Source organism: Pseudomonas sp. AK-TSAG1-1, assembly GCF_056821665.1.
Map to the genome: position 1 here is coordinate 398,631 of NZ_CM165965.1, position 453,870 is coordinate 852,500.

The 453,870-nt window shown below is 61.2% G+C and carries 387 protein-coding genes, 3 tRNA genes, 6 pseudogenes and 1 riboswitch (2 of these 397 running past the window's edge); of the genes and pseudogenes, 200 read left to right on the forward strand and 196 right to left on the reverse strand.

Annotated elements, in window-relative coordinates:
- The 6 genes from vapC to AC1UK9_RS01785 all read right to left on the reverse strand — a co-directional run.
- Window positions 1–396 carry the 5' portion of a type II toxin-antitoxin system tRNA(fMet)-specific endonuclease VapC gene (gene vapC / locus AC1UK9_RS01760; protein ID WP_482579148.1) on the reverse strand. The gene continues 12 nt to the left of window position 1, outside the view, so the window shows 396 of its 408 coding nt (coding positions 1–396); its start codon is at window positions 394–396; the stop codon falls past the left edge of the window.
- Window positions 396–626 (reverse strand): type II toxin-antitoxin system VapB family antitoxin, encoded by a 231-nt coding sequence (vapB, locus tag AC1UK9_RS01765; RefSeq protein WP_025110946.1) that lies wholly within the window; start codon window positions 624–626, stop codon window positions 396–398. Before vapB ends, vapC begins: the two co-directional genes overlap by 1 nt.
- Before the next feature lie 166 nt (window positions 627–792).
- A complete protein-coding gene (locus tag AC1UK9_RS01770) occupies window positions 793–1,245 on the reverse strand; it encodes a hypothetical protein (RefSeq protein WP_482579149.1) in 453 nt (150 codons plus the stop codon).
- A gap of 6 nt (window positions 1,246–1,251) precedes the next feature.
- Window positions 1,252–1,665, reverse strand: coding sequence for a hypothetical protein (locus tag AC1UK9_RS01775; RefSeq protein ID WP_473014185.1), 414 nt, complete (start codon window positions 1,663–1,665; stop codon window positions 1,252–1,254).
- A gap of 28 nt (window positions 1,666–1,693) precedes the next feature.
- A complete protein-coding gene (locus AC1UK9_RS01780) occupies window positions 1,694–2,668 on the reverse strand; it encodes an alpha/beta hydrolase family protein (protein WP_473014186.1) in 975 nt (324 codons plus the stop codon).
- Window positions 2,669–2,735: 67 nt separating this feature from the next.
- Complete coding sequence (locus AC1UK9_RS01785) at window positions 2,736–3,794, reverse strand: PDDEXK nuclease domain-containing protein (RefSeq protein WP_482580445.1); 1,059 nt, start codon at window positions 3,792–3,794, stop codon at window positions 2,736–2,738.
- Window positions 3,795–4,051: 257 nt separating this feature from the next.
- Here AC1UK9_RS01785 and AC1UK9_RS01790 point away from each other — a divergent pair, with 257 nt between their 5' ends.
- Both AC1UK9_RS01790 and AC1UK9_RS01795 read left to right on the forward strand, forming a co-directional pair.
- A complete protein-coding gene (locus tag AC1UK9_RS01790; protein ID WP_482579150.1) occupies window positions 4,052–4,492 on the forward strand; it encodes a carboxypeptidase regulatory-like domain-containing protein in 441 nt (146 codons plus the stop codon).
- 162 nt (window positions 4,493–4,654) lie between these two features.
- Entirely contained in the window at window positions 4,655–4,858 is a 204-nt protein-coding gene (locus AC1UK9_RS01795) for a YceK/YidQ family lipoprotein (protein WP_482579151.1), read from the forward strand.
- Window positions 4,859–4,871: 13 nt separating this feature from the next.
- Here the strand turns inward: AC1UK9_RS01795 and AC1UK9_RS01800 are convergent, their stop codons facing one another.
- From AC1UK9_RS01800 to AC1UK9_RS01825, 6 genes are all read right to left on the reverse strand, one after another.
- Complete coding sequence (locus tag AC1UK9_RS01800; protein WP_482579152.1) at window positions 4,872–5,222, reverse strand: hypothetical protein; 351 nt, start codon at window positions 5,220–5,222, stop codon at window positions 4,872–4,874.
- Between the two features lie 268 nt (window positions 5,223–5,490).
- Window positions 5,491–5,566: transfer RNA gene (locus tag AC1UK9_RS01805), tRNA-Phe, on the reverse strand.
- Between the two features lie 103 nt (window positions 5,567–5,669).
- Window positions 5,670–5,942 (reverse strand): oxidative damage protection protein, encoded by a 273-nt coding sequence (locus AC1UK9_RS01810; protein ID WP_025110939.1) that lies wholly within the window; start codon window positions 5,940–5,942, stop codon window positions 5,670–5,672.
- Window positions 5,939–7,006: an A/G-specific adenine glycosylase gene (gene mutY / locus AC1UK9_RS01815; protein ID WP_482579153.1), complete on the reverse strand. Its 1,068-nt coding sequence runs from the start codon at window positions 7,004–7,006 to the stop codon at window positions 5,939–5,941. Before mutY ends, AC1UK9_RS01810 begins: the two co-directional genes overlap by 4 nt.
- A complete protein-coding gene (locus AC1UK9_RS01820; protein ID WP_482579154.1) occupies window positions 7,003–9,228 on the reverse strand; it encodes an AsmA family protein in 2,226 nt (741 codons plus the stop codon). Before AC1UK9_RS01820 ends, mutY begins: the two co-directional genes overlap by 4 nt.
- A 79-nt stretch (window positions 9,229–9,307) precedes the next feature.
- Complete coding sequence (locus AC1UK9_RS01825) at window positions 9,308–9,712, reverse strand: acetyl-CoA sensor PanZ family protein (protein ID WP_482579155.1); 405 nt, start codon at window positions 9,710–9,712, stop codon at window positions 9,308–9,310.
- Between the two features lie 223 nt (window positions 9,713–9,935).
- Here AC1UK9_RS01825 and AC1UK9_RS01830 point away from each other — a divergent pair, with 223 nt between their 5' ends.
- From AC1UK9_RS01830 to AC1UK9_RS01860, 7 genes are all read left to right on the forward strand, one after another.
- Window positions 9,936–11,600 (forward strand): OFA family MFS transporter, encoded by a 1,665-nt coding sequence (locus AC1UK9_RS01830; protein ID WP_025110935.1) that lies wholly within the window; start codon window positions 9,936–9,938, stop codon window positions 11,598–11,600.
- 271 nt (window positions 11,601–11,871) lie between these two features.
- Window positions 11,872–12,465 (forward strand): imidazoleglycerol-phosphate dehydratase HisB, encoded by a 594-nt coding sequence (gene hisB, locus AC1UK9_RS01835; RefSeq protein WP_007909204.1) that lies wholly within the window; start codon window positions 11,872–11,874, stop codon window positions 12,463–12,465.
- Entirely contained in the window at window positions 12,465–13,103 is a 639-nt protein-coding gene (hisH, locus tag AC1UK9_RS01840) for an imidazole glycerol phosphate synthase subunit HisH (protein ID WP_025110934.1), read from the forward strand. Before hisB ends, hisH begins: the two co-directional genes overlap by 1 nt.
- Entirely contained in the window at window positions 13,104–13,364 is a 261-nt protein-coding gene (locus AC1UK9_RS01845; protein ID WP_025110933.1) for a DUF2164 domain-containing protein, read from the forward strand. It begins immediately after the preceding gene.
- A 42-nt stretch (window positions 13,365–13,406) separates the two neighbouring features.
- Window positions 13,407–14,144, forward strand: coding sequence for a 1-(5-phosphoribosyl)-5-[(5-phosphoribosylamino)methylideneamino]imidazole-4-carboxamide isomerase (gene hisA / locus AC1UK9_RS01850; RefSeq protein WP_003220753.1), 738 nt, complete (start codon window positions 13,407–13,409; stop codon window positions 14,142–14,144).
- Window positions 14,145–14,153: 9 nt separating this feature from the next.
- Window positions 14,154–14,924: an imidazole glycerol phosphate synthase subunit HisF gene (hisF, locus tag AC1UK9_RS01855; RefSeq protein ID WP_007909211.1), complete on the forward strand. Its 771-nt coding sequence runs from the start codon at window positions 14,154–14,156 to the stop codon at window positions 14,922–14,924.
- A 73-nt stretch (window positions 14,925–14,997) separates the two neighbouring features.
- On the forward strand, window positions 14,998–15,753 hold the full coding sequence (locus tag AC1UK9_RS01860) for a substrate-binding periplasmic protein (RefSeq protein ID WP_473014211.1): 756 nt from the start codon (window positions 14,998–15,000) through the stop codon (window positions 15,751–15,753).
- Here AC1UK9_RS01860 and AC1UK9_RS01865 read toward each other — a convergent pair.
- The 5 genes from AC1UK9_RS01865 to gpmI form a co-directional block, all read right to left on the reverse strand.
- Window positions 15,734–17,104 (reverse strand): Vps62-related protein, encoded by a 1,371-nt coding sequence (locus AC1UK9_RS01865; protein ID WP_482579158.1) that lies wholly within the window; start codon window positions 17,102–17,104, stop codon window positions 15,734–15,736. The genes AC1UK9_RS01860 and AC1UK9_RS01865 overlap by 20 nt on opposite strands.
- 117 nt (window positions 17,105–17,221) lie before the next feature.
- Window positions 17,222–17,998, reverse strand: coding sequence for a divergent polysaccharide deacetylase family protein (locus AC1UK9_RS01870; protein WP_482579160.1), 777 nt, complete (start codon window positions 17,996–17,998; stop codon window positions 17,222–17,224).
- Window positions 17,999–18,000: 2 nt separating this feature from the next.
- Window positions 18,001–19,320: a S41 family peptidase gene (locus AC1UK9_RS01875; RefSeq protein WP_025110929.1), complete on the reverse strand. Its 1,320-nt coding sequence runs from the start codon at window positions 19,318–19,320 to the stop codon at window positions 18,001–18,003.
- 31 nt (window positions 19,321–19,351) lie between these two features.
- Window positions 19,352–20,638, reverse strand: a complete 1,287-nt coding sequence (locus AC1UK9_RS01880; RefSeq protein ID WP_473014214.1) for a murein hydrolase activator EnvC family protein — start codon at window positions 20,636–20,638, stop codon at window positions 19,352–19,354.
- A gap of 245 nt (window positions 20,639–20,883) precedes the next feature.
- Complete coding sequence (gene gpmI / locus AC1UK9_RS01885) at window positions 20,884–22,413, reverse strand: 2,3-bisphosphoglycerate-independent phosphoglycerate mutase (RefSeq protein ID WP_025110927.1); 1,530 nt, start codon at window positions 22,411–22,413, stop codon at window positions 20,884–20,886.
- A 153-nt stretch (window positions 22,414–22,566) separates the two neighbouring features.
- Here gpmI and AC1UK9_RS01890 point away from each other — a divergent pair, with 153 nt between their 5' ends.
- The 3 genes from AC1UK9_RS01890 to secB are packed head-to-tail and all read left to right on the forward strand — an operon-like array spanning window position 22,567 to window position 23,779.
- Complete coding sequence (locus AC1UK9_RS01890) at window positions 22,567–22,980, forward strand: rhodanese-like domain-containing protein (RefSeq protein WP_025110926.1); 414 nt, start codon at window positions 22,567–22,569, stop codon at window positions 22,978–22,980.
- A 1-nt stretch (window position 22,981) separates the two neighbouring features.
- Window positions 22,982–23,236: a glutaredoxin 3 gene (grxC, locus tag AC1UK9_RS01895; protein WP_025110925.1), complete on the forward strand. Its 255-nt coding sequence runs from the start codon at window positions 22,982–22,984 to the stop codon at window positions 23,234–23,236.
- 57 nt (window positions 23,237–23,293) lie between these two features.
- A complete protein-coding gene (gene secB / locus AC1UK9_RS01900) occupies window positions 23,294–23,779 on the forward strand; it encodes a protein-export chaperone SecB (protein WP_025110924.1) in 486 nt (161 codons plus the stop codon).
- 131 nt (window positions 23,780–23,910) lie between these two features.
- On the opposite strand, the gene AC1UK9_RS01905 is transcribed toward secB, so the two are convergent.
- Window positions 23,911–24,366, reverse strand: coding sequence for a tRNA (cytidine(34)-2'-O)-methyltransferase (locus AC1UK9_RS01905; RefSeq protein ID WP_003220777.1), 456 nt, complete (start codon window positions 24,364–24,366; stop codon window positions 23,911–23,913).
- Between AC1UK9_RS01905 and AC1UK9_RS01910 the strand changes: the two genes are divergently transcribed.
- Window positions 24,365–24,805: a hypothetical protein gene (locus AC1UK9_RS01910; protein ID WP_025110923.1), complete on the forward strand. Its 441-nt coding sequence runs from the start codon at window positions 24,365–24,367 to the stop codon at window positions 24,803–24,805. The genes AC1UK9_RS01905 and AC1UK9_RS01910 overlap by 2 nt on opposite strands.
- Before the next feature lie 561 nt (window positions 24,806–25,366).
- On the opposite strand, the gene ntrC is transcribed toward AC1UK9_RS01910, so the two are convergent.
- The 6 genes from ntrC to glnA all read right to left on the reverse strand — a co-directional run bounded on the left by ntrC (window position 25,367) and on the right by glnA (window position 32,223).
- The gene (gene ntrC, locus AC1UK9_RS01915) at window positions 25,367–26,803 is read right to left on the reverse strand and encodes a nitrogen regulation protein NR(I) (protein WP_007961729.1); all 1,437 of its coding nucleotides are present in this window, start codon (window positions 26,801–26,803) and stop codon (window positions 25,367–25,369) included.
- The gene (gene glnL, locus AC1UK9_RS01920) at window positions 26,800–27,885 is read right to left on the reverse strand and encodes a nitrogen regulation protein NR(II) (protein WP_007961730.1); all 1,086 of its coding nucleotides are present in this window, start codon (window positions 27,883–27,885) and stop codon (window positions 26,800–26,802) included. Before glnL ends, ntrC begins: the two co-directional genes overlap by 4 nt.
- A 230-nt stretch (window positions 27,886–28,115) precedes the next feature.
- Window positions 28,116–28,733: a DUF4124 domain-containing protein gene (locus AC1UK9_RS01925; RefSeq protein ID WP_482579165.1), complete on the reverse strand. Its 618-nt coding sequence runs from the start codon at window positions 28,731–28,733 to the stop codon at window positions 28,116–28,118.
- The gene (locus AC1UK9_RS01930) at window positions 28,730–29,242 is read right to left on the reverse strand and encodes a DUF4124 domain-containing protein (protein ID WP_025110921.1); all 513 of its coding nucleotides are present in this window, start codon (window positions 29,240–29,242) and stop codon (window positions 28,730–28,732) included. Before AC1UK9_RS01930 ends, AC1UK9_RS01925 begins: the two co-directional genes overlap by 4 nt.
- A 103-nt stretch (window positions 29,243–29,345) precedes the next feature.
- Window positions 29,346–30,689, reverse strand: coding sequence for a toxin-antitoxin system YwqK family antitoxin (locus AC1UK9_RS01935; protein WP_482579167.1), 1,344 nt, complete (start codon window positions 30,687–30,689; stop codon window positions 29,346–29,348).
- Window positions 30,690–30,816: 127 nt separating this feature from the next.
- Window positions 30,817–32,223, reverse strand: coding sequence for a glutamate--ammonia ligase (gene glnA / locus AC1UK9_RS01940; protein WP_003220788.1), 1,407 nt, complete (start codon window positions 32,221–32,223; stop codon window positions 30,817–30,819).
- A gap of 328 nt (window positions 32,224–32,551) precedes the next feature.
- Between glnA and thiI the strand changes: the two genes are divergently transcribed.
- Together thiI and typA are read left to right on the forward strand one after the other, a co-directional pair.
- Window positions 32,552–34,006, forward strand: coding sequence for a tRNA uracil 4-sulfurtransferase ThiI (gene thiI, locus AC1UK9_RS01945; protein WP_482579169.1), 1,455 nt, complete (start codon window positions 32,552–32,554; stop codon window positions 34,004–34,006).
- A gap of 139 nt (window positions 34,007–34,145) precedes the next feature.
- On the forward strand, window positions 34,146–35,966 hold the full coding sequence (gene typA / locus AC1UK9_RS01950; RefSeq protein WP_003220792.1) for a translational GTPase TypA: 1,821 nt from the start codon (window positions 34,146–34,148) through the stop codon (window positions 35,964–35,966).
- 228 nt (window positions 35,967–36,194) lie between these two features.
- On the opposite strand, the gene AC1UK9_RS01955 is transcribed toward typA, so the two are convergent.
- Complete coding sequence (locus tag AC1UK9_RS01955; protein ID WP_025110918.1) at window positions 36,195–36,632, reverse strand: YkgJ family cysteine cluster protein; 438 nt, start codon at window positions 36,630–36,632, stop codon at window positions 36,195–36,197.
- A 257-nt stretch (window positions 36,633–36,889) separates the two neighbouring features.
- On the opposite strand from AC1UK9_RS01955, the gene AC1UK9_RS01960 reads away from it, so the two are divergent.
- The 5 genes from AC1UK9_RS01960 to AC1UK9_RS01980 all read left to right on the forward strand — a co-directional run bounded on the left by AC1UK9_RS01960 (window position 36,890) and on the right by AC1UK9_RS01980 (window position 46,408).
- Window positions 36,890–39,340, forward strand: a complete 2,451-nt coding sequence (locus AC1UK9_RS01960; RefSeq protein ID WP_473014219.1) for a glycogen/starch/alpha-glucan phosphorylase — start codon at window positions 36,890–36,892, stop codon at window positions 39,338–39,340.
- A 167-nt stretch (window positions 39,341–39,507) separates the two neighbouring features.
- Window positions 39,508–43,089 carry a DUF2339 domain-containing protein gene (locus AC1UK9_RS01965; RefSeq protein ID WP_482579172.1) on the forward strand — a complete coding sequence of 1,194 codons (3,582 nt, stop codon included), beginning with the start codon at window positions 39,508–39,510 and terminating at the stop codon, window positions 43,087–43,089.
- A complete protein-coding gene (locus AC1UK9_RS01970; protein ID WP_482579174.1) occupies window positions 43,086–44,450 on the forward strand; it encodes a DUF3999 domain-containing protein in 1,365 nt (454 codons plus the stop codon). Before AC1UK9_RS01965 ends, AC1UK9_RS01970 begins: the two co-directional genes overlap by 4 nt.
- A 341-nt stretch (window positions 44,451–44,791) precedes the next feature.
- On the forward strand, window positions 44,792–45,802 hold the full coding sequence (locus AC1UK9_RS01975; RefSeq protein ID WP_025110914.1) for a class 1 fructose-bisphosphatase: 1,011 nt from the start codon (window positions 44,792–44,794) through the stop codon (window positions 45,800–45,802).
- A gap of 3 nt (window positions 45,803–45,805) precedes the next feature.
- Window positions 45,806–46,408, forward strand: a complete 603-nt coding sequence (locus AC1UK9_RS01980) for a DUF924 family protein (protein ID WP_482579176.1) — start codon at window positions 45,806–45,808, stop codon at window positions 46,406–46,408.
- Between the two features lie 102 nt (window positions 46,409–46,510).
- On the opposite strand, the gene AC1UK9_RS01985 is transcribed toward AC1UK9_RS01980, so the two are convergent.
- On the reverse strand, window positions 46,511–47,275 hold the full coding sequence (locus AC1UK9_RS01985; protein WP_371260421.1) for a methyl-accepting chemotaxis protein: 765 nt from the start codon (window positions 47,273–47,275) through the stop codon (window positions 46,511–46,513).
- Window positions 47,276–47,368: 93 nt separating this feature from the next.
- Window positions 47,369–48,403: pseudogene (locus AC1UK9_RS01990) on the reverse strand (cache domain-containing sensor histidine kinase); the annotation flags it as partial.
- 282 nt (window positions 48,404–48,685) lie between these two features.
- Between AC1UK9_RS01990 and AC1UK9_RS01995 the strand changes: the two are divergent.
- Window positions 48,686–48,940, forward strand: a complete 255-nt coding sequence (locus AC1UK9_RS01995; protein ID WP_025110911.1) for a hypothetical protein — start codon at window positions 48,686–48,688, stop codon at window positions 48,938–48,940.
- Window positions 48,941–48,971: 31 nt separating this feature from the next.
- Window positions 48,972–49,541, forward strand: a complete 570-nt coding sequence (locus AC1UK9_RS02000) for a lipocalin family protein (protein ID WP_025110910.1) — start codon at window positions 48,972–48,974, stop codon at window positions 49,539–49,541.
- 120 nt (window positions 49,542–49,661) lie between these two features.
- Here AC1UK9_RS02000 and AC1UK9_RS02005 read toward each other — a convergent pair whose 3' ends face one another.
- Entirely contained in the window at window positions 49,662–51,026 is a 1,365-nt protein-coding gene (locus AC1UK9_RS02005; RefSeq protein WP_482579179.1) for a formimidoylglutamate deiminase, read from the reverse strand.
- 146 nt (window positions 51,027–51,172) lie between these two features.
- Here AC1UK9_RS02005 and hutC point away from each other — a divergent pair, with 146 nt between their 5' ends.
- The 20 genes from hutC to AC1UK9_RS02105 all read left to right on the forward strand — a co-directional run bounded on the left by hutC (window position 51,173) and on the right by AC1UK9_RS02105 (window position 75,519).
- A complete protein-coding gene (gene hutC / locus AC1UK9_RS02010; protein WP_163013658.1) occupies window positions 51,173–51,883 on the forward strand; it encodes a histidine utilization repressor in 711 nt (236 codons plus the stop codon).
- Window positions 51,880–52,449, forward strand: coding sequence for a HutD/Ves family protein (locus AC1UK9_RS02015; protein WP_482579181.1), 570 nt, complete (start codon window positions 51,880–51,882; stop codon window positions 52,447–52,449). Before hutC ends, AC1UK9_RS02015 begins: the two co-directional genes overlap by 4 nt.
- Before the next feature lie 411 nt (window positions 52,450–52,860).
- Window positions 52,861–54,549: a urocanate hydratase gene (gene hutU / locus AC1UK9_RS02020; protein WP_482579183.1), complete on the forward strand. Its 1,689-nt coding sequence runs from the start codon at window positions 52,861–52,863 to the stop codon at window positions 54,547–54,549.
- A 175-nt stretch (window positions 54,550–54,724) separates the two neighbouring features.
- Window positions 54,725–56,197 carry a purine-cytosine permease family protein gene (locus AC1UK9_RS02025; protein ID WP_473014225.1) on the forward strand — a complete coding sequence of 491 codons (1,473 nt, stop codon included), beginning with the start codon at window positions 54,725–54,727 and terminating at the stop codon, window positions 56,195–56,197.
- Window positions 56,198–56,266: 69 nt separating this feature from the next.
- Window positions 56,267–57,235 carry an ABC transporter substrate-binding protein gene (locus AC1UK9_RS02030; protein WP_473014226.1) on the forward strand — a complete coding sequence of 323 codons (969 nt, stop codon included), beginning with the start codon at window positions 56,267–56,269 and terminating at the stop codon, window positions 57,233–57,235.
- Window positions 57,236–57,305: 70 nt separating this feature from the next.
- Entirely contained in the window at window positions 57,306–58,157 is an 852-nt protein-coding gene (locus AC1UK9_RS02035; RefSeq protein ID WP_027611284.1) for an ABC transporter permease, read from the forward strand.
- Window positions 58,154–58,984 carry a quaternary amine ABC transporter ATP-binding protein gene (locus AC1UK9_RS02040; RefSeq protein WP_049827999.1) on the forward strand — a complete coding sequence of 277 codons (831 nt, stop codon included), beginning with the start codon at window positions 58,154–58,156 and terminating at the stop codon, window positions 58,982–58,984. The genes AC1UK9_RS02035 and AC1UK9_RS02040 overlap by 4 nt, the downstream gene beginning before the upstream one ends.
- A gap of 163 nt (window positions 58,985–59,147) precedes the next feature.
- Window positions 59,148–60,671, forward strand: coding sequence for a histidine ammonia-lyase (gene hutH / locus AC1UK9_RS02045; protein ID WP_482579187.1), 1,524 nt, complete (start codon window positions 59,148–59,150; stop codon window positions 60,669–60,671).
- Between the two features lie 116 nt (window positions 60,672–60,787).
- Window positions 60,788–62,320 carry a histidine ammonia-lyase gene (gene hutH, locus AC1UK9_RS02050; protein ID WP_482579189.1) on the forward strand — a complete coding sequence of 511 codons (1,533 nt, stop codon included), beginning with the start codon at window positions 60,788–60,790 and terminating at the stop codon, window positions 62,318–62,320.
- A 100-nt stretch (window positions 62,321–62,420) separates the two neighbouring features.
- Window positions 62,421–63,626 (forward strand): imidazolonepropionase, encoded by a 1,206-nt coding sequence (gene hutI / locus AC1UK9_RS02055; RefSeq protein ID WP_025110301.1) that lies wholly within the window; start codon window positions 62,421–62,423, stop codon window positions 63,624–63,626.
- Window positions 63,627–63,636: 10 nt separating this feature from the next.
- A complete protein-coding gene (gene hutG / locus AC1UK9_RS02060; RefSeq protein ID WP_482579192.1) occupies window positions 63,637–64,440 on the forward strand; it encodes an N-formylglutamate deformylase in 804 nt (267 codons plus the stop codon).
- Between the two features lie 253 nt (window positions 64,441–64,693).
- Window positions 64,694–65,641, forward strand: coding sequence for a choline ABC transporter substrate-binding protein (locus tag AC1UK9_RS02065; protein ID WP_482579194.1), 948 nt, complete (start codon window positions 64,694–64,696; stop codon window positions 65,639–65,641).
- Window positions 65,641–66,558, forward strand: a complete 918-nt coding sequence (locus AC1UK9_RS02070) for an alpha/beta hydrolase (RefSeq protein ID WP_482580446.1) — start codon at window positions 65,641–65,643, stop codon at window positions 66,556–66,558. Before AC1UK9_RS02065 ends, AC1UK9_RS02070 begins: the two co-directional genes overlap by 1 nt.
- A gap of 104 nt (window positions 66,559–66,662) precedes the next feature.
- Window positions 66,663–67,634 (forward strand): prolyl aminopeptidase, encoded by a 972-nt coding sequence (pip, locus tag AC1UK9_RS02075; protein ID WP_003220824.1) that lies wholly within the window; start codon window positions 66,663–66,665, stop codon window positions 67,632–67,634.
- Entirely contained in the window at window positions 67,631–68,068 is a 438-nt protein-coding gene (gene dtd, locus AC1UK9_RS02080) for a D-aminoacyl-tRNA deacylase (RefSeq protein WP_102358787.1), read from the forward strand. The genes pip and dtd overlap by 4 nt, the downstream gene beginning before the upstream one ends.
- Before the next feature lie 307 nt (window positions 68,069–68,375).
- Window positions 68,376–70,157: a glucan biosynthesis protein G gene (locus AC1UK9_RS02085; RefSeq protein ID WP_177327326.1), complete on the forward strand. Its 1,782-nt coding sequence runs from the start codon at window positions 68,376–68,378 to the stop codon at window positions 70,155–70,157.
- Window positions 70,150–72,720, forward strand: a complete 2,571-nt coding sequence (gene mdoH, locus AC1UK9_RS02090) for a glucans biosynthesis glucosyltransferase MdoH (RefSeq protein ID WP_025110294.1) — start codon at window positions 70,150–70,152, stop codon at window positions 72,718–72,720. Before AC1UK9_RS02085 ends, mdoH begins: the two co-directional genes overlap by 8 nt.
- Before the next feature lie 173 nt (window positions 72,721–72,893).
- Window positions 72,894–73,691, forward strand: a complete 798-nt coding sequence (locus AC1UK9_RS02095; RefSeq protein WP_473014233.1) for a transporter substrate-binding domain-containing protein — start codon at window positions 72,894–72,896, stop codon at window positions 73,689–73,691.
- Window positions 73,692–73,832: 141 nt separating this feature from the next.
- The gene (locus tag AC1UK9_RS02100; RefSeq protein WP_025110292.1) at window positions 73,833–74,792 is read left to right on the forward strand and encodes an amino acid ABC transporter permease; all 960 of its coding nucleotides are present in this window, start codon (window positions 73,833–73,835) and stop codon (window positions 74,790–74,792) included.
- A complete protein-coding gene (locus AC1UK9_RS02105; RefSeq protein WP_482579198.1) occupies window positions 74,785–75,519 on the forward strand; it encodes an amino acid ABC transporter ATP-binding protein in 735 nt (244 codons plus the stop codon). The genes AC1UK9_RS02100 and AC1UK9_RS02105 overlap by 8 nt, the downstream gene beginning before the upstream one ends.
- Before the next feature lie 96 nt (window positions 75,520–75,615).
- On the opposite strand, the gene AC1UK9_RS02110 is transcribed toward AC1UK9_RS02105, so the two are convergent.
- From AC1UK9_RS02110 to ubiE, 11 genes and pseudogenes are all read right to left on the reverse strand, one after another.
- Window positions 75,616–76,488 carry a methyl-accepting chemotaxis protein gene (locus AC1UK9_RS02110; protein WP_418323032.1) on the reverse strand — a complete coding sequence of 291 codons (873 nt, stop codon included), beginning with the start codon at window positions 76,486–76,488 and terminating at the stop codon, window positions 75,616–75,618.
- Between the two features lie 30 nt (window positions 76,489–76,518).
- Window positions 76,519–77,532 (reverse strand): annotated as a pseudogene (locus tag AC1UK9_RS02115) (methyl-accepting chemotaxis protein); the annotation flags it as partial.
- An 84-nt stretch (window positions 77,533–77,616) separates the two neighbouring features.
- On the reverse strand, window positions 77,617–78,324 hold the full coding sequence (locus AC1UK9_RS02120; RefSeq protein WP_473014235.1) for a 16S rRNA (uracil(1498)-N(3))-methyltransferase: 708 nt from the start codon (window positions 78,322–78,324) through the stop codon (window positions 77,617–77,619).
- Window positions 78,321–79,109 carry a twin-arginine translocase subunit TatC gene (gene tatC / locus AC1UK9_RS02125; protein ID WP_025110288.1) on the reverse strand — a complete coding sequence of 263 codons (789 nt, stop codon included), beginning with the start codon at window positions 79,107–79,109 and terminating at the stop codon, window positions 78,321–78,323. Before tatC ends, AC1UK9_RS02120 begins: the two co-directional genes overlap by 4 nt.
- Entirely contained in the window at window positions 79,106–79,567 is a 462-nt protein-coding gene (gene tatB, locus AC1UK9_RS02130; RefSeq protein ID WP_473014236.1) for a Sec-independent protein translocase protein TatB, read from the reverse strand. The genes tatC and tatB overlap by 4 nt, the downstream gene beginning before the upstream one ends.
- Window positions 79,568–79,577: 10 nt before the next feature.
- Complete coding sequence (locus AC1UK9_RS02135) at window positions 79,578–79,859, reverse strand: twin-arginine translocase TatA/TatE family subunit (protein ID WP_025110286.1); 282 nt, start codon at window positions 79,857–79,859, stop codon at window positions 79,578–79,580.
- Window positions 79,860–79,884: 25 nt separating this feature from the next.
- Complete coding sequence (locus AC1UK9_RS02140; protein WP_007909355.1) at window positions 79,885–80,217, reverse strand: phosphoribosyl-ATP diphosphatase; 333 nt, start codon at window positions 80,215–80,217, stop codon at window positions 79,885–79,887.
- Window positions 80,210–80,611 (reverse strand): phosphoribosyl-AMP cyclohydrolase, encoded by a 402-nt coding sequence (gene hisI / locus AC1UK9_RS02145; protein ID WP_025110285.1) that lies wholly within the window; start codon window positions 80,609–80,611, stop codon window positions 80,210–80,212. The genes AC1UK9_RS02140 and hisI overlap by 8 nt, the downstream gene beginning before the upstream one ends.
- Window positions 80,612–80,691: 80 nt before the next feature.
- Complete coding sequence (gene ubiB, locus AC1UK9_RS02150) at window positions 80,692–82,296, reverse strand: ubiquinone biosynthesis regulatory protein kinase UbiB (protein WP_482579202.1); 1,605 nt, start codon at window positions 82,294–82,296, stop codon at window positions 80,692–80,694.
- Window positions 82,293–82,916, reverse strand: coding sequence for a ubiquinone biosynthesis accessory factor UbiJ (locus AC1UK9_RS02155; protein WP_086793910.1), 624 nt, complete (start codon window positions 82,914–82,916; stop codon window positions 82,293–82,295). Before AC1UK9_RS02155 ends, ubiB begins: the two co-directional genes overlap by 4 nt.
- Window positions 82,916–83,686 (reverse strand): bifunctional demethylmenaquinone methyltransferase/2-methoxy-6-polyprenyl-1,4-benzoquinol methylase UbiE, encoded by a 771-nt coding sequence (gene ubiE, locus AC1UK9_RS02160; protein ID WP_003220857.1) that lies wholly within the window; start codon window positions 83,684–83,686, stop codon window positions 82,916–82,918. Before ubiE ends, AC1UK9_RS02155 begins: the two co-directional genes overlap by 1 nt.
- 166 nt (window positions 83,687–83,852) lie before the next feature.
- Between ubiE and AC1UK9_RS02165 the strand changes: the two genes are divergently transcribed.
- The 3 genes from AC1UK9_RS02165 (at window position 83,853) to AC1UK9_RS02175 (ending at window position 85,706) form a co-directional block, all read left to right on the forward strand.
- A complete protein-coding gene (locus AC1UK9_RS02165; protein ID WP_025110282.1) occupies window positions 83,853–84,128 on the forward strand; it encodes a polyhydroxyalkanoic acid system family protein in 276 nt (91 codons plus the stop codon).
- Between the two features lie 230 nt (window positions 84,129–84,358).
- Window positions 84,359–84,781 carry a phasin family protein gene (locus AC1UK9_RS02170; protein WP_473014237.1) on the forward strand — a complete coding sequence of 141 codons (423 nt, stop codon included), beginning with the start codon at window positions 84,359–84,361 and terminating at the stop codon, window positions 84,779–84,781.
- A 10-nt stretch (window positions 84,782–84,791) separates the two neighbouring features.
- Window positions 84,792–85,706 (forward strand): phasin family protein, encoded by a 915-nt coding sequence (locus AC1UK9_RS02175; protein ID WP_025110280.1) that lies wholly within the window; start codon window positions 84,792–84,794, stop codon window positions 85,704–85,706.
- Between the two features lie 207 nt (window positions 85,707–85,913).
- Here the strand turns inward: AC1UK9_RS02175 and AC1UK9_RS02180 are convergent, their stop codons facing one another.
- The 10 genes from AC1UK9_RS02180 to AC1UK9_RS02225 all read right to left on the reverse strand — a co-directional run bounded on the left by AC1UK9_RS02180 (window position 85,914) and on the right by AC1UK9_RS02225 (window position 98,853).
- A complete protein-coding gene (locus tag AC1UK9_RS02180; protein WP_482579205.1) occupies window positions 85,914–86,534 on the reverse strand; it encodes a TetR/AcrR family transcriptional regulator in 621 nt (206 codons plus the stop codon).
- A 30-nt stretch (window positions 86,535–86,564) separates the two neighbouring features.
- Entirely contained in the window at window positions 86,565–88,247 is a 1,683-nt protein-coding gene (phaC, locus tag AC1UK9_RS02185) for a class II poly(R)-hydroxyalkanoic acid synthase (RefSeq protein ID WP_482579207.1), read from the reverse strand.
- 139 nt (window positions 88,248–88,386) lie between these two features.
- Complete coding sequence (gene phaZ / locus AC1UK9_RS02190) at window positions 88,387–89,241, reverse strand: poly(3-hydroxyalkanoate) depolymerase (protein WP_025110277.1); 855 nt, start codon at window positions 89,239–89,241, stop codon at window positions 88,387–88,389.
- A gap of 94 nt (window positions 89,242–89,335) precedes the next feature.
- On the reverse strand, window positions 89,336–91,015 hold the full coding sequence (phaC, locus tag AC1UK9_RS02195; protein ID WP_473014241.1) for a class II poly(R)-hydroxyalkanoic acid synthase: 1,680 nt from the start codon (window positions 91,013–91,015) through the stop codon (window positions 89,336–89,338).
- A gap of 259 nt (window positions 91,016–91,274) precedes the next feature.
- Window positions 91,275–91,649, reverse strand: a complete 375-nt coding sequence (locus AC1UK9_RS02200; RefSeq protein WP_482580447.1) for a gamma-butyrobetaine hydroxylase family protein — start codon at window positions 91,647–91,649, stop codon at window positions 91,275–91,277.
- 140 nt (window positions 91,650–91,789) lie between these two features.
- Window positions 91,790–93,124, reverse strand: a complete 1,335-nt coding sequence (gene hslU, locus AC1UK9_RS02205; protein WP_482579210.1) for an ATP-dependent protease ATPase subunit HslU — start codon at window positions 93,122–93,124, stop codon at window positions 91,790–91,792.
- Between the two features lie 55 nt (window positions 93,125–93,179).
- Complete coding sequence (hslV, locus tag AC1UK9_RS02210) at window positions 93,180–93,710, reverse strand: ATP-dependent protease subunit HslV (protein ID WP_025110273.1); 531 nt, start codon at window positions 93,708–93,710, stop codon at window positions 93,180–93,182.
- Between the two features lie 246 nt (window positions 93,711–93,956).
- Window positions 93,957–94,673: an SPOR domain-containing protein gene (locus AC1UK9_RS02215; protein ID WP_473014242.1), complete on the reverse strand. Its 717-nt coding sequence runs from the start codon at window positions 94,671–94,673 to the stop codon at window positions 93,957–93,959.
- A gap of 1 nt (window position 94,674) precedes the next feature.
- Window positions 94,675–96,411, reverse strand: a complete 1,737-nt coding sequence (gene argS / locus AC1UK9_RS02220; protein ID WP_482579213.1) for an arginine--tRNA ligase — start codon at window positions 96,409–96,411, stop codon at window positions 94,675–94,677.
- A gap of 222 nt (window positions 96,412–96,633) precedes the next feature.
- The gene (locus AC1UK9_RS02225; RefSeq protein ID WP_482579215.1) at window positions 96,634–98,853 is read right to left on the reverse strand and encodes a primosomal protein N'; all 2,220 of its coding nucleotides are present in this window, start codon (window positions 98,851–98,853) and stop codon (window positions 96,634–96,636) included.
- A 284-nt stretch (window positions 98,854–99,137) separates the two neighbouring features.
- Here AC1UK9_RS02225 and rpmE point away from each other — a divergent pair, with 284 nt between their 5' ends.
- The 3 genes from rpmE (at window position 99,138) to AC1UK9_RS02240 (ending at window position 101,629) form a co-directional block, all read left to right on the forward strand.
- A complete protein-coding gene (rpmE, locus tag AC1UK9_RS02230; protein ID WP_025110269.1) occupies window positions 99,138–99,353 on the forward strand; it encodes a 50S ribosomal protein L31 in 216 nt (71 codons plus the stop codon).
- A gap of 41 nt (window positions 99,354–99,394) precedes the next feature.
- On the forward strand, window positions 99,395–100,177 hold the full coding sequence (locus AC1UK9_RS02235) for a thermonuclease family protein (RefSeq protein ID WP_482579216.1): 783 nt from the start codon (window positions 99,395–99,397) through the stop codon (window positions 100,175–100,177).
- 183 nt (window positions 100,178–100,360) lie between these two features.
- On the forward strand, window positions 100,361–101,629 hold the full coding sequence (locus tag AC1UK9_RS02240; protein WP_003220889.1) for a malic enzyme-like NAD(P)-binding protein: 1,269 nt from the start codon (window positions 100,361–100,363) through the stop codon (window positions 101,627–101,629).
- 453 nt (window positions 101,630–102,082) lie between these two features.
- Here the strand turns inward: AC1UK9_RS02240 and AC1UK9_RS02245 are convergent, their stop codons facing one another.
- Window positions 102,083–104,527, reverse strand: coding sequence for a penicillin-binding protein 1A (locus tag AC1UK9_RS02245; protein WP_482580448.1), 2,445 nt, complete (start codon window positions 104,525–104,527; stop codon window positions 102,083–102,085).
- Window positions 104,528–104,745: 218 nt separating this feature from the next.
- Between AC1UK9_RS02245 and AC1UK9_RS02250 the strand changes: the two genes are divergently transcribed.
- The 11 genes from AC1UK9_RS02250 (at window position 104,746) to hemE (ending at window position 120,548) form a co-directional block, all read left to right on the forward strand.
- A complete protein-coding gene (locus AC1UK9_RS02250) occupies window positions 104,746–105,810 on the forward strand; it encodes a pilus assembly protein PilM (RefSeq protein ID WP_482579217.1) in 1,065 nt (354 codons plus the stop codon).
- On the forward strand, window positions 105,810–106,376 hold the full coding sequence (locus AC1UK9_RS02255; RefSeq protein WP_482579218.1) for a PilN domain-containing protein: 567 nt from the start codon (window positions 105,810–105,812) through the stop codon (window positions 106,374–106,376). Before AC1UK9_RS02250 ends, AC1UK9_RS02255 begins: the two co-directional genes overlap by 1 nt.
- Window positions 106,373–106,996 carry a type 4a pilus biogenesis protein PilO gene (pilO, locus tag AC1UK9_RS02260; RefSeq protein ID WP_482579219.1) on the forward strand — a complete coding sequence of 208 codons (624 nt, stop codon included), beginning with the start codon at window positions 106,373–106,375 and terminating at the stop codon, window positions 106,994–106,996. Before AC1UK9_RS02255 ends, pilO begins: the two co-directional genes overlap by 4 nt.
- A complete protein-coding gene (locus AC1UK9_RS02265; RefSeq protein WP_482579221.1) occupies window positions 106,993–107,520 on the forward strand; it encodes a pilus assembly protein PilP in 528 nt (175 codons plus the stop codon). Before pilO ends, AC1UK9_RS02265 begins: the two co-directional genes overlap by 4 nt.
- A 13-nt stretch (window positions 107,521–107,533) precedes the next feature.
- Entirely contained in the window at window positions 107,534–109,606 is a 2,073-nt protein-coding gene (locus AC1UK9_RS02270; protein ID WP_473014249.1) for a type IV pilus secretin PilQ, read from the forward strand.
- Between the two features lie 4 nt (window positions 109,607–109,610).
- Entirely contained in the window at window positions 109,611–110,129 is a 519-nt protein-coding gene (gene aroK / locus AC1UK9_RS02275) for a shikimate kinase AroK (RefSeq protein ID WP_025110261.1), read from the forward strand.
- Between the two features lie 151 nt (window positions 110,130–110,280).
- On the forward strand, window positions 110,281–111,381 hold the full coding sequence (gene aroB / locus AC1UK9_RS02280; RefSeq protein ID WP_025110260.1) for a 3-dehydroquinate synthase: 1,101 nt from the start codon (window positions 110,281–110,283) through the stop codon (window positions 111,379–111,381).
- A gap of 10 nt (window positions 111,382–111,391) precedes the next feature.
- The gene (locus AC1UK9_RS02285) at window positions 111,392–112,978 is read left to right on the forward strand and encodes an AAA family ATPase (protein ID WP_025110259.1); all 1,587 of its coding nucleotides are present in this window, start codon (window positions 111,392–111,394) and stop codon (window positions 112,976–112,978) included.
- 350 nt (window positions 112,979–113,328) lie between these two features.
- On the forward strand, window positions 113,329–117,774 hold the full coding sequence (gene gltB, locus AC1UK9_RS02290; protein WP_482579223.1) for a glutamate synthase large subunit: 4,446 nt from the start codon (window positions 113,329–113,331) through the stop codon (window positions 117,772–117,774).
- Between the two features lie 33 nt (window positions 117,775–117,807).
- Window positions 117,808–119,226, forward strand: coding sequence for an FAD-dependent oxidoreductase (locus tag AC1UK9_RS02295; RefSeq protein WP_007909438.1), 1,419 nt, complete (start codon window positions 117,808–117,810; stop codon window positions 119,224–119,226).
- Between the two features lie 254 nt (window positions 119,227–119,480).
- Window positions 119,481–120,548 carry a uroporphyrinogen decarboxylase gene (gene hemE, locus AC1UK9_RS02300; RefSeq protein ID WP_083367241.1) on the forward strand — a complete coding sequence of 356 codons (1,068 nt, stop codon included), beginning with the start codon at window positions 119,481–119,483 and terminating at the stop codon, window positions 120,546–120,548.
- 175 nt (window positions 120,549–120,723) lie between these two features.
- Here hemE and AC1UK9_RS02305 read toward each other — a convergent pair whose 3' ends face one another.
- Window positions 120,724–121,998, reverse strand: coding sequence for an MFS transporter (locus AC1UK9_RS02305; RefSeq protein ID WP_482579225.1), 1,275 nt, complete (start codon window positions 121,996–121,998; stop codon window positions 120,724–120,726).
- Between the two features lie 119 nt (window positions 121,999–122,117).
- Here AC1UK9_RS02305 and AC1UK9_RS02310 point away from each other — a divergent pair, with 119 nt between their 5' ends.
- Entirely contained in the window at window positions 122,118–123,020 is a 903-nt protein-coding gene (locus AC1UK9_RS02310) for a LysR family transcriptional regulator (RefSeq protein ID WP_025110255.1), read from the forward strand.
- 103 nt (window positions 123,021–123,123) lie between these two features.
- Here the strand turns inward: AC1UK9_RS02310 and AC1UK9_RS02315 are convergent, their stop codons facing one another.
- The 22 genes from AC1UK9_RS02315 to AC1UK9_RS02420 all read right to left on the reverse strand — a co-directional run bounded on the left by AC1UK9_RS02315 (window position 123,124) and on the right by AC1UK9_RS02420 (window position 142,794).
- Window positions 123,124–123,561: a hypothetical protein gene (locus AC1UK9_RS02315; RefSeq protein ID WP_025110254.1), complete on the reverse strand. Its 438-nt coding sequence runs from the start codon at window positions 123,559–123,561 to the stop codon at window positions 123,124–123,126.
- A 164-nt stretch (window positions 123,562–123,725) separates the two neighbouring features.
- Window positions 123,726–124,529: a hypothetical protein gene (locus AC1UK9_RS02320; protein WP_025110253.1), complete on the reverse strand. Its 804-nt coding sequence runs from the start codon at window positions 124,527–124,529 to the stop codon at window positions 123,726–123,728.
- A gap of 25 nt (window positions 124,530–124,554) precedes the next feature.
- Entirely contained in the window at window positions 124,555–125,781 is a 1,227-nt protein-coding gene (locus AC1UK9_RS02325) for a beta-ketoacyl-ACP synthase (RefSeq protein WP_025110252.1), read from the reverse strand.
- Entirely contained in the window at window positions 125,781–126,509 is a 729-nt protein-coding gene (fabG, locus tag AC1UK9_RS02330) for a 3-oxoacyl-ACP reductase FabG (RefSeq protein ID WP_025110251.1), read from the reverse strand. The genes AC1UK9_RS02325 and fabG overlap by 1 nt, the downstream gene beginning before the upstream one ends.
- The gene (locus AC1UK9_RS02335) at window positions 126,502–126,966 is read right to left on the reverse strand and encodes a hotdog family protein (protein WP_482579227.1); all 465 of its coding nucleotides are present in this window, start codon (window positions 126,964–126,966) and stop codon (window positions 126,502–126,504) included. The genes fabG and AC1UK9_RS02335 overlap by 8 nt, the downstream gene beginning before the upstream one ends.
- Window positions 126,963–128,159: a beta-ketoacyl-[acyl-carrier-protein] synthase family protein gene (locus tag AC1UK9_RS02340; RefSeq protein ID WP_482579229.1), complete on the reverse strand. Its 1,197-nt coding sequence runs from the start codon at window positions 128,157–128,159 to the stop codon at window positions 126,963–126,965. The genes AC1UK9_RS02335 and AC1UK9_RS02340 overlap by 4 nt, the downstream gene beginning before the upstream one ends.
- Window positions 128,156–128,623 carry a hypothetical protein gene (locus tag AC1UK9_RS02345; protein WP_473014256.1) on the reverse strand — a complete coding sequence of 156 codons (468 nt, stop codon included), beginning with the start codon at window positions 128,621–128,623 and terminating at the stop codon, window positions 128,156–128,158. The genes AC1UK9_RS02340 and AC1UK9_RS02345 overlap by 4 nt, the downstream gene beginning before the upstream one ends.
- Before the next feature lie 143 nt (window positions 128,624–128,766).
- Window positions 128,767–129,492, reverse strand: a complete 726-nt coding sequence (locus AC1UK9_RS02350) for a class I SAM-dependent methyltransferase (RefSeq protein ID WP_482579231.1) — start codon at window positions 129,490–129,492, stop codon at window positions 128,767–128,769.
- Window positions 129,489–130,736, reverse strand: a complete 1,248-nt coding sequence (locus AC1UK9_RS02355) for an NAD(P)/FAD-dependent oxidoreductase (RefSeq protein WP_482579233.1) — start codon at window positions 130,734–130,736, stop codon at window positions 129,489–129,491. Before AC1UK9_RS02355 ends, AC1UK9_RS02350 begins: the two co-directional genes overlap by 4 nt.
- Window positions 130,723–131,886, reverse strand: coding sequence for a cation:proton antiporter (locus AC1UK9_RS02360; protein ID WP_482579235.1), 1,164 nt, complete (start codon window positions 131,884–131,886; stop codon window positions 130,723–130,725). The genes AC1UK9_RS02355 and AC1UK9_RS02360 overlap by 14 nt, the downstream gene beginning before the upstream one ends.
- Window positions 131,883–134,222 carry an MMPL family transporter gene (locus AC1UK9_RS02365; RefSeq protein ID WP_482579237.1) on the reverse strand — a complete coding sequence of 780 codons (2,340 nt, stop codon included), beginning with the start codon at window positions 134,220–134,222 and terminating at the stop codon, window positions 131,883–131,885. Before AC1UK9_RS02365 ends, AC1UK9_RS02360 begins: the two co-directional genes overlap by 4 nt.
- Complete coding sequence (locus AC1UK9_RS02370) at window positions 134,206–134,808, reverse strand: outer membrane lipoprotein carrier protein LolA (RefSeq protein ID WP_025110243.1); 603 nt, start codon at window positions 134,806–134,808, stop codon at window positions 134,206–134,208. Before AC1UK9_RS02370 ends, AC1UK9_RS02365 begins: the two co-directional genes overlap by 17 nt.
- Window positions 134,805–135,230, reverse strand: coding sequence for an acyl-CoA thioesterase (locus AC1UK9_RS02375; protein WP_025110242.1), 426 nt, complete (start codon window positions 135,228–135,230; stop codon window positions 134,805–134,807). Before AC1UK9_RS02375 ends, AC1UK9_RS02370 begins: the two co-directional genes overlap by 4 nt.
- The gene (locus AC1UK9_RS02380) at window positions 135,223–136,767 is read right to left on the reverse strand and encodes an HAL/PAL/TAL family ammonia-lyase (protein WP_473014261.1); all 1,545 of its coding nucleotides are present in this window, start codon (window positions 136,765–136,767) and stop codon (window positions 135,223–135,225) included. The genes AC1UK9_RS02375 and AC1UK9_RS02380 overlap by 8 nt, the downstream gene beginning before the upstream one ends.
- Window positions 136,748–137,695, reverse strand: a complete 948-nt coding sequence (locus tag AC1UK9_RS02385; RefSeq protein ID WP_473014262.1) for an LpxL/LpxP family acyltransferase — start codon at window positions 137,693–137,695, stop codon at window positions 136,748–136,750. Before AC1UK9_RS02385 ends, AC1UK9_RS02380 begins: the two co-directional genes overlap by 20 nt.
- Window positions 137,692–138,426: a glycosyltransferase family 2 protein gene (locus AC1UK9_RS02390; RefSeq protein WP_025110239.1), complete on the reverse strand. Its 735-nt coding sequence runs from the start codon at window positions 138,424–138,426 to the stop codon at window positions 137,692–137,694. Before AC1UK9_RS02390 ends, AC1UK9_RS02385 begins: the two co-directional genes overlap by 4 nt.
- 119 nt (window positions 138,427–138,545) lie before the next feature.
- Window positions 138,546–140,225 carry an ApeI family dehydratase gene (locus tag AC1UK9_RS02395; RefSeq protein ID WP_482579241.1) on the reverse strand — a complete coding sequence of 560 codons (1,680 nt, stop codon included), beginning with the start codon at window positions 140,223–140,225 and terminating at the stop codon, window positions 138,546–138,548.
- Entirely contained in the window at window positions 140,222–140,767 is a 546-nt protein-coding gene (locus AC1UK9_RS02400) for a COG4648 family protein (protein ID WP_025110237.1), read from the reverse strand. The genes AC1UK9_RS02395 and AC1UK9_RS02400 overlap by 4 nt, the downstream gene beginning before the upstream one ends.
- Window positions 140,764–141,018, reverse strand: coding sequence for an acyl carrier protein (locus AC1UK9_RS02405; RefSeq protein WP_007909503.1), 255 nt, complete (start codon window positions 141,016–141,018; stop codon window positions 140,764–140,766). The genes AC1UK9_RS02400 and AC1UK9_RS02405 overlap by 4 nt, the downstream gene beginning before the upstream one ends.
- Before the next feature lie 9 nt (window positions 141,019–141,027).
- The gene (locus AC1UK9_RS02410) at window positions 141,028–141,303 is read right to left on the reverse strand and encodes a phosphopantetheine-binding protein (RefSeq protein WP_127648661.1); all 276 of its coding nucleotides are present in this window, start codon (window positions 141,301–141,303) and stop codon (window positions 141,028–141,030) included.
- A complete protein-coding gene (locus AC1UK9_RS02415) occupies window positions 141,287–142,093 on the reverse strand; it encodes a lysophospholipid acyltransferase family protein (protein WP_473014265.1) in 807 nt (268 codons plus the stop codon). Before AC1UK9_RS02415 ends, AC1UK9_RS02410 begins: the two co-directional genes overlap by 17 nt.
- Window positions 142,069–142,794: a beta-ketoacyl synthase chain length factor gene (locus AC1UK9_RS02420; RefSeq protein WP_025110234.1), complete on the reverse strand. Its 726-nt coding sequence runs from the start codon at window positions 142,792–142,794 to the stop codon at window positions 142,069–142,071. The genes AC1UK9_RS02415 and AC1UK9_RS02420 overlap by 25 nt, the downstream gene beginning before the upstream one ends.
- Window positions 142,795–143,171: 377 nt before the next feature.
- Between AC1UK9_RS02420 and AC1UK9_RS02425 the strand changes: the two genes are divergently transcribed.
- Window positions 143,172–143,942: a ParA family protein gene (locus tag AC1UK9_RS02425; protein ID WP_025110233.1), complete on the forward strand. Its 771-nt coding sequence runs from the start codon at window positions 143,172–143,174 to the stop codon at window positions 143,940–143,942.
- A 132-nt stretch (window positions 143,943–144,074) separates the two neighbouring features.
- Here AC1UK9_RS02425 and trxC read toward each other — a convergent pair whose 3' ends face one another.
- The 5 genes from trxC to AC1UK9_RS02450 form a co-directional block, all read right to left on the reverse strand.
- On the reverse strand, window positions 144,075–144,509 hold the full coding sequence (trxC, locus tag AC1UK9_RS02430) for a thioredoxin TrxC (protein ID WP_482579245.1): 435 nt from the start codon (window positions 144,507–144,509) through the stop codon (window positions 144,075–144,077).
- Between the two features lie 80 nt (window positions 144,510–144,589).
- Complete coding sequence (gene selO / locus AC1UK9_RS02435) at window positions 144,590–146,053, reverse strand: protein adenylyltransferase SelO (protein WP_482579246.1); 1,464 nt, start codon at window positions 146,051–146,053, stop codon at window positions 144,590–144,592.
- A gap of 48 nt (window positions 146,054–146,101) precedes the next feature.
- Entirely contained in the window at window positions 146,102–149,455 is a 3,354-nt protein-coding gene (gene mscK / locus AC1UK9_RS02440) for a mechanosensitive channel MscK (protein WP_025110230.1), read from the reverse strand.
- A 34-nt stretch (window positions 149,456–149,489) separates the two neighbouring features.
- Entirely contained in the window at window positions 149,490–151,232 is a 1,743-nt protein-coding gene (locus AC1UK9_RS02445; RefSeq protein WP_482579248.1) for a potassium/proton antiporter, read from the reverse strand.
- Between the two features lie 327 nt (window positions 151,233–151,559).
- Entirely contained in the window at window positions 151,560–153,185 is a 1,626-nt protein-coding gene (locus AC1UK9_RS02450) for a methyl-accepting chemotaxis protein (protein ID WP_025110228.1), read from the reverse strand.
- 277 nt (window positions 153,186–153,462) lie between these two features.
- Here AC1UK9_RS02450 and AC1UK9_RS02455 point away from each other — a divergent pair, with 277 nt between their 5' ends.
- The 3 genes from AC1UK9_RS02455 (at window position 153,463) to AC1UK9_RS02465 (ending at window position 156,029) form a co-directional block, all read left to right on the forward strand.
- A complete protein-coding gene (locus tag AC1UK9_RS02455) occupies window positions 153,463–153,693 on the forward strand; it encodes a hypothetical protein (RefSeq protein WP_003220969.1) in 231 nt (76 codons plus the stop codon).
- Window positions 153,690–153,992 carry a cell division protein ZapA gene (locus AC1UK9_RS02460; protein ID WP_003220971.1) on the forward strand — a complete coding sequence of 101 codons (303 nt, stop codon included), beginning with the start codon at window positions 153,690–153,692 and terminating at the stop codon, window positions 153,990–153,992. Before AC1UK9_RS02455 ends, AC1UK9_RS02460 begins: the two co-directional genes overlap by 4 nt.
- A 99-nt stretch (window positions 153,993–154,091) precedes the next feature.
- Window positions 154,092–156,029, forward strand: coding sequence for a methyl-accepting chemotaxis protein (locus AC1UK9_RS02465; protein WP_473014271.1), 1,938 nt, complete (start codon window positions 154,092–154,094; stop codon window positions 156,027–156,029).
- Window positions 156,030–156,077: 48 nt separating this feature from the next.
- Here AC1UK9_RS02465 and AC1UK9_RS02470 read toward each other — a convergent pair whose 3' ends face one another.
- The 3 genes from AC1UK9_RS02470 to putA all read right to left on the reverse strand — a co-directional run bounded on the left by AC1UK9_RS02470 (window position 156,078) and on the right by putA (window position 162,972).
- A complete protein-coding gene (locus AC1UK9_RS02470) occupies window positions 156,078–156,806 on the reverse strand; it encodes a hypothetical protein (protein ID WP_482579250.1) in 729 nt (242 codons plus the stop codon).
- A 165-nt stretch (window positions 156,807–156,971) separates the two neighbouring features.
- A complete protein-coding gene (locus AC1UK9_RS02475; protein ID WP_482579251.1) occupies window positions 156,972–158,774 on the reverse strand; it encodes an acyl-CoA dehydrogenase in 1,803 nt (600 codons plus the stop codon).
- 244 nt (window positions 158,775–159,018) lie between these two features.
- Window positions 159,019–162,972, reverse strand: a complete 3,954-nt coding sequence (gene putA, locus AC1UK9_RS02480; protein WP_482579253.1) for a trifunctional transcriptional regulator/proline dehydrogenase/L-glutamate gamma-semialdehyde dehydrogenase — start codon at window positions 162,970–162,972, stop codon at window positions 159,019–159,021.
- A gap of 456 nt (window positions 162,973–163,428) precedes the next feature.
- Between putA and putP the strand changes: the two genes are divergently transcribed.
- From putP to AC1UK9_RS02510, 6 genes and pseudogenes are all read left to right on the forward strand, one after another.
- Window positions 163,429–164,913 (forward strand): sodium/proline symporter PutP, encoded by a 1,485-nt coding sequence (gene putP / locus AC1UK9_RS02485; RefSeq protein ID WP_473014274.1) that lies wholly within the window; start codon window positions 163,429–163,431, stop codon window positions 164,911–164,913.
- Window positions 164,914–165,259: 346 nt separating this feature from the next.
- Window positions 165,260–167,272: pseudogene (locus AC1UK9_RS02490) on the forward strand (type VI secretion system Vgr family protein); the annotation flags it as partial.
- 1,049 nt (window positions 167,273–168,321) lie between these two features.
- The gene (locus AC1UK9_RS02495; RefSeq protein WP_157836070.1) at window positions 168,322–168,693 is read left to right on the forward strand and encodes a hypothetical protein; all 372 of its coding nucleotides are present in this window, start codon (window positions 168,322–168,324) and stop codon (window positions 168,691–168,693) included.
- A gap of 171 nt (window positions 168,694–168,864) precedes the next feature.
- A complete protein-coding gene (locus tag AC1UK9_RS02500) occupies window positions 168,865–169,542 on the forward strand; it encodes a DUF4123 domain-containing protein (protein ID WP_482579255.1) in 678 nt (225 codons plus the stop codon).
- Between the two features lie 82 nt (window positions 169,543–169,624).
- A pseudogene (locus AC1UK9_RS02505) lies at window positions 169,625–169,813 on the forward strand (hypothetical protein); the annotation flags it as partial.
- 117 nt (window positions 169,814–169,930) lie between these two features.
- The gene (locus tag AC1UK9_RS02510) at window positions 169,931–170,770 is read left to right on the forward strand and encodes a 23S rRNA (adenine(2030)-N(6))-methyltransferase RlmJ (protein ID WP_482579257.1); all 840 of its coding nucleotides are present in this window, start codon (window positions 169,931–169,933) and stop codon (window positions 170,768–170,770) included.
- Window positions 170,771–170,879: 109 nt separating this feature from the next.
- Here the strand turns inward: AC1UK9_RS02510 and msrA are convergent, their stop codons facing one another.
- The 5 genes from msrA to aceE all read right to left on the reverse strand — a co-directional run bounded on the left by msrA (window position 170,880) and on the right by aceE (window position 181,009).
- Window positions 170,880–171,545, reverse strand: a complete 666-nt coding sequence (gene msrA, locus AC1UK9_RS02515) for a peptide-methionine (S)-S-oxide reductase MsrA (protein ID WP_025110217.1) — start codon at window positions 171,543–171,545, stop codon at window positions 170,880–170,882.
- A 208-nt stretch (window positions 171,546–171,753) separates the two neighbouring features.
- Window positions 171,754–174,450: a putative bifunctional diguanylate cyclase/phosphodiesterase gene (locus tag AC1UK9_RS02520; RefSeq protein WP_482579258.1), complete on the reverse strand. Its 2,697-nt coding sequence runs from the start codon at window positions 174,448–174,450 to the stop codon at window positions 171,754–171,756.
- A 253-nt stretch (window positions 174,451–174,703) separates the two neighbouring features.
- A complete protein-coding gene (locus tag AC1UK9_RS02525; protein WP_482579259.1) occupies window positions 174,704–176,101 on the reverse strand; it encodes an alkaline phosphatase D family protein in 1,398 nt (465 codons plus the stop codon).
- Window positions 176,102–176,375: 274 nt separating this feature from the next.
- Entirely contained in the window at window positions 176,376–178,352 is a 1,977-nt protein-coding gene (aceF, locus tag AC1UK9_RS02530; protein WP_482579261.1) for a dihydrolipoyllysine-residue acetyltransferase, read from the reverse strand.
- A gap of 11 nt (window positions 178,353–178,363) precedes the next feature.
- A complete protein-coding gene (aceE, locus tag AC1UK9_RS02535; protein WP_007915682.1) occupies window positions 178,364–181,009 on the reverse strand; it encodes a pyruvate dehydrogenase (acetyl-transferring), homodimeric type in 2,646 nt (881 codons plus the stop codon).
- 262 nt (window positions 181,010–181,271) lie between these two features.
- Between aceE and AC1UK9_RS02540 the strand changes: the two genes are divergently transcribed.
- The 16 genes from AC1UK9_RS02540 (at window position 181,272) to AC1UK9_RS02615 (ending at window position 199,482) form a co-directional block, all read left to right on the forward strand.
- A complete protein-coding gene (locus AC1UK9_RS02540; RefSeq protein ID WP_473014280.1) occupies window positions 181,272–181,397 on the forward strand; it encodes a hypothetical protein in 126 nt (41 codons plus the stop codon).
- On the forward strand, window positions 181,394–184,333 hold the full coding sequence (glnE, locus tag AC1UK9_RS02545; protein WP_482579264.1) for a bifunctional [glutamate--ammonia ligase]-adenylyl-L-tyrosine phosphorylase/[glutamate--ammonia-ligase] adenylyltransferase: 2,940 nt from the start codon (window positions 181,394–181,396) through the stop codon (window positions 184,331–184,333). The genes AC1UK9_RS02540 and glnE overlap by 4 nt, the downstream gene beginning before the upstream one ends.
- Before the next feature lie 195 nt (window positions 184,334–184,528).
- Window positions 184,529–185,563 (forward strand): lipopolysaccharide heptosyltransferase II, encoded by a 1,035-nt coding sequence (gene waaF / locus AC1UK9_RS02550; protein ID WP_108592099.1) that lies wholly within the window; start codon window positions 184,529–184,531, stop codon window positions 185,561–185,563.
- A 1-nt stretch (window position 185,564) separates the two neighbouring features.
- Window positions 185,565–186,626: a lipopolysaccharide heptosyltransferase I gene (gene waaC / locus AC1UK9_RS02555; RefSeq protein WP_025110211.1), complete on the forward strand. Its 1,062-nt coding sequence runs from the start codon at window positions 185,565–185,567 to the stop codon at window positions 186,624–186,626.
- On the forward strand, window positions 186,626–187,747 hold the full coding sequence (locus AC1UK9_RS02560; protein WP_025110210.1) for a glycosyltransferase family 4 protein: 1,122 nt from the start codon (window positions 186,626–186,628) through the stop codon (window positions 187,745–187,747). Before waaC ends, AC1UK9_RS02560 begins: the two co-directional genes overlap by 1 nt.
- Entirely contained in the window at window positions 187,748–188,554 is an 807-nt protein-coding gene (rfaP, locus tag AC1UK9_RS02565) for a lipopolysaccharide core heptose(I) kinase RfaP (protein ID WP_025110209.1), read from the forward strand.
- Entirely contained in the window at window positions 188,554–189,288 is a 735-nt protein-coding gene (locus AC1UK9_RS02570; protein WP_482579266.1) for a lipopolysaccharide kinase InaA family protein, read from the forward strand. Before rfaP ends, AC1UK9_RS02570 begins: the two co-directional genes overlap by 1 nt.
- Entirely contained in the window at window positions 189,285–190,037 is a 753-nt protein-coding gene (locus AC1UK9_RS02575; protein ID WP_482579268.1) for a lipopolysaccharide kinase InaA family protein, read from the forward strand. The genes AC1UK9_RS02570 and AC1UK9_RS02575 overlap by 4 nt, the downstream gene beginning before the upstream one ends.
- Window positions 190,037–191,488, forward strand: a complete 1,452-nt coding sequence (locus AC1UK9_RS02580) for a lipopolysaccharide kinase InaA family protein (protein ID WP_482579270.1) — start codon at window positions 190,037–190,039, stop codon at window positions 191,486–191,488. Before AC1UK9_RS02575 ends, AC1UK9_RS02580 begins: the two co-directional genes overlap by 1 nt.
- Window positions 191,489–191,694: 206 nt before the next feature.
- A complete protein-coding gene (locus tag AC1UK9_RS02585) occupies window positions 191,695–192,030 on the forward strand; it encodes a YceK/YidQ family lipoprotein (RefSeq protein ID WP_025110205.1) in 336 nt (111 codons plus the stop codon).
- Between the two features lie 171 nt (window positions 192,031–192,201).
- Window positions 192,202–193,959, forward strand: a complete 1,758-nt coding sequence (locus AC1UK9_RS02590) for a carbamoyltransferase family protein (protein WP_025110204.1) — start codon at window positions 192,202–192,204, stop codon at window positions 193,957–193,959.
- A complete protein-coding gene (locus AC1UK9_RS02595; RefSeq protein ID WP_025110203.1) occupies window positions 193,943–195,073 on the forward strand; it encodes a glycosyltransferase in 1,131 nt (376 codons plus the stop codon). The genes AC1UK9_RS02590 and AC1UK9_RS02595 overlap by 17 nt, the downstream gene beginning before the upstream one ends.
- A complete protein-coding gene (locus AC1UK9_RS02600) occupies window positions 195,073–195,969 on the forward strand; it encodes an antimicrobial resistance protein Mig-14 (RefSeq protein ID WP_482579273.1) in 897 nt (298 codons plus the stop codon). Before AC1UK9_RS02595 ends, AC1UK9_RS02600 begins: the two co-directional genes overlap by 1 nt.
- An 8-nt stretch (window positions 195,970–195,977) precedes the next feature.
- Window positions 195,978–197,414, forward strand: a complete 1,437-nt coding sequence (locus tag AC1UK9_RS02605) for a PIG-L deacetylase family protein (RefSeq protein ID WP_473014285.1) — start codon at window positions 195,978–195,980, stop codon at window positions 197,412–197,414.
- Window positions 197,411–198,565 carry a glycosyltransferase family 4 protein gene (locus AC1UK9_RS02610; RefSeq protein ID WP_482579275.1) on the forward strand — a complete coding sequence of 385 codons (1,155 nt, stop codon included), beginning with the start codon at window positions 197,411–197,413 and terminating at the stop codon, window positions 198,563–198,565. Before AC1UK9_RS02605 ends, AC1UK9_RS02610 begins: the two co-directional genes overlap by 4 nt.
- A 14-nt stretch (window positions 198,566–198,579) precedes the next feature.
- Entirely contained in the window at window positions 198,580–199,482 is a 903-nt protein-coding gene (locus AC1UK9_RS02615; protein WP_025110199.1) for a glycosyltransferase, read from the forward strand.
- A gap of 18 nt (window positions 199,483–199,500) precedes the next feature.
- Here AC1UK9_RS02615 and AC1UK9_RS02620 read toward each other — a convergent pair whose 3' ends face one another.
- Window positions 199,501–200,718, reverse strand: coding sequence for an acyltransferase family protein (locus tag AC1UK9_RS02620; RefSeq protein ID WP_473014287.1), 1,218 nt, complete (start codon window positions 200,716–200,718; stop codon window positions 199,501–199,503).
- Window positions 200,718–202,580, reverse strand: coding sequence for an O-antigen ligase family protein (locus AC1UK9_RS02625; RefSeq protein ID WP_482579277.1), 1,863 nt, complete (start codon window positions 202,578–202,580; stop codon window positions 200,718–200,720). Before AC1UK9_RS02625 ends, AC1UK9_RS02620 begins: the two co-directional genes overlap by 1 nt.
- Before the next feature lie 154 nt (window positions 202,581–202,734).
- Here AC1UK9_RS02625 and msbA point away from each other — a divergent pair, with 154 nt between their 5' ends.
- From msbA to hldE, 4 genes are all read left to right on the forward strand, one after another.
- Window positions 202,735–204,537, forward strand: a complete 1,803-nt coding sequence (gene msbA / locus AC1UK9_RS02630; protein ID WP_473014289.1) for a lipid A export permease/ATP-binding protein MsbA — start codon at window positions 202,735–202,737, stop codon at window positions 204,535–204,537.
- A gap of 233 nt (window positions 204,538–204,770) precedes the next feature.
- Window positions 204,771–205,475, forward strand: coding sequence for a sulfotransferase family 2 domain-containing protein (locus AC1UK9_RS02635; protein ID WP_482579279.1), 705 nt, complete (start codon window positions 204,771–204,773; stop codon window positions 205,473–205,475).
- Entirely contained in the window at window positions 205,468–206,079 is a 612-nt protein-coding gene (cysC, locus tag AC1UK9_RS02640) for an adenylyl-sulfate kinase (protein WP_473014291.1), read from the forward strand. Before AC1UK9_RS02635 ends, cysC begins: the two co-directional genes overlap by 8 nt.
- Before the next feature lie 102 nt (window positions 206,080–206,181).
- Window positions 206,182–207,603 (forward strand): bifunctional D-glycero-beta-D-manno-heptose-7-phosphate kinase/D-glycero-beta-D-manno-heptose 1-phosphate adenylyltransferase HldE, encoded by a 1,422-nt coding sequence (hldE, locus tag AC1UK9_RS02645; protein WP_025110193.1) that lies wholly within the window; start codon window positions 206,182–206,184, stop codon window positions 207,601–207,603.
- Between the two features lie 61 nt (window positions 207,604–207,664).
- On the opposite strand, the gene AC1UK9_RS02650 is transcribed toward hldE, so the two are convergent.
- The 4 genes from AC1UK9_RS02650 to AC1UK9_RS02665 form a co-directional block, all read right to left on the reverse strand.
- A complete protein-coding gene (locus AC1UK9_RS02650) occupies window positions 207,665–208,633 on the reverse strand; it encodes a hypothetical protein (RefSeq protein WP_025110192.1) in 969 nt (322 codons plus the stop codon).
- A 31-nt stretch (window positions 208,634–208,664) separates the two neighbouring features.
- The gene (locus AC1UK9_RS02655; protein WP_482579282.1) at window positions 208,665–209,477 is read right to left on the reverse strand and encodes an aldo/keto reductase; all 813 of its coding nucleotides are present in this window, start codon (window positions 209,475–209,477) and stop codon (window positions 208,665–208,667) included.
- Window positions 209,474–210,649: an NAD(P)/FAD-dependent oxidoreductase gene (locus AC1UK9_RS02660; RefSeq protein ID WP_482579283.1), complete on the reverse strand. Its 1,176-nt coding sequence runs from the start codon at window positions 210,647–210,649 to the stop codon at window positions 209,474–209,476. The genes AC1UK9_RS02655 and AC1UK9_RS02660 overlap by 4 nt, the downstream gene beginning before the upstream one ends.
- A 204-nt stretch (window positions 210,650–210,853) precedes the next feature.
- The gene (locus AC1UK9_RS02665; RefSeq protein ID WP_003221050.1) at window positions 210,854–211,186 is read right to left on the reverse strand and encodes a DMT family transporter; all 333 of its coding nucleotides are present in this window, start codon (window positions 211,184–211,186) and stop codon (window positions 210,854–210,856) included.
- A 102-nt stretch (window positions 211,187–211,288) separates the two neighbouring features.
- Between AC1UK9_RS02665 and AC1UK9_RS02670 the strand changes: the two genes are divergently transcribed.
- From AC1UK9_RS02670 to AC1UK9_RS02710, 9 genes are all read left to right on the forward strand, one after another.
- A complete protein-coding gene (locus AC1UK9_RS02670) occupies window positions 211,289–212,191 on the forward strand; it encodes a LysR family transcriptional regulator (protein ID WP_025110189.1) in 903 nt (300 codons plus the stop codon).
- A gap of 11 nt (window positions 212,192–212,202) precedes the next feature.
- Window positions 212,203–213,477, forward strand: a complete 1,275-nt coding sequence (waaA, locus tag AC1UK9_RS02675; protein ID WP_482579285.1) for a lipid IV(A) 3-deoxy-D-manno-octulosonic acid transferase — start codon at window positions 212,203–212,205, stop codon at window positions 213,475–213,477.
- 215 nt (window positions 213,478–213,692) lie between these two features.
- On the forward strand, window positions 213,693–215,714 hold the full coding sequence (gene tssI / locus AC1UK9_RS02680; protein ID WP_482579286.1) for a type VI secretion system tip protein TssI/VgrG: 2,022 nt from the start codon (window positions 213,693–213,695) through the stop codon (window positions 215,712–215,714).
- Window positions 215,711–216,544, forward strand: coding sequence for a DUF4123 domain-containing protein (locus AC1UK9_RS02685; protein WP_482579288.1), 834 nt, complete (start codon window positions 215,711–215,713; stop codon window positions 216,542–216,544). The genes tssI and AC1UK9_RS02685 overlap by 4 nt, the downstream gene beginning before the upstream one ends.
- Window positions 216,541–219,828 (forward strand): toxin VasX, encoded by a 3,288-nt coding sequence (locus tag AC1UK9_RS02690; protein ID WP_482579289.1) that lies wholly within the window; start codon window positions 216,541–216,543, stop codon window positions 219,826–219,828. The genes AC1UK9_RS02685 and AC1UK9_RS02690 overlap by 4 nt, the downstream gene beginning before the upstream one ends.
- Window positions 219,825–220,562 carry a DUF6708 domain-containing protein gene (locus tag AC1UK9_RS02695; protein WP_482579290.1) on the forward strand — a complete coding sequence of 246 codons (738 nt, stop codon included), beginning with the start codon at window positions 219,825–219,827 and terminating at the stop codon, window positions 220,560–220,562. Before AC1UK9_RS02690 ends, AC1UK9_RS02695 begins: the two co-directional genes overlap by 4 nt.
- Window positions 220,563–220,767: 205 nt before the next feature.
- Window positions 220,768–221,709, forward strand: a complete 942-nt coding sequence (locus tag AC1UK9_RS02700; protein ID WP_482579291.1) for a hypothetical protein — start codon at window positions 220,768–220,770, stop codon at window positions 221,707–221,709.
- Window positions 221,706–222,641 carry a hypothetical protein gene (locus tag AC1UK9_RS02705; protein WP_473014300.1) on the forward strand — a complete coding sequence of 312 codons (936 nt, stop codon included), beginning with the start codon at window positions 221,706–221,708 and terminating at the stop codon, window positions 222,639–222,641. The genes AC1UK9_RS02700 and AC1UK9_RS02705 overlap by 4 nt, the downstream gene beginning before the upstream one ends.
- A gap of 7 nt (window positions 222,642–222,648) precedes the next feature.
- A complete protein-coding gene (locus tag AC1UK9_RS02710; RefSeq protein WP_482579293.1) occupies window positions 222,649–223,593 on the forward strand; it encodes a transposase in 945 nt (314 codons plus the stop codon).
- Window positions 223,594–223,638: 45 nt separating this feature from the next.
- Here AC1UK9_RS02710 and AC1UK9_RS02715 read toward each other — a convergent pair whose 3' ends face one another.
- Entirely contained in the window at window positions 223,639–225,072 is a 1,434-nt protein-coding gene (locus AC1UK9_RS02715; RefSeq protein WP_025110180.1) for a TolC family outer membrane protein, read from the reverse strand.
- 206 nt (window positions 225,073–225,278) lie between these two features.
- Window positions 225,279–225,384: riboswitch (TPP riboswitch) on the forward strand.
- Window positions 225,385–225,530: 146 nt separating this feature from the next.
- Between AC1UK9_RS02715 and thiC the strand changes: the two genes are divergently transcribed.
- Both thiC and cytX read left to right on the forward strand, forming a co-directional pair.
- Window positions 225,531–227,420 carry a phosphomethylpyrimidine synthase ThiC gene (gene thiC / locus AC1UK9_RS02720; RefSeq protein ID WP_025110179.1) on the forward strand — a complete coding sequence of 630 codons (1,890 nt, stop codon included), beginning with the start codon at window positions 225,531–225,533 and terminating at the stop codon, window positions 227,418–227,420.
- A gap of 201 nt (window positions 227,421–227,621) precedes the next feature.
- Window positions 227,622–228,914: a putative hydroxymethylpyrimidine transporter CytX gene (cytX, locus tag AC1UK9_RS02725; protein ID WP_482579295.1), complete on the forward strand. Its 1,293-nt coding sequence runs from the start codon at window positions 227,622–227,624 to the stop codon at window positions 228,912–228,914.
- Here cytX and AC1UK9_RS02730 read toward each other — a convergent pair.
- A complete protein-coding gene (locus tag AC1UK9_RS02730) occupies window positions 228,883–229,629 on the reverse strand; it encodes an RsiV family protein (protein WP_025110177.1) in 747 nt (248 codons plus the stop codon). The genes cytX and AC1UK9_RS02730 overlap by 32 nt on opposite strands.
- Before the next feature lie 227 nt (window positions 229,630–229,856).
- On the opposite strand from AC1UK9_RS02730, the gene AC1UK9_RS02735 reads away from it, so the two are divergent.
- From AC1UK9_RS02735 to AC1UK9_RS02775, 9 genes are all read left to right on the forward strand, one after another.
- On the forward strand, window positions 229,857–230,474 hold the full coding sequence (locus tag AC1UK9_RS02735; RefSeq protein ID WP_025110176.1) for an NUDIX domain-containing protein: 618 nt from the start codon (window positions 229,857–229,859) through the stop codon (window positions 230,472–230,474).
- A complete protein-coding gene (locus AC1UK9_RS02740; protein ID WP_007967395.1) occupies window positions 230,465–230,917 on the forward strand; it encodes a DUF1249 domain-containing protein in 453 nt (150 codons plus the stop codon). Before AC1UK9_RS02735 ends, AC1UK9_RS02740 begins: the two co-directional genes overlap by 10 nt.
- Before the next feature lie 98 nt (window positions 230,918–231,015).
- Window positions 231,016–231,831, forward strand: a complete 816-nt coding sequence (gene cpdA, locus AC1UK9_RS02745) for a 3',5'-cyclic-AMP phosphodiesterase (RefSeq protein ID WP_482579298.1) — start codon at window positions 231,016–231,018, stop codon at window positions 231,829–231,831.
- 158 nt (window positions 231,832–231,989) lie between these two features.
- A complete protein-coding gene (locus tag AC1UK9_RS02750; RefSeq protein WP_482579300.1) occupies window positions 231,990–232,598 on the forward strand; it encodes a YqiA/YcfP family alpha/beta fold hydrolase in 609 nt (202 codons plus the stop codon).
- A 42-nt stretch (window positions 232,599–232,640) separates the two neighbouring features.
- Window positions 232,641–234,548, forward strand: coding sequence for a DNA topoisomerase IV subunit B (gene parE, locus AC1UK9_RS02755; RefSeq protein ID WP_025110173.1), 1,908 nt, complete (start codon window positions 232,641–232,643; stop codon window positions 234,546–234,548).
- Window positions 234,548–235,537, forward strand: coding sequence for an esterase-like activity of phytase family protein (locus AC1UK9_RS02760; protein WP_482579302.1), 990 nt, complete (start codon window positions 234,548–234,550; stop codon window positions 235,535–235,537). The genes parE and AC1UK9_RS02760 overlap by 1 nt, the downstream gene beginning before the upstream one ends.
- Window positions 235,534–236,058, forward strand: a complete 525-nt coding sequence (locus tag AC1UK9_RS02765) for a retropepsin-like aspartic protease family protein (protein ID WP_482579304.1) — start codon at window positions 235,534–235,536, stop codon at window positions 236,056–236,058. Before AC1UK9_RS02760 ends, AC1UK9_RS02765 begins: the two co-directional genes overlap by 4 nt.
- A gap of 7 nt (window positions 236,059–236,065) precedes the next feature.
- On the forward strand, window positions 236,066–238,330 hold the full coding sequence (gene parC, locus AC1UK9_RS02770; RefSeq protein ID WP_482579306.1) for a DNA topoisomerase IV subunit A: 2,265 nt from the start codon (window positions 236,066–236,068) through the stop codon (window positions 238,328–238,330).
- A 177-nt stretch (window positions 238,331–238,507) separates the two neighbouring features.
- The gene (locus AC1UK9_RS02775; RefSeq protein ID WP_025110169.1) at window positions 238,508–239,218 is read left to right on the forward strand and encodes a PqiC family protein; all 711 of its coding nucleotides are present in this window, start codon (window positions 238,508–238,510) and stop codon (window positions 239,216–239,218) included.
- A 322-nt stretch (window positions 239,219–239,540) separates the two neighbouring features.
- Here AC1UK9_RS02775 and AC1UK9_RS02780 read toward each other — a convergent pair whose 3' ends face one another.
- Window positions 239,541–241,055, reverse strand: a complete 1,515-nt coding sequence (locus AC1UK9_RS02780; RefSeq protein WP_482579307.1) for an AhpA/YtjB family protein — start codon at window positions 241,053–241,055, stop codon at window positions 239,541–239,543.
- Window positions 241,056–241,189: 134 nt separating this feature from the next.
- On the opposite strand from AC1UK9_RS02780, the gene serB reads away from it, so the two are divergent.
- Window positions 241,190–242,404, forward strand: a complete 1,215-nt coding sequence (gene serB, locus AC1UK9_RS02785) for a phosphoserine phosphatase SerB (RefSeq protein ID WP_482579308.1) — start codon at window positions 241,190–241,192, stop codon at window positions 242,402–242,404.
- 103 nt (window positions 242,405–242,507) lie between these two features.
- Here the strand turns inward: serB and AC1UK9_RS02790 are convergent, their stop codons facing one another.
- The 4 genes from AC1UK9_RS02790 to AC1UK9_RS02805 form a co-directional block, all read right to left on the reverse strand.
- Window positions 242,508–244,262 (reverse strand): molecular chaperone, encoded by a 1,755-nt coding sequence (locus AC1UK9_RS02790; protein WP_482579309.1) that lies wholly within the window; start codon window positions 244,260–244,262, stop codon window positions 242,508–242,510.
- Window positions 244,263–244,330: 68 nt separating this feature from the next.
- The gene (gene asd / locus AC1UK9_RS02795; protein ID WP_025110165.1) at window positions 244,331–245,191 is read right to left on the reverse strand and encodes an archaetidylserine decarboxylase; all 861 of its coding nucleotides are present in this window, start codon (window positions 245,189–245,191) and stop codon (window positions 244,331–244,333) included.
- An 18-nt stretch (window positions 245,192–245,209) separates the two neighbouring features.
- Window positions 245,210–246,025, reverse strand: a complete 816-nt coding sequence (gene rhdA, locus AC1UK9_RS02800; RefSeq protein WP_482579311.1) for a thiosulfate sulfurtransferase — start codon at window positions 246,023–246,025, stop codon at window positions 245,210–245,212.
- A gap of 42 nt (window positions 246,026–246,067) precedes the next feature.
- On the reverse strand, window positions 246,068–247,606 hold the full coding sequence (locus tag AC1UK9_RS02805) for an HDOD domain-containing protein (RefSeq protein WP_482579312.1): 1,539 nt from the start codon (window positions 247,604–247,606) through the stop codon (window positions 246,068–246,070).
- Between the two features lie 165 nt (window positions 247,607–247,771).
- Between AC1UK9_RS02805 and motA the strand changes: the two genes are divergently transcribed.
- Window positions 247,772–248,623: a flagellar motor stator protein MotA gene (gene motA, locus AC1UK9_RS02810; protein WP_007952169.1), complete on the forward strand. Its 852-nt coding sequence runs from the start codon at window positions 247,772–247,774 to the stop codon at window positions 248,621–248,623.
- Window positions 248,624–248,626: 3 nt separating this feature from the next.
- Window positions 248,627–249,703 carry a flagellar motor protein MotB gene (motB, locus tag AC1UK9_RS02815; protein WP_473014311.1) on the forward strand — a complete coding sequence of 359 codons (1,077 nt, stop codon included), beginning with the start codon at window positions 248,627–248,629 and terminating at the stop codon, window positions 249,701–249,703.
- A 52-nt stretch (window positions 249,704–249,755) separates the two neighbouring features.
- Here the strand turns inward: motB and AC1UK9_RS02820 are convergent, their stop codons facing one another.
- The 4 genes from AC1UK9_RS02820 to rsgA form a co-directional block, all read right to left on the reverse strand.
- Window positions 249,756–250,241, reverse strand: a complete 486-nt coding sequence (locus tag AC1UK9_RS02820; protein WP_025110161.1) for a toll/interleukin-1 receptor domain-containing protein — start codon at window positions 250,239–250,241, stop codon at window positions 249,756–249,758.
- Window positions 250,241–251,200, reverse strand: coding sequence for a caspase family protein (locus AC1UK9_RS02825; protein ID WP_482579315.1), 960 nt, complete (start codon window positions 251,198–251,200; stop codon window positions 250,241–250,243). The genes AC1UK9_RS02820 and AC1UK9_RS02825 overlap by 1 nt, the downstream gene beginning before the upstream one ends.
- A 2-nt stretch (window positions 251,201–251,202) precedes the next feature.
- The gene (locus AC1UK9_RS02830) at window positions 251,203–251,610 is read right to left on the reverse strand and encodes a TIR domain-containing protein (protein ID WP_102358172.1); all 408 of its coding nucleotides are present in this window, start codon (window positions 251,608–251,610) and stop codon (window positions 251,203–251,205) included.
- 212 nt (window positions 251,611–251,822) lie between these two features.
- On the reverse strand, window positions 251,823–252,854 hold the full coding sequence (gene rsgA / locus AC1UK9_RS02835) for a small ribosomal subunit biogenesis GTPase RsgA (RefSeq protein WP_025110158.1): 1,032 nt from the start codon (window positions 252,852–252,854) through the stop codon (window positions 251,823–251,825).
- Between the two features lie 107 nt (window positions 252,855–252,961).
- Between rsgA and orn the strand changes: the two genes are divergently transcribed.
- A complete protein-coding gene (gene orn, locus AC1UK9_RS02840; RefSeq protein WP_025110157.1) occupies window positions 252,962–253,504 on the forward strand; it encodes an oligoribonuclease in 543 nt (180 codons plus the stop codon).
- 205 nt (window positions 253,505–253,709) lie between these two features.
- Window positions 253,710–254,321, forward strand: coding sequence for a trimeric intracellular cation channel family protein (locus tag AC1UK9_RS02845; protein WP_003221099.1), 612 nt, complete (start codon window positions 253,710–253,712; stop codon window positions 254,319–254,321).
- On the opposite strand, the gene queG is transcribed toward AC1UK9_RS02845, so the two are convergent.
- Window positions 254,303–255,382: a tRNA epoxyqueuosine(34) reductase QueG gene (queG, locus tag AC1UK9_RS02850; protein ID WP_482579317.1), complete on the reverse strand. Its 1,080-nt coding sequence runs from the start codon at window positions 255,380–255,382 to the stop codon at window positions 254,303–254,305. The genes AC1UK9_RS02845 and queG overlap by 19 nt on opposite strands.
- A 63-nt stretch (window positions 255,383–255,445) precedes the next feature.
- On the opposite strand from queG, the gene AC1UK9_RS02855 reads away from it, so the two are divergent.
- The 12 genes from AC1UK9_RS02855 (at window position 255,446) to AC1UK9_RS02910 (ending at window position 270,444) form a co-directional block, all read left to right on the forward strand.
- Window positions 255,446–256,945, forward strand: a complete 1,500-nt coding sequence (locus AC1UK9_RS02855) for an NAD(P)H-hydrate dehydratase (RefSeq protein ID WP_482579319.1) — start codon at window positions 255,446–255,448, stop codon at window positions 256,943–256,945.
- Complete coding sequence (gene tsaE / locus AC1UK9_RS02860) at window positions 256,933–257,403, forward strand: tRNA (adenosine(37)-N6)-threonylcarbamoyltransferase complex ATPase subunit type 1 TsaE (RefSeq protein WP_025110154.1); 471 nt, start codon at window positions 256,933–256,935, stop codon at window positions 257,401–257,403. Before AC1UK9_RS02855 ends, tsaE begins: the two co-directional genes overlap by 13 nt.
- Before the next feature lie 51 nt (window positions 257,404–257,454).
- Window positions 257,455–258,834 carry an N-acetylmuramoyl-L-alanine amidase gene (locus AC1UK9_RS02865; protein ID WP_473015960.1) on the forward strand — a complete coding sequence of 460 codons (1,380 nt, stop codon included), beginning with the start codon at window positions 257,455–257,457 and terminating at the stop codon, window positions 258,832–258,834.
- Between the two features lie 5 nt (window positions 258,835–258,839).
- Window positions 258,840–260,741, forward strand: a complete 1,902-nt coding sequence (gene mutL / locus AC1UK9_RS02870; RefSeq protein ID WP_177327327.1) for a DNA mismatch repair endonuclease MutL — start codon at window positions 258,840–258,842, stop codon at window positions 260,739–260,741.
- Window positions 260,741–261,712: a tRNA (adenosine(37)-N6)-dimethylallyltransferase MiaA gene (gene miaA, locus AC1UK9_RS02875; protein ID WP_482579320.1), complete on the forward strand. Its 972-nt coding sequence runs from the start codon at window positions 260,741–260,743 to the stop codon at window positions 261,710–261,712. Before mutL ends, miaA begins: the two co-directional genes overlap by 1 nt.
- A gap of 94 nt (window positions 261,713–261,806) precedes the next feature.
- Window positions 261,807–262,067: an RNA chaperone Hfq gene (gene hfq, locus AC1UK9_RS02880; protein ID WP_003221112.1), complete on the forward strand. Its 261-nt coding sequence runs from the start codon at window positions 261,807–261,809 to the stop codon at window positions 262,065–262,067.
- A 12-nt stretch (window positions 262,068–262,079) separates the two neighbouring features.
- Window positions 262,080–263,381 carry a ribosome rescue GTPase HflX gene (gene hflX, locus AC1UK9_RS02885; protein WP_025110150.1) on the forward strand — a complete coding sequence of 434 codons (1,302 nt, stop codon included), beginning with the start codon at window positions 262,080–262,082 and terminating at the stop codon, window positions 263,379–263,381.
- Window positions 263,382–263,477: 96 nt separating this feature from the next.
- Complete coding sequence (gene hflK, locus AC1UK9_RS02890; RefSeq protein ID WP_025110149.1) at window positions 263,478–264,656, forward strand: FtsH protease activity modulator HflK; 1,179 nt, start codon at window positions 263,478–263,480, stop codon at window positions 264,654–264,656.
- Window positions 264,656–265,525: a protease modulator HflC gene (hflC, locus tag AC1UK9_RS02895; RefSeq protein WP_025110148.1), complete on the forward strand. Its 870-nt coding sequence runs from the start codon at window positions 264,656–264,658 to the stop codon at window positions 265,523–265,525. Before hflK ends, hflC begins: the two co-directional genes overlap by 1 nt.
- 313 nt (window positions 265,526–265,838) lie before the next feature.
- Window positions 265,839–267,026, forward strand: a complete 1,188-nt coding sequence (locus tag AC1UK9_RS02900; protein ID WP_102358186.1) for an ATP phosphoribosyltransferase regulatory subunit — start codon at window positions 265,839–265,841, stop codon at window positions 267,024–267,026.
- Window positions 267,027–267,080: 54 nt separating this feature from the next.
- Entirely contained in the window at window positions 267,081–268,370 is a 1,290-nt protein-coding gene (locus AC1UK9_RS02905) for an adenylosuccinate synthase (RefSeq protein WP_003221122.1), read from the forward strand.
- Window positions 268,371–268,509: 139 nt separating this feature from the next.
- Window positions 268,510–270,444 (forward strand): methyl-accepting chemotaxis protein, encoded by a 1,935-nt coding sequence (locus AC1UK9_RS02910; RefSeq protein ID WP_482579324.1) that lies wholly within the window; start codon window positions 268,510–268,512, stop codon window positions 270,442–270,444.
- A gap of 109 nt (window positions 270,445–270,553) precedes the next feature.
- Here AC1UK9_RS02910 and AC1UK9_RS02915 read toward each other — a convergent pair.
- The 5 genes and pseudogenes from AC1UK9_RS02915 to AC1UK9_RS02935 form a co-directional block, all read right to left on the reverse strand.
- Window positions 270,554–270,703, reverse strand: a pseudogene (locus tag AC1UK9_RS02915) (hypothetical protein); the annotation flags it as partial.
- Window positions 270,704–270,778: 75 nt separating this feature from the next.
- On the reverse strand, window positions 270,779–272,344 hold the full coding sequence (locus AC1UK9_RS02920; protein WP_482579326.1) for an ABC transporter permease: 1,566 nt from the start codon (window positions 272,342–272,344) through the stop codon (window positions 270,779–270,781).
- The gene (locus AC1UK9_RS02925; protein WP_025111849.1) at window positions 272,344–273,354 is read right to left on the reverse strand and encodes an extracellular solute-binding protein; all 1,011 of its coding nucleotides are present in this window, start codon (window positions 273,352–273,354) and stop codon (window positions 272,344–272,346) included. The genes AC1UK9_RS02920 and AC1UK9_RS02925 overlap by 1 nt, the downstream gene beginning before the upstream one ends.
- A 192-nt stretch (window positions 273,355–273,546) precedes the next feature.
- Window positions 273,547–273,633: transfer RNA gene (locus tag AC1UK9_RS02930), tRNA-Leu, on the reverse strand.
- Window positions 273,634–273,814: 181 nt separating this feature from the next.
- A tRNA-Leu gene (locus tag AC1UK9_RS02935) sits at window positions 273,815–273,901 on the reverse strand.
- A gap of 226 nt (window positions 273,902–274,127) precedes the next feature.
- Here AC1UK9_RS02935 and rnr point away from each other — a divergent pair.
- From rnr to AC1UK9_RS02990, 11 genes are all read left to right on the forward strand, one after another.
- Window positions 274,128–276,758, forward strand: coding sequence for a ribonuclease R (gene rnr, locus AC1UK9_RS02940; RefSeq protein WP_473014317.1), 2,631 nt, complete (start codon window positions 274,128–274,130; stop codon window positions 276,756–276,758).
- Entirely contained in the window at window positions 276,755–277,519 is a 765-nt protein-coding gene (gene rlmB, locus AC1UK9_RS02945) for a 23S rRNA (guanosine(2251)-2'-O)-methyltransferase RlmB (RefSeq protein ID WP_025111847.1), read from the forward strand. Before rnr ends, rlmB begins: the two co-directional genes overlap by 4 nt.
- A 293-nt stretch (window positions 277,520–277,812) precedes the next feature.
- On the forward strand, window positions 277,813–278,235 hold the full coding sequence (gene rpsF, locus AC1UK9_RS02950) for a 30S ribosomal protein S6 (RefSeq protein ID WP_025111846.1): 423 nt from the start codon (window positions 277,813–277,815) through the stop codon (window positions 278,233–278,235).
- A gap of 28 nt (window positions 278,236–278,263) precedes the next feature.
- A complete protein-coding gene (gene rpsR, locus AC1UK9_RS02955) occupies window positions 278,264–278,494 on the forward strand; it encodes a 30S ribosomal protein S18 (RefSeq protein ID WP_002551829.1) in 231 nt (76 codons plus the stop codon).
- Window positions 278,495–278,530: 36 nt separating this feature from the next.
- The gene (locus tag AC1UK9_RS02960; protein WP_025111845.1) at window positions 278,531–279,424 is read left to right on the forward strand and encodes a hypothetical protein; all 894 of its coding nucleotides are present in this window, start codon (window positions 278,531–278,533) and stop codon (window positions 279,422–279,424) included.
- Between the two features lie 19 nt (window positions 279,425–279,443).
- Window positions 279,444–279,890 (forward strand): 50S ribosomal protein L9, encoded by a 447-nt coding sequence (gene rplI / locus AC1UK9_RS02965; RefSeq protein WP_003221136.1) that lies wholly within the window; start codon window positions 279,444–279,446, stop codon window positions 279,888–279,890.
- 120 nt (window positions 279,891–280,010) lie between these two features.
- Window positions 280,011–281,408 (forward strand): replicative DNA helicase, encoded by a 1,398-nt coding sequence (gene dnaB / locus AC1UK9_RS02970; RefSeq protein WP_025111844.1) that lies wholly within the window; start codon window positions 280,011–280,013, stop codon window positions 281,406–281,408.
- A gap of 192 nt (window positions 281,409–281,600) precedes the next feature.
- Window positions 281,601–283,904, forward strand: a complete 2,304-nt coding sequence (locus AC1UK9_RS02975) for a YgiQ family radical SAM protein (protein WP_482579331.1) — start codon at window positions 281,601–281,603, stop codon at window positions 283,902–283,904.
- A gap of 906 nt (window positions 283,905–284,810) precedes the next feature.
- Window positions 284,811–288,086 carry a transglutaminase family protein gene (locus tag AC1UK9_RS02980; protein WP_482579333.1) on the forward strand — a complete coding sequence of 1,092 codons (3,276 nt, stop codon included), beginning with the start codon at window positions 284,811–284,813 and terminating at the stop codon, window positions 288,084–288,086.
- 88 nt (window positions 288,087–288,174) lie between these two features.
- On the forward strand, window positions 288,175–290,661 hold the full coding sequence (locus AC1UK9_RS02985; protein ID WP_025111841.1) for a circularly permuted type 2 ATP-grasp protein: 2,487 nt from the start codon (window positions 288,175–288,177) through the stop codon (window positions 290,659–290,661).
- A complete protein-coding gene (locus AC1UK9_RS02990; RefSeq protein WP_482579336.1) occupies window positions 290,661–291,554 on the forward strand; it encodes a transglutaminase family protein in 894 nt (297 codons plus the stop codon). Before AC1UK9_RS02985 ends, AC1UK9_RS02990 begins: the two co-directional genes overlap by 1 nt.
- A 127-nt stretch (window positions 291,555–291,681) precedes the next feature.
- On the opposite strand, the gene AC1UK9_RS02995 is transcribed toward AC1UK9_RS02990, so the two are convergent.
- Both AC1UK9_RS02995 and AC1UK9_RS03000 read right to left on the reverse strand, forming a co-directional pair.
- Window positions 291,682–291,867: a hypothetical protein gene (locus tag AC1UK9_RS02995; protein WP_025111839.1), complete on the reverse strand. Its 186-nt coding sequence runs from the start codon at window positions 291,865–291,867 to the stop codon at window positions 291,682–291,684.
- 68 nt (window positions 291,868–291,935) lie between these two features.
- Window positions 291,936–292,523: an LOG family protein gene (locus AC1UK9_RS03000; protein WP_482579338.1), complete on the reverse strand. Its 588-nt coding sequence runs from the start codon at window positions 292,521–292,523 to the stop codon at window positions 291,936–291,938.
- A 340-nt stretch (window positions 292,524–292,863) separates the two neighbouring features.
- Here AC1UK9_RS03000 and azu point away from each other — a divergent pair, with 340 nt between their 5' ends.
- Window positions 292,864–293,310 carry an azurin gene (gene azu, locus AC1UK9_RS03005; RefSeq protein WP_025111837.1) on the forward strand — a complete coding sequence of 149 codons (447 nt, stop codon included), beginning with the start codon at window positions 292,864–292,866 and terminating at the stop codon, window positions 293,308–293,310.
- Window positions 293,311–293,485: 175 nt separating this feature from the next.
- Here the strand turns inward: azu and nadE are convergent, their stop codons facing one another.
- The 4 genes from nadE to AC1UK9_RS03025 all read right to left on the reverse strand — a co-directional run bounded on the left by nadE (window position 293,486) and on the right by AC1UK9_RS03025 (window position 297,482).
- Window positions 293,486–294,313 carry an ammonia-dependent NAD(+) synthetase gene (gene nadE / locus AC1UK9_RS03010; protein ID WP_424799991.1) on the reverse strand — a complete coding sequence of 276 codons (828 nt, stop codon included), beginning with the start codon at window positions 294,311–294,313 and terminating at the stop codon, window positions 293,486–293,488.
- Between the two features lie 4 nt (window positions 294,314–294,317).
- On the reverse strand, window positions 294,318–295,541 hold the full coding sequence (gene pncB, locus AC1UK9_RS03015) for a nicotinate phosphoribosyltransferase (protein WP_025111835.1): 1,224 nt from the start codon (window positions 295,539–295,541) through the stop codon (window positions 294,318–294,320).
- Between the two features lie 50 nt (window positions 295,542–295,591).
- The gene (locus tag AC1UK9_RS03020; protein ID WP_482579341.1) at window positions 295,592–295,846 is read right to left on the reverse strand and encodes a hypothetical protein; all 255 of its coding nucleotides are present in this window, start codon (window positions 295,844–295,846) and stop codon (window positions 295,592–295,594) included.
- Between the two features lie 181 nt (window positions 295,847–296,027).
- Window positions 296,028–297,482, reverse strand: a complete 1,455-nt coding sequence (locus AC1UK9_RS03025) for an alanine/glycine:cation symporter family protein (protein ID WP_482579343.1) — start codon at window positions 297,480–297,482, stop codon at window positions 296,028–296,030.
- Between the two features lie 163 nt (window positions 297,483–297,645).
- Here AC1UK9_RS03025 and AC1UK9_RS03030 point away from each other — a divergent pair, with 163 nt between their 5' ends.
- A complete protein-coding gene (locus AC1UK9_RS03030; protein WP_482579345.1) occupies window positions 297,646–298,455 on the forward strand; it encodes a helix-turn-helix domain-containing protein in 810 nt (269 codons plus the stop codon).
- Window positions 298,456–298,483: 28 nt separating this feature from the next.
- Here AC1UK9_RS03030 and AC1UK9_RS03035 read toward each other — a convergent pair whose 3' ends face one another.
- Entirely contained in the window at window positions 298,484–299,389 is a 906-nt protein-coding gene (locus tag AC1UK9_RS03035; RefSeq protein WP_473014326.1) for a LysR family transcriptional regulator, read from the reverse strand.
- Between the two features lie 165 nt (window positions 299,390–299,554).
- On the opposite strand from AC1UK9_RS03035, the gene amaB reads away from it, so the two are divergent.
- From amaB to AC1UK9_RS03080, 9 genes are all read left to right on the forward strand, one after another.
- Window positions 299,555–301,045 carry an L-piperidine-6-carboxylate dehydrogenase gene (gene amaB / locus AC1UK9_RS03040; protein ID WP_025111830.1) on the forward strand — a complete coding sequence of 497 codons (1,491 nt, stop codon included), beginning with the start codon at window positions 299,555–299,557 and terminating at the stop codon, window positions 301,043–301,045.
- Between the two features lie 147 nt (window positions 301,046–301,192).
- Window positions 301,193–302,476 (forward strand): L-pipecolate oxidase, encoded by a 1,284-nt coding sequence (amaA, locus tag AC1UK9_RS03045; protein WP_473014327.1) that lies wholly within the window; start codon window positions 301,193–301,195, stop codon window positions 302,474–302,476.
- Between the two features lie 368 nt (window positions 302,477–302,844).
- A complete protein-coding gene (locus AC1UK9_RS03050) occupies window positions 302,845–303,978 on the forward strand; it encodes an ABC transporter substrate-binding protein (RefSeq protein ID WP_025111828.1) in 1,134 nt (377 codons plus the stop codon).
- A 241-nt stretch (window positions 303,979–304,219) separates the two neighbouring features.
- On the forward strand, window positions 304,220–305,134 hold the full coding sequence (locus tag AC1UK9_RS03055) for an ABC transporter permease subunit (RefSeq protein WP_003221160.1): 915 nt from the start codon (window positions 304,220–304,222) through the stop codon (window positions 305,132–305,134).
- A 3-nt stretch (window positions 305,135–305,137) separates the two neighbouring features.
- Window positions 305,138–306,439 (forward strand): high-affinity branched-chain amino acid ABC transporter permease LivM, encoded by a 1,302-nt coding sequence (gene livM / locus AC1UK9_RS03060; RefSeq protein ID WP_473014328.1) that lies wholly within the window; start codon window positions 305,138–305,140, stop codon window positions 306,437–306,439.
- Window positions 306,436–307,308 (forward strand): ABC transporter ATP-binding protein, encoded by an 873-nt coding sequence (locus AC1UK9_RS03065; protein WP_025111826.1) that lies wholly within the window; start codon window positions 306,436–306,438, stop codon window positions 307,306–307,308. Before livM ends, AC1UK9_RS03065 begins: the two co-directional genes overlap by 4 nt.
- Complete coding sequence (locus AC1UK9_RS03070; RefSeq protein WP_025111825.1) at window positions 307,305–308,021, forward strand: ABC transporter ATP-binding protein; 717 nt, start codon at window positions 307,305–307,307, stop codon at window positions 308,019–308,021. The genes AC1UK9_RS03065 and AC1UK9_RS03070 overlap by 4 nt, the downstream gene beginning before the upstream one ends.
- A 746-nt stretch (window positions 308,022–308,767) precedes the next feature.
- Window positions 308,768–309,532, forward strand: coding sequence for an SDR family oxidoreductase (locus tag AC1UK9_RS03075; protein ID WP_473014329.1), 765 nt, complete (start codon window positions 308,768–308,770; stop codon window positions 309,530–309,532).
- Between the two features lie 174 nt (window positions 309,533–309,706).
- On the forward strand, window positions 309,707–310,612 hold the full coding sequence (locus AC1UK9_RS03080) for a cation diffusion facilitator family transporter (protein WP_482579350.1): 906 nt from the start codon (window positions 309,707–309,709) through the stop codon (window positions 310,610–310,612).
- A gap of 123 nt (window positions 310,613–310,735) precedes the next feature.
- On the opposite strand, the gene AC1UK9_RS03085 is transcribed toward AC1UK9_RS03080, so the two are convergent.
- From AC1UK9_RS03085 to AC1UK9_RS03115, 7 genes are all read right to left on the reverse strand, one after another.
- The gene (locus AC1UK9_RS03085; RefSeq protein ID WP_482579352.1) at window positions 310,736–311,869 is read right to left on the reverse strand and encodes an AGE family epimerase/isomerase; all 1,134 of its coding nucleotides are present in this window, start codon (window positions 311,867–311,869) and stop codon (window positions 310,736–310,738) included.
- A gap of 180 nt (window positions 311,870–312,049) precedes the next feature.
- Entirely contained in the window at window positions 312,050–312,622 is a 573-nt protein-coding gene (locus AC1UK9_RS03090; protein WP_473014332.1) for a HupE/UreJ family protein, read from the reverse strand.
- 27 nt (window positions 312,623–312,649) lie between these two features.
- Window positions 312,650–313,264, reverse strand: a complete 615-nt coding sequence (gene ureG / locus AC1UK9_RS03095; protein WP_473014333.1) for an urease accessory protein UreG — start codon at window positions 313,262–313,264, stop codon at window positions 312,650–312,652.
- A 23-nt stretch (window positions 313,265–313,287) separates the two neighbouring features.
- Window positions 313,288–313,962: an urease accessory protein UreF gene (locus AC1UK9_RS03100; RefSeq protein ID WP_473014334.1), complete on the reverse strand. Its 675-nt coding sequence runs from the start codon at window positions 313,960–313,962 to the stop codon at window positions 313,288–313,290.
- Window positions 313,959–314,459: an urease accessory protein UreE gene (gene ureE / locus AC1UK9_RS03105; protein ID WP_482579355.1), complete on the reverse strand. Its 501-nt coding sequence runs from the start codon at window positions 314,457–314,459 to the stop codon at window positions 313,959–313,961. The genes AC1UK9_RS03100 and ureE overlap by 4 nt, the downstream gene beginning before the upstream one ends.
- Before the next feature lie 300 nt (window positions 314,460–314,759).
- On the reverse strand, window positions 314,760–315,392 hold the full coding sequence (locus AC1UK9_RS03110; protein ID WP_025111817.1) for a TetR family transcriptional regulator: 633 nt from the start codon (window positions 315,390–315,392) through the stop codon (window positions 314,760–314,762).
- A 173-nt stretch (window positions 315,393–315,565) separates the two neighbouring features.
- Window positions 315,566–316,030: a hypothetical protein gene (locus AC1UK9_RS03115; protein WP_482579357.1), complete on the reverse strand. Its 465-nt coding sequence runs from the start codon at window positions 316,028–316,030 to the stop codon at window positions 315,566–315,568.
- 385 nt (window positions 316,031–316,415) lie between these two features.
- Here AC1UK9_RS03115 and AC1UK9_RS03120 point away from each other — a divergent pair, with 385 nt between their 5' ends.
- Window positions 316,416–318,491: an AsmA family protein gene (locus tag AC1UK9_RS03120; RefSeq protein WP_482579359.1), complete on the forward strand. Its 2,076-nt coding sequence runs from the start codon at window positions 316,416–316,418 to the stop codon at window positions 318,489–318,491.
- 119 nt (window positions 318,492–318,610) lie between these two features.
- Here AC1UK9_RS03120 and AC1UK9_RS03125 read toward each other — a convergent pair whose 3' ends face one another.
- Window positions 318,611–319,144 carry a ferritin-like domain-containing protein gene (locus AC1UK9_RS03125; RefSeq protein WP_025111814.1) on the reverse strand — a complete coding sequence of 178 codons (534 nt, stop codon included), beginning with the start codon at window positions 319,142–319,144 and terminating at the stop codon, window positions 318,611–318,613.
- Between the two features lie 91 nt (window positions 319,145–319,235).
- The gene (locus AC1UK9_RS03130; RefSeq protein WP_482579360.1) at window positions 319,236–320,153 is read right to left on the reverse strand and encodes a LysR substrate-binding domain-containing protein; all 918 of its coding nucleotides are present in this window, start codon (window positions 320,151–320,153) and stop codon (window positions 319,236–319,238) included.
- 120 nt (window positions 320,154–320,273) lie between these two features.
- Between AC1UK9_RS03130 and AC1UK9_RS03135 the strand changes: the two genes are divergently transcribed.
- The 3 genes from AC1UK9_RS03135 (at window position 320,274) to AC1UK9_RS03145 (ending at window position 322,200) form a co-directional block, all read left to right on the forward strand.
- Complete coding sequence (locus AC1UK9_RS03135; RefSeq protein ID WP_482579362.1) at window positions 320,274–320,912, forward strand: FMN-dependent NADH-azoreductase; 639 nt, start codon at window positions 320,274–320,276, stop codon at window positions 320,910–320,912.
- On the forward strand, window positions 320,913–321,218 hold the full coding sequence (locus tag AC1UK9_RS03140) for a DMT family transporter (RefSeq protein WP_482579364.1): 306 nt from the start codon (window positions 320,913–320,915) through the stop codon (window positions 321,216–321,218).
- Window positions 321,219–321,309: 91 nt separating this feature from the next.
- On the forward strand, window positions 321,310–322,200 hold the full coding sequence (locus AC1UK9_RS03145; protein WP_482579365.1) for an alpha/beta fold hydrolase: 891 nt from the start codon (window positions 321,310–321,312) through the stop codon (window positions 322,198–322,200).
- A gap of 159 nt (window positions 322,201–322,359) precedes the next feature.
- On the opposite strand, the gene AC1UK9_RS03150 is transcribed toward AC1UK9_RS03145, so the two are convergent.
- On the reverse strand, window positions 322,360–323,247 hold the full coding sequence (locus tag AC1UK9_RS03150) for a DMT family transporter (protein WP_025111809.1): 888 nt from the start codon (window positions 323,245–323,247) through the stop codon (window positions 322,360–322,362).
- A 96-nt stretch (window positions 323,248–323,343) separates the two neighbouring features.
- Here AC1UK9_RS03150 and AC1UK9_RS03155 point away from each other — a divergent pair, with 96 nt between their 5' ends.
- The 3 genes from AC1UK9_RS03155 to AC1UK9_RS03165 all read left to right on the forward strand — a co-directional run bounded on the left by AC1UK9_RS03155 (window position 323,344) and on the right by AC1UK9_RS03165 (window position 325,829).
- Window positions 323,344–324,138 carry an AraC family transcriptional regulator gene (locus AC1UK9_RS03155; protein WP_482579367.1) on the forward strand — a complete coding sequence of 265 codons (795 nt, stop codon included), beginning with the start codon at window positions 323,344–323,346 and terminating at the stop codon, window positions 324,136–324,138.
- 63 nt (window positions 324,139–324,201) lie between these two features.
- The gene (locus tag AC1UK9_RS03160) at window positions 324,202–324,507 is read left to right on the forward strand and encodes a PsiF family protein (protein ID WP_025111807.1); all 306 of its coding nucleotides are present in this window, start codon (window positions 324,202–324,204) and stop codon (window positions 324,505–324,507) included.
- Between the two features lie 308 nt (window positions 324,508–324,815).
- On the forward strand, window positions 324,816–325,829 hold the full coding sequence (locus AC1UK9_RS03165; protein WP_025111806.1) for an AI-2E family transporter: 1,014 nt from the start codon (window positions 324,816–324,818) through the stop codon (window positions 325,827–325,829).
- A gap of 114 nt (window positions 325,830–325,943) precedes the next feature.
- On the opposite strand, the gene AC1UK9_RS03170 is transcribed toward AC1UK9_RS03165, so the two are convergent.
- Window positions 325,944–327,218, reverse strand: a complete 1,275-nt coding sequence (locus tag AC1UK9_RS03170) for an Hsp70 family protein (RefSeq protein ID WP_473014342.1) — start codon at window positions 327,216–327,218, stop codon at window positions 325,944–325,946.
- 292 nt (window positions 327,219–327,510) lie between these two features.
- Between AC1UK9_RS03170 and AC1UK9_RS03175 the strand changes: the two genes are divergently transcribed.
- Complete coding sequence (locus AC1UK9_RS03175) at window positions 327,511–328,461, forward strand: DnaJ C-terminal domain-containing protein (protein ID WP_473014343.1); 951 nt, start codon at window positions 327,511–327,513, stop codon at window positions 328,459–328,461.
- Between the two features lie 23 nt (window positions 328,462–328,484).
- Window positions 328,485–328,790, forward strand: a complete 306-nt coding sequence (locus AC1UK9_RS03180) for a chaperone modulator CbpM (protein ID WP_025111803.1) — start codon at window positions 328,485–328,487, stop codon at window positions 328,788–328,790.
- A gap of 123 nt (window positions 328,791–328,913) precedes the next feature.
- Here the strand turns inward: AC1UK9_RS03180 and AC1UK9_RS03185 are convergent, their stop codons facing one another.
- From AC1UK9_RS03185 to cbiE, 26 genes are all read right to left on the reverse strand, one after another.
- Window positions 328,914–330,041 (reverse strand): sensor histidine kinase, encoded by a 1,128-nt coding sequence (locus AC1UK9_RS03185; RefSeq protein ID WP_482579370.1) that lies wholly within the window; start codon window positions 330,039–330,041, stop codon window positions 328,914–328,916.
- 157 nt (window positions 330,042–330,198) lie between these two features.
- Entirely contained in the window at window positions 330,199–331,899 is a 1,701-nt protein-coding gene (ureC, locus tag AC1UK9_RS03190; protein ID WP_482579372.1) for an urease subunit alpha, read from the reverse strand.
- 158 nt (window positions 331,900–332,057) lie between these two features.
- Window positions 332,058–332,363, reverse strand: a complete 306-nt coding sequence (locus AC1UK9_RS03195) for an urease subunit beta (RefSeq protein ID WP_473014345.1) — start codon at window positions 332,361–332,363, stop codon at window positions 332,058–332,060.
- Complete coding sequence (locus AC1UK9_RS03200; RefSeq protein WP_025111799.1) at window positions 332,360–332,896, reverse strand: GNAT family N-acetyltransferase; 537 nt, start codon at window positions 332,894–332,896, stop codon at window positions 332,360–332,362. Before AC1UK9_RS03200 ends, AC1UK9_RS03195 begins: the two co-directional genes overlap by 4 nt.
- 5 nt (window positions 332,897–332,901) lie before the next feature.
- Window positions 332,902–333,435: a GNAT family N-acetyltransferase gene (locus tag AC1UK9_RS03205; RefSeq protein ID WP_025111798.1), complete on the reverse strand. Its 534-nt coding sequence runs from the start codon at window positions 333,433–333,435 to the stop codon at window positions 332,902–332,904.
- Window positions 333,436–333,444: 9 nt separating this feature from the next.
- Entirely contained in the window at window positions 333,445–333,747 is a 303-nt protein-coding gene (ureA, locus tag AC1UK9_RS03210) for an urease subunit gamma (RefSeq protein WP_025111797.1), read from the reverse strand.
- Window positions 333,748–333,904: 157 nt separating this feature from the next.
- Window positions 333,905–334,744, reverse strand: a complete 840-nt coding sequence (locus AC1UK9_RS03215; RefSeq protein ID WP_025111796.1) for an urease accessory protein UreD — start codon at window positions 334,742–334,744, stop codon at window positions 333,905–333,907.
- A 30-nt stretch (window positions 334,745–334,774) separates the two neighbouring features.
- Entirely contained in the window at window positions 334,775–335,473 is a 699-nt protein-coding gene (urtE, locus tag AC1UK9_RS03220) for an urea ABC transporter ATP-binding subunit UrtE (RefSeq protein WP_025111795.1), read from the reverse strand.
- Window positions 335,474–335,607: 134 nt separating this feature from the next.
- A complete protein-coding gene (gene urtD / locus AC1UK9_RS03225; RefSeq protein ID WP_025111794.1) occupies window positions 335,608–336,480 on the reverse strand; it encodes an urea ABC transporter ATP-binding protein UrtD in 873 nt (290 codons plus the stop codon).
- Window positions 336,477–337,556: an urea ABC transporter permease subunit UrtC gene (gene urtC, locus AC1UK9_RS03230; protein ID WP_482579374.1), complete on the reverse strand. Its 1,080-nt coding sequence runs from the start codon at window positions 337,554–337,556 to the stop codon at window positions 336,477–336,479. The genes urtD and urtC overlap by 4 nt, the downstream gene beginning before the upstream one ends.
- Window positions 337,556–339,058, reverse strand: coding sequence for an urea ABC transporter permease subunit UrtB (gene urtB, locus AC1UK9_RS03235; RefSeq protein ID WP_482579375.1), 1,503 nt, complete (start codon window positions 339,056–339,058; stop codon window positions 337,556–337,558). Before urtB ends, urtC begins: the two co-directional genes overlap by 1 nt.
- A 164-nt stretch (window positions 339,059–339,222) precedes the next feature.
- Complete coding sequence (gene urtA / locus AC1UK9_RS03240) at window positions 339,223–340,488, reverse strand: urea ABC transporter substrate-binding protein (RefSeq protein ID WP_025111791.1); 1,266 nt, start codon at window positions 340,486–340,488, stop codon at window positions 339,223–339,225.
- A 323-nt stretch (window positions 340,489–340,811) separates the two neighbouring features.
- Window positions 340,812–341,822 carry a FecCD family ABC transporter permease gene (locus AC1UK9_RS03245; RefSeq protein WP_482579377.1) on the reverse strand — a complete coding sequence of 337 codons (1,011 nt, stop codon included), beginning with the start codon at window positions 341,820–341,822 and terminating at the stop codon, window positions 340,812–340,814.
- Complete coding sequence (locus AC1UK9_RS03250; protein ID WP_473014350.1) at window positions 341,819–342,766, reverse strand: ABC transporter substrate-binding protein; 948 nt, start codon at window positions 342,764–342,766, stop codon at window positions 341,819–341,821. Before AC1UK9_RS03250 ends, AC1UK9_RS03245 begins: the two co-directional genes overlap by 4 nt.
- Complete coding sequence (locus AC1UK9_RS03255) at window positions 342,763–343,551, reverse strand: ABC transporter ATP-binding protein (protein WP_473014351.1); 789 nt, start codon at window positions 343,549–343,551, stop codon at window positions 342,763–342,765. Before AC1UK9_RS03255 ends, AC1UK9_RS03250 begins: the two co-directional genes overlap by 4 nt.
- A 114-nt stretch (window positions 343,552–343,665) precedes the next feature.
- On the reverse strand, window positions 343,666–345,789 hold the full coding sequence (locus tag AC1UK9_RS03260; protein ID WP_482579380.1) for a TonB-dependent receptor: 2,124 nt from the start codon (window positions 345,787–345,789) through the stop codon (window positions 343,666–343,668).
- Between the two features lie 150 nt (window positions 345,790–345,939).
- Window positions 345,940–347,319: a PepSY-associated TM helix domain-containing protein gene (locus AC1UK9_RS03265; protein WP_482579382.1), complete on the reverse strand. Its 1,380-nt coding sequence runs from the start codon at window positions 347,317–347,319 to the stop codon at window positions 345,940–345,942.
- Window positions 347,320–347,495: 176 nt separating this feature from the next.
- Entirely contained in the window at window positions 347,496–349,616 is a 2,121-nt protein-coding gene (locus AC1UK9_RS03270; protein ID WP_482579384.1) for a TonB-dependent copper receptor, read from the reverse strand.
- Window positions 349,617–349,701: 85 nt separating this feature from the next.
- Window positions 349,702–350,148 carry a DUF2946 domain-containing protein gene (locus AC1UK9_RS03275; protein ID WP_482579386.1) on the reverse strand — a complete coding sequence of 149 codons (447 nt, stop codon included), beginning with the start codon at window positions 350,146–350,148 and terminating at the stop codon, window positions 349,702–349,704.
- A 21-nt stretch (window positions 350,149–350,169) separates the two neighbouring features.
- Window positions 350,170–350,649, reverse strand: a complete 480-nt coding sequence (locus AC1UK9_RS03280; protein ID WP_025111783.1) for a copper chaperone PCu(A)C — start codon at window positions 350,647–350,649, stop codon at window positions 350,170–350,172.
- A gap of 48 nt (window positions 350,650–350,697) precedes the next feature.
- Window positions 350,698–351,096, reverse strand: a complete 399-nt coding sequence (locus AC1UK9_RS03285) for a DUF2946 domain-containing protein (RefSeq protein ID WP_482579388.1) — start codon at window positions 351,094–351,096, stop codon at window positions 350,698–350,700.
- A 112-nt stretch (window positions 351,097–351,208) separates the two neighbouring features.
- Entirely contained in the window at window positions 351,209–351,532 is a 324-nt protein-coding gene (locus tag AC1UK9_RS03290; RefSeq protein ID WP_025111781.1) for a helix-turn-helix domain-containing transcriptional regulator, read from the reverse strand.
- A 3-nt stretch (window positions 351,533–351,535) separates the two neighbouring features.
- Window positions 351,536–351,871 (reverse strand): type II toxin-antitoxin system RelE/ParE family toxin, encoded by a 336-nt coding sequence (locus tag AC1UK9_RS03295; RefSeq protein ID WP_482579390.1) that lies wholly within the window; start codon window positions 351,869–351,871, stop codon window positions 351,536–351,538.
- A gap of 56 nt (window positions 351,872–351,927) precedes the next feature.
- Window positions 351,928–352,653 carry a cobalt-precorrin-6A reductase gene (locus AC1UK9_RS03300; RefSeq protein WP_482579392.1) on the reverse strand — a complete coding sequence of 242 codons (726 nt, stop codon included), beginning with the start codon at window positions 352,651–352,653 and terminating at the stop codon, window positions 351,928–351,930.
- Entirely contained in the window at window positions 352,650–353,747 is a 1,098-nt protein-coding gene (locus tag AC1UK9_RS03305) for a cobalt-precorrin-5B (C(1))-methyltransferase (protein ID WP_473014357.1), read from the reverse strand. Before AC1UK9_RS03305 ends, AC1UK9_RS03300 begins: the two co-directional genes overlap by 4 nt.
- Window positions 353,740–354,951: a precorrin-6y C5,15-methyltransferase (decarboxylating) subunit CbiE gene (gene cbiE, locus AC1UK9_RS03310; protein WP_482579394.1), complete on the reverse strand. Its 1,212-nt coding sequence runs from the start codon at window positions 354,949–354,951 to the stop codon at window positions 353,740–353,742. Before cbiE ends, AC1UK9_RS03305 begins: the two co-directional genes overlap by 8 nt.
- 232 nt (window positions 354,952–355,183) lie before the next feature.
- On the opposite strand from cbiE, the gene AC1UK9_RS03315 reads away from it, so the two are divergent.
- The 6 genes from AC1UK9_RS03315 (at window position 355,184) to AC1UK9_RS03340 (ending at window position 367,915) form a co-directional block, all read left to right on the forward strand.
- Window positions 355,184–355,840: a hypothetical protein gene (locus tag AC1UK9_RS03315; protein WP_482579396.1), complete on the forward strand. Its 657-nt coding sequence runs from the start codon at window positions 355,184–355,186 to the stop codon at window positions 355,838–355,840.
- Window positions 355,841–355,986: 146 nt separating this feature from the next.
- A complete protein-coding gene (cobG, locus tag AC1UK9_RS03320) occupies window positions 355,987–357,285 on the forward strand; it encodes a precorrin-3B synthase (RefSeq protein WP_482579398.1) in 1,299 nt (432 codons plus the stop codon).
- Window positions 357,278–357,904, forward strand: a complete 627-nt coding sequence (locus AC1UK9_RS03325; protein WP_482579400.1) for a precorrin-8X methylmutase — start codon at window positions 357,278–357,280, stop codon at window positions 357,902–357,904. Before cobG ends, AC1UK9_RS03325 begins: the two co-directional genes overlap by 8 nt.
- Window positions 357,901–358,635 carry a precorrin-2 C(20)-methyltransferase gene (locus AC1UK9_RS03330; protein WP_115675182.1) on the forward strand — a complete coding sequence of 245 codons (735 nt, stop codon included), beginning with the start codon at window positions 357,901–357,903 and terminating at the stop codon, window positions 358,633–358,635. Before AC1UK9_RS03325 ends, AC1UK9_RS03330 begins: the two co-directional genes overlap by 4 nt.
- Window positions 358,635–360,335 (forward strand): precorrin-3B C(17)-methyltransferase, encoded by a 1,701-nt coding sequence (cobJ, locus tag AC1UK9_RS03335; protein ID WP_482579402.1) that lies wholly within the window; start codon window positions 358,635–358,637, stop codon window positions 360,333–360,335. Before AC1UK9_RS03330 ends, cobJ begins: the two co-directional genes overlap by 1 nt.
- 593 nt (window positions 360,336–360,928) lie before the next feature.
- Window positions 360,929–367,915 (forward strand): TcdA/TcdB pore-forming domain-containing protein, encoded by a 6,987-nt coding sequence (locus AC1UK9_RS03340; protein ID WP_482579404.1) that lies wholly within the window; start codon window positions 360,929–360,931, stop codon window positions 367,913–367,915.
- A gap of 91 nt (window positions 367,916–368,006) precedes the next feature.
- On the opposite strand, the gene AC1UK9_RS03345 is transcribed toward AC1UK9_RS03340, so the two are convergent.
- Window positions 368,007–368,603, reverse strand: a complete 597-nt coding sequence (locus tag AC1UK9_RS03345) for a MarC family protein (RefSeq protein WP_025111770.1) — start codon at window positions 368,601–368,603, stop codon at window positions 368,007–368,009.
- 256 nt (window positions 368,604–368,859) lie between these two features.
- Between AC1UK9_RS03345 and AC1UK9_RS03350 the strand changes: the two genes are divergently transcribed.
- Both AC1UK9_RS03350 and AC1UK9_RS03355 read left to right on the forward strand, forming a co-directional pair.
- On the forward strand, window positions 368,860–369,651 hold the full coding sequence (locus AC1UK9_RS03350; protein ID WP_473014365.1) for a hypothetical protein: 792 nt from the start codon (window positions 368,860–368,862) through the stop codon (window positions 369,649–369,651).
- A gap of 54 nt (window positions 369,652–369,705) precedes the next feature.
- Window positions 369,706–370,416, forward strand: a complete 711-nt coding sequence (locus tag AC1UK9_RS03355; RefSeq protein WP_482579407.1) for a hypothetical protein — start codon at window positions 369,706–369,708, stop codon at window positions 370,414–370,416.
- A 30-nt stretch (window positions 370,417–370,446) separates the two neighbouring features.
- Here the strand turns inward: AC1UK9_RS03355 and AC1UK9_RS03360 are convergent, their stop codons facing one another.
- From AC1UK9_RS03360 to gcbA, 12 genes and pseudogenes are all read right to left on the reverse strand, one after another.
- Window positions 370,447–373,221: a hybrid sensor histidine kinase/response regulator gene (locus AC1UK9_RS03360; protein WP_473014367.1), complete on the reverse strand. Its 2,775-nt coding sequence runs from the start codon at window positions 373,219–373,221 to the stop codon at window positions 370,447–370,449.
- Between the two features lie 99 nt (window positions 373,222–373,320).
- Entirely contained in the window at window positions 373,321–374,616 is a 1,296-nt protein-coding gene (gene purD, locus AC1UK9_RS03365; protein ID WP_025111766.1) for a phosphoribosylamine--glycine ligase, read from the reverse strand.
- 147 nt (window positions 374,617–374,763) lie between these two features.
- Window positions 374,764–376,371: a bifunctional phosphoribosylaminoimidazolecarboxamide formyltransferase/IMP cyclohydrolase gene (gene purH, locus AC1UK9_RS03370; RefSeq protein WP_482579410.1), complete on the reverse strand. Its 1,608-nt coding sequence runs from the start codon at window positions 376,369–376,371 to the stop codon at window positions 374,764–374,766.
- Window positions 376,372–376,453: 82 nt separating this feature from the next.
- Complete coding sequence (gene fis, locus AC1UK9_RS03375) at window positions 376,454–376,774, reverse strand: DNA-binding transcriptional regulator Fis (RefSeq protein ID WP_002555375.1); 321 nt, start codon at window positions 376,772–376,774, stop codon at window positions 376,454–376,456.
- Window positions 376,771–377,781 carry a tRNA dihydrouridine synthase DusB gene (dusB, locus tag AC1UK9_RS03380; protein ID WP_025111764.1) on the reverse strand — a complete coding sequence of 337 codons (1,011 nt, stop codon included), beginning with the start codon at window positions 377,779–377,781 and terminating at the stop codon, window positions 376,771–376,773. The genes fis and dusB overlap by 4 nt, the downstream gene beginning before the upstream one ends.
- 185 nt (window positions 377,782–377,966) lie before the next feature.
- The gene (locus AC1UK9_RS03385) at window positions 377,967–379,274 is read right to left on the reverse strand and encodes a DUF3426 domain-containing protein (protein ID WP_482579413.1); all 1,308 of its coding nucleotides are present in this window, start codon (window positions 379,272–379,274) and stop codon (window positions 377,967–377,969) included.
- 30 nt (window positions 379,275–379,304) lie between these two features.
- Window positions 379,305–380,183, reverse strand: a complete 879-nt coding sequence (gene prmA / locus AC1UK9_RS03390; protein WP_473014370.1) for a 50S ribosomal protein L11 methyltransferase — start codon at window positions 380,181–380,183, stop codon at window positions 379,305–379,307.
- A 267-nt stretch (window positions 380,184–380,450) separates the two neighbouring features.
- Window positions 380,451–381,809: an acetyl-CoA carboxylase biotin carboxylase subunit gene (gene accC, locus AC1UK9_RS03395; RefSeq protein ID WP_025111761.1), complete on the reverse strand. Its 1,359-nt coding sequence runs from the start codon at window positions 381,807–381,809 to the stop codon at window positions 380,451–380,453.
- 17 nt (window positions 381,810–381,826) lie between these two features.
- Entirely contained in the window at window positions 381,827–382,291 is a 465-nt protein-coding gene (gene accB, locus AC1UK9_RS03400; protein ID WP_025111760.1) for an acetyl-CoA carboxylase biotin carboxyl carrier protein, read from the reverse strand.
- A 48-nt stretch (window positions 382,292–382,339) separates the two neighbouring features.
- Complete coding sequence (gene aroQ, locus AC1UK9_RS03405) at window positions 382,340–382,792, reverse strand: type II 3-dehydroquinate dehydratase (RefSeq protein ID WP_025111759.1); 453 nt, start codon at window positions 382,790–382,792, stop codon at window positions 382,340–382,342.
- A 241-nt stretch (window positions 382,793–383,033) separates the two neighbouring features.
- Window positions 383,034–383,549: pseudogene (locus AC1UK9_RS03410) on the reverse strand (methyl-accepting chemotaxis protein); the annotation flags it as partial.
- 1,482 nt (window positions 383,550–385,031) lie between these two features.
- Window positions 385,032–386,702: a diguanylate cyclase GcbA gene (gene gcbA, locus AC1UK9_RS03415; protein WP_473014372.1), complete on the reverse strand. Its 1,671-nt coding sequence runs from the start codon at window positions 386,700–386,702 to the stop codon at window positions 385,032–385,034.
- A 425-nt stretch (window positions 386,703–387,127) separates the two neighbouring features.
- On the opposite strand from gcbA, the gene AC1UK9_RS03420 reads away from it, so the two are divergent.
- From AC1UK9_RS03420 to AC1UK9_RS03450, 7 genes are all read left to right on the forward strand, one after another.
- Window positions 387,128–388,195 carry a DUF2333 family protein gene (locus AC1UK9_RS03420; RefSeq protein ID WP_025111756.1) on the forward strand — a complete coding sequence of 356 codons (1,068 nt, stop codon included), beginning with the start codon at window positions 387,128–387,130 and terminating at the stop codon, window positions 388,193–388,195.
- Window positions 388,196–388,198: 3 nt separating this feature from the next.
- Window positions 388,199–388,756 (forward strand): NUDIX hydrolase, encoded by a 558-nt coding sequence (locus AC1UK9_RS03425; RefSeq protein ID WP_025111755.1) that lies wholly within the window; start codon window positions 388,199–388,201, stop codon window positions 388,754–388,756.
- A 187-nt stretch (window positions 388,757–388,943) separates the two neighbouring features.
- Window positions 388,944–389,315, forward strand: coding sequence for a translation initiation factor Sui1 (locus AC1UK9_RS03430; RefSeq protein WP_007914613.1), 372 nt, complete (start codon window positions 388,944–388,946; stop codon window positions 389,313–389,315).
- A gap of 217 nt (window positions 389,316–389,532) precedes the next feature.
- Complete coding sequence (gene speA, locus AC1UK9_RS03435; RefSeq protein WP_025111754.1) at window positions 389,533–391,446, forward strand: arginine decarboxylase; 1,914 nt, start codon at window positions 389,533–389,535, stop codon at window positions 391,444–391,446.
- Window positions 391,447–391,678: 232 nt separating this feature from the next.
- Entirely contained in the window at window positions 391,679–393,019 is a 1,341-nt protein-coding gene (locus tag AC1UK9_RS03440) for a contractile injection system protein, VgrG/Pvc8 family (protein ID WP_482579417.1), read from the forward strand.
- Entirely contained in the window at window positions 393,016–393,810 is a 795-nt protein-coding gene (locus AC1UK9_RS03445; protein WP_473014374.1) for a DUF4123 domain-containing protein, read from the forward strand. The genes AC1UK9_RS03440 and AC1UK9_RS03445 overlap by 4 nt, the downstream gene beginning before the upstream one ends.
- A gap of 12 nt (window positions 393,811–393,822) precedes the next feature.
- On the forward strand, window positions 393,823–394,698 hold the full coding sequence (locus AC1UK9_RS03450; protein WP_482579419.1) for an alpha/beta hydrolase: 876 nt from the start codon (window positions 393,823–393,825) through the stop codon (window positions 394,696–394,698).
- Here AC1UK9_RS03450 and AC1UK9_RS03455 read toward each other — a convergent pair.
- Both AC1UK9_RS03455 and AC1UK9_RS03460 read right to left on the reverse strand, forming a co-directional pair.
- Window positions 394,692–396,041: an MATE family efflux transporter gene (locus tag AC1UK9_RS03455; RefSeq protein WP_473014376.1), complete on the reverse strand. Its 1,350-nt coding sequence runs from the start codon at window positions 396,039–396,041 to the stop codon at window positions 394,692–394,694. The genes AC1UK9_RS03450 and AC1UK9_RS03455 overlap by 7 nt on opposite strands.
- A 162-nt stretch (window positions 396,042–396,203) precedes the next feature.
- Entirely contained in the window at window positions 396,204–396,497 is a 294-nt protein-coding gene (locus AC1UK9_RS03460; RefSeq protein WP_007963021.1) for a hypothetical protein, read from the reverse strand.
- Between the two features lie 246 nt (window positions 396,498–396,743).
- Here AC1UK9_RS03460 and AC1UK9_RS03465 point away from each other — a divergent pair, with 246 nt between their 5' ends.
- From AC1UK9_RS03465 to AC1UK9_RS03485, 5 genes are all read left to right on the forward strand, one after another.
- A complete protein-coding gene (locus AC1UK9_RS03465) occupies window positions 396,744–397,046 on the forward strand; it encodes a MazG-like family protein (protein ID WP_262159173.1) in 303 nt (100 codons plus the stop codon).
- On the forward strand, window positions 397,046–397,795 hold the full coding sequence (locus tag AC1UK9_RS03470) for a methyltransferase (protein WP_482579421.1): 750 nt from the start codon (window positions 397,046–397,048) through the stop codon (window positions 397,793–397,795). Before AC1UK9_RS03465 ends, AC1UK9_RS03470 begins: the two co-directional genes overlap by 1 nt.
- A gap of 12 nt (window positions 397,796–397,807) precedes the next feature.
- Window positions 397,808–398,416, forward strand: a complete 609-nt coding sequence (locus AC1UK9_RS03475) for a DUF4136 domain-containing protein (RefSeq protein ID WP_473014378.1) — start codon at window positions 397,808–397,810, stop codon at window positions 398,414–398,416.
- 51 nt (window positions 398,417–398,467) lie between these two features.
- Window positions 398,468–399,025: a DUF4136 domain-containing protein gene (locus AC1UK9_RS03480; RefSeq protein WP_025111746.1), complete on the forward strand. Its 558-nt coding sequence runs from the start codon at window positions 398,468–398,470 to the stop codon at window positions 399,023–399,025.
- A gap of 264 nt (window positions 399,026–399,289) precedes the next feature.
- Window positions 399,290–401,287, forward strand: a complete 1,998-nt coding sequence (locus AC1UK9_RS03485; protein ID WP_482579424.1) for a pilus assembly protein TadG-related protein — start codon at window positions 399,290–399,292, stop codon at window positions 401,285–401,287.
- Here the strand turns inward: AC1UK9_RS03485 and AC1UK9_RS03490 are convergent.
- Window positions 401,284–404,031, reverse strand: a complete 2,748-nt coding sequence (locus AC1UK9_RS03490) for a PAS domain-containing sensor histidine kinase (RefSeq protein ID WP_482579426.1) — start codon at window positions 404,029–404,031, stop codon at window positions 401,284–401,286. The two genes, AC1UK9_RS03485 and AC1UK9_RS03490, sit on opposite strands and share 4 nt — an antisense overlap.
- Window positions 404,028–404,471: a TadE/TadG family type IV pilus assembly protein gene (locus AC1UK9_RS03495; protein WP_025111743.1), complete on the reverse strand. Its 444-nt coding sequence runs from the start codon at window positions 404,469–404,471 to the stop codon at window positions 404,028–404,030. Before AC1UK9_RS03495 ends, AC1UK9_RS03490 begins: the two co-directional genes overlap by 4 nt.
- A 75-nt stretch (window positions 404,472–404,546) precedes the next feature.
- Here AC1UK9_RS03495 and AC1UK9_RS03500 point away from each other — a divergent pair, with 75 nt between their 5' ends.
- A complete protein-coding gene (locus tag AC1UK9_RS03500; protein ID WP_482579429.1) occupies window positions 404,547–405,017 on the forward strand; it encodes an A24 family peptidase in 471 nt (156 codons plus the stop codon).
- Window positions 405,018–405,135: 118 nt separating this feature from the next.
- A complete protein-coding gene (locus tag AC1UK9_RS03505) occupies window positions 405,136–405,921 on the forward strand; it encodes a response regulator transcription factor (protein ID WP_025111741.1) in 786 nt (261 codons plus the stop codon).
- A 60-nt stretch (window positions 405,922–405,981) separates the two neighbouring features.
- Here AC1UK9_RS03505 and AC1UK9_RS03510 read toward each other — a convergent pair whose 3' ends face one another.
- The 3 genes from AC1UK9_RS03510 to AC1UK9_RS03520 form a co-directional block, all read right to left on the reverse strand.
- Window positions 405,982–406,389 carry a response regulator gene (locus AC1UK9_RS03510; RefSeq protein ID WP_025111740.1) on the reverse strand — a complete coding sequence of 136 codons (408 nt, stop codon included), beginning with the start codon at window positions 406,387–406,389 and terminating at the stop codon, window positions 405,982–405,984.
- Window positions 406,390–406,455: 66 nt separating this feature from the next.
- Entirely contained in the window at window positions 406,456–406,668 is a 213-nt protein-coding gene (locus tag AC1UK9_RS03515; protein WP_025111739.1) for a Flp family type IVb pilin, read from the reverse strand.
- Window positions 406,669–406,788: 120 nt separating this feature from the next.
- A complete protein-coding gene (locus tag AC1UK9_RS03520) occupies window positions 406,789–406,995 on the reverse strand; it encodes a Flp family type IVb pilin (RefSeq protein ID WP_025111738.1) in 207 nt (68 codons plus the stop codon).
- Between the two features lie 335 nt (window positions 406,996–407,330).
- Here AC1UK9_RS03520 and cpaB point away from each other — a divergent pair, with 335 nt between their 5' ends.
- Genes cpaB through AC1UK9_RS03560 form a run of 8 tightly spaced genes read left to right on the forward strand, consistent with a single transcriptional unit; the run spans window position 407,331 to window position 414,787 of the window.
- Window positions 407,331–408,263, forward strand: a complete 933-nt coding sequence (gene cpaB, locus AC1UK9_RS03525) for a Flp pilus assembly protein CpaB (RefSeq protein WP_482579433.1) — start codon at window positions 407,331–407,333, stop codon at window positions 408,261–408,263.
- 20 nt (window positions 408,264–408,283) lie between these two features.
- On the forward strand, window positions 408,284–409,507 hold the full coding sequence (locus AC1UK9_RS03530; protein ID WP_025111736.1) for a type II and III secretion system protein family protein: 1,224 nt from the start codon (window positions 408,284–408,286) through the stop codon (window positions 409,505–409,507).
- Window positions 409,504–410,697 carry a CpaE/TadZ family protein gene (locus AC1UK9_RS03535; RefSeq protein WP_025111735.1) on the forward strand — a complete coding sequence of 398 codons (1,194 nt, stop codon included), beginning with the start codon at window positions 409,504–409,506 and terminating at the stop codon, window positions 410,695–410,697. Before AC1UK9_RS03530 ends, AC1UK9_RS03535 begins: the two co-directional genes overlap by 4 nt.
- Window positions 410,694–411,962, forward strand: coding sequence for a TadA family conjugal transfer-associated ATPase (locus tag AC1UK9_RS03540; RefSeq protein WP_025111734.1), 1,269 nt, complete (start codon window positions 410,694–410,696; stop codon window positions 411,960–411,962). The genes AC1UK9_RS03535 and AC1UK9_RS03540 overlap by 4 nt, the downstream gene beginning before the upstream one ends.
- A gap of 18 nt (window positions 411,963–411,980) precedes the next feature.
- The gene (locus tag AC1UK9_RS03545; protein ID WP_482579437.1) at window positions 411,981–412,865 is read left to right on the forward strand and encodes a type II secretion system F family protein; all 885 of its coding nucleotides are present in this window, start codon (window positions 411,981–411,983) and stop codon (window positions 412,863–412,865) included.
- A 1-nt stretch (window position 412,866) separates the two neighbouring features.
- Window positions 412,867–413,751 (forward strand): type II secretion system F family protein, encoded by an 885-nt coding sequence (locus AC1UK9_RS03550; protein WP_482579439.1) that lies wholly within the window; start codon window positions 412,867–412,869, stop codon window positions 413,749–413,751.
- 23 nt (window positions 413,752–413,774) lie between these two features.
- Window positions 413,775–414,497, forward strand: coding sequence for a tetratricopeptide repeat protein (locus tag AC1UK9_RS03555; RefSeq protein ID WP_482579441.1), 723 nt, complete (start codon window positions 413,775–413,777; stop codon window positions 414,495–414,497).
- A 17-nt stretch (window positions 414,498–414,514) separates the two neighbouring features.
- Window positions 414,515–414,787, forward strand: coding sequence for a DUF3613 domain-containing protein (locus tag AC1UK9_RS03560; protein ID WP_025111730.1), 273 nt, complete (start codon window positions 414,515–414,517; stop codon window positions 414,785–414,787).
- A 67-nt stretch (window positions 414,788–414,854) separates the two neighbouring features.
- On the opposite strand, the gene AC1UK9_RS03565 is transcribed toward AC1UK9_RS03560, so the two are convergent.
- The 4 genes from AC1UK9_RS03565 to AC1UK9_RS03580 all read right to left on the reverse strand — a co-directional run bounded on the left by AC1UK9_RS03565 (window position 414,855) and on the right by AC1UK9_RS03580 (window position 420,858).
- A complete protein-coding gene (locus tag AC1UK9_RS03565; RefSeq protein ID WP_025111729.1) occupies window positions 414,855–416,525 on the reverse strand; it encodes a ShlB/FhaC/HecB family hemolysin secretion/activation protein in 1,671 nt (556 codons plus the stop codon).
- 135 nt (window positions 416,526–416,660) lie between these two features.
- Entirely contained in the window at window positions 416,661–418,322 is a 1,662-nt protein-coding gene (locus tag AC1UK9_RS03570; RefSeq protein WP_482579444.1) for a collagen-like triple helix repeat-containing protein, read from the reverse strand.
- Window positions 418,323–418,648: 326 nt separating this feature from the next.
- Entirely contained in the window at window positions 418,649–419,503 is an 855-nt protein-coding gene (locus AC1UK9_RS03575) for a MaoC family dehydratase (protein WP_482579446.1), read from the reverse strand.
- Window positions 419,504–419,505: 2 nt separating this feature from the next.
- Window positions 419,506–420,858, reverse strand: a complete 1,353-nt coding sequence (locus AC1UK9_RS03580; RefSeq protein WP_482579448.1) for a 3-oxoacyl-ACP reductase — start codon at window positions 420,856–420,858, stop codon at window positions 419,506–419,508.
- A gap of 249 nt (window positions 420,859–421,107) precedes the next feature.
- Between AC1UK9_RS03580 and AC1UK9_RS03585 the strand changes: the two genes are divergently transcribed.
- The 3 genes from AC1UK9_RS03585 (at window position 421,108) to AC1UK9_RS03595 (ending at window position 425,030) form a co-directional block, all read left to right on the forward strand.
- Complete coding sequence (locus AC1UK9_RS03585; RefSeq protein ID WP_482579450.1) at window positions 421,108–422,385, forward strand: acetyl-CoA C-acetyltransferase; 1,278 nt, start codon at window positions 421,108–421,110, stop codon at window positions 422,383–422,385.
- Window positions 422,386–422,703: 318 nt separating this feature from the next.
- Complete coding sequence (locus AC1UK9_RS03590; protein ID WP_003221347.1) at window positions 422,704–423,600, forward strand: PA4780 family RIO1-like protein kinase; 897 nt, start codon at window positions 422,704–422,706, stop codon at window positions 423,598–423,600.
- Window positions 423,601–423,887: 287 nt separating this feature from the next.
- Window positions 423,888–425,030 (forward strand): MFS transporter, encoded by a 1,143-nt coding sequence (locus AC1UK9_RS03595; protein WP_482580449.1) that lies wholly within the window; start codon window positions 423,888–423,890, stop codon window positions 425,028–425,030.
- Here the strand turns inward: AC1UK9_RS03595 and cueR are convergent.
- From cueR to AC1UK9_RS03610, 3 genes are all read right to left on the reverse strand, one after another.
- On the reverse strand, window positions 424,984–425,397 hold the full coding sequence (gene cueR, locus AC1UK9_RS03600) for a Cu(I)-responsive transcriptional regulator (protein ID WP_025111722.1): 414 nt from the start codon (window positions 425,395–425,397) through the stop codon (window positions 424,984–424,986). The genes AC1UK9_RS03595 and cueR overlap by 47 nt on opposite strands.
- Window positions 425,394–427,787: a heavy metal translocating P-type ATPase gene (locus AC1UK9_RS03605; RefSeq protein WP_482579453.1), complete on the reverse strand. Its 2,394-nt coding sequence runs from the start codon at window positions 427,785–427,787 to the stop codon at window positions 425,394–425,396. Before AC1UK9_RS03605 ends, cueR begins: the two co-directional genes overlap by 4 nt.
- A 195-nt stretch (window positions 427,788–427,982) precedes the next feature.
- The gene (locus AC1UK9_RS03610) at window positions 427,983–428,366 is read right to left on the reverse strand and encodes a hypothetical protein (RefSeq protein WP_025111720.1); all 384 of its coding nucleotides are present in this window, start codon (window positions 428,364–428,366) and stop codon (window positions 427,983–427,985) included.
- A gap of 148 nt (window positions 428,367–428,514) precedes the next feature.
- On the opposite strand from AC1UK9_RS03610, the gene AC1UK9_RS03615 reads away from it, so the two are divergent.
- Both AC1UK9_RS03615 and AC1UK9_RS03620 read left to right on the forward strand, forming a co-directional pair.
- A complete protein-coding gene (locus tag AC1UK9_RS03615; protein ID WP_025111719.1) occupies window positions 428,515–428,712 on the forward strand; it encodes a cation transporter in 198 nt (65 codons plus the stop codon).
- A 90-nt stretch (window positions 428,713–428,802) separates the two neighbouring features.
- Window positions 428,803–430,005: a multidrug effflux MFS transporter gene (locus AC1UK9_RS03620; RefSeq protein WP_025111718.1), complete on the forward strand. Its 1,203-nt coding sequence runs from the start codon at window positions 428,803–428,805 to the stop codon at window positions 430,003–430,005.
- Window positions 430,006–430,010: 5 nt separating this feature from the next.
- On the opposite strand, the gene AC1UK9_RS03625 is transcribed toward AC1UK9_RS03620, so the two are convergent.
- The 3 genes from AC1UK9_RS03625 to AC1UK9_RS03635 form a co-directional block, all read right to left on the reverse strand.
- Window positions 430,011–430,184 (reverse strand): hypothetical protein, encoded by a 174-nt coding sequence (locus AC1UK9_RS03625; RefSeq protein ID WP_007914687.1) that lies wholly within the window; start codon window positions 430,182–430,184, stop codon window positions 430,011–430,013.
- Between the two features lie 153 nt (window positions 430,185–430,337).
- Entirely contained in the window at window positions 430,338–431,351 is a 1,014-nt protein-coding gene (locus tag AC1UK9_RS03630) for a zinc-binding alcohol dehydrogenase family protein (RefSeq protein ID WP_482579456.1), read from the reverse strand.
- Between the two features lie 32 nt (window positions 431,352–431,383).
- On the reverse strand, window positions 431,384–431,677 hold the full coding sequence (locus AC1UK9_RS03635) for a putative quinol monooxygenase (protein WP_025111716.1): 294 nt from the start codon (window positions 431,675–431,677) through the stop codon (window positions 431,384–431,386).
- Between the two features lie 120 nt (window positions 431,678–431,797).
- Here AC1UK9_RS03635 and AC1UK9_RS03640 point away from each other — a divergent pair, with 120 nt between their 5' ends.
- The 3 genes from AC1UK9_RS03640 to AC1UK9_RS03650 all read left to right on the forward strand — a co-directional run bounded on the left by AC1UK9_RS03640 (window position 431,798) and on the right by AC1UK9_RS03650 (window position 435,288).
- Window positions 431,798–432,727 (forward strand): LysR family transcriptional regulator, encoded by a 930-nt coding sequence (locus AC1UK9_RS03640; protein WP_482579457.1) that lies wholly within the window; start codon window positions 431,798–431,800, stop codon window positions 432,725–432,727.
- A 316-nt stretch (window positions 432,728–433,043) separates the two neighbouring features.
- The gene (locus AC1UK9_RS03645; RefSeq protein WP_473014393.1) at window positions 433,044–433,775 is read left to right on the forward strand and encodes an ArsR/SmtB family transcription factor; all 732 of its coding nucleotides are present in this window, start codon (window positions 433,044–433,046) and stop codon (window positions 433,773–433,775) included.
- A gap of 130 nt (window positions 433,776–433,905) precedes the next feature.
- The gene (locus AC1UK9_RS03650) at window positions 433,906–435,288 is read left to right on the forward strand and encodes an MFS transporter (protein ID WP_473014394.1); all 1,383 of its coding nucleotides are present in this window, start codon (window positions 433,906–433,908) and stop codon (window positions 435,286–435,288) included.
- 120 nt (window positions 435,289–435,408) lie between these two features.
- On the opposite strand, the gene AC1UK9_RS03655 is transcribed toward AC1UK9_RS03650, so the two are convergent.
- The 3 genes from AC1UK9_RS03655 to AC1UK9_RS03665 all read right to left on the reverse strand — a co-directional run bounded on the left by AC1UK9_RS03655 (window position 435,409) and on the right by AC1UK9_RS03665 (window position 438,624).
- On the reverse strand, window positions 435,409–436,362 hold the full coding sequence (locus tag AC1UK9_RS03655; protein WP_482579460.1) for an adenosine deaminase: 954 nt from the start codon (window positions 436,360–436,362) through the stop codon (window positions 435,409–435,411).
- Window positions 436,363–436,442: 80 nt separating this feature from the next.
- Complete coding sequence (locus AC1UK9_RS03660) at window positions 436,443–437,408, reverse strand: 2-oxoglutarate and iron-dependent oxygenase domain-containing protein (protein WP_482579462.1); 966 nt, start codon at window positions 437,406–437,408, stop codon at window positions 436,443–436,445.
- Between the two features lie 142 nt (window positions 437,409–437,550).
- Window positions 437,551–438,624 (reverse strand): BMP family ABC transporter substrate-binding protein, encoded by a 1,074-nt coding sequence (locus AC1UK9_RS03665; RefSeq protein WP_482579464.1) that lies wholly within the window; start codon window positions 438,622–438,624, stop codon window positions 437,551–437,553.
- Window positions 438,625–438,911: 287 nt separating this feature from the next.
- Between AC1UK9_RS03665 and AC1UK9_RS03670 the strand changes: the two genes are divergently transcribed.
- Complete coding sequence (locus tag AC1UK9_RS03670; RefSeq protein WP_482579466.1) at window positions 438,912–440,003, forward strand: calcium:cation antiporter; 1,092 nt, start codon at window positions 438,912–438,914, stop codon at window positions 440,001–440,003.
- Window positions 440,004–440,129: 126 nt separating this feature from the next.
- Here AC1UK9_RS03670 and AC1UK9_RS03675 read toward each other — a convergent pair whose 3' ends face one another.
- From AC1UK9_RS03675 to AC1UK9_RS03685, 3 genes are all read right to left on the reverse strand, one after another.
- Window positions 440,130–441,488 carry an 8-oxoguanine deaminase gene (locus tag AC1UK9_RS03675; protein WP_025111708.1) on the reverse strand — a complete coding sequence of 453 codons (1,359 nt, stop codon included), beginning with the start codon at window positions 441,486–441,488 and terminating at the stop codon, window positions 440,130–440,132.
- Window positions 441,489–441,745: 257 nt separating this feature from the next.
- Window positions 441,746–442,432 (reverse strand): SDR family oxidoreductase, encoded by a 687-nt coding sequence (locus AC1UK9_RS03680; RefSeq protein WP_473014399.1) that lies wholly within the window; start codon window positions 442,430–442,432, stop codon window positions 441,746–441,748.
- Window positions 442,433–442,449: 17 nt separating this feature from the next.
- A complete protein-coding gene (locus AC1UK9_RS03685) occupies window positions 442,450–442,806 on the reverse strand; it encodes a MerR family transcriptional regulator (protein WP_482579468.1) in 357 nt (118 codons plus the stop codon).
- A gap of 82 nt (window positions 442,807–442,888) precedes the next feature.
- Here AC1UK9_RS03685 and AC1UK9_RS03690 point away from each other — a divergent pair, with 82 nt between their 5' ends.
- On the forward strand, window positions 442,889–443,302 hold the full coding sequence (locus tag AC1UK9_RS03690; protein ID WP_482580450.1) for a hypothetical protein: 414 nt from the start codon (window positions 442,889–442,891) through the stop codon (window positions 443,300–443,302).
- Window positions 443,303–443,371: 69 nt separating this feature from the next.
- Here the strand turns inward: AC1UK9_RS03690 and AC1UK9_RS03695 are convergent, their stop codons facing one another.
- The 7 genes from AC1UK9_RS03695 to AC1UK9_RS03725 all read right to left on the reverse strand — a co-directional run bounded on the left by AC1UK9_RS03695 (window position 443,372) and on the right by AC1UK9_RS03725 (window position 451,274).
- Complete coding sequence (locus AC1UK9_RS03695) at window positions 443,372–444,298, reverse strand: ABC transporter permease (RefSeq protein WP_025111704.1); 927 nt, start codon at window positions 444,296–444,298, stop codon at window positions 443,372–443,374.
- On the reverse strand, window positions 444,298–445,404 hold the full coding sequence (locus AC1UK9_RS03700; protein ID WP_473014401.1) for an ABC transporter permease: 1,107 nt from the start codon (window positions 445,402–445,404) through the stop codon (window positions 444,298–444,300). Before AC1UK9_RS03700 ends, AC1UK9_RS03695 begins: the two co-directional genes overlap by 1 nt.
- Window positions 445,405–445,418: 14 nt before the next feature.
- Window positions 445,419–446,978 carry an ABC transporter ATP-binding protein gene (locus tag AC1UK9_RS03705; protein ID WP_482579471.1) on the reverse strand — a complete coding sequence of 520 codons (1,560 nt, stop codon included), beginning with the start codon at window positions 446,976–446,978 and terminating at the stop codon, window positions 445,419–445,421.
- 538 nt (window positions 446,979–447,516) lie between these two features.
- Window positions 447,517–448,098: an IMPACT family protein gene (locus AC1UK9_RS03710; RefSeq protein WP_482579473.1), complete on the reverse strand. Its 582-nt coding sequence runs from the start codon at window positions 448,096–448,098 to the stop codon at window positions 447,517–447,519.
- 8 nt (window positions 448,099–448,106) lie between these two features.
- Window positions 448,107–448,757, reverse strand: a complete 651-nt coding sequence (locus tag AC1UK9_RS03715; protein WP_025111700.1) for a TetR/AcrR family transcriptional regulator — start codon at window positions 448,755–448,757, stop codon at window positions 448,107–448,109.
- A gap of 87 nt (window positions 448,758–448,844) precedes the next feature.
- Complete coding sequence (locus tag AC1UK9_RS03720; RefSeq protein ID WP_482579475.1) at window positions 448,845–450,233, reverse strand: uracil-xanthine permease family protein; 1,389 nt, start codon at window positions 450,231–450,233, stop codon at window positions 448,845–448,847.
- 120 nt (window positions 450,234–450,353) lie between these two features.
- Entirely contained in the window at window positions 450,354–451,274 is a 921-nt protein-coding gene (locus tag AC1UK9_RS03725) for a LysR family transcriptional regulator (protein ID WP_007968115.1), read from the reverse strand.
- Between the two features lie 135 nt (window positions 451,275–451,409).
- Between AC1UK9_RS03725 and aptA the strand changes: the two genes are divergently transcribed.
- Both aptA and AC1UK9_RS03735 read left to right on the forward strand, forming a co-directional pair.
- Entirely contained in the window at window positions 451,410–452,759 is a 1,350-nt protein-coding gene (aptA, locus tag AC1UK9_RS03730; protein ID WP_025111698.1) for an omega-aminotransferase AptA, read from the forward strand.
- A 76-nt stretch (window positions 452,760–452,835) separates the two neighbouring features.
- A protein-coding gene (locus AC1UK9_RS03735) for a CoA-acylating methylmalonate-semialdehyde dehydrogenase (protein WP_473014405.1) crosses the window boundary here: on the forward strand, window positions 452,836–453,870 show its 5' portion. It continues 459 nt past the right edge of the window; the window shows 1,035 of its 1,494 coding nt (coding positions 1–1,035); it begins with the start codon at window positions 452,836–452,838; its stop codon lies off the right edge, out of view.

Below are 453,870 nucleotides of genomic sequence, written 5' to 3' on the forward strand. Positions count from 1 at the left end.
CACCCAATCTTCTATGCGCAATCCGGAAACACGTTCAAATTCCCGTACATTGTTCGTCACCACAATAAGGCCTTGTGAGCGCGCGTGACCGGCGATCATTTGGTCATAGGGGCCAATAGGTGTTCCTGCTCTAGCCAGCTCAGATCGAATCATTCCGGCCTGCGCTGCTGCGTCATTGTCAAAAGCCAAGACTTCCAGTCGAGCAACGAATCCTTCGACAACCGAAAGATTCTTTTCGGGGGCCGCCGACTTTTCAGCGCCGTAGATAAGCTCCATGAGCGTGATAGCGCTGATGCACAATTGTCCGGAATGTCGGTTGAACGCTTCTCGGACAATTTGTGGTTTGTTCTTGATGGTGAAAATACAGACGTTGGTATCCAGCATGTATTTGATCATCAGAACGACTCACGCTCCTGATCATTGGGTTGCTCACGGTCAACCATGAAATCGGCGGAAACGTTATCGCCATCGAACCAGCTATCCCAGCTTTCTCCGGCAGGTGTGATGACGCGTGTTCTGCCGATGGCGATCACTTCAACGCGTTTGACATCGCTGGGCATTGCGACTGCCTTGGGCAGTCGAACGGCTTGGCTTCTATTGCTCATGAAAATTGTGGTTTGTTCCATGTTCGGCCTCCAATGTCCGCGTCTGCAATGAAGCAAGAATAGGTTGCGGTTGGGATATGTCAATGGGATATACATTGCGCTCGGACGGAGGGCTTTCGAATCGGCCAAATAAAAAAACGGCCGCTGTCAGTGATGACGAGCGGCCGCTTTTGTTTCGGAGCGGGGTTTATTCGCTCTTTTCTTCCTGCGTATCTATCGACTTGCCATAGGTATCCAGCGCAACTCCGAAGTCGGTGATGAACTGCGGCTCGCTCAGCCAGGCCTGGGCGGTTTCGATGTCCATGCCGTCGGCCCACATGCGGTAGTCGATCAGCATGTCGGCGGCCAGGTGGGTGGCGGCCATGCCTTCGTTTTCGGCGTTTTCCATGTCCAGCAGCTCAGGATGGTCAACGATGATGAACGCCAGCTCACGCAGCAACGTCAGCAGCATGTCGTTGCGGCTGACGGCTTCGGCGTCGCGCATTTTGCTGAACATTGCCAGGGTGTATTCCGGGATCGGCTCGGCCAGATGCCCGAGATCGTCGTCCTGGTCCAGCGGCTTACGGCCGACCATACGGATCTGCTTGGCTTTGGCCTTGGCGCGTTTGGCGCGTTTCTGTTGCTTGTTCAGGGATGCCATGGGAACTCAGTTCTTCTGTTGGGTTTGTGCGGCGATCGCGTCGGACGCCGCCACATAGTCGGCCTGGAAGGCCGGGGATTCGATCCAGGCCAGCGCGCCGGCTTCGTCGGTCTCTTTCGACCACTGGCGATACTCGATCAGTGCGGCGAGGATGAAGTCCATCGCACCTTCTTCGCCCTCTTGCTCGTAGACCAACTCGAGCAACGGGTCTTCGAGGAACGCGGTGCACAGCGCTTGCTGGCTGATCTTCTCGGCGTCGATCATTTTCTTGAACAATTCGGTCAGGTCCACCGACTCGAAATCGATGCGGTCATCGTTCGGATCCAGTTCGACCGGCGCCTCGGGGCGTTTGGTGCGGTTCTGCTTGGCCTTGGTCTTGGCCCGGGCGGCGCGTTTTTGCTGCTTGTTGGCGGAGGCCATGGTGTGTTCCGTCGTGCGTTGAAAGGGCTCAGCTGCGCGGCACTGTCCGCCCGGGTGAGTCGGGGGCCAGCTCGCCGGTTTGCAGCCAGGTCAGAGCGATGGGCCATAGTGTGGCTTGGTATGCGCTGCGAAAAAAGGCGAAATGTCCGACTTGTTGTTCGCCGATGTCGTGCGGCTCGATGCGCAGGTGGGTTTTGTGCGCATGGCTGAAGTAGCAGAGCAGGCGTTCGATGGCTGCGACGGTGCCGTAGGGGTCGTCGCTTATGCTGATCGCCAGGGTCTTGGCGCGGACGTTGGCGAAGGGCAGTCGACCGGAAGCCTTCAGCAGTCTGCGGCCGCTCGGGCGTTGCTCATATCGCGCTGTAGGCGTGCTCCAGTCGCGTACGACGCCGGCGGGCGTGTCCTCCAGCCAGCCGAGGCGCTTGCCGGGGAAATAGCCACAGAAGCGCGTCAGCAGCGGCATCAGCAGATGCCATTTGCCGAACATGCGCCAGCGCTGTTCCGACGCATAGTCGCGCCAGTAAGCGAACTGCGCGCCGACCGTCACCAGCCGACGAATGACCTGTCCCGACTCGCCAAGCCCAGCTGCGCAGCCGCCGAAACTGTGACCGACCACGTCGATGGGCTGACCGGGGAATTCCCGTTGTGCGCGTTTTAGCATCGCCTCGAAATCCAGCGCACCCCAATCGGTCCATGAGGCCTCGAGGCCTTTCAGGGTTGCCGGGCGGGATTCGCCGATACCCCGGTAGTCATAGGTGATCACGTCGAAACCGTTGGTGAACAGATAATCGGCGAAGCGCGAGTAATGTCGGCAGCGTACCGAGGTGGCAGCGTTGATGATGACCACCGGGCGTTGTTCATCGGGCACGGTGTGCCGCCAGATGAAACCGCCGAGCACAACGCTATCGGCGGCGACTTCCTTGAAAGCCTCGCCGTGTTTATCAGTCAAAGCCGGCGACTTTGACTGCGTGTCTTGCGTTGCTGGCGCATCCTGACAGCTCATCGCTTTCGACCTATTCGAGGAGCTGCCAACAATAGTCTTAGCGCCATCCGGGAACAATCCGCAGTTGCTATTCCGAGGATTGAAGGCGCAGGCGTTCTTCGATCAAGGTCTGTTCCCGATTGAGTTCGGCGCGCAGTTCTTCCTCACTCGGCAGTATCGTCTTGTAACTGCTGGCAAAGAGTTGCTCATTGCCCTTGAGCATCGAGTAACGCGCGACCGAGTCGTTGCTCTCGGCACACAGAATGATCCCGACGGTCGGCTTGTCGCCCTCACTGCGCTTGAGTTCGTCGTACATGCGCACGTACATGTCCATTTGCCCGACGTCGCCGGCGCTGAGCCGTCCGCGTTTGAGATCAATGATCACGAAGCATTTGAGCAAGTAGTTGTAGAACACCAGATCGATGTAAAGATCGTCACCATCGGTACTGATACGTTGTTGCCGAGCGACAAAGGAAAAGCCTTTACCCAGTTCCAGGAGAAAGCCCTGCAGATGGTCGATGAGGGCCTGCTCAAGACGGCTTTCCCTGACCTTGCCGGCCGACGGTAGCCCAAGAAATTCGAGTATGACGGGGTCGCGAATGAACTCGCGCGGATGGGGTTTCATGGCTGCAATGTGGGTGCTGGCTTCTTCGATCACATCGGCTTTGTCTCGACTCATGAGCAGTCGCTCGTAGTAGAGCGTATTGATCTGGCGATCAAGGGCGCGGCTGGACCAGTTCAGATTGGCGGTTTCTTCCACGTACCACTGGCGCGCTTTTGCGCTTTCGACCCGCAGCAGCCTGCGATAGTGAGTCCAGCTCAATTCGGAACGCACTGCGTTCCAAATTGGAAACAACTGATAAAAACTCCGCATATACCGCAGATTGCGATCATCAAACCCCTTCCCGAACTGCACCATCAGATCCTCCGCCAACAAGGCCAGCAGCTGCTTGCCATACCCCGCACGCTGGGCGCCTTGCTGCTCGAACTCGACAATATGCCGGCCGATCTGCCAACAGGTCTGCACTTGGATCGTATCAACCGCACGCAGCACTTTTTGCCGCGCCTGACGAATCAGTTCGCCCAATTCCCCCAGCAATGAATCGATTTTCGGGTCTTGCGCGTCAGTCGGTTTTACCTGGTTCATCGAGTCTTCCGCATCATTGGAAACAGACGCAAAGCATGCCAAGTGTCGCCGGCCGGCGATGTCGGGCGAGCCTGTGAAGGCAGCAGGAAGACGGGATGGGTATCGCAGGACGTTGCCGACAAAAGGCGTGGTTGCGAGCAATGATCTGTAGTCCATTTCGTACACGCGCCAAGTTCCAATCAATCTAAAACAAGCCTCGCGGGGCCAAATCTAAAAAAGGGTAACGATTGGGTTCTCTGAACCCGGGAGTCGCCATCATGAAAAACATTCGTTCATTCATGCTGCCGTTCGCCGCTGTCGGTTGGCTGCTGTTGCCTGTCATGGCGCAGGCCGCCAACCTGGAACCGGTCGACAGTGCCGGTGTGCAAGTCCAGCAACAACAGCAAAACGGCATCAACTACCTGTCCGGCGGGATCGGCCTGGACGAGTCAAAAGCCATTCAGCAAACCCCCGGCTACAACCTGCACATGACCTATTCGGTCGGCATGCAAAACGAGTACGCCGCCAACGTCGACGTGACGATTGAAAAAGCCTCGGGGCAACCTGTGCTGACGCTCAATCAGGCGGGGCCGCTGGTGTATGTGCAATTGCCGCCAGGCAAGTACATCGTGCGAGCCACGCTTAATGGTCAGGAGCGGCGCGATGTGACTGACGTCGGCAGCGGCACGGCGCGCAATCTGGTGTTTCACTGGAGTTGAAGTGACTGGCGATTGATGCAGTCGTAAAGCAAGGGCGCGGGTACAATCCCGCGCCTTGTGTTTGGTGGCGAAGGAAGTGCGGGTTTGAAAGGGATTTTGCGCGTTGGCTCAGCGGTGAGCCTGGCTTTGTTGTTGGCCGGTTGTGGAACGATGATGGGGCGCATGAACGGTGCTTCTGAAGAGCCGTATTACAAAGGCGTCGATGGCAACTTGCACTTGCTCGGCGTGAGAGGGGGAGACGGCATGCCGTCCGCGGTCATTTGTTACATGATGATCGTTTGTCCGCTGATTACCGTCGTCTCCCTGCCGGTAGACGCTGCGCTCGACACGGTCTTGCTGCCGGTGGATTACGTCAACACCCTCTGAAGGGAATCTTCACTTATCGCCGTGTGCGTTTGGCCTTCGGCTTGTCGGTTGGCTCGTGCGCCATTCGGTAAATCCATAATCCGATCCAGCCGATGGCCACCAGGAATACGGTGCCGATGCACTGCGACACGATCTCGAACCAATACATTCGGGGTTGTAGCGCGAGGGTGTAGGTATGGCGCGGGCCTGATCGGTTCCATGTGGTGATGGAGCCGCTGATCAAACTGTGGATGATCAGATAGATCGATGCGCCGATGACGAAGGCGATCAGCACGCCGACGAGTACCGTCAACCAGAACGCTACCCGGCTCTGGCGATAGGGCGGCGGATGGGGCAGGGGCACGCGGGTTCTTTTCTGGTTCATCGAGTGGATGACCCTCTTCCTTAAGGTGCGGCCAAAGTAGCGCGGATCGCCATTCGCCGAAACCCGTCGAGGTTGAAAACTCAATGAGCAATGACAGATATGCGTTGAGCGGGTCGATGCCCTGCCGATCGCCTGAAACGACAAAACCCGCGACGCCTGTGAAGGGCTCGCGGGTTTTTTCCGGGCTGCGCAAAAGGACTGATTGAGCCGTCATCAAATCGCAGGCATAAAAAAACCCTGAATCTTGCGATTCAGGGTTTTCGGTATTTGGTGCCCAGAGACGGAATCGAACCGCCGACACGGGGATTTTCAATCCCCTGCTCTACCGACTGAGCTATCTGGGCAACGGGGCGCATTAAAAGGGTTTTTCGGATTTACGTCAACGACTTTTTTAAAATTTCTTAAATTAATTCCGTCGCTTACGATCCGACCCCCGATTTGCGGGGTTTACTCTGCAGGCGGAACGTAGCCTTCGGCTTGAGCGTATTCCTCGCCGGAGAAGTACTTGTCCATTTCGCCCTGAAGAAATTTTCGATCTTCGGCGTTCATCATGTTCAGACGCTTTTCGTTGATCAGCAGGGTCTGGTGTTTCTGCCAATCAGCCCAGGCCTTGGCGGAGACGTGGTCGAAAATGTCCTGACCTTTGGCACCCGGGTACGGAGGGCGTTCCAGTCCTGGCAATTGTTCTTTGTACTTACGGCACATTACGGTGCGGGTCATGACGACTCTCCTGCATTCAAGACGGCGGCCGCGCGTTCGAGCAAGGTTTTGACCGGGGCAGCAAGGCCCAGGCGCGGCGGGGTGGCGAGGTTATACCAGAGCCAGTCGGCCTCGGCCACGTGATGGGCGGCCTCCTGTACCTGAACCAGCCAGGGTTCGATGGACAGCTGGAAATGGCTGAACGTGTGGACAAGGCTCGGCAGCGCCTGCTGTTCGCCCATCGTCAGCGAGTGCTGATCGGCGAGGTGTTGCAGGTCGTCGAGGTCATCGAGTTCCGGCAGGCTCCACAAACCGCCCCACAGGCCGCTGGAAGGGCGGCGATAAAGCAGAATCGCGCCTTCGCCATTGGCCAGCATCGGCATCAGTGTGCGTTTCTGCGGGATGGCCTTGCGCGGCTTGGGGATCGGGTAGCGCGTCTCCAGGCCGAGCATGTGTGCTTCGCAGCCCTTTTCCAACGGGCACAGCAGACAGCTCGGTTTGCTGCGGGTGCACAGCGTGGCGCCGAGGTCCATCATCGCCTGGGTGTAGGCGTTGACCCGATCGTGCGGGGTGAAACGCTCTGCGTTGGCCCACAGTTGCTTTGCGACCTTAGGCTCGCCTGGGTAACCCTCCTGCGCAGTGAATCGCGCCAGAACGCGTTTTACGTTGCCGTCGAGGATCGGCGCGCGCAGGCCCATGCTGATGCTGGCAATGGCTCCGGCGGTGGACAGGCCGATACCCGGCAGATCCGTAAGCTTTTCGACGTCACGCGGAAATTCGCCGCCGTACTGGCTGACGACGATCTTCGCGGTCTTCTGCAGATTGCGCGCGCGGGTGTAGTAACCCAGCCCGGTCCACAGGTGCAGCACTTCGTCCTCCGGCGCCTCGGCCAGCGCTTGAACCGTCGGCAGCGCGGCCATGAAGCGGTCGAAGTAATTGAGCACGGTGCTGACTTGGGTCTGCTGCAACATGATCTCCGAGACCCACACCCGATACGGATTGATGTCTTGCTGCCAAGGCAAATCGTGGCGGCCGTGGCGGTCGAACCATTCCAGCACCGCCGTGGAAAACTGCTCCGCTCTCATCGCTTGAACAGCCCCTTCAATGCGTTTTTCAGTTCCGGGCTGACTTTGTCGCCCAGTTTCTCGTCGATCTTCTCGCTGAGCTTGTCGCCGGCCATTTTGGTCGCGACCTGACCCAGGCGTTCGTTGTCCACACGGCAGGCCTTGGCGCCCAGTTCCAGCGGGCCACGGCAGCGCAGCGGCCATTCGATGCCGACGAATTTCTCGCCGACCTGACAGGCCGGGTCCGGCATGGCGCTGGTGTCGCCTTCGACGATGATGCCGACGCGGTAATCCATGCCCAGCACCCGCAGGTCGATGTCGCCGTCACCGTTTACGGTCATGCCCGGGATGCGCACTTTCAGGTCCGGGTTGCTGGCGACGCCGTTGCGCAAGGTCAGGTTGCCCTTGAGCTCCTGGAATGGCGTGTCCTTGCCTCGCGGCTCGCCACTGAGGGTTTTGCGGTTGAGGGTGGCGATGCCTTTGCACAGTTGCTGTTCAAGGTTGGCGTTGAGCAGCACGCCGTTGTTGATCACGAAACTGGCGTTGCCGTTGAGGGTTTCGATCAGCGCCTGTTGGCTGTTGCCGCTGCCGGTGATGCTGCTGGTCAGGGTAACCAGACCTTTGGCCGGCGGGTTCTTGCCCTGGCTTTCGAGGATTTTCTCGACCGGCACGCGGTTGATACGGGTCTGCAGATTCAGCACTGGCGCGCTCGGGCGCACGTCGAGGGTGCCCTTGGCTTCGAAGTCGCCGTTGTACAGGCCGCCGCGCAGGTTCTCCAGCGTCAGCAGGCCGCCCTGGCCGTTGGCCTTGAGTGCGGCGTTCTGGATCGGCAGCTTGTCGAGGGTCAGTTGGCCGAAGCTCAGGTCGGCGTCGACATCGAGTTTGGCCAGGCGCTCGACCGGCAACAGACGCTCGGTGCTCCAGGCGCTTTTGCTCGGTTTGTCCGGCAGCGGTGTGGAGCCGGCACCGGCCATGGCATCGGCTTCGGTACTGGCGACTTCGGCCTGACGCACCTGTGTGGCATTTTTGGCCTTGTCCGATTTCGGCGGCAGGTAACGGTCGACGTCGAAGGTGTCAGCCTTGAGGATCGCCCGCAGCGACTGTTTGGCGAAGTCTTCAACGGCAATGCGCCCGCTGAAGCTGCTGTCGTCGAGTTTCAGGTTGATGTTGTCGAGGGCGATGCTGGTCGGCGTGGCGGCCACGCGGCTGACCAGTTCGACCTTGCTCAGGCTGCCGGGCGCCATCGCCGGCAACGTCTGGCCGATGCTGTCGACGAATTTCGCCAGATCGAACTGGGCGATCGAGAGGCCGCCAGTGATCTGCGGGGTCTTGTCGAGATTGTTGGCTTTCAGCTCGCCCAGGGCGCGCAACTGGTTGGCAGAAATCTTGATCCCGGTCCATTCGGCGACGTTCGCGGCTTTGTCCAGCAGTACCTGGCCTTGCGCAGAGAAGGTCATGGTCTTGCCTTGCAGCGGATCGCCAGTCAGTTCGCCGGACAGTTTCATGTCTTCGAACTTGTAGCGTTGCAGGGCGCGCTCGATGCGCAACTCGCCGTTGAGCTCGGTACGCACCCGCAGCACCGGCTGATTGGTGCTGAGGAACGCCGTGGCTTTCAGCGGAATATTGGTCGAATCGTGTACCGCGCCGGTGCTTAGCTGGATGCTTTCGGCGCTGTACTGCTTGCCGGTCTGCTCGTCGTTGTATTCAACGCGGGCGTTGTTTACGGTCAGGCTGTCGATGTCGAGCCGGATTGGTTGCGGCGGTTTTTCCGGCTGGGCGGCGGCCTCTGCAGCGGGAGCGCTGGCTGGCGCCGGGCTGCCGGCAGGCGTGGCGGGAGGTGGCAGTTTGCCGATGTCTTCCCAGTTGCCGTGGCCGTTCTTGTCGCGTTTGAGGCGCAGGTTCAAGCCTTCGACACGCACGTCGCTCATCTGCACTTCGCGGCGCAACAGCGGCAGCACGCGCACGGACAGACCGAGCATCTGCAGATCGGCATACGGTTCGGCCGGATTGATCAGGGTGGCGACGCTGGCCTCATGCAGTTCCAGGCCGAGCCACGGGAACAGGCTCCAGCCGATATCGCCATTGAGCGTCAGCTCGATGTGGGCCTTGTCGCGGGCTATCTGGCGGATCTCGTCTTTGTAGTCGTTGGGATCAAAGAGGTGGGTCAGGGCGAAGCCCGCCGCCACAATGATCAGCAACAGCCCGAGAAGTACCAGACCCAGGATTTTGCCGAACGCTTTCATGGGCGAGTCCTTGTAATTTAGTCGAATTCGTAATTTAGCCGGGGAGTATAGCGCTGCATCCGCCCGATTCGGGGCGCAGTCATGTAGCGATTACTTCTAGCGGCACTTGCAGTTTGGCGGCCAGCGCCTGCGTTTCAAGGTGTCCGGCAGGGGCTAGCAAGCGCAGTTGTGCACCCGCTTGCGACGCCATTTTTTGCGCTTGGTTCACCAGCCGCTCGGCCACCCCACGGCGTCGGGTAACTTTTCTCACACATAAATGGGACAAGTACCAAACAGTGTCGTGCCTTGTCAGACGCGCCGCACCGAGCAGGCGATCATTGAAACGTCCTGCAATCAAAGACCCGTCAGCCAGGCTGCTTTCGATCAGCCGGGCGTCCCCGCAATACGGTGCGAACAGCCATTGCGGGGCGTCACGATAGATTTTCTGCAAGTCCTGTTGATCCTGATAGCTGGCATCGTTCAGCGCTTGGACAACGATCGGCATGGCTTTTTCCTGAGAGGGAGGAGATCAGATGACACGAAAAAGGTGATATCAGTTTGGTTTTTCTGTCACGTGCAAATGGTAACCTTCGCCGGTTCGTCCGTCCTTCTGCGACGTAACGTCGCGCCTCAAGGAGCTTCACCTTAAAAAACGGTCATGCCTGCGTGCATTAAGGCCGAGGGTGAACAGTGGCTGGCGAACCATACTAATAATTGGGGGATACACAATGAGCACGAGCATCACGGCGGGCGGCCTGCAAGCCGACCAGCCTGCGTTCCTGTCCAAGGAGCGCATTATCGCCAAGCCCGGTTTCAACCGCTGGCTGGTTCCACCGGCCGCGCTGGCCATTCACCTGTGCATCGGCATGGCCTACGGCTTCTCGGTGTTCTGGTTGCCGCTGTCCAAGGCGCTGGGCGTTACTGCTCCAGTGGCTTGCGCACCGGACATGAGCTTCATCGCACAAGTATTTTCCTCTCAATGCGACTGGCCGATCTCGATGCTCGGCTGGATCTACACCCTGTTCTTCATCTTCCTCGGCTGCTCGGCAGCCATCTGGGGTGGCTGGCTGGAACACGCAGGCCCGCGCAAGGCTGGCGTTGTGTCGGCACTGTGCTGGTGCGGCGGTCTGCTGATCTCGGCGCTGGGTATCTATACCCACCAGATCTGGCTGATGTGGATCGGTTCCGGGGTGATCGGCGGTATCGGTCTGGGTCTGGGCTACATTTCGCCGGTATCGACCCTGATCAAGTGGTTCCCGGACAAACGCGGCATGGCCACTGGCATGGCGATCATGGGCTTTGGTGGCGGCGCGATGGTCGGTGCACCACTGGCTGCAGCGCTGATGGGCCACTTCGCTTCGCCAACCAGCGTCGGCGTGTGGCAGAGCTTCCTGGTGATGGCTGCGATTTACTTCGTGTTCATGATCGGTGGCGCGTTGTCCTACCGCGTTCCGCCAACCGGCTGGAAGCCTGAAGGCTGGACCGCGCCGGCGAAAAAAGCCTCGAACTCGATGATCACCCACCGTCACGTGCACGTGAACGTGGCGTGGAAAACCCCGCAATTCCGTCTGGTGTGGCTGGTGCTGTGCCTGAACGTGTCCGCCGGTATCGGCATTCTGGGCATGGCCTCGCCACTGCTGCAGGAAGTGTTCGGCGGCAAGCTGCTGGGCGTTGACGTGCCGTTCGGTCAACTGGACGCCGGGCAACTGGCTTCGATTGCCGCCATCGCGGCCGGCTTCACCGGTCTGCTGAGCCTGTTCAACATTGGTGGCCGGTTCTTCTGGGCTTCGTTCTCGGACTACCTGGGTCGCAAAAACACTTACTTCGTGTTCTTTGCCCTTGGTTTTGCCCTGTACGCGTTGATCCCGAACATGGGCCATCTGGGCAACGTTGCGCTGTTCGTGGCGGCGTTCTGCATCATCCTGTCGATGTACGGCGGTGGTTTTGCGACTGTTCCGGCGTATCTGGCCGACCTGTTCGGTACGCAAATGGTCGGTGCGATCCACGGTCGCCTGCTGACTGCCTGGGCGGCGGCCGGCGTGCTCGGTCCGGTGCTGGTGAACTACCTGCGTGAGTATCAATTGAGCATCGGCGTTGAGCGCGCGGCCGCTTACGACATCACCTTGTACATCCTCGCCGGCCTGCTGGTGCTGGGTTTCCTGTGCAACCTGCTGGTGCGTCCGGTGGACGACAAGTACTTCATGACTGACGCCGAACTGGCTGCAGAGCAGGCGCTGGGCCACGACAAAGGTGCCGACGCCAGTACGGTTCTGGAGTGGAAAGCCGCACCGGGCAGCAAGCCGCTGGCGATCGCCGCGTGGCTGGTGGTGGGGATTCCGTTGGCGTGGGGTGTGTGGGTGACCCTGCAGAAGACGGCGGTACTGTTTCACTAAGTAAACGGTAAAACGCAGTACCCCTGTGGGAGCGGGCTTGCTCGCGAATACGGAGTGTCAGTCGACATCAATGTTGGCTGACCCACCGCTTTCGCGAGCAGGCTCGCTCCCACATTTGTTTTTGGGGTGCCTGTAATGGCTTGTATGGACATGTCTACCCGCGACAGCCGGGGCTTCTGTCCGTCAGGCATATTGCGTCTCGTGTTTCTGTTTCGGCCCCGCGTGCCTATAATGGCTGCCTTTTTCGCCCAATGATTTTGCGGAGCTGGTGATGGCCGAACGTAAGGCGTCTGTCGAGCGCGACACTCTGGAAACCCAGATCAAAGCCTCGATCAACCTTGATGGCACCGGAAAGGCCCGATTCGATATCGGTGTACCTTTTCTTGAGCACATGCTGGATCAGATCGCCCGTCACGGGTTGATCGACCTGGATATTGAATGCAAGGGCGATCTGCATATCGACGACCACCATACCGTGGAAGACGTTGGTATCACCCTCGGCCAGGCCTTCGCCAAAGCCATCGGCGACAAGAAAGGCATCCGTCGCTACGGCCATGCCTACGTGCCGCTCGATGAAGCGCTGTCGCGCGTGGTCATCGACTTCTCCGGCCGCCCAGGCCTGCAGATGCACGTGCCTTACACCCGCGCTACCGTTGGCGGCTTCGACGTTGACCTGTTCCAGGAATTCTTCCAGGGCTTCGTCAACCACGCACTGGTCAGCCTGCACATCGACAACCTGCGTGGCACCAACACGCACCACCAGATCGAAACCGTGTTCAAGGCTTTCGGCCGCGCCCTGCGCATGGCCGTCGAGCTGGATGAGCGAATGGCCGGGCAAATGCCATCGACCAAAGGCGTTCTGTAATGCAGACGGTTGCAGTTATCGACTACGGCATGGGCAACCTGCACTCGGTGGCCAAGGCTCTGGAGCACGTCGGTGCCGGCAAGGTGCTGATCACCAGCGACGCGGACGTGATCCGCGAAGCCGATCGCGTGGTATTCCCCGGTGTTGGCGCAATTCGCGACTGCATGGCGGAGATCCGTCGCCTCGGTTTCGATTCGCTGGTGCGTGAAGTCAGTCAGGATCGTCCGTTCCTCGGCATCTGTGTCGGCATGCAAGCCTTGCTCGACACCAGTGAAGAGAACGATGGCGTCGATTGCATCGGCCTGTTCCCGGGGGCGGTGAAGTTCTTCGGCAAAGATCTGCACGAAGACGGCGAGCACCTGAAAGTCCCGCACATGGGTTGGAACGAAGTGAAGCAGAAGGTCAGCCACCCGCTGTGGCATGACATTCCGGACATGGCGCGTTTCTACTTTGTGCACAGCTACTACATCGCGGCTGCCAACGCGCGGCAGGTGGTGGGTGGCGGTCATTACGGCGTCGATTTCGCTGCGGCGCTGGCCGATGGCTCGCGTTTCGCCGTGCAGTTCCACCCGGAGAAGAGCCATACCCATGGCCTGCAATTGCTGCAGAACTTCGCCGCGTGGGACGGTCGCTGGTAAATGGCTGTCAAGAAGTCCAAACCGCCGATCCTGACCCTCACTCCCGAACAGGAGAACGAGGCCAATCGCAAGATTCAGCGGTTCATGGAAGACCGTTTCGAACTGGACCTGGGTTCGTTCGAGGCGGCGGAAATTCTTGAGCTGTTTACCCGCGAAATTGCTCCGCACTATTACAACAGGGCGATTTTCGATGTGCAGACCCACCTCAAAGAGCGGTTTGAAAGCATCGAAAGCGACCTGTGGGCGCTCGAGAAAAACTGATTTCCGAGCCAAGCTGAACATTCAAATTTGAAGGTTTGCCAGATGCTGATTATTCCCGCTATCGATCTCAAAGACGGTGCCTGCGTACGTCTGCGCCAGGGCCGCATGGAAGATTCCACAGTGTTCTCCGATGACCCGGTGAGCATGGCTGCCAAGTGGGTGGAGGGCGGTTGCCGCCGTCTGCATCTGGTCGATCTGAACGGCGCTTTCGAAGGTCAGCCGGTCAACGGCGAAGTGGTCACCGCCATCGCCAAGCGCTACCCGACTCTGCCGATCCAGATCGGCGGCGGTATTCGCTCGCTGGAAACCATCGAACACTACGTCAAGGCGGGCGTCAGCTACGTGATCATCGGCACCAAAGCCGTTAAAGATCCGGCGTTCGTCGCTGAAGCCTGCCGCGCGTTCCCGGGCAAGATCATCGTCGGTCTGGATGCCAAGGACGGTTTTGTCGCCACCGATGGCTGGGCTGAAATCAGCACCGTGCAAGTCATTGATCTGGCCAAGCAGTTCGAGGCCGACGGCGTGTCCTCGATCGTTTATACCGACATCGCCAAAGACGGCATGATGCAGGGCTGCAACGTACCGTTCACCGCAGCCCTGGCCGCTGCCACGAAGATCCCGGTGATCGCGTCCGGCGGCATTCACAACCTGGGTGACATCAAGTCGCTGCTCGACGCCAAGGCGCCGGGCATCATCGGCGCAATCACCGGCCGGGCGATCTACGAAGGCACTCTCGACGTCGCCGAAGCGCAAGCTTTCTGCGACTCGTACCAAGGCTGAGGACTGACCATGGCGCTGGCCAAACGCATCATCCCTTGCCTGGACGTGGACAACGGCCGGGTCGTCAAAGGTGTGAAGTTCGAGAACATCCGCGACGCCGGTGACCCAGTGGAAATCGCCCGTCGTTATGACGAGCAGGGTGCCGACGAGATTACCTTTCTCGACATCACTGCCAGCGTCGATGGCCGCGACACCACGCTGCATACCGTCGAGCGCATGGCCAGCCAGGTGTTCATCCCGCTGACCGTCGGCGGTGGCGTGCGGACCGTGCAGGACATCCGCAACCTGCTCAATGCCGGTGCGGACAAGGTGTCGATCAACACCGCCGCAGTGTTCAACCCTGAGTTTGTCGGCGAAGCCGCGCAGCATTTCGGCTCGCAGTGCATCGTCGTCGCTATCGACGCGAAGAAGGTTTCCGGCCCGGGCGAAACTCCGCGTTGGGAAATCTTCACCCACGGCGGACGCAAGCCGACCGGTCTCGATGCGGTCGAGTGGGCGAAGAAGATGGAGGGCCTGGGAGCCGGTGAGATTCTGCTGACCAGCATGGATCAGGACGGCATGAAGAACGGCTTCGACCTAGGTGTGACCCGCGCTATCAGCGATGCGCTGGGCATTCCAGTAATCGCTTCTGGCGGTGTCGGCAACCTGCAGCACCTGGCTGACGGCATCCTCGAAGGTCACGCCAGCGCAGTGCTCGCCGCAAGTATTTTTCACTTCGGCGAATACACCGTGCAGGAAGCGAAAGCGTATATGGCCAAACGCGGCATCGTGATGCGCTAATCCGTACAGGCCAGTGGACAGCATGGCGTACCCAAGGCACTCTTGGGCACGCCATGGATTCCGGTAGCCCGACATGATCAAACGCCTGCTTCTTGTTCTCGCCAGTGCTTCTTTGCTGTTGCTCAACGCAGCGCGGGCCGAAAACAGTCCCGACACCGATCTGGTGCTCCTCACCGAAAACTTCCCGCCCTACAACATGGCGAAAGACGGCAAGAACTTCGCCAAGGGTGAGAACATCAATGGCATCGCCACCGACATCGTGCGCGAGATGTTCAAGCGTGCGGGGCTCACCTACAGCCTGACATTGCGTTTCCCATGGGAGCGGGTCTACAAGCTGGCGCTGGAAAACCCCGGCTACGGCGCATTCGTGATGGCGCGCCTGCCGGATCGCGAGAATCTATTCAAATGGGTCGGCCCGATCGGTCCCGACGACTGGATCATGTTGGCCAGGGCCGACAGCAAGATCACTCTCGAAACCCTCAACGATGCACGCAAATACAAGATCGGCGCCTATAAGGGCGATGCGATTGCCGAGACGCTGGCCAAGCAAGGTTTGAAGCCGCTGGTTGTCCTGCGTGATCAGGACAACGCGAAAAAACTGGTCAACGGCCAGATCGACCTGTGGGCCACTGGCGATCCTGCCGGGCGTTATCTGGCGCGGCAGGATGGAGTCACCGGTCTCAAGACCGTGTTGCGCTTCAACAGCGCCGAACTGTTCCTGGCCCTGAACAAAGACGTGCCGGACGCTGTGGTCGCCAAGTTGCAGGCGGCGCTGGATCAGATGCGCAAGGACGGCGTTGTCGACGACATCATGTCGCGCTATCTGTAACGGTTGCTATCTGTAGCTCAGGTTGTGCAGCGGTGACTGGCTCATCCGTTTCATTGGCGATCGTGGTGAGTGGCGCTGCCATCGCCTGCAGCGAAGGGGCGAGGACCTGAGGCTCCTCGGGCGTGTGCTCACTGATATGCAGACTGGTGCCATCGGTATAGCTGAGACCGCTGGTGACTGTTGTGCCATCTGCACGCAGCAGGCTGTAATCACATTGAATCAGGTAGACCGCCACCGTTCTGTTTTTCGGCGCGAACGCGATGATCTCCATGGGAGTGGAATTGAACCACTCGTTTGAGTGGGATTTGCTCTGAGTAAAAACAACTTCAAGCTGCGCCGAGAATGCCATCGCCGTTGGCATGCTGGATTTCCATTGACCTTCAAACGCTACCGAAGTCGCTCTAGCGAAAATCAAGAGGCTGGCAGGAGCCTGTACGCGTGGCGCCGTCCACCTGAACGTCCTGCTCGCTGACGCTGGATTATGTTGATGGCCGACAAGCAGATACCGGTCAGTTCTTTGCAGAAGATAAAAGGGCGATGAGCGCAGTTGTTCGAGAGGCGTGAGCAACGGGTCTTTTATGGTGAACCAAGGCAGTTTGGCGGTATGGGTGGACGCGCCCGGTTCGCTCGGTGGTATGGGGCCGCTCAATGTTGGCGCCACTGGGCGGGCGTTCATCTCCAGCGGGATCGGCATGCGCAATGAATAGGCTGGAGAATTCTCGGGCGTGGCGTAGCCGTTTTCACTTATCGCGATACCGGGTGCAAGGTGAATTTCACCGGGCGCAGCCACCGGAGGCGCGATGCTCCAAACGCTGACACTTTGTTTTGCGCCACTGCCCCTGTCGTTCCAGATCAGCTCATTGACGTTCGAGGCAATGACCAGGTCGGCGCGGACGCAGCGAACGGCGTTAAGTGAAGGTTTTTCGTGATCATTGGAGCAGACAGAACCCAAAGCCACGTAGCCCTCCGGAGCAATGGGCCTCCAGATAGCCCCGTCCTTTCTGGATTTTGTGCCTGTGTCTTTCCAGATCAACTCGAAGTCGTCCGGTCGACTCAATGCCTTGCCCTTGGCGGGATCCGAGCTGGCGATCTCCGCCTCGCAAACCACGACAGCCACAGCGCCGGCGTGATTGATGTTGTCGAATCCGGCAGCGATCACATCGCCCAACGGAAAATAGCCCGGCAACACATCCGGTGCTGGGGTCGGGCGCCAGAAGGCAGCGGGTTTCGCCCGTGAGCCGGCGCTGTCCCAGATCCGGTGAAATTCCGTGGTGAAGTTGATCAGCAAATTATCATGCTTGATGGCCTGCATTTGCCCGGTCGGGCTAGCGGCGTTGTCGTGAATAGTCATCGTCAGTCCTGATAGTGAAAGGCGACTCATGGGAGTCGCGACCCGTTGCAGGTCTTACTATCCGGATGTGTGTCAGGCTTCTGGCGGTAACTATGTAATCAATGTCGTGACACGGTATTACCGATATACACCGTCTTTTCCATGGCCAGCCATGGCGCGATTGCTGCGCACGCTGATCATCTGCTTGATGTCGATCCACTCGATACCCTGAGCCTTGAGCTTCGGCAGTTCGCGCTCCAGCACGGCCAGCGTCTGCGGGTACGGGTGGCCGATCATCACTGCCGAACCTTGCTTGCGCGCCAGGCTGATTGCCGTCTGCAACTGGGTGTAGATTGCCGCTTCAGTGCGCTCGTCATCGAGGAAGACGTCCCGCGAGACACTCGCCAGATCGATCTTCTGGGCCTGCTGCGCGGCGACAGTTTGTGCGCTGGTGCGGCTGTCGACGAAGAATTTGTGGCGGCGCTGCAACTCGCCCATCAGCCAGGCCATCGCCACCGGTTGCGCTGTCATGCGGCTGCCCATGTGGTTATTGATGCCGGCGGTGTAGGGGACTTTTTTGAACGCCGCATCGAGGCGTTTTTCCAGCTCTTCGAGGGGCAGGTCGGGGTGCCAGGCGTACGGGCCAGTGGCCGGGTCCATGGGCATGTGCAGGATTACGATCTTGCCGGCACGATGAGCCTCGCGGGCGAATTCGGTGGCGTGCGGGGTGTCGGGCATGATCGCCGTCGTCACCGGGCCGGGCAGGGCCAGCACGCGGCGATCCCGGGGCAGGTTCTGCCCCAGGTCATCGATGATCAGTGTCAGGTAGGCTTTGAGCGGCGTTGAGCCGGCGGGTTCTGCATGAGCAGCACCCGCCAGACAGCACAGCAAGACGAAGAGCCAACGCAAAGGCATCCTCAACGGCCGGAGGTGATGCTCAGGCCTTTGAGCAGGCTCAGGGCCTGGGCCAGCTGGTAATCGTCATCCTGCGGCATGGCCTTGGCCTTGGCGCCGGAACCGGACGGCTTGTCCGCGCCGCCGTTGCCGTTGCCGAGGTGACCTTGCAGATCGGCTTCCTTGAAGTAGTCGCCGTCCGCCTCGTTGGTGATCTTGGCCTTGCGCACTTCGATGTCCGGGACGATGCCCTGGGCCTGAATCGAGCGGCCATTGGGCGTGAAATACAGCGCCGTGGTGATCTTCAGCGCGCGGTCGTTGTTCAGCGGCAGCACGGTTTGCACCGAGCCTTTGCCGAAACTGGTGGTGCCCATGACCACGGCGCGTTTCTGATCCTGCAGGGCGCCGGCGACGATTTCCGAAGCCGAGGCGCTGCCACCGTTGATCAGCACGACCATCGGCACCGCTTCGCTTTCGTCCTTGCCGGTGGCAGAGAAGCGCAGCTCGGAGTTGGCGATCCGGCCTTTGGTGTAGACGATCAGGCCTTTCTTGATGAAGTGGTCGACCACTTCCACCGCCGCTTGCAGCACCCCGCCCGGGTTGTTGCGCAGGTCGAGAATGATGCCGTTGAGTTTCTTGCCGTTGTCCTTGCGCAGCTTGGCCAGCGCCTTGGAGACTTCTTCGCCGGTCTTGACCTGGAACTGGGTGATGCGGATGTAGCCATAGCCCGATTCCAGCAGCTGTGCCTTGACGCTCTTCACTTGAATCACGGCGCGAGCCAGGGTCACGTCGAACGGCGTTCCGCCGTCACGGACCAGGGTCAGGGTGATTTTCTGGCCGATCTTGCCGCGCATCTTGTCCACGGCTTCGGTCATGGTCTGGCCACGAGTCGGTTGGCCGTTGATCTTGACGATGAAGTCACCGGCCTGGATGCCGGCCTTCGATGCAGGCGTGTCGTCGATCGGCGACACGACTTTGATGAAGCCGTCTTCGGAACCGACTTCAATGCCCAGGCCGCCGAATTCGCCGCTGGTGCTTTCCTGCAGCTCGGTGAAATCTTCAGGGCCCAGGTACGCGGAGTGCGGGTCGAGGTTGCTGAGCATGCCCTTGATTGCGTTTTCCAGCAGGGTCTTGTCGTCCACCGGCTCGACATAGGCGGCCTTGATCCGATCCATCACCTCGGCAAAGGTGCGCAACTCTTCCAGCGGCAGCGGTGCCTTGGCGGTCGCGGCAGTGCCTGCCGGAGCGACAGCCGGGGCCGGTTGAGCAGCGAACGCCAGAGGCGCGCCGATCACCAGGGCGATCGTCAGGGCCAGCGAGGTAAGGCGGGACAAATGCAGCATGTCGAACGAACTCCTGAATTAGGCGACGCGCTTATCCTTGCGCGTGACACCATTGCGCCGGATCACTCGGGTGACCCTGCTGACGAATTGCGAAATACAGCGCTGGTGTGTCCTGACCGCCACTGTTACCCACAGTGGAAATCGACTCACCGGCTTTTACTACGTCACCGGCCGACTTGAGCAGCGTCTGGTTGTGACCGTAAAGACTCAGATAACCATTGCCGTGATCGAGGATCACCAGCAGCCCGGCACCGCGCAACCAGTCGGCGAACACCACACGCCCGCCGTGTACGGCATGCACCTGGCTGCCGGCGGCGGCGCTGATCATCACGCCATCCCACTTGGTGCGGGCGTCGTCGCCACGGCTTTCGCCGAAGCGTGCCAGCAGTCGACCATCAACCGGCCACGGAAGTTTTCCCCGGGTTGCAGCAAAAGGGCCACCAAAGGTCTCGCCGCTGCTGGACACCAGCGCGCCTGGCGTTGATCTGACCGGTTTTCGTGGGGCGTCGCTGGTATCAGCCTGCGCCTCACGCAAGCGCTTTTTTTCCGCTTCCTGCTGGGCGATCAGCGCTTTCTGCCGCGCTTCTTCTGCCTCACGGGCCTGGCGGGCCAGGGTTTCTTCAATGGTTTTAAGGACTTTAGACAGGTCTGCCTGATCCTGCTCGCGGGCGGCCAGTTTCTGGTCGCGGGCTTTCACGTCATCGTTGAGCTTGGCGAGGACCTGCTGGCGCTCCTTGCGGACTTTTTCCAGCTCGTCGCGCTGGGTGTCGAGGCTGCTTTTCTGCACCAGCAATTGTGCTTGCTGCATGGCGATGTCTTTTTCGACATTGGCCAGTTGGCGCAGGGTCTCGTTGAAGTTCTTCAACTGCTCCAGGCGGGCCTGGCTCAGGTAATCGTAATAGGTGAGGGTGCGGGCGAATTTCTCGGGATTCTGCTGGTTGAGCAGCAGCTTGAGGTATTCCTGACGGCCGTTCTGGTAGGCCGCGCGGGCCTGGATGGCGATCAGTCGCTGTTGTTCAGTGCGCGCGCTCTGGAGTTTTTTTTTCTCTGCATCGAGCCGCTGTAGCTCGGATTCGCTTTTCTTCAGCTCTTTTTGCAGGGCATCGACCTGCTTCTCGAGCTTGCCCATCTCGGTTTCAGTGCCCTTGAGCTCTTTCTGCACGCCGGACTTTTCTTCCTGCAGCTTGCCCAGCAGCTTTTTCAGCTCGGCAATGTCCTGACGCGTGGCATCCAACTGCTGTTGGGTTTGCGCGCGCTCGTCAGCGAAGGCCGGTTGGAGCAGGCAGGTCAGAGCGAGGGCGATCAGGACGCGGAGCATAGAGGCGGGCGGCACCAGGGTAAGGGACGGGCCTAGTATGCCCGCCCGACGCTGCAAAAAAAACGCCCAATTGGGCTTGTGTGATAACTGGAGCAGATTCGGTAATAAAAATAGCGCAAAACCAATGTGGGAGCGGGCTTGCTCGCGAATGCGGGGGTGTCAGTCAACATCAACGTTGCTGATACTCCGCATTCGCGAGCACGCCCGCTCCCACAGGGTTTTGCGGTGATTTGGCGATTCGGGGGTTACACCAGAATCGAGGTGCCGGTCATTTCTGCCGGTTTTTCCAGGCCCAGCAGCATCAGCATGGTCGGAGCCACGTCCGCCAGTACGCCGCCTTCACGGACCTTGAGGTCACGCTTGCCGACATAAATGAACGGCACCGGCTCGGTGGTGTGCGCGGTGTGCGCCTGGCCGGTGGAGGCGTCGGACATTTGCTCGACGTTGCCGTGGTCAGCGGTGATGAGCGCTTCGCCGCCGACCTTTTCCAGGGCCTCGACGATGCGCCCGACGCAGGTGTCCAGGCATTCCACGGCCTTCACCGCAGCGTCGAACACGCCGCTGTGGCCGACCATGTCGCCGTTGGCGTAGTTGACCACGATCACGTCGTAGCGCTGGTTTTCGATGGCATCGACGATGCGGTCGGTGACTTGCGGCGCGCTCATTTCCGGTTGCAGGTCGTAGGTGGCGACTTTTGGCGATGGGATCAGGATGCGCTCTTCGCCCGGGAACGGTTCTTCACGGCCGCCGGAGAAGAAGAAGGTCACGTGGGCGTACTTCTCGGTTTCAGCAATGCGCAGCTGAGTCTTGCCGTTCTTCGCCAGGTAGTCGCCGAGCACGTTTTCCAGGCTGCCGGCGGCGAAGGCCGATGGCGCTGGGATGCTGGCGGCGTATTGGGTCAGCATGACGAAACCGGCCAGTTTTGGCTGGCGCGCACGCTCGAACTCCTTGAAACCGTCTTCGACGAACGCGCGGGTCAGCTCGCGGGCGCGGTCGGCGCGGAAGTTCATGAACACCACGGCGTCGCCGTCTTCAACCTTGACCGGCTCGCCGATGGTGGTGGCTTTGACGAATTCGTCGCTCTCGCCACGGGCGTAGGCGGCGTCGAGGCCTTCCTGCGCAGTCGCGGCGTTGAACTCGGCGTTGCCGTCGACGATCAGGTTGTAGGCCTGGGATACGCGGTCCCAGCGGTTGTCACGGTCCATCGCGTAGTAGCGGCCGACGATGCTGGCGATGCGGCCCTTGCCGAGTGCCTGGAAGGTCGCATCGAGCAGTTCGATCGACGAAGTGGCGCTTTTCGGCGGGGTGTCGCGGCCGTCAAGAAAGGCGTGCAGGTAGATTTTTTCGGCGCCGCGCTTGAACGCCAGTTCGGCCATGGCGATCAGGTGATCCTGGTGGCTGTGCACGCCGCCATCCGACAGCAGGCCCATGAAATGTACCGCTTTGCCGGCAGCCACGGCTTTATCCACAGCGGCGCATATGGTCGGGTTCTCGAAGAACTCGCCGTCGCGGATCGCTTTGGTCACGCGAGTGAAGTCCTGATACACCACGCGACCGGCGCCAAGGTTCATGTGGCCGACTTCGGAGTTGCCCATCTGGCCGTCCGGCAGGCCGACGTCCATGCCGCTGCCCGAGATCAAGCCGTTAGGCACGCTGGCCCACAGGCGATCGAGTACGGGCTTGTTCGCCGCATACACGGCATTGGATTCGTGGCTGTCACTGTGACCGAAGCCGTCGAGAATCATCAGGACCAAAGGTTTAGGCGTGGTAGTCATGGAATCCACTCGTGGCTAATAAAGAAGAGGGCGATGGAAAAGGGAGTGGCAGTTTAATGCGAAGTTCCTGCGGCGTCACCGCCGGACGGGGTTTGGCCCACCATGGCTGCTGTGTATACTGGCCGACATTTTAACGCCCTGGAACCTCCTTCGATGGTTGCTCACCTGATTGAATTTGCCACTAACCACTACATTCTTGTCGGTATCTTCGTCGTACTGCTGGCTCTGTTGCTTGCCCACACGATGCAGGGCGGCGGTAAAAGCCTGAGCACCGGCGAGCTGACCGCACTGGTCAACAAAGAAGCAGGCGTGGTGGTGGACATCCGTCCAACGAAGGATTTCGCTGCCGGCCACATCGTTGGCGCGGTGAACATTCCCCAGGACAAACTGGCTGCGCGCATCGGCGAGCTGGAAAAACACAAGGCCAAGACCATCATTCTGGTCGATGCCCTGGGCCAGACCGCCGGCACCCACGCCCGCGAACTGATGAAATCCGGCTTCACCGCCGCCAAGCTGTCCGGCGGGATCTCCAGCTGGAAAGGCGACAACCTGCCACTGGTGAAGTGATATGAGCGAAGTCATCGTCTACTCCAGCGATTACTGCCCTTACTGCTCGCGAGCCAAATACCTGCTCGAGAACAAAGGCGTGGCCTTCAAAGAGATCAAGGTCGATGGCAAGCCGCAGGTGCGCGCCGAAATGACCCAGAAAGCCGGGCGCACGTCCGTGCCGCAGATCTGGATCGGCAGCCAGCACATTGGCGGTTGTGATGATTTGTATGCCCTGGAGCGCGCCGGCAAGCTCGACGCGCTGCTCAAGGCCTGAACGGCTGCACCCACGTACAGCAATCCCTAAAAGACCCAAGATCAGAAAGGATCTGAGATGACTGACCAACAGAACACTGCAGCCAGCGAAGAAGAAACCGCACCGCAATTCTCCTTGCAGCGCATCTACGTTCGCGACCTGTCCTTCGAAGCCCCGAAAAGCCCGGCGATCTTCCGCCAGCAGTGGGACCCGACCGTCGGTCTGGATCTGAACACCCGCCAGAAAGAACTGGAAGGCGATTTCTACGAAGTCGTGCTGACCCTGTCCGTTACCGTGAAAAACGGCGACGAAGTGGCCTTCATCGCTGAAGTGCAACAGGCCGGTATCTTCCTGATCAAGAACCTGGACGCGGCTTCGATGAGCCACACTCTGGGGGCGTTCTGCCCGAACATCCTGTTCCCGTACGCTCGCGAAACCCTGGACAGCCTGGTGACCCGTGGTTCGTTCCCGGCCCTGATGCTGGCACCGGTGAACTTCGACGCCCTGTACGCGCAAGAGCTGCAGCGCATGCAGGCTGCTGGCGAGACGCCGACCGTTCAGTAAATGATCTGAGCGTTGACGCAAGTCCAATGTGGGAGCGGGCTTGCTCGCGAAGGCGGTGTGTCAGGCGACATCAATGTCATCTGATACGCCGCCTTCGCGAGCAAGCCCGCTCCCACATTTGTTATGCGGCGTTATTTGAAGTCGTTCTGCCGCCACGCTTCGTACACGGCCACCGCCACGGTGTTGGACAGGTTCAGGCTGCGGCAGCCTTCACGCATCGGCAAGCGCAGGCGCTGTTCTGCCGGCAGGGCGTCCAGTACCTCCGGCGGCAGGCCACGGCTTTCCGGGCCGAAGATGAACGCATCGCCAGGGACGAACGCGGCATCGTGAAACGGCCGCGAGCCCTTGGTGGTAAAGGCGAATAAGCGTGGGTTGCCCAGGCTTTCCAGGCAACTGGCGAGATCGGCATGGCGTTGCAGCGTGGCATATTCGTGGTAGTCGAGACCGGCCCGGCGCAAGCGCTTGTCGTCCATCTCGAAACCCAGTGGTTCGATCAAATGCAGGTGGCAGCCACTGTTGGCGCACAGCCTGATAACGTTGCCGGTGTTCGGCGGAATTTCTGGTTGAAAAAGGATGACGTGAAACATGCACGGCTCCGAAGGTAAAGATGACGCGCATTCTACGCCGCAAGCGGACCCGCGTTCGAAACTATTCCCGCGGGTGATCGGTTCGCTGGCGATAGTCGGTTTGATGATCGGGTTGATGATCGGTCGCCTGACCACACCGGATCCGAGCGTGCTGCAGCAGGTCGAAGTGACGCAAGACGGCCTGGTGGTCTGGTTCAACAACGAACCGAAGCTGCACGGTGAGATCATCGACGGCACCGTGGCGCTGCTGTTCCAGGCTGAAGGCCGCGCGCAAAAGGGCCAGCTCAAGCTCAACGGCAAGGACGTGAACTGGCGGACGCGAGTGAGTGATGGCGGGTTGTTGCTGACGGTGCTGGCGGCGCGGCCGCTGCAGGGTGACTGGGCCGCCAGCAAGGTCGATGACCGCTGGCGGCTGGAGATCCATCTCCGCGAGCAATAAAAGCGGGAATCCCCGGCCTGCCTGTACCAGGGTTCCCAAAACGGGGTGGACTTCGCTTTGCAGCGTCGGTCCGGTGTAAAGAGGGAACCCCCGGCCTGCCTGTACCAAGGATCCCAAAAGGGTGGGCGCATCGCGTTGTGTCGAGCGCCCGGTGTAAAGAGGGGAATCCCCGGCCTGCCTGTACCAAGGTCCCCGAAACGGGTGGTGAATCGAATCACCTGTAAGAGCTATTGCAGGGGGCGTGCCAGGTTTTTATCTGGTGAAACAAAAAATTTGATCAGAAACGCGAAAGCCCCGTTATCCGGGGCTTTCGTGTTTTTGATGCTGAGGTTTTTCAGCGTTTTTTTCTTGTGATCAGAACTGTAGGTTGTGCTCGGTTGCGGTTCAAAGTGCATTAAGGTGGTGCACAGAGAGCTAACTGTGAGAGCGGGCTTGCTCGCGAAGGCGTCGTGTCAGTCACCATCCCGTGCAATGACACAGCGCTTTCGCGAGCAAGCCCGCTCCCACACTGGATCTTTGGTGTTCACGTCATTTGTGTCTCACCGCAGACCTATAGGCTGTTTAGCCCTCATCCCCCTCATCATCATCCCCGCCATCGACCTTCATTCCCAATTCCTTGATCTTGCGCGTCAGGGTGTTGCGCCCCCAACCCAGCAACACCGCCGCATCACGCCGGCGTCCGGCCGTATGTTTCAGGGCCGTCTCGATCATGATCCGCTCAAACGCCGGCACCGCGCTGTCGAGCAAACTCGACTGACCGCGCGCCAAGGCCTGGTCAGCCCACTGGCGCAGGGCCTGCTCCCAGTTGGTCACTGGCGCCGAGTCCTGTGGCAGGCTCAGCAGTTCCGGTGGCAGGTCACTGATGTGCACCTCGCGTCCGGAGGCCATTACGGTGATCCAGCGGCAAGTGTTCTCCAGCTGCCGCACGTTGCCCGGCCATGGCAGGTTCTTCAGGTATTCCTCGGTCTCGCTCTTGAGCAGCTTCGGCTCCACCGCCAGCTCTTGCGCGGCGCGGCTGAGGAAATGCTTGGCCAGGGTCGGAATGTCTTCACGCCGGTCCGACAGGCGTGGAATGTGGATGCGGATCACGTTGAGGCGGTGGAACAAGTCCTCACGGAATTTCCCGGCGTGCACCAGGGTTTCCAGATTCTGGTGGGTCGCGGCGATGATTCGCACGTCGACCTTGACCGGCACGTGCCCGCCAACCCGGTAGAACTCGCCGTCGGCCAGTACCCGCAGCAACCGGGTTTGCGTATCCGCCGGCATGTCGCCGATTTCATCGAGGAACAGTGTGCCGCCGTCAGCCTGTTCGAAACGTCCGCGCCGCAGGTTGGCGGCGCCGGTGAACGCGCCTTTCTCGTGGCCGAACAGCTCGGATTCCATCAGGTCCTTGGGAATCGCCGCCATGTTCAGCGCAATGAACGGCGAGGCCGCGCGCGGGCTGTGGCGGTGCAGGGCGTGGGCCACCAGCTCTTTACCGGTACCGGACTCGCCGTTGATCAGCACAGTGATGTTGGAGTGGCTCAAGCGGCCGATAGCGCGAAACACTTCCTGCATCGCCGGCGCTTCGCCGATGATCTCCGGGGTGCGGGTCAGTGCCGGCACCACTTCCAGGCCTTGCTGTTCCTGTGCGTGCTGATTGGCGCGCTTGACCAGCGATACCGCCTCGTCGACGTCGAAAGGCTTGGGCAGGTATTCGAAGGCACCGCCCTGATACGAGGCCACCGCGCTGTCCAGGTCGGAGTGAGCGGTCATGATGATCACTGGCAACCGTGGGTGCTGCTCGCGAATGCGCGCCAGCAGGTCGAGGCCACTGGCGCCTGGCATGCGGATATCGGAAATGATCACATCAGGCTGCTGACGGGCCAGACGACTCATCACGCCATCGGCGCTGTCGAAGCTCTGGGTGGTCATGCCTTCCTGCTGCAAGGCTTTTTCCAGAACCCAACGGATAGAACGGTCGTCATCGACGATCCACACGGTTTCACTACGGCTCATGTCGATGTGGCTCCTTGTTCCAGTGGCAGAAAGATCGAGAACGTGGTGTGGCCGGGGTGGCTGTCACACTCGATCAGGCCCTGGTGCTGGCTGATGATGTTCTGGGTGATGGCCAGGCCCAGCCCGGTACCGTCCGGGCGGCCGCTGACCATGGGAAAAAAGATGGTTTCCTGTAGTTCCGCCGGGATCCCGGGGCCGTTGTCGATGATTTCGATCTTGGTCACCAGGCGATGGCGGACGTGGCCGATGGTGAACTGGCGCATGGTCCGGGTGCGCAGGCTGATGCGGCCCAGGCGCAGCTCGTTCTGGCTGCTGATCGCCTGCATCGCGTTACGCACGATGTTCAGCACGGCCTGAATCATTTGTTCGCGGTCGATCAATACGTCAGGAATGCTCGGGTCGTAATCGCGCACCAAGGTGATGCAGCCCTGACTTTCCGCTTCGACCAGTTGGCAGACACGTTCGAGCACTTCGTGGACGTTGCACAGGGCCAGCGAAGGCAGTTTGTTCGAACCGAGCATGCGGTCGACCAGATTGCGCAGGCGGTCGGCCTCTTCAATGATCACGTTGGTGTAGTCGCGCAGACTGTCTTCCGGCAGCTCGCGGGCCAGTAATTGCGCGGCGCCACGGATGCCGCCCAAAGGGTTCTTGATCTCGTGGGCGAGGCCGCGCACCAGCATCTTGCTGGTTTCCTGCTTGGACAGCTGCGCCTCCTCCTTGGTGATTCGCAGCAGGCGATCACGCGGGTGCACCTCCAGCAGGAGCATGGTCGCGCCGTTGCTGAGGATCGGCGTCACCGCGTAGTCCACGGTCAGGGTCTGGCCGGTGAGGGCGGTGAGCATCGCTTCGCGCTTGGTGAACGGGTGCGCCTGTTCGACCGCCTGGCGCAGCGAGTTGAGCGCCTCGGTGGATTCGGTGAACAGCTCACTGATGAACTGCCCATGGCTGCGCTGACCGCTGATGGCCAGCAGCATCTCGGCCGCCGGGTTCATGTACTCAAGGCGCAGTTCGGCGTCGAGCAGGATGGTGGCGGTGGTCAGGTTGTCGAGCAGCAAACGGTGGATTGCGTCGCTTATGGTCATCTGGACCCCTTTTGGAGCAAGGCGTGCGCGAGAACTAAGCGCTGATGCGAGGAAAATGCAAAAACCAAACCAAGGCTCCGAAAAGAAGCGCTCAACCCCTGAAACAGGCGTTTGACGCTCGTTTGCGTGGCGTCCTGCCAGGGCTGGCGGGTACTTTCGAACCAAAATGGGTTGGAATGTGGGTACGGTGCAGTCTGTTGCACCAATATAGTGCGCAAAGCTGAACGGCGTTAGAAGAAACGCAGGAAGGGGTTTTTCGGCTCGGGCGGTTTGTCTTTCAGCGGACATTCCGGGCGCACGCCGTAGTCCTCGCTGACGCAGGGTTTGACCTGGCGCTTCTGTGCCAGCGAGATGCGCAGCATGTGGAACGGCTGGTTGGCGGTGCGTTCGACGGTGCGACCCTGCTCATCAACGATTTCCACCGACAGGTTGTGGCTGCCCCGGTCGATGTTGCTCAGCGGGAATACCGGGCTCAGGCCCGGCTCGCCAGTGGCCTGGCCATCCAGTAGCAGGCGATAGCGATGGCCGTGTTGCAGGCCTGGTTCGCTGGTGACGCTGACGATCAATTCACCGGCGCTGCTGCGGATGGTCGCGTCGGGTTCGGGGATCAAAAGGCGCAGCATGTCGTAGTGAAACAGCGGTTGTTCCTGGGTTTTTTCTACAGCGCGGATCGGCTCAGCGGCGGTCGGGTTGGCTGACATGCGATTGCTGGTCGCGATGGGTACGCGCTTGGCGTTGCCGCGCGGCTGGTCGGTGTAGACGCGATTGCCCTGCGCGTCGACATAGGTGAAGACCTCGGCGTAAACGGGCAGGGCGAACAGGCACAGGATCAGCCAGAGGATCCTCATGGTTTGTGCACCCGCTGCACGGTGAACACCACCGTCGGACTCTGCTGAATGATCGCTTCGCCGTCGATCACCTGTACTGCCAGTCGATGCTCGCCGCGATCGACATTCACCAGTTGCAGGATCGGCACATTGCTCGGCTGGCCGTAAGGCGCGTCGTCCAATACCAGCCTTAATTGCTGCGGCGCCTGCAGGCGCGGTTTGATCAGCACGGTGACGGTGAAGGTGCCGTTGTTGGCGCGCAGGGCTTCTTCGGTGGGCAGGCCGGTGAGCTCGAGAATCTCATAGGGACTGCGTGCAGGCTGGCGATTGTCCGTGCCAGAGGGCGCTGGAGTGCTCGGTGCCTGTGGCTCGACGCTGTTGAGCGGCGGCAGCTCCACTGGCTGCGCCTGCACACCGTCCGGCGAATGATCGCTGTAGACCGTGTTGCCGTTGGCGTCGGTGTACTTGTAGATCTGCGCAGCGGCGGGCAGGGCAATCACCAGCAGGAGAAATAGAAGACCACGACCCATGGACTCGACCGATCAACAATGAGATTGGCTTGCAGCATAGGCCAAGGGCGGCGGTAAGCCCAAACGGGACAACATCCGCTCACACAAACCGCTCCCCGGATCTTTATCGTGAAGCGCCCGACTCAAGCAGGCTCTCACGCACGCCGGACAGGACGCCAGCCTTGTAATGCTCGATGTAGGTCAAAATGCCATTGGCGTCGGTATCGCGCAGCTCGCCGTCCTTCTTGCCTGCGACGAAGTTTACGGTCTGGGTATGGCCGTTCTCGGCCTTGAGTGTCCATGGGCCGTTTTGCAGGTCGTCGGTGTAGTTGCCGGTACCTGTTTTGGTTATCCACAGGCCTTGGCGCTTGTCGTCGACATAACTGCCGCGCTCGGTAACGCCGGCGATGGTCAGTTCGCTCTGGCCGTTGAGTTGTCCGTGGGCATAGGTCTGGAATCCGGTGGCGACCCATTCCATCTCGTCGTAGTTGGAAAGCTGCCAGCGGCCCTCGCGCAAATCACTGTGGTATTCGCCGTCCAGCGTTTGCCCGTCCTGGTAAAGGCTCCATTGCCCCTCCCGTTTACCGTCTGCGAAATGACCGGACTCAGAATATTTCTCGTCTTTGGAAGTAGACCACGGACCGATACGCACGCCCTGTTTGTAGGCCCCTTGGGCTGAGATCGATTCAGCATCATAAGACACCGACTGGCCATCTTCCCCGCCAGTGAATTTCGCCGGTTCGGTTTCCCAGGCGATACGTCTGACCCGATAGTTGTACAGCGTGCGGTTACCTTCGACGAGCGTGGCGTCGAGCCAGCGCCAGAAGGTAACGGTGAGAAAGCGTCCGTCTTTTTCCTGATAGGTCTTCTTGAAAAAATACGGTTCGTCCTGTGGCGTTGGGTTGCTCAGTGGATCGTAGTACTGGCCGTAATAGCTCACCAGATTGCCTTGGCTGAAATCGAGCTGGTCGAACTCCGACACGCCGGACTCTTCATAGTAAAGGCGGTAGTTGAGCGGTGTTATTTGGCTCAGGGCCTTCTTGATGGTCAGTGCATCAAGGCGTTTCTGGCCTTCGGTGATGCGATCGAGCGCCGGCTGCAGGCGCGTGACACGGCTGTAGAGGTGATCGTAGGCGTCGTATTTGTAGGCGTAGATCTTGTAGCGATCGTTTTGCCGGAACAGCACGAAGCGGGTCGGATCCTCGCTGTCGAGTGACATGAGAAATACCGATTCGATCGAAGCCTGGCCGAAGTCATCCAGCAGTTGCGGGTTTGCCTCGGGCGTGTTGCAAGCGCAGTAGTAACCCTTCACACCGCTGGCTTCTTTGATAAATGCCAGAGTGGCAGAACTCTCCTGCAATCCCTGAATCAGCGGATGAGCCAGCGGTTTGTTTTCATAGAACTCGGCTGCGTTAACAGTCTGGCTGGCGAGGCCGGCCATCAGGGCCAGAGCCCATAACCACTTCATGCGAATCCCTTCGTCAAGGCGCCGGACGGGCGCTGAGGCGGCGGATTATCCATGGATGAGCGCGCACAAAAAAGGCCTCCCGAAGGAGGCCTCTTTTTGTCACGCCGCGTGCCGCAGCGCTACCGGATCAGCAGCTGTAGTACAGCTCATATTCCAGTGGGTGTACGAAAGTACGAACCTTGATTTCTTCTTCGGATTTCAGCGCGATGTAAGCGTCGATGAAGTCGTCGGAGAATACGCCGCCCTTGGTCAGGAACGCACGGCCCTTGTCCAGCTCTTCCAGGGCTTCTTTCAGGCTGCCGCAAACTTGTGGGATCTCTTTCGCCTCTTCAGGCGGCAGGTCGTACAGGTTTTTGTCAGCGGCATCGCCTGGGTGGATCTTGTTCTGGATACCGTCCAGGCCGGCCATCAGCAGTGCTGCGAAAGCCAGGTACGGGTTGGCAGCCGGATCCGGGAAGCGTGCTTCGATACGACGGCCGCGTGGGCTGTTGACGTAAGGAATGCGGATCGAGGCGGAACGGTTGCGAGCCGAGTAGGCCAGCATTACCGGCGCTTCGAAACCTGGCACCAGACGCTTGTAGGAGTTGGTGGCCGGGTTGGTGAAGCCGTTCAGGGCCTTACCGTGCTTGATGATACCGCCGATGAAGTACAGGGCGGTTTCGGACAGGCCGGCATAGCCTTCGCCCGCGAAGGTGTTCTTGCCGTCTTTGGCGATGGACATGTGCACGTGCATGCCCGAGCCGTTGTCGCCGTACAGTGGCTTCGGCATGAAGGTCGCAGTGCGGCCGTAAGCGTCGGCAACGTTGTGTACAACGTATTTCAGAGTCTGAACTTCGTCAGCTTTCTTCACCAGGGTGTTGAACTTGACACCAATTTCGTTCTGACCGGCAGTCGCCACTTCGTGGTGGTGAACTTCAACGGTCTGGCCCATCTCTTCCAGTGCGTTGCACATGGCAGTACGGATTTCGTGATCGTGGTCGAACGGCGGAACCGGGAAGTAGCCGCCTTTGATACCAGGACGGTGGCCTTTGTTGCCGCCTTCGATGTCCTGGTCGGACATCCACGAGCCTTGTTCGGAGTAGATCTTGAACATCGAGCCGGAGATGTCCGACTTGAACTTCACTTCGTCGAAGATGAAGAATTCTGGTTCTGGACCGGCGAAGACGGTGTCACCGATACCGGTGGTCTTCAGGTATTCCTCGGCGCGGTGAGCGATGGCGCGCGGGTCGCGATCGTAACCTTGCATGGTCGACGGTTCGATGATGTCGCAGACCAGGATCAGGGTCGCGTCTTCGGTGAACGGATCGAGCACGGCAGTATCGTCGTCCGGCAGCAGGATCATGTCGGAGGCTTCGATGCCTTTCCAGCCAGCGATGGAGGAACCGTCGAACATCTTGCCGACTTCGAAGAAGTCGTCTTCCAGCGCATCGCGAGCCGGCATGGTCACGTGGTGCTGAGTGCCTTTGGTGTCCGTGAAGCGCAGATCAATCCACTTGACGTCATGATCTTTGATGAGTTGAACCGACTTCGACATAGTGTCCTCCGGGTGGCTTAGGGCTTGGTAGTGGATGCCCTTAATATGGGTGATGCCGGCGCAGATACTCTGCCAAGGCAACCTGCCTCACAAGGGAGCAAATTGCATGCCAGTGCCCCACCATGGGTTTTTTGCCCCAAATTCACGCTTGCAGCGGTGCAAAGTGCAATAAAGGGGAAAATCTCGCCCCTTAATGTAGCGTGCAAATCTGAAAATGACCCGTTTTGGTGCATGACAAACCTTCTGCATATTAACTGGTTAAACCTTGAGCAATTTCCGCTATAATCCGCGCCCCCCTTTTTCGGCTGGCCCTGCGCGCGCTGTTTTCATGAAACTAATCGTAAAAGTCTTCCCCGAGATCACCATCAAAAGCCGCCCTGTCCGGATGCGTTTCATCCGCCAGTTGGCCAAGAACATCCGCGCCGTGCTCCGCGATCTGGACCCGGCCGTGTTGGTGAACGGTGTGTGGGACAATCTCGAGCTGGAAACCCGCGTTACCGACCCCAAAGCCTTGAAAGAGATGGGCGAGCGCCTGGTCTGCACCCCGGGCGTTGCGCATTTTCTGCAGATCGACGAGTACCCGCTGGGTGACTTCGACGACATCACCGAGAAGTGCAAACAGCACTACGGCGATGAGCTGGCCGGGAAGATTTTCTCGGTGCGCTGCAAGCGTGCAGGCAAGCACCCGTTCAGCTCGATGGACGTTGAAAAATACGTCGGCAGCAAGCTGCGTCGTGAGTGCGGGGCGGCCGGAATCGACCTCAAGGCACCGGAAATCGAAGTTCGCATCGAAGTTCGCGACCAACGGTTGTTTGTCATCCACAGCCAGCACAACGGCATCGGCGGTTACCCGCTCGGTGCCCTGGAGCAGACGCTGGTATTGATGTCCGGCGGCTTTGACTCGACGGTTGCGGCCTACCAGATCATGCGGCGCGGCCTGATGGCGCATTTCTGCTTCTTCAATCTGGGCGGTCGTGCCCATGAATTGGGCGTGATGGAAGTCGCGCATTTCATCTGGAAGAAGTACGGCAGCTCGCAACGCGTGCTATTTGTCAGTGTTCCGTTCGAAGAAGTGTTGGGCGAAATTCTCGGCAAAGTCGATAACAGTCATATGGGCGTCGTATTGAAGCGTATGATGTTGCGCGCGTCCTCCGCCATTGCCGACCGCCTGCACATCGATGCACTGGTGACCGGCGAGGCGATCTCCCAGGTGTCGAGCCAGACCTTGCCGAACCTGTCGGTGATCGACTGCGTGACCGACAAGCTGGTCCTGCGCCCGCTGATCGTCGCGCACAAACAGGACATCATCGACACGGCCAACGAGATCGGCACCGCCGATTTCGCCCGGCACATGCCGGAATACTGCGGGGTCATTTCGGTCAATCCGAAGACTGCCGCCAAACGCTACCGCGTTGAGCACGAAGAGAAAGAATTCGACATGGCGGTCCTCGAGCGTGCGCTCGAAAACGCCAAACTGGTGCCGATCGATCGGGTGATCGACGAATTGGGCCAGGATTTGCAGATCGAAGAAGTCGGCGAAGCACTGGCCGGTCAGATCGTCATCGACATCCGTCACCCGGATGCGGCCGAGGATGACCCGCTGGAGCTTGCCGGCATAGAAGTACAGACGATGCCGTTCTACGCAGTGAACGCTCGTTTCAAGGAGCTGGATCCGACTCGCCAGTACCTGCTGTATTGCGACAAAGGCGTGATGAGTCGCCTGCATGCTCACCATTTGCTCAGTGAGGGGCATGCCAATGTGCGCGTTTATCGACCGAGCTAAGTGCCCGGGGCTGTTTGCCTGTGGCCTGCGTCACCGGCCCCCCGACACCGCCGTCAAGCTGTAACGGCCATGCCGGACACTACTGTTAATCGCTGCCAAGACTTGTCAGCAAACCGAATCCTCTGATCGAGATACACAAGTGATCGAAAATCTACGTAACATCGCCATCATTGCCCACGTTGACCATGGTAAGACCACCCTGGTAGACAAACTCCTGCGTCAATCCGGCACTCTGGAGCGCAACGAGCTCAACGACGAGCGCGTGATGGACTCCAACGACCAGGAAAAAGAGCGCGGTATTACCATTCTGGCGAAAAACACCGCCATCAACTGGAACGGCTACCACATCAACATCGTGGACACCCCGGGCCACGCCGACTTCGGCGGCGAAGTTGAACGCGTAATGTCGATGGTTGACTCCGTTCTGCTGCTGGTTGACGCTCAAGACGGCCCTATGCCGCAAACCCGTTTCGTGACCAAGAAGGCTTTCGAAGCCGGCCTGCGTCCAATCGTGGTCATCAACAAGGTTGACCGTCCAGGCGCGCGTCCGGACTGGGTTCTGGACCAGATCTTCGACCTGTTCGACAACCTCGGTGCAACCGAAGAACAACTGGACTTCCAGGTTGTTTACGCCTCGGCCCTGAACGGCATTGCCGGTCTGGATCACACCGCCATGGCTGAAGACATGACCCCGCTGTACCAAGCGGTAGTCGACCACGTTCCGCCTCCGGCCGTTGACCGTGACGGTCCGTTCCAGATGCAGATCTCGGCTCTGGACTACAACAGCTTCCTGGGTGTTATCGGTGTTGGCCGTATCGCTCGTGGTCGCGTCAAGCCGAACACCCCGGTTGTCGCTATCAGCGCCGACGGCAAGCGCCGCAACGGTCGTATCCTGAAGCTGATGGGTCACCACGGTCTGCACCGCATCGACGTTGAAGAAGCAGCGGCCGGCGACATCGTCTGCATCAGCGGTTTCGACGAGCTGTTCATCTCCGACACCCTGTGCGACATCAACACCGTCGAGGCGATGAAGCCTCTGACCGTTGACGAGCCAACCGTTTCCATGACCTTCCAGGTAAACGACTCGCCATTCTGCGGTAAAGAAGGCAAGTTCGTGACCTCCCGTAACATCAAGGATCGTCTGGACAAAGAGCTGCTGTACAACGTTGCACTGCGCGTTGAAGAAGGCGACTCGGCTGACAAGTTCAAGGTTTCCGGCCGTGGTGAGCTGCACCTCTCGGTACTGATCGAAACCATGCGTCGCGAAGGCTTCGAGCTGGCCCTGGGCCGTCCTGAAGTGATCATCCGTGAAGTTGACGGCGTGAAGCAGGAACCGTTCGAAAACGTGACCATCGACATCCCTGAAGAATCGCAGGGCAAGGTCATGGAAGAGATGGGTCTGCGTAAAGGCGACCTGAGCAACATGGTGCCGGATGGCAAGGGCCGTGTTCGTCTGGAATACAACATCCCTGCTCGCGGTCTGATCGGTTTCCGTAACCAGTTCCTGACCCTGACCAACGGTGCTGGCATCCTGACCTCGATCTTCGACCGTTACGCTCCAGTGAAGTCGGGCCACATGTCCGGCCGTCAGAACGGCGTTCTGGTTTCGGTTGAAACCGGCAAGGCACTGACCTACTCCCTGGAAACCCTGCAGGCTCGTGGCAAGCTGTTCGTAGAACACGGCCAGGAGATCTACAACGGTCAGATCGTTGGTCAGAACAGCCGCGACAACGACCTGGGTGTAAACCCGACCAAAGGCAAGAAGCTCGACAACATGCGTGCTTCGGGTAAAGACGAAACCATCGCTCTGGTTCCACCTGTTCGCTTCACCCTGGAACAGGCTCTGGAATACATCCAGGAAGACGAGCTGTGCGAAGTTACGCCTAAGTCCATCCGTCTTCGCAAGAAGATCCTGGACGAAAGCGAGCGTACCCGCGCTGCCAAGAAAGCCAAGGCGTAATTTAGCCCGAGCTTGAAAAAACGCCCCCGGTCGCGAGACCGGGGGCGTTTTTGTTTGTCTGGGGTTTAACTGAGGTTTGTGCGGTGTTTGTGCTGGCCTCTTCGCGAGCAAGCCCGCTCCCACAAGAGTTCGATGGCATACACAAGATTTGTGTTCACCGAGAATCTACTGTGGGAGCGAGCCTGCTCGCGAAGGCGGCCGATCAGCCGCCGAAAATCTCAAGGCAGATCAAAACTTCTCGATTGCCCGGAAATTCTGCACACGCTCGACTTCTTTCGGCTTGTACGCGCAATACCCCGGGCGCGGCCCGATCTTGGGGTGATTGCGGCAGGTGTCCGGGCGCTTGTCATAAATGGTGCACAGGCGGCTCTTACGATCCAGGTAGTAGCAATCGTTGTTGCTCATGCGCTGCAGGGTGAAGATCCCCGACTTCTGATTGAAACGCTCGACCAGTCCTTCCTTTTGCAGGCGCTTGGCGATGTTCTTCGGCGGGTCGCCCAGTTCGAACTCGTCGACCACACCGATGCGCACCAGGTCCTTGATCTTGACCTCGACCGGCAGCGTGCAGCAGCTCGACATGCAGGAGCCGCACATCGGGGCCGAATATTTGGCCCACGTATCGAGACGGTCGATCTCGGCAGCGGCAATCAGGTTGGGCTTCATCATCGGGAATTACCAGGCGTGTGCATCAGGGCGCGCGATCATACCGGGACTGGTGGATTTTTGAACAACCTTTCGCCAGATTTTTGCAAATGTCGCTCAACTGGCCGGCAGTACGGCACGGCCCCTGCATTCATTAGCCCACTCGCCAAGGTAATGCCGGGCGATCTCACCGTCTCAGGAAAAACTGCCGAACCTGCGCCTCTACCGTCGGTCAGACCGTCTAGGCTCAGACAATTCCCCGCTCGCTCGAGGTCCTATCGATGACTCAAGAACCACTAGTTCGCGAAGCAGAGGTGGCCGCATTCCGCGACGCCGTCCTGACCAAACTCACCTACGCGGTGGGCAAAGACCCGGATCACGCCTTCGACCATGACTGGTTCGAGGCCATCGCCCTGGCGGCGCGTGATCACATGGTCGAACACTGGATGGACCACACCCGGCAGATCTACCGCAAAGGCCAGAAGCGGGTGTACTACCTCTCGCTGGAATTTCTCATTGGCCGCTTGCTCTACGACAGCCTGAGCAACCTAGGCCTGCTCGATGTCGCCCGTGAAGCGCTGACGGAACTGGGTGTCGATCTGGAGCGCATCCGCTTATTGGAGCCGGATGCGGCACTGGGCAACGGTGGTCTCGGGCGTCTGGCGGCGTGCTTCATGGAAAGCATGTCGACCCTCGGCATCGCCGGTCACGGCTACGGCATTCGTTATGAACACGGGCTGTTCCGCCAGGCCATCGTCGATGGCTGGCAGCAGGAACAGACCGAACACTGGCTGGATTTCGGCAACCCGTGGGAATTCGAGCGGCCGGAAGTCGTTTACACCATCGGTTTCGGCGGCAGTGTCGAAACCGTCACCGACGTTTCCGGCAAGTCCAAACAAGTCTGGTCGCCGGCTGAAACCGTGCGGGCGATTGCCTACGACACGCCAGTCGTCGGTTGGCGCGGGGCCAGCGTCAACACCTTGCGCCTCTGGCGGGCGCGGGCCATGGAAGACCTGCACTTGGAACGCTTCAACGCCGGTGACCACTTGGGTGCCGTCGCCGAAGTGGCCCGGGCCGAAAGTATTTCCCGCGTGCTTTACCCGGCGGACAGCACCGAGGCCGGGCAGGAGCTGCGCCTGCGGCAGGAATACTTCTTTGTCGCCGCTTCCCTGCAGGATTTGCTGCGTCGTCATCGCAACATGCACACCTCGGTGCTGACCCTGGGCGACCATGCGGCGATCCAGCTCAACGACACCCACCCCTCGATTGCCGTCGCCGAGCTGATGCGGCAACTGGTCGATGTCTACGACGTGGCCTGGGATGCGGCGTGGCAAGTCACCGTCGATACCTTGTCGTACACCAACCACACGCTGCTGCCCGAAGCACTGGAAACCTGGCCGGTCGGCCTGATGGAACGCATGTTGCCGCGGCACATGCAGATCATCTATCTGATCAACGCCCAGCACATCGATTCGCTGCGGGCCAAGGGTATTCATGACTTCGACGTATTGCGCGCGGTGTCGCTGATCGAAGAGGACAACGGTCGTCGGGTACGCATGGGCAACCTCGCGTTTCTCGGTTCGCACAGCGTCAACGGCGTGTCCGGGCTGCACACGCAGCTGATGCGCAAGACTGTATTTGCCGAACTGCACAAGCTCTACCCGGAGCGGATCAACAACAAAACCAACGGCATCACCTTCCGGCGCTGGCTGTATCAGGCGAACTCTGAGTTGACCTCGATGCTGGTCGATGCGCTGGGGCCGGACTTGCTGGACAACCCCGAAGAGCGCTTGCTCGATCTGCAGCCGTTCGCCGAGAAACCCGCGTTCCGCAAAGCCTTCGCCGAGCAGCGCCTGCACAGCAAAAAGGCTCTGGCCTATCTGATTCACGAGCGGCTGGGGATCGCGGTCAATCCGGCTGCGATGTTTGATGTGCAGGTCAAACGGATCCACGAATACAAGCGTCAGTTACTTAACCTGATGCACACCGTGGCGCTGTATCAGGCGATTCGCGCCGAACCTGAGGTCGACTGGGTGCCCCGGGTGAAGATCTTCGCCGGCAAGGCGGCTGCCAGTTATCACCAGGCCAAACTGATCATCAAACTGACGAACGACATTGCTCGGGTGGTGAATAACGACCCGACCGTGCGCGGCCTGCTCAAAGTGGTGTTTTTGCCCAACTACAACGTCAGCCTGGCCGAGAGCATCATTCCGGCGGCGGACTTGTCCGAGCAGATTTCCACTGCCGGGTTCGAAGCCTCGGGCACCAGCAACATGAAGTTCGGCCTCAACGGCGCGCTGACTATTGGCACCCTCGATGGCGCCAACGTGGAAATGTGTGAGCGCATCGGTGCGGAACACATGTTCATTTTCGGTCTCAGCGCGCAGCAGGTTGAAGCGCGCAAGCAGAACCACGAATTCAGCGCCGCGCCGGATATCGCCGCGTCTCATCGTCTGAACGATGTGCTGCAAGCGATTCGCAGCGGCGTGTTCTCGCCGGACGATACGTCGCGTTATACCGGACTGATCGATTCGTTGGTGGACTACGACCGCTTCCTGGTCTGCGCCGACTTTGACTCCTACTGGGAAGCGCAAAAACGCGTCGACGCGCACTGGCACGACTCCAACAATTGGTGGCGCTCGGCAGTGCTCAACACGGCGCGGATGGGCTGGTTCTCCTCCGACCGGACCATTCGCGAGTACGCCACCGACATCTGGAAGGCACTGGAGTAATTTTCTGCAACAAATGTGCGCAAGGCCCAACGTTTGTTGGGCCGGATCGATATACTGAGCGCCGGTTACCGGCAGCCTCAGTCACCGCCATTCCAATGTAGGAGTGAGCCTAGACTGAAGCAACTGCCGGGATTGCCCCGCCTCGGGGCTGCTCAGGGATATCGACCATGCAATGGATGTTCATGTTGATCGGGCTGCTGCTCGGCTGGCTGCTCGATGAGTCGTTCAGCGCCGCGCTGCTGGGTGCATTGCTCGGACTGGCGATCGGGCAAACGCTGCGCATCGCCCGGCTTGGCTCGCAGGCGGCGGAGCAACAGCGCCAACTTGAACAGACGAAGCTGGCCTTGCAGGGCGTCGCGCAGCGCCTGTATCTGCTGGAAGGCTCCCCCTCTCACGCGGTGCCACCGGCAGATGCGGAACCGCTCAGCGAGCCCGTCGACATCGCCGAAGCTGCCGCAGCGCCGGAATTGGTCTGGGAACTGCCACCCGAACTCGAACCGATCTCCACCGTCGCCAGCGAAACCAGCCAGCCGCTACCGGCCGATGTCTGGCATCTGGACGCAATCACTGACGAGCCTGCAAAACCTGCGCAACCCGCCGAACCCCGTGGCCCGAACCTCATCGAGCGTGGTATCCGCGCCGCGCGCAACTGGCTGTTCGGCGGCAATACTGTGTTGCGGGTCGGCGTGGTGCTGTTGTTCTTCGGTCTGGCCTTCCTGTTGCGCTACGCCACTGAAGGCATGGTGGTGCCGATCGAATTGCGTTATGCCGGTGTCGCGGCCGCGGCGTTGGCCCTGCTGGCGCTGGGCTGGTGGCTGCGTCGACGCAACAGCAGTTATGCGCTGATTTTGCAGGGCACCGGGATCGCGGTGCTGTACCTGACGGTGTTTGCGGCGATGCGCCTGCAGCCGTTGCTCGACCCGTCCGCCGCGCTGGGACTGTTGGTGGCCGTGACGGTGTTTTCGGCGATCCTTGCCATCACTCAGGATGCGCTGGGGCTGGCCGCTGCTGCGGCATTGGGCGGTTTCGCCGCGCCGATCCTGACCTCGACGGGGGAGGGCAATCATGTCGCGCTGTTCAGCTATTTCGCGCTGCTCAACGCCGGCATTCTCGCCATCGCCTGGTTCAAGGCCTGGCGCCTGCTCAACCTGATCGGCTTCGTTGGCACTTTCGGTATCGGTTTCGCCTGGGGGCTGCGTTCGTATGCGCCTGAGCTGTTGTGGAGCACCGAGCCGTTCCTGATTCTGTTCTTCCTGATGTACCTGGCCATCGGCCTGCTGTTCGCCCGGCGCAAGTTGCTCGACATGCCCGACGCGCCGGCGGACGGCGACCGCGAGGCGCTGCTGCACTGGTCGGCACGCAAGGGCGATTACGTCGACGGCACGATGCTGTTCGCGCCACCGATCGTGGGTTTCGGTCTGCAGTTTGCGCTGGTGCAGCATCTGGAGTTCGCCGCCGCATTCAGCGCACTGGCGCTGGGCGTGATCTACATGGGCCTGGCCCGTTTACTGATGGGCGGTCGTGCCTTGTTGCTGGGCGAAACCTGTCTGGCGCTGGGAGTGATTTTCGCCAGCCTGGCGATCCCGCTCGGCCTCGATGCGCGCTGGACGTCAGCGGCCTGGGCGGTGGAAGGCGCGGGGATTTTCTGGCTCGGCCTGCGTCAGCAGCGGCCGTTCGCCCGGGCGTTTGCCTTGCTGCTGCAACTGGGTTCGGCACTGGCGTTTCTCAGTCAGTTGCGCGTCGGCGAAAGCAGTCTGCTCGATGGCGCACCGTTGGGCGCATTGATGCTCGGCATCGCGTTGCTGTTCAGTTTCTATCAACTGCGCAAGGCCGCGCCGGAGCAAGCTTCGCCGTGGGAGCGCCAAGGCCTTCCGGTGCTGGCGGCTTTAGGCCTGACCTTCCTGTACCTGCTGGCGCCGCTGTTCTTCTTTGTTCAGGTCACGGCGATCAGTTGGGCGCTGGCCGGGCTGGTGACGTTGTTCGCCGGCCTGCGCCTGCAATCACGCACGTTCCTGTTCACGGCATTTGCCGTGCAACTGCTGGGTGGTGCGTTGTTCCTGCTTCGCCTGCAAGGCGCGGGTGAAGATTCGGCAGCAGTGTTCAGCGCCGGCTGGAACGGGTTGCTCAGCGCGTCGTTGATTGGCCTGGCGCTGATCGCCGGCATGCTGCTGGCGGCGCGTGACGAAATGGTGCGCGGCGATGTGCGTCTGCTGCGTGGTTTGTCGGTGGTGCTGTTGGCAGGCTTGGTGCTGATCAATCTGGCGGTGCTGTTCGTGTTGCCGTGGCAAACCGCGAGCGCGGTGTGGGCGGCCAGCGGCTTGTTGATCATCTGGCTGAGCCTGTACCTCAAGCAGCGCCTGAGTTTTGTCTTCGGCTTGTTGTTGCAGTTGATCGGCGGCGCGGCGTTTTTGCTGGCCGGTCCCGAGTTGCTCGGGCCGCTGTCCAGCGAAGGTCTGCGCCCGCTCGCCCATGGCGGCTTCTGGACGCCGCTGGTGCTGGGGCTGGCCGCCATGATCGGCGCCTGGCGCCTGCAACGGGGCAATCATGCCTCGGCCTTCGATGTGCTGGGTTTGCAGCGCCTGTCTGAAGTGCTGCTGGTGTGGGGGGGCGGATGGTGGGCGCTGGCGTGGGTCAGCGAAGTGCTGCGATTTGCGCCACTGAACTTGCAGGCGACGCTGTTGCTGCTGGTCGCCGCATTGAGCGTGGCGTTGTGGACACTGCTGTCGCTGCGCCTGAAATGGCCGGCGCTGGGTCTGCTGTGCACCTTGCTGATTCCGGCAGCGGGCCTGGTGCTGCTGGCGGCGTGGCATCCGCGTTATCACCCGGCGGCGAATGTCGGCTGGCTGGCGTGGGCACTGGTGTTTGTCGTGCACTTCTTAAGCTTGCGGCGACTGACGCCGATGCTGCCGGCACGGGCCTTGAGCGCGGCGCATGTGCTCGGCTGCTGGCTGCTGATCGGCGTGCTGGCGCTGGAGTTGCGCTACGGCCTGCTGCTGTTGTCCGAGCAATACAACGCCTGGCGCTGGCTGGGCTGGGCGATCTTGCCGAGCCTGTATCTGTTGCTGGCGGCGGCTCCACGCAACTGGCCGTGGCCGGTGGCAGCGTTCCCTCGCGAATATCGCTTGTACGCCGCAGCGCCCTTGGCGGTGCTGATGCTGGCGTGGTTCTGGCTGGCCAACGGCGTCAGCGACGGCAACGCCGAACCGCTGCCGTACGTGCCGTTGATCAACCCGCTGGAATTGGGCCTGCTGTTCGCCCTGTTCGGGGTATATGTGTGGTCACGCCATGCCGTGACGCAGTTTGCGCTGCGCAAGGATTACGCCGAGTACGCCACGCAGTTGGTTGCCGGGGTTTCGCTGTTCGCCTTGTGCACCGCGCTGGTGACCCGCGCCGCGCACCATTGGGCGGGGATTCCGTTCGAGCTGGATCTGCTGCTCGAATCGATGCTGGTGCAAGCCGGGTTATCCATCGTCTGGACGCTGATGGCGCTGGGCCTGATGATCGGCGGGCATTTGCGTCATCGGCGCGAGGTGTGGCTGATCGGCGCGGCGCTGATTGCGCTGGTGGTGGCGAAACTGGTTTTTGTCGAATTGAGCAACCGTGGCGGCCTCGCCCGGATCGTCTCGTTTATCGGCGTCGGCGTGTTGCTGCTGGTGGTGGGCTACTTTGCGCCGCTGCCGCCCAAACGCGTCGAAGCCGGACCGGCGGCGGACAAGCCTGTCCCGGACACCGAAGGAGTTTCATCTTGAGTCGCATGCTGAATCTGGGGTGGTTGGCGCTGGGCGTGGTGATGGCTGCCGGCGCCCAGGAAAAACCGACGGACTTTGCCACGCAGGTGCCGTTGGCGGTGAGTGGCAATGGCCCCTGGTATCGCCTCGAACTGCCATTGAGCGCGCAATTGCAGGCACGCCAGACCGATCTGAGCGACCTGCGGGTGTTCAACGCCGCCGGCGAACCGCAAGCCTACGCCCTGGCCCGCGAATCGGCGCAGACCCGCGACGACGGTCAGTTGCATGAGGTGAAGTGGTTCCCGCTGTACAACGCCGCCGACGCCAGCGAGCGCGCGCCGAACGTACGCGTGCAATCGACCACCACCGGCACGCTGGTGGAAGTGCAGCCGTCCAGCCAACTGGAGGCTGGTGAAGAAGTGCTGCGTGGCTGGCTGCTCGACGCCAGTGCAATCAAGGCGCCGTTGCAGCAGTTGATCCTCGACTGGACCAGCGAGCGCGACGGCTTCCAGCGCTTCAGCATCGAGGCCAGTGATGACTTGCAGCACTGGCAGGCGTGGGGCGAAGGGCAGGTTGCGCGGCTGACCTTTTCCGATGAGCGTATCGAACAGCACGAAGTGGCGCTGCCGGGGCAACCGGCGCGGTATCTGCGTCTGCTGTGGGATGCGCCGACGTCGGCGCCGACCCTGACGTCGGCACAACTGAAAAGCAGTGATCCGCGCAACGTGCCGCTGCCGTTGGTCTGGTCGCAAGCGCTGGCCGGCAGCAGCACCAAGGCCGGCGAATACACCTGGCAGTTGCCGATGGGGCTGAACGTCGAGCGGGTGCAGGTTGAACTCACGCAACCGAACAGCCTGGCCCCGGTTACTCTCGCAGGCCGGCGCGAGAGCAGCCTGCCGTGGCAGACCCTGAGCAACGGTTTGCTGTATCGCCTGACCCAGAATGGTCAGGACGTGGTGCAGAACGAATTGCAGTTGTACGGGCAGCCCGTGCAGCAGCTGAAACTGAGCGTGGATGAGCGCGGCGGTGGCCTGGGCGAGCAGGCACCTGGCCTGAAATACGCGGTGCGGGCGACGCAGGTGATTTTCCTCGCGCGCGGCGAAGGGCCTTACAGCCTGGCGTTGGGCAACCCGAGTGTGAAAACGGCTAACCTGCCGCTGACCACGCTGATTCCGGATTTCAAACCGGAGAAACTCGCAACGCTGGGCAAGGCGACAGTGCAGGGTGAAGTGGTTGCCACGCAGGCTGCGCCGGCAACCACGACGGCGGTGGCCGAGACCAACTGGAAGAAAATCGGGTTGTGGGCGGTGTTGTTGGTGAGCGTGGTGTTCCTCGGGGCGATGGCGGCGAGCCTGTTGCGCAAGCCACCGACCAACTCCTGAGAATGGCTGGCGCTGCGCGCCATTCGCGAGCAAGCCCGCTCCCACAGGAGATCTTCAGTGGGCATAAGGTTTGTGTTCAATCGAGATCCCCTGTGGGAGCGGGCTTGCTCGCGAAGGTGTCCGGTCAGGCAACAAAATTTCTGACCGGACGCAGGGCGCCATGCACCACCCGTCCCGATTCGAACTACGCTGAATCCGGTGCCTGAACTCTCCAGGCCTGATCACGTCTGATAGAAGCAATTGCGCCCCAATGCACGTTACCGGGCGTCATCGCTCGCTACGTTTTCAGACTCCCTGTAAACTGCGCGGGTTTTTAGCCCCCCATTCCACCGGAGCCGTCCATGTCCCGCGTTACCCTGAGTCGCTATTTGATTGAGCAGACCCGCAGCAATAACACTCCTGCCGATCTGCGCTTCCTGATCGAAGTGGTGGCGCGTGCCTGCAAAGAGATCAGCCACGCCGTGTCCAAAGGCGCCCTGGGTGGAGTTCTGGGCAGCATGGGCACTGAAAACGTCCAAGGCGAAGTGCAGAAGAAGCTCGACGTCCTGTCGAACGAAATCCTGCTCGAAGCCAACGAATGGGGCGGTCACCTGGCCGGCATGGCGTCCGAAGAAATGGACAATGCCTACCAGATCCCGGGCAAATACCCGAAAGGCGCGTACCTGCTGGTTTTCGACCCACTGGACGGCTCGTCGAACATCGACATCAACGCCCCGGTCGGCACCATTTTCTCGGTACTGCGTTGCCCGAACGAATACCTGAGCCAGAACGAGCCGCTGAACGAAAAAGCCTTCCTGCAGCCAGGCACCCAGCAAGTGGCTGCCGGTTACGCGATCTACGGCCCACAGACCATGCTGGTGCTGACCCTCGGTGACGGCGTCAAAGGCTTCACCCTGGACCGCGAAATGGGCAGCTTCGTCCTGACCCACGAAGACATCACCATTCCTGAATCGACTCAGGAATTTGCGATCAACATGTCCAACCAGCGCCACTGGGAAGCCCCGGTACAACGCTACGTCAGCGAACTGCTGGCCGGCGAAGAGGGTCCGCTGAAAAAGAACTACAACATGCGTTGGGTTGCCGCGATGGTGGCCGACGTGCACCGCATCCTGACCCGTGGCGGTCTGTTCATGTACCCACGTGACAGCCGCGAGCCGTCCAAGCCGGGCAAACTGCGTCTGATGTACGAAGCCAACCCGATGTCGTTCCTGGTGGAACAAGCGGGCGGCGCGTCCACCGACGGTCACCAGCGCATCCTCGACATTCAGCCTGAAGGCCTGCACCAGCGCGTAGCGGTGTTCCTCGGTTCGAAAGAAGAAGTCGCTCGCGCTACGGCCTACCACAAGGAATAAACCATGAACGCGCCCTGGCAGCCGTTGCTCGACTGGTGGTTCGGACACGCCGAATCACCCGACGGGATATCGGCTGACAAGGGCAAGTTGTGGTTCGGTAAGCGAGACAGCCAAGACCTCGAAGCGCGTGAGCGTTTCGGGGTCTTTGTCGATCAGGCCCTGGCCGGCGGTTTGACCGAGTGGACGCAACGTCCCGAAGGTTGGCTGGCCGTGGTGCTGCTGCTCGATCAACTGCCGCGAATGATCTTTCGCGACTCCCCCAAAGCGTTTTCCGGTGATCTGCGCGCGCAGAAGCTCGTCGCGCAAGGCATTGCTGCGGACTTCGACCGGCAACTGAAGCCGATCCAGCGCGTATTCATTTATCTGGTGTTCGAACACTGCGAAAACCTCGCGGTGCAGAACGAGGCGGTGTCCAGATTTATCGAGCTGGTGGCTGAACAACCGGAAGGGGAGAGGGCGGTGTTTGCCGACAATCTGGACTATGCCGAGCGGCATCAGAGAGTGATTGCGCGATTTGGCAGGTTTCCGCATCGCAATGCGGTGTTGGGGCGGGAGTCTACGGCTGAGGAGTTGGTGTTTCTTTCCGAACCGGGTTCCAGGTTCTAAATTTTCATTGCGGCATCCCTCTTCGAGCAGGCTCGCTCCCACTTTGAAATGCATTTCACTTGTGGGAGCGAGCCTGCTCGCGAAGGGGTCAGTGGCTGCGCCTTAAATCCTGAAACTGCCCACCAACTGCTTCAACCGCGCCGCCTGCTGCTCCAGATCCGAGCACGCGCGCAAGGTCGCCTGCAGGTTCTCCACGCCTTCCTGATTCAGCGTGTTGATCTCGTTGATATCGACGTTGATCGACTCGACCACGGCAGTCTGCTCTTCAGTTGCGGTGGCCACCGACTGGTTCATCCCATCGATCTCGCCAATGCGCTGGGTCACGCTGCCCAGGCGCTCGCCCGCCTGGTTGGCGATGCCGACGCTGCTTTCGCTCTCGCGTTGGCTCTCGGTCATGATGCTTACCGCCTGTCGTGCGCCGACCTGCAGTTCTTCGATCATCTTCTGCACTTGCTGGGCCGAGTCCTGGGTACGGTGTGCGAGGTTGCGCACTTCGTCAGCGACCACGGCGAAACCACGCCCGGCTTCACCGGCACGTGCGGCTTCAATCGCGGCGTTGAGTGCCAGCAGGTTGGTCTGTTGCGAGATGCTGGTGATCACTTCCAGAATCTGGCCGATGTTCACCGTGTTGCTGTTGAGGGTTTCGATGTTGCCGCAGGAGTCGCTGATTTTTGCCGACAACTGCTGCATGGCGTGGATGGTTTTATCCACAACCTGCTGACCGTCGACTGCCAGGCTGCGCGCATCGCTGGAGTGTTGCGAGGCAAGGGCGGCGTTCTGGGCGATTTCCTGGGCGGCGGCGCCGAGCTGGTTGATCGCCGCGGCCACGCTATTGGTGCGGCTGGCCTGCTGGTCGGAGTTGTACATCGACGAGTTCGAGGCCGCGACCACGCGCAGGGCCACTTCGTTGACCTGGCCGGTGGCCGAGGACACCTCGCGGATCGAGGTGTGAATGCGCTCGACGAAGCGGTTGAACGACAGGCCCAGCGCACCGAACTCGTCGTGGCCGTGAATCACCAGACGTTTGGTCAGATCGCCTTCACCTTCAGCGATGTCGTGCATGGCGCGACCCATGGTGAGCAGCGGTTGCATCAGCACGCGGATCAGCATGCCGAGCAGGGCGATGATGATCACTACGGCAATCACCATGGCGATCAGCGCCGAGGTGCGGAATTCGCTGAGCATCGAGAATGCGGTGTCTTTATCCAGCACCAGCGCCACATACCAGTCAGCCGATGGCACGCCGTTGACGCGGGTGAACGAGACCAGTTGGGTCTTGCCGTCGAACTCGACTTCTTTCAAACCGGGGCTGACTTTCGGCGCGCCGTTCGGGTAGGCCTCGGCGAGGGTCTTGAGCACCAGTTTGCTGTCCGGGTGGATCAGGATCTTGCCCTCGCTGCTGACAATGAACGCGTGGCCGTGGCCGCCGAAGTTCAGCGAGTTGATAATCGCGCTGACACTGGTCAGGTCGATGTCCGCACCGGCCACACCAATCATCTGGCCCTGGCGCTGTACCGGGGTGGCGACGGTGATCACCAGTTTGCCCGACGAGGCGGCGATGTAGGGTTCGGTGACGATGGTCTGCTGGGCGCTGTTGGCCGCCTTGTACCAGCCGCGCGCACGCGGGTCATAGTCCGGCGCGCGGTTGCCGGCGGGCACCGAGAACATCACGCCGTCGGCTCCACCGAAGTAGCTGAGCTGGAAATTGCCGGTGTAGGCGGGCAGGTCGATGATGCGTTTCAGGCTGGCGGGTGCGCTGCCGTCGGCGGCGACTTGCTGTGACAGCGACTGCAGCAACTGGATGCGGCTCTCCAGCCAGGTCTGGATGTTGCTGGTGGTCAGGCTGCCCAGTTCCTGCATCGAAGCTTCAGTGCTGCTGCTCAGGGCTTCGCGTTGTCGATAGTCGTTGAAGAAAATGAAACAGGCGAACGCAACGGCCACCACGAGGGCGGCAGCCAACAAGATCTTGTGGCTGAATTTCATGTTTCTGGTCATCGAATGAACTACCGCGAAGGGGCTGGTCGAGAAAGGGCGGCAATTTGCCACACTCGGGGGCTTTGCGCTGCTCTTATTTCGACCGCGGCGCGCCAAAGATTAGGCGGTTTTTGTGAAATGCGACGAAATGCTCAATAGCGGCAAAAAGTCGCTGATTTGCCGGTAAATGCCAGACGAGCGGAGCAATAAATAGCCACCCGCGTGGGGAACCAGACAGGGGTTTTCTCTTCTAAGCTTCTGGTTGGCGCCATGCCATCCCCCTTCCGCTCCAGGAGTTACTTCATGTCGCTGCGATCTATCGCCCTTCTGACCTTTTGCGTGCTGTTGGCCGCGTGCAGCAAGGTCAATCAGGAAAACTATTCCAGGCTTTCGGCCGGCATGGCCAAGGCCGAAGTTGAGACGCTGCTCGGCAAACCCACCGACTGTTCGGGTGCGCTCGGCATGTCCAGTTGTACCTGGGGCGACCAGAAAAGCTTTATCAGCGTGCAGTACGCCGGTGACAAAGTGTTGATGTTTTCCGGCCAAGGCCTGAAGTAAACCGGGGCTACGCGCCCACGGGAGAAAAATAATGAAGCGGTTATTGTTTGTCTTTTTTGCCGGCCTGGTACTGGCCGGCTGCGCCACACACGGTGAAGATCCGCTGGCGCCCAAGACAGCTCACAGCGTCAACCTCAAGCGTTACCAGGGCACCTGGTACGAACTGGCGCGCCTGCCGATGTACTTCCAGCGCGATTGCGCGCAATCCGAAGCGCATTACTCGCTCAAGCCGGATGGCAACGTCGATGTGCTCAATCGCTGCCTGACTGCGGACTGGCAATGGGAAGAGGTCAAGGGCACGGCTTATCCACAAGTGCCGGGCAAGACCGACAAGTTGTGGGTCGAGTTCGATACCTGGTTCTCGCGGCTGATTCCGGGTGTGGCGAAAGGCGAATACTGGGTGTTGTACGTCAGCGATGACTACAAGACCGCCATCGTCGGCGACCCGAGCCGCAAGTACATGTGGCTGCTGTCGCGCACGCCGACCGTCAACGGTGTGGTGCGTGAAGAGCTGCTGAGCAAGGCCCGGCAGCAAGGTTACGACACCACGCGACTGATCTGGCGGGCGTCGGATCGGCAGATGGCCAAGACCTCGAACTAAGCATCGCCACAAATCAAAAATGTGGGAGCGAGCCTGCTCGCGAAGGGTGTTTCAGTTAACGAAAATGTTGACTGATACACCGCTTTCGCGAGCAAGCCCGCTCCCACATTTTGTTTTGGGTCAGCCCAGAAGTTCGCGCAGAACCTGGGTGAAGGCGCGGGCGCTGTCCTCTTCGCCAGCATGCCGGCCATCGCGCACCACCCACTGGCCGTTGACCAGCACATCGCGCACCTGACGATCACCACCGGCAAACAACCAGCGATTCAAAATCCCGTCACCATTGGCCGTCGCCAGATACGGATCATTGCCATCGAGCACGATCCAGTCCGCGCGCTTGCCGACTTCCAGCGCGCCAATCGGCTGCCCCAGTGCCTGGGCGCCGCCCTCCAGCGCCGCGTCATACAGCGTGCGCCCGACCATCGGCTGATCCGCGCCATACAAGCGATTGCGCCGCTGATCGCGCAGACGCTGACCGTATTCCAGCCAGCGCAATTCCTCGACCACGCTGAGCGACACATGACTGTCGGAACCGATACCCATGCGCCCGCCCTGCGCGAGGAAATCCACCGCCGGGAAAATCCCGTCGCCAAGATTGGCTTCGGTGGTCAGGCACAGGCCGGCGATGGCGCGACTCCTGGCCATCAGCGTGACTTCTTCCGGGTTGGCGTGCGTGGCGTGAACCAGGCACCAGCGCTGATCGACCTCGGTGTTTTCGTAGAGCCATTGCAACGGACGGCGACCGCTCCAGCTCAGGCAGTCATCGACTTCCTTCTGCTGTTCGGCGATGTGAATGTGCACCGGGCACTGCTTGTCACTGGCCGCCAATACTTCGTTGATCTGCTGCGGGGTGACCGCACGCAACGAGTGAAAACACAGGCCCAGCGATTGCGCCTTTTGCTGCGCCAGCAGCGGTTGCAGGCGCGATTGCAGCTTCAGGTAGTTTTCGGTGCTGTTGATGAAGCGGCGCTGGCCGTCGTTCGGCGTCTGGCCGCCAAACCCCGAGTGGCTGTAGAGCACCGGCAGCAGGGTCAGGCCGATGCCGCTGTCACTCGCGGCCTGGCTGATGCGCAGCGCCAGTTCAGCCGGGTCAGCGTAGGGCTGGCCGTTGTGGTCGTGATGCACGTAATGGAATTCGGCAACCGAGGTGTATCCAGCCTTGAGCATCTCGATGTACAGCTGACGGGCGATCACGCCGAGCTGCTCCGGGCTGATTTTTCCGACGAGCCGATACATCAGGTCGCGCCAGGTCCAGAAACTGTCATTGGGGTTGCCGGCCACTTCGGCCAGGCCCGCCATCGCGCGCTGGAAGGCGTGAGAGTGCAGATTGGGCATGCCCGGCAGCAGCGGACCGCTCAGCCGTTCGGCGCCGTCTGCGGTGGAATCGGCCTGGATGTGGGTCAACACGCCATCGGCGCTGACCTCAAGACGTACATTGTTGGCCCATCCGTTAGGCAGCAGCGCGCGTTCGGCAAAGAAGGCGGACATGGTTCAGCACCCCATCGTGTGTTATTTGTATATACATATACAGACGTTTGCCTGCCCGGTAAACTCCGGCAAGCTAGCAACCTTCATCCAGAAAACAGGGATCAACCGTGCCGACTCCGCCTCCAGTCTCCCCGTTGGCCGCGAACATGGGCGACAGTCCGGCGCCCTTGTACGCTCGCGTCAAGCAGATGATCACCCAGCAGATCGACAGTGGTAACTGGCCGCCGCACTATCGCGTGCCGTCGGAAAGCGAGCTGGTCAATCAACTCGGTTTCAGTCGCATGACCATCAACCGGGCCTTGCGCGAGATGACCGCCGACGGCCTGCTGGTGCGCATGCAGGGCGTCGGTACGTTCGTCGCCGAACCAAAAAGCCAGTCTGCGCTGTTCGAGGTGCACAACATCGCCGACGAAATCGCCTCCCGTGGTCATCGCCACACCTGTCAGGTGATCACCCTCGAAGAAGAGGCTGCCGGTTCCGAGCGCGCACTGGCGCTGGACATGCGCGAAGGGCAGAAGGTGTTCCACTCGCTGATCGTGCATTACGAGAACGACATTCCGGTGCAAATCGAAGACCGTTTCGTCAACGCGCTGGTCGCCCCGGAATACCTCAAGCAGGACTTCACCCTGCAGACTCCATACGCCTATCTGAACCAGGTGGCGCCGCTGACCGAAGGCGAGCATGTGGTCGAAGCGATCCTCGCCGAGCCGTCCGAGTGCAAGTTGCTGCAGATTGAAAAAGGCGAGCCGTGCCTGTTGATCCGCCGTCGTACCTGGTCGGGGCGTCAGCCGGTGACCGCTGCGCGTCTGATCCACCCCGGTTCCCGTCATCGTCTGGAAGGTCGGTTCCACAAATGAAAGAGTTGAAGGTTTTACGCGCCGAAGGCTACCCACGCATGCCGTGGAAAAACGGCGGCGGCAGCACCGAAGAAATCACCCGTGACGCAGGCGCCGGCCTTGATGGTTTCGGTTGGCGCCTGTCGATTGCCGACATCGCCGAGTCCGGCGGCTTTTCGACCTTTGCCGGGTATCAGCGAGTGATCACCGTGTTGCAGGGCGATGGCATGACCCTGCGCGTCGACGGTGATGACACGCGCCCGCTGTTACCTCTGGACCCGTTTGCGTTCAGCGGCGAGAGCCAGGTGTCCTGCACCTTGCTCGGTGGGGCGATCCGCGATTTCAACCTGATCTATGCGCCGCAGCGTTACAGCGCACGGTTGCAGTGGCTGGAGGGTGAGCAACGGTTTTTCAGCTCGGCGGGGACGCTGCTGGTGTTCAGTGTCGGTGAGCTGCTGCATGTGCAGGTCGACGACAGCACTGCACAGCTCGGTCGGCATGATTGTGTGCAGCTGGACGGTAATGCCGGATTGGTTGAAGTCTCCACCAATGCCGCATGCTGCGTGATCGAGCTGACTGCACGCTGATTTTTATGCGCAAAAGCCTGTGGCGAGGGAGCAAGCGCCCTCGCCACAATGGCATTCACACTGACTGTTTCCCTTCTCGCACCAACTTGTTACCGAACGCCCCAGCGTGGCGCAAAACCACGCTTTCGTAGCCGCTGTTCACATCCTTCATGCACCCCCGCAAAAAATTTCATCAGCGCCACAACCCTTGTGTCAGGCGGTCTTCAGCCCTGCCCGCAATTTATCCCGGAGCGCTCTTCAACAAGTTGGCCGCGCGATTGCATATGCTTGTATGTACAAGTAAAGACGTATGCGTATGAGTCGTCAGAGGTTCTCCGCAGCGTCCCTGATTCGCTTGTCGCGCCAAGGGGTGCACAAGCCGCTTGCCCACCGCCAGGGTTGGTTTGAATTGATCGCTGAGGAGTCTTTTTCGTGACTGACAATACCCAGAAACCTACGAAGTATCGTGACGTCGAAATTCGTGCATCGCGCGGCAACACGCTGACCGCCAAGAGCTGGCTGACCGAAGCGCCGCTGCGCATGCTGATGAACAACCTCGACCCGGAAGTGGCCGAGAACCCGAAAGAGCTGGTGGTTTACGGTGGTATCGGTCGCGCGGCGCGCAACTGGGAGTGCTACGACAAGATCGTCGAAAGCCTGACCCATCTGAACGACGACGAGACCCTGCTGGTGCAATCCGGCAAGCCGGTAGGCGTGTTCAAGACCCACGCCAACGCCCCACGCGTGCTGATCGCCAACTCCAACCTGGTGCCGCACTGGGCGAGTTGGGAACACTTCAACGAACTCGACGCCAAAGGCCTGGCCATGTACGGCCAGATGACCGCTGGCAGCTGGATCTACATCGGCAGCCAGGGCATCGTCCAGGGCACCTACGAAACCTTCGTTGAAGCCGGTCGCCAGCACTACAACGACAACCTCACCGGCAAATGGGTGCTGACTGCCGGCCTCGGCGGCATGGGCGGCGCCCAGCCACTGGCTGCAACATTGGCCGGTGCCTGCTCGCTGAACATCGAATGCCAGCAGGTGAGCATCGATTTCCGCCTGAAAAGCCGCTACGTCGACGAGCAGGCCAAAGACCTCGACGACGCTCTGGCGCGTATCGCCAAATACACCCAAGAAGGCAAGGCGATCTCCATCGCGCTGCTGGGTAACGCCGCAGAAATCCTGCCGGAACTGGTCAAGCGTGGCGTGCGCCCGGACATGGTCACCGACCAGACCAGCGCCCACGACCCACTCAACGGCTACCTGCCGGCGGGCTGGACCTGGGACGAATACCGCGCCCGCGCCAAGACCGAACCGGCCGCCGTGATCAAAGCCGCCAAGCAGTCGATGGCGGTGCACGTCAAAGCCATGCTGGATTTCCAGAAACAAGGCATCCCGACCTTCGACTACGGCAACAACATCCGTCAGATGGCCCAGGAAGAGGGCGTCGAGAACGCTTTCGACTTCCCGGGTTTCGTCCCGGCCTACATCCGTCCGCTGTTCTGCCGTGGCATCGGCCCGTTCCGCTGGGCGGCGCTGTCGGGTGATCCGCAGGACATCTACAAGACCGACGCCAAGGTCAAGGAACTGATCCCGGACGACGCCCACCTGCACAACTGGCTGGACATGGCCCGCGAGCGCATCAGCTTCCAGGGTTTGCCGGCACGTATCTGCTGGGTCGGCCTGGGCCTGCGCGCCAAGCTTGGTCTGGCATTCAACGAAATGGTCCGCAGCGGCGAGCTGTCGGCGCCGATCGTGATCGGTCGCGACCACCTCGACTCCGGCTCGGTCTCCAGCCCGAACCGCGAAACCGAATCGATGCAGGACGGCTCCGATGCCGTCTCCGACTGGCCACTGCTCAACGCCCTGCTGAACACCGCGAGCGGCGCGACCTGGGTCTCGCTGCACCACGGCGGTGGCGTGGGCATGGGCTTCTCGCAGCACTCGGGCATGGTGATTGTCTGCGACGGTACTGACGAAGCGGCCGAGCGTATTGCGCGCGTGCTGCACAACGACCCGGCCACCGGCGTCATGCGCCACGCCGATGCCGGTTACCAGATCGCCATCGACTGCGCCAGGGAGCAGGGCCTGAACCTGCCAATGATTACCGGTAAATAAACGCAAAAGTCGTGGGAATTGCTGTTGGTGGGAGTGGGCTTGCTCACGAATGCGTTGGATCAGTCAGCACATGTTTTGAATGTGTCGACCCCTTCGCGAGCAAGCCCGCCCCCACCAACAGCAGCCCGCGCAAGACGCTCAGTGAACTCGAATAACAATCCACAGAGGTTGAATCATGGCTGTTAACCCCGATCGTGCAGGCAACAAACCGTTGATCGAAAGGCGTTCGATCGACTACATCCCGGAAGCGGAAAGACACGGTCGTCTATTCAGTCAGTTCACCCTGTGGATGGGTGCCAACCTGCAAATCACCGCGATTGTCACCGGGGCTTTGGCCGTGGTGCTGGGCGGTGATGTGTTCTGGTCGTTGATCGGTCTGTTGATCGGTCAACTGCTGGGCGGCGGCGTCATGGCGCTGCACGCGGCGCAAGGGCCGAAGCTGGGCCTGCCGCAGATGATCTCCAGCCGCGTGCAGTTCGGGGTTTATGGTGCAGCGATACCGATCGTACTGGTGTGCCTGATGTACCTCGGTTTCACCGCGACCGGTACGGTGTTGTCGGGTCAGGCGCTGGGCCAGTTGTTCGGCGTCAGCGACACTGTCGGCATCCTTCTTTTCGCCAGTGTCATCGTGGTGGTCACGGTGCTCGGTTACCGGGTGATCCATTGGATTGGCCGCGTTGCCAGCGTCATCGGCGTGATCGCTTTCGTTTACCTGTTCAGTCGTCTGCTGAGCCAGGTTGATGTGGGCGCGCTGTTGCAGATCCGCCACTTCAGCTGGAGCAGCTTCTTGCTGGCCGTGTCGCTCGCAGCGTCCTGGCAGATCGCCTTTGGCCCGTATGTGGCTGACTATTCGCGCTACCTGCCAAGCAAGATTTCCTCGGTGAAAACCTTCTTCGCCGCTGGCGCAGGCTCGGTCATCGGTGCCCAGGTGGCGATGGTTCTTGGCGTGTTCGCGGCGGCTTCGGCCAACGGCCAGTTCGCCGGGCATGAAGTGGCTTACATCGTAGGGCTGGGCGGCACCGGTGCCACCGCGGCGCTGCTGTACTTCAGCATCGCCTTCGGCAAGGTGACCATCTCGACGCTGAACTCCTACGGCAGCTTCATGTGCATCGCCACCATCATCAGCGGTTTTCGTGGCCACCTGACGGTCTCGCGCATGCAGCGCCTGGTGTTCGTACTGGGGATCGTCAGTGCGGCGACCCTGATCGCGCTGCTCGGCCAGCACTCGTTCCTCGGTGCGTTCAAGTCCTTCATCCTGTTCCTGCTGGCGTTCTTCACGCCGTGGAGCGCGATCAACCTGGTGGACTACTACTGCATCACCCGTGAGCGCTATGACGTACCGGCGCTGGCCGACCCGAATGGTCGTTATGGCCGCTGGAACCTGCTCGGGATCAGCGTCTATGTGTTCGGCGTGCTGGTGCAGCTGCCGTTCATCTCCACCAAGTTCTATACCGGCCCGCTCGTAGCGGCCCTCGGTGACGTGGACATCTCCTGGATCATCGGTCTGGTGCTGCCTGCCGCCCTGTATTACGTGTGCGCAAAAAAATGGCACGGCTCGGTGCCCGATCAACTGATTCTGCCGGTCGAGCAGAACAGCGTTGTACAACCTAAAGCAAGTGGGGCCGGTCGCGCTGCGGCGCAGGCCTGATTGGACGTGGACAGGGCTGGATGCCTCTTGACTGCCGTAAGCCAACTCATGATTAGGAGCGTCACAACAATGAAATCGAACAAGACCCTGCTGACCACACTGCTGTCCATGGGCCTGTTGGCCAGTGCCGGTGCGACGCAAGCCGCCGGCTGGTGCGAATCGGGCAAACCGGTGAAATTCGCCGGGCTGAACTGGGAAAGCGCCATGCTGCTGACCGACGTGCTGCAAGTGGTGCTGGAGAAAGGTTACGACTGCAAGACCGACAGCCTGCCGGGCAACTCCATCACCATGGAGAACGCCCTGAGCAGCAACGATATTCAAGTGTTCGCCGAAGAATGGGTCGGCCGCAGCGAGGTCTGGAACAAGGCCGAGAAGGCCGGCAAGGTCGTCGGTGTCGGTGCGCCGATCGTCGGCGCGGTCGAAGGCTGGTACGTGCCGCGCTACGTGATCGAAGGCGACGCCAAGCGCAAGCTTGAGCCGAAAGCGCCAGAGCTGAAAAACATTGCCGACCTGGGCAAATACGCGGCCATTTTCAAAGACGCTGAAGAGCCGTCCAAGGGCCGTTTCTACAACTGCCCGGCCGGCTGGACCTGTGAGCTGGACAACAGCGAAATGCTCAAAAGCTACGGTCTGGAAAACACCTACACCAACTTCCGCCCGGGCACCGGCCCTGCGCTGGATGCGGCGGTACTGTCGAGCTACAAGCGTGGTGAGCCGATCCTGTTCTACTACTGGTCGCCAACCCCGCTGATGGGCCAGATCGACGCGGTCAAACTCGAAGAGAAACCAGGCGTCGACAAGACCGTGAGCATCAAGGTCGGCCTGTCGAAAACTTTCCACGAGCAAGCCCCGGAGCTGGTGGCCGTGCTGGAGAAGGTCAACCTGCCGATCGACCTGCTGAACCAGAACCTGGGACGCATGGCGAAGGAACGTATCGAGTCGCCAAAACTGGCGAAAATCTTCCTCAAGGAACATCCTGAAGTCTGGCACGCATGGGTGAGCGACGACGCAGCCAAGAAAATCGACGCGGCCTTGTAGGTTGAGCTTCTCCGGCTGTCGGCAACGGCAGCCGGGTGCTTGATCGCAACCCCTTGATTGAGAGTCTCTTATGTTTCCCGAAAGCTTTACCTTTTCCATCGCCGACTGGGTCAACGGTTGGGTCGATTCGCTGGTCACCAACTACGGTGATGTGTTCCGCCACATCTCGGACACCCTGCTATGGGCCATCGTCAACCTCGAAGGCCTGCTGCGTGCAGCGCCGTGGTGGTTGATGCTGGCGATCGTCGGCGTCGTGGCCTGGCACGCCACGCGCAAAGTGCTGACCACCGCCGTTATCGTCGGTCTGCTGTTCCTGGTGGGTGCTGTCGGCCTGTGGGACAAGCTCATGCAGACCCTGGCGCTGATGATGGTCGCGACGATCATTTCGGTGCTGATCGGCATTCCGCTGGGGATTCTCTCGGCACGCAGCAATCGCCTGCGTTCGGTGCTGATGCCGCTGCTCGACATCATGCAGACCATGCCCAGCTTCGTGTACCTGATTCCGGTGCTGATGCTGTTCGGCCTGGGCAAGGTCCCGGCGATTTTCGCCACCGTCATTTACGCCGCGCCACCGCTGATACGCCTGACCGATCTGGGTATTCGCCAGGTCGACGGCGAAGTCATGGAAGCGATCAACGCGTTCGGTGCCAACCGCTGGCAGCAACTGTTCGGCGTGCAACTGCCGCTGGCCTTGCCAAGCATCATGGCCGGGATCAACCAGACCACCATGATGGCCCTGTCGATGGTGGTGATCGCCTCGATGATCGGCGCCCGCGGTCTGGGTGAAGATGTGTTGGTGGGGATTCAGACCCTCAACGTCGGACGCGGCCTCGAAGCCGGTCTGGCGATCGTGATTCTCGCAGTGGTCATCGACCGCATTACTCAGGCGTACGGTCGGCCACGGCATGAGGTGAGCAAATGAGCAACGCAACCGTGAGCAAGATCGAAGTCAAAAACGTCTTCAAGATTTTCGGCAACCGCGCCAAGGACGCACTGGCGATGGTCGGCCAGGGCAAGACCAAGGATCAGGTGCTGAACGAGACCGGTTGCGTGGTCGGGGTCAACGACCTGTCGCTGAGCATCGGTACCGGTGAGATCTTCGTGATCATGGGCCTGTCCGGCTCCGGCAAATCGACCCTTGTGCGTCACTTCAATCGCCTGATCGACCCGACCAGCGGTGCGATCCTGGTCGATGGCGTGGACATCCTGCAATACGACATGGACGCCTTGCGCGAATTTCGCCGGCACAAGATCAGCATGGTGTTCCAGAGCTTCGGCCTGCTGCCGCACAAGACCGTGCAGGAGAACGTCGCCTACGGCCTGAAAGTGCGCGGCGAGAGCAAGCAGATGTGCGCCGAACGTGCGTTGCACTGGATCAACACCGTCGGCCTCAAGGGCTACGAAAACAAATATCCGCACCAGCTCTCTGGCGGCATGCGTCAGCGTGTGGGCCTGGCCCGGGCACTGGCGGCAGACACCGACATCATCCTGATGGACGAAGCGTTCAGTGCGCTGGATCCGCTGATCCGCGCCGAGATGCAGGACCAGTTGCTGGAGCTGCAAAAGACCCTGCACAAGACCATCGTCTTCATCACCCACGACCTCGACGAGGCCGTGCGCATCGGCAACCGCATCGCGATTCTCAAGGACGGGCGCCTGATTCAGGTCGGCACGCCGCGCGAGATCCTGCATTCGCCGGCGGATGAGTATGTCGACCGATTCGTGCAGCGGCGGGCGGCGGTGGTTTAAGAGATTCGCGGCGTTTGTGCCGACTTTTTCGCGAGCAAGCCCGCTCCCACATTGGATAGTTGGTGTATTTAAAATTTGTGTTCGGCACAGATCCAATGTGGGAGCGGGCTTGCTCGCGAAGGCGTCGGCAGAGCTGCATCAATATTCGGGTAAGAGGTCAATGATGTCCCAGGCTGAAAAAATCGTTATCGCCGACGCCCCGATGCGTTGGCAGGATGTGGTCGCGGTAGCCCGTCACGGCGCGCAGCTCGAGCTGTCGGCCCAGACCTGGGCACGCATCGAAAATGCTCAGGGCATCGTCCAGCGCATCGTCGAAAGCGGCGAGCGTGCTTATGGCGTCAACACCGGTCTGGGTGGTCTGTCCAACGTCTCGCTCAAAGACGAACAACTCAGCCAGTTGTCGCGCAACACCTTGCTCAGCCACGCCTGCGGCGTCGGCCCGGTGCTGCCCGATGAGCAGACCCGCGCGATCATCTGCGCCGCGATCCACAACTACAGCCACGGCAAATCCGGCATTCATCGCCGCGTGGTCGAAGGGCTGCTGGCGTTGCTCAATCGCGGCATCACCCCGCAGGTTCCGTCGCAGGGCTCGGTGGGTTACCTGACCCACATGGCGCACATCGGCATCGCGTTGCTGGGTGTGGGTAATGTCAGCTATCGCGGACAAATCACCTCGGCGCGACAGGCGCTGGCCGAAGTGGGTCTGCAACCGGTGCAACTCGGTGCGAAAGATGGTTTGTGCCTGGTCAACGGCACACCGTGCATGACCGGCCTCAGCTGTCTGGCGATTGCCGATGCGACGCGGCTGGTGCAATGGGCCGATGTGATCGGCGCGATGAGCTTCGAAGCCCAGCGCGGCCAGATCGCCGCATTCGACGCCGAAATCATCGCGCTCAAACCGCATCCGGGCATGCAGCAGGTCGGCAGCAATCTGCGCGCATTGCTCGATGGCAGTGAAGTGATCGCGGCGAGCAAAGGCATTCGCACTCAGGATGCGCTGAGCATCCGCTCGATCCCGCAGGTGCATGGCGCGGCGCGCGATCAACTGGATCACGCGATCAAGCAGGTCGAAGCCGAACTCAACGGCTGCACCGACAACCCGCTGCTGCTGGGCACACCAGATAGCTTCCGGGTGATGTCGCAGGCCAATCCGCACGGCCAATCCGTGGCAATGGCGGCGGACGTACTGGCGATTGCCATGGCTGAAATCGGCTCGATCGCCGAGCGTCGTCTCGATCGTCTGGTGAATCCGCATGTCAGCGGTCTGCCAGCTTTTCTGGTGGCCAACCCGGGGGTGAACTCGGGGATGATGATCGTGCAATACGTCGCCGCCTCGCTGTGTGCGGAAAACCGCCAGCTGGCGCAACCAGCCGTGCTCGACAACTACGTCACCTCGGGCCTGCAGGAAGACCACCTGAGCATGGGCACCAGCGCCGCGCTGAAGCTGCACCGTGCCCTTGAAAACTGCACGCAGATCCTCGCCATCGAGTACCTGCTGGCGGCGCAGGCCTTTGAATTCCTCAAGGAGCAGCGCTTTGGCGCGGGCACTGACCGGGCGTGGCGCCTGCTGCGCGAAACCGTCCCGGCTTACGATCGGGATCGCTGGCTGGCGCCGGATATCGCCGCCGCCGCGAGCGTTTTGAAAGACTCGAATTCGCTGCACAACGTGTTACCGAATCTGCACTGACAATACCCATACCAGCGTGCCAAGGCGCGGATCGTCCACAAGACGAGAAACGACGGATAACGGAATGCTCCGGAGCGACTGGTAGTTAATAACAATGCCTAAACAGGAGCATTTTAATGACTGCGCTGAACCTGATTCCCGGCCAACTGAGCCTGGCGCAACTGCGTGACGTCTACCAGCAACCGGTCAAGCTGAGCCTCGATAACAGCGCCGCCGCGCAGATCGAAGCCAGCGTCGCCTGCGTCGAGCAGATCCTTGCCGAGAACCGCACCGCCTACGGCATCAACACCGGTTTCGGCCTGCTGGCCTCGACCCGCATCGCCAGCGAAGACCTGGAAAACCTCCAGCGTTCGCTGGTGCTGTCCCACGCTGCCGGCGTCGGCCAGCCGATCAGCGATGAGCTGGTGCGTTTGATCATGGTGCTCAAGGTCAACAGCCTGAGCCGTGGTTTCTCCGGCATTCGTCGTGTGGTGATCGACGCGCTGATCGCCCTGATCAACGCCGAGGTTTACCCGCACATTCCGTTGAAAGGTTCGGTCGGCGCGTCCGGCGACCTCGCACCGCTGGCGCACATGTCGCTGGTGCTGCTGGGCGAAGGCAAGGCGCGTTACAAGGGCGAGTGGATGGAAGCGACCGAAGCGCTGAAAGTCGCCGGCCTGACCCCGCTGACACTGGCTGCGAAGGAAGGTCTGGCGCTGCTCAACGGCACGCAGGTGTCCACCGCATTCGCCCTGCGCGGCCTGTTTGAAGGTGAAGACCTGTTTGCCGGCGCGCTGGCGCTGGGCGGCCTGACTGTTGAAGCCGTTTTGGGCTCGCGCTCGCCGTTCGACGCGCGCATCCACGCTGCCCGTGGTCAGAAAGGCCAGATCGACACTGCTGCCGCTTACCGCGATCTGCTCGGCGAGCGCAGCGAAGTCTCCGATTCGCACCAGAACTGCGAAAAGGTCCAGGACCCGTACTCGCTGCGCTGCCAGCCGCAAGTCATGGGCGCCTGCCTGACCCAGTTCCGTCAGGCCGCTGAAGTGCTGGTGGTCGAAGCCAACGCCGTGTCCGATAACCCGCTGGTGTTCGCCGCTGAAGGCGATGTGATTTCCGGCGGCAACTTCCACGCCGAACCAGTGGCCATGGCCGCTGACAACATGGCGCTGGCCATCGCTGAAATCGGTTCCCTGAGCGAACGTCGCATCTCGCTGATGATGGACAAGCACATGTCGCAACTGCCGCCGTTCCTGGTGGCCAATGGCGGCGTGAACTCCGGTTTCATGATTGCCCAGGTGACCGCGGCGGCACTGGCCAGCGAGAACAAGGCACTGTCCCATCCGCACTCGGTGGACAGCCTGCCGACCTCGGCCAACCAGGAAGACCACGTGTCGATGGCCCCGGCGGCCGGCAAGCGGCTGTGGGAAATGGCCGAAAACACCCGCGGCATTCTCGCGGTGGAATGGCTGGCGGCAGTGCAGGGCCTGGACCTGCGCAACGGTCTGAAGACCTCGACCAAACTGGAACAGGCCCGGGCGATTTTGCGTCGCGAAGTGCCGTTCTACGAGAAGGATCGGTTCTTTGCCCCGGACATCAATGCAGCGACTGAGTTGTTGGCTTCGCGGTGTCTGACCGAGCTGGTTCCAGGCAAGCTTTTGCCTAGCCTGTGATGGCCTCTTCGCGAGCAAGCCTGCTCCCACAGTTGGAATGCGTACCTCTGTGGGAACGAGCCTGCTCGCGAATCGATTTTGAACAAGACGAGGACTTGGGATGAAAACCCTCTGGCAACACTGCCACGTCGCAACCATGGCGCAGGGCGTCTACTCGATCATCGAGGATGCGGCCATCGTGACGTCCGGTGCACACATCGAGTGGATCGGCCCGCGTAATCAATTGCCCTCCGGCGAATACCCGGCGGTCAACGACCTGCAAGGCGCGTGGGTCACCCCCGGCCTGATCGACTGCCACACCCACACGGTGTTTGGCGGCAACCGCAGCGGCGAATTCGAGAAACGTCTGCAAGGCGTCAGCTACGCCGAGATCGCCGCGCAGGGCGGCGGCATCGCCAGCACGGTACGCGCCACCCGTGAAGCGACTGAAGACGAGCTGTTCGCCAGCGCCGCCAAGCGCCTGAAAAGCCTGATGCGCGACGGCGTGACCACGGTCGAAATGAAGTCCGGCTACGGTCTGGACCTGGCCAGCGAACGCAAGATCCTGCGGGTCATTCGTCGTCTCGCCAACGAGCTGCCGATCAGCGTGCGCAGCACCTGTCTGGCCGCCCACGCGTTGCCGCCGGAATACAAGGATCGCGCTGACGCTTACATCGATCACATCTGCGCTGAAATGCTTCCGTCGCTGGCTGCCGAAGGGCTGGTCGATGCCGTGGATGCGTTCTGCGAATACCTGGCGTTCTCGCCGGAGCAGGTCGAGCGGGTGTTCATCACTGCGCAAAAACTCGGTCTGCCGGTGAAGCTGCACGCCGAGCAATTATCGTCACTGCATGGCTCCAGTCTTGCCGCGCGCTACAAGGCTTTGTCCGCCGATCATCTGGAGTTCATGGACGAAGACGACGCCATCGCCATGGCCAAATCCGACACCGTCGCCGTGCTGTTGCCGGGCGCGTTCTACTTTCTGCGCGAAACCCAGTTGCCGCCGATGGACGCCTTGCGCAAACACAAGGTGAAAATCGCCATCGCCAGCGACCTCAACCCCGGTACCTCACCGGCGCTGTCGTTGCGCCTGATGCTGAACATGGCCTGCACCTGTTTCCGCATGACTCCGGAAGAAGCCCTGGCCGGTGCGACCATTCATGCCGCGCAAGCGCTGGGCATGGCCGACACTCATGGCTCGCTGGAAGTCGGCAAGGTGGCGGATTTCGTCGCCTGGCACATCGATCGTCCGGCGGACCTGGCTTACTGGCTCGGTGGTGATCTGGACAAACGCGTCGTGCGTCACGGCGTTGAATCAAGTCTCTAGGAGGGCGGTTGTGGATAAGGTTCTGAGTTTCAAACAAGGTCGCGTGCCACTGCTGATCAGCATGCCGCATGCCGGCGTGCGCCTGACACCTGCGGTGGAGGCCGGGCTGATCCCGGACGCGAAAAGCCTGCCGGACACCGACTGGCACATACCGCAGCTCTACGATTTTGCCGAGGAACTGGGCGCCAGTACCCTGGCTGCCGAGTACTCGCGGTTCGTCATCGACCTGAACCGTCCGTCCGACGACAAGCCGTTGTACGTCGGCGCCACCACCGGCCTGTACCCGGCAACGCTGTTCGATGGCATTCCTCTGTTTCGCGAGGGACACGAGCCCTCGAAAGCAGAACGTGCGACCTATCTGGAACAGGTCTGGACGCCGTATCACCGCACCTTGCAGCAAGAACTGGCGCGCTTGAAGGCTGAATTCGGTTACGCGCTGTTGTTCGACGCGCACTCGATTCGCTCGATCATCCCGCACCTGTTCGACGGCAAACTGCCGGACTTCAACCTCGGTACCTTCAACGGTGCCAGTTGCGATCCGCAGCTTGCGACGCAACTGGAAGCCATCTGTGCGCGCCACGGCAATTACAGCCACGTGCTCAACGGACGCTTCAAGGGCGGCCACATCACCCGCCATTACGGCAACCCGGCCGAGAACATCCACGCCGTGCAACTGGAGCTGGGCCAGTGCACCTACATGGAAGAGTTCGAACCGTTCCGCTACCGCGCCGATCTGGCGGAGCCGACGCGGGTGGTGTTGAAGGAGTTGTTGCAAGGGTTCCTCGCGTGGGGCAAATCCCGCTATACCGCCTGACCAATGGTGGCAGCGGGCTTGCTTGCGAAGGCGATGGGTCAGCCTCAAAGGGTGACTGACACGACCCCTTCGCGAGCAAGCCCGCTCCCACAAGGGCTTGGGTTTTCACAGGTTCCGCGTTCCAACAGGGTCGCCGCTGTGCAAGTCCCGGTCGCCACAGTTCATCTTTCCCTCTCGTCGCCTGCGTAATGTTGCGGCCACGGTGCACAGACACCGACCTGACAATAATCCGCTGCCGCACGAGAACTCCCGAATGAAAAAACTCTTCACTCGTTGTGCGTTAATCCTCACCGGCAGCGCGCTGCTGAGCGCCGGCGTCATGGCCAATGACGACGCGTCCTGCAAAACCGTGCGCATGGGCGTGGTCAACTGGACCGATGTGATCGCCACCAGCGGCATGGCCGACGTGTTGCTCAATGGCCTCGGCTATGAGAGCAAGCAGACCAGCGCGGTGCAGCAGATCATCTTTGCCGGCATTCGCGACAAGCGCCTGGACATCTTCCTCGGCTACTGGAAACCGGCGATGGACAACAACATCGCGCCGTTCGTCGCTGCCAACCAAGTCAAGGTCATGGGCAAGCCGAGCCTTTCGGATGCGCAGGCGACGCTGGCGGTGCCGGATTACGTGGCGGCGGCCGGGCTGAAAACCTTTTCCGACATCGCGAAGTTCAAGGATCAGCTCGGCGGCAAGATTTACGGCATCGAACCGGGCAGCGGTGCCAACACCACCATCAAAACCATGATCGAGACCAACCACTTCGGCTTGAAGGACTTCAAGATCATCGAGTCCGGCGAGGCCGGCATGCTCGCCGCCGTGCAGCGTGCGGTGAACCGCAAGGAGTTCGTGGTGTTCGTCGGCTGGACCCCGCACCCGATGAACATCAACATGAAAATCACCTACCTGACCGGCAGTGAAGACGTCTACGGCCCCAACGAAGGCGCCGCGACCGTGTCCACCGTCACCGCGCCGGATTACGCCCAACGTTGCCCGAACGTGCATCGGTTGCTGGAAAACCTGACCTTCACTGCCGCCCAGGAAAGCCAGTTGATGGTGCCGATCATGGAGCGCAAGACCCCGCAGGAAGTGGCGAAGAACTGGCTGCGTGAACACCCCGAGGATCTGCAGCGCTGGCTGGCCGGGGTCAGCAGTTTCGAGGGCAAGGATGGCGCGGGTGCGGTTCTGGCCAGCCTGAAAAAATGATCAGTCGTTATCCGCTTTCTCCGGCGATGGCAGCCTTCGTCGCGAGAACTGAAGGCTACGCCAGTGATGACACTGGCCTTGCGGGACTGCGTCTCGCCTATGACGCCATGTGTCGGGCTTTCACGCCTGAGCGGCCGGCAGGGCTGGAGGTCGTCGACTTCCAGTTGAGCGGCGTACCCGTGCGCTCGTACCGTCCGCCGGTTACCCCACCGGCCAGCGGCTGGCCCTGCGTGCTGTACCTGCACGGCGGCGGTTGGGTGGTCGGTGGGCTCGACTCCCACGACTTCATCTGTTTCGAACTGGCCATGGCGTTGGGCGCGATGGTGGTGGCGGTGGATTATCGGCTGGCGCCGGAGCATCCATACCCGGCCGGGTTCGAGGATTGCCTGAGTGTCTGGCGGGCGTTGCGCAGCGGGCCGTTCTGGTTTGACCCGCAGAAACAGTTGGTGGCCGGCGACAGCGCCGGTGGCAATCTCGCCGCCGCGTTGTGCCTGGCGTTGCGTGATGCCGGCGAGTCGATGCCGGCGGCCCAAGTGCTGATCTACCCGGGGTTGGGTGGTGGCGATCACTTGCCGTCGCGCAGCGAGTGCGCCGATGCGCCCTTGCTCGGCAGCACTGACGTTGAGTACTACCGCGCGCTGTACCTGCGTGGCAGCCATCAGCCGGACGCTTATGCCATGCCGCTGCTCGCTGACGATTTCAGCGGCTTGCCACCGGCCTGGATCGCCGTGGCGCAATTCGATCCGCTGCGCGACGACGGCGTGCGCTACGTTGAGCAACTGTCCGCCGCCGGTACGGACGCCTCGCTTTATTACGGCGAAGGGCTGGTGCACGGTTGTTTGCGCGCGCGTGGCCAGGTCGCCGAGGTCGAGCGGCTCTACGAAAACCTGCTGAGGTTCATGGCTGACAAATTGTGACTGCGTACGGGCATGCTCATTGACGTAAATCGGGTTTATGATGCCGGACGGCAGAATAATAGAAGTCCCCCCAGGGATGACCTCGACCCCTTACGGAGCGCGCAATGCAGACATTGTTTCCGCAGATCAAACCCCATGCCCGGCACGATCTGGCTGTCGATGACACCCACACGCTGTACGTCGACGAAAGCGGTTCGCCGGAAGGCCTGCCGGTGGTGTTCATCCACGGTGGTCCCGGCGCCGGTTGCGACGCCCAGAGCCGTCGCTATTTTGACCCGAACCTGTATCGCATTGTCACCTTCGACCAGCGCGGCTGCGGACGCTCCACACCGCATGCCAGCCTGGAAAACAACACCACCTGGGATCTGGTCGCCGACCTTGAGCGCATCCGCAAGCACCTGGGCATCGACAAATGGGTGCTGTTCGGCGGCTCGTGGGGCTCGACCCTGGCGCTGGCTTATGCGCAAACCCACCCAGAGCGCGTGCACGGTCTGATCCTGCGCGGGATCTTTCTCTGCCGTCCGCAGGAAATCGAGTGGTTCTACCAGGCCGGTGCCAGCCGTCTGTTCCCCGATTACTGGCAGGACTACATTGCGCCGATCCCGCTGGATGAACGCGACGATCTGCTCAGCGCTTTCCACAAGCGCCTGGTGGGCAACGACCAGATCGCCCAGATGCACGCGGCCAAGGCCTGGTCGACATGGGAAGGGCGCACGGCGACGCTGCGCCCGAACCCGCTGGTGGTTGATCGCTTCTCCGAACCGCAGCGCGCACTGTCGATTGCGCGGATCGAATGTCACTACTTCACCAACAACGCGTTCCTGGAACCGAATCAACTGATCCGCGACATGGGCAAGATCGCCCATCTGCCAGGGGTGATCATTCATGGTCGCTACGACGTGATCTGTCCGCTGGACAATGCCTGGGAATTGCATCAAGCCTGGCCGAACAGCGAGCTGCAGGTGATCCGCGATGCCGGTCACGCCGCCTCCGAACCGGGTATCACCGATGCGCTGGTGCGTGCTGCGAGCAACATGGCCCGACGCCTGCTCGACCTGCCGCCCGAAGAAGCATGAAGGGGCTTTTACAGCGCGTGCGCGGAGCACGCGTCGAAGTCGCGGGAGAGATCGTCGGCGCGGTAGATCAAGGTTTGCTGGTGCTGGTGGCAGTCGAACCCGACGACACGCGTACCAGCGCCGACAAACTTCTGCATAAGCTGCTTAACTATCGGGTATTCAGTGACGCCGAGGGCAAGATGAATCTGTCCCTGGCGGATGTGGGCGGCGGGTTGCTGCTGGTCTCTCAGTTCACCCTGGCTGCCGACACCAAGAGCGGGTTGCGTCCGAGTTTCTCGAGCGCGGCCCCTCCGGCATTGGGCGAGGAATTGTTCGACTATCTATTAAGCAAAGCGAAACAGATGCATGGCACTGTGGCATCAGGTAGATTCGGCGCGGATATGCAGGTGCACCTGGTCAACGATGGCCCGGTAACCTTCCTGTTACAGACATGAAAGCCCTTGAAACATCTTTTCAAGGGCTTTTCGACTGAAAACAGGCGTTTTTCGCGATAAATACTTTGTTACCCCTGATGCGTTGTCACGCGGGCTACTAGATAATCGCGCGCTATGGGGATCAGCGTTCGTTGGTCCATTTTTGACTTAGGTAGAGACTTGTCTGGATCCGATTGGGGAATCATTTTGCCCCAGCGGAGTCGGAACAATGCTCGCCAACCTGGCATATAGATAGCTGGCCGTTGGTTTTTTGATCTGTTTTCGGCGAGGGTTGCTCGTGATTGTTAGTCCCTGTAATGCAGCAAAAATGTCTGCCAAACGCATGCGAAGTGCCCTGGTAGCGGGCTCGGCGCTCCTGTGCCTGCTTAGCGCCGGCCAGCTTTGGGCGTTCAATCTTGACGATGTATCGGCCAAGGCTAAAGAGCTGGCCGGGCAGAAGTTCGAAGCCCCGCGCAGCAACCTGCCGACAGAATTTCGTGAGATGAAATTCGCGGACTATCAGAAAATCCGCTTCCTCACCGAGAAGGCTGAGTGGGCTGATCAGAAGACCCCGTTCAAGCTGTCCTTCTATCACCAGGGTATGCACTTCGATACGCCGGTGAAAATCAACGAAATCACCGCGAACACCGTCGAAGAGATCAAATACGATCCGACCCGCTTTGATTTTGGCGACCTCAAGTTCGATCCGAAGGCCACTGAGCAACTCGGCTACGCCGGTTTCCGTGTGCTGTACCCGATCAACAAGGCCGACAAGCAAGACGAAATCATGACCATGCTCGGCGCGAGTTACTTCCGCGTTGTCGGCAAGGGCCACACCTACGGCCTCTCGGCGCGTGGTCTGGCGATTGATACTGCGCTGCCGTCGGGCGAAGAGTTCCCGCGTTTTCGCGAGTTCTGGATTCAACAGCCGAAGCCGGGTGACAAGCATCTGGTGATTTTCGCGCTGCTCGACTCGCCGCGTGCCACCGGTGCCTATCGTCTGATCCTGCGCCCGGGCAGCGACACCATTGTTGACGTCAAGGCGCAGGTGTTCCTGCGTGACAAGGTCGGCAAACTGGGCATCGCGCCGCTGACCAGCATGTTCCTGTTCGGCGCCAACCAGCCGTCGAAGGTTCTCAACTACCGTCGTGAACTGCACGACTCCAGCGGTCTGTCGATCCATGCCGGCAACGGCGAGTGGATCTGGCGTCCGCTGAACAACCCGAAACACCTGGCCGTGAGCAACTTCAGCGTCGAGAACCCGCGTGGTTTCGGTCTGCTGCAACGTGGCCGCGACTTCAGCCACTACGAAGACCTCGACGATCGCTACGACAAGCGTCCAAGCGCCTGGATCGAGCCGAAGGGCGAGTGGGGCAAGGGCACTGTTGATCTGGTAGAGATTCCGACCGCCGACGAAACCAACGACAACATCGTTGCGTTCTGGAGCCCGGAAACCATGCCAGAGCCAGGCAAGCCTCTGGACTTCGCCTACCGCCTGCACTGGACCATGGACGAAGCGGCGATTCACGCGCCGGACAGCGCCTGGGTTTCGCAGACACTGCGTTCGACCGGTGACGTCAAGCAATCGAACCTGATCCGTCAGCCGGATGGCAGCGTTGCCTACCTGGTCGACTTCGAAGGTCCATCGCTGGCCGCTCTGACCCCGGACGCCGACGTGCGCAGCCAGGTCAGTGTTGGCGACAACGCCGAACTGGTTGAGAACAGTGTGCGCTACAACCCTGAAACCAAGGGCTGGCGTTTGACCCTGCGGATGAAAATCAAAGACGCGAGCAAGTCGACCGAGATGCGTGCCGCGCTGGTACAGCCAGTCGTGACCGCTGATCTGGCGAAATCGGTGCCGGCGTCCAATTCGTCCGTCGCCAAGGCCGACAAGGTCGCTGCCAAGCAACAAGAGAAACTCGACAAGGAAGCCAAGGCCGCCGAGGCCAAACAGGCTGACGCCAAGCCTGTAGCTGATGCCAAGGACAAGGCCAACAAAGACGCCAAGCAGCCAGCGGCTGCGGACGCGGCCCCAGCCACACCGGAATCGGCACCGACTGAAGAAGTCCTGACCGAGACCTGGAGCTATCAGTTGCCTGCCGATGAGTAACTCTCAAGTACAGCCAGAGACTCTGTCCGAGTATCTGGCGCATCTGCCGATGACCGACGAGCAGCGCGCGGAACTCGCGGGCTGCCAGTCCTTCAGCGAACTGCACCAGCGCTTGTCGTCGCCGACGTTCGACGCCCCTGCCGAAGCCGCTCAGGCTTCGGTGGGCAAGCGCCTGACCCTGAGCACCGCCGAAGAGCTGGAAGATGCGGAAATGCTGGTGCTCGACGCCAGCGGCCGGGTCGCGATGAAGGCGACGCCGCCGATCCGTCGGACCAAAGTCGTGCCGGAACCATGGCGCACCAACATTCTGGTGCGTGGCTGGCGTCGTCTGACCGGGCGCACCAACCCGCCACAGCCGCCAAAGGACGAGAACGTGTTGCCGGCCGCGCGCTGGCGCACCGTCGGTTCGATCCGTCGCTACATCCTGTTGCTGCTGATGCTGGGTCAGACCATCGTCGCCGGCTGGTACATGAAAGGCATCATGCCGTACCAGGGCTGGTCGTTCGTCGATCTGGAAGAAGTCCTGCACCAGCCGCTGCTGCAAACCGCCACGCAAGTGCTGCCCTATGCGCTGCAAACCAGCATCCTGATCCTGTTCGGGATTCTGTTCTGCTGGGTCTCGGCCGGTTTCTGGACGGCGCTGATGGGCTTCCTCGAGTTGCTCACCGGCCATGACAAATACCGTATCTCCGGCAAAAGCGCCGGCAACGAGCCGATTGCCAAAGACGCACGCACTGCCCTGGTGATGCCGATCTGCAACGAAGACGTACCACGCGTGTTTGCCGGTCTGCGGGCGACGTTCGAGTCGGTCGCAGCCACGGGTGATCTGGATCGCTTCGACTTCTTCGTTCTCAGCGACAGTAACGACACCGATATCTGCGTCGCTGAGCAACAGGCCTGGCTGGATGTTTGCCGCGAAGCCAAAGGCTTCGGCAAGATCTTCTATCGCCGTCGTCGCCGTCGTGTGAAACGTAAAAGCGGCAACCTCGACGACTTCTGCCGTCGCTGGGGCGGTGACTACAAGTACATGGTCGTGCTCGACGCCGACTCGGTAATGAGTGGCGAGTGCCTGACCAGTCTGGTGCGCTTGATGGAAGCCACGCCGGACGCCGGGATCATCCAGACCGCGCCGCGTGCGTCGGGCATGGACACTCTCTATGCGCGCATGCAGCAGTTTGCGACCCGCGTTTATGGCCCGCTGTTTACCGCCGGTCTGCACTTCTGGCAGTTGGGTGAATCTCACTACTGGGGTCACAACGCGATCATCCGCATGAAGCCGTTTATCGACCACTGCGCCCTGGCGCCGTTGCCGGGTAAAGGTGCTTTCTCGGGTGCGATCCTGTCTCACGACTTTGTTGAAGCCGCGCTGATGCGCCGTGCCGGTTGGGGCGTGTGGATTGCCTACGACCTGCCGGGCAGCTACGAAGAACTGCCGCCGAACCTGCTCGACGAACTCAAGCGTGACCGTCGCTGGTGCCACGGCAACCTGATGAACTTCCGCCTGTTCCTGGTCAAAGGCATGCACCCGGTGCACCGCGCGGTGTTCCTGACCGGCGTGATGTCGTACCTGTCGGCGCCGCTGTGGTTCTTCTTCCTGGTGCTGTCGACCGCGCTGCTGGCGGTGAACACGTTGATGGAGCCGCAGTACTTCCTTGAACCGCGTCAGCTCTATCCGCTGTGGCCACAATGGCACCCGGACAAGGCGATCGCGCTGTTCTCGACGACCATCGTGCTGCTGTTCCTGCCGAAACTGTTGAGCATCATCCTGATCTGGGCCAAAGGCGCGAAAGAGTTCGGCGGCAAGTTCAAGGTGACCCTGTCGATGCTGCTGGAGATGCTGTTCTCCATGCTGCTGGCGCCGGTGCGGATGATTTTCCACACCCGTTTCGTGCTCGCCGCGTTCCTCGGCTGGGCCGCGACCTGGAACTCGCCGCAGCGTGACGACGACTCCACGCCATGGAGCGAGGCAGTCAAGCGCCATGGTCCGCAGACCCTGCTGGGCTTCTGCTGGGCGCTGCTGGTGATCTGGTTGAACCCGAGCTTCCTGTGGTGGCTGGTGCCGATCGTTGGTTCGCTGATGCTGTCGATCCCGGTCTCGGTGATTTCCAGCCGTGTCGGTCTGGGCCTCAAGTCCCGTGACGAGAGCCTGTTCCTCATCCCTGAGGAATACAATCCGCCGCAGGCATTGCTGGCGACCGACCAGTACACCCACGAGAACCGCTGGCACGCGCTGAACGACGGCTTCATTCGCGCCGTGGTCGATCCGCAGCAGAACGCCCTGGCGTGCTCGTTGGCGACGGCCCGTCACGGTCAGGCCGAGCCGATCGAGTGGCTGCGTCAGGAGCGTGTACGCCACGCCTTGAAGGCGGGTCCGGCGGCGCTGAGCAACCATGATCGCCTGCAACTGCTGAGCGATCCGGTAGCCCTGGCGCGTCTGCACGAGCTGGTCTGGGCCGAAGGTCACAACGAGTGGCTGGATGCCTGGCGTGCGTCGGTGAAAGCCGATCCGCATGCGCCGTTACTGCCGCTGCGGCCGGTGAGCATGCAGGCTCAGCCGGCCTGAAAGAGAAGCCCCGCCCTCCAGCGGGGCTTTTTTATTGTTAAACAAATCGTCCATAACCCTTGTGCAAAAGAACGAGTGCGTTAGCATCCGTCCCCGAATTGGCGCACCCGGGCATTTTTGCCCATCACTGCTGGTTTTCGCGCCGCACATGCAATGGTTTTGGGGACTTGAAGATGAAGAAGTATCTGTCGATGCTGCTGGTCGGCGTCACGGCACTGGTTGCAGTCAATGCGGCGCACGCCGGTGCAATCGATGACGCGGTCAAACGCGGCACGCTGAAAGTCGGTATGGATCCGACCTACATGCCGTTCGAAATGACCAACAAGCGCGGCGAGATCATCGGCTTCGAAGTGGACATCCTCAAAGCCATGTCCAAGGCCATGGGCGTCAAGCTGGAGCTGGTCTCCACCGGTTACGACGGCATTATCCCGGCCTTGATGACGGACAAGTTCGACATGATCGGCAGCGGCATGACCCTGACCCAGGAGCGTAACCTGCGCCTGAACTTCAGCGAACCGTTCATCGTTGTCGGCCAGACCCTGCTGATCCGCAAGGAGCTGGAAGGCACCATCAAGTCCTATAAAGATCTGAACACCGCCGACTACCGCATCACCTCCAAGCTCGGTACCACCGGTGAAATGGTCGCCAAGAAGTTGATTGCCAAAGCCAAATACCACGGCTACGACAACGAGCAGGAAGCGGTGCTCGACGTGGTCAATGGCAAGGCTGACGCCTTCATCTACGACGCACCATACAACGTGGTCGCGGTGAGCAAGGTCGGCGCCGGCAAACTGGTGTTCCTCGACAAGCCGTTTACCTATGAGCCGCTGGCCTTCGGCCTGAAGAAGGGTGACTACGACAGCATCAACTTCATCAACAACTTCCTGCACCAGATCCACGAAGACGGCACCTACGATCGCATCCATGACAAGTGGTTCAAGAGCACCGATTGGCTCAAGGACATGGAATAACACTGGGTCAGTCAGACCGAGTCGCCCCATTCGCGAGCAAGCCCGCTCCCACAGGGATTGTGTGAACACCACAAATCCACTGTGGGAGCGGGCTTGCTCGCGAAGAGGGCCTCCAAGGCAACACAAAATCCGGAACCTGCAATGAAACAGAAAAAAGCCCAATGGCCCTGGCACGTCCTGACCGTGCTGGTGCTGGTCGGCCTGGCGGGCGCGTTGTATTACGCCACGTCGCTGATGTCCTACGAATGGCGCTGGAACCGCGTGCCGCAGTACTTCGCCTACCAGGCCGAAGAAACCCAGCGCGCGACCGACATCTCCACCGTCACCGAACTGATACGCAAGGGCGGCAGCGCGCAAGTCACCCTGCGCAACGACGCCGGTGACGAGCAACACCTGACCGTCGACGAGAACAGCCTGCAATTCGCTCAGGGCGACGATGTGGCCGAAGGCGACGTCGTGGGTGTGACCCGGCATTGGGCGGCAGGGCCGCTGTTGTGGGGGCTGTGGACCACGTTGTGGCTGTCGGTGGTGTCCGGCGTACTCGGTCTGCTGATCGGTCTGGTCACCGGGCTGTGCCGCCTGTCGAGCAATCCGACCCTGCGCGACCTGTCGAGCATCTACGTTGAGCTGGTGCGTGGCACGCCGCTGCTGGTGCAGATCTTCATTTTCTACTTCTTCATCGGCACGGTGATGAACCTGTCCCGGGAGTTCGCCGGGATCGCCGCGCTGTCGCTGTTCACGGGCGCTTATGTGGCCGAGATCATCCGTTCCGGCGTGCAGTCGATCGCCCGTGGGCAGAACGAAGCGGCGCGCTCGCTCGGTCTGAGCGCCGGCCAGTCGATGCGCCACGTGGTGTTGCCGCAAGCGTTAAAGCGTGTGCTGCCGCCGTTGGCCGGACAGTTCATCAGTCTGGTCAAGGACACCTCGCTGGTGTCGGTGATTGCGATTACCGAGTTGCTGAAAAGTGGCCGCGAAGTCATCACCACCTCGTTCTCGCCGTTCGAAATCCTGTTCTGCGTCGCCGGCCTGTACCTGTTGATCAACCTGCCGCTGTCGAAAATCGCCAGCCGGCTTGAGCGGAGGCTCGCGCAAAGTGATTGAAGTCCGCGATCTGGTAAAAGTCTTCGACACCCGTGGCCAGGTAGTACGGGCTGTGGATAACGTCACCACTTCCGTCGCCAAGGGCGAAGTGCTGGTGGTGATCGGCCCGTCCGGTTCCGGCAAGTCGACCTTCCTGCGTTGCCTCAATGGCCTGGAAACGTTCGACTCGGGCTCGGTGAGCATCGACGGCCTGCAACTGGCCGATCCGAAAACCGACGTCAACGCCTACCGCCGCGAAGTCGGCATGGTGTTCCAGCATTTCAACCTGTTCCCGCACATGACCGTGCTGGAAAACCTCTGTCTGGCGCAGAAAGTCGTGCGCAAGCGCGGGCAGAAGGAAAGCGAGGCCAAGGCTCTGGCGTTGCTGGAGAAGGTCGGTATTGCGCAGAAGGCTCGCGAATATCCGTCGCGCCTGTCCGGCGGTCAGCAACAGCGCGTGGCGATTGCCCGGGCGCTGGCGATGGAGCCGAAAGTGATGCTGTTCGACGAACCGACTTCGGCCCTCGACCCGGAAATGGTCGGTGAGGTGCTGGATGTGATGAAGAACCTGGCCGTGGAAGGCATGACCATGGTCTGTGTCACCCACGAAATGGGCTTTGCCCGGGAAGTGGCGGATCGGGTGCTGTTCTTCGATCACGGCAAACTGCTGGAAGATGCGTCGCCGGCGCAGTTCTTCGAGGCACCGAAGGACCCGCGCGCTCAGGCCTTTCTGCGTCAGGTCCTGTAATTTCAGCGCCTGTCAGTAAGCCTTCGCGAGCAAGCCCGCTCCCACAGTTGGAATGCGTTCCCCTGTGGGAGCGGGCTTGCTCGCGAAAGCATCACCTCAGACTTTGAACCGCCCCACCAGCATCTGCAGATGCGTCCCCAACCGCGCCAGCTCAACACTCGACGCCGCCGTCTCTTCACTCGCGGCCGAGGTCTGATCCGACACATCCCGCACATTCAGCACGCTACGGTTGATCTCCTCGGCCACGGCACTCTGCTGCTCGGCTGCTGCGGCAATCTGCTGGTTCATCGCCTGAATCGCAGAGACCGTGCGTGTAATGCTTTCCAGCGAACCGCCAGCACGACGGGTCAGCTCCACACTGCTGTCGGTCAGGCTGCGGCTGTTGTCCATGATCGTCGCTACTTGCTGGGTGCCGTTCTGCAGGCCGACGATCAGCTCTTCGATCTCTTCGGTGGACTTCTGCGTGCGCTGGGCGAGGCTGCGCACTTCATCGGCGACCACCGCGAAACCACGTCCGGCCTCACCGGCACGCGCCGCTTCGATCGCCGCGTTGAGCGCCAGCAGGTTGGTTTGCTGGGCCACGGACTTGATCACGTCGAGCACGCTGCCGATCTTGTCGCTTTCGCGCTTGAGTTCGCCCATGGCCTCGGTGGAGTGGCCGACTTCGACCGCCAGACGCTCGATCTGCGCAATGGCTTCACCGACCACCTTGTCGCCTTCGCGGGCCTGCTGGTCGGCGGCCACGGCGGCTTCGGAAGCCTCCTCGGCGTTGCGCGCGACTTCCTGCACGGTGGCGGCCATTTCGTTCATGGCGGTGGCGACCTGATCGGTCTCGATCTTTTGATTGTTGACCCCGGCGCTGGTCTGTTCGGTGACCGCCGACAGTTCCTCGGCAGCGCTGGCGATCTGCGTGACGCCATCGCTGATGCCGCCGATCAGGTCGCGCAGGCCCTGAGTCATGCTCTGCATCGAGCGCTGTAACTGGCCCAGTTCGTCGCGGCGCTGCGACACCAGGTTGTGGGTCAGGTCGCCGGCGGCGACGCGCTCGGCAACTTTCAGGGTCTGGTTCAGCGGAATGATGATCTGCCGGGTGATCGCCCACGCAGCCAGCAAGCCGAAGGCCACGGCCAGCAGGGTGGCGATGATCAACTGGTTCTTGGCACTGGCGGCGTCGGTGTCGCGCACCACGGTCTGCGATTCGGTGAGTTGCCTGCTGACGTCGAGCAGGATGTCGCCCTGGGTCGACATGCGGGCCAGGGCCTTGGCACTGGCGACCTGCGAATCGCGGAACTGGCTGACCGCCGCGCGGTAGGCCTTGAGCGAGTCGGTGGCCTGCTGCAGGTTGGCGATGTGCTGCTCAGGCAGTTTGGCGGGCAGGGTGTCGAGGTTCTTCAGAGCATTGTCGATGGCGTCGAGCGCAGGCTGCTCGGCTTCGGTCTTGCCGCTGTAGGTGTAGCCGCGCACCTGGAAGCGCGCTTGCTGGATCAGTTTGCTCAGGTCGATCACTGCGTTGAACTGCGCAACGCTGTCGCCCTGGAGCATGGATTTCTCCACCTCGGCGACCTTGGCCACGGCGTTGTCGGCGGTGGCGCCGAGTTTGCTGCGGGCGTCTTCGCGGTTGGCGCCGGCCTGCACCATGTCGGCGAAAGCGCGCTTGTATTCGGCGACGGCGGCCAGTTGTTGGTCGACCTTCGCGGCGTCGGCCGGTTGTTCGATCAGGCCACGTGCGGTTTGCAGGCCGCTGTCGAGTTTGCCCAGCAGGTCGTTGACCGCGCCCGGGCCTTGCTCGCCACGGCGCGCTTCATAGTCCAGACGCGCCAGGCGCAGGTCCTTGGTCAGTTCGTTGAGGCTGGAGATGAAACCCAGCTTGTCGCCACGGCTGATGATGCCGCTCATGCCGGTCCAGCCGGTGAAGGTGATCAACAGCGTCAGCAACAGCACCAGGCCGAAACCGATCCCCAGCTTGCGTTTGACGCTGACGTTCCCAAGATTCTCGGCTAACCAACGGTACATGCGACGACTCCCCTCGGACCACTAATTGGACTTATGGGAACTGTATCGGCTGGGTGATGGCAATCTGTAACCCGATTTGTCGGGTTAGAACAGGCGGGCGAGGAGGGCGGTGACGGCGGTTTCGACGCGCAGGATGCGCTCGCCCAGTTGCACCGGTTGCAGGCCGGACTTGCCCAGCAGATCGATTTCGTAGGGGATCCAGCCGCCTTCAGGGCCGATCGCCAGGGTCACCGGTTCGCTCAGTGCTCGCGGGCAGGGCGGGTAGTTGCCGGGGTGGCCAACCAGACCGAGGGTGCCTTCGCTGATCGCCGGCAGACGGTCTTCGACGAACGGCTTGAAGCGCTTCTCGATGATGATCTCCGGCAGGACCGTATCGCGAGCCTGTTCGAGACCGAGGATCAAATTCTCGCGAATCGCTTCCGGCTCCAGAAACGGCGTCTGCCAGAAGCTCTTTTCGACGCGGTAGCTGTTGACCAGAATCACCTTCGACACGCCCATGGTCGCCACGGTCTGGAACACCCGCCGCAGCATCTTCGGGCGCGGCAGGGCCAATACCAGAGTGAGCGGCAGCTTGGCCGGTGGTGGCTGATCGAGGGTGACCCGCAGTTCGGCTTCGCCCGCTTCCAGACGCAGCAGCTCGGCCGAGCCCATCAACCCGCCGATGCGCCCGACCCGCAGGCTGTCGCCAACTTCCGAGCGGTGGACTTCCTGCATGTGAGTCAGGCGCCGATCACGCAGCACGACGCGGTCGGCCGCAATGAAATCGGCCTCTTCGAGCAACAACAGGTTCATGGCTGCGTCGCTGGCGGCTGGTCGTTATGGTCGTCGACGGTTTCGTCCGGGCGCTCGCGCTTGCTGACCAGGCTGCCGAACAGGATGCCGATTTCAAACAGCATCCACATCGGCACGGCCAGCAGGGTCTGGGAGAAGATGTCCGGCGGCGTGAGGATCATGCCGACCACGAAGCAGCCGATGATCACGTACGGACGGATCTTCTTCAGGTATTTGACGTCGACCACGCCGATCCACACCAGCAGCACCACGGCCACCGGGATTTCGAACGCGACGCCGAAGGCGAAGAACAGCGTCATCACAAAGTCGAGGTAACTGGTGATGTCGGTCATCATTTCCACGCCGGCCGGGGTCGCGGCGGCGAAGAACTTGAAGATCAGCGGAAACACGAAGTAATAGGCGAACGCCATGCCGGTGTAGAACAGCAGGATGCTCGACACCAGCAGCGGCACCGCGATGCGCTTCTCGTGCTTGTACAAGCCCGGCGCGATGAAGCCCCAGATCTGATGCAGGATCACCGGGATCGCGAGAAACAGCGAAACCATCATCGTCAGCTTCAGCGGCGTCAGGAAGGGCGACGACACATCGGTGGCGATCATCGTCGCGCCGACCGGCAGGTACTGGCGCAGCGGCGTCGAGACGAAGGTGTAGATCTGCTGGGTGAAGGCGAACAACCCGGCGAAGATGATGAAGACTGCCGCCACACAACGCAGCAGGCGAGTGCGCAACTCGGTGAGGTGCGATACCAGCGGCATGTGCTGGTCGTTTTCGGGGAGATCGCTCATGGGGCTCGCGGCGGCAGTGTTGGGTCGTGAGGGGCCGGTGTTGTCGGCGCGGCGGGTGCAGCTACGTGTTCAACCGAATGTTCTGCAACTGCGGACACAGGTTCTGTCGGCGCTACAACGGATGCAGGTGCAGGTGTCGGCGCGACAGGCGCGCTTGGCGCATGAATCGTCTGCTCACCCACGTGTTCAACCGGCGTCGGCTCCTGCTGAACCGGTGGCGTGAAAATCTTCCGCGCCTCCTGCTCCAGCGACAGAATGTGCTCGTTGTGCAGTTGCCGACGGATCTCGTCGGCACCGATTTCACGCTCAACTTCCTGTTTGATCGCGTTGAAGCTGCGCTTCAGCCGCCCGACCCACAGGCCAGCGGTGCGCGCAGCGCCCGGCAGACGCTCGGGGCCCAGAACCAGCAGGGCAACGAGGCCGACGAGCAGCAGTTCAGAGAAGCTGATACCAAACATTAGTCAGTGCTCACACGTCTTTGCGGATCGGCTCTTCGACTTTCTGCGCCTGCACGTCGATGGTGTGCGGCGGATTGGCCTGAGCGGTGGCTTGCGGCTGCACCGGTGGTACCGGTTGCGCAGGCGTTACGGTCGGATCGGCGGCCGCTTTCTCGTCGTCGTTCATGGCTTTACGGAAGCCCTTGATCGACTCACCGACGTCGGTGCCGAGGTTTTTCAGTTTCTTGGTGCCGAACACCAGCACCACGACAACCAGAATGACGATCCAGTGTTTCCAGTCAAAAATGCCCATGTTGCTGTTCCTCTCTAAAAATTGTTCAGGCGGATGGACGCGAGGCTTTCTCGACGTGTCCCGACAGGCCGAAGCGGCGATCCAGTTCATCCAGCACAGCCTGTGGATGCTGCCCCAGTTGGGCGAGCATGACCATGCTGTGGAACCACAGGTCGGCGGTCTCGTAGATCACGTCGCTGCAGTCGCCGCTGATGGCAGCGTCCTTGGCGGCGATAATGGTTTCGACCGACTCTTCGCCGACTTTCTCCAGAATCTTGTTCAGGCCCTTGTGATACAGACTAGCTACATATGAGCTGTCGGCCGCTGCGCCTTTGCGCTCTTCGAGCACTTCGGCCAGACGAGTCAGGGTGTCACTCATGTTTGTGTCCTGCGGAGTAGATGGCGTGCGGGTCTTTCAGAACCGGATCGACCGTTTTCCAGTCGCCGTTTTCGAAGACTCGGTAAAAGCAGCTTTGACGGCCGGTATGGCAAGCGATGTCGCCGATCTGTTCGACCATCAGGATGATCACGTCGGCGTCACAGTCCAGACGCATTTCATGCAGGGTCTGTACGTGGCCGGACTCTTCGCCCTTGCGCCACAGCTTGCCACGGGAACGTGACCAGTAGATGGCACGGTTTTCGGATGCGGTCAGCTCCAGGGCTTCGCGGTTCATCCAGGCCATCATCAGCACGCGTCCGGTCTTGTGATCCTGGGCAATCGCCGGCACCAGGCCATCGGCGTCCCACTTGATCTCGTCCAGCCAGTTTTTCATCTTCGACTCCGACAGCGAACCCACACTTCAATAGTCGGGTTCAGGCGTTGAAACAGTGTGCCAGCCGATCACGCAACTGGCTATCGGCGAACGACCAGATACAAGCCGACTGCCACCATGATCCCGGCGGGCCAATGCCCCAGTTCGTGCATCGGGCCACCGGCGGCGAGAATGGTGCCGCCCGCCAGATGAGCACTGCCGAGCAGACGCAGGAACCAGTCGTCCTTGCGCTTGTGCCACGGCGGTGGCGGGTCGTTGGCGTGTGGCTGGGACATGCGTTCGAGCAGGTCGCGGGCCATGTTGGCCAGGTGCGGCAGCTGTTCGAACTGGCTCTGCACGTTGCCGATCAAGGCTTTCGGGCTGACGCGCTCGCGCATCCAGCGTTCGAGGAACGGCTGCGCGGTGTTCCACAGATCCAGGTCCGGGTACAGCTGACGGCCGAGGCCTTCGATGTTCAGCAGGGTCTTTTGCAGCAGCACCAGCTGCGGCTGGACTTCCATGTTGAAGCGTCGCGCGGTCTGGAACAGGCGCATCAGCACCTGGCCAAATGAAATATCTTTTAACGGTTTTTCGAAGATCGGCTCGCACACAGTACGGATTGCCGCTTCGAACTCGTTGAGTTTGGTTTCTGCCGGCACCCAGCCCGAATCGATGTGCAACTGCGCCACGCGGCGATAGTCGCGCTTGAAGAAGGCAAACAGGTTGCGCGCCAGATAGTCCTGGTCTTCCGGGGTCAGGCTGCCGACGATGCCGCAGTCGATCGCGATGTACTGCGGGCTCCACGGGTTGACGGTACTGACGAAGATGTTGCCCGGGTGCATGTCGGCGTGGAAGAAACTGTCGCGGAACACCTGGGTGAAGAAGATCTCCACGCCACGCTCGGCGAGCATTTTCATGTCGGTGCGCTGGTCGGCGAGGGTCGCCAGATCGGTGACCTGGATTCCGTAGATGCGCTCCATCACGAGCACTTTCGGCCGGCACCAGTCCCAATAGACTTGCGGCACATAAAGCAGTGGCGAGCCTTCGAAGTTGCGCTTCAACTGGCTGGCGTTGGCCGCCTCGCGCAGCAGGTCGAGCTCGTCGTAGATGGTTTTTTCGTAGTCCTGCACCACGTCGACCGGGTGCAGCAGGCGCGCGTCGGCCGAGACTTTTTCGGCGGCGCGGGCGAGGATGAACAGCCACGCGAGATCCTGCGCGATGATTGGCTTCAGGCCCGGGCGGATCACCTTGACCACCACTTCTTCGCCAGTTTTCAGCTGCGCGGCATGCACCTGCGCCACCGAGGCCGAGGCCAGCGGCTCGACGTCAAAGCGGCTGAACACTTCACTGATCTTCTTGCCCAGCTGCTCTTCGATCAGTTTGACTGACAGCTGCGAATCGAACGGCGGCACGCGGTCCTGCAACAGCATCAGCTCATCGGCGATGTCTTCCGGCAGCAGGTCGCGGCGGGTCGAGAGAATCTGCCCGAACTTGATGAAAATCGGCCCCAGATCCTGCAGGGCCAGACGCAGGCGCGCGCCACGGCTCAGGTCCAGCGGCTTGCGCGGGAACCAGCGCCACGGCAGCACATAGCGCATCGCCAGGAGAAACCAGGGCAGCGGCAGATCGAACAGCAGGTCATCGAGGCGGTAGCGGATCACGACGCGCTGGATGCGCAACAGACGGCGGACGGCAAGCAGCTTCATGCGTTATCGCTTGGGTCGAGGGATCGGGAAAGGCGCTCGAAACGCGCCTCGAGACGTTCCAGATCAAGTTTGATCCGGTCCAGTTCGCTGAACCGAGCTTCGGCTTCGCGCTGCCCGACAAGGGTGCGTGATTCTTCGGCGAGGTACTCGGCGAGGTTCTGGTTGAGGCTGGCAAATCCTTGTTGATACCAGCGTGCGCGGCTGCGCAGATGACCGCCGACCAGTTGCGTGGCGACCGGGCCGAGCCAGCGCGAGAGTTCGTACTCCCAGTCCAGCTCAAGATCCTGCAGCACGCCGGCCAGTTCCAGCAGCACGCCGCTGTCGCCATCGAGTTCGACTTCCGGGGCATGCAGCACCGCGGTCTTGTCCTTGCTCACGGCCAGTTTCACCAGGCTTGAAGCCGGGGCGCGCAGGGTGCAGTCGACACCGGTCTCCCAGTGCGAGGCGAGCATCAGGCCTTCGTCGCTCGGCAGGATGAACAGCTGCAGCGCCGGACTGCGGCAATCAACGGCGATTACCTTGCCGGTCAGATGCGCCAGCCGCGGCAGCGCCGTGCTGTCGAGACGCAGCACCCGGTTGAGGCCGAGTTCGACGCTGGCGAGCAGCCCGGTGAGCAGCATCAGGGCTTGATGCCGCGGTGCAGGGCGACGATGCCTGCGGTCATGTTGTGATAGGTCACACGGTCGAAACCGGCGTCGACCATCATCGACTTCAGGGTTTCCTGATTCGGGTGCATGCGGATCGATTCGGCCAGGTAGCGATAGCTTTCCGAGTCGTTGGTGATCAGCTTGCCCATCAGCGGCATGAAGGCGAACGAGTAGGCGTCGTAGGCCTTGGACATCAGCGCATTGGTCGGCTTGGAGAACTCCAGCACCAGCAGACGGCCGCCCGGCTTGAGCACGCGCAGCATCGAGCGCAGGGCGTCTTCTTTATGCGTCACGTTGCGCAGGCCGAAGGCGATGGTTACGCAGTCGAAGTGGTTGTCCGGGAACGGCAGTTTTTCCGCGTCCGCCTGAACGAATTCGACGTTGCCCGACACACCCAGGTCCAGCAGGCGGTCTCGACCGACCTTGAGCATCGATTCGTTGATGTCGGCCAGCACCACCTGACCGGTCGGGCCGACCAGGTGCGAGAATTTCTTGGTCAGGTCACCGGTACCGCCGGCGATGTCCAGCACGCGGTTGCCGCTGCGAACGCCCGACAGTTCGATCGCAAAACGCTTCCACAGACGGTGCATGCCGCCCGACAGAAGGTCGTTCATCAGATCGTATTTGGCGGCTACCGAGTGGAAAACCTCAGCGACTTTTTCCGCTTTCTGGCTTTCCGGAACGTTTTTGAAGCCGAAGTGTGTGGTGGGTTCGGCATCGCTGCCTTTGCGCTGATCAGTCATATCGCTGTCACCAAAAGAGAATGCGCGACATTCTAATCCCCAAGCCATGCTTTGTCTTGGAATGGCTAAAGGTAAGATGGGCAACCTTCGGGACGATTTGCCGCAGAGGTGGTCAAGATTTACCGACACGTATTCACAGCCCCATTCAAAAAGCAGGAGTCATTCAATGGCCAAAATCAGTGTTGAGCGTGCACACAACCTGGGCAAGGAAGCCGCCCGCGAGAAGGCTGACAAGCTGGCGCAAAAACTCTCCGACCAATATGGCCTGGAGCCGCAATGGTCGGGCGACACCCTCAACCTCAAGCGCTCGGGCGTGAAAGGCGCGGTGCACGTGGCCGACGATTCGATCAAGGTCGATGTCGAGCTGGGCATCATGATGTCGGCCATGAGCGGCATGATCAAAGCCGAGATCGAGAAGGCGCTGGATAAAGCCCTGGTCTGAAATACGGTTCCCTGTAGGAGTGAGCCTGCTCGCGATAGCGGTCTGTCAGTCAAGTTTCTGTGACTGACAGACCGCTATCGCGAGCAGGCTCACTCCTACATTTTTTTGCGCTGCATCCCGGCTTTTATGTCAGTTGTTAGGGTGCCGTTTCTAATTTTTCTCCCTACTTTGTGCCTGAGCCCGACACATCTGCGGGCAGTTCCTCAAACCTTCTGCGCGTGAGGTGCACCATGGCCAAAGTAATTCTGAAGAAAAAAATCGAAGCTTCGACTTCTGCTCTGAGCGACGTCAAATCCTATGCCCGCAAGATCTGGCTGGCAGGCCTGGGTGCCTACGCCAAGGTTGGCCAAGAGGGCAGCGAGTACTTTCAGGAGTTGATCAAGGCTGGTCAAACTGTTGAAAAGAAAGGCAAAAAAGCCGTCACTGAAAAACTCGAAGCGGCCAATGCCGAGATCGATGAAGCCAAGAGCGAAGTGAGCTCATTCAAAGGCCGGGTCGAAGTTCAGCTCGACAAGGTCGAGAAGGCGTTCGACTCCCGCGTAGCAAGCGCCTTGAATCGTATCGGCATTCCGTCTAAACATGACGTTGAGACACTCTCTGCTAAGCTCGATGAGCTGACGGCATTGCTCGAACGCGTCGCGCGTAAATCTTAAGGAGAACGGGATGGCTGGTAAAAAGAACACCGATAAAGAAGGCAGCTCGTGGATCGGGAAAGTCGAAGACTACTCCCGCAAAATCTGGCTGGCTGGTTTAGGCGTGTACTCGAAGATCGACACTGACGGCAGCAAGCTCTTCGAGACACTGGTCAAAGACGGCGAGAAAGCCGAGAAGCTCACCAAGTCTGCAGTCGGCAAGAAAGTCGATGCCGCCAAGGACTCCGCTTCTTCGGCCAAGTCGCGCATCAGCGGCGTGAAAGATCGCGCACTGGGCAAGTGGGACGAGTTGGAAGGGGCTTTCGACAAGCGCCTGAACAGCGCGATTTCGCGCCTGGGTGTGCCAAGCCGCAATGAAGTGAAAGCGCTGCACAGCAAGGTTGAAACCCTGACCAAGCAGATCGAGAAACTCACCGGTCTGAAAACCCAGCCTGTAGCGGCGAAAACCGCTGCGGCCAAACCGGCTGCCAAGACTGCTGCAGCCAAACCTGCGGCTAAAACCGCTGCCAAGCCGCTGGCCAAGGCGGCTGCTAAACCTGCAGCCAAGCCTGCTGCCAAGACCGCAGCAGCCAAACCTGCCGCCAAAACCGCCGCCGCCAAGCCAGCAGCAAAAGCTGCAGCCAAACCGGCAGCCGCCAAAGCAGCTGCGAAACCTGCAGCAAAACCAGCCGCCAAGCCAGCAGCGAAAACCGCTGCCGCCAAACCGGCTGCCAAGCCTGCGGCCAAACCGGCGGCGGCGAAAAAGCCTGCAGTGAAAAAACCGGCCGCACCGAAAGCCGCTGCAGCGAAACCGCCAGTAGCTGCTGCAGCCAAGCCAGCTACCCCGGCAGCGCCGGTCAGCGCGTCGAATTCGGCCGCTGCTCCGACTCCGGTGGCAACCCCGACTGCTGCATCGACCCCGTCGACGCCAACCAGTCAGTCCTGATTCTTCAGGGCAAAACAAAACGCCCGGCCTGTGAAGGTCGGGCGTTTTTTGTTGGTGTAGACACTCGTCAGCACACCCCCCAATCTCCCGGTGGGAGCGAGCCTGCTCACGAATGCAGACTGTCAGTCAGGCAGATATCGACTGACACACCGCTTTCGCGAGCAGGCTCGCTCCCGCAGGGGATATTCGTTGCTGCAGAGATCCGGGTCAGTCGTGATCTTCGAGGTACTGCAGGGCCATTCGCTCAGTCGCCACCTTCACCGGCGGCAACAGATGCGGCGCCACCAGCATCATGATCTGGTACACGACGAGTCTGACCTCACCCTCCCGATCCAGAATCCGCTGATAGTCCAGCGAGAACAGCAGGGTCATGGTGATCTGCTCGACCAGTTGCCCCAGCGCCTGGGTATCACTGACCAACTGCCCCGACGCTTTCAACCGTGCGAGCAAGGCCGCGAGCGTGCGCTTGAGGGCGTTGAGCAGGTTGCGAATGCCCTTGGCCAGTTTCGGCAGGCGCCCGGCGAGGTTCGACAGGTCCTGGAACAGAAAGCGGTACTGCGCCAGGCGCTCGACGATCAGATGCAGAAACAGCCAGTAATCCTCCGGCGCCAACTCGACATCCGGTGGTGGGTCGAGCAGCGGCGCCAGTTCGTTCTGGAAGCGTTCGAACAGGCCGAGAATCAACGGCTCCTTGCCGTGGAAGTGGTAGTAGAGGTTGCCGGGGCTGATCCCCATTTCGTTGGCAACTTCCATGGTGGAGACGTTGGGCTCACCCTTTTCGTTGAACAGTTGCAGGGCACATTCGAGGATCCGGTCGCGGGTTTTCATCCAGTCTTCTTAGAAAAGTTCAGTTAAGCGTCAGCGCACATGCACGTAGGTGCCGGGTGCCGCCTCCATCGGTGGATAGTTCGGGTTGCCGAGGGTCATCAGGGTCTCGTGCTGGGCGCCGGAGCGTTGCTGAATCCATTCCAGCCACTGTGGCCACCAACTGCCGTCGACGCGTTTGGCGTCGTAATACCAGGCGCGTGGGTCGCTGCTCAGCTTGCCGTTTTCGACGTAACTGGCTTTGGGGTTGCTTGGCGGATTGAGGATGCTTTGCACATGGCCGCTGCTGGACAACACGAAGCGCCGCTCGCCACCGAGCAGCAGGGTTGAGCGATACACCGCATCCCACGGCGTGATGTGGTCGTTCATGCCGGCCACGCTGAAGCTGTCGACGGTGACTTTCTGCAGGTCGATCGGCGTACCGCAGACTTCCAGGCCGCCCGGGTGGGTCAGCGGGTTGTGCTTGAAAAAGTCCAGCAGGTCGCCATGGAACGCGGCGGGCAGGCGCGTGTTGTCGTTGTTCCAGTAGAGGATGTCGAAGGCCGGCGGCTCTTTACCCAACAGGTAGTTGTTGACGAAGTAGCTCCAGATCAAGTCGTTGGGCCGCATCCAGGCGAACACCTTGGCCATGTCGCGACCGTCCAGCACGCCTTTCTGATAGGAGCGGCGCTTGGCCGCTTCGATGGTCTGTTCGTCGGCGAACAGCGTGGTCGGGGTTTCGATCTGACTGTCGAGCAGGCTAACCAGATAGGTCGCGCTGGAGATCCGCCGCAGTTGGCGTTTGGCTTGCAGATGACCTTGCAGCGCGGCGATGGTCAGGCCACCGGCGCAGGCGCCCATCAGGTTGACGTCACGGGCGCCGGTGATGGCCCGGCAGATGTTCATCGCTTCTTCCACCGCCTCGACATAGGTCGACAGACCCCATTCGCGATGGCGCACATCCGGGTTGCGCCAACTGATCATGAAGGTCTGCAAACCGTTTTTCAGTGCGTACTGGACGAAGCTGTTTTGAGGGCTGAGGTCGAAAATGTAGTACTTGTTGATTTGCGGCGGCACCACCAGCAGCGGCTTGGCGTACTGTTTTTCGCTCATCGGCTTGTACTGGATCAGCTCGAGCATCTCGTTGCGAAATACCACTGAGCCGGTGGTCGTGGCGACGGTCTTGCCGACTTCGAATGCCTGCTTGGTCACCTGGCGCGGCAGGCCGTCGTTGTGCAGCAGATCGTCGAACAGATGGCTCAGGCCGCGCACCAGGCTGTGACCGCCGGAGTTGAACAGCTCCTTGATCGCCAGCGGATTGAGCAAGGTGTTGGAGGGCGCCACGGCGTCGTTGAGCAGCGTGAACGCGAAGTGCGCGCGGGCGCGGTCGTCCTCGCTCATGCTGCTTTCGTCGATCCAGCTCTTGACCTGTTTCTGCCAGGCCAGATACGCCTGCAGGCTGCGTCGGTAGAAGGGGTTGAGGCTCCATGCCGGGTCGGTGAACCGCGTGTCCTGCGGGTTGGTCGGGTGCAGGGTTTCACCGAGCAACACGCGACCGAGCTGGCCGCCGAGTTTCAAGGCGTGCCTGGCACTGTGGAGCGGGTTGCGCAGGCCGTGGGCTGCGACACTGCGCAGCGTCGAGATCAGGTCGCGGCCACGCAGGCCGGTCATTGCACTTTGTGCATTGATGAACACGGCGGGACTGGGCACTACGCCCGTCGCAGGTTTGTCGCGCATGACTCAACACTCCTTCGTCTTCAGGTCAAAAACAAACTCACCGAACCAGAACACCATAGTCGCTGTTACGGGTTGCTGCCTGCGCGGCGTCCTGCCACGCATTTTGTATAAAACCCTGCATAAAGCCTGCCGTGGCGGTTTATCCGCCCAGCGGTGTCGGATGCGGGTGCATCACGGCGCGCTGCCGCTCCTCCTCAAGGAATTTCATGATGATCGGCGCCACCGCTTCGGCGCGGGTGATCAGGAACAGATGACCGTCGTCGATGATGTGCAGCTGGGCGTTGGGAATTCGCCAGGCGAGCATGCGCATGTTGATCAGCGGGATCAGTGGATCGTCGTCGCCGGCCAGTACCAGCGTCGGCTGATGGATCTTGTGCAGCCAGTGAATGCTGGTCCAGCCCAGGCCCGCGAACAGTTGCCAGTAGTAACCGAGCTTGCCCGCCGAACGCACCTTGGCCGCATGGCTGGCGGCCAGCGTCGGGTCGCGGCGGAACGAGCCGCCGTAGATCAGCGGCGCGATGCGGATCACGTGCGATGGCTGGATGTAGCGTCGCGGGCTGGCCATCATCCACAGCACCTTCGGCTTGCCCGGCACCATGAAGGCACCCGCTGCGGTCGCCGCCAGCACCAGTTTCTTGCAGCGTTCGGGGTAGTCGTGGGCGAACTGCTGCGCCAGCGCTCCGCCCCAGGACACGCCGATCACGTTGACCTGACCGTAGTCGAGGTAATCGAGCATCCGTGAGGTCAGTTTCGCCAGCCCGGGAAAGCGATAAGGCCGACTCGGCGTCGACGAGCCCCCGACACCGGGCACGTCGAAGGCGATCACTTCCAGATCCGGGTCCAGCGCCGCGACGAACGGAAACACCAGCTCCAGGTTGGCGCCGATGCCGTTGAATATCAGCAAGGGCGTCAAATGAGGCTTGCCGGGGCGTACCGCGGTGCGGAGGGTCTGCCCATCCAGATCGACGGTACGGAAAATGAACGGTTGCGGCATGCTTCAGGCCCTTCGGGTTAGAGTGGAGCAGTTACAAGCCGCAAGCCTCAAGCAGAACCTGCTCAGCTTGCGGCTTGTAACTTATGGCTTGCCGCTATCTTTCATGTACGTAAGTGCCCGGCGAAGCTTCGCCTGCCGGATACGCCTTGTTGCCCAGTTTCAGTGGCGCTTTTTTCAGCTCGCCCGAGCGCTCGGCCTGCCACGCCTGCCAGTACAACCACCAGGAATCAGTGTGCTTGGTTGAGTTCTCTTGCCAGTCATCAGCATTGGCGGCCGTGCCTTCACTGGTCATGTAACGCGATTTCGGGTTGCCCGGCGGATTCAGAATGCTCTGGATATGCCCGCTGCTCGACAGCACGAATTCAACCTTGCCGCCAAACAGCTGCGCCGACTTGTAGCAGGACTTCCACGGGGTGATGTGGTCGTTGGTGCCAGCCAGCGAGAAAATGTCGGCCGTGACCTGCTTGAGGTCGATCGGTGTGCCGCACACTTCCAGTGCATTGGGGCGAATCAGTGGGTTGTTTTTGAACATCTCGATCAGGTCGCCGTGGAACGCTGCCGGCAACCGGGTGGTGTCGTTGTTCCAGAACAGGATGTCGAAGACCGGCGGCTCGTTGCCGAGCAGGTAGTTGTTGACCCAGTAGTTCCAGATCAGGTCGTTGGGGCGCATCCACGCGAAGACCTTGGCCATGTCTTTGCCTTCGAGCACGCCGGCCTGATACGAGTGGCGCTTGGCGGTCTCCAGGGTCTGCTCGTCGACGAACAGGGCGACGTCGCTGTCCAGGGTGGTGTCGAGCACGCTGACCAGCAGGGTCAGGGCGTTGACCTTCTTTTCGCCGAGGGCGGCGTAGTGGCCGAGCAGGGCGGTGCAGGTGATGCCGCCGGAGCAGGCGCCGAGCATGTTCACGTCTTTGCTGCCGGTGATCGCCGTGACCACGTCGACCGCTTCCTTGAGCGCATCGATGTAGGTCGACAGGCCCCACTCGCGCTGGGCCTTGGTCGGATTGCGCCAGCTGACGATGAACGTCTGCACGTTATTGCGCAGGCAGAAACGCGCCAGACTTTTGTCCGGGCTCAAATCGAATACGTAGAACTTGTTGATCTGTGGCGGAACGACGAGCAACGGGCGCTCGTGGACCTGTTCGGTGATCGGCTTGTACTGGATCAGCTCCAGCACGTCGTTGCGAAACACCACTGCGCCTTCGGTCACGCCCAGGCTCTTGCCGACCTCGAACGCGCCCATGTTGACCTGGCTCGGCATGCCGCCGTTGTGCACCAGATCCTTGGCCAGATGCGAAAGGCCGTCGAGCAGGCTTTTGCCGCCGGTCTCGAAGAAACGTTTGACCGCCGCAGGGTTGGCCGCCGTGTTGGTCGGGGCCATGGCTTCGGTCATCAGGTTGATCACGAAGTGGCCGCGGGCGATGTCTTTGGGTGACAGGCTGCTGTCGTCGATCCAGGAATGGAGCTCCTTGCGCCACGCCAGGTAGGTTTGCAGATAACGTTTGTAGAGCGGGTTCTGGCTCCAGGCCGGATCAGCGAAGCGACGGTCATCGCTGGCCGGTTGCAGTTCGGATTTGCCGAACAGCACGTTCTTCAGTTCGAGACCGAAATGGGTCACGTGCTTGACGCTATGGATCGGTTGTTTGATGGCCTGGGTCAGCACCATACGAGCAGAGGCCAGCAGATCCTTTCCGCGCAGCCCAACGACGGGATTAAGCCCCAGGGTGTTTTCCGAGGCTTGGTACTTCAGGTCATCGTTATTCTTGTTACTCATCTACGACGCTCCATTGTCCTGAGACGAGTACCCGGTTTTCTGCTGTGCAGTTCCACAGCCAATGCCAGGTACTACTGCTCGGGTGACCGTTAATTCTGCATAGCTGCTTTACAGTTCATAGAGCACTGCAGGGAACTTGCCAGCTCCATTGGTTACCCGAGTTTAATTTTTTTCGCAAGCAGGCCGATCCTCGGCCACACAGCAGAGCATTCAAACAGATGAATTTAGAAAATGCCCTCTAAAGAGCAAGAGGCTCGGGCTAGAGCATCAGCTTGACGATCGACTCGTCCGGATCGCGGGTTTTCCCGGCCGCTTTGAGCTCAGCCAGATAATCGGCCCAGAGTGCGTCATAACGTCGCCCCAGCTCGTAGAGATAATCCCAGGTGAACAGGCCGCTGTCGTGGCCGTCGTCGAAGGTCAGTTTCAGTGCGTAGTGACCAGTCGGTTCCAGCTTGCTCAGACCGACGTTGAGCTTGCCGAATTGCAGGATCGGTTTGCCGTGGCCCTGGACCTCGGCGGAAGGGGAATGCACGCGCAGGAATTCTGCGGGCAGGGTGTATTCCTCGCCGGACGCGTAAGTGAGCGTCAGGGTTTTCGAGGCTTTGTGCAGTTTGATGTCGGTAGGGATCATGATCAGGTATCCGTCTGGTGCGGAACCTTGTGGGAGCGAGCCTGCTCGCGAATGCGGTGGTTCAGTCAACACAAGGGTTGAATGTACTGCCGTCTTCGCGAGCAGGCTCGCTCCCACAGTTCCATTACATCTGTAAGAGTTGCTTACAGGATATAACGGGACAGATCTTCGTTCTGCGCCAATTCGCCCAAGTGGCTGTTGACGTATTCGGCGTCGATCAGGATCGGCTTCTCATCGTGCGTGCTGGCCAGGTCGCCGGCACTGAACGACACCTCTTCCAGCAGACGCTCAAGCAGCGTGTGCAGGCGACGGGCGCCGATGTTCTCGGTCTTCTCGTTGACCTGCCAGGCTATCTCGGCAATGCGCTTGATACCTTCAGGCTGGAACTGGATGTTCAAGCGTTCGGTCTTCAGCAACGCGCAATATTGCTCGGTGAGCGAGGCGTGCGGTTCGCTGAGGATGCGCTCGAAGTCTTCCGGGCTCAGGGCCTTGAGTTCGACGCGGATCGGCAGGCGGCCTTGCAGCTCCGGCACCAGATCGCTCGGCTTGCTCAGGTGGAACGCACCGGAAGCGATGAACAGGATGTGGTCGGTCTTGACCATGCCCAGCTTGGTGTTGACGGTGCAGCCCTCGATCAGCGGCAGCAGGTCGCGCTGTACGCCTTCACGGGACACATCGGCACCGCCGACATTGCCGCGCTTGGCGACCTTGTCGATCTCGTCGATGAACACGATGCCGTGCTGTTCGACCGCTTCCAGCGCCTTGGCCTTCAGCTCTTCTTCGTTGACCAGACGGCCAGCCTCTTCGTCGCGCACCAGCTTCAGCGCTTCCTTGACCTTGAGCTTGCGGGCTTTTTTCTTGCCCTTGCCCATGTTGGCGAACAGCGACTGCAACTGGTTGGTCATCTCTTCCATGCCGGGTGGCGTGGCGATCTCGATGCCGGACACTTCGGCGACTTCGATCTCGATTTCCTTGTCGTCCAGCTGACCTTCGCGCAGGCGCTTGCGGAACAGTTGGCGGGTGTTGGAATCCTGAGCCGGCTCCTCGTTGCTGAAGCCCATGCGCGCCGGTGGCAGCAGCGCGTCGAGGATGCGGTCCTCGGCGGCGTCTTCGGCACGGTGGCGCACGCGGGTCATTTCCTGCTCACGGAGCATCTTGATCGCGGCGTCGGCCAGATCACGGATGATCGATTCGACGTCACGGCCCACGTAGCCGACTTCAGTGAACTTGGTCGCTTCGACTTTGATGAACGGCGCGTTGGCCAGTTTCGCCAGGCGACGGGCGATTTCGGTTTTACCGACACCGGTCGGGCCGATCATCAGGATGTTCTTCGGGGTCACTTCAACACGCAGCTCTTCAGGGAGCTGCATGCGGCGCCAGCGGTTGCGCAGGGCGATCGCGACGGCGCGCTTGGCATCGTCCTGGCCGATGATGTGGCGGTTGAGTTCGTGGACGATTTCGCGGGGAGTCATGGACATAATAATTGGCGGTCCTCAAGCAGAAACAAGCCGTGGCACACAGGCCGCGTCAGGCTTATTCAGCGAGATCCTGCTCCTCAATGGTCTGAGTGTGGTTGGTGAATACACAGATATCGGCGGCGATGCCGAGCGCGGTTTCGACGATCTCGCGAGCCGACAGGTCGGTCTTTTTCAGCAGCGCGCTGGCTGCAGCTTGCGCGTAGGCGCCGCCGGAACCCATGGCAATCAGGCCGTCTTCGGGTTCGACCACGTCACCGTTGCCAGTGATGATCAGCGAGGCGTCCTTGTTGGCTACCGCGAGCATGGCTTCGAGGCGGCTCAGCGAGCGGTCGGTGCGCCATTCTTTGGCGAGTTCGACAGCGGCGCGGATCAGGTGGCCCTGATGTTTCTCGAGCTGGCCTTCGAAACGTTCGAAGAGCGTAAAGGCATCGGCAGTGGCACCGGCAAAACCGGCGATGACCTGGCCGTGGTACAGGCGGCGAACTTTCTTCGCGTTGCCTTTCATCACGGTATTGCCGAGAGAAACCTGGCCGTCGCCGCCCATGACGACTTTGCCGTGGCGGCGGACTGAAACGATGGTGGTCAAGGGAAGAGTCTCCACACAGCGGGGCGAAAGTGCCTTATGCCCATTCATATGGGGGTGCTGGAGAGAATTTCAACCGGGGAGGGTGTAGAGGGACGAACGGCGGGGACTGATCAGGAAAATGTGGTGTTGCAATCATTGCCTTCGCGAGCAGGCTCGCTCCCACAGGGACTGCGTAAATCCTGTGGGAGCGAGCTTGCTCCGGGCGGCGTTCCGACGAAGAACGATGACGCGGTGATTCTGGCGAAATCAGCGGCTTTGGCGTTGTTGTAACAACAGATTGCTGAAGCCGCTGCCCGCCAGTTGCTTCTGCGCGGTGGTCAGTTGTTCGCGGTTGCTGAACGGGCCGACCAGGACGCGGTACCAGGTTTCGTCCTTGACCGTGCCCGACTCAACCGAAACGGCCTGGCCGAGCAGAATGATCTGCGCCCGAACCTTGTCCGCATCCGCCTCTTTGCGGAACGAGCCGGCCTGGAGGAAGAACTTGGTCACAGGTGCGGCTTTGCTCACCGGGGGGGCTGGCGGCGGGGTGATACCAGCCAGGGCCGCCTGAGCGCGCGCGGTGTCGATCTTCGCCGCTTCCGCAGGCGTGACCGGCGTGGTCGGAATGGTCGGCACTTGTGGTGTCGGCAGGGTTTTCTCCGGCACGGCGTCCGGCGGCACGATCACTTCCGATTCCGGCAGCAGCGTGTAGAAATCGTACTTCGGCTTCACCGGTTGCGTCGGGCTCGGCGGGGTCTTGTTGGCCTCGGCGATCTTCGACGCTTTCTGCTGTTGCGCTTGCTCGACCTTCTCGCGCTTGACCGTGTCGCTGCCCTTGCCCGGCTCCAGTTTCATCAGGAACACGATGAACGCACCGACCGTCAGGCCGATGGCCATCCACAGCCAACCCGGGATCGGTTGCTTTGCAGGAGCTTGGTAACGGCTGGCGCCACGCTTGGGTGCAGGTTTTTTCTTGGCAGCCAACTTACATGCGCTCCAGAGTTTCCAGGCCCAACAGTTCCAGGCCTTGCTTGAGAGTACGACCGGTCAGCGCGGCCAGACGCAGACGGCTCTGCATCTGGGCCGGCGTTTCGGCGGCGAGGATCGGGCAGTTCTCGTAGAAGCTGGAGAACAGGCCGGCGACGTCATACAGGTAGGTGCAGAGGATGTGCGGGGTGCCTTTTTCCGCGACGCTGTTCAGCACTTCGCCGAACTGCGCCAGCTTCGCCGCCAGCTCTTGCTCGTGCGCGGCTTCGAGGACGATCTGGCCATCGACTTCGCTGAAGTCCTTGCCCAGTTTGCGGAACACACCGGCCACACGGGTGTAGGCGTACAGCAGGTACGGCGCGGTGTTGCCTTCGAAATTCAGCATCAGGTCGAAGTTGAAGCTGTAATCGCTGGTGCGGTGCTTGGACAGGTCGGCGTATTTCACTGCACCGATGCCGACGACCTTGGCGATGTTGCGCAGTTCGTCTTCGGCAAGCTCCGGATTCTTCTCCTTCACCAGGTTGTAGGCGCGCTCCTGCGCTTCGGTCAGCAGGTCGATCAGCTTCACGGTGCCGCCGTCACGGGTCTTGAACGGACGGCCATCGGCGCCGTTCATGGTGCCGAAGCCCATGTGCTCCATTTCCATCGGATGGGTCACAAAGCCGGCCTTGCGCGCCACGGCGAACACTTGCTGGAAGTGCAGGGCCTGACGCTGGTCGACGAAGTACAGCGCGCGGTCGGCCTTGAGCTTGCCACTGCGATAGCGCACGGCTGCCAGGTCGGTGGTGGCGTACAGGTAGCCGCCGTCAGCCTTGACGATGATCACCGGCAGCGGGTCGCCGTCGGCGTTCTTGAACTCGTCGAGGAACACGCACTGGGCGCCGTTGCTTTCGACCAGCATGCCGGCGGCTTTCAGGTCGTTGACCACGTTGATCAGGTCATCGTTGTAGGCGCTTTCGCCCATTACGTCGGCCATGGTCAGTTTGACGTTGAGCAGTTCGTAGATCTTCTGGCAGTGCGACAGCGAGATGTCCTTGAACTTGGTCCATAGCGCCAGGCACTCGGCGTCGCCAGCCTGCAGTTTGACCACCAGGCCACGGGCGCGGTCGGCGAACTCTTCGGACTCGTCGAAACGCTGTTTGGCGGCGCGGTAGAAGTTTTCCAGGTCCGACAGCTCGTCGCTGGTGATCGGGTTTTCCTGCAGATACGCCATCAACATGCCGAACTGGGTGCCCCAGTCGCCCACGTGGTTCTGGCGGATCACTTCGTCGCCGAGGAATTCGAGAACACGGGCCACGCCGTCGCCGATGATGGTCGAGCGCAAGTGGCCGACGTGCATCTCTTTGGCCAGGTTCGGTGCCGACAGGTCGACCACGGTGCGTTGCGCAGGACCGGCCTTGCGCACGCCGACGTGCGCGTCGGCCAGGGCGGCGTCAAGGCGCGAGGCCAGGGCCTGGGTGTTCTGGAAGAAATTGATGAAGCCCGGGCCGGCGATTTCGGCCTTGGTGACGTTTTCGTCGGCGGGCAGCGCGGCGATGATTTTCTCCGCCAGATCGCGCGGCTTCATGCCCGCAGGCTTGGCCAGCATCATGGCGATGTTGCTGGCGAAGTCGCCGTGGGTCTTGTCACGGGCGTTCTCCACCTGAATCGCCGGCGACAGGCCTTCAGGCAACACACCTTCGTTGACGAGTTGGGTGATGGCTTGTTGGATCAGCTGGCGAATGGTGTCTTTCATGGTCTTCTCTTTCGACCGCAAGCGCGGCGGCGCATCGATGCGCGGGTGGAAAAACTGGGCATTATCCGTTGCGAAGACGGGCTTGCCAACCTTAGCAGGCAGCTTATGGATATGTGGTGACAATTCGGGCCTTTTCGCGAGCAAGCCCGCTCCCACAAGGGATTGTATGAACACCGCAGATCCAATGTGGGAGCGGGCTTGCTCGCGAAGGCGATGTTCAGATCAATACAAATCCACGGGATCGACATCCAGCGACCAGCGTACCGCCCGTCCGCTCGGCATCTGCTCAAGCTCAAGCAGCCAACTGGCAAGCAATCGATGCAGCGGCGCCCGCGCCGTCGCCTGCAACAACAGTTGCGCACGATAGCGCCCGGCGCGGCGCTCCATTGGTGCCGGCACCGGCCCGAGCAATTCGATGCCGGTCAGATTCTGCTCGGCCAGCAAACGCTCGGCCGCGCTGCACGCTTCATCGAGAAAGCCTTCGGCCTGTCCCGGCTTGTGCGCTTCGGCGCGCAACAAGGCCAGGTGCGAGAACGGCGGCAGCCCTGCTGCACGGCGCTCGCTCAATGCCTGCTCGGCGAACGCGAAGTAGCCCTGCTCGGTCAACTGCACCAATAAAGGATGGTCGGCCAGGTGCGTCTGGATGATCACCTTGCCCGGCTCTTCAGCGCGTCCGGCACGCCCGGCCACCTGCACAATCAATTGCGCCATGCGCTCGCTGGCGCGGAAGTCGCCGGAGAACAGCCCGCCGTCGGCATCCAGAATCGACACCAGCGTGACCCGGGGGAAGTGGTGCCCCTTCGCCAACATCTGCGTGCCGACCAGAATGCACGGCTGACCCTTCTGAATCGTCGCGAACAACTGATTCATCGCATCCTTGCGCGAAGTGCTGTCGCGGTCGACGCGCAATACCGGGTAATCCGGGAACAGAATCGCCAGCCGTTCCTCGGCGCGCTCGGTGCCGGCCCCCACCGGGCGCAGATCGACCTTGTTGCACTTGGGGCACTGGCGCGGTACGCGTTCGACGTAGCCACAATGGTGGCAGCGCAACTCGCCATAGCGCTGGTGCACGGTCATCCGCGCATCGCAACGCGAGCACTCGGACATCCAGCCGCAATCGTGGCACAGCAGGGTCGGCGCAAAACCGCGACGGTTGAGAAACACCAGCACCTGCTGGCCGGCGGCAAGGGTCTGGCCGATGGCTTGCTGCATCGGCCCGGAAATGCCGCTGTCCAGCGGACGGCTTTTCACATCCAGACGCAAGAAGCGTGGTTGCTTGGCGCCGCCTGCGCGCTCGTTGAGGCGCAGCAGGCCATAGCGGCCGGTGTAAGCGTTGTGCAGGCTTTCCAGCGAAGGCGTGGCGGAGCCGAGGACGATCGGGATGTTTTCCTGGCGCGCACGCACCAGCGCCAGATCGCGGGCGTGGTAACGCAGGCCTTCCTGCTGTTTATAGGAGCCGTCGTGTTCTTCATCGATGATGATCAGCCCCGGGTTCTTCATCGGGGTGAACAGCGCCGAGCGGGTGCCGATAATAATGTCGGCCTCACCGTCCCGGGCGGCGAGCCAGGCGTCGAGACGCTCGCGGTCGTTGACCGCCGAATGCAGCAGGGCGATGCGTGCGTTGAAGCGTTGCTCGAAACGCGCCAGGGTCTGCGGGCCGAGGTTGATCTCCGGGATCAGCACCAGTGCCTGCTTGCCGGCTTCGAGGGTTTCGCGGATCAGTTGCAAATAGACTTCGGTCTTGCCGCTGCCGGTAACCCCGGCCAGCAGAAAGGCGTGATAACTGTCGAACCCGGCGCGAATCGCTTCGTAAGCGGCGCGTTGCTCGGTATTGAGCGGCAGTTCCGGTTGCGCCAGCCAGTGTTCATGGCGCACGCCGGGGGCGTGCCGCCGGATCTCCACTTGCACCAGATTCTTGGCCAACAGCAGGTCGAGGCTGTCTTTGCTCAACATCAGCTTGCTCAACAACTGATGGGCGACGCCGTGCGGGTGCTGCGCCAGCGTCGCCAGTGCTTCGCGTTGCCGCGGGGCGCGGGCGATGCGCGGATCATCCAGGCTGGCCCCGGGCCTAACCGACCAGAAACGTTCCTGACGGGCCTCGGCCAGTTCGCCCTGGCGCAGCAGCACCGGCAGCGCCCAGCTCAATGTGTCGCCGAGGCTGTGCTGGTAATACTGCGATGTCCACAGGCACAGCTTGAACAGCGCTGGCGGCAGCGGCGGCTCGGTATCGAGCAGGGCCAGCGCCGGTTTGAGTTTTTCCAGCGGCACTTCGCTGGTGTCTGTGACTTCCACCAGAATCCCGATCATCTCCCGCCGCCCGAACGGTACCCGCAGGCGCATGCCTGGCTGCAGCTGGGCGCGCAGCACCCCGGCCGGCGCCCGATAGTCGAACAGGCGGCGCAGGGGCGAAGGCAGGGCGAGGCGCAGTATGGCGTCGGGCACGCGGGGGGTCTCTTTCAACACAAAAGGAGGGCGAGCGCAGATCAATTGTGGGAGCGGGCTTGCTCGCGATTGCGGTGTGTCAGGCACCGTAATGCTGGCTGACACACTGCATTCGCGAGCAAGCCCGCCCCACAGGAGAATGTGTTCAAGGCCGGGAGCCTAGCAGACGGTCGGTCTCAGGGACAGCTTGCGCGATTGACATTGTCTGGTAGAATCCGCGGCCTAATTACGTGCGGTATTCAACAATAGTGTTGGGTGGCGGCACGCTAGCTGAGGAAGACATCATGAAAGCTGATATCCACCCGAATTACCCAGTCATTGCTGTTACCTGCAGCTGTGGCAACAAGTTCGAAACTCGTTCGACTTTCGGCAAAGCTCTGCCAATCGACGTTTGCAACGAATGCCACCCGTTCTACACCGGTAAGCAGAAGACTCTGGACACCGGTGGTCGCGTTCAGAAGTTCGCAGACCGTTTCGGCGCTTTCGGCAAAAAAGCCTAAGGCTCTTCATTCTGGAAAGCTTCTACGGCTTTTCCGGTCTGATGAAAAAGGCGTCCCTCGCGGGCGCCTTTTTTGTGTCCGCGATTTGGCTGTCCGCTGCCCAGGCGTTTTGCCCGGCGCCTGCCGGCCTGACCAGCGTCAGCGTCCAGCGCGTGGTCGATGGCGACACTTTGCGCCTGAGCGACGGGCGCAGTGTGCGCATGATCGGCCTCAACACGCCGGAACTGGGCAGGCAGGGCCGCAGCGACCAGCCATTCGCCATGGCGGCGCGCAAACGCCTGGAGGCTTTGGTAGCAGGCAGTGGCGGACGGATCGGTTTGCTGCCCGGCAAGCAAGCCAAGGACCATTACGGTCGCACCCTCGCGCATGTCTACAGTGCCAGTGGCGCCAATCTTGAAGCGCAAATGCTCGCCGACGGTCTCGGTTTCCATGTGGCGGTGGCGCCGAACGTCGATCTTGTCGCCTGTCAGCAGGTTGCCGAACGCAGTGCCCGGCTGGCCGGTCGAGGCTTATGGCGCCAGTCGCCTGTATTGAAAGCGGAGCAGATTGCTGATTCCGGTTTCGCGGTGATCAGCGGGCGTGTGAGCAAGGTTCAGCGCAATCGTGGCGCAATCTGGATCGAGTTGCAGGGCTCGCTTGTACTGCGTGTTGCGCCCAATCTGGTCGGACAATTTGACAGTGCGCGGTTGCAGGCGCTGAAGGGCAGGCAGATCGAGGCTCGCGGGTGGATCGTCGATCGTTCGCGCCGGGGCGGCTTGAAACCGGGGCAGTCGCGCTGGTTGCTGCCACTGACCGATCCATCGATGCTGCAAAGCGCTCGCTGAATAAAAATTGTAGACATTTTTTCTGTCGATTGTGAACAGTCCAGCCCTTGTGCGCCGTGGCTCTTGGCCCAAAGTCGTAGGACAGGGCGCTTGACAGGGGTGACTGCTCAGTCTTGTGGGGACTTTGCGAGGCGCGTATCCTCGCTGACCAGTCTGTCCAACAGTAAAAAGCGGAATGCCAAAATGTCTGATCTGAAAACTGCCGCTCTCGAATATCATGCCAATCCTCGTCCAGGGAAGCTGAGTGTCGAGCTCACCAAGGCCACTGCTACCGCCCGCGACCTGTCGCTGGCCTACAGCCCCGGCGTAGCTGAACCAGTGCGTGAGATCGCCCGCGATCCTGAACTGGCCTACAAATACACCGGCAAGGGCAACCTGGTTGCAGTCATTTCCGATGGCACCGCGATTCTGGGCCTGGGTAACCTCGGCCCATTGGCTTCCAAGCCAGTGATGGAAGGTAAAGGCGTGCTGTTCAAGCGCTTCGCCGGCATCGACGTGTTCGACATCGAAGTCGATTCCGAAAGCCCGCAAGCCTTCATCGACACCGTGAAACGCATCTCCATCACCTTCGGTGGTATCAACCTGGAAGACATCAAGGCACCTGAGTGCTTTGAGATCGAACGCGCTCTGATCGAGCAGTGCGACATCCCGGTATTCCACGATGACCAGCACGGCACTGCGATCGTGACCGCTGCGGGCATGATCAACGCTCTGGAAATCGCTGGCAAAACCCTGCCGGAAGCCAAGATCGTCTGCCTCGGCGCTGGCGCTGCGGCCATCTCCTGCATGAAGTTGCTGGTGAGCATGGGCGCGAAGATCGAAAACATCTTCATGGTTGACCGTACCGGCGTGATCCACTCCGGCCGTGACGACCTGAACCAGTACAAAGCCGTGTTCGCCCACGCGACCGACAAGCGCAGCCTGGCTGACGCTCTGAAAGGTGCTGACGTGTTCGTCGGTCTGTCCGGCCCGAACCTGCTGAGCGCTGAAGGCCTGCTGTCGATGGCGGCCAACCCGATCGTCTTCGCCTGCTCGAACCCGGATCCGGAAATCTCCCCGGAACTGGCGCACGCCACCCGTAGCGACGTGATCATGGCCACCGGTCGTTCCGACTACCCGAACCAGGTCAACAACGTACTGGGCTTCCCGTTCATTTTCCGTGGTGCCCTGGACGTTCGCGCCAAGCGCATCAACGAAGAAATGAAAGTGGCTGCCGCCAACGCTCTGCGTGAACTGGCCAAGCTGCCTGTTCCACAGGACGTGTGCGATGCCTACGGTGGTGCGCCACTGGAATTCGGTCGTGAGTACATCATTCCGAAGCCAATGGACAAGCGCCTGATCACCCTGATCTCCGACGCTGTGGCCAAGGCCGCAATCGAGACCGGCGTGGCCACCCTGCCGTATCCGAAGAACTACCCGCTGAAAAGCGTGGATGACGTGTTCAACGGCTAAGTCGTTGTAGCGCTTCAACCGAAAGCCCCGGCTCGTGAGAGTCGGGGCTTTTTTGTGCCTGTGTGATTTGTGGTGTTCTTCAGTGCCCCTTCGCGAGCAAGCCCGCTCCCACAGGAATCTGGGGGTGTACATGAAGTGTGTGAACACTGCAAAACCCTGTGGGAGCGGGCTTGCTCGCGAAGAGGCCGGCCCGGGCCATACAAAACCGGTAGGCAATAAAAAGCCCCGCACTTCTCACGAAGACGGGGCTTTTTTGCTGGGGCGGGATCAGAACAGATCGATCGGCGCCTGCTCCCACAGGAATCGGGGGGTGTACATGAAGTGTGTGAACACTGCAAAACCCTGTGGGAGCGGGCTTGCTCGCGAAGAGGCCGGCCCAGGCCATACAAAACCGACAGGCAATAAAAAGCCCCGCACTTCTCACGAAGGCGGGGCTTTTTTGCTGGGGCGGGATCAGAACAGATCGATCGGCGCCTGCTCATCCGCCGGCAGCGGGCTGCCCGGCGCAGTGCCGTTACCCAGCTCGTTCACCGACGGCGGCGTGTCTTCGGACTTGAACAGTTCGAAATAGGCGCCAGGCGTGCTTGGCGTCGCCGCACGACCGCTGACCGGATCCACCCGCAGGCTGAGGATGCCTTCCGGCTCAGGCTGCACGTGCGGCGGCTTGTCCTTCAGTGCAGCCGACATGTAGTTCATCCAGATCGGCAGCGCCACGGTACCCCCGAACTCGCGGCGACCGAGGCTTTCCGGCTGATCGAAACCGGTCCACACGGTGGTCACGTAATCGGCGTTGTAACCGGAGAACCACGCATCCTTCGATTCGTTGGTGGTGCCGGTCTTGCCGGCGATGTCGCTGCGACCCATGGCCAGCGCGCGGCGACCGGTGCCGAGCTTGATCACGTCCTGCAACATGCTGTTGAGGATGTACGTGGTGCGGCCATCGACAATCCGCTCGGCCACGGCCGGCGCTTGTGGCGCTGCAGCAGCGCCCGGGGCTTCACCCGGTACTGGCGCGGCGTTGACGGTGATCGGCTGGGACGCCGGCGCGGCAAAGCCATCAGTGGCCGAGATACCCTGAGGCACGGTCGGCGGGTTGGCGACGAACAGCGTGTCGCCGTTCCGGCTTTCGATCTTGTCGATGATGTACGGGGTGATCTTGAAGCCGCCGTTGGCGAAGGCGCTCCAGCCGGTGGCGATTTCCATCGGGGTCAGGGTTGCGGTACCCAGTGCCAGCGACAGGTTCGGCGGCAGATCCTGCTTGTTGAAGCCGAAGCGGGTGATGTAGTCGATGGTCTTGCCCACGCCCATCGCCTGCAGCAGGCGGATCGACACCAGGTTGCGCGACTTGTACAGCGCTTCGCGCAGACGGATCGGGCCGAGGAAGGTGTTGGTGTCGTTCTTCGGTCGCCAGACTTTATCGAGGTACTCGTCGACGAACACGATCGGGGCGTCGTTGACCAGGGTTGCGGCGGTGTAGCCGCTGTCCAGCGCAGCACTGTAGACGAACGGCTTGAAGCTCGAGCCCGGCTGACGTTTGGCCTGCAGGGCGCGGTTGTAGTTGCTCTGCTCGAAAGCGAAGCCGCCGACCAGCGAGCGGATCGCGCCGTTCTGCGGATCCAGCGAGACCAGCGCGCCTTGCGCCTGCGGGATCTGGCTGAACTTCAGCGAGTTGTTTGGCTGACGCTGTACGCGAATCAGATCGCCGACCTGGGCCACATCCGACGGCTGACGCGGTGCGGCGCCCATGCTGTTGGTGTTGAGGAACGGACGTGCCCATTTCATGGTGTCCCAGGCGACGTGTTCTTCGCCGGTGCGGGTCAGCACCTGCAAGCCATTCTTGTCGACCTGGGTGACGATGGCCGGCTCCAGGCTGCTGATGGTGCGCTGCTTGGTCAGCTCGCTGACCCAGGCCTCGTGAGTCTTGCCCGGCAGGCGTGACTCGGGGCCACGGTAGCCGTGACGCTGGTCGTAGGTCATCAAGCCTTCGTGCAGGGCGGTGTTGGCCATTTCCTGCAGGTTGCTCGGCACCGTGGTGGTGACGCGGAAGCCTTCTGTATAGGCGTCGCTGCCGTAGCGGCCGACCATTTCGGCACGGGCCATTTCAGCAATGTACGGCGCGTTCACTTCCGGGGTCGGCACGTGATAGCTGGCGTTCAGCGGCTCGTTGATCGCGGCGGTGTAGTCGGCCTCGGAAATCTTGCCGAGCTTGTACATGCGGCCGAGGATCCAGTCGCGACGTTCCTTGCTGCGTGCCGGGTTGGCCAGCGGGTTGAAACGCGACGGGGCCTTCGGCAGGCCGGCGATCATCGCCATTTGCGCCAGGCTGATGTCACGGATCGACTTGCCGTAATACACCTGCGCCGCCGCCTCGATGCCATAGGCGCGGTTACCCAGATAGATCTTGTTTACGTACAACTCGAGGATCTCGTCCTTGGTCAACTGCCGTTCGATCTGCAGCGCCAGGAGAATTTCCGTGGTTTTGCGCGAGAAGCTGCGTTCGCTGGTCAGGAAGAAGTTCTTCGCCACCTGCATGGTGATGGTGCTGCCGCCGGACTGGATGTGCCCGCTCTTGACCAGTTGGGTCGCCGCACGCATCAGGCTGCTCGGATCGACGCCATAGTGGTTGGCAAAGTTGTCGTCTTCAGCACTTAGTAACGCATTAATGAAATTGGGCGGAATGTCGGCGAAACGGATCGGAGTACGGCGCATTTCGCCAAATTCTGCGATCAACTTGTTGTCGCTGCTGTAGACCCGCAGCGGAATCTGCAACTGAATGCTTCTCAGGGCCTCCACAGACGGCAAACCCGGACTAAGGTAAAGAAACGCGCCGCTGAGACCTAAAAGCAGTCCGCAGAAAACGGCGACGATGGACCAACCGAAAAATTTCAGCAGACGAATCAAGGCTTTTGGACATCCAGGGCAAAGAATGAATTGGGCGGCAGGGTTCCGGTAACACACAGAACAGCCTGGGCCGGCAGTAAAAGCGGAAAAAAACGCTGGGCATTATAAGCACTTTTCTGCTGGGGGCGTCATTTGCGCTTCTGTCAAGACGGGGTGAAGGAACGCAATGCGTATTACAGAGTCCGTAACTCACGGAAAGTCATAGGGAATTGGTAGTGCTGGGACTCTTCAATAAAAAGACCAATACGTTACTGGGGATCGACATCAGCTCCACTTCGGTGAAGCTGCTGGAACTGAGCCGCCAGGGCGACCGCTACCGGGTCGAGGCCTACGCGGTGGAACCGCTGCCGCCCAACGCCGTGGTCGAAAAGAACATCGCCGAGCTCGAAGGCGTGGGCCACGCCTTGTCCCGGGTGCTGGTCAAGGCACGCACCGGGCTCAAGAGCGTGGCCGTGGCGGTGGCCGGTTCTGCGGTGATCACCAAGATCATCGAGATGGACGCCGGGCTGACCGACGAAGAGCTGGAAAACCAGCTCAAGATCGAAGCCGACCAATACATCCCCTATCCGCTGGACGAAGTCGCCATCGATTTTGAAGTCCAGGGTGTGTCACCGCGCAACCCGGAGCGGGTCAATGTGCTGCTGGCCGCCTGTCGCAAGGAAAACGTCGAAGTCCGCGAGGCGGCACTGGCGCTGGCCGGGCTGACCGCGCGGGTGGTCGATGTCGAGGCCTACGCGCTGGAGCGCTCCTTCGGTCTGCTCGCCACCCAACTGGCGGCCTCGCAGGAGCGCCTGACGGTGGCGGTAGTCGACATCGGCGCGACCATGACCACCCTGAGCGTGTTGCACAACGGCCGCATCATTTATACCCGCGAGCAACTGTTCGGTGGCCGGCAACTGACCGAGGAAATCCAGCGCCGCTATGGCCTGACCGTCGAGCAGGCCGGGCTGGCGAAAAAACAGGGCGGTCTGCCGGATGACTACGTCAGCGAGGTCTTGCAGCCGTTCCGGGATGCGTTGGTGCAGCAGGTGTCGCGCTCATTGCAGTTCTTCTTTGCCTCCGGGCAGTACAACGCCGTCGATCACATCCTGTTGGCCGGTGGCACAGCGTCGGTGCCGGGGCTGGATCGCCTGATCGAGCAACGCCTGGGCACTCCGACCCAGGTCGCCAACCCGTTTTCCGACATGGCCTTGAGCAGCAAGGTCAATGCCGGTGCCCTGGCCAGTGACGCGCCGGCCCTGATGATTGCCTGCGGGCTCGCGCTCAGGAGTTTCGACTGATGGCGCGGATCAACCTTCTCCCCTGGCGTGAAGAGCGCCGCGAAGAGCGGCGTAAACGCTTCCTGCTGATCCTGATCGGGGTCCTGGTCGGATCGGTGGGCGCGGTGTTCATCGCCGATCAGGTCTTCAGTGCCGCGATCGAGCGGCAGGAGGCACGCAACGCCTACATCGGCAAGCAGATTGCCGTGGTCGACGAACGGATCAGGCAGATCAGCGAGCTCAAGGCGCGGCGCCAGCAACTGGTCGAGCGCATGCGCATCATCCAGGACCTGCAGGGTAACCGGCAGATCAGCGGACGGATCTTCGATCAACTGGCGCGCACCCTGCCGGACGGCGTGTATTTCACCAGCGTGAAGCTGGTTGGCAAGACGCTCTCGATCAGCGGCGCGGCGGAATCGAACAATCGCGTCTCCGAATTGATGCGCAATCTGGATGCCTCCGATTGGTTCGATGCGCCGAGTCTCAATGAAGTGAAGGCGACTACCGCCGGACAGGTGGATCAGGCCAACGTCTTTCAGTTGACCGTCCGGCAGACTCAGCCAGCAGCCGTGGAGGGCGACAAATGAAACCGTCCGAATGGCTGCAGGGTTTGCGCAACATCGATTTCAACGACCTGGACACCAGCAACATCGGCTCCTGGCCGGCCGCAGTGAAAACCATCGCCGGGGCATTGTTGGCAGTGCTGGTGTTGGCGCTTGGCTATAACTTTTTCATCAGCGACATGGAAAACCAGCTTGAAGCCAAGCGTCAGGAAGAAGACACCTTGAAGGAACAATTCGCCAGCAAGGCGCACATGGCCGCCAACCTGGAGCTGTACACCCAGCAGATGAAGGAAATGGAGAACTCCTTCGGCGTGCTCCTGCGGCAATTGCCCAGCGACACCGAAGTTCCGGGGTTGCTGGAGGACATCACCCGCACCGGTCTGGGCAGCGGTCTGGAATTCGAAGAAATCAAGCTACTGCCGGAAGTCACCCAGCCGTTCTACATCGAACTGCCGATCCAGATCACCGTCACCGGCGCCTACCACGACCTCGCCACCTTCGTCAGCGGCGTCGCCGGGTTGCCACGGATCGTCACGCTGCACGATTTCGAGCTGGCGCCCGCCAACCCGGAAGGCGGGACGAAGCTGCGCATGAGCATCCTCGCCAAGACTTACCGCTATAACGACAAGGGGCTGGAAAAATGACCCCGATGCGTTATTTCGCCTTATCCATGGTGTTGCTGGGCCTGAGCGGCTGCGGCAGCAATGATGAGTTCAGCGACCTCGATGCCTACATGAACGAAGTGCGTCTGCGACCGGCGGGCCGGATTGAGCCGACGCCGACTTTCCACTCCTACCCCACGTTTACCTACAGCGCGGCCAACTTGCGCAGCCCGTTCTCGCGTCAGGTGCGGGTCGATCTGGCCGCTCAGCAGCGCGGTGCGCGCAACGTCAAACCCGACCCCAGCCGGGTCAAGCAATACCTCGAAGGCTTCAACATCGAGCAGTTTGAAATGGTCGGCACAATCTCCAATGCCTCCGGCTCCTTTGCCCTGCTGCGCGGAGCTGGCGGGGTGCATCGGTTGAAAGTCGGCGACTACCTGGGGCGCAACGACGGTCGCATCGTTGCAATCAGTGCCACGCAGGTCGATGTGGTCGAAATCGTGCCCGATGGCGAAGGCGCCTGGCTGGAGCGTCCGCGCACCATTCCTTTGAAAGAGCACTCATAGTGGAAGTCGAACAATGAACAGGATTTTCTCCACCCTCGGTTTTTCGCTATGGATAGCGCTGCTTTCACCGATGGTTCAGGCGGCCAGCCTGAAGGCGCTGGATGTGGCGGCGTTGCCCGGTGACCGCGTCGAGTTGAAGCTGTCGTTCGACGGCCCGCCCCCGCAGCCCAAGGGCTACACCACCGAATCACCGGCACGAATTGCGCTGGATCTGCCGGGTGTGGCCAGCCAGCTGACGAGCAAGACCCGCGACCTGGGCAGTGGCAATGCACGAAGCGCCACGGTGGTCGAGGCCAACGATCGCACGCGATTGATCATCAACCTGACGCAACTGAGCCCTTACACCTCTCGGGTCGAGGGCAACAATCTGTTCGTGGTGGTAGGGCAGGGCACCAAGCCTGCTGCATCCCGTCCGGCCGCTGTTGCGTCACGGCCAGCCGCCGCTCCGGCTAAGGCTTACGCTCCCGTCGCCAAGGCCATTCGTGGCGTCGATTTTCAGCGCGGCACGGCGGGTGAGGGCAATGTGGTCATCGATCTGTCGGACCCGACCATCGCCCCGGACATCCAGGAGCATGACGGCAAGATCATCCTCAGTTTTGCCCGCACCCAGTTGCCCGACCGGCTGCGGGTTCGCCTCGACGTCAAGGACTTCGCCACCCCGGTGCAGTTCGTCAACAGTGCCGCGACCGGTGATCGTGCGGTCATCACCGTCGAGCCCAGTGGCACTTTCGACTATTCGACCTACCAGACCGATAACAAGCTGACCGTCAGCATTCGTCCGATGACGGTCGACGATCTGCAAAAGCGCAACGCCGATCGCAACAGCTACAGCGGCGAAAAGCTCTCGCTGAATTTCCAGGACATCGATGTGCGCTCGGTGCTGCAACTGATCGCCGATTTCACCAACCTCAATCTCGTGGCCAGCGACACCGTGCAGGGCGGGATCACCTTGCGCCTGCAGAACGTGCCGTGGGATCAGGCGCTGGATCTGGTGCTGAAAACCAAAGGGCTGGACAAACGCAAGATCGGCAACGTGTTGCTGGTAGCGCCGGCCGACGAAATCGCCGCCCGCGAGCGTCAGGAACTGGAGTCGCAGAAACAGATCGCCGAACTGGCGCCGCTGCGCCGCGAACTGCTGCAAGTCAACTACGCCAAGGCGGCGGACATCGCCAAGTTGTTCCAGTCGGTGACCAGCGCCGAAGCGAAAATCGACGAACGTGGCTCGATCACGGTCGATGAGCGCACCAACAACATCATTGCCTACCAGACCCAGGACCGCCTCGACGAGCTGCGGCGGATCGTGGCGCAACTGGATATTCCGGTGCGTCAGGTGATGATCGAGGCGCGGATCGTCGAGGCCAACGTCGATTACGACAAGAGCCTGGGCGTGCGCTGGGGCGGTTCGATTCAGAACAAGGGCAACTGGAACACGTCCGGGGTCAGTAACGGTACCTCGACCACCATTGGCACACCGGGCAACACCAGCACCAACTCGCCGTTCGTCGACATGGGCACGGTCGGTAACACGTCCGGGATCGGCATCGCTTTCATCACCGACAACGTGCTGCTCGATCTTGAGCTGACCGCCATGGAGAAAACCGGTAACGGCGAAATCGTCTCCCAGCCGAAAGTGGTCACCTCCGACAAGGAGACCGCGAAGATCCTCAAGGGCACCGAGATTCCGTATCAGGAAGCCAGCTCCAGCGGCGCGACTTCGGTGTCATTCAAGGAGGCGTCGCTGTCGCTGGAAGTGACGCCGCAGATCACGCCCGACAACCGCATCATCATGGAGGTCAAGGTCACCAAGGACGAGCCGGACTACCTGAACAAGGTGCAGGATGTACCGCCGATCAAGAAGAACGAGGTCAACGCCAAAGTGCTGGTGAACGACGGCGAGACCATCGTGATCGGGGGCGTTTTCTCAAATACTCAAAGCAAGGTCGTAGATAAGGTGCCATTTCTTGGCGATGTGCCGTATCTTGGCCGCCTTTTCCGGCGTGATGTGGTTTCGGAGAAAAAATCCGAGCTGCTGGTATTTCTCACTCCGCGTATCATGAATAACCAGGCGATTGCTGTGAGTCGTTGATTCTGTGCGAAATTTGATTCTTGTAGGACCGATGGGCGCTGGAAAAAGCACCATCGGCCGGTTGCTGGCCAAAGAGCTGCGCCTGCCGTTCAAAGATTCCGACAAGGAAATTGAACTGCGCACGGGCGCCAATATCCCGTGGATCTTCGACAAGGAAGGCGAGCCCGGCTTTCGTGACCGTGAGCAGGCGATGATCGCCGAGCTGTGCGCGTTCGACGGCGTGGTGCTGGCGACCGGCGGCGGCGCGGTGATGCGCGATGCCAATCGCAAGGCCCTGCACGAAGGCGGGCGGGTGGTGTATCTGCACGCTTCCGTCGAGCAGCAGGTCGGCCGCACTGCCCGCGACCGCAACCGACCGTTGCTGCGCACCGCCAATCCCGAGAAAACCCTGCGCGACCTGCTCGCGATCCGTGATCCGCTCTATCGGGAAATCGCCGATCTGGTGGTGGAAACCGACGAACGGCCGCCGCGCATGGTGGTGCTCGACATTCTCGACCGTCTGGCACAGCTTCCACCCCGTTAAAGCGCCGCCAGAAATGCGCTATCCTCGGCGTCCTGTCGCAGCCGTCGAGGTTGTGGCGGATGGCGTGCGAGCGGCGTCACATCAGCTAAAGGTCGCGGACATCCAATAATTCAAGGCAGGACGCCTGCTTCCATCTTCACTGTGGGGACACATGCAGACACTCAAGGTCGATCTAGGCGAGCGCAGCTACCCGATTCATATTGGCGAAGGTTTGTTGGATCAGCCTGAGCTGCTGGCGCCGCATATCCACGGGCGGCAGGTGGCAATCATCTCCAACGAGACCGTTGCGCCGCTCTATCTCGAACGTCTGACCAAGAGTCTTGCGCCGTTCTCGGTGATTTCCGTGGTGCTGCCGGACGGCGAAGCCTTCAAGAACTGGGAAACCCTGCAACTGATCTTCGACGGCCTGCTGACAGCCCGTCATGACCGCCGCACCACGATCATCGCCCTCGGTGGCGGGGTCATCGGTGACATGGCCGGTTTCGCCGCCGCGTGCTATCAGCGCGGTGTCGATTTCATCCAGATTCCGACCACGCTGCTGTCCCAGGTCGATTCGTCAGTGGGCGGCAAGACCGGCATCAACCATCCGCTGGGCAAGAACATGGTCGGCGCGTTCTATCAGCCGAACGTGGTGCTGATCGATACCGCGTCCCTGAAAACCCTGCCGGAGCGTGAGCTGTCGGCCGGTCTGGCGGAGGTCATCAAGTACGGCCTGATCTGCGATGAGCCGTTCCTGACCTGGCTCGAAGACAACGTCGATGCCCTGCGTGCGCTGGACCAGAAAGCCCTGACTTACGCCATCGAGCGCTCCTGCGCAGCCAAGGCTGCGGTGGTCGGCGCCGATGAGAAGGAAACCGGCGTACGCGCCACGCTCAATCTGGGCCACACCTTCGGCCACGCCATCGAGACCCACATGGGCTATGGTGTCTGGTTGCATGGTGAGGCGGTCGCGGCTGGCACCGTGATGGCGTTGGAAATGTCCGCGCGTCTGGGCTGGATCAGCGAGCAGGAGCGTGATCGCGGTATTCGTCTGTTCCAGCGTGCCGGTCTACCGGTAATTCCGCCGGAAGAGATGACCGAAGCCGATTTTCTCGAACATATGGCAATTGATAAAAAAGTGATCGACGGTCGTCTGCGCCTGGTGCTGCTGCGCCGGATGGGCGAAGCGGTGGTGACCGCCGATTATCCGAAAGAGGTTCTACAGGCCACGCTGGGAGCGGATTACCGCGCTCTGGCTCAGCTTAAAGGTTAATAAGATTCCGATGACTAGTTTGCATGCCGACGAGGCGTTCCTCGGCCATTTCCAGTTAAGTCACGACCCTTTCGCTCCGCGGGTGCCGGGCTTCAAATTCTTCCCGGCCCAGCGCAAGCCGGTGCTGGGGCAACTGCACCACCTGGCGCGTTACAGCCAGTTGCTGCTGGTGGTCACCGGTCCGCAAGGCAGCGGCAAGACCCTGCTGCGCCAGGCGCTGGTGGCCAGCACCAACAAACAATCGGTACAGAGCGTTGTGGTGTCGGCGCGCGGTGCAGGCGATGCTGCTGGCATCCTGCGTCAGGTCGCCCAGGCGCTGGACGTGGCGCAGGCCGAGGTCGGCGCGATTCTGGCGCAGGTGGTGCAACTTGCTCTCACCGGTCAGGAAGTCTATCTGCTGGTGGACGACGCCGAGCAGCTCGACGAGTCCGCCCTCGAGGCGCTGATGGCGCTGGGCGCCGGTGCACCGGAAGGTCGTCCGCACGTGTTCCTGTTCGGTGAGTCGTCGCTGATCGCTCAACTGGAGGCGCTGCACCTCGAGGAAGAACGCTTCCACGTCATCGAACTGCAGCCGTACACCGAAGAGGAGACCCGCGAATACCTCGACCAACGGCTCGAAGGTGCGGGCCGGGGTGTCGAACTTTTCACCGCGGATCAGATCTCTGATATTCACGAAAGTGCCGAGGGTTGGCCTGGCAACATCAACCAGGTCGCTCGCGATGCTCTGATCGAAGTCATGATTGCCAGCCGCTCTGCGGTGAAGCGTCCAAGTATGGGGTTCAACATGCCGAAGAAACACGTATTGGCGATTTCCGCCGTCGTTGTGGTCGCGGTCGCCGCCGCCTGGCTGATGCCGGGTCGCAACAAGGCACCAACCACCGGCGCACCTGCCAACGAACAGGCACAACTGCCATTGGGTCAGGGCGCCAAGGGTGGCGCGCCAAACGTCGAGTTCGCCGGCAATACCCAGCCAATGCCGCTGCCGCTGGTCGGCAACTCGCAGCCAGTCATGCGTGGCCCGTTGGCTGAAGCGGCCGGAGGCATCACCGAGGGCGACGATGGAGTGCCGCTGGAAGGCTCCAGCGCTACGCCGCCGACCGTCACCACCTCCGCACCGCCGGCAGGTGTTCCGGCCGGCCCGGCGCCGACCCCGGTTCCGGTGCCTGCCGCCAAGCCGACACCAGCGCCTACCCAGATCGCTACCGCCAAACCTGCGCCGGCTCCAGTGGCAAAACCTGCTCCTGCACCGGCCAAGCCCGCTGTAGCAGCCAAACCGGCCGAGAAGCCGGTTACCGTCGCCAAAGCCGCCGGTGGCAGCTGGTACGCCGGTCAGCCGACTAGCAACTACGTGGTGCAGATCCTTGGCACCAGCTCCGAAGCGACCGCGCAGAACTTCGTCAAGGAGCAGGGCGGTGAGTACCGTTATTTCAAGAAAGTCCTCAACGGCAAGCCTCTCTACGTGATCACCTACGGCAACTTCGCCAATCGTGATGCAGCCGTTTCTGCCATCAAGGCCTTGCCAGCGAAGGTTCAGGCTGGTAAACCTTGGCCTCGCACTGTCGCCAGCGTCCAACAGGAACTGGCAACAACTCGCTGAAGATTCGGCGGCCTTACCCAGGCCGCCTCTCCAAGCACCTCAAAATTTCTACAAGTGCGCGCCGCCCCTACGGGCCGCGTGCCTTGTGGTGTCTGCGTCACAGTAGTCTTTGAGTCGTTGCAGTCAGAATTAAAAAAGTTTTGACTAGCACAGCATATCGCTTTAAACCTTTCACAAATGCGACATAGATTTGCGACATTTCGTCGTCAAATTTGTGAGCGTCTGTGTCGCTGTGTACAATGACCACCCTTTTGCCCCCGCTAAGCCGGCGTACGTTCGGCGCGAGATGCAAGTGGTTGAATTGAAAAGAAATTTGCCTCGAAAAGAGGCAGCCTGGTGAGAAAGTGTCTATGAAAGCAGGTCTGTACCAACCAGATGAATTCAAGGATAACTGCGGTTTCGGCCTGATAGCCCATATGCAGGGCGAGCCCAGTCATACCCTATTGCAAACGGCCATTGAGGCCCTGACCTGCATGACCCACCGCGGTGGGATTAATGCCGACGGCAAGACCGGTGACGGTTGCGGTCTGCTGATTCAAAAGCCTGATGCCTTCCTGCGCGCCATTGCCCAGGAAACCTTCAGCGTCGAGCTGCCCAAGCAATATGCGGTGGGCATGGTCTTCTTCAACCAGGATCCGGCCAAGGCCGAAGCCGCTCGCGAGAACATGAACCGCGAGATCCTTGCTGAAGGCCTGCAATTGATCGGCTGGCGCAAAGTGCCAATCGACACCAGTGTTCTCGGCCGCCTGGCGCTTGAGCGCCTGCCGCAAATCGAGCAGGTGTACATCGGCGGTGAAGGCCTGAGCGATCAGGACATGGCGGTCAAGCTGTTCAGCGCCCGTCGTCGTTCGTCGGTGGCGAACGCCGCCGATACCGACCACTACATCTGCAGCTTTTCGCACAAGACCATCATCTATAAAGGCTTGATGATGCCGGCCGATCTGGCCGCGTTCTATCCGGACCTGAGTGACGAGCGCCTGCAAACCGCGATCTGCGTGTTTCACCAGCGCTTCTCCACCAACACCCTGCCGAAATGGCCGCTGGCTCAGCCATTCCGCTTCCTCGCCCACAACGGCGAGATCAACACCATCACCGGCAACCGCAACTGGGCGCAGGCCCGCCGGACCAAGTTCACCAACGATCTGATGGATCTGGAAGAACTCGGCCCGCTGGTCAACCGTGTCGGTTCCGACTCCTCGAGCATGGACAACATGCTCGAATTGATGGTCACCGGTGGCATCGACCTGTTCCGCGGTGTGCGGATGATCATTCCGCCGGCGTGGCAGAACGTCGAAACCATGGACCCGGATCTGCGTGCGTTCTACGAGTACAACTCGATGCACATGGAGCCGTGGGACGGCCCGGCCGGCGTGGTCATGACCGACGGTCGCTACGCGGTGTGCCTGCTCGACCGTAACGGTCTGCGTCCGGCGCGCTGGGTTACCACCACCAACGGTTTCATCACCCTTGCGTCGGAAATCGGCGTATGGGACTACAAACCCGAGGACGTGATTGCCAAAGGCCGCGTCGGCCCTGGCCAGATCTTCGCCGTGGACACCGAAACCGGGCAGATCCTCGACACCGATGCGATCGACAACCGCCTGAAGTCCCGTCATCCGTACAAGCAATGGTTGCGCAAGAATGCCCTGCGCATCCAGGCGACCATGGAAGACAACGACCACGGTTCGGCGTTCTACGACGTCGATCAGCTCAAGCAGTACATGAAGATGTATCAGGTCACGTTCGAAGAGCGCGATCAGGTACTGCGTCCGCTCGGCGAGCAAGGCTACGAGGCCGTTGGCTCGATGGGCGACGACACGCCGATGGCCGTGTTGTCCCAGCGTGTGCGCACGCCGTACGACTACTTCCGCCAGCAGTTCGCGCAGGTCACCAACCCGCCGATCGACCCGTTGCGTGAAGCGATCGTGATGTCGCTGGAAATCTGCCTCGGTGCCGAGCGCAACATCTTCCAGGAGTCGCCGGAACATGCCTCGCGCGTGATCCTCAGCTCGCCGGTCATTTCCCCGGCCAAGTGGCGTTCGCTGATGAACCTCGACCGCCCGGGTTTCGAGCGGCAGATCATCGACCTCAACTACGAGGAAAGTGTTGGTCTGGAAGCGGCGATCCGCAACGTCGCCGATCAGGCTGAAGAGGCCGTGCGTGCCGGTCGGACCCAGATCGTCCTGAGCGACCGCCATATCGCCCCGGGCAAACTGCCGATCCACGCATCCCTGGCCACCGGTGCGGTGCACCACCGCCTGACCGAAAAAGGCCTGCGTTGCGATTCCAACATCCTCGTTGAAACCGCGACCGCCCGTGACCCTCATCACTTCGCGGTGCTGATCGGTTTCGGCGCCTCGGCGGTGTATCCGTTCCTGGCCTACGAAGTGCTGGGCGACCTGATCCGTACCGGTGAAGTACTGGGCGACCTCTACGAGGTGTTCAAGAACTACCGCAAAGGCATCACCAAGGGTCTGCTGAAGATCCTGTCGAAGATGGGCATCTCGACCATCGCCTCGTACCGCGGTGCACAACTGTTCGAAGCGATCGGCCTGTCCGAAGAAGTCTGCGAGCTGAGCTTCCGTGGCGTGCCGAGCCGCATCAAGGGTGCGCGTTTTGTCGACATCGAAGCCGAACAGAAAGCACTGGCGACTGAAGCCTGGAGTCCGCGCAAGCCGATCCAGCAGGGCGGTCTGCTGAAGTTCGTCCACGGTGGCGAATATCACGCCTACAACCCGGACGTGGTCAACACCCTGCAAGCCGCCGTGCAGCAGGGCGACTACGCCAAGTTCAAGGAATACACCTCGCTGGTGGACAACCGTCCGGTGTCGATGATCCGCGACCTGTTCAAGGTCAAGACCCTCGACAAGCCGCTGGACATCAGTGAAATCGAACCGCTGGAATCGGTGCTCAAGCGTTTCGACTCCGCCGGTATCTCGCTGGGCGCACTGTCGCCGGAAGCTCACGAAGCCTTGGCCGAAGCCATGAACCGCCTCGGTGCGCGTTCCAACTCCGGCGAAGGGGGTGAAGACCCGGCGCGTTACGGCACCATCAAGAGCTCGAAAATCAAGCAGGTCGCGACTGGCCGTTTCGGGGTGACCCCGGAATACCTGGTTAACGCCGAAGTCTTGCAGATCAAGGTCGCGCAAGGCGCCAAGCCGGGCGAGGGCGGGCAACTGCCAGGCGGTAAAGTCAACGGGCTGATCGCCAAGCTGCGTTATGCAGTGCCGGGCGTGACCCTGATTTCGCCACCGCCGCACCACGACATCTACTCGATCGAAGACTTGTCGCAGCTGATTTTCGATCTGAAACAAGTCAACCCGAAGGCGCTGGTTTCGGTGAAGCTGGTTGCAGAAGCAGGCGTCGGCACCATCGCCGCCGGTGTGGCCAAGGCCTATGCGGACTTGATCACTATCTCCGGCTACGACGGTGGTACCGGTGCTTCGCCGCTGACCTCGATCAAATACGCGGGTGCACCGTGGGAACTCGGCCTCGCCGAAACCCACCAGACCCTGCGCGGCAACGACCTGCGCGGCAAAGTCCGGGTGCAGACCGACGGCGGCCTGAAAACCGGCCTCGACGTGATCAAGGCTGCGATCCTCGGCGCCGAAAGCTTCGGCTTCGGCACCGCGCCGATGATCGCGCTGGGCTGCAAATACCTGCGTATATGCCACCTGAACAACTGCGCCACTGGCGTCGCGACTCAGAACGAGAAGCTGCGCAAGGATCACTACATCGGTACCGTCGACATGGTGGTGAATTTCTTCACCTACGTCGCCGAAGAAACCCGCGAGTGGCTGGCCAAGCTCGGCGTGCGTTCCCTCGAAGAACTGATCGGTCGTACCGATCTGCTGGAAATCCTCGAAGGCCAGACCGCTAAGCAGAATCACCTGGATCTGACCCCGCTGCTGGGCAGCGATCACATCCCGGCGGACAAACCGCAATTCTGCGGTGTCGAGCGCAACCCGCCGTTCGACCAGGGCCTGCTGGCCGAGAAAATGGTCGACATGGCGACCTCGGCGATCAACGACCTCAGTGGCGCCGAGTTCGACCTGGACATCTGCAACTGCGACCGCTCGATCGGCGCACGGATCTCCGGCGAAATCGCGCGCAAGCACGGCAACCAGGGTATGGCGAAAGCGCCGATCACCTTCCGCTTCAAGGGCACTGCCGGTCAGAGCTTCGGCGTGTGGAACGCCGGCGGTCTGAACATGTACCTGGAAGGCGACGCCAACGACTACGTCGGCAAGGGCATGACCGGTGGCAAGCTGACCATCGTGCCGCCGAAAGGCAGCGTTTATAAAACTCAGGAAAGCGCCATCATCGGCAACACCTGCCTGTATGGCGCGACGGGCGGCAAGCTGTTCGCCGCCGGCACCGCAGGTGAGCGTTTCGCCGTGCGTAACTCCGGTGCCCACACGGTGGTGGAAGGCACTGGCGATCACTGCTGCGAGTACATGACCGGTGGTTTCGTCTGCGTTCTGGGCAAGACCGGTTACAACTTCGGCTCTGGCATGACCGGTGGTTTTGCCTACGTGCTCGATCAGGACAACACCTTCGTTGACCGGGTCAACCACGAACTGGTGGAAATCCAGCGGATCAGCGGCGAGGCGATGGAAGCCTATCGCAGCCACCTGCAAAACGTGCTGAACGAGTACGTCGCGGAAACCGACAGCGAGTGGGGGCGTGAACTCGCCGAAAACCTCGATGACTATCTGCGCCGTTTCTGGCTGGTCAAGCCCAAGGCTGCCAACCTGAAATCGTTGCTTTCCAGCACTCGTGCCAACCCGCAGTGATATGCGCCTGAAGAGTTTGATGAGGTTTTAACAATGGCTGAACGTCTGAATAACGACTTCCAGTTCATCGATGTCGGGCGCAAGGATCCGAAGAAGAAACTGTTGCGTCAACGCAAGAAAGAGTTCGTCGAAATCTACGAACCGTTCAAACCCCAGCAGTCGGCCGATCAGGCCCACCGCTGCCTGGGTTGCGGCAACCCGTATTGCGAATGGAAGTGCCCGGTGCACAACTTCATTCCCAACTGGCTGAAGCTGGTGGCCGAGGGCAACATCCTCCAGGCCGCCGAGCTGTCGCACCAGACCAACACCCTGCCGGAAGTCTGCGGCCGGGTATGCCCGCAGGATCGTCTGTGCGAGGGTGCCTGCACCCTTAACGACGGCTTCGGCGCGGTGACCATCGGTTCGGTCGAGAAGTACATCACCGACACCGCGTTCGCCATGGGCTGGCGCCCGGACATGTCCAAGGTCAAACCGACTGGCAAGCGTGTCGCGATCATCGGCGCAGGCCCGGCGGGCCTCGGTTGTGCCGACGTGCTGGTGCGCGGCGGCGTGACCCCGGTGGTGTTCGACAAGAACCCGGAAATCGGCGGTCTGCTGACCTTCGGCATTCCCGAGTTCAAGCTGGAAAAGACCGTGCTGAGCAATCGTCGCGAAGTCTTCACCGGCATGGGCATCGAGTTCCGCCTCAATACCGAAGTCGGCAAAGACGTGACCATGGAGCAACTGCTTGCCGAATACGATGCCGTGTTCATGGGCATGGGCACTTACACCTACATGAAGGGCGGTTTTGCCGGTGAGGACTTGCCGGGCGTTTATGACGCGCTGGACTTCCTGATCGCCAACGTCAATCGCAACCTGGGCTTTGAAAAGTCGCCGGAAGATTTCGTCGACATGAAAGGCAAAAAGGTTGTGGTGCTCGGCGGCGGCGACACGGCGATGGACTGCAACCGCACCTCGATTCGCCAGGGCGCCAAGTCGGTGACCTGCGCTTATCGTCGTGACGAAGCGAACATGCCCGGCTCGCGCAAAGAGGTGAAGAACGCCAAGGAAGAAGGCGTGAAATTCCTCTACAACCGCCAGCCGATCGCGATCGTCGGTGAAGACAAGGTCGAAGGCGTGAAGGTGGTCGAGACTCGTCTCGGCGAACCGGACGCTCGTGGCCGTCGCAGCCCCGAGCCGATCCCGGGTTCCGAAGAGATCATCCCGGCTGACGCCGTGGTCATCGCGTTCGGTTTCCGTCCGAGCCCGGCGCCGTGGTTCGAACAGTTCGAGATCCAGACCGACAGCCAGGGCCGTGTCGTGGCGCCTGAGCAAGGTCAGTACAAGCACCAGACCAGCAACCCGAAAATCTTCGCCGGTGGTGACATGGTGCGCGGTTCCGACCTGGTGGTGACGGCGATCTTCGAAGGCCGCAATGCCGCCGAAGGGATCCTCGATTATCTGGGCGTCTGATCACTTTCCGGCCTTGGAATGCGATAAAACTGTGGGAGCGGGCTTGCTCGCGAATGCTTTGTATCAGTCACCTGATGTATTGACTGACACACTGCTTTCGCGAGCAAGCCCGCTCCCACATTGGTTTCCGGGTGTTGCTGAAATCCGCGTGTTCATTGCGATAAATTGACCCGATAGACAAAAGGCTGACCTGTATCCGTGCCTTTTGCCTCGCGCTCTGAGAAAATGCCCGCACTTTTTTTCCGGATGCCGACATGACTGCCCTGAAGAACGACCGTTTCCTTCGCGCCCTGCTCAAGCAACCCGTTGACGTCACCCCGGTGTGGATGATGCGCCAGGCCGGCCGCTACTTGCCGGAATACCGCGCCAGCCGTGCCCACGCCGGTGATTTCATGAGCCTGTGCATGAATCCGGAGTTCGCCTGCGAAGTCACGTTGCAACCGCTCGACCGCTATCCGCAACTGGACGCGGCGATCCTGTTTTCCGATATCCTCACCATTCCCGATGCCATGGGCCAGGGCCTGTACTTCGAGACCGGTGAAGGTCCGCGCTTCAAGAAAGTCGTCAGCACTCTGGCGGATATCGAAGCCCTGCCGATTCCTGATCCGCACAAGGATCTGGGTTACGTGATGGACGCGGTCAGCACCATCCGCCGCGAGCTGAACGGTCGCGTGCCGCTGATCGGTTTCTCCGGCAGCCCATGGACCCTGGCGACGTACATGGTCGAAGGCGGTTCGTCGAAAGACTTCCGCAAGACCAAGGCGATGCTCTACGACAACCCGCAAGCCATGCACCTGCTGCTGGACAAGCTGGCGCAGTCGGTGACCTCGTACCTCAACGGCCAGATCATGGCTGGCGCACAAGCGGTGCAGATTTTCGATACCTGGGGCGGCAACCTGTCGGCGGCGGCGTATCAGGAGTTCTCGCTGGCCTACATGAAGAAAATCGTCAGCGGCCTGATCCGCGAGCACGACGGGCGCAAGGTGCCGGTGATCCTGTTCACCAAAAACGGCGGCCTGTGGCTGGAAAGCATCGCCGAGGCTGGCGCCGATGCACTGGGCCTGGACTGGACCTGCGACATCGGCAATGCCCGCGCCCGCGTTGGCGACAAGGTGGCGCTGCAAGGCAACATGGACCCGACCGTGCTCTACGCCAAACCTGAAGCGATCCGCACTGAAGTGGGTCGCATTCTGGCCAGCTACGGCAAGGGTAGCGGCCACGTGTTCAACCTTGGCCACGGCATCACCCCTGAGGTTGATCCGGAACACGCCGGCGCGTTCCTGCGTGCGGTGCACGAGTTGTCGGCGCAGTATCACGAGTGATCGCCACACAATGAAAAACGCCCGGCTATGCCGGGCGTTTTTGTTTGCACGATCCAGGGCCGAAAACAGATCAACTGTGGGAGGGGGCTTGCTCCCGAAGGCGGTGGTTCAGCACCATCTTCATTGACTGTCTCACCGCATTCGGGAGCAAGCCCCCTCCCACAGGGGATTTTTGTCAGGCTTTGACTCCGCCGAGCGGCGGTAACTTCGCCAGTTTCAATGCCACCAGCAGCGCCACCAGCAACAGCGCTCCAATGAACAGGCCAATCCCGTTCCAGCCGCCCAGATGCCAGAACACCCCACCCGCCGTACCGGCAATACTGGAACCTGCGTAATAGCTGAACAGATACAACGATGAGGCCTGCCCCTTGGCCTTGGTCGCGCGCCGGCCGATCCAGCTGCTCGCTACCGAATGTGCACCAAAGAAGCCGAAGGTGAAGATCAGCATGCCGACGATCACCAGCAGCAGCGGCGTAAACATCGTCAGCGCAAGGCCGGCAAACATCAGTGCAATGGTCGCCCACAACACCTTGCGTCGCCCCAGTTTGTCCGCCAGCGAACCGATCTTCGCCGAACTGTAGATACCCGACAGGTACACCACCGACAGCAGGCCGACAAACACCTGATCAAGGTTGTACGGCGCCGCCAGCAGGCGATAACCGATGTAGTTGAACAAGGTGACGAACGCTCCCATCAGCACGAACGCTTCAAGAAACAGCAGCGGCAGACCGGCATCGCGAAAGTGCATGGTGAAGCCATCGAGCAGGCTGCGCGGGTGCAGCGAGCGCGAGCGGAAATTGCGCGACTCGGGAAGGATCTTCCAGAACACCGCTGCCGCGATCAGCGCCAGACCGCCGATCACCAGCATCGCCGTGTGCCAGCTGACAAAGTCGATCAGCACGCCGGTGATCAAGCGCCCGCTCATCCCGCCAATGGCGTTGCCGCCGATGTACAGGCCCATCGCCAGACCGATGTGCTGCGGGTGGATCTCCTCGCTCAAATAAGTCATTGCCACCGCCGCCAGGCCACTCAACGACAGCCCGATCAGCGCGCGCATGATCAGCACACCGTGCCAGCTCGGCATCATCGAACTGGCGATGGTGCACAGGGCGGCGGCGAACAGTGCCGCGACCATCACCGGTTTGCGCCCGATGCGGTCGGAAATCGGCCCGGTGATCAACAGCCCGAAGGCCAGCATGCCGGTTGCCACGGAGAGGATCAGGCTGCTCTGCGCCGCGTTGTTCCCATATTCGTGAGACAGCAGCGGCATCATCGGCTGCACGCAGTACAACAGGGCAAAGGTCGCGAAGCCGCCGCTGAACAAGGCCAGCACTGTGCGCATGAACATCGGCGTGCCCTTTTCGATGTAGATCTCTTGCAGCTCGGCGATCACATCGTCCGCAGCAGCAGGCGGGACTTCATGGGCAAGGGGCGCGACAGCTGTTTTCACTTCAGACCTCGGGGGGCACGGCCAGGCAGGCAATGAAAAAATCATATAGCTGGCTAATGTTTCTATCCAATATATTGTTCGACCTGTTTGATAGCTTTAACGACCTAATTGGGGTGTCCATGGAATTGCGTCACTTGCGCTACTTCATCGCCGTCGCCGAAGAACTGCATTTCGGCCGCGCCGCACAGGTGCTGGGCATCTCCCAGCCACCGCTGAGCCAACAGATTCAGGCGCTGGAGCAAGAGGTCGGCGCACGGTTGTTTGAACGGACCAATCGTCGGGTCGAACTGAGCGAGGCTGGCCGATTGTTTCTGGAAGAGGCGCGGCTGGTGCTGGCGCAGGTCGACAAAGCTGCAGATGTCGCCCGGCGTGCGCAGTTGGGTGAGCTGGGCGAATTGAAGATTGGCTTCACCTCGTCGGCGCCATTCAACTCGACCATTCCCCAGGCGATCTTTGCCTTTCGCCAGCGTTTCCCGGCGGTGCACCTGAACCTGCGCGAAATGAGCAGCACCATGGTGGCGGATGCACTGGTGGATGAGTCGATCGAAGTCGGCATCATGCGTCCGCTGGGCTTGCCGGATTCGCTCAGCGTGGTTGAGTTGATGCGCGAGCCGCTGGTCGCGGTGCTCAGTGCCAAGCATCCGCTGGCGCAGGGGTCGGAGGAGGGCCTGTTCCTTGCGGCGCTGGCCCACGAGCCATTTGTGTTCTTCCCGCGCAGCTACGGCAGCGGTTTGTATGCGCAATTGCTGAGCCTGGCGCGTGATGCCGGGTTCAGCCCGCACTTTGCCCAAGAGGCTGGGGAGGCGATGACCATCATCGGTCTGGTGGCGGCAGGTTTGGGTGTTTCGGTGATGCCGGCCTCGTATCAGCGGATGCGCATCGACGGCGTGGTCTATCGGCCGTTGCTGGATCCCGAAGCGGTGACGGCGGTGTGGCTGGTGCAGCGCAAGGATCAGAAATCGCCGATGGCCAAGGCGTTTGTCGAGTTGCTCACGCGCAAGGTCGAACCCTCAAAGGCGTGACTGCTGCGCAGTCAAATCGCGAGCAGGCTCGCTCCCACAGGGGAATGCATTTCAGGGTGGGAGCGGGCTTGCTCGCGAAGGTGTCCGCTCAAGCACCACATTTTCAGGGCAACCGCACCAGATCCCCTTTCAACGCCACCCGCGTCACGAATATCCCCGCCCGGCACTCATAGGTATTCAAATCCTTGCGCACATGCTGGTCGTAATAACTGACGATATTGACCACCGCATTCGCTCCGACCCGTTTGGCATCGGCCTGCAACTTGATCAGGTTCGACTGCAACACCCACTCGCAGGAATCGTGGTCGCTCTTGTTGAAGCCGTTGGTGCTCAGATCGCTGACCACGTCCCGGCGCAACAAGCGCTGCGTGCCCTGCGGCCCATTGCCGACCAGATAGAACTTCACACTGCCATCCAGCCGACCGGCGCGAATCGCGTCCGAGAGTACGGTCTCGAACGGCATGTACATCAGATTGGTGGCGTGGCTGGCGCTGGGCAAAAGCCCAAGGAGTGTGGCGGCAATCATGGCTTTCACGTGCATGGTCATCTCCTTGACGGTGAAAGAGAACCGCGAGTGCTCGAGCGATGGGGCTCGCCGTTCTGACAGGCGTAGCGTGAAGGGCTGTATGAGCCAGTGTAGTGCCGAATGAAAAAAGGGCGCCAAATGGCGCCCTTATTATGGCTGCAGGATGCAGGTCAAGCCGTTCAGTCGACGTGAGCGAGGTCACCTCGCAACGCTACGCTCGACACCACCAGCCCGGCACGGCACTGAAACTTTTCGGTGTCTTTGTACAGGTCGCGCTGGTCGACGCTGGCGATATTGATCACGGCGTTGGCGTCGGCTTTTTTCGCGGCGTTCTGCAGGGTCGCGAGGGCCGATTGCAGGGCCCAGTAGCAGGCGTCGGCATCGGATTTGTTCGAGCCGTTGGTCTTGCGGCTGCTGCTCACGGTGTCGAGTGTGCGCACCTGTTTGGGCAGGGTTTCGCCGGCCAGGTAGAACTTCACGCTGCCGTCCAGCAGGCCGGCGTCGGTGGCGCGTTTGACGCCTTCGCGAAAGCTCAGGTAGGTCGGCTCGTCGGCGCCTTGCTTGACGATGCCCAGATCGTTGACGAACTCGATGTCCGGGTTGATCGACAGTTCCTTGAGCACGTTGTCGCGCAGGCGGTTGACCCAGCGGTTGTAGTTGCCGTGGATCTTGCCGTCCTTGGCGTCCAGGCCATAGCTGCTGCGGTAGTCGATTTCGAACGAGGTCGGGCTGAACGGGATGTCGACTTCGGCGTGGTGGCGGCCGCGTACGGTGATCGCTGCCTTGATCATGCCCGGGCGCACCGATTGCACGACCCATTGGCGGTCGTTGAGCGCAGTGACGATGGCGCGGCTCATCTGTTGCTGGGTAAAGCCGAGGTTGGGCGAGAATTGTTCCTTGGCGTTGTACACCGGTTTGCTGGTGCAACCGCCGAGCACAAAGGCCAGGGCCAACAGGGCGGCGATGCGGTGAAACTGAGTCATTCCCTTCACTCCAAACGTATTGCGGTCAGTGCCAGCGGCGGAAAATCAACGAGGTGTTGACGCCACCAAAAGCGAAATTGTTGTTCATCACGTACTCGTGATGCATCTGGCGGAATTCGCCGCGCAGGTAGTCGAGTTTGCCGCAGTGCGGATCGACCTCGTCGAGGTTGAGCGTGTGCACGTACACATCGCGGTTGAGCATTTCGATGCTGAACCACGACTCCAGCGCGCCGCAGGCCCCGAGCGTGTGGCCGAGGAAACTCTTCTGCGAGCTGATCGGCATGCGTTCGCCGAACAAGCTGCTGGTTGCCAGTGTTTCGGCAATGTCGCCCTGTTCTGTAGCGGTGCCGTGACCATTTACGTAACCGATTGCATCCGGGGTGAGCCCGGCGTCTTCCAGCGCCAGTTCCATGGCGCGGCGCATGGTGATCTGCTCGGGGCGGGTGGTGTGCTGGCCGTCGGCGTTGCTGCCGAAACCGACGATTTCGGCATGGATCCGCGCACCGCGCGCCAAGGCGTGTTCCAGCTCTTCAAGCACCAGCATGCCGCCGCCCTCACCGATCACCAGGCCGTCGCGGCCCTTGTCGTACGGGCGTGGGCTGGTCTGCGGCGCGTCGTTTTTCAGGCTGGTGGCGTAGAGTGCGTCGAAGACCATCGCCTCGGTCGGGCACAGTTCTTCGGCGCCGCCGGCGAGCATTAGCGGCAGGCGTCCGAACTTGATCGCCTCGTAGGCGTAGCCGATGCCCTGGCTGCCGCTGGTGCAGGCGCTGGACGTCGGGATCAGACGTCCGGTGAGGCCGAAGAAAATGCTGATGTTGGCGGCGGTGGTGTGCGGCATCATCCGCACGTAGGAGTTGGCGTTGAGGCCCTCGGCCACCGAGTTGAGCAGCATGTTGCCGAACGCCTTGATCTCGTCGGTGCTGCCGGTGGACGAGCCGCAGGCCACGCCCATGCGCCCGTCCTTGATCGTTTCGTCGCCAAGCAGCCCGGCATCTGCCAGTGCCTGTTCTGCCGCGCCGACTGCCAGACGCGACACGCGGCCCATGCTGCGCAATTGCTTGCGTGTCCAGTGCGCGGGTACGACGAAGTCATCGATCGGGCCGGCCAGACGGGTGTTGAGTTCGCTGAAGCGATCCCACTCGTCCATCCGGCGGATGCCGCTGCGGTTGGCCGCGAAGTTGCCGGCGATGGTCTGCCAGTCGCTGCCCAGCGAGGTGATGCCGGCCATGCCGGTGACGACGACGCGCTTCATCAGCACAAGCCTCCGTTGACCGCCAGCACCTGGCGGGTGATGTACGAGGCTTCCGCCGACATCAGGAAATTCACCGCAGAGGCCACCTCTTCCGGGGTGCCCATGCGTTGTGCGGGGATCATCTTCATCAGTTCTTCCACCGGCACGTTTTCATCCAGCATCGCCGTGTCGATCAGGCCCGGCGCGACGCAGTTAACCGTGATTTTGCGCTTGCCCAGCTCGATCGCCAACGCTTTCGCAGCGCCAATCACACCGGCCTTTGAGGCGCTGTAGTTGACCTGGCCTCGATTGCCGATCAAGCCCGATACCGAGGTGATGCAGACGATCCGACCGGCGGCGCGACGACGGATCATCGGCATCATCACCGGGTGCAGGACGTTGTAGAAACCGTCGAGGTTGGTGCGCAGCACCACGTCCCAATCGTCATCGCTCAGCGCCGGAAACGCACCGTCGCGGGTCAGCCCGGCGTTGAGCACCACGCCGTAATAGGCGCCGTGGGTTTCAACGTCGGCTTCGAGGATGGTTTTGCAGGTTTCGCGGTCGGCGACATCAAATTGCAGAATGCGCGCGTTGCGGCCCAACGCTTCGATCTCGGTCTGCACCGCTTGGGCTTCGGCCACGCCGCTGCGGCAATGCAGGACGATGTCGTGCCCGGCCTGTGCCAGGCGTAGGGCAATGGCGCGGCCGATGCCACGGCTGGAGCCGGTGACCAGTACGGATTCAGTCATCGTTCGACTCCCGGTTTTGTTCAAGATATTGGGATGGCTGGGGCGGGCGGAACACATTCAAGCGCGCACTGGCTTCGATGCCGTGCCCGTGGATGTGGCATTCGAACACGCCCATGCCGTTGTCGTCTTCCAGCGAGCGGATGCCATGGATGGTCAGTTCGCTGCCGGCGGGGAAAGCCTCGACGTTGCACTCGAATTTACGTGTGCCGAGCAGGAAACCCAGCTCCACCGGATTGCCTTTGTGCCGCGCGTGGCAACCGGCGAACGCGGCGACGCTTTGCGCCATCAGCTCTACGCCGACCCACGCCGGCAGGCTGCCGTCGGGCAGGTTGAACAAGCCGTTGGGCTTGACCGTGAGACAGGTGTGGATCTGTTCTTCGTCGAAACCGAGGACGCGGTCGATCAGAATCATGTCGCCAGCGTGGGGCAGCAATTCGGCGAGCGGCCAGTCAGTCATGGGGCGTCTCCGATAATCAGGCTGACGTTGTTGCCCCCGAAGGCAAACGAGTTGCTCATCAGGTAGCGCGGTGCAATGGACGACAGGTGTGTGTTCGCGGTCACCCAGTTCAGGGCTGGCAGGTCGGGATCGGGCTGAGCGTCCCAGACGTGCGGCGGCAAGGCCTGTTGCGGATTGTCGGCGCTCAGGCTCAGCCAGCAGAACGCCGCTTCCAGTGCACCGGCAGCGCCGAGGGTATGGCCGGTCATCGGCTTGGTCGACGAGCAGGCCACGCCGTCGGGGAACAGCGTGGCGACCGCCAGACTTTCCATCGCGTCGTTGTGCTGGGTCGCCGTGCCGTGCAGGTTCAGGTAATGGATTTGCGCAGCGTGCAGCTGTGCGCGGCTCAGGGCTTTGTGCATCGCTTGCAGGGCGCCGCGGCCGCTCGGTTCCGGGGCGGAAATGTGGTGCGCGTCGGAGCTGGCCCCGGCGCCGAGCAGGGCGATGGCCGGCCCCTCGCCGCGCTGCTTGCTCATCAGGAACAGCACCGCCGCTTCGCCGATGTTGATGCCGTTGCGGTTGGCCGAGAACGGATTGCAGCGCTCGTCGGACACCGCCTCCAGCGCGCTGAAACCGTTGAGTGTCAGCTTGCACAGGCTGTCGACCCCGCCGCACAGTACGGCATCGCACAGGCCCAGATCGAGCAGGCGCTGCGCGCTCATCAGCGCCCGGGCGCTGGAGGTGCAGGCGGTGGAGATCACGTAGGCCGGGCCGCTGAGTTGCAGCCAGTCGGCCAGAAAATTCGCCGGGGCGCCGAGTTCCTGCTGACGGTAATCGTATTCGGCGGGGAACTGCTGTTCGCGAAGGTAGTGCGCCAGACCACGGCTGGCTTCGTCGATGCCCGAAGTACTGGTGCCGAGCACCACGCCGATGCGCTCGCGACCGAAGGTCTGGATCGCTTGGTCGATGTCAGCGCGAATTTGCAGCGCGGCTTCCAGCAGCAGTTGATTGTTGCGGCTGCGCTGGTCGGCCAGTTCGGCTGGAATGGCTGCCAGCTCAGCGTGCACCGCCGCCACGGGCAACTCACGCCCGGCGACCCAGCCGGACTCGTGGCGCATGCCCGAGCAATCACCGGCAAACAGGTTGTGCGCGACTTGTTGCTTGTCGCGGCCCAGCGCGCAGATCACGCCGAGGGCATTGAGGTAGGCAGTCATGGCGTCGGCTCACCGAGGGGAGAAACCCGATAGTGCGGGCCTTGGGGCAGGTTCAATTCGAAGCTCAACGGTTGTGCATAACGGATCGCCCAGCGCGGCGGCAGCGAGCGTTGCCCGGCCTGTTGCTGCGCGGCGGGATAATTGCGCAGCAGCTCGCCGGACGGCGTCAGGGCGAACAGCAAAGCGGCAAACAGCTCCCGGGCTTCCGGATTGGGCGGCAGCAGCCCGTCGGCCTGCCAGTGCCCATCGACCAGTTGCTGACGGGCCTGGGGAATGCCCAGCGGGTCCATCATCGACCAGCGGATGCCGGGGCCTTCGCGCTGAATCACCAGAAGCCAGTCCTGACGTTGGTCGGCTTGTTGCCGTTCGATGTGCAACTGCAGCGGCAGCGGTAGAGTCGGACTGCTCGCGGGTAGCGGAGCCTGGCTGGCGCAGGCACTGAGCAACAGGGCAGATATCACCATTACCAGCCACACCCCAAACCCTGTGGGAGCGGGCTTGCTCGCGAAGGCGTCGGCACGTCCAGCATTGCAGCAAGCTGACCCACCGCTTTCGCGAGCAAGCCCGCTCCCACAGGAGGTCAGGTGTGCAGGTCGATAGCGTGGCATCAGATGGATTCCTGCAATGGCTTGCGGGCAACGACATTCACCAAGGTTTCTTCGCGCTCGCCGAACGGTTTTGGCCGGCGCAATCCAAACCGCTCCAGCAAGCCGAAATCTTTCGACCGGCTCCACCACAGATACGGGTACGAGACATTGCGCTCGGCGAACTCGAAACCCTGCTGGCGAATCATCTCCAGATACTGCGCCGCGCTCTTTTGCACATGCATTGGATGGCGGAACAGCCAGCGGATCACCCAAGTATCAATGTAGGCCTCGGTGGACTCGGCGAACAGCAGGTAACCACCCGGTTTGAGCACACGATAGAACTCGGCGAGGGCCTTTTCCTGTTCGACCAGATGATGAAAGGTCTGGTGGCAGAACAGCAGATCGACACTGGCGTCCGCCACGTTGAGCGTGGCGCAGTCGCTGCCGATCAGCTCGACGTCGAAACCCTGGCGCGCCGCTTCTGCAGCGCTCAATTCAAGGCTGTGTGGGTCCGCATCGATGCCAATCAAACGCTGTGGGGCGAAGGTCTGGCGCAGATACCGGAACGACTTGCCCTGGCCACAGCCGGCATCCAGCAGTACCGGATTGGCGGGCAGTGACTCGCTGAACAGCCCGCGCAGGTCGTTGATTGCCACGCGCAACACATGGTGCTGCCAGGTGTGGCTGCGCAGGAACCAGAAACCGAAGCGGGTTTCCTCGACGTAGCTGTCGCTCAAGTAATTCATGGGGCGTCCTTTGCACAGAGTTCGGAAATCATCTTCAGCCGGCGGCGCGCTTCGCTGACGAACGGGTTGCGTTCATCCCAGGCGTAACCGGCGAGGATCGAGCAGATCATCCGGCGGATGTCCGCCTGGCTGTCTTCATGAAAAATCACGTCCTGGAAGGTGCCGGCGTACCAGCCCTCGACGTAGCAGCGAAAAGTGTCGACCCCGCGTTTGAGCGGCGCGGCGAATTCGTGCTGCCAATCAACAGCTTCGCCTTGCAACTGACGGTGCAACACCGCGGCGGCCATGCTCGCCGAGCGCATGGCGATGGTCACGCCGGAGGAAAACACCGGGTCGAGAAATTCCGCCGCGTTGCCGAGCAGGGCGAAGCCCGGGCCGTGCAGGGTTTTGACGTTGGCCGCATAACCGCCGAGGGTGCGCGCCGGGGTGTCCCACACGGCGTTGTTCAGCACGCCGGCGAGGCTTGGGGTTTGGGCGATGAAGCCGCGCAGACAAGCGTCCAGATCGCTATCACGGCCCTTGAAGTGTTCGGCGGCAGCCACTACGCCCACTGAGCAGCGACCGTTGCTGAACGGGATCGTCCAGAACCAGATGTCGCGGTGCTCTGGATGGGTGGTGACGAGGATTTTCTCGCGGTCGAAGGCCGGGTTGTCGATGTGATCTTCGACGTGGGTGAACACTGCCTGGCGCAGCGGGAAATTCGACGGTGCTTCAAGATCGAGCAAGCGCGACAACACGCGACCGTAACCGCTGGCGTCGAGTACAAAATCCGCTTCGACGCGGTACTCGCTGCCGTCTTCGCACCGCACGTCGAGCTGCGGTTTGGCCTGGTTGAAATCGACGCGGACGATGGCCTCGCCATAACGGATCTCGACACCTTGCAGCGCCGCCTGATCAGCCAGCAGCGTGTCGAAATCGGCGCGCTGCACCTGGAAAGTGGTCGGCTTGCCACCGCTGAAGGTGTCGCTGAAATCGAACGCGCTGTAGCGCTCGCCCCAGGCAAACGCGGCACCGGTCTTGCGCTGGAACCCGGCGGCGTTGACGGCGTCGAGCATGCCGGCCTCTTCGACGAAGTCCAGGCAATGACACAGCAGGCTTTCGCCGATGGAAAAGCGCGGGAAGTGCTGGCGCTCGATCACCAGCACGTCGTGGCCCTTGCGCTTGAGCAGTGCGGCGGCGATGGCACCGGACGGGCCGGCACCGATGATCACTACCTGACGACGTTGCATTTCAACGGTTGGCACGTGAACTCCCGGGCGCGGTGGCGGTGTGTTTCAGGGGCGCGCGATGCAGGCCGATCAGGGCCGGCAACAGCGTCGCGATCAGGCCCATCAGCATCAGCGCGAAGTACAGCGCCGGGCTGATCAGCTGTTGTTGCAGCAACAGGTTGAGAAAGACGATTTCACTCAGGCCACGGATGTTCAGCAGCACGCTTTCGCGCCAGCGGCTGGCACCTTCGAACGATGCACCGGCCCAGCCCAGACCGAGCCAGTTACCGAGCAGTTTACTGACGATCGGCAGCAGCAGCAGGGCGGCCCATTGCACCGCACCGAGGCTGGCGAGGGCACTGTGCACGTCGATCTGCACGATGCCGAACGTGAGGATCAGCGGGATGGCGATCCACGTCTGCAAACGGCTCATCCACAGCGCCGGCAATGGCAGCACCAATGGCACTTTCAACAACGCCATGCACAACAGGTAGCCGATGCCGACAATCAGTGCGTTGAGCTTGTAGTGCTCGGCCAGCACCAGCAGCGCGAAGAAGCCGAGGCTGTAGGTCAGCGGTCGACGCACGCGCAACAAGTGCAGCAGCACCGGCACACACGCCAACCCCAGCGGCAGCAACAGGCTGTTCAAATGCAGGCTGCCCTGAGCGAGGCCGAACAGTGTCCAGCAGGTCAGGTCGATCAGGATCGCGGTCTGCACCAGACGCCGGGTGGCGGCAGGTGGGTAGTCGATGTGGCGCAGGTACAGGTACAGCACCGGGATTGCGGTAATCGCGAACACCAGACCGATCGCCAGTGAATTCAGCCACGGTTGTGCCGGCAGCAGCCAACAGGCGACCGCCAGGCCGCAGGCGAACGGCACGGCAAAACTCGGCACGGCGATTTTCACGCTCTGGCGGTCGAGGCGCAGGTCGATCACATCGCTGAGGATGTGCCCCAGCAACAGCGCGAAACTCAGACTGTAGAGGTCTTTCAGCCACACCGGTGCAATCAGCACGGGGCCACTGAGTTGCCAGCCCGGTTCGATCCAGAAGTACATCAACAGCGGCAAACCGAAGCTTGCCAGCAGCAACTGGCTGACGATCGGGATCAGGCCGAAATGCCGGCCGATGCGGGTCGCCATGGCGAACAGCGCCAGGGCCATCAGCCAGAAGCCGGCGACCATCACGCTGTGGGCTCCGCGACGACGGCGCTGTGGGCGTGACGCCCGGCCCACGGCGCGAGGATGAAGCTGAAGGCCAGCCCGAGGCTGACCGCCAGACCGAAATTGCTCACCGCCGGTGTGCTGGACACTGCCAGCAGACCGAACGACAGCCACGTCGTCAGCGCCGCCAGCAGGGTGCCTAGCAGGCTGACAGCGGCACCGCCGACCTGCTCGCGCATGAGGATCGCGTAATCGACGCTGATGGCCGTCACCAGCAGCAGGCCGAACAGGCTGAACAGGGTCAGCGGCTGGCCGAGCCAGCCGAGACTGGCGAGGCTGCACAGCGCCGCCAGCAGCGGCAGGGCGACGATGCGCAGCGCGCCGCCGAAGCCGAATGGCACGATCAGTACCAGCACGATCAACACGCAGGAGGCGAGTTTCAATTCGGCGGCGCTGATCTGAGTCGCGGCGAACACCTCGTTCAACTCGCCAAGGCGGTCAACCAGCATCACCCCCGGCAAGTCGAGTGCCTGCACCCGCAGCAGCGCCGGGTTGTTCAGGCCTTGCAGGCTGGTCATCGCCGCCACACCGTCAGCGGTCGGACCGAGCCATAGCGTGCGGTAAGGCTCGCCCAGAGGGCCGGCCAGTGCCGCGTCGATGTCCTCGGCGGGCAGATTCTGCAATTGTTGCAGCTCGCTTTGCAGCGCGGCGAGCGGTACGCCGAGGTCCTGCAATGGCTGCCAGTATTGCGGCAGTTTGCGCAGTGCTTCGCGAACCTGCTGTTGCTGGCTCGGCGGGCTGAGCAGTTGATCGAGGGCCAGATAACCTTGCAGTTTGTCGAGGTTGACCAGTTGTTGCAGGCGCTCGCTCAACGCGGCCTGACGCTCCAGTAATTCCTGCTGATTGGCCCCGCGCACCAGGAAGAACTGGCTGGTCGGTTGATAGCCGGTGATGCGCGCGATGGTTTGCGCTTCGTCAGTCAGGCGTTGCGGCGCGCCGACCCACTGACGAATGTCGTTCTTGCTTTGCAGTTGCACCAGACCGCCGGCGCAGAAGGCGATCAATAGCGCCAGCAGCACCGGCGTGCGGACGTGTTCGAGCAGGGTTTCGCGCAGTTTCACCAGGCGTTCGGCCAGGCGTAGCGGCCATTGCGCGGGAAGCAGCTCGACGTTTTTCAGCAGGGCCGGCAGCAGGCACACCGCCGACAGGTAAGCGCCGAGCAATCCGGCGGCAGAGAACACCGCGATCTGCGTCAGGGCCGGGAATGGCGTCCAGGCCAACGCCAGATAACCGATGGCGCTGGTGATCAGGCTCAAGGTCAGCCCGCAGAGCGTCAGGCGCAAGGCCGGCCAACTGCGCCACGGTTTGAGGCTCCAGCTCTTCGACAGATAGTGCAGCGGGTAGTCGACTGCTACGCCGATCAGGCTGGAACCCAGCACCAGCGTCATCACATGCATGTGGCCGAACAGCGCCACGCAGGCCACCGCACCGAACAACATGCCCACCAGCACCGGCACAAACGCCAGCAACACCCGCCAGCGACGAAACACCAACAGCAGCAGCAACAGAATGCCAAGGGTGGCGCCGCCGCCGACCCAGGTCATTTCGCGAGTGGCTTGTTGCTGACCGTTGGCGGCGTAGAGCAGGCCGCTGGCGGCCAGCAGTTGCACGTCGGCTTTCGCCGCCTGCTCGCGACTGTGCTGGAGCAAGTCCGCGACTTTCAGCGGCAGGTTCATGTCGAAGGCATTGCCGGTGGTGCGCGCGCGCAACAGCACCCAACTCTTGCCGTCGGCGTCGGCGACCAGTACGCCGCTGCCGATGTCCAGCTGCACCGCGCCGTGCTTCGGCTGGCTGTTCTGGATGCGTCCGGTGAGGCCCAGCCAGTCATCCTGGCTCGGCACCAGACTGAAACCGGTGAACGGGTCGAACAGGGCCTGCACCCGTTGCTGAATAAACGCGTCAGGATGTTCGCTCAGCAGTTGCCGGTCATCCGCCGAGAGCATCGCCAGACGTCCTTGCAGCAGTTGCGTGCGCAGGGCCGGGAGGTCGGCTTGCAGGTTCCACTGGACCTTTTCGAACAGACCGCTGGCTTGCCACTGCTCGCCCAGGGTTTGTGCCATGGCGACCGCCTGCTGGCGATCGGCGTGGCCGACCAGCACCAGCATTTCCCGGTTGAGCGGTTCCTGCATGCGCTGTTCGGCACGCAGTTCGAGGGCGTCAGGGTGGGTGCCGGGCACCAGTTCCATGAGGTTGGCCGACAGCGGCGCACCGTCGCGCCACTGCCACCCGGCCAGCGCGACGACCGCCAGCAGCAGGATCAGAAACAGCCACGGCAGCCTGCGTTCACTCGGCAAAGTCATGTTGCTCCGTATCGCTCAACGGTTGGCTTGCGGTGCTGTCCTGCATGCGCAACACGGTGCTGTCGCCCTGGGTTTCCAGCAGTTCGATGGTCTGCACCAGCTCACCGCCGTCGATGTTGATCCGGTTGAACACTTGCTTGAGCAGCAACGAGCGCGGGGTCAGGGTCAGTTTCCACTGCTGTGCGTCGCCGCTCAGGGCCAGTTCGAAATCCCGTTGCAGGCCGCTGCTGTCACCTTGCAGTACCGCGAGGAACAAGCGGTTCTGCTCGGCCCCGGCGCTCTTGTTCGGCAACATCTGCCAACGGTTGCCGTCACGGCGAGCGATGCCGTTGCCGGTGATGCGGTAGTCCTGTTGCAGCGGGGTCTTGAGCAACCAGAGCAGGCCGTGACTTTTCGCCAGGACGAAGCTGCCCTTGCTGATCAACGGCTGGGGCAGGGCACGCAGGTGTTTTTCCTGGATGAACCGGCCGTGAATCACGTCCGGTTTCGCCAGTTGCTCACTTAGCTGTTGCAGGTCGAAGGCGCTGGCCAGGCTCGATACCGCGAGCAGTGCCATCGCACCCAGGCATTTGCAGATCAGGTTCATCGCAGCATCCTTTGCACCGCATCGGTGAACACTTTGGGTGAGGCCAGTTGCATCTCGCGGCTGCTGATCTCGACCGCCACTTGCACCGAGCTGGCGCGAGTCAGGCGTTCGCCGCTCTGCAGGTCGGTGATCAGGTAATTGATCTTCAACCGGTTCTCCCACTCCACCAGACTGGCGCGCACGTTCAAGCGCTGGCCGAACACCGCGCCACGCACGTAACGCAGTTGCAAGTCGATGATCGGCCAGGCATAGCCGGACTCGGACATCTGCGTGTAGTTGTGGCCGATCCGGTCGAGCAGCGCGCAACGCGCCACCTCCAGGTATTTGACGTAATGCCCGTGCCAGACCACGTGCATGGTGTCGATGTCGAAGAACGGCACGAGGATTTCCGTGTCGGCGTGCAGCACTCCGGCGCTACGCATGCAGCCTCCAGTGTTGCTCGGCAATGCGTTGCAGGCACAGGCGCAGTTCGCCTTCCAGTGCGCGGTCCTCGATGACCGGCGGGAAGTCCCTGGCAAGCTCTTCGTGCATGGCGGCCAGAGAAGGTGGCAGCGCACGTGCGTCTTCATCGCGACCCCGCAACCAGACGCCCTGATTGGCCGCGAGCAACGTGGCGGCAGCCACCTGTTCGGTCAGCTCCAGTACGCGAATTGCGTCGCGGGCGGCGATGGTGCCCATGCTCACCTTGTCCTGGTTGTGGCACTCGGTGGAGCGTGAGAACACGCTGGCCGGCATGGTGTTTTTCAACGCTTCGGCGGTCCAGGCGCTGGTGCCGATCTGCACGGCCTTGAAGCCATGGTTGATCATCGCGCGATCCGCCGGGGCGCCGGACAGGTTGCTCGGCAAACCGTGGTTGTAACGTTCATCGACCAGCAAGGCGAGTTGCCGGTCGAGCAGGTCGGCAACGTTGGCCACCAGGTTTTTCAGGCTGTCCATGGCGAAGGCGATGTGCCCGCCATAGAAGTGCCCACCGTGCAGCACACGCTCGGCTTCGGCGTCGATGATCGGGTTGTCATTGGCGCTGTTGAGTTCGGTTTCGATGAACGAACGCAGCCAGTTCAGGCTGTCGGCCAGCACGCCGAGCACATGCGGGGCGCAGCGCAGCGAGTAGCGATCCTGCAGGCGGTGCAGCGGCGCAGTCGGGGCGTCGATCGCCAGATCCTTGCGCAGCCATGCGGCGACCTGCATCTGTCCCGGATGCGGTTTGGCGGCGAACAGACGCTCGTCGAAGTGTTCCGGGTTGCCTTGTAGCGCGACCACGTTGAGCGCGGTGATGCGTGTGGCCAGTTGCAGCAGATAGTCGGCGCGGGCGAAGGCCAGGCAGGCAAGGCCGGTCATCACCGCGGTGCCGTTCATCAAGGCCAGCGCTTCTTTCGGGCGCAGCACCAATGGCGTCCAGCCGAGCTCGCGGTGCACATCGGCGGACTGGCGGCGCTCGCCACGGAACATCACTTCACGCTCACCGGACAGGGTCGCGGCGACGTAGGACAGCGGCGTCAGATCGCCGCTGGCACCCACCGAACCTTCTTCCGGAATCAGCGGCAGGACGTCATGTTCAAGAAACGCGTGCAGGCGCTCCAGCAGTTCGATTCGCACTCCGGACACGCCGTGGCACAACGACTGCAAACGCGCGGCCAGTACGGCACGGGTGGCCTGGGCGTCGAGCAGTTTGCCCAGCCCGCAACCGTGGAAGGTGTACAGATGACGGGGCAGCGCCTCGACGTGATGCAGCGGCACTGCGACCACACAGGAATCGCCGTAACCGGTGGTCACGCCGTAGATCACGCCTTCCTTGTCCAGCAGCGAATCGAGAAACCGCGCACCCTTGGCGATGCGTTCGCGGTAAGCGGCGTCGCTCTGCAACTGCACGGGCGCCTGACGGTTGGCCAGGGCCAGCACGTCTTCGATGCGCAAAGGGCGTTCGCCGAAGGTTACCGGCTCATGGGTTGGCGTCGTCATCGGTCTTCCAGAAAGGGTAAAAGTTGAACCATTGGTGCGGGGCTTCGAGGCAATAGTGACTCAGGCGCTGCGCATAGCGGGTGGCCCACTGATGAATGACCTGCTCGCGCTCGCGGCGTGTCCACACCACGCTGTCGGCGAACGGTTCGAGGGTCAGGCGATAGTGGCCGTCCGGTTGTTTCAGGCACATCAGCAAATTGACCGGGCATTTGAGCAATCCGGCCAGCAGCCACGGCCCCTGCGGGAAGGGGGCCGGGTGGCCGAGAAAGTCGACGGTGACGCTGCGCCCGCCGTGCAGCGGCACGCGGTCGCCGGCAATCGCCAGCCATTCGCCACGCTCCAGGCGTTCGTGCAGTTGCAGCATGATCACCGGGTCCAGTTCGCTGACCTGAATCAGGCGCAGATTGGTCGCCCCGGCCTCGCCCAGCAAGCGGTTGAACTGCTCGGCGTGCTTGGTGTGCACCAGCACGTTCATGGTGACCTTTTCGCCGATCTCTGCCAGCGCCCGACAGACTTCGAGGTTGCCCAGGTGCGCGCCGACCAGCAATTGCCCGCGACTGCCGCGCAACTGATTGCGCAGCAGTGCCGGGTCGATGATTTCGATCTGCTCGATGCGGATCTTGCCGTTCCACACGTCGAGCTTGTCGAGCAACGAATCGGCGAACGCCATGAACTGGCCGAATACCCGCCAGTGGCTCGGGCGCAGATCGTCGCGCTGGCTCCAGTCGGCCAGACGTTGCTGGTATTGCCATGCACTGCGTCGGGCGATACGGCCGAACAGGAAAAAGTACAGGACGATGCCATACAGCAACGGACTGAGCAGGCGCCGGCCAAGCACTTTGGCGGCCAGCGCGGTGAATTTCATCAGCAGGAAACTGCCGCGCTCCTCGCGGTCGGCCCAGTGCTTCTTGTCGGTCTCGATGCTCATGTCCGCCACCGGCGCCAGAGGATCAGCGGCAGGCGCAGCACCATGCCGAAGAACAACCGGGTATGCATACTGGAAATCAGCGCGTTGTCGTGGAACAGACGGAAGTGCGAAACGCCGTCCAGCGGATAATGCACGCTGGTCTGCAGCCAACGCATCGGCTGATTGCGCCACGACAGGCGCACCAGAATGTCCGAGTCGAAATCCATCCGCTTGCCGACCCGAGCCGAGTCGATCACCGCCAGTGTCGGGGCCAGCGGATACACGCGAAAACCGCACATCGAATCGCGGATCTGCAGCGACAGCGTGTTGATCCAGACCATCACGTGGGTCAGATAACGCGCGTACAGACGGCCCTTGGGCACGCTTTCGTCGAACAGTGGATAGCCGCAGATCATCGCGTCCGGATGAGCGCGGGACTCCTCGATGAAACGCGCGACGTCGTGCAAGTCGTGCTGACCGTCGGCGTCGACCTGCAAGGCATGGCTGAACCCCAGGCGCGCCGCTTCGCGCAAACCGGTCATCACCGCGCCGCCCTTGCCCTGATTGAGGGTCAGGCGCACCAGGTGCACATTGTCGCGCTCGGCCAGCGCATCGAGCACCTTTGCGCAGGAGGGTGTGCTGGCGTCGTCCACCAGAATGCACGGCAGGTGTTGCGCGAGCAGGGCGTCGACGACAGTGCCGATCGCGGTTTCGTGGTTGTAGACCGGGATTACGGCGCAAGGGTTATGCATACCGATTCTCCACAGGAAGACTGCAATGACCGCTTCGCGAGCAGGCTCGTTCCCACATGAGATCGCGGTTTCTGTGGGAGTGAGCCTGCTCGCGATTGAGTGCGCAGCACTCACCAGGGTCAATCATGCTCTACACCCAAAAGAATCCGCCCACTTGAGCACGTCGCCGTGTCATTGCGATAAGCGAAATACAACTTGCTGCGCTCAGAATCGAAGCGCAGGTGCAGCTGGATTTCATCGCCGGGGCGCACCAGTTGCTGGAATTTCAGCACTTCCATGCCGGCAAATGCGCCGGGCAGGTTCAGCAATTGGCGGCCGAGGTTCAACGCCCACTCCACTTGCACGACGCCGGGCAAGACCGGGGCCTTGGGGAAGTGGCCGCTGAAGTAGGCCAGATCCGGCGGCACGCTCAGTTGCAGACTCCATTCGCCGTCGGTTTCGACCTGCTCCAGCACTTCTGGGGTCTTGGGCCGTGGCGCCAGCAGCAGGGCATCGACTTCGGCCTGAGGCAGTTTGCCTTGCGCGTTGATCGGCAATTGCCGCAGCAGACGCCAGCGACGCGGCAGGGCCAGGGCTTCGCAATGTTGGCTCAGGTGTTTGCGCAGGGCTTCGGTGAGACTGCGGCGGCCGTGTTCACGCAAGGCGAACAAGCCGTTCTCGCTGAGCACCAACAGGGCACCGAGGACTGCGCGGTTTTCCTGGACCACGCCCAGCCGTGCTTCGGCGACCCAGTCGTGGGCGACGAGGGCTTGTTCAAGCATGGGCAGGGAAATACGTTTTTCTTCGAGTTTGACGATGCGGTCCAGCCGACCCAGCAATTCGAAACGACCGTCGGCGGCAATGCGCGCAGCGTCGGCGGTGTGTTCGACATGTCCGGTGGGTAGATACGGTGAAGCGATCAACAGCGCACCGTCGCGGTCCTGAGTCAGTGCGACGCCAGTGAACGGCTGCCATAGATTTGTGCCCTGACGCCAGGCAATGCCGCCGGTTTCCGAGCTGCCGAGTATTTCCGTCGGCCACTGTTGCAAGCGTTGTTGCAGGCTTTGCGCGGCATCTGCCGGCAATGCGCCACCGGAGGAAAACACCCGGCGCACGGCACTCAGGGCTGGCCAGTCGAGATTGTCGCCCATGCGTTTGAGCAGGGCCGGGCTGCCGACCCAGGCGAAGGCCGGGTGTTCGCGGCTGGCGCGTTGCAGATCTTCCGGAAACGCCAGTTGCTTGCGCACGAACGGACGCCCGGCGCACAGCGGCCACAGCACGCGGAACAACAAACCGTAGATGTGCTGTGTGGCGACGCTGCCGATGATCCACGCTTCACCGAGATCGGCGCCCCACAGTTGTTCCAGCGCCTCGACCTCGTTGGCCAGTTGGTGCAGGGTCTTGTCGATGCGCTTGGGTTCGCCGCTGGAACCGGAGGTGCACAGGCTCAGGCGGCACTGCTCGAGATCCAGTTCAGCGCCGGGCAGGGGCGGCTGCAGCAGGTCGTTCAAGTGCACATCAGCGGGCTGATCGGTCAGCCACAAGTCGACTTCACTCGACCAGCGCTGACGGGTCTGCGCTTGCAGATCCGCCGGCAGCAACACACTGATGCCCGCGCGCCATGCACCGAGCAGGGCGATGCCGAGGTCGGCGGCATCGTCCAGATGCACCGCCATGCGCTGCACGCCGCGTGCTTGCAGGCCGGCGGCGACGCTCAACGCCTGTTCGTGCAGTTGCGCGTGGTCGAGCGCCGGAGCGTCGGTGATCACTCGCCCTGGCAGGGCCTTGAGCAACAGGTGCTCAAGTTTTTTCCAGTTCATTTACGGCCTCTTACCCGTTGTCGTATCAGCCATTCAATGGCAAACATCAGGCCGATCAATCCGTAGGAGATCAGGCCGGTGTACAACATCCACCAATTCAGCGGCGCCCACAGGGTCAGGAGGGCGGCGCACAAACCGTTGCAGAAGAAAAACACGCTCCAGGCTACGGTGACCTGGCGGGTGTAGCGGATCGCCTCGGGCGGCAGTTGCGGCTCGCGGATCCGCGCCAGGCGCTCGACCATCGGCGGTCCGTATTTCAGGCTCAGGCTGAACAGCACCAGCATGAAGCCGCTGATCAATACCGGGTACCAACGCAGCAACAGCGGGCTGTCGAACAGGGCCAGCAACAGGCAGAACGTGATTGCCACACAGGCCATCCACAGGCTGCCGGGCTTGCGCTCGCCCGTCAGCGCGCGCGCCAGCCACAGGCTGCCCAGCAGCAGCCCGAACTGCCACGGGGCGAAGTGCTCCATGCCGAAATACACCGCAAAGGGGTACAGCAGGCCTGCCAGCAGCAGGCCGAGGCCGATCAATCGGCTCATGCGGCCGGTTGAACCAGACGGTAGACCGCCTCGACTACGTCACCGACAGTACGCACCGATTTGAATTCTTCGGCGGCGATTTTCTTGCCGGTCTGGCGCTTGATGTGATCGATCAGATCGACCGCATCGATGCTGTCGATTTCCAGATCCTGATACAGGTTTGACTCCAGGCTCACGCGAGCCGGATCCAGTTCGAACAGCTCGACCAGGGCATCGCGCAGGGTGTTGAAAATATCGTCACGAGTTTGCATGGTCCGGTCTCAAGCTGCCTGTTTTGCCGTGACGAACGCCGCAAGGCTCGCCACGTTGGTGAAGTGGTTACGGGTGTCTTTGGCGTCGGCGTCGATCTTGATGCCGTACTTTTTCTGGATCGCCAGACCCAGTTCCAGCGCGTCGACGGAATCCAGGCCCAGGCCTTCGCCAAACAGGGTCTGCTCGTCGCCGATGTCGTCGACGCTGATGTCTTCGAGGCCCAGGGCATCGATGATCAGCAGTTTGATGTCGCGCACCAGGCCCGGGTTATTCAGATCGCTCATCTTCGGCGAGCTCCTTAATGAAGTAAGAGTGCAAATAATCGTTGAGCTTGCGCGAGGCCTGCGGTGCCGGCCCCTGCGTGGCGAAAGTCTGTGGGTCTATATCGGCCCCGACACGAAAACTGAAGTGCACGCGGCGGCTGGGGATCCGATACCAGGGTTCGGCCTTGGTCAGGGTGGTCGGGCTGACCTTGATAACCACCGGAGTCAGGATTTTCGCACCGCGCAGGGCAATCGCCGCGGCCCCCCGATGAAAGGCCGGTGCCTGCCCTGGCTGGGTGCGCGTGCCCTCGGGAAAAATGATCAGGGTCTGGCCGTTCTGCAGGGACTCGGCGGCGGCGTCGAGCATGTCCATGCTGCCGTCATTGCTGATGTACTCGGTGCTGCGCAGCGGGCCACGGGTGAAGGGGTTTTCCCACAGGCTTTTCTTCACCACGCAATTGGCCTGGCGCACCAGGCCGATCAGGAACACCACATCAATCAGCGACGGGTGGTTGGCGATGATCATCTGCCCCGGGCGACCAAGGCGTTCCGCCCCTTGAATGTCGTAGGTCAGCACGCCAGTACGGGCCATGAACCGCACAAAAAACCAGAACAGCCGACTGACAGTCTGCCGTGCGCGCTGGCGATGTTTCAGCGCATCGCCGGGCAGACAACCGAGCAACGGAAACACCAGCAGGCGCAGGCACAGCCCGCCCAGCCCGAACAGAGCGAAACTCGCGGCGGTGGCCAGCAGACGCCAGTAGTAGGCGTCGCGGTTTTTCTCGGTCACGGGTTGCGTTGCCAGGTCCATACACGATTTTTCCAGGCATGTTGGCAATGGGGTTGCTGGCCGAGCAGGGTACGCAACAGATTCAGCGCGTGCGGCCAGTGCGCTTTGGACACTGCTTCTGTGCCGCTGTTCAGGGTCAGCCGCCAGTCGGTACCGGGGGTGATCAACAAACCGAGCGCATAGGGAAAAGGCACGTCGTCGATCCACTGCGAGTAGGCTTGGGGCGGCTGTTCTTCGGTGATGATCAGCAGCACTGCCGGAGCGCCTTCGTCGAGCAGGGCCGCGGCTTCAAGCATGCCGTGCTCCAGGCCATCGCCGGCTGCCGCGAGGGCGGTCATTTCGCTGGTTTCACCGCGCATGATCGACCACAGGCCGATGATCGCGTTGTGCACCGACAGGCTGAACTGGGTGGGCGACAACGGTTCGTCCTTGGCCAGATCGCTGAGGATTTCGAAGGTGCGCGGGGTTTCGCCGTGCCGCGAAACAAACACCAGCGGCAGGTTTTCCCGTCCGTCGGCCAGCGGCCAGCCAACACTGAACGCCATCCGCGCCAGGCGGCTGAGGCGCCGGCGTTGCATGGCCGGGAGGAACGACACATCGGGCGCGGCATCGCTGCTCTGGAGCACAACCGGCTGTCGGCTCCAGGCCTGCCAGGCGTCCACGCTGTCGAGCCCTGGAGCCCACGCGCGCCATTGGGCGATGTTGAAGTTGATCACGGACATTTATCCCGCCCCTGCGGGCTTTTATTGACGCGTTGAGTCGCCAAAGCCGCAGCCGGGCTGTGCTGACGTTACCGGACGCGGCGTGGCGCCTGACGTTCGGGTGGCGCGCATTATCCCGGTGCGACGAGTGTGTAGCAAATGCTGGTTACATTTTGCGCAGCTGAATGTACCGAATAGTTCGTGGAAAAAATGTCACTTGGCCATTATCCGGGTCGTCAGCGGTTTGTCTGCCGGGCATCCCGACGATCAATGGCCGTTTTTGCTCCATCACCATGGGGATATTTGCACCTGACTCTGTAGTCCGCGTCCATGGAGGTAGCGAAGCCGAGCCGCGCGCATCTACACTCGGTCATTCTTTGATACACGGAGGTTTTGTCATGCGGCGCGTGGTGTTCAATCAGAAAGGTGGCGTGGGCAAATCCAGCATTGCCTGCAATCTGGCGGCGGTCAGCGCCAGCGAGGGCTATCGCACGCTGTTGGTGGATCTCGATGCCCAGGCCAACTCCACTCAGTATCTGACGGGGCTCACCGGGGATGACATTCCGATGGGCATTGCCGACTTCTTCAAGCAGACCCTGTCTTCAGGGCCGTTCTCGAAGAAAAATCAGGCGGATATCTACGAAACCCCGTTCGACAACCTGCACATCATTACCGCCACCGCCGAACTGGCTGATCTGCAGCCCAAGCTTGAGGCCAAGCACAAGATCAACAAGCTGCGCAAGTTGCTGGACGAGTTGTCAGAAGATTACGACCGGATCTATCTCGACACCCCGCCGGCACTGAATTTTTATGCGGTGTCGGCATTGATTGCCGCCGATCGTGTGTTGATTCCCTTCGATTGCGACAGCTTCTCGCGGCAGGCGCTGTACGGGTTGCTGGCGGAGATCGAAGAGTTGAAGGAAGACCACAACGAAGGTCTGGAAGTCGAAGGCATTGTGGTCAACCAGTTCCAGGCCCGGGCCAGCCTGCCGCAGCAGATGCTTGATGAGTTGATCGCTGAAGGCTTGCCGGTGCTGCCGGTGTATCTGAGCAGCTCGGTGCGCATGCGTGAATCGCACCAGGCCAGCACGCCGCTGATCCACCTCGACCCGCGGCACAAGCTGACGCAGCAATTCGTCGAGCTGCATAACCTGCTCGAAGACGCCTGATACCTCGAATTACGCATGGATCCCCTGTGGGAGCGGGCTTGCTCGCGAAGGTATTCTGTCAGTTGATAAATCGGCTGACTGACACTCCTTCTTCGCGAGCAAGCCCGCTCCCACAGTGGGTTTTGGGGTGTGTCAGATACCTTGGCTGCGCAGCCATGCCATCAACTGCGGCAACGGAAACGCCCCGCTCTGGCGCGCCACTTCGCGGCCATTTTTGAACAGAATAAGGCTCGGAATCGAACGAATCCCCAACTGCGCCGACAACTGCTGATTGGCTTCGCTGTCGAGCTTGGCCAGTCGGCACTTGCCCGCCAACTGCGCAGCAGCCTGTTCGAACACCGGTGCGAACGACTTGCATGGCCCGCACCAGTCCGCCCACACGTCCACCAACAGCGGCAGATCACCCTTGATCTGACTGATGTAGTCGCCTTGCTTGAGTTCGAATGGCTTGCTCAGCAGCACAGTGGATTTGCAGCGCCCGCACTTCGGCTGATCACCCAGGCGTTCGGCGGGGATGCGGTTGAGGCCGTTGCAGGCGGGGCAGGGGATGAGGAGTGGGCTGGTCATAATGGGCTCGGTGAACGTAGATAACTCGTACGACTGATCTGGAGTCCTGCGAGGCATTTATCAAGGTTGAATCCTGTGCCTCAAGACGAACAACTGATCTCCAGATGCTTGCCCCACTCCGGCGGCCGCTCGGCATAACCTTCCATCCCCGGCTGCTCGTCGAACGGCTTGCTCAGCACTGCATGCAGGCGGCGGACCTCTGAGTAGTCGCCTTGTTCGGCGGCGTCGATAGCCTTTTGCGCCAAATAGTTGCGCAGGATGTACAGCGGGTTGACCGCATGCATCCGCGTGCGGCGTTGTTCTTGATCGTTCTCCCCATCGCGTGCAACCCGGGCCACATAACGCTCGCCCCAGGCATCGAAGCCCTTGATGTCGGCGAAGTCATCGCGCAGTCGGGCGACGGCTTTTTCCGCTGACTCTTCGCCGAGACGCCGGAAGAACAGCGTGTAATCGACGCCGCTGTTCTGCATCAGTTGCAGCAGGTTTTCCAGGAGCTGTTGGTCATCATCCTCGGCGGTGGTGAAGCCGAGGCGGCGGCGCATCAGGTCCAGGTAATGCGCCTGGAACAGTGGCAGGTACAGGCCGAGGGTTTCGCGCAGGGCTTCCACGCTGATGAACGGTGTCAGGGCCTGGGCCAAGGCGCTGAGGTTCCACTGGCCGATCGGCACCTGATTGCTGAATGAGTAGCGGCCCTGATCGTCCGAGTGGTTGCAGATGAAGTTGGCGTCGAAATCGTCGAGGAAGGCGAACGGGCCGAAGTCGAATGTGATGCCGAGGATCGACATGTTGTCGGTGTTCATCACCCCGTGGCAGAAGCCGTAGGCCTGCCACTTGGCGATCAGTTCGGCATTGCGCTCGACGATCTCGCGGAACATCGCCAGATACGGTTCCGGTTGTTCCAGGCACTCGGGGAAATGCATCGCCAGCACGTGCTCGCCGAGCTGCTTTTGCTGCTCGGGACGCTTGGTGTAATAGAAATACTCGAAGTGGCCGAAGCGAATATGGCTCGGCGCCAGACGCAGCACCATCGCCGCGCGTTCCTGCTTCTCGCGCCACACCGGGGTGTCGGAGCCGATCACGCAGGCCGCTCGCGAAGACGGAATGTTCAGCGCGTGCAGCGCTTCGGAGGCGAGGAACTCGCGGATCGACGAACGCAGCACCGCACGGCCATCGCCCATGCGCGAAAACGGTGTTTGCCCAGCGCCCTTGAGGTGCAGGTCCCAGTGCTCGCCGGCGTTGTTGCAGACCTCGCCGAGCAGCAAGCCTCGGCCATCGCCCAGTTGCGGCGTATAGCCGCCGAACTGGTGCCCGGAATAGACCATCGCCCGTGGCTCGGCATCGGCCCACAGCGTGTGGCCGCCAAACAGTTCGGCAAACTCTTGGGTTTCGGCGGTCGCCGGGTCGAGATCCAGCAAGGCCAGGGCGGCCGGGCTGGCGACGACCAGACGCGGGTTGTCGATCGGTTCGGGCAGCACGTGGGCGGAGAACGCATCGCCCAGGCGAGCGAAGCGATTGTCGAAGGTCAGTTCGTCGAGGGCTTTCAAGGGCCGGCTCCAGCAGAATGTCCGAGCATTCTGCTGGGATTAGACCGGTTAGTCGAGTTTGGCTGGCGGCGGCTCTTGCAGCGGTTTTTGTTCGCCGCTGATCGGGACGATGGTTTTGCTGTCGTCCTCGACCGGCACCAACTTGTATTCCTGACCGTGGAGGTTCTTCAGGTACACCTCCATCTGGCGGAACGAGATGTTGATGTGCTGCTTCTTGAACTCGCGGTTGATGAAGCGGTTCACTTCGTCGATCACCGGATTGCGGTCACCGAGGTCACGCACGTGCATGCGCAGCTCATGATCGAGGGTGCTTTCGCCGAAGTTGAGGAAGTACACGTGCGGCTCGGGCTCTTTGAGAACACGCGGGTTTTCCCGGGCAGCCTTGAGCAGCAGTTCCTTGACCAGATCCAGATCGGAGCCGTAATCCACGCCGAGTTTCAGCGTCACCCGGGTGATCGTGTCGGTCAGCGACCAGTTGATCAGTTGCCCGGTGATGAACGTCTTGTTCGGGACAATGATGTCCTTGCGGTCGAAGTCGGTGATGGTCGTGGCACGGATGCGGATCTTGCTCACCGTGCCCGAGAGGTTGCCGATGGTGATGGTGTCACCGATCCGCACCGGGCGTTCGAACAGGATCATGATGCCGGAGATGAAGTTCGCGAAGATCTCCTGCATGCCGAAACCGAGGCCCACCGAGAGTGCCGCCACCAGCCATTGCAACTTGTCCCAGCTCACGCCGAGGGTCGACAGGGTGGAGACGAAACCGACGCCGGCGATCACATACGACAGCAACGTCGTGGTCGCGTAGGCACTGCCCTGCGCGAGGTTGAGTTTCGACAGCACGAACACTTCGAGCAGACCCGGCAGGTTGCGCGCCAGGGCGAAGGTGATGCCGATGATGATCAGCGCGCCGAGCATGTCGCCGATGCTGATCGGCACCATGCTCATGTTGGCGCCCGTGCCGCTGGTGTATTCGTAGAGGGTGATGTTGTCGAGGTACGAGAACACCGAAATCAGGTCGGCCCAGACCCAGTACAGCGCGGCGATGAAGCCGCCGAGCAGTGCCAGGCGGATCAGGCGCAGCGACTGTTCGTTGACCTTTTCGATGTCCAGCGTCGGCTCTTCGATCACCGCTTCGCCGTCGCCGGCCTCTTTGGCCGCCTGACGTTTGGCCAGCGCGCGCTGGTAGGCCAGACGGCGTGCGGCGACCGCCAGACCACGGACGAAGGTGGCTTCGATCACCAGCCAGAACATCAGCAGGTACAGGGTGTTGATCAGCCGGTCGCTGAGTTTCAGCGCGGTGTAGTAGTAGCCGAAGCACACCGCGACGAACAGGGCGATCGGCAGCAGGGTGAACATCACACCGACAGCCTTGCGGAACAATGAAGTATTTTCGTGGGCCGGGCTGCTGATCAGCAGGCGGCTGAGCAGCCACGCCATCAGGGCGTAGCAGGTCAGTACCACCGGCATGCCGATTACGTCGTCGGCCAGCGCCGCCGGTTGCAGCTCGGCGACGGCCACCACGGTTACCAGCGCCATCACCACCAGCCCGAGGCGCCGGATCCAGCCCTGAAGGAACTCGACCTGCGGCTTGTCCCAGCGGAAGTGCAACTCGGCCACGCCGCCCGGCGAGAGAATCCGGTAGGCGGTGTAGAACACCAGCCACGCCTGACCCATTTGCAGCAGTGCTGCGCCCATGTTGGCGTTCTGCCCGCGGGCGTCGATCTGCAAGGCCAGACCGCACAGCGCCAGGCCAAGGGCGACCGGCATCGCCAGCAGAATGTTGATCAGGATCGCCTGCGGCGTGTGCCACTGGCTGTCACGCTTGAAGTGACCGATGTCCTGGTGAACCTTGTTCAACCGCGCGTATAGCGCCTTGCGCCGCCACAACAGGGCGCCGATCAGCAAGGCCAGCGGCAGGAACAGCAGCGGGCGCTGGGTCAGGCCGTCGGTCAGCTCGCTCAGGCTCGACGCCAGCGGCAGCGTGTCGATCTGGCGCTTGAGCCGCTCTGGGACGCTGCGAATCCATTCCGTGTCCAGCGGCTTGTTGCTGGGAATCCAGAACATCTGCTCGTCCAGGGTCGCGCGCAGGCTTTGCGCGGTGCTCAGCAGTTGTTTCTGGTTCAGTTGCAGGGTGATCGATTCATTGAGCATCGCGCTCAGTTCGCGGCTCAGCCGCTCCAGCAGATCGACACGGGTGTTGGCCAGCTCCAGCAGACTCTTGCGAAGCTGTGGCGTGACCTGCTCTGGCGGCTGGGTGGACAGCAGGTTGTCGACGTAAGTCGTTGGATTGCTCAGCTGTTCGCGCTGTTGGTTGATCTCGAATTGATACAGACGAATGTCGGCGATCTGATCCGCGAGGTCGCGGTCGACCTTGAGGCGCGGCAGCGCCTGTTTCTGCTTATAGAGAATCTTCGACAGCAGCAGGCTGCCCTTGAGCACGTTGATCTGTTCGTCGAGGGCCGAGTCGCTTTGGGTCACGCTGTCCAGTTGCTGCTTGGTCTGCAGATTCTGCTGGGTCAGCTCGTTGAGGCGGTCAGTGCTTTTGAGCAGGTAGTCGGAGAGCTTGAGGTTGGCCGCGCTTTCAGTGGCGAGCAGGGTGCTGCTGCCCGATTTCTGGGCCTCGATCGACTGCTGCGTCACGGTTTCCTGAGACAGGGTCAAACGCTTCTGGTTGATCAGGGTTTGCAGTTCCTGGATCTCATGGTCCAAGCGATCGGATTTTTCCGAGAGCAGGTCATGCTGGCTGTTGCCCAGATCCTGCAACTGGTTGTTGCCGGCCAGTTCCTGGCGGCGCAACGGGATCAGCGCATTGAGCGCCGCCAGCTCGGCATTGAGCAGGTCGCGCTGCTCGCCGCTCAGGGTTTTGCCGCTGTCCTTGCCGGTCTTGAGGATGCCGTTGATCTGCTGGATGCGCGTCTGGCTGCTGGCGATTTCTGCCTGGGCGCGTTCCGGGCGAGTCTGGGCCGTGATGATCAGGCTGTTGGCGTCGGCCAGGGCTTTTTGCAGATCGCTTTGCTGGGTCGAGCGCTCGGTGAGCATCTGTTCCAGCTGCTGAATGTTTTCCTTGGTAAAGCGTTGCGCCACCGGCACCACGGCAGTGGCTTTGAGTCGCGCCAGCTCACGCGTGTTCTCGATAGTCTGCTTCGGCGCGGTGGCCAGTTGTTGCTTGAGATCGATCAGCTTCTGCTCATAGTCACGCCGGTTGTTGAGCTGGTTCAGCGTGTTTTGCAGGACTGTTTGTAGGGCCTTCTTGTCGGCCTCGGGCAGTTTGCTGTCGGTAAGCTTGTCCAGGCTGGCCTGCACGGCTTCGCTGGACGGCGGTTCGGCGGCGTACAGCGGGCCGACGGAAAGACTCAGGCCCAGCAGGGCCGCGAAAAAGAATGAGCGCAGGGTAGGCATAGAGACCGGTCAAGCAAGTGATAGTGGACGCAGTTTAGAGGAAGAGCCCGGGGCCCGGGCGACTTCCTTCGGGGAATCTGACGCCCACTTTGCCGATCTTGTTCCCGTCCATGACCGCGACCGTCCAGTGGGTGTTGTTCCACTCCACCTGGTCGCCAACGATTGGTGCACCGCCGACCTTGTGGGCAATGAACGCACCCAGGGTCATGTCCGGATCGATGCCCTCGGCAGGCAACCCGTAAAGCGCTGCAACCGCTTTAAGCTGGGCGTCTCCTTCGAGTACGAAGTCGCCGAAGAAGCGCAGATCCAGACCGCGTTGCGGCGCCTGGCTGAACAGTTTGCCGAGGGCCGGCAGGTTGTGTTCATGGCCGATAACACACAGCAAATCATCGACTTCCAGCACCGTACTACCCGACGGATGGAGCAGTTGCTGACCGCGAAACAGGGCGGCGATGCGCGTGCCTTCGGGCATTTTCAGTTCACGCAGGGGCGAACCGATGCACCATTTCTCCGCGCCGAGCTTGTAGACGAACAGTTCCCACTCACTGGTGATGTGCACTTCCAGCGCGGAACGGGAGATCGGCGCCGGCTCTGGCGGCACCGTTACCTTCAACAGTCTGGCGACCCATGGCAGGCTCGTGCCCTGCACCAACAGCGACACCAGCACGATGAAGAACGCAAGGTTGAAGTACAGCTGCGCATTCGGCAGCCCGGCCATCAGCGGGAACACCGCCAGAATGATCGGCACCGCGCCGCGCAATCCGACCCAGGAAATAAACGCCTTCTCGCGGCCATGGAATGCCTTGAACGGCAGCAGGCCGACAATCACCGACAGCGGCCGGGCGAACAGAATCATCCACAGTGCCAGGCCGAGGGCGGGCAGGGCGATCGGCAGCAGGTCATGCGGGGTGACCAGCAGCCCCAGCACGAGGAACATGCCGATCTGTGCCAGCCACGCCATGCCGTCGAGCATGTGCAGGATGCCGTGACGACTGCGCACCGGACGGTTGCCGATCACCAGACCGCACAGGTAAACGGCGAGGAAGCCGCTGCCGTGCAGGGCATTGGTCAGGGCGAACACCACCAGGCCGCCGGCGATCACCAGAATCGGATAGAGGCCGGTGGCAAGGTTGATCCGGTTGACCAGTTGCAGCATCAGCCAGCCGCCGCCCAGACCGATCACGCCGCCGATGCCGAACTCGCGGATCAGGTGGGTCAACAGGCTCCAGTGCAGGCCGGTCTGGCCGCTGGCGAGCATGTCGATCAGGGTCACGGTGAGGAACACCGCCATCGGGTCGTTGCTGCCGGACTCGATTTCCAGGCTGGCGGTCACCCGTTCGTTGAGGCCTTTGCCGCCGAGCAGCGAGAACACTGCTGCGGCGTCGGTGGAGCCGACGATAGCGCCGATCAGCAGGCCCTGGATCAGGTTCAGGTCGAGCAGCCACGCAGCGGCCATGCCGGTCAGCCCGGTGGTGATCAGCACCCCGACCGTCGCCAGCGACAGCGCCGGCCACAAGGCCACGCGGAAACTCGAGACCCGGGTGCGCAAGCCACCGTCGAGCAGGATCACTGCGAGTGCGAGGTTGCCGACCAGGTAGGCCGTGGGATAGTTATCGAAAATGATCCCGCCGCCATCGACCCCGGCGGTCATGCCAACCGCGAGAATGATCACCAGAATGGGGATGCCGAGACGGGAAGAAAGTGAGCTGACAAGAATGCTCGCACCTACCAGCAACGCGCCGATCAAGAACAGGCTGTTGATGGTCGTCGCATTCAAAGGCAGTACTCCAGAAGCGTAAAGACGGGCACAAACTGACCATGCAGTCTGCGTGCCAGCGATTCTAACCTGTTGAAATGTGATGCTGTCAAAAAGGTTTTTCAGTGGGGGACGCAGATTTGGGTTCGGCTTGAGATCGCTGCCCTCACCCTGGCCCTCTCCCGGGGGGAGAGGGGACTGACCGAGTGGCTCTCTCGAGTTACATCGACCTGAAATAGCGAGTCGAACTCAGGTTTTGAAAAGCACGAAGATCTGCTCCCTTTCCCCCTCGCCCCCTTTAGGGGGAGAGGGTTGGGGTGAGGGGGCGCTCTTGATCTTGCTTTTAGATCAAAGGCTGAACCGCCCAACCATATTGTTCAGATCCAGCGCCAGGCGCGACAGCTCGTTGCTCGCCGCACTGGTCTGATTCGCGCCGGTGGCCGACTGCACCGACAGGTCGCGAATGTTCACCAGGTTGCGATCCACTTCGCGGGCCACTTGTGCCTGCTCTTCGGCAGCGCTGGCGATCACCAGGTTGCGCTCGTTGATTTCAACGATCGCGGTGTTGATGGTGTCCAGCGACAGACCGGCGCCACGGGCGATGTTCAGCGTCGATTCGGCGCGCTCGGTGCTGTTGCGCATCGAATCCACGGCGTGTTCGGTGCCGCTCTGGATGCTGCCGATCATCCGCTCGATTTCGCTGGTCGACTGCTGGGTGCGGTGTGCCAGGGCACGGACTTCGTCCGCCACCACGGCAAAACCGCGCCCGGCTTCACCGGCACGTGCCGCTTCGATCGCTGCGTTGAGGGCCAGCAGGTTGGTCTGATCGGCCAGGCCGCGAATCACGTCTAGCACCTTGCCGATGTCACGGGATTCGTTCGCCAGATCACCGATCAGGGTCGCAGTGCTCTGCACATCGGCGCTCATGCGTTCGATGGCGCTGACGGTTTCCTGTACCAGGTCACGGCCGTCGCCCGCCGAAGTGGTGGCGTTCTTCGAGGCTTCCGAAGTGCTTACCGCATTGCGTGCGACTTCTTCCACGGCACTGGTCATTTCGTTGACGGCGGTGGCGGCCTGTTCGATTTCGTTGTTCTGCTGGGTCAGGCCACGGGCGCTTTCGTCGGTGACGCTGTTCAGCTCTTCGGCAGCGGAAGCCAGCTGGGTGGCGGAGCCGGAGATGCGCTGCAGGGTGTCGCGCAGTTTCGATTGCATCTTGGCCATGGCCGCCAGCAGGCGCCCGGCTTCGTCGGTGCCGTCAACGTGGATCGGCTGGGTCAGGTTGCCTTCGGCAATGGTTTCCGCCGCGTCCAGCGCTTTCGAGATCGGCTTGGTGATGCTGAGGGTCAGCAGCCAGGCGAACAGGAACGTCAGGCCAGTGGCGACGACCAGCAGGGTGACCACCAGATTGAATGCCGAGGAGTATTGCTCGGCGGCCTGTTGGTTGGTTTCGCTGATCTGCTGGCCATTGATTTGCATCAGGCGGTTGAGCACGCTGTTCATCGCCTCGGAGTTGTCGAGCAACTGGGTGTTCAGCAGGTTGCGCAACTCGTCCACCTGATTGTTGCGCGACAGGCTTTTCATCCGGTCTTCGATCTGGCGGTACTGGCCGAGCAACTGCACGTACTGATCGTACGCGGCGCGCTCCTGCGGGCTGACGATCAGCGGCTCATAGGCGGTTTGGGCGGCGCGGATCTGCTGGTTGCGCATCTCCAGCAGCTCGACGGTTTTCTGCTGCACGTCCGCTTCACGGTTGACCAGCAAACGGTACGACAGCACCCGCAGGCGCAGGGTCAGTTGCGTGAACTCGTCGAGGTTCTTGATGCTCGGCACACTGCTGGTGGTGATGTTCTCGGCAGCGCCGCGGATTTTGCTCATCTGGTTCAAGGCGAACACGCCGAGGATCAGCATCAGGCCGCCGATCAGGGCGAAACCGGTGAACGCCCGGGGGGCGATATTCATATTGCGAAGGGACATGGCGTGATACCAAAAAGGGCCGCATCCATGCGGGCTGAGACTGCTGTATGGATGACTTATCGGTCATACGACTAAAGTCTTGAGGCAGTGTGCGTATTTGTCGCATAAGGGCCTGGGCGACGAAGTGCAGGAACCAGATCGGCAGATCGCAGTCTTTAAAACTCGCAAGAACGGTCGGCCGCCAGGAAAATCAAGGCCTTGCGCCGGTTTAACCCTGGCATCCGCAGTGACTTTTCTTTATCGTACGCGCCCTTTGAAAAACGCCTGGAAGATCAAAATGTTGGAAGCATCCCTCAGCCAATTGGAACAGCTCGTCAGCGACCTGGTGCAACAGAACCAGACCCTCACGCAAACCAACCAGACCCTGTCCACGGAACTGGCCCAGGCCAAGGATGAAAACGAAAGCCTGCAACTGAGCCTGATGGAACAGGAAGAGAAGCACGGCGCCACCGCAGCGCGCATCCAGGCCCTGGTTGATCGCGTCAACGCAGGTCCTGTCAGCGCATGAACCACGGCACCGCAGGGGTAAAAGTCATCTCCATTCTCGGGGAGGACTATTCGATCAAGGCACCGGCCGGGGAAGAACAGACCCTGCTGGACGCCGCACTGATGCTCAAGGCCGCACTGGCCGACACCAAACGCAAATACCCGACGCTGATCGGTGACCGCTTGCTGGTGCTGGCAGCCATGAATCTGTGCTCGCAGCAGATCGAAATGAAGAAGCAGCACCAGGAAGAACTCGACCGTTACCAAGAGCAAGTCAGCGCCACGGTCGAAACCATCGCCAAGACCATCAATCAGGGTTGATGGGGTTGCGCACAACCAAAGAATAGATTGTCGATTGAGTTGTATACAATCGGCACGGCTGTTGCATTGTTTCGGCCACTTATTCTTTGGGGGTGCTCCATGCAGTTGTGGCGACGCAGTATTCAATGGCAGCTGATTCTCAGCATGGGCACCGCCCTGCTGTTCAGCATCCTGATCGTGGTTGGCATTTATACCCTGGTGGTCAACCGCCTCGCCCAGAGCTATCTGGTCGAACAAGCGCTGCCGTCGAGCATCGAAGCGACGCGCAATGACATCGAACGCATCCTCGTTCAGCCACTGACCGCCGCCAAGGACATCGCCAGCAACACGATGGTGCGCGACTGGCTGGCCTCGGGTGAAGACAGCGGAAAAACGGCGGCCTTCGCGCAGTATCTGGAAGGTATCCGCGCCGAACATAAAGCCTTCACCGCATTGATCATCGGCGCCGAATCCAATCACTACGTCACCGAAAAAGGCCTGGACCGCACTCTCAGCCGCGCCAAGCCGGCCGATGCCTGGTTCTATTCCTTCCTCGACAGCAACCAGCCCCGCACCCTGAATATCGACAACGACGGTGCTACCGGAGAATTGGCGCTGTTCATCGATCTGAAGGTCGAGCAGGCGGGCAAAGTGGTCGGCGTGGCAGGGCTTGGCCTGAGCATGAAAGAGCTGTCGGAGCTGATCCACAACTTCAGCTTCGGTGAGCGCGGCAAGGTCTATCTCGTGCGTTCTGACGGTTTGATCCAGGTTCATCCTGAAGCGCAATACAGCGGCAAGCGCACCTTGAGCGAGCAGATCGGCGCCAGCGCTGCGCAAAACGTCTTGGGTCAAAAAGTTGCCGTGAACAGCAGCTTCCAAAGGGACGGCGAAGACTTCCTCGTCTTCAGCCTGCCGTTGCGCGATCTTGGCTGGACCCTGGTGGCCGAAGTGCCGCAGTCGCAGATCTATGCCGAAGCCCGCAAAGCGATGTGGATGAGTGGCGGCATCGGTCTGGCGGTGGCGCTGGTGTGCCTCGCCTTGGTGGTGTGGCTGGCGCAAGGTTTGGTGCGGCCGATTCGTCAGGTAACAGCCGCGCTGGTAGCAATCGGTAGCGGCGGTGGAGATTTGACCCATCGGTTAGATTCCAGCCGCGCCGATGAGCTGGGCGATCTGGCCCGGGGCTTTAACCGATTCCTCGACAGCCAGCGCGGGATGATCGGTGAGGTGCTGACCACCAGCGAACGTCTGCGCACCGCTGTCGGCCAAGTGGCCAGAGTGGTGGAAAACACCGCCGAGCGTTCCGGCCGTCAGCAGGAAATGACCGATATGGTCGCCACGGCGGTGCATGAAATGGGCCTGACCGTGCAGGAGATCGCACAGAACGCCGGCAACGCCGCACTTGCCTCACAAACCGCACGGGACGAAGCGCTGCAGGCGCGGGAAGTGGTCGGTGGCTCGATCCGTCATATCGAAAGCATGTCCGATGAGATTGGCGTGGCGGCTGGCGCGGTCGGTGAGTTGGCGCATCAGGTGGCATCGATCGACTCGGTGCTGGCGGTGATTCGCGGGGTGTCCGAGCAGACCAACCTGCTGGCACTCAACGCCGCCATCGAAGCGGCGCGGGCCGGGGACATGGGGCGCGGGTTCGCTGTGGTGGCCGATGAAGTGCGCACCTTGGCGCGCAGGACCCAAGCGTCCACCGACGAGATTCAGCAGATGATCGGCAGCCTCAAGCAGGGCGCAGAAAACGCCGTGTCGTCGATGCGTACAGGTCAGGCCGCGACGGGGACCGGGGTTGAGTCGAGCCAGCGTACTGGCGCTTCATTGACGGCCATTACCGGGCAGGTCGAGCGCATCAGCGACATGAATCATCAGGTGGCGACGGCGACGGAAGAGCAGTCGGCGGTGACTGAAGAGATCAACCGCAATGTGCAGGGGATTTCCGACCTGGCGCGGGCGACGGCGGGGGAGGTCAGGGCTTGTCGCGAAGACTGCCAGATGTTGCAGAGACTGGCGGATGATCTGGCGCGGCAGATGGGTGGGTTCCGATTAAATTGATAGCGTTTTTTTTCGGTTCGACGCGCCGGCTGAGGCGCGTCGGGCGAATTATCGCGCAGCTTTTATCAGGCGGAGTTCTCTACCGTAAAAGTCGATTCCGCCCAAGGTAAGCAAGTAGTAAACCAGTTTCTCCTTGACCAACCACTCTGCTGACTCATCAACGTAGAGATCGTCTGACGCCAATGTTCTGAACATGTCGTCGTTGTTGAAAGACTGGGAGTTGGGATAGGTCTTATAAGGGGTCACAATTTCATTGATGTAAAGATTGTTGGCTAACTTTGTGTAGGTTTTTTTGCTGATGCGCTCCTGGCTGCCCTCATCTTTCACGTTGTCATTGACTCTGGCCGCCATGAAAAACTGATATTCGCTGAGCATGACATAGGGGTCGATTAACGATTCTGACGTGTCATTAAGCAGTGGCGTGCCGTACACCGTAGCATTCCATTGATTGTCTTGCGTGTGGGTGAAGTCCTTGAAGGTGACGCGATGTGTCGATAAATAGTGATCGCCCACAGAAGTCACTTCAAACATTGCCGTTGCGGTAGTTGTAGTACCAAGCTCGTTATCGCCTGGAGCCATTACGATACTGATCAGGCTCTGTTCATCCGATAATCGTTGATGATTTTTGCTGATGACAGTGGATACGGTTGAATCCTTATTCGTCCAGACCGTACCGTTGCGCAGAGACGTGGCTGAGGTGGAAGCGAGAATGCAGTAGTCCTCGGTCACAATCCCCGGAAGCTTGATGGATCGTTCTTCGAGCGTTTTGCTGCTCATGATGTGTCTGCCTCTCGGAGTGGAAGGTGTACTTCAATTCCATACTTGCCGGGCAAACTACATGTCAGGCGAAAACAGCCTATCGCCACATCCTGATTTGCACACCTGTAAAGCCTGACAGGTGCGCAAATGTTTTAAGTGTGAGTGGGTAACTCAACGGCTTGATCAGAACCACGCATCCTGCATCGCCAGGCACGTATCATCCCGCGCCTCCAGCAACGCCAGTTCATGGTGACAAGCCGGCACTTCCCACGTCAGGAAATACCGCGCCGCCTGCAACTTGCCCTTATAGAAGTCGGCATCCGCCGCATTGCCATTGGCTAATCCTTCTTCGGCGCGAATCGCCTGCTCCAGCCAGCGCCAGCCAATCACCGTGTGCCCGAACACCTTCAGGTACAGCGCCGAATTTGCCAGGCTGCTGTTGACCTTGCCCTGCGCCAGATCAGTCAACAGCCCAATGGTCACGACTTGCAGGCGCGCCACCAGTTTCTCCAGCGGCTCACGCAACTCGGTGAGTGATTCGTGCGCGGTCGCGCGCTCGGCGGTGTTGGCGATCAGGCGGATCAGTTGCTTGAGCCCCGCGCCGCCGTTCTGCGCCAGTTTGCGTCCGAGCAAGTCCAGCGACTGAATGCCGTGGGTGCCTTCGTGGATCGGATTCAGGCGGTTGTCACGGTAATACTGCTCCACCGGGTATTCGCGGGTGTAACCGTGGCCGCCGAGAATCTGGATCGCCAGTTCGTTGGCCTTCAGGCAGAACTCCGATGGCCACGATTTGACGATCGGCGTCAGCAGATCCAGCAACTCGTGGGCCTGTTTGCGCTCGGCTTCGGTTTCCAGCGTGGTGGTGTCATCGAACAGCCGCGCCGCGTACAGACCGAGGTCAAACGCCCCTTCGACGTAGGATTTTTGCGTCAGCAGCATGCGTCTGACATCCGCGTGCTGAATGATCGCCACCGGCGCTGTGCTCGGGTCCTTGCTGTCCGGCACACGACCTTGCGGACGTTCGCGAGCGTACTCCAGCGAATACAGATACCCGGCATAACCGAGCATCACCGCGCCCATACCGACGCCGATCCGCGCTTCGTTCATCATCTGGAACATGTAGCTCAGCCCATGATGCGGCTTGCCCACCAGATAGCCGACACACTCGCCGTTATCGCCGAAGTTCAGTGCGGTGGACGTGGTACCGCGCCAGCCCATCTTGTGGAACAGCCCGGCCAGCAGCACGTCATTGCGTTGACCGAGGCTGCCGTCATCGTTGACCAGAAATTTCGGCACGATGAACAGCGAAATGCCCTTCACCCCCGGTGGTGCGTCGGGCAGCTTGGCCAGCACCATGTGCACGATGTTTTCCGACAGCGGGTGATCGCCGCCGGAAATGAAGATCTTGTTGCCCTTGAGCCGATAAGTGCCGTCGGACGCAGGTTCCGCGCGAGTCCTGATATCCGACAGCGAAGAGCCGGCATGCGGTTCGGTCAGGGCCATGGTGCCGAAGAAACGGCCGTCGATCATCGGCTGCAGGAAGCGCTGTTTCTGCTCGTCAGTGCCGAAGCTTTCGATCAGGTTGGCCGCGCCCATGGTCAGGAACGGGTACGAAGTGGTTGCCGCGTTCGCCGATTGAAAGTGCGCAAAGCACGCTTGCGACAGCAGCGTCGGCAATTGCATGCCACCGGCTTCGAAGCTTCTCGCGGCGTTGAGGAAGCCGGCTTCGAGGAAAGCATCCACGGCCGGTTTCACTTCCGGAATCAGAACCGCCTGGCCGTTCTCGTAGCGCGGCTCGTTCTCGTCGCCCTTGCGATTGTGCGGCGCGAAGTATTTCTCGGCGATGCTGCGCGCGGTGCCGATGGCGGCGTCGAAGGTTTCGCGATTGTGCTCGCAAAAGCGCTCACGCCGGGTCAGGCCTTCGGCATCGAGGACTTCATACAGCTCGAAAGCCAGATTGCGGGAACTGAGCAGCGTCTCGGACATGGCGGCCTACCTGAAATTTGGGTTTGGGCCGAGTCTAGGCGTGCTGATAAAGGCTGAACAGGATGATTGACGGGAGTGATGGAGAGGCGGGGGTGCCACTAATCAAATGTGGGAGCGGGCTTGCTCGCGAATGCGGTGTGTCAGGCAACATTGATGTCGACTGATCGACCGCGCTCGCGAGCAAGCCCGCTCCCACAGGGGTATTGCGTACCGGGCGGCCATTGCGGCAGCCCGGTTATCGGCATTAACCGATGGTCATCAGGCTGGCGTTACCACCCGCCGCAGCCGTGTTAACGCTCAACGCCCGCTCGATCACCAGACGCTCCAGCGCAATGTTGGTTTCGCCCTGGGACAAGCCCTGAACGCCAACGATTGCACCGCCACGCTTGGCGATCTGCTGGCAGACGCCGCGCAGCTGATCGGAATGACCGTGGTGCAGGACTGCATCGAACACCACTTCGTCCTTGTTCCAGTCGGCGATCAGCTTGATCCGCGCCTGAACGTCCTTCGGCAGGCGTGCGAACAACGCCTTGCTGATGTCGGACTCCGGCCACACTGCCGAACCGCCGACAGCCAATACCGCCGCCAGTTGGGTCAGCAGATCGCCTTCGACGTCCGCCAGGCACAGCACGTGCTCGCGCGGCAGGATCGCGTAGCTGTTCTTCTCGCCGGTCGGGCCGGCCAGCACGCGGGTGATACCGCTTTGCGACTGGGCGGCGTACTGCACGCACAGGGCGCTCAGATCGGCGTATTTGTTGCTCTCGGCCCAGGCTTTGAAGGCGTTCAGCGGTTTGCTCATGGCATCACGCAGACGCACGTCCGGGGCGACGACAGCATCACCGCGAGCGAAGGATTGTTCGATCGCATCGGCCGGACGGGTCGACAGCAGGCGGTACAGGTACAGCGGGCCACCGGCTTTCGGGCCAGTACCCGACAGGCCTTCGCCGCCGAATGGCTGCACGCCGACCACGGCACCGACGATGTTGCGGTTGACGTAGACGTTACCGGCGTTGACGTTGTCGATCACCTTGGCGATGGTTTCGTCGATCCGGGTGTGCACGCCGAGGGTCAGGCCGTAGCCGGAAGCGTTGATCTGAGTGATCAGTTGATCGATCTCTTTGCGCTTGTAACGAACCACGTGCAGCACTGGGCCGAAAATCTCGCGCTGCAGCTCGTCAAAGCTTTCCAGTTCGATCAGGGTCGGCATGACGAAGGTGCCGCGTTTGACTTCTTCAGTGTCGGCGATCGCCACCTGGTACACGTTGCGACCTTTATCGCGCATGCCCTGGATGTGCTTGTCGATGCCAGCCTTGGCTTCGGCGTCGATCACCGGGCCGATGTCCACGGACAGGCGCTCAGGATTGCCGAGACGGCTTTCAGCCATGGCACCTTTGAGCATTTCGATGACGCGATCAGCAGAATCTTCCTGCAGGCACAGCACACGCAGAGCCGAGCAACGCTGACCGGCGCTGTCGAACGCCGAGGACACCACGTCGATCACGACTTGTTCGGTCAGGGCCGAAGAATCGACGATCATCGCGTTCTGGCCACCGGTTTCGGCGATCAGCGGAATCGGACGGCCCTGGCTGTCGAGACGGCCAGCGATGTTGCGCTGCAACAGACGCGCGACTTCGGTGGAACCGGTGAACATCACGCCTTTGACGCGCTCATCACCGACCAGACCGGCACCGACGGTTTCACCGCGACCCGGCAGCAGTTGCAGTACGCCTTCCGGAATACCTGCTTCAAGCAGCAGGCGCACGGCTTGCGCGGCAACCAGCGGCGTTTGCTCAGCCGGTTTGGCCAGTACCGGGTTACCGGCAGCCAGTGCGGCAGCGACCTGGCCGCTGAAGATGGCCAGCGGGAAGTTCCACGGGCTGATGCACACCACCGGGCCCAGTGGGCGGTGGGCGTCGTTGCTGAAATCGTTGCGCGCCTGCACCGCGTAGTAACGCAGGAAGTCGACCGCTTCACGGACTTCGGCGATGGCGTTGGCGAAGGTCTTGCCGGCTTCACGGGCCAGCAGGCCCATCAGCGGCTGGATCTCGCCTTCCATCAAGTCCGCGGCGCGTTCCAGAATCGCGGCGCGCTCGGCGGGCGGGGTAGCCTGCCAGATCGGCGCGGCGTTCAGGGCGCACTGGATCGCGTTGTCGACGTCTGCGACGGTGGCTTCCTGCACGTGACCGACCACATCGCGGTGATCGGCCGGGTTCAGCACCGGGGCCGGGGCTTCGTTGCTGGAGGCGCAACCGAGCATCAGCGCGGCTTTCCAGTTGTTGTGCGCGGTGGCGAGCAGGGCGCAGGACAGCGAGGCCAGACGGTGTTCGTTGGCCATGTCGATGCCCGCGGAGTTGGCGCGCTCGGAACCGTACAGGTCACGCGGCAACGGAATGCGTGGGTGCGGCAGGCCGAAACCACCTTCCACGGTCGCCATCTGCTCGATCTGAGCCACCGGATCGGCCACCAGCTCCTGGATCGAAATCGACTGGTCGGCGATGCGGTTGACGAACGAGGTGTTCGCGCCGTTTTCCAGCAGACGACGCACGAGGTACGCCAGCAGGGTTTCGTGGGTGCCGACCGGTGCGTACACACGGCACGGACGGTTCAGCTTGCCTTCGGAAACTTTGCCGACAACCTGCTCGTAGAGCGGTTCGCCCATGCCGTGCAGGCACTGGAATTCGTACTGGCCCGGGTAATAGTTCTGACCGGCAATGTGGTAAATCGCCGACAGGGTGTGGGCGTTATGCGTGGCGAACTGCGGGTAGATGACTTCCGGCACCGACAGCAGTTTGCGCGCGCAAGCGATGTAGGAAACGTCGGTGTACACCTTGCGGGTGTAGACCGGATAGCCTTCCAGGCCTTCGACCTGGGCGCGTTTGATTTCGCTGTCCCAGTACGCGCCTTTTACCAGGCGGATCATCAGGCGATGACGGCTGCGACGAGCCAGGTCGATCACGTAGTCGATCACGTACGGGCAACGCTTCTGGTAAGCCTGGATCACGAAACCGATGCCGTTCCAGCCGGTCAGTTGCGGCTCGAAGCACAGGCGCTCGAGCAGATCCAGCGACAGTTCGAGACGGTCGGCTTCTTCGGCGTCGATGTTCAGGCCGATGTCGTATTGCTTGGCCAGCAGGGTCAGCGACAGCAGGCGCGGGTACAGCTCGTCCATCACCCGCTCGTACTGCGCACGGCTGTAACGCGGGTGCAGTGCCGACAGCTTGATGGAAATGCCCGGGCCTTCATAAATCCCACGGCCGTGGGAGGCTTTGCCGATCGAGTGGATGGCTTGTTCGTACGACGCCAGGTACTTCTGCGCGTCGTGCTCGGTCAGTGCCGCTTCACCGAGCATGTCGTAGGAATAGCGGAAGCCCTTGGCTTCGAACTTGCTCGCGTTGGCCAGCGCTTCGGCGATGGTTTCGCCGGTGACGAACTGCTCGCCCATCAGGCGCATGGCCATGTCGACACCCTTGCGGATCATCGGCTCGCCGCTCTTGCCGATGATGCGGCTCAGCGACGACGTCAGGCCGGCTTCGTTGTGGGTCGACACCAGTTTGCCGGTCAGCAGCAGGCCCCAAGTGGCCGCGTTGACGAACAGCGAAGGGCTGTTGCCCAAATGCGGGTGCCAGTTGCCGGTGCTGATCTTGTCGCGGATCAGCGCATCACGAGTGCCTTTGTCCGGGATACGCAGCAGCGCTTCGGCCAGGCACATCAGGGCTACGCCTTCCTGGGACGACAGGGAGAATTCCTGCAGCAGACCCTGAACAATGCCTGCACGACCGCCGGCACTTTTCTGGTTACGCAGTTTTTCCGCGATGGTCGCGGCGAGTTTGTTGGTGGCTTCGGCCATCGGTGCCGGCAGGCGCGCCTGTTCGATCAGCATCGGCACCACTTCCGGCTCAGGGCGGCGGTAAGCGGCAGTGATCGAAGCACGCAGCACCGATTGCGGCAGGATGCTTTCAGCGAATTCGAGGAAACACTGATGGGCGTGATCGGTGTGGACTTCGCCGGCGTCGTCGCTGTCCTTGGCGGTCAAACCGTTCAGCTCGGTCAGGGTTGCACCACCCTCGAGTTTTTCCAGGTAATTGAAAATTGCCTGCTTGATCAGCCAGTGCGGTGTGCGATCAATCGAGGTCGCGGCAGCCTTCAGGCGCTCGCGGGTCGGGTCATCGAGTTTGACCCCAAGGGTGGTGGTAGCCATATTTTTATCCTCATGGTTGCCACAGTTGCGTGGCATCAGCTGGCGGCAAGATTAGCCGTGCGCCGAAAGAGGTGCAACCGGGTGCAACCCTTTTTTGTCGGAAAAATAAACGCCTCATCAGGAATTATTTTCTGGTACTCGAGTGCAGCACTTGCTTGGTGCGTTTGCTTCTAGCAAAGCGTTCTGACTGCGTTAAAAGGGAGCAAAAAACGCTTATTTGTGGGTATATCCGACTAGGTGCAACTTATTCTCGAGAAACTGGTTGCACCTATTTTGCTTTGTTGCATAGCATTCGCGCCCAAGGTGCAACCGGGAATACCCGATGCATCGGCTGGTGGCTTTCCTGGGGAAACATCAGTCCTAAATGCGCGGGATCCCGATTCGTCTGCCAAACGTCGTCGTTTGTGTGCGATTCATCACCGCTGCTACATAAAAACAAAGCCAGGGCGTAACTTAATGAGCGTAAGCAATCCAACACTGATCACGTTCGTGATCTACATCGCAGCAATGGTGCTGATCGGCTTCATGGCCTATCGCTCCACCAACAACCTCTCCGACTACATTCTTGGCGGCCGCAGCCTCGGCAGCGTCGTGACGGCTCTGTCTGCCGGTGCTTCCGACATGAGCGGCTGGTTGCTGATGGGCCTGCCGGGTGCCATCTACATGTCCGGCCTGTCCGAAAGCTGGATCGCCATCGGCCTGATCGTCGGTGCCTACCTGAACTGGCTGTTCGTCGCCGGTCGTCTGCGCGTGCAGACCGAGCACAACGGTGACGCCCTGACGCTGCCGGATTACTTTTCCAGCCGCTTCGAAGACAAAAGCGGCCTGCTGCGTATCATTTCGGCGATCGTGATTCTGGTGTTTTTCACCGTCTATTGCGCATCTGGCATCGTGGCCGGTGCCCGTCTGTTCGAAAGCACCTTCGGCATGTCCTACGAGACGGCGCTGTGGGCCGGTGCTGCGGCGACGATTGCCTACACCTTCGTCGGCGGTTTCCTCGCAGTGAGCTGGACCGACACCGTACAAGCCACCCTGATGATTTTCGCGCTGATCCTTACGCCGATCATCGTCCTGTTGGCCACTGGCGGCGTCGACACCACGTTCCTGGCGATCGAGGCACAAGACCCAAGCAACTTTGACATGCTCAAGGGCACCACTTTCATTGGCGTCATTTCGCTGATGGGCTGGGGCTTGGGCTACTTCGGTCAACCGCACATCCTGGCGCGTTTCATGGCGGCTGACTCGGTGAAGTCGATTGCCAATGCCCGTCGCATCTCCATGACCTGGATGATCCTGTGCCTGGGCGGCACCGTGGCTGTGGGCTTCTTCGGTATTGCCTACTTCTCGGCACACCCGGAAGTTGCAGGTCCGGTGACTGAAAACCACGAGCGCGTCTTCATCGAACTGGCCAAACTGCTGTTCAACCCATGGATTGCCGGTGTTCTGCTGTCGGCCATTCTGGCTGCAGTGATGAGCACCCTGAGCTGCCAGTTGCTGGTGTGCTCGAGCGCCCTGACTGAAGACTTCTACAAAGCGTTCATCCGCAAGACAGCTTCTCAGAAAGAACTGGTCTGGATCGGTCGCGCCATGGTGTTGGTGGTCGCGCTGATCGCCATCGCACTGGCAGCCAACCCGAAAAACCATGTGCTGGGTCTGGTCAGCTACGCGTGGGCCGGTTTCGGTGCTGCGTTCGGTCCGGTGGTGCTGATCTCGGTCGTCTGGAAAGGCATGACTCGCGATGGCGCACTGGCCGGTATCCTTGTCGGTGCGATCACCGTTGTGGCGTGGAAACATTGGGAAGTGATGGGGCTGTACGAAATCATCCCGGGCTTCATCTTCGCCAGCCTGGCGATCTACATCGTCAGCAAGTTCGGCTCGCCGACCACTGGCATGGTGCAGCGCTTCGAAGCGGCGGAAAAAGATTTCCACCTGAACAAGTGATGCATTGAGCTTCGGCTCACAAAAAACGGCCCGTCTCCGAAAGGAGGCGGGCCGTTTTTTTGTGCCTGTGATTTCTCTGATTCACCACAAACCCCTGTAGGAGTGAGCCTGCTCGCGATAGCGGAGTACCAGTCAGCATTCTTTTAACAGATATGCCGCTATCGCGAGCAGGCTCACTCCTACAAGTGGTGGTGGTTTTGAGGGCTGTGTCTGTAGTTGGATGCGCCGATATTCGAAGGCTTTTTCGACAGAAAAAGTAGGGAAAATCTGATTTTCCCGTCACTCACCCAACCCTCCTTGTCCCTCATGCAGAATCGCCCGCCCTCATTCTGCAGAGACACATCGGATGTTCGCGCCTGCCAATCAACCGCGTTTCACGTTGACCCTCGAAGGCGCCCAACTTGACCTCAAGGTCCTTGAGTTCACGGGCAAGGAAGCCATCAGCCAACCCTATCGTTTCGAACTGGAACTGGTCAGTGAACGGCCCGATCTGGACCTCGAAAGCCTGCTGCACCGTCAGGCGTTTCTGAGTTTTGACGCGGACGGTTCCGGTGTTCACGGTCAGATTTATCAGGTCGGGCAGGGCGACTCCGGGAAACGTCTGACTCGCTATCACTTGAGCCTGGTCCCGCGTCTGACGTACCTCGGGCACCGCATCAATCAGCGGATCTTCCAGCATCAAACGGTGCCGCAGATCGTTGCGCGGATCCTCAAGGATCACGCGATCCTGCGCGATGCGTTCGAGTTCCGCCTCGGCAGCGACTACCCGGTGCGTGAATATTGCGTGCAGTACGCCGAGAGCGATCTGGCGTTCATCCAGCGCCTGTGTGCCGAGGTCGGCATTCATTACCACTTTCAGCACAGTCCCGAAGGCCACGTATTGGTGTTCGGCGACGATCAAACGGTGTTCCCGCGTCTGGCGACGCCGACGTTGTACCTGCCGGGCAGCGGCATGGCGGCAGGCGCGCCGGCGATCCAGCGTTTCAACGTGCGCGTGGAGACCCGTACCAGCGTGGTTACCCGGCGTGACTACAACTTTGAAAAGCCGCGCGTGCAACTGCAAAGCCGTAGTGAAAGCGAGCAGCGCCCAGTGCTGGAGGACTATCACTTCCCCGGTCAATTCAACGATCGTGAAACCGGCAAGCACCTCGCACAACGTGCGCTTGAGCGACATGTCGCCGACTATCGTCAGGCCGAAGGCATCAGCGATGAATCCTCGCTGGTGTGTGGACATTTCCTGCAACTGACCGAGCACCCGCGCCAGGACTGGAATGATCTGTGGCTGCTCACCGCCATCGAGCACTGTGGGCGACAGCCGCAAGTGCTGGAGGAATCGGTGACCAGTGATGGGGAAACATTCCAGGGCTACCGTAATACCTTTCTCGCCACGCCGTGGGATGTGTTCTTCCGCCCGGCCCTTGGCCCGGAAAAACCACGGATGCTCGGCTATCAACCAGCGGTGGTCACTGGGCCGAAAGACACGGAAATCCACTGCGACGAGTACGGCCGGGTCAAGGTACAACTGGCCTGGGATCGTGTCGGCGAACTCAACGAGCACTCCAGTTGCTGGCTGCGTGTCGCTACGGGGTGGGCGCATGACCATTACGGCAGCGTGCTGATCCCACGGGTCGGCATGGAGGTGCTGGTCGGGTTCATCGACGCCGATGCCGACAAACCCTTGGTCATGGGTTGTTTGCCGAACGCCGCGACGCCAGTGCCGCTGGATCTGCCGGCCGACCAGACCCGCAGCATCTTCCGCAGCCAGAGCAGCCCCGGTGGCGGCGGTTACAACGAACTGCGTATCGAGGACAAAAAAGGTGCCGAGGAAATCTACCTGCGCGCCCAGCGCAACTGGACCCAGCATGTGCTGCACGACCAACAAGTGCAGGTCGACAATCAGCGCAGCATCGTCGTCACCGGCACCGCAAAGCATGAGCTGAAGGCGGACGAACAGCGCATCACCCACGGCCAGCGCCAGGCCGAAGTGAAGAGGGACGACCATTTGACGGTTGTTGGCGATCGGCACATTCGGGTGAGCAATCAGGCAACCAGCGCCAGCGGACAGTTCAACGTCAGCGCCGGGCAACAAGTGGTCATCGATGGCGGTGCGAGCGCGACGATTCAGGCGGGTGGGCAGTGGATCAACATCGGCCCCGGCGGGATTTTCAGCAGCGTACCGATTCAGGTCGGTGGTGCGCCGATGGCGGCGATGAGTGCGGCGCCGATTGTGCCGGGATTGCCGGAGAAACTGGCGGCAGCGCCCGCCGCCATCCTCACGCCAGGACAGATCATGAGCCTGAATAGCGATGCACCGTTCTGCGAAGAGTGCGAGCGCTGCAAGAATGGCCTCTGCCCGGCGCCCGACACGTTGTCGCAACCCCCAAAGTCCTCAGCCCGGCCGGCGCCTTCGGGCGCTGAGCCGGGCTTTCATATTGTTGAACAGGGAATGTCGCGGTCTGCGCTGGAATCCACACTGTTCCCGCAGCCAGATCCGGCCGTGCTGGAGAAATTTCGCAGCCTCAATCCGCAACTCAGCCAATACGCCAAACCTGGGCAACTGATCGTGCTGAGCGATCCACGTAATACGCAATGCACTCGGGAAGAGGCGTTGCTGATGGAGGCGGCGCAGAAAGTTGATGCGGCGTTGGCGCCGATGAGTGATGCGGAGGCGGAGTTTATGGCTCGGCATCATGGGGAGATTGAATCGTTTTTATCGCAGGGTTCGACAAGCGTAGGGATTGGGGCGGCGATGTTCAGTAATCATTTAAAAAATCTCGCCGGCACGTTGAGTGAGTTGGAGTCACTGCATAAGGAAACCTTCGATAAGCACGGCAAGCTTAAAGGTGTTGATTTCTTTGAAAAGCGAAAACAGTTGATGACGCAACTGGATAACAGCCTCAGTCCCTTAATGCGAAAAATGGTTGGTTTGCCCGATCACCCGAACCTTAGGAAAGCACTGGGCATTTCCAGCCGCAGCCTTGTCCATCACTGGAGCAAGGTGGGTACTTCAGCCGGAATTCCGGGGTATGCGATGCATATTGAGGGGGTAAGTAAGGCGAGCAAGGTAATAAAAGTGGGGGGCTGGATCGGAGTTGGGCTACAGGCCACAGCATCGGGAATTAAGGTCAAGGAGACCTGTCGAGAGGGTACTGAAGAGGCTTGCAGGAGAGTGCGGTTCACCGAAAGTGGGAAATTTAGTGGAATTGTCATGGGCGGAGCCGCAGGGGCGGCAATTGCGGGTCCGGTGTGCGCCGCTATCGGGCTTAGCACTTTGGGGGCAGGCGGAATCGCCTGCGGTCTTGTGTTGACTGGTTTGGGTACCGCTGTGCTGGGCAATACTTTCGGGGAGTGGGGCGAGCAAGGGGCAGATGTTGTCTATGAGATCCAGAAATGAGATCGGATATTGAAATGCTGTTCCTGTTAAGTGGTTTGGTATTGATTGCACTTATTTTTCTGTCGTCATTGATTTTGCTGTTTGTGGCTTATTTTTTTGCGCGGGATATCTTTAAGTGTTTGAGCAATTCACCGGCTGTTATTTCTAGAAAACGCACCTTGGGGTGGGAGCCGATTGGCCGATTTCTATTTATTAGTAGTGTGGGCACGCTCATGATCTTCTCGCGTAAATCCATACGAAATGGAGAGCTGGACGCCAAGGATTACGAAGCCTTGCCAGTAGGCTTGCGGCGGATAATTTTATTTTCCAATTGGATGATGTTGGTGTTAAGCACCCTTGCAATAATCGGTGTGGTGTTGGGGAAGGTTAATGGTTGGCTGAGTTAACCATTTTTCGATGATCAATCTGTTTTTGTCATTCAGGTTGTCTCTTTACGCTGGTTTGTAACTCAGCCATTTGTTTTTGTAGATAACAGCATTCTCGATATTGTCGAGAGCTGAATAGGTCGTTGAATGATAAAACTAATTCCCCAACATTGGTTACAGCGTCAGCCGCTAATGGCCGATGAACAACTGTTTGCAGTTCTCAGCAGCACCAGCGATGGCGAGCCATTCAAGATCTGGAGCGGGTCAACTACCGTCCAAGCGCCAAGTCCGATTTGGGCGGATACGATTTACGCCGAGTGGGATGCAGTGATGCCTTTCGTGGGAATTGTCCCGGCAGACAGTGAGTTTCTCGATTGGGTGGCGACTACCGAGTCTCTTGATTGGGGCTGGCTAGCGGTTTCTTCGGCGAGCCTTGAAGTGGTGGTTGAGCATTTGCGCAGTTTGACCCAGGTGTTGATGCCGGACGGCAAAGCGGTGTTTTTCCGTTTTTGGGATGGGCGGTTTCTGTTGCCGATCCTGCATTCGGACGCAGTGGATTCGGCGCAACTGATGCCGGTGATATCGCGCGGTTTGATCAATGGTCAGGCCGTGGCTGTCGGGGGCAGGGCGCAGGCTTCGGAGCGGGTGTTTCCTTGGTGGACAGTACCGGAGTCGGTCTTGGCTGCGGCGGGTGACGACGTTCGCGTCGGCAATGCTGTGCAGTGGCTGAGCGAGGAGCATCCGATGCTCTTCGAGGACTTCCCCGAGCCGGTTCTACGCTGCAAGGTCAGGCAGTTTTTTCAGGTCGCAACGTCGGAAGAATCGTCGCAGTCGGCGTTGTTGGAGTATTTGCTGACAGAGTCGGAGTGAGGTTTCCGGGCGAAGGCCCCGGACGTTTCCTTCGAGTCGCGGCGGTTTTCATGAACTGGTAGGCGATGGGTTGCAGGGATAGCTGATGGACGCCGCCAACTACCGCATCCGCACCGTCGTCCAGGTGCTGGAAAACCTGTGCATGCGCGGCTCGATCGAGTGCGACTCCATCATCCTCAGTGACTTCGCCAAACTCTGCGCCATTCCCTTGCGTGATGGGTGTGATTTGCTGGATGTGATCGGGAAACGATTGGGCTCAATGCCGAACTGAATGTTGGTGAGTTTCAAACTGTGGCGGGTTCTTGAGATGTGAGAGGCCCGCTCGGCCGCCAACCCCTGACTTGCCGCCCGGTAAAAGGTAAACTTCACGGCCCTCGCAGGAGCAGCCATGAATTATCGTCACGCCTTCCATGCCGGCAATCACGCCGATGTGTTCAAACACCTGACTTTGACCCGCCTCATCGCCCTGATGTCGCGCAAGGAGCAGCCGTTTGCCTATCTCGACAGCCACGCCGGCATCGGTCTGTATGACCTGCAGGGTGATCAGGCCAACCGTACCGGCGAGTACCTGGAAGGCATCGCGCGCTTGTGGGATCAGCCGGATCTGCCGGCGCTGACCGCCGACTACATGAAAGTGCTGCACGAGATGAACCCGGATGGCCAGTTGCGCTATTACCCGGGTTCGCCGGAGTTGGCGCGGCGTCTGACCCGGCCGCAGGACCGGGTGATGCTCAACGAGAAGCACCCGGAAGACGGCGTGCTGCTCAAGGACAATATGGCCGGCGACCGTCGGGTGAAGGTGCATCTGGGCGAGGGCTGGCATGTGGCGCGGGCGATGTTGCCGGTGCAGGAGAAGCGTGCGGTGATGTTGATTGATCCGCCGTTCGAACAGATCGATGAAATGCAACGTTGCGCGGCGTCGTTGAAAGAGGCGATTGGCCGGATGCGCCAGACCGTGGCGGCAATCTGGTACCCGGTGAAGGACCAGCGTGCGCTGCGTCGTTTCTATCAGGACCTGGCCGGTACTGGTGCGCCGAAACTGCTGCGCGTGGAGCTGTTGGTGCATCCGCTGGATACGCCGAACAGCCTGAACGGTTCGGGCATGGCGATTGCCAATCCGCCGTGGGGGCTGGAGGAAGAATTGCGTGAGCTGCTGCCGTGGCTGTCCAGGAAACTTGGGCAGACCCAGGGTGGGTGGCAGATGGACTGGTTGATTGCCGAGAGTTGATCAGTTGCTTTGATGGTGTCTGATCGGACGCCTTCGCGAGCAAGCCCGCTGCCACATTTGGAACGCATTTCAAATGTGGCAGCGGGCTTGCTCGCGAAGCTTCCAGGCTTTAGTTGCCCGCCAGACTCGGTGGCATGCACACGCCGGTGCCGCCGATCCCGCAGTAGCCTTCGGGATTCTTCGCCAGGTATTGCTGGTGATACGCCTCGGCGAAGTACACGGTCGGCGCCTGTTCGATGTCAGTGCTGATTTCGCCCAGACCGGCCTTCGACAGTTCAGCCTGATACACCGCTTTGCTCTTGAGCGCCGCATCCAGTTGCTCTGGCGAGGTCGCGTAGATCACCGAGCGGTACTGGGTGCCGATGTCGTTGCCCTGGCGCATGCCCTGCGTCGGGTTGTGCAGTTCCCAGAACATCGCCAGCAGCTCTTCGTAGCTGACTTTGGCCTTGTCATACACCACCAGCACCACTTCGGCGTGGCCGGTCAGGCCCGAGCAGACTTCTTCATAAGTCGGGTTCGGCGTGTAGCCACCGGCGTAGCCGACCACGGTGCTGACCACGCCTTCACGCTGCCAGAAGCGGCGTTCGGCACCCCAGAAGCAACCCAGACCGAAGATCGCGAAGTCGACGTCCTGGAAGAATGGGCCGAGCAGCGGGGTTTCTTCGAAGACGAAGTGCTTTTCAGGCAGGGTCATCGCGGTTTCGCGGCCGGGCAGAGCTTGGTCTTTGGTCGGTAGCACGTTTTTGTTCACCAGAATTTCCGAGCGCAGAACCATGATCGTTCCTCTCAGTCAGGATGGGATGTAAAAAATCAGACCGCCAGTGTGCCCAATGATGCCCAGTTAATCACTACCCAAAATGTGCGGGTACTCGCACCCATTGTAGGAGTGAGCCTGCTCGCGATAGCGGTATTTCAGTAACGAATAAGTTGATTGACCTACCACTATCGCGAGCAGGCTCACTCCTACAAGGGATCTGTGTTGTTTAGAGGCAGAGCGGGCCGCGTGGGTAGCGCTTGAGCGCCTGGATCAGCTCGGCGCCGGGTATCGGGCGGTCGAACAGGTAGCCCTGGCCGACATCGCAGCGGTGGCGACGCAGGAATGCCAGCTGTTCGGCGGTTTCGATGCCTTCGGCCACGACTTTGAGCTTGAGGTTGTGCGCCATGGCGATCACCGCCGAAGTGATTTCCATGTCGTCCTGGTTGTCCGGGATCTCGTGGATGAAGCTGCGATCGATCTTGATGATGTCGATCGGGAATTTCTTCAAATAACTCAGCGACGAATAACCGGTGCCGAAGTCGTCCATGGCCAGGGTCAGGCCCAGGCGCTTGAGCTGGTCGAGCTGCAGGTGCGTGTCTTCGGTGGCTTCCAGCAGCAAACCTTCGGTCAGTTCCAGCTCCAGCAGATTGGCCGGCAGCGCTTCTTCCTTGAGGATGTTGGCGATCGAGGCGACCAGGTCCGGGTCGGAGAATTGCTTGGGCGACAGGTTGATCGCCACTTGCAGATTGCCCATGCCGGCAGCGGTCAGCGCTTTGCTCATGCGGCAGGCCTGACGGGCGATCCACTTGCCGATCGGAATGATCAGGCCGGTCTCTTCGGCGACGCTGATGAACTGGTCCGGACGGATCATGCCACGCTCCGGGTGGTTCCAGCGCAGCAGTGCCTCCATGCCCAGCAGGCGACCGCTGCGCAGGCACAGCTTGGGCTGATAGAACACGTCCAGCTCGTTCTGGGTCAGGGCGCGGCGCAGGTTGTTCTCGACGAACAGCTTGTAGCTGGCCTCGGCGTTCAGCGCCTCGGTGAAGACTTGCACCTGGTGCTTGCCGTTGGCCTTGGCCTTGTGCAGGGCTAGGCCAGCGTTACGCATCAGGGTCTGCGGATCGCGCCCGTGCAGCGGCGCACAGGCCAGGCCGACCGAGCCGGTGACGCTGATCAGCTGGTTGTCGACGAACATCGGTTTGTCGAGGGTCATCAGCAGTTGGCTGGCGATCTGCTGCCCGGCTTCGAGATCGGTATCGTCGAGCAGCACGGCGAACTCGTTACTGGCAAACCGCGCCAGGCTGCCGCTCGGGCTCAGGCTGTTGCGCAGGCGCCGGGCGAGACTGATCAGCAGTTTGTCGCCGGTCTGGTGACCGAGGCTGTCGTTGATTCGTTTGAAGTTGTCGATGTCCACCAGCAACAGGCTGATCGGGGTATCGCTATCCCGGGCGAAGCGTTCGTCCAGATTGCGGATAAATGCAGGCCGGTTACCGAGGTTGGTCAGGTTGTCGGTGTACGCCAGACGCTCGATGCGCTGTTGCGCCAGTTTGGTCTGGGTAATGTCTTCGTAGATGCCGATGTAGTGCGTCAGCTCGCGGTTGTCGCCATACACCTTGGAGATCGACAACTGACCCCAGTACGGTTCGAGGTTCTTGCGCCGGCTCTTGAATTCGCCCTGCCAGCTGTTGCTCTTGGCCAGCGCCGAGGGCGCGTCGAACAGCAGTTCACTGAGGTTTTCCAGGGCCGGAAGCTCCGACAGGCGCTGGCCGTGGACTTCCTCGGTGGAGTACTGGGTGATCGCGGTGAAGCTCGGGTTGACGTACTCGACCACGCCGTCGCAATTGACCAGCAAAAAGGCGTTGGCGCTTTGCTCGACCGCGCGCTGGAACAGGTGCAGGGCGCTTGTGGCGGTGCGACGGTTGTGGTTGTTGATGACCTGGGCGAACTGGTCTGCCAGCTCACCGGCAAAGGCGATTTCGTCGGACTGCCAGGCGCGGGTGACGCCGGTCTGTTCCAGGCAGAGCACGCCGACCACTTGGCCATCGACGCGGATACTGGCGTCGAGCATTGCGTTGACGTCGCGCGGGCGCAGGGCTTCGGCCATCTCGCGGGTGCGCGGGTCGCGCATGGCGTTGTGCGCGTCGATGGCGCGACTGCCGTGCAGGGCGTCCATGTAGTCGGGGAAACCGCTGATGTCGATCACCTCCGGCAGGATGTATTCCTGAGTCGCGCGGTGATACGCCGAAATCGGCACCAGCAGATTACCTTCGAGGTTCCACAGGCTGGCGCAGTCGATTTCATAGATGTCACAGGCGCAGCGGGTGATCAGCTCGGCGGCTTCCTGCAGCGAATTGTGGCTGCTGTAGCGCTGGCGGGCCAGCAACAGGATCAGATCCTGCTGGGCGCGCACCCGATCCAGATGTTGCAGTTGTTCCTGCTGGGCACGCTGGTTGAGTTCCAGAGCGATCTGCAGGCGGGAATTCTGGGTTTCGAGGTCGACGGACGGCAGCGTGGGCGCTTCAGCGAACACGTTATCAACGGCCAGCAAATAGCCGCGCAACAGGTGGCGATTGTGCTGTTTGTAGGCTTCGCCGAGTTCGAGGATGCTCAAGGCGCCGGCGGCGGTGTGCAGGGTGTAGCGCACCAGATAATGCGGGCCGACGCCGAGTTGCTGCTGAATGGTGTCGTGCAGTTGATAGCGCGCTTCAGGCTCCATCAGGCTGGCGTAGGGCGAGCCGACCAGCGCACAGAGTTCGACCGCCGGTTGGCCGAACTGACGCTCGCAGTTGGGGTCGAGAAACAGCATCGCCCAGCTGGCTTCATTCAAGCGCTCGAAACGCAGCATGCCGAGCCGCGAGGGCACAGGCAACTGCGTCACTACCTCGGCCGCCATACGGCTGGCGGCATCGGGTTGGCTCTTCATGAAGGAACTCGCTTGGAAATATGCTGAACGCGCCGGGCTCTCGCCCTCTTTACTGTTGCCTGCGGCAAGGTTGCATCATTGCGGCACCGACTGACAAGAGAGATGAAGGCCAAGTGCTATAAGAATATGTCGGCCGCGCAAGGCATTTCTCCAGCGCCTCTCGTAAAAGAGCAAAAGATCGCAGCCTGCTGCAGCTCCTACAGGGGGCGCACACCCGTGCAGGACCTGCCGAAGGCTGCAATTTTTTAAGGTTTCAGCGTAATTTCATACTGATCGATTGCAGCTTCTTTCCATCCCGATCATGGTAATTGATCAAAATCTGATCAGCCTCAACCACCATGTGCGCGAAGTTGTCTTCACTGACCACTGCGCTGGTCAATTCGTGGTGATAGTCGCCTGCTGCGGTGCGCGCCAGCGGTTGATCGAGGATGAACGTCGAGGCCCTGGCGTAGGGCAACAGCTTGCTGTTATGAAAAGGCGAGGAAACGATGGTGTGGACTTCGAAGTCCGGGTCTTCGCTGTGGCTCAGGCGCGAGGTCAACGAGCCGTGCACGTCGCCCGAGACAAACACCACGTTCCTGATCCGCTGGGTGCGGATGGTTTCCAGCAGGCGCAGGCGTTGCTCCGGGAAGGCTTTCCAGGCGTCGTCGCCGTGCAGCTTGCGATCCGGGTAGAACATCACGCTGGTGACGACGAACTTGACCCGCGCCGGGCTGTTGATCAGCCACTGAAGGAGCGCCTGTTCCTGCGCCTCGTCGAGGATGCGGCGATCATCGGCCGACAGGTTGCGTCGGGTGCGACTGTCGGTCACGAACCATTCAATGTCACCGTCACTGAATTGATACCAGTAGTGCTCGAGCTTTTCCCGGTCGACTTCTTCGTTAGTTGTCAGCTCATGCGCAGGGCTGTGGCTTACTTGATAGATCTCATAAGCCGCCATGGCATTGCGATATAGCGCGTGATCAGACTTTCCGGCATTCGCCGGCCAGTTGTCTTCGATTTCGTGATCATCAAGGATCATGTAAGTCGAGGTGCCGGCCATCAAACGCTGAATGTTGGGTTGGGAGAACGCCGCGCGGTATTTGCTGAGGATCTCTTCGTATTCACGATCAGGTGCGAACAGATTAAGGTCGTCGACGTAAATCTGATCACCCGTCATCAACGTGGCACTGATCGGCGGTTGCGCACCTTCGATCAACTGGTTGATGGAAGCGAAGATCCGGTCGCCGAGGTGGGGCAGCGAGGGGATGCCTGCGCTCATGCGCAAATAGCGGCAGGAGCCGACGATGTAAGCCCGTGGCTGCAGGGCCTGGCTGGAACGGGTACGCAGGCGATAGATTTCCCGGGGCCACTGCAGCGGTAGTTCGGCCACACTGTCCACGGTGTGTACCGGATTCATCGGGCTGAACCAGCCGGTCTGGTATTCATATTCGGTGTCGCTGCTCAAGTTGTTGAGTACGAACACCGCCGTCATGTCGCGCAAACTATCGAGTTCAGCGAAATTACCCGTTGACCACTGTTGTGTGTCTGCCATCCGGTAGCGAATGCCGGCAAATACCGGTGCATTGTCCTGGCGGTCTGCGCGCATGAATATCCGCGCATGATGAGTTGTCACGTGGCCGATGATCGGGCCAATTGTTGGCTTTAACATATTCGAATCCGTTCGAGTAAGTTTGTTGTTGATAAATAACGCAGGGTTTTTGTTATTTAACTAGAGGGACAAAGGTTAGTTGGCCGTCGAGCAAAAATATCGAGGCGAAGTGGACTGTGCTCGTGGCTTAAATAAGCCGAACATGTAGGAAGATGCGCTGGTATTTCTTCAGGCAAAAAAAGCCCCGTCAAACTGACGGGGTTGAGGTACGAGCGTGTGGCGCTCGAAAACGTGAAACACAAGCGGCCCTCCGTTGCCGGAGGGCCGCCTGGGATTACAGCAGGATGGTGCGGATGTCCGCCAGCAGGCTGCCCAGACGCTGGGTGAAGCGTGCGGCAGCGGCGCCGTTGATCACACGGTGATCGTAGGACAACGACAGCGGCAGCATCAGTTTCGGCTGGAAGGCTTTGCCGTCCCAGACTGGCTGGATGGTCGCCTTGGAAACACCGAGGATCGCCACTTCCGGCGCGTTGACGATCGGCGTGAAGCCGGTGCCGCCAATGTGGCCGAGGCTGGAAATGGTGAAGCAGGCGCCCTGCATGTCGTCAGCGGTGAGCTTCTTGTCGCGGGCTTTGGCAGCCAGCGCAGCGGCTTCGGCTGCCAGTTGCAACAGGCTCTTCTGGTCAACGTTCTTGATGACCGGTACCAGCAGGCCATCCGGAGTGTCGACGGCGAAGCCGATGTTGACGTACTTCTTGCGGATAATCGCTTTGCCGCTTGGCGCCAGCGAACTGTTGAAGTCCGGCAGCTCCTTGAGCATGTGCGCGCACGACTTGAGCAGCAGTGGCAGGATTGTCAGCTTGACGCCGGCCTTCTCTGCAACGGCTTTCTGGGCCACGCGGAACGCTTCCAGCTCGGTGATATCAGCCGAATCGAACTGAGTCACGTGCGGGATGTTCAGCCAGCTGCGGTGCAGGCTCGACGCGCCGATTTGCATCAGGCGAGTCATCGGCACTTCTTCGATTTCGCCGAAACGGCTGAAGTCGACGACCGGAATCGGCGGGATGCCCGCACCACCGGTTGCGCCGGCAGCAGCGGCCGGTGCTTCCTTGGCCTTCTGCATCATCGCTTTGACGTAAGTCTGTACGTCTTCTTTCAAGATACGACCGTGCGGGCCGCTGGCGCCGACAGCGTTAAGCTCCACGCCGAACTCGCGAGCCAGTTGACGCACGGCAGGACCGGCGTGAACTTTCGCACCCGGCTTGGCCGGTGCGGCGGCTGGCGCAGCAGCAGGTGCAGGTGCAGCGGCAGCCGGAGCGGCAGCGGCTGGAGCACTTGGAGCAGCAGCGGCAGCTGGAGCCGGGGCAGCAGCAGGCGCTGCGCCTTTGACTTTCAGCTTGAGGATCAGGTCGCCGGTACCGACTTCGTCGTCCAGCTTGATCGAAACGCTTTCCACCACGCCGGCAGCGGGCGACGGGATTTCCATGCTCGCCTTGTCGGATTCCAGGGTGATCAGCGACTGGTCGGCTTCAACGCTGTCGCCAGCCTTGACCAATACTTCGATGATCTTCGCTTTGCCAGCCGAGCCGATGTCCGGAACGTGGATGTCCTGAACGCTGTCGGCCACTGGAGCAGCCGGGGCTGCTGCAGGAGCAGGTGCAGCCGCAGCGGCCGGTGCAGCAGCCTGGGCTGGAGCGGCAGCAGCAGGGGCCGCAGCACCCGCCACTTCCAGATCCAGGATCAGGTCGCCGGTGCCGACTTCGTCGTTGAGCTTGACGCTGATGGCCTTGACCACGCCAGCGGCAGGCGACGGGATTTCCATGCTCGCCTTGTCGGATTCCAGAGTGATCAGCGATTGATCAGCCTCGACCTTGTCGCCGACCTTGACCTGGATCTCGATGATCTGGGCCTTGCCCGACGAACCGATGTCCGGCACGTGCACTTGCTGAACCGAAGCGGCAGCAGGGGCAGCAGGGGCAGCAGGGGCAGCGGCAGGCGCGGCAGCAGGCGCCGCAGCCGGTTTGGCTTCAGCTTTTGCTGCCGGTGCAGCGGCAGGCGCAGGGGCCGCTTGCGCGGCGCCCTCGACTTCCAGCTCAAGCAGTTCGTCGCCTTCTTTCAGGCGGTCGCCCAGCTTCACTTTCAGGCTTTTGATGACGCCGGCTTTCGGGGCCGGCACTTCCATGCTGGCCTTGTCCGATTCCAGGGTCAGGATGCTCTGGTCGGCTTCGATACGGTCGCCGACCTTCACAAACAGTTCAATTACTTCACCTTCACCGCTGCCGATGTCAGGTACGCGAATGAGTTCGCTCACAAAATGTCTCCTCAGCAGTCCAGTGGGTTGCGTTTTTCCGGGTCGATGCCGAACTTGACGATGGCTTCAGCCACCACCTTAGGTTCGATATCACCACGGTCAGCCAGTGCTTCCAGGGCTGCCAACACCACGAAATGACGGTCGACTTCGAAGAAATGACGCAGTTTCTTGCGGCTGTCGCTGCGGCCGAAACCGTCGGTGCCCAGGACTTTGAATTCCTTGGACGGTACCCACTGACGGATCTGCTCGGCGAACAGTTTCATGTAGTCGGTAGAGGCGATGACCGGACCTTTACGGCCGTTCAGGCACTCTTCGACGTAGCTCAGCTTAGGCTTCTGGCCAGGCTTCAGACGGTTGCTGCGCTCTACGGCCAGGCCGTCGCGACGCAGTTCGTTGAAGCTGGTGACGCTCCACACGTCGGCGCCGACGTTGAACTCTTCACGCAGGATCTTCGCCGCTTCACGGACTTCACGCAGGATGGTGCCGGAGCCCATCAGCTGTACGTGGTGCGCCGCATCGCGGGTGTCTTCTTCAAGCAGGTACATGCCTTTCTTGATGCCTTCTTCGGCACCGGCCGGCATGGCTGGCTGCTGGTACGACTCGTTCATCACGGTGATGTAGTAGAAGATGTCCTGTTGCTCTTCGGTCATCTTCTTCATGCCGTCCTGAATGATCACCGCCAGCTCGTAGCCGTAGGTTGGATCGTAGGTGCGGCAGTTCGGGATGGTCGCGGCCAGCAGGTGGCTGTGACCGTCTTCGTGTTGCAGACCTTCACCGTTCAGGGTGGTACGACCGGCGGTGCCGCCGATCAGGAAGCCACGGGTGCGGCTGTCGCCGGCAGCCCAGGCCAGGTCGCCAATACGCTGGAAGCCGAACATCGAGTAGAAGATGTAGAACGGCAGCATCGGCTGGTTGTGGCTGGAGTACGAAGTACCGGCGGCGATGAACGAGCTCATGGCGCCTGCTTCGTTGATGCCTTCTTCAAGGATCTGACCTTTCTGGTCTTCCTTGTAGAACATCACCTGGTCTTTATCGACTGGCTCGTAGAGCTGGCCGACGGACGAGTAGATGCCCAGCTGACGGAACATGCCTTCCATACCGAAGGTACGGGCTTCGTCCGGGATGATCGGAACGATGCGCGGGCCGATTTCCTTGTCCTTGACCAGTTGCGCGAGGATCCGCACGAACGCCATGGTGGTGGAGATTTCACGGTCGCCCGAACCATCGAGGATGGCTTTGAGGGTGTCCAGATCCGGCGTCGGCACGCTGAAGCTTTGCGCGCGGCGCTGTGGCACGAAACCGCCCAGTGCAGTGCGACGCTCGCTCAGGTAGCGGGCTTCGGCGCTGTTTGGCTCTGGCTTGAAGAACGGCAGGTTCTCCAGCTCTTCGTCCTTGACCGGGATGTCGAAACGATCGCGGAACAACTTCAGGCTGTCGACGTCGACTTTCTTGGTGTTGTGCGCCGTGTTTTTCGCTTCGCCGGCACCGGTGCCATAACCCTTGATGGTCTTGGCCAGGATGACGGTCGGTTGTTCTTTGTGGTTGACCGCTTCGTGGTACGCCGCATAGACCTTGTACGGGTCGTGGCCGCCACGGTTGAGTTTCCAGATCTCGTCGTCGGACAGATCAGCAACCATCGCCTTGAGTTCTGGCGTGTTGAAGAAGTGCTCACGGACGAACGCGCCGTCTTTGGCTTTGTAGTTCTGGTACTCGCCGTCGATGACTTCGTCCATGCGACGTTGCAGGATACCGTCGACGTCCTTGGCCAGCAGTGGGTCCCAGAAACGGCCCCAGATGACTTTGGTCACGTTCCACTGTGCACCGCGGAACACGCCTTCGAGTTCCTGGATGATCTTGCCGTTGCCGCGAACCGGGCCGTCGAGGCGCTGCAGGTTGCAGTTGATGACGAAGATCAGGTTGTCCAGCTTCTCGCGGCCGGCCAGGGAGATCGCGCCCAGGGATTCCGGCTCGTCGCACTCGCCGTCGCCCAGGAAGCACCAGACTTTCTGCTTGCCTGGCTGGATGAAGCCGCGGTGTTCCAGGTACTTCATGAAGCGAGCCTGGTAGATCGCCTGGATCGGGCCCAGACCCATGGATACGGTCGGGAACTGCCAGAAGTCAGGCATCAGCCAAGGGTGCGGGTAGGACGACAGGCCCTGACCGTCGACTTCCTGGCGGAAGTTGTTCATCTGGTCTTCGGTGATGCGGCCTTCCATGAACGCACGGGCGTAAACGCCTGGCGAAGTATGGCCCTGGAAGTAGATCAGGTCGCCGCCGTGTTCGTCGGTCGGGGCCTGGAAGAAGTAGTTGAAGCCGATGTCATACAGGGTCGCGCTGGAAGCGAAGCTGGAGATGTGACCACCCAGGTCAGAATCTTTCAGGTTCGTACGCATTACCATGGCCATCGCGTTCCAGCGTACCAGCGAGCGAATGCGGCGTTCCATGAACAGGTCGCCAGGCATGCGTGCTTCGTGGGTTACCGGGATGGTGTTGCGGTAAGGCGTGGTGATGGCGTAAGGGAGCTGCGAGCCGCTGCGGGTCGCGAGTTCGCCCATACGGGTCATCAGATAGTGAGCACGGTCTTCGCCTTCTTTGTCGAGAACCGATTCCAGGGCGTCCAGCCATTCCTGGGTTTCGACGGGATCGAGGTCTTGCATGGCTTGCTCCAGGGCGGAAAGGCTTCCAGAATCGGTTGCCTGAGTTTGCGACTGGCCTTGTGGGCAGACGATTTAAAATTCTTGGATTGCCGACAGGTTGTTCCGGCGGCGTGTAGTTTTACTACAAATCTTTGAGCATTTCAGCCTTTCGGATGTATAGACGAGTAGTAAAACTACAGATGAAAGGCTTGTGGCCTCCGACTGCGTTGTGAGAATAATCGTTAAGGTTGGTCGATTACCATCCGTAAAAGGTGAAACTTTGATGCTGGATGCTAAAGAAGAAGAAATTTCAGCTATTTCTAACTTTTGTTCGACAGTCCTTCGCGTAGCGGGTTTTCATCATTCACTACAAGCGGCCATTTACACGCCGATCAAGGATAGACCATGACCCTGCCCGCGCTTGCCGATCTGCCCGCCATTCTCCTGCCGTTGGTCACTCGATCCGAGCAGTCGTTCCGTACGGCCGTCGCCTCACTGGAAGACGATCATGGCCTTGCCCACTGGACGCCGGAGCGCTGGGCGCAATTGGCTCGCGTCGGCGCCGCCAGCGATTTCGTCATTGAACAGAGCGTTCGTGACCCTTTGATGTTGCTCTCCTTGGTGCAGTCCGGCGAACTCGACCGGCCATTCGCGCCGGGTGAACTGTGCTCGCAGATTGCCGCCGCCGTAAACACCGCACAAAGCGAAGACGAGCTCGGGCGCGTACTGCGTCGTCAGCGCGCCCGTCATCAAGTACGCATCATCTGGCGTGACCTCAATCGCCAGGCCGACCTGGTACAGACCTGTCGCGACCTGTCGGACATGGCCGACGCCACCATCGATCAGGCCTATCAATGGCTGTACAGCCGCCATTGCCAGCAGTTTGGTACACCGACCGGCCGGCGCAGCGGTTTGCCGCAGCAGATGGTCATCCTTGGCATGGGCAAGCTCGGCGCCGTCGAGTTGAATCTGTCCTCGGACATCGATCTGATCTTCGCCTACCCCGAGGGCGGCGAAACCGTCGGGGTTAAACGTGCGCTGGATAATCAGGAATTCTTCATTCGTCTCGGCCAGCGTCTGATCAAGGCCCTTGACCCGATGACGGTCGACGGTTTCGTGTTCCGCGTCGACATGCGCCTGCGCCCGTACGGTTCGTCCGGTGCATTGGTGCTGAGCTTCAATGCACTGGAGCAGTATTACCAGGATCAGGGTCGTGACTGGGAACGTTACGCGATGATCAAGGCGCGGGTGGTGGCCGGCGATCAAGCGGCTGGTGCGCAGTTGCTCGACATGCTGCGACCGTTCGTCTACCGGCGCTATCTGGATTTCTCGGCGATCGAGGCGCTGCGCACCATGAAGCAGCTGATCCAGCAGGAAGTGCGGCGCAAGGGCATGGCCGACAATATCAAGCTCGGTTCGGGCGGCATCCGCGAGGTCGAGTTCATTGCCCAGGCCTTCCAGTTGATCCACGGCGGGCGCGATCTGAGCCTGCAACAGCGTCCTTTATTAAAGGTATTGAGCACGCTGGAGGGGCAGGGTTATCTGCCACCGGCAGTGATCAGCGAGTTGCGTGAAGGCTACGAATTCCTGCGTTACACCGAGCACGCGATCCAGGCGATTGCCGACCGCCAGACCCAGATGTTGCCGGATGGCGCTCAGGATCAGGCGCGCATTGCGTTCATGCTCGGTTTCGCCGATTGGGATGCTTTCCACGAAAAACTGATGTTCTGGCGGGGCCGGGTCGCCTGGCACTTTGCGCAGGTGATCGCTGATCCCGATGAAGAAGAGGGCGCTGATTGCGAAGTGGTGGTTGGCGGTGAGTGGCTGCCGCTGTGGGAAGAGGCACAGGACGAAGAAGCCGCTTGCCGGCAGTTGGAAGAGGGCGGTTTCAAGGATGCGAACAAAGCGCTGAAGGCCCTGGCCGGTTTGCGCGGCAGCCCGCAGTTGCGCGCGATGCAGCGATTGGGGCGTGAGCGTCTCGATGCCTTTATTCCACGATTGCTGGCCCAGGCAGTGGAGCATGCCAATCCGGATCTGGTGCTGGAGCGGGTGCTGCCGCTGGTCGAAGCAGTGGCCCGGCGTTCAGCTTATCTAGTGCTGCTGACGGAGAACCCCGGCGCCCTGCGGCGTTTGCTGACGCTGTGCGCAGCGAGCCCGTGGATTGCCGAGCAGATCACTCGCTTCCCGCTGTTGCTCGACGAATTGCTTAATGAAGGTCGCCTGTTCAAGCCGCCACTGGCCCCTGAGCTGGCTGCCGAATTGCGCGAGCGCCTGACGCGGATTCCCGAAGACGACCTCGAACAACAGATGGAAGCCCTGCGTCACTTCAAGCTCGCGCATCGCTTGCGAGTCGCCGCTTCGGAAATCGCCGGCAGCCTGCCGTTGATGAAGGTCAGCGATTACCTGACGTGGCTGGCCGAAGCGATTCTCGAACAAGTGCTGGCCCTGGCCTGGCGCCAGACGGTCGCCAAGTACGGCACGCCGCTGCGCACCGATGGCACCTTGTGCGATCCCGGCTTCATCATTGTCGGTTATGGGAAAGTCGGTGGGCTGGAACTGGGGCATGGTTCGGACCTGGACCTGGTGTTCATCCATGACGGCGATCCTCAGGCGGAAACCGACGGGCCGAAGCCAATCGATGGCGCGCAGTTCTTCACCCGGTTGGGTCAGCGGATCATTCACCTGCTGACGGCGCAGACCAACTCCGGCCAGCTGTATGAAGTGGACATGCGCCTGCGGCCGTCCGGTGCATCCGGGTTGCTGGTCAGCTCCTTGGGTGCATTTGCCCGCTATCAGGAAAATGAAGCCTGGACGTGGGAACATCAGGCGCTGGTGCGTGCGCGGGTACTGGTGGGCAGTCAGGATGTCGGTCAGGCGTTCGAGAAAGTCCGCGCTCAGGTATTGGGCAAGGCGCGGGATCTGGCGAAGTTGCAGCAGGAAGTCAGTGAGATGCGCGCCAAGATGCGCGACAACCTCGGCAGCAAGGGCACTGCGGCCGGTACGGCGGCAAATGCCTTCGAGGCCACGGCGCCGTTCGACCTCAAGCAGGACGCCGGAGGTATCGTCGATATTGAATTTATGGTGCAATACGCGGCCTTGGCGTGGTCGCACAGCCACCCGCCATTGCTGCGCTGGACTGATAACATTCGCATTCTGGAAGAGCTGGAACACGAAGGGCTGATGCCTGCCGAAGACGCCAGCCTGTTGCGTGAGGCGTATAAAGCCTACCGCTCCGCTGCCCACCGGCAGGCCTTGCAGAAGGACGCCGGGGTGATCCAGGGCGATCAGTTTGTCGAGGAACGCCAGCAGGTATTGCGGATCTGGAAAGAGTTGGGGCTAAGCTGAAACCGGATATTTGAAACACCTGATGGCCCCTGTGGGAGCGGGCTTGCTCGCGAAAGCGGAGTATCAGACGACAATAATGTTGGATGTGAAGACCCTTTCGCGAGCAAGCCCGCTCCCACAGCAGATCTACAGTGTTTGTAGAATTCTCGAGGCGGGGAGGCGTAAATGCCTCCCCGGTTCGTTTATGGAAACCACATGAATATTCTGATCGTTGGGCCCAGTTGGGTCGGTGACATGGTGATGGCGCAGACACTGTTTCAGTGTCTCAAACAGCGCCACCCGCAATGCGAAATCGACGTGCTGGCCCCCGAGTGGAGCCGGCCGATCCTTGAGCGCATGCCCGAAGTGCGCAAGGCCTTGAGCTTTCCGCTCGGCCACGGCGCGCTGGAACTGGCGACGCGCCGGCGGATCGGCAAGTCGCTGGCCGGCCAGTACGATCAGGCGATCCTGCTGCCCAACTCGCTGAAGTCGGCGCTGGTGCCGTTCTTTGCCGGCATCAAGCAGCGCACCGGCTGGCGCGGCGAGTTCCGCTATGGCCTGCTCAATGATGTGCGTACGCTGGATAAAGAGCGTTATCCGCTGATGATCGAGCGCTTCATGGCGCTGGCCTATGAGCCGAACGCCGAACTGCCCAAACCCTATCCGCGCCCGAGCCTGCAAATCGACCCGGTGACCCGCGAAGCCGCGCTGGCCAAATTCGGCCTGACCCTCGACCGTCCGGTGTTGGCCCTGTGCCCCGGCGCCGAGTTCGGCGAATCCAAGCGCTGGCCGTCCGAGCATTACGCCAAGGTCGCTGAAGCACGGATTCGTGAAGGCTGGCAGGTGTGGCTGTTCGGCTCGAAAAACGATCACGCGGTGGGCGAAGACATCCGCGCGCGGCTGATTCCCGGCCTGCGTGAAGAGTCGGTCAACCTCAGCGGCAGTACCTCGCTGGCCGAGGCGATCGACCTGATGTCCTGTGCCGACTCGGTGGTGTCCAACGACTCCGGCCTGATGCACGTCGCTGCCGCACTGAACCGCCCATTGGTGGCGGTCTACGGCTCGACCTCGCCGGGTTTCACCCCGCCGCTGGCCGAGCACGTCGAAGTCGTTCGGCTGGGACTCGATTGCAGTCCTTGCTTCGATCGCACTTGCCGTTTCGGCCATTACAACTGCCTGCGCCAGCTGATGCCGGACGCGGTCAACGATGCCTTGCAGAAACTGCAGGGTACTGTGGTCGAGGTTCATTAAGTTGCGGGTATTGCTGATCAAGACTTCATCGCTGGGCGATGTGATTCATGCGTTGCCGGCGCTGACCGACGCGGCCCGGGCCATCCCCGGGATCAAGTTCGACTGGGTGGTGGAAGAAGGCTTCGCCGAGATTCCGACCTGGCACCCGGCCGTTGGCAAGGTGATTCCGGTGGCGATCCGCCGCTGGCGCAAAAACATCTGGAAAACCATCACCAGCGGCGAGTGGAAACGCTTCAAGCAAAGCGTGCGCGCCAGCAAATACGACCTGGTGATCGATGCCCAGGGCCTGCTGAAAAGTGCCTGGTTGACCCGTTACGTCAAAGCCCCGGTGGCCGGCCTCGATAAAGGTTCGGCGCGCGAGCCGATGGCGGCACGCTTTTACGACCGCAAGCTGGCCGTGGCGCGGGGGCAGCACGCGGTCGAGCGCGTGCGGCAGTTGTTCGCCATCGCCCTCGGTTATGACCTGCCCAAAGGCTTGGGCGATTACGGCCTCAACGTCGAGCGCCTGGTGGAATTGCCGCGCAAGAGCGCATTCGTGGTGTTTTTGCACGGCACCACGTGGGACACCAAGCACTGGCCGGAAGCCTACTGGCGCGAGCTGACCGAGCGGGTCGGCTATCTTGGCGTCGGCGTCAAGCTGCCGTGGGGCAACCCGCTGGAGAAGGCCCGCGCCGAGCGCATTGCCGCCGGGTTCAAGCATGCCGAAGTGTTGCCGAAGCTGAACCTGGCCGGCGTCGGCAAAGTCCTCGCCGGCGCCCAGGCCTGCGTGGCGGTCGACACCGGCCTCGGCCATTTGGCCGCTGCGCTGGACGTGCCGACAATTTCGCTGTTCGGCCCGACCAACCCGGGTCTGACCGGCGCCTACGGCAAGGTGCAGATTCACATGGCCAGTGATTTCCCCTGCGCCCCTTGCCTGCAAAAGAAATGCACTTACCAACCGACTGCGCAGGATGCCCGTCAGTTTGACCTGAAACGCGAGCAGCCTCTGTGCTTCACGCGTGTGAATCCCGAGCGTGTCGCCAGCCGACTGAGCACGTTGTTAATGGCTGAGGAGCTGCGCTGATGCAATTGGCATTCGTCCTGTACAAATATTTCCCGTTCGGTGGTTTGCAGCGCGACTTCATGCGCATCGCCCTCGAATGCCAGAAGCGCGGCCACCAGATCCGTGTCTACACGCTGATCTGGGAAGGTGACGTACCGCCCGGTTTCGAAGTGCTGGTGGCGCCGGTCAAGGCGTTCTTCAATCACCGTCGCAACGAGAAACTCAGCGCGTGGATGGAAGCGGACCTGGCCAAGCGTCCGGTGGACCGGCTGATCGGCTTCAACAAGATGCCCGGGCTGGACGTCTACTACGCCGCCGACGGCTGCTTCGAAGACAAGGCGCAGAACTTGCGCCACTCGCTGTACCGCCGCTGGGGTCGCTATCGCCACTTCGCCGAGTACGAGCGCGCGGTGTTCGCCAAAGATGCGAAAACCGAAGTGTTGATGATTTCCGAAGTCCAGCAGCCGCTGTTCATCAAGCATTACGACACCCCGCTTGAGCGTTTCCACCTGCTGCCGCCGGGCATTGCCCTGGATCGTCGGCGCCCGGCAGATGCCGATGAAATTCGTGCCGGCTTCCGCGCCGAATTCAATCTGAAGGATGACGAACTGCTGCTGGTGCAGATTGGTTCCGGGTTCAAGACCAAGGGCGTCGATCGCAGTCTCAAGGCGCTGGCCGCGTTGCCCGCCGAGCTGAAGAAACGCACCCGGCTGTTTGTAATCGGCCAGGATGACCCCAAATTGTTCCAGATGCAGAGTGCCACTTTGGGCCTGGGCGACAACGTGACGTTCCTCAAGGGCCGCAGCGATATCCCGCGTTTCCTGCTCGGTGCCGACCTGTTGATCCACCCGGCGTACAACGAAAACACCGGTACGGTGCTGCTCGAAGCGCTGGTGGCGGGTTTGCCGGTGCTGGTCAGCGCGGTCTGCGGTTATGCCCATTACATCGCCGAGGCGGACGCCGGGCGAGTGCTGGACGAGCCATTCGATCAGGCGCAACTGACGCAATACCTGACTGACATGTTGAGCGACGCCTCTGCACGCGCGGCCTGGAGCCGCAATGGTCTGGCCTTCGCCGAGACGGCCGACCTCTACAGCATGCCGCAGCACGCGGCCGATGTGATTCTGGCGGAGCACGCTTAAATGAAGTTGATGCTGGCTGAACCGTTCAAGAGCCTCTGGGCCGGACGCGACCCGTTCGCCGAAGTCGAGGGCTTGCAGGGCGAGGTCTACCGCGAGCTGGAGGCTCGACGGACGCTGCGCACGGAAGTCGACGGCCACGGATTTTTCGTCAAGATCCACCGTGGCATCGGCTGGGGCGAGATCTTCAAGAACCTGCTCACCGCCAAGCTGCCGGTACTCGGTGCGGGTCAGGAGTGGAAGGCCATCCAGCGCCTGCAGGAAGTCGGCGTGCCGACCATGACCGCTGTCGCCTACGGTGAGAAGGGCAGCAACCCGGCCGATCAGCATTCGTTCATCGTCACCGAAGAGCTGGCGCCGACCATCAGCCTCGAAGACTACAGCATCGACTGGGTCAAGCAGCCGCCAGAGCCAACGCTCAAGCGTGCGCTGATCGCTGAAGTGGCGCGCATGACCGGCATGATGCACCGCGCCGGGGTCAACCATCGCGACTGCTACATCTGCCACTTTCTGCTGCACACCGACAAGCCGATCACCCCGCAGAGCTTCAAGCTCTCGGTGATCGACCTGCACCGTGCCCAGACCCGCCCGGCAATTACCCAGCGCTGGCGCAACAAGGATCTGGCGGCACTGTATTTCTCGGCGCTGGACATCGGCCTGACCCGTCGCGACAAACTGCGTTTCCTCAAAGGCTATTTCCAGCAGCCGCTACGGCAGATCCTGGCGCAAGAAGCACCGCTGCTGAGTTGGCTCGAAGGCAAGGCCAACAAGCTCTATGCGCGTAAACAGCGTTACGGGGATGCGCTCTGATGGCGGGTTGGATTCTAGAGCCGCAGTACAGCGATCTGGCCGAAGACTTCGGCAGCCTCGAGGCGGTGTTTGCCCTGCAAGGCGAACGCCTGACCCGCGATCCGCTGTCTGAAGTCATTCGCGTGCAGCGCAACGGCGTCAATTACTACGTCAAACGCTACGTCGGCGCCGGCAAGGGTTTGCGCCGTTACCTGGGCAAGCCTCGGGTGAAGATGGAGTGGCAGAACCTCAAGCGCTTCGCCAAGTGGGGTATTCCCACCGCCGAAGTGGTGGCCTGGGGCCTGGAACGGCGCGGCGCCGCCTATGCCCGTGGGGCGATGATCACCCGCGAACTGCCGCGCACCGAAGACCTCTCGGCGCTGGCCGAACGCAACGATCCGAAACTCAAGGATCGCCGCTGGGTCGATGGCATCAGTCGGCAATTGGCCGTTTACACCCGGACCATGCACGATCAGCGCTTTACCCATAACGACCTGAAGTGGCGCAACCTGCTGATCGACGATCAGGCGCAGTTGTTTCTGATCGACTGCCCGAACGGCGATTTCTGGCGCGGCTTCTGGCTCAAATACCGAATCACCAAGGACCTGGCCTGTCTCGACAAAGTGGCCAAATATCACCTGTCGAACACCCAGCGCCTGCGCTTCTACCTGCAATACCGCGGACGTGATCGGCTCAATGCCGCCGACAAGAAACGGATTCGTCACGTGGTGAGATTTTTCGAGGGACGCGAATGACTGATTTCCTGGCCGCTGAAGACCGGGCGCTGCTTGAGCGTCATGGCCTCGGCACTTTCGATGCGCTTTGGGCCAAACAGCTCGAAGCGGTGGACGAGCCGAACACCGATGGCGGTGGCTGGAGCAGCGTGTTTCGCCTGGAGCTCGAAGGGCAGGCCTACTACCTCAAGCGTCAGAGCAATTATCTGACCCGCACCCTGCACGCGCCGTTTGGCGAACCCAGTTTTGCCCGCGAGTTTCGCAATATCAGCCGCTACAACAAGCTGGGGATTCCGGCGCTGCAAGCGGCATTTTTCGGTGAGCGCAAGGTCAAGGGCGACGTCCACGCGATCCTGCTGACCCGTGCCCTCGACGGTTGGGACGACCTTGATTCGCTGTTGCAGCGCTGGTCTGAACTGACCGCTGCGCAGCATTCGGCGATTCTCAAGGCCTGTGGACAACTGGCGCGCCAGCTGCACGGCGTGCGCCAAGTGCACGGTTGCTTCTACCCCAAACACATCTTTTTGCAGGCTGACGGCGAGCGCTACCGGGCGCAACTGATCGACCTGGAAAAGACCCGGCCCTTGTTGTTCGGTCTGCGTGATCGGGTCAAGGATCTGGAACCGCTGCTGCGTCGCGCGCCGGAGTGGAGCGAGGCGCAATTGCGCGAGTTGCTGGTGGCCTATCTCGATCAGCCAATCGACAGCTCGCTGGTCGACAGTTGGGTTACGCGACTGACTGCACGTCGCAGTCGCAAGGAGACCCGTTGATGCGTTTGTCCGAACTGAAAAATGCCGGACGCGCGCCGAGTCTGCCGCTGACGATCACCCTCGCCGATGCGGCAGGCTCTGCGGATCTGCAGTTGCTGAGCCTGCTGCGGGTACTGCCCGGGCAGCGCTATGTCGGTGCCGGCGTGTGGCGCGGCAGGCCGGTGCTGGCCAAATTGCTGGTGGGCAGCAAGGCTGCGCGGCATTTTCAGCGCGAGCTGGCGGGCGTCAAATGGCTCGCCGAGCAAGGCCTGACCACACCGTTGCTGCTGGCCGATGGCTTGCAGGACGGTGAGGGCGGCTGGCTGTTGTTCGAATTCCTTGAAAACGCCGAAAGCCTCGGTGATGCCTGGCAGCAGGTCGAGTCGCTGCCGGTGCTGGCGGATGAGCAATCGGCGGTGCTGGCCGAGGCGCTGGGGGCCATCGGTCAACTGCATGGCAAGGGCCTGTGGCAGGAAGATCTGCACCTGGACAACCTGCTGCGCCACGGCGGTCAGTTGTACTTGATCGATGGCGCCGGGATCTGTGTCGAGACCGCCGGTCAGCCGTTGTCGCGGCAGAAGGTGCTGGAAAACCTCGGAATGTTTTTCGCCCAGTTGCCCAAGTCGCTGGAACCGTTCACCGAAGAGTTGCTGGTGTATTACCTGCTGAGCAACAGCGAGCACGCGCTGCCGCTGGAAGCGTTGCAGAAGCAGATCGCCAAGGTTCGCGCCTGGCGCCTGAAGGACTACCTGATCAAGGTCGGCCGCGAGTGCACCCTGTTCAGTGTGCGCCGCGGTGCATTTGGCCTGCGGGCGATCCGTCGCGAGGAAGAAGCAGCGATGCTGCCGGTGCTGGATCAAGCCGATGCCCTGCTCGATCAGGGCCATCTGTACAAGACCGGCGGCGCGGCGAGCGTCGGCAAGGTCGAGGTGGCCGGGCGCACGTTGGTGATCAAGCGCTACAACATCAAAGGCTTTGCGCACTGGCTCAAGCGTTTCTGGCGCCCGAGCCGCGCGTGGCACTCGTGGCGTGAAGGCAATCGCCTGGCGTTCCTCGGCATTGCCACGCCGAAACCGCTGGCGGTGCTGGAGAAGCGTTTTCTGTGGCTGCGCAGCCGTGCCTATCTGGTGACCGAGTTTTTGCCGGGGCCGGACATCATCGAGCGCTTCGCACCGTACGTCGAAAGCGGCGCGGCGCCGGCGTCCGAGTTGCTGGCGCTGGATCAACTGTTTGCGCGGCTGATTGCCGAACGCATCAGCCATGGCGATTTCAAGGGGCATAACCTGTTCTGGCAGGAGGATCGCTGGGCATTGATCGACCTGGATTCGATGTGTCAGCACGCGTCTGCCAGCAGTTTCGCGCCAGCCTATGCGCGGGATCGGGCGCGCTTCATGCGCAACTGGCCCGAGAGCAGCGCGCTGTATCAGGTGATCGATCAGCGGTTGCCCAAGAGCATCTCCAGCGCGGCCTGAGCCGCCTTCGCGTGCAAGCCCGCTCCCACACATTCCCCTGTAGGAGTGAGCCTGCTCGCGATGAGGCTCTAAAACCCCAAAAAATCCGCCCTCGAGCAACGACGGACAAGCACCACTGACTTGTCCTACAGCTTCTCCGGAAGCCATGAACTGTGCCCACTCCAGCCCCGATGCTAGTTTGCCCTGACCACTTGGGAGCGCATAACTTGACCATCAAAAAGGCTGTAGCACTGAGCGCCTGCTCATGGGTTTTATCCGGTTGCGGCACCGCCGCCTCGGTGCTTCAAATGGACGCCGACGCCGCCCGCGACCTGCGTAAACAGAAAACCTACTGTCAGTCGATTCCACGGATCTACAGCGGTCTGGCGTTTGATTTCTGCGTACTGAATGCCCCGCCTGACCCGACTGGCGTGCTGCTGCCGTTCGTGCTGCTGGATCTGCCGCTGTCGGGTGTGCTGGACACGGTGGTGCTGCCGTACACGATTTATCGTCAGGCCAGTGATGGCAACCTTGGTATCTATTGGCGGCAGCGCGGTTATTGAGCCTGAGCACAAGGTTTATCCAGCCCAATCAACCTGGGGTAATTCGCACAGGGTCATTCCCGCCACGTTTACGCTATAATCCCGCCCTTTAGCTGTCTCTCGCCCGGTGCGAGGGCACATCAATTTTCAAGGCGCATCGCGCCTGAATGCAGACTAAAGAGGCTAGACCCTGTGGCATTGACGATTCTTGGCCTGTCCGGCGCCCTTAGCCATGACCCTTCAGCCGCCTTGTACATCGACGGCAAGCTGGTGGCGGCGGCTGAAGAAGAGCGCTTCGTCCGCGATAAGCATGCAAAGAACCGCATGCCCTACGAATCGGCGAAGTTCTGCCTGGAGCAGGCCGGTATCAAGCCGTCCGACGTTGACGTGGTGGCGATTCCGTTCGCTCCGATCAGCCTGTTCGGCAAGGCCCGCTGGCAGTACGCCAAGCGTTACTGGTACGCCCCGGATCGTGCACTCGACGCGATCCTGATGGGCAACCGTCGCTACAAGCGTTATCGCAACAAGATCGTCTGGTGCCTGGAGCAACTGGGCTTTGATCCGAAGAAGATCAAGATCGAGCCGGTCGAGCACCACTTGGCTCACGCCTCCAGCGCCTACCACTGCTCGGGTTTCAAAGAGAAAACCGCGATCCTCGGTATCGACGGCAAGGGCGAATACGCCACGACTTTCTTCGGTTATGGCGAAAACGGCAAGATCCACAAGATCAAGGAATTCTTTGATCCGGACTCCCTCGGCGGCCTGTACGGCGCGATCACCGAGTTCCTCGGCTTCGACATGCTGGACGGTGAGTTCAAAGTCATGGGCATGGCGCCGTACGGCGACGCCAGCAAATATGATTTCTCGCGTCTGGCCTCGTTCGAGAACGGCGAGCTGGTGATCAACACCGACTACGCCAACGTGATCGGCCTGCGTCGCTACAAGGAAAAAGGCAAGGGTTACTACTTCTCGCCGAAACTGATCGAGTGGCTGGGCCCCAAGCGCGAAGGCGACATCGCCGACGAACCTTACATCCACTACGCCGCCAGCATTCAAGCGCTGTTCGAAAAAATCGCGCTGCAGATGATCGACTACTACCTGGGCGACGTGCTCAAGGAAACCGGCAAACTGGCCTACGCCGGTGGCTGTGCGTTGAACGTTAAGCTCAACCAGAAAATCATCGCGCGCGATGACGTCAAAGAGTTGTTCGTACAGCCTGCTTCCGGTGACGCCGGCACTGCGGTTGGCGCGGCGGCCTATGTGTCCAACGCCCGTGGCGTACCGGTCGAGAAGATGGAACACGTCTACCTCGGCCCGTCGTACAGCAACGAAGACGTGATCGCTGCGTGCGCCCGTCACGAGAACAAGCCGACCTGGCGCAAGCTCGACAACATGCCGGAGCAGATCGCCAAAATCATGGTCGATGGCAACCCGGTGGCCTGGTTCCAGGGCCGCATGGAGTTCGGTCCGCGTGCACTGGGTGGTCGTTCGATCATCGGTTGCCCGAGCGTGGCCGGGGTGGCTGACCGCATCAACCACCAGATCAAGTTCCGCGAGCGCTGGAGGCCTTTCTGCCCGTCGATGCTCGACACCGTGGCTCCGCAGATGATCAAGATCGATCACCCGGCGCCGTTCATGACCTTCACCTTCGAAGTGGCGGAAGAGTGGAAGACCCGCGTGCCGGAAGTCGTTCACGAAGACGGTACTTCCCGTGCCCAGGTGCTCAAGCGTGAATACAACCCGCGCTACTACGACATGATGAAGGCGCTGGAAGTGCTGACCGGCAACGGCGTGTCGCTGAACACCTCGCTGAACCGCCGTGGTGAACCGATGATCTGCTCGCCGACCGACGCCCTGAACATGTTCTTCGGCTCCGATCTGCAGTACCTGATCATGGAAGACATTCTGGTGGTCAAAGAGGGCGCAAACGCTTATGACTCGCTCGGCTGAACGCCATGTGCTGCAGTTCTGTCACGGCTATGACGGGCCGTTCCTCGACTGCGCACGGCAGTACGCCAGCCTGTTCGCGGGCACCGGTTATCGGGTGACCACGGTCTTTCTGACCGGGGCCGCCGATAGCGAGGTGGCCGCAGCGTGTGCTTCCGATGAAGTGTTGTTCATGGAATACAGCTCCAAGGCCATTCGTGGCCTGAAGCTGGGTGCCATCGGCGATCTGCGCAAGATCGCCGCTTCACGCAATTTCAGTTTCTGCATCGCCCATCGCTTCAAGCCGATCTACATCGCCTTGCTCGGCACTTCGCTGCCGGTGATTGGCGTGCACCACGCGTTTGACGATTACAAACGCGGTACGCGCAAACTGTTTGCGCAGATTTTCCGCAAACGCCTGAGCCTGCTCGGCGTGTCCGACGCGGTGCGCGACGACATGCGCCGTTGCCTGCCGAAATGGCCGTCCACCCGCATCCAGACCCTGTACAACCGCATCGATGTGCCGGCCTTGCAGGCCAGTCAGGTGTCGGCCCGCGAAGCGCGCGAAACCCTCGGGCTGGCGGCGGATGCATTCATTGTCGGCAACGTCGGTCGTCTGCACCCGGACAAGGATCAGGCCACGCTGCTGCACGGTTTTGCTGCGGCGTTGCCGGGACTGCCGGGCAACAGCCAACTGGTGATTCTCGGCAAGGGGCGCCTGGAGCAGGACCTGAAGGAATTGGCGCGCGAACTGGGTATCGGTGACCGGGTGCTGTTTCTCGGTCAGGTGCCGGAGGCGCGCAACTACTTTCGCGCCTTCGATGTGTTTGCCCTGAGCTCCGACCACGAACCGTTCGGCATGGTGCTGCTGGAGGCCATGGCCGCCGGCGTGCCTTTGCTCGCTACGGCGTGTGGCGGGGCGAAGGAAGTGGTCGAAGGCGTGGGCATCCTGTTCCCGCTGGGCGATGCCGAACACCTTGCACAAGGCCTGCAACATCTGGCGGGTATGGATGATCAGCAGCGCCGGCAGTGCGCCGAGCTGATGCTCGATCGCCTGCGTGAGCGTTTCTCCGACCGTGCGGTGCGCGACACCTTCTGGCGTCTGCCGCAAGTTACCGATCTGGCACCGAGGGGCTGATGCTCAACCGATTTCAAGGCTGGCGCGAACGTGGCTGGTCGCCCGTTGACGCCTCCACCTATGCAACTGCCTGGCAGCGTTTTGGCGGCAGCGTCGCGACCCATCCGCTGGTGGTCGAGCGTCTGGCCGCGCTGGCCGGCATCCCGGTGCGCTATCTGGCGTGGGAGCAAGGCGGCGAAGTCAAAGCGGCGATCCCGACCTGGGGTCGCGATCTGGCGCTGTCCAAGGACGTGCTCAAGCGCAATGGCAAAAAAGGCCTGTTCGACCTCGGCAATGCCGAACTGATCCTGCCGGCTGCCGTCGATGCCCAGGCACCGCTGCGTCATCGAGCGCGCTACCTGTCGGCACTCAACGAAAACCGCTTCAGCGGCATGAAATTGCAGACCGAACAACTGGCCATGGCGCGTACTCCCGAAGAGTTGTCGAAGAAGTTTCGCTACAACCAGCGCCGCGAATTGCGCCTGCTGGAAGAGGCGGGCGGTGTGGTGCGTGCGGTCGGCGAGTTCTCCAGCACCGAACTGGCGGCGATCTACTGCGATCTGTTCCAGCGCCGCTGGGGCTTTCCGGCCACTGGCGCGGCGCGCATGGCCGAAGTCATCGAGCTGCTGCGCGAACTGCTGATCGGTTCGGTGATCTTCCTCAACGATGCGCCCATCGCCATTCAACTGGTGTACCGCGTCGAAGCGCCGGGGTGGATCAGCGTCGAGTACATCAACGGCGGCGTTGATCCCGAAACCCGCGAATTCAGCCCCGGCAGCGTGTTGAGCTTCCTCAATACGCAAAGCGCCTGGGAACACGCCCGGGCACTGAACAAGCCGCTGCGGTTTTCCTTCGGTCGCGCCGACCGTGAATACAAGGACCGCTGGTGCAATCCTGTGCCGGTGTTCACCGTATGAGTCAGCCCATGAGCCGCAAACAGCAACTGCTCAAGCGTCATCGTCGCAACAAACGCATCACCTTGCTGATCGCCCTGATCGCTTTGATTGCGCTCGGTGTGCTGGTCGCGTGGTGGTTGCCGCTGGTGCTCGCGGTGCTCGGCTGGATCGCCCACGAGGCGTGGTTTGCCGATCATCTGTTCTATTCGCCGAAAGACGATTACCAGTACAGCTTTCCACCATTCACTCCGCAGCCGAAGGTCCATCTGAACGGCGAGCAACTGCGCCTGGACGAGGGCGTGATGCTGGTAGACGAGGCCACGCTGATCCTCGCGGTGCGGGTCAAAAGCAGCTGGCTCGGACGCTTCTTCGATCCGCGCGTCGAACTGTTCGGCGGAACGAATCCGGATGCGCAAACCTTCGAGCGCGGCGTCAATGGCCTGCGTTACCTGAACCTCAGCGGTCAGGCGCAAGCCCTGTCGCAAGGCCGGTTGCGTCTGCGCGGGCGGTTCTGTCGGGTGGCCGGCGAGCCGGTGCTGTGGGCGCTGGAGCAACCGGATTATCGTCGTCAACGGGTGATGGTGATCGCGCCGCATGCCGACGATGCTGAACTCGCGGCGTATGGCTTGTACAGCCAGGCCGAAGAAGCCTGGATCGTCACCCTGACCGCTGGCGAGATCGAAGCCGAACATTATCAGCGGATGGGTATGAACAAGGTCGAGGCGGCACGGCTCAAGGGGCGTCTGCGTGCCTGGGACAGCCTTGCCGTGCCGCGTTGGGCGGGTGTGCCGCAGGAACATTGCGTGCAGCTCGGTTACTTCTGCCTGCAACTGGCGGCGATGCAGGCCGCGCCGAATCAGGCGGTGGGTTCGCGGGAAGCAGACTTGAACGACACGCGACTGTTTCGCCAGTTGAACCCGTTCACTTTGCCGGGCGATGCCGATGGGGCGCCGACCTGGAACAATCTGCTGGCTGACCTGCGTGAAGTGCTGTTGCGCGCGCGTCCGGACGTGATCGTATTGCCGCATCCGACGCTCGATCCGCACCCTGACCATATCTGCGCCCAGCAAGCGGTCTTGCAGGCCTTGCACGATCTGGACTGGCAGCCGACGTTGCTCGGTTACGCCAACCATTTGCACGACAACGACCGCTGGCCGATGGGCAACACCGGGCAGGGCATTGCGCTGCCGCCGGCCTTCGATTCGGCCGTGGCGATGCAGCCGTTGTGCCTGCCGTTGTCGATCGAGTTGCAGCGGGACAAAGCCATGGCGCTGGGCATGATGCATGACCTGCAGCCACCGGCTCCGTTCAAGCGCCGCCTGCGCCGAGTGATTCAGCGCCTGCTGGCGGGGCGGGTACCCTCGGTGTACGGGGAAAACGAATTTTTTCGAAAAGCGGTCAGACGCCAGGAATTGTTCTGGTTATTGAAGCACGGTGAGCCGGGCGATCAGCGGGGAGAGTCATGAGTCAACGGTCCAAGGTGTTGCAGCTGCAACCCGACTACAACGTCAAAGCCCATGATTTCGCCGACCTGGCCGAGCAGATCGTCAAGGCGTTGCCTTCGGATCGGTATGAGGTCACCGCCGCGTTCCTGCGCGGCAAGCCGGGGCCGGGCGAGCCGGTCAGCCGCGCCGACCGTTCGGTGTACTTCGAGTTTTCCGACAAGTCGCTCAAGGGCATGCGCCTGCGGGCGATGTGGCAGCTGTACAAGTTCTGTCGCCGGGAAAAGTTCGACGTGGTGATCTGCAACCGCTTCAAACCGGTGAACATGATGCTCGCGCTCAACCGTTGGTTGAAGGTGCCGCTGTGCATCGGCATCTCCCACGGTTTCGGGGAGTACGACCGCTTTTACCGACGTCGCCAGACCCAGCGCCTGATTGATCGGCACTGGCGTTTCGTCGGCGTGTCACCGGCGGTCAAACAGTACCTGCTGGACTGCGATTGCGGTTTTACTGACCAAAACACCTACGCCATTACCAATGCCATCGACATCGAGCAGGCCGAAGGTTTGCAGCACAGCCGCGAAAAAGCCCGCGAGCTGTTGGGCATTGACCCGAATGTGCGCTTGATCGGCGCACTGGGGCGACTGGTGTCGGTCAAGGGCCACACCTATCTGTTGCAGGCGTTTGCTGCGCTGAAAGACAAATACCCGAACACGCAATTGGCGATCATCGGTGCCGGGCGCCTGCAAACGCCACTGGCGGCCGAGATCGAGCAACTGGGCCTGAGCGGCCGTGCACACCTGCTGGGTTTCAAGGAAAACGCACTGCAATACGTGCGTGCGTTCGATATCTGGACCATGCCGTCGCTGGCCGAAGGCTTGGGGCTGGCGTTGCTCGAAGGCATGAGCGGCCACTTGCCGGTGATCGCCTCGAACGTGCCGGCCATGTTGCCGCTGATCGAGGGTGCCGGCGGGCTGGCGATCACGCCCAAGGATGTGCCGAGCCTGGTCGCCGCGCTGGATAACTATCTGGCGCTGTCGGACGACGAACTCAAGGCCAAGGGCGAGCAGGCCTACCGCTATCTGCAGGAGCAACACGACATCGAGGTGTTCCGTCAGGAATACCTGGACCTGATCGACTCTGGCCTGGAACAGGCTCGCAAGGAGCAGCCGTGAGCGAAGAACAAGCCATGAGCGAAGAACAAGCCACGAGCGAAGCAAACGCCCTCGTCACCGTGATCATCGCCTCGTACAACCATGGCCCGTACATTGAGGAAAGCATCCTCAGCGTCCTCAACCAGAGCTACAAGAACATCGAACTGCTGGTGGTCGATGACGGTTCGAAGGATGACAGCGTCGAGCGCATCAACGCGTTGCAGGCGCAGTACGGTTTCGATTTTCGCGTGCAGCAGAATCAGGGTCTGACCAATACGCTAAACGGTGCCATTGCCCGCGCGAAGGGCAGCCTGATCGTACCGTTCGGCTCCGACGACATCATGTACCCGGAGCGTATCGCCACCCAGGTGGCGTACATGGACGGCAAGCCCGAGGTCGGAATCTGCGCCGGCAACATCGAGTTGATGCATGCCGACGGCAGCCTTTACCCGGAGAAGCGTCAGCGCCGCGACGTGCCGTTCCGCCGCCTCGATTTCGATGACATGTTCCTGGAGCGCAAGCCTTATCCACCGGCACCGACCCTGATGATCCGTCGGGAGGCGCTGGAAAAGGTGGGGGGGTTCGATCCGTCGATTCGTCTTGAGGACCTGTACATCGAGCTGAAGGTGACCCGTGCCGGTTACTTCATCGATGGCCTGAACGTGGTGATGGCGCGCTATCGCAAACACGCCACCAACTCGTACAAGAATCATCGCTTCATGATCGAGAACATTCTGCGCACTTACGCACTGTTCAGTGATCATCCGCTGTACGACGAAGTACGCTTCAAGGCGCTGAACTCGATGTTCCTCAAGACCGCCAACCGCAATCGCAAGCTGGCCCGCGAGCTGTTGGCGCAGATCCCGTTCAAGGCCTGGAACAAGAAGACCTGGCGCGGCCTGGGGCGCTTGCTTTTTTCCCCGCTGGAAAAGGACTGAGGTAACGGTCGCTCGCACTCAGCGAGCGACTTTCTCCGACAGGCGCTTTTCGCCCTTCTGGCGCTGACGCAACCAGTGCAGAACCTTCTTGCCGGCAGCCATGCCCGGTTGCTCGATATAGAGGAACGTCGCGCTGCTGATCAGAATCAGCAAGCATGTGCAGACCGCCACCAAGGGCAGGTACACCGAGGTTTCCCGCGCATCGATGTCCAGCAGCAGTGGCAGCCGTTGCACCATCAGCCACAGGACGAAACCGTGCAGCAGATAGGTGCTGTAGCTGATTTCGCCGAGCCAGCGAATGCTGCGTGGCTTCAGCGCGCCGAACAGGTTGTTGCCGGACGCCACGATCACAAAAAACAGCCCCAGCAGAAACAGCGGTGCAGCCTTGAACGCTCGACTGAACGCGGTGAACGCGATCAGCAGCGCAAGCACGGCGATGATGCTCGCCAGGCGCGACTGGCTCCATGCCACGAGCGCCGGCCGGCGAATCCAGTACGCGGCGGCGATGCCACCGAGAAAGCTCGCCAGAAAGTGCTTTTTCAGCGAATGCTCCCAGCCGATGAATTGGTACAGCGCGTAGATGCCGATCAGGCACAGCACCACTTGCAACCAACTGCCGCGGTAGATGAACACCAGCCCGGCCAGTGGCAGCGCCAGGTAGAAAAACACCTCATAGGCCAGCGTCCAGGTGACGTTGGATATCAGCATGCCCGAGTGGCGGTACTGGTTGATGTCCGGTCGGTCGAACGTCAGCCAGGCGAGAATCTGCTTGAACAGTTCCAGGCCAGGCTCTTTCAGTTGCCAGTTCTGCAAGTGGAAGATCGAAACGAACACCAGCACCATCAGCGGCAGGTACAGCGGGTACAGGCGAAATACCCGTGAGACGCCGAACGCCAGCCAGTCGTGGTCGCGTCCTTGCGCAAGCAGGCGGCTCCAGAACAGAAACCCGGTGATCATGAAGAACAGCGCAACGCTGCCCTGGCCGAGCATCGAATAGAAGTTGCTCGGGGGGAAATCGATCACCCCGGTGCGCAAGAATATCCAGGTAATGATCGAGTGGTGCACGAATACACCAAACGCCAGGTAGCCGCGCAGGCCGTCGATGCTGGCATAACGGCTTTCGCCGGAATGCTGCAGGTGCCGGGCGATTTTCGGTACCGCGCGCAATAACAGGGCGGAGGTGACGATGGCCAGCAGATAGGCGGCCAGCGCAAATAGGGGATTAGTTTCGTTCATCAGTGAACTCGGGCCGCAGTGTTGCCGGCCAGCACTTGCCTGTGCAGATTTTCAACCGCGGATTTAGACGCCGTCATGGCGTACCCCTGGAGCAACGCATCGAGGTGATCCTCGAACAACCAGCGTTTGTCGACAGTGTAACGTTGCATATGACGCAAATTCCGTTGGCGCAGGGAGAGACTGAGCGGGGTAGGGTAGATACGCAGGTCGGCCAGATCAATCAGCCCGAATTCGCCATCTTCCAGTACCAGCACATTGCCCAGATGCAGCGAGCGGAAATACACGCCTTTCTCGTGCAGTTGCGCCATGAATTTGCCAAAGCGCTCTACCAGCGCCTGACGTACCGCCGGGGCGGTAATGCTCTGCAGCACCTGACGCAGGGTGTGGCCCGGCAATGGTGAGTAATGCACGGCGCTGCTGCCATCGTCCAGGCGGTACAGATTCGATACTGGCGGGGTCGGAACGCCCATCTGACGCAATTGTTCACTGTTGACCGCGAAGCGTTCGGAGTAGGGATTGAAACTGCCGGAGGTGTACCAGCGGCGTCGGCGGAACAGTTTGAGGAAGCTGCCGTCGCTCAGGCGCAGGACTTTCGGGCCGAGGCCGTCTTCTTCAATGATCTGCGCTTCGCGGCTCAATTGCTCAAGGTCTGCCGCGGCGAGCTTTTGCACCGGCAGGGTCAACAGGCGACGCGCGCGCTGATTGATGCTCAGCGCCGCGATCAGCGCCAGCGGGATCCACAGCAGGAACCAGTGCTCCTTGGGCCGCGAGATGATTCCACCGCCTTCGGTCAGTCCTGCACCAATACCGAACACCAGCCAGGTCGAGGCAATGATCAGCATGGGCTGCACGCGCTGGCGCCAACTGCTCAGCAAGCCCCAGAGCAGAAAAAACAACCAGGGCAGCAAGCCGATGATGCCGACGTAATACAGAACTCCCAAGACAAAACTGTGCGGCTCCTGAAAGCTGACACCGTTGCCGGGATCGACGGCAAGGGTGGCGCTGTAGCCGTGACCGATCCATGGATGATCAGCAATCATGTGCAGCACTTTCTGCCAGATTTCCAGGCGGTAGGAGTCGCCACGCTCGGTGATCATCTGCCCAAACAGCATGACAACGGTCACACCGCTCAGGGCCAGGGCGATCAGCAGCCCCACCGAGCGTCGGTTCCAGCAAATGAAACACAGCCACAGTGCTGCCATGGTCAGCGCCACCAGCGGGGTTCTGGAGCCGGTACCGATCACCGCCATGAACATGATGGCCATCGCCGGCACGCTGAGCCACATCATCCGGCGGCGTTTGCAGGTCATGGTCACGCTCAGCCAGTAGGCGCTGAAGAACCCGAACAGGTGCGAACTGAGCAGTGGATTGTCGAAGGCGCCACCGCCGATCAGGCGCATCCCCGGTTCATAGACCCGGGCGAACATGAACAGGAAAATGGTGGTGGCAATCAGGGCGACCAGCGCTGCGCCGAACATCAAGGGTTGAAGGATATCGCTGCGGTAGCGCACCAGCAGGTAGCAGCCGGCGAACAACAGCAGGGTATGCAGTGGCGGCTTGAGCATTCCGCCGAAAGGTTCACCGCCCGGTCCCCAGGCCAGACTGAGCAAGGCCCACGCCGCAAACAGCAGAACCGCGATGAAAATCGGCTCGCGCAGCAACTCTCTGAGCTCGCGCGGGCGCAGGCACAATGCGATCAATGTCGGAATGCTGAACAGTCCGTAAAACAGCTTGTGATGCAGGCTTCGGCCCGGCAAAAAGAACAGCGCGCACAGGAGCAGGAAATAGCCGGCGGGAAGTATCCACAGGCTGATGAAATCGAAAATCCGGTTGGACGTACTGCTGAAGCCGCTGAGTTGCATGCTGTGAGATTCATTCCTGAGGTTGATCGACCATTCGAGTGATGGCTATTTGATACGGAAAAAGATGCCTAACAATAACAGCCTTTCGCCGATTGCCAGAACCCTGAAGAAGCTGTGCTAAAGTCAGCGTCCTTTTTATCGACTTTCGCGTGATATGACCGACTCCAGTCCAGCCGCAAGCCCTTCGAGCTTGAAAATCTACTTCCGCCTGCTCGGCTATGTCCGGCCGTACATCAGTCTGTTTCTGATCAGCATCGTCGGTTTTCTGATTTTCGCCTCGACGCAGCCGATGCTCGGCTACATCCTCAAGTACTTTGTCGATGGCCTGTCCAACCCTGAAGCGGTGCTGTTTCCCAGCGTGCCGTATCTGCGTGACCTGCAACTGCTGCAGGCCGTACCGCTGCTGATCATCTTGATCGCCGCCTGGCAGGGGCTTGGCTCCTATCTGGGCAACTATTTCCTGGCCAAGGTCTCCCTGGGCCTGGTGCATGACCTGCGGGTGCAGTTGTTCAACAACCTGCTGGTCCTGCCTAACCGCTATTTCGACAAGCATAACTCCGGTCATCTGATTTCGCGTATCACCTTCAACGTGACCATGGTCACGGGGGCGGCAACAGATGCGATCAAGGTCGTAATCCGTGAAGGGATGACGGTGATCTTCCTGTTCGCATCGCTGTTGTTCATGAACTGGAAGCTGACCCTGGTGATGGTTGCGATCCTGCCGCTCATCGCCGTGATGGTGCGCACGGCGAGCAAGAAATTCCGCAAACAGAGCAAGAAGATCCAGCTGGCGATGGGCGACGTCACGCACGTGGCCTCGGAAACCATCCAGGGCTATCGCGTGGTACGCAGCTTCGGCGGCGAGGCTTACGAAGAACAGCGCTTCCTCAACGCCAGCCAAAGTAACACCGACAAGCAACTGCGCATGACTCGCACCGGTGCGATCTATACGCCGATGCTGCAACTGGTGATCTACACCGCCATGGCCGTGCTGATGTTCCTGGTGTTGTTCCTGCGCGGTGACGCCTCGGCGGGTGACATGGTCGCCTACATCACCCTGGCGGGCCTGCTGCCCAAGCCGATTCGCCAATTGTCGGAAGTCAGCTCGACCATCCAGAAAGGTGTGGCCGGTGCCGAGAGCATCTTCGAGCAACTGGACGTCGAGCCCGAAGTCGATACCGGTACGGTCGAGCGTGACTCGGTCAGCGGTCGTCTGGACGTACGCAACCTGAGTTTCACCTACCCGGGCACCGAACGTCAGGTGCTCGACAACATCAGCTTCTCGGTTCAACCGGGGCAGATGGTGGCATTGGTGGGGCGCTCGGGCAGCGGCAAGTCGACGCTAGCCAACCTGATTCCGCGCTTCTATCACCACGACAAGGGCGAGATCCTTATCGATGACGTGGAAGTCGAACAGTACAAACTGCTCAACCTGCGTCGCCATATCGCCCAGGTGACCCAGCATGTCACCCTGTTCAGCGACACCGTGGCCAACAACATCGCTTATGGCGATCTGGCCGGCGCGCCCCGCGAAGACATCGAGAAAGCCGCGCGTGATGCTTATGCGATGGACTTTATTGCGCAACTGCCTGAAGGCCTGGACACCCAGGTCGGCGAAAACGGCGTGTTGCTGTCCGGTGGCCAGCGCCAGCGCCTGGCGATTGCCCGTGCACTGCTCAAGAATGCGCCGCTGCTGATTCTCGACGAAGCCACCTCGGCGCTCGATACCGAATCCGAACGGCACATTCAGGCGGCGCTGGATCAAGTGATGAAGGGCCGCACCACGCTGGTGATCGCTCACCGTCTGTCGACGATCGAGAAGGCCGATCTGATTCTGGTCATGGATCAGGGGCGGATCGTCGAGCGCGGTACTCACGACGAGTTGCTCGCCCAGAACGGCTATTACGCACGCCTGAACGCCATGGGCCTGGACACTCCGGCCGAAGACATCGCCTGATTCCAGGCCTGACCCTGTGGGAGCGAGCCTGCTCGTGAAAGCGGTGCAACAGACGACATCCGTGTCGAATGTGCACGCGCCTTCGCGAGCAGGCTCGCTCCCACAGTCGTTTGTATCCAGACCTTTACCCTTCTTGACCAAACCGGAATAAATCCGGGCACCGCGCTTGTTAAGGTTCCTCAACGAACTCTGACTTTCATCGAGGGGGCCATCCCCATCGCGCGGGTGCTTTCATGCTGCAACGCTATCTCTGGAAACTGCTGCCCAAGCCGCAGCGGGCCTTTCTGTTGGGGCGCCTGTCGGTGGTCGATCGTCAGGTGGTGAACAAATCGATGTCGGCCAACCTGACGTTTCCCCAAGCCTTCCAGCAGCATTCCTGCCTGTTCATTCACGTCCCCAAATGCGCCGGCAGCAGCATCTGCACGGCAATGTTTGACGGCTGGCGTCCCGGGCATTTGCCGCTGTACTGGTACGAGGCGCAGTTCCCCGCGCAGTTCGCGAGCGCTTTCAAGTTTGCCTTTGTCCGCGACCCGCTGGAGCGCGCCTATTCGGCCTATGCCTTTCTGCGTGGCAACGCGTTGAGCGCGCGCGACCACCCGGCGCAGCAGCTGGTGCGCAAATACCGCGATTTCGACGATTTTGTCGCACGCTGGCTGCACCCGGAAACCATCGCCCGGCAACTGCACTTCGCGCCACAGACGGACTTTCTCGTTGATTCGCTCGGTCACCTGGCGCTGGATTTCGTCGGTTATCAGGAGCACCTGACGCGCGACTTTGGTCTGGTCTGCGCACAGTTGGGGCTGGACAGTCAGTTGCCTCACGTCAACAGTTCGCGGGAGCGGCAATCGATGCCTGTGCGTGAGTTCTGTTGCGTACGCACCCGGCGCCTGGTGCGTCGGGTCTATCAGCGTGACTACGAGTTGCTCGGTTATGAATGAGTCCATGTCACGGGCGGTACAGACGCTCGCCATCCGGCCTTATGGTCTGGCGCTCTCGCACCAGGCCCGGGCTGCGCTCAAGGCGCAGCGCCCATGCTGCCTGTGGCTGACCGGGTTCTCCGGAGCCGGCAAGTCGACCCTGGCCAATGCCCTCGAGCTGCACCTGCATGCGTTCGGTCGACACACTTTTCTGCTCGATGGCGACAACGTGCGCAACGGTCTGTGCCGTGACCTGGGCATGAGTGATGCCTGTCGCCGGGAAAACACCCGGCGCATGGCGGAGGTGGCGCGGCTGATGGTCGACGCGGGATTGATCGTGATCGTCGCCGCCATTTCGCCGTTCCGCGCCGAACGCGATGCCGCACGCCGGCTGTTTGCGCCGGATGAGTTCATTGAGGTGCATGTCAGTACCTCGCTGGACGTCTGTGCCAGGCGCGATCCAAAAGGTCTGTACCAGGCCGTGCGGGAAGGGCGGATCAAGCATTTCACGGGGGTGGACAGTCCTTACGAGCCGCCGCTGACAGCCGAGTGGCAGATCGACACCGAGGACCTCGATTTGTCCGAAGCCTGCCAGCAACTGGCGGCGCTGGTGCTCAAAAAATAAGCAAAATACTCAGCTGTTTCATCCTGTTGCAGGCTGCACTCAAGCCTGCGCCAACCCTGTGTTAATATCGCGCCCCTGTTCATTTTGTATGTGGGTTGCTCCATGAAGTTGTCCATGCCGCGATTCGATCAAGCCCCAGTCTTGGTGGTCGGCGATGTCATGCTCGACCGTTACTGGCATGGTGGAACCTCACGGATTTCCCCTGAGGCACCGGTTCCGGTCGTAAAAGTCGAGCAAATCGAAGACCGCCCGGGCGGTGCTGCCAACGTTGCCTTGAACATTGCCGCGCTGGGTGCGCCGGCGTCCCTGGTCGGTGTGACCGGTGATGACGAAGCCGCCGACAGCCTGAGCAACAGTCTCAAGGGGGCTGGCGTGCGTGCTCTGTTCCAGCGCATTGCGCATCAGCCGACCATCGTCAAGCTGCGGGTCATGAGCCGGCACCAGCAATTGCTGCGTATCGACTTTGAAGAACCGTTTGCCACCGATGCACTGGCCCTGGCCTCGCAGGTCGATGATCTGCTGGAAGGCATCAAGGTGCTGGTGCTGTCCGACTACGGCAAAGGCGCGTTGAAAAACCATCAGGCCTTGATTCAGGCTGCCCGGGCCAAAGGCATTCCGGTGCTGGCCGATCCCAAGGGCAAGGACTTTTCGATCTACCGTGGTGCCAGCCTGATCACGCCGAACCTCAGCGAATTCGAAGCCATCGTCGGCGGTTGCGTCGATGAGCACGAGCTGGTGAGCAAGGGCGCGACCCTGATGCACGATCTCGAACTCGGCGCGCTGCTGGTGACCCGTGGCGAACACGGCATGACCCTGTTGCGCCCGGAGCATCCGGCGCTGCACCTGCCGGCCCGTGCCCGTGAAGTGTTCGACGTGACCGGTGCTGGTGATACGGTGATTTCCACGCTGGCGGCGGCGATCGCTGCCGGTGAAGAGTTGCCGCACGCGGTGGCGCTGGCCAACCTGGCAGCCGGCATTGTGGTCGGCAAGCTCGGTACCGCAGCGATCAGCGCGCCGGAACTGCGCCGGGCGATCCAGCGCGAAGAAGGCTCGGAACGTGGCGTGCTGGGTCTCGAACAACTGGTACAGGCAGTCGCCGATGCTCGCGCGCATAACGAGCGCATCGTCTTCACCAACGGCTGCTTCGACATTCTGCATGCCGGTCACGTGACCTACCTCGAGCAGGCGCGCGCGCAGGGCGACCGTCTGATCGTGGCGATCAACGATGACGCCTCCGTCAGTCGCCTGAAAGGGCCGGGACGTCCGATCAACAGTGTCGACCGGCGCATGGCGGTACTCGCCGGCCTCGGTGCGGTGGACTGGGTGATCAGCTTCCCGGAAGGCACTCCGGAAAACCTGCTGCGCGAGGTCAAGCCAGACGTGCTGGTCAAAGGCGGTGACTACGGCATCGACCAAGTGGTCGGCGCGGACATCGTCAAGGCGTACGGCGGCACGGTGAAAGTGCTGGGGCTGGTGGAAAACAGTTCGACGACAGCGATCGTGGAGAAAATCCGCGGTCACTGATTGACGCTAAAAAAATCGCCCGAACGCGGCCCTGGCCTGCGTTCGGGCGATTTTTTTCGTTTCAGGAACTGACTTTCTTGCGCGGTACGATCTTCTTCAGCAATTGCTTGGCCTTGCCGCGCAACCGCGCCAGTCCCGTGGGCTTTTCCGGCGGTGTCAGGCCTTGCTGGCGCAGCCAGTCCTTCCAGCGAATCCGCTCCTCGCGCACCAGCCAGCCATCCTGTCTGGCAAAGCTTTCGGCCAGATACAGACCGCGCGTGCCGGCCGGATACAGCTGACCTTTCTTCAAGGTGTAGAGTTCGGCCAGCGGCTCGCCATCCTGCAACGGCATCAGGTACAGATCCGGGCGTTTGCGGTCCAGGCGCGCGACCAGTTGATCGCCCTCCAGGCGCTCATCGACATGAAACAGGCTCAGCGACTTGGCTTCTTTTGGTACTTCCAGGCGCAGGTCATAGATCAGTTGCAGCGACGCGGTGGGCAAATGCACATAGGCCCGTGGACGCTCCAATAATTGCAGGTTGGCACAGCGCACCGGCCGCGCCGAGCCGGACAGCGGCGTCAGGCGAAACGGCAGGGCCTCGCGATAATGCAGCGCGGACGAGTAGGGCGCCGGCAGCCAGGTGTCGTTGAAGCGCCCGCCGAGCCAGCCTTCCGGGGTTTCCAGCAGGCACTCCTCGGCAATCTCCTGAATCGCGGTGTGCAGCGGGATGTTCAGCTCATGGGCCGGCACGTAACCGGAGATCAGTTTGAGCACCACGTCACCGCGATCCTGGCGGCGTTGGCGCACCAGCACCCAGTAGTCGCGATTCTGCCAATGCAGGGTCAGGCGCACCGAAACCCCGAGGTTGGCCAGCTCCAGCGCGAAACGCTCGGCGTCCGCCACGCTCACCGGTTTGCGCCGCTGCAAGGTCTGGGCGAAGTTCAGCGGCATGCCCACGCTCTGATAGGTCAGGCCTTCGGGCGAGGCTTCGACGAACAGCGGCAGGGTCTTGAAGTTGCTCGGGTTCTTTCTGATGAGCGTGCGCGGCATGTCGGCTCCTGCTTAAGGCCGCGAGGCGGCGTCAGTGACCACGAAGGACCTGGGCAACGGTCGCAACGTTATGGGCGAGGTGCAGCGGATTGATCGTCCCGACAATAGCACTGGCAACGCCGGGCTGTTGGAACAACAGCTCGAAGCTGGCGCGCACCGGGTCCACACCCGGACTCAGGCACACGTGGCCGCTGGCCAGGGCTTTTTTCACCAGGATGGCTTTGCCGTGGGCAGCAGCATAGTCAATGACTGCCTTCTCGTTCTGTTCGTTCAGATTGTAGGTGACCATCGCGCAGTCCCCTTGCTCCAGCGCTTTCAAGCCGCCTTCGACGGTTTTGCCGGAGAAGCCGAAGCCGCGAATCTTGCCCTCGACCTTGAGTGCGGCGAGCGTGGCGTAAACCTCTTCATGCTCAAGAATCGCCAGGTCGTTGCCGTCGGAGTGCACCAGCACCAGATCGATAAAATCGGTTTCAAGACGTTGCAGGCTGCGCTCGACCGACATCCGCGTATGCGCAGCGCTGAAGTCATGGCGCGACATGCCGTCGGCAAACTCTTCACCGACCTTGCTGACGATCACCCAGTCCTGACGCTGGCCGCGCAGCAGCGGGCCGAGGCGTTCTTCGCTGCGGCCATAGGCCGGGGCGGTGTCGATCAGGTTGATGCCCAGCCCCTGCGCCTGCTTGAGCAGCATGCGTGCCGCTTCATCGTCGGGGATCTGAAAGCCGTTGGGGTATTTCACACCCTGGTCGCGGCCAAGCTTGACCGTGCCCAGGCCCAGCGGTGAAACCAGCAGTCCGGTACTGCCCAGCGGGCGATGCAGTTCGTGCAGGGTCGCTACGCTCATGGCAACAGTTGCTCCCAGGCCGGTACGCCCATCGGTGGTTTCGGTAGCGCCGGCAACGGCTCGGCAGCTTGCGGCTGGATGCCGTCGCGCTCCAGTGAGGCGATGACACGATCGGCGAAGTCTGGCGCCAGTGCGAGCTTGGTTGGCCAGCCGACCAGCAGGCGACCCTGTTCGGCGAGGAAGGCGTTGTCCGGACGGCTCAGCCCGGTTTGCAGCGGTTCTGCGCGGTCGACCCGCAAGGTCGCCCACTGCGTGGTGCTGAGGTCGATCCACGGCAACAACTGAGCGATTTCTTTTTGGGCCGTGGCAATCTGCTCGGCCGGCTCGCGGTTTACGCCTTCGCTTTCGGCGATGTCACCGCCCATGTACCAGACCCAGTTGCCATCAGCGGCCGGGTGGGTGGTCACGGTGATGCGCGGTTTGGTGCCGCCACCCAGGCAGTGAGCGTACAGCGGCTTCAGGCCCGGGCCTTTGGCGATGATCATGTGCAGCGGACGACGTTGCATTGCCGGTTGGGTCAGGCCCAGGTCTTCCAGCAACCGCGCGGTACCGGCCCCGGCACTGAGGACGATGCGCTGGGCGCGAATCTCGCGGCCGTCGACTTTCAGGCCGACCAGCACGCCCGCTTCCAGCAGCGGCTCGATGGTTTGCCCGGCGAGCAGACCGTCCCCGGCCAGATCGGCCAGACGCTGGATCAGGCTCGGCACGTCGACCACCAGTTCAGCCAGGCGATAGACCTTGCCCTTGAAACGTTTGTCTTGCAGCGCTGGCGGCAGTTGATCGCCCTTGACCTGATCGACGCGGCCACGCACGGCTTTGCTGGCGAAGAAACTGGTGAGGTTGCCGGCCAGGGTGCCTGGCGACCACAGGTAATGCGCTTCGGATAGCAGGCGTACGCCGGACAGGTCCAGCTCACCGCTGCCGGCCAGCGCTTCACGCCAGCGGCGCGGCATGTCGGCGATCGCTTCCGAGGCGCCGGTCAGCGCGCCGTGCAAGGCGTACTTTGCACCGCCATGGATGATGCCCTGGGACTTCACACTCTGCCCGCCGCCGAGGCTGGCGCTTTCCACCAGCACGGTCGAAAAACCCTGACGGCGCAGACGCGCGTTCAGCCAGAGGCCGGCGACACCAGCGCCGACAATCAGAACGTCGGTGGAAATAACGGATGGCATGCAACGACCTCAGTGTTCAAGACGAGGGCGCAGTATACAGACTCGGGAAAGAGGGGATTTGTCGATGATCAACAGAGGGGAAGGCGTCGGCCCCTGTGGGAGCGGGCTTGCTCGCGAAAGCGGTCTATCAGTTAACACCAATGTTGCCTGACACACCGTCTTCGCGAGCAAGCCCGCTCCCACAGGGGGATATGCATTACTCAGTCAATGCCCGGCAGTTTTCGAGAACAACTGGATGACCACCACACCGAGGACGATCAGCGCCATCCCGAGCATTGCCGGCACATCCAGCTTCTGCCCATAAATGAACAGCGCCGCGACGCTGACCATCACGATGCCCATGCCTGCCCACACGGCGTAGGCGACGCCCACCGGCACGGTACGCACCACCAGCGTGAGCATCCAGAAGGCGATCCCGTAACCGACGATGACCAGGATCAGCGGCAGCGGGGTGCTCAAGCCTTTGACCGCTTTCATCGAAACGGTGGCAATCACTTCGGCGCAGATGGCGATAGCCAGAAAGGCGTAGGCGTTCATGTGTAAATCCTCATGTAAAACATTGCTTGCTGAGGCGGCATTCTAGTGATTCGCCAGATGGGGTAAAGTCATTACCTATCTGTTTTAAAGATGGGTTACGCCATGAATACCCAATGGAACCTGGAACAACTGCGCGCCTTCGTCAGCGTCGCCGAGCAACGCTCGTTTTCCGCTGTGGCCCGCCAGCAGCGCAAGGCACAATCAGCGATCAGCAGCGCAATTGCCATGCTGGAGGATGATCTGGGCGTCAGCCTGTTCGAGCGTAGCAGTGGACGGCAGCCCAAGCTCACCGAAGCGGGGGAAGCGCTGCTCGAAGAGGCCCGGGAAGTGTTGCGCCAATGCGAGCGCCTCAATGGTCGGGCGATGGCGATGATGCGCGGCCAGGAAGCGCAGTTGCGCGTGGCTCAGGACGAGGCGATGCCTTATCAGGCTCTGGTGGAAAGCTTCGATGCCCTGGCCGAGCAATTCCCCAGCCTCGAAGTGCAACTGACCAGCGCCGCCCAAGGCGAGGTGGCGCGCAAACTGGTCGAGCGCCGCGCCGATCTGGGCCTGCTGTTCTATCACGATGAAATCCCCGAAGCACTGGAGCGCCGGGTCTTGGGCCGGGTGGAAATGGTCACGGTCTGCGGGATCAATCATCCGCTGGCGACGCAGTCCTATGTCACCTGTCAGCAACTGGCGCAACACCGGCAGCTGTTGATGTCGACGCAAACCAGCGTTTATCCCGGCAACGAACCGGCCAGCCCACAGGTATGGCGCGCCGACAGTTTCTATGTGATGGCCGAATGGCTGGTGCGTGATCTTGGCTGGGCGTGGCTGCCCCGGCATGTGGTGCAGTATTCGGCCTATCAGGGCCTGATGGTTGAACTGGAGAGCGAATGGACGCCGCCAGCGCTGGTGGTGGAACTGGTCTGGCGTCGGGATGAGCCTTTGGGACCCGCCGCGCGCTGGCTGGCTGAACGTTTTGCCGTGCACTTGCGGGCGATTGGCGACAAAAGTCGATAAACTCCGCCGCCATGAATAGAACTCTCTACACCGCGCTGTTTTACCTGGGGCTGCCATTGGTGGCGATTCGGCTGTGGCTGCGCTCGCGCAAGGCCCCGGCGTATGCCAAGCGGATTGGCGAGCGCTTCTCCTACGGGATGCCGTCGCTGCAGCCCGGCGGGATCTGGGTGCATGCGGTGTCGGTGGGCGAAAGCATCGCCGCCGCGCCGATGATCCGCGCCTTGCTGCAACGTTATCCACAGCTGCCGATCACCGTGACCTGCATGACCCCGACCGGTTCGGAGCGGATTCAGGCGTTGTTCGCCAACGAGCCGCGCATCCAGCATTGCTATCTGCCGTACGACTTGCCGTGTGCGGCAGCGCGCTTCCTGGATCGCGTCCAGCCGAAACTGGCGGTGATCATGGAAACCGAGCTGTGGCCCAACCACATCCACCAGTGCGCCAAACGCGGGATCCCGGTGGCGCTGGCCAACGGCCGATTGTCCGAACGTTCGGCCCGGGGTTATGGCCGCTTCAGCAAGCTGACCGCGCCGATGCTGGCTGAAATGAGCTTGTTCGCGGTGCAGACCGAAGCCGAAGCCCAGCGCTTTCGTGATCTGGGTGCGCGCCCGGAGACGGTCGAGGTCACCGGTTCGATCAAGTTCGACCTGACCATCGACCCGCAACTGTTGCAACGCGCCAATCAACTGCGCGGCCAATGGCAGGCGCTGGAGCGCCCGGTGTGGATCGCCGCCAGCACCCACGAAGGCGAAGACGAAGTGGTGCTCGACGCCCATCGTCGCCTGCTGGCGAACTACCCGAATGCGCTGCTGATTCTGGTGCCACGTCATCCAGAGCGCTTCAACGCGGTGTTCGAATTGTGCCAGCGCGAAGGCTTTGCCACGGTGCGCCGCTCCACCGGTGCCAACGTCGAGGCCGACACCTCGGTGCTGCTCGGCGACACCATGGGCGAGTTGCTGTTTCTCTATGCGCTGGCTGACAGCGCTTTCGTCGGTGGCAGCCTGGTGCCGAACGGCGGGCATAACCTGCTGGAGCCGGCGGCCCTGGCAAAACCGGTGCTCAGCGGCCCGCACCTGTTCAACTTCCTCGACATCGCCGCGCAATTGCGTGAGGCCGGGGCGTTGGCCGAAGTGGATGATGCCGAAGGGCTGGCGGTGGAAGTGCAGCGGCTGTTCGAATTGCCGCGTGATGCCCAGCGCATGGCCGAGGCCGGGCTGGCGGTGATGCGCCGCAATCAGGGCGCGTTGCAGCGACTGCTGGATGGACTGGGCAGGTTATTAAAGTAGCCCGGTTTAAAAGAGATCGCGCGCAGCGATCTCTTTTAAACCGGCCTTTTAGTAGAAGCTGATATTCGCATTGAGGAATGTTCCCGCATTCTTCAGCGAGCCTTCCTACATAGATTTTTTTTCCCCGTTGTTACCGTGCCCGCCAATACTCGCGAGCACGAACCACGGACGGTTTGGACATCGCGCTCTTTTCCTATTTGCTTAAGGATAAGCGTATGTTCCGGCCGGCCAATGCCGCGCATTTTGCGTTGCAGATTCCTGCAATCCGTCACGACTTTCAGGTGCTGGCCTTCAGTGGCACCGAAGCGATCAGCACCCTCTACGGCATCCGGGTCGAACTGGTCAGCGAGCACCCTGATTTCGATCTGGAGAGTGTGCTCGGCCAACCCGCGTTTCTGCAATTCGGCCATCGCGGCGAAGGCATTCACGGGCATATCGAAGACGTGTTGGTCGGCGAATCAGGCAAGCGCCTGACCCGCTATCACCTGACGCTGGTGCCAGCGCTGTATTACTTGCAGTTCAGCCGCGATCAACGGATTTTTCAGCGTCTGACCGTGCCGCAGATCATCGCGCAGGTGCTCAAGGGCCATGGCCTTCAGGCCGATGCGTTCAGCTTTCATGTCAGCACCAGCGCTGTTTGCGAATACTGCACGCAGTACGCCGAAAGTGACTACGAGTTCATCCAGAGGCTATGCGCCGAGGACGGCATCGCCTGGCATCATCAGCACTCGGCGGACGGGCATCTGTTGGTGTTCACCGACGATCAGGTGTTCCTGCCCACACTCGGCGCCACGCCCTATCAGCAAGAATCCGGAATGGTCGCGGAGCACCCGGTGGTCAGCCGCTTCAGTGTGCGCAAAAGCACGCGCACCAGCACCGTTACCCGCCGCGACTATGACCTCGAACGTCCGAGTCTACTGCTGGAAAGTAGATTCACCGCCGACTTCACCCCGGTGCTGGAGGATTACCGCTACCCGCTACTGATCGAAAACGAAAAGCGCGGCAAGCAACTGGCCCGGCAGGCACTTGAGCGCTATCGCAGCGACTATGAACTGGGCGAGGGGCAGAGCGATCAGTCGAGCCTGCGCTGCGGCCACCTGTTCGAACTGACCGAGCACCCGCGCAAAAGCGGCAATGACCTGTGGCTGTTGCTCAGCGTTTCTCACACTGGCCGACAGCCCCAGGTGCTTGAGGAATCGATTACCAGCGACGCGAAAGACACCGACGGTTTCACTCAGGGCTATCGCAACAGCTTCAGCGCGATTCCCGCCGAGGTGGTGTTTCGCCCGCCATTGCCAGCGCCTCGCCCGCCGCTGGTCAGCCAGACCGCACGCGTCACCGGGCCTGCCAACGAAGAAATCTACTGCGACGAATATGGCCGCGTGAAATGCGAGCTGAACTGGGACCGTGCTGAATTCAACAGCGAACGCAGCAGTTGCTGGATTCGTGTTGCATCGAGTTGGGCCGGTGAAAATTTCGGTTCGGTGACCATCCCGCGCATCGGCATGGAAGTCGTGGTGACCTTTCTCGAGGGCGATCCGGACCAGCCGCTGATCACCGGTTGCGTGGCCAACAAGGTGATGTCCCCGCCCTACGCCTTGCCCGAGCACAACACCCGAACCGTGCTGCGCAGCCACAGTTCGCCGCACACCGGCGGCTACAACGAACTGATGATCGAAGACCGCGCCGGCCAGGAAAAAATCTACCTGCGCGCCGAACGTGATTTCGAACAACTGATCCTCAACGACAGCCGCAACCAGATCCGTCGCGACCGTTTCGAACAGGTCGACCACCACAGCACCAGCCTGATCAAGGCTGATGAACGGCACACCACTGACGGTACGCGCCACACGCTGATCGGCACCGATGACGTGCTGAGCGTCAGCGGCAACAGCAGCACGACTGCCCACGGCACGCTGGTGATTCAGGCCGGCCCGCATGCGCGGCTCACCGCCAGCCAAGTGGTGATCGATGCCGGTACGAGCCTGACGCTGACGGCGGGTGGGCATCACATCGTGATCAATGCGGCCGGGATATTCAGCAGTGTGGCCATCGTCGAGGGCGGTGCGCCGGTGGTGGGGGTGGCGGCGCAGACGGCGTTGTCGGCGGTGCCCGAAGATCCGCAGGCGCTGCTCGCGCTGTCGGTCACCGCGCAAATGGCTGCGCTGACTCAGGCGGCAGCGCAAGCCTCCTCAGTCTGTGCCGTGTGCGAAAAACTGTCACAGGTGAGCGCATGAGCAGGGCGTATCTGTTACTGGATCGAGTCCAGATCGAAAACCTTCCGGATCGCCTGTTCGAGCTGACGGGCGGCACGCCTGTTCACTCGCTTTATCAACGTACCGCCTACAGCGCTTTGGACAAGGCCGGCCCCGTGCTGATCGGTGTGACCCCCGATAGCCCGTTGGCAACGGTTTTTTGCCAGGAGTGGAGCGCAACGGCGGGCATCTGGCTGGAGTCTGAAGCCGACGAAGATCAAGTGCTGGCGCATGTGCGCAGCCTGATCCACGCGCGTGTCGACGGGGCTGCGACGGTTTTCTTCCGGTTCTACGACCCGCGAATTGCCGCGTTGTGGCTGAACGATTTGCCCGTGCCTGAGCGTGATCGATTGATGGGGCCGGTACGGCTGATTCGTCTGCCGGATTTACAGATTCATCAGCAAACCGAGCACCCCGCGATCCCCTATGCGCATAAGCCCTGGCTGCTGCTGACAGCGGAACAACTCGATCAGCTGAACGCGGTCAAGCGCCAGTCTTTCTCCCGACAGTTGATCGCACACGGTCAACGCCATTTCGCCACATACCTCAACTCAATGGATTCGACTGCTTTGCAGCAATGGGCCATGGACTGTCAGGCCAGTGCTGCACGCCGGGGCTTCAGTGCCGTCGATGAAGTCCTGCTCTGGGCGCGCTTTTTCACGGTGCTGGGCACTGACTTTCCCGATGGGGCGGAGCACGGCGCCTACCGGCAATTGCTGGCCGAACCCCGGGTGTTGCCGCACCAGCGTCTGGACAACCTCAACAGCGCATTGACGCACCAATTGCTGACCGACAAGGACTTCGCCCGATGAGCGCCGAAAAACTGGCCATGGTCGACGAGGCCGCTCAGGCCGAACGCGAGGCCAAAGCCCAGCCAAGCGTAGATATCAACTGCACGGTGCATCCGTGTCCCGCCAGTCAGCCCGAACTGTTTGTGGTGCCGGTGCGCTATGCGCTGGCGCACGAAAAGGCTGAACACGCTTGTTGCGTTCCCGGTATTACACCGCAGAGCCGCCCGATAGCAGCACGTCGTTTGCGGGCGGGGTTTGTGTACCTCTGGCAGCATCAGGGGCCGCTCAAGCGTTTTGCCGCTTCGCCGCAGGGGCTGCTGCAAGAGCAGGCGCTGGACGCGGCGGCGGCTCCGGTGCCCGACGCCACACTCACAGGCCTGTCACTGCAAAAAGTCCACGACGCCTGGATGCTTTACAGCGAGTTCCCGTTGAACGCCGAGCATTGCCGAGTCCTGAGCGAGAGTAGCGGCAAACGCAGCCAGCACATGCGCCAGATCGCCTTGCGCACGGTGGCCGACGAATTGCAGGCCCCGCACTGTCCGCCGCTGGAGAAGGCCGATGAGGTCATCGCCGAACTTCTCCCGGACACCTATGCCCGGTCAATGAAAGTCGACCAGCAAAAAAACGCCGAGGACACCGAAGCCCTTGGCGCGACGCTGTCAGAGGCCCCGACGCCGACCAACATCAAGGCCTACACAGACGCCATGCATCGCAACCGCGAGCGCCACAAGGTTCTTGCGCAATATCCCGACGCCAGCGACGAGCCTCCGGGCGAGTGGAGCGCCGAGCCGTGGGACGGGCAGGGCACGCGCGATTGGCTGGAAAGCGCCAAAGCGCAAACCGAGGGCCTGTTCGCCGTTTTCGCCTGCCTGGACGATGATCTGGGCGTGTTACGCGACATCAACCACGAACAGGAATGGCTGGAAGCCGGCCACGAAAAATGGTTGGGCGAAAACAATCTGCGCCTGAGCATCGGCGGTTTCGTGCGCAGTCTGATCAGCGAAGATGGCGCCGAACTGGCCGGCAATCTCAGCTACCGCTACAAGGATCGCGACATCAGCCTCACGCCCGAACAGGGCCAGATCATGCTCGACACCCAGGAGCGGCTGAACGAGGAACTCAGGGTTGAAACCCGGGATCGCCAATACGGCGGTCGGCCGAGCGAGGCCGAAGCTGCCGTCCGTGACGGGCGAATCGCGGCCATTGTCGGCCCGGTGCGGGCGTTTATTCCGGCCGATCTGTACTACGAAGCGGAGAAAGTGGTCCGGCAATACCGCGCGGAAAAACACGCCAACCTCAACAATCACGCATTCAGCGCCAAGGTCGGCAAGTACATCGACCTCGACGCCATGAACACATGGTTCACCGACACCGCCGCCGGCCACTTCCAACAACTCGAACAACGCCACACGGCGTTGTTCGCCGACCGTGGCGTGTACCTGAAACGCTCGGCCAGCGGCACCTGGTTTGTCGATTACGACGACCTCGAAACCCGCCAATGGCTGACCGAACTCGCCACCGGCTGCCTCACCGCCCAATGCATTCGCGCCCAGGGCGCCGAGCAATACGCCGACTACGTGCGCGCCGCCGACGGTGGCGCACTCCGGCAACTGTTCAGCGCCTGGGCGCCGTCGATTGAGGCGGCAGTCAACAACGCCTCGCGCCTTGGTGAGTTGATGGCCGCCCTGCCCGCCGACAACCTCAGCGCCACCCATCAGGCCTTGGCGCCGCTGAGCGTGGTGGTGCTGGACGACATCGCAACCATGGCCCGCGAGGCCGACAGCCAATGGAATGTGTTGGTCAATCGGCTGGGTGCGGCGTTGTTGTTGCTCAAGGGAGACAAGGGTTTCAGTGCGTCGTGGATGAGTATTTTTATCGCTGCGAGGTTGGGCGGGGAGAGCCGCTTGCAGTTCGCAATCGAAGCCGGGCGACCCGTGTGGAAATTGCTGGGGCAACGGGCCGAGGCGTTGAGTGAATGGGTGAACAAGACGGGGAAAGCCATTGGGGGCGGGCGGGTGGAGCGGATTGTCAATTCGCCGGTGGTGGTCAACAGCGGGGGAGTGGCGCCGTTGGCGGCGTTGTTGGTCAACGTGGTGAATGTGCAGAACTATTTGAGTGAGGCCGGGGTGCTGGAGGGGATGGATGCCCGGCGGGTGAATGACACGGTGTCGGCGAGTTTGTATGGGGCGGCGGCGTTGGTGGCGGTGGTGGATAGTCAGGTGCGGATGGGGTTGGGGGTTAAGGACATGTCCGTCAAGCTTCCTGGCGGCAGGGTGGGAAGCGCACCAATGCTGACGTTGTTTGGTGGGGTGATTGGTGGGTTGTCGGCCTATGCGGCTTTGCAAGAGTTCAAATCCTTGAAACAACAGTTAGAGGATGCCCAAAAACGAGTAGACCCATGGTTGCAACTGCGTCAGTTCGCGGTCGGAGGGCAAGTAGCGACCTTCGGTGCCCAAGCGATTTTAGGGTTTGGCTACACCGCCCGTGCCTTGGTCGGGTCAATCACAGTGGATGTCGCCATCTTGCGTTACACGTTGTACATGGGGCCGTTGAACTGGATCATTTTGGGACTCGGCGCACTGTACTTGACAGCCTGGCTCTTCGAAAAAACACCGCTGCAAAACTTCCTGAACAATTGCTGCTGGTCTAAAGCGCGGGCTATCGATCTGAACCCCATCGCGCCTAAAGTCCAGCACGACGAACTCGACCGTTTGTATCTCATCCTCTATACGCCTCGGGTCACCATGCAAAGCAGTTCTAATCAGGCGCCTGATAATGGTCGTTCCGGTCTGGCGTTCGTCAGCGCCATTGATTACCTGACCATCGACTTGCCAGGCGCCGAGCCAGACAGTGTCTACCTGGAACTGAGCATGGTCGGTGACCCGGTGGATACCCTCGCAAACCGGTACCTGATCAAAAACAGTCCGACCGACTATTTCAGGCCTCCCCGTCCGTGGCGTGATATGACGCCCTTCTGGTTGTCTGGCAGCAGTTGCGAGTGGATACCGATCGAGGAAGGTCAGGGTCTGCGTATAAGCGGCCCTTTCAAAGAGGTGAAAGACGTACTGCGCACGCCACCTGGCACGTTGTCGCTAAGGTTGCGTTATCGCACGCCTTTGACCGGGATACTCGGCGCTCGAAGTTTTATCGGCGGGGAGCGTGGTTTAGCTTTTACCTTGAACAACTCCACGGGCGTCATAGCACTGAGAAATGACCCAACTCCCGAACTTGATCGTGTGCCGAATTACCCGCTCGGCGAGGATCACCCCGGCGCCATTTACCTGCAACCCAAGGACAAGCGATGAGTACGCCACCGGCAGGCACAACGGAAAAAAGGATGTTTTCGCGTAATGATTACTTGGCGCCATTGCCCATTCCGTCGGGTGAAAAGCCGTGTGATGTGCTAAGCATCATCTGGCGCAAGAACGAGGTGTTTCTCGATATAGGTAACTACAGCATCGGTTCGGCGGTGATGGTGATGTGGCCAGGAGTGATGTTGTTTTTGGGGCTGGCATACGTCTTCGATGACCCTGACGCGTTGATATTGGGAGCTTGTATCATGGCTCTCCCTATCTTTTGGTTGATCCAAGGCCTCCTCCGGGAAGTCCCTTTACCCATACGCTTCAATCGCCAACGCCGCGAAGTCTGCGTCCCCCGCGACAAGGGTGAATATTGGATCGTCCCTTGGGAAACGGTGACAGCCGCCGCCACCCAGCAGTCATCAGTCAGTCAGGCCGGTAAAACCACCATGGGTCTGCTGGTCATCGGTTTCGAAAACCCCGACCCGCACGCCTCGGAAGACAACAAGCATTTTTCGCTGGGCTTCAACTGTGGCGGCGGCACTACAGCGATGGCGTTATGGGAATGCATGCGCAGTTACATGGAAATTGGCCCGCAAGTTTTGCCACAGACAAATGACTTCGAGGGCGGACGAGAAAAGCTGCGGGGCAGAAGCGTCTTTTGGGGCATTTGTTGTGAATACGTGGATGGCATCAGACAGCATTTGGTCGCGCAAGAAGTTGCAAGGCTGCGTGGCTGATCATTGCAGCGGTGCTCTTGGGGGCACCACTGGCGATGATGTTGCAAGAGTGGAAGTTATCGCCACCGCCCGAGCTTTCTAATCCGGACATCATCGAATGGTCAAAACTGCTCCCCCCTGAACAATGGGCCAAACGCTCTCCAGAACTAGAAGCAGCCATCGTCAAACGCGAAACCGAATTGGCCGGACGAGTTGAGGCGCAGTCATGAGTACGCCACCGGCAGGAACAACGGAAAAAAGGATGTTTTCGCGAAATGACTATCTGGCGCCATTACCTATTCCCACCGGTAGGAAACCTTCTGATGTGCTCAACATCATCTGGCGCAAGAACGAGGTTTTTCTCGATATTGGTAACTACAGCATCGGCTCGGCGGTGATGGTGCTTTGGCCAATGGTGGTGTTGTTCGCTTTCATGGGTTACTTGTTCCGAAATGATCACGATGAAATGCATATTTTTGCAGTCATGACCACGTTCATCATTGGAGTCCCAACTTTCTTTTTAATACAGGGCCTCTTCCGCGAAGTCCCCTTACCCATACGCTTCAACCGCCAACGCCGCGAAGTCTGCGTCCCCCGTGACAACGGCGAGTACTGGATTGTCCCTTGGGAAACCGTGACAGCCGCCGCCACTCAGCAGTCATCAGTCAGTCAGGCCGGCAAAGCCACAATGGGTCTACTGGTCATCGGTTTCGAAAACCCCGACCCGCACGCTTCGGACAACAACAAGCAATTTTCGCTGGGCTTCAACTGTGGCGGCGGCACTACGGCGATGGCTCTGTGGGAATGCATGCGCAGTTACATGGAGATCGGGCCAGATGCTGTCGAGGATCAAACCGCGCGTTTCGACAGGTCAAAAGGAATCTGGGCGACTTATCTGGACGATCTGATCAAAGCCGCGAAGTTGAGAGGCTGGTTCGTAACCGTTCTCTGGGAGGGGTTCTGCGGAATATTCATATTCAACACGCTGCTGATCGATGTGCTGGAGCGTTGGAAGTTGAACCCTCCGCCCGACTTGCCCTATCCCGACATCATCGAATGGTCAAAACCGCTCCCGCCTGAACAATGGGCCAAACGCTCTCCAGAACTAGAAGCAGCCATCGTCAAACGCGAAACCGAGTTGGCCGAACGAGTTGAGGCGCAGTCATGAGTACGCCACCGGCAGGCACAACGGAAAAAAGGATGTTTTCGCGTAATGACTATCTGGCGCCATTACCCATTCCCACAGGTGAAAAGCCATGTGATGTGCTCAACATCATCTGGCGCAAGAGCGAGGTGTTTCTCGATATTGGTAACTACAGCATCGGATCGGCCGTGATGGGGATGTGGCCGACGATGATGGTGTTTTTAGCTATTTCTTTTTTTACTCTAAATCTCGACCCTGATTACAGCCGAGATGTTTTGATCCTAGGGGCCGTTATATTGGGTGTCCCTACGCTGATTTTGATCCAAAGCCTCTTCCGCGAAGTCCCCTTACCCATACGCTTCAACCGCCAACGCCGCGAAGTCTGCGTCCCCCGCGACAACGGCGAGTACTGGATTGTCTCCTGGGAAACCGTGACGGAGGCCGCCACTCAACAGTCATCAGTCAGTCAGGCCGGCAAAGCCACAATGGGCCTTCTGGTCATTGGTTTCGAAAACCCCAACCCGCACGCTAAAGAAGACAACAAACACTTTTCACTAGGCTTTAACTGTGGCGGCGGCACTACAGCGATGGCGTTATGGGAATGCACGCGCAGTTACATGGAAATTGGACCTGAGGCTGTCCCCGAAAGTCGGGTGGGTATCGCACCTTACGAAGAAACCCAAATCGGATCGCTAATCGTCGACCTGCGTAAAGGGGAAATATTAAGCGTCCTGTGGGGAGTTTTCTGCATAACGTTTCTGGGCACCTATCTGGCGGAAAAGCTTCAGGACTGGAAGCTTTCCCATCCACCGGAATTGCCCCATCCCGACATCCTCGAATGGTCAAAACCACTCCCACCGGAACACTGGGCCAAACGGTCGCCAGAACTGGAACTCGCCATCGCCCGGCGTGAGGCCGAACTTGCCGGGCAATCCTTGATCATGAATCGGTCCTGAGCCCGTTATGTCTCAACTTCCCGCTCTGCCCGTCCCAGGTCACGGCGATGTGCCGGACTACGAGGTGTGTCTGCCGATGCATCTGCGTGCCGACGCAAATCGGTTGATCCGCTATCTGCACCGGTTGCCGAGTCGGCGCTTGAAGTTTTGCCCATGGTGCAGCAACACCAATCTGACCTGCCGGGCTGGTTTGGCCCGCCGGCTGCCGCATTACTACTGCGCTTCATGTCGCAGGAGCTGCAACAGTCTGAGCGATACGCCGTTCGCAAAACTGCACCGTATGGAGCTGTGGTCTACGTTTGCCCTGTACCTGCTGGCCGGTTGGTCCAGTGTCCAGATAGCGTCTCGTCTGGGAGTGAACCACAAGGTCTATTTCAGTTGGGGCAAGGCGATCCGCAAGGTGATGGCTGAAGAGTGTCCTGAGCTGCATCAGTGGTGGGCGGCAAGGCATTACCGGGAAAACCTGCAAGCGCCGGAGCATATTGCTGTGCAGCAGCAAGCGGTCATGGTCTGGATCGAAACGATGCTCAATGCTCCACACGCGATATGCCCCACGTGTAGAGGCAATCGAACCTATCGAATCAAAGGGATTCGCCCCAAGTTCAAATGTGACCCCTGTGTGACCTGCTTTTCCATTCTGTCCGGGACGCCATTGGAAGGGATGATCCGGCCTGACCTCTGGCTCGACTTCGTGAAAGGCGTGATGGATGGGCAAAGCATCCCGGATCTCAAACGCAGTTCCGGGCTGGGCATGGGGGCCAGTACACGCTGGCGGGGGCAGTTTTTGTTATTGATCGAAGCTTTGGGGCACGCTGAGTTACTGGGATGGATCACCTGGATGCGTAGTCGGCGAAATAATGAAGCAGTCAGTTTCGTGCGCCGCGGTGGTTATCTGGACAAGGCGCAGCGCTCCATCTATCCGCAAGGGAAGCGCAAGGGCGGATTTGTTTGACAAAGAACAGTCAAATAAAAACCCGCATCTCTGCGGGTTTTTGAGTCAGGGGCGCGCCTTGAGCTGCGCTTCCGCTGCCTGGGCCAGGTCCGGCGGCAGGAAGTCCTTGTCCGGGTTGTAGTCGGCTTTCAGATAACGCGTCAGGTCCTGCAAGTCGCCCGGGTTCAGCGTTCCCGCCGCCTGCTTCAGACGCAGGTTGTCGAGAATGTAGTCGTAGCGAGTGTTGTTGTAGTTGCGCACCGAGGTGTACAGCTGGCGCTGGGCGTCGAGCACATCGACGATGTTGCGCGTACCGACCTGATAGCCGATTTCCGTGGCTTCCACCGCGCTTTGGTTGGAGATGATCGACTGGCGGCGCGCCTGCACCTGCTCGACATCGGTGTTGACCGCACGGTGCAGATTGCGGGTGTTTTCCACCACTTGCCGGCGCAGGGATTCGCGCTGTTGCTCGCTCTGATCCAGTTGCGCATACGACTGACGCACTTGCGAACTGGTCAGTCCGCCACTGTAGATCGGAATGCTCAGTTGCAGGGCCAGCGTGCGTTGTTCGACGTTGCCACCGTACGGGGTACCGAATGCATTCGGGTTGGCGAAGCCGAGGGCATCGTTGTCACCCTTTTCGTATTTGGCCACGGCGTCGAGGGTCGGCAAGTGGCCGGCCTTGCGCTGCTTGAGGGTCTGTTCGGCGGAGCTGACCGCATAGTTGCTCGCCAGCAGATTGAGGTTCTGTTTCGCGGCGGTGTCGACCCAGGCCTTGGCATCATTCGGCGTTGGCGGCAGGATCGGCAGAGTGTGCACGATGCCCTGAATCGAGTTGTACTGACGGTTGGTCAGGGTGATCAGCGCTTCGAAGGCATCGTCGACCTGACGCTGGGCAACGATCCGGTTGGCGCGTGCGGTGTCATAACTGGCTTGCGATTGCAGCACGTCGGTCTTGTCCGACAGGCCCACGTCGAAGCGTTCGTTGGATTGGTCGAGCTGACGTTTGAATGCAGCCTCTTCGGCCTTGGTCGACGCGAGGTTGTCCTGGCTGCGCAGCACGTTGAAGTAGTCTTGCGCCGATTGCAGGATCAGGTTCTGTTCGGTGGCCGACAGTTGCAGCGCGGCTTGTTCGTTGACGTCCTTGGCGGCCTGGTACTGGAACCAGCGATCAGCACGGAATAATGGCTGGGCCAGGGTCGCCTGATAGGAATGCGCGCTGCGATTGGCAATGGCTGAAGGCTGGTCGATCGAGGTGCGCACATCCGCGACTTCAGCGCCGCCGGAGAGGTTGGGCAGCAGCCCGGCACGGGCCTGTGGCACGACCTCTTTCTGTGCACCGTACTGGGCGCGGGCGGCGGCCAGATCGGCGTTGTTGTCGACGGCTTCCTGATAGACGCTGACCAGATCGGTCTTGGTCGACAAGGGCGCTTCTGCTGCCCAGGCCATTGCGGTGGACGCACAAGACACGGCAACAGCCAGTGAAAGTTTGCGCAGCATGAGGCGATCCCTAGCATTAATATTATGAAAATAATCTGCGCGCCAAGGCTACGGCGCGTCCCGTTTAGCGTCAAGGCGTTACAGGGCAAAGCGAGTGTAGTTGCGCATTCGCACCGCAACAATCCACCCGACCTGTGTATTTGCGCCATTCATCATGGTGTTTGCTGCGGTGTTGGCGTTCTTTGCCGGTTGTGTCTAGACTGGCCGGGTTCTTGTCGGGGTGCCTTGCTATGAGGCTGAGATCGAATAATTTCGGATCCCGTTGAACCTGATCAGGTTAGCGCCTGCGTAGGGAACAAGATTTCTCGTCACCCGGCGAGTCCTCTTGTGCTTCGTCCGGGATATTGTTCGACAATCGAACGCTCGACGACGATGCACAGCACCAGTCCTGGTGCGTCCGTGCCTTTCAGGTTCTGCTCCGACAATCCACTGCCTGGATGCTGTCTGGAGAGCCCGTGATGACGACAAAATCAAAAAACGCGATCAACCTGAGTGACTCGGCCAAGGTCGACGAGCAATCGGTCAAGCCGTTCACCCGTTCGCAAAAAGTCTACGTTCAGGGCTCGCGCCCGGACATCCGCGTGCCGATGCGCGAAATCACCCTGGATGTGACCCCGACCGACTTCGGCGGCGAAATCAACGCGCCGGTCACCGTCTACGATACCTCCGGCCCGTACACCGATCCGAACGTGGTCATCGATGTGCGCAAAGGGCTGGGCGATGTGCGTTCGGCGTGGATCGACGACCGTGGCGACACCGAGCGTCTGCCAGGCCTGAGTTCGAACTTCGGCCAGGAACGCCTGGCCGATCCGGAACTCACCAAGCTGCGTTTCGCCCACGTCAACAACCCGCGCCGCGCCAAGGCCGGGGCCAACGTCAGCCAGATGCACTACGCGCGCCAAGGCATCATTACCGCCGAGATGGAATACGTCGCCATCCGCGAAAACATGAAGCTGCAAGAGGCCCGCGCTGCCGGCCTGTTGAACCAGCAACACGCCGGCCACAGTTTTGGCGCAAGCATCCCGAAAGAAATCACCGCTGAATTCGTCCGCGAAGAAATCGCCCGCGGCCGCGCGATCATCCCGGCCAACATCAACCACGTCGAACTGGAACCGATGATCATCGGCCGTAACTTCCTGGTGAAGATCAACGGCAACATCGGCAACAGCGCCCTGGGTTCTTCGATCGAAGAAGAAGTGGCGAAACTGACCTGGGGCATTCGCTGGGGTTCGGACACCGTGATGGACTTGTCCACCGGCAAACACATTCACGAAACCCGCGAGTGGATCATCCGCAACTCGCCGGTGCCGATCGGTACTGTGCCGATCTATCAGGCGCTGGAGAAGGTCAACGGCGTGGCTGAAGACCTGACCTGGGAGCTGTTCCGCGACACGCTGATCGAGCAGGCCGAGCAGGGCGTCGACTACTTCACCATCCACGCCGGCGTCCTGCTGCGTTACGTGCCACTGACCGCCAAACGCGTGACCGGCATCGTCTCCCGTGGCGGCTCGATCATGGCCAAGTGGTGCCTGGCGCACCACAAAGAGAACTTCCTCTACACCCACTTCGATGAAATCTGCGAAATCATGAAGGCCTACGACGTCAGCTTCTCGCTGGGCGATGGCCTGCGTCCGGGCTCGATTGCCGACGCCAACGACGAAGCGCAGTTCGGCGAACTGGAAACCCTCGGCGAGCTGACCAAGATCGCCTGGAAGCACGACGTGCAGTGCATGATCGAAGGCCCGGGCCACGTGCCGATGCAGTTGATCAAAGAGAACATGGACAAGCAGCTGGAGTGCTGCGACGAGGCGCCGTTCTACACCCTCGGCCCGCTGACCACCGACATTGCGCCGGGCTATGACCACATCACCTCGGGTATCGGTGCGGCGATGATCGGCTGGTTCGGTTGCGCGATGCTTTGCTACGTGACGCCGAAGGAACACTTGGGCCTGCCGAACAAGGATGACGTGAAGACCGGGATCATCACTTACAAGATCGCTGCGCACGCTGCTGACCTTGCCAAGGGCCATCCGGGTGCGCAGATTCGCGACAACGCCTTGAGCAAGGCGCGGTTCGAATTCCGTTGGGAAGACCAGTTCAACCTTGGTCTGGACCCGGACACTGCGCGTTCGTATCACGATGAAACCCTGCCGAAGGACTCGGCCAAGGTCGCGCACTTCTGTTCGATGTGCGGGCCGAAATTCTGCTCGATGAAGATCACTCAGGAAGTCCGCGAATACGCGGCCAACCAGCGGATCGACGCGGTCGACGTGGACGTCGCCCAAGGCCTGGCGGAACAGGCCGAGCGGTTCAAGAAGGAAGGCAGTCAGCTGTACAAGAAGGTTTGATCTGACCTGAAGTCTGCGGTGTCTGTGCTGGCCTCTTCGTGAGCAAGCCCGCTCCCACACTGGATCTCCTGTGAACACAAACTTTGTGAACAACTGGATTCAAATGTGGGAGCGGGCTTGCTCCGGGCGGCGATCCGACGAAGGCGGCAGAACAGGCGCCAAAGATCTCAATGACAAAAATATTCCTCCGAGATAACACCCTTGAGCATTCAACCCGGCACCTATTCCCCTGACCTCGCCGTACCCGCCGACAAGCGTGTGTTCGGCGGTCGCGATCTGTTTTCCCTGTGGTTTTCCCTTGGCATCGGTCTGATGGTTCTGCAGACCGGTGCGTTGCTCGCCCCCGGTCTTGGTCTGTCCGGTTCGTTGCTGGCGATTTTTCTCGGCACGCTGGTGGGCGTTCTGCTGTTGGCCGCCGTTGGCGTGATTGGCAGCGATACCGGCCTGTCATCGATGGCGGCCCTCAAGTTGAGCCTGGGCAGCAAAGGCGCGAGCCTGCCGGCGCTGCTCAACCTGCTGCAACTGATCGGTTGGGGCTCATTCGAAATCATCGTCATGCGCGATGCGGCCAGTCTGCTCGGCACCCGTGCGTTCAGCGAAGGTTCGCTGTGGGCCAGTCCGATGCTGTGGACCTTGTGCTTCGGTGCATTGGCGACCTTGCTCGCGGTCAGCGGGCCGCTGACGTTCGTGCGCAAGATCCTGCGCAAATGGGGCATCTGGCTGATTCTGGCCGCGTGCATCTGGCTGACCTGGAACCTGTTCGTCAAGGCCGATCTGGCGGCACTGTGGGCGCGTACGGGTGACGGTTCGATGCCGTTCGCCGTGGGTTTTGACATTGCCATCGCGATGCCGCTGTCGTGGTTGCCGCTGATCGCTGACTACTCGCGGTTCGGCAAGCGCGCGAAGAACGTCTTCGGTGGCACCGCCATCGGTTTCTTCATCGGCAACTTCTGGCTGATGAGCCTCGGCGTGGCCTACACCCTGGCGTTCGCGCAGAGCGGTGAAGTCAACGCGCTGCTGTTGGCCCTGGCCGGTGCCGGCCTGGGGATTCCGCTGTTGCTGATTCTCTTGGACGAATCGGAAAACGCCTTCGCCGACATTCACTCGGCGGCGGTATCCAGCGGGATTCTGTTGCGCTTGAAAGTCGAACATCTGGCGCTGGCGATCGGTGTGCTCTGCACCCTGATCGCGCTGTTGGCGCCACTGGCGCAGTACCAGAACTTCCTGCTGTTGATCGGCTCGGTGTTCGCGCCGCTGTTCGGCGTGGTGCTGGTGGATCACTTCATCCTGCGCAAGCGCAGCGCGCAGGTAGCGTCAGCCGCCTTGCGCTGGCCGGCGCTGTTGGCGTGGCTGGGCGGGATCAGTACCTACCACTTGCTGGCCAATCTGTATCCGGATGTCGGCGCAACCCTGCCGGCACTGGTGCTGGCAGGGCTGTTGCAACTGGTGCTGGGGCGGGCGTTCAGTTACGGCCCGGAAACAGCTCGGGTTTGACGATGCCGTTCAGGCGCGGGTAAGGAATCTTCAGTTCGACGTGGCCCAGCGCGTAAGGCGCGATGGTGCTCACGTCGTACTTGAGGATCACGCCACCGTAGGTCAGCGCCACGTTCGGGGTTTTCACGAACGGCCAGTTCTTCACGAACTCGGCTTCCTGATCAAGCTTGGTGCTGATCAACCAACTGTTGTGTGCCACTTGCGCGGCTTTCCAGAACGCCTCTTCCTGACCCGGCAGCAACATGTCCGACAGGTTCAGCACTTTGTGCTGCTGGCGCGAGTAGTTGATGAAACCGCGCCCCGGGGTGCCATGCGCGCCGCCGGTGTCGAAGTAGCTCGACAGCTCGATAATCACCAAGCCGTCATGCTGCTCGCGTACCTTGGCCTGCAGATAGCTGCTGTTGCGCGGGCCGGCCGTTTGCAGGAACTGCTCACGATAGGCCGCCAGCGTCGGTGCCACCGGCGCGTTCGCCTCGGTGCGGGTCATTTGCAGCAGGCGCTTTTCGATGATGCCGTCCAGCGCAGGTTCGCCCGCGAAGTGCACGGTATCGATATTCACCAGCGGACAGTCAGGGTTGGAGCAGCCGGGTTTCAGGGTTTCCGATGCGTCGCGGGTGGTTTCCAGCGGCGTGCGGTAGTTGGGCTGGAACAGGTTGGCGCAGGCGCCCAGGGTCAGGGCGATGGCGGCCACGGAGGCAATTTTGAAAAGCGACATGGGCGTCCTTTCTGAAACAGGGGAAGGCAAAAAGTATCCGCTTCGACTCTCGCCGAAGCCGTCAGTTCGCCACTAAGCTAATTAGAGTGGGTTTCGCCTCCACCGTCCATCCCGCTGACGGTAAAGGGGCTGCATCAATCACCACCGGCGCGTTAGGATGGCGCGAAGTTGAGGTTGCAAGCCACAAAAAGGAACCTCGTATCGGATTTGCAGTAAAGAGGATGCTCATGACTGATTTTGCCAGCGCCACTCCGGCCACCGTCGATGTCGTAAAGCGCGAGCGCTGCTACGAGGGCTTCTACAAACTCGACCGCCTGCACTTGCGCCATGAACTGTTCGCCGGCGGCATGAGTCGCGAGATCAACCGTGAAGTGTTCGTGCGTCACGATGCGGTGTGCATGCTGCCTTACGATCCGCAGCGTGACGAAGTGGTGCTGATCGAGCAGTTTCGCGTCGGCGCCATGGGCAAGACCGACAACCCCTGGCTGGTAGAGCTGGTCGCCGGTCTGATCGACAAGGAAGAAGTGCCGGAAGAGGTTGCTCACCGCGAGGCGCAGGAGGAAGCTGGACTGGACATCAAGGCCCTGTGGCCGATGACCCGATATTTCCCGTCGCCGGGCGGCAGCAACGAGTTCGTGCATTTGTTTCTGGGGCGTTGCAGCACCGAAGGCGTAGGCGGCCTGCATGGGCTGGAGGAAGAAGCAGAAGATATCCGCGTCACGGTCTGGGCCTTCGAAGATGCCTTGCAGGCCGTCCGTGACGGACGCATTGCCAACGCGGCGAGCATCATCGCCTTGCAATGGCTGGCGCTCAACCGCGCCGAAGTGAGGGGGTTATGGTCGTAAACAAGCTGCGCGATCGTTATCGAGTTGACCTTGCGGGGCTGCAAGCCGCCTGCGAGGCCAACTACGCGCGCCTGATGCGACTGGTCCCGGACATGCGCAACGACCCCGAGGCGCGGCGCATTGCCGTGACCCAGGGCGAACAGATGCTCGGCGTGTTGGCCCTTGAAGTGCTGCAGACCTGCCCATACACCACCACCTTGCAGGTGCGTCAGGAGCACAGCCTGCCATGGCTGCCGGTGCCGCAACTGGAAGTGCAGGTCTATCACGACGCGCGCATGGCCGAGGTGATCAGCGCCGAGCATGCACGACGCTTTCGCGGCATCTATCCTTACCCGAACGCCGCGATGCATCAGCCGGATGAAAAGGCCCAGCTCAATCTGTTCCTGGGGGAATGGCTGAGCCATTGTCTGGCCTTGGGGCACGAGTACGAAGTCGTACGCTAGTTGTGAACTGGGTCCGGTTCGCCGGTTTCCTCTTTGCGCATCCCCCAGCATAATTGCGGCACTCAACCGATTCCGTGCCTTTGCCCTGGGAGAACGCCTTGCCGAGCGTATCCACATTGACCACCGCCGATCCGGCGTTGCTGGTGCAGTTGTCCGACAGCCATCTGTTCGCTGAAGCGGACGGAACGCTTCTGGGCATGAACACCCGCGAGAGCCTGCAAAAGGTCATTGAGCTGGTGCTGGGGCAGCAGCCGCAGATCGATCTGGTGCTGGCCACCGGCGATATTTCCCAGGACGGCACGCTGGAGTCGTATCAGCAGTTTCGTCAGATGAGCGCGCAGATCGAAGCGCCAGCACGCTGGATTCCCGGCAATCACGACGAACCGCAGATCATGGCGCAAGCGGCCGTGCAGAGCGCGTTGCTGGAGTCAGTGGTCGATATCGGCAACTGGCGCGTGACGCTGCTGGATTCGGCAGTGCCGGGTTCAGTGCCGGGTTATCTTCAGGACGATCAGTTGCAATTGCTGGCCCGCTCGTTGAGCGAAGCGCCGGAGCGCCATCATCTGGTGTGTTTCCACCATCATCCGGTGTCCATCGATTGCCCCTGGATGGAACCCATCGGCTTGCGCAACCCTGAAGCTTTCTTCGACGTGCTGGACCGCTTTCCGCAAGCCCGCGCGGTGTTGTGGGGGCATGTGCATCAGGAGATTGACCGCGAACGCAATGGCGTGCGCCTGCTGGCCTCGCCTTCGACGTGCATTCAGTTCGAACCTGGCAGTGAAGATTTCAAGATCGGCGAGCAGTCACCGGGTTATCGCTGGTTGCGGCTGTTGCCGGATGGGCGGCTCGACACTGGGGTGGAGCGTGTCACTGGATTCCACTTCATTGTCGATTACGGCTCGAACGGTTACTGAGCTCCATAGGGCCTCTTCGCGAGCAAGCCCGCTCCCACAGGGGCAATGGTTTCCAATGTGGGAGCGGGCTTGCTCGCGAAGACGTCCGCACAAACACCCACGATCTCCCTGACTCCCTGTAAACTCCGCTTTCCTAAACCGACACCCAGGGAGCTCAAATGTCCGGTTCGATCCTCTATATCCACGGTTTCAACAGCGCCCCGGCCTCAAAAAAGGCCTGTCAGCTGGTCGAGGTAATGGAGCGAATGGGTTTGAGCGACCAATTGTGTGTGCCGGCGCTGCATCACCACCCACGTGAAGCCATCGGTCAGCTGCAGCAGGCGATTGCCGAGCTGGGCCGGCCGTTGCTGGTGGGAAGCTCACTCGGCGGCTACTATGCGACTCACCTGGCCGAGCGCCATGGCTTGAAAGCCCTGCTGGTCAACCCGGCGGTCAGCCCGCACCGGATGTTCGACGGATACCTGGGCACGCAGAAAAACCTGTATACCGATGAGACCTGGGAACTGACCCACGACCACGTGACGGCCCTGGCCGAGCTGGAAGTGCCGGCCCCCGTGGATGCGCAGCGCTATCAGGTGTGGTTGCAGACCGGCGATGAAACACTGGATTATCGCCACGCCCAGCAGTATTACCGGGCCTGTGCCTTGCGCATTCAAGCCGGCGGCGACCATGGTTTCCAGGGTTTTGCCGGGCAATTGCCGGCGTTGCTGAGTTTTGCCGGCATTGGCGCCGATTTGTATCAGGCAATCGATTTCACTGCATTGTGATGTCTTGCCCCTTTTTCATTGAATCACTGACGACGAGACCCTATGGCCACTCCCAGCGCTAGCTCTTATAACGCCGACGCCATCGAAGTCCTCTCGGGCCTCGACCCGGTGCGCAAACGCCCCGGCATGTACACCGACACCAGCCGGCCGAACCACCTCGCCCAGGAAGTCATCGACAACAGCGTCGACGAAGCCCTGGCCGGCCACGCCAAATCGGTGCAGGTCATCTTGCACGCCGACCACTCGCTGGAAGTCAGCGACGATGGTCGCGGCATGCCGGTCGACATTCACCCGGAAGAGGGCGTGTCGGGCGTTGAACTGATCCTTACCAAGCTCCATGCGGGCGGCAAGTTTTCCAACAAGAACTACCAGTTCTCCGGCGGTCTGCACGGGGTGGGTATTTCCGTCGTCAACGCCTTGTCGACCGAAGTCCGGGTGCGTGTAAAACGTGACGGCAACGAATACCAGATGACTTTCAACGATGGCTTCAAGGCCACCGAGCTGGAAATCGTCGGCACCGTCGGCAAGCGCAATACCGGCACCAGCGTGTATTTCGCGCCGGATCCGAAATACTTCGATTCACCAAAATTCTCCATCAGCCGTCTCAAGCACGTGCTCAAGGCCAAGGCTGTGCTGTGCCCGGGGCTGCTGGTCAGCTTCGAAGACAAAGGCACCGGCGAGAAAGTCGAGTGGCATTACGAAGACGGCCTGCGCTCCTATCTGGTGGACGCGGTCAGCGAATTCGAACGCCTGCCGGACGAGCCGTTCTGCGGCAGCCTGGCTGGTAATAAAGAAGCGGTCGACTGGGCACTGCTGTGGCTGCCGGAAGGTGGTGATGCGGTGCAGGAAAGCTACGTCAACCTGATCCCGACGCAGCAGGGCGGTACCCATGTCAACGGTCTGCGTCAGGGCCTGCTCGATGCGATGCGCGAGTTCTGCGAATTCCGCAGCCTGCTGCCGCGCGGCGTGAAGCTGGCGCCGGAAGACGTCTGGGAGCGCATCGCTTTCGTGCTGTCGATGAAGATGCAGGAGCCGCAATTCTCCGGCCAGACCAAAGAGCGACTGTCGTCCCGTGAAGCGGCGGCGTTCGTTTCCGGTGTGGTCAAGGACGCTTTCAGCCTGTGGCTCAACGCCAACCCGGAAACCGGCCTGGCGCTGGCCGAACTGGCGATCAACAACGCCGGCCGTCGTCTCAAGGCCAGCAAAAAGGTCGAGCGCAAGCGTGTCACCCAAGGCCCGGCGTTGCCAGGCAAACTGGCTGATTGCGCCGGGCAGGACCCGATGCGTTCCGAGCTGTTCCTGGTCGAAGGTGATTCCGCCGGCGGTTCCGCCAAGCAAGCGCGGGACAAGGAGTTCCAGGCGATCCTGCCGTTGCGCGGCAAGATCCTCAACACCTGGGAAGTCGACGGCAGCGAAGTGTTGGCCAGCCAGGAAGTGCACAACATTGCCGTGGCCATCGGTGTCGATCCGGGCGCGGCGGACATGAGCCAGCTGCGCTACGGCAAGATCTGCATCCTCGCCGACGCCGACTCTGACGGTCTGCACATTGCCACGCTGCTGTGCGCCTTGTTCGTCCAGCATTTCCGCCCACTGGTGGATGCCGGTCACGTCTACGTGGCGATGCCGCCGCTGTATCGCATCGACCTTGGCAAAGAGATTTACTACGCCCTCGACGAAGCCGAGCGCGACGGTATTCTCGACCGTCTGGTGGCCGAGAAGAAACGCGGCAAACCACAGGTCACCCGATTCAAAGGCCTGGGTGAAATGAACCCGCCGCAGCTGCGTGAAACCACGATGGACCCGAATACCCGGCGTCTGGTGCAACTGACGCTGGGCGAGGACTTCGCCGAAACCTCGGAAATGATGGACATGCTGCTGGCGAAGAAGCGCGCCGGCGACCGCAAGACCTGGCTCGAATCCAAAGGCAACCTCGCCGAGGTGCTGGTTTGATGCGGTTCGGTCGAGTATTGGCGAGTGCGTTGTTACTGAGTGCGATGACGGTGTCGGCGCAGCCTGCACCCGAGTTGAAGTTGCTGTCCGAACACCCGGTTGACGGCATGCGTGGCGGCAACCTGTCGGGGCTGGCGGTGTGCGGTAAAGATCTGTGGACGGTCTCTGACCGCGACGATGATCAGATCTATCGTCTGGACACCCGCGATCAGGTCTGGAAGGCCGAAACGGTGCGTCTCGACGTGCCATCATTGCCAGACAGCGGATTGCCTTGGGGCTTGCGAGTGCGGACGTGGGCCGCGCAGTTCGTGCGTGGCGGTGATCTGGATTTCGAAGGCATCACATGCGACAACGCGGGCAATCGCTACATCGTCAGTGAAGCGCATGCAGCCGTGTTGCAGGTATCGCCGCAAGGCACGGCGTCATGGCTGAAAATCTCGCCAATGCTGGTCCGTGAAGCGCGAGCCAGTGGCATGTTGCTGCACTTCAATGCCTTGTTCGAAGGCCTGACGGTCAACCCGGCCGGCGATGAAATATGGCTGGCCGCCGAGCGTGAGCGCCGTGGTCTGTTGAAGATCAAGCGTCAGCAAACGGTCTGGGATTGCGACGGCGGCTGCGTGCTGTTCAGCGAAGACGGGGTCGAGATGCAGCCGCCGCAGTTTCCCAATGCCCGGCTGGTGACACGCGACTTCGCTGATCTGTCGTTGTTCAACGGCAAGCTGTTCACGCTGGAGCGTAATGCGTACCAGATCTGCCGCCGCGATGCGGTGACGGCCAAGGTCGAGCGTTGCTGGTCGTTCGCCGAGGAGGCCTTGCAGCCCCAGCGACGCTACTCACAGGCCTTCGGTCTGGCAGAAGCGCTGGTGGTGGACGCCGACGGCGCCTGGATCGGCCTCGACAACAATGACGGTGCCCGTGCCGACGGCGAAAAACGTCCGATCGTCTGGCGTTTCGCCGCGCCTGAAGGTGGATGGAGCGCCAAACCTTGAGCCAGCCCCTGCCGGGCAAACGCGCCGGCCGGGTGCTGATGATTCTGGCCTGGTGCGCGGCGCTGTTTCTGGCCACGCGGTTTTTCGGCCAGTGGGAAGCGCGCCAGCAGAATCCGAACGTGGTGGTCACGTCCGAGCAGCATGACGGCGTGATCGAAGTGAAGCTGGCCGGCAATGCCCAAGGGCATTTTGTCGCCAGTGGACAGATCAACGGTGAGCCGGTGGAGCTCATGCTCGACACCGGTGCCACCGATGTGGCGATCCCGGCGGATCTGGCCAAACGGTTGAAGCTGGAAGAAGGCTTCGGCGTGACCCTGAGCACGGCCAACGGCCTGAGCCAGGGCTACCGGACAAAGATCGACCGCCTGCAGCTGGGTGACATTGTGCTGCGCGACGTCCGCGCACTGGTGGCGCCGGGGCTGCATGGCGATCAGGTGCTGCTCGGCATGAGCGCCCTGAACAAACTTGAATTTACCCAGCGCGGTGGCACCATGCTGCTGCGCCAGACAACGAACCGATGAGGCCCGCATGAGCGACTCCCTTGATCTCAGCCTGGACGGTGTAGAACGCCGCTCGCTGGCTGACTTCACCGAAAATGCCTACCTCAACTACTCCATGTACGTGATCATGGACCGTGCTCTGCCGCATATCGGCGACGGCCTGAAACCGGTACAGCGGCGTATCGTCTACGCCATGAGCGAGCTGGGGCTGGACGCCGACTCCAAGCACAAGAAATCGGCGCGTACCGTCGGCGACGTGCTCGGCAAATTCCACCCGCACGGCGACTCGGCGTGCTACGAAGCGATGGTGCTGATGGCCCAGCCATTCAGCTATCGCTACACGCTGGTCGACGGCCAGGGCAACTGGGGGGCGCCGGACGATCCGAAGTCCTTCGCCGCCATGCGTTACACCGAAGCGCGGCTGTCGCGTTATTCCGAAGTGCTGCTCAGCGAACTGGGCCAGGGCACCGCTGACTGGGGGCCGAACTTCGACGGCACCCTGCAGGAGCCGCTGGTGTTGCCGGCACGTTTGCCGAACATCCTGCTCAACGGCACCACCGGTATCGCCGTGGGCATGGCCACCGACGTGCCACCGCACAACCTGCGCGAAGTCGCCACCGCCTGCGTGCGCCTGCTCGATGAGCCGAAAGCCACGGTCGAGCAGCTCTGCGAGCATATTCAAGGCCCGGACTACCCGACCGAAGCGGAAATCATTACCCCGCGCGCCGACCTGCTGAAAATGTACGAAACCGGCAAGGGCTCGGTGCGCATGCGCGCCGTGTACCACGTCGAGGACGGCGACATCATCGTCACCGCGCTGCCGCATCAGGTTTCCGGGGCCAAGGTGCTGGAGCAGATCGCTGCACTGATGCAGGCCAAACCGTCGAAAGCACCGCAGATCGCTGACCTGCGCGATGAGTCCGACCACGAAAACCCGTGCCGCATCGTGATCATCCCGGTCAACAGCCGCGTCGATCACGAAGCGTTGATGCAGCACCTGTTCGCCAGCACCGAGCTGGAGTCGACCTACCGGGTCAACGTCAACATCATCGGTCTGGACGGCAAGCCGCAGCTGAAAAACCTGCGTGCCTTGCTGGTCGAATGGCTGGAGTTCCGCGTGCTGACCGTGCGTCGCCGCCTGCAATTCCGCCTCGACAAGGTCGAGCGTCGCCTGCACCTGTTGGACGGTTTGCTGATTGCCTACCTCAACCTGGATGAAGTGATCCACATCATCCGTACCGAGGAGCATCCGAAAGCCAAGCTGATCGAGCGCTTTGCCCTCAGCGAAATCCAGGCCGACTACATCCTCGACACCCGCCTGCGTCAATTGGCGCGCCTGGAAGAGATGAAGCTGCGTGACGAGCAGGACGAACTGCTCAAGGAACAAGCCAAGCTGCAAGCGCTGCTGGGCAGCGAAGCCAAGCTGAAGAAGCTGGTGCGCACCGAGCTGTTGAAAGACGCCGAAACCTACGGTGATGACCGTCGCTCGCCAATCGTCGAGCGTGCTGAAGCCAAGGCGCTGACCGAGCATGATCTGCTGCCGAACGAGAAAGTCACCGTCGTCCTGTCCGAGAAAGGCTGGATCCGCTCGGCCAAGGGCCACGACATCGATGCCACCGGCCTGTCGTACAAGGCTGGCGACGGCTTCAAGACTTCGGCAGCGGGGCGTTCCAACCAGTTTGCGGTGTTTATCGACTCCACTGGCCGCAGCTACTCGGTGGCCGCGCACACCTTGCCATCGGCCCGCGGCCAGGGCGAGCCGTTGACCGGCCGCCTGACGCCTCCGCCCGGCGCCACGTTCGAGTGCGTGCTGATGCCGGAAGACGATGCGTTGTACGTGATCGCCTCCGACGCCGGTTACGGTTTCGTGGTCAAAGGCGAAGACCTGCAAGCCAAGAACAAGGCCGGCAAGGCCCTGTTGAGCCTGCCGAACAACGCCAAGGTCATCGCGCCGCGTCCGGTGGCCGATCGTGAGCAGAACTGGCTGGCCTCGGTCACGACCGAAGGTCGCCTGCTGATCTTCAAGATCAGCGATCTGCCACAATTGGGTAAGGGCAAGGGCAACAAGATCATCGGGATTTCCGGTGAACGCGTGGCCAGTCGCGAAGAATATGTCACGGACATCGCCGTCATTCCGGAAGGCGCCACCTTGGTGCTGCAGGCCGGAAAACGGACCCTGTCGCTGAAGGCCGACGACCTCGAACACTACAAAGGTGAACGTGGCCGGCGTGGCAATAAGCTGCCAAGGGGCTTCCAGAGGGTGGATGCGCTGCTCGTCGAAAACCTCAATTAGGCGCCCTAGAGCGTTCGATCTACGATTTAACGCGTAGATCGACGCTTTGGCGCTGGAGTCGGAACGCATATTCACGGATGATATGGCCTTTCCAAGCGCCGGCGTGGCCGAGCGTTCTTCATATTTATTGAGTATTTTCACTGTGGTCAGCCTTGTGGCGGCCACCTGGACGGGATGATGACCTCTCTGCGCCCCCTTATTTTCCTGCTCGCCGGCGTTCTTGGCCTGGCGGGTTGCAGCGTTCACCAGCCGGTGTCGCTGTATCAGCTGGACAGCGGAAGTCCGGCTCAGCCTGCGCAAAGCACAGGCATGGCGGTTTTGTTGGGCCCGGTAGTCATCGCTGATTACCTGCAACGTGAAACCCTGCTGCAACGTCAACCGGACGGCAGCCTGCAAGCCTCGACCGACGGTCGCTGGGCGGGCAGCCTTTCGTCGGATATCGATCAATTGCTAATGCGTCAGGTTGCCGGTCATCTCGACAGCCAACGTGTGGTGCTGGCACCGGCCACCCTGGGTTTTACCCCGGATGTGCAGGTGTTGCTGACCATCACGCGTCTGGACTCCGGTGAGAAGCAACCGGCGATTCTCGATGCACAATGGCGCCTGATCGACCGCCGTGGTCAGGTGCGCGATAACCGTATCGTCCATCTGCAAGAGCTGCACGCGGGCACGACGGCTTCGCAGGTTCAGGCACAAGGCATTTTGCTGCAGCGTCTGGCCGAGCAGTTGTCGGTGGCGCTTAAACCATTGTCCAACCAGCCTCCGGTGGCTGAAGCTCCACGTAAAGCGGCACCAAAACCGGCAGCGCCGGCAGCGGAATCCGAGAAGCAGCCGAAGATTCCGATGGCCTCGCCGATTCGTACTGATATGGAAGTGTTCCGCTTCTAACGCAGGAACGAGACAGAACAGAGCCCGCCTTGTGCGGGCTTTGTTGTGTCTGGGGGCTGGGGATCTACGGTATGGCAGCCGGCCTCTTCGCGAGCAAGCCCGCTCCCACGGTGAAGTGACGAGCAACGCACAATCGATGCAGCAGTTGAAGATCCGCATTGTGTGGGCTGGCCTCTTCGCGAGCAGGCTCGCTCCCACAGGGAATGTGGGCGCTGCTGATCAAGTGTGGGAGCGAGCCTGCTCGCGAAGGGGACGGCACAGGCAACAAAAAAGCCCGCAGACAATCACGTGTCTGCGGGCTTCGATGTTTCAGGCCTGAGGCTTACGCCCGGCGTTCATGCATCCGCGCCAGTTGCCGTTCGAGCATCGAGGGATAAGGCTCCATCAAACGCTCCACGCAGCAAGCCCCTTCAGGGCTGGCGATCGGGCGGATCCGTGCACGCTGGCGAATCAGCGCATCGTCACCAATCTTGCGCTCGACCAGCAGCAGGTTGCGGCTGTGCTGCGACAGGGCCAGGGCATCCTGAGCCGAGTCGGTCAGCAGCAGGTCGATCTGGCTCAGACCGAACAGCTCATCGCCCAAGGTCAGGCCCAGCTGCAATTGCAGGGTGATGCCGCTGTCGGCGACTTCGATCTGCAGTTGATGGCCCAGCGCCCGCAGCAACTCGCCGCAGCAGATCGCGTTGGTCAGGTAGTCGTCGCCGCTGTCTTCGGTGTGGAACAGCATCAGCGTGCTGCCGTCGTTCAGGGTTTCGATTTCGCCCTGATACAGCGAAGCCGCCTGATCGAGGCAATCGCGATAGCGCTCCAGCAATTCTTCCAGGCGTGCGCGCGGCAGGCGACGCAGTTGTTCCTGCGACCCTAGTTGCACGGCAAGCACCGCACTGTGTTGCGGCACGCTCGGCGTGGCCTTGCGCGCGACCGGTTGTGGCGCTTCATCCAGCGATTCGTCGCGCAGATCGGCAAACGCGTCGTCGTCTTCATCGTCTTCAACAGTGCTGACAACGTGGCGTGGTGCAGGCTTTTGCGCAGCCAGCGGACGGGTTTCGTCAAAGCTCGGGTCACGCAGGTTGCGCACTTCGAACTCCGGCTCATCCTCTTCTTCGAACTCGGGTTCCGGCTCGGGCTCGGTTTTCGGCGCTGGTTCCGGAGCGAAGTTGGCGTGCAGCTGACGCGCCAGGTCGCCGATCTCGTCCTGACGGTCGGTGCCCGGGGTGTATTCATCAATGTTGCGCAGCCACACGCGCAATTGCAGCAGCGGCGTGGACAGATAGCGGCCCATGCGCAGGCTCAAGGCCAGCGACAGCGCCAACAGGATTGCACTGAGAATGCCCATGCTCTGCAGGCTGATGGTCATCGGCTGCTGGAACTGATCCATGTCCAGGCTGATGCGCAGTTGCCCGGCGGTCACGTCCTGGAAGGTGATCTTGCTCTCGTACATGCCTTCGGCTTCGCCCAGCAGGCTGTGCTTGGGGCGCTGACCGGATTCGGCGAGGATGCGGTTGTCCACGCTATAGATAGCCGCATGGGCCACCAGTTTGTTCTTGGTCAGGTTGTTGAGCAGCACGTTGAGGCTGAGGATGTCGTTGGACACCAACAGTTCAGTGGCGGAGGTGGCGGTCTGCGTGGTCAGGCTTTCGCCCAGCGCATCGGCCTGCTCGTGCATGGCCTGCTTGAACTGCAAGCCCATCACCCCGGCATAGATCACCAGGGCCAGAGCGACCAGGATCACGTTATGGCTGGCAATGCGCAATGCAATCGGCACACGGCGATGACGCAGTGCACGGAAGATCAGCAGGAAGAAGTTATCGGTTTTAACTGGCGTGGGCCGGTTCACTGAGCTCGGCTCTTTTGTCCGTGAAGTTGACGCGCAGTATAGCGACAGGCCCTAGGCCGGCAAAGCGCTCGCGGTGCCCGATGGTCACTGAAAGTGGGTAGAATGCGATTTTTTTCCAGCTGCGGGGGTGCGCGTTGCGCGAAATCGTCCTGATTAACATCACGGGAGTCGACCGTCCGGGTCTGACTGCGGCCATTACCGGCGTTCTGGCCCAGGGTGGTGTGAACATCCTCGACATCGGTCAGGCGGTGATCCACGACACCCTGTCGTTCGGCATCCTGGTCGAGATCCCCGACTCCGAGCAGGCCAAGGCCGTGCTCAAGGACATCCTGTTCAAGGGTTACGAGCTCGATCAGCAGGTGCGCTTCACCCCGGTGTCCGAAGAGGATTACCAGCAGTGGGTGGGCAATCAGGGCAAGAAACGCCACATCGTCACTCTGTTGACCCGCAAGGTGACCGCCGGCCAATTGCAGGCGGTCAGCTCGATCACCGCCAAATATGGCTTGAACATCGACCATATCGACCGTCTGTCGGGTCGCATGCCGCTGGACACGCCAGCGGACAAGGGCAAGGGCTGCATCGAGTTCTCCGTGCGTGGCGAGGCGGCTGATCCGCAGGCGCTGCGTGCCGAGTTCTTGAGCGTCGCTCAGGAGCTGAACGTCGATATCGCCTTCCAGGAAGATTCGCTGTTCCGCCGCAACCGGCGTCTGGCGGTGTTCGACATGGACTCGACGCTGATCGAAGCCGAAGTCATCGATGAACTGGCCAAGGCGGCCGGCGTGGGCGAGCAAGTCTCGGCCATCACCGAGCGCGCCATGGCCGGCGAGCTGGATTTTCGCGCCAGCTTCAAGGAACGTCTGGCGCTGCTCAAGGGCCTGGACGTCAGCGTGCTGGACTCGATCGGCGCGTCGCTGCGGTTGACCGAAGGCGCCGAAACCCTGTTCGCCGAACTCAAGCGTCTGGGTTACAAGACGGCGATCCTGTCTGGCGGCTTCACCTACTTCGCCAAGCAACTGCAGGCCAGGCTCGGCATCGACTACGTGTTCGCCAACGAACTGGAAGTGGTCGACGGCAAGTGCACCGGCGTGGCGATCGAGCCGATTGTCGACGCGCAGCGCAAGGCTGATCTGCTGAAGGAGCTGGCGCACAAGGAAGGCTTGCGTCTGGAGCAGACCATTGCGGTGGGCGATGGCGCGAATGACCTGCCGATGCTGGCGATTGCCGGTCTGGGTGTGGCGTTCCGGGCCAAGCCGTTGGTCAAGCAGTCGGCCAAGCAGGCGATCTCCACGCTTGGGCTGGATGGTGTGTTGTACCTGCTGGGCTTTCGCGACCGTGACGGGGAACTCTGAAGTCTCTGCTGTCTGAACGGGCCTCTTCGCGAGCAAGCCCGCTCCCACATTGGAATTCGGTCTCCTGTGGGAGCGGGCTTGCTCGCGAAGGGCTCAACTCGATCTAAAGCGACTTCCACAACGAATCGAAATCCTCCTCGCTCCCGCCATTGCGCGCGGCCTCCAGCGAGCGATAGGCAAACTGATTGAAACTGTGCGTACTCGCCACCCGTCGATCCAGTCCGGCGCGGTGTTCTTCGCCGTGGGTGTTGATCAGCACTTTATTGCCTTCCTGAAACGGCAAGCGTGGGGCCAGCAAGGTTGCGGGCAAGTCGATGGCGCTGATCTCGGGCAGCAACAGGCCGCGTAAATAGTGACTGTGATCGTCCTGCGAGCGCACCAGTTGCAATCCGCAGGGTTCGGCGTGCGGTGCCACCAGTTCAATGCCCATTTGCGGCCCGCTGCCGCGTACCTGACGAATCCAGCGGACTACCGCAATGCTCCAGCCCTGATTCGAACTGTCCTGAATCCCGACCATCTCCCCGGCCTGCAACTCGGCGGGCACTTCACTCGGCCACCCCAGGCAATAACCGCCGGGGCTGTGGTTGATCACCGGTAACGTGTAGGTCGGGTAGTGCGGTGTGTGGTCGGTCTGGCTTTCGTCCTCGCCGAGATGGTCGTACTGGATTTCTTCGTAGGGCAGAAACTCATCCGCCTTGCTCTGCGGGGCGGCGTCGAAGGCCTGGCTCCAGCTGTCTTTTTCACCTTGGGCCACGGCGCTGCTGAAGTTTGCCGCGCGGGCACCGGGGTGTTTGAGCAGTTCGCTGAAGGTGCGCTCGCCGCCCAGATAGAAGTGCAGGGCGCTCATGCCCACGCACACGGTCAGGTTGCCCTGGCCGACAGTGCGCTGAAAACTGCGCTCGGCGGCCTGGCCCCAACTGGCGTGCAGATGCTGCAGGGTGTCGAGGCTCAGCCCCGACGGGATGGGCAGTGGCGTCGACGTTTCCTGATGCAGCAAATGCGCTTCGATGACATTTACCAGCGGCTGCGGATTGAAACCGAGCAGGGCGCCCTGCTGTTCTTTGCGAAACATGCTGCGGTAGCGCGGGCCGGCGTCCAGTTCGGCGCTGATGGCGAACAGGCCATCGTCCGGGCTGCCGGGGTGCAGCTTGAGCAGGGCGCTCCACGGTTCCAGCACTTCGCCCAGCCGGGCGATCTGGTTCTGCCGCAGTTGATTGCAGCGGGCGCTGCCCAGCAGCAGGGCGGCAATGTAGGTTTGCTCCAGACTCAGTTCGGTGCTCAGGCTCGCCAGGTCGTCATGCACCCGGCGTTGTTGCAGCTGCAATCCGCAGGCGCAGCGATACAACTGATGCAGCTCGAACCACAGCTGCTCCGGCGCCGGGCTATACAGCTGCGCGGCCCGCAGCAGTTGCCTCTTGAGTGCATGGGCGGCCCGTTGCAGGGCCTGACTGACCAGCGTCGCGCGATCCTTGTGGTACTTGGGGGCAATGCGCAGAACGATCTGTTTGTAGCCGATGGCCAACTGACTTTGCAGCGTTTGGCACAGGTTGCTGATCTTGCGCGAACGATCATCGAGCATGATCGCCTGATGCAGGAAGTGCCGCTCCAGATGCTGACAGACGAAATACACCTCGGGACGCAGCAGCTCCAGCAACTGCAGGCGATTGTCGCTGGGGGTGAGCAATAGGTTGAGTTCGCCCAGGCCTTGGTACAACTGGCGGGCGGTTTCACCGATGTTGGCCTTGGGCAGGCCGGCGATCCAGCGTTTGAGGTCGCGCGGGGTGGCTTCGCAGAACGACAGGCGTGACTGCGTTGGAGTCGGGGCGTTTAGCAGCGGAGGGGAGATGGTCTGGCTCATGCCAAAAACCATAGCAGCAATTACAGCAATCGGTGGGAGCGGCCGAAGCCGCTCTCACCGAAGACGAATCAGGCTTGTGGCAATGCCAGGCCTTGGCCCATCTGCACTGGCGAACCGGCGGCGAGTTCTTCAGCCCATTTCACCTGATCTGGCCCGAACAGCACGATCGCGGTCGAACCCAGCTTGAAGCGGCCCAGTTCAGCGCCTTTTTCCAGATGGATCGGCGCACGGGCGGCTTCGTCGTAGCGGAAGGTTTTCAGTTCACGCTTTGGCGGCGTGACCAGGCCGGCCCACACGGTTTCGATCGAAGCAACGATCATTGCGCCCACCAGTACAACCGCCATCGGGCCGCGCTCGGTGTCGAAAATGCACGCCACACGCTCGTTGCGGGCGAACAGTTCCGGAACGTTTTCGGCGGTGGTCTGGTTGACCGAGAAGATCCGGCCCGGGATGTAGACCATCTCGCGCAGGGTGCCGGCCAGCGGCATATGCACGCGGTGGTAGTCCTTCGGCGACAGGTAGATGGTGGCGAAGTCGCCGCCCATGAACGGTGCTGCATTGGCCGCGTCACCGCCCAGCAGTTCCAGCACGCTGAAGCTGTGGCCCTTGGCCTGGAACACACGACCGTGTTCGATCGGGCCGAGCTGGCTGACTGCACCGTCGGCCGGGCTGAGGATCGCACCCGGCGTTTCGTCCAGTGGACGCGCGCCGTCTTTCAGGGCACGGGTGAAGAAGGCGTTGAAGTGCTCGTAAGCGGTCAGGTCTTCGACCAGCGCTTGCGACATGTCCACCTGGTAACGCTTGGCGAACCACTGGGTGAAGGCATTTTTGAACCAGCGCACGCGGCACTCGGCAATGCAGCCGGCCAGGCGCGACAGCAGATGATGAGGCAGCAGGTACTGGCTGAGGATAAACAGACGCTCTTTCATTAGTTGTCCTTAAAAACCTTAAATCTCGACAGGCGTATCAGGGTGGTTGCCCCACTCGCCCCAGGAACCGGCGTAGCCCTTGACCCTCGGATAACCGAGGGACTTGGCCACCAGATAAGTGAAGCCCGACCGGTGATGGGTCTGGCAGTGGGTAATGATTTCTTTGTCCTTGGTGATCCCGAGGTCTTCGAGGATCTGCGGCATGTCTGTGCGAATGCGCAACTGACGGGCCTTGTCCATGCCGGCGGTCCACTCGAAATTGACCGCGCCGGGGATGTGCCCACCCTTGGCGGCCAACACCTTCTCGCCGGAGTACTCCAATGGCCCGCGGGCATCCCAGATCGCCAGATCGGCGGCGCCGAGACGGCTTTGCAGGTATTCGCGAGTGGCGGTTGGCTCTTCGTGAATGCTCAGCGCTATCGGGCCGCCCGCCGCAGGCGGCACCTGGATCGACATCGGCATGCCAGCCTCCAGCCACGCCGGCAGACCACCATCGACGTAGTGGTACCGGTCGTGACCGATCACGTCGAGCAGCCAGATGAAGCGCCCGGCCCAGCCGCCGCCCTCGTCGTCATAAACCACGTAGACCGCGTCCTGACGATGACCCAGTTCACCGAACAAGGCTTCCAGATCGGCCTTGGCCGGCAGCAGTCCCGGCGCCGGCGGCTGGCCGAGCTGGGTGCGTTTCGGGTCAACAAAGCGTGCGCCGGGAAGGTGACCTTCGGCATAACGGGCAGGGCTGGTCAGATCCACCAGAATCAGTTCAGGGGAATCGAGACGCGGGAGCAGGTCGCTCGGCTCGATGACGAGCGGCAAGCCAGAGAAGTCAGACATGTGAGGTCTCCAGAGCACAAAGGGGGGGATTGTAGCGCAGCCTCATCGGCCACGGCTGCTAAAGCTGTGCAGGGCTTTTTCGATGCACTGCGCGGTTTTGCCGAAAGCCTGCACCGTGATGTCGGCGAATGGCCCGCCGCCCTGATCGGCCACGACGATCATGATTACTCGCCCATTATTGACCAGCGAGCGCAGGAACAGGTGTTCGCCACGAAACAGCGAACGCAGGCCCGGCGGCAGCAGGGCGGAGAATTGTGCGTTGTTTTCGGGGTTGATCCGCACTTGTGCCTGCTGCGCGAGCAATCGTTGCAGGACTTTGCTCTGACTGACGACAAAATTCAGCGCGGCGGCTTCTTTCGGCAGGCCGAAGGTCTGGTGCACACGCAGATTGGACTGTGTGCGATCGGCCATCAGAATCATCACCCGGCGCATACCGCTGGCAACCAGGGCATCGCGCGCCGCGACGGTCAGGCTCATGGCATTGGTGAAGCGGCTCGGCTCGGCCAGCAGTTCGGCGCATTGCCGGCGCCAATTCGCCAGATCCTCGGTACTCGGTGCGGCCGCCGGCAGCATTCCGGCCGGCAAACGATGGGTGCCCCACGGCCATAATAATGAAACGGCCGGGTGCCACAGATCGGGCATTGCATGCTGACGCGCACTGTTGGCAGCTTGCTGGTGCAATTGTTGTTGCACCTCGTCCATCGAAATCTGCAGATAAAGGCTGGTCAGATATTGCCAGCGTTCGCTGTGCGGACTGTCCCAGGCCTGTTGCGCCGAGAGCGCCAGGCCGTTGGCCAGCAGCACGGTGTTGGCTGGCTGATTGAGCCAGCGACGCAGGGTCGGATCGTCATCGAGGCGGTTCTGCTGGCGCAGCGGGTGTTCGCTGTCGCGGGCGATGCGCAGCACTTTGACCAGTTCGCGTTGTTCGCTGAGCAGCAGCTTATAGCCTTGCTGCACCCAGATCGGCAGGTGCCAGACTTGCACCAGCGCCTCGGCGATTCTCAGCAGGCGCACGCCAAACAGTTGCTTCTCGACCACCGGGGCCGACTCGCCCTTGTGGATGACCCGCAGCTCCCACTCTTCGAGCAACTGTGGAAACGTCAGCGCCAGCGGCCATAACGGCGAGAGAAACAACAGGCTGCCCCAATGGATGTCCTGCCACAGCCGCGCCAGGCGACTGGCGAAAAAACCGTTGGCCTGTTGCGTGGCGTGCTGGCTGATCATTTGCAGTTGGCGCAAGGCCTGGGGAATCTGCATCTGAGGCTCGACGGGCAGGCGCGCGAGCAATTCCTCGGTACGCGCCAGGCCCAGGCGGTTGATCGCCACCTCGAGATTTTCCGCCGGTGCGGCCATGGTGCCGTGGGTGTGACGATTGGCCTCACGAATGATGCTCAAGGCCAGTGCCGGACTGTCCTGCATCAGGTCGGCGATGTCGCGCAGCGAGCTGCGGTTATCGCGAATCGCCCGGCAAACCTTGTCGTGAGCTTCTTGCGGAACCGGCAGGCGCACGCTATCGAGCAGCTTTACCCAGCCTTCGAGTGTGGTCGGTTTTGCGTGTGGGACGTTCGTTTCATTAGCCATGTCTGGACGAGATCTTCACTGACTGTAGACGCGCCCGGCATGGGCTAAATTGGCTTTTCGCCTGAACTGGCTATAGTCTGGCGCAGTTTTGCCGATAAGTAGAAGAAGAGATTTTTTAACTTCCGAATATGACCTTGAACCCGACTCAGTAAGTACTTTCTACCTATGGCTAAAATTATCGGCATCATCGTCGTATTCGCGAGCGTGCTCGGCGGATACGTGCTCTCCCACGGCAAAATTGCCGCCCTGATCCAGCCCTTCGAGGTGATGATCATCGGTGGTGCGGCCCTCGGTGCATTCCTGCAGGCCAACCCCGGTTACATGACGATGCACGTGCTCAAGAAATCCCTGAGCATGTTCAGTTCGCGTTTCAGCCACACCTTCTATCTCGAAGTGCTGGGCCTGATCTACGAGATCCTCAACAAGAGCCGCCGCGAAGGCATGATGGCCATCGAAGGCGACATCGAAGACGCCGCCGCGAGCCCGATCTTCGCCAAGTACCCGGCCGTGCTCAAAGACGAGCGCATGACCGCGTTCATCTGCGATTACCTGCGCATCATGTCCTCCGGCAACATGGCTCCGCATGAGCTGGAAGGCCTGTTCGACATGGAACTCTACAGCCTCAAGGAAGACCTCGAGCATCCATCCCACGCGGTGAACGGCATTGCCGACGCCATGCCGGGTTTCGGTATCGTCGCGGCGGTACTGGGTATCGTGGTGACCATGGCGTCGTTGGGTGAGGGCGATCAGAAATCCATCGGTCTGCACGTCGGTGCGGCACTGGTCGGTACCTTCTTCGGTATTCTCGCGGCGTACGGTTTCTTCGGCCCGTTGGCGCATTCCCTGGCCCACGATGCCAAGGAAGAACTGAACGTCTACGAGGCGATCAAGGCTTCCCTGGTGGCGTCAGCTTCCGGCATGCCGCCATCGCTGGCAGTCGAGTTCGGGCGCAAGGTGCTGTACCCGGCCCACCGTCCAAGCTTTGCCGAGCTGGAACAAGCCGTTCGCGGTCGCTAAGCCATGGAAAATAATCAGCCGATTATCATCAAGCGCGTCAAGCGCATAGCCGGCGGGCATCACGGCGGAGCGTGGAAAATCGCCTTCGCCGACTTCGCCACGGCGATGATGGCGTTCTTCCTGGTGTTGTGGCTGCTGTCCACCGCAACGCCGGAACAGAAGATCGCCATCGCCGGTTACTTCAAGGATCCGGTCGGCTTCTCTGAAAGCGGCACGCCGTACATCATCGACCTGGGCGGTACACCGACCCTGGCGCCGGAAAACACCCTCAACCCTGAGGTGAAGTCGCAGCCGCAACCGGACAAGGTCACGGTCGACACTGAGCAGGTCGAAGGCATGGCCGAACAGGTCGAGAAGGAACGCCTGGAACTGTTGCTGCAGGAACTGCAGAACAAGGTCAACGAGAACCCGCAGCTGCAGAAGTTCAAGGATCAGATCCTGTTCGAGATCACCCCGAACGGCTTGCGCATCCAGATCATGGACGCCGAGAACCGGCCGATGTTCGACTCGGGCTCTGCACGTCTGAAACCGTACTTCGAAGACATCCTGCTGGCCATGGCCGACACCATCAAAGCGGTGCCGAACAAGATCAGCATCAGCGGCCACACCGACGCCAAGCCGTACACCGGCACCGGCGATTTCGGTAACTGGGAGCTCTCGGCCAACCGCGCCAACGCCGCACGGCGTGCACTGGTGGCGGGCAGCTATCCGGACGGGCAAGTGGCGCGGGTGGTCGGTTATGCCTCGTCGGCGCTGTTCGACAAGGAAAACCCGTTCAACCCGGTCAACCGTCGGATCGACATCGTGGTGCTGACCAAGAAGGCGCAAGCGGCCATCGAAGGCTCACAAGGTGCCGACCCGGCCAAGCCTGCTATCGAAGGCGAAAACGGCGCTGCTCCGGCGACGCCCGTTGATCCGAATGCGCTGCCGGCGGACCAGCAACCAGTGCCGGCACATGAGTTGCGTGAACGACTCAACCTGTTCGACGACGCCGCGCCGAAACCGGCCGAGCCGGGGGTTGCGGCGCCCGCGCCCGCTGCTCCGCCAGCCGCTGCACCGGCCCCTGCGCCGAAACAGTGACCGACAAAAAAGCCGACAGTGATGTCGGCTTTTTTGTGCCTGTCGATTGGCGTTAGAAACCACGCCGAATTCGGTTTTTCAGTTGTTCATGGAAAATCTCGGCGTTGCGTTTATAGGTGCCGCTGAACGATTCGTTGCTCGAATCCAGCGTCATCGAACGCTTGCTCGACACTTCCTCACGATAGGCATCAATGAAGAAATCCAGATCACTGGTCGTGCTCAACTTTGGCCATTTATCCAGATACAACGGCAACTCCGTCGGCCCGGTCTTGAACGAGCAGATCCTGCGATTGCTGATCGTCGCTTCGCCAATTTCAAACGGCACCCACCACGACAACGCAGTCTTTTCCGACACCACCGCCAGCAAGTGCGTGCATTCAGTGATGTTGCGTGTAATCACGCCGGTGATGTCGTCGGTGGTCTGCGATTCCGGGTCGAGTACGTCGAGGTAAGTTTTGATGTTGGCCTGGATCAGGCGGCTGTTGATGGCGATGGCGTGGGCGCGATCCATGTGGCGGTAGCTGATGAATACGGGCATCAGAAATGTCCTTTGAGGGCGAGTTCGCGGTAGTAGGCGCCGAGGGCGGTGAGGCGGCAGCCGGTGGAGTTCATGGCGGCGTAGTACATGTGTTCGGCATCCACGGGCTCGATCAGGCTGTGGCGGTTGCACATTTGCAGTTGCTTGAAGATGTCGCCGTGCTCGGGGTCGAACAGCGCTTCGGTGGGCTCGTAGCTGGGGTCGAGTCTGAAGACGAAACTTGGCTCGGGGAACCAGTCCTTGAGTTTGCGCAGAGTTTCCTCGGCAATCAGCGGGGCGACCTCACGTAACGGCACGAACTGCGAGACATTGGTCTTGAATACCGGACGCTGCTCCCAGGCCCCCAGCGCATTGTCGACAAACGAGTAAACGCTCCCGGGGGTGACCTTGCCGAGTACGTTGGCAGCGCCACCGTGCAGCGCTTGCAGAAGCAGGTCGGTGAATACGCCATGACCGCGATTTTCCAGGGCGTACTGTTCTTTTTTGCAGGCGGTGAGAATGGTCACGCCTTCGCCGATCACACTGCTGCCGCCGCGCAGATTGCGCATGGCCCCTGCTGCGCCGGCCTGGCAGCAATCGAGAATGATGATTTTGTTCTTGATGTGCGGGGCCTTGTCCGCCCATTCCAGGACGTCGCTGATGCGGATACCGTCTCCCCCGGGTTGATAGTCCTGGGGAATCAGTAGCCCTTCGTCAATGCTGGTGTCGAACTGCCCGTGACCGGCGAAGTACAGCAGTGCCACGTCACAGTCGCCTGAGAACAAGCTCTGAATCTGCTGTTTCATGTGGTTGAGCGTGAGTTTTTCTTCGGCTGAGGTCAGCACTTTGCTGCTGAAGTTCGGTCGCCCGTTAGCGTGACGCTCCAGCACCGAAGCCATGGCCATTGCGTCGTTGTTACAGCCGCTCAAGGGTGAGACGTAGTCGTAATGGTTAATCCCGATAAACAGTCCCTTGCGCATGGTTACACCGCCGTGTGCTGACGGATTGCACCGATGATGCTGTTGGTGTTCCACGCGCATTCGGCGTGCGCCGCTTCACGCACCACGGCGGAAATACGCTCGGCGCCGAACGGCTTGATCGCGATGATCACCTTGCCCATGCGTTTGGCGATCTCGATTTCCTTGTTGATCCACTTGCTGTAGGTCGAATACATCCCGGCCATGATCAGCACCGCCGAGCAAGGGCGAATCTTGTTTTCGATGGCTTCTTCGAGCTGCTTGTCGGTCTGCGCGCCCAGGATCGGATTGTGCGGCGGCACGGAAAAATTCTTGAAACTGAAATCCGGTTTGGCGCCGAGCAGGCGTACCAGATTGTCGTGAGCGTGGGCGTAGTTCCACGAATGGCTGATGAACAGGTGATAGGTTTGCATGGGCTTCCTCGGAGGTCGCGAAAGTGCGAAGGAGGACCCCAATCTAGGCATCTGGCGCGAGCCTACAAGGGCTGGGCGGTGAAAGAGAAATGTCCTGCAAGCAGGCGTGGACGGGTCTGTCAGAAAGGTCTGATGTTTAATTGAGTCGGGGAGGTGTCAGGCGCGATCCGACATCCGGCAGCCCTCGGGCGAGGTGCTGCCGGTGCAGATGTTTAGTAGCCGTTTTCCGGCAGGCTGGCGATGATCGAGCGATAGCTGTTCATTCGCTGCTGCTGCACGCGGCCATCTTCCAGGGCCTTGAGCAGTGCACAGCCCGGCTCGCGATCATGCTTGCAGTCGCGGAAGCGGCAGGTGCCGAGCAGATCATCGAACTCGATGAAGCCGGCTTCGACGTCGGCGCGGCTGACGTGGCCGAGACCGAATTCACGGATACCCGGGGAGTCGATCAGCTCACCGCCACCGGGGAAGTGGAACAGGCGCGCGGTGGTCGTGGTGTGCGTGCCCTGGCCGGACAGCTCGGACAACGGTCCGACGCGGGTTTCGACTTCCGGCAGCAGGCTGTTGACCAGCGACGACTTGCCGACACCGGACTGGCCGACGAACACGCTGATGCGCCCGTCGAGCTGCTTTTGCAACTGCTCCATGCCGTTGCCGTGATGCGCCGAAACTTCCAGCACCGGATAACCCAGCGTGCGATACACCGCCAGCAGCGCATTGAGCGCCGGGGCGTTCTGCTCGTCGATCAGGTCGAACTTGTTGAGCAGCAGCAACGGGCGGATGCCGGCGTGTTCAGCGGCGACCAGATAACGGTCGATCAGGTTGGCGTGAGGCTCAGGCAGTGGCGCGAAGACGATGACGATCATGTCGACGTTGGCCGCGACGGGTTTGAGCTGACCACGGCTGTCCGGGCGGCACAGTTCGGTGGTGCGCGGCAGTTGCGCGACGATCACCCCGATGCCCTGGTTGCCGGCGCGCCAGACGACGGTGTCGCCGGTCACCAGTGCTGGCAGGTTGGCGCGCAAGTGGCAGCGGAACACCTGGCCGGCCTGATCGCCGTCAACAGCTTCGACCTCGACCTGCACACCGAAGTGGGCGATCACCAGACCTGTTTGTTCCGGGCCCAGGTCGCCACCCTCGAGCGCTTCGACCGCCGAGGACTCGCGTTTGGCGGCGCGGGCAGCGCGTTCGCCCTGAATCTTTTCGATGCGCCAGTTTTGACGACGATTGAGTTGGCGTTTGGCCATGGGTGTTCCGTCTGAAGAATGCAGCGATTAGGTAAAACGGCCGCGAGTTTAGCACGCCCGGGCACCGGCCTAGGCTAAACTGCGCAGCATTGCCTAGGAGCCCGAATATGCAAAACCCGCAGAACCTGATCTGGATCGACCTGGAAATGACCGGTCTGGATCCGGAAAACGACGTCATCATCGAAATGGCCACCATCGTCACCGACAGTGACCTGAACACCCTGGCCGAAGGCCCGGTGATCGCCATTCACCACAGTGACGAAGTGCTCGCCCGCATGGACGAGTGGAACACCCGCACCCACGGCAACTCGGGCCTGACCCAGCGCGTGCGCGACAGCCGCATCAGCATGGCCGAAGCCGAGGCCGAGACCATCGCGTTCCTTGAGAAGTGGGTACCGAAGGGCAAGTCGCCGATCTGCGGCAACAGCATCTGCCAGGACCGCCGCTTCCTTTATACGCATATGAAAGGGCTGGAAAGCTACTTCCACTACCGCAACCTCGACGTGTCCACGCTCAAGGAACTGGCGGCACGCTGGGCGCCGGACGTACGCGACAGCTTCAAGAAGGGCAGCACGCATTTGGCACTGGACGACATCCGCGAATCCATCGCCGAGCTGCAGCACTACCGCAAGCACTTCATCAAATTCTGATTGAGCGGTGTCTGCACTGACATCTTCGCGAGCAAGCCCGCTCCCACAATCTGGAATGCGTTCCCCCTGTGGGAGCGGGCTTGCTCGCGAAGAGGGCGTCAGAGTCACCGGAAGATTCAAGTCAGACATGCATCCCCGAGCGCGCCCCCTTCTGGTGCGGCGCTGAAATGGCTAGACTGCGCGCCTTCCTGCCAGGACCGCCGCCATGTTGCTGATGCTCTATCTGATCGCCATTACCGCTGAAGCCATGACCGGCGCGCTGTCTGCCGGACGGCGCGGCATGGACTGGTTCGGTGTGGTGCTGATCGCCTGCGTCACCGCGCTGGGTGGCGGCTCGGTGCGCGACGTGTTGCTCGGGCATTACCCGCTGACCTGGGTCAAACACCCGGAATACCTGGTGCTGACCTCGGCGGCAGCGATGCTCACCGTGTTCACCGCCCGCTGGATGCGCCACCTGCGCTCGCTGTTTCTGGTGCTCGATGCGGTCGGCCTGGTGGCGTTCACGTTGATCGGCTGCATGACGGCACTGGAAATGGGCCACGGCATGCTGGTGGCTTCGGTCAGCGGCGTGATCACCGGGGTGTTCGGCGGCATCCTGCGCGACATCTTCTGCAATGACATCCCGCTGATCTTCCGCCGTGAGCTGTACGCCAGCGTGTCATTCGCGGCCGCGTGGTGCTACATGCTCTGTCTGTATCTGAATGTGCCGAGCGAGCAGGCAATCCTGATCACCTTGTTCGGCGGCTTTCTGCTGCGGCTGCTGGCGATCCGGTTCCACTGGGAAATGCCCAAGTTCGTCTACAACGACGCACCTTGACGCTCGGCGTGCTGTTTCAGCGCCCACTCGACGTGTTCACGCACCAGCTCTGAAGGGTAGTCGCGGCGCGCCTTCAGCGCTTCCAGCACCGGAATGCTCGACGGCGCATTACCGAGGCCTACGGCCAGGTTGCGCAACCAGCGCTCGTAACCGGCGCGGCGCAGCGGCGAGCCTTCGGTGCTGCTGAGAAATTTGTCCTCGTCCCACAGGAACAGTTCGGCCAGTTCGGCGTTGTCGAGGTTGTGCCGTGGCTTGAAGTCGCTTTCTCCAGACGGTCGGGCGAAGCGGTTCCACGGGCAGACGATCTGGCAGTCGTCGCAGCCGAACACCCGGTTGCCGATCAGCGGACGCAGATCTTCGGGGATGGCGTTTTTCAGTTCGATGGTCAGGTAAGAGATGCAGCGGCGTGCGTCCAGCACATACGGGCCGACGAAAGCGTTGGTCGGGCAGATGTCCAGGCACGCCGTGCAGCGCCCGCAATGTTCGGTGCTGTGCGGTTCGTCCACCGGCAGCGGCAGATCGACGAACAGTTCGCTCAGGAAGAAATAGCTGCCGGCCTTGCGGTTCAGCACCAAGGTGTTTTTGCCGATCCAGCCCAGTCCGGCCTGCTCGGCGATGGCCTTTTCCAGCACCGGAGCGCTGTCGACGAAGGCGCGGAAACCGAACGGGCCGATCTCGGCCTGAATCTTGTCGGCCAATTGTTGTACGCGTTTACGGATCAATTTGTGGTAATCGCGGCCCAAGGCATAACGCGAGACGTAGGCTTTTTCCGGTTGCGCGAGCATCTGCGCCATTTGCGTGTCGCCGGGCAGGTAATCCATGCGCAGCGAAACCACGCGCAACGTGCCTGGCACCAGCTCTTCGGGGTGCGAGCGTTTGCTGCCATGGGCGCCCATGTAGTCCATTTCGCCGTGGTAGCCGGCGGCGAGCCAGCGCTCAAGGTGCTGCTCATGCTCGGCCAGGTCCAGACCGCTGATGCCGACTTGCTGGAAGCCCAGCTCGCGGCCCCAATCCTTGATCGATTGGGCGAGGGTGGGCAGATCTGTGGTAATGGCGGACATGAGGCGAGAGAAACCGGAGCTGAGGTGCGTATAATTCTGCCAGACATCGGAGCCCGAAGACGCATGCCGCACACGAAAGATGAATTACCCGACGCGCTGTACGCTGCCGCCCAGGTGCGGGCACTCGACGCCCGGCTGATCGCCGCCGGCACGCCGGGCTTCGAATTGATGCAGCGCGCCGCGTATGCGTGCTGGCGCGCGCTGGTGCGGCGCTGGCCTGCAGCGACTGAACTGACCGTGCTGGCCGGCCGTGGCAACAACGCCGGCGACGGCTATTTGCTGGCCGTGCTGGCGCAGCGTGCCGGTTGGGCGGTGCGGGTGCTGACGGTCGGTGAACCGCAGCGTTTGCGGGGCGACGCAGCGCTGGCGCATGCCGAGGCACTGGCCGAAGGTGTCGCGGTGCAGGGCTGGAACGCTCAGGTCGAATTGCGCGGTGTGGTCCTCGATGCGCTGCTCGGCACTGGTTTGAGTGGCGAGGTGCGTGAGCCCTACGCCGAGGCTATTGCCGCAATCAACGCCAGCGGCCTGCCGGTGGTGGCGGTCGATATGCCGTCCGGATTGTCGGCCGACACCGGGCGAGTGCTGGGCCTCGCCGTGCGCGCGGATCTCACGGTCACTTTCATCGGCTTGAAGCTGGGGCTGTTCACCGGTGACGCGGCAGACTGTGTCGGCGAACTGGTGTTCAACGATCTGCAAGCGGCACCTGAAACCTATGCTGACATTCCTGTCACCGCGCGCCGGCTCAACGCCGCTAATCTGCCGCGTCTGGCTGCGCGTGCCCCGACGTCCCATAAAGGCCGCTTTGGTCATGTGCTGTTGATCGGCGGCGATCATGGCTTTGGCGGGGCGATCCTGCTGAGTACCGAAACTGCCCTGCGCAGCGGCGCGGGCATGGTCTCGCTGGCGACGCGCCCGGAGCATGTCCCGGCAGCGCTGAGCCGCGTGCCGGAGGCCATGGCGCTGGGCGCTTCATCGGCCAATCAATTGATGGGCTTGCTGGAGAAAGTCTCAGTGCTGGTCGTCGGGCCGGGATTGGGGCAGGCGAGTTGGGGGCGGGCGCTGTTGTCGGCTGCGGCGAACGCGGCGCTGCCACAGGTGTGGGACGCCGATGCATTGAATCTGCTGGCCAGCGGTTTTGTTCGTCTGCCCAAGGATTGCGTGATCACCCCGCATCCGGGTGAGGCAGCGCGCCTGTTGGGCATCAGTACCGCCGACGTGCAGGCCGATCGTCCGGCCGCGGCGCATGCGCTGAGCAAGAAATATTCGGCCGTGGTCGTGCTCAAAGGCGCAGGCAGCTTGATCGCCCATCCCGATGGGCGTCTGGCGCTGTGTCATCAGGGCCATCCTGCCATGGCCACTGCCGGTCTTGGCGATGTACTCGCTGGTCTGACCGGCGCGCTGCTGGCGCAAGGCATGGACGGCTTTGAGGCGGCGTGCCTGGCGGTCTGGCTGCACGCCAATGCCGGCGCGCAACAAGGTAAATTCGGCCGTGGGCTGGCGGCCAGTGATCTGATTCCAGCCATTCGTCAGTTGTTGGAGGAGCATGCACCGTGTCTGAAGTAACCCTGTACCTGGCCGATGAACAGGCCATGAGCGACTTTGGCGCACGGATCGCCCGCGTTACCCAAGGCCATGGCCTGATTTTTCTCGAAGGCAACCTGGGCATGGGCAAGACCACGCTGTCGCGGGGCATTATTCGTGGACTGGGGCACGTCGGCGCGGTAAAAAGTCCGACCTTCACCCTGGTCGAGCCCTACGAGATTGGTGATGTGCGCGCCTTTCACTTCGACCTGTATCGCCTGGTCGATCCGGAGGAGCTGGAGTTTCTTGGCATCCGCGACTATTTCGAAGACGATGCCCTGTGCCTGATCGAGTGGCCCGATAAAGGTGCAGGCTTTTTGCCAAAGCCTGACCTGACCATTACCATTAGCCCGCAAGACAGCGGGCGTTCGCTGAAAATTTTATCCCAGGGCTCGCGTGGTGAGACCTGGTGTGCCGCTTTGGCATTGGAATCCAATTAAATGATGGGGTTAGGTATGCGCTTTCGCGCGTTGGTGGCTGCCGCAGGACTGATGTTGATGGCAGTGGCCGTCAACGCTGTGGCCGACACAAAGGTCAACAGCGTGCGCCTGTGGCGGGCGCCGGACAACACGCGACTGGTCTTTGACCTGAGCGGCCCGGTGCAGCACAGCGTCTTCACCCTGACCGCACCGGATCGGCTGGTGATCGACATCAATGGCGCCACCCTCGGTGCACCGTTGAAAGTCTCGACCGCCAACACGCCGATCACCGCAATGCGTTCGGCCCAGCGCACGCCGACCGACCTGCGGGTGGTCATCGATCTGAAAAAGGCCGTCACTCCGAAAAGCTTCTCGCTGGCGCCGAACGCGCAATACGGCAACCGTCTGGTGGTCGACCTGTTCGACAACCCGGCCGATGCCGCGCCGCCGCCTGCGCCGACGCCACAAGTGGCGACGGTACCCGCCGTGCCGGTCACGCCTTCGGAGCCTGCCATCAAGTTGCCGCCGGCCCCGGCCGGAAAACGCGACATCATTGTGGTGATCGACGCCGGCCACGGCGGCGAAGACCCGGGTGCGTCCGGCTCGCGCGGCCAGCGTGAGAAAGACGTGGTGTTGCAGATCGCCCGCGAACTGCAGCGTCAGGTCAACGGCATGAAAGGCTTTCGCGCCGAGCTGACCCGTACCGGCGACTACTTCATCCCGTTGCGCGGGCGTACTGAAATTGCGCGCAAGAAGGGCGCAGACCTGTTCGTCTCGATCCACGCCGACGCCGCGCCGTCTGCGGCAGCTTTCGGCGCCTCGGTGTTTGCCCTGTCTGATCGCGGCGCAACGTCGGAGACCGCCCGTTGGCTGGCCGACAGCGAAAACCGTTCCGACCTGATCGGCGGTGCCGGCAATGTCAGCCTCGACGACAAGGACCGCATGCTCGCCGGTGTGCTGCTCGACCTGTCGATGACCGCGTCGCTGACGTCTAGCCTCAACGTCGGCCAGAAAGTCCTGACCAACATCGGTCGTGTGACGCCACTGCACAAGCAGCGCGTGGAACAGGCCGGGTTCATGGTGCTGAAATCGCCTGACATCCCGTCGATCCTCGTCGAAACCGGATTTATCTCCAACGCCAACGAAGCGAACAAGCTCTCGGCGTCGAGCCACCAGCAGGCGCTGGCCCGTTCGATCAGCAGCGGCGTGCGCCAGTTCTTCCAGCAAAACCCGCCGCCAGGCACTTACATTGCCTGGCTGCGTGACTCCGGCAAGATCGCCCAGGGCCCGCGTGATCACCGCGTGAGTCCGGGCGAGACGCTGGCGATGATTGCGGTGCGTTACCAGGTGTCGCCAGCGACCCTGCGCAGTGCCAACAACCTCAGCAGCGATGAGCTGAAAATCGGTCAGCACCTGACCATTCCTGGCACCGAACTGGCGTCCAAAGAATGAATCAGCTGTTGAACGCCGCACGCATCGAACTGCTCAGCCCCCGGCTGGCGAACCAGATCGCCGCCGGTGAGGTGGTTGAACGTCCGGCTTCGGTGATCAAGGAACTGCTGGAAAACAGCCTCGACTCCGGCGCCAGGCGCATCGATGTCGATGTCGAGCAGGGCGGCGTCAAGCTGTTGCGAGTGCGTGATGACGGCAGCGGCATTTCTGCCGACGATCTGCCGCTGGCCTTGGCCCGTCACGCCACCAGCAAGATTCGTAATCTCGAAGATCTCGAACAGGTGATGAGCCTGGGCTTCCGTGGTGAAGCACTCGCGTCGATCAGCTCCGTGGCGCGCCTGACCCTGACCTCGCGCACCCGCGATGCCGATCAGGCCTGGCAGGTGGAGACCGAGGGCCGCGACATGGCGCCCCGGGTGCAACCGGCGGCGCATCCGGTCGGAACGTCGGTGGAAGTGCGCGACCTGTTCTTCAACACGCCTGCGCGGCGCAAGTTTCTCAAGACCGAAAAAACCGAATTCGATCATCTGCAAGAAGTGATCAAGCGTTTGGCGCTGGCGCGTTTCGACGTGGCGTTCCATCTGCGCCACAACGGCAAGACCATCCTCAGCCTGCACGAAGCCCATGATGACGCGGCCCGCGCCCGGCGTGTGGCGGCGATTTGCGGCTCGGGCTTTCTTGAGCAGGCGCTGCCGATCGAGATCGAGCGCAATGGCCTGCACCTGTGGGGCTGGGTCGGATTGCCGACGTTCAACCGCAGTCAGGCGGATTTGCAGTATTTCTTTGTGAATGGCCGCGCGGTGCGCGACAAACTGGTGGCCCACGCGGTGCGCCAGGCTTACCGCGACGTGTTGTTCAATGGTCGTCATCCGACCTTCGCGCTGTTTTTCGAGGTCGATCCGGCAGCGGTCGACGTCAACGTGCACCCGACCAAGCACGAAGTGCGCTTCCGTGACGGACGCATGGTGCATGACTTCCTTTATGGCACGTTGCACCGCGCGCTGGGCGATGTGCGTCCGGAAGATCAGCTTGCCGGTTCTGTCACCACTGCCGTCGTCCGCCCAACCGGCATCGAGGCCGGTGAGTTCGGCCCGCAGGGCGAAATGCGTCTGGCGGCCAACGCGCTGCTGGAGCAGCCGCAGGCGCAACCGGCGTTCAATACCTCGTCCGGGGGCAGTGCTGGCGGCGCTTATCAGTATCAGTACACGCCGCGGCCGCAATCTGCGGTGCCGCCAGCCGCCGAGGCGCAGGCTGCCTACCGCGAGTTTTTCGCGCCGCTGCCTGAGGCCAATGCCAACGCGCTGCCGGCCGGTCAGGAAGACATTCCGCCGCTCGGTTATGCACTGGCGCAGCTCAAGGGCATCTATATTTTGTCCGAGAACGCTCAGGGGCTGGTGCTGGTGGACATGCACGCCGCTCACGAGCGGATCATGTATGAACGCCTGAAGATCGCCATGGCCAGTGAAGGCCTGAGCGGCCAGCCATTGCTGGTGCCGGAATCGCTGGCGGTCAGTCAGCGTGAAGCCGATTGCGCCGAAGAACACGCTGCGTGGTTCCAGCGACTGGGCTTCGAGCTGCAGCGTCTGGGGCCGGAAACCCTGGCGATCCGACAGATTCCGGCGCTGCTCAAACAGGCCGAGGCTAACCGGTTGGTGGGCGACGTGCTGTCGGACCTGATGGAATACGGCACCAGCGACCGGATTCAGGCCCACCTGAACGAACTGCTCGGCACCATGGCCTGCCACGGCGCGATCCGCGCCAACCGGCGCCTGGCCCTGCCGGAAATGAACGGCCTGCTGCGTGACATGGAAAACACCGAGCGCAGCGGTCAATGCAACCATGGCCGACCGACCTGGACCCAATTGGGCCTGGACGATCTGGACAAACTGTTCCTGCGCGGTCGTTGATGAGCCAGCTTCCTCCAGCGATTTTCCTGATGGGCCCGACCGCTGCGGGCAAGACCGACCTGGCCATCGAGCTGACCAAGGTGCTGCCGTGCGAGCTGATCAGCGTCGATTCGGCGTTGGTCTATCGCGGCATGGACATCGGCACTGCCAAGCCTTCGAAAGAACTGCTGGCCGAGTTTCCGCATCGCCTGATCGACATTCTCGACCCGGCAGAGGCCTATTCCGCCGCCGATTTCCGCCGCGATGCCCTGCAGGCCATGGCTGAAATCACCGCACGCGGGAAAATTCCGCTGCTGGTGGGCGGCACGATGCTCTATTACAAGGCGTTGGTCGATGGTCTGGCGGACATGCCGGCCGCGGACCCGGAGGTCCGCGCGCAGATCGAAGCAGAGGCTGCACGCCTTGGCTGGCACGCCCTGCACGAGCAGTTGGCGGTGATCGACCCGGAGTCGGCGGCGCGCATTCACCCCAATGATCCACAGCGCCTGAGTCGTGCGCTGGAGGTTTATCGGGTCAGCGGCCAGAGCATGACCGCCCTGCGTCAGCAACAATCTGCGCAAAGTACTGAAGCAGCCGCTTCGGGACGGCAACAATTGCCCTATACTGTCGCGAACTTGGCCATTGCTCCGGCAAATCGTCAGGTACTGCACGAGCGCATTAAACAAAGATTCACAAATATGCTGGAACAGGGGTTCATCGACGAGGTCGTAGCCCTGCGTAAAAGAAGTGACCTGCATTCGGGGTTGCCGTCTATACGTGCGGTAGGCTACCGCCAAGTCTGGGACTATCTGGACGGCAAGCTGTCGTTAGCCGAAATGCAGGAACGCGGCATCATTGCCACGCGTCAATTGGCCAAACGCCAGTTCACCTGGCTGCGCAGCTGGGATGATCTGCACTGGCTGGACAGTCTTGATTGCGACAATCTGCCACGCGCCTTGAAATACCTTGGGACCATCTCCATATTGAGCTGAGTCCTTGCAATTGCCGTCTATCCTTGGGGGTGTGGCGGCCAAAGCCATCTGAATTACCTATTTTTATTATTGAATCCTTAAAGGAGTGCGGCACATGTCAAAAGGGCATTCGCTACAAGACCCTTACTTGAATACTTTACGTAAAGAGAAAGTTGGGGTTTCCATCTACCTGGTCAACGGTATCAAACTGCAGGGCACGATCGAGTCGTTCGACCAGTTCGTTATCCTGCTGAAAAACACCGTAAGCCAGATGGTTTACAAACACGCTATCTCGACAGTCGTGCCAGTACGTCCAATTCGTCTGCCTAGCGCAACCGAATCCGATGCAGGTGACGCTGAGCCAGGTAACGCCTGATAGGAGTCTCCTTTGTTCTTTGAGCGCCACGGTGGTGGTGAGCGAGTGATCCTCGTTCACTTGGATGGTCAGGACCCTGAGGCGCGCGAAGATCCGCAGGAGTTTCAGGAATTGGCTAATTCGGCGGGCGCCGAGACCGTTGCGTTTTTTAACGTACCGCGTCATCGGCCAACCGCCAAATTCCTGATCGGCAGCGGCAAGGTCGAGGAACTGCGCGACCTGGTCAAGGCTGAAGAAGCCGATCTGGTGATTTTCAATCACATTCTCACGCCCAGTCAGGAACGTAACCTCGAACGTGTTTTCGAGTGTCGCGTGATCGACCGTACCGGCCTGATTCTCGATATTTTCGCCCAGCGCGCCCGTACCCATGAAGGCAAGCTCCAGGTAGAACTGGCCCAGCTTGATCACATGAGCACCCGCCTGGTTCGCGGCTGGACTCACCTTGAGCGTCAGGGTGGCGGTATTGGCATGCGTGGCCCGGGTGAAACCCAACTCGAAACCGACCGCCGTCTGCTGCGGGTGCGCCTGCGCCAGATCAAGGGTCGACTGGAAAAAGTACGCAGCCAGCGCGAGCAATCGCGACGCGGCCGTTCGCGTGCGGATATTCCGACCGTGTCCCTGGTGGGCTATACCAACGCCGGCAAGTCCACGCTGTTCAATAACGTGACCAAGTCCGAGGTGTACGCGGCTGACCAGCTGTTCGCCACCCTCGACCCGACCTTGCGCCGTCTGGAACTGGACGACCTGGGGCCGATTGTTCTCGCGGACACCGTGGGTTTCATTCGCCACTTGCCGCACAAGCTGGTCGAGGCATTTCGGTCTACGCTCGAAGAGTCGAGTAACTCCGACCTGTTGTTGCACGTGATCGATGCGGCCGAACCGGATCGCATGTTGCAGATCGAGCAGGTGATGGTGGTACTGGGGGAGATCGGGGCTCAGGACTTGCCGATCCTTGAGGTATACAACAAACTCGATTTGCTTGAAGGCGTTGAGCCACAGATCCAGCGCGATGCCGATGGCAAGCCGCAACGGGTCTGGCTGTCGGCGCGTGATGGCACGGGTCTGGAATTGCTGGAACAAGCCATTGCCGAGTTGCTGGGCAGTGATTTGTTCGTGGGGACATTGCGCTTGCCGCAACGGTTCGCTCGACTGCGTGCGCAGTTCTTCGAACTCGGTGCGGTGCAGAAAGAAGAGCACGACGAGGAAGGCATCTGCCTGCTGGCCGTTCGTTTGCCCCGGGTCGAGTTGAATCGACTGGTAAGCCGCGAAGGATTGCAGCCGATGGAATTCATCGAGCAACACACTTTGCAATAAAAGCCTGGCAAAGCGGTTGTGCCGCAACGGCAGGCATTCTGTAGCATTGGTCGGCGCGCCGTGGGTGCGTCTTTGCTTTATCAGATGGAGAGCGCTATGGCTTGGAATGAGCCGGGTGGCAACTCGAATAATCAGGATCCTTGGGGTGGCAAGCGCCGCAATAACGGCGACCGCAAGGGGCCACCGGATCTCGACGAGGCCTTCCGAAAGCTGCAGGAAAGCCTGAACGGGTTGTTCGGTGGTGGTAAGAAACGCGGTGGTGATGACGGCGGTGGTTCGGGCAGGAGTGGTGGCGGCTTCGGCGGTCTGCTCGGCATCGGCCTCGTGGTGCTGGCGGCTGTCTGGCTGTACAGCGCGGTCTATGTAGTCGACGAGCAGGAGCAAGCCGTGGTGCTGCGCTTCGGCAAGTACTACGAGACTGTCGGCCCGGGCCTGAACATCTATTTCCCGCCGATCGACAAGAAGTACATGGAAAACGTCACGCGTGAGCGTGCGTACACCAAGCAGGGCCAGATGCTGACCGAAGACGAAAACATCGTCGAAGTGCCGCTGACCGTGCAGTACAAGATCACCAACCTGCAGGACTTCGTGCTGAACGTCGATCAGCCGGAAATCAGCCTGCAGCATGCGACCGACAGCGCCCTGCGCCACGTGGTGGGTTCGACCGCCATGGACCAGGTGCTGACCGAAGGTCGTGAACTGATGGCCAGCGAAATCAAGGAGCGTCTGCAACGCTTCCTCGATACCTATCGCACCGGCATCACCGTCACTCAGGTCAACGTGCAGAACGCGGCAGCCCCGCGTGAAGTGCAGGAAGCCTTCGACGACGTGATCCGCGCCCGTGAAGACGAGCAGCGTTCGCGCAACCAGGCTGAAACCTATGCCAACGGCGTCGTGCCGGAAGCCCGTGGTCAGGCCCAGCGCATCCTCGAAGATGCCAATGGTTACCGTGACGAGACGATCTCGCGCGCCAAGGGTGAGGCTGACCGCTTCACCAAACTGGTGGCCGAGTATCGCAAGGCACCTGAAGTCACCCGCCAGCGTCTGTACCTGGACACCATGCAGGAAGTCTTCAGCAATACCAGCAAGGTACTCGTGACCGGCAACAAGAACGGCCAGAGCAACCTGCTTTACCTGCCGTTGGACAAGATGATTCAGAACAGCTCGGGTGGCAGCAATGCACCAGTGACCGGTTCGGCCGCTGCCAGCAACAACACGGACGTCGTGCCGCATGTCACTGACCTGCCGCAGACACGCACAAGGGAGACCCGCTGATGAGCAATAAATCGCTGATCGCCCTGATTGTTGGCGTCGTTGTGGTTCTGGTTGGCTGGAACTGCTTCTACATCGTGGCTCAGACCGAGCGCGCGGTGTTGCTGCAGTTCGGCCGTGTGGTTCAGGCTGATGTTCAGCCGGGTCTGCATGTGAAGGTGCCTTACGTTAACCAGGTGCGTAAATTTGACGCACGTCTGATGACGCTGGACGCACCGACACAGCGTTTCCTGACCCTGGAAAAGAAAGCCGTGATGGTCGATGCCTACGCCAAGTGGCGGGTGAAAGATGCCGAGCGCTTCTACACCGCGACTTCCGGCCTCAAGCAGATCGCCGACGAACGTCTGTCCCGTCGTCTGGAGTCGGGCCTGCGTGACCAGTTCGGCAAGCGCACCCTGCACGAAGTGGTGTCGGGTGAGCGTGATGCGCTGATGGCTGACATCACCGCGTCGCTGAACTCGATGGCGGAAAAAGAGCTGGGTATCGAAGTGGTCGATGTCCGGGTCAAGGCCATCGATCTGCCGAAGGAAGTGAACCGCAGCGTGTTCGAGCGTATGAGCACCGAGCGTGAGCGTGAAGCTCGCGAGCACCGCGCCAAGGGTAACGAACTGGCCGAGGGCATTCGTGCCGACGCCGATCGTCAACGCCGCGTACTGCTGGCTGAAGCCTATCGTGAATCAGAAGAGGTTCGCGGTGATGGTGATGCCCAGGCTGCTGCGATCTACTCCAAGGCCTACGGTCAGGATCAGGAGTTCTACGGTTTCTACCGTAGCCTGCGTGCCTACCGTGAAAGCTTCGCGAACAAATCCGACGTCATGGTTCTCGACCCAAGCAGCGACTTCTTCCGCTATCTGGAAAAGTCCAAGCCTTGATGCGACGTTGACCTGAATCGCTCCGCCCGGCGGCTAAAACCTCGGGCGGGGTGATCCTTTGGGAAAACGTGTGTATGATGCGGCAGCCGGGAAATTCCCGGCTTTTTTGCGTCTGCACGTTTGATTGCTGTTTTTTGTTGCAGGCATCGGGTTGAATGGCCCGAGAGATTTTCGAGGAAAGTGATGGGCGAAGCCGGTAATAGGCCTTTCGCCGCGTCGTTCATGCGCGTGCGTTTTGAACGGGCCGGTCATTTTCTGCTTCACTCAAGGCTCGCCCGCAGGCTGGCCGCCCGGATCAAAGGGGAATGGCGTAATGGCAACGGTAGACCGCTGGCTGCTGCCAGATGGCATCGAAGAAGTACTGCCACCGGAAGCGGCGCGCATTGAAGTCGCGCGTCGTCAGGTGTTGGATCTGTTCCAGAGCTGGGGTTACGAGTTTGTCGTGACTCCCCATATCGAGTACCTGGAATCCCTGCTGACCGGTGCGGGCCAGGACCTGGATCTGCGGACCTTCAAGGTCATCGACCCGCAATCGGGCCGGCAGATGGGGTTCCGTGCCGACATCACGCCGCAAGTGGCGCGCATCGATGCGCACACCCTGCGTCGCGAAGGCCCGAGCCGTCTGTGCTACGCCGGGAGCGTGCTGCATGCCCAGCCGCGTGCACTGTCGTCCTCGCGCAGCCCGATCCAGTTGGGCGCCGAGTTGTACGGCGACGCCAGCCCGAGCAGTGACGTTGAAGTGATCAGCCTGATGCTGGCCATGCTGCAACTGGCCGATGTGCCGGATGTACACATGGACCTCGGTCATGTCGGCATCTACCGTGGACTGGCACGTGCGGCCGGTCTGTCGGGTGAAGTCGAGCAGCAGTTGTTCGATGCGTTGCAACGCAAGGCCATCGACGAGGTCATTACCTTGACCGAAGGCTTGCCGGCGGACTTGTCCGGCATGCTGCGGGCGCTGGTCGATCTGTGTGGCGGGCGTGAAGTGCTGGCTGCCGCCCGTGAGCGTCTGGCCAATGCGCCGGCGCCGGTGCTGGCCGCGCTGGAAGACTTGCTGGCGATCGCCGAGCGTCTGTCGGCGCGCTTCCCGGATCTGCCGCTGTACTTCGATCTGGGTGAGCTGCGCGGCTACCACTACCACACCGGTGTGGTGTTCGCGGTGTTTGTACCGGGCGTGGGTCAGTCCATCGCTCAGGGCGGTCGTTACGATGACATCGGCGCCGACTTCGGTCGTGCCCGTCCGGCGACCGGCTTCTCTACCGATTTGAAAACCCTGGTGACCCTGGGGCGTGCTGAAATCGAGCTACCGTCTGGCGGTATCTGGATGCCTGACAGTACGGATGCGGCACTCTGGCAGCAGGTTTGCCAGTTGCGCAGTGAGGGTCAGCGTGTCGTTCAGGCGTTGCCTGGACAACCTTTGGCCGCCGCCCGTGATGCGGACTGCGACCGGCAATTGATTCAGCAGAACGGGCTTTGGCAAGTATCGCCACTGGCTTCTTGAGTTTTCCTGCCGGCCACCGCCGGCACCAAGTTTGCGCGAATGAGGACAAGTGTTATGGGTAAGAATGTCGTAGTCCTGGGCACCCAATGGGGTGATGAGGGCAAAGGCAAGATCGTTGATCTGCTGACCGAACATGCTGCCGCCGTAGTGCGCTACCAAGGTGGCCACAACGCTGGCCACACCCTGGTGATCGACGGCGAAAAAACCGTCTTGCACCTGATCCCGTCGGGCGTGCTGCGCGAAGGCGTGCAGTGCCTGATCGGCAACGGCGTGGTGGTTGCACCTGACGCCCTGCTGCGCGAGATCACCAAGCTGGAAGAGAAAGGCGTACCGGTGCGCGAGCGCCTGCGTATCAGCCCGTCCTGCCCGCTGATCCTGTCCTTCCACGTGGCGCTGGACCAGGCACGTGAAAAGGCCCGTGGCGAGCTGAAGATCGGTACCACCGGTCGCGGCATCGGCCCGGCGTACGAAGACAAGGTTGCACGTCGTGGCCTGCGTGTGGGCGACCTGCTCAACATGCCGCGCTTCGAAGACAAGCTGCGTGAGCTGGTGGATTACCACAACTTCATGCTGGTTGGTTACTACAAAGAGCCGGCCATCGAGTTCGAAAAAACCCTGGCCGAGTGCAAGGAATACGCTGAGCTGCTCAAGCCGCTGATGCTGGACGTGACGGCCGAGCTGCACGACCTGCGTCGCGCCGGCAAAGACATCATGTTCGAAGGTGCCCAGGGTTCGTTGCTCGACATCGACCACGGTACTTACCCGTACGTGACCAGCTCCAACACCACCGCTGGTGGCGTGGCGACCGGTTCGGGCGTTGGCCCGATGTTCCTGGACTACATCCTGGGCATCACCAAGGCTTACACCACTCGCGTGGGTTCTGGCCCGTTCCCGACTGAGCTGTTTGATGACGTGGGCGCACACCTGGCCAAGCAAGGTCACGAGTTCGGCGCGACCACCGGCCGTGCCCGTCGTTGTGGCTGGTTCGACGCCGTTATCCTGCGTCGCGCTATCGATGTGAACAGCATCTCGGGCATCTGCCTGACCAAGCTGGACGTACTCGATGGTCTGGAAACCATCAACATCTGCACTGGCTACAAAGATGCGCAGGGCAACGCCGTTGCGCCGACCGACGCTGACAGCTACGTAGGCCTGCAGCCTGTGTACGAAGAAGTGCCGGGCTGGACCGAATCGACCGTGGGTGCCAAGACCCTGGAAGAGTTGCCAGCTAATGCCCGTGCGTACATCAAGCGCGTTGAAGAGCTGATCGGTGCGCCGATCGACATTATTTCGACGGGCCCGGATCGCAACGAAACCATCGTTCTGCGCCATCCGTTTGCTTGATAAGTTGTTGATGTAAAAAACAAAGGCCCCTTAATCGGGGCCTTTGTCGTTTATGCCGGCTGCACGGCATGACCTTTGCTGTAAATCTGTCTACAAGAGTGCCATCAAATTAATGGCGTCAGAAGTAGAGGGATTCACAGTGTCGGCCGTTCTCTCACTGTTACAAAGCCGTTTGTTGCGGCCCGTGTTCGTTACCCTTGGTATCGCCCTTTTGGTGCAAGTGCTGGTGGCAGTCGCCCTGACGCGGAGCACGGTCACCGCGCTGGAAGCCGATCTTGGCGCTCGCCTGGGCGTCGACAGCCAGAAGCTGTCCGGTGAGCTGGAGCAGGCCGGGCGTGAGGTCACGTCGAGCCTCGATACCTTGTCCACCAACACTCGTCAGCGCCTGACTGCCGGCCTGTCCTCGCGTCTGAAGGACGAGCAGGCACAACTGCGCACGACGTTGGAAAAGGACCTGAAGGACTCGGCCAATGACATGGCTCAGTTGCTCGCCTCGGTTGCACCGCGTGCCATGTGGGACAGCGACGTGCCGACCCTTTCCGAATTCGCCCGTCGTGCCCAGCGCAATCCCAACGTGCTGTTCGTGGTCTATGACGACGCCACCGGGCAGCATCTGACGCGCTACCTCAACCGCGAAAATCCGATCAACAAGGCCCTGCTGGAAAAAGGTCAGGGCGAGCGTGCGCTGGACAAGGTGCTGGACGCGGCGAAGCACGATCCGTCGGTCTACTACCTTGAGGCCTCGATCAATCCCAATGGCGTGGAAATCGGCAAGGTACTGATGGGCGTTTCGACGGCCTCGGTGGAAACCGATCTGGCAGCACTCGACCAGCGCTTCTCGGCGCTGATCGCCAGCAGTGATCAATTGGTCGGCGACAGCCTGAAGGGGGCCGCCGCTGACAGCGCCGCAGCAATGCAGGCGCGTCTGCAGTCGGCGCAATCCACCGCTGCCGAAATGAAAGCCAATACCCGCAGCACCGTGCAGGACGCTGCCGCGACCTTGCGTTGGCGGATCGGCATGGGCCTGGCGCTGGTCGGCTGTGGGGTGCTGCTGTTGCTGGCGGTGGTGCTGGGGCATCGGGTGGTCAATCGCTTGAAGATGCTCAACGCTGCGATGGATGACCTCGCGGCAGGCGAGGGCGACCTGACCAAGCGTGTGCAGATCAACAGCAAGGACGAGATTGGCGACATGGCCTCGGCGGTCAATCGCTTTGTGGATAAGTTGCAGCCCATCGTGCGCGAAGCGGGCGACGTGGCTCAGCGCACGGGCGTGGAAATCGGCGCCATGACCCTGCGCAACGCCGGTGCCGATGCGGCCGCCGGGATGCAGCGTGACGAGGTTGCGGAAAGCCTGCGCGCGCTGTCGCAAATGGCCGACGAGGCACAATCGGAAAGCCATGCGATGCAGGCGGCATTAAAGCAGGTAGTGGATATTCGCCAGGCCACTGACGAAAACACCCGCACCTCGGCCAAGGTCGGCAGCCTGATCGAGGCGCTGGCGGGGCAGGTGGATACCGGGGCGAAAGTGATCGAGCGACTGGCACAGCAGAGTGAACAGATTGAAGTGGTGCTGACGGTGATTCACGGCATTGCCGAACAGACCAACCTGTTGGCACTCAACGCGGCCATTGAAGCGGCACGGGCCGGCGAGACCGGGCGTGGTTTTGCGGTGGTGGCGGATGAAGTGCGCGCCCTGGCGAGCAAGACGCAAAGCTCGACTGGCGACATTCAGGCGCACATCGTCGCCTTGCAGCAGGGCGCGCGTGAGGCGGTCGAGGCGATCGGTCAGGCCGGGCGCCAAGCCAGCGAGGGTTTGCTGGTGTTGCGCGACAGTGCGCGGTTGCAGCAGACGGTGCAGGCGTCAGTCGAGCAGGTGCACGCTGCGATCGGCTTGGCAACGCAGGCAGCAGCGCATCAGGCGCAGGGCGCGCAAGCGGTGCGCGGGCGGGTCGAGACGATTCATGCTCAGGCCGAGAAAGCGGCGCAGGCGGTGGTGGAGACCACGGCCAGTGGCAAGGTGCTGGATGGGTTGGCGGCGCAGTTGAAGGCAAGCCTGGGGCAGTTCCGGGCTTGATGTTGTCTGGTCGGGCCTCTTCGCGAGCAAGCCCGCTCCCACAGTTTGATCGCATACCAGCCTGGGAACGCGATCGAATGTGGGAGCGGGCTTGCTCGGGAAGGCGATTTCAGCGACTCAGATACATCCGCGTTGTGAGCAGATAAACCGGCAACCCTGACACCAGAATCAACAGCGCCGCATAAGGCGCTGCCGCCGCAAACTCGACATTCGCCGTATGCGCCCACACCTCGGTAGCCAGCGTATTGAGCCCGGTCGGACTCCCACAGTTTGATCGCATACCAGCCTGGGAGCGCGATCGAATGTGGGAGCGGGCTTGCTTGCGAAGGCGATTTCAGCGACTCAGATACATCCGCGTTGTGAGCAGGTAAACCGGCAACCCTGACACCAGGATCAACAACGCCGCATAAGGCGCTGCCGCCGCAAACTCGACATTCGCCGTATGCGCCCACACCTCGGTAGCCAGCGTATTGAGCCCGGTCGGACTCAGCAGCAGCGTCGCCGTCAGTTCTTTCATTGCATCCAGAAACACCAGCGCAAACGCCGCGCCCAATGCCGGGAAGATGATCGGCAGGGTCACCCGGCAAAACGCCGTGAACGACGACGCGCCCAGTGTGCGCGCGGCCTCTTCCAGCTGCGGCGCCGCCTTGTTCAGCGCCGTGCGAATCGGCGCCTGTGCCAGAGGCAAAAACAGCAGCGCATAAGCGATCAGCAGCAGCGCCGAAGTCTGGTACAGCGCCGGCACGTAATGCAGGGCGAAATACACCAGCGTCAGGGCAATCACCAGGCCCGGCAGCGCATGCAACAGATACGGCAAGCGTTCGGCCCAGATCGCCAGTTGGCCCTTGTAACGCACCACCAGCAGCCCGACCGGCACCGCCAGCATCAGGCACAGCGCTGCGCCGCCCAGCGACAGTGCCAGCGACGACAGCAGGGCCTCAGTGATTGCGGCGACCGGGAAGGCTGCCGATGAGCCGACCGCCAGCCAATACGCAAGCATGCCCAGCGGAATCCCGCTGCCGACAATCGCCAGCAACAGACAGTACAACTGACCGACGACGGCCCATGGCCCCAGTCGAACCTGCTCAGCCTGACGCGCCGCACCTTGGCCGGTGCGCACATGCCGGCCTTTGCCGCGTACACGCAGTTCCAGCCACAGCAGCGCCAGACACAGCGCGAGCAATACCGCCGAGAGCATCGCCGCGTTGGCGTTGCTGAATTCCAGTTCGAATTGCTGATAGATCGCCGTAGTGAAAGTTTGCAGGCCGATGATCGACAGAGCGCCGAATTCCACCAGCATGTGCAAGGCAATCAGCAGCGAGCCGGCCAGCAGCGACGGCCAAAGCAGTGGCAGGGTGACGCGGAAAAACACTCCCCAGCGGTTCTGCCCCAGGGTGCGGGCGGATTCTTCAAGGGACGGATCGAGGTTGCGCAAGGTCGCCGCTACCGGCAGAAAGATCAGCGGGTACTTCGACAGGCTCATCACCAGGATCGCTCCGCCAAGGCCTTCGAACTGTGCGCTCAACGACACCCAGGTGAAGCTGCTGACAAATGCCGGCACCGCGAACGGCAGGCACAGAATCACGCCCCACAGGCGCCGCCCCGGCAGATTGCTGCGCTCCAGCAGCCAGGCCAGCGACAGACCAATCACGCCGCAGGCGAGCGTCACGCCAACCATCAGTGCCAGAGTATTGCGCAGCAAACCGAACACGTACGGGCGCCACAGCAAGTGCAGCGCCTCAGCCCAGCCGGCCTGCCAGGCTTTCAGGCCGACGTAGGCCAGCGGCAACAGGCTCAGCACCACCAGCAATAAGACTGGCAGCACCAACCAGATTGACGGCCGCTTGCGCCGTGGCACGTAACCCCCGCGCGCGGCGGGGGCGGATAACGATGCGGCCATCAGTTCAGGCCAACTTCACGTTCCAGCTCCAAGGCCTCTTCGGCGTTGCCGAGGTCGGCCGGGGTGACGTTGGGTGCTTGCAGCTCACTGAATGGCTTGAGCCCGCGATCCGATTCCATGCCTTTGTGCAGCGGATACTCGGCGGTGGTCTGGGTGATCACGCGCTGGCCTTCCTCGCTGGCCATGTAGGCGAGCAATTGCTGGGCTTCTTTCGGGTGCTTGCTGGATTTCAGTACCGCTGCGCTGGACACGGTGATCAGCCCGCCGACGTCGCCGCCGGTGAAGTAATGCAGTTTCGAGTCGAGTTTGCCTTTTTCGCGCTGCAGGGCGAACCAGTAATAGTTGTTCACCAATACCGTGGCGACTTCGCCGTTCTCTACAGCTTTAAGCGCGACCATGTTGTTGCTGTAGGTTTTGCCGAAGGCGCGCAGGCCGGTCAGCCATTCTTCGGCGGCGTCACGACCGTGCACCTTGATGATTGCCACGGCCTGTTCCTGGAACGCGCCGCTGGTTGGCACGAAACCGACCTTGCCTTGCCATTTCGGATCGGAGAACCCGAGTACCGATGTCGGCAGATCCTTTTCATCGATCAGTTTCGGGTTGTACGCCACCACGCGAACCCGCGCAGTGACGCCGATCCAGGTGCCATTGCCGGCGACGTATTCTTTCGGCAACACGGCCAGCGTGGCGTCATCGGTCTTGGCCAGCAGGCCTTGTTCGCCAAGATTGTTCAGTGGCGGGGATTCTTCGGTGTAGATCACGTCGGCGGGGGAGCGGTCGCCTTCTTCGATCACCTGGCTGGCGAGCTGGTTGCTGCTGCCTTTGCGCACGTTGACGTGAATGCCGGTCTTGGCCTCGAAGGCTTTGGCGATCGCATCGCCGACTTCCTTGTGTTGACCGTTGTAGAGGGTCAGGGCAGTCGTGTCGGCTGCCTGGGTGAGGGGAGTGGCGAGTGCCAGGCCGAGCAGGGTGTAGGTCAAGCCTCGGCGCAGGGTATTTCGAAACGTCATTCGCGGGGTTCCTCACTGTCGCATTGCAAAAACTTGCAACAATGATAAACGATATTGTTTCTCAGATGCGCCTTGCGGGGAGGGCAGGTGTTTGTTAGGGCCGGTGGCTATTGGTTTTTCAATCGCCAGAAACGCAAAAACCCGCTTTCGCGGGTTTTTGTGAAATTCAAGGTCGTAACCTTGAATTTGAATTGGTGCCCAGAAGAAGACTCGAACTTCCACGACCGTAAGGTCACCAGCACCTGAAGCTGGCGTGTCTACCAATTTCACCATCTGGGCATTCATCGCGAGCGTTGCCGCTGTTGATGTGGCGCACTATACGGAGCGCTTTTTGATCTGTAAACCCCTGATTTGATTTTAATAAATCGGTTTTAACAAATCCGTTCCTTAGAATGCAAAAAACCCGCTTTCGCGGGTTTTTGTGTGAGTCTTGAAACTGATCTAGTCTCAAACTCGAAATTGGTGCCCAGGAGAAGACTCGAACTTCCACGACCGTAAGGTCACCAGCACCTGAAGCTGGCGTGTCTACCAATTTCACCACCTGGGCATGATCTACAGCGCGTCTGCGTTGTCGATGGCGCGCACTATACGGAGCGTCTTTTTAACTGTAAACCCCTGCCAGCAAAAAAAATGATTTTTTTTACCGGCGGTGTTCAAAAGGGCTTTCAGGCGTCGATACAAGGCTTTAGAAGGGCCTTATAGAGTCGGAAATTTCCCGTTTGATGGCGCCTATGCCAAACTAACCCGCATATAGACAAGGTGAAAACTCTCTAATGGCCGATTGGCAGTCCCTCGATCCCGAGGCCGCTCGTGAAGCGGAAAAATATGAAAACCCTATTCCTAGCCGCGAACTGATCCTGGCGCATCTCGCCGATCGGGGTTCGCCGGCTGCCCGCGAGCAACTGGTCGAAGAGTTTGGTCTGACCACAGAAGACCAGATCGAAGCCCTGCGCCGCCGCCTGCGCGCCATGGAGCGCGACGCTCAACTGATCTACACCCGCCGCGGCACTTACGCGCCGGTGGACAAGCTCGACCTGATCCTCGGCCGCATCAGCGGTCACCGTGACGGCTTCGGCTTCCTCGTGCCGGACGATGGTAGCGATGACCTGTTCATGAGCCCGGCGCAAATGCGCCTGGTGTTTGACGGTGACCGTGCGCTGGCCCGCGTTTCCGGTCTCGATCGTCGCGGACGCCGCGAAGGCGTGATCGTCGAAGTGGTGTCGCGTGCTCACGAAACCATCGTCGGTCGCTACTTTGAAGAAGGCGGCATCGGTTTTGTCGTCGCGGACAACCCGAAGATCCAGCAGGAAGTGCTGGTCACGCCGGGCCGCAACGCCAATGCGCAGATCGGTCAGTTCGTCGAGGTGAAAATCACCCACTGGCCGACTCCACGCTTCCAGCCGCAAGGCGACGTGGTCGAAGTGGTCGGCAACTACATGGCGCCGGGCATGGAAATCGATGTCGCGCTGCGCACTTACGACATTCCGCACGTCTGGCCTGAAGCCGTTCTGAAAGAAGCGGCCAAGCTCAAACCGGAAGTCGAAGAGAAGGACAAAGAGAAGCGCATCGACCTGCGCCATCTGCCGTTCGTCACCATTGACGGTGAAGACGCTCGCGACTTCGACGACGCGGTCTACTGCGAAGCCAAGCCGGGCAAGCTGCGCCTGTTCTCCGGCGGCTGGAAGTTGTACGTGGCGATTGCCGACGTTTCCAGCTACGTGAAGATCGGATCGGCCCTGGACAACGAAGCCCAGGTGCGCGGCAACTCGGTGTACTTCCCGGAGCGCGTAGTGCCGATGCTGCCTGAGCAGCTGTCCAACGGCCTGTGCTCGCTGAATCCGCATGTTGATCGTCTGGCCATGGTTTGCGAGATGACCATCTCCAAGTCCGGCGAAATGACCGACTACTGCTTCTATGAAGCGGTGATCCATTCCCACGCTCGTCTGACCTACAACAAGGTCAGCGCGATGCTGGAAACGCCGAAGGTTGCCGAAGCGCGCAAGCTGCGTGGCGAGTACACCGACGTCGTGCCGCACCTCAAGCAGCTTTATGCGCTGTACAAAGTATTGCTGGCTGCTCGCCACGTGCGCGGCGCGATCGATTTCGAAACGCAGGAAACCCGGATTATCTTCGGTTCCGAGCGCAAGATTGCCGAAATCCGTCCGACCACCCGCAACGATGCGCACAAGCTGATCGAGGAATGCATGCTGGCGGCCAACGTGGCCACCGCCGAATTCCTCAAGAAGCACGAAATTCCTGCGCTGTACCGCGTCCACGACGGCCCGCCACCGGAGCGTCTGGAAAAACTGCGCGCCTTCCTTGGCGAGCTGGGTCTGTCCCTGCACAAAGGCAAGGATGGTCCGTCGCCGAAGGATTATCAGGCCCTGTTGGCGAGCATCAAGGACCGTCCGGATTTCCACCTGATCCAGACCGTGATGCTGCGTTCGCTGAGTCAGGCGGTGTACAGCGCCCAGAACGAAGGCCACTTCGGCCTGAACTACGAAGCCTATACGCACTTCACTTCGCCGATCCGTCGTTACCCGGACCTGCTCACGCACCGCGCCATCCGCAGCGTGATCCATTCGAAACAGGATACCCCGCACGTTCGTCGTGCCGGTGCGATGAGCATTCCGAAGGCGCGTATCTATCCGTACGACGAAGCGGCGCTGGAGCAACTCGGCGAGCAGTGCTCGATGAGCGAACGCCGCGCCGACGAAGCGACCCGCGACGTCGTGAACTGGCTCAAGTGCGAGTTCATGAAGGATCGCGTGGGCGAATCGTTCCCGGGCGTGATCACCGCCGTGACCGGTTTTGGTCTGTTCGTGGAACTGACCGACATTTACGTCGAGGGTCTGGTCCACGTCACCGCGCTGCCGGGTGACTACTACCACTTCGACCCTGTGCATCACCGCCTGGCGGGCGAGCGCACCGGTCGCAGCTTCCGTCTCGGCGACACGGTTGAGGTGCGGGTCATGCGCGTCGACCTCGACGAGCGCAAGATCGATTTCGAGATGGCCGAAAAAACCATCAGCGCACCGATCGGCCGCAAGAAACGTGGCGCCGAAACCGCAGCACCTGCGGCCAAGGTTGCGGACGAAAAGGCTCCGGCAAAAACCGCCAGCCGTCGTCCAGCCAAGGAAAAGGCAGCGGAGGCCTATCGCCCGAGCGATGCCGTGGCGAAAAACGCCGAGCTGCGCAAAAGCCGCGAATTGAAGAAGGCCTTGTTGGCCGAAGCCAAAAGCGGTGGTAAAGCGGCGTCTGGGGGAAAGACCGGACGGTCGGCGCCTGACAAGGCTGCCGGCGGCAAGCCAGCCAAACCGAGCAAACACCGTAAAGGCCCGCCAAAAGCGGGTTCGGCTCCAGCCAGAAGTGGTGGGGCACGTAAACCGAAGGCGAAGTCATGAGTCAGTTGGAAAAAATCTACGGCGTTCACGCGGTAGAAGCGTTGTTGCGTCACCACCCGAAACGCGTCAAGCAGATCTGGCTGGCCGAAAGCCGCAACGATCCGCGCGTGCAGACTCTGATTGAGTTGGCCAACGAAAATCGCGTTCAGGTCGGCCAGGCCGAACGTCGCGAAATGGACGCCTGGGTTGAGGGCGTGCATCAGGGCGTGGTCGCGGACGTCAGCCCGAGCCAGGTCTGGGGCGAGGCGATGCTCGACGAGTTGCTCGACCGCACCGAAGGTGCGCCGTTGTTGCTGGTGCTTGACGGCGTGACCGATCCGCACAACCTCGGCGCCTGCCTGCGTTCGGCAGATGCTGCCGGCGCGCTGGCGGTGATCGTGCCGAAAGACAAGTCGGCAACCTTGACCCCGGTCGTGCGTAAAGTGGCTTGCGGCGCGGCGGAAGTGATTCCGTTGGTGGCGGTGACCAACCTTGCGCGTACGCTGGAAAAGCTTCAGCAGCGCGGTCTGTGGGTTGTCGGTACGGCGGGCGAGGCTGAAGTCAGCATTTACGACCAGGATCTGACTGGCCCGACCATCCTGATCATGGGCGCCGAAGGCAAAGGCATGCGTCGCCTGACCCGCGAACACTGCGACTATCTGGTGAACCTGCCGATGGCCGGTAGCGTCAGCAGTCTCAACGTGTCCGTGGCGACCGGCGTGTGCCTGTTCGAAGCGCAGCGTCAGCGCGGCGCCAAGGCCAAGGCAGCAGCCAGGAAGTAAGGCTGTACGCCATCAAACTGTGGGAGCGGGCTTGCTCGCGAAAGCGTAATGTCGGTCGACTTGAATGTTGCCTGATGTATCGCATTCGCGAGCAAGCCCGCTCCCACAGTGCTTTTCGGTGATTGTTCAAATAATCACCAATTGCCTTGCACCTCTTCTGTCCCTTCTCTACAATTGCGCCCCTTGCTGTGACGGCAGGCACGCATGTGCCCCGCGCCAGCAAGTCCATAAGTGTCATTCACTCCTTGTCTGACCGTTTTTGAGCGGCAGGCTACAACCCGTAAGGAGCATTCATGCGTCATTACGAAATCATCTTTCTGGTCCACCCTGACCAGAGCGAGCAAGTCGGCGGCATGGTTGAGCGTTACACCAAGCTGATCGAAGAAGACGGCGGCAAAATCCACCGTCTGGAAGATTGGGGCCGTCGTCAACTGGCCTACGCAATCAACAATGTTCACAAGGCTCACTACGTGATGCTGAACGTTGAGTGCACTGGCAAGGCCCTGGCCGAGCTGGAAGACAACTTCCGCTACAACGATGCTGTGATCCGTAACCTGGTCATCCGTCGCGACGAAGCCGTTACCGGCCAGTCCGAGATGCTCAAGGCTGAAGAAAACCGCAGTGAGCGCCGTGAGCGTCGCGACCGTCCTGAGCACGAAGGCGCTGATAGCGTTGATAGTGATGACAGCGACAACAGCGATAACGCTGACGAGTAATCCACGGACCTTTTAAGGAGCCTATCAAATGGCACGTTTCTTCCGTCGTCGTAAATTCTGCCGCTTCACCGCTGAAGACGTGAAAGAGATCGATTACAAAGATCTCAACACTCTGAAAGCCTACGTATCCGAGACCGGCAAAATCGTTCCAAGCCGCATCACCGGTACCAAAGCTCGTTATCAGCGTCAGCTGGCCACCGCTATCAAGCGCGCCCGCTTCCTGGCCCTGCTGGCCTACACCGACAGCCACGGCCGCTGAGACCGGGCAGTCGACAAGTAGCAAAGGATTGAATGCATGCGTGCCTTAGCTGAGTTCATCATGCGCGGCCGCATGCAGGCCACTCTTGTAGTGGCTGGATGTGCAACATTGCCGTTGTTGTATTGGTTGGGTGCTGCCGCCGGGAGCCTGGTGCTTCTGCGGCGCGGATTGACGGACGCCCTTGGCGTCCTGTCCCTGGGGCTGCTGCCGGCTTTGATCTGGTGGCTGTATGCCGATGATCCACGGGCACTTCTGGTGCTGCTGGGGTCTTCGGGGCTTGCGTTGGTGTTGCGCGCAAGCGAATCCTGGGTCCGCACGCTGCTGGTCAGCGTAGTGATCGGAGTGGTGTTTTCAGTGGTGCTCGGGGCGGCGTTTGCGGCCCAGATCGAGATGCTCGCGCAGGCCTTGATAAAGGTCATGCCGGCGCTTCTTGGTGAAACCTACAAGCAATTGTCGGTGGATGAGCAAGCGCGTTTCGCGTCCCTGATTGCACCGGTCCTGACCGGACTGATTGCGGCCCTGTTGCAGATCGTCAGCGTGCTGAGCCTGATTATCGGGCGTCATTGGCAGGCGTTGTTGTACAACCCGGGTGGTTTTGGTCGCGAGTTTCGCGCCATCCGGATCCCGCTGGGGCCGGCGATGTTGCTGCTGGCGTTGATGCTTCTGGGCCCGAATCTCGGTGCACAGATGGCCATGTTGACGCCGTTGTGCAGTGTACCGCTGGTGTTCGCCGGACTGGCCCTGATTCACGGGCTGGTCGGGCAGAAGCGACTGGCCGGTTTCTGGCTGGTGGGGTTGTACGTCACGCTGTTGCTGTTCATGCAGCTGATCTATCCGTTGCTCGTGGTTCTGGCCATTGTCGACAGCCTGATTGATTTTCGCGGTCGTCACGTGTCGAAAGACACCGATAACGCGAACGGTGAAGGTTAAAAGTTAAGAGGATTTCCACATGCAACTGATCCTTCTGGAAAAAATCGCCAACCTGGGCAACCTGGGCGACAAAGTAAACGTTAAGGCCGGTTACGGCCGTAACTACCTGCTGCCTTTCGGCAAAGCTACCGCTGCGACCGCTGCCAACCTGGCTGCTTTCGAAGAGCGTCGTGCTGAGCTGGAAAAAGCTGCCGCAGACCGTAAAGCATCGGCTGAAAGCCGTGCTGCCCAACTGGCCGAGCTGGAAGTGACCATCACTGCCACCGCTGGCGACGAAGGCAAGCTGTTCGGTTCGATCGGTACTCACGACATCGCTGACGCACTGACCGCTTCCGGCGTTGAAGTGCAGAAGAGCGAAGTTCGTCTGCCGAACGGCACCATCCGCAACGTGGGTGAATTCGACGTGGCTGTGCACCTGCACGCCGAAGTTGAAGCCACCGTACGCGTTGTCGTGGTAGCAGCTTAAGCAACACTTGTCGGCTGGCACCCTCGGGTGCTTGCCGGTAACATCGGGCACGATCCTGTTTACAGGTCGTGCCCTTTGTCTTTCTGGTACTCCCGTTTTCAACCCTGACTCCAAGTGGCCATGAACGAAATCTCCGCTCCCGAGCAATACGATCTGCAAACCGCCGCGCTGAAAGTGCCGCCGCATTCCATCGAGGCCGAACAGGCTGTACTCGGTGGTCTGATGCTGGACAACAACGCCTGGGAGCGCGTGCTCGATCAAGTCTCCGACGGCGATTTCTACCGGCATGACCACCGTTTGATCTTCCGTGCGATCGCCAAACTGGCCGATCAGAACATGCCGATCGACGTCGTGACCCTTGCCGAGCAATTGGACAAGGAAGGTCAGACGTCCCAGGTCGGCGGCCTCGGTTACCTGGGCGAACTGGCGAAGAACACGCCGTCGGTCGCCAACATCAAGGCCTACGCGCAGATCGTCCGCCAGCGTGCGACGTTGCGCCAGTTGATCGGCATCAGCACCGAAATCGCCGATGCGGCCTTCAACCCTGAAGGTCGTACCGCCGAAGAGATCCTCGACGAAGCCGAACGGCAGATCTTCCAGATCGCCGAGGCGCGGCCAAAAACTGGCGGCCCGGTGGGCGTCAACGAACTGTTGACCAAGGCCATCGATCGCATCGACACCTTGTTCAACACGGCTGACGCAATCACCGGCCTGTCCACCGGCTACACCGACCTCGACGAGAAGACCAGCGGCCTGCAACCGTCCGACCTGATCATCGTCGCCGGCCGTCCATCGATGGGTAAAACCACCTTCGCGATGAACCTGGTGGAAAACGCCGTACTGCGTAGCGAGAAGGCGGTGCTGGTGTATTCCCTCGAGATGCCAGGCGAATCGCTGATCATGCGTATGCTCTCGTCCCTGGGCCGTATCGACCAGACCAAGGTGCGTTCCGGCCAGCTGGAAGACGACGACTGGCCGCGCCTGACCTCGGCGGTCAACCTGCTCAACGACCGCAAGCTGTTCATCGATGACACCGCGGGCATCAGCCCCTCGGAAATGCGTGCGCGGACCCGGCGTCTGGTGCGTGAGCACGGTGATGTCGGCCTGATCATGATCGACTACCTGCAGCTGATGCAGATCCCTGGTTCCAGCGGTGACAACCGGACCAACGAGATTTCCGAGATCTCGCGATCCCTGAAAGCCCTGGCGAAGGAATTCAACTGCCCGGTGGTGGCGCTTTCGCAGCTCAACCGTTCCCTGGAACAACGTCCCAACAAGCGCCCGGTGAACTCCGACTTGCGGGAATCCGGAGCGATCGAGCAGGACGCCGACGTCATCATGTTCGTGTACCGGGACGAGGTCTATCACCCGGAAACCGAGCACAAGGGCATCGCCGAAATCATCATCGGCAAGCAGCGGAACGGTCCGATCGGTTTTATTCGCCTGGCCTTTATCGGTAAATACACCCGCTTCGAAAACCTCGCGCCGGGCAGTTACAACTTCGACGACGATGAGTAAATTCTTCATCGTTTGAGCTGACGCCTTCGCGAGCAAGCCCGCTCCCACACTTGGAATGCATTCAAATGTGTGTGCGGGCTTGCTCGCGAAGGGGCGTGGCGTAATTTCCGACCACAGCCGTCGGAATTGGTCAAAATTTGTGCTATATTCCGCGCCCGCGAAATTCAATGAAAGCCAACACCGGTTATCGACATGCAAGCAGCCAAGCCGTTATTTGACTATCCAAAGTACTGGGCCGAATGTTTCGGGCCAGCGCCGTTCCTGCCGATGAGCAGGGAGGAGATGGATCAGCTCGGCTGGGATTCCTGCGACATCATCATCGTCACCGGTGATGCTTACGTCGATCACCCGTCGTTCGGCATGGCGATCATCGGCCGGCTGCTGGAGTCCCAGGGCTTCCGCGTCGGGATCATTGCCCAGCCGAACTGGCAGTCCAAAGACGACTTCATGAAGCTCGGCGAGCCGAACCTGTTCTTCGGCGTCGCGGCCGGCAACATGGACTCGATGATCAACCGCTACACCGCGGACAAGAAAATCCGCTCCGACGACGCCTATACCCCGGGTGGCATGGCCGGCAAACGTCCGGATCGCGCGAGCCTGGTCTATAGCCAGCGTTGCAAGGAAGCGTACAAGCATGTGCCGATCGTACTCGGTGGCATCGAAGCGTCCCTGCGCCGTATCGCTCACTACGACTACTGGCAGGATCGCGTGCGCAACTCGATCCTGATCGACGCCAGCGCCGACATCCTGCTGTACGGCAACGCCGAGCGGGCGATTGTCGAAGTCGCGCAGCGTCTGTCCTACGGGCACAAGATCGAAGACATCACCGACGTGCGCGGCACCGCGTTCATCCGTCGTGACACGCCGCAAGGCTGGTACGAAGTCGATTCCACGCGTATCGACCGTCCGGGCAAGGTCGACAAGATCATCAACCCGTACGTGAACACCCAAGACACCCAGGCCTGCGCCATCGAGCAAGAAAAGGGCCCTGTGGATGATCCCGAGGAAGCCAAGGTCGTACAGATCCTGGCCAGCCCGAAGATGACCCGCGACAAGACCGTGATCCGCCTGCCGTCGATGGAAAAGGTGCGTAACGACCCGGTCCTGTACGCCCACGCCAACCGCGTGTTGCACCTGGAGACCAACCCGGGCAACGCCCGTGCGCTGGTGCAGAAACATGGCGAAATCGACGTCTGGTTCAACCCGCCGCCGATTCCGATGACCACTGAAGAAATGGACTACGTGTTCGGCATGCCTTACGCGCGGGTTCCGCACCCGGCGTACGGCAAGGAAAAGATCCCGGCCTACGACATGATCCGTTTCTCGGTGAACATCATGCGTGGCTGCTTCGGTGGCTGCACCTTCTGCTCGATCACCGAGCACGAAGGCCGGATCATCCAGAACCGTTCCGAAGAGTCGATCATTCGCGAAATCGAAGAGATCCGCGACAAGGTGCCAGGCTTCACCGGCGTCATCTCCGACCTCGGCGGCCCGACCGCGAACATGTACCGCATTGCCTGCAAGACACCGGAAATCGAATCCGCGTGCCGCAAGCCGTCCTGCGTGTTCCCGGGGATCTGCCCGAACCTGAACACCGACCACTCGTCGCTGATTCAGCTGTACCGCAGCGCCCGTGCCTTGCCGGGTGTGAAGAAGATCCTGATCGCTTCCGGGCTGCGTTACGACCTCGCGGTCGAGTCGCCGGAGTACGTCAAGGAGCTGGTGACCCACCACGTCGGCGGGTACCTGAAGATCGCCCCGGAACACACCGAGGAAGGTCCGCTCAACCAGATGATGAAACCGGGCATCGGCAGCTATGACAAGTTCAAGCGCATGTTCGAGAAGTACACCAAGGAAGCGGGCAAAGAGCAGTACCTGATTCCGTACTTCATCGCCGCCCACCCAGGCACCACCGACGAAGACATGATGAACCTCGCGCTATGGCTCAAGGGCAACGGCTTCCGTGCCGACCAGGTGCAGGCGTTCTACCCGTCGCCAATGGCTACCGCCACCGCGATGTACCACTCGGGCAAGAACCCGCTGCGCAAGGTCACGTACAAGAGCGACGGCGTCACCATCGTCAAGAGCGAAGACCAGCGTCGCCTGCACAAGGCGTTCCTGCGTTATCACGATCCGAAAGGCTGGCCGATGCTGCGCGAAGCGCTGATTCGCATGGGCCGTGGTGATCTGATCGGGCCGGGCAAGGATCAACTGATCCCGGCCCATCAGCCAGCGACCGACAGCTACCAGAGCGCCCGTCGCAAGAACTCGACACCGGCCGGCAGCCACAAGGTCGCGAAAGAGAAGACCACCAAGATTCTCACCCAGCACAACGGCCTGCCGCCGCGTGCCAGTGACGGTGGCAACCCTTGGGACAAGCGTGAACAGGCCAAGGCGGCGGCGTTCGCCCGCAACCAGCAGGCGGCCAAGGAGCGCAAGGACGCGGCCAAGGGCAAAGGGCCGAAACCGACCCGCAAGCCAGTGGTACCGCGCTAAGTCGCTTTTCAGCTCAACAGAACGCCAACCTTCGGGTTGGCGTTCTGCATTTCAGGGTTCAAGAAATGTGCTGAAACGACTGGCCCCTTCGCGAGCAAGCCCGCTCCCACATTTGGAATACGGTCTCCTGTGAGGGCCAGTGGTCCCGCGCCAAGTCGCTTTTTAGCCAACCTTCGGGTTGGCGTTTTGCATTTCAGGGTTCAAGAAATGTGCTGAAACGACTGGCCCCTTCGCGAGCAAGCCCGCTGCCACATTTGGAATACGGTCTCCTGTGAGGGCCAGTGGTCCCGCGCCAAGTCGCTTTTTAGCCAACCTTCGGGTTGGCGTTTTGCATTTCAGGGTTCAAGAAATGTGCTGAAACGACTGACCCCTTCGCGAGCAAGCCCGCTCCCACATTTGGAATACGGTCTCCTGTGAGGGCCAGTGGTCCCGCGCCAAGTCGCTTTTTAGCCAACCTTCGGGTTGGCGTTCTGCATTTCAGGGTTCAAGAAGTGCGCTGAAACGACTGGCCCCTTCGCGAGCAAGCCCGCTCCCACATTTGGAATACGGTCTCCTGTGAGGGCCAGTGGTCCCGCGCCAAGTCGCTTTTTAGCCAACCTTCGGGTTGGCGTTCTGCATTTCAGGGTTCAAGAAATGTGCTGAAACGACTGGCCCCTTCGCGAGCAAGCCCGCTCCCACATTTGGAATACGGTCTCCGGTGGGAGCGGGCTTGCTCGCGAAGGCGTCCTCAAAGGCGCCGCATCAACAAATGCCGCCACATTTAGGCGCAACTTCGCTAAACCATTTCCCCGCATCGCCCGATTTTGGTGCTGTACTGCCCTGAGCATTCCGGGAAAGCGCCCAAGCCTCTGCATGGCATAAGTCTTGCGCGCTTTCGAATACGCTTAGGCTCGCAGGAGGCACGCCGTGTCGATTCATGTCGCATTGCATCACGTCACGCATTACCGCTACGACCGTGCTGTCGAACTCGGTCCGCAGATCGTTCGCCTGCGCCCGGCTGCCCACAGCCGCACGCGGATACTGTCGTATGCGCTGAAAGTCTCGCCCGAGCAGCATTTCATCAACTGGCAGCAGGACCCGCAGGGCAACTACCTCGCGCGTCTGGTCTTCCCCGAGAAAACCGACGAACTGCGCATCGAGGTTGATCTGCTGGCCGAAATGGCTGTGTTCAACCCGTTCGACTTCTTCCTCGAACCCTACGCCGAGACAATCCCCTTCGCCTACGCGGTCGATGAACGCAAGGAACTGGCGCCGTACCTCGAAACCCTGCCGCTGACCCCGGCTTTCAAAGCCTATCTGGACGGCATCGATCGCACGCCGCTGCCCGCCGTGGATTTCCTGGTGATGCTCAACCAGCGCCTCAGCGAAGACATCCGCTACCTGATCCGCATGGAGCCGGGTGTGCAGACCCCGGAGCACACCCTCGAACACGCCTCCGGCTCCTGCCGCGATTCGGCGTGGCTGTTGGTGCAGTTGCTGCGTAATCTCGGGTTGGCCGCACGGTTTGTCTCCGGTTATCTGATTCAACTCACCGCCGACGTGAAAAGCCTCGACGGCCCGTCCGGCACCGAAGTCGACTTCACCGACCTGCACGCCTGGTGCGAGGTGTACTTGCCCGGTGCCGGCTGGATCGGTCTGGATGCCACGTCCGGATTGTTCGCCGGTGAAGGGCATATCCCGTTGGCCTGTAGTCCCGATCCGTCCTCGGCAGCGCCGATCAGCGGCTTGGTCGAGCCGTGCGAATGCCAGTTCAGCCACGAGATGTCGGTGGAGCGGATCTGGGAAGCGCCACGGGTGACCAAGCCCTACACCGACGAGCAGTGGCAGGCGATTCAAGCGCTGGGCCGTCAAATCGATGCTGATCTGCTGCAAGGCGATGTTCGCCTGACCATGGGCGGCGAACCGACCTTTGTCTCCATCGACGACCCGGACGGCGCGGAATGGAACACGGCGGCGTTGGGCCCGGACAAGCGCCGGCTCTCCGCCGAACTGTTCCAGCGCATGCGCAAACACTACGCGCCCAAAGGCCTGGTGCATTTCGGTCAGGGCAAGTGGTACCCGGGCGAGCAATTGCCGCGCTGGTCGCTGAACTGTTACTGGCGCCGGGACGGCGTGCCGATCTGGCACAACAATGCGCTGATCGCCGACGAACAGCAGGATTACGGGGCTGACGGCGTGCTGGCCGGGCGTTTTCTGGCGAGTGTCGCCGAGCGCCTGAAGTTGCCCGCCCGCTTTGTGTTTGCGGCCTACGAAGACAACTTCTATTACCTCTGGCGCGAGGGCGCGCTGCCGAGCAACGTCAGTGCCGAAGACTCACGGCTGGAAGAACCGCTGGAGCGCTCGCGTCTGCGCAAAGTCTTCAGTCAGGGCCTGGATAAAGTGATCGGCCAGGTGCTGCCGCTGGCGCGCACCGCCAAGGGCGATCAATGGCAGAGCGGGCGCTGGTATCTGCGTGACGAGCATTGCCGACTGGTGCCGGGAGACTCGCCGCTGGGTTATCGCCTGCCGCTCGGTTCGCAGCCATGGGTGAAGGCCGCCGAGTATCCGTTCATTCATCCCAACGATCCGAATCAGGACTTCCCGCCGCTACCGGATGCGGCCCAGCTCAATAGCCACGGCGAGGCGGCCCCGGCGCAGGAGCGCGCAGCGAAAATCGACGAGTCCGCCGACTGGCTGACCCGCACCGCGTTCTGCGCCGAGGCGCGCGAAGGGCGTCTGTATCTGTTCATGCCGCCGCTGGAGCGGGTCGAGGATTATCTGGAACTGGTGGCGGCTATCGAGGCCACCGCCGAAGAGCTGCATTGCCCGGTGCTTCTGGAAGGTTATGAGCCGCCGAGTGATCCGCGCCTGAGCAACTTCCGTATCACTCCGGATCCGGGCGTGATCGAGGTCAACGTGCGGCCGTCCGCGTCTTGGGACGAATTGGTCGAGCGCACCGAGTTTCTCTATGAAGAGGCACGGCAAACCCGCCTGACCACCGAAAAATTCATGATCGACGGGCGTCACACCGGCACTGGCGGCGGCAACCATTTCGTCCTCGGTGGCGCGACCCCGGCGGACTCGCCGTTCCTGCGCCGCCCGGATCTGTTGCGCAGTCTGATCAGCTATTGGCATAACCACCCGTCGTTGTCCTACCTGTTTTCCGGCTTGTTCATCGGCCCGACCTCGCAGGCACCACGGGTCGACGAGGCGCGCAACGACGCCTTGTACGAACTGGAAATCGCCTTCGCGCAGATGCCGCAAGTGGGCGAAGAATGCCCGCCTTGGCTGGTGGATCGGTTGCTGCGCAATTTACTGATCGACGTCACTGGCAACACTCACCGTGCCGAGTTCTGCATCGACAAACTGTATTCGCCGGACGGTGCCACCGGGCGCCTCGGTCTGCTGGAGTTGCGCGCGTTTGAAATGCCGCCGCATGCACGCATGAGTCTGGCTCAGCAGTTGTTGCTGCGGGCGCTGGTTGCGCGATTCTGGCGTGAACCGTATGCGCCGCCAAAACTGGCGCGCTGGGGCACCGAACTGCACGACCGGTTCATGCTGCCGCACTTCATCGAGCAGGATTTTGCCGACGTCATCGTCGAACTCAACAGTGCCGGTTATCCATTGCGCGCCGAGTGGTTCGCCGCGCATCTGGAGTTCCGTTTCCCCAAGGTCGGCGATTGGGCGGTCAATGGCATCGAACTGGAACTGCGCCAGGCGCTGGAGCCTTGGCATGTGCTGGGCGAGGAGGGCACGGCGGGCGGCACGGTGCGCTATGTCGATTCGTCGCTGGAGCGTCTGCAGATCAAAGTCAACGGGCTGCCGCCACAACGTTACCTGCTGACCTGCAACGGCGTCCCGGTGCCGCTGCAGCCGACCGGGCGCATCGGCGAGTTTGTTGCCGGTGTGCGCTTTCGGGCCTGGCAACCGGCCAACTGCCTGCAACCGACCATCCCGGTGCACGCGCCGCTGGTGTTCGACCTGCTCGACACCTGGATGCAGCGCTCGCTGGGCGGCTGTCAGTACCACGTGGCGCACCCGGGCGGGCGCAACTACGAGACGCTGCCGGTCAATGCCAACGAAGCGGAGAGCCGGCGCATGGCGCGGTTTTTCCGCATCGGCCACACGCCAGGGAAACTTCCGATACCGAACCTGACAATCTCCGACGAGCTGCCAATGACGCTCGATTTGCGACGTTTCTGAGTTCTGTACGACATGCGGATTTTTCGTATATCCGCGTGTCATGCGCCTGCGTTAGTCTGACCGTTCCTTGCTGTCTGCCGAGCTTTCCATGCCTGACCTGCTAGACCGCTACCCGCGCACTGCGGGCACTTACCACGAACTGCTGGATGACAGCGGGGAGGTGCGCGCGCATTGGCGGCGGCTGTTTGATCAGTTACAGCGCAGCAGCCCGGCGCAACTGGTGCAGCGTCAGGCGTTGCTGGCGCGGCAGATCCAGGAAAACGGCGTCACCTATAACGTTTATGCCGATCCAAAAGGCGCGGATCGGCCGTGGGAGCTGGACCTGCTGCCGCACGTGATCGCCGCTGACGAGTGGCAGCATCTGTCAGCCGGGATTGCCCAGCGTGCGCGCCTGCTCAATGCCGTGCTGGCCGATCTGTATGGCCCGCAGCGGTTGATCAGCGAAGGACTGTTGCCGGCGGAGCTGGTCTTTGGCCACAACAACTTTCTTTGGCCCTGCCAGGGCATTGCGCCGCCGGAAGAGGCCTTTCTGCATCTGTACGCCGTGGACCTGGCGCGCACGCCAGACGGTCGCTGGTGGGTCACCGCGGATCGCACGCAAGCGCCTTCGGGAGCGGGTTATGCGTTGGAAAACCGTACGATCGTGTCCCGCGCCTTTCCCGAGTTGTACCGCGACTTGAAGGTGCAACATCTGGCCGGATTCTTCCGCACGTTGCAGGAAACCCTCGCGCGTCAGGCACCGAGCGACGATGACGCACCGCTGGTGGTGCTGCTGACGCCCGGACGCTTCAACGAAAGCTATTTCGAACACCTGTATCTGGCGCGCCAGCTCGGTTATCCACTGGTGGAGGGCGGCGACCTGACGGTGCGCGACGCCACGGTGTACCTGAAAACCCTCAGTGGCTTGCGTCGGGTGCACGCGATCATGCGTCGTCTGGATGATGACTTCTGCGATCCGCTGGAGCTGCGCACCGATTCGGCACTTGGCGTTCCCGGTCTGCTTGAGGCGGTGCGCCAAGGGCGCGTGCTGGTCGCCAATGCACTGGGCAGCGGCGTGCTGGAGTCTCCGGGACTGCTCGGGTTTCTGCCGAAGATCAATCAGTACCTGTTCGGCGAAGAGCTGATCCTGCCATCCATCGCCACCTGGTGGTGCGGTGAGCCACCGGTGCTGGCGCAGGCGCTGGAAAAACTGCCGGAGCTGCTGATCAAACCGGCGTTCCCCTCACAAAGCTTTGCGCCGGTGTTCGGCCGGGATCTGAGTGAACAACAGCGTCAGGCGCTCGCCGAACGCATGCAGGCCCGGCCTTATGCCTACGTGGCGCAAGAGCTGGCGCAGCTGTCACAGGCACCGATCTGGCAAGCCGTGGACGGCCAGTTGCAACCGCGGGCCATCGGCATGCGCATGTACGCCGTGGCCAGTCGCGATGGTTATCGCGTATTGCCCGGCGGCCTGACCCGGGTGGCCGCCGAGGCTGATGCCGAAGTGGTGTCGATGCAGCGCGGCGGGGCGAGCAAGGACACCTGGGTGTTGGGCGAGCGCCCGCCCAGTGGCGAGCAGTGGAAGACTCAACGCAACGTCGGCGTGCACGATCTGGTACGACGCGACCCGTACCTGCCGTCACGGGTGGTGGAGAATCTGTTCTGGTTCGGCCGCTATTGCGAGCGTTGTGACGACAGTGCGCGATTGCTGCGGATCATGCTTGCGCGGTATGTCGATGGCGACGACCCGCAAGCCTTGCAAGCGGCGGTCGAACTGGGCGAGCGCCTGATGTTGTTGCCGGAGGAGGGCGAGCTGCCGGAGCGCTTGCTGGCAGCGCTGCTTGGCGAAGACTGGTCATTCAGCCTGCGCTCCAATCTGCAACGCCTGCAGTGGGCGGCCTCGCAGGTGCGCGGCAAACTCTCGCGGGAAAACTGGCAGGCTCTGGTGGAGTTGCAGCGCGAAGCCATGGAGCTGGACACTGACGAGCCGGACTTCGGCGAGCTGCTGGATTTTCTCAACCGTTTGGTGATGTCACTGGCGGCGCTGTCCGGTTTTGCCCTGGACGACATGACCCGCGACGAAGGCTGGCGCTTCCTGATGATCGGCCGGCGCATTGAGCGCCTGCAGTTCCTCAGCAGCAGCCTTGCGGCGTTCCTGCGCGGTAGCGCCGCGTTCGATCAGGCGGGGCTGGAGTGGCTGCTGGAACTGGGCAACAGCAGCATCACTTACCGTTCCCGTTATCTGGCGGTGGCGCAGTTGATTCCGGTGCTCGACTTGTTGCTGCTCGACGAACAGAACCCGCATGCGGTGTTGTTCCAGTTGAAACTGGTGACCCGCACGCTGAAGCGCTTGAACGATGATTTTGGCGTGCCCCGCGAGGCCGGGCTGCCGCAACTGGTCGAGCGGCTGGCACGCTTTGATCTGGGTTGCCTGGAAAATTCGCTGTTCGGCGAGTCCAGCGTGCGCGCCGCACTCGATGGTCTGGCGGGCTTGTTGCAAGACATCGCCGAGGCCAGCGGGCAAGTCTCGGATCGTCTGGCCCTGCGCCACTTTGCCCATGTCGATGATGTCAGCCAGCGCACGGTGTCCGTCTGATGAACGCGCATTACCAGATCTTCCACGACACCTGTTATCACTACGACAGTCCGGTGTCGCTGGCTCAGCAATTGGCGCACCTGTGGCCCCGTGAATGCACATGGCAGCGCTGCACCGAACAGCAATTGCTGATCAGTCCGGAGCCGACGAGCCGGCGCGATGAACTCGATGTCTTCGGCAACCCGCTGACCCGTCTGGCGTTCGAGCGACCGCACGACGAGTTGCAGGTCAACGCACGGCTCACCGTTGAAGTGCTGGCGCGGCCGCTGGCGGACTTCAGTCTCTCCCCGGCGTGGGAGCAGACGCGCAATGCGCTGACCTACAGCAGCCAGCCGTTGTCGGCCCCGATGCTGGAGGCTTGTCGTTATCGCTTTCAGTCACCCTACGTGCACCTGAAGCGCAGCTTTGTCGAGTTCTCTGAAAGCTGCTTCCCGCCGGGCCGGCCCTTGATGCTCGGCGTGCAAGCCTTGATGCAGAAGATTTTCAGCGAGTTCACCTTCGATGCCGAGGCCACTCAGGTGGCGACGCCGCTGGTGGAGGTGCTGGAGCGACGGCGTGGCGTGTGTCAGGACTTCGCCCATCTGATGCTCGCCTGCGTGCGCTCGCGGGGGCTGGCAGCGCGTTACATCAGCGGCTATTTGCTGACCCAGCCACCGCCGGGTCAGCCGCGGCTGATCGGTGCCGATGCGTCGCATGCCTGGGTGTCGGTGTTCTGTCCGGTGTTGGGCTGGGTGGATTTCGATCCGACCAACAATGTGCAGCCGGCGCTGGAGCACATCACCCTGGCGTGGGGCCGGGACTTTTCTGATGTGTCGCCGTTGCGGGGGGTGATTCTGGGGGGCGGCAGTCACGACCCGGAAGTGCGGGTCACCGTAATGCCACTGGAGGAGTGAAGATCAAATGTGGGGGCGGGCTTGCTCGCGAAAGCAATTGTTCAGTCACATCCAGAGTGAATGTTCCGACGCTTTCGCGAGCAAGCCCGCTCCCACAGGGATTGTGTTCAAGGTTTCAGCAGTTTGCTCAGGCGTCGGGCGCCTGATCTTTCGGTGCATCAACATCATCATCGTTGTCAGTCGCCACTTCACCGTCAGGGTTCAGTGCCGCTTCTTCAGCCATTTGTTTCTTGCGCTGAAGCTTTTCCTCTTTCTTCTGCTCCTTTGCCAGGTCTCGTTGACGTTTGGCGAAGGAGTAATTGGGTTTGGCCATGGGCGATCCTCTTGGGTCGAAGGTGAGGTTGAGCGGCGCGTATTCTGCCCTGTATCGGTGTCCGGCGGTTAGCCGGGTTTTTGGTCGACCCACTTGGGGGTGATGGTCGGCTTCCACTGATCGAGGGCGTCGAGCAGGGTTTGTGGCGATTCGCTCACTTGCAGCATGTCACGGTGTGGAGCGCGAACGAAGCCTTCGCCGACGATATGGTCGAGAAAAGCGGTGAGTTTGCTGTAAAAACCATTCACTTCCAGCAGGCCCAGCGGCTTGCCGTGATAGCCGAGCTGGCCCCAGGTCCAGACTTCGAACAGCTCTTCCAGCGTGCCGAGGCCGCCGGGCAGCGCGATGAACGCATCGCTCAGTTCGGCCATGCGTGCCTTGCGCGCGTGCATGCCGTCGACCACTTCGAGGCGGGTCAGGCTTTTGTGGCCGATTTCCTTGTCCATCAGGCTTTGCGGGATGATCCCGATCACTTCACCGCCGGCGGCCAGTGCGGCGTCGGCGACAAGCCCCATCAACCCCACGGCGCCACCGCCATAGACCAGGGTCAACTGGCGCTCGGCCAACGCGCGGCCAAGCGCTTTGGCGGCTTCGGTGTAAGCCGGATCAGTGCCGGCGTTGGCACCGCAAAATACACACACGGATTTGAGAGACATGCCTTCCTCCTGGGTCAATCCGTCACAGGGTAATGGCTGGCACGCCTTGATCCAAGGGCTAAACTTCGCGCTCTGGCGATTCAAAGGTACCGCTGGCGCCACAGGCGTAGGCGGCGAGCAAACTGCACAACAGACCGTTAAAGAACATGACAGGCACTCCGTCTCAGTAGATGGGCCGATCATAGGGCCGGCCGGGGAATCTGACCGGTAGATTGTTTCGATGAGTGTCATAGCCTGAAAGTTGTATACAATTTTTGACTCAAGTCATAGGAACTTGCGAAGATTTCAGGCAGTCTTTCCACCATTCGTGTTTTTGTTAACCCTGCCTTGGAGATTCACCATGTTTTCCAAAGTTGTTGCGGTATCCCTGCTGGCGCTGGCCAGCAGCCAATTGATGGCTGCCGAGTGCAAAACCACCGTTGACTCCACCGACCAGATGTCCTTCAACACCAAGGAGATCGTGATCGACAAGAGCTGCAAGACCTTCACCGTCGAGCTGACCCACTCCGGCAGCCTGCCGAAGAACGTCATGGGCCATAACCTGGTCGTCAGCAAAACCGCTGACATGCAGCCGATCGCCACTGACGGCCTGGCCGCAGGCATCGACAAGAACTACCTGAAAGACGGCGACGAGCGCGTTATCGCTCACACCAAGATCATCGGTGCCGGCGAGAAAGACACGCTGACCATCGACGTATCGAAGCTGGCCGCTGGCACTGATTACGGCTTCTTCTGCTCGTTCCCGGGCCACATCTCGATGATGAAAGGCACCATTGCTGTCAAGTAAGCAGGTTTACCGCGTCATTGTTCTTCGCGAGCAAGCTCGTTCCCACAGGTTCTGTGTCTGACACCTGAAACCCTGTGGGAGCGAGCCTGCTCGCGAAGGGGCCCGACAGATGACCTGGCCAAAGAAAAGCCCGCAGAGGATCACTCCTCAGCGGGCTTTTTCATTCCATCGGCGATCAAGGCGCGAACGGCATGACACGCTTGTGATGGGTCTTGTTGTAGGTCGCGACGATGATATCGAACGCTTCCTGGCGCACCGGCTCGCCGTGCAGGAACGCGTCGATCTCGGCGTAGGTCACGCCATGGGACGCTTCGTCCGGCTTGCCCGGTGACAGGTCTTCCAGATCCGCGGTCGGTACTTTCTCCACCAGCGACTCCGGCGCGCCGAAGCGGCGGGCGATCGCCCTGACCTGGTTTTTCACCAGGCCGCTGAGCGGCGCCAGATCACAGGCGCCGTCACCAAACTTGGTAAAGAAACCCATCACGGCTTCTGCCGCATGGTCGGTGCCGATCACCAGACCGTGCGCTGCGCCGGCGATGGTGTACTGGGCGACCATGCGCATCCGCGCCTTGGTGTTGCCGAGCACAAAGTCCACCGACACCGCGTGCTTGCCTTCAAACGCCGCGACTTCACTGGCCAGCGACTTGACCGCCGGGCCGATGTTGACGGTGTGGCGCTCGTCCGGGGCGATGAAATCCACCGAAGCTTGTGCGTCGTGCTCATCGAACTGGGTTTCGTACGGCAGGCGCACTGCGATGAACTTGTAGCTGTGGTCGCCGGTGCGCTCGCGCAGTTCGCGCATGGCGCGCTGGGCCAAGAGACCTGCGGTCAGCGAATCGACACCGCCACTGATGCCCAGCACCAGGGTCTTGAGACCGGAGTTGACCAGGCAGTCCTGGATGAAGGTGATGCGCCGGGCGATTTCCGCTTCGAGGGCCTGGTGGCCGGCGAATGGCGGTTGGACCTTGAGCTGTTCAGCAATCTCACGCTGTACGGCTTGCATGAATTCACTCCTTGCTAGATAGACTGGAAACGGCAGGAACCTGGAAAACGTGTCGCAAATAGGCGACAAAGTTGGGGTCTTTACAGTGAGTCTTGCCGGGCTCGTCGGAGATCTTCGCCACCGGCTGGCCGTTGCAGGCAGTCATTTTAAGCACGATGCTCATCGGTTCGACACCCGGAATGTCACAGGTCAGGTTGGTGCCGATGCCAAAGCTGACGTTGATCCGACCGTGCAGCGCGCGGAAGATCTCCAGCGACTTGGGCAGGCTCAGGCTGTCAGAGAACACCAACGTCTTGCTCATCGGGTCGATGCCGAGCTTGTGGTAGTGGGCGATGCATTTTTCGCCCCATTGCACCGGATCCCCGGAATCGTGGCGCAGGCCGTCGAAGAGCTTGGCGAAGAACAGGTCGAAATCGCCGAGGAAGGCATCGGTGGTGATGCAGTCGGTGAGGGCGATCCCCAGCAAGCCACGGTATTCCCGTACCCAACAATCGAGGGCGGCGATCTGGCTGTCGATCAGCCGTGGGCCGAGTTGCTGGTGGGCCATGATCCACTCGTGGGCCATGGTGCCCAGCGGTTTCATGTCCAGTTCTCGGGACAGATGCACGTTGCTGGTGCCGACGAAGCGCCCTGGGAAATCGTGCTTGAGCACGTTCACCACTTCTTCCTGCACGCGATACGAAAAGCGCCGGCGGGTGCCGAAATCGGCGACCTGCAACTGCGCCAGTTCATCGGCCGAGGCGTTGGCGCTGAGCCAGTCGAACTTGCGATACAGCTGTTCACGCGCCTGCACCAGTTCAATTTCCCGGTAGCGATAGCGGTTGCGCACTTCGCTGACGATCGCCAGCAGCGGCACTTCGTACAGAATCACATGCAGCCACGGGCCACGCAGACGGATGAACAGTTCGCCGTTTTCGATGCCGGTGTGCAGGTAGCGCAGGTTGAAACGGAACAGCCCGAGAAACCGCAGAAAATCCGGTTTGAGGAAGCTGATGCGCTCGAGAAAACTCAACTGGTCGGCGCTCAGGCTCAGGTCGGCCAGACGCTCGATCTGATAGCGGATCTCGGCCAGATACGGCCGCAGGTCCTCGCTGTTGCGGCAACGGAACTCCCATTCGACTTCGACGTTGGGGTAGTTGTGCAGCACCGCCTGCATCATCGTCAGTTTGTAGAAGTCGGTGTCGAGCAGGTTCTGCACGATGCGATCGGCAAACACACTCTCGCTCATAAACGGGGTCTCCTGGTGCACCGCGCATGGCGCGGTATCAAACAATGGTGCTAGTGGCGCATATCAGCGGTGGGGATTGCCAGCGCTTTTTTGCTTTCAGGTGAAAGATCCTCTGACGCCATACACCCTAGCCCACAGAACTTGGCTATTTTCGGTTGCGCCTCAAGCGCGGCTTGAATGACTTGCTCAAGTTGTTCCCCGCTTTTTAAATAATCGGCCAATAGAGAGTGTTTGGATATTAGATGGATTTCAACTGCTTTGATCAAGGCAGCTCTGAGCATTTCTTGGGTGACTATTTTATACATGAATCACACCTCCTTTGAAGGTGATCTGTTCCAGTGTGTCGACGCCGAGTAATGTCCTTCGGTTTTTTTCAATCGTGACAGTTCGAAAAAAAGCATTGCTCTTTAAATTTTATGTTTCAGTGGTAATTAGGTTTTTTCGGCAAAGCCATTATTTATTCTAATGGCTTTGTATTTTTTTGAACTAAGTTTGAATAGGCTGTTTGCTGATGTTTGAGGACTGAGCGCACTCGCGATGAGGGCCGCGGTGCCTTGGCGGCCACGCTAAAGGATCAAGATCCAGATCAAGGAATTTGCTTGAATCGAAAACTGGAGTCTTGACGCCGGCACGGCGTTGTTCGTCGTAGTCGCGCAAAACACGCATGCTGATTTTGAAGAGCAGGAACATGGCGACCAGGTTGACGAGCGCCAGCAGCGTCATGGTGATGTCTGCGAAAGCCAGAACAGTGGACAGATCTTCGACAGCCCCCCAGAACACTAATATCAACACCAGCGCACGATAGAAAAACAGCGTTTTTCGTGGTTCAGCAAATATGAACCGCAAGCTGTTTTCTCCCAAGTAATAGTTGTACAACATTGCGGTAAAGACGAATAACGCAAGCACTACGCTGATAAACATCCGCCCCCATTCCCCGACGACGGCTGCCAGCGAGTTTTGCGCCAGAGCAATCCCGTCACCTTCAAACCCCGGTGTGTAGAAACCTGAAAGCAAAATCAATAACGCTGTACAGGTACAGATGACGAATGTATCGATGAAAACACTCAGCGCTTGTACGGCGCCTTGTGCAACCGGGTGTTCGATCTTCGCTACCGAGGCGACATTGGGAGCACTGCCGAGTCCTGCCTCGTTGGAGAAAACGCCTCGTCTGACACCCATGATGATTGCACTGCCAACCATTCCCCCAAACGCCTGATCCAGACCAAACGCGCTTTTGATAATGGTCATCAGCATGGCCGGTACCTGATCGAACTGCAGAGCGATCACATAGGTAGTGACGCCGACGTAGGCGAGAACCTTCAGTGGAACCAGAAGATCGGCTACCGCAGCTATGCGTTTTATTCCGCCGACGAAGACAGCTCCCAACATCAATGAAAGTACGAGCCCCGAGTACGTAGGCGACAAGCCAAATGCATCGTTTAGTGAGTGTGATACCGCATGGGATTCGAGACCATTGATTGCAAAACCGAAGGTCACCAGCAATAACACTGCCGAGATCATCCCGAGCCAGCGCTTGTCCAGACCGTGCTGGATGTACCAGGACGGGCCTCCGCGATACAGGCCTTTGCCATCGCTGCGCTTATACAGTTGCCCTAACGTACACTCGAAGAAGCTGCTCGACATGCCTAGAAGAGCGGTCATCCACATCCAGAATACTGCGCCGGGCCCGCCCATGCTCACTGCAATCCCGACGCCAACTATATTGCCAGTACCGACACGGCCGGCAAGGCTGAGCGTCAATGCCTGAAATGAACTCAAATGATGGCTGCTAGCGCGCCAGCTGCCGTGTAGAACGCCGAACATATGGGGGAAATATATGAACTGGACAAATTTCGACCGGATGGTGAAGTAGCCTCCCAGTCCTAGAACTAAAGGTATCAATACCTTGCCCGACAGAAAGTCGTTGATGATGTCTAGCATTCAAAGCTCCTTGCTATTTAGAGTGCTGGCGTATTAATGGTGTCTGCGTTTCAGGAGTCGTAATATCCAGCCATATTTCATCCGATGCAATTTCGCAAGTTGCTTAAATGTGATGCGAGTTGCTGCTATGGTTGCCGCCTCTTGATTTCTGTTGGGTCATTGTATGTGTGAATTTCTTCCGGCTAACTTGAAGCTGCTGTGTGGTCACTACCGATCTGTCGCAGAAGTTTGTAGGAAACTTCGAATTAATCGTGGGCAATTCAATAAGTATCTTTGTGGGAAAAGCGTTCCAACATCTTTCAATCTCAAACGCATTTGTGATTTTTTTGGCGTGGAAGAGTTTGAGATAGGTTTGCCGCCGGAGAAATTTATTGCCCTGATTGGCGATAAGGCTAATAAGAATCAGGCCTCGGGAGCAGCGGTGGCATCACGGATAATGCATGAACACCTTCGTCAACAGTCTTCACCTGAACTGAAAACCCATGTCGGCTACTACTATGAGTATTACCATGCTATGACCGAACCTGGCTCCATCCTGTGTTCGCTTGTGCACGTGCGGGAGGAGGGTGATGACATTGTTTACGAGCGAAACGAGCGCTTACAGATTGCCGGGGCGGGAGGGGATTTTGAACGGTATCAATATCTGGGTATTGCTTATTACCTGCGCGATCGCCTGTTTTTTGTCGATTATGAATCGCTGACTTCAAACGAGATCAGCCAAACCATTCTCATCCCGAGTTTCAAAAGCTGTATCACGCGGCTCAATGGTTTGAAACTGGGGGTTTCTGCTGCTGATCACCGTGCTCCCTCTTGTTCAAGGGTCGTTTGGGAGTTTCTTGGGCGCGATATCAATCGGGTCGATGCTTATCGGCGCGTTCGGCTGTACAAGCCGGATGATTGCGCTATAGACGCCGATTTGCGTGCACGTCTCGCTCAAGCCCAGGTTGTGGATAGCTTGTTTGTGATCGCCTGACGAATTCCCTGGAGTTGCCGAAGGGAAATCAGTCGTCGACGGGGCTATTGATCTGCTCCAGCATCCACTTCACAAAATCGCGCACCTTCGGCACTTCCGCCGCATGTTCCGGGTAGGCCAGGTAATAGGCGTCGGAACTGGGCATCGCATGCTGCCAGGGAATGACCAGTTTGCCGTCGGCCAATTCCTCTTCCACCAGAAAGCGTGGCAACAGCGCCACGCCGCAGCCGACCTGGGCGGCGCGGATGCACATATAAAAGGTTTCGAAACGCGGCCCGTGGTAGCTGTGTTCGGTGTGGTAACCCTGACTGTCGAACCAGTCGTGCCACGCTTGTGGGCGCGAGGCGTTTTGCAGCAACACCAGATCGGTCAGCTGCGTCGGGTCGGTGAATGGCTGATCCGGCAGGCTGCCCGGCGCACAGACCGGCACCAGCTCTTCGCCGAACAGCTTCAGGCACTCGGTGCCGGGGCGTGAACCCTGGCCGAAATAGAACGCCAGATCGCTGCGCCCTTGCAGCAAATCATCCGCCTCCTGCTCGTTGCACAGATCCAGATGGATCGACGGATGGCGCAGACGCCAGCCTTTCAGGCGCGGTACCAGCCAGCGGGCGCCGAAGGTCGAGGGCGTAGAGACGCGCAGGACTTCGGTCTCGCCGCCGTAGGAACGCAGGTAATGCGTCGACATTTCCACTTGGGTGAGGATTTTTCGGACTTCCACCAGGTACAAGTCCCCGGCCGGGGTCATTTGCAGGCGACGACGCACTCGCCGGAACAACAAGTGCTGCAACAATTCCTCAAGCTGCGCCACTTGCTTGCTGACAGCGCTCTGGGTCAGGTTCAGTTCCTCGGCGGCCCGGGTAAAACTCAGGTGCCGGGTCACGGCCTCGAAGCACTGCAATGCGGTGATCGACGGCAGGTGGCGTTTATTCAGCATGGGTGATCCCTTTTTCTTGTCTTTCTATGCGCAGCATGAATAAACGGAATGATATCTCGCGTAAAGGTCGTTTGTTGCCTCGTCGTACTGACGCTACAACTAAAGGCCTGCCCGGTCGTGAACATTCGGCCGCACCCATTCAGTTTTTCGCTTGAGGAGTGACCCATGGTTGCCGCATTGCTTGATCGTCTTGGCGTGAACCCGGCCCTGTACCAGAACGGCAAAGTGCCGGTGCATTCGCCCATTGACGGCAGCCGCATCGCCGCCGTGAACTGGGAAGGCCCGGCCGAAGTCGAGCAGCACATCAGTCGCGCAGATCATGCGTTCGAACAATGGCGCAAGGTGCCGGCCCCGCGTCGCGGCGAGCTGGTGCGCCAGTTCGGCGAAGTGTTGCGCGAGTACAAGGCTGACCTCGGCGAGCTGGTGTCGTGGGAGGCGGGCAAGATCACCCAGGAAGGTTTGGGTGAAGTGCAGGAGATGATCGACATCTGCGACTTCGCCGTCGGCCTGTCCCGTCAACTGTACGGCTTGACCATCGCCTCCGAGCGCCCGGGCCACCACATGCGTGAAACCTGGCATCCGCTGGGCGTGGTCGGCGTGATCAGTGCCTTCAACTTCCCGGTTGCGGTGTGGGCGTGGAACACCACGCTGGCGCTGGTCTGCGGTAACCCGGTGGTGTGGAAACCGTCGGAAAAGACCCCGCTGACCGCGCTGGCCTGCCAGGCGCTGTTCGATCGCGTGGTGAAGAATTTCACCGATGCTCCGGCGCATCTGTGCCAGGTGATCATCGGTGGTCGCGATGCCGGCGAGGCGCTGGTGGATGACCCGCGCGTTGCGCTGATCAGCGCCACCGGCAGCACCCGCATGGGCCGCGAAGTGGCGCCGAAAGTCGCCGCGCGTTTTGCCCGCAGCATCCTCGAACTGGGCGGCAACAACGCGATGATCCTCGGCCCGAGCGCCGATCTGGACATGGCCGTGCGCGCCATTCTGTTCAGTGCGGTCGGCACTGCCGGTCAGCGTTGCACCACCTTGCGCCGCTTGATTGCCCATGAGTCGGTGAAGGAAGAGATCGTCACCCGTCTCAAGGCCGCCTACGCGAAAGTGCGCATCGGCCATCCGCTGGAAGGCAATCTGGTCGGCCCGCTGATCGACAAGCACAGCTTTGAAAACATGCAGGACGCGCTGGAGCAGGCGTTGAGCGAGGGCGGCCGGGTGTTTGGCGGCAAGCGTCAACTTGAAGCGCAATTTCCCAACGCCTACTACGTGTCGCCGGCGATCGTTGAAATGCCGGAGCAGAGCGATGTGGTCTGCAGCGAAACCTTTGCGCCGATCCTCTACGTGGTCGGTTACAGCGACTTCCAGGAAGCGCTGCGCCTGAACAACGCAGTGCCACAAGGCCTGTCGTCGTGCATCTTCACCACTGACGTGCGCGAGGCCGAGCAGTTCATGTCGGCGGTCGGCAGCGACTGCGGCATCGCCAACGTCAACATCGGCCCGAGCGGCGCGGAAATCGGCGGGGCGTTTGGTGGCGAGAAAGAGACCGGCGGTGGTCGCGAGTCGGGCTCAGACGCCTGGCGCGCGTACATGCGCCGCCAGACCAACACCGTGAACTACTCGCTGGAGTTGCCGCTGGCGCAGGGCATTACCTTCGACTGACAGATGGATCCCCCCCCTGTGGGAGCGAGCCTGCTCGCGAAAGCGCTGGGTCAGACGACATCGATGTTGGCTGATATACCGCTTTCGCGGGCAAGCCCGCTCCCACAGGGTATGCAGTGTTTGGCAGGTTTCTGTTGGAGTCTGGCAATGCCGTTACGCGAAGAATGTCTGTGGGAAAAACTCACGCCGCAACGCCCGGATAACACCGCGCTGCGCGGCGAAGTCAAAGTCGATGTCTGCGTGATCGGCGCCGGGTTTACCGGGTTGTCGGCGGCGCTGCATCTGTTGGAAAAAGGCAAGCGCGTCTGCGTGCTGGAAGCGCATCGCGCCGGGCACGGCGGTTCCGGACGCAACGTCGGGCTGGTCAACGCGGGGATGTGGATCCCGCCGGACGAGATCGAGGCCGGGTTTGGCGAGGCCGTTGGCAGCCAGCTCAACCGCATGCTCGGAGCGGCGCCGGCGCTGGTGTTCAGCCTTGTGGATAAATACCACATCGATTGCCAGTTGCGCCGCGAAGGCACCCTGCACATGGCGCACAACGCCAAGGGCGAGGCGGATCTGCGCAGTCGCGAGCAGCAATGGAAACGCCGCGGCGCTCCGGTCGAACTGCTGACTGGCAAGGCCTGCGAGCAGGCCACTGGCACGCAAAAAATCGCTGCTGCACTGCTCGACCGCCGCGCGGGCACCCTCAACCCGATGGCCTATGTCACCGGGCTGGCCAATGCGGTGAAAGGCCTGGGCGGGCAGATGTTCGATCACTCGCCCGTCACCCGCCTCGAGCGCCAGGGCCAGCAATGGTCGGTGCAAACCGAGCAGGGCTCAGTGCTTGCCGAACAAGTGGTCATTGCCTCCAACGCCTACACCGAAGGCGACTGGACCGAACTCAAGCGCAATTTCTTCCCCGGTTATTACTATCAGGTCGCTTCGGTGCCGCTGACCGAAGACGCGGCCCAGGAAATTCTCCCGGGCGGGCAGGGCTCGTGGGACACGCGGCAGGTGCTGAGCAGTATTCGCCGCGACAAGGACGGCCGGCTGTTGCTGGGCAGTCTGGGCAACGGCAATCAGAAACCCACCTGGTTTCTCAAGGCCTGGGCTGACCGGGTACAGCAACATTACTTCCCCAACCTGAAACCGGTGGAGTGGGAGTGCACCTGGACCGGGCGCATCGCCTTCACGCCCGATCACCTGATGCGCCTGTTCGAGCCGGCGCCCGGCCTGGTCGCCGTCACCGGTTACAACGGTCGCGGCGTGACCACTGGCACCGTGGTCGGCAAGGCCTTCGCCGATTACCTGTGCCACGGCAATCCTCAAGCCCTTCCGATCCCCTTCGCACCGATGCAGCCCTTGGCCGGTGTCGGCTTGCGCAGTTGCCTGTACGAGGCCGGGTTCTCGCTGTATCACGCGGGCCAGTGCCTGCGCATCGTCATTTGAGTGTTGAAATATGTTGCCGGAAGCGGCGCTTTCCGACGCAACGACTAGCCTGTAATGGTGCGGGTTGTAGCAGTCCCGCACCAGCAGTGTGCAGTTCGGTGACGCGAGCTGTTACAGGCTGGTTGCACGTCGTTTGGTGCCGCGGTTGCAATGATGGCGCAAGCGGGTTGCGCCCAAGATTCAAAAAGGTTTCACCTTCCGCGGTTTAGACGGTTGCACGCCCAATGAAAATGGGAACGAAACAGTCGAAATAACAAGAAAGCAGCGACTTTTTGAAGAATAAAAAACCGATGGCACGGCGCTTGCTCAGAGCATTCAGTGAAGTGAAGTCGCAGTGCCAACTAAAAAAAACCTTGGAGCACCACCTCATGTCCCAGACGTTTTACAAGAAAGGCTTTCTGGCCCTCGCAGTCGCAACTGCGCTGGGTGTTTCTGCGTTTGCTCAAGCTGATGTGAAAATCGGTGTAGCGGGTCCAATGACTGGCGCCAACGCGGCATTTGGCGAGCAGTACATGAAGGGTGCACAGGCAGCGGCGGACGCGGTCAACGCGGCGGGCGGCGTCAACGGCGAGAAAATCGTACTGGTCAAGGGTGATGACGCCTGCGAACCGAAACAGGCGGTGACGGTCGCCAAGGACCTGGTCAACCAGAAGGTTGCCGGTGTGGTCGGTCACTTCTGCTCTTCCTCCACCATTCCAGCCTCGGAAATCTACGACGAAGCCGGCGTCATCGCGATCACCCCGGGTTCCACCAACCCGCAAGTGACCGAGCGCGGCCTGAGCGCCATGTTCCGTATGTGCGGGCGTGACGACCAGCAAGGCATCGTGGCTGGCGACTACATCGTCGACGTGCTCAAGGGCAAGAAAGTCGCGGTGATCCACGACAAGGACACCTATGGTCAAGGTCTGGCCGATGCGACCAAGGCGCAGCTGATCAAGCGCGGCGTGACCCCGGTGATCTACGAAGGCCTGACCCGTGGCGAGAAAGACTTCAGCGCCCTGGTTACCAAGATCCGCGCTGCGGGCGCCGATGTCGTGTACTTCGGCGGCCTGCACCCGGAAGCCGGTCCACTGGTCAAGCAACTGCGCACCGAAGGCCTGAAAGACGTGAAGTTCATGTCTGACGACGGCATCGTCACCGACGAACTGGTGACCACTGCCGGTGGCCCGCAATACGTCGATGGCGTGCTGATGACCTTCGGCGCCGACCCGCGCCTGCTGCCGGAAAGCAAGGCGGTGGTCGAGCAGTTCCGCAAGGCTGGCACCGAGCCTGAAGGCTACACCCTGTACGCCTATGCCTCGATCCAGACCTTGGCCGCCGGTTTCAATGGCGCCAAGTCCAACAGTGGCGAGAAAGCCGCCGAGTGGCTGAAAGCCAACCCGGTGAAAACCGTCATGGGCGAGAAAGCCTGGGACAAGAAGGGCGACCTGAAAGTGTCCGACTACGTGGTTTACCAGTGGGACGCGAGCGGCAAATACCATCAGCTGGAAAAACAGAAGTAAGGGCTGACGCGATCAACTGAACAGCCATTGCTCCATGTGGGAGCGAGCCTGCTCGCGAAGACGGAATGACTGCCAACACATGTGTTGAATGTTCAACCGCTTTCGCGAGCAGGCTCGCTCCCACAGCGGACAGAGGCGGTTTGACTGATCGTGTCTGCATTGCTCCGACGTAAATCTGTATTTTTCCTAGAAGAGCCGCCCGCCCACCGGTGGGCAGGTTCTCATTGCGTGAGATTGCGTTATGGATGGTATTTTCCTGCAGCAACTGGTCAACGGCCTGACCCTCGGGTCGGTCTATGGCCTGATCGCCATCGGCTACACAATGGTCTACGGCATCATCGGCATGATCAACTTCGCCCACGGCGAGGTTTACATGATTTCTGCTTACCTGGCGGCAATCAGTCTGGCTCTGCTGGCTTACTTCGGTATCGAATCCTTCCCGCTGTTGATGCTCGGCACGCTGGTCTTCACCATCGTCGTCACTGGCGTTTATGGCTGGGTGATCGAACGCGTCGCCTACAAACCTCTGCGCAACTCCACCCGACTGGCACCACTGATCAGCGCCATCGGGATCTCCCTGATCCTGCAAAACTATGCCCAGATCAGCCAGGGCGCCCGTCAACAGGGTGTTCCAACGCTGCTCACCGGTGCCTGGCGCATCGACGTCGGCACAGGCTTCGTCCAGCTCACCTACACCAAGGTGTTCATTCTCGTCGCCGCGTTCGTCGGCATGGGCCTGCTGACCTACGTGATCAAGTACACCAAGCTCGGCCGCATGTGCCGCGCCACCCAGCAAGACCGCAAGATGGCCTCGATCCTGGGGATCAACACCGACCGGGTGATTTCCTACGTGTTCATCATCGGTGCAGCGATGGCGGCCCTGGCCGGCGTGCTGATCACCATGAACTACGGCACGTTCGACTTCTACGCAGGCTTTGTCATCGGCATCAAGGCGTTCACTGCCGCAGTGCTTGGCGGGATCGGCTCACTGCCCGGCGCGATGCTTGGCGGGATCATCCTTGGCATCTCCGAGTCGCTGTTCTCGGGCCTGGTCAACTCCGACTACAAAGACGTGTTCAGCTTCTCGCTGCTCGTACTTGTTCTGGTCTTCCGGCCGCAGGGCCTGTTGGGCCGTCCTCTTGTGTCGAAGGTGTAAGCGATGTCTTCAACCACTCAAAAAAACATCGATATCAAAAAAAGCCTGGTTGAGGCGATTCTTGCCGGCCTCATTGCCCTGATCGTCTTTGGCCCGATTGTCGGCGTGGTGCTCGAGGGTTACAGCTTCAACCTCCAACCGACCCGCGTGGCCTGGATCATCGGCATTGTCATGATTGGCCGCTTTGTCCTCAGCCTGTTCCTGCAAACGCCCAGAGGCCTGAAGATTCTCGACGGATTCGAGAGCACCGGTTCCGGTGTGCATGTGCTGCCTGCCGATCACAAGTCCTCGCTGCGCTGGATTATCCCGTTACTGATTGTGCTTGCGGTCATCGTGCCGTTTGTTTCCAACTCCTATCTGTTGGGCGTGGTCATCCTCGGGCTGATCTACGTGCTGCTGGGGCTGGGGCTCAATATCGTGGTCGGCCTCGCTGGTCTGCTCGACCTCGGTTATGTGGCGTTCTACGCCATCGGTGCCTACGGTCTGGCGCTGGGTTATCAATACCTCGGGCTGGGCTTCTGGACCGTGCTGCCACTGGCGGCGATCACCGCAGGTCTTGCCGGCTGCATCCTCGGTTTCCCGGTGTTGCGTCTTCACGGTGACTATCTGGCGATCGTGACCCTGGGCTTCGGTGAAATCATTCGCCTGATCCTCAACAACTGGCTGTCGCTCACCGGTGGCCCGAACGGCATGCCGGCGCCGCTGCCGACGTTCTTTGGTCTGGAGTTCGGCAAGCGGGCGAAGGATGGCGGGGTGCCGTTTCACGAGTTCTTCGGCATCGCCTACAACCCGGACGTGAAGTATTACTTCATTTACGCGGTGTTGTTCCTGGTGGTGCTGGCCGTGCTGTACATCAAGCATCGTCTGGTGAAGATGCCGGTAGGCCGCGCCTGGGAAGCTTTGCGTGAAGACGAAATCGCCTGTCGCTCGATGGGCCTCAATCACGTGCTGGTCAAACTCTCGGCGTTCACTATCGGAGCATCGACAGCCGGTCTGGCCGGGGTGTTCTTCGCCACCTATCAAGGCTTCGTCAACCCGACCTCGTTCACCTTCTTCGAATCGGCGCTGATCCTCGCCATCGTCGTGCTCGGCGGTATGGGTTCGACCATCGGCGTGGTGATCGCGGCGTTCGTGCTGACCGTTGCCCCGGAACTGCTGCGCGGCTTCGCTGAATACCGCGTGCTGCTGTTCGGCATCCTGATGGTGTTGATGATGATCTGGCGACCACGAGGGCTGATCCGCATCAGCCGTACCGGGGTCACTCCACGCAAAGGTGCCATTCACTATGAGAGGACTGCGCCATGAGTGAAGTCGTACTCTCTGTGGAAAAACTGATGATGCACTTCGGTGGCATCAAGGCCCTGAGCGATGTCAGCCTCAAGGTCAAACGCAACTCGATCTTCGCCCTGATCGGCCCCAACGGCGCAGGCAAGACCACCGTGTTCAACTGCCTGACCGGCTTCTACAAGGCCTCTGGCGGCAAGATCGAACTCAACGTGCGCGGCCAGCAGACCAACGTCATCAAACTGTTGGGCGAGTCGTTCAAACCGACCGATTTCGTTTCGCCGAAATCCTTCCTCAGTCGCCTGTACTACAAGATGTTCGGCGGTACGCACCTGGTGAACCGTGCTGGCCTGGCCCGGACGTTCCAGAACATTCGCCTGTTCAAGGAAATGTCGGTGCTGGAAAACCTGCTGGTGGCCCAGCACATGTGGGTCAACCGCAACATGCTGGCCGGCATCCTCAACACCAAGGGCTACCGCAAGGCCGAAAGCGACGCGCTGGATTGCGCGTTCTACTGGCTGGAAGTGGTCGATCTGGTGGACTGCGCCAACCGCCTGGCCGGCGAGCTGTCCTACGGCCAGCAACGCCGTCTGGAAATTGCCCGGGCCATGTGCACGCGACCGCAGATCATCTGCCTCGACGAACCGGCCGCCGGCCTCAACCCTCAGGAAACCGAAGCGCTGAGCGCGATGATCCGGCTGCTGCGCGACGAGCACGATCTGACCGTGGTGCTGATCGAACACGACATGGGCATGGTAATGAGCATTTCCGACCACATCGTGGTGCTGGACCACGGCGTTGTCATCGCCGAGGGCGGCCCCGAGCAAATCCGTCACGATCCGAAAGTGATTGCCGCCTACCTGGGCGCCGACGAAGAGGAACTGGTATGACCCGACCGATCCTCGAACTCAAAGACCTCGACGTGTTCTACGGTCCGATCCAGGCCCTCAAGGGCGTGTCGCTGCAGATCAACGAAGGGGAAACCGTCAGCCTGATCGGTTCCAACGGCGCGGGTAAATCCACGCTGCTGATGTCGATCTTCGGCCAGCCACGGGCCGCGGGCGGGCAGATCCTTTATCAAGGCGTCGACATTACCCACAAGTCATCGCACTACATCGCCTCCAACGGCATTGCGCAGTCGCCGGAAGGGCGGCGGGTGTTCCCCGACATGACCGTCGAGGAAAACCTGCTGATGGGCACCATCCCGATTGGTGACAAGTATGCCAAGGAGGACATGCAGCGCATGTTCACGCTGTTCCCGCGGCTCGAAGAGCGCCGCACGCAGCGGGCGATGACCATGTCCGGCGGCGAGCAGCAGATGCTTGCCATTGCCCGGGCATTGATGAGTCGGCCAAAGCTGTTGCTGCTCGATGAGCCGAGCCTGGGCCTGGCGCCGATCGTGGTGAAGCAGATCTTCGCAACGCTGCGCGAACTGGCGAAAACCGGGATGACGATCTTTCTGGTTGAACAGAACGCCAACCATGCGTTGAAGCTGTCGGATCGCGCGTATGTGATGGTCAACGGCGAGATTCGCCTGACCGGTACCGGCAAGGAACTGCTGGTGAACGAGGAGGTGCGCAACGCCTATCTGGGCGGGCACTGACGCTTCTTGAGTTGTCCACAAGCCCCGCGACGAAAGTCCCGGGGCTTTTTTCATCTCAAACTCACCGCAAGTTCTGATCTTCGCCATTTTTCAGAATTGTGGAAAACAAATTCCCGAAGCTGCCAAAGCGCGACATATAGACGCTGCAAATGGCTGTTTTTCCACAGTTTTGACTTGTCCCCGTTTGCTGTGGAGCTGGCTGTGAATAACGTGGGAGTAGCTGGCTGCAGCCCTTTTGAAACGTGGCTTGCAGGGCGGTGAGTGTTTTTTGATCAGGCGTTTTTACTGGAGCTGAAGCCGTCGTTGTCAACCTTTTTATACTCGCGACCAGACAGACGATTCCATGTGAGCAAGCCTGTGGATAAGTCTGTGACTAAACTCTGGAAAGACCGCGCTGAGGGCCGTAATTACTGGCCTCGCGCAATCACTGAGGTGACTGGTCGGTCGTGCAAAATGCCATGCCCGGCACAACTGCCGCTTCAGGGTCAAGCAAAAAACTTTCTATTTCCCGCGCAAAGCCTTGTGTGGCGTGGCTTTGCGCGTTTCCACTTGCCCCCGGAAACTGTGGAAGGGACTGTGGATAAGGTGCGCGCACATGGCTACAGGCCACGGTCGCTGTGGGGTTGGCAGGGTTGGTTGTTTTTTGTACAGCTTGTGGGTGTTGCCCGTGAAAGCGCGGGCGGGCATGCTGCCTGCTGATTTTCTATTCCAGGGGCTGCCCCGGCGGCCGAAGCAAGGAGAACACGATGTCCAACACCCTGTTTATCACCGGCGCGACGTCCGGATTTGGTGAAGCCTGTGCCCGCCGTTTTGCCGAGGCTGGCTGGAAACTGGTGCTGACCGGCCGTCGTGAAGAACGCCTCAGCGCTCTGTGCGCCGAGTTGTCGAAGCAGACCGAAGTGCATGGCCTGGTGCTTGATGTGCGTGATCGCAAGGCGATGGAAGAGGCGATCGCCAATCTGCCGCCATCCTTCGCCAAGCTGCGTGGCCTGATCAACAACGCCGGGCTGGCGCTGGGCGTCGATCCGGCGCCCAAGTGCGACCTCGACGACTGGGACACCATGGTCGACACCAACGTCAAAGGCCTGATGTACAGCACCCGTCTGCTGCTGCCGCGTCTGATCGCGCATGGTCGCGGTGCCGGCATCGTCAACCTCGGCTCCATCGCCGGTAACTATCCTTACCCGGGCAGCCACGTGTATGGCGCGACCAAGGCGTTCGTTAAACAGTTTTCGCTGAACCTGCGTTGCGACCTGCAAGGCACTGGCGTGCGCGTCAGCAACATCGAGCCGGGTCTGTGCGAAAGCGAGTTCTCGCTGGTGCGTTTTGCCGGTGACCAGGAGCGTTACAACGCCACTTACGCCGGGGCCGAGCCGATCCAGCCGCAGGACATCGCCGAGACCATCTTCTGGGTGATGAATGCGCCGGCGCACATCAATATCAACAGCCTCGAGCTGATGCCGGTGAGCCAGACCTGGGCCGGGTTTGCGATCGAGCGTAACAAGGCCTGAGACCGGGTTGAGTCCATTCGCGAGCAGGCTCGCTCCCACTTTGCAATGCATTCCTGTGTGGGAGCGAGCCTGCTCGCGAAGGGGGCAAATCAGCCAAAATAGGGCAATAAGGTAAACTCATCTCCGACAAACCCCACCGCGCCCCGCGGTTCAAGGGTTTTTAGAGGAGGCTACGTGAGTAACCGAGGTGAGCAGGCGCTGCTCAAACAATCGACCATCCTGATGTTCGCGGTGTCGATCGCCGGGATCGTCACCGGTTTTATTTCTGGTTCGCAATCCATCCTTTTCGATGGTTTTTTCTCGCTGATCGCCACCTTCATCAAAGTGCTGATGCTGATCACCGCCAGGCTGATCGCCAAAGAGAGCAATCATCGCTTCCAGTTCGGCTTCTGGCATCTGGAGCCGATGGTGTTGCTGATCGAGGGCAGCTTCCTGCTGTTGATCGCCATCTATGCGTTTCTCAACGGTGTGTTCGGCATCATCAACGGTGGCCGCGAGATCGAACTGGGGCTGGTGATCATTTATGCGGCGGTGTTCACCGTCGTTGAATTCGCCTACTTCTTCTACGTGCGTCGACGCAATCGCAAACTCAAGTCCAGCCTGATCCAGTTCGACAACATCAGTTGGCTGGTGGACGCGATGCTGTCGGTCGGCCTGTTGATCAGCTTTCTCGCGGCACTGTTGCTCAAGGCTCAGGGCTTTGAGGAGTGGGCGAAGTTTGTCGACCCGCTGATCCTGATCGTGCTGGCCCTGACCATGTTGCCACCGGCATTCAAGATCCTTGGCCCGGCGCTGCGCGATGTGCTGGGCATTGCCCCGGACACGCTGGATGACCAGGTGCGGCAGGTGATGGAGGCGGCGAAGGTCGAGCATGGTTTCGACGATTACGTGACCTACGTGCAGAAGCACGGGCGGGCGCGATTCATCGAGATTCATGTGGTGTTGCCGGCCGATTATGCGCTGAGCAGTGTGGGTCAGCTGGATGCGCTGCGTGAGGAGATTTCGGCGCAGTTGGGCGAGCCGGATGCGGCGCGATGGTTGACCATCAGCTTTACCGGCGACAAGAAATGGATTGCCTAGAGACCGTGTAATGGCTATTCGCGAGCAGGCTCGCTCCCACACTGGAATTGTGCCGGACACAATATTTGTGAACAGCACAGGTCAACTGTGGGAGCGAGCCTGCTCGCGATAGCTTTCTGTCAATCAACGCAGATAGTCGGCCAGCCCGCTGTAGCACGTCGCCAAGTGATAAGGCGTCGTCGACGGCATGTCCTTGCGGCTGACTTCACCCTGCTCATCCCGACACTCATGCCACCCGCCCGCATGCAGAAACCGCTTCTGCAGCGCTTGCAACTGGCACAGCACCGTAGCTTCGCTGCCCGGGCGCAATGTCAGTGCACGCAGGTATTCCGCCTGAGCCCAGATGCGCTGGGTCGAATCCTTCGGCCGTCCATCCAGTTGCAGATCGAGCATCGCCCGCACCGCACCTGAAGGCTGTTCAACGCCGAACTGTTCGGTGAAAGCGAATGCCCGGTCCAGCGCCGCGTGCAGTTTCGAGCCGCGCAGCAATGGCGACGATTCCAGCAGGAAATACCATTCGAACTGATGGCCCGGTTCGTACCAGTTATCCACAGCGCCCAGCGGTTTCTCCATCAGCACGTTGTCTTGCGGGTCGACGAAGTGTTTGTGCATGGCTGTGCATAACTCGACCAATGCTTGCTGCGTCTGCGCATCTTCGCGCACGGCGAGGGTGGCGAGGAATGCTTCGGCCAGGTGCATCAGCGGGTTTTGCAACGGGCCGGTTTGCAGGCTGCTCCAGTCGCGGTCCAGGCATGCTTCGTACAGGCCATCGCCGGTGGCAAAGCGTTGGGCGATAACTTCCAGTGCGGCGTTGAGCGTGGATTCCACCAGTGGCTCGCCGGACTTGGCCCAGTAATGTGCGCAGGCGAACAGGATGAAGGCGTGGGTGTAGAGGTCTTTGCGTTGATCCAGCGGCTGGCCCTGCGCATCGATGCTGTAGAACCAGCCACCGTGCTCGGCATCGTGGAAGTGCCGTTGCAGCGAGCGGAACAGTGCGGCGGCGCGCACATCGGCATTATCCACAACCCCGATCAGGCTGGAAAACAGATACAGTTGCCGTGCGCAGGCCATCGCTCGATAGCGTTGTGGCGGCAGCGGCTGGTGGGCGGCGTCCAGTGCTTCGTAGGGCAGCGCCATGTCGGCGTTCCAGCCCGGGCCTTGCCAGAGCGGCACGATCACGTTCAGAAAGTGCTGTTGCACGTCGCTGAACAGGGCGGTCAATTCAGGCAGGGAGGTGGAGCGGGAAGCATGGGGCATTGGCGGACGTCGTCACGGCTGGGGCGATTGCGCGACATGGTAGCAGAGCGGCGGCCTGATGAGACGCGGTGTCTGTCAGTCCGCCTTGGCGAGCAAGCCCGCTCCCCCAGTGGATTTGCAGCGTACACAAAACCTGTGAGAGCGGGCTTGCTTGCGAAGGGGCAGTTCAGGCGATAGAGATCAACCGGCCAGCAACCACGCGCCGGTCACTGCCGAAGCCGCACCCGCCAGTCGCACCAGCGGCGCGGCAGCCTGTGGGAGGACGCGAACAACCGCATAACCCGCCGCATGCAACGCCGCAGTCGCAGCCACGAAACCGGCGGCATACGCCCAAGGGCTGGTCATGTCCGGCAACTCCAGGCCATGCGCCACACCGTGGAACAACGCAAACAGCGCCGTCGCGGCCACCGCCATCACCAGCGGCGGACGCACGGCCAGCGCCACCGCCAGACCCAGCGCCAGCACGGACGCGGCGATCCCGCTTTCCAGCGCCGGCAGCTCCAGCCCTTCGAACCCGAGCATCCCGCCGATCAGCATAGTGCCGACAAACGTGCACGGCAGCGCCCAACGCGCGGCCCCTTGCTGCTGCGCCGCCCACAGGCCGACCGCGACCATCGCCAGCAAGTGGTCGAGGCCGCCGATCGGGTGGCTGATACCGGCGACCAGACCGCTGTCGCCGTGGCCCGGGTGGGCGAAGGCCAGTGCCGGGGTCAGCAGCAGCGCCACGGCGCCGAGAATGCGTTTGAGTGTCATGGATAAGCTTCCTTGTTGGTCAATAAGTCAGGCGGCGTTCAGCAGGCCCTGGCGCTCGATGAAGGCGATGATCTCGTCCAGGCCCTGGCCGGTCTTCTGGTTGCTGAAGACAAATGGCTTGCCGTTGCGCATGCGCTTGGTGTCGCTATCCATCATTTCCAGCGAAGCGCCGACCAGCGGTGCCAGGTCAATTTTGTTGATCACCAGCAGGTCCGACTTGCAGATACCGGGCCCACCTTTGCGCGGGAGTTTGTCACCGGCCGAGACGTCGATCACGTAGATGGTCAGGTCAGACAGTTCCGGGCTGAACGTTGCCGACAGGTTGTCGCCGCCGGACTCCACCAGAATCAGGTCCAGCCCCGGAAAGCGCCGGTTCAGTTGATCGACTGCTTCGAGGTTGATCGAGGCGTCTTCGCGAATCGCCGTGTGCGGGCAGCCACCGGTTTCCACGCCGATGATCCGTTCAGGTGCCAGCGCTTCGTTGCGCACCAGAAAATCGGCGTCTTCGCGGGTGTAGATGTCGTTGGTGACGACGGCCAGGTTGTAGCGTTCGCGCAACGCCAGGCACAGGGCCAGGGTCAATGCGGTCTTGCCGGAACCGACCGGACCGCCGATGCCGACGCGCAGGGGTTGTGTGTTCATGTGCTTCTCCAAGATGACAGGCCCTAGGAACGGAACAGGCGGCTGTACTGGCGCTCATGCGCCATGCACGCCAGGGACAGGCCAAACGCGGCGCTGCCCAGGTGTTCGGGATTGATGCGGGTGGCGTCCTGCTGCGCCTGTTGCAGCAGTGGCAGCAGTTCGCTGGTCAGGCGCTGGGCGGCTTGCTGGCCCAGCGGCAGGGTTTTCATCAAGACGGCGAGCTGGTTTTCCAGCCAGCTCCACAGCCACGCCGCGAGGGCGTCCTGCGGGCTGATGCCCCAGGCGCGAGCGGCGAGTGCCCAGCCGAGGGCCAGATGCGGCTCGGCGCATCGCTCGAGAAAGGTCCTGGCCGGTGCGTCGAGTTCCGGCAAACCGTTGAGCAATTGCTGCAACGAGTAACCCATCTGCCGGCTCTCCAGATGCAACTCGCGGGTCTCGCGGCTGGCGCGGTGGGTTTCGCAGATGCGCAGCAGTTCATCCCAGTTTTCCTCGGCCGCCGCCTGACAATGGGCGAGCAACAGCGGCGCTTCGAAACGGGCAAGGTTGAGCAGCAACTGATCGCTGATCCAGCGGCGGGCGCTGTCCGGGTTGTTCACGCGGCCGTTATCCACCGCCATTTCCAGGCCTTGCGAATAGCTGTAGCCGCCAATCGGCAATTGCGGACTGGCCAGGCGCAGCAGCGCCCAGGCCGGATTCACAGGCGTACGCCGAACTGATGGAGTTTGGGCGCGTAGTTGAAGTCTTCGTCGCCGTGCCGCGAATGGTGATGGCCACCGCCGTAGGCGCCGTGTTCTGGCTGGAACGGCGCTTCAATCGCCTCGACCTGCGCGCCGAGCTGTTCAAGCATGGCCTTGAGCACATAGTCGTCGAGCAGGCGCAGCCAGCCATCGTCCACTTGCAGCGCAACGTGGCGGTTACCAAGGTGATAGGCGGCGCGGGTCAGTTCAAAGGCATTGGCGCAGGTGACGTGCAGCAGTTGTTCGGGACGGGCGCAGACGCGAACGATGCGGCCGTCCTCGGCCTGCAGGCATTCGCCGTCATATAACGGCGGCTGACCGCGCTCCAGAAACAACCCGACGTCTTCGCCATCGGCACTGAAACAGCGCAGACGGCTTTTGCTACGCGCTTCGAAGGTCAGGTGCAACTCGGCGGACCAGACAGGTTGAGGGTCGATTCTGCGATGAATCACCAGCATCGGAAAGCTTCCAGCAATGGACTTGTAGGGAGGGCTAGAGCAAGGGGCTTGCCAACCGGACGAGATGTAGGAAATCCCTGTCGGAGCGTAGTGGATGTTTCAAGATGTTGCAGAATTTTGGAAGGTTTTGGTGCGTGAAGATTTTTACATGCACCAATTTATGGCGACCACGCAAAACAATGTAGGAGTGAGCCTGCTCGCGATAGCGATTTACCAGTCGGCAATCAATTAACTGGAAGACCGCTATCGCGAGCAGGCTCACTCCTACAGGGGATTTGTGGTGTATTGGGGAAGCGGGGATTACTCGGTGCTGCCCAGCCCTTGCCAGTGTTTGAGGCCGATAAAGATGAAGCGCAGTTGCTGGGTGATCTTCGCCTGCGGCGTCAGATGTTCCGGCAGGGCTTCGGCGGGCGGGTCGATGATGTCCGGCAGGGTGGCGAACACCGATTTGACGATCAGGTCGGCCATCACGCTCAGGCCGGCAGCGTCCAGATGTTGCAGCTTGGGCATCAGCGTCAGGTCGGCCGCGAGGTCGGCGCTGATGTTCTCGCGCAGACGGCCAATCGCCTGGCGCACCGGCAGCGAGCCCCCGTACTGCTCGCGAGCGAGAAAGAGGAATTGCGAGCGGTTGGCGCTGACCACGTCGAGAAAGATCCGCACCGAGGCATCGATGATGCCGCCCATGACGAATTCGTTGTGGCGCACCAGGCGGATGGTCTCGCGGAAGGTCTGGCCGACTTCACTGACCAACACCAGGCCCAGCTCGTCCATGTCGGCAAAGTGCCGATAGAAACCGGTGGGCACGATGCCGGCGGTCTTGGTCACTTCGCGCAGGCTCAGGCTGCCGAATCCTCGGCCGCTTTCCATCAAATGGCGGGCAGCGTCCATCAGGGCATTGCGGGTCTGTTGTTTCTGTTCGGCGCGGGGCAGCATCGCAATGGCGTTTTCTTGAGCGGGACAAGCGCCGCACTCTAGCAAATCGGCTTTGTCGGCGTCGAACGGCAGGGGAGCGTCAGCGAGGGGAAATACGGTTTTGCGATGGGCCGGGGCTTAAAAAGTCAAAAGCCCAATCGGCTGATTGGGCTTTTTTCCAGGCCGCCACGGGCTTAGCTCAAGGCGCTGTTGCGTTCGATCACGCGGTCACCACCGCCTTCGGCCAGCGTTTGACCTTGTGGGGTTTTGTCGTAGCCGTCGGAAGCCAGGGTCTGGCCTTGTGGGGTTTTGTCGTAGCCGTCGGAAGCCAGGGCCTGACCTTGTGGAGTCTTGTCATAGCCGTCTTGAACCAGACCTTTCTCTTCGAGGCGATCACGGCCACCTTCTGCTACAGCTTGACCTTGTGGAGTCTTGTCGTAGCCATCTTGTACCAGGCCTTTTTCTTCCAGGCGATTACGGCCGTTTTCAGCCAGGGTCTGACCTTGTGGAGTGCGGTCGCCACCGTCAGCAGCAACAGTCTGGCTGAACACCGAGTGGTTCGATTTCACTTGTGGGGTAGCCTGATCGGCAGCGGGCAGGGCGAAAGCAGTGCTGGCTAGCATCGACAGGGTGAGGCTGAGCAGTAATTGGCGTTTCATGATGGGTTGCTCCTTGGGAGGGCGATAAAGTGGGTACGAAGCCAATGCTACTCTCGATAAGTCGATATAAAAGTTCATAAACGCAATGGTAATAATCAACAGAATTGATTGTTCTGCCGAGGCGCTCTAGCTCGGGCGTTTGCGGACGGTGGTTTTGCACCGCAGTGGGTATTTTCGACTCACTCGCGCCTCGCAAATGTGCGGGTGGCGGTAACGCTGTTCGACCAATCGGTCAGCATTCGGGCGATTTTTTGCCCTGGAATCTATATTCCGATTAAACCTGCGCACTGTTTGTCAGTCGTAGATTTCATGAGGGCCGCTTTGGCCCGCCGTTTCAGCTGTGCGTCGCGAAGTCGGCGTGCGGTCGTCATCAGGAGTCTTGTGCATGACGCGCACCGGAAAAATCTTCAGTTGGACCTTCGCCACTCTCGTACTGCTGCTGGCGGTGATGGTTCTGATCATCGTGTTCTTCGATTGGAACCGGATCAAACCGCCGCTCAACGCCAAAGTCTCGGAAGAACTGCATCGACCGTTTGCCATCAACGGCAACCTCGCGGTGCTCTGGCAGCGCGAGCCGGACGAAGGGGGCTGGCGGGCCTGGGTGCCGTGGCCGCACGTGGTGGCTGAAGACTTGACGCTGGGCAATCCCGATTGGTCCAGGCAGCCGCAGATGGTCACGCTCAAGCGCGTGGAACTGCGTATCTCGCCACTGGCACTGCTGGCGCAGCGAGTGACGATCCCGCGCATCGACCTGACCGAGCCCAATGCGCAACTGCAACGCCTGGCCGATGGCCGCGCCAACTGGACGTTCAAGTTCGATCCGAAGGACCCGAATGCCGAGCCGTCCAGTTGGGTGGTGGACATCGGTGCGATTGGCTTCGACAAGGGCCACGTCACGCTGGACGACCAGACGCTGAAGACCAATCTGGACGTGGTGATCGATCCGCTGGGCAAGCCGATTCCGTTCAGCGAGATCGTCGGTGACAAGGCCGCGAAGACCGCGCAGGACAAGGGCGCCGCGCCACAGGACTATGCCTTTGCGCTGAAGGTCAAAGGTCAGTACCACGGTCAGAATCTCACCGGCCAGGGCAAGATCGGCGGGCTGTTGGCGCTGCAGGACGCGAACAAACCGTTCCCGCTGCAGGCCCAGGCGAAGATCGGTGCCACCAGCATTGAACTGGCCGGCACCCTGACTGACCCGCTCAACCTCGGCGCCCTCGATCTACGTCTGAAACTGGCCGGCGCCAGCCTTGGCAACCTCTATCCGCTGACCGGGGTGACGCTGCCGGACACGCCGCCGTATTCCACCGACGGTCACTTGATCGCCAAATTGCATGACGCCGCAGGTGCCAGATTCACCTATGAGCAGTTCAACGGCAAGATCGGCGGCAGTGACATTCACGGTGACCTGACCTACGTCGCCAGCCAGCCACGGCCAAAACTCAGCGGTGCGTTGCTGTCCAATCAACTGCTGTTCGCTGACCTCGCGCCGCTGATCGGTGCCGACTCCAACGACAAGCAAAAGGCCCGCGGTGGCGAGAGCAAACAGCCGACGGACAAAGTGCTGCCGGTCGAGGAGTTCAAGACCGACCGCTGGCGCGCGATGGACGCCGACGTCGAGTTCACCGGCAAGCGCATCGTGCACAGCGAAAAACTGCCGTTCACTGACCTTTACACCCACCTGAAACTCAACGATGGCGAACTCAGCCTCGAGCCGCTGCGCTTTGGCGTGGCCGGCGGCAATCTGGATGCGCAGATTCGCCTCAACGGCCGTACTGAGCCGCTGGAGGGCCGGGCCCGACTGACCGCGCGCGGCTTCAAGCTCAAGCAGTTGTTCCCGACCTTCGAACCGATGAAAACCAGCTTCGGTGAGCTCAATGGCGATGCCGACATCAGCGGTCGCGGCAACTCCGTCGCCCAACTGCTGGGCGGTGCCAATGGCAACCTGAAGATGCTGATCAACGACGGTGCGATCAGCCGTGAGCTGATGGAACTGGCGGGGCTCAACGTCGGCAACTACGTGGTCGGCAAGATCTTTGGCGACAAGGAAGTGAAGATCAATTGCGCCGCAGCGGATTTCGACATCAAGACTGGCCTGGCGACCACACGCCTGTTTGTCTTCGATACCGAGAACGCGATCATCTATATCGACGGCACGGCGAATATGGCCACCGAGCAACTGGACCTGACCGTGACCCCGGAATCCAAGGGCTGGCGTTTGATTTCGCTGCGCTCGCCGTTGTACGTGCGCGGCAAGTTCATCAAGCCCGATGCTGGGGTGAAGGCGGTGCCGCTGTTGTTGCGCGGGGCGGGAATGGTCGCGTTAGGCGTGATCGCTGCGCCGGCGGCGGGGCTGCTGGCGCTGGTGGCGCCGAGTGGTGGTGAGCCGAATCAGTGTGCGCCGTTGCTGCAACAGATGAAGGCGGGCAAGGCGCCCGTCACCGTCAAGCCTACAAAGTGATCGGTGACTGACAGGGCCCCGTCGCGAGCAAGCCCGCTCCCACCCTCGACCGTATTTCATCTGGATAAATACGGCCGAGGGTGGGAGCGGGCTTGCTCGCGAAGGCGGTTTTGAATGGCTTACAAGTCTTTCAGAATGTCGGCCATGTCATCGGCATGCTCTTCTTCCTGCGCCAGGATGTCTTCGAAGATGCGTCGGGTGGTCGGGTCTTTTTCGCCGATGTACTGAATGATCTCGCGGTAGCTGTCGATCGCAATCCGCTCCGCCACCAGGTCTTCGTAGACCATTTCCTTCAAGGTGTTCCCGGCCACGTACTGGGCATGGGACATTTTCGACAGCAGGTCCGGGTTGAACTCCGGCTCACCGCCCAGTTGCACGATGCGCTCGGCCAGACGGTCGGCGTGTTGCGCTTCCTGGGTGGCGTGTTCGAGGAATTCGTCAGCCGCCACATTGGCCTTCAGGCCGTTAGCCATGAAGTAGTGACGCTTGTAGCGCAGTACGCAGACAAGCTCGGTGGCCAGCGATTCATTGAGCAAGCGCAGCACTTCCTCACGGTTGGCGCTGTAGCTCTCGGTTACCGCGCCGTTCTCGACGTGTTGCCGTGCGCGTGCGCGCAGGGTTTGTACATCAGACAAATGCAGGTCATCGCTCATTTCGATCTCCAGGAGGCTAATCCAATGGGCGCCACGCTCTACAGGCGTGATCGCGTACCCAAGTTGTGAGTCATGCGCGATGCAAAAAGTTTTATGAGATTTCGGGCGACCTTGGCGTCAGCCCGGACAACTGCGCTTCCTCACGCAACCAGGCAAAAAAAGCCCGCACCGGCGGATGCCGCTCGCGCCCCGGCACGCACAGTGCGCTATAGCCCGCGCCATCGACCTGCGCCTGGCCCTTGTACGGCACCAGCAAGCCACTGGCGACGCTTTGCGAGACCAGAATATTGCTCGCCAGCACCAGGCCTTGCCCGGCAATCGCTGCTTGCAGGGCGTAATGCTCCTCGTCGTATTCTCGGACCGCCGGTTGCTGCGTGAGCCAGTGTTCGCCGGATTTGGCGCACCACGCCTCCCAGCCATGGGCATATAGCTTTGAGTTGTGCCACCGCACGCTGATCAGCGCCGGCGTGCGCCGGGCGGCCAGCGCCACCTGCTCCGGCGAGCCATATACGCCGAACGACTCATCGAACAGGCACAAGCCGTAGAGAGTGGGGTAGTCGTCGAGGCTGTAGCGCAGCACCAGATCGACGCTGGCGTCCTGATGCAGGTCGATGACTTCGCAGTGGGTGTCGAGCCGCACGTTGATGTTCGGGTGTTGTGCATAAAAACGCCCGAGGCGCGGCACCAGCCACAACGCGGCAAACGCGGCGGTGGTCGACAGCGTCAGGCTGCTGCCGCTGCGGTGCGGGCGCAGGGTGTCGACGCTCTGCGCGACTTCCAGCAGTGCGCCGTGCAGGCTGCGAAACAGCCGCTCACCGCCCTCGGTCAGGCGCACCTGACGCGGCAAGCGTTCGAACAGCGCCACGCCGAGCCAGTCTTCCAGCGAACGGATCTGATGGGAAATGGCCGTGGGCGTGACCGACAACTCTTCAGCGGCAGCCTTGAAACTCAGCAGGCGCGAGGCGGACTCAAAGGCGCGCAAGGCGGTCAGCGGCAACGAAGCGAACATTTGAAAACTCCATGGATGAAATAGATTCATCCAGACTGATTTTTACTCATTTGAGGCGGTGCTGATCTGCCAGCAATCTGGCGCTACACACCACTCAAGTCTAGTCTCAAGGAGTTTCAGATGAGCAAGATTCTTGCGATTCATGCCAGCCCACGCGGTGACCGTTCACACTCACGGCGCCTCGCGGAAAGCTTTCTCAGTGCCTGGCAAGTGCGCCACCCACAGGCGCAGGTCACCCGTCGCGAAGTCGGACGGGCACTCATTCCGGCAGTCAACGAGGCGTTCGTGGCAGCGGCGTTTTACCCGGAGCCGCAAGCGCGGCTGTTATCGATGCAGGCGGATCTGGCGCTCAGCGATCAACTGGTCGGCGAGTTGTTGGAACATGACCTGCTGCTGATTTCCACGCCGATGTACAACTTCAGCGTGCCCAGTGGCCTCAAGGCCTGGGTCGATCAGATCGTGCGCCTGGGCCTGACCTTCGATCACACCCTCGACAACGGCGTGGCCCAGTACACACCGCTGCTGCAAGGCAAGAAAGCACTGATCGTCACCAGTCGCGGCGGGTCCGGTTTCGGCCCCGGCGGTGAACTGGAAGCACTGAATCACGCCGATCCGTGGCTGCGCACCGCGCTGGGGTTTGTCGGCATCAACGACGTCAGCGTGGTCGCGGCCGAGGGTGAAGAGTCGGCGGAACGCACCTTCGCGGTGTCGGTGGCCGAGGCCGAGCAGTGTTTGCTCGACCTCGCCCGGGTGTTCTAGATGGCCTGGCTGTTCCTGCTGATCGCCGCCGGGTTCGAAGTCACGTTCGCCATGAGCATGAAGTACGCCGAAGGCTTCACCCGCTTGTGGCCGTCATTGATCACTGTGGTGGCGGCGATTGGCGGGATCTGCTTCCTGACGTTGGCGATGCGCGAGTTGCCGGTGAGCGTCGCCTACCCGATCTGGACGGCGATCGGCTCGTTGGGCACGGTGTTTCTCGGTTTTGCCCTGCTCGGCGAAAGCCTGACCCTGGTCAAACTGCTATCGGTGGGGCTGATTGTGGCGGGGGTGGTGGGGCTGAAGTAGGCTGGTCGTGGCGTTGTCATCATCGAGGAGGATGCTTGGCGGGCGTTTTGCACGTCTGGCATCCACTCAGCGACCACAAGGATGTTTGCCCATGTCACAAGGTACGGCGACACGTTATCCATTGGTGCTGGTGCCGGGCATGCTCGGCTTTATCCGGCTGCTGCTGTACCCGTACTGGTACGGGATCATCAAGGCGTTGCGCCGCGGTGGTGCGACGGTGATCGCGGTGCAGGTGTCGCCGCTGCATTCCACCGAAGTGCGCGGCGAGCAGTTGCTGGCGCGGATCGACGAGATTCTGCGCGAGACCGGCGCGGCCAAGGTCAATCTGTTCGGCCACAGTCAGGGCTCGTTGACCGCCCGTTACGCCGCCGCCAAACGGCCGGACCTGGTCGCCTCAGTGACCTCGGTGGCCGGGCCCAATCACGGTTCGGAACTGGCTGACTATCTGCAAAAACACTACCCGGCGGACAGCGCCAAAGGGCGCCTGCTTGAGGCCCTGCTGCGTTTTGTCGGCTGGCTGATGGCGGTGCTGGAAACCGGTTACCACGGGCCGAAACTGCCGGTGGATATCCACGCTTCGCACCAATCGCTGACCCACGAGGGTGTGGCGCTGTTCAATCAGCGTTATCCACAGGGCCTGCCCGAGAACTGGGGCGGACACGGGCCGGAAGAGGTCAACGGCGTGCGGTATTACTCGTGGTCGGGCACGTTGCAACCCGGCAAGACCGATCGCGGCGGCAACCTGTTTGATGGCACCAACCGCAGTTGTCGGCTGTTCGCGAAAACCTTCGTGCGCGAGCCAGGGCAGTGTGACGGGATGGTCGGGCGGTACAGCTCGCACCTGGGCACGGTGATTGGCGACGACTATCCGCTGGATCACTTCGACATCGTCAACCAGTCGCTGGGGCTGGTGGGCAAGGGGGCGGATCCGGTGCGGCTGTTTGTCGAGCATGCGGCGCGGCTCAAGGCTGCCGGCGTGTGAAGGTCAGTTACACCGCGTTATCGTTCTTCGCGAGAAAGCCCGCTCCCACATTTGGAATGCGTTCCCCTGTGGGAGCAAGCCTGTTCCTACAGTTGTCCGCATTCCACCTGTTGGAACTCGGTCGAATGTGGGAGCGAGCCTGCTCGCGAAGAGGCCAGATCAAGCGACGCTGAGTTTGCGGCCCAACACCGTGGTCCAACGCTCGGAAAGAATCACCCCGCCCAAGGTCAGCAGACCACCGACCAGGTGATACATCGCCAACTCTTCCTTCAACACCACCGCGGCAATCAGCGCGGTAATCAGCGGCAGCAGGTTGAAAAACAACGTCGTACGGCTCGGTCCCAGGCGCTGCACAGCCTGCATCCACGCCAGCGGCGCGAGCATCGACGCCAGCAGGCACGCATACAACACCAGCGGAATATTCTGCAGGGTCAGGCCGGTTTTCGGCGACGCGGCATACAGCGGAAACAGCACCACAATCGCCACCAGCACCTGCAGGTACAGCAACACCAGCGGCGGCAGGCGCAACTGCCATTTTTTCAGCAAGGTGCTGTAGATCGCATAGGCCAGGGTGGCGATCAACATCATCGCATCGCCCATGTTCACCCCGTGTTGCAGCAAGGCGCCGAGGCTGCCGGACGACACCACCACCAGTACGCCGGCGAACGACAGCACCGCGCCGAACAATGCACCGGCGGTCAGGCGCTGGCCGAGGCTGATGATCGCCATGGCCAGGGACATCAGCGGCATCAGCGACAGAATGATGCCCATGTTGGTTGCTGTGGTCAGGGTCGCGGCGAAGTAGGCCAGGCTTTGATAGACCGCCATGCCCAGCACGCCGAGGATGAAGATCTTGCCCAGGTTCGGGCGAATCTGCGGCCAGTGCGCGATCACTGCCTTGAGCATGAAGGGGGTGAACAGCAGGCCGGCCAGCAGCCAGCGGTAGAAACCGATCTCGGCGGGGAAGATCGCCCCGACGGCCAGTTTGTTGATCACGGTATTGCCGGCCCAGATGAAAATCGCCAGCAGGGGAAACGCGTATTGCATGGGTTAAAACCAGAACGTTGATGAACGGTGATTATCCCCTGTCTGGATGCAGCCCTATACTGCGAACCAGACAACCTGCCTCTGAAACCGGACAGCATGAACAGTAAACACATCGATCTGCTGGATTTCAGCGAACTGCCGTCAGCGGTGTACTTCCGCTACGCCGACTTCAACACCCATGAATACGCCGCGCCGCACCGTCATCCGTGGGGCACGCTGGAGTATGCGGCCCACGGTGTGCTGCACATGGACGTCGACGGCAGCCGCTTCATGTCGCCGCCGCAATATGCGGTGTGGGTGCCGCCGCAGGTCGAGCACAGTTTCTACAGCCACCAGCCGGTCAATTATCGCGCGGTGTGCCTCGATCCCAAGGTCTGTGTCGGTCTGCCGGCACGGGCCTGCACGCTGGCGATCAGCGACATCCTCAAGGCGATTCTCAAGGACTTCGCCGCCCGTGACGTGAAAATCCCCGAACTCGCTGCCGACCAGCGCCTGGCCCAGGTGCTGGTCGATCAGCTGCAACAGGCGCCGGTGCATGAATGCTATCTGCCGTATGCGAGCCATCCCGGGTTGCTGGCGATCCTCGACGCGCTGCAGGCCGACCCCGGGAGCAATCAGCCGCTGGCGCACTGGGCGGCGCAGGTGCACGTCAGCGAGCGCACGCTGGCCCGGCAGTTTGTGCGCGAGCTGGGGATGAGTTTCGGCGAATGGCGCCAGCGCCTGCGTTATCTGGCAGCGATCGAGGCACTGGAAAGTACCCGGAGCGTGCAGGAGATCGCCTTCGACCTGGGTTACAGCAGCGGCTCTGCGTTCATTGCCATGTTTGCCCGGCAGGCGGGGTGCACGCCGGAGCAGTATCGTCGCAGCCACCTGGAAGGCAGGAAGGTGTAACAAGATTTGGCTACACTTCAGCGGAGGCCGCATCCATCGGTGCGGCGACAAGGAGAAAACTCCATGAAGATGTTGCGTGTCCCTTTGTTGATGATCGGTCTGCTCCTGTGTTCCCAGGGTTTCGCCGCCACGGCGCAACAGAACAAAATGACCACCTGCAATGCCGACGCTACCGCCAAGAGCCTCAAGGGCGATGAGCGCAAGACTTTCATGAGCACCTGCCTCAAGGCTGCGCCTGCCGCCAACGACGCCAAGACCCTGACCCCGCAGCAGGAAAAAATGAAAACCTGCAACGCCGACGCGAAAACCAAAGCCCTGACCGGCGATGCGCGCAAGACATTCATGAGTGATTGCCTGAAGAAAAAATGATTCTCTGATCAGTGGGTGAGCGTGCCGGCCTCATCGCGAGCAGGCTCACTCCTACAGGGGAACGCATTTCAAGTGTAGGAGTGAGCCTGCTCGCGATGGCGTCTGCTGCTGCACCGCCAATCTCAAACCCTGCATAACCCAGGGGTTGCCACATGGGTGGTGAATGCAGCAGTTCCAATGTGGGAGCGAGCCTGCTCGCGAAGAGGACGGTCATGGCACCGCCAATCTCAAACCCTGCATATTTCTAGTGCTCACCCCGGATCGCTGGCAGACTGCCAATCCTTTTACGCCGTTCGTTTTGAGGCTGTATGCCAACGTTTTCTGAGCGTCATGTTGTGTTTTGGGTCAGTTGCATCATCATTTGCGGCGGTTTGCTGCTGGCGTTGCCGTTGCGCTTGTTGCCCAGCCTGCTGGCCGGTCTGCTGGTGTTCGAGCTGGTCAACATGCTCACCCCGCAACTGCAACGGCTGATCGAAGGCCGGCGCGCGCGCTGGCTGGCGGTGGCGCTGCTGGGCACGCTGGTGGTCAGTGTGCTGGCGCTGATTTTTGCCGGGGCCATCAGTTTCCTGCTGCACGAAGCGGAAAATCCCGGCGCCTCGCTCGATAAATTCATGGGCGTGGTCGATCGCGCTCGCGGTCAATTGCCGCCATTTCTCGACAGTTATCTGCCTGCCAGCGCCGCCGAATTCCGCGTGGCCATTGGCGACTGGGCGAGTAAGCACCTGGCCGACCTGCAACTGGTGGGCAAGGACGCCGCGCACATGTTCGTCACCTTGCTGATCGGCATGGTGCTGGGCGCGATCATCGCCCTGCAGCGAGTGCCGGACCTGACCAAACGCAAACCGCTGGCCGCCGCGCTGTTCGACCGTTTGCACCTGCTGGTGCAGGCGTTCCGTAATATCGTTTTCGCGCAGATCAAGATTTCCCTGCTGAACACCTTCTTCACCGCGATCTTCCTCGCGGTGATCCTGCCGCTGTTCGGCATCAAGCTGCCGCTGACCAAGACTTTGATCGTCCTGACCTTCCTGCTCGGCCTGCTGCCGGTGATCGGTAACCTGATGTCGAACACGCTGATCACCATCGTCGGCCTGTCGCTGTCGATCTGGGTGGCAGTGGCGGCGCTGGGCTATCTGATTTTCATCCACAAGCTCGAATACTTCCTCAACGCGCGCATTGTCGGCGGGCAGATCAGTGCCAAGTCGTGGGAGTTGCTGCTGGCGATGCTGGTGTTCGAAGCCGCGTTCGGCCTGCCGGGAGTGGTGGCGGGGCCGATTTATTACGCGTATCTGAAGAGTGAGTTGAAGCTGGGCGGGATGGTCTGATCCAGGCTTTGTAGCGTCTGAGCCGGCGCTGTCGCGAGCAAGCCCGCTCCCACAGGATCACACCGAACCTGTGGGAGCGGGCTTGCTCGCGAAGGGCGCACCGCTCATTCTGGATCAGTTCACCGAGCCATAACGCTTCATGGCCTCGATCGCCAGACCGCTGCCGATGCTGCCAAAGATGTTGCCTTCCACGTGCCGCGCGTTCGGCAGCATTGCCGAGACGCTGTTGCGCAGCGCCGGGATGCCGCTGGAGCCGCCGGTGAAGAACACTGTATCGACCTGACCCACGGCCACGTTCGCGTCGTTCAACAACTGCGTGACGCTGCCACGCACGCGCTCAAGCAGCGCGTCGATGGACGATTCGAACAAGGCGCGGCTCAGTTCCACGCTCAGGCCTGGCTCGATCCGGTCCAGCGGCACATGACGGCTGTCGGTGTGGGTCAGCTGGATCTTGGTTTCTTCGACTTCCATCGCCAGCCAGTGCCCGGCGCGCTGTTCGATCAGCTTGAACAGGCGATCGATGCCGCCAGTGTCCTCGATGTCATAGCGCATGCTGCCCAGCGCCAGGCTGGATTTTTGCGAGTACACCGAGTTGATGGTGTGCCAGGTCGCCAGGTTCATGTGGTGGCTGGTCGGCATGTAGGCGCCGCTTTTCATGCGGCTGCCATAGCCGAACAGCGGCATCAGGCCTTGCAGGCTCAGCTGTTTATCGAAGTCGGTACCGCCGATATGCACGCCGCCGGTGGCGAGGATGTCGTCGTGGCGGTTGTCCATGCCGCGACGCTCGGGCGACAGGCGCACCAGCGAGAAGTCGGACGTACCACCGCCGATGTCGACGATCAGTACCAGCTCTTCTTTTTCGATGGTCGACTCGTAGTCGAAGGCCGCGGCAATCGGCTCGTACTGGAACGAGACGTCCTTGAAGCCGAGCTTGCGCGCCACTTCCACCAAGGTGTCTTCGGCTTCCTGGTCGGCCAGCGGATCGTCATCGACGAAAAATACCGGGCGACCCAGTACCACTTGTTCGAATTCCCGACCGGCGGCCGTTTCGGCGCGGCTCTTCAGTTGGCCGATGAACAGGCCGAGCAAGTCCTTGAACGGCATCGCCGTGCCGAGGACGCTGGTGTCGTGCTTGATCAGCTTGGAACCGAGCAGGCTCTTGAGCGAGCGCATCAGGCGGCCTTCGTAGCCTTCCAGGTACTCGTGCAGCGCCAGGCGACCGTAAACCGGGCGGCGCTCCTCGATGTTGAAGAAGACCACCGACGGCAGGGTGATCTTGTCGTCTTCCAGCGCGATCATCGTTTCCATGCCGGGGCGCAGCCAGCCGACGGTGGAGTTGGACGTGCCGAAGTCGATGCCGCAGGCACGGGCTGGAGAGGCGTCTTTCATGTCTTTCGGTTCCGGTCAAAAAAACGGCCGCGCAGTGTATGTCAGTGCGCGCCAGATTCGAAGGCCGGTCATCAGCTATTTCGCGACTAGACTGGGTTGAAAGCGCGGACTTTGCCCCAAACTTGCTGGCATGGGCCGGCAGAACCACCGGCGGTCGCAAGAACCGCCGTCCACTGCCGATAAACTTCTGCTGCGCCACCCGGTCACAACCTTGAGATCGGTCAACCTGGCGTGCGCACATTGGCGCATGCTGGCATCGGCGCGAAATCGATAACGGATGGTGATTCCTTCGATGGACTTCAAAGACTATTACAAGATACTCGGCGTGGAGCCGACGGCAGACGACAAGGCGATCAAGGCGGCCTATCGCAAGCTGGCGCGCAAATACCACCCCGATGTCAGCAAGGAAAAAGACGCCGAGGCCAAGTTCAAGGACGCCTCGGAAGCCTATGAAGCGCTGAAAAGTGCCGACAAGCGCGCCGAGTACGACGAACTGCGTCGCTACGGCCAGCACGGTCAGCCGTTCCAGGGGCCACCGGGCTGGCAGAGCCGTGGCGGCTTTGGTGGCGGTGGCGGTGACACCGGCGACTTCTCGGACTTCTTCAGTTCGATCTTCGGCAATCGCGGCCCCGGTTTCGGTGGCGGCGAAGGTCGGCAACAACGCAGTGCAGGGCGCCGAGGGCAAGACGTGGAAATGGAACTGCCGATCTTCCTTGAGGAGACGCTGTCGGACGAGTCGAAGAAAGTCAGCTTCCAGGTGCCGCAATACAACGCCAACGGCCAACACGTCAGCAACACCAGCAAGAGCCTGAACGTGAAGATCCCGGCGGGCGTGACCGATGGCGAGCGTATCCGCCTCAAGGGCCAGGGCGCGCCGGGCATCGGTGGCGGGGCCAATGGCGACCTGTACCTGACCATTCGCTTTGCGCCGCACCCGAAATTCGATGTCGAAGGCGACAATCTGATCATCACCCTGCCGCTGGCGCCGTGGGAACTGGCACTGGGCGCCGAAGTGGCCGTGCCGACCCTGACCGGCAAGATCAACCTCAAGGTTCCGGCCGGCAGCCAGAATGGCCAGCGCATGCGCGCCAAGGGTCATGGCTTGAAAAACAAGGCCGGTGAGCGCGGCTATCTGTTCGTGCAGCTCAAAGCCGTGATGCCGAAAACCTCGGACGACGAGGTCAAGGCGCTGTGGCAGGAGCTGGCAAAGAAAGCCGCCTTCAATCCGCGAGAGAACTTCTAAATTCGACGACGGAGTAGCCCATCATGAGCAGCCCCCTGATCGTTCAACTGGACATGGCAGAATTCTGTGAGGCGGCCGATTTATCGGACGTCTACGTGATCGAAATCGTCGAACACGGCATCCTCGAACCTCAGGGCGCGCAGCCCCGGGAATGGCGCTTCACCGACTACGAGCTGAGTCTGGCCAAGCGCGCCGCCAAGTTGCGGCGCGAGCTGGAGCTTGAGTGGGAGGGCGTCGCCCTGGCGCTCGATCTGCTTGAGGAAGTGCATGAGTTGCGCGCGGAAAACCGCATGCTCAGGCAGCGCTTGGGGCGCTTGGTGGTCGAGTAGTCTGTCTGATGTTTATCGGTTGCTTGATCGGGCCTCTTCGCGAGCAAGCCCGCTCCCACATGTGATCGCGGTCTCCTGTGGGAACGGGCTTGCTCGCGAAGAACGATAACGCGGTCAGCCTGCTTAAACCGTTCTGGGCAACACCACACTGAACAACGTCCCGTCAGCCGCGCTCGAGCTGACTTCGATCGTCCCGCCATGCGCGGTGACCACTTCCTTGACGATAAACAGGCCCAACCCGAGGCTGGTCGACGGCTGCCCGAGTTCTTCGTCGGCGCTGCGCACCAACGGGTCGAAAATCGTGCCAATGGCTTCTTCGGAAATCGGCGGGCCATAGTTATGCACCGACAAACACACACTGTCGCCCTCGCCGCTGAGTGTGAGGGTTACGTCGCGATTGTTCGCACCGTGCTGCAGGGCATTGCCGATCAGGTTTTGCAGGAGCTGATCGAGCCGTCCGGCATCCCAGGTACCGCGCGTGTCGCCGTTCACCTTGAGCTTCGGATCGCACTCCGGATTGCCGGCGCAGGCTTCAGCAATTGCCGCCCGTGCGGCAGCAGCCAGGTCCATCGGCGCCGGTTCGATCGGCAGGCTTTTTCCCAGACGGCTGCGCACCAGCTCCAGCAGGTCGCTGACCATCACTGCCATGTGCCGCGCGCCGCGCTTGATGTGCAGGGCGCAGGCCAGGGCATCGCCCTCAAGGCTGGCTTTGCGCAGCAGCAATTCGGTGGACATGCTCACCGCCTGCAGCGGCGCGCGCAGGTCATGGCCGAGAATGGCGAGGAAGATGTCCCGCGAGCGATTGACCTGTTCGGCGTAGGCGGCGGTCGATTCGGCGAGGGCTTCGTCGATGGCTTCGTTGAAACGGATCATGTCCTGAAAGTAAGTCTTGTCCGACGATTCGAGACTCTCGACCCACAAGCGGATCACGCAGGCGCGCAGGTGGCGAAATTCGCTGGTCATCTGCACCAGATCGAAACCCACGGTGTGGCGCAGCTCGCCATGACTGGCGCCGGCCTTGTCCAGGCTCGGGGTCTTTTCCGGGCCTTCGCCCTTGGCTTTGGCAGCCTGTTCGACAGGACTCTGCGGCTTGTTCATGTCGCGGGCAGCGGCCCGCAGAATGGCACTGGCGTGATCACGCAGCGCGGCTGAATCCAGATAGTCGGCGGCCGGCGTGATGGTCGCGGCAAACTGTTCCCACTCATCGACGATAGGGTCGATGTTGGCCACGATGAACTCGGAAAGACGCATGGGCAGTACCTGAAAAGAGGTGGCGCGAATCGAATAGTAGTCCCTTTGGCGGGAAATACACGATCAGATCCAACGGCGGTTTTTCACACCCATGAAAAAGGCCCCGGGTCTGTGCGCAAGGCACCGGCCCGGGGCCTTTTACCGTGTGTCGGCCGCCTCAGAACAGGAAGTAGCGCTGGGCCATCGGCAGGGTTTCAGCCGGTTCACACCACAGAAGCACACCGTCGGCCTTGACCTGATAAGTCTGCGGGTCGACATCGATGTTCGGCAGATAGTCGTTGTGGATCAGGTCGGTTTTCTGCACCTCGCGGCAACCTTTGACCACGCCGATTTTCTTCTTCAGGCCCAGGGCCTCCGGCAGTCCGGCCTCCAGGGCCGCCTGGCTGATGAAGGTCAGGCTGGTGGCGTGCAGCGAGCCACCGTAGCTGGCGAACATCGGGCGGTAGTGCACCGGTTGCGGGGTGGGGATCGACGCGTTGGCATCGCCCATGAGGCTGGCGGCAATCGCGCCGCCCTTGAGAATCAGCGTCGGTTTCACGCCGAAAAACGCCGGACGCCACAGCACCAGGTCAGCCCATTTGCCAACTTCGATCGAGCCGACTTCATGGCTGATGCCATGGGTGATCGCCGGGTTGATGGTGTACTTGGCGATATAGCGTTTGGCGCGAAAGTTGTCGTTGCCTTCGCCGTCCTGAGGCAGCGGGCCGCGCTGCTTTTTCATCTTGTCGGCGGTCTGCCAGGTGCGTGTGATGACTTCGCCGACGCGGCCCATGGCCTGGCTGTCGGAGCTGATCATCGAGAACGCGCCGAGGTCGTGGAGAATGTCCTCGGCGGCAATCGTCTCGCGGCGGATGCGGCTTTCGGCGAATGCGACGTCTTCGGCAATGCTCGGGTCGAGGTGGTGGCAGACCATCAGCATGTCGAGGTGTTCGTCGATGGTATTGCGGGTGAACGGTCGGGTCGGGTTGGTCGAACTCGGCAATACGTTCGGGAAACCGCAGGCCTTGATGATGTCCGGCGCGTGACCACCACCCGCACCCTCGGTATGGTAGGTATGGATGGTGCGGCCCTTGAACGCGCCGAGGGTGGTTTCGACGAAGCCGGATTCGTTGAGGGTGTCGGTGTGGATTGCCACCTGCACGTCGTACTGGTCGGCGACGCTCAGGCAGTTGTCGATGCTCGCCGGGGTGGTGCCCCAGTCTTCGTGCAGTTTGAGGCCGATGGCGCCGGCCTTGACCTGTTCGATCAACGGCTCCGGCAGGCTGGCGTTGCCCTTGCCGGTGAAGCCGATGTTCATCGGGAACGCATCGGCGGCCTGAAGCATGCGCGCCAGGTGCCACGGGCCGGAAGTGCAGGTGGTGGCGTTGGTGCCGGTCGCCGGCCCCGTGCCGCCACCGATCATGGTGGTGACACCGCTCATCAGCGCTTCTTCGATCTGCTGCGGGCAGATGAAGTGGATGTGCGTATCGATGCCGCCGGCGGTGAGGATCATGCCTTCACCGGCAATCACTTCAGTGCTGGCGCCGATGGCGATGGTCACGTTCGGTTGCACGTCCGGATTGCCGGCCTTGCCGATCGCGGCGATGCGCCCGTCCTTGAGGCCGACGTCGGCCTTGACGATGCCCCAATGGTCGATGATCAGCGCGTTGGTGATCAACGTGTCGACCACTTCGGCTGCCAGCAACTGGCTCTGGCCTTGGCCGTCGCGAATCACTTTGCCGCCGCCGAACTTCACTTCTTCGCCGTAAGTGGTGAAGTCCTTTTCGACTTCGATCCACAGTTCGGTGTCCGCCAGGCGCACCTTGTCGCCGACGGTGGGGCCGAACATGTCGGCGTAGGCTTGACGCGAGATCTTCATGTGTTCGCCTTGGAATTCAATTGGTTTTGAGATCGTTCGCTGCGCTCACATTCGCGAGCGGGCTCGCTCCCACAGGGGTTCGGATGCCCGCTGGAGGAACTCGGTTTAATGTGGGAGCGGGCTTGCTCGCGAAGGGGCCAGAGCAGACACCGCATTACTTAAAGGTCACCCATGACCCGCCCGGCAAAGCCGAACACCCGCCGATGCCCGGCGTACTCCACCAGCTCGACCTCGCGGCTCTGCCCCGGCTCGAAGCGCACGGCGGTTCCGGCCGGAATATTCAGGCGCATGCCACGGCTGGCGGCGCGATCAAAGGTCAGCGCATCGTTGGTTTCGAAGAAGTGATAGTGCGAACCGACCTGGATCGGCCGGTCGCCGCTGTTGGCGACTTTCAGGCTGACGGTGCGGCGGCCGACATTCAGTTCGATGTCGCCGGGCTGGATCTGGTACTGGCCGGGAATCATGGCCGGGCTCCTTGCAGAATCTTGTAATAGAGGGCGGTCGGTCGATAGGTGCCGTGCGGGTCGCAGGCGTAGTCGGGGATTTCGCCGGCTCGGGTGTAACCCAGGGCCTTGTAGAAATCCTCGGCGGGGGAGCCGGCCTCGGTGTCGAGGTAGAGCATGCCGCGCTTGTGCTTGGCTGCCTCAAGTTCCAGCGCACTCATCAATTGCTGGCCCAGGCCGCGCCGGCGCGCCTGTTCGCGCACCAGCAGTTTTTGCACTTCGGCGCGATTGAGACCATTGGCCTTCTGGCACAGGCCCAGTTGCACACTGGCCTGCACCTGTTCGTCCTTGACCACCACCCAGAGCAACACGCTGCCCTTGTTCACTTGTTGCTGCACATCATCGAAATAGGCGCGGGCCTGCGCGGCATCGAGGTCGGCCATGAAACCGACGCTGGCGCCATAGCCTACGGCGTCGAGCAGCAGATCAATCAGGCCCTGACGATAGTGCGCAAAACTTTCCGCATTGACCCGTCGCAGTTGGGCGGCGTTCATCGGTGTCACTCCTTGTTGGCTGCAGGCGGCTCCGCGCCAGGGTTGAGGATCAGTTGCATGAACGTCAGGTCGAGCCAGCGGCCGAACTTGGTGCCGACCTGCGGCATCTGCCCGGTGACGCTGAAACCGGCGCGCTCATGCAGACGAATGGAAGCGGCGTTGCCACTCTCGATTGCGGCGACCATCACGTGCTTGTCGCAGGCTTTCGCCCGTTCGATCAGTGCGCTCATCAATTTCGGACCAAGACCATTGCCGCGCTGGTCGCTGCGCACGTAGACCGAGTGCTCGACGGTATGGCGAAACCCGTCGAACGGTCGCCAGTCGCCAAACGAAGCGTAGCCGAGCACGCAGTTGGCGGTGTCGACGATCACCAGAATCGGGTAGGCCTGGGCCTGGCGGGCGCTGAACCAGGCCTGGCGGTTGCCGAGGTCGACCGCCGATTCGTTCCAGATCGCGGTGGTGTTGAGTACTGCGTCGTTGTAGATGTCGCGGATCGCCGGCAGGTCGGCGTGCAGGGCATCTCGCAGGGTGTAGGTCATGGCGCGGCCTCAGACGATGGGCTGGTGGACGGTGACCAGTTTGGTGCCGTCGGGGAACGTTGCTTCGACCTGGATCTCCGGGATCATTTCCGGGATGCCTTCCATCACCTGCTCGCGGCTCAGCAGGGTAGTGCCGTAGTGCATCAGTTCGGCCACGGTCTGGCCATCCCGTGCGCCTTCAAGCAGCGCTGCGGAGATGAAGGCCATGGCTTCCGGGTAATTGAGTTTCACACCGCGCGCCAGGCGGCGCTCGGCGACGAGGCCGGCGGTGAATATCAGCAACTTGTCTTTTTCGCGTGGGGTCAGGTCCATTGTGGGTATCCATCAGGGCAGATTGAAAAGAGTCGGGACTGTTGGCACAGATCTCTGTGGGAGCGAGCCTGCTCGCGAAGGCGTCGGCCCAATCAATATTTGAGGTGACTGATACAGCGCTTTCGCGAGCAGGCTCGCTCCCACATTGGAATGCATTTCAGGTGTTCCAGATTCGGGGTGGCTGGGCCTCGCGGCCGAGCAAGGCCGGGCGCAGCAGGCGCCACAGGTCGATCAGCCAGGCGCGGGCCAGCAGCGCCTCGCTCGCCAGGCAGCGGGCGACGAGCAACCCTGGCAGTTGGGTCAGATCGCCGCGCACCTCATGGCCCAGCGATCGACAACGCTCCAGCAGTTCGGCATCGATTTCTCCGGTGACCAGCAGCGTCGCAAACACCGGATTGCCATCCAGGCCGATGGGCGAGTCGAGCAGGCCGTCATTGCCGCTGATACGCTGGCGCTCGTGCCAGAGCAAGCGGCCGTCGCGGCGAATATCCAGGTGCGCCTGAAAATGTCCGAGGTCGAAACGCTCGCCGCTGGCCGGGCGACCCAGCGCCACCACGTCCCAGTAGAACAGCCGCGCATCGCCCTCAAGCTCGATCGAGGTCGTGAGTTGCGCCTGGGCGGCGCTGTAGACGATGGTTTCCTGCGGCAGCCATTCGAGCGTCGCGCCAGCCGCCACTTTCAAATCGAGTTGCTGATACGCCGGCCCCGCCGCGCGATACCACTTGGCCGCGCCGGGGCTGGTGATCTGCGCCCAGGCGTGCGGTTCGACGCGGGCGCTGATGTTCAGCCGGTCACCGCCGGCGATCCCGCCCGGTGGGTGGACGATAATGTGCTGGCAGACCTCAGGGCCTTCGGCGTACAGGTGCTTTTGCACCCGCAGCGGGCCGAGGTGGCGACGTTGAACCGGGCGCGTGCAGTCGCCGAAGCGGGCGTAGGCCAGCTCCAGCTCGGCGTGCCAGCTTGGGGTAAACAGGGCAGTGGGAAGCGCTAGATTCATGGTTTGTAATTATCGTTAGGAAGCTACAGATTAAATCGTTACCAGACCTCGTACACCCTCGGCCTCCATATTTTCACCGCGACCCTGCTGCACGATCTCGCCCCGGGACATCACCAGGTACTGATCGGCCAGCTCCGCGGCGAAATCGTAGAACTGCTCCACCAGCAAAATCGCCATGTCGCCACGGGCCGCGAGTGTCTTGATCACCGCGCCGATCTCCTTGATCACCGACGGCTGAATGCCTTCGGTGGGTTCGTCGAGGATCAGCAAACGCGGGCGACTGGCCAGTGCGCGACCGATCGCCAGTTGCTGTTGCTGGCCGCCGGACAGGTCGCCACCGCGCCGCTGCTTCATTTGTAGCAGCACCGGGAACAGTTCGTAGATGAAACTTGGTACTTCTTTCGCTTCGCTGCCGGGAAACCGTGACAGGCCCATCAGCAGATTCTCTTCCACCGTCAGCCGGCCGAAGATTTCCCGGCCCTGTGGCACATAGGCGATCCCGGCGTGCACACGCTGGTGCGGCTTGAGCGTGGTGATCGCTTTGCCTTCCCAATTCACCCCACCTTCCCTGGACGGCAGCAGGCCCATCAGGCACTTGAGCAGGGTGGTCTTGCCCACGCCGTTGCGCCCGAGCAGGCAGGTGACCTCGCCGACCTTCACGTCAAAGCTCAGGCCACGCAGGATGTGGCTTCCGCCGTAGTACTGGTGCAGTTTGTCGACTTGCAGCATGTTCGAAATCTCCTCAAATCCCCTTGTAGGAGTGAGCCTGCTCGCGATAGCGGCGTGTCAGTCAACGCCTACTTATCTGATACACAGCTATCGCGAGCAGGCTCACTCCTACAGTTTGGAAAGGTGTTTGCAGTTCAGCGGCCGAGGTAGACCTCGATCACCCGCTCGTTTTCCTGCACCTGCTCAAGCGAGCCTTCGGCCAGCACGCTGCCCTGATGCAGCACCGTCACATGGTCGGCAATCGAGCCGACAAAGCCCATGTCGTGCTCCACCACCATCAGCGAATGCTTGCCGGCCAGCGACTTGAACAGTTCGGCGGTGAATTCGGTTTCGGCATCGGTCATGCCCGCCACCGGTTCGTCGAGCAACAACAGCTGCGGGTCTTGCATCAGCAGCATGCCGATCTCCAGAAACTGTTTCTGGCCGTGGGACAACAGGCCTGCCGGACGATTGACCGATGTGGTGAGGCGAATGGTCTCCAGCACCTCGCTGATGCGCTCGCGCTGCTCGCCGCTCAGGCGTGCGCGCAGACTGGCCCACACCGATTTGTCGGTTTTTTGCGCCAGTTCCAGGTTTTCAAACACGCTCAACGCTTCGAACACCGTTGGCTTCTGAAACTTGCGGCCAATGCCGGCCTGGGCGATCTGCACTTCGCTCATCTGCGTCAGGTCGAGTGTTTCACCGAACCACGCTTTGCCATGACTGGGCCGGGTCTTGCCGGTGATCACGTCCATCAGCGTGGTTTTACCCGCGCCATTGGGACCGATGATGCAGCGCAACTCGCCGACGCCGATGTACAGGTTCAGATTGTTCAGCGCCTTGAAGCCGTCGAAGCTGACGCTGATGTCTTCCAGGGTCAGGATTGTGCCGTGGCGGGTATTCAGCCCGGGGCCGACGCGCTGGCCGAGACCGAGTGCATCACGGCTGGTGCCGGCGTCCTTGTTCGGTTCCAGCGGCGGAAAAAACGCCGGTTCCAGCATGAATTCAGCGCTCGCTGTCACTCTCATTGCTCACCTCGTTTCTTCAGCAGGCCGATCACACCTTTGGGCAGGTACAACGTCACGACGATGAACAGTGCACCGAGGAAGAACAGCCAGTATTCGGGGAAGGCCACGGTGAACCAGCTCTTCATGCCGTTGACCACGCCAGCGCCGAGCAGCGGGCCGATCAACGTCCCGCGCCCGCCGAGGGCGACCCACACGGCGGCTTCGATGGAGTTGGTCGGCGACATTTCGCTGGGGTTGATGATCCCTACCTGCGGCACGTACAACGCCCCGGCCAGACCGCACAACACTGCGCTCAGAACCCAGACGAACAACTTGAAACCGCGCGGGTCGTAGCCGCAGAACATCAGGCGGTTTTCCGCATCGCGCAGCGCGGTCAGCACCCGGCCGAACTTGCTCTGCGCCAGACGCCAGCCGATGAACAGGCTCGCCACCAGCAGCAACACCGTGGCCAGAAACAGCACCGCGCGGGTGCCCGGCTCGGTGATGCCGAACCCCAGAATCGTGCGGAAATTGGTGAAGCCGTTGTTGCCGCCGAACCCGGTCTCGTTGCGGAAAAACAGGAGCATGCCGGCGAAGGTCAGGGCCTGGGTCATGATCGAGAAATACACGCCCTTGATCCGCGAGCGGAAGGCGAAGAAGCCGAACACCAACGCGAGTAGCCCCGGCGCCAATACCACCAGACACATCGACCAGATGAAACTGCTGGTGCCGCTCCAGTACCACGGCAATTCGCTCCACGACAGAAACGTCATGAACGCCGGCAGGCCGTCGCCAGCCGCCTGACGCATCAGGTACATGCCCATCGCATAGCCGCCGAGGGCGAAGAACAAGCCGTGGCCCAACGACAGCAAACCGGCGTAACCCCAGACCAGATCGAGCGCCAGGGCGACGATGGCGTAACAGAGGATTTTGCCGACCAGCGTCAGAGTGTACGCCGAGACGTGCAGCGCGCTGTCCGGCGCCAACAATGACAGCAGCGGCAGGGCGATCAGCAGTGCGAGCATCAGCGCCCCGACTGCGATCGTGACTTTCGGCCCGGCCTTCTGTGTGGCGGTGACTAATAGAGGCTGGTTCATCAGTCGATCACCCGTCCTTTCAGTGCGAAGAGGCCTTGCGGACGTTTCTGGATAAACAGAATGATCAACGCGAGGATCAGGATTTTGCCCAGTACCGCACCGATCTGCGGCTCAAGAATCTTGTTCGCGATGCCCAGACCGAACGCCGCGAGCACACTACCGGCCAGTTGGCCGACGCCGCCGAGCACCACCACCAGGAACGAATCGATGATGTAGCTCTGACCGAGGTCCGGGCCGACGTTGCCGATCTGGCTCAGCGCCACGCCACCGAGGCCGGCGATGCCCGAGCCGAGGCCGAAGGCGAGCATGTCGACGCGTCCGGTGGGCACGCCGCAGCAGGCGGCCATGTTGCGGTTCTGCGTGACCGCACGCACGTTGAGGCCCAGGCGGGTCTTGTTCAGCAGCAGCCAGGTCAGCACCACCACGAACAAGGCGAAGGCGATGATCACGATGCGGTTGTACGGCAGCACCAGATTCGGCAGCACTTGAATGCCGCCGGACAGCCAGGCCGGATTCGCCACTTCAACGTTCTGCGCACCGAACAGCAGGCGCACCAACTGGATCAGCATCAGGCTGATGCCCCAGGTGGCGAGCAAGGTTTCCAGAGGCCGGCCGTAGAGGTGACGAATCACCGTGCGCTCCAGCGCCATGCCGATTGCCGCCGTGACCAGGAACGCCACCGGCAGCGCGATCAACGGATAAAACTCGATGGCTTGCGGGGCGTAGCGCTGGAACATCAACTGCACCACGTAGGTCGAGTAGGCACCGAGCATCAGCATCTCGCCGTGAGCCATGTTGATCACGCCCAGCAGACCGAAGGTGATCGCCAGCCCGAGTGCCGCGAGCAGCAGAATCGAACCGAGGGACATGCCGCTGAACGCCTGGCCCAACACTTCACCGATCAGCAGTTTGCGCTTGACCTGAGCGAGGCTGGTTTCGGCGGCGGTGCGCACGCCGGTATCGCTTTCGACGCCGGGTTCGAGCAAGCCTTCGAGGCGAGTGCGGGCCAGTGGGTCGCCGGTTTCACCGAGCAGGCGCACGGCGGCCAGACGCACCGCCGAGTCGGCATCCACCAGTTGCAGGTTGGCCAGGGCCAGGCTCAGGGCGGCGTGGACGCTTTCGTCTTTTTCGCCAGCCAGTTGCTGGTCGAGGAATTTCAGCTGCGCGGGTTTGGCGCTTTTCTGCAATTGCTGCGCAGCGCTCAGACGGGTTTTGGCGTCGGCGGCGAGCAATTGGTGGCTGGCCAGTGCGGTGTCGATCAGACCCCGCAGGCGATTGTTCAGGCGCAGGGTTTTGGCTTGGCCGTCGATGGTCAATTCGCCTTGTTGCAGGGCGTTGATCAGCGCGATGCGGGCCGGATCGGGTTGCGCAGCCCAGGCTTCCAGCAGTTTCGCTTGCTGCACGGGGTTGGCGGCGACGAAGTCTTCGGCTTCGCCGGCAAAGGCGGTCATCGGCAACAACAGTGCGATGGCAAGAATGAAACGGTAAAGGGTAGTCGGCATAAAGAGTCGCCTTGCGCGGACTATGGGTGGGAGCGGGCTCGCTCGCGAAAGCGGACTCACGTTCAACACGTCAGTCGTCTGACACACCGCTTTCGCGAGCAAGCCCGCTCCCACAGGGGGACTGTGCCGGCCTCACGCCAAGCGCAAGGCTGACACCCAATGACTCAGTTGCTCTTCACCGCATAATCGGGCTTCTTGTCGTTGCCATCGATAAACGGACTCCACGGTTGCGCGCGGATCGGGCCTTCGGTCTGCCACACCACGTTGAACTGACCGTCGCCCTGGATCTCGCCGATCATCACCGGCTTGTGCAGGTGGTGGTTGGTCTTGTCCATGGTCAGGGTGTAGCCCGACGGCGCGGCGAAGGTCTGGCCGGCGAGCGCTTCGCGGACCTTGTCGACGTCGGTGGACTTGGCTTTTTCGACCGCCTGCGCCCACATGTGGATGCCGACGTAAGTAGCTTCCATCGGGTCGTTGGTCACGGCTTTGTCGGCGCCCGGCAGGTTGTGTTTTTTCGCGTAGGCCTTCCAGTCAGCGACGAACTTCTTGTTCACCGGGTTCTCGACCGACTCGAAGTAGTTCCACGCCGCGAGGTTGCCCACCAGCGGTTTGGTGTCGATGCCGCGCAGTTCTTCTTCGCCTACCGAGAACGCCACTACCGGAACATCGGTTGCCTTCAGGCCCTGGTTGGCCAGCTCTTTGTAGAACGGCACGTTGGAGTCGCCGTTGACGGTGGAGATGACCGCAGTCTTGCCGCCAGCGGAGAATTTCTTGATGTTGGCGACGATGGTTTGGTAGTCGCTGTGACCGAACGGGGTGTAGACCTCTTCGATGTCCTTGTCGGCCACGCCTTTGGAGTGCAGGAACGAGCGCAGGATCTTGTTGGTGGTGCGCGGGTAGACGTAGTCGGTGCCGAGCAGGAAGAAGCGCTTGGCGCTGCCGCCTTCCTCGCTCATCAGGTATTCAACCGCCGGGATCGCTTGCTGGTTCGGTGCGGCGCCGGTGTAGAACACGTTCGGCGACATTTCTTCGCCTTCGTATTGCACCGGGTAGAACAGCAGGCCGTTAAGTTCTTCGAACACCGGCAGTACCGATTTGCGTGACACCGAGGTCCAGCAACCGAACACGACCGCGACCTTGTCCTGGGTCAGCAACTGCCGGCCCTTTTCCGCGAACAACGGCCAGTTCGACGCCGGGTCGACCACCACCGGTTCGAGCATCTTGCCGTTCACCCCGCCCTTGGCGTTGATCTCGTCGATGGTCATCAGCGCCATGTCTTTGAGCGACGTTTCGGAGATCGCCATGGTGCCGGACAACGAATGCAGAATCCCGACCTTGATGGTCTCGGCAGCCTGGACAGTCCAGGTCATGCCCATCGCGGCAATGCTTGCCGTGAGTGTGAAAGCCTTGATCAAACTGCGACGCTTCATTGTGCGATCTCCATGAACGTTTAATTTTTCTGGTTGGCAGATGCGGACGACTGAAGGTGTGTTTTGCAAGGGCTGTGCCCGGTCGGGGTCGGGCAGGAAAATGTCGGTTTAGAGCGGTTGCGTGTTGGTGGGGTGCACCATGAAGGAACGAGGCGCGTGTGACGGTGCGCTCGAATGCGCCAGATTAGGGCGCGGGTTTCACGAACGACGCCGTCCACTGGGGGAGCGAGCCTGCTCGCGAATACGGTGTGTCATTCAGCAATGCTGTTGACTGACTCTCCACATTCGCGAGCAGGCTCGCTCCCACGTTGTTCTGTGTTGGATTAGCGGCGGCGCATGAGGCCGATGAAGAAGACGCCGCCGATGGCTGCGGTGGCGACGCCGATGGGCAGGTCTTCCGGCGCGATCAGGGTCCGGGCGGCGACATCGACCCAGACCAGAAACAGGCTGCCGAGCAACACACAGGCCGGCAGCAGGCGGCGATGTTCGGCGCCGACCAGACGCCGGGCAATGTGCGGCACCATCAGCCCGACAAAACCGATCGAGCCGCTGATCGACACCAGCACGCCGGTCATCAGCGAGGCGATCACAAACACCCGCAAACGCACCGACCGGGCGTTCAGGCCGAGGGTCACGGCGGTCTGCTCGCCGGCCATCAGTGCGTTCAGCGGTCGGGCCATGCCCAACAGCAAACCGAGACCGAGCAGCACGCTCAGGGCCGGCACCGCCAGCAATTCCCAGCGCGCCAGGCCAAGACCGCCGAGCATCCAGAACATCACCGCCGAGCTGGCGCGGTGGTCGCCCATGAACAGCAGCAGGTTGGCGATCGCCATCATCACGAACGACACCGCCACACCGCACAGCAGCAACCGGTCGCTCTCGAGCCGGCCTTGACGATTGGCAATGCCCAGCACCAGAAACATGCTCAGCAACGCACCGATGAACGCAGCAATCGGCAAGGTCAGCAGGCCGACGATTTCACCGATGTGCAACACCACGATCACGGCGCCCAACGTTGCGCCGGAGGTGACGCCGAGCAGGTGCGGATCTGCCAGTGGATTGCGCGTCACCGCTTGCAGCACCGCGCCGATCAACGCCAGACCGGCACCCACCAACGCCCCAAGCAACATGCGCGGCACACGGATCAGCCAGACGATGTGTTCCTGTCCGGCGCTCCAGCTCACGTCGCCGAGACCGAAGGCCTTGTGCAGCAGAATCCGCCACACCACCTCCACCGGCACCCGGGCGGGACCGAAGCCAAGCGAGACCACGCACGACACCAGCAACACGGCGCCGAGGGCGATCAGCAACAGGGCGTAGCGACGGTCGATCATTCGCCGTGGAACCCTTTGGCCAGGGTTTCCACCGCCAGCACGTTATCGATCCCCGGCGTGGCCTGCACGTAAGGGATGACGATGAAGCGCTGGTTCTTGATCGCGTCAACCGATTGCAGCGCCGGGTTCTTCAGCAGAAATTCGATCTTCTGATCGGCGGTGATTTCGCTGTAGTCGACGATCACGATCACCTGCGGATTGCGTTCGACCACGGTCTCCCAGTTGACCCGGGTCCAGCTCGCCTCGACGTCATCGAGAATGTTGCGCCCGCCCGCGGCATCGATCAGCGCCTGCGGCATGCCCAGTCGGCCGGAGGTCATGGCGCGGTCTTCGCCGCTGTCGTAGAGGAACACGCGCGGCTGGCTGGCGGGCAGGTCTTTGCGGATCTCGGCGACCTGCTGCTGCATGTCGGCGATCAGGGCGTTGGCGCGATCCTGCACGTCGAAGATTTTGCCGAGGTTGCGCAGGTCGTTGTAGGTGTCCTCCAGCGTCGCCGCCGGGCGCTTCATCACGAAGGCGCAGGATTCGGTCAGCTCATAGACGTTGATGCCCAGCGGTTGCAGGGTCTGCGGAGTGAGATCACCCCCGACACGCATGCCGTAATCCCAGCCGGCGAAGAAAAAATCGACGTTGGCGTTGAGCAGGGTTTCCACCGACGGGTACTTCGCGGCCAGCTCCGGCAAACCGTCGAGCAGCGACTGCATCTGGGGCGTCACCGACTTCCAGCCACTGACACCGCTGTACCCGGCCATGCGCGATTTGAGGCCGAGCGCGAGCATCATCTGGGTCATGTTGATGTCGTGGCTGACCGCATGCCCTGGCGCTTGCTTGAAGGTCACTTCGCGGTTGCAGCTGTGAACGGTCAGCGGGTACTTCGTGGCCTCGGCCAGGGCTTGAGCACTGCACAACAAAAGAGCGACGCAAAGCAGGGAACGCACAGTCATGGTCGGGTTATCCAGGTGATTCGCGGGTAGCCGTGGAGGGGATGGGAATCGATCAGCGCTTCGACGCCGAACACCTCGCGCAGCAGTTCGACGGTGAGGACTTCTTGCGGCGTGCCGCTGGCGACGATGCGCCCGTGATTGATCACGTACAGACGGTCACAGAAGGCGGCGGCCAGGTTCAGGTCGTGGATGCTGGCGAGTGTGCCGATCTGCAGGCGCTTGACCAGTTGCAGCAGTTCGAGCTGATAGCGCGGGTCGAGGTGGTTGGTCGGCTCGTCGAGGATCAGCAGTTGCGGTTGCTGGGTCAGGGCGCGGGCGAGGATCACGCGCTGTTTTTCACCACCGGAAAGCGTGGCGAAAGCGTGGTCTTCGAAGCCGTCGAGGCCCACTGATTTGAGCGCCTGAGTCGCAAGATTCCGGTCTTCCAGCGTATCGCCATCGAACAGGCCTTTGTGCGGTGTGCGGCCCATGGCGACGACCTCCTCGACGGTCAGACCGAAGGCATCGGGGAATTCCTGCAGGACCACGGCGATGCGTTGTGCACACCAGCGCGAGGACTGTTTCCACACATTGTGGTGATCGAGTCTGACCTCACCGTTTTCCGGCTGGCTGAAGCGATAGGCGCAGCGCAACAGGCTGGTCTTGCCGCTGCCGTTGGGGCCGATCAAACCGACAAACTCACCGGCAGCCACCTGCAACGAGGCGTCACGCAGCTGGAACTGGTGATGGCAGTGGCCGTGGCCCAGAGGTGTCCAGGCGAGGTTGGCGAGGGTCAGTGAGGTCATGCGTCTACTCTGAAATATTCGGTGTTGCTGATGGCGCCTTCGCGAGCAGGCCCGCTCCCACAATGGAGTGCATTTCAATGTGGGAGCGAGCCTGCTCGCGAAGGCGCCGGTACATCAAAAGGTGTAATCCGCGGTGACGAAGAATGATCTCGGCTCGCCGAGAATCCATTGCTGGCCCTCATTGTATTGGCTTTGCGCGTATTGGCGGTCAAACAGATTGTTCACCTGCAGGCCCAGCGTGGTGTTGCGCAAGGCTTGCCACGACAGCGTGGCATCGACCACGGTGTAGCTCGGCAGCTCGTTGCGGTTGGCCATGTCGGCGTAGCGCGCATCGACGTAACGCACGCCGGCACCGGCCTTCAGGTCATCGCTGAGTTTTTTGTTCAGCCACAGATTGGCGGTGCGCCGTGGCACGTCCACCGGGCGGTTGCCGTTATACGACAGGGTTTGCCCATTCACCACTTCGGAGAAGTCATCGTACTTGGCTTTGACGACTGCAGCGTTGGCCTGCAGTTGCCAGGCGTGGGGCAATTGCAGGTCGAGGCTGGCTTCCAGGCCATTGGAGGATTGCTGGCCGACTTGCTGCTTGAGCGTCGGGTTGCCCGGATCGTCCGTCAGCAGCTTCTTTTTGACGATGCGATAGGCCGCCAGGGTGAACTCGCCGCGCTGATCCCAGAACAACTGCTTCATGCCGATCTCGGTCTGTCGTGCGGTCGACAGGTCGTACTGCTGCTGGCTGGGGCTCAGGGATATCAGGCCGCCGATACCGTCGGTGCTGGTCGCGACCTGAGCGTAAAACGAGGTCTCGGGCGTCAGCGCAAACACCAGTCCGGCCTTCCAGTTGTTGCCGGTCAGGGTCTTGTCGCTCTGGCTGCCGTCCACCAGATTGTTGCGATCAACGTGCACGTAATCGCGGCGTACACCGGTCACCAGCGACCAGCGCTCGCTGAGTTGCGTGCGGTTTTCGGCGAACAGCGACATCTGTTTCGTGGTGCTGTCGAACTGATCACGGTACGGGTTGGCGCTTTCGAAGTTGCCCGGTTGCGGGTGATACAGGTCCAGCGCCTGGCCGTTCGGCAACACGTCGTTGAACGGTGAGTTGCTGTTGAGCTGGAAGCGGATGCGGTTGTAATCGACGCCGGTCACGGTCTGGCTGTCGAGGCCGAACAGCGAGTGCTTGAAGGTGAAGGTCTGGCGGTCCCCGACCTGCTCCTGTTGGTGGCCGATACCGAAGTAACCGCTGCGACTGAGTTGTTGCGTGGTGGTGTCGAAGTTGTAGTTCTCGGCGTTCTGCCAGCGGCGTTGGGCCTTGAGGTAATACAGTTCGTTGCTGGCGCTGAGCGCATCGTTGATCTGCCAGTCAGTGGTCAGGCGCGTCCATTGGTCGTTGTAGTGCTGCTTGTCGTCGCGCACGTTGTAGTTCTTGTTGCGCAGGCTGTCCTGCAGCCGGCCGTTGATCAGTGGTGTGCCGAAGTAGTTTTGTGGCCGCTGGTCCCCGTAGTCATGGGCGAGGGTGAAAGCCAGATCATCGGTAGCCTGCCAGCGCAGGGCGGCGCTGATGAAGTCGCTGGAGGAGTCGCCGCGATCGATCCAGCCGTTACTGCGCAGGCGATTGAGATTGAGGCGATAGCTCAGGGTATCGGTCAGCGAACCACCGCTGTCGAACGCCTGCTGCTGACGATCATATGAGCCGTAGCCGACGCGCAGATGGTTTTCGATTTCGCCGCTGAACGGTTTTTTCGCAATCACGTTGACCACCGCACCGGTCGCGCCTTCGCCGTACAGCACCGAGGCCGGGCCGCGCAGCACATCGACGCGCTCCACCGACCAGGTGTCGACCGGGAAGGTCGCGGTGCCCATGCCGGTGTACATGCGGTTGCCGTCATACAACTGCATCACCGAACTCTGCCCGGTAAAACCGCGTGCCTGCAACGAGGTGCCGCCATCGCCTGGGGTACCGGTGCGACTGATGCCGGTGCTGCGCGACACGGCGTCTTGCACGCTGCGATCGCCACGGGCACGCACTTGTTCGCCACTGAGGCTTTCGACGCTGGCCGGGGTTTCCATGGCGCTGAGGTTCAGGCGTGAACCGGCGGTGGTCGGCGTGGTCAGGCTGACGCTTTCGTCGTCAATGGCCGGTGCGCTGATGGTGCCGGTGGGCAGCGTCAGCGGTTGGCTGTCGGCATTGGCGTGGTTCAGGGCGAACAGGCAGAGGCTGGACAAGAGGTACTTGTTCATCGGGGTGGTGAATCACTTCTTCAAAAGAAAGCCCGCAGCTTTTGGCCGCGGGCAGAGTGGCAAATATGGGTTATACAGTAACACTAAAAAATGCCGGCTAATAAGAGCCGGCAGTTTAAAGAACTGTCTAAAATGCGCATCTCGCCTGTTTCATGATGAAGTTGAGGCAGATTCAGGTTGGCGCCCAAGACGCGACAGCAGCACTCGATCCAGCAACCAGACCGCCACCAGCGAAGCCCCCACCAGCGGAAAAATCACCGCCAGCACCACCATGATTGCCACGCCGGTTTTCCATTTCGGCAGGTCATGACGTAGCGGCGGCACGCCGAACTTGCCCTGCGGGCGGCGCTTCCACCAGATCACCACACCGCTGACGGCGCTGAGCAGAATCATCAGGCAGATCAGCAACACGACGATCTGGTTGAAGGTGCCGAACATCTTGCCTTCGTGCAGCATTACGCCGATTTCCGTGGCCCGCGCCACCGCGCCGTACTGCTCGAAACGCACATCGGCGAGGACCTTGCCGGTGTACTGATCGACATGCAGGGTGGCGTCGTTGCGCGGATCGTCGGCGAATACGGCGATGGTGAACACCCCGGTGGCGGTGGTCGGCAGGGTGATGCTGTAGCCCGGCTCGACCTTGCGTTCAATTGCGATGTTCTGCACCGCTTGCAGGCTGATGGCGGGCGCGGCAGGGCCGTGCTGCATGCCGCCGTGGGCCATGTGCTCGGCATGGTCGCCGGACATCGGCATCGGCGTGTTTTCCATCGCCCACGGCACGGTCTGGCGCGCGGCGTTGTTGAGGCTGCCGGCCTCGACGTCGGAGGTTGGCACGTTGTTCCACATGGCGGCCGGGAACACGTTCCACACCTGGGCGTACTGCTTGCCCCAGAACCCGGTCCAGGTCATGCCGCTGAGCAGCATCACCAGCAACAACGCCGCGCCCCAGAACCCGGTGACCGCATGCAGATCACGCCATAGCACGCGCCCGCGGCTGTTCAGTCGCGGCCACAGAATCCCGGCGGACTGACCTCGCGGCCACCACAGAAACACCCCCGACACCACCAGCACTACGCCCCAACCGGCGGCGAGTTCGATCAAGCGGTCACCGACGGTGCCGATCATCAGTTCGCCGTGAATCGCACGGGCGATGGCCTGCAGGTTCTGCCTGGCATCCTGCTCGCCGAGGATATCGCCGTGGTACGGATCGATGAAAACGTTGAGTTCGTGACCTTCGTTTTTCACCACGAATTGCGCGCTGCGTTCGGCATTCGCTGGCGGCAGGTACTGGGTGATCTGGCCCTGTGGATAAGCGCTTTTCACCCGTTGCAGCAGGTCATCGGCCGGCACCGTGTGATGCCCGGCCGGTACTTTGAGCAAGCTGCTGTACATCAGTGAATCGAGTTGCGGTTTGAACAGGTAGATGATGCCGGTCAGGGCCAGCATCACCATGAAAGGGGCGACGAACAGCCCGGCGTAAAAATGCCAACGCCAGGCCAGGTTGTAGAAATTCGCTTTGGGCTTTTGCATCACGTGTGCTCCGCTTGGCTTGGATCTTTTAGTTGTTCTGTATCGGTAACGTCACCGCTGCACTCCTGTGGGAGCGGGCTTGCTCGCGAAGACGGCGGCACGCTCAACATTGTTGGCGCCTGATACACCGCTTCGCGAGCAAGCCCGCTCCTGCAAAGGCAGGGCGTGCCTCTTTGTCAGAAACTCATGTCGACCTTGGTCCAGAGCGTGCGCCCCGGTTCATTGATCGCTTGCGGGTCGTTGGCCGGGTAGCCGAAACCGGCGTTGCCCGCCAGGTTCAAGTGCTCGGCATAAGCCTTGCCGAACAGGTTGTCGACGCCGGTGCTGACCTTCCAGTTCTTGTTGATCCGATAGGCGCCGTTGAGCGAGAACACGCCAAAGCCGCCGCTCTTGTCGTAGTCCTTGCCGACTACGTTGCCCTTGTTCTGGTCGATGCGGTTTTGCGCCGCGACCACGCGCCACAGCGCGCCGGCGCTCCAGTTGTCTTCGCTGTAGGTGAGGCCGAAACGCGCATCCAGCGGCGGCATTTGCGGCAGGGCTTTGCCGTCGCTGCTGTTTTTGCCCCAGGCGTAGGCCAGGGTCGCGTCGGCTTTCCAGTTGTCGGTGAGCTTGTACGCAGCGCCGAGTTCGCCGCCCATGATCCGTGCGTCGATGTTTTGTGCGCGGGAGGTGCTCATGCCCATCATCGTCGGCGTGTAGTCGAACAGGATGTAGTCGCGCACCACGCCGATGTAGCCCGAGGCCCAGGCCTCAAGGTCGGCACTCTTGTAGTTCACGCCGAAGTCGAACTGGGTGGTCTTTTCCGGTTTGATCGAATCGAAAGCGTTCACCGAACCGGCCGGGCCTGACTTGGGCGAAAACAGCTCCCAGTAATCCGGAAAACGCTGCGCGTGGCCGAGGCCCGCATAGAGCGTGGTCGGGCTGTCAGCCAGGTCATGCTCGTAACGCACGAAGCCGCTGGGCAGGGTGTCGGCGCGGGTGTCGTCGGCGGTCGGGTTCGGGCGGCTCATCATCCCGGAGCCAATGCTCTGTCGGTAATCCTTGGCCGAGGCGCGGTCGACACGGGCACCAGTGATCAGGCGATCACGGTCAGCGGCGTACCAGGTCATTTCGCTGAACACGCCGTAGTTATGGAAATCGGCGTCCTTGGTGTACGGCTGATCCTTGTAGGTGTCGATACCCATGCCGCTGCGCTGGCGGTGTTCGTTGGTCTGCGCATCGAGACCGGTGATCAACTGGATATTGGCCCAGCGCCAGGTCGCCTTGATCCGCGCGCCGAGGGTGCGGCGGTCGACGTTGGACGCCATGGGCCCGGCCATCATCCCGGTGCCGGACGGCGTGCGCAGGGTGTAGTTGTCCATCACGTGGTCGGCGTAGTTGTAGTAGACCTGCGCTTCGAGCTTCTCCAGCACGTCAGTGATGTTGGATTTCTCGAAGCGCAGCCCGAGGCTTTCACGCAGGAACTGCGAACCGTCCATGCCGCGTCCGGCGTAACGCGCTTCGCCGTCGCCCTTGCCGGCGGTGAGTTCGATCAGGGTGTCGGCGTCCGGGGTCCAGCCGACGGCGATGTCACCGTTCCACTTGTCGTAGCGCGACGGCACGGTGTCGTTGTTGCCGTCGCGATAGTCGTCGGAGTGCGCGGTGTTGCCGATCACCCGCACGTAGCCCAACGGCCCGCCGGCGGCAGCATCAACCACTTTGTCGAAGCGCCCGTTGGAGCCGGCCAGCACGCTCGCGTTCACCCGGGTGCCGAGTTCGCCGAAGCTTTCCGGTTCACGGTCGAAGAGCACCGTGCCGGCCGATGCGCCCGGGCCCCAGAGCACGGTTTGCGGGCCTTTGATCACCGTGAGTTTGTCGTAGGTTTCCGGCGAGATGTACGAGGTCGGTGCATCCATGCGGCCGGGGCAGGCACCGAGCAGCATGCTGCCGTTGGTGAGGATATTCAGGCGCGAACCGAACATGCCGCGCAGTACCGGATCGCCGTTGGTACCGCCATTGCGCACCAGGGCAAAGCCCGGAATGGTCTTCAGGTAATCGCCGCCGTCGCTGGCGGGTACCGGCTGGCGCGGGTCCTTGGGGTTGGTAACGATGGTCAGCGGCGAGCTGGGGGCGATTGCGGTGATCACCGTCGGGCTGAGTTCTTCGTTGTGCCCGGCGTGGTCATCGGCCAGCACCAGCGGGGACAGCAGGACGCCGCAAAGGACGGCGGTAGCGTGCGAGAAACGAATGCGCGATTCGTTCAAGGCGAAGGACGCCTGAGCTGCGCTCAAGCGTGGAACAGCGGAAAACCTGGACATGACAATTTCCATCAAACAGTCGTAAACGACACGGCCGGCAGCCTGAAGCTGTCTTCTCAACCGTGTGCAATCAAAGGTGCGGTGTTTACGCGACGATGGGCGGAGCGCGGGTGCGGGCGCCGGGGAAGAAGGTTTGCCGGGCATGGCCCAGGCGCGGGGAGGACGGGGTGAAGGTGTTGACGTGAGCGATGCTGAACGTGGCGAAGCTGCCGCCACCGGTCAGCGCCGGGCAGTTGAACAGCAGGCTGCAATAACCGCACTTTTCCCACAGGGCGTGGTGCGAGGATTGCGGCGGACAGTGTTCGGCAGCCGGTTGTGCACCGTGCGCGGAATGGTCCATGCCGGGCATGTCCATCGACATGTCCATGCTCATTGGCATGGAAGTCGAGGCGTGCTGATCCATCGGCATCGACTGAGAAATCAGCGGGCCGATGAAGATCATCAACATGGCGAACAGGGCGATCCAGCTACCGCGGGTCAGAGTCTGGCTCTGGCGGTGCAGGCTGGACGCCCCGGCGCGTTGCGGGCGCACGGGCGTGGTCAGCCGGATCGGTTACTGGGCGTGATCGTGCGCCTGGGTTTCTTGCGGCGGCTTCTTCTGCACCGCGACCTCGACCGTCACGTCACCGGCTTTCTCGAAATGCAGGGTCAGCGGGAAGCGTTTGCCGTCGCTGAGCAGGTTGCGGTCTTTCGGGTTGAGCAGCATCACGTGATAAGCCATTGGCGCGAACGTCACCTTGCCGCCGGCCGGGATCACGACATTGGGCACCTGCTGCATTTTCATCAGGTCGCCCTGCATCACATGCTCGTGCAACTGCGCTTGGTCTGTGATTGGCGAATCGACGCTGAGCAAGCGGTCGTCTGTCTTGCCGGGATTGCTGATCACGAAGTAAGCGGCGACGGTCGGCGCGTTGGGCGGTAGCTCCTGCGACCACGGGTGAGCGATTTCCAGCTCGCCCGCCTTGTATTCGTGGGCATGGGCGAAGCACGCCGGCAGCAACAGCGCAGCGATGACGAAGAATTTGTTCAACATGGCAGTTCTCCAGAACGATTTGATACGCAGGTCAATTGCGAGAACAAATCAAACCAGAGGCGAGGCGCGGGGATTGAGGCTCGGCCATTGCTGGCGCGGTGTCGGTGTTTGCAACGAGGGCGGCGCCACGCTGCGATTGCTTGCATAGTGGGCGAAATACAGCTGCGGTGTATGACCCGGCAACGCCACCAGCGGCGCTGAGCCCGAGCAGCACCAGCAATGCTGCATGTTGGAATGGGTGTCATTGGACGGGGCTTTCTGCTCCGGGGTGCCGATGTTGATCGCCACCATCTTCGTCCCGCTGCCGGTGCAGAAACTGCTCCACAGCAATTGTTCGGCCGGTGAATTGGCCGCCTGCGCCATCGCTCCGGTCATCGGCATGGCGAGCATGTTGAACAGCACTGCAAAGCAGGCGATCCAGGCAATGGCTAGCCGGTGTCGGTTCATGGGACAGATCCGTTGGGTGGGCGATCAGGCGCGGCTATTTAGCCTGATCAGGGCCGATAAGTAAAAAGACGTCGTGCGGTTTTGTGTCGCACGGGGTTTTTCAATGACTTGGTCAATTCACAGGTACGGCATGAACCTGCATATCCACACCAAGCGTAGCGCGGATTACCGAAAATATTTTGGCCAGGTTGTCCATGCTCGGATTGCCTTTGGCTGACAGCATTCGATGCAGGCTTTTACTGGGCTTTTCGGTCTCCCTTGCAAGCTCTTCGAAGCCTACAGTCGCATTGACAAGATCCCGCAAAATTATTCTCGCCATTTCTGGTTCGCCATTCAGGAACAGCGTCGCGGCCTCATCCAGCAGTGCTTGAGCAAACTCCGGATCACGTTGGGCACGTTCTGCTATTGAATGTTTGTAGCTTCGAGTGAGAACCATAAATTACCTCCGGTCCTGTTCAGCTTTTTTTCGAGATCGAAATTCGGCAATCAATACCTTCGCCTGTTTGATGTCTTTTTTCTGTGTGGATTTATCCCCTCCACCGAACAAGATGATCAGCCGTTTTCCTTCTTGTATCAGGTAGATTCTGTACCCTGAGCCCCAATTGATTTTGTATTCGCCTAGACCGTCGAACCACTTGATATTGGAAGTGTTGCCCATTTCCAATCGAATCAGGGCAGTCGAAACCTTGAGTGCAGCCTGTACACCCAGAGTGGAAATCCACTGGCCAAACGGGCTTGATTGGTCTTCTTCCAGATATTCTTCGAGTGTGATCACGGCCGGCCCTGAAGGTAACAAATAGGTTACTTATCATGCAAGTCGTGGATACTGCCTCATAAGGCGATATCCTCCAATGCAACAAGTGTTTCCTGAAGCGACAGAAACTCCCGACCAACCGCCGGCAACACCGGCCGCTTCAACACCAGCACCGGCACCCTCAATTCTCGCGCCACTTCCAGCTTCGGCTCGGTTGCCGTGCTACCGCTGTTCTTGCTGATCAGCACATCGATCTGCCGTCGCTCGAACAAGGCTCGCTCCTCTGCAAGCAGAAACGGGCCACGGGCGCCGATCACTTCACAGCGCTCGTTACCAGGGTAGACATCGAGGGCGCGCAGGGTCCAGAACTGTTCGGCGGGGATTTCGTCGAGGTGCTGCAGCGGTTCGCGGCCGAGGGTAAACAGCGGGCGGCGGAACGGTTTGAGCGCGCGGATCAGTTCGGCCCAGTCGCTGACCTCTCGCCAGTCGTCGCCCGGTTGCGGCTGCCACGCCGGGCGGCGCAGGGCCCAGCAGGGGATGCCGGCCAGTTGCGCAGCGCTGGCGGCATTGTGGCTGATTTGCGCGGCGTACGGGTGGGTGGCGTCCAGCAGCAGGTCGATGCCTTCAGCGCGAATGAACTGCGCCAGGCCTGCTGCACCGCCGTAGCCGCCAACCCGCACCTGGCAGGTCAGATCAGTCGGCACCCGGCCCACGCCGGCCAGGCTGTAAATGTGGGGCGGCCCCAGCGTGCGGGCGATGGCCAGCGCTTCGGTGACGCCGCCGAGCAACAGAATCCGCTTCATGCAAAACCTCCAGCGTGGCCGACGATTCCGCCCTGACGATCAATTGCAAACACCTCGATCTGCACCTGCGCCGGCACCACGCTGCGGGCGAAATTCAGCGCGTGGCGACAGACTTCATCCCCCAGCGCGATGCCCGCCGCACTGGCCATCGCCAAGGCCTGCTGGCTGGTGTTTGCCGCACGGATGCCTTGCTGCAAAACCTCATCGGCGCCGATCGCCGCCGCCCACTCGGCCAGTTGCGGCAAGTCGATGCTCGAATGCCGCGAGTGCAGGTCCATGTGCCCGGCCGCCAGTTTGCTGATCTTGCCGAAGCCGCCGCACAGACTGAGTTTATCCACAGGCACTTTGCGCAGATGCTTGAGCACCGCGCCGACAAAGTCGCCCATTTCGATCAGGGCGATTTCCGGCAGGTCGTAGACCCGGCGCATGGTGTCTTCGCTGGCGTTGCCGGTGCAGGCGGCGATGTGCAGGAAGCCGTTGGTTTTGGCGACGTCGATGCCCTGATGGATCGAGGCGATGTACGCCGCGCAGGAGAACGGCCGGACGATGCCGCTGGTGCCGAGAATCGACAGGCCGCCGAGGATGCCCAGACGCGGATTCATGGTTTTCAGCGCCAGCGCTTCACCGCCCTCGACGTTGACCGTGACCTCGAAGCCGCCAGCGTAACCGCTTTGGGCGGCAAGCAGGTTCAGGTGATCGCCGATCATCTTGCGCGGCACCGGATTGATCGCCGGTTCACCGACGCCGAGCACCAGCCCCGGCCGGGTCACGGTGCCAACGCCTGCGCCGGCGATGAAGCGAACCCCCGGCTCGGCCAGCAGCCGCACGTGTGAATAGAGCAACGCGCCGTGGGTCACGTCCGGGTCGTCGCCGGCATCCTTGATCGTTCCGGCTTCGGCGCCGTCCTCGGTCAACCGACAGAATTCCAGGCGCATCTGCACCTGCTTGCCCTTGGGCAGGACGATCTGCACCGCGTCCGCCGAGACACCGCCGAGCAGCAGGCGTGCGGCGGCCAGGCTGGTGGCGGTGGCACAGCTGCCGGTGGTCAGGCCGCTGCGCAGGGGCGCGGGTTGTTCGGCGGTTTCGTCACGCATCGAGAGGTTTGCCCAGATCGAGCAAGGTGATCGGCAGCGCCTGGCGCCAGGTGTCGAACTCGCCAAGCGGCTGCGCCTGGGCAACGTGGATGCGGGTCAATTCGCCGCCATGGCGCTCGCGCCAGTTCATCAGGGCGAGTTCACTTTGCAGGGTCACGGCGTTGGCGACCAGCCGGCCACCGGGTTTGAGCTGTTCCCAACAGGTCTCGAAGACCCCTTCGCGGGTCACGCCGCCGCCGATGAAGATCGCGTCGGGGCGCTCCAGCCCGGCGAGGGCCTGCGGTGCCTTACCGCGAATCAGCTGCAGCCCCGGCACGCCCAGCGCATCGCGATTGTGTTCGATCAGTTGCTGACGACCGTCATCGGCCTCGACGGCCAGCGCCCGGCAACTCGGATGCGTGCGCATCCATTCAATGCCGATCGAGCCACTGCCGGCGCCGACGTCCCAGAGCAGTTCACCGGGCGTCGGGGCGAGGCGGGCGAGGGTGATCGCGCGCACGTCACGCTTGGTCAGTTGGCCGTCGTGGCGGAAGGCCGAGTCGGGCAGGCCCGCGAGTCGCGACAGCCGTGGAGCCTCGGCGTCGGCCAGGCATTCGATGGCGATCACATTCAGATCGGCAATCGGCGGGTCGCTCCAGTCATTGGCGATGCCGTCGGTGCGCCGTTCGGCATCGCCGCCCAGATGCTCCAGAACGCTGATGCGACTGCCGCCAAAACCGCGCTCGCGCAACAACGCCGCGACCGCTGCCGGGCTCAGCCCGTCATTGCTCAGCAACAACAGGCGCACACCGCTGGACAACTGTGCATTCAGCGCGGCCAATGGCCGGGCCACCAGCGACAGCGTTACGACTTCTTGCAGCGGCCAGCCGAGGCGAGCCGCTGCCAGCGCACAGGAAGACGGCGCAGGCAGGATCAGCATCTCGTCGCTCGGCACCTGCCGCGCCAGGCTCGCGCCGACGCCATAGAACATCGGATCACCGCTGGCGAGCACGCAGACCGCTTCGCCACGGCGCGCCAATGCCGGCGCGAGGGAAAACGGGCTCGGCCACAATTCGCGTGCGCCGCGAATGCACACTGGCAGCAAGTCCAGCTGTCGCTGGCCGCCAATGATCCGCGCGGCGCCCAGCAGGGCACGCCGGGCGTTTTTGCCCAGGCCCTTGAAGCCGTCCTCACCGATTCCCACAACCGTCAGCCAGGGTGTCATGCCGTTCCTCTGTTCCGAGTACATCTTGAAGGTCGACATGATAGCGCGGTGGCTTTGATCTGACTCAGGTCTATCGGTGGCGAAGGGAGGAACGCACCAGATACATGAGGTTTATAAAAATCAATTATTCGAGGCGGCAACTTTGTTAGTTTGCCTTGGTTGAGATTTTGAAGTTCTGAATGCTCTTGGGCTTTCGGTGTGTTTTATTTTATTTAATAGAGAAATAAACAGTATGGATACTGAGTTGCGCACGGAAGCGGGCAGTTGGCATGCAGTAGTAATGAACGATACGTTGGTGACCGGCTTTGAAACGCAGGCGGTAGTCGACAGAAACTTTTTCAATAACTGCATATTTCTCGCCTCCTTCAAGGCGAATAAGCTTTATGACAGTGATAAGAATCCAGGTGAATGGTTCGACTACTATGTCGGCGTACTCTGGTCGTATGGCTGGAGTTTTGATGAAGAGCCTGTCGAGTTTGTTCAGCCGCAGTTTTCCGGGAGCGTACAGCAAGCCTGGATGATGTCGGCCGCACGTCTGGTTACGCGGTCTCAGTTGGCACGGGTTGAGGCGGCACACGCTGCACTCGAAAAAGATGCACTGTTGCTGGCCAAGTTCGCAGGCTCGAGTGGCAAGACACATAAGTCCCACATCATGCCGGTGCGCTATGGCGCCAATGGTGAGCTGGTGGTGGTGCTCAGTCAGATCAGGTTTATCAAAACGGTCATGCGCACAACGTATCTCTTCTGGCAGATCCATCAGCCAATGTCTCAACTGGATATCCGCGCCAGAAGACTGGTGATCAACCGTCGGGCAATGGACGCCAATCGTGAAAGGCTGGCGCTGGCCATTCGTGACATTCCGTTCAAGCTGGAGGAACACGAGCTCTGAGAGCTGGCGGGCTCAGGTATTTATCGTCAGGGCGAGGATTCCGACCGGCAGGCATTTTCATGCGCTTGGGCAAAGCAGGCATAATGGCGACCTTTCGCCCCTCACAGCGCTGCCAGCCAGTCGGTCATCCCTTGAACGAACGCCCAATGTCCACCGCTCTACGCCCCTCGGCTTGTCCGGGGTTGTTGCGTATTGTCCAGGCACTGGACGGCGGTATCTGCCGGATCAAGCTCAATGGCGGTTCGATCAGCGCCGATCAGGCTGATGCAGTGGCCGATGCCGCCGAGCGTTTCGCCAGCAGCGCGATCGAGGCGACCAACCGCGCCAATCTGCAGATTCGCGGCATCGGCGGGCAGTCTGCGGCATTGATCGACAGCTTGCTGGACGCCGGTCTCGGGCCGCGAACCGCTGCCGGCGACGACGTGCGCAACCTGATGCTCAGCCCCGCCGCCGGGATCGACCGGCAGATGTGTCTGGATACGCGCGCCCTCGCCGGGCAGATCCTCGACACCCTGCAAAGCCATCCGCGCTTCCACGAGTTGAGTGCCAAGTTCGCCGTGCAACTGGACGGTGGTGAAGCGCTGGCGATGCTCGAACATCCACATGACCTGTGGCTGGCGGCGTTCGAGCGCGAGGGCAAAACGCTGCTGGCGTTCGGTCTGGCCGGGTGCCCGACAGATCGTGCGGTCGGCGCCGTGGCGCTGGAAAACGGCCATGCGCTGGTGGTCTTGGTGCTGGAGCTGTTCCTTGAACGGGCACGGCCAGAGCAGACGCGCATGCGGCACTTGCTCGAAGAGTTGCCGCTGTCGGTATTTGTCGAACAGCTCGCTGCACGCTTGCCGATCAAGGCGATCGGCGACTGGCAACGCATGCCGGCCGCCGCCGCCCTGCACATCGGCGCTCATTCGCAGCACAACAGCGACCTGACATACGTAGGCGCGGTGCCGGCGCTCGGTCGTCTCGACCCGGGCATGCTGCGCGGCGCCGCACAACTGGCCCGCGACTGCGGCGATGGCAGCTTGCGCTTCACACCGTGGCAAAGCCTGTTGTTGCCCAACGTCAAGGCGAGTGACGCTGCGCACGTGCTCCACAGTCTGGAGCAACTCAACCTGTTGACCCGGGCCAGCGAGCCCTTGTCGCGCCTGATCGCCTGCACGGGATCCAGCGGCTGCGGCAAAGGTTTGGCCGATACCAAGCACGATGCCCGTCTGCTGGCGACGTTGTTGCCGCGAGCGCTTGATGTGCACCTGTCCGGCTGTCCGCGTTCCTGCGCCGCTGCGCACGCTGCTCCGGCGACGTTGCTGGCGGTCGGCAGCGGTCATTACGACCTTTATTTTCGCGATGCAGCACGGCCGGGTTTTGGCACGCTGCACGCACGCAACCTTACTATTGAAGCGGCCGCGACCCTGCTCGACGCCCGCTCACGGAGCCCCCTTGATGCTTGATTACATCCGCGACGGTCAGGAAATCTATCGCAACTCCTTCGCGATCATACGCAGCGAGGCCAATCTGGCGCGCATCCCGGCCGACCTGGAAAAACTTGCAGTGCGGGTGATCCACGCCTGCGGCATGGTCGAGGCCGTCGATGGTCTGCAGTTCTCCGAAGGCGCAGGCAAGGCAGGGCGCGATGCGCTGGCGGCCGGTGCGCCGATCCTGTGTGATGCACGGATGGTCTCCGAAGGCGTGACCCGTGCCCGCCTGCCGGCCAACAACCCAGTGATCTGCACCCTGCGCGACGACAGCGTCCCGGCGCTGGCCCGTGAGCTGGGCAACACCCGTTCCGCCGCGGCGCTGGAACTCTGGCGTCCACACCTGGAAGGCAGTGTGGTGGTGATTGGCAACGCGCCGACCGCACTGTTCTATCTGCTGGAAATGCTCGACGCCGGTGCGCCGAAACCAGCGTTGATCCTCGGCTTCCCGGTGGGTTTCGTTGGTGCGGCGGAATCGAAAGCGGCGCTGGCGGCTGACAGTCGCGGTGTACCGTTCGTGATCATGCAGGGCCGCCTGGGCGGCAGCGCCATGGCCGCCGCAGCGGTGAATGCTCTCGCCACGGAGATCGAATGATGCAGGCCAAAGGACGTTTGATCGGTCTGGGCGTCGGTCCGGGTGATCCGGAGTTGATCACCGTGAAAGCCTTGCGTCTGTTGCGCGAATCGCCGGTGGTGGCGTACTTCGTCGCCAAGGGCAAGAAAGGCAACGCCTTCGGCATCATCGAGGCGCACCTGCAAGACGCGCAGAATCTGCTGCCGCTGGTGTACCCGGTGACCACTGAAGTGTTGCCGGCACCGCTGTCGTACGAGCAAGTGATCAGCGATTTCTACGACGAAGCCGCCGAGACGGTGGCCGCGCATCTGGATGCCGGTCGCGATGTGGCGGTGATCTGCGAAGGCGATCCGTTCTTCTACGGCTCCTACATGTATCTGCATGACCGTCTGTCTACGCGTTACGAAGCCGAAGTGGTGCCGGGCGTGTGTTCGATGCTCGGCGGCGCTTCGGTGCTCGGTGCGCCGCTGGTGTATCGCAACCAGAGCCTGTCGGTGCTGTCCGGCGTGCTGCCGCATGATGATCTGAAGCGTCGTCTTGCCGACGCCGACGCAGCAGTGATCATGAAGCTGGGGCGCAACTTTCCGAAAGTCCGACAGGTGCTCGAAGAGCTCGGTCTGGCCGAGCGGGCGCTGTACGTCGAGCGCGCGACCATGGCCAATCAGAAGATCGTGCCGCTGGATCAGGTCGAGCCCATGTCCTCGCCGTACTTCTCGCTGATCATCGTCCCGGGCGAACGGTGGCAAGGCTGATGAATCCTTCAACACCCGCCATCGTTATCCTCGGTCAGGGCAGCCTGGCCACTGCCCTGCGCATCCAGCAGGTCTATCCCGCCGCGCAGATCCACGGCCTGGCCGGGCGGGTCGAGGGCGCCGATCGCACCTATCTGGAGTTCGGCTCAACCCTGCGTGAGTTGTATCAGCAGGACACACCGATCATTGCCCTGTGCGCGGCCGGCATCGTCATCCGCACCCTGGCGCCGCTGCTGCTGGAGAAGGGCGCCGAGCCTGCGGTGCTCGCCGTTGCGGAAGACGGCAGCGCCGTGGTGCCGCTGCTTGGCGGCCTCGGCGGGGTGAACGTCATGGCCCGCGAGATTGCGGCCGGGCTGCAAGTGGCCCCGGCGATCACCACCAGTGGCGAGTTGCGCTTCGGCACCTGCCTGCTCAATCCGCCGAGCGGGTATGCCTTGGCGGACCTGGAACTGGGCAAGCGGTTTGTCTCGGATCTGCTGGCCGGGCACAGCGTGCGTATCGAAGGCGCGGCGCCGTGGCTGGAACAGGCGCAGTTACCGGAAAATCCGCAGGCGCAGCGCTCGATCCACATCAGCAGTGCCGAGCGTGCCGCGAGCGCCCATGAATTGTTGATCTACCCGCGCAGCGTTGCGGCGGCGGTGACAGGCGCTGTCGGCGATCTGCCGAATGCCGTGCGCGCGGCGTTGCAGCAAGCGAACGTCGCAGTGCAAGCGTTGGCCTGCCTGGTGGCGGCTGACAGCGAAATGGCCTCGGCGGATTTGCGTGAAGCGGCTTTGGTACTGGGTGTGCCGTTGCGTTTTGTGGCGGCGCAAAACGGCACCGCAGCAGTGGCGCGCAGTGCACTGCCAGGGGCTCGGGTCACTGAGGTGAACGGGCTGGCGATCGCTGTTGCCGAACAGCCGCTGGACATCGCGCAAATCGGGCGCCCACGGGGACGTCTGGCGGTGATTGGCCTGGGGCCCGGCGCGGCAGAGCTGATGGTGCCCGCCGTCAAGGCCGAACTGGCGCGCGCTACCGATGTGCTCGGCTACGAAACTTATGTGCGCATGGCCGGGCCGTTTCGCGACGATCAAGTGCAGCACTGCACCGACAACCGTGAAGAAATGCAGCGCGCCCGCCACGCCTTCCGGCTGGCCGCGCAGGGGCGTTCGGTGATCGTGGTGTCGTCCGGCGATCCGGGGGTGTTCGCCATGGCGGCGGCAGTGCTCGAAGCGTTGCACGAGTCGGATGATCCGGCCTGGCACAGCGTCGATCTGCAAATCCTGCCGGGCGTCTCGGCCTCTCTGGCTACCGCCGCGCAGGCCGGTGCGCCGCTGGGGCATGACTTCTGCGTGATGTCGCTGTCGGACAACCTCAAGCCGTGGTCGATCATCGAGAAGCGCCTGGACCTGGCCGCTGAAGCCGATCTGGCGCTGGCTTTCTATAATCCGATCTCCCGCGCCCGTCCGTGGCAATTGGGCCGCGCGCTGGAAATCGTCGCGCAACACCGCACGCCTGAGACGCCTGTGGTGCTGGGGCGGGACATCGGCCGGCCGGGCCAGACCCTGCGCACCACCACACTGGGCGCATTGACCCCGGATCAGGTGGACATGCGCACCATGGTGCTGATTGGCTCGTCCACGACCTGCACGTTCCCCCGCGCCGAAGGTGGCGACTGGGTCTACACGCCCCGCTGGTACGGCGAAAAGCCGCTGTCCTGAGTCCCTGCGCAGCCCTTCGGGGCTGCGGTCTTTTTCGCCGCTGTCAGATCGTTGCAGCGAACCGCGTCATTCGCGATTGTTTCCGGATTTGACCGTGTCGGATTGTTCACTGGTATCCGTCCGACATCTGACCGTCGCTCGTCAGCGAATTCTTGTTACTTACGTTCTGTCTTATCTCATTAGTCAGTAGATGACGCCTTATTGACGTCTCAATGTCTTTGTTTGTTCGAGGCGCATTTACGGCGTGTACGTCAATGACATGTCCGGTGACAGGTATTGGACGTTACATTCTTTATTGGTTATGGCTTTTTTGCTGTTTTCTGAAACTTGCTGAATGTTTTCCCGTTTGAGCGCGTTGTTATTGCCCGGTAGTTTTGCCGCATCGGAATCTGCTGTTCAGCTGCTGCATGGGGCCTCGGGACGTTACCTGTAGGCCTTAAGCGCACTGTCGTGTCCGAACTTTCCGAATGTTACAGCCGGGTTATCGCGCGCAATCAAAAAGGATGTTGGGTTCAATGCAATCAATAGATCAGAACAGAGAACAGTTTGTTAAGTTTGTCGATCTCTTCAAGTTGAAAGACCTTGAGCAAGCGTTGTCATCGCATAAAGGCAGTCAACATTACGATTCGGTATTGCGTTATTACTTTGCCTGCGTGGGCAAACTCGAGTCACCAGAGTTGATGGAACCGTTGGCCTTGCTCAAACAGACGCTGGAGTTGTTGCGCGGACCGGTCCGGGTACCGCGAGCGAGCGATGTGCAAGCGCCGGCCGCAGCGGACCTTCCACAGATCTGCGAAAAGATCGAAGGGTTCGAAACGCGCCTGCGCTTTGGTATCGAGCAAATGAAAACACCTCCCACGGCGGTGCCGAAGGCCATGCACTTTGTCTGGCTCGGCGGTGGCATTGGCGAGATCCAGCGCGATTATCTCAATGTGTGGCGGCAGGTACTGGCGGGGCAGGGCTATTCCCTCAACCTGTGGTACGACAGTGATGCGCTTCTGGCGCATCAGACCAACAAGCTGATTGTTGAGGCGGCCAAGGCTGATGCATTGCTTCAGGTCGGGGATAGAACCATCACCGAGGACGAACTGGCGACGCTGTACGAAGAGCGCGCGATGGTGCTCAAGCAACAGATGTTCGAGCACATCAACACGGCCGCCGCCGCCGGGCAATCGGCTGATGACGCCAGAATCGACCTGCTGACCCGGGCCTATGGCCAGGAAGCGGGGGCGTTGGAAGCGCTGCTGGAGCGCAATCGTCACAGCCTGATGGCGCTGGCCGGTGATGACCTGAATCTGCGCGATGTGGGTGACGCGGGAAAACCGATGCAGTTACAGGACATTTACCTGCGTGAAACTCGTTTGCGCGGCAATCTGGCGGCGGCCTCCGATATCGTGCGGGTCGAAGCTCTGTTCAATGAAGGGGGAGGGTACGCAGATGTGGATAATCTGCCAGCGCTGGCGCAGCGGCTGGGCACCACCGATATCAGCGAATGGGGCGGGGATGCGCGCATGGGAGCGTTGCAACTGCTGCTCGATCACAACCCCCACTGGATGCCCGGGCGTCAGGCATTGCGCAGTCGCTACACCGATTATTTCGACTCCATTCCTGTGCAGCACCGCGCGCAGTTGGAGGCATTTGCCAAGGCCGGCCCCACATTGGGCCAGGTTTTTGAGCTTCCGGTGCCGGGGATGGCGCGTGTTCACGAGTTGCGCGCGGTGGTCGATGGTTCGTCGTTGAGCAACGCATTTCTGCTGGCTCATCCTCGCGCCGCGATGCTCGAATCGGTGATCGAGCGAATGCGCTTCAACTATGAAGTGATCGACGAAGCGACGTATCTGGCGGTCAAGCGCGGCGTTGCGCGGATTGATTTTGATGGCATGATCCAACTGGCGCGCGAGGTGCTCGAGCGCACCTACGGACCGCTCGACCGGCTGTCGATGGAGCAAGACATTTCCGCCAATTTGCTGGCCAGTGCTGCCGCTGGATATTTCAGCGATGGGATTCGTCTGCAGAGTGAGTGGACTATCTACCTGACCGGTCCCGGGGCCATGCGCAGTGGCATGGCGGATTACGAAAGGCAGCATTTCACTGCCGCCGGGGCGCAAGCGGCTCGCGAGCAGCTTGGCATTGCACCGTTGGCAATGATCAATCGTGCGACAGAAGAAGAGCAGGACCATTCCTGGAAAGACAACGAAACCGACCCACAGAAATGGTTGGCCGATGAGCAGGCCCGCTGGCGGGCAGGACAGTACCCAACCCGCTACCTGGGTGATGTCGCGCAGTTGCTCAAGCATTCAACGATCGAATTCGACAACGGCTGGCCGCTGCTCGAAGGGCGTCCGGTGCTGCTGAGCGACATTCTGCAAAAGCTGGTCGACACCTTGGGTGAGCCGTTCATTCGAGCAATGCGGCGCAGTCACAACGGACCGATTACTTTTGAAACCCCGCTGCCGCTGAGTTTCGACGACCGCCAGGCGATCAAGGCCCAGCCTGTCGAGGTATTGGCGCCGGGGTCATTGAGCGACCCGAAAACCCAGCTCATGGGCCTCGATGAACTGCTCAGCGCAATGGCCAAAGGCACCTTGCATCTGGCGCATGCCAGCCCGTTGCAGCGCCTGACGCTTGGCATGCTGCTTGGTGCGCAGACCTTGGACAACCGACGCTTCGCGTTGCTCGGCGAGGAGCTGGATAACCTCGCCAACAGCGTGGTTGAGTTGGGCGCCTCCAATCGCTATGCGGCCATCGAGCGGCAGTTGTACAAGCGCCGGACACCGGCGTTCATGGCGGGAATGGCCAGCGTGTTCGATGAACCAATGCCGGCGCCCGGGAGTGCGCTGGCGCTCAAGGACGTCGCATTGTCACAGGCCCATACGCCGTTTCAGTGGGGCCGCCAGGTGGCGCGTATCCGGCAGCGGGCGACCCTGGAACACCAGGAACATATCGTTGAGCGCACGGAACAGGTGCTTGAGGAGTTCAACGGCACACACTTCAAACCGGTGCCACAGGATCTGTTGCTGCACAGCGCAGGTGAAGCCGTCGGGGGGCGCTGTTATCCGTTGGCGCTGGTGGTGAGCGCCGCGCTGACCCGTGGTGAGCAGGCTTTCGGCCGCTTGCGCGAGCGCTTCTATCTGGCGGTCGTCGCCCCTGAACAGAGTGATTCGCTGGCGTTTCTCGATGCACTGGAGCAATTGCGCGATGTTCAGCTCAGGGATGTGGGGCAGGCGCTTGGACGGGTCAACCTGGCTGAGGTGACCACCCGCCTTGAGCGTTATTCCGGCCACGGCACCTTTATGCTCAACTCCGATAACCACGCCATGCTCGTGGCGAAAACCGTAGAAGCCGGGCAGGCCAACTTCCATTTCTATGATCCCAACTTCGGGCTGTTCAAGTACGCCAGCCCCGCAATGTTCAAGCAGGGACTGGCGGACTTTTTCCTCAAGCAGGGCATGTCCGGGTACTACGGCGCCTATGGCGAGCCCGCCGCTCCGGAGTTCGATCTGATTGAGGTGCATGGACAACAAGTGGCCGCCCTGCAAGTGTCCGGCGGGTTCTCCGTCGGGCAGTTGCTGGAGTCAGACGCCTTGCCCCAGCAATCCTCGTTGCGTCCGATTCGTCGACGTCTGGCCAGCGCCCATGGTCAATCGCTCGTGGAGAATGCCCATCTGGGTCGCAGCCTGCTGGAACTGGACAGTCGCTGGTGGGGGCAGCAGATCGCCCATGTGACGGCAGGCCTGCAGGATCTGCATGACGTGCCCAAAACATTGGTGCCCGTGTTTGAAACGCTGGAGATCACCGCCGAGGGCCGATATCGGATGAGCCTGTTCGATCCATCGAACGGGCAGTTTGTGACGCAGGTGATCAGTGATGAACCTCGCCTGCTGCGCATCAAGGATTACCTGACGGAGCAGTTTGCGACATTGGGGCGAAAACCCGGAGGCCCCGGCGGGCTGCCGGATCCGTTCGAGGTAGCCAGCGTGCACACGCTCAATGCCGGGTTCACCATCCAGGCCTTGATGAATGCCCTGCGTAAACGCGAGGGGGACGATCGGACGCTGACCCTGGCTGTGCGCCTGCACGCCTACGTCAACTATGCGCAACTGGCCCATGGCACGTTCATGGATGTCGCCGGCGTGGTCAAACTGGTCCAGACCGCGCTGAGCGAAGAGAAGGCTATTGCCCGCACTTGCGCCCCCGTGGTTGGTGAAGCCCTCGGGCATGTGGCCAATGAAGGCGTTGGCGCATTGTTGGGACTGGCCAACGTAGGCTTCGATATCTATCAATTGGCAACCGCCGAAAACGATGTGGACAAGGCGCAGTTCGGCACGCAGCTGGCGTTTGACTCAACGGGTCTGGCGTTGACCGGTGCCGGCCTGGCGGCGGCCGCTACGGGAGCTGCGACAGCGGCGGCGGTGCTGGGCGGCGTTGGCGTCATGTTCGGTGGTTTGGCCGTCGGTGTGGCCGCACTGGCCCAAGGGTTTGCCAGCATCGCCCGGGACGCGCAAGCAGTCGGGTTGTTTTTCGATGCCCTCAAGCGCAGTGCCTATGGCGTCGGCTATCGCTTTGACGAGGCCTTGCAATCGTGGGTGGTGCAGCCTTCTTCCCTGAGTATCGAATGCCTGGATCTGAAGGCTGGGCGACTGCTGTTGGGGCGTCCGAAACTGCTCAGGCTGCGCGACCATTTCGGCGTGCCGGACTGCGATCCTGATGATGCCAAGGCAATCGATATCCGCCAGCAGCTGGGGTTGCGGGGGCAGATCAGGCGCGAGCTGCCTGCTGGGCAACGCATCATCCTGCCGTGCACGCCGCAGGCGTATTACGGTTATGAGTACAAGGCGCTGCCCTTCGCCTCGTGGCGACACGACACCGGTTTCGATACGGCACGTCAGCTTGAGAAAAAGGATCGGGACGGGCAGTGGCAGTTTCTGTTCACGTTTTACTCTTTTCCGTCCCACTACATTGTTCAGCGGTTGCTGCCGTCCTACCGGGATACGCTGATCCGGGTGCTGCTGGATGCGGCCGATCGGGAGCTGGTCGTGCCGGATCTGCCGCAGGCTTGGCAGGGCAAGGTGTCGTATGAACTGACGGGGGCCGGGGCTTCGTGCTCGTTGAGCCTGACCCGCGGGATCAAGGTCGAACTGCAGGCGCCGGGTATCAGCGATCATTGCCGCTGGGTACTGGTGGCAACCTGGGCCACGCAGAGCGATGTGCTCCTGGGCCGATATGGCGCGTTGTCTGTCGGCGGTGTCGAGGTGACGTGCTCAGGCAAAGGGCGTCATGAAGTGCTGGTCAGGCTGGCCGATCAGCGCCTGTTCAGGCTCGATCGCGCAGCGCTGACGTTCGAGCTGCTGGAGGACACCGCGCCGCCAGGTCTCGATGAGTCGGCATTGCTCCAACACTACAAGACGCTCGCTCGGGAGCACCGTCTGGCGCTGCCTTATACGCCGGTTCACCATTACCTGATCCCCTTCGAATCGCCACAAAAACCGCGCTACACCACGGCCTGGTATGACGCCGGCGAAGACCGTTTCCTGTATATCCGCAATGAACAGGTGCAGGCCGACAAGGCATTGTTGGGCGCGGTGGTCGACGGGTTCGCGTACTTCCATGAACCGGAGAATGCGTTTATCTGGCAAGTCGACGCCGTCAGCGGGTTGCTCAAACACCGCTATCGGCTGTTGCAGATGCCGGGCAAAAGCTCGGTGCTCAGCATCGAGGCGGATGAACATGGGGTGATTCATGTTGTGCAGACGCTTGTTCAGGAGAGGCACGAGACGCTGCAGTACAGGTTCCTGATTCATCAGGGGCAGTTGCTGTTGAGCTCCATCACCCACGATATGAATCGGCGGCTGTCGGTCGAACTGTCTGGCGTCGACACGCTGACGCGATGGCAGCAGGTGGTGGGTGACTATCTGCCGCAATTGCCGGCGCCTGAGCAGGACGGAGCAACCACGATTGACTGGGAGCCGGCGTCTTACGTGTCGGTGTGCTGGATGTTCGAGCCCAATGTGCGGGACATGGTCTGGATTCGCGGTCGCGACCGTTTGTTGATTCATCCGGTGCCGCGCCCGAAGCGCGCGCGCGGTTGGCCTGACTCGATCAAGAACCTGAACGATCTGATGCTGCTGACACTGGCGCAGGACAGTGACCTGTTCGTCGTCTACGATCGGCCCAGGCAGCGGCTTTGCCGGCTCGAGCGGACAGTGTCCGAAGGCAAGTCCAACTGGTCGCATGCGTGGGTGGAACCGAACGGTCTCCAGCAGGTTGTGGCTGTCGGGGATGCCTATCAGGCTGTTACCGAAGATGGCTTGTTCTTCAATCTGAACCGGCAGGGCGAGGTGCAGTTTGGCGGCGTCACCGAGCAATGGCTCAAGGGGCGTGCGCACTGGTGGCAGGCACTGGATGCGGTGCTGGCGCAATACCCGGTCGAGGATTTTGCGATTCTCGGTTTGCGCAACACCCAAGTCGATGCGCCTCTGTGCGCCTGGTATGTGGATCAACGCCTGTTGCTCACCGAGCCGGCAAGCCGAGGCGACACCCGTCTTCTGGGCGTTACCCCGGACAAACGACACGTCTGGCTGTTCGAACCGGCGACTGGGGAGATCAGCCGTCAGACGTTCATCGATCCCCGGCAATTCACACGGGCATTCGGTGATGGTGTGCAGTTGTTGCACGATGATGTGTTGCCGCCATCGCAACAGGAATGGGAAGACTGGACGTTTGCCGATGTGAGTCTCGACGGTAGCGGCCTGCGGGGTGTTTCGGTTGAAGGCGTAATGCTGACGCTCACGTTCGATCATGGCGAACGGATCACCGGGGTCAACAACGCCTGGGTCGCAGCGCAAGGCGAGCACCTGGTCGAGCGTCTGCAAACGTTGCTGGAAGCGTTCGAGCACGAGGCCTTTGTCTCGGTGGAGTCAGGACCTGGCCGCTTGCAATGGTATGACGTGCAGCGCGCAAGGCTGATCCAGATTGCTGACGCTGATCTGCCCGCCGACTTCGACCTGTTGGGTACGCGGCGTCAGGCTCAGGTGCTGCTGCATCAGCGCGGCGACGGAATCGTGCAGAGCTACCCCGCTCGGCAGCGTCTCGGACCGTTCGATTACCTGCAGCGAAATGCCAAGGTGCTGGTGGTCGAGGGGCAGATGAGGATCGGTGATTTGCTGCCGTTGCTGCCGGACGGAGTTGACACGCTGGTTCTGCGATTGGGACAGGGGGCGCTGTTCCATCTGTCCAGAGCGCTGTGGCTCAGGCTGCAGTCCGTCATCGTCGACTGCCGCCACGCGGCAAGCGAGACCATCACGCTCCCGGGCAAACTGAACTGGGCGCTGCAAAGCCCGCAAAAGCTGCAACTGGAGATCGTCGGCGAACACCTGGTCATTATCGATCCGGATACTGAGCACAGTCTGATCTTGCGGGATGTGTTCAGCACCGATTCGGCGCTGTGTGGTGAAGTGTTCCTCGGCTTTGACGGACAGTTTTCGCTGCCGGTGTCGCGCCTGGTGCAAAAAATGCGCGGGCGTCAGGCGAGTGCCACGATGGCTACGATGGAGGAGTTGCTGGCCGTCGCCGTTGCGTAGTCATCCTGAAGGTCTGAAGCCGATCTGAATCGGTGTGCCCGGCAGGCAAAGGCCACGAGCAGATGTGCTCGCGGCCTTTGCGGTGATCAAGTCAGGGCACCAGATAGCCCTTGACGCCGGTGAAGATGATCTGCGCTGCCAATGCACAGACAAACAGCCCCATCAGTCGACTGACGATCTGCAATCCCTGATCGCCCAGAATCCGCTCGATCCGGTTCGACAGATACAGCACCACGCCGACTGTGAAACTGGCCAGGGCGATGCTCATGATGGCGGTGAGTTTGTCGTCCCAGTGTGGCTGGCTGACACCCATGACCAGCAGGGCACCGATGGTGCCGGGGCCGACCGTGAGAGGAATGGTCAGCGGCACGATGGTCACGTCCTGTTGCACGTTGTCCGCCTGCACGGCCGGCTTGCCTTGGGCCATGCCCAGCGCCGAGATGAACAGCACACTGCCGGCGCCGATGCGGAACGCGTCGACGGTGATCCCGAACACATCGAAAATCACTCGCCCGAACAGATACAGCAGGACGCTGGAAACCAGGGTGGCCACCGCCACTTTCCAGGCCAGGCGCCGTTGCTCCTTGCGCGAATATCCCCGGGTCAGGCTGATGAAGCAGGACAACACGAAGAACGGGCTGTAGAGCACCAGCATCTTCAGGTAAACGCTGAATAACACGTGGAGCATGAGGTCGGCTCGCATCCGGAGAGTGATGGCAGCGAGTCTATCAGTCGGTTAGTTGCTTGTGTGTGCAAAAGTTAATGCGTGCGGCAACGGCTGTTCGCAATGGCATCTGGTTAGTTGGTTTATTGTTGTTTGTTGGTTTTATTTTGTTGCTTGTATATGGTGTTACAGGTTTTGGTTTGTGGCTGTGTGAATGTTTGGTTATGGTCTTTCTGGCAAGTTCATGAAGAGCTTGCTAGTACTTAATAAGGAAATTCTGATGCATGATCAAGTTATTCTCGATGGTTATATTTCTGCCTGTGTGAAAGCGATTGAGGCGTGTGAGATTGACCAGCCGATCGTTATTCGTTCGCGTGGCCTGATGGCGGCTGGGGACACTATCGAAGCACCTTCGAAAGGCTCTGTTGTGGGTGAAGGTACGCTGGGTTTTGCCGGAAAACTCACTGCCGAAAACCGTTCGGATGCCGAAAACGCCTTTCTCTTCGCAACCCGTGCTGCGAATAAAATGTACCCCGCAGAACATCAGGGTAAAGAATGGTATTTGCGCTTTCGCGAAGTCATGACCCTGGCCGGCTGGACACCGATCAGCAAGTACTACAGTGATCTGGGCGTGGCTGGCACCAGCGTGCGAATGGACAAGCTGGTATTGGAGATTCTCGGCTCGGTGGTTGCCGGCGTTGCTCTGCCCGGCCCGGCTAGCGCATTGATGATCAAGGTGGCGGGGGATGCGATTGCGGCCCTGCAGAAGCGTGATACTGCTGCGCTGACTGTCTATGAGCGCAATCTGCTGGAACATGGCGTTGGCGGCATTTCGGCCGGTGCGTGCGTCGAAGTTGAAGGCGAGGCCATGATGGCCGTGGGTGCGGTGCGTTTCCAGCGCAAGAACAGTTCTACCCAAGTCATGTTCGTGGACGTCGATGTACGAAATGTGAATCTGTATCGCGGCGAAACGGTATTTGCCAAGAATACATTGGTGGCTGAAGGTGTTCGTGAATCGATCAAGAGCAAACTGATTCCTCACAAGAACCAGATCATCGATATTGAAATCTAAACGATTGAAAAAGGCAGCTGATTATTGGCTGCCTTTTTTGTCAGGGGCGTTGATATGAGTTGCGACTATTCTGTGTTGATCGTCGGAGTGGCTGTTGTAGTGATTCCGTCTGCGGATGATTCAAGACACTATAAGGATTTGATCAACTCCATGTTGCTGGCGCAACTGGCAGCCAACAAGAAGATCGAAAAAACACCGGGCGTCAACTGGTATGACGTGTATGTGGGATTTCTGGACAACTATTGGTTGCGCCATTCAAGAGAACGCCAGGATCTGTCTATCGCAAACGATAATATCGAGTCGGTCGCAGACTGGACCGTCGCGGCGTTGTTCAAGGACCCCGGGGCTGACAAAAGCGCTGCGGCATTGGTGCTGCAGCGTCTGACGCTTCTGTCCGGCACTGAGCCGGCATTGGTGTTGCTGCGACAGCATGTGCAGAAAGTCTCCCCGCCTGAACCGGATGAGGCGCGTGCGTCCGCCAGGGCTGTGCGCCTGCTGGTAGCCGTCGCGAACTCGCCGACGTCGGTGACAAGTGTCTACCTCGAACTCGAGACCGACCGGATCCTGGGCTGCAACCCTTTGGTTGAGCTGTTTCAGGCCGGGGAGGTGCGCGGCAGCGTGTGCATGCGTTATGCCGCGGCCTCCTTGTCCGAAACCCTCTACGCGCCGGTGCGCGAAGCCATTGCCCTGAAAATCAGGGACAGGCTGGATGACAACGTTGCGATGTTGACATTGCCCGATGAAGAACGCGTTGCAGACGATTGAGGCACGGCCGGACAGGCGCGATGCGCCTGCTCAAAAGGTCGAGGCCGTGCGGTTCTGCTGATCACGCTGCGCCACCCAGTGCTCGATCAACTCACGTAACTGCGACAACTCCACCGGTTTGGCCATGTGTCCGTCCATTCCGGCCTGGCGTGCGCGTTCCTTGTGCTCGGCGAGGATATGCGCGGTCAACGCCACGATCGGCGTGCGGATACGCTGGTTGCTGACTTCCCACGCGCGCAGTTGCTGGGTTGCCGAGAAACCGTCGAGGATCGGCATTTCGCAGTCCATCAGCACCAGGTCGTAACGCTGGGCCTTCATCGCCTGCAGGGCTTCTTCGCCGTTGCTGGCGGTGTCCGGTTGCAGGTTGAGCTTGCCGAGCATGCCGCGAATCACTTTGGTCGAAATCGTGTTGTCTTCAGCGACGAGAATGCGGAAGTCGCTCGGCACCTTGGCTGCCGTGGCGGGCGTGACGACTTGCGGCTGGAACACCACCTGGCCCTTGTTACGCTGGTTCAACTCATCGGCGAGCGTGGTCTTGAGCGTATAGCCGGCCACCGGTTTGGCGAGGATGCGCTTGATCCCGGAGTTGCGCGCGATGATCTTGCTCGGCGCGTTGCTGATGCCAGTGAGCATGATCAATAGGATGTCGTGGTTCAGGCTCGGATCTTCCTTGATCTTGGCCGCCAGTTGCATGCCGGTCATGCCGGGCATGTTCTGGTCCAGCAACACCACATCGAAGTAGTCACGCAGGTGCGCCTTGGTGCGCAGCAGCGCCAGCGCTTCCTTGCCCGAGGGCACGGCGCTGACGTTCAGGCCCCAGGCGCTGCACTGCTGCACCAGCACCTTGCGGCAAGTGTCGTTGTCGTCCACCACCAGCACGCGTGCACCCTGTAGCGGGCCGTCGAGGTCGGAAGTCGGGTGTTCGAGACGGTCGGGGTCCAGCGGCAGGGTCAGCCACAACGTGCTGCCCTGGCTGGCGCCACTCTTGATTCCGAATTCACCGTGCATGAGACGGATCAGTTGCCGGGCGATCACCAGCCCGAGATTGCCACCCAGACGATTGGCCGAGAGGAAGTGCTTGCTGTGCAGTTCGGCGTGCATCAGCGCGTCGCGCTCTTCCGCATCCATCGGCTGCCCGCTGTCCTGCACGGCAATGCGCAGGCGTGGTTTGACGCTGCGCTCGTCGAGGGCGACGACGATCAGCACTTCGCCTTCGTCGGTTTTCTTCAGGGCGTTTTCCAGCAGGCTCAGCAGGGTCTGACGCAGGCGAGTCGGGTCACCGCTGATCACGCGCGGTACCTGCGGCTGGATGAAGCTGATCAGCTCGACGTTCTGCTGTTCGGCCTTGGCCCGGTAGATGCTCAGGCAATCGTCGATCAGGGCATTGAGGTCGAACTGCACGTCGTCCAGTTCGATCTGCCCGGATTCGAGCTTGGAGATGTCGAGGATCTCGTTGATCAGTGTCAGCAGTTCGTTGCCGGCGCTGTGGATGGTCTGCACGTAGTCGCGTTGCTTGACCGACAATGGCGTGCCCAGCAGCAGCTCGGTCATGCCCAGTACGCCGTTCATCGGGGTGCGGATTTCGTGGCTGATCTTGGCGAGGAATTCGGCCTTGGCGTTGATCTCGGCGTTGCTCGCAGCGAGATCGCGGCTGATGCTGAAGCGGCTTTCGGTGATGCTGCGCTGGCGCTCACCCAAGGCGATGCTCATCAGCAGGCCGCTGACGCAGATGAACGCCATCAGGGTCATGATTAGGCCTTGCGGCGCGACCAGGGTCAGCCCCAGCAATGCCGGCAGGATGATCAGCGTGCCGATGTTGAACACCACCATCCCGGCAACAAACAGCCGTGCTGGGCGGTAACCCTTTTGCCAGTGGTAGAAGCCCACCAGCAGCATGCTCAGACCGGCCAAAGCCACCAGCGCGTAAGTGATGATGTTCAGCGGCAGGGTGTTGACGAATAACAGCAGCAGGCTGCAGATCACGATGAACAGAATGTCGCCCAGCAACAGTTTGTTCAGCGGGTGCGCGCCGAGCGGGGCGAAGAAGCGCAGGGCGAACATCAACCCGGCCGGGGCGGTCAGCAGCAGGGCCAGATAGGCGCCGGGAGTCTGGATCGCGTGCCAGTTCGGCAGCCAAGGGCCGGCGAGATTGAGCAGCAGCAACAGACTCAGGCCCAGCAGGCCTTCGCAGACGGCGAGCCACAGGCTGCTGCGCGAGCGCGAGTAGGCGTAGCGCACGAGGTTGTGCAGCAGCAACATGCCGAGGCAGCCGAACAGCAGGCCGAAGATCAGGGTCTGGTTCTGGTTGGCGGCACTCATCACCGCCGATTGCAGGGTGATGTGCGGGCGCAACTGATGGTCGGAAACCATCCGCAGATAGACGTCGAGGGACTTGTCGCTTTGCGGCAGCGGCAGCAGGAAATCGCTGCTCGGCAGCGGCCGTTCGACCTGCGGCTGCTGGGTGCCGGAGATTCGTTGCTCGATCAGCTTGTCGCCGTCCAGCACGTAGAGACTGAGGTTGGACAGGTCGGGGGCGAAGATTCGCAGCACTTGCTCGTGCTTGCCCGGCGCCAGTTTGAAGCGCAGCCACAATGCGCCATCGGGTTCGGCGGCCGTGAGGCGGTCGAGTTCGATGGGGCTGAATTGATTGGTGTAGCGAGCCGAGCGGATGTCGCTCAGTTGCAGATTGCCCTGATCGTCAAGCAATACCGACCAGCCACTGCCTTGCGCGGCCTGGGCCGGAGGCATGCAGAGCAAGGTCAACAGCGTGACGGTGAAACTTATGGCAATCCTGAGCCAGCGCACGGCGAAATCCCTTCGTAGGTTGATGCCAGAATATAACGATGCGCGGCGGCGGAACAGCCCGGCGAGGGACTGCATCCCGCGCCGGACTTGAAGGACAGCTTATTCCTGGGTTTCGCCACGTTCACGGGCAATGGCGCGGTAGCCAATGTCCTTGCGGTAGAAGCAACCTTCCCAGTCGATGGCGGCGGCCAGCTTGTAGGCTTGTTGCTGGGCTTCGCTCACGCTGGCGCCCATGGCAGTGGCGCAAAGTACGCGACCACCGGCAGTCACTACGGTGCCATCTTTGAGCGCGGTGCCGGCGTGGAAGACTTTGCCTTCCAGGCTTGCCGCCGTGTCCAGGCCGTTGATCGCTGCGCCTTTGGCGTAGTCGCCCGGGTAGCCGCCAGCGGCCAATACGATACCGACGCTCGGGCGCGGATCCCACTGCGCTTCAACCTTGTCCAGCGCTTGCGCCAGGGCCGCTTCGACCAGCAGCACCAGGCTCGACTGCAGACGCAGCATCACCGGTTGGGTCTCCGGGTCGCCGAAGCGGCAGTTGAACTCGATGACTTTCGGGTTACCAGCCTTGTCGATCATCAGACCGGCATACAGAAAGCCGGTGTAGACGTTGCCTTCTTCGGCCATGCCGCGCACGGTCGGCCAGATCACCAGATCCATCACGCGCTGATGCACGTCGGCGGTGACCACCGGGGCAGGGGAGTAGGCACCCATGCCGCCGGTGTTCGGGCCGCTGTCGCCGTCGCCAACGCGTTTGTGATCCTGGCTGGTCGCCATCGGCAGGACGTTCTTGCCGTCGACCATAACGATGAACGACGCTTCTTCGCCGTCGAGGAATTCTTCGATCACCACGCGCGAACCGGCGTCACCGAAAGCGTTGCCGGCGAGCATGTCGCGCACGGCCTCTTCGGCTTCAGCCAGGGTCATCGCGACGATCACGCCTTTACCGGCCGCCAGGCCATCGGCCTTGATCACGATCGGTGCGCCTTTTTCACGCAGATAAGCCAGGGCTGGCTCGATCTCGGTGAAGTTCTGGTAGTCGGCGGTCGGGATCTTGTGACGGGCCAGGAAGTCCTTGGTGAACGCTTTCGAGCCTTCCAGTTGCGCTGCGCCTGCGGTCGGACCGAAGCAGTCCAGGCCACGGGAGCGGAACAGGTCGACCACGCCAGCCACCAGCGGCACTTCCGGGCCGACGATGGTCAGTGAAACGTTTTTCTCGGCAAAATCGGCCAGTTGCTCAAGGGCCAGCACGTCGATGGCAACGTTCTCGCACTTGGCTTCAATCGCAGTACCGGCATTGCCCGGCGCGACGAAAACCTTCTGCACACGCGGATCCTGAGCCACTTTCCAGGCCAGGGCGTGTTCACGGCCACCGCTGCCAATGATCAAAACATTCATTTCAAAAACCTCAAAAATCTGTCAGGCGCTGCTGGAGCGCTTTATGTGGGAGCGAGCCTGCTCGCGAAAGCGGTGTGTCAGTCAAAACAGTTGTGACTGACAGATTGCATTCGCGAGCAGGCTCGCTCCCACATTTGAACCGGTGTATCAGTGACGGAAGTGGCGCATGCCGGTGAAGACCATGGCGATGCCGGCTTCGTCAGCAGCAGCAATCACTTCAGCATCACGCATCGAGCCGCCTGGCTGGATCACCGCCGTGATGCCGACCTTGGCGGCGTTGTCCAGACCGTCGCGGAACGGGAAGAACGCGTCCGATGCCATCACCGAACCGGCAACTTGCAGGCCCGCGTGCTCAGCCTTGATCGCAGCGATACGCGCAGAGTTTACGCGGCTCATCTGACCGGCGCCGACGCCGATGGTCTGACGGTTCTTGGCATAGACGATGGCGTTGGATTTAACGTACTTGGCGACTTTCCAGGCGAAGATCAGGTCGTTGATTTCCTGTTCGGTCGGTGCGCGCTTGGTCACCACTTTCAGGTCGTCGGCGCCGATCATGCCGATGTCGCGGCTCTGCACCAGCAGGCCACCGTTGACGCGCTTGTAATCCCAGGCTGCTGCGCGGTCTGCCGACCACTCGCCGCAGGCCAGCAGGCGCACATTGGCTTTGGCGGCGACGATGGCGCGGGCTTCTTCGCTCACGCTTGGGGCGATGATCACTTCAACGAACTGGCGCTCGACGATCGCCTTGGCGGTCTCGGCATCCAGTTCACGGTTGAAGGCAATGATGCCGCCGAACGCCGATTCAGTGTCGGTGGCGTAGGCCAGTTCGTAGGCCTGACGGATGCCGCCTTCGGCGTCCGGGCTCACGGCCACGCCGCACGGGTTGGCGTGCTTGACGATCACGCAAGCCGGTTTGACGAAGCTCTTCACGCATTCCAGCGCGGCGTCGGTGTCGGCCACGTTGTTGTACGACAGCTCTTTGCCTTGCAGTTGGGTCGCGGTGGCGATGCCGACTTCGGCAGGCTTGGCCTCAACGTAGAACGCCGCGCTCTGGTGCGGGTTCTCGCCGTAGCGCATTTCCTGGGCCTTGATGAACTGGCTGTTGAAGGTGCGCGGGAATTCGCTGCGACCTTCGGTGCTCAGGGTCTCGGCAGCCTGGTTCACGGTGCCCATGTAGTTGGCGATCATGCCGTCATAGGCCGCGGTGTGTTCGAAGGCCTTGAGCATCAGGTCGAAACGCTGGGCGTAGGTCAGACCACCGGCCTTGAGGTTTTCCAGGACGTTGGCGTAATCGCTGGCGTTGACCACGATCGCCACGTCTTTATGGTTTTTCGCCGCCGAACGGACCATGGTAGGGCCGCCGATGTCGATGTTTTCGATCGCGGTCGGCAGGTCACAGCCTGGCTTGTTGATGGTGGCTTCGAACGGGTACAGGTTGACTGCCACCAGGTCGATCGGCTTGATGCCGTGCTCGTTCATGATGGCGTCGTCGATACCGCGACGACCGAGGATCCCGCCGTGGATTTTCGGGTGCAGGGTCTTCACCCGACCGTCCATCATTTCCGCGAAACCGGTGTAATCCGCGACTTCCACTGCAGCAACACCGTTGTCGCGCAGCAGCTTGAACGTCCCGCCGGTGGAGAGGATCTCGACGCCCAGGGCTTCGAGCTCCTTGGCGAATTCGAGGATCCCGGTCTTGTCGGAAACGCTGATCAAGGCGCGGCGGATCGGCAGGCGGGTAGTCTGGTCGGTCATCTCAATTTCCATCAAAAGCAAGGGAAGTCAGCAAAAAAGGCGACCGGTTTTACGCGGGCGCCTTTCTGGTTTGATTGAATGCTTACAGCAGATCGTACTGCTTGAGTTTCTTGCGCAGCGTGCCGCGGTTGAGTCCCAGCAGCTCACTGGCCTTGGTCTGGTTGCCCTTGACGTAGTTCATCACGCTTTCGAGCAGGGGAGCCTCGACTTCGGAGAGCACCAGGTTGTACACATCCGTGACGGACGCGCCCTCAAGGTGGGCGAAATAATTGTGCAGCGCCTTCTCGACACTCCCGCGAAGGGTCTGACCTTCTTCGCTCGGGGTATTGAGGTGCTGTTTCAAATTCACGTTGTCGCTCACGGGTGTTGTTCCACTCACTAAAGTCTCGGTCATCATCGTCATGCGGCCACCCCTTCTTCGTCCCCTGTCAGGCTCTTGTAACGCTCGGCGAAGAACTCCCGAACGTTGGCGCATTGTGTTTCCGTACCATCCAAACGATTGAAGTGGGCGCGAAACTCCCTGGCGCCCGGCAAGGTTGCGAGATACCAGCCCACATGCTTGCGGGCAATACGTACGCCCATCACATCCCCATAAAAGGCGTGAAGTGCGGCCAGATGCTCCAGCAGGATGCGTTCCACTTCGATCAGCTCCGGCGCCGGCAATTTCTCGCCGGTACGCAGGAAGTGTTCGATCTCACGAAAAATCCATGGCCGCCCTTGGGCAGCCCGACCTATCAGCAGGCCATCGGCACCGGTCGCGTCAAGCACGTAACGGGCCTTCTCCGGCGAATCGATATCGCCATTGGCAAACACCGGAATCGACACCGCCTGCTTGATCGCGGCAATCGTGTCGTACTCGGCAACACCGGTGTACAGATCGGCGCGCGTGCGACCATGCACTGCCAACGCCGTAATGCCGGCCTGCTCGGCGATCTTCGCCACGGTCAGGCCGTTCTTGTTGTCGCGATCCCATCCGGTGCGGATCTTCAAGGTCACCGGCACATCCACTGCAGCGACGACGGCCTGCAGGATCTCGGTAACCAGTGCTTCGTCTTTCAACAATGCGGAACCGGCGGCCTTGTTGCAGACCTTCTTTGCCGGGCAACCCATGTTGATATCAATAATCTGTGCGCCCAGTTCGACGTTGGCCCGGGCCGCATCCGCCAGCATCTGCGCGTCGCCACCGGCAATCTGCACCGAGCGTGGCTCGGGATCGCCTTCGTGGATCATGCGCATGCGCGACTTGCGGGTATTCCACAGGCTCATGTCACTGGTGACCATTTCCGAGACTACAAGCCCTGCGCCCAAACGCTTGCACAGCTGACGAAAGGGCTGGTCGGTGACCCCCGCCATCGGGGCGAGAATCAAACCGTTCTGCAATGTATATGGGCCGATGCGTACCGCCGACATAGGACTTCCCTGAAGTGGGGCCGGATCATGAGAGTTCGAAAAAGGGTTGGCATGATACCCGCTCTCGATGACTGGATAAAGGCTGAATTGAACAAAATCTGAACAGTTATTCTGTTATTGCCAGCGGTTTGGTTGGCGTGCGCCCAGTCAGAAAACCGCCGTCAAACCTGAAGCGCTGCAACGGTTCACTCGGGTGAGTGGAAACTCAGGCTGTAATTCACCGCTTTAGGGCCTGGGTCGAGGATATCCAGCGCGATGTGGATCGGCGTCTGCGGTGGCATTTCCGCCAAGCCTTCAAGGTCGCCGTTGAGGTATTCGCCGGGTTTGAAGCGACGACTGGCGATCAGATGGCCATTGAGATCGGCGAAGCGCAGCTCCAGCAGCGGGAAGGGCTGAGAGAACGTCGCGCGGTTATAGATGATTGCATCCACCACCAGCGCACCGCTGAACTCGGGATGGCTGCGCACCACCAGGTTACTGCTTTTGATTTTGCCAATGTCGACCTTGGACGGCACCGTGCAACCCATCTGCGGGCAGAACTGCTGGAACCACGGGCGGTACTGATCCTGGCGCGCCAGTTCGTCGAAATGATAGGCGATGTACTGACCGGCAAGGCCGGCAGCGGCCAGCAGCACCAGCAAGGTCCAGAGCAGGCGTCGGCCCCAGGGCGAGCGGCGTTTTTGCCAGTCCAGTTGCAGCGGGTCGTCGGTCAGGTCTTGCAGCACTTCTGCGCGTACACCGGGCTCCGCCCGATCGCGTTTTTTGCGCAGCGGTTCGATCGACGGCAGGTCATCGTCATCGGGTTCTGCGCTGGCCGACAGGCGTTCGCGGCGGACATTCGGGTCGATTGGATCGTGCAGGCGCAGTTGCGGAATCGGTGGTTCGTCATCCAGATCCACCGGTTCGAGCGACAGCGAAGGCTCGGTGCGGGCGGTTTTTACCGGTTCCGGCTCGACGATCTCGGGTTCGATTTCATCTTCGGGATCGGGCAGGCGCTCATCGTCGCGCGCGCTGAACAGGCTGTCGCGCCACACCGTTTCATCGGCTTCAGGACTGTCACGCCGGGCACTCAGGGATTCTTCGCGCTGACGACCGAATTCGGTGGTCGGCTGGATTTCCCGTTGTTCGAGGCGGGCCAGTTCTTCGTCCAGATCCAGGCTGTCCAGGTCCAGCTCGCTGGCGCTCCATTGCTTTTGGCTGATGGCGCGCGGCGCGGGCGGTTCGGCACTGGCCGGTGTTTCGACCACCGGCGGTTGTACGCGGGGCGGCGGCGCGCTGACTTCAGGTCTGGCCTGAGGCGGCTGCACGATGGCCGGTGTCACTGGCGTCACCGCTTCCTTGCTCGCGTGTTGCTCCAGCAGCTGTTTGGCGGCGTTGAACACTTGCAGGCAGGAGCCACAGCGAACCACCCCGCGGGCCACGCTCAATTGAGCATGGCTGACGCGGAAACTGGTTTGGCAATGCGGGCACTGGGTGACGAAACTGTCGGTCATGCGGCGATCCGGTTTATGCAGGCGGTCATTCTAGCGCCGACGGCCGGTGATACGCACCCAGCCATCGCGATTGGCGATCGGGTCCAGATCGAAGTCCTGAGCATAGGCCGCAGCCACTTCTTCGCCCTGCTCGGCGAGGATGCCCGACAGCGCCAGGCGACCGCCGGACTTGACCAGGCTGGACAGTTGCGGCGCCAGCGAAACCAGCGGGCCGGCCAGAATATTGGCCACCAGCACGTCGGCTTTGACCTGCGGCAGATCTTCCGGCAGGTACAGCGGGAACAGTTCGTCGGCAATGTTGTTGCGCCCGGCGTTGTCGCGCGAGGCTTCCAGCGCCTGTACGTCGATGTCGGTGCCGACGGCTTCTTTCGCGCCGAGCAGCAGGGCGGCAATCGCCAGAATCCCCGAGCCGCAGCCGAAATCCAGCACGTTGCAGTCTTTCAGGTCCTGACCGTCGAGCCATTCCAGGCACAGAGCGGTGGTCGGGTGGGTGCCGGTGCCGAACGCCAGGCCCGGATCCAGCAGCAGGTTGACCGCTTCAGGCTCGGGCGCGGCGTGCCAGCTCGGCACGATCCACAGGCGCTGACCGAAACGCATTGGCTGGAAACCGTCCATCCAGCTGCGTTCCCAGTCCTGGTCTTCGATGACTTCGCTGTGATGCTCCGGCAGCGGACTGCCGGTCAGCAGTTCCAGGTGTGCCAATACCGGCGCAGCTTCGGTGCCACCCTCGAACAGGGCCAGCAGATGAGTGTGCGCCCACAGCGGGGTGGTGTTGAGTTCCGGCTCGAAGATCGGCTGATCTTCGGCGTCCATGAAGGTCACCGAAACGGCGCCGACTTCAAGGAAAGCGTCTTCGTAGGTTTCGGCTTGTTCCGGGCTGATGGCGAGACGTACTTGCAGCCAAGGCATGGCGGGCACCTTTGAAAAAATATGATTGCAGCCTAGCGGCCAGCGAGAAGCGCGCAAGTTTACGCGAGCGCAGGCGGTTTGTGGGAGAGACTTGAAACGCCATTCCCTTGTAGGAGTGAGCCTGCTCGCGATGGCGATGGTGCTGTCGACACATATACTGGATGTGCCGGCCTCATCGCGAGCAGGCTCACTCCTACAGGGGGTTTATGTAATCTGCAGAAACAACAAAGCCGCCCGAAGGCGGCCTTGTTGGGTGCGGGCTGAAGCTTAGTGCTTTTCGCCAGCCAGCTTGTGCTCGAGGTAGTGAATGTTCACGCCCCCTTTGCAGAAGCCTTCGTCACGAACCAGATCACGGTGCAGCGGGATGTTGGTCTTGATCCCGTCGACCACGATTTCGTCCAGGGCATTGCGCATGCGTGCCATGGCTTCGTCGCGGGTGGCGCCGTAAGTGATCAGCTTGCCGATCAGCGAGTCGTAGTTCGGTGGAACCGCATAACCGCTGTACAGGTGCGAATCGACGCGAACGCCGTTGCCGCCCGGGGCGTGGAAATGCTTGACCGTGCCCGGGCTCGGCATGAAGGTTTTCGGGTCTTCAGCGTTGATCCGGCACTCCAGCGAGTGACCGCGGATAACCACGTCATCCTGAGTGAACGACAGCTTGTTGCCCGCAGCGATGCTGAGCATCTCCTTGACGATGTCGATACCGGTGACCATTTCCGAAACCGGGTGCTCCACCTGAACACGAGTGTTCATTTCGATGAAGTAGAAACGACCGTTCTCGTACAGGAACTCGAAAGTGCCGGCGCCGCGGTAGCCGATATCGATGCATGCCTTGACGCAGCGAGCCAGAACTTCCTGGCGCGCCTTCTCGTCGATGCCCGGTGCCGGCGCTTCTTCGAGAACTTTCTGGTGACGGCGTTGCAGCGAGCAATCGCGGTCGCCCAGATGGATGGCGTGACCCTGGCCGTCGGACAGCACTTGCACTTCGACGTGGCGCGGGTTGGTCAGGAATTTTTCCAGATAGACCATCGGGTTGCCGAACGCTGCGCCTGCTTCGGTGCGGGTCAGTTTGGCGAAGGCGATCAGGTCTTCTTCCTTGTGCACCACGCGCATGCCGCGACCACCACCGCCGCCAGCGGCCTTGATGATCACCGGGTAGCCGACTTCACGGCCGATGCGCAGTGCCGTTTCTTCGTCTTCCGGCAGTGGGCCGTCAGAACCGGGAACGGTCGGTACGCCCGCTTCGATCATCGCGTGCTTGGCCGACACCTTGTCGCCCATCAGGCGAATGGTTTCGGCTTTCGGGCCGATGAAGGCGAAGCCGGAGTTCTCGACCTGCTCGGCAAAGTCGGCGTTTTCCGCGAGGAAACCGTAGCCTGGGTGAATGGCGGTAGCGCCAGTCACTTCAGCGGCCGCGATGATTGCCGGGATGTGCAGGTAAGAGTGCGCGGCAGAAGCCGGGCCGATGCAGACGGACTCGTCTGCCAGACCCAGGTGCATCAGCTCTTTGTCGGCCTTGGAGTAAACGGCGACGGTCTTGATGCCCATCTCTTTGCAGGCACGCAGAATCCGCAGGGCGATCTCACCGCGGTTAGCGATCAGAACTTTTTCCAACTTCGCAGTCATCAAAGGCTCTCCGCAGTTCAAACGATGGTGAACAGCGGTTGGTCGTACTCAACCGGCTGGCCGTCTTCGACGAGGATGGACTCGATCACACCGCTGGTTTCAGCTTCGATGTGGTTCATCATCTTCATGGCTTCGACGATGCACAGAGTGTCGCCTTTCTTCACGGTCTGGCCGACTTCAACGAAGGACGGCGAGGTTGGCGAAGATTTGCGATAGAAGGTACCGACCATCGGCGAACGGGCAACGGTGCCGTTCAGCGCTGGCGCAGCAGCGACAGCCGGGGCTGCAGCAGCCACCGGAGCAGCGGCAGCGGCAGGTGCGGCAGCCGGTGCTTGCATCGGAGCCGGAGCGTAGTACTGCTGAGCCGGGGTCTTGCTGTGACGGCTGATGCGTACGGACTCTTCGCCTTCCTTGATCTCGAGCTCGTCGATGCCGGACTCTTCCAGCAATTCGATCAGTTTCTTAACTTTACGGATATCCATGAATCATCAACTCCCAAGGGTCGGTCAGGGGCGTTTAACGCTTGTAGTTCAAGTCGTTGCCTGTGTTTCAAGCTGTTCTAGTGCAGCCTCCAGGGCCAGTCGGTAACCGCTGGCGCCAAGGCCGCAGATCACTCCCACCGCTACATCGGAGAAGTAAGAGTGATGGCGGAAAGGTTCGCGTTTGTGCACGTTGGACAAATGCACTTCGATGAATGGGATGCTCACTCCCAGCAGCGCGTCACGTAATGCGACACTTGTGTGTGTAAAAGCTGCTGGATTGATCAGGATGAAATCCACACCTTCGCCGCGGGCGGCGTGGATTCGGTCGATCAATTCGTACTCGGCGTTGCTTTGCAGATGCAGCAGGTGATGGCCGGCTTCACGGGCGCGACGCTCCAGATCCTGATTGATCTGCGCCAGGGTCGTTGAACCGTAAGTGCCGGGTTCGCGGGTGCCGAGCAGGTTCAGGTTGGGGCCGTGCAGCACCAGTAGGGTTGCCATCTGCATGTTCCTTGTTATGAATGAGCAGTCGTCAGAACCCGGCGACTATGCCGCAAAGGCTTTGTGACTGTCCAGTTCTCTGCAATAGCCAGCACGATGACCGATGTTTGCGCGAAATTTGTGACCGAGTGATTAGATCCGGTCACTTGTAGTGATTGTGCTGACGCCTTCGCGAGCAGGCTCGCTCCCACAGGGGTACATATTCCAGTGTGGGAGCGAGCCTGCTCGCGATGGCGGTTTATCAGACGCGGAATGCCTGCACGGCGGTATGCAATTGCCCGCCCAATACCAGCAGGTTCTCGCCCTGTTCCCGACCTTCGCCGATGCGCAGCAGGTTAGCCCCACCCAACTGATGGATCCGCTCACTGTGGTCGCGGATCTCGCTGACTGCGCCACTTTGCTGCGCAGTGACGTCGGCGATGCGGATCGCCGTGTCGGAAATGGTCTGGATCGCACCGACAATTTTATCCAGCGCACCGTCGGCCGCTTGCGCTTGATTGGCCGTGGCTTCGGCGTGTTCGACCTGCGCGCGCATGCCTTCGACCGATTGTCGGGCGGCGGTTTGCAGGCCGGCGATCAGGGTCTGGATTTGCGCCGTGGCGCCCGCCGTGCGCTGTGCCAGTGAGCGCACTTCCTCGGCCACCACGGCAAAACCGCGGCCCATTTCCCCGGCTCGCGCCGCTTCGATGGCCGCGTTGAGCGCCAGCAGGTTGGTCTGGTCGGCGATCGAGCGGATCACCGTCAGCACGCCGCCAATGGTCGCCGACTCTTCGGCGAGGTGCTCGATCATCTGCGCGTTGCCTTGGACTTCGCCGACCAGCGCATGCAGGCCGGTGAGGCTTTGGCCGATCACGGTTTGCCCGTGCTCGACGGCTAGCCCGGCATGACGACTGGCGTCCGCGGCCTGACGCGCATCGCCGGCGACTTGCTGAATCGTGGCTTCCAGTTCGCCCAGAGAATCGCGAATCAGCGCGGTGTCCCCGGCCTGATGCTCGGCGCCTGTGTGCAAGTCGTTACTCAGCTCGGCCAGCGTGCGGCTGCTACCGGCGACCTGTTCGGCGTTGCCGCGAATCGTGCCGACCAGATCCACCAGGTACGCACGCAGTCGATTGAGCGACGCTTGGATGTCGTGCAGTTCGCGGTTGGTTTTGCCCAGATGGATATCGCGACTGAAATCACCCTCGGCCCAGGTCGACAGCGCCGGGGCCAGGTTGGTCAGGGTGCGGGCCAGGCGCCGTTGCAAGGTGTCGATCAGCAGCGCAATCAGCAGGATCAGGCCGATCATCACGCCTTGCATCAACCGCACTTCGCCCTGGATCTGCCCATGCTGAGCGCGCACCACCGGCTCGAGGCCGGCAATGGCCTGCTGCACGGCGGCGATCTTCAGGTGCGTCGCGGTACTCAGGTCGGTGCGTTTCTGGATCAGCTCGCGGGTGCGTTCCAGCTCTGCGGGGTAACGCCCCAGCAGGCTGTTGAGTTCGCGCTTGAGGCCGACGCCGGCGTCTTCGGCAGCGGCTTTTTCAGTGCTTTCAATGCCCATCATCGCGGCGAAATCATCACTGCCGGATTCGTTCTTGGCGACCACGCCAAGCAGGGGCAGGGCATCGATGGCCTGCGCCTGGGTACGGATGTTGGCGACTTCACGTTCGACGTCGGCGGCCAGTTCACTGCGGCCACTGCTCACCAGTTTGTCGCGAGCCAGCGACAGCTTGCCCAGATGCTGGGAAGCTGCGAGCAGCGGCGTCAGGTACATCGCATTGCCGTTGGCATAGGTGTTCAACTGGTCGAGGCTGGCGCTCAGTTCGCGTTCGGCCTGCAACAGCAGCGCTTGTGGATCGCCGGCCAGTTTGCCGGCCGCGAGCAGGTCGGTCTTGCTGAATTCTTCAAGGCTCGACAGGCTCGGGCGCAGGGTCTCGGCCAGCGCCGGCGGCAGTTCGCCAAGTTCTTTCTGTAAACCGTCGATGGCCTGACTGGCGCTGCTCAGGCGCAAGGCATCGCCGCTGCCGAGGTAGTCCTCGACATTGCGTGCCACGTCATTCTGAAATTGCTGCGACAGCCCCAGGTAGCGTTCCATCAACAGATACGGACGCTCCAGGGCTTTTTGCGACCACCACAGCGTCGCGCCGAGGGCCACGCAGACGGCGACCAGCAGCAGAGTGTTGAGATTGGTGAGCAACTTCAGGCGCATGACGGCTACCAACGGCGGAAATGGTAAGCGCCTGAATTTATTGCGGTTCTGTTACAGGGTTATGACCGAATCGGTGGAATCCGATGAAAAAGTGGCACTTTGCTTTGAGTCGCGCGCGGTCTGCACGCGATTGCGTCCGGCACCCTTGGCGCGGTACAGCGCTTCGTCGGCCTGGCTGGCCATCATCAGGCTGTCAGAGTCCTCGCGCATTTCCACCACGCCGGCGCTGAAGGTGCACCACAAATCCTGCGGCTGGGCCGGGTAGTGGATCTCGGCGAAGCGCTGACGAATCTCGTCGAGCACTTTGTGCGCCGCTTCTATGTCGGTGTCGGGCATGACGATGGCGAACTCTTCGCCGCCGTAACGGCCGATGAAATCGGTCTTGCGCAGGCGTTGCTTGAGGAACAGCGCCAGGCTCTTGATTACCCGGTCGCCCATCGGGTGACCGTGGCTGTCGTTGACCCGCTTGAAATGGTCGATGTCGAGCATGGCAAAGCTCAGCGGCTTGCTCTCGCGGCGGGCGCGGAACGAGCAGTCTTCGAGCAATTGCAGGATGTGCGTGTGGTTGTACAGGCCGGTGAGGCTGTCGCGGACCATCCGTGCTTTCAGATTGCGCGCGCGGGCGGCACGGTTGCGCACGGTAGTGATCAGGTGCCGTGGCTTGATCGGCTTGGTCAGAAAGTCGTCGCCGCCTTCACTCATCGCGTCGAGCTGCTTGTCCAGATCGTCCTCGGCAGACAGATAGATGATCGGCACACTGACGTAACGGTCGTTGTGGCGGATAACCTTGGCCAGCTCGGTGCCGGTGCAGGCCGGCATGTACATGTCGAGGATGATCAGATCCGGCTGGAAATCCGCCAGCTCGGCCATCGCCTGGATCGGTTCGATCAGGGTGCGGGTGACGATCCCGGCGCTGTTGAGCAGGCGTTCGGTGTGCAAGGCCTGCGCGCGGGAGTCGTCGATGATCAGCACTTTATAAGGTTCGTACTGCGCAACGCAGGTCAGGACTTCAATCTTCTCCAGCAGGCTCGATGCTTCGAGGGTGCCGGTGAGAAACTCCTGGCCACCGGCGCGTACTGCCGCAAGGCGGGTCGGAGTGTCGGTTTCGTGCAGGCTGAAGAACAGCAGCGGCAACGGTTCTTCCAGGCCCACTTGGGCTTCGGCGGCGAGTTGCAGGCCGACACCGGCGCCGCTGAAGTCCACGTCCATGACGATCGCGGCCGGCAAACGCTCGACCATCGAGGAGCGAAACGCCGACACACTGTCCAGCGCCTGCGCGGTCAGCCCGAAAAATTCCAGTTGCTTGGCCAGGCGTTCGGCGCGGTCGTGATCCTGCAGCAACACATAGATCGGTTTGCGCAGCGGCGGCAGAAATGTCTGATCAAGTTGATCGCCATGACGCAGGCCGGTACGCGACAGGCGTTGCATCAAGCGATTGAGATCGGTGATCAGGCCACTGCTCAAGCGGCCGCGATTGGCATCGACGGCGTTCAGCGATTGGCTGATGTGGTGGGCCAGTTGCGTGTGCTCGGGCTGCTCGAAGCGCTCGGCAAAACGCAGCAGGCGCAGGTTGGCCTCGCTCAGTTCGGCGAGGTCGGCAGTGGACCACTCATTGCGTTGCAGGCGTTGCCATATCTCAAGAATCTGACGTGCCTGATGAATTACCCGCTGGGCAAAGTGGTGCTTGAGGCGCTCACGGCTGGGGTCTTCTGGCTCGGTCATATCCTGACTACTAGTTAGGGTGCATGCTGAGATCGACTGGTGGCTCTATGCTAGCACCTCTTTTCCCTTATATGAGTGTCGTGCGTCAATAATCTGCGGTGCTGCACAATTCAGTTTCTGACCGGAGGGTGTCGGATTGGACCTGTTCGTCGTCAGGCTCCCCGCAAACCGGGCACATGGTGCCGATCAGCGGGCGAAAAAGCCTGTGCGGGCAACACGCTGACACACATGCACATTAATTTGCAATTGCTGCAGTCGGACCTTTGCTGCTGACGCTGCATCAGGGAAACCCTTAGAAAATAGCCGGTCAGTGTCGCGCCTTCTGTGGATTTTCTGCTTCTATTCAATGGCGGGTGCCGGCCTCGGCACGTTGTTGTATGGTTGTGGTCGAACCGTTGAACCCAAGTGATTGAAAGGATATCGCCATGCTGGACTGGAAGAACCGCGCGGGCAGCGCGCCTGAACGTGCCGCTGAGCCGAAGTCGGCCGCCCGCAGCTATGTGGGCGGGCTGTTGTTCAGCCGCGCGCTGGCCACGCTGATCGGCATTTATCTGCTGGTCACCATCGGCCTTGGCTGGTACTGGAGCGAGGAGCCGGCGCTGTTTCCGGTGGCGCAGAACGCCCAGGTCGCGGCCGAGAAAGAAGGCAAGCAGATGGTCGTCGGCTACACCACGGTCGAGACCCTGAAGACCGTCGCCGGCACTTTGCTGAACAAGCCGGGCGGCTACATTTCCAACGACCGTTTCCCGCCGGGCCTGTGGATGGACAACATGCCGAGCTGGGAATACGGCGTGCTGGTGCAGGTGCGTGACCTGACCCGCGCCCTGCGTAAAGACTTCGCCCGCTCACAGTCACAGTCGGCTGAAGACGCCGATCTGGCCAAGGCCGAGCCGCGTTTCAACTTCGATAACAAGAGCTGGATCCTGCCGTCGAGCGAATCTGAGTATCAGGAAGGCATCAACTCCCTGAGCCGTTATCAGGCGCGTCTGTCCGACCCTTCGCAGAAAAACGCGCTGTTCTACGCCCGCGCCGACAACCTGAACAACTGGCTGGGCGATGTCGGCACCCGTCTGGGCTCGCTGTCGCAACGCCTTTCGGCCAGTGTTGGCCGGGTCAAGCTCAACACCGCGCTGAAAACCGAAGTCCCGGCCGTTGGCGAAGTGCCGCAGGTGGACGAGGAGGTCGTCGAGACCCCGTGGATGCAGATCGACAACGTGTTCTACGAAGCTCGCGGTCAGGCCTGGGCGCTGTCGCACTTGCTGCGCGCCATCGAAGTCGATTTCGCCGATGTGCTGGCGAAGAAGAACGCCACCGTCAGCGTGCGCCAGATCATCCGTGAACTGGAAGCGTCGCAGGAGCCGGTCTGGAGCCCGATGATCCTCAACGGCAGCGGCTTTGGCGTATTGGCCAACCACTCGCTGGTCATGGCCAACTACATTTCCCGGGCCAACGCCGCAGTGATCGATCTGCGTCAACTGCTCAATCAGGGCTGAGTCATGGTCGATAGCGCCAAAGAGGCGGCCCACCGCGCCGCCTCCGATGCCGAACAGATCGCCTGGGTCGACGAGCAGGACAACCTGCTCGGCGCCCTGGTGCGGGCCGATTTGCGTGAGCGCGGGCTGATCGGTCGCGGTACCTACATCATGCTGTTCAACTCTGCCGGTGAACTCTGCGTGCACCGGCGCACCTTGAGCAAGGCCATCTATCCCGGTTACTGGGACGTGGCGGCCGGCGGCATGGTGCAGGCGCACGAGACCTACGCCGAGTCGGCAGCCCGTGAACTGGAAGAGGAGCTGGGCGTGGGCGGGGTGGAACTGACCGCCCACGATCATTTCTTCTTCGAAGACACCGACAACCGCCTGTGGTGTTCGGCGTTTTCCGCGGTGTGGGACGGGCCGCTGAAACTGCAGCCGGAAGAAGTCCTGGAAGCGCGCTTCATTCCGGTCGCGCAAGTGCTCCTGGAAATCGAGCAAAAGCCTTACTGCCCGGACTCCTTGGCAGCGTTGAAGCGTTATCTGAAGGCTCAGCAAAGCGACGTCGCAAAGAACACATGAATTGGCGCCGATTGGCTCTTAGCAATTGCGCTTTTTGCCGTTACACTGCGCGACCTTTTCAAGCTGTGCCGGCCTGCTTTTGCAGGAGATCCGGTGCAGTAGCGCTGCCCCTGCCTGAGTGGGGCTTCGCGGTCGATAACCTTGCCCAAGGTTGCGATCAGTCTTTGTCCTCCCAAGAGGATTGCCGGTGGCCAAAAAAGCCGCATCCTTCGCCGCCCTTGGTGGCCTGGTATTTTCCACCGACGCAGGTCGTCATTGCCCGGAATGCAGTAAGCCGGTGGACGCCTGTATCTGCAAACAAACCGTGATCCCGGCGGGCGACGGCATTGCCCGCGTGCGCCGCGAGAGCAAGGGCCGTGGCGGCAAGACGGTGACCACCATCACCGGTGTGCCGCTGGCCGAAGACGCCCTCAAGGAGCTGGCGACAACGTTGAAGAAACGTTGCGGCACCGGTGGGGCGTTGAAGGACGGGATCATCGAAATCCAGGGCGATCATGTCGAGCTACTCTTGGCAGAGCTGATCAAGCACGGTTTCAAGGCGAAGAAGTCCGGCGGCTAGCAGCCTCTGTGAAAACCACCCGCGGCTTGATCCGGTGCTGACATGCTCAGCGCCGGCGTCGTCTCCATGGTTTTCACAGAGCCTGTTCATACCGGTTTCTAAACTACACGCTGTCAGCGCGGTCTACCGCGGCGCTGACGAACCGTCATTTTCATTCTTTAGACTGCGCCGGCCTGAGATCAGGCGACGCACTATGACTTCTTTATAGGGGACTTCGATGTCCGTACGACGCACACGCAAAGACGATGGCAGCCAATGGACAGTTGCGGACAGCCGCAGTGTTTACGGGATTCGCCATTGGGGGGCCGGGTATTTCGCGATCAATGACGCCGGTCGCGTCGAAGTTCGTCCGAACGGCCCGAGCAGCTCGCCTATCGACCTGTTCGAACAAGTCGACCAACTGCGCAAGAGCGGCTTGTCCTTGCCGTTGCTGGTGCGTTTCCCCGACATCCTGCAAGACCGCGTCCGTCAGCTGACCGGTGCTTTCGACTCGAACATCGAGCGCCTGGAATACCAGAGCAAATACACCGCGCTGTACCCGATCAAGGTCAACCAGCAAGAAGCGGTGATCGAGAACATCATCGCTACCCAGAACGTTTCCATCGGTCTGGAAGCCGGCTCCAAGCCTGAGCTGCTGGCGGTGCTGGCGCTGGCGCCGAAGGGCGGCACCATCGTCTGCAACGGTTACAAGGACCGCGAGTTCATCCGTCTGGCGCTGATGGGCCAGAAACTCGGCCACAACGTGTTCATCGTGATCGAGAAAGAATCCGAAGTCGGCCTGGTGATCGAAGAAGCAGCTTCGCTAAAGGTCAAGCCACAGGTCGGCCTGCGAGTGCGCCTGTCGTCGCTGGCTTCGTCGAAGTGGGCGGACACCGGTGGCGAGAAATCCAAGTTCGGCCTGTCGGCGGCGCAACTGCTGTCGGTGGTCGAGCGCTTCCGCGCCGCCGGCCTGGATCAGGGCATTCGCCTGCTGCACTTCCACATGGGTTCGCAGATCGCCAACCTCGCGGACTACCAGCATGGCTTCAAGGAAGCGATCCGTTACTACGGCGAGCTGCGCAACCTTGGCCTGCCGGTCGATCACATCGACGTTGGTGGCGGACTGGGTGTCGACTACGACGGTACTCACTCGCGCAACGCCAGTTCGATCAACTATGACATGGACGACTATGCCGGTGTCGTGGTCGGGATGCTCAAGGAGTTCTGCGATGCGCAGAGCCTGCCGCACCCGCACATCTTCTCCGAAAGCGGTCGCTCGCTGACCGCTCACCACGCGATGCTGGTGGTGCAGGTGACCGACGTCGAAAAACACAACGACGAAATCCCGCAGATCGAAAACAAGGAAGCGCTGCCGGAAACCGTGCAGTGGCTGGTTGACCTGCTCGGCCCGACCGACATCGAAATGGTCACCGAGACCTACTGGCGCGCCACGCACTACATGAGCGACGTGGCTTCGCAGTACGCCGACGGCAAGCTGACCCTGGCCGAAAAAGCCCTGGCCGAACAGTGCTACTTCGCCGTGTGCCGCCGCCTGCACAACTCGCTGAAGGCACGTCAGCGTTCTCACCGTCAGGTGCTCGACGAACTCAACGACAAGCTGGCCGACAAGTACATCTGCAACTTCTCGGTGTTCCAGAGCCTGCCGGACACCTGGGCGATCGATCAGGTACTGCCGATCATCCCGCTGCACCGTCTGGACGAAGAGCCACTGCGCCGTGCCGTGCTGCAAGACCTGACCTGCGACTCCGACGGCAAGATCAACCAGTACGTCGACGAGCAGAGCATCGAAACCAGCCTGCCGGTACACGGTTTGAACGAGGGCGAAGACTACCTGCTGGGTGTGTTCCTGGTCGGCGCCTATCAGGAAATCCTCGGCGACATGCACAACCTGTTCGGTGACACCGACTCGGTGAACATCTACCAGAACGCCGATGGCAGCGTGTACCACGCCGGTATCGAAACCCACGACACCATCGAAGACATGCTGCGTTACGTGCACTTGTCGCCGGAAGAACTGATGACCCACTACCGCGACAAGTGCGCCAGTGCCCGCATCAGTGCCAGCGAGCGTACGCAGTTCCTTGATGCCTTGCGTCTGGGCCTGACCCGTTCCTCCTACCTGTCTTCCTGAGAACAGGTGCGCTCCCGTCGGGTTGTCTGAAGTTTTTCCGCAAACTGCGGAAAACTCGGATAACCCGGTGGGACATCTCCCAAAATCCTCGCGAAATGTTTGGCTAACTGCATCAGAAAAGTCATCCGGTCTGCTTTTCGCGTAGGTCATTTCCTAAGTTGTACTTCAGCTCTCTACTCGGCCATGGCTCTCGGCGAGAATCCCCGGCCGTCCCTCCTGTAGAGATCCGCCCATGTTCGATTCAGTCAACGAGCCGTCGTTTCGTCTCGATGTTGCGGGGCTTTCCGACCCCTTCGAGGTGCTGGCCTTTACCGGAAGTGAGGGGATCAGCGAACCCTTTGCCTTTGACATCGATCTGTTGATCGATGACGCGCAACTGGACCTTGCCAGCCTGCTTTTTCGTTCGGCGTTTCTGCAGTTCGGCCCCATGCACAATGGCCTCAATGGCCAGTTGCAGAGTGTCGTCCAGCATGAGCATGGCGCAGGTTCACGGTTGTGTCGGGTGAAACTGGCGCCGAAGCTCGGTTGTCTGGAACTGCGTTTCAGCCAGCGGATTTTCAGCAGCCAGAGCGTGCCGCAGATCCTTGCGCAGGTGCTCAAGGAACATGGAATTGTCGGTACGCAACGACGCTTTGATCTGCACCGCGAATACCCGGTGCGGACCTTTTGCACCCAGTACCGCGAATCGGACCTGCAATTTGTGCAGCGCCTGTGTGCGCAGGCGCGGATCCACTACTACTTCGAGCACAGGCCTGAGGCACATTGTCTGGTGTTCGCCGATGATCCGGCGCATCTGCCCGTGGCTGATGGGGCGTCTGTGGACAATGGCGCCGAGCCGGCGGTGCGTCGCTGGCAGGTGCAAGTGCAGGCACCGGGTGTGCACGAGCCTGCTGCCGGAACCCGCAGGGCCGAAGGCCGCAGCGACCTGCCGACCGTGCGCAGTGCCCACTGGCTGGCGCTGGCCGGGCATCCGTTGGCCGAGTGCAACCGTCGCTGGTTGCTGAGCCGTATCGAGCATCGCGGTGATCCTGCCTGCGAGCCGTCTTACAGCAATCGGCTGTTCGCCGCAGCCGAGGCGCCACTCCCTGCACCCGTGAGCATTTGTGCGAGGCCGCGCATGCACAGCCTGCAACGGGCCTGGGTGGTGATGGTCGACGAGCCACAACCGGATCAACTGCGGTCGGTGGCGGTTCAGTTTGACTGGCTTTATCAGGGGGAGGGCGCTGCCGCCAGCCACTGTTGGCTGCCCCTGGCGCCGGCATTGAGCGATACGTCGCCGGCGTCGTTGCGCGAAGGTGTCGAAGTGGTGGTGAGCTTTCTGGAGGGGGATCCGGATCAGCCGGTAATCAGTGGTTTCCTGCAGAAATCGGCAGCGCTCGAAGACGACCATGAGCTTTTGCCTCCCGTGCTGCCGGACGTGTTGCCCAGCGCGGGCCTGACACAATGGCTCGCCGGCGGCGAACCCATGCTGCTGTTGTGTCTGATCCCCGGGGGTGGCAGTTACAACCACTGCACGGCGTCAATCTGCAGTTGCCGGTTGCTCGCGTCGCTGGATCAGGGCGATGCCACTTGAGCGGCGCGGGGTTTGCCCGGCAGGCGAATTGGCTGTTGCTTGATGGCACCGATGCGCAACAGGCTCTGGCGACACTGCGTCAGGGATTTGCCGGGGTACGTTGCTCGCGGTTGTTCGATACCACCGAGTTTGCCGCCGTGAGCGAGTACGGGCCGCTGCTGGTCAATTTGCACGATTGCCCGGCATTGGTCGCGCTGTGTCACCGCGACCCGCAAACCTGGCGTGGTCTGTTGCTGGCCAGTGAGACCTCTGAGCCGATCTTGTTGAGCCACCTGCGCCGGATGCTGACGGTTTCCTTCGGGCCCAGCCACCGTGCCTTGCTCGGGTACTACAACCGCCACACGGCCAGTTACTTCTTCGATGCCTGTGACGCCAGTGACTTGAGCCGCTGGCTTGGGCCGATCGACCTGTTGCGCTGGTTCGGTGGCACCTGGGCCGACTTTGCCATTGGCAGTCAGGGCTGGCAGCAACTGCGTAATCCGCGGTGGGCGGTGGAACCGCTGGGGATTGATGAAAGCCTCACCCGTCGCCAGCGTGAGCGCTTGCAAAGCTGCCTGCTGGAGCAGCACATCTGGCGCTGGTGCCAATCCCTGGGAACCGATTACGCGCGGATGGTCTCCCATGTGCAGGAGGGGTTGACCCTGGGTTTCAGAGACCGGACGGTGCTGGATGGCTGGTTGTGGCTACGCTTGCAGCATCCCCGGGCGGAACTGCCTGGCGTGCCGGACGGGCTGACCCAGCAGGAACGGCTCAACCATGTGCGACGACGCTGGCAGACAGATCAATTTTGAGGTGCGGCACCGATGGCAAACACTCTGTGGCAACGGTTCGGCGCAATCCTCGGCGGGTTCTTGCTGCTGGTGCTTTCGGGGTGTTCTCCGGTCAAGGTGCTCAATGCGCTGACACCCGATGACACGTTCCAGAGGACCGCTGGCATTGCTTATGGCGATGATCCCCGACAGAAACTCGACGTCTATGTGCCACGGCAGCCGCTGGAAGATGCACCGGTGGTAGTGTTTTTTTACGGTGGCAGCTGGAACAGCGGTGATCGCGGCGATTACGCTTTTGTCGGCGAGGCGCTGGCGTCGCGCGGGATTGTCGCGGTGCTGGCGGATTATCGGCTGTACCCGCAAGTGCGCTATCCACTGTTTCTTGAGGATTCGGCGCGGGCAGTGGCCTGGACCCGGGCCCATATCCGCGAGTTCGCCGGCAACCCGCAGCGCCTGTACCTGATGGGCCACAGTTCCGGCGCGTACAACGCGGCGATGCTGGCGCTCGATCCTGACCTGCTTGGCGCGGTAGGCATGTCGTCAAAAGACCTCAGCGGCTGGATCGGCCTGGCCGGGCCGTATGATTTTCTGCCGATCAAGAACGCCGACGTGCGCCCGGTGTTTTTCTGGCCGAACTCACCGCCGCAATCGCAGCCGATCAATCACGTCAGTCGCGGCGCTCCCCCGGCGCTGCTGATCGCCGCGACCAGGGACAATCTGGTCAACCCGACGCGCAACACCGCAGGCCTCGCGCGCAAACTGCGCGAGGCGGGCGTACCGGTGCAGGATTTGTACTACGCGCGCCCCAGTCATGTGACGCTGGTGGCGACCCTGTCGCGGCCGCTTCGACGCCTGGCGCCGGTGCTGGATCAGGTGGTTGCGTTCGTCAGACACACGCCGGCTCAGTGAGCCGTGCCGCTGAACCAGCCATCATTGCGGCGCAGCCACAGGGCCAGTGCGCCGAGGGTCAGGCTGCGCAATACCATGAACAACAGAAAAGTTATCCACAACCCGTGATTGCCCAACCCCTGCAGCGCCCAGGCAAACGGCAACAGCAGCGCGACGGTCAGCAGCATGCCGTTGCGCATTTCCCGGGCGCGGGTGGCGCCGATGAACAGGCCGTCGAGCAAATAGCTCCAGACTGCAATCAACGGCAGCACGGCCAGATAGGGCAGATAGATGAACGCGGTGTCGCGCACGCTCTGGATATCGGTCTGCATTTCGATGAACAGATGCCCGGCGAACAGAAACAGCGCGGCGAAACCGAGGCTGGCCAACAGCGACCACCCCCCGGCCACCACCAATGAGCGGCGCAGGGCGAGGCGATCGCGGGCGCCGATGGCGTGTCCGCACAAGGCTTCGACCGCATGCGCCAGGCCGTCCAGTGCGTGGGCGGTCAACAGCAGGCCGTTGAGCAGCAGGGCATTGGCTGCCACGGTGGCATCGCCGAGTCGCGCGCCTTGCACGGTGATCAGGAAAAACACCGATTGCAGCGCCAGGCTGCGAATGAAAATGTCGCGATTGACCGCCAGCAGCGGGCGCCAGCTCTGCCACACCTTCAACGCCGCCCAGGCGATGTGCCCGGGATAGGCGCGCAATGCGCCGCGGGTCAACCACAGGCCGAGCAGGGCGCCGCTCCACTCGGCGATGACCGAGGCCCGGGCCGAACCGACCACGCCCCACTCCAGGCCAATGACGAACCACAGGTTGAGGGCAATGTTGATCAGGTTGGTGCTCAGCAGAATCGCCAGCGGCGCCCGGGCGTTCTGGGTACCGAGGAACCAGCCGACCAGTGCGTAACTGGCCAGCGCTGCCGGCAGCCCGAACAACCGGGTGTGGAAGAACTCGCGGGTCAGTTGGTCGAGTTCCGCCGAAGGCTGCATGAAATGCAGGGCCACGCCGCTCAACGGCACGCCCAATGTGCCGAGCACGATCGCCAGCCCCAGAGCCAGCAGCAAGCCTTGCAACAGAATCTGCCGCAACGCCGCGCCGTCGCTGCGCCCGGCGGCCTGCGCGGCAAACCCGGTGGTGCCCATGCGCAGAAAGCCCATGGCCCAGGCGAGAAAGGTGTAGAGACTGGCGCCGACCGCCACGGCGCCCAACTGATGGGCGTGGGGCAGGTGGCCGATGACGGTGCTGTCGACCAGCGCCACCAGCGGCACGGAAATATTCGAAAGAATCATCGGCGCGGCAAGCGCCCAGACCTTGCGGTGAGTCGGGCGGTCGCGCCAGTCGGCAATCAGGTTGGACATGCGGGCTCCTTGGGGGAGCGGGGATTGTAGCGATTCATCGGGTTCGCAGTGCGATCCATTGTGGGAGCGAGCCTGCTCGCCAAAGCGTCAGGTCTGTCAAAGCAGTGCTGAATGACACATCGCCTTCGCGAGCAGGCTCGCTCCCATCGGGAGGCACCGGTGTCAGTGGATGATCCAGCTCAGCAGCCACAACCCCAGCAGCAACCAGATGATCCCGGCAATGATCGACGCATTCATGAACGCGCGGATCGCCGACCACAACAGCATCAAACCGACGATCAGCGCGAGGATGCTGATGATCGAGGTGTCCATGCCCAGCGTCTTGGCCAGACCGTCGACAAAGTTGCCACCGGCGTTGCTCAGAATGTTGAACAGGCCGCTGAGCCCATCGACGATGAAGCGGATGATCGAGCCGAGTGCCTGGCCGAGCCATTCGAAAAAGCTTTCTACCTGCATGTGTGCATCCTGATGAAAGAGCTGAGCCTTGGGCCACAACGCAGGTGGCCGAGTTCCCTGCAACTATAGAGGGTTTGCACCGAGCTTGTGTGGGAGCGGGCTGGCTCGCGAAGACGGTGTGTCATTCAACTCATCAGTCATTTGACCCACCGCATTCGCGAGCAAGCCCGTTCCCACCAAAAGCACAGCGTGCCCCTTGCCTTCGCTTGGCATCCCCCCGAAGCTATACGCCTTCAGGAGAGCCCGATGAACCTTGTTGAACTGACCGAACGCCTGCACACCATTCGCGATCGCAATGACTGGCGGCAATTTCACAGCCCGAAAAACCTGGCCATGGCCGCCAGCGTCGAGATGTCTGAACTGGTGGAGATTTTCCAGTGGCTGACCGAAGACCAGTCGCGCCAGTTGCCGGCGGACAAACTGGCACATGCCGGGCAGGAAGTCGGCGACATCGTGCTGTATCTGTTGCTGCTGTGCAGCGAGTTGGGGCTGGACATGAATGAAGTGGTGCGCAGCAAGCTCGCCGACAGCGAACGGCGGTTCAGCTGATGAGCGACCGGCATTTCGATCAGTTGGCGACCCGCTTCGCCGAAAAAATCTACGGCGGTGCCAAAGGTGCGATTCGCCTCGCGGTGCTGCAGGCCGACCTCGCCGAAGCGTTGCCGGACCGGCCGTTGCGGGTGCTGGACATCGGTGGCGGCCTGGGCCACATGTCGTTGTGGCTGGCCAAGCGTGGCCATGAGGTGACCTTCACCGAACCGGCCGAGCCGATGCTCGAAGGCGCTCGTCAGCGCTTCGCCGAGGCCGGGCAAACCGCGACATTCATTCAGGCGCCGTGGCAGGAACTGCTCGGTCAGCTCACCGAGCCGTACGATCTGGTGATCTGCCACGCGGTGCTCGAATGGCTGGCCGAACCCCACGCGATCCTGCCGGTGCTGCATCAATTGACCACGCCCGGGGGCTGGCTGTCGCTGGCGTTCTACAACCGTGATGCGCTGATTTATCGCAACCTGCTCAAGGGCCATTTCAAGAAAATGCGCAAGAACGTCATGGCCGGCGAAAAGCAGAGCCTGACCCCGCAGCAGCCGCTTGATCCACGGGAATTGGCGACGCAACTCGAAGGCTTGTGGCAGGTCGAAACCCAGAGCGGGGTGCGGGTTTTCCACGACTATATGCCGGTGGAATTCCAGGCCCGCGTCGAACTGGCGGACTTGCTGGAAATGGAACTGGCGCACCGTCGTCACCCAAGCTTCGCCGGGCTTGGGCGTTACTTGCACTGGATCTGCCGGCCGATCTGATCGGAGCACTACATGAAAGCACAATCGGGGTTATTGCTGATCTGTCTGGGGTTGGCCGCCTGCCAGGGCAGCAACCCCTACGTGGCGCAGTCGCGGCCTTTGCCGCCGGCGCCGCCGCAAGCCGCCACCACGTTCGACCGCAGTGCGTATCCGGCACCGCCGCGCGATTACGGGCGCTACCGCAGTTGGGCCTGGCTCAACGGCCAGTTGCCGCCGGGCACGGCGTGGGCCGATTCGGCGCAAGTGGCCGAGGCCGTCAGCAACGCCCTCGACCAGCGTGGCTTGCGCCCGTTGCACGACAATCGTCCGGCCGACCTGTTGGTCAGTGCCAATCTGCGTCTGGAAACCCGCCTGCGTCAGGTGCAGGACGATTATGGTTACGGCGGATACAGTGGCTATGATCGATACGGGCGTGGTTACGGCATGTACAACAGCGTGCCGATCGTTCGCACTTATCAGGAGCAGGTTGTCGTGGTGCAGGTCAATCTGTTCGACGCCGGCACCGGTCAACCGGTGTGGAGCGCCAGCGCCGAAACGGCCAACCAGGGCAGCCAACTCGTGCGCACCGACGCTATTCGCGAGGCTTTGGAAAAAGCCATGTCGGCTTATCCGCCCAGCTAAACTCCAGGTGAGAACGCTTCGCAGGTTCATGCCTTCAACCGGAGAAAAACCATGTTCCGCCGTCTCGCTTTACTGGCCATGGCCGCGCTGCTCAGCGCCTGCGCCGCCAACCAGGTCAACCATGACTTCGACGCCAGCCGCGACTTTGCTGCGTATCGCAGCTGGAGCTGGAAAGAACCCGCGCTGCAATATCGCCCGGATGATCCCCGGATCAAAAGCGACCTGACCGAGCAACGGATCCGCCAGGCCGTCAGCGATCAACTTGATCAGCGCGGTTTGCGTCCCGCCGCAGCGGGGGCCAAGGGCGACCTGAGCGTGCAGACCTATCTGATCGTCGAGGATCGCCAGCAGCAAGTGACCACCAACTACGGCGGTGGTTGGGGCGGCCCGTGGAACGGTTACTGGGGGGCGCCGATGTACAACGAAACCCGCAACATCACCTACAAGGTAGCGACGATCCAGATCGACCTCCTCGACGGCAAGGACGGCAAACTGGTGTGGCGCGGCAGCGATGAGCAAATGCTCAGCAGCACGCCCAATCCGCAGGATCGCAGCAATGCGATTCGCGAAACGGTGGGCCGGATTCTGGCCAACTACCCACCGCGCTAAGCCGGTGTACAAAACGGGAGCCCCAGCGGCTCCCGTTTTTTTTGCCCACCACAAATCCCCTGTGGGAGCGGGCTTGCTCGCGAAGGCGTCGTGTCAGTCACCTCCAATGTGAATGACACGACGTCTTCGCGAGCAAGCCCGCTCCCACAGCGGATCTTCATCATTGCGAAGTGGCGCGTTGCCAGCAGTCTCGCTCAGCGCCGTCTACACTCAAACCCACCATCGGAGGTAGCGCTCGGCAATGCGCCGGCAAAGGAGTGCGCCATGTCGCCTCGTTCGCAGTTCAACGGCCCGGCCCGGCAACACGGGGCGATCGGGTTGATGGCGGCTGCTACCCTCAGCCTGGCATTGGTATTGATGCTATTGGTGGTCGATACGGGGCGGCTGTACATGGAGCAACGCAAGTTGCAGCGGGTGGTCGACAGCGCCGCGCTGGAAGCCGTCAGTCGTGGCGGCAATTGTCAGTCAGGCCTGACCGCAGCGGCTTACGCCGGGCAAAGCGCCGTGCGCAATGGCTACACCGTCGATGCCAACAACACCCTGGCGACCACTTGCGGCAGCGTGCAGACGGCGGCCAGCGGACTGCGCGCATTCACTGTCGATGCGACTCAGTCGAGCGCGATCAAGGTCGCCGCCAGCCGCACGGTGACCACCAGTTTTGCCGGTGGCGTACAAGCGTTGTTCACAGGCTCCCCCGTCAGCCTGAACACCACGCTCAATGCCTCGGCCGTTGCCGCCTTGCCGATCCCGACGGTGGCACAACTGAACATTCGCAGCACGCTGGCGAGCATCAACACCGCCCAGTCGAGCATTCTCAATCCATTGTTTTCCGGGCTGCTCGGCGGCAACGTCAACCTTACCGCACTGGGTTGGGACGGGCTGCTCAATACCGACATCAACCTGCTCAGCTACCTCAATCAACTGGCGATCAACCTCAACGTGGCCGCCGGCAACTACACGCAACTGCTCAATACCCAGGCCACGGTCACCCAGCTGATTCAGGCGGCGGCGACGGTGGTACAGCTCAACGGCGCGACCGCCACGGTGATCACCGCGCTAGGGCAATTGCAGGTTGCGGCGATCAACGCCGCACCGGTCAAACTCGGCGACATCCTGCAGTTGCAGACCGGCACCACGGCGGCCGGGCTGGACGCCAACCTGCAACTGCTGCAATTGATTCAGGGCGTGGTGCAACTGGCCAACAGCAAAAGCGCGGTGGCCGCGACCTTGCCGATCAGCGTGCTGGGGCTGGCGAACGTCACGGTACGGGTCAAGGTGATCGAGCCGCCGCAGTTTTCGGCGATTGGCGACCCGGCGCGTGCCAAGGCCAACTCGTTGGGGGCGGACCGGATTTATGTGCGCACGGCGCAGATCCGCACGCTGCTCTCGGTGAATCTGCCGGTGCTGTCCGGGGTGACCGGGCTGCTCAATGCGGTATTGGGGCTGGTGGGAACGTTGACCCCGACCCTCAATGCCCTGTTGAGCCTGAATCTGGTGGCGACGCTCAATTCGGTCGGGTGTCTGCTCGGCGCCGGTTGCCAACAGCTGGATCCGCAGCTGTTGCCGTCGCCGGAAATCGACATTGCCCTGGATGCCGGCGGCGCGATCAGCTACGTCACCGACTACAGCTGCCCGGTCGGCACCACGGGCACCAAAAGCCTGACCGCTCACACCATCACCTCGATCGCGGACCTCAAGGTCGGCAAGATCGACCCGACCAACGCCTTTTCCTCGCTTGCCGAACCGACGGTCACACCGTTGCCACTGGTCGATCTCGGCACCGTCACCTGTCACAAGATTCTCGGCATTGGCAGTTGCGACGAGAGCACCCACGTCCAGTACGGGGCGGGCGGCATCGCGATCATGGTCAACACCAGCGTCGCGCAAAATACTCAGGACCTGGTGTATTCCAGCGGCACGCCGTTCGCCACTCCGGCCAACCTCAAACTGGCGCCGAGCGTGATTTCCGCAGCGCCGTCGAGCAACATCGTCAATAGCCTTGCGAACACTCTGGCGGGGATCAATCTGATCGTTTACAAGCCGCAGGGCAGCAACCCGCTGGGGGCCATCGTGACTGGCGTGGCCAGCCTGATCAGCGATGTCACGACCATCCTGCAACCGCTGATTACCAACCTGCTCAGTCCGTTGCTCGATCCGCTGCTGAACAACTTGCTCAAAGCCCTGGGCATCAACCTGATGGACGTCGATGTCGGCGCCAACATGACCTGCGGCCAGACCGGCAAGGCCTATCTGGTGATCTAGACCTCCGGTGCCACTGGCAGCTCAATGCAGAAGCGTGCGCCTTCCACCGAGTTGCGCACGCTCAGATGGCCGCCCATGTTTTCGATGATGCCGTAACTTACCGACAGGCCCAGCCCGGTGCCGACGCCCACCGGTTTGGTGGTGAAGAACGGTTCGAAAATCCGCTCCAGCAAGCGCGGGTCGATGCCGCCGCCGTTATCCTCGACCCACAGCCGCACCTTGTGCTCATCACGCTCGGCATAGATCGAGATCCATGGCTTGAACGTTGAATCCTTCTCGCGTTTGCTGAGCAAGGCATCGCGGGCGTTGACCATCAGGTTGATCAGCACCTGTTCCAGCTGATCGACATAACCGCGTACCTGCACGCTAAAACCGGTTTCGCTGATGCGCAGGTCCACGCCCTTGCCGCGCATGCCCTCGGCCAGCAACGACAGCGTGCCCTCGATGGCCGAGGCCGGGTTGAACAGTTGCTGCTCGACCTCCGAGCGACGACCGAACACGCGCATGTGATCGACCACTTTTGCCGCGCGCTGCACCTGGGCGTCGATGCGGTTGAGTTTGTCGGTGAGGTAGTCGATCTGCACATCGCCGTTGCCCAAGCGCTTGAGCACGTTGACGATGGCCATGCGCATCACGTTCAGCGGCTGGTTGATTTCGTGAGCGAGGCCGGTGGCCATTTCGCCGAGGGTGGCCATTTTTGCGCTTTGCGTGAGCTGCTGCTGCGAGCGCCGCACCTCGGTGTTATCGCGTCCCACGGCCTGCACTTCGAGCAGGTGCCCGCGTTCATCGAACACCCCGCGATCAGACCACACCCACCACGCATGTTCGCGCCCGGGCAGTTGCAGGCTGATTTCGGCGGTGCTCACTGGCTGCTCCGGGGTCAGCAGCGCCAGGCGTTGCACGAACGCTGCGCGTTGTTCGTCGGACATCCAGCTGCCCAGATCGACGCCCGGCAATTGCTCCGGCGTGCATTCCAGATAGGTCGCCAGCGGCCGGTTGCCGAAGGTCAGCGTCAGGTCCGGGCGATAGCGGCAGATCATCGCCGGCGAGTCTTCCACCAGAATCCGATAGCGCTCTTCGCTGTGTTTGACCTGTTCGGCTGCGAGGGTCGCTTCGGTGACGTCCAGCCACAGGCCGACGGCTTCGACCGGCAGGCCAAGGTCATTGCGCAGCAGCTTGGCTTCGTCGAGCAGCCAGTGGTAATCGCCGCGCGCGTCGCGCAAGCGATAACGCGCGCGCACCGAACCTTCGCGCAACAGCTGTCGGGTGCGGGCGAAATACAGCTCGCGGTCTTCGGGATGAATGCGTTGCGCCCAGTCGGTGGTGTTGCAATCGTCCAGCGTCCAGCCCAGCAGGGGTTCCAGGCTGGCGCTGAAAAAAGTCGGGATCAGCGCGCCTTCGACGTAGCGCTGGACATAGATCACCGCTGGCGAGCTGGCGATCAGGTTGTCCAGTCGCGCATGGGCGGCTTCGGCGCGTTGTTGCTGATTCTGGATGTCGCTGATATCGAGCATGAACCCGACCAACCGGCGCTGTTCACCGGTGCCGGCGACCTGTCCCTGTACGCGATACCACAGCGATGTCTGTCCGGGGCCGGGACGGTGCAAACGAACGTTCAGGGTCAGGGCCTCGCCGTGCAGTTGCAGGGCGTGCAGGCGGCTGCGCAGTTCTTCGCGGTCGGCCGGATGAATCAGCGCCAGCCACTCCTGCTGCGAGATTCGGGCACGCTCGGCAGGCAACACATCAAGCAGCGACGGTGCCAGCAGCACGTCGTCGCCGAGCATTTCCCACCAACCAGTGTCGAGCAAAGTTTGCAGCGATTCGAGGCGCTCGGTGTATTGATGATGTTGCTGGTCACGCAGGCGGCTGAGCAACGGGCCGGCGAGGGCGCTGGTCAGTGCCATCCAGTCGCGGTCGCTCAGGTACGGCGCGGCGGTGTCCACGGTGTAGAAGCCGCAGAGCAGCCACGCCATCACCCCGCGATCATCGCTGTAAGGCACGGCGAAACCATCGGCGTTGCCGAACGTGGCTTCCACCCGCGCGTGCTCGTACAGACCATGATGCGCACCGAGACGCTGCGGCGCACTGCCGTTGAGGCTGTCGAGCGGCGTGCCCAGGCGCTGGCCGTCCTGCCACAGCAGCGGCGCATCGTGGGCGCGATATTGCTCGAAGATCCGCCAGCCCTGTTCCTGTTCGTCGAGCAGGGCGATGGCCAGACACGGGATGTGCCAGCGCTGGGCGATGGCCTGCAATTGCTCGCTGACTACCACCGGCAGACGCATCAGGCTGCAGGCGCGCAGGTGTTCGCTGATCTGCCCGGCGAGGGCCTGACAGGATTCGCGGTGACGCGATTGCTGACGTTCCTGCAGCAGGTCGGCGATGTCCAGCAGTTGCAATACCCAGCCCTCGGCCAAAGGCTGCACCCAGCCGCGCAGGTGCAAGGTCTGATCGCTGAGGCCGGGGAAGTCCAGATCAAGCATTTGCCCCTGCCAGTCCCGAGGGCGGCCTTCAATTGCCAACGTGCTGTGCGCCAGTAAATAAGCCGATAGCGGCAACGGTGATTCGTGGGGCGGCTGTTGCGCCAACTGGTGGCGCAACGGTCCGGCCATCTGCAATACGCCGCCGTCGTTATCCAGATGCAGGTGCAAACCCAGCGGCGCAGAGCCGAGGTGGTCGGGCAGTTCATCGGCAGGTGCTGGCGCGCGTTTGAGCAGGCGCCCGAACAGATTATCGCCGGAGGTCAAAATTTCAGGCTCGACGTGGCGGTGAGGTTGGCGGGCAGGCTGGGTACGGCGCCCACGCCCGGCAACACCAGAAACGGGATGATCTGATTGAGCTTGCTGGTGGGGTAGTTGACGCTGACCGTCAGTGTGCCCTGAGTGGCGTCATACACCGCTGAGGTATCGACGCCCACTACCAGGTTCAGCGTTGATGTCCATTGCAATTGCTGGGTCAACGCGGCGTTGGCGGTGCTCACCACCACGGAGGCATAGCCGGGAGTATTGGGGTCGACCGCGACGCTGCGGCGCACCGCTTCGGACGTCGCCTCATTGAAGCTCTGCATCAATAGAAACGGCAGGCTGTAGCTGACCAGCGCGTAGAACACTGCGAAAAAAATCACGAATACCAGGGCGAACTCGATCGCCACTGCGCCTGCCTGTGATTTTGCGAAGCCGGTTTTCATGACTGCGTCTACCCTGACGTGCACTGCGTAGTATCAGCATAGAATCATTCAGCAAAATCGGACGGATTTAACCGGATGCAGAGTTTAGTTCTCCTGATCTGGCTAGCGCTGTGCGCAACCCAGGATGCCCGTCAACGGCGTATCTCCAATGTGCTGACATTAGGTGCGGGAGCGCTGGCGCTGATTTACCTGTGGGTGACCGGCACGACCTGGCTCGGGGCCGATGTGCGGGCGGGACTCTGGGCTGGCGTGATCGCCCTGCTGCTGACCGTACCGGGCTATTTGATGGGGCGAATGGGCGCCGGGGATGTGAAATTAATGACAGCCATGGGTCTTGCGACGAACGGTTTGTTCATTCTTTGTGCGTTTATCGGCGCTGGCGTCGCCAGTCTCTTGTGGCTGCTCGTTGCGCCAAGAGTCTGGCTTCATATGAGTCAAGGACTTAGGCAACATCTTCGATATTTAGAGCCTGGAGCGTCAAAAAAGCTGCCATTTGCACCGTTCGTGCTGATGGGTGTACTGGTCTCGATCCATTGGATCCATTAGTCGCCAGTTGCCACTAGTCCTATGTACATAGTCGGAAAGTGCGTCTACTTTCAAATGAAGTCGTTACACCGCCAAAGTGTAGAAAAAGTCAGCTTTGGCCCGAGCAATGGAGTAGTTCGTGAACAAGCTTACGTCTGCGGTAAAGGTGCTCGTGGTCGATGATCAACCGCTGATCGTCGAAGAGCTGTGCGAGTTTCTCGAAAGCAGCGGCTACCGCTGTGTGCCGTGTGAATCCAGCCAGCAGGCGATCGAGCGTTTCAGCGAAGACGCCGAAATCGGCCTGGTGCTGAGCGATCTGCATATGCCGGACATGGACGGCATCCAGTTGGTGCAGGCGCTGCAACGTATCAGCGGCAAACATCGGGTGTTCGAAGCAATCATGCTCACCGGTCGCGCCGATAAACAGGATGTGATCAAGGCCCTGCGCGCAGGCATCGCCGATTACTACCAGAAGCCGATCGATCTGGATGAACTGCTCGAAGGCGTGAAGCGTCAGGAAGCGGCCCTGCAGGAGCGGCACAAGAATGTGCAGTTGGGCCACCTGAACCAGAAGCTGCAATTTCTTTCCGAGTCCATCGACGATCTCTACCAGGACCTGGACAAGGTTCGACGCAGTCCGGCGGCGGTGGTCAGCGATATGCTCGGCGGCGATGCTCACGAGGCGGAACAGGAGATCCCGGCGATCTTCAATCAGTTGTCGCCACGGCAACTGGATGTGGCGCGTCTGGTGGGCAAAGGGCAGACCAACTATCAGATCGCCTGTGAGTTGGGCATCACTGAAAACACCGTGAAGCTGTATGTCTCGCAGGTGTTGCGCCTGACCCACATGCACAACCGCACGCAGTTGGCATTGGCGCTTTCCCCCAGCGCTTCGGCGGCTCGTCAGCGTGTAACCGCACACTGATCCCGATTGCCTGTCCATCGCGGGTAGGCAGTCAATTCTTCCAAAAACACTTCGCCTGAATTACCCGGCCTGCGTCTTCGGTTTGGGGAACAGATTGTCCAGGGTTTCCAGCAGGCGCACGTGGTAGATCGGCTTGCGAAACAGGTCCAGCACCTGCAGGCGCAGCATGTCGCTGACGTCCTCCATGTCGGCGTGCCCGGACGTGACGATGACCGGCAGATGCTGGCGCGAAGTGTGTTCGCGCAGGCGTTTGATCAGCGACATGCCAGACTCCTCCGGCATGCGCAGATCGGTGATCACCAGGGCGATATCCGGATGCCGGGTGAGGTGATGCAGGGCGAGTTTCACCGATGTCGCGGTGTGGCAGACAAAGCCTTCGCCCTCCAGTAACTCGGCCAGCTCAAGCAACGCGTCCTCTTCATCGTCAACCAGAAGCAACTGTTGGCGGGGTAATGAGGAAGCAGTCATGGGCAATCCCTGAGAAGCTGAAAGTGCAATCGAGTGTAGCGCGACATTCGCCGGACGCGACTCACATCAGGGCGTCTGCACCGGAGCTGTCTGCGCAGTACCGCCGAGGGACACCAGTACGCTGTTGAAAATCGCCAGCACCTTGGCCCCCACCGGTGTCACGAACACCACGACCACCACCGCTACCATGGCCACCACAATCGCATACTCGATGGCCGAGGCCGCTTCAGTACTCGCCAGGAACGCCCGGGCACGCATCAGCAGATATTCAAGAGCCATGAACATTCTCCTTTGCCCCGGCCTGTGACCGAGCGCTGGAAATTCAGGGACCTCGTCAATGCCCGGGCGCGCTATTACTCATTCGCGCACAGGCACTGAAAGGGAAGGGAGGGGGAGCGATCAAGGCGTAGGCCGGACCTGTGCCGTGCCGCCGAGACTGGTCAGGACTGCGTTGAAAATCGCCAGTACCTTATTGCCGACAGGTGTCACAAACACCACGACGACCACGGCTACCATTGCCACCACGATTGCGTACTCGATTGCCGATGCCCCTTCCTCGCTTTTGAGAAATACGCGGGCTCTGGCCAACAGATATTCGAGAATCATACGTCCACTCCTTTGCGCCTCTGGCGCCGATCCTACGCTACAGCGGCATGTTTTCACCGTGCTATCAGAGCATTGTCAACAAACCCCCGGTCAACAACTGTAAGAACGAATTAATCACAAAGGATTAACCGGATCGTTAGTCGACCCTGTCCCTACAGTTAATTGGCCAAGACTCATACTTTAGTGAGTTATTTTCCTGTCAGTAATGGCGTTTTGGCTCGGATCAGCTAGCTTGGAAATAGCGAAATAGTTGCATGTTCATAGCTGCCTGATCGCGAAAAATTCTCTCATCAGGAAGTACAGGCTGTCGGTGCAGCAGGAAAGGGAGATCCGTCATGAACAGTCGCGTCACCATGGCCCTTGCAGCAGTGCTGCTGCTGGGAGCAATCATCGTCGGTTACTGGGGCCTGGTCCTCAGTCGGCAGCCGGCGCCCGTTGCCCAGACGCCTGCCGCTCCGGCAGTCGTCGTGGAAAAAACCGTCGCCGCCGCCGAAGACCAGACCCGCCAGCCGGTGGTCGTGCTGTTGCACGATGTCCCGCCTTTTACCCCGTTGACGGCTGCCGATGTGGCGCTGGAAAAGCTGCGCAGTGCCCCGGCCGGCAGCCTGTCCAGCGTCGATCAAGCAGTGGGCCGTACCCCTTGGCGGCACCTGAGCGCCGGCACTTGGCTCAACGATGAAAGCTTCGAGGCCGGTGGATCGCTGGCGCGGATGATCCACAGCGACGAGCGCGCTCTGACCGTGGCGGTGGATGAGGTGATCGGCGCTGCCGGGCAACTGATTCCCGGTGACTACGTCGACGTCCTGCTCTATCTGCGCCAGGACGCGAGCAACCTGCAGCAATCGGCGCAGATCGTCGTGCCGGCCATGCGCGTGCTCGGCGTCGGTGAACAATACGGGCTGACCAACGACGGCCAGCCTGCCAGTCCGGCCCTGAGTGCAGACGACAAACTCAAACAGGATCAACGCCGGATCGCCGCGCGCACCGTGGTGCTGGCGGTACCAGAACAATTGCTGAGCCGGATGATGCTCGCCACCCAGGTCGGCACATTGCGCCTGGCCGTGCGCAGCAGCGAGGAGCAGCGCCTGGCCAAATACTGGGCCGGAGAAAAGCAGGCGCCGGCTCATCTGGACAACGCCAACAGCCAACTCTTTCAGTTCACGCAACTGGCCCTGGGCGCCGCGCCGAAAGCGCCGTCCACTGGCGGCCATGCGCGCACGCCGATGGAAGTGATCCGCGGCAATCAGGTTTCCCAACAAGCCCCATGACTGAGCAAGGATCCACGTGCATGCAGAGTCGATTCAGGCCGATAGTAAAACCTGTAGTCCGGGCCTTGATACTGATGGGACTGTCGATGAACGCGGCCATCGCGGCCACGGGCAATTGCTCGGCGCTGGGCCGTATGCCGGCGGTGATCGAGATCGGCGAAGGGTTCCAGCAGGACATCCAGTCGCCGGTGGCAATCACCCGCGTGGCCATCGGCGACCCGAAAATCGCCGATGTGCATGACACTGGCAGCGCTTCGTTTTTGCTGACCGGTGTGGCTCCCGGCGCCACCAGTCTGATGGTCTGGACCTCGTGCTCCAGTGAGCCGCGTCAGAGCATGGTGTTCGTTAAAGGCAGCGCCACCGCGGCATTGACCAGCGCCAGCAGAATGCCTTCGGATGATCCGACGTTGCCCTCGCAAGTGCAGACCGACATTCGTTTCGTCGAAGTCAGCCGCACCAAACTCAAGGAAGCCACGGCCTCGCTGATCGGTGTCCGCGGCAACTTCCTGTTTGGCTCACCGAACACGCTGCCGAACGTCGGCGGCGTACCGACGCCGAAGTTGCCGGTGGACAACGGTCAGTTCAACTTCTCGTGGATCGGCGGCAAGACCATGGCGATCATCAATGCGCTGGAAGGCAGTGGCTTCGCCTACACCCTGGCGCGGCCGAGCCTGGTGGCGCTGAGCGGGCAGAGCGCAAGTTTCCTTGCCGGTGGTGAAATCCCGATTCCGGTGCCCAGCTCCGGCAGCGACACGGTGACCATCGAGTACAAGGAGTTTGGTATCCGCCTGACCCTGACCCCGACCGTGATCGACCGCAACCGCGTGACGCTGAAGGTCGCCCCGGAAGTCAGCGAACTGGATTACGCCAATGCGATCACCATCGCCGGCACCCCGGTGCCGGCCCTGACCGTACGGCGTACCGATACCAGCGTGTCGCTGGCCGACGGCGAAAGTTTTGTCATCAGTGGCTTGATCAGCACCTCCAACACCTCGCAGGTGAACAAGTTTCCGGGGTTGGGCGACATCCCGGTGATTGGCGCGTTTTTCCGTGACTCGCAGATCAAGCGCGAAGAGCGCGAACTGTTGATGATCGTCACCCCGCACCTGGTGCAGCCACTCGCGGCGGATGCGCAACTGCCGTCGCTGCCGGGCGAGAAACTGCGCAACTACGACCCGAATTTCTACCGCATGTTCTTCCTTGAAAACGGTAACTTCGACAAGCGCAGTGGGTTGTCCCAATGAACCAGAACCTGAGCCAGACCTTTCTTGCGATCACCCGCAACAGCACTGATCTGGAGTGGCTGCAAGGCGCTCTCGCACCGCTGGGGCAAGTAGTGAGTGCCGGGGCCGGAAGCCTGGATGAGTTGCTGGCGCTGGTGGATGTCACCTTCGCCAGCCTGGTGTTCGTGGGCCTGGATCGTGACCATGTGGTGGCGCAGAGTGCATTGATCGAGGGTGCACTGGAAGCCAAGCCGATGCTCGCCATCGTTGCGCTTGGCGATGGCATGGACAATCAATTGGTGCTCAATGCCATGCGCGCCGGTGCCCGGGATTTCGTGGCATACGGTTCGCGGGCCAGTGAAGTCGCCGGGCTGGTGCGCCGCTTGAACAAACGCCTGCCACCGGTGGCCACCAACACCCAGCTCGGTGGCCTCACTGTGTTGTACGGCACACAGAGCAATTCTGACGGCGCACTGCTGAGCAACCACATGGCGCAGGTGGTACAGAAAAGCGGCCAGCAAACCCTGCTGCTGGATCTGGGCCTGCCCCGTGGCGACAGCCTGGCGCTGCTCGGGCTCGAGAGTTCGTTTCACTTCGGCGATGCCTTGCGTCATTTGCGCAGGCTCGACACCACCCTGATCGACAGCGCCTTCACCAGCACGGACGGGGGCCTGCGAATACTGGCGTATGCCAGCAACGACGAGCCGCTGGAAAGCACCAGCGCCGCCGAGCTGTACATGCTGCTCAGCGCCTTGCGTCAGCACTTCCAGCACATCGTCGTGAACCTCACCGGACAGTCCGACAGCGAAGCCTTGCGCACGTTTGTCAGCCATTGCGACAAGCTGCTGTGGTACACCGATCAGAACGTGATCAACTGCCGCCGCAACCTCGCTGTGCTCAATCTGTGGCGCGAGAAAGGCATGAAACTCGACCACGCGCGTTTGCTGGTGGACGGCTATCTGGGCAGCGTTGCACCGGATGCCGAGACCCTCGGCAAAACCTTCAACCTGGAAGTGATCGCGGTGCTGGCGGCCAACGCTGAAGTACGCCTGAACGCCAAGAACCAGGGCGTCAGCCTGTTCGAACTGGCCCCGCGGGAAAAACTCACGCAAAGCCTGCGCACCCTCGGCGAGCGCCTGGCCAAACGCTCCGAAGGACTGAGCAAACCCAAGGCCGTCACCTGGTTCGATCGCTTGCGAGGCACCTCATGAGCGCGGAAAAACTGTTCGGCGCGGTGCAACATGGCCCGGCCGGCAACTCCGATCACGAAGGCCTGAAGCTGGTCCTGCACCGCTACATCATCGATGCCATCGAGGAGTCGGGGAAAAACCTGCTGGAAGGTTCGCGTCAGTTGCTGGCGCAGTTTGTCACCGACAAGGTTGCCGAATACATCGCCCGTCTGCACCTGGCGATTTCCCGTTACGAGATGGAGCGGCTGGCCGAAGAGATCGTCGACGAACTCACCGGCTTCGGTCCACTGGAAGTGTTGCTGCGCGATCAGTCGGTGACCGAGATTCTGGTCAACGGCCCGCACCGGGTATTCATCGAGCGCGACGGCGTGCTGCACCAAAGTGACCTGCGTTTTATCGATGCGCATCACGTCGAGCGGGTCATGCAACGAATTCTTGCGCCACTCGGGCGCCGCCTCGACGAGTCCTCGCCGATGGTCGATGCGCGTCTGCCGGATGGCAGTCGGGTCAACGCGATCATTCCGCCGATTGCCCTCGACGGCCCGTGCCTGTCGATCCGCAAATTTCGCAAGGACATGCTCAAGAGCAGTGACCTGATGGCGATGCAGACCATCGATCTGGCGATTTTCGAATTCCTTCAAGAGGCGGTGGGCAAGCGCTGCAACGTGCTCATCAGCGGCGGCACCGGCACCGGCAAGACCACGCTGCTGAACATTCTCAGCCAGTTGATCAACCCGCACGAACGGCTGGTGACCATCGAAGACGTCGCCGAACTGCAACTCGGCCACCCGCACGTGGTACGCCTGGAAACCCGTCCGCCGAATGCCGAGGGCCACGGGGAGGTCAAGGCCAGCGACCTGATTCGTAACGCCCTGCGGATGCGTCCCGACCGGATCATCCTCGGCGAGATTCGCGGTGTCGAAGTGGTCGATGTGCTGACAGCGATGAACACCGGCCACGACGGTTCGATGAGCACCGTGCACGCCAACAATGCGCAGGATGCGTTGTTGCGTCTTGAGACATTGGTGGGCCTGACCGGCCGTTCCATCGCCGAGCGCACCTTGCGCCAGATGATCTGCGCCGCCCTCGACGTGATCATCCAGCTGACCCGCATGCCTGACGGCCGGCGCTGCGTCAGCGAGGTGGTGGAAGTGGTCGGCATTCGTGAAGACGTCTACGTCACCAACACCCTGTTTCGTCTGGATCGGCGTACCGGTTTCGGCTTCCTGCGCGAAGCGGTCAACCCGGCTGGCGACAAGTTGCGGCACGAGACGAACCTGGGCTGACAGCATGGGACGCACATCATGATCGGACCGGCCATTCTCATCCTGCTTTGCCTGATCCTGCTCGGGCTGTCGATCTGGCTGTTCCTGCACGGTGTGCAAAAGACCAGCAACGAGCGTGTGCTCAACCGCCTCGCGGCAGGACAGCCACAACTGGTCGCGCCAAAGCCGACCTGGGTCGGGCTTGAACGGATGTTTCTGCGTGCCGGGCTGGGCCGTCCAACCGAACGCTTCGGCCTGTGGCTGACCTTGTGGGGCGTGGCGATGGCTCTCGGTTATCTGCTGGCGAGCTGGATCGGTTTGCTGACGATGCTGCTGGCGCCGCCACTGGTCTTGCGTCTGTACATTTCCTGGCTGTACCACCGGCGGATCAGGCGCATGATCGAGCAGTTGCCGCAGTTGCTCGACCACACCGTGCGCAGCCTCAAGTCCGGACGCACCTTGAGTGATGCGGTCATGGGCAGCATCGAGGCGAGTGACGATCCGCTGAAAAAAGCCATGGGTCGGGTGCAGCGCAACGTGCAACTGGGCGTCAATCTACCGGATGCGGTCAGTGACTTTGCCGAGCTTTATGAGCAGGACGAACTGCGCATGTTCGCTCTCGGGCTGAAGGTCAACCATCGCTACGGCGGCAACGCCAGCGAGTTGCTGGAGAACCTGATCAAGCTGATCCGCGAGCGAGATCAGGGCGCCCGGCAATTGCGCGCGCTCACTGGCGAGACGCGCATGACGGCGTGGGTGCTGGGTTCGCTGCCGGTGATCCTGGTGAGCTATTTCATGCTGACCAACCCCGGCTACATGTTGGGTATGTGGCATGACTCCGGTGGCCAGACCATGTTGATCATCGCCGTGGTGTTGCAAGTGACCGGCTGCCTGGCGCTGTGGCGCATGTTGCGGAGTGTTTGAAATGGTCTATCTCGCTGCCCTGATGCTGCTGCTCGGTGCCCTGTTGCTGGTGGTCAATCACGTGCTGACGGAGCGGCGCCGGATACGCCAGGTCAACCAGCGGTTGCAGGGCCATCTGGTGCGTGAGAACCGTTTCGGCCATTGGCTGCGCGCCTTGGGTAGCAGCCGGTTCGGCCAGCGTTCGGTGAGCATCGACAGCGAAACCCAGACCTTGCTCAGCCGCCTCGGCTGGCGCCGCGCCAGTGAGCGCTCGCTGTACGCCGCCTGCCAGATCGGCACGCCGTTGCTGGCGCTGGGGCTGGCGATCTTTCTGCAGGAAGTGTTTTTCCCCCACGCGGCCAACGGCTGGCTGGTGCCCATGTTCGCCGCAGGTGGCGGGTACCTGTTACCCAAGCGGTTGTTGGCGTATGCCGCCGGGCGTCGGCAGAAAACCATCGCCGTGGAGATTTCCACGTTCATTCCGCTGTTGCGCATCCTGTTCGAGTCCGGCATGGCGGTCGAACAAGCCTTGCGCGTGCTCAGCCTGGAAGGGCAAAAACTGCTACCGGAACTGACCCGCGAACTGCGCCTGATTCTGGCGCGGGTCGACTCGGGGCTTGAGCTGGGACAGGAACTGAACAAGGCCTCGGTGATGCTCGCGGTCGATGAATTCACTGACACCTGCGTGATCCTGCAGCAACTGATTCAGCAGGGCGGCGGGGCGATGAAATCGCTGCTGGCGCTCAAGCAATTGCTCGATGATCGACGCCTGACACGACTGCAGGAATACATCTCGAAGATGTCGGCGAAGATGTCGGTGGTGATGATGCTGTTTCTGTTTCCTGCCTTGCTGATCGTATTGGCCGGTCCGGGGTTCACCGCGATTACCCGGGCGTTTGCAAACTGACGTTGGCTCATGGAGAGCGTTTGATGAAAGCACTGATTGTCGTGGCAAGTCTGTTGATGCTCGGTGGCTGTGCCACCGACGGCCAGGCGCCGTGGTCGGCAATGCTGGCGCCGACCAGTTGCAGCAAGCTCGATTCCGAGCAGGAACTGGCCCTGAACCTGGCGGACGATCTGGCCAATGACGGCAAGCTGCACGCCAGCCTGGCCAACCTGCAAAGCCTGCCCGAAAACCTGGCTGAAGTGCGCCTGCGCAAGGCCAGGGTCTATCGGTTGCTCGGGCGCAACGAAGCCGAGCCGCTGTACCGTGGCCTGCTCGGTACTTGCCTGACGGCAGATGCCGACCATGGCCTGGGCCAGCTCTATGCGGCCCGTGGCGACAACGGCCAGGCGCAGGCGCACTTGCAGCGCGCGGTACGTCTGGCGCCGACCAATGACAAGATTCGCAACGACCTGGGCGTGGTCTACCTCAATCAACTGCGCCTTGAAGACGCCCGCTTCGAGTTCCTCACCGCCATTGAACTCAAGCAGAGCGATCAACTGGCGCCACTGAATCTGGTGACCTTGCTGCTGTACCAGAACAACTGGCAGCAAGCCGCTGAAATTGTCAGCCGTGCGCACCTGACGCCGGAGCAATTCTCCGAAGCCCAGAGCCGTGCGGAAAAGCTCAAGGTTCCGGCCAAGGCCCCGACGGCGGCCGGCAATCAGGTGGCGGTGGTGGCTGACCCACAACCGTCGACGATCAAGTGACTTTCAGGGAGAACGCCATGAACCTCTTGCACCGTGTGTGCTGCCTGACCCTGCTCGGCCTGCCGCTCGCGGCTCAGGCGATCGACGCCGGACCGGCTTCGGCGCAGCAACAGGAAACCGAAGGCTGGCTAGTGTTGCAAAGCCGCAATCACGCCGCTTCGCCCAAACCGCAAACCGCCACGGCAGCCGAACGGGAACTGGCGATGCAACGCTGGTTGAAGAAGTACAAGTACGAGATTCCGGACTTCTATGACCCGGATGCCGGCGGCAAGATCGAGACTAAAAACTAGCTTGCTTGCGACACCCGGGCCAGACCGTCATCGCCGGCTTGCCGGCGATGACGGTCTGGCTGATGGCCTAAAGCTGATAGCTGAAACTGATGCTGTAGCGCGCCCGACGATTGAACGTATCCAGCGCCTCATCGGACATTGGCTTGGCCGCCTCCAGCGCAATGTTGTAGTACTTGGCATCGCCAAAACGCAGGCCCACCGCTGCCGATGACAGGTCGTTGCTCTGCACCTGCAGTTTGTTGAACCAGGTTTTCGAACGGTCCAGCACCACGTACGGTTGCAGAATGCGTACCCAGTTACCGTCGCGATTGAAGCTGTAGTTGACCTCGTAAGCCGCGCCCCAGCCCTTGTCGCCCGAGGCCTGGTCATCCGGGTAGCCACGGCCGAAATTCTGTCCGCCAAACACCGCGCGTTCACTGTCGGGCAGGGTGTCGTCACTCCAGTACAGCGCCGCCGAAAGCACGCCTTGCCAGTTGTCGAAGAACTTGTCGCTCTGCACCCCGGAGAGTCGCAGACGCAGGAAGTTCAGGTCCAGCGCCGGGTTGTTAGAGTGCGCACCCATGCTGTCGAGGCCTTGGTACAGACCACCGCTGAGAATCCGCAGTTGCCGGGCATCGGTCTTGCGCCAGTCGCCCTCGAACGCGAGGGCGCGCACGTTGGTGCGCTCTTCGATGCTGATCGGGTAGCCGACCACGTCATAACGGTTTTTGTCATCCACCGCATACAGCCGCGCACCGGCGTTGAGCAACTCGTTTGATGCCGCAATGAACGGGTGGCTGACACCGATGGAATAACGGTCGTCTTCCTTGTGCGGCTTGAGTTCGAAACCGTCGCTGGTGAGCACGTTGGTGCCCGGGTCGGCCCGGTAGCGCGACGCAAACAGGCTCAGTTGCGTACCTTCACTGTTGAGGAACTGGTTGTAGTCCAGGCGGTAGTAATGTTCGTGATCATCCCCCGGCGGAAACAGTCCGCTGAGGGTTAACTGCTCGCCCATGGCGGTCTGCGAGTTGCTGCTGACCCCCAGCAGTGCCTGGGTGCCGTTGCGGTTGTCTTCGGTGGTGCTCATGGTGCTGGTGAACGGTTTGCGACTGGCCTGGGCAACCAGCGTTGTCGCGCCGTCGGTGGTGCCGGGTGGTGGTACTTGCGCCTGGATGGTGACGCCGGGGATGCGGGTCATCAGAGTGGTGTAGCGTTCGAACGTCTTGCGGGTCAGCGGCCGCTCGGCCTGGATTTTCGCCGCCAGTTCGTCGAGCAGGCCCTTGACCCGGCCGACATCGCCCTGCACCTGGACATCGCGCACATAACCTTCGACCAGTACCACCCGCGCCACACCATCGTCGAAGCGCTGTTGCGGCAGGAAGGCATAGGACAGCAGATAACCGTCCTTCTGATAGCGCCGGGTGATGTCGCGGGTGGCTTCGATCAGAGCGGCCAGGCTGGTCTGATGGCCGATCAGCGGTTTGTAGACTTCGGCCAGTTCGTTGAGCGGGTAGATCGTTCCGCCTTCGATCTGCACGGTCTTCAGATTGATTTTGGTCTCCATCAACAACGGCTGCGCGGCGGCCGCGCCAGGTTCGGGGACTTGCAGTGGCGCGGCGGCCGGGCGGTAGGCATCGGCCGGCAGGTTCGGCACGGGCAGGTTGCGGGTGGTTTCGTTGCTGTTGAGAAAACTGGGCAGGGTGTCGGCGAGGGCGGCGGAACTGAGACTGAGGAACAGCAAAGATGCCATTACGCGCATAGGACACTCCATGGTCAGATCACAGCGCTGGACGGAATTTTTTCCTAAGAAAAAAGCGGAAGACTCGTGGGAGTCTTCCGCCCTCAACCAAGCGTAGGCGCTGTAGGTGAGGCCGTCGAATCGGCCAGGTGCAATTTAGCGTTTGTTGCCTCCCAGAGCGCCAGTCAGGCCACCGAGTGCACCGCCCAGACCACCGGTTGCGGTGCCGCCGGTGCTGGTGCCGCCGTTGAGCAGGCCTCCGACGGCAGCGACGGTACCGCCCACGTTGCTGACCACACCACCGACCGCGGTGGTGACCGGGTTGTTGGTGGACGCGATGGTCGCGCCGACTGTGCTGACCGCTCCGCCGACCTGACCGGTGAGGCCGGCGACCGGTGCGCCCAGGCCTGTCGAGGCGCCGACTTGTTGGGTCACGCTGGTGACCGCAGTGGTCACCGGGTTAAGCCCTGCGCCCACCGTGGCACCGACTGTCGCCAGCGGCGAGGTAGTGGCAGTGATCGGTGTGCCCGAACCACCGAGGACGGTGTTGAGCGAAGCAACGGTGTTGCCCAGCGAAGCGGTGGTGACGCCACCGGCACTGACTGCACCGTTGGTGTTGCCGGCGTTCAGACCGCTGCCGACGTTGACTACGGCGCCGCCAACGGTTTGCAGCAAGCCGGTACCGCCCAGCCCGCCACCCAGACCGCCGCCCAGGCCACCACCGGAAGCAGTGCCGTTGTCGACCAGTCCGCCGGCTTTGCCAACCGTGGTGCCGACGTTGGTCAGGGCGCCGCCGACGGTATTGGTCAGGGCATTGCCGCTGCCAGCGCCGGTAACCTGACCGCCGAGACTTTTGACTGCGCCACCGACCTGGCCGATCACGCCATTGAGCGGAGCGCCGAGGCCGGTCGCATCGCCTACTTTGTCGGTGGTGCTTTCAACCATCGCAATCACTGGCACCAGGCTGTTGCCGACGCTCTTGGTCACTGAACCGAGCGGGCCGGTGGTCGTGGCAAGGCTCAGGGTGTCGCCGAGCATGGTGACTTTTTCGCCAACGCCATCGAGCACCGGTGCGACTTTGGTGACCACGCCGCCGACGACTGGAACGCTGCCGGTGGCGGTCGCCAGTTTGCCGCTCAGGTCCGAGACGCCGTTGCCGACATCCGTCACCACGCCGCCCACTGAGGAGGCGGTCACGCCCAGGCCATTGTCGACCGTGCCCAGTTTGCCGATACCGTTGGCCACGCCATTGCCCAGCGTGCTGACCACATTGCCGGCGGTGTTGGCCGCGCTTTGCACGACGCCACCGACGACCGGAACGGTGCTCAGCGAATCGCCGACCTGGCCGACGCCGTCGCCGACGCCGCTGACCGTTTTGCCAACATCCTGCACCAGGGTCGTGGTCACCAATGGGGTAGTGGTCGGGCCCGTCGGATCAGTTCCGCCTGTGCCACCTGTGCCACCTGTGCCTCCGGTTCCTCCAGTGCCACCGGTACCACCCGTGCCGCCAGTGCCGGTGCCACCTGTACCGCCCGTACCACCTGTGCCAGCGGTGCCCGTGCCTCCGGTTCCTCCTGTGCCTCCTGTGCCACTCGTGCCACCGGTTCCGCCTGTGCCGGCGGTTCCTCCGGTTCCGGTATCCGAACCACCGGTTCCGCCGGTTCCGCTGGTACCACCGCTGCCTGCTGCCGCACTGTCTGGCGAAGAGCTGCCGGAGCTGCTGTGATGGCCGCCACCGCCGCTGCTGCAGCCTGCCAGGCCAAGGGAGAGGATCAATGCCAGCGCTGTTGCCGATTTGCACCACACTTGAGTTTTCATGATTGAGATTCCTTGCACCTGTAACAACATTCGTCGTTTTCGATGGCTCACCGATCTGTTGCCGGTAATGCCTCGTCCGTGGTGCCAATCTCGATCGCGCCGCCGCTTCCTGCCATTCTCAAGTTGGTATTAACGCCTTTATATATAAGGCGCTGCACAGCGCCTAAGGACTAATACCGAGGATATAAACGCGCAAAAAAAAGCCTTTAAAATCAAGGCTGGGTGTTTTTCAGGGCGCGGTGCACGGCGCGGAAAAACTTAAGTGATATACACACAATTTACAGGCTTGCCGGGCTCCCGGCGGATGGAAAACCCGAGGCGAGGGCTCAGGCAATCGGCTGCCACTGTCCGACCATGTGCTCCAGATCCCCCGCGCCGATCAGGCGTAATTCTCCACTCGACCCCGGCGCACTTGCCAGCAGCGAAACCTCACTGGGCAAGCGCACCGGTTTGCGAAAGTGCACTGCCACTTCAAGGTTGGCCCTGGGCAAGTGATCGGCCAGCGCCGCGAGGGTTCGCGCCTTGTTCCACAGTCCATGGGCAATCGCGGTGGGAAAGCCGAACAGTTTGGCGCTGGCGGCGCTCAGGTGGATCGGGTTGTAGTCGCCGGAAACTTTGGCGTATTGCCGACCGATGTCGGCCGGCGTTTTCCATTGCGCCACTTGCGTCAACACCTGCGAGGGCTCCCAAATGTGCTCGACAGGTTCACCATCAAGCTTCACCCCGCGACAGAGCATCTGGCTTTCGGCTTCCCACAGCGGTCCGAGTTGATCATCCAGAGTGGTCAGCACATCGAAGGTCGCACCTTTGGGATGCGGTTGCAGGTTGTGCACCCGGACACTGACTTGCGCGCGACTGATTCCGCCCATCGGCCGCAAGACACGGATACGGTTGCTCAGGTGAATAAGCCCCAACAGAGGGAACGGAAAGTCCTTGGCGGTGAGCAATTGCATTTGCAGGGCGAACGCGAGGATGTGTGGATAGGTCGGCGGCAACAGGCCGTCGTCGGCAAAGCCGCAGACCTTGCGATAGGCCGCCAGTTTCTGCGCGTCGACATCGACCCAGCAGCGCAAGCCACTGTCGGGCAGTTGGGTGCCGGTGATCTTGCGGCGCGTCGCGGCCCGCGCATACAGCCCGGGCAAGCTCGGTTCGCGGTCGAGGGTGTGCCATTCAATGCTCATGCCTACGCCCCCAGAACACTTTGTCCACAGACCCGCAGCGCTTGTCCGGTGAACGCGCCGGTACCCGGTTGTGCCAGCCACGCAACGGCTTCGGCGACGTCTTGCGGCAAGCCGCCCTGGCCCAGCGAACTCATGCGCCGCCCGGCCTCACGCAGACCGAACGGGATGTGCGCGGTCATCTGGGTTTCGATGAAGCCCGGTGCCACGGCGTTGATGCTGATGCCGCGTTCGAGCAGCGTGGGCGCCCACGCCTGGGCCAGGCCGATCAACCCGGCCTTGCTGGCCGCGTAGTTGGTCTGCCCACGGTTGCCGGCAATGCCGCTGATCGAGGCCAGCAGAATCACCCGTGCATTGTCGTGCAGGGTGCCGCTGTCGAGCAGGGCTTTGGTCAGCACTTGCGGGGCATTGAGGTTGACCGCCAGCACCGCGTCCCAGAATTCCGGGGTCATGTTGGCCAGGGTCTTGTCGCGGGTGATCCCGGCGTTGTGCACCAGAATGTCGAGACCGTCCGGCAGGTGTTCGATCAGTTGCGTAGCGGCGTCTTCGGCGCAGATGTCGAGGGTGATCGCGCGGCCACCGAGGCGTGCGGCGAGGGCTTCCAGATCAGTCTTGGCCGGCGGTACGTCGAGCAGGATCACCTCGGCGCCATCACGGGCCAGGGTCTCGGCAATCGATGCGCCGATGCCGCGTGCTGCGCCGGTGACCAGCGCCTTGCGTCCGGCCAATGGACGGGTCCAGTCGGTGACTGGGGTGGCGCACGCGGTCAGGCGAATCACCTGCCCGGAGACAAAGGCACTTTTCGGCGAAAGAAAAAATCGCAGCGGGCCTTCCAGTTGTTCCTCGGCACCGTCACCGACATAGATCAGTTGCAGCGTGCCGCCACTGCGCAGCTCCTTGGCCAGCGAGCGCGAGAAACCTTCGAGCGCCCGTTGCGCACTGGACGCAAAGGGATCGCGCAGGATTTCCGGGGCGCGACCGAGAATCACCAGATGCGCGCTGTGTTCGAGATTCTTCATCAGCGGCTGGAAGAATTCGCGCAGTTGTTTGAGCTGGTCGGTGTGCTGCAGGTCGCTGGCGTCGAACACCACGGCCTTGAGTTTCGGGCCGTGGCCCGGAATCCACGCGGTGGCCATCGAGGGTTCGGTGCCATAGCTGTAGATCGCATCGGTCAGGCGGTTGGCGAACGCATTGACCCGTTCGGCCAGCGGCCCGCCGCCGATCAGCAGTGCACCGTCCACCGGCCGCAGGCGCCCGGCCTGCCAGCGTTCCAGCCGCACCGGCGACGGCAGGCCCAAAGCCCCGACCAAACGGTGGCCGATGGATGAGTTGGCGAAGTCGATATAGCGGTCAGACATGGAACGCTCTCCAAAAGTTGGGGTTCAAAGTGTGGACTACCAACGGCAATCAATCGTTCGATCCACGCAATAAGGCCTACGCTAGATCACTGAGGTTTAGCAGGTCTTGCAGATAAATGCGGTTCATGTGGCAGCGAGCCTGCTCGCGAAGGCGGTGCAGCAGGCCCTGAATATGCCGGCCTCTTCGCGAGCAGGCTCGCTCCCACAGGGGATTGTGCAAATTTCGACCATTTGGAAAAGGAGCTTTTCATGAGTCAGCTGCGCCGCGTCGCCATCATCGGTGGTAACCGTATCCCTTTCGCCCGTTCCAACGGGCCGTACGCCACTGCCAGCAATCAGGTGATGCTCACCGCTGCCCTCGAAGGCCTGATCGAACGCTACAACCTGCACGGCCTGCGCATCGGCGAAGTGGTCGCGGGTGCGGTGCTTAAATTGTCACGGGATATGAACCTGACACGCGAATGCGTGCTCGGCTCACGACTGTCGCCCACCACCCCGGCCTATGACATCCAGCAAGCCTGCGGCACCGGGCTGGAAGCGGCGCTGCTGGTGGCGAACAAGATCGCCCTTGGCCAGATCGATTGCGGCATTGCCGGCGGCGTCGATACCACCTCTGACGCCCCCATCAGCGTCAGCGAAGGCCTGCGCAAGATTCTTCTGCAGGCCAACCGCGCCAAGACCACCGGCGACAAGCTGAAGACCTTTCTGCAACTGCGACCGCGACACCTGATCCCGGAGTTCCCGCGCAACGGCGAGCCACGCACCGGTCTGTCGATGGGGCAACACTGCGAGCTGATGGCGCAGACCTGGAACATCCCCCGTGAAGCGCAGGATCAACTGGCCCTCGAAAGCCATCACAAACTCGCCGCCTCCTACAGCGAAGGCTGGCACAACGACCTGATGACGCCGTTCCTCGGCCTGACCCGCGACAACAACCTGCGCCCGGACCTGACCCTGGATAAACTCGCCGCGCTCAAACCGGCCTTCGAAAAAAGCGCTAAAGGCACGCTGACGGCGGGCAACTCCACGCCGCTCACCGACGGTGCTTCGGTGGTTCTGCTGGCGAGTGAGGAATGGGCGAAGGAACGTGGCTTGCCGATCCTTGCGTATCTGCGCGACGGCGAAGCGGCGGCGGTGGACTTCGTCAACGGCGCCGAAGGTCTGCTGATGGCCCCGGTGTACGCGGTGCCGCGTCTGCTGGCGCGCAACGGCCTGACCTTGCAGGACTTCGACTACTACGAAATTCACGAAGCGTTCGCCGCGCAGGTGCTGTGCACGCTCAAGGCCTGGCAAGACCCGGAATACTGCAAGACCCGCCTCGGGCTGGAGGCGCCGCTGGGTTCGATCGACCGCAGCCGGCTGAACGTCAAAGGCAGTTCGCTGGCGGCGGGGCATCCGTTTGCCGCGACCGGCGGACGGATCGTCGCCAACCTGGCGAAACTGCTGGATGCGGCAGGCAAGGGCCGAGGACTGATCTCGATCTGCGCCGCGGGCGGCCAGGGCGTCACCGCGATCATCGAACGCTGAGCATCGTTTGCTGTGGGAGCGGGCTTGCTCGCGAAGGGGCCGTGTCAGTCGCCGTTATTGTGTCTGACACACAGCCTTCGCGAGCAAGCCCGCTCCCACGGGGATTTGTGCCGTGTCAGATTCTGTCGCAAATGCCCTCGACGGCCGATAACTACAAGCACGGTGTGCTCGGCTATGATCGGCAACGGTCGATTATTTCGGCACAGTGTGTGCATCCACAGGGTTCACAGGTCGGCAACCCCTCCCCGTAGCGCGAGGATTGCCGTATAACGAGTGACATTCGCGTGTTTGGTAATAAAGGACCCACAATAAAAGCTGATGAAGACTCCAAAACGCATTGAACCCCTGATCGAAGACGGTCTGGTCGACGAAGTGCTGCGCCCACTCATGAGTGGTAAAGAAGCAGCTGTTTATGTGGTGCGCTGCGGTAACCAGTTACGTTGCGCGAAGGTCTACAAGGAGGCGAACAAACGCAGTTTCCGCCAGGCGGCCGAGTATCAGGAAGGCCGCAAGGTGCGTAACAGCCGGCAGGCCCGGGCGATGGCCAAGGGCTCCAAGTTCGGTCGCAAAGAGACCGAAGATGCCTGGCAGAACGCCGAAGTCGCGGCGCTGTTCCGTCTGGCCGGTGCCGGCGTGCGAGTGCCCAAGCCGTACGATTTTCTCGATGGCGTGCTGCTGATGGAACTGGTGGCCGACGAGTACGGCGATGCCGCGCCGCGTCTGAACGACGTGGTGCTGGAGCCGGATCAGGCCCGTGAGTATCACGCGTTCCTGATCTCGCAGATCGTGCTGATGTTGTGTACCGGTCTGGTGCACGGTGACCTCTCGGAGTTCAACGTGCTGCTGACGCCGACAGGCCCTGTGATCATCGACCTGCCGCAGGCCGTGGATGCGGCGGGCAACAACCACGCGTTCAGCATGCTGGAGCGGGATGTGGGCAACATGGCTTCGTACTTCGGGCGCTTTGCCCCGGAGCTGAAACAGACCCGCTACGCGAAAGAAATGTGGGCGCTGTACGAAGCCGGCACCTTGCACCCCAACAGCGTACTGACCGGCGAATTTGACGATCCGGAAGATCTGGCTGACGTCGGCGGCGTGTTGCGCGAGATCGAGGCGGCGCGTCTGGATGAAGAGCGCAAGCAGGCGATCCGTGCAGCGGATGACGAGCCGAAAGGCAAGTCCGACGAACCGCCTCCGCCACCGTGGATGCAGTAAGCGTTAAAAAAAAACCGGCTTCGGCCGGTTTTTTTGTGCCTGCCCCATTGCCGGAACCACCGCAGATCCCCTGTGGGAGCGGGCTTGCTCGCGAAGGCTGTGTGTCAGGCAGCAATGATCGCGGCTGACACGGCCCCTTCGCGAGCAAGCCCGCTTCCACAGGTTCTATGGTGTTCTTGAAATGTGTATGGGAGTCTTGTCAGCCCCCGCACACTCAAGGATTGAATGTGAACGCCCGCCTGATCATCACCGCCCGCCTGATCTCCGACTTCGGCGCTTTCCTCAACATGGTCGCGCTGGCAACTTACGTCTACCTGCTGAGCAACAGCGCCATGAGCGTCGGGATCTTCCTCGCCAGCCGTGTCGGCGGGGGGATTTTTGCCAGTCTGATCGGCACGCGCTTCTATCGGCGCTGGAGTGGCCGGGTGCCGTTGATCGCCTTCGATCTGTTGCGTGCGGTGCTGCTCGGCGGGCTGTTGATTGTGCCGGTCAGCCAGCAGGCGTTGCTGTTGCCGGTAGTCGCCTTCGGCCTGGGCTTTGGCAACTCGATGTTTGCCATCGGCCTCAACAGTCAGTTGCCGCGGCTGATCGAACCAGATCAGTTGCTGAAAACCAATGCCTGGATCACCTCGGCGTCATCGGTGGCCATGGTGGGTGGCAGCCTGGTCTCCGGTTTGCTGGTGGCGGCATTCGGCTTCGAAACGGTGTTCGCACTCAACGCACTGACCTATTTGCTGGCCGCGCTGTTGGTCGCACCGTTGCGCTTCGCCGTGTCAGCGATCGACGAACAATCGGCCAGCGAACGCAACGAATGGTCAGCCCTCAGACAAGGCCTGCGCAGTGCCCCGGTGATCGCGGCGATGCTAGCCGTGACCATGGCCGACACCCTGGGCAGCGCTGCGCACAACGTCGGTTTCCCGATCATTTCCAGACTGCTGACACCGGACTCTGCCAGCACCACGCTGGGCCTGATGCTGGCGGTGTGGGCCAGCGGCAAACTGCTCGGCGCGCGGATCGCCAGTCGCCTCGAAGGCTCGGACAACCGCCACCTGGAGCGGCGGTTTTTCTTCGGCGTGGCGTTGATGTCCTGCGGCTTCATCCTGATGTTCCAGCAGCACAGCCTCTATGGTCTGTTGCTGTTTTCCCTGCCTGCCGGGTTGGGCGACGGCTTTTCCGAGGTCGGCCTGATGTCGCGCCTGCAACGCGAACCGGAGCATCTGCGCCTGCCAATCTTCAGCTTCCTGACCTTGCTGCAAATGACCGGGTTCGGCGTCGGCATGCTGATTGCCGCGCCGTTCTATGGCTGGTGGACACCGGGTGCCGTGGTGCTGCTGTTCCACGGCATCCCGCTCAGTACGTTGTTGACGGTGAAAGGGCTGGCGCTCAGGCGCGAGCGGGTTGCGCGCAGCAGCCCGACGCCAGTTCCTTGAGGATCGGGCAATCGGGGCGATGGTCGCCATTACAGTGCTCGACCAAATCCTGCAGGGTGTCGCGCAACTCGCCGAGTTCGCGGATCTTCTGGTTCAACTCGTCGATGTGCTGACGTGCCAGCGCCTTCACATCGGCGCTGGCGCGTTGGCGATCCTGCCAGAGGGTCAGCAGCTTGCCGACTTCTTCCAGAGAAAAGCCCAAGTCCCGCGAGCGCTTGATGAATGCCAGTGTGTGCAGGTCATCATCGCCGTAAACCCGGTAGCCGCTGTCGGTGCGATGGGCGGCCTTGAGCAGGCCGATCGACTCGTAATAGCGGATCATCTTCGCGCTCAGGCCACTGTGCCGGGCCGCTTGGCCGATGTTCATCGGTGCTCCTCCAGATCCTTCGGTTTCCAGGTTTTCAACAGTAGCGCATTGCTCACCACGCTGACGCTCGACAGTGCCATCGCTGCACCGGCCAGCACCGGGTTGAGGAAGCCGAACGCCGCCAACGGAATGCCGATCAGGTTGTAGACGAACGCCCAGAACAGGTTCTGGCGAATCTTCGCGTAGGTCTTGCGGCTGATCTCCAGCGCCGCGGGCACCAGTCGTGGGTCGCCGCGCATCAGGGTGATGCCGGCCGCGTGCATCGCCACGTCGGTGCCGCCGCCCATGGCAATGCCGATGTCCGCTGCGGCCAATGCCGGGGCGTCGTTGATGCCATCGCCGACCATTGCCACCACGCCGGTTTTCTTCAGCTCGGCGACGGTGGCGGCTTTGTCGGCGGGCAGCACTTCGGCGTGCACGTTCAGGATGCCCAAGGCTTGGGCGACGACTTTCGCGCTACCACGGTTGTCGCCCGTCAGCAGATGGCTGTGGATATCTCGGGCGGCCAGTTGCTGCACCGCTTGCAGTGCACCGGGCTTGAGTGTGTCTCCGAACGCGAACAGCCCGAGCACGCGTGGCTCCGGGCTTTGTTCGATCAGCCACGACAAGGTCCGGCCTTCGATTTCCCAGGCCTTGGCAGACTCGGCAAGATTGCCGGCGCTCAGGCCGCTTTCTTCCAGCAACCTCCGGTTGCCCAGCGCCAGGCGCCGACCCTGAAGATTGCCGGCGATACCGCGCCCGGTCAGCGATTGGCTGTCGCTGACATCAGGCACAATCAGGTCGCGCTCGGCGGCTGCGTCCAGCACTGCTTTGGCCAGTGGATGCTCGCTGCCGCGTTGCAGGGCCGCGGCCAGTGTCAGCAGGGTATTTTCATCACCGTCCAGCGCACTGAAATGGGCGATGCGCGGAGTACCGGAAGTCAGCGTACCGGTCTTGTCGAAGACTACGTTGTCGACTTCATGCGCACGTTCCAGCGCCTCGGCATCCTTGATCAGAATTCCGTGACGCGCCGCCACCCCGGTGCCGGCCATGATCGCCGTCGGGGTAGCGAGGCCGAGCGCACAGGGGCACGCGATCACCAGCACGGCGACGGCATTGATCAACGCGGTTTCCATGGGCGCGCCGTACAGCCGCCAGCCAATCAGCGTGGCGAGGGCAATCAGCAACACGGTGGGCACGAACACCTGGCTGACTTTATCCACCAGTTTCTGGATCGGTGCTTTCGCCGCCTGAGCGTCTTCCACCAGGCGGATGATCCGCGCCAGCACGCTTTCTGCGCCAAGGGCGGTGGTGCGCACCAACAGACGACCTTCACCGTTGATCGCGCCGCCGGTGACCTTGTCGCCGGGTTGTTTCGGCACCGGCAGGCTTTCGCCGCTGATCAGCGCTTCATCGGCGTGGCTCTGGCCTTCCAGCACTTCACCGTCGACCGGGAAGCGTTCGCCGGGTTTGACCAAGACTTGATCGTTCAGGCGCAGAGCGCTGATCGCAACGTCCTGCTCGCGGCCGTCGATCACTTGCACCGCCCGTTCCGGGCGCAAAGCTTCCAGAGCGCGGATTGCGCTGGCGGTCTGGCGCTTGGCGCGGCTTTCCAGGTATTTGCCGAGCAGCACCAGGGCGATCACCACCGCCGACGCTTCGAAATACAGATGCGGCATGCGCCCGGCGGCGGTGGCCCACTCGTAGAGGCTCAAGCCATAACCGGCGCTGGTGCCGAGGGCCACCAGCAAGTCCATATTGCCGGCCCCGGCGCGCACGGCTTTCCACGCGGCCACATAAAACCGTGCACCGAAAATGAATTGCACCGGCGTGGCGAGGGCAAATTGCGCCCAGGCCGGGAGCATCCAGTGAATGCCGAACGGTTGCAGCAACATCGGCAACACCAGCGGCAATGCCAGAGCGATCGCGCAGATCAGCGCCCAGCGCTCATGTTGCAGGCGCTGTTGCTGGTTATCGGTTTGTGGGTGTTCTGCCTGCCAGACGCTGGCCGAGTAACCGGCCTTGCTCACGGCGTCGAGCAACGCTTGTGGATCGACCTGACCGAGCAGCTCGAGGTGCGCGCGTTCGTTGGCGAGGTTGACGCTGACGTTCTTCACCCCGGGGACTTTGTTCAGGGCGCGTTCGACACGCCCGGCGCATGACGCGCAGGTCATGCCTTCAATGTTCAGTTCGATCGTTTGCTGCGGCACGCTGTAACCGGCGCGTTCCACTGCCTCCATCAACGCCGGCAAGCTGTCGCCGGGGGCCTGGACGCGAGCCTGTTCGGTGGCGAGATTGACACTGACGGCACTGGCGCCGCTGACTTTGCTCAACGCCCGCTCGACACGCCCGGCGCAACTGGCGCAGGTCATGCCGGCGATCGGCAGATCGAAAGTAATGGAATCGGACATCGGTCGTACTCCCTGTAGTAGATGCCTACAAGGATCAACCTTGCCATGCGGGCAAGGTCAAGCGCCAATCTTTGACTCATTACAAAACCAATGTGGGAGCGGGCTTGCTCGCGAAAGTAATGTGTCAGTCACTATCATCGCTGAATGACACACCGCATTCGCGAGCAGGCCCGCTCCCACAATTTGTGGTTTTGCTTAGTATTCGAGGGCGGCAGGTCGCAGGTACAAACCTTTGGCAGACGTTGCGATCCGGTACTTCACCACGTCCCCGGCCTTGAGCGTGATCTCCTGAGCCGGCGGCGCCAGCATGCCTGGTTTGCAACCGGGCACCTGGCTCGGCTCAAGTTTCAGGCGGATGGAGAACGTGCCATGTTGCAGGTTGAACGAGGTGGACTGCTCCTGCAGCAGGCGCCCGGCAAACTGATCCTGGATATACACACCGATCTCGCAGGAGGTCGGCACTTCGAGGCGCTCGCGCGAGATGATCAGAACGGCGTAGTCCTCGCCGGTCGCGTTGGCCTGGGGCAGGGCGGCGAACAGGCTGAGCAAGCCAAACAGGCTGAAAGCTGACCAGCGCATGGCTGAATCTCCTGAATTTGAGTCATTGATGCACGCAGCTTGGCTGAGCGCGACGCCGAATGCCAGCCCGGCAGTTTTTTGCAGAACTTGACCTTGCCATGGTGGCAAGCTCGACACTGCCGGCAACCTCACTCAAAGGAGTCAATCCATGCAAGTGTTCAACGTTCAAGGCATGTCCTGCGGTCATTGTGTCAAGGCCATCACCAACGCCGTGCAAGCGAAGGATCCGGCGGCCAGCGTGCGTGTCGATCTGGCGGCCAAAGAGGTTGGTGTCGAAAGTGCGCTGAGTGCCGAGCAGGTCATTGAGGTCATCAGCGAAGAAGGCTACGCCGTCAAACTCGCCTGATGTTTTTATAGTTAGCGAGCTATCGGAATGTTCAAGGCGTCCGGGCGCGGCTAGACTGTCGGGCTGCCGACTTGCCAACCTGGATGCCTGATGAACTTCCGTACCATTCTGATTCTCGGTGCCTTGACCGCCTTCGGGCCCTTGGCGATCGACTTCTATCTACCTGCATTTCCTTCCATGGCGCTGGCGTTCGGCACCGATGAGAAGCACGTGCAGATGACGCTGGCAGCCTATTTCGCCGGGTTGTCGATTGGCCAACTGGCTTATGGTCCAGTGGCGGATCGCTTTGGCCGGCGCATTCCGTTGCTCACCGGTCTGGCGTTGTTCACGCTGGCGTCGCTGGCCTGTGCGTATGCGCCGAATCTGGAATGGCTGATCGGTGCGCGCTTTGTCCAGGCGTTGGGCGGCTGTGCGGGGATGGTGATTTCCCGGGCGGTGGTCAGCGACAAGTGCGACGCCGTGGGGTCGGCGAAAGTCTTTTCGCAGTTGATGCTGGTGATGGGCCTGGCACCGATTCTGGCACCAATGCTCGGCGGCTTGCTGGTCAACACCACGGGCTGGCAGTCGATCTTCCTCGTCCTCACCGGGTTCAGCGCCCTGGCTGGACTGGCGGTGGCGCTCGGCCTGCCGGAAAGCATGCCGGCACATATGCCGCGTCAGCCGTTGTCCGGTGCACTGCGCCAGTACGGCCGCCTGCTGCAGGATCGGGTCTATCTCGGTCATGCCCTGACCGGCGGTATCGCCATTGCCGGGATGTTCGCTTACATCGCCGGCTCACCGTTCATCTTCATCAAGCTGTACGGCGTGCCGGCCGAGCATTTCGGCTGGTTGTTCGGCACTAACGCGGCGGGGTTCATTCTGGTGGCGCAGGTCAATGCGCGACTGCTGGCCAAGCGTGGCCCGGCATTTCTGCTGTCGAGGGCGGTCTGGGTTTACCTGTGTGCCGGGCTGGCGCTGCTTGCGGTGAGTGTCCTGCACACCGAAGCCTTGTGGCCGCTTCTGATTCCATTGTTTATCTGTGTCTCCAGCCTTGGCTGCATCAGCCCCAACGCAGCCGCCTGTGCAATGAATGGTCAAGGCGCTCGCGCCGGCAGTGCCTCGGCGTTGCTCGGCTGCATGCAGTTCAGCGTCGCCGCCGGTGCTTCGGCACTGGTGGGGGTATTGCACGACGGCACCGCCGTGCCGATGGCCATGGTCATCAGCCTGTGCGGTTTATTGGTCGTGAGCGTCGCGATGCTCACCCGCCGCTTGCAGAATGCCCGGGCATTGGCGCAAGCGCAGGCCGAGGCGTAAAAGGCTCAGCCAGCCGCGCGTTGCTGGCTGCGGTCGGGAATCTGATGGGGCGCGCAGAGTCGCGCTTCGAGGGTGCGGGTGAAGGCCAAGGCTTCGGCTTCACTGCGAAATGTCACGGCGTGCTGGTCCAGACGAACCTGCCATTGAGACTTTGCCACTTCTTTTATCAGGATCTTCATTGCTGACCTCCCTTGTGTAAAAGATGCATCGCAGAGGTTTCGATTGTAGACCTGAATACGATCGCATTTGTGACAACGGTCAAGCATCTGACTGACGGCAAAAAGCAGCGCCAGCCCTTATGGGAGCTGACGCTGGTCATGACCTTCAGATTCTCAGAAACTTTCTAAAACAATTTTGCCCTTGTCTTTGCCACTTTCCAGCAGCTCATGCGCACGACGCAGGTTCGCCGCATTGATCGTGCCGAAATGCTCGCCCACCGTGGTCTTCAGTGTCCCCGCATCAATCAGTTCGGCCACGCGGTTGAGCAGTTTGTGCTGCTCGATCATGTCCGGGGTTTCGAACAGCGAGCGGGTATACATGAACTCCCAGTGCAGCGACAGGCTCTTGCGCTTGAGCTTGGTCACGTCCAGCGACTTCGGGTCATCGATCAGTGCCAGTTTGCCTTGCGGTGCCAGGGCCTCGACCAGTTGATCGAGGTGATGATCGGTCTGGGTCAGGCTGGCGACGTGGGTCACATGGTCGATCCCGGCGCGCTTGAGTTCTTCGCTCAGCGGTTGGCTATGATCGATCACCCGATCGGCGCCCAGCTCAGTCACCCAGTCGCGAGTCTGCGTGCGGGAAGCGGTGCCGATCACCTTCAGGCCGGTCAACTGCCTGGCCAGTTGAGTCAGGATTGAACCCACCCCACCGGCAGCGCCGACGATCAGCAGGCTCTGGCCCTCATCTGTTTTACCTTCGCGAACCTGCAGGCGTTCGAACAGCAGTTCCCAGGCAGTGATGGCGGTCAACGGCAGGGCCGCGGCTTCGGCGAAACCGAGGGACTTGGGCATGTGGCCGACAATCCGCTCATCGACCACGTGCAGCTCGCTGTTACCGCCGGCGCGGGCGATGGAGCCGGCGTAGAACACTTTATCGCCGGCCTTGAACAGGCTCACTTCGCTGCCGACCGCCTTGACCACACCCGCGACGTCCCAGCCGAGGACTTTCGCCGCGCCGTTTTCCGGCGCCACGTTCTGTCGCACCTTGGTGTCGACCGGGTTGACCGAAATGGCTTTGACTTCCACCAGCAGGTCGCGCGGGCCGGCGACCGGTTCTGGCAGCTCGATGTCCTGCAGGGATTTTTCGTCGCTGATCGGCAGGGAAGCGTAATAGGCGATGGCTTTCATGATTGGCTCCGTGACAGTAATAGAAGAACGGCTCAGGCGATGGCGCCCAGGCGTTTCAATTGGAAGTGTTCGATGCAATGCCCCGCAGTCGCCTGGAAGTTCAGGAAATGCGCGCTGGCGTTGTGCGCCAGCAGGATTTCCTCGCCGGCCCAGTGTTCGATCACATAAAAGGTCAGTGGATCGGCCAGGTCGCGGTGCAGGTCGTATTGGCCGCAGCCTGCTTCGGCGCGGCTGGGTGCAACCAGCTCGCGCAGGGCGTTTTCGAGGGTGTCCTGCTGGCCAGGTTTGGCGATCAGGGTAGCGATGGCGGTGAATGGCTGGGACATGCTCGGCTCCAAAGCAGCGGGATGAATTCGATGGAGCAGATGATTGGCTATTTCTCGGCGCGATAAAACCGGCTAAAAGAGCAGTCTCTTTCAATATTTTTTTGATAATCGGGGCTGAGAATGCTGCGTTTCGATGATTTGCAGTTGTTCGTCCGCGCGGCGGATCTGGGCAGCCTGTCGGCGGCGGCGCGGGTCATGGACATGTCCGCTGCGGTGGCCAGTGCGGCGCTCAAGCGCATCGAACAACAACTGGGCGCACGTCTGTTGGCCCGCTCGACGCGCAGCTTGCGCCTGACCGCCGAGGGTGAAGGCTTTCTTGAATACGCCCGCGCCGCCCTGGGTCAACTGGATGAGGGGCGGCGCTACCTGTCCAGTGCACAGGATCAGGTCAGCGGAATCCTGCAGTTGTCGGCGCCGTCGGATTTCGGTCGCAACCTGTTGCTGCCGTGGCTCGACGAGTTTCAGCGCGAGCACCCGAAGCTGACCGTGCGCCTGCTGCTCGGTGATCGCATCGCCGACCTGTTCCGCCAGCCGGTGGACATCGCCTTGCGCTACGGCGAGCCGGAAGATTCCAGCCTGGTCGCCTTGCCCATCGCGGCGGAAAATCGCCGAGTGCTCTGTGCATCGCCGGCGTACCTGGCACGCCACGGCGAACCGCGGCAACTCGAACAACTGGCTCAGCACAATTGCCTGCTGTACATGCTCGGCAGCCGGGTTCACGACCATTGGAGTTTTCATGACGGCAGACGCGAAGTCGGTCTGACGGTCAGCGGCGATCGCTTCAGCGATGACGCCGATGTGGTGCGGTTGTGGGCAGTGGCGGGGGCGGGCATCGCTTACAAGTCGTGGCTCGATGTCGGCGCGGATGTCCTCGCCGGACGCCTCAAAGTGTTGTTGCCGGAATTGCTCTGCGAGCGTGCACCACTGAATCTGTTGTGCGCCCATCGCGCGCAATTGAGTAAGCCGGTGAACCTTTTAAGGGAAATGCTCGCCAGCCGATGCGCCGAATTGAGTAGTCAATTTCCGCATTTCTCGAAAGTTGATCATTAGTCGCAGGCAATTAGCGAAATTTCTCTCAGAAACTATCACCATTCGTGTCAGCCACGGCGCAGGAAGCGGCGTGCATCCCGCTTATACTAGCGACCGCCTCAAACCTGCGCCGACAACCGGCCAGGGCAGAGTCCGGCCGGTTTTTCCGGGGGTGGACCAGAAGTGCACAAACGCCGCGGGCACTCCATTGACGGGTGCTGCATCACTGGCCTGCGTTGCTCCGGTTCATGGCGTTTTACGCGTCTTGGCCGACGACGCATTACTGGTCAAGATGTCTTCGAGCAGTAGACGATACGATTCAACAGGGAGTGAATACATGGAACATGCACCTTGCATCAGCCAGATCGCCACGCTGCTGGCCGACCCCAAGCGCAGCGCGATGATGTGGGCGTTGATGGATGGCTCGGCCCGCCAGACCGAGGAGCTGGCGCTGCTGGCAGGGTTGTCGCCATCGTCGGCCAGTGCGCATCTGGGGCGTTTGTCCGCCGGCGGTCTGTTGAAAGTAGAGGTCCGTGGGCGCAAGCGTTTTTTTCGCCTGGCTGCCCCGGAGATCGCTGCCGCCATCGAAGCCCTGGCCAGTGCCACGATCGCCAGTGCACCGCGGGAGGTGCCTCACGTATTCAAGCGCTCGACACCGCTCACCAATCCCCAGATCGCACCGTCATCGCTGCTGCGCGCGCGTTTTTGCGATGACCATTTGGGTGGCACGCTGGCCGCCGATCTGTATCAACGTCTGCTCGAAGCGGGCTGGATCGAACAGACCGAGCAGCGCGTCGTGGTAACCCTCAAGGGGTCGAACCAGCTGGCCAGCCGGGGCGTGTTCATCCAGGCGCTGGCCCATCGCAAGGCTCAGGTGGCGTGCGCCTGCCCGGACTGGAGCGAACGGCGTCCGCACATGGGGGGCTCTCTGGGAGCTGCGTTGTTGCAGCTGTTCATGCAGTCCGGCTGGCTGGTACTGCCCAAAGACTCCCGTGCCTTGCAGGTGACCCCGGCCGGGCAGCGGGAAATTCATCGTTTTGCCAAGGAAACCGAGCTGGAAATGGCGTAATAGAGCTTTCGCCGGCTGCCACTTCGACGCTGGCGTCGCCTGTGACTGTGAACAGGTCGCATCCAGAAAAAGCGCTGAACCGTTATCCCGCACACTCGATCGGCAAATATTGCGGATGGGGAGACGGGCCATGGATACGCGAAACTTCAGCGCTGCAGAACGACTGGAGCGCCTGCCGCTCAGCGGTTATCACCGCGTCATTTTCATCATCATTGCCCTGGCGTTCTTTTTCGACTCCATGGACCTGGCCATGATGACGTTCCTGCTCGGCTCGATCAAAAGCGAGTTTGGCCTGAGCAGTGCACAAGCCGGGTTGCTCGCCAGTTCGAGTTTTTTCGGCATGGTGCTGGGCGCATCGCTGTCGGGCATGCTCGCCGACCGTTTCGGACGCAAACCGGTGTTCCAGTGGAGCATTGTTCTGTGGGGTGTAGCCAGTTACCTGTGTTCGACCGCGCAAACGGTCGAGAGCCTGACGCTGTTCCGCATTCTGCTGGGGATCGGCATGGGCATGGAGTTTCCCATCGCTCAGTCGATGCTGTCCGAGCTGATTCCGGCCCGGCGACGGGGGCGTTATATCGCGTTGATGGACGGTTTCTGGCCACTGGGTTTTGTCGCAGCCGGGGTGTTGTCTTACTTCCTGTTGCCGTTGATTGGATGGCGCGACATCTTCCTGGTATTGGCAGTGCCGGCGGTCTTCGTGTTGGCGATCCGTTTCTTTATCCCCGAGTCGCCGCGCTGGCTGGAGCAGGCCGGGCGGCATGACGCGGCAGACAAGGTATTGGGTGCAATCGAACAGCGTGTGCGTGCATCGCTCGGTGTTGCGACGTTGCCGGAGCCTGTGCGCTTGCCACGAACGGTGACGCCACCGGGTAACTTCTTCTCGGCCCTCAAGCAGATCTGGTCGGCGCAATACCGCCAGCGCACCACGATGATCTGGAGCCTGTGGTTCTTCGCCTTGCTCGGTTTCTACGGACTGACCTCATGGCTCAGTGCATTGCTGCAACAGTCTGGGTTTGCCGTGACCCAGTCGGTGTATTACACCGTGCTGATTTCCCTGGGCGGGATTCCCGGTTTTCTGATGGCGGCATGGCTGGTGGAGCGCTGGGGGCGTAAACCGGTGTGCATTGTCACCTTGCTCGGCGGTGGGGTGATGGCGTTTCTTTATGGCCAGAGCGCGGTGTTCGGCGGCAACGTCGCGTTGCTGATCGGCACCGGGCTGTTGATGCAGTTCTTCCTGTTCGGCATGTGGGCGGTGCTCTACACCTATACGCCGGAGTTGTACCCGACGTCGGCGCGGGCCACAGGCTCGGGCTTCGCCTCGGCGATCGGTCGTGTCGGTTCGTTGCTCGGACCGCTGGTGACCGGCTTGGTATTCCCGATTACCGGGCAGGGCGGGGTGTTCGCCTTGGGGGCGTTGTGCTTCGCGATTGCGGCGGGGGTGGTGTGGCTGTTCGGGATGGAGACGCGGGGGAAAACGTTGGAGGAGCTGACTGAACCCCAGGTCGCAGGCTGAACACCCATCCAATTGCAGGAGTGAGTCTGCTCGTGATGGCGGAGTGTCAGTTAAAACAGGTGTATCTGACACTCCGCCATCGCGAGCAGGCTCACTCCTGCAGAGGTTTTGCGCTGCTGCTTACGGTTTTACCAGGCGCGCATCCAGGCTGTTCTGCGCCAGGCGTCTGGCCTGATCTTGCGTCATGCCCAGGTGTTCGTGCAGCGCATGGAAGTTCTCGGTGACGTAACCGCCGAAGTACGCCGGGTCATCGGAGTTCACCGTGACCTTCACCCCACGCTCGAGCATGTCGAGAATGTTGTGCTGCGACATGTGATCGAATACGCAGAGCTTGGTGTTCGACAACGGGCACACGGTCAGCGGGATCTGTTCGTCGATGATCCGCTGCATCAGGCGCTCGTCTTCCATGGCGCGCACGCCATGGTCGATGCGCTGGATTTTCAGCAGGTCGATGGCTTCCCAGATGTACTCCGGCGGGCCTTCTTCGCCAGCGTGGGCGACGGTGAGGAAGCCCTCGTGGCGGGCACGGTCGAACACGCGCTGGAACTTGCTCGGCGGATGGCCCATCTCGGAGCTATCCAGGCCCACAGCAACAAACGCATCACGGAACGGCAGCGCCTGGTCGAGGGTTTTCTGTGCTTCGTCTTCGCTCAGGTGGCGCAGGAAACTCAGGATCAGACCGCTGGTGATCCCCAGTTGCTGCTCGCCATCCTTCAGCGCGGCGGCGATGCCGTTGAGCACCACTTCGAACGGGATGCCACGGTCGGTGTGGGTCTGCGGGTCGAAGAACGGTTCGGTGTGAATCACGTTCTGCTCTTTGCAGCGCAGCAGGTAGGCCCAGGTCAGGTCGTAGAAATCCTGGGACGTGCGCAACACGTCAGCGCCCTGGTAATACAGGTCGAGGAATTCCTGCAGGTTGTTGAAGGCGTAAGCCTTGCGCAGGGTTTCGACGTCGTTCCACGGCAGGGCGATCTTGTTGCGCTCGGCCAAAGCGAACAGCAGCTCGGGCTCCAGCGAGCCTTCCAGATGCAGGTGCAGTTCAGCCTTGGGCAAGGCGTTGAGCCAGTCGTACATATTCTTTTCTCATCAGGTGCAATGACGGCATTCTACAGATGCTCGCCGAAACAATTGGCAAAACCTGACCAAGCGATCCATCACACGGCTTCCTGCTCGCGACGGTAGGCGTAGGTATCGGCGAAGCGCGAGAGCAGGAATTCGGCGCAGGTGGTGGCCGGATATTTCGCCGGATGCTGTGCGTCCTGACATCCGGGCAGGCATTCGATGCGCGTGTCCGGGTGTGGTTCGGCGAAGAACGGCATCGAATAGCGATCCACCCCCAGCGGGCTGATCACCCGATGCGGGGTCGAGCGATAACGGTCGTTGCTCCAGCGCGCCATCATGTCGCCGAGGTTGACCACGAAAGTGCCTTCGATGGGCGGCGCGTCAATCCATTCGCCGTTGACGCTCTTCACTTGCAGACCACCGGCACTGTCCTGATAGAGCAAAGTGATGCAGCCGTAATCGGTATGCGCGCCGGCACCTTGCTGCTCGTTACTGCTGGCGGTGTGGCGCGGCGGGTAGTGGATCATGCGCAGCACGCTGACCGGCTCAACGAAGCGCGAGTCGAAGAAATCGCGCTCGATGTCCAAGGCAATCGTCATCGCCCGCAGCAGGGTTTGCGCCAGCGCCTGCATGTCGAGGTAATGCTGCTCCATCAACGCCTCCCAGCCTGCTTGCGCCGGATGGCGATTGGGCCCGCGCAGCGGTTTTTGCGCGAGCACGTCGGGATGATCCGCCGACAGGTGCAGGCCCATGTCGAAGGTCTCTTTCAGATCGCTGGGTTTGTCCGGGTCGAGTTGTTCGGTGGCGATGGCGCCGTAACCACGGTGATGGCGGGTCTGGGTGATGTCGATCTTGAGTTTTTCTGCTGCCGGTTGCGCAAAGAAGCGCTGCGCGTGGTCGAGCAGCGAGTCGATGCGCAGCGCGCAAATCGGGTGGCCCTTGATGTAGAAGAAACCCCACTCGCGGCAGGCGCGGTCGATCTGTTCGGCGACGGCGGGCCAGGCGTTTTCGTCGTTGCTATAGAGCGGTGAGATGTCGATGACTGGAAGACTGTTCATACACAATCCTTGAAGACGCTGAAGATCCATTGTGGGAGTGGGCTTGCTCACGAAGGCGTCGTATCAGTTGATACATGAGTTGCCTGATGTAACGCTTTCGCGAGCAAGCCCGCTCCCACAGGGAATGGTGGTGGGGCCGGGATTACTTCGGCATCTCGGCCTTCATCCCTTCCACGTAATAGTTAATCGACGCCAGTTGCGCATTCGTCGCACTCACCCCCGCCGGGATTTTCTCGACCCCGGCCTGATCCTTGATCGGCCCGGTGAACGGCTGCAACGCGCCGCTCTTGATGTCGGCGATGATCTGTTCGGCCTCGGCTTTCACCGGCGCCGGTACCAGGTCGCTGATCGGCAGTTCAACCGTGCCTTCCTTCAGTCCGCCCCAGTAATCCTGCGACTTCCAGTTGTGGTCGATCACGCTCTGCGTGGCCTGAATGTAGTGCGGGGCCCAGTCGTTGACGATAGAGGTCAGCACCGCTTTCGGGCCGAAGTGCGCCATGTCCGAGGCGTAACCCACAGCGTACACGCCACGCCGTTCCGCCGCCTGGATCGGCGCCGGGCTGTCGGTGTGCTGGAACACCACGTCCACGCCCTGATCGATCAGCGCGTTGGCAGCATCGGCTTCCTTGCCCGGGTCGAACCACGAATTGACCCACACCACCTTGATCTCGGTACCGGGGTTGTACTTGTTCAGGGCCAGCTGGATGGCGTTGATGTCGCGGATCACTTCCGGAATCGGGAACGAGGCGACGTAGCCGATTTTTTTGCTCTTGGTCATCTTCGCCGCGAGGAAACCGCCGACATAACGACCTTCATAGGTGCGGGCCAGGTAGGTGCCGAGGTTCTTGTCCTGCTTGTAGCCGGTGGCGTGCTCGAAGGTCACCTTGGGAAACTGCTTGGCGACTTTCAGGGTCGGGTTCATGTAGCCGAAGGACGTGGTGAAGATCAGGTCGTAGTTGTCCTTGGCCATGTTGCGGATCACCCGCTCGGCGTCGGCGCCTTCGGCCACGTTCTCGACGTAATTGGTGGTGATCTGCGGGCCGAATTTTTCCACCAGTGCCTTGCGCCCCTGTTCATGCTGATACGTCCAGCCGTGGTCGCCGATCGGGCCGATGTAGACGAAACCGACCTTCAGCGGATCGGCAGCGCTGGCGCTCAGGCTGATCCCCAGACCGATGACGGCGCACAGCAGTTTGTGCAGCGGGCGTATTTGCATGAATTCGAACTCCATTTTGTTGTGGGTGGTCGGGGGCAATGCAAATTGCTGACCAACAGGACAACAAACAAGTCGAAACCGAGTTGCAGCCTTCGCGAGCAAGCCCGCTCTCACAGGAGATCGCATTCCAATGTGGGAGCGGGCTTGCTCGCGAAGAGGCCGGCAGGAACGATAAAAGTGCATGGCTGAAATCAACTGCCATCCACTGGTGCGCTAAGGTGTAACGAAACGTTAGCGCCACGCCGCAGTCAGTAGCTCATTCGAACCTCTCGGCAAAAAGGCCCGCCATGCTCACGATCCTCAAGCAAGAAAGCTTTCTGCTGCTGGCGGTGATTGCCGCGTGCGTCGCTTATCCGCTGGAACACTGGATGTTGCACAGCGGCCAGATTGTCGCGTTGATCTCTGGCCTGGTGCTGATCGCCTTCATTGTCGCCGCCTCGATGCGTGTCGCCCATCAGGCCGAACTGCTCGCGGAAAAAGTCGGTGACCCTTACGGCACGATGATCCTGACCCTCGCGGCGGTGCTGGTGGAAGTGGTGATCCTGGCGATCATGATGAGCAACGAAGCGTCGGCCACGCTGGTGCGTGACACGATTTATTCGGCGGTGATGCTCGATATCAACGGCATCCTCGGCCTCGCCGCGTTGATGGGCGGGCTCAAGCATGGCGAGCAGTCGTACAACGACGATTCGGCGCGCAGTTACAGCGTGATGATCCTCACCGCCATGGGTGTTTCGATGGTGGTGCCGGAGTTCATTCCGGCGGCCAACTGGAAGGTCTATTCGGCGTTCACCATCGGCGCGATGGTGGTGCTTTATGCGTTGTTCCTGCGGATGCAGGTTGGCCCGCACAGCTACTTTTTCAGCTACAGCTACCCGGACAAACGCCGCAAGAAAGAACCTGTCGAGGATGAACCAAAACCGCTGAGCCTGGCGTGGTCGATCGCCATTCTGGTGTTCGGGGTGGTGGTGATCGGCGCACTGGCCGAAGTGATGTCCAAGACCCTCGATCTGGGCCTGGAAGGCACGGGCGCACCGCCGGTGATCACGGCGATTCTGGTGGCGGCGATTTCGGCGGCGCCGGAGATTTTGACTGCGTTGCGGGCTGCGTTGGCCAACCGTATGCAGTCGGTGGTCAACATTGCGATGGGCGCGTCACTGTCGACGGTAATTCTGACCGTGCCGGTGATGGAAGCGATGGCGCTGTACACTGGCCAGCCGTTTCAAATGGCGATGACCCCGGTGCAGACGGTGATGATCTTCATCACGCTGATCGTCAGTGCGATCAACCTGAATGACGGCGAGACCAATGCCATCGAAGGCATGACCCACTTTGTACTGTTTGCGACGTTCATCATGCTCTCCCTGCTCGGTCTTTGAGCCCACCACAAAACCAGATGCGGGAGCGGGCTTGCTCGCGAAAGCGGAGTGTCAGCCAGCTCAAATGTTGACTGACAAGACGCCTTCGCGAGCAAGCCCGCTCCCACAGGTTTGATCAGCGGTGTATCAGGTGCCGGCGATCAACTGGCGAGCCGCCTGGCTGTGATCGGCAATCAGGCCTTTGAGATCCAGCCCTTCAACCTGACCATCAACCACACGCCACTTGCCGCCAATCATCACCCGATCCGCCCTATCGGCGCCGCACAGCAGCAACGCCGAAACCGGATCGTGGCTGCCGGAGAAACGCAGTTCATCCAGTTTGAACAACGCCAGATCCGCCTGTTTGCCCACCGCCAGTTCGCCGATGTCGGTACGCCCCAACAGGCTCGCCGAGCCCTTGGTTGCCCAACCCAGCACGCGCTCAGGAGTGATTTTCTCGGCGCCGTAACGCAGGCGCTGGATATACAGCGCCTGCCGCGCTTCGAGGATCATGTTCGATGCGTCGTTGGAGGCTGAACCGTCCACGCCCAGACCGAACAACGCGCCGGCATCGGTCAGATCGATGCTCGGGCAGATGCCGGAAGCCAGGCGCATGTTCGAGCTCGGGCAATGGCAGATACCGGTGCCGGCCTGGCCGAGGCGGGCGATTTCGTCCGGGTTGAAATGGATGCCGTGGGCCAGCCAGGTGCGCGGGCCGAGCCAGCCGACGCTGTCCAGATAATCGACGGTGCGCAGGCCGAAGCGCTGCAGGCAGAAATCTTCTTCGTCGAGGGTTTCCGCCAGGTGCGTGTGCAGGCGCACGTCTAGTTTGTTCGCCAGTTCGGCGCTGGCCGACATGATTTCCGGGGTCACCGAGAACGGCGAGCACGGTGCCAGCGCGATCTGAATCTGCGCACCGTCACCACGCTCGTGGTACTCGTGTATCAGGCGCTGACTGTCGTCGAGAATCACCTGACCTTCTTGCACGGTCTGCTGCGGTGGCAGGCCACCGTCCTTCTCGCCGAGACTCATCGAGCCGCGGGTGAGCATGGCGCGCATGCCCAGTTCACGCACGGTGTCGACTTGCACGTCGATGGCGTTTTCCAGGCCGTCCGGGAACAGATAATGGTGGTCAGCTGCGGTGGTGCAACCGGAGAGCAGCAGTTCAGCCAGCGCGACCTTGGTGGCGAGGGCGAGTTTTTCCGGTGTCAGCCGCGCCCACACCGGGTACAGGGTTTTCAGCCATGGGAACAACGGCTGATTGACCACCGGCGCCCAGGCGCGAGTCAGGGTTTGATAGAAATGGTGATGGGTGTTGATCAGGCCCGGCAGGATCACATGCTCGCGGGCATCGAACACTTCATTGCACGGCGTGGACGGTTGCTGACCGGCCGCGAGAACTTCGACGATGACGCCGTCTTGCAGCACCAGGCCGCCACGGGCATCGAGCGCGTTGGCTGTGAAAATGGCGAGGGGATTTTTTAACCAGGTACGGGTCGCGGGCATTTTGCCGGCTCCTCTGAAAGTTGGGTTCAGGGTTGCCAGCTCAGTGATGCCCTGTCTGCTGATCCAGGGTCGCCGCGAGGACGAGGTGCGCAGTGTCAAACAAATTGCTGCATCGGGCAAGCCCGACCCGACAGGACAACACACAATCCCGTTGTGGCAGCGGGCTTGCTCGCGAAAGCGTCGTCTCAGTTGGAACCTCTGGCGCAGACACACCGCATTCGCGAGCAAGCCCGCTCCCACATTTGCATCCTCGGTGCTTACCAGGGAATGGTTTCGCCCTTGTAGTTGATGAAGTGATGTCCGCCCTTGCCGGTATACGCATTCACCTGATCAACCAGCCCGCGGGTGCTGGTGTCTACATCAAGGTCAGCACCTTCACCCCCCATGTCGGTCTTTACCCAGCCCGGATGCAGCGATAGCACAGTGAGTTTCTGCTCGCCCAATTGCGTGACGAAGCTGTTGGTCATCGAGTTCAGCGCGGCCTTGCTTGCCTTGTACAGCGCCAGCTCCGGTGCGTCAGGTACGGTCACGCTGCCCAGCCCGGAACTCATGAACGCCAGCACGCCGCTGCCGTCGCGGATCTGCCCGACAAAGCGTTGCGCCAGATTGATCGGCGCCACGGCGTTGGTGAAGAACAGTTGGCCGACTTCAGCCAGTGTCGCGCCGCCCGGCGTCTGCACCTCCGGACCTTTGACCCCGGCGTTGACGAACAGCAGGTCGAAGGTTTCGCCCTTGAGCTGTTGGCTCAGGGCGATCACCGCCTGCTGATCGTCCATGTCGAGTTTCTCGATGCGCACCTTGCCCAGCGCTTGCAGCGCCTCGGCCTTCTGCGGGTTGCGCACGGTGGCGGTCACTTGCCAGCCATCGGCCAGCAGGGTTTTCACCAACCCGAGGCCCAAGCCACGGGAAGCGCCGATGATCAGTGCATGTTTTGCCTGGGGCATGATGGGTTCCTTGAAAGTCAGGGTACAGGATTCAATGGACACGCCTGACCGAGCCGTTGATGCAACTCTCGTCGCAACACATCGAGCTCGCTCATGCGGGTTTCGATCAATTGCAGTTTGTCGCGCAGCAGTTGTGCCACGGCATGGTCCGGTTCGGGCGCGTTCCACAATGCGGCGACGCTGTTGCCGATTTCGCCGAGGGTAAAACCCAGACGCTGCGCGGTCTTGATGTAGAGCACCAGTTGCAGCATTTCCGGCGGGTAGTCGCGATAACCGTTGGCACTGCGCTGCGCCGCGATCAACCCGCGCTGCTCGTAGAAACGCAAGGTATCGCGGCTGACGGCGCTGGCCTGGGCTAATTCACCGATGCGCATGCTGGGTCTCAAAAGAGGTCTTGACCCTGGAGCATACTCCAGGCTTTACCGTGGTTGCTCCTCAATTTTTGGAGCAAGGATGATGTGGACTTCGACCCAGTATCGCAATGTGGTGCGCGGCAGTGCCTGGTATGACCTGATCGTCACGGGCGCGTTTGCCACGCCGTGGAGTTTTGTCGCGTTGCATGGTTTTTTGACAGCGCTGAATTTGCCAGGTGAACTGCCGACGTTTCAGCCTGTGCATATGTTGATGGCGAATCTGTTGGGTTCGGTGGTTTGCGTGTGGGCGGTGCTGCGGATTCGTGATCCGCAACCGGTGTATGGGCGCTATGACGCGGTGGCGCGGTTTCTGTTTGCGGCCTGGCAGGGGTACGCCTTGGCCCATGGCGCCAGTTCATTGCTGGTGGGTTTTCTGGTCCTTGAACTGGCGTGGGGCATTGCTCAGGTGTTGCCTGTTCGGACGCCTTCGCGAGCAAGCCCGCTCCCACAGGTTTAGTGTCTTTGACGAGGACACGGACACTGTGGGAGCGGGCTTGCTCGCGAAGAGGCCAACAGGGTCACCGCTTTAATGCCCTGACTGCCACGGCTGCCCCAACGACACCGGCGCATACAGCCGAGTCCGGATCGCATCCCGCGACAACAGCACCAACACCACAATCGTCGCCACATACGGCAGCATCGCCAGCAGACTCGAAGGAATCGCCAGCCCCAACCCCTGCGCCACCAGGTGCAGGATGCTGGCGAGGCCAAACAGATACGCCCCGAGCAGCAGGCGCCACACCCGCCAACTGGCAAACACCACCAGCGCCAGCGCAATCCAGCCGCGCCCGGCGGTCATGTTTTCGGCCCACATCGGCGTGTACGCCAGCGACAGATACGCCCCGGCCAGCCCGGCCATCGCCCCGCCGAACAGCACCGCCAGGGTACGCACGGTCAGCACCGGCAACCCCATCGCACTGGCCGCATCCGGGTTCTCGCCAACCGCCTGAATGATCAGCCCGACACGACTCTTGATGATCACCCACGCCACCAGCGCAAACAGAGCGAACGACAGGTACACCAGCAGATCCTGAGCAAACAGCATCCGCCCGATCAGCGGAATTTCGCTCAAGTACGGAATCGCCAACGGCTCGAATCCGGCCAGCGGCTTGCCGACCCACGCTGCGCCGACAAAGGTCGACAGGCCCACACCGAAGATCGTCAGCGCCAGCCCGGTCGCGACCTGATTGGCGTTGAACACCAGCGCCACCAAGGCAAACAGCGAGGACAACAGCATCCCCGCTAGCATCGCCAGCAACACGCCGAGCCACAGGTTGCCGCTGTTGAGGGCGACGATAAAACCGATCACCGCGCCAAACAGCATCATCCCTTCCTGGCCGAGGTTGAGCACACCGCTCTTCTCGCAGATCAACTCCCCCAGCGCGACCAACAGCAGCGGCGTGCCGCAACGCACCATGGCGTAGAAAATATTGCTCAACAGATCGATATCCATCACAGCGCTCCGGCGGTTACGGCGGTGGTCGAGGTGCGCCGTGCCCAGCGCAGTTTCAGACGTGGCCGATAGAGAATCAGCACATCGCAGGCGAGCAGGAAAAACAGCATCATTCCCTGAAACAGTTGGGTGATGGCTTGTGGCAGATTGAGCGTCATTTGCGCACTCTCGCCGCCGATGTACAGCAGCGCCATCAGCAGGCTGGAAAACAGGATTCCGAGCGGATTGAGCCGGCCGAGGAACGCCACGGTGATCGCTGCGTAGCCGTAACCCGGTGACACCTGCGGCACCAGTTGGCCGATCGGCCCGGTCACTTCGCAGACCCCGGCGAGCCCGGCCAAACCGCCGCTGATCAACAGCGCGAGCCAGATCAGACGCTTCTCGCGAAAGCCGACGAACCCCGCCGCGCGCTTGTCCAGCCCGAGCACTTTGATCTGGAAACCGATAAAGCTTTTCTGCAACAACACCCACACCGCGACCAGCGCCAGCAATGCGAAATACACCCCGGCGTGTACCCGGCCATCTTCCATCAACAGCGGCAAACGACTGGCGTCACCGAACATTGCCGACTCGGGGAAGTTGTAGCCGGCCGGATCCTTCAACGGGCCGTGCACGCAGAACAGCAACAGGTTCAGCGCGATGTAATTGAGCATGATGCTGGTGAGGATTTCATTGGCGTTGAAGCGCGTGCGCAACCACGCCGTCAGTCCGGCCCAGGCGGCACCGGCGAAAGTGCCGGTGAGCAGAATCAGTACCAGCGCCCAGCGACTTTGCAGGTCGATGATGTTCACCGCCAATGCACTGCCGGCAAGCGCACCGAGCAGCAATTGACCTTCGGCGCCGATGTTCCAGATCCGCGCTTGATAAGCCACGGCCAGACCGAGTGCGCAGAGCAGAATCGGCAGTGCCTTGACCAGTAATTCGGAGACGCCATACAAGTCGCTGATCGGCGCAATCAACAGGGTGTGCAAGGTTTGCAGCGGATCATGGCCGAGGGCGATGAACAGCAGCGAGCCACAGCCCAGTGTCAGCAGCGCCGCCAGCAACGGCGAGCACCACAGCATCAGGCGCGATTGTCGGCCACGGGGTTCGAGGGAAAGCAGCATGGGGGGAAACTCCGTCAGAGCGTGGCCGATGAAGGCGTGTCGTTGAATTGCCCGGCCATCCAGCCGCCGACGTCGCTCAGCAGGGTGTCGGTGGTGTTTTGCAGCGGTGACAGTCGCCCGGCGCACAAGGCGCCGAGGCGGTCGCTGATCTGGAACAGTTCGTCGAGGTCTTCGGAAATCACCAGGATCGCCGCGCCGGCATCGCGCAAGGCAATCAGCGCACGGTGAATGGTCGCCGCCGCGCCAACGTCCACGCCCCAGGTCGGGTGCGCGGCGATCAGCAGTTTCGGTTGCTGGAGGATTTCCCGGCCGAGGATGAATTTCTGCAGGTTGCCCCCGGAGAGACTGCGCGCGGCGGTTTGCGTGTTTGGGGTTTTCACGCCAAAGCGCTGAATGATCTGTTGGGCGAGGGCTTCGACTTTGCTGCGTTCGATCAAGCCGTTGCTCACTAGTCCTTGTTGAAAAGCCGTGAGCAGGGCGTTGTCGGCGAGGCTCAATTCCGGCACCGCGCCATGCCCCAGACGCTCGGCCGGAACAAACGCCAGCCCGAGTTTGCGCCGCGCATCCGGGCGTAAATCAGCGACCGCTTGATCAGCAAAAGTAATCGTTGAAGCGTTGTCGCGCGGCAGGCGTTGTTCACCACTGAGCAGGGCGAGCAATTCGTCCTGGCCATTGCCCGCGACCCCGGCGATGCCGACGATTTCCCCGCTGCGCACCTGCAGGTTGATCTCGGCCAGCGAACAGCCGAACGGATCGGGGTTGTGCCAACTCAAGCCGCTGACCTGCAAAAACGCCGCGCCACCGCTGACCTTCGGGTACTCGCCAATCAATGCCGCCGCTTCGCCGACCATCAGTTGCGCCAATTGCTGGTCCGAGCGTTCAACCGGCACGCAATGCCCGGCCACCCGTCCGCCACGCAGCACCGTGGCGCTGTGGCACAACGCGCGCACTTCACCGAGTTTGTGGCTGATGAACAGAATGCTGCAGCCCTCGGCCGCCAGTCGACGCAGGGTGATGAACAACTCGTCCGCCTCTTGCGGGGTGAGCACCGAGGTCGGCTCGTCGAGGATCAGCAGGCGGATGTCCTGCATCAGGCAGCGAATGATTTCCACCCGTTGCCGTTCGCCGATCGACAGGCTGTGGACAAGTCGCTCCGGCTCCAGCGCCATGCCGTAGCGGCGCGACACGTCACGAATTTTCGGCTCCAGTTGTTTCGGCGTGCCGGCCTTGGCGCCCATCGCCAGGGCAATGTTCTGCGCCACGCTGAGGGTTTCGAACAGCGAAAAGTGCTGGAACACCATGCCGATCCCCAACTGCCTGGCCTGCGCCGGGTTGCGGATATTCACCCGCCGGCCCTGCCAGAGCATTTCGCCCGCGTCGGCTTGGGTGACGCCGTAGATGATCTTCATCAGGGTACTTTTCCCCGCGCCGTTCTCGCCGAGCAGGGCGTGGATTTCTCCGGGGGCGATGCTCAGGTCGATGGCGTCATTGGCCAGACAACCGGGGTAGCGTTTGCTGATGTGGCGCAGTTGCAGGCGCGGGATGGGACCGGTGCTCGTAGAAAGGGTGTGCATGACAGGCTCGTCTGGCTTGGCGGTGTACCTGTGGATAAAGCAATTTCCTGGCCATTGAGTCAGGAACACCCGCCATGGCGGTTGCCGCGCGCCTGAGGTAGAGCATCGCGCAGAAAAACGCTGGGCAGGCGGGCACCAATTCAGAGCAAAGCCGTTGATCAGGCTCCACTTTTGCACCGTGACAAACTGGTTAAAAAACGAGCAGTCGGGGCGAAGCTATGCAGAACCTGCGACTGCGCGAGCCATGAACGGGTTATCCACAGGTTGTTCCACAGTATTTGTGCGCAAGCCGAAAAGCCGGGCATAAGCAATGACCGGTTATCTTCTAATGGTGATAAACAGCGCTAACTGTTTGTTTTTACGTGGGATTAATCTTTTTTCATGTGTATTGGACGAAAAGTGAGCAAATCGCGCAAAGCCACGTGACAGAAGGGTTACAGCAGGATGTGCTCAGGTTATCCACAGTCGGGTGCACAGCAGATGTGGGCAAGTTACTGGAATAAGCCCTTTGTCAGGCGCCCCAAAAGATTGCAGGTTGTCAGCGCTGCAGCAGAATGCGTCCGCGACTCAGATCGGCCAGTTGGCTCTGCAACAAATCGATCTGCGCCGCGCCGACTGCCAGCTGCAATTCGACGCCGTTGGCGGTGAAGCTTTCATCAACCACCAAACCACCCAGATCCGCCACTCGCAGTTTCACCAGTGGCAACTCGGCAAAGCCGCAGGCGCAGCGCAGCGGCACCCGGCTGATCAACTCGATTTTTTCCGCATTTTGCAGGCACTTGTTGGCGCCGCCGCCATAGGCTCGGGCCAAACCACCGGTGCCCAGTTGAATGCCGCCATACCAGCGGATGACCAACACCGCGACCTGGTCGCAATCCTGCGCCTCGATCGCCGCCAGAATCGGCCGTCCGGCGGTACCGCCCGGTTCGCCATCGTCATTGCTGCGGTATTGATCACCGAGCTTCCATGCCCAGCAGTTGTGCGAGGCGTTCAAGTCGCTGTGTTGCTCGAAGAGCGCCTGCGCGTCGGCGGGGCTGCTGATCGGCGCGGCGAAGGTGATAAAGCGGCTTTTGCGAATCTCTTCGCGGTACTCGCAAAAACCGCTGAGGGTGAAAGGCATAAAACGTCTTATACGCAGGGGGTGAGGCCGCAGCCTTTGAGGATGATGCGGATCAGGTTGTTGCCGGCATCTTCCATGTCTTGCTTGGTCAACTTGCTGCGCCCGCTGACCCGGCAGATCTGCGTGGCGAAGTCGGCGTAATGCTGGGTGCTGCCCCATAGCAGGAAAATCAGATGCACCGGATCCACCGGGTCCATTTTGCCTGCGTTGATCCACGCCTGAAACACAGCCGCACGGCCCTGGAACCAGGCGCGGTAATCCTGGTTGAAGTATTCAGTCAGGCATTCGCCACCGCTGATCACTTCCATGGCGAAAATGCGCGAGGCCTGTGGCTGGCGACGGGAGAATTCCATCTTGGCGCGAATGTAGCGAGTCAGTGCTTCGGCCGGATCGTCTTCGGCGGTCAGGGTGTTGAAGGTGCTGTCCCACAGTTCGATGATGTTGCTCAGCACCGCCACGTACAACCCAAGCTTGTTGGTGAAGTAGTAATGCAGGTTCGCCTTGGGCAACCCGGCATTCTGGGCGATGGTGTTCATGCTGGTGCCTTTGTAACCATGACGGGCGAATTCGTCTTCGGCGGCTTTGAGGATGGTCTCTTCGTTCTTCTGACGAATGCGGCTGGCGGGTTTGCCGCCGTGAGCAGGGACTTCAAAGGTCATAGGCACTTCCGGTTTGTCTGTGGGTGCAACCAGTTGCGTTGATAGCGCACCCACAGGCATCCGACAAGTCCTGATGCAATAAAACCGTTACGCCTGTTCGATCTTGTTCATCGATGCGGCGGACTCGACGGCCGTGGTTCGCGCTTCCGGCAGCAACAGGCAGAGGATGATCGCGGTCAGCCCGCCGCTGGTGATCGCCGAGTCGAACAGGTTCTGCACCAGCTTCGGCAGCAGGTGCAACAGGTTCGGTTGCGCGGCGATGCCCAGGCCGACACCCAGCGAGGTGGCGATGATCAGCATGCTGCGCCGGTCCAGTGGCGACTGCGCCAGAATCCGTACCCCGGCCGCCGCGACGCTGCCGAACATCACCAGCGTGGCGCCGCCGAGTACCGGTTTCGGGATCTGCTGCAGTACCGCGCCGATCATGGGAAACAGGCCGAGACAAAACAGGATCGCGCCGATGTACAAACCAACGTAGCGACTGGCGACGCCGGTCAACTGGATCACGCCGTTGTTCTGCGCAAACGTGGTGTTGGGGAAGGCGCTGAAGGTGGCAGCGATCATGCAGCTCACACCGTCACCGAGTACACCGCCGCGCAAACGGCTTATATAAGAAGGGCCGTTGATGGGCTGGTGGGCGATCATGCAATTGGCGGTGAGATCGCCGACGGTTTCGATGGTGCTGATCAGATAAATCAGCGCGACGGGCAGGAACGCAGTCCAGTCGAAGCTGAAACCGAACCTGAACGGTGTCGGAAGACTGACCAGCGGCAGGTCGGGCAATGCCTGCGGAACCAGTTTGCCGCTGAACCATGCGGTCAGGCTGCCGAGCAGCAGTCCGATAATGATTGCCGACAGCCGCACCCACGGCGTGTTCGAGCGATTGAGCAGGATGATCGTCAGCAACACCATCAACCCCAGTGCCAGATTGCCCGGCGCGCCGAAGTCCGGCGCATTGAAGCCGCCACCCAGATCAGTGATGCCGACCTTGATCAGGCTGATGCCGATCAGGGTAATGACGATCCCGGTGACCAGTGGCGTGACGACTCTGCGCAACTGGCCGATGAAGCGGCTGAGGACGATCTGCACCACGGCCCCGAAAAAGCACACGCCGAAGATCATTGCCAGAATGTCCTGCGGACTGCCCCCGCGCTGCTTGACCAGAAATCCGGCCGACAGCACGGCCCCGAGAAAGGCAAAACTGGTGCCCTGCAAGCAGATCATCCCGGCGCCGATACCGAACGGGCGGCGCGCCTGAATAAACGTGCCGACCCCGGAGACCATCAGCGCCATGCTGATCAGATAGGGCAGGTGTGCGTTCAGTCCGAGGGCCGAGCCGATCACCAGCGGCGGGGTGATGATGCCGACGAAACTGGCGAGCACGTGTTGCAGGGCGGCGAGGATCGCGGCCGGCGGTTTGGGGCGGTCGTCGAGGCCGTAGATCAGGTCGCTGGACGGTGCGGAATCTGGCTGCATGGGCGTGGGCTTCTTGTTGAAGGATCGGGTTGATCCTGCACTGCAAAAAGCTGTCCACTTGCTCAGGTTATTGTTTGATTCATTTACTCAGGCCCAGCATGGTCGGGCCTCTGCTGGAATTCAGCGCGTTGCTGCCAGGCTTTCGAGAAAGCTTTCCAGCACCAAATGGGGGCGCCGGCCCTTGCGCGTGACCGATGCGAGGCTCAGGTCATAGAACCGTGTTGTCGACTTCAGTGCACGCAATCGACCTTGCTGCACCCACAGGCTGGCGTAGTGATCCGGCAGGTAACCGATGTAGCGCCCGGTCAAAATCAAAAACGCCATGCCCTCACGGTCAGATGCACTGGCCGTGCAATTGAGCGCCTGGTAATGCGCCTGAATCTCCGCCGGCAAACGAAAGGTCGGGGCAATCGCGTCCTGACTATTAAGGCGTTCGTCATCCAGTTGCTTGTCATCGACATAGAACAGCGGATGACCGACCGCGCAATAAAGCAGCGAACGCTCGCTGTACAACGGCTGATATTCCAGTCCCGACAGCGCACTGGCCTGCGGCACCACGCCGACATGCAGGCGGCCGTCGAGCACGCCTTGTTCGACTTCATTGGGGGCGATCATGCGGATCTGGATCTGCACGTCCGGCCCGCGCTCCTTCAACTGGGCGAGGGCATGGGTGATGCGCATGTGCGGCAGGGTGACGAGGTTGTCAGTCAGGCCGATGATCAATTCACCGCGCAAGTGCTGGTGCAGGCCATTGACCTCGGTGCGAAAACTCTCCAGCGCACTTAATAGTTGCAGTGCCGACTGATAAACCTCGCGGCCCTCTTCGGTCAGCGAGAACCCGGCACGGCCGCGCTGGCATAAGCGCAGGCCGAGGCGCTGTTCCAGATCGCTCATCTGCTGGCTGATCGCCGAGCGTCCGATGCCGAGCACGGTTTCCGCGGCCGAGAAGCCGCCGCATTCCACCACGCTGCGAAAAATCCGCAGCAAGCGAATATCAAAGTCACTGACCTGGGCCAGCGGATCGGGGCGGCGGCTGCTCATGTTGTTCTCATTGTTTAGCAGGGATCTAACTGAAGGTTAGAAAAGTTGGATTTCACCGACTTTATCCGCGTGGCAATTTAGCTGCAACAACGCTTTCTATCTCCCTGATGGTTATGCCCTGCGAGGTTTTGCCCGATGAACATGCCTGAAAACGCGTCGTCGCCACTGGCCAGCCAACTGAAGCTGGACGCGCACTGGATGCCGTACACCGCCAACCGTAATTTCCAGCGCGACCCGCGCCTGATCGTCGGCGCCGAAGGCAGTTGGCTGATCGACGACAAGGGGCGCAAGGTGTACGACTCGCTGTCCGGTCTGTGGACCTGTGGCGCCGGGCACACCCGCAAGGAAATCCAGGAAGCGGTCTCCAGACAATTGGGCACCCTCGATTATTCGCCGGGCTTCCAGTACGGTCACCCGCTGTCGTTCCAGCTGGCGGAAAAGATCACTGATCTGACCCCGGGCAACCTGAACCACGTGTTCTTCACCGACTCCGGCTCCGAGTGCGCCGACACCGCGGTGAAAATGGTCCGTGCCTACTGGCGCCTGAAAGGCCAGTCGACCAAAACCAAAATGATCGGCCGTGCCCGTGGCTACCACGGCGTGAACATCGCCGGCACCAGCCTCGGCGGCGTCAACGGCAACCGCAAACTGTTCGGTCAGTCGATGATGGACGTCGATCACCTGCCGCACACCCTGCTGGCCAGCAATGCATTCTCCCGTGGCATGCCGGAGCAGGGCGGTATCGCCTTGGCCGATGAGCTGCTCAAACTGATCGAACTGCACGACGCCTCGAACATCGCGGCGGTCTTCGTTGAGCCTTTGGCTGGCTCCGCTGGCGTACTGGTTCCACCACAGGGTTATCTGAAGCGTCTGCGCGAAATTTGCGATCAGCACAACATCCTGCTGGTCTTCGACGAAGTGATCACGGGTTTCGGTCGTACCGGTACCATGTTCGGCGCAACCACATTCGGCGTGACGCCGGACCTGATGTGCATCGCCAAGCAAGTCACCAACGGCGCGATCCCGATGGGCGCGGTGATTGCCAGCTCCGAGATCTACCAGACCTTCATGAATCAGGCGACGCCTGAATACGCAGTTGAATTCCCGCACGGCTACACCTACTCGGCGCACCCGGTGGCTTGCGCCGCAGGTCTTGCGGCACTCGATCTGCTGCAAAAGGAAAACCTGGTGCAGAGCGTCGCCGACGTCGCACCGCATTTCGAAAATGCCCTGCACGGCCTGAAAGGTTCGAAGAACGTCATCGACATCCGTAACTACGGCCTGGCCGGTGCGATCCAGATCGCGGCCCGTGACGGCGACGCCATCGTGCGTCCATTCGAGGCCGGTATGGCCCTGTGGAAAGCCGGGTTCTACGTACGCTTCGGCGGCGACACCCTGCAGTTCGGCCCAACCTTCAACAGCAAGCCGCAAGACCTTGATCGTCTGTTCGATGCGGTTGGCGAAGTGCTGAACAAGCTCGACTGATTTTCCCCTCTATATATACCTGCGAATAACAGGCGCCCCTTGCGGGCGTCTGTGCACAAGAATTCAGGAGTTTTCGATGAGCGTTATCCCGCATTTGATCAATGGCGAACTGGTGATCGAGAACGGTCGCGCGGTTGATGTGTTCAACCCGTCCACCGGTCAAGCGATCCATAAGCTGCCATTGGCCAGCAAAGAAACCATCCAGAAAGCCATTGATGCCGCCAAGGCCGCCTTTCCGGCCTGGCGCAACACGCCGCCGGCCAAGCGTGCTCAAGTGATGTTCCGCTTCAAGCAACTGCTGGAGCAGAACGAAGCGCGTATCTCCCAATTGATCAGCGAAGAACACGGCAAGACTCTGGAAGACGCCGCCGGTGAACTGAAACGTGGGATCGAGAACGTCGAGTTCGCGTGTGCAGCTCCGGAAATCCTCAAGGGCGAGTACAGCCGCAACGTCGGCCCGAATATCGATGCATGGTCGGACTTCCAGCCACTGGGCGTGGTCGCCGGTATCACCCCGTTCAACTTCCCGGCGATGGTGCCGCTGTGGATGTACCCGCTGGCGATCGTCTGCGGCAATTGCTTTATCCTCAAGCCATCGGAACGTGATCCAAGCTCCACGTTGCTGATTGCTCAACTGCTGCTGGAAGCCGGTCTGCCAAAAGGTGTGATGAGCGTGGTGCATGGTGACAAGGCTGCCGTGGATGCGCTGATCGAAGCGCCGGAAGTCAAAGCGCTGAGCTTCGTTGGCTCGACGCCGATTGCCGAGTACATCTACGCCGAAGGCACCAAGCGCGGCAAACGCGTGCAGGCACTGGGCGGGGCGAAGAACCACGCGGTGCTGATGCCGGATGCTGATCTGGATAACGCGGTCAGCGCACTGATGGGCGCGGCCTATGGTTCCTGCGGCGAGCGCTGCATGGCGATCTCGGTGGCAGTGTGCGTAGGTGATCAGGTGGCCGATGCACTGGTGGCCAAACTGGTGCCACAGATCAAGGCGCTAAAAATTGGTGCCGGCACTTCGTGCGGTCTGGACATGGGCCCATTGGTAACCGGTCAGGCACGCGACAAGGTCAGCGGTTATGTCGATGACGGCGTGGCGGCGGGCGCGACC

What these genes read in the sequence shown, in the direction of transcription:
- AC1UK9_RS01890 (WP_025110926.1), top strand. Translation starts at nt 22,567, where the DNA reads ATGGTTGCTCACCTGATTGAATTTGCCACTAACCACTACATTCTTGTC.
- AC1UK9_RS03110 (WP_025111817.1), bottom strand. Translation starts at nt 315,392, where the DNA reads ATGCTGCCCCGCGCCGAACAGAAACAACAGACCCGCAATGCCCTGATG.
- putA (WP_482579253.1), bottom strand. Translation starts at nt 162,972, where the DNA reads ATGGCTACCACCACCCTTGGGGTCAAACTCGATGACCCGACCCGCGAG.
- AC1UK9_RS02470 (WP_482579250.1), bottom strand. Translation starts at nt 156,806, where the DNA reads ATGAGCAGCAAAACGCTCGAAGAACGATCCATCAAGCTTCCGGGGATT.
- AC1UK9_RS01955 (WP_025110918.1), bottom strand. Translation starts at nt 36,632, where the DNA reads ATGATGAAGCCCAACCTGATTGCCGCTGCCGAGATCGACCGTCTCGAT.
- AC1UK9_RS03580 (WP_482579448.1), bottom strand. Translation starts at nt 420,858, where the DNA reads ATGTCTGACCGCTATATCGACTTCGCCAACTCATCCATCGGCCACCGT.
- AC1UK9_RS03625 (WP_007914687.1), bottom strand. Translation starts at nt 430,184, where the DNA reads ATGAAGATCCTGATAAAAGAAGTGGCAAAGTCTCAATGGCAGGTTCGT.
- AC1UK9_RS03615 (WP_025111719.1), top strand. Translation starts at nt 428,515, where the DNA reads ATGCAAGTGTTCAACGTTCAAGGCATGTCCTGCGGTCATTGTGTCAAG.
- livM (WP_473014328.1), top strand. Translation starts at nt 305,138, where the DNA reads ATGTCTTCAACCACTCAAAAAAACATCGATATCAAAAAAAGCCTGGTT.
- AC1UK9_RS03690 (WP_482580450.1), top strand. Translation starts at nt 442,889, where the DNA reads ATGTGGACTTCGACCCAGTATCGCAATGTGGTGCGCGGCAGTGCCTGG.
- urtD (WP_025111794.1), bottom strand. Translation starts at nt 336,480, where the DNA reads ATGAGAGTGACAGCGAGCGCTGAATTCATGCTGGAACCGGCGTTTTTT.
- AC1UK9_RS03180 (WP_025111803.1), top strand. Translation starts at nt 328,485, where the DNA reads ATGAGCAGCCCCCTGATCGTTCAACTGGACATGGCAGAATTCTGTGAG.
- AC1UK9_RS02760 (WP_482579302.1), top strand. Translation starts at nt 234,548, where the DNA reads ATGCGGTTCGGTCGAGTATTGGCGAGTGCGTTGTTACTGAGTGCGATG.
- AC1UK9_RS03680 (WP_473014399.1), bottom strand. Translation starts at nt 442,432, where the DNA reads ATGCCCCAGGCAAAACATGCACTGATCATCGGCGCTTCCCGTGGCTTG.
- urtE (WP_025111795.1), bottom strand. Translation starts at nt 335,473, where the DNA reads ATGCTGCAAGTCGACAAACTGCACCAGTACTACGGCGGAAGCCACATC.
- AC1UK9_RS03305 (WP_473014357.1), bottom strand. Translation starts at nt 353,747, where the DNA reads ATGCGTGACGAAACCGCCGAACAACCCGCGCCCCTGCGCAGCGGCCTG.
- cueR (WP_025111722.1), bottom strand. Translation starts at nt 425,397, where the DNA reads ATGAACATCGGCCAAGCGGCCCGGCACAGTGGCCTGAGCGCGAAGATG.
- hutI (WP_025110301.1), top strand. Translation starts at nt 62,421, where the DNA reads ATGAAAACCCTCTGGCAACACTGCCACGTCGCAACCATGGCGCAGGGC.
- AC1UK9_RS02540 (WP_473014280.1), top strand. Translation starts at nt 181,272, where the DNA reads ATGCTGGATGCTAAAGAAGAAGAAATTTCAGCTATTTCTAACTTTTGT.
- hfq (WP_003221112.1), top strand. Translation starts at nt 261,807, where the DNA reads ATGTCAAAAGGGCATTCGCTACAAGACCCTTACTTGAATACTTTACGT.
- AC1UK9_RS01800 (WP_482579152.1), bottom strand. Translation starts at nt 5,222, where the DNA reads ATGAACCAGAAAAGAACCCGCGTGCCCCTGCCCCATCCGCCGCCCTAT.
- accC (WP_025111761.1), bottom strand. Translation starts at nt 381,809, where the DNA reads ATGACTGCGAAGTTGGAAAAAGTTCTGATCGCTAACCGCGGTGAGATC.
- AC1UK9_RS01905 (WP_003220777.1), bottom strand. Translation starts at nt 24,366, where the DNA reads ATGTTTCACGTCATCCTTTTTCAACCAGAAATTCCGCCGAACACCGGC.
- AC1UK9_RS02655 (WP_482579282.1), bottom strand. Translation starts at nt 209,477, where the DNA reads ATGAGCGTAGCGACCCTGCACGAACTGCATCGCCCGCTGGGCAGTACC.
- AC1UK9_RS02375 (WP_025110242.1), bottom strand. Translation starts at nt 135,230, where the DNA reads ATGCGTAGCGCCGGAGTGCTGCACGCCGACACGGAAATCCTCGTGCCG.
- AC1UK9_RS03200 (WP_025111799.1), bottom strand. Translation starts at nt 332,896, where the DNA reads ATGAACGCCGCCCAACTGCGACGGGTCAATGCGGAAAGTTTTGCGCAC.
- AC1UK9_RS02270 (WP_473014249.1), top strand. Translation starts at nt 107,534, where the DNA reads ATGAACAGGATTTTCTCCACCCTCGGTTTTTCGCTATGGATAGCGCTG.
- AC1UK9_RS03065 (WP_025111826.1), top strand. Translation starts at nt 306,436, where the DNA reads ATGAGTGAAGTCGTACTCTCTGTGGAAAAACTGATGATGCACTTCGGT.
- AC1UK9_RS02500 (WP_482579255.1), top strand. Translation starts at nt 168,865, where the DNA reads ATGGCCGATGAACAACTGTTTGCAGTTCTCAGCAGCACCAGCGATGGC.
- AC1UK9_RS03290 (WP_025111781.1), bottom strand. Translation starts at nt 351,532, where the DNA reads ATGGTTCTCACTCGAAGCTACAAACATTCAATAGCAGAACGTGCCCAA.
- nadE (WP_424799991.1), bottom strand. Translation starts at nt 294,313, where the DNA reads ATGCAAGCCGTACAGCGTGAGATTGCTGAACAGCTCAAGGTCCAACCG.
- AC1UK9_RS02900 (WP_102358186.1), top strand. Translation starts at nt 265,839, where the DNA reads ATGGCAACGGTAGACCGCTGGCTGCTGCCAGATGGCATCGAAGAAGTA.
- AC1UK9_RS01795 (WP_482579151.1), top strand. Translation starts at nt 4,655, where the DNA reads ATGAACGGTGCTTCTGAAGAGCCGTATTACAAAGGCGTCGATGGCAAC.
- hldE (WP_025110193.1), top strand. Translation starts at nt 206,182, where the DNA reads ATGAAGTTGTCCATGCCGCGATTCGATCAAGCCCCAGTCTTGGTGGTC.
- urtA (WP_025111791.1), bottom strand. Translation starts at nt 340,488, where the DNA reads ATGAAGCGTCGCAGTTTGATCAAGGCTTTCACACTCACGGCAAGCATT.
- AC1UK9_RS03585 (WP_482579450.1), top strand. Translation starts at nt 421,108, where the DNA reads ATGAGTCAGCTGCGCCGCGTCGCCATCATCGGTGGTAACCGTATCCCT.
- AC1UK9_RS03175 (WP_473014343.1), top strand. Translation starts at nt 327,511, where the DNA reads ATGGACTTCAAAGACTATTACAAGATACTCGGCGTGGAGCCGACGGCA.
- AC1UK9_RS03695 (WP_025111704.1), bottom strand. Translation starts at nt 444,298, where the DNA reads ATGGATATCGATCTGTTGAGCAATATTTTCTACGCCATGGTGCGTTGC.
- AC1UK9_RS03020 (WP_482579341.1), bottom strand. Translation starts at nt 295,846, where the DNA reads ATGTATAAAATAGTCACCCAAGAAATGCTCAGAGCTGCCTTGATCAAA.
- AC1UK9_RS01925 (WP_482579165.1), bottom strand. Translation starts at nt 28,733, where the DNA reads ATGAGGATCCTCTGGCTGATCCTGTGCCTGTTCGCCCTGCCCGTTTAC.
- ureA (WP_025111797.1), bottom strand. Translation starts at nt 333,747, where the DNA reads ATGGACCTGACCCCACGCGAAAAAGACAAGTTGCTGATATTCACCGCC.
- AC1UK9_RS02510 (WP_482579257.1), top strand. Translation starts at nt 169,931, where the DNA reads ATGAATTATCGTCACGCCTTCCATGCCGGCAATCACGCCGATGTGTTC.
- dusB (WP_025111764.1), bottom strand. Translation starts at nt 377,781, where the DNA reads ATGTCGGCGGTACGCATCGGCCCATATACATTGCAGAACGGTTTGATT.
- AC1UK9_RS03630 (WP_482579456.1), bottom strand. Translation starts at nt 431,351, where the DNA reads ATGAAAGCCATCGCCTATTACGCTTCCCTGCCGATCAGCGACGAAAAA.
- AC1UK9_RS01870 (WP_482579160.1), bottom strand. Translation starts at nt 17,998, where the DNA reads ATGCCTTTGCGTTGGCTCTTCGTCTTGCTGTGCTGTCTGGCGGGTGCT.
- AC1UK9_RS02605 (WP_473014285.1), top strand. Translation starts at nt 195,978, where the DNA reads ATGAGCCGCAAACAGCAACTGCTCAAGCGTCATCGTCGCAACAAACGC.
- AC1UK9_RS02030 (WP_473014226.1), top strand. Translation starts at nt 56,267, where the DNA reads ATGAAATCGAACAAGACCCTGCTGACCACACTGCTGTCCATGGGCCTG.
- AC1UK9_RS02040 (WP_049827999.1), top strand. Translation starts at nt 58,154, where the DNA reads ATGAGCAACGCAACCGTGAGCAAGATCGAAGTCAAAAACGTCTTCAAG.
- AC1UK9_RS02625 (WP_482579277.1), bottom strand. Translation starts at nt 202,580, where the DNA reads ATGCAACTCAGCGGCTTCAGCAGTACGTCCAACCGGATTTTCGATTTC.
- AC1UK9_RS01960 (WP_473014219.1), top strand. Translation starts at nt 36,890, where the DNA reads ATGACTCAAGAACCACTAGTTCGCGAAGCAGAGGTGGCCGCATTCCGC.
- AC1UK9_RS01875 (WP_025110929.1), bottom strand. Translation starts at nt 19,320, where the DNA reads ATGCTGCATTTGTCCCGCCTTACCTCGCTGGCCCTGACGATCGCCCTG.
- AC1UK9_RS02905 (WP_003221122.1), top strand. Translation starts at nt 267,081, where the DNA reads ATGGGTAAGAATGTCGTAGTCCTGGGCACCCAATGGGGTGATGAGGGC.
- AC1UK9_RS03155 (WP_482579367.1), top strand. Translation starts at nt 323,344, where the DNA reads ATGAACAGTAAACACATCGATCTGCTGGATTTCAGCGAACTGCCGTCA.
- AC1UK9_RS01975 (WP_025110914.1), top strand. Translation starts at nt 44,792, where the DNA reads ATGTCCCGCGTTACCCTGAGTCGCTATTTGATTGAGCAGACCCGCAGC.
- AC1UK9_RS03540 (WP_025111734.1), top strand. Translation starts at nt 410,694, where the DNA reads ATGAGCGCGGAAAAACTGTTCGGCGCGGTGCAACATGGCCCGGCCGGC.
- aroB (WP_025110260.1), top strand. Translation starts at nt 110,281, where the DNA reads ATGCAGACACTCAAGGTCGATCTAGGCGAGCGCAGCTACCCGATTCAT.
- AC1UK9_RS03090 (WP_473014332.1), bottom strand. Translation starts at nt 312,622, where the DNA reads ATGACACTCAAACGCATTCTCGGCGCCGTGGCGCTGCTGCTGACCCCG.
- AC1UK9_RS02295 (WP_007909438.1), top strand. Translation starts at nt 117,808, where the DNA reads ATGGCTGAACGTCTGAATAACGACTTCCAGTTCATCGATGTCGGGCGC.
- glnA (WP_003220788.1), bottom strand. Translation starts at nt 32,223, where the DNA reads ATGTCGAAGTCGGTTCAACTCATCAAAGATCATGACGTCAAGTGGATT.
- AC1UK9_RS02085 (WP_177327326.1), top strand. Translation starts at nt 68,376, where the DNA reads ATGTCTGCCAAACGCATGCGAAGTGCCCTGGTAGCGGGCTCGGCGCTC.
- waaF (WP_108592099.1), top strand. Translation starts at nt 184,529, where the DNA reads ATGAATATTCTGATCGTTGGGCCCAGTTGGGTCGGTGACATGGTGATG.
- AC1UK9_RS03660 (WP_482579462.1), bottom strand. Translation starts at nt 437,408, where the DNA reads ATGAACAGTCTTCCAGTCATCGACATCTCACCGCTCTATAGCAACGAC.
- AC1UK9_RS03510 (WP_025111740.1), bottom strand. Translation starts at nt 406,389, where the DNA reads ATGACTGCTTCCTCATTACCCCGCCAACAGTTGCTTCTGGTTGACGAT.
- AC1UK9_RS03260 (WP_482579380.1), bottom strand. Translation starts at nt 345,789, where the DNA reads ATGAACAAGTACCTCTTGTCCAGCCTCTGCCTGTTCGCCCTGAACCAC.
- glnL (WP_007961730.1), bottom strand. Translation starts at nt 27,885, where the DNA reads ATGACCATAAGCGACGCAATCCACCGTTTGCTGCTCGACAACCTGACC.
- AC1UK9_RS02710 (WP_482579293.1), top strand. Translation starts at nt 222,649, where the DNA reads ATGTCTCAACTTCCCGCTCTGCCCGTCCCAGGTCACGGCGATGTGCCG.
- AC1UK9_RS02310 (WP_025110255.1), top strand. Translation starts at nt 122,118, where the DNA reads ATGGAATTGCGTCACTTGCGCTACTTCATCGCCGTCGCCGAAGAACTG.
- tatB (WP_473014236.1), bottom strand. Translation starts at nt 79,567, where the DNA reads ATGTTTGGTATCAGCTTCTCTGAACTGCTGCTCGTCGGCCTCGTTGCC.
- AC1UK9_RS03610 (WP_025111720.1), bottom strand. Translation starts at nt 428,366, where the DNA reads ATGCGCTGGTCAGCTTTCAGCCTGTTTGGCTTGCTCAGCCTGTTCGCC.
- AC1UK9_RS02255 (WP_482579218.1), top strand. Translation starts at nt 105,810, where the DNA reads ATGGCGCGGATCAACCTTCTCCCCTGGCGTGAAGAGCGCCGCGAAGAG.
- AC1UK9_RS03085 (WP_482579352.1), bottom strand. Translation starts at nt 311,869, where the DNA reads ATGCCCCATGCTTCCCGCTCCACCTCCCTGCCTGAATTGACCGCCCTG.
- AC1UK9_RS03495 (WP_025111743.1), bottom strand. Translation starts at nt 404,471, where the DNA reads ATGAAAACCGGCTTCGCAAAATCACAGGCAGGCGCAGTGGCGATCGAG.
- AC1UK9_RS03635 (WP_025111716.1), bottom strand. Translation starts at nt 431,677, where the DNA reads ATGTCCCAGCCATTCACCGCCATCGCTACCCTGATCGCCAAACCTGGC.
- AC1UK9_RS02475 (WP_482579251.1), bottom strand. Translation starts at nt 158,774, where the DNA reads ATGTCCGAGACGCTGCTCAGTTCCCGCAATCTGGCTTTCGAGCTGTAT.
- AC1UK9_RS02005 (WP_482579179.1), bottom strand. Translation starts at nt 51,026, where the DNA reads ATGTCCGCCTTCTTTGCCGAACGCGCGCTGCTGCCTAACGGATGGGCC.
- AC1UK9_RS01830 (WP_025110935.1), top strand. Translation starts at nt 9,936, where the DNA reads ATGAGCACGAGCATCACGGCGGGCGGCCTGCAAGCCGACCAGCCTGCG.
- ureG (WP_473014333.1), bottom strand. Translation starts at nt 313,264, where the DNA reads ATGAACACACAACCCCTGCGCGTCGGCATCGGCGGTCCGGTCGGTTCC.
- hutC (WP_163013658.1), top strand. Translation starts at nt 51,173, where the DNA reads ATGGGCGACAGTCCGGCGCCCTTGTACGCTCGCGTCAAGCAGATGATC.
- AC1UK9_RS03500 (WP_482579429.1), top strand. Translation starts at nt 404,547, where the DNA reads ATGCAGAGTTTAGTTCTCCTGATCTGGCTAGCGCTGTGCGCAACCCAG.
- AC1UK9_RS01825 (WP_482579155.1), bottom strand. Translation starts at nt 9,712, where the DNA reads ATGCCGATCGTTGTCCAAGCGCTGAACGATGCCAGCTATCAGGATCAA.
- AC1UK9_RS03130 (WP_482579360.1), bottom strand. Translation starts at nt 320,153, where the DNA reads ATGTTCGCTTCGTTGCCGCTGACCGCCTTGCGCGCCTTTGAGTCCGCC.
- gpmI (WP_025110927.1), bottom strand. Translation starts at nt 22,413, where the DNA reads ATGACTACCACGCCTAAACCTTTGGTCCTGATGATTCTCGACGGCTTC.
- AC1UK9_RS03465 (WP_262159173.1), top strand. Translation starts at nt 396,744, where the DNA reads ATGAACCTTGTTGAACTGACCGAACGCCTGCACACCATTCGCGATCGC.
- AC1UK9_RS03675 (WP_025111708.1), bottom strand. Translation starts at nt 441,488, where the DNA reads ATGCCCGCGACCCGTACCTGGTTAAAAAATCCCCTCGCCATTTTCACA.
- purD (WP_025111766.1), bottom strand. Translation starts at nt 374,616, where the DNA reads ATGAATGTTTTGATCATTGGCAGCGGTGGCCGTGAACACGCCCTGGCC.
- AC1UK9_RS02790 (WP_482579309.1), bottom strand. Translation starts at nt 244,262, where the DNA reads ATGAGCCAGACCATCTCCCCTCCGCTGCTAAACGCCCCGACTCCAACG.
- cobJ (WP_482579402.1), top strand. Translation starts at nt 358,635, where the DNA reads ATGAATCCTTCAACACCCGCCATCGTTATCCTCGGTCAGGGCAGCCTG.
- AC1UK9_RS02170 (WP_473014237.1), top strand. Translation starts at nt 84,359, where the DNA reads ATGGCCAAAGTAATTCTGAAGAAAAAAATCGAAGCTTCGACTTCTGCT.
- AC1UK9_RS03460 (WP_007963021.1), bottom strand. Translation starts at nt 396,497, where the DNA reads ATGCAGGTAGAAAGCTTTTTCGAATGGCTCGGCCAGGCACTCGGCTCG.
- msbA (WP_473014289.1), top strand. Translation starts at nt 202,735, where the DNA reads ATGACCGACTCCAGTCCAGCCGCAAGCCCTTCGAGCTTGAAAATCTAC.
- AC1UK9_RS03025 (WP_482579343.1), bottom strand. Translation starts at nt 297,482, where the DNA reads ATGCTAGACATCATCAACGACTTTCTGTCGGGCAAGGTATTGATACCT.
- gltB (WP_482579223.1), top strand. Translation starts at nt 113,329, where the DNA reads ATGAAAGCAGGTCTGTACCAACCAGATGAATTCAAGGATAACTGCGGT.
- AC1UK9_RS02420 (WP_025110234.1), bottom strand. Translation starts at nt 142,794, where the DNA reads ATGTCCGTGATCAACTTCAACATCGCCCAATGGCGCGCGTGGGCTCCA.
- AC1UK9_RS03055 (WP_003221160.1), top strand. Translation starts at nt 304,220, where the DNA reads ATGGATGGTATTTTCCTGCAGCAACTGGTCAACGGCCTGACCCTCGGG.
- ntrC (WP_007961729.1), bottom strand. Translation starts at nt 26,803, where the DNA reads ATGAGCCGTAGTGAAACCGTGTGGATCGTCGATGACGACCGTTCTATC.
- hemE (WP_083367241.1), top strand. Translation starts at nt 119,481, where the DNA reads ATGACTGCCCTGAAGAACGACCGTTTCCTTCGCGCCCTGCTCAAGCAA.
- hisH (WP_025110934.1), top strand. Translation starts at nt 12,465, where the DNA reads ATGCAGACGGTTGCAGTTATCGACTACGGCATGGGCAACCTGCACTCG.
- AC1UK9_RS02685 (WP_482579288.1), top strand. Translation starts at nt 215,711, where the DNA reads ATGAGCAGGGCGTATCTGTTACTGGATCGAGTCCAGATCGAAAACCTT.
- orn (WP_025110157.1), top strand. Translation starts at nt 252,962, where the DNA reads ATGCAAAACCCGCAGAACCTGATCTGGATCGACCTGGAAATGACCGGT.
- purH (WP_482579410.1), bottom strand. Translation starts at nt 376,371, where the DNA reads ATGACCGACCAGACTACCCGCCTGCCGATCCGCCGCGCCTTGATCAGC.
- AC1UK9_RS03640 (WP_482579457.1), top strand. Translation starts at nt 431,798, where the DNA reads ATGCTGCGTTTCGATGATTTGCAGTTGTTCGTCCGCGCGGCGGATCTG.
- tssI (WP_482579286.1), top strand. Translation starts at nt 213,693, where the DNA reads ATGTTCCGGCCGGCCAATGCCGCGCATTTTGCGTTGCAGATTCCTGCA.
- rhdA (WP_482579311.1), bottom strand. Translation starts at nt 246,025, where the DNA reads ATGTCTGACTTCTCTGGCTTGCCGCTCGTCATCGAGCCGAGCGACCTG.
- AC1UK9_RS02520 (WP_482579258.1), bottom strand. Translation starts at nt 174,450, where the DNA reads ATGAAGAGCCAACCCGATGCCGCCAGCCGTATGGCGGCCGAGGTAGTG.
- speA (WP_025111754.1), top strand. Translation starts at nt 389,533, where the DNA reads ATGTCCGTACGACGCACACGCAAAGACGATGGCAGCCAATGGACAGTT.
- parC (WP_482579306.1), top strand. Translation starts at nt 236,066, where the DNA reads ATGAGCGACTCCCTTGATCTCAGCCTGGACGGTGTAGAACGCCGCTCG.
- AC1UK9_RS03280 (WP_025111783.1), bottom strand. Translation starts at nt 350,649, where the DNA reads ATGTTGAACAAATTCTTCGTCATCGCTGCGCTGTTGCTGCCGGCGTGC.
- hutH (WP_482579187.1), top strand. Translation starts at nt 59,148, where the DNA reads ATGTCCCAGGCTGAAAAAATCGTTATCGCCGACGCCCCGATGCGTTGG.
- queG (WP_482579317.1), bottom strand. Translation starts at nt 255,382, where the DNA reads ATGTCCGCCATTACCACAGATCTGCCCACCCTCGCCCAATCGATCAAG.
- AC1UK9_RS02650 (WP_025110192.1), bottom strand. Translation starts at nt 208,633, where the DNA reads ATGCCGCGCACGCTCATCAGAAAGAACCCGAGCAACTTCAAGACCCTG.
- AC1UK9_RS03535 (WP_025111735.1), top strand. Translation starts at nt 409,504, where the DNA reads ATGAACCAGAACCTGAGCCAGACCTTTCTTGCGATCACCCGCAACAGC.
- AC1UK9_RS02620 (WP_473014287.1), bottom strand. Translation starts at nt 200,718, where the DNA reads ATGAACGAAACTAATCCCCTATTTGCGCTGGCCGCCTATCTGCTGGCC.
- ubiE (WP_003220857.1), bottom strand. Translation starts at nt 83,686, where the DNA reads ATGACTGATCAGCGCAAAGGCAGCGATGCCGAACCCACCACACACTTC.
- AC1UK9_RS02035 (WP_027611284.1), top strand. Translation starts at nt 57,306, where the DNA reads ATGTTTCCCGAAAGCTTTACCTTTTCCATCGCCGACTGGGTCAACGGT.
- urtB (WP_482579375.1), bottom strand. Translation starts at nt 339,058, where the DNA reads ATGCCGACTACCCTTTACCGTTTCATTCTTGCCATCGCACTGTTGTTG.
- argS (WP_482579213.1), bottom strand. Translation starts at nt 96,411, where the DNA reads ATGAAAGACACCATTCGCCAGCTGATCCAACAAGCCATCACCCAACTC.
- AC1UK9_RS03565 (WP_025111729.1), bottom strand. Translation starts at nt 416,525, where the DNA reads ATGCGCGTAATGGCATCTTTGCTGTTCCTCAGTCTCAGTTCCGCCGCC.
- AC1UK9_RS03070 (WP_025111825.1), top strand. Translation starts at nt 307,305, where the DNA reads ATGACCCGACCGATCCTCGAACTCAAAGACCTCGACGTGTTCTACGGT.
- AC1UK9_RS03645 (WP_473014393.1), top strand. Translation starts at nt 433,044, where the DNA reads ATGGAACATGCACCTTGCATCAGCCAGATCGCCACGCTGCTGGCCGAC.
- AC1UK9_RS02095 (WP_473014233.1), top strand. Translation starts at nt 72,894, where the DNA reads ATGAAGAAGTATCTGTCGATGCTGCTGGTCGGCGTCACGGCACTGGTT.
- AC1UK9_RS02015 (WP_482579181.1), top strand. Translation starts at nt 51,880, where the DNA reads ATGAAAGAGTTGAAGGTTTTACGCGCCGAAGGCTACCCACGCATGCCG.
- pilO (WP_482579219.1), top strand. Translation starts at nt 106,373, where the DNA reads ATGAAACCGTCCGAATGGCTGCAGGGTTTGCGCAACATCGATTTCAAC.
- AC1UK9_RS02320 (WP_025110253.1), bottom strand. Translation starts at nt 124,529, where the DNA reads ATGACTCAGTTTCACCGCATCGCCGCCCTGTTGGCCCTGGCCTTTGTG.
- AC1UK9_RS03450 (WP_482579419.1), top strand. Translation starts at nt 393,823, where the DNA reads ATGGCAAACACTCTGTGGCAACGGTTCGGCGCAATCCTCGGCGGGTTC.
- AC1UK9_RS02025 (WP_473014225.1), top strand. Translation starts at nt 54,725, where the DNA reads ATGGCTGTTAACCCCGATCGTGCAGGCAACAAACCGTTGATCGAAAGG.
- AC1UK9_RS01770 (WP_482579149.1), bottom strand. Translation starts at nt 1,245, where the DNA reads ATGGCATCCCTGAACAAGCAACAGAAACGCGCCAAACGCGCCAAGGCC.
- AC1UK9_RS03620 (WP_025111718.1), top strand. Translation starts at nt 428,803, where the DNA reads ATGAACTTCCGTACCATTCTGATTCTCGGTGCCTTGACCGCCTTCGGG.
- cobG (WP_482579398.1), top strand. Translation starts at nt 355,987, where the DNA reads ATGTCCACCGCTCTACGCCCCTCGGCTTGTCCGGGGTTGTTGCGTATT.
- aceE (WP_007915682.1), bottom strand. Translation starts at nt 181,009, where the DNA reads ATGCAAGACCTCGATCCCGTCGAAACCCAGGAATGGCTGGACGCCCTG.
- AC1UK9_RS03710 (WP_482579473.1), bottom strand. Translation starts at nt 448,098, where the DNA reads ATGCCTTTCACCCTCAGCGGTTTTTGCGAGTACCGCGAAGAGATTCGC.
- AC1UK9_RS02750 (WP_482579300.1), top strand. Translation starts at nt 231,990, where the DNA reads ATGTCCGGTTCGATCCTCTATATCCACGGTTTCAACAGCGCCCCGGCC.
- AC1UK9_RS02715 (WP_025110180.1), bottom strand. Translation starts at nt 225,072, where the DNA reads ATGCTGCGCAAACTTTCACTGGCTGTTGCCGTGTCTTGTGCGTCCACC.
- AC1UK9_RS03000 (WP_482579338.1), bottom strand. Translation starts at nt 292,523, where the DNA reads ATGTCTCTCAAATCCGTGTGTGTATTTTGCGGTGCCAACGCCGGCACT.
- AC1UK9_RS03115 (WP_482579357.1), bottom strand. Translation starts at nt 316,030, where the DNA reads ATGAAACGCCAATTACTGCTCAGCCTCACCCTGTCGATGCTAGCCAGC.
- AC1UK9_RS03150 (WP_025111809.1), bottom strand. Translation starts at nt 323,247, where the DNA reads ATGCAATACGCGTTTCCCCTGCTGGCGATTTTCATCTGGGCCGGCAAT.
- AC1UK9_RS03425 (WP_025111755.1), top strand. Translation starts at nt 388,199, where the DNA reads ATGGTCGATAGCGCCAAAGAGGCGGCCCACCGCGCCGCCTCCGATGCC.
- AC1UK9_RS03530 (WP_025111736.1), top strand. Translation starts at nt 408,284, where the DNA reads ATGCAGAGTCGATTCAGGCCGATAGTAAAACCTGTAGTCCGGGCCTTG.
- AC1UK9_RS02865 (WP_473015960.1), top strand. Translation starts at nt 257,455, where the DNA reads ATGTTGATGGCAGTGGCCGTCAACGCTGTGGCCGACACAAAGGTCAAC.
- AC1UK9_RS02235 (WP_482579216.1), top strand. Translation starts at nt 99,395, where the DNA reads ATGAAAAAGGCGTCCCTCGCGGGCGCCTTTTTTGTGTCCGCGATTTGG.
- msrA (WP_025110217.1), bottom strand. Translation starts at nt 171,545, where the DNA reads ATGGTTCTGCGCTCGGAAATTCTGGTGAACAAAAACGTGCTACCGACC.
- AC1UK9_RS02385 (WP_473014262.1), bottom strand. Translation starts at nt 137,695, where the DNA reads ATGAGCATCGAGACCGACAAGAAGCACTGGGCCGACCGCGAGGAGCGC.
- AC1UK9_RS03120 (WP_482579359.1), top strand. Translation starts at nt 316,416, where the DNA reads ATGACGCGCACCGGAAAAATCTTCAGTTGGACCTTCGCCACTCTCGTA.
- phaZ (WP_025110277.1), bottom strand. Translation starts at nt 89,241, where the DNA reads ATGCCGCAACCGTTCATTTTCCGTACCGTCGATCTGGATGGGCAGACC.
- rlmB (WP_025111847.1), top strand. Translation starts at nt 276,755, where the DNA reads ATGAGTCAGTTGGAAAAAATCTACGGCGTTCACGCGGTAGAAGCGTTG.
- AC1UK9_RS01910 (WP_025110923.1), top strand. Translation starts at nt 24,365, where the DNA reads ATGCACGGCTCCGAAGGTAAAGATGACGCGCATTCTACGCCGCAAGCG.
- AC1UK9_RS02735 (WP_025110176.1), top strand. Translation starts at nt 229,857, where the DNA reads ATGACTGATTTTGCCAGCGCCACTCCGGCCACCGTCGATGTCGTAAAG.
- AC1UK9_RS02000 (WP_025110910.1), top strand. Translation starts at nt 48,972, where the DNA reads ATGAAGCGGTTATTGTTTGTCTTTTTTGCCGGCCTGGTACTGGCCGGC.
- AC1UK9_RS02370 (WP_025110243.1), bottom strand. Translation starts at nt 134,808, where the DNA reads ATGAACCTGATCTGCAAATGCCTGGGTGCGATGGCACTGCTCGCGGTA.
- gcbA (WP_473014372.1), bottom strand. Translation starts at nt 386,702, where the DNA reads ATGACCGAGCCAGAAGACCCCAGCCGTGAGCGCCTCAAGCACCACTTT.
- rfaP (WP_025110209.1), top strand. Translation starts at nt 187,748, where the DNA reads ATGAAGTTGATGCTGGCTGAACCGTTCAAGAGCCTCTGGGCCGGACGC.
- AC1UK9_RS03705 (WP_482579471.1), bottom strand. Translation starts at nt 446,978, where the DNA reads ATGCACACCCTTTCTACGAGCACCGGTCCCATCCCGCGCCTGCAACTG.
- AC1UK9_RS03545 (WP_482579437.1), top strand. Translation starts at nt 411,981, where the DNA reads ATGATCGGACCGGCCATTCTCATCCTGCTTTGCCTGATCCTGCTCGGG.
- AC1UK9_RS03135 (WP_482579362.1), top strand. Translation starts at nt 320,274, where the DNA reads ATGAGCAAGATTCTTGCGATTCATGCCAGCCCACGCGGTGACCGTTCA.
- AC1UK9_RS01785 (WP_482580445.1), bottom strand. Translation starts at nt 3,794, where the DNA reads ATGAACCAGGTAAAACCGACTGACGCGCAAGACCCGAAAATCGATTCA.
- AC1UK9_RS02985 (WP_025111841.1), top strand. Translation starts at nt 288,175, where the DNA reads ATGCCTGACCTGCTAGACCGCTACCCGCGCACTGCGGGCACTTACCAC.
- trxC (WP_482579245.1), bottom strand. Translation starts at nt 144,509, where the DNA reads ATGACCAGCCCACTCCTCATCCCCTGCCCCGCCTGCAACGGCCTCAAC.
- AC1UK9_RS02610 (WP_482579275.1), top strand. Translation starts at nt 197,411, where the DNA reads ATGAGTCAACGGTCCAAGGTGTTGCAGCTGCAACCCGACTACAACGTC.
- AC1UK9_RS03195 (WP_473014345.1), bottom strand. Translation starts at nt 332,363, where the DNA reads ATGATTCCCGGCCAGTACCAGATCCAGCCCGGCGACATCGAACTGAAT.
- AC1UK9_RS03715 (WP_025111700.1), bottom strand. Translation starts at nt 448,757, where the DNA reads ATGACCTTTGAAGTCCCTGCTCACGGCGGCAAACCCGCCAGCCGCATT.
- AC1UK9_RS02635 (WP_482579279.1), top strand. Translation starts at nt 204,771, where the DNA reads ATGCTGCAACGCTATCTCTGGAAACTGCTGCCCAAGCCGCAGCGGGCC.
- phaC (WP_482579207.1), bottom strand. Translation starts at nt 88,247, where the DNA reads ATGCGCGACAAACCTGCGACGGGCGTAGTGCCCAGTCCCGCCGTGTTC.
- AC1UK9_RS02525 (WP_482579259.1), bottom strand. Translation starts at nt 176,101, where the DNA reads ATGTTAAAGCCAACAATTGGCCCGATCATCGGCCACGTGACAACTCAT.
- AC1UK9_RS03725 (WP_007968115.1), bottom strand. Translation starts at nt 451,274, where the DNA reads ATGAGCAGCCGCCGCCCCGATCCGCTGGCCCAGGTCAGTGACTTTGAT.
- dtd (WP_102358787.1), top strand. Translation starts at nt 67,631, where the DNA reads ATGAAGGGGCTTTTACAGCGCGTGCGCGGAGCACGCGTCGAAGTCGCG.
- AC1UK9_RS03570 (WP_482579444.1), bottom strand. Translation starts at nt 418,322, where the DNA reads ATGAAAACTCAAGTGTGGTGCAAATCGGCAACAGCGCTGGCATTGATC.
- AC1UK9_RS03165 (WP_025111806.1), top strand. Translation starts at nt 324,816, where the DNA reads ATGCCAACGTTTTCTGAGCGTCATGTTGTGTTTTGGGTCAGTTGCATC.
- AC1UK9_RS02670 (WP_025110189.1), top strand. Translation starts at nt 211,289, where the DNA reads ATGAATACCCAATGGAACCTGGAACAACTGCGCGCCTTCGTCAGCGTC.
- AC1UK9_RS02695 (WP_482579290.1), top strand. Translation starts at nt 219,825, where the DNA reads ATGAGTACGCCACCGGCAGGCACAACGGAAAAAAGGATGTTTTCGCGT.
- accB (WP_025111760.1), bottom strand. Translation starts at nt 382,291, where the DNA reads ATGGATATCCGTAAAGTTAAGAAACTGATCGAATTGCTGGAAGAGTCC.
- AC1UK9_RS02990 (WP_482579336.1), top strand. Translation starts at nt 290,661, where the DNA reads ATGAACGCGCATTACCAGATCTTCCACGACACCTGTTATCACTACGAC.
- AC1UK9_RS03325 (WP_482579400.1), top strand. Translation starts at nt 357,278, where the DNA reads ATGCTTGATTACATCCGCGACGGTCAGGAAATCTATCGCAACTCCTTC.
- AC1UK9_RS03345 (WP_025111770.1), bottom strand. Translation starts at nt 368,603, where the DNA reads ATGCTCCACGTGTTATTCAGCGTTTACCTGAAGATGCTGGTGCTCTAC.
- fabG (WP_025110251.1), bottom strand. Translation starts at nt 126,509, where the DNA reads ATGACTGAATCCGTACTGGTCACCGGCTCCAGCCGTGGCATCGGCCGC.
- dnaB (WP_025111844.1), top strand. Translation starts at nt 280,011, where the DNA reads ATGAACGAAATCTCCGCTCCCGAGCAATACGATCTGCAAACCGCCGCG.
- AC1UK9_RS03270 (WP_482579384.1), bottom strand. Translation starts at nt 349,616, where the DNA reads ATGTCCAGGTTTTCCGCTGTTCCACGCTTGAGCGCAGCTCAGGCGTCC.
- AC1UK9_RS01985 (WP_371260421.1), bottom strand. Translation starts at nt 47,275, where the DNA reads ATGTACAACTCCGACCAGCAGGCCAGCCGCACCAATAGCGTGGCCGCG.
- AC1UK9_RS03140 (WP_482579364.1), top strand. Translation starts at nt 320,913, where the DNA reads ATGGCCTGGCTGTTCCTGCTGATCGCCGCCGGGTTCGAAGTCACGTTC.
- amaA (WP_473014327.1), top strand. Translation starts at nt 301,193, where the DNA reads ATGCCGTTACGCGAAGAATGTCTGTGGGAAAAACTCACGCCGCAACGC.
- AC1UK9_RS03605 (WP_482579453.1), bottom strand. Translation starts at nt 427,787, where the DNA reads ATGTCCGATTCCATTACTTTCGATCTGCCGATCGCCGGCATGACCTGC.
- AC1UK9_RS03285 (WP_482579388.1), bottom strand. Translation starts at nt 351,096, where the DNA reads ATGAACCGACACCGGCTAGCCATTGCCTGGATCGCCTGCTTTGCAGTG.
- AC1UK9_RS03560 (WP_025111730.1), top strand. Translation starts at nt 414,515, where the DNA reads ATGAACCTCTTGCACCGTGTGTGCTGCCTGACCCTGCTCGGCCTGCCG.
- phaC (WP_473014241.1), bottom strand. Translation starts at nt 91,015, where the DNA reads ATGAGTAACAAGAATAACGATGACCTGAAGTACCAAGCCTCGGAAAAC.
- AC1UK9_RS02405 (WP_007909503.1), bottom strand. Translation starts at nt 141,018, where the DNA reads ATGCAAACTCGTGACGATATTTTCAACACCCTGCGCGATGCCCTGGTC.
- AC1UK9_RS03575 (WP_482579446.1), bottom strand. Translation starts at nt 419,503, where the DNA reads ATGAGCATTGAATGGCACACCCTCGACCGCGAACCGAGCTTGCCCGGG.
- hisA (WP_003220753.1), top strand. Translation starts at nt 13,407, where the DNA reads ATGCTGATTATTCCCGCTATCGATCTCAAAGACGGTGCCTGCGTACGT.
- hisF (WP_007909211.1), top strand. Translation starts at nt 14,154, where the DNA reads ATGGCGCTGGCCAAACGCATCATCCCTTGCCTGGACGTGGACAACGGC.
- AC1UK9_RS02380 (WP_473014261.1), bottom strand. Translation starts at nt 136,767, where the DNA reads ATGACGACGCCAACCCATGAGCCGGTAACCTTCGGCGAACGCCCTTTG.
- AC1UK9_RS02830 (WP_102358172.1), bottom strand. Translation starts at nt 251,610, where the DNA reads ATGCAAACCTATCACCTGTTCATCAGCCATTCGTGGAACTACGCCCAC.
- AC1UK9_RS03185 (WP_482579370.1), bottom strand. Translation starts at nt 330,041, where the DNA reads ATGCGTCTTTCCGAGTTCATCGTGGCCAACATCGACCCTATCGTCGAT.
- AC1UK9_RS03315 (WP_482579396.1), top strand. Translation starts at nt 355,184, where the DNA reads ATGGATACTGAGTTGCGCACGGAAGCGGGCAGTTGGCATGCAGTAGTA.
- AC1UK9_RS02740 (WP_007967395.1), top strand. Translation starts at nt 230,465, where the DNA reads ATGGTCGTAAACAAGCTGCGCGATCGTTATCGAGTTGACCTTGCGGGG.
- AC1UK9_RS03470 (WP_482579421.1), top strand. Translation starts at nt 397,046, where the DNA reads ATGAGCGACCGGCATTTCGATCAGTTGGCGACCCGCTTCGCCGAAAAA.
- grxC (WP_025110925.1), top strand. Translation starts at nt 22,982, where the DNA reads ATGAGCGAAGTCATCGTCTACTCCAGCGATTACTGCCCTTACTGCTCG.
- AC1UK9_RS03330 (WP_115675182.1), top strand. Translation starts at nt 357,901, where the DNA reads ATGATGCAGGCCAAAGGACGTTTGATCGGTCTGGGCGTCGGTCCGGGT.
- ureE (WP_482579355.1), bottom strand. Translation starts at nt 314,459, where the DNA reads ATGCTGGTGATTCATCGCAGAATCGACCCTCAACCTGTCTGGTCCGCC.
- thiC (WP_025110179.1), top strand. Translation starts at nt 225,531, where the DNA reads ATGACGACAAAATCAAAAAACGCGATCAACCTGAGTGACTCGGCCAAG.
- AC1UK9_RS02560 (WP_025110210.1), top strand. Translation starts at nt 186,626, where the DNA reads ATGCAATTGGCATTCGTCCTGTACAAATATTTCCCGTTCGGTGGTTTG.
- AC1UK9_RS02690 (WP_482579289.1), top strand. Translation starts at nt 216,541, where the DNA reads ATGAGCGCCGAAAAACTGGCCATGGTCGACGAGGCCGCTCAGGCCGAA.
- AC1UK9_RS02960 (WP_025111845.1), top strand. Translation starts at nt 278,531, where the DNA reads ATGCGTGCCTTAGCTGAGTTCATCATGCGCGGCCGCATGCAGGCCACT.
- AC1UK9_RS02820 (WP_025110161.1), bottom strand. Translation starts at nt 250,241, where the DNA reads ATGCCCGTATTCATCAGCTACCGCCACATGGATCGCGCCCACGCCATC.
- AC1UK9_RS02285 (WP_025110259.1), top strand. Translation starts at nt 111,392, where the DNA reads ATGACTAGTTTGCATGCCGACGAGGCGTTCCTCGGCCATTTCCAGTTA.
- urtC (WP_482579374.1), bottom strand. Translation starts at nt 337,556, where the DNA reads ATGAACCAGCCTCTATTAGTCACCGCCACACAGAAGGCCGGGCCGAAA.
- AC1UK9_RS03170 (WP_473014342.1), bottom strand. Translation starts at nt 327,218, where the DNA reads ATGAAAGACGCCTCTCCAGCCCGTGCCTGCGGCATCGACTTCGGCACG.
- AC1UK9_RS02410 (WP_127648661.1), bottom strand. Translation starts at nt 141,303, where the DNA reads ATGAGCGATCTGAATAACCCGGGCCTGGTGCGCGACATCAAACTGCTG.
- AC1UK9_RS03670 (WP_482579466.1), top strand. Translation starts at nt 438,912, where the DNA reads ATGCTCACGATCCTCAAGCAAGAAAGCTTTCTGCTGCTGGCGGTGATT.
- hslU (WP_482579210.1), bottom strand. Translation starts at nt 93,124, where the DNA reads ATGTCCATGACTCCCCGCGAAATCGTCCACGAACTCAACCGCCACATC.
- asd (WP_025110165.1), bottom strand. Translation starts at nt 245,191, where the DNA reads ATGAAAGAGCGTCTGTTTATCCTCAGCCAGTACCTGCTGCCTCATCAT.
- AC1UK9_RS03555 (WP_482579441.1), top strand. Translation starts at nt 413,775, where the DNA reads ATGAAAGCACTGATTGTCGTGGCAAGTCTGTTGATGCTCGGTGGCTGT.
- miaA (WP_482579320.1), top strand. Translation starts at nt 260,741, where the DNA reads ATGAGCCAGCTTCCTCCAGCGATTTTCCTGATGGGCCCGACCGCTGCG.
- AC1UK9_RS01995 (WP_025110911.1), top strand. Translation starts at nt 48,686, where the DNA reads ATGTCGCTGCGATCTATCGCCCTTCTGACCTTTTGCGTGCTGTTGGCC.
- AC1UK9_RS03265 (WP_482579382.1), bottom strand. Translation starts at nt 347,319, where the DNA reads ATGCAAAAGCCCAAAGCGAATTTCTACAACCTGGCCTGGCGTTGGCAT.
- AC1UK9_RS02775 (WP_025110169.1), top strand. Translation starts at nt 238,508, where the DNA reads ATGACCTCTCTGCGCCCCCTTATTTTCCTGCTCGCCGGCGTTCTTGGC.
- AC1UK9_RS03590 (WP_003221347.1), top strand. Translation starts at nt 422,704, where the DNA reads ATGAAGACTCCAAAACGCATTGAACCCCTGATCGAAGACGGTCTGGTC.
- hutH (WP_482579189.1), top strand. Translation starts at nt 60,788, where the DNA reads ATGACTGCGCTGAACCTGATTCCCGGCCAACTGAGCCTGGCGCAACTG.
- cbiE (WP_482579394.1), bottom strand. Translation starts at nt 354,951, where the DNA reads ATGACACCCTGGCTGACGGTTGTGGGAATCGGTGAGGACGGCTTCAAG.
- hflK (WP_025110149.1), top strand. Translation starts at nt 263,478, where the DNA reads ATGGCTTGGAATGAGCCGGGTGGCAACTCGAATAATCAGGATCCTTGG.
- AC1UK9_RS02705 (WP_473014300.1), top strand. Translation starts at nt 221,706, where the DNA reads ATGAGTACGCCACCGGCAGGCACAACGGAAAAAAGGATGTTTTCGCGT.
- pip (WP_003220824.1), top strand. Translation starts at nt 66,663, where the DNA reads ATGCAGACATTGTTTCCGCAGATCAAACCCCATGCCCGGCACGATCTG.
- AC1UK9_RS03160 (WP_025111807.1), top strand. Translation starts at nt 324,202, where the DNA reads ATGAAGATGTTGCGTGTCCCTTTGTTGATGATCGGTCTGCTCCTGTGT.
- AC1UK9_RS02345 (WP_473014256.1), bottom strand. Translation starts at nt 128,623, where the DNA reads ATGGTGATATCTGCCCTGTTGCTCAGTGCCTGCGCCAGCCAGGCTCCG.
- AC1UK9_RS02825 (WP_482579315.1), bottom strand. Translation starts at nt 251,200, where the DNA reads ATGCGCAAGGGACTGTTTATCGGGATTAACCATTACGACTACGTCTCA.
- AC1UK9_RS02570 (WP_482579266.1), top strand. Translation starts at nt 188,554, where the DNA reads ATGGCGGGTTGGATTCTAGAGCCGCAGTACAGCGATCTGGCCGAAGAC.
- AC1UK9_RS02450 (WP_025110228.1), bottom strand. Translation starts at nt 153,185, where the DNA reads ATGTCCCTTCGCAATATGAATATCGCCCCCCGGGCGTTCACCGGTTTC.
- motB (WP_473014311.1), top strand. Translation starts at nt 248,627, where the DNA reads ATGGAAAATAATCAGCCGATTATCATCAAGCGCGTCAAGCGCATAGCC.
- AC1UK9_RS02920 (WP_482579326.1), bottom strand. Translation starts at nt 272,344, where the DNA reads ATGGCCGCATCGTTATCCGCCCCCGCCGCGCGCGGGGGTTACGTGCCA.
- AC1UK9_RS01810 (WP_025110939.1), bottom strand. Translation starts at nt 5,942, where the DNA reads ATGACCCGCACCGTAATGTGCCGTAAGTACAAAGAACAATTGCCAGGA.
- AC1UK9_RS02415 (WP_473014265.1), bottom strand. Translation starts at nt 142,093, where the DNA reads ATGGACCTGGCAACGCAACCCGTGACCGAGAAAAACCGCGACGCCTAC.
- AC1UK9_RS02390 (WP_025110239.1), bottom strand. Translation starts at nt 138,426, where the DNA reads ATGCATAACCCTTGCGCCGTAATCCCGGTCTACAACCACGAAACCGCG.
- hflC (WP_025110148.1), top strand. Translation starts at nt 264,656, where the DNA reads ATGAGCAATAAATCGCTGATCGCCCTGATTGTTGGCGTCGTTGTGGTT.
- AC1UK9_RS02580 (WP_482579270.1), top strand. Translation starts at nt 190,037, where the DNA reads ATGCGTTTGTCCGAACTGAAAAATGCCGGACGCGCGCCGAGTCTGCCG.
- AC1UK9_RS03475 (WP_473014378.1), top strand. Translation starts at nt 397,808, where the DNA reads ATGAAAGCACAATCGGGGTTATTGCTGATCTGTCTGGGGTTGGCCGCC.
- ubiB (WP_482579202.1), bottom strand. Translation starts at nt 82,296, where the DNA reads ATGAAGCTGCTTGCCGTCCGCCGTCTGTTGCGCATCCAGCGCGTCGTG.
- prmA (WP_473014370.1), bottom strand. Translation starts at nt 380,183, where the DNA reads ATGCCTTGGCTGCAAGTACGTCTCGCCATCAGCCCGGAACAAGCCGAA.
- AC1UK9_RS02335 (WP_482579227.1), bottom strand. Translation starts at nt 126,966, where the DNA reads ATGACTGACTGGCCGCTCGCCGAATTGCTGCCCCACGCTGGCGACATG.
- AC1UK9_RS03480 (WP_025111746.1), top strand. Translation starts at nt 398,468, where the DNA reads ATGTTCCGCCGTCTCGCTTTACTGGCCATGGCCGCGCTGCTCAGCGCC.
- AC1UK9_RS01820 (WP_482579154.1), bottom strand. Translation starts at nt 9,228, where the DNA reads ATGAAAGCGTTCGGCAAAATCCTGGGTCTGGTACTTCTCGGGCTGTTG.
- cysC (WP_473014291.1), top strand. Translation starts at nt 205,468, where the DNA reads ATGAATGAGTCCATGTCACGGGCGGTACAGACGCTCGCCATCCGGCCT.
- AC1UK9_RS03455 (WP_473014376.1), bottom strand. Translation starts at nt 396,041, where the DNA reads ATGTCCAACCTGATTGCCGACTGGCGCGACCGCCCGACTCACCGCAAG.
- AC1UK9_RS02595 (WP_025110203.1), top strand. Translation starts at nt 193,943, where the DNA reads ATGACTCGCTCGGCTGAACGCCATGTGCTGCAGTTCTGTCACGGCTAT.
- AC1UK9_RS02315 (WP_025110254.1), bottom strand. Translation starts at nt 123,561, where the DNA reads ATGCACGTGAAAGCCATGATTGCCGCCACACTCCTTGGGCTTTTGCCC.
- AC1UK9_RS02135 (WP_025110286.1), bottom strand. Translation starts at nt 79,859, where the DNA reads ATGGGCATTTTTGACTGGAAACACTGGATCGTCATTCTGGTTGTCGTG.
- secB (WP_025110924.1), top strand. Translation starts at nt 23,294, where the DNA reads ATGACTGACCAACAGAACACTGCAGCCAGCGAAGAAGAAACCGCACCG.
- AC1UK9_RS03245 (WP_482579377.1), bottom strand. Translation starts at nt 341,822, where the DNA reads ATGATCGACCGTCGCTACGCCCTGTTGCTGATCGCCCTCGGCGCCGTG.
- AC1UK9_RS01775 (WP_473014185.1), bottom strand. Translation starts at nt 1,665, where the DNA reads ATGGCCTCCGCCAACAAGCAGCAAAAACGCGCCGCCCGGGCCAAGACC.
- AC1UK9_RS02455 (WP_003220969.1), top strand. Translation starts at nt 153,463, where the DNA reads ATGTTGGAAGCATCCCTCAGCCAATTGGAACAGCTCGTCAGCGACCTG.
- AC1UK9_RS03350 (WP_473014365.1), top strand. Translation starts at nt 368,860, where the DNA reads ATGCATGATCAAGTTATTCTCGATGGTTATATTTCTGCCTGTGTGAAA.
- AC1UK9_RS02350 (WP_482579231.1), bottom strand. Translation starts at nt 129,492, where the DNA reads ATGAATTACTTGAGCGACAGCTACGTCGAGGAAACCCGCTTCGGTTTC.
- hisB (WP_007909204.1), top strand. Translation starts at nt 11,872, where the DNA reads ATGGCCGAACGTAAGGCGTCTGTCGAGCGCGACACTCTGGAAACCCAG.
- rpsR (WP_002551829.1), top strand. Translation starts at nt 278,264, where the DNA reads ATGGCACGTTTCTTCCGTCGTCGTAAATTCTGCCGCTTCACCGCTGAA.
- AC1UK9_RS02400 (WP_025110237.1), bottom strand. Translation starts at nt 140,767, where the DNA reads ATGAGCCGATTGATCGGCCTCGGCCTGCTGCTGGCAGGCCTGCTGTAC.
- fis (WP_002555375.1), bottom strand. Translation starts at nt 376,774, where the DNA reads ATGACGATGATGACCGAGACTTTAGTGAGTGGAACAACACCCGTGAGC.
- AC1UK9_RS02065 (WP_482579194.1), top strand. Translation starts at nt 64,694, where the DNA reads ATGAAAAAACTCTTCACTCGTTGTGCGTTAATCCTCACCGGCAGCGCG.
- AC1UK9_RS01965 (WP_482579172.1), top strand. Translation starts at nt 39,508, where the DNA reads ATGCAATGGATGTTCATGTTGATCGGGCTGCTGCTCGGCTGGCTGCTC.
- AC1UK9_RS03515 (WP_025111739.1), bottom strand. Translation starts at nt 406,668, where the DNA reads ATGGCTCTTGAATATCTGCTGATGCGTGCCCGGGCGTTCCTGGCGAGT.
- mscK (WP_025110230.1), bottom strand. Translation starts at nt 149,455, where the DNA reads ATGCCTACCCTGCGCTCATTCTTTTTCGCGGCCCTGCTGGGCCTGAGT.
- AC1UK9_RS03050 (WP_025111828.1), top strand. Translation starts at nt 302,845, where the DNA reads ATGTCCCAGACGTTTTACAAGAAAGGCTTTCTGGCCCTCGCAGTCGCA.
- AC1UK9_RS03420 (WP_025111756.1), top strand. Translation starts at nt 387,128, where the DNA reads ATGCTGGACTGGAAGAACCGCGCGGGCAGCGCGCCTGAACGTGCCGCT.
- AC1UK9_RS03030 (WP_482579345.1), top strand. Translation starts at nt 297,646, where the DNA reads ATGTGTGAATTTCTTCCGGCTAACTTGAAGCTGCTGTGTGGTCACTAC.
- tatC (WP_025110288.1), bottom strand. Translation starts at nt 79,109, where the DNA reads ATGAGCGATCTCCCCGAAAACGACCAGCACATGCCGCTGGTATCGCAC.
- AC1UK9_RS02395 (WP_482579241.1), bottom strand. Translation starts at nt 140,225, where the DNA reads ATGAACTGGAAAAAACTTGAGCACCTGTTGCTCAAGGCCCTGCCAGGG.
- rnr (WP_473014317.1), top strand. Translation starts at nt 274,128, where the DNA reads ATGGCCGATTGGCAGTCCCTCGATCCCGAGGCCGCTCGTGAAGCGGAA.
- rpsF (WP_025111846.1), top strand. Translation starts at nt 277,813, where the DNA reads ATGCGTCATTACGAAATCATCTTTCTGGTCCACCCTGACCAGAGCGAG.
- waaA (WP_482579285.1), top strand. Translation starts at nt 212,203, where the DNA reads ATGAATAGAACTCTCTACACCGCGCTGTTTTACCTGGGGCTGCCATTG.
- AC1UK9_RS02600 (WP_482579273.1), top strand. Translation starts at nt 195,073, where the DNA reads ATGCTCAACCGATTTCAAGGCTGGCGCGAACGTGGCTGGTCGCCCGTT.
- AC1UK9_RS02325 (WP_025110252.1), bottom strand. Translation starts at nt 125,781, where the DNA reads ATGAAGCGCGTCGTCGTCACCGGCATGGCCGGCATCACCTCGCTGGGC.
- AC1UK9_RS01935 (WP_482579167.1), bottom strand. Translation starts at nt 30,689, where the DNA reads ATGAAGTGGTTATGGGCTCTGGCCCTGATGGCCGGCCTCGCCAGCCAG.
- AC1UK9_RS02265 (WP_482579221.1), top strand. Translation starts at nt 106,993, where the DNA reads ATGACCCCGATGCGTTATTTCGCCTTATCCATGGTGTTGCTGGGCCTG.
- AC1UK9_RS02460 (WP_003220971.1), top strand. Translation starts at nt 153,690, where the DNA reads ATGAACCACGGCACCGCAGGGGTAAAAGTCATCTCCATTCTCGGGGAG.
- vapB (WP_025110946.1), bottom strand. Translation starts at nt 626, where the DNA reads ATGGAACAAACCACAATTTTCATGAGCAATAGAAGCCAAGCCGTTCGA.
- AC1UK9_RS03300 (WP_482579392.1), bottom strand. Translation starts at nt 352,653, where the DNA reads ATGAAGCGGATTCTGTTGCTCGGCGGCGTCACCGAAGCGCTGGCCATC.
- AC1UK9_RS03035 (WP_473014326.1), bottom strand. Translation starts at nt 299,389, where the DNA reads ATGCTGAATAAACGCCACCTGCCGTCGATCACCGCATTGCAGTGCTTC.
- AC1UK9_RS02120 (WP_473014235.1), bottom strand. Translation starts at nt 78,324, where the DNA reads ATGAACCTGTTGTTGCTCGAAGAGGCCGATTTCATTGCGGCCGACCGC.
- parE (WP_025110173.1), top strand. Translation starts at nt 232,641, where the DNA reads ATGGCCACTCCCAGCGCTAGCTCTTATAACGCCGACGCCATCGAAGTC.
- hisI (WP_025110285.1), bottom strand. Translation starts at nt 80,611, where the DNA reads ATGAAAAACTGGCTGGACGAGATCAAGTGGGACGCCGATGGCCTGGTG.
- AC1UK9_RS02240 (WP_003220889.1), top strand. Translation starts at nt 100,361, where the DNA reads ATGTCTGATCTGAAAACTGCCGCTCTCGAATATCATGCCAATCCTCGT.
- AC1UK9_RS02340 (WP_482579229.1), bottom strand. Translation starts at nt 128,159, where the DNA reads ATGACTGCCTACCTCAATGCCCTCGGCGTGATCTGCGCGCTGGGCCGC.
- putP (WP_473014274.1), top strand. Translation starts at nt 163,429, where the DNA reads ATGAGCGTAAGCAATCCAACACTGATCACGTTCGTGATCTACATCGCA.
- AC1UK9_RS02730 (WP_025110177.1), bottom strand. Translation starts at nt 229,629, where the DNA reads ATGTCGCTTTTCAAAATTGCCTCCGTGGCCGCCATCGCCCTGACCCTG.
- AC1UK9_RS02665 (WP_003221050.1), bottom strand. Translation starts at nt 211,186, where the DNA reads ATGAACGCCTACGCCTTTCTGGCTATCGCCATCTGCGCCGAAGTGATT.
- azu (WP_025111837.1), top strand. Translation starts at nt 292,864, where the DNA reads ATGTTTTCCAAAGTTGTTGCGGTATCCCTGCTGGCGCTGGCCAGCAGC.
- AC1UK9_RS02180 (WP_482579205.1), bottom strand. Translation starts at nt 86,534, where the DNA reads ATGAAAACCCGCGACCGGATCCTCGAATGTGCCCTGCAACTGTTCAAC.
- AC1UK9_RS03685 (WP_482579468.1), bottom strand. Translation starts at nt 442,806, where the DNA reads ATGCGCATCGGTGAATTAGCCCAGGCCAGCGCCGTCAGCCGCGATACC.
- AC1UK9_RS03650 (WP_473014394.1), top strand. Translation starts at nt 433,906, where the DNA reads ATGGATACGCGAAACTTCAGCGCTGCAGAACGACTGGAGCGCCTGCCG.
- AC1UK9_RS01845 (WP_025110933.1), top strand. Translation starts at nt 13,104, where the DNA reads ATGGCTGTCAAGAAGTCCAAACCGCCGATCCTGACCCTCACTCCCGAA.
- AC1UK9_RS02155 (WP_086793910.1), bottom strand. Translation starts at nt 82,916, where the DNA reads ATGCTGCTCACCGGGCTGCTCGCCAGCGTCGAACTCGGCCTCAACCGG.
- AC1UK9_RS03550 (WP_482579439.1), top strand. Translation starts at nt 412,867, where the DNA reads ATGGTCTATCTCGCTGCCCTGATGCTGCTGCTCGGTGCCCTGTTGCTG.
- ureC (WP_482579372.1), bottom strand. Translation starts at nt 331,899, where the DNA reads ATGAAGATCTCGCGTCAAGCCTACGCCGACATGTTCGGCCCCACCGTC.
- glnE (WP_482579264.1), top strand. Translation starts at nt 181,394, where the DNA reads ATGACCCTGCCCGCGCTTGCCGATCTGCCCGCCATTCTCCTGCCGTTG.
- AC1UK9_RS03125 (WP_025111814.1), bottom strand. Translation starts at nt 319,144, where the DNA reads ATGAGCGATGACCTGCATTTGTCTGATGTACAAACCCTGCGCGCACGC.
- AC1UK9_RS03355 (WP_482579407.1), top strand. Translation starts at nt 369,706, where the DNA reads ATGAGTTGCGACTATTCTGTGTTGATCGTCGGAGTGGCTGTTGTAGTG.
- cpaB (WP_482579433.1), top strand. Translation starts at nt 407,331, where the DNA reads ATGAACAGTCGCGTCACCATGGCCCTTGCAGCAGTGCTGCTGCTGGGA.
- AC1UK9_RS03250 (WP_473014350.1), bottom strand. Translation starts at nt 342,766, where the DNA reads ATGACTGTGCGTTCCCTGCTTTGCGTCGCTCTTTTGTTGTGCAGTGCT.
- aroQ (WP_025111759.1), bottom strand. Translation starts at nt 382,792, where the DNA reads ATGGCAACCCTACTGGTGCTGCACGGCCCCAACCTGAACCTGCTCGGC.
- AC1UK9_RS02465 (WP_473014271.1), top strand. Translation starts at nt 154,092, where the DNA reads ATGCAGTTGTGGCGACGCAGTATTCAATGGCAGCTGATTCTCAGCATG.
- AC1UK9_RS02165 (WP_025110282.1), top strand. Translation starts at nt 83,853, where the DNA reads ATGGCCAAAATCAGTGTTGAGCGTGCACACAACCTGGGCAAGGAAGCC.
- AC1UK9_RS03255 (WP_473014351.1), bottom strand. Translation starts at nt 343,551, where the DNA reads ATGACCTCACTGACCCTCGCCAACCTCGCCTGGACACCTCTGGGCCAC.
- AC1UK9_RS03485 (WP_482579424.1), top strand. Translation starts at nt 399,290, where the DNA reads ATGTCGCCTCGTTCGCAGTTCAACGGCCCGGCCCGGCAACACGGGGCG.
- AC1UK9_RS03665 (WP_482579464.1), bottom strand. Translation starts at nt 438,624, where the DNA reads ATGCAAATACGCCCGCTGCACAAACTGCTGTGCGCCGTCATCGGTCTG.
- rsgA (WP_025110158.1), bottom strand. Translation starts at nt 252,854, where the DNA reads ATGGCCAAACGCCAACTCAATCGTCGTCAAAACTGGCGCATCGAAAAG.
- AC1UK9_RS03720 (WP_482579475.1), bottom strand. Translation starts at nt 450,233, where the DNA reads ATGCAGCCAGATTCCGCACCGTCCAGCGACCTGATCTACGGCCTCGAC.
- AC1UK9_RS02700 (WP_482579291.1), top strand. Translation starts at nt 220,768, where the DNA reads ATGAGTACGCCACCGGCAGGAACAACGGAAAAAAGGATGTTTTCGCGA.
- rplI (WP_003221136.1), top strand. Translation starts at nt 279,444, where the DNA reads ATGCAACTGATCCTTCTGGAAAAAATCGCCAACCTGGGCAACCTGGGC.
- AC1UK9_RS02925 (WP_025111849.1), bottom strand. Translation starts at nt 273,354, where the DNA reads ATGACGTTTCGAAATACCCTGCGCCGAGGCTTGACCTACACCCTGCTC.
- AC1UK9_RS01790 (WP_482579150.1), top strand. Translation starts at nt 4,052, where the DNA reads ATGAAAAACATTCGTTCATTCATGCTGCCGTTCGCCGCTGTCGGTTGG.
- rpmE (WP_025110269.1), top strand. Translation starts at nt 99,138, where the DNA reads ATGAAAGCTGATATCCACCCGAATTACCCAGTCATTGCTGTTACCTGC.
- AC1UK9_RS02575 (WP_482579268.1), top strand. Translation starts at nt 189,285, where the DNA reads ATGACTGATTTCCTGGCCGCTGAAGACCGGGCGCTGCTTGAGCGTCAT.
- AC1UK9_RS02975 (WP_482579331.1), top strand. Translation starts at nt 281,601, where the DNA reads ATGCAAGCAGCCAAGCCGTTATTTGACTATCCAAAGTACTGGGCCGAA.
- aptA (WP_025111698.1), top strand. Translation starts at nt 451,410, where the DNA reads ATGAACATGCCTGAAAACGCGTCGTCGCCACTGGCCAGCCAACTGAAG.
- AC1UK9_RS01930 (WP_025110921.1), bottom strand. Translation starts at nt 29,242, where the DNA reads ATGGGTCGTGGTCTTCTATTTCTCCTGCTGGTGATTGCCCTGCCCGCC.
- AC1UK9_RS01880 (WP_473014214.1), bottom strand. Translation starts at nt 20,638, where the DNA reads ATGCTCCGCGTCCTGATCGCCCTCGCTCTGACCTGCCTGCTCCAACCG.
- AC1UK9_RS03520 (WP_025111738.1), bottom strand. Translation starts at nt 406,995, where the DNA reads ATGATTCTCGAATATCTGTTGGCCAGAGCCCGCGTATTTCTCAAAAGC.
- AC1UK9_RS03205 (WP_025111798.1), bottom strand. Translation starts at nt 333,435, where the DNA reads ATGACCTACACCCTGCGAGATGCCCTGCACGCCGACCTGCCGGCGATC.
- pncB (WP_025111835.1), bottom strand. Translation starts at nt 295,541, where the DNA reads ATGAGCGAGAGTGTGTTTGCCGATCGCATCGTGCAGAACCTGCTCGAC.
- AC1UK9_RS02660 (WP_482579283.1), bottom strand. Translation starts at nt 210,649, where the DNA reads ATGCCATCCGTTATTTCCACCGACGTTCTGATTGTCGGCGCTGGTGTC.
- AC1UK9_RS03440 (WP_482579417.1), top strand. Translation starts at nt 391,679, where the DNA reads ATGTTCGATTCAGTCAACGAGCCGTCGTTTCGTCTCGATGTTGCGGGG.
- AC1UK9_RS02140 (WP_007909355.1), bottom strand. Translation starts at nt 80,217, where the DNA reads ATGAGTGACACCCTGACTCGTCTGGCCGAAGTGCTCGAAGAGCGCAAA.
- AC1UK9_RS03655 (WP_482579460.1), bottom strand. Translation starts at nt 436,362, where the DNA reads ATGTACGACTGGCTCAACGCCTTGCCCAAGGCTGAACTGCACCTGCAT.
- AC1UK9_RS03075 (WP_473014329.1), top strand. Translation starts at nt 308,768, where the DNA reads ATGTCCAACACCCTGTTTATCACCGGCGCGACGTCCGGATTTGGTGAA.
- AC1UK9_RS01780 (WP_473014186.1), bottom strand. Translation starts at nt 2,668, where the DNA reads ATGAGCTGTCAGGATGCGCCAGCAACGCAAGACACGCAGTCAAAGTCG.
- AC1UK9_RS03595 (WP_482580449.1), top strand. Translation starts at nt 423,888, where the DNA reads ATGGTCGCGCTGGCAACTTACGTCTACCTGCTGAGCAACAGCGCCATG.
- amaB (WP_025111830.1), top strand. Translation starts at nt 299,555, where the DNA reads ATGGTTGCCGCATTGCTTGATCGTCTTGGCGTGAACCCGGCCCTGTAC.
- AC1UK9_RS02805 (WP_482579312.1), bottom strand. Translation starts at nt 247,606, where the DNA reads ATGGCTAATGAAACGAACGTCCCACACGCAAAACCGACCACACTCGAA.
- AC1UK9_RS02175 (WP_025110280.1), top strand. Translation starts at nt 84,792, where the DNA reads ATGGCTGGTAAAAAGAACACCGATAAAGAAGGCAGCTCGTGGATCGGG.
- AC1UK9_RS02855 (WP_482579319.1), top strand. Translation starts at nt 255,446, where the DNA reads ATGCCGCACACGAAAGATGAATTACCCGACGCGCTGTACGCTGCCGCC.
- AC1UK9_RS01860 (WP_473014211.1), top strand. Translation starts at nt 14,998, where the DNA reads ATGATCAAACGCCTGCTTCTTGTTCTCGCCAGTGCTTCTTTGCTGTTG.
- motA (WP_007952169.1), top strand. Translation starts at nt 247,772, where the DNA reads ATGGCTAAAATTATCGGCATCATCGTCGTATTCGCGAGCGTGCTCGGC.
- AC1UK9_RS03145 (WP_482579365.1), top strand. Translation starts at nt 321,310, where the DNA reads ATGTCACAAGGTACGGCGACACGTTATCCATTGGTGCTGGTGCCGGGC.
- AC1UK9_RS02495 (WP_157836070.1), top strand. Translation starts at nt 168,322, where the DNA reads ATGCTGTTCCTGTTAAGTGGTTTGGTATTGATTGCACTTATTTTTCTG.
- AC1UK9_RS02845 (WP_003221099.1), top strand. Translation starts at nt 253,710, where the DNA reads ATGTTGCTGATGCTCTATCTGATCGCCATTACCGCTGAAGCCATGACC.
- mdoH (WP_025110294.1), top strand. Translation starts at nt 70,150, where the DNA reads ATGAGTAACTCTCAAGTACAGCCAGAGACTCTGTCCGAGTATCTGGCG.
- AC1UK9_RS03385 (WP_482579413.1), bottom strand. Translation starts at nt 379,274, where the DNA reads ATGACCGACAGTTTCGTCACCCAGTGCCCGCATTGCCAAACCAGTTTC.
- thiI (WP_482579169.1), top strand. Translation starts at nt 32,552, where the DNA reads ATGAAACTAATCGTAAAAGTCTTCCCCGAGATCACCATCAAAAGCCGC.
- mutY (WP_482579153.1), bottom strand. Translation starts at nt 7,006, where the DNA reads ATGAGAGCGGAGCAGTTTTCCACGGCGGTGCTGGAATGGTTCGACCGC.
- AC1UK9_RS02110 (WP_418323032.1), bottom strand. Translation starts at nt 76,488, where the DNA reads ATGCAGAGCATGACTCAGGGCCTGCGCGACCTGATCGGCGGCATCAGC.
- AC1UK9_RS03215 (WP_025111796.1), bottom strand. Translation starts at nt 334,744, where the DNA reads ATGAATCTAGCGCTTCCCACTGCCCTGTTTACCCCAAGCTGGCACGCC.
- AC1UK9_RS02100 (WP_025110292.1), top strand. Translation starts at nt 73,833, where the DNA reads ATGAAACAGAAAAAAGCCCAATGGCCCTGGCACGTCCTGACCGTGCTG.
- AC1UK9_RS03700 (WP_473014401.1), bottom strand. Translation starts at nt 445,404, where the DNA reads ATGCTGCTTTCCCTCGAACCCCGTGGCCGACAATCGCGCCTGATGCTG.
- AC1UK9_RS02615 (WP_025110199.1), top strand. Translation starts at nt 198,580, where the DNA reads ATGAGCGAAGAACAAGCCACGAGCGAAGCAAACGCCCTCGTCACCGTG.
- AC1UK9_RS02995 (WP_025111839.1), bottom strand. Translation starts at nt 291,867, where the DNA reads ATGGCCAAACCCAATTACTCCTTCGCCAAACGTCAACGAGACCTGGCA.
- AC1UK9_RS02425 (WP_025110233.1), top strand. Translation starts at nt 143,172, where the DNA reads ATGCGGCGCGTGGTGTTCAATCAGAAAGGTGGCGTGGGCAAATCCAGC.
- AC1UK9_RS01980 (WP_482579176.1), top strand. Translation starts at nt 45,806, where the DNA reads ATGAACGCGCCCTGGCAGCCGTTGCTCGACTGGTGGTTCGGACACGCC.
- AC1UK9_RS01865 (WP_482579158.1), bottom strand. Translation starts at nt 17,104, where the DNA reads ATGACTATTCACGACAACGCCGCTAGCCCGACCGGGCAAATGCAGGCC.
- AC1UK9_RS02365 (WP_482579237.1), bottom strand. Translation starts at nt 134,222, where the DNA reads ATGACTTTGCCGAGTGAACGCAGGCTGCCGTGGCTGTTTCTGATCCTG.